The sequence below is a fragment of the Bradyrhizobium sp. IC3123 genome (genome assembly GCF_020193625.1).
GTDB classification, from domain to species: Bacteria; Pseudomonadota; Alphaproteobacteria; order Rhizobiales; family Xanthobacteraceae; genus Bradyrhizobium; species Bradyrhizobium yuanmingense.
Genome location: NZ_JADYVF010000007.1, coordinates 1 through 337,756 on the forward strand (window position 1 = coordinate 1; position 337,756 = coordinate 337,756).

At 64.7% G+C, this 337,756-nt stretch carries 317 protein-coding genes, 5 tRNA genes, 3 pseudogenes and 1 riboswitch; of the genes and pseudogenes, 141 read left to right on the forward strand and 184 right to left on the reverse strand.

Annotated features, from left to right (window positions below; all coding sequences use genetic code 11):
• Window positions 1-1,580, forward strand: a 1,580-nt coding sequence (locus I6F20_RS22615) for an OmpA family protein (protein WP_225127895.1), incomplete at its 5' end; no start/stop codon positions are given.
• 50 nt (window positions 1,581-1,630) lie between these two features.
• On the opposite strand, the gene I6F20_RS22620 is transcribed toward I6F20_RS22615, so the two are convergent.
• Window positions 1,631-2,587, reverse strand: a complete 957-nt coding sequence (locus tag I6F20_RS22620; RefSeq protein ID WP_036002790.1) for a homocysteine S-methyltransferase family protein — start codon at window positions 2,585-2,587, stop codon at window positions 1,631-1,633.
• A gap of 231 nt (window positions 2,588-2,818) precedes the next feature.
• On the opposite strand from I6F20_RS22620, the gene I6F20_RS22625 reads away from it, so the two are divergent.
• On the forward strand, window positions 2,819-3,439 hold the full coding sequence (locus tag I6F20_RS22625; RefSeq protein WP_036002793.1) for a TetR/AcrR family transcriptional regulator: 621 nt from the start codon (window positions 2,819-2,821) through the stop codon (window positions 3,437-3,439).
• 91 nt (window positions 3,440-3,530) lie between these two features.
• Here I6F20_RS22625 and I6F20_RS22630 read toward each other — a convergent pair whose 3' ends face one another.
• The 7 genes from I6F20_RS22630 to I6F20_RS22660 all read right to left on the reverse strand — a co-directional run bounded on the left by I6F20_RS22630 (window position 3,531) and on the right by I6F20_RS22660 (window position 11,289).
• Complete coding sequence (locus I6F20_RS22630) at window positions 3,531-5,288, reverse strand: alkaline phosphatase (protein WP_225127897.1); 1,758 nt, start codon at window positions 5,286-5,288, stop codon at window positions 3,531-3,533.
• Window positions 5,289-5,402: 114 nt separating this feature from the next.
• The gene (gene argG, locus I6F20_RS22635) at window positions 5,403-6,740 is read right to left on the reverse strand and encodes an argininosuccinate synthase (RefSeq protein ID WP_225127898.1); all 1,338 of its coding nucleotides are present in this window, start codon (window positions 6,738-6,740) and stop codon (window positions 5,403-5,405) included.
• A gap of 91 nt (window positions 6,741-6,831) precedes the next feature.
• Entirely contained in the window at window positions 6,832-7,608 is a 777-nt protein-coding gene (locus I6F20_RS22640) for a phosphatase PAP2 family protein (protein ID WP_036002803.1), read from the reverse strand.
• Window positions 7,609-7,665: 57 nt separating this feature from the next.
• Complete coding sequence (locus I6F20_RS22645) at window positions 7,666-8,160, reverse strand: hypothetical protein (protein WP_036002806.1); 495 nt, start codon at window positions 8,158-8,160, stop codon at window positions 7,666-7,668.
• Between the two features lie 134 nt (window positions 8,161-8,294).
• Window positions 8,295-9,497 carry a dual-specificity RNA methyltransferase RlmN gene (gene rlmN, locus I6F20_RS22650; protein ID WP_036024187.1) on the reverse strand — a complete coding sequence of 401 codons (1,203 nt, stop codon included), beginning with the start codon at window positions 9,495-9,497 and terminating at the stop codon, window positions 8,295-8,297.
• Window positions 9,498-9,664: 167 nt separating this feature from the next.
• Window positions 9,665-10,333, reverse strand: a complete 669-nt coding sequence (locus tag I6F20_RS22655; RefSeq protein WP_225127900.1) for an invasion associated locus B family protein — start codon at window positions 10,331-10,333, stop codon at window positions 9,665-9,667.
• Between the two features lie 116 nt (window positions 10,334-10,449).
• Entirely contained in the window at window positions 10,450-11,289 is an 840-nt protein-coding gene (locus I6F20_RS22660; protein WP_225127902.1) for an SDR family oxidoreductase, read from the reverse strand.
• Window positions 11,290-11,543: 254 nt separating this feature from the next.
• On the opposite strand from I6F20_RS22660, the gene I6F20_RS22665 reads away from it, so the two are divergent.
• Window positions 11,544-12,518, forward strand: a complete 975-nt coding sequence (locus I6F20_RS22665) for an NADPH:quinone oxidoreductase family protein (RefSeq protein ID WP_036002812.1) — start codon at window positions 11,544-11,546, stop codon at window positions 12,516-12,518.
• Between the two features lie 172 nt (window positions 12,519-12,690).
• Here I6F20_RS22665 and I6F20_RS22670 read toward each other — a convergent pair whose 3' ends face one another.
• Together I6F20_RS22670 and I6F20_RS22675 are read right to left on the reverse strand one after the other, a co-directional pair.
• Window positions 12,691-13,077: a YkvA family protein gene (locus I6F20_RS22670; RefSeq protein WP_057025845.1), complete on the reverse strand. Its 387-nt coding sequence runs from the start codon at window positions 13,075-13,077 to the stop codon at window positions 12,691-12,693.
• Between the two features lie 114 nt (window positions 13,078-13,191).
• Window positions 13,192-13,482, reverse strand: a complete 291-nt coding sequence (locus tag I6F20_RS22675; RefSeq protein WP_036002826.1) for a 4a-hydroxytetrahydrobiopterin dehydratase — start codon at window positions 13,480-13,482, stop codon at window positions 13,192-13,194.
• A 268-nt stretch (window positions 13,483-13,750) separates the two neighbouring features.
• Between I6F20_RS22675 and I6F20_RS22680 the strand changes: the two genes are divergently transcribed.
• From I6F20_RS22680 to I6F20_RS22690, 3 genes are all read left to right on the forward strand, one after another.
• The gene (locus tag I6F20_RS22680) at window positions 13,751-15,085 is read left to right on the forward strand and encodes a TAXI family TRAP transporter solute-binding subunit (RefSeq protein ID WP_346276489.1); all 1,335 of its coding nucleotides are present in this window, start codon (window positions 13,751-13,753) and stop codon (window positions 15,083-15,085) included.
• A 186-nt stretch (window positions 15,086-15,271) separates the two neighbouring features.
• Window positions 15,272-16,813 (forward strand): alkaline phosphatase D family protein, encoded by a 1,542-nt coding sequence (locus I6F20_RS22685; RefSeq protein WP_225127906.1) that lies wholly within the window; start codon window positions 15,272-15,274, stop codon window positions 16,811-16,813.
• Window positions 16,814-16,922: 109 nt separating this feature from the next.
• Window positions 16,923-17,648, forward strand: coding sequence for a hypothetical protein (locus I6F20_RS22690; protein ID WP_225127907.1), 726 nt, complete (start codon window positions 16,923-16,925; stop codon window positions 17,646-17,648).
• A gap of 4 nt (window positions 17,649-17,652) precedes the next feature.
• Here I6F20_RS22690 and I6F20_RS22695 read toward each other — a convergent pair whose 3' ends face one another.
• Entirely contained in the window at window positions 17,653-18,033 is a 381-nt protein-coding gene (locus I6F20_RS22695) for a response regulator (protein ID WP_225127908.1), read from the reverse strand.
• Between the two features lie 178 nt (window positions 18,034-18,211).
• On the opposite strand from I6F20_RS22695, the gene I6F20_RS22700 reads away from it, so the two are divergent.
• The 5 genes from I6F20_RS22700 (at window position 18,212) to typA (ending at window position 23,703) form a co-directional block, all read left to right on the forward strand.
• Window positions 18,212-18,976 carry a Crp/Fnr family transcriptional regulator gene (locus I6F20_RS22700; protein WP_225127909.1) on the forward strand — a complete coding sequence of 255 codons (765 nt, stop codon included), beginning with the start codon at window positions 18,212-18,214 and terminating at the stop codon, window positions 18,974-18,976.
• Window positions 18,977-19,197: 221 nt separating this feature from the next.
• On the forward strand, window positions 19,198-19,914 hold the full coding sequence (locus I6F20_RS22705) for a prolipoprotein diacylglyceryl transferase family protein (protein WP_225127910.1): 717 nt from the start codon (window positions 19,198-19,200) through the stop codon (window positions 19,912-19,914).
• Window positions 19,911-21,356, forward strand: a complete 1,446-nt coding sequence (locus I6F20_RS22710) for a radical SAM protein (protein WP_225127911.1) — start codon at window positions 19,911-19,913, stop codon at window positions 21,354-21,356. Before I6F20_RS22705 ends, I6F20_RS22710 begins: the two co-directional genes overlap by 4 nt.
• Window positions 21,353-21,637: a hypothetical protein gene (locus I6F20_RS22715; protein ID WP_225127912.1), complete on the forward strand. Its 285-nt coding sequence runs from the start codon at window positions 21,353-21,355 to the stop codon at window positions 21,635-21,637. Before I6F20_RS22710 ends, I6F20_RS22715 begins: the two co-directional genes overlap by 4 nt.
• Window positions 21,638-21,876: 239 nt before the next feature.
• A complete protein-coding gene (gene typA, locus I6F20_RS22720; protein ID WP_036002847.1) occupies window positions 21,877-23,703 on the forward strand; it encodes a translational GTPase TypA in 1,827 nt (608 codons plus the stop codon).
• A gap of 3 nt (window positions 23,704-23,706) precedes the next feature.
• Here typA and I6F20_RS22725 read toward each other — a convergent pair whose 3' ends face one another.
• Window positions 23,707-25,569 (reverse strand): exosortase/archaeosortase family protein, encoded by a 1,863-nt coding sequence (locus I6F20_RS22725; protein ID WP_225127913.1) that lies wholly within the window; start codon window positions 25,567-25,569, stop codon window positions 23,707-23,709.
• A gap of 214 nt (window positions 25,570-25,783) precedes the next feature.
• Here I6F20_RS22725 and I6F20_RS22730 point away from each other — a divergent pair, with 214 nt between their 5' ends.
• Entirely contained in the window at window positions 25,784-27,031 is a 1,248-nt protein-coding gene (locus I6F20_RS22730; RefSeq protein ID WP_225127914.1) for a flavin monoamine oxidase family protein, read from the forward strand.
• A 22-nt stretch (window positions 27,032-27,053) separates the two neighbouring features.
• Here the strand turns inward: I6F20_RS22730 and I6F20_RS22735 are convergent, their stop codons facing one another.
• The 4 genes from I6F20_RS22735 to I6F20_RS22750 are packed head-to-tail and all read right to left on the reverse strand — an operon-like array spanning window position 27,054 to window position 30,213.
• Complete coding sequence (locus tag I6F20_RS22735) at window positions 27,054-27,461, reverse strand: thiol-disulfide oxidoreductase DCC family protein (RefSeq protein WP_036024199.1); 408 nt, start codon at window positions 27,459-27,461, stop codon at window positions 27,054-27,056.
• 60 nt (window positions 27,462-27,521) lie between these two features.
• Window positions 27,522-28,841 carry an SDR family oxidoreductase gene (locus I6F20_RS22740; RefSeq protein WP_036002855.1) on the reverse strand — a complete coding sequence of 440 codons (1,320 nt, stop codon included), beginning with the start codon at window positions 28,839-28,841 and terminating at the stop codon, window positions 27,522-27,524.
• 8 nt (window positions 28,842-28,849) lie between these two features.
• A complete protein-coding gene (locus tag I6F20_RS22745; RefSeq protein ID WP_057025834.1) occupies window positions 28,850-29,317 on the reverse strand; it encodes a DUF2269 family protein in 468 nt (155 codons plus the stop codon).
• Complete coding sequence (locus I6F20_RS22750) at window positions 29,314-30,213, reverse strand: alpha/beta hydrolase family protein (RefSeq protein ID WP_057025833.1); 900 nt, start codon at window positions 30,211-30,213, stop codon at window positions 29,314-29,316. The genes I6F20_RS22745 and I6F20_RS22750 overlap by 4 nt, the downstream gene beginning before the upstream one ends.
• A 272-nt stretch (window positions 30,214-30,485) precedes the next feature.
• Here I6F20_RS22750 and I6F20_RS22755 point away from each other — a divergent pair, with 272 nt between their 5' ends.
• Together I6F20_RS22755 and ppa are read left to right on the forward strand one after the other, a co-directional pair.
• Window positions 30,486-30,995: a GNAT family N-acetyltransferase gene (locus tag I6F20_RS22755; RefSeq protein ID WP_024338772.1), complete on the forward strand. Its 510-nt coding sequence runs from the start codon at window positions 30,486-30,488 to the stop codon at window positions 30,993-30,995.
• A gap of 179 nt (window positions 30,996-31,174) precedes the next feature.
• Window positions 31,175-31,711 carry an inorganic diphosphatase gene (gene ppa / locus I6F20_RS22760; RefSeq protein WP_036002867.1) on the forward strand — a complete coding sequence of 179 codons (537 nt, stop codon included), beginning with the start codon at window positions 31,175-31,177 and terminating at the stop codon, window positions 31,709-31,711.
• A 104-nt stretch (window positions 31,712-31,815) separates the two neighbouring features.
• Here ppa and folD read toward each other — a convergent pair whose 3' ends face one another.
• From folD to I6F20_RS22775, 3 genes are read right to left on the reverse strand one after another with little or no spacing between them, the layout of a single operon-like run.
• Window positions 31,816-32,700 (reverse strand): bifunctional methylenetetrahydrofolate dehydrogenase/methenyltetrahydrofolate cyclohydrolase FolD, encoded by an 885-nt coding sequence (gene folD, locus I6F20_RS22765; protein WP_225127916.1) that lies wholly within the window; start codon window positions 32,698-32,700, stop codon window positions 31,816-31,818.
• A gap of 10 nt (window positions 32,701-32,710) precedes the next feature.
• Entirely contained in the window at window positions 32,711-33,076 is a 366-nt protein-coding gene (locus I6F20_RS22770; protein WP_051056859.1) for a DUF167 domain-containing protein, read from the reverse strand.
• A 15-nt stretch (window positions 33,077-33,091) separates the two neighbouring features.
• Window positions 33,092-33,382, reverse strand: a complete 291-nt coding sequence (locus I6F20_RS22775; RefSeq protein ID WP_036002872.1) for a YggT family protein — start codon at window positions 33,380-33,382, stop codon at window positions 33,092-33,094.
• Window positions 33,383-33,586: 204 nt separating this feature from the next.
• Here I6F20_RS22775 and I6F20_RS22780 point away from each other — a divergent pair.
• Window positions 33,587-33,662: transfer RNA gene (locus I6F20_RS22780), tRNA-Ala, on the forward strand.
• 122 nt (window positions 33,663-33,784) lie between these two features.
• On the opposite strand, the gene I6F20_RS22785 is transcribed toward I6F20_RS22780, so the two are convergent.
• The 7 genes from I6F20_RS22785 to I6F20_RS22815 all read right to left on the reverse strand — a co-directional run bounded on the left by I6F20_RS22785 (window position 33,785) and on the right by I6F20_RS22815 (window position 41,540).
• Window positions 33,785-34,597: an enoyl-CoA hydratase gene (locus I6F20_RS22785; protein ID WP_036002884.1), complete on the reverse strand. Its 813-nt coding sequence runs from the start codon at window positions 34,595-34,597 to the stop codon at window positions 33,785-33,787.
• Window positions 34,598-34,721: 124 nt separating this feature from the next.
• Window positions 34,722-35,516: a glutamine amidotransferase gene (locus tag I6F20_RS22790; protein ID WP_225127918.1), complete on the reverse strand. Its 795-nt coding sequence runs from the start codon at window positions 35,514-35,516 to the stop codon at window positions 34,722-34,724.
• Between the two features lie 129 nt (window positions 35,517-35,645).
• Window positions 35,646-36,425 (reverse strand): SDR family NAD(P)-dependent oxidoreductase, encoded by a 780-nt coding sequence (locus I6F20_RS22795; protein WP_225127920.1) that lies wholly within the window; start codon window positions 36,423-36,425, stop codon window positions 35,646-35,648.
• A gap of 187 nt (window positions 36,426-36,612) precedes the next feature.
• Complete coding sequence (locus tag I6F20_RS22800) at window positions 36,613-37,134, reverse strand: tellurite resistance TerB family protein (RefSeq protein ID WP_036002890.1); 522 nt, start codon at window positions 37,132-37,134, stop codon at window positions 36,613-36,615.
• A gap of 178 nt (window positions 37,135-37,312) precedes the next feature.
• A complete protein-coding gene (locus I6F20_RS22805) occupies window positions 37,313-38,722 on the reverse strand; it encodes an adenylate/guanylate cyclase domain-containing protein (RefSeq protein WP_036002893.1) in 1,410 nt (469 codons plus the stop codon).
• A gap of 50 nt (window positions 38,723-38,772) precedes the next feature.
• Window positions 38,773-40,143 carry a cytochrome P450 gene (locus tag I6F20_RS22810; RefSeq protein ID WP_036002897.1) on the reverse strand — a complete coding sequence of 457 codons (1,371 nt, stop codon included), beginning with the start codon at window positions 40,141-40,143 and terminating at the stop codon, window positions 38,773-38,775.
• A 35-nt stretch (window positions 40,144-40,178) separates the two neighbouring features.
• The gene (locus I6F20_RS22815; RefSeq protein ID WP_225127922.1) at window positions 40,179-41,540 is read right to left on the reverse strand and encodes a hydrolase; all 1,362 of its coding nucleotides are present in this window, start codon (window positions 41,538-41,540) and stop codon (window positions 40,179-40,181) included.
• 137 nt (window positions 41,541-41,677) lie between these two features.
• Here I6F20_RS22815 and I6F20_RS22820 point away from each other — a divergent pair, with 137 nt between their 5' ends.
• Window positions 41,678-43,366 (forward strand): MFS transporter, encoded by a 1,689-nt coding sequence (locus I6F20_RS22820; RefSeq protein WP_036002980.1) that lies wholly within the window; start codon window positions 41,678-41,680, stop codon window positions 43,364-43,366.
• Between the two features lie 113 nt (window positions 43,367-43,479).
• On the opposite strand, the gene I6F20_RS22825 is transcribed toward I6F20_RS22820, so the two are convergent.
• On the reverse strand, window positions 43,480-43,695 hold the full coding sequence (locus I6F20_RS22825; RefSeq protein WP_036002903.1) for a hypothetical protein: 216 nt from the start codon (window positions 43,693-43,695) through the stop codon (window positions 43,480-43,482).
• Between the two features lie 166 nt (window positions 43,696-43,861).
• Window positions 43,862-44,155 (reverse strand): hypothetical protein, encoded by a 294-nt coding sequence (locus I6F20_RS22830; RefSeq protein WP_036002906.1) that lies wholly within the window; start codon window positions 44,153-44,155, stop codon window positions 43,862-43,864.
• Window positions 44,156-44,407: 252 nt separating this feature from the next.
• Between I6F20_RS22830 and I6F20_RS22835 the strand changes: the two genes are divergently transcribed.
• Window positions 44,408-45,463, forward strand: a complete 1,056-nt coding sequence (locus tag I6F20_RS22835) for a polysaccharide deacetylase family protein (RefSeq protein WP_225127923.1) — start codon at window positions 44,408-44,410, stop codon at window positions 45,461-45,463.
• A gap of 132 nt (window positions 45,464-45,595) precedes the next feature.
• Here I6F20_RS22835 and I6F20_RS22840 read toward each other — a convergent pair whose 3' ends face one another.
• The 5 genes from I6F20_RS22840 to I6F20_RS22860 form a co-directional block, all read right to left on the reverse strand.
• The gene (locus tag I6F20_RS22840; RefSeq protein WP_036024216.1) at window positions 45,596-45,988 is read right to left on the reverse strand and encodes a hypothetical protein; all 393 of its coding nucleotides are present in this window, start codon (window positions 45,986-45,988) and stop codon (window positions 45,596-45,598) included.
• Window positions 45,989-46,131: 143 nt separating this feature from the next.
• A tRNA-Thr gene (locus I6F20_RS22845) sits at window positions 46,132-46,207 on the reverse strand.
• A gap of 99 nt (window positions 46,208-46,306) precedes the next feature.
• Window positions 46,307-48,106 carry a heme biosynthesis protein HemY gene (locus I6F20_RS22850; protein WP_225127925.1) on the reverse strand — a complete coding sequence of 600 codons (1,800 nt, stop codon included), beginning with the start codon at window positions 48,104-48,106 and terminating at the stop codon, window positions 46,307-46,309.
• A 35-nt stretch (window positions 48,107-48,141) separates the two neighbouring features.
• Window positions 48,142-49,362 (reverse strand): COG4223 family protein, encoded by a 1,221-nt coding sequence (locus I6F20_RS22855; protein ID WP_036002917.1) that lies wholly within the window; start codon window positions 49,360-49,362, stop codon window positions 48,142-48,144.
• 64 nt (window positions 49,363-49,426) lie between these two features.
• Window positions 49,427-50,173, reverse strand: a complete 747-nt coding sequence (locus I6F20_RS22860) for a uroporphyrinogen-III synthase (protein WP_225127927.1) — start codon at window positions 50,171-50,173, stop codon at window positions 49,427-49,429.
• Between the two features lie 156 nt (window positions 50,174-50,329).
• Here I6F20_RS22860 and tsaD point away from each other — a divergent pair, with 156 nt between their 5' ends.
• From tsaD to I6F20_RS22875, 3 genes are read left to right on the forward strand one after another with little or no spacing between them, the layout of a single operon-like run.
• Window positions 50,330-51,397, forward strand: coding sequence for a tRNA (adenosine(37)-N6)-threonylcarbamoyltransferase complex transferase subunit TsaD (tsaD, locus tag I6F20_RS22865; RefSeq protein ID WP_193375182.1), 1,068 nt, complete (start codon window positions 50,330-50,332; stop codon window positions 51,395-51,397).
• A 2-nt stretch (window positions 51,398-51,399) separates the two neighbouring features.
• Window positions 51,400-52,380, forward strand: coding sequence for an NAD(P)H-dependent glycerol-3-phosphate dehydrogenase (locus tag I6F20_RS22870; RefSeq protein ID WP_225127928.1), 981 nt, complete (start codon window positions 51,400-51,402; stop codon window positions 52,378-52,380).
• A gap of 2 nt (window positions 52,381-52,382) precedes the next feature.
• On the forward strand, window positions 52,383-52,796 hold the full coding sequence (locus I6F20_RS22875) for an EVE domain-containing protein (protein WP_036002930.1): 414 nt from the start codon (window positions 52,383-52,385) through the stop codon (window positions 52,794-52,796).
• A gap of 92 nt (window positions 52,797-52,888) precedes the next feature.
• On the opposite strand, the gene I6F20_RS22880 is transcribed toward I6F20_RS22875, so the two are convergent.
• On the reverse strand, window positions 52,889-53,983 hold the full coding sequence (locus tag I6F20_RS22880; protein ID WP_036002982.1) for an adenylate/guanylate cyclase domain-containing protein: 1,095 nt from the start codon (window positions 53,981-53,983) through the stop codon (window positions 52,889-52,891).
• 101 nt (window positions 53,984-54,084) lie between these two features.
• Between I6F20_RS22880 and I6F20_RS22885 the strand changes: the two genes are divergently transcribed.
• Complete coding sequence (locus tag I6F20_RS22885; RefSeq protein WP_036002934.1) at window positions 54,085-54,540, forward strand: SRPBCC family protein; 456 nt, start codon at window positions 54,085-54,087, stop codon at window positions 54,538-54,540.
• A 109-nt stretch (window positions 54,541-54,649) separates the two neighbouring features.
• Here I6F20_RS22885 and I6F20_RS22890 read toward each other — a convergent pair whose 3' ends face one another.
• Window positions 54,650-55,819: a DNA topoisomerase IB gene (locus tag I6F20_RS22890; protein ID WP_036024230.1), complete on the reverse strand. Its 1,170-nt coding sequence runs from the start codon at window positions 55,817-55,819 to the stop codon at window positions 54,650-54,652.
• 392 nt (window positions 55,820-56,211) lie between these two features.
• Here I6F20_RS22890 and acs point away from each other — a divergent pair, with 392 nt between their 5' ends.
• Window positions 56,212-58,158, forward strand: coding sequence for an acetate--CoA ligase (acs, locus tag I6F20_RS22895; protein ID WP_225127929.1), 1,947 nt, complete (start codon window positions 56,212-56,214; stop codon window positions 58,156-58,158).
• Between the two features lie 442 nt (window positions 58,159-58,600).
• Window positions 58,601-59,116, forward strand: a complete 516-nt coding sequence (locus I6F20_RS22900) for a L,D-transpeptidase (protein WP_036024233.1) — start codon at window positions 58,601-58,603, stop codon at window positions 59,114-59,116.
• A gap of 53 nt (window positions 59,117-59,169) precedes the next feature.
• Here the strand turns inward: I6F20_RS22900 and I6F20_RS22905 are convergent, their stop codons facing one another.
• Window positions 59,170-59,754, reverse strand: coding sequence for a thermonuclease family protein (locus I6F20_RS22905; RefSeq protein ID WP_225127930.1), 585 nt, complete (start codon window positions 59,752-59,754; stop codon window positions 59,170-59,172).
• A 202-nt stretch (window positions 59,755-59,956) separates the two neighbouring features.
• On the opposite strand from I6F20_RS22905, the gene I6F20_RS22910 reads away from it, so the two are divergent.
• The 4 genes from I6F20_RS22910 (at window position 59,957) to cysN (ending at window position 65,713) form a co-directional block, all read left to right on the forward strand.
• Window positions 59,957-61,675 carry a methyl-accepting chemotaxis protein gene (locus tag I6F20_RS22910; protein WP_225127931.1) on the forward strand — a complete coding sequence of 573 codons (1,719 nt, stop codon included), beginning with the start codon at window positions 59,957-59,959 and terminating at the stop codon, window positions 61,673-61,675.
• Between the two features lie 155 nt (window positions 61,676-61,830).
• Complete coding sequence (locus I6F20_RS22915; protein WP_225127454.1) at window positions 61,831-62,850, forward strand: sulfotransferase family protein; 1,020 nt, start codon at window positions 61,831-61,833, stop codon at window positions 62,848-62,850.
• 5 nt (window positions 62,851-62,855) lie between these two features.
• A complete protein-coding gene (cysD, locus tag I6F20_RS22920) occupies window positions 62,856-63,818 on the forward strand; it encodes a sulfate adenylyltransferase subunit CysD (RefSeq protein WP_036024260.1) in 963 nt (320 codons plus the stop codon).
• Window positions 63,818-65,713, forward strand: coding sequence for a sulfate adenylyltransferase subunit CysN (cysN, locus tag I6F20_RS22925; protein WP_225127932.1), 1,896 nt, complete (start codon window positions 63,818-63,820; stop codon window positions 65,711-65,713). The genes cysD and cysN overlap by 1 nt, the downstream gene beginning before the upstream one ends.
• A gap of 49 nt (window positions 65,714-65,762) precedes the next feature.
• On the opposite strand, the gene I6F20_RS22930 is transcribed toward cysN, so the two are convergent.
• Window positions 65,763-65,972, reverse strand: a complete 210-nt coding sequence (locus tag I6F20_RS22930) for a DUF1674 domain-containing protein (RefSeq protein WP_225127933.1) — start codon at window positions 65,970-65,972, stop codon at window positions 65,763-65,765.
• A gap of 188 nt (window positions 65,973-66,160) precedes the next feature.
• On the opposite strand from I6F20_RS22930, the gene I6F20_RS22935 reads away from it, so the two are divergent.
• The 3 genes from I6F20_RS22935 (at window position 66,161) to purH (ending at window position 71,140) form a co-directional block, all read left to right on the forward strand.
• The gene (locus tag I6F20_RS22935) at window positions 66,161-67,507 is read left to right on the forward strand and encodes an RsmB/NOP family class I SAM-dependent RNA methyltransferase (RefSeq protein ID WP_036024242.1); all 1,347 of its coding nucleotides are present in this window, start codon (window positions 66,161-66,163) and stop codon (window positions 67,505-67,507) included.
• 157 nt (window positions 67,508-67,664) lie between these two features.
• A complete protein-coding gene (locus I6F20_RS22940; protein WP_036002964.1) occupies window positions 67,665-69,383 on the forward strand; it encodes a heparinase II/III family protein in 1,719 nt (572 codons plus the stop codon).
• A 58-nt stretch (window positions 69,384-69,441) separates the two neighbouring features.
• Window positions 69,442-69,523: riboswitch (ZMP/ZTP riboswitch) on the forward strand.
• Between the two features lie 24 nt (window positions 69,524-69,547).
• Window positions 69,548-71,140, forward strand: a complete 1,593-nt coding sequence (purH, locus tag I6F20_RS22945) for a bifunctional phosphoribosylaminoimidazolecarboxamide formyltransferase/IMP cyclohydrolase (protein ID WP_225127934.1) — start codon at window positions 69,548-69,550, stop codon at window positions 71,138-71,140.
• A 120-nt stretch (window positions 71,141-71,260) separates the two neighbouring features.
• On the opposite strand, the gene I6F20_RS22950 is transcribed toward purH, so the two are convergent.
• Entirely contained in the window at window positions 71,261-72,646 is a 1,386-nt protein-coding gene (locus tag I6F20_RS22950) for an MFS transporter (RefSeq protein WP_225127935.1), read from the reverse strand.
• A gap of 100 nt (window positions 72,647-72,746) precedes the next feature.
• Between I6F20_RS22950 and ggt the strand changes: the two genes are divergently transcribed.
• Window positions 72,747-74,498, forward strand: a complete 1,752-nt coding sequence (ggt, locus tag I6F20_RS22955; protein ID WP_225127936.1) for a gamma-glutamyltransferase — start codon at window positions 72,747-72,749, stop codon at window positions 74,496-74,498.
• Between the two features lie 30 nt (window positions 74,499-74,528).
• Here the strand turns inward: ggt and I6F20_RS22960 are convergent, their stop codons facing one another.
• A complete protein-coding gene (locus I6F20_RS22960; RefSeq protein WP_036038860.1) occupies window positions 74,529-75,194 on the reverse strand; it encodes a glutathione S-transferase family protein in 666 nt (221 codons plus the stop codon).
• Between the two features lie 151 nt (window positions 75,195-75,345).
• On the opposite strand from I6F20_RS22960, the gene I6F20_RS22965 reads away from it, so the two are divergent.
• From I6F20_RS22965 to panE, 4 genes are all read left to right on the forward strand, one after another.
• Window positions 75,346-75,942: a DUF2239 family protein gene (locus tag I6F20_RS22965; protein WP_109141984.1), complete on the forward strand. Its 597-nt coding sequence runs from the start codon at window positions 75,346-75,348 to the stop codon at window positions 75,940-75,942.
• Between the two features lie 88 nt (window positions 75,943-76,030).
• The gene (locus I6F20_RS22970) at window positions 76,031-77,380 is read left to right on the forward strand and encodes an MATE family efflux transporter (protein WP_225127938.1); all 1,350 of its coding nucleotides are present in this window, start codon (window positions 76,031-76,033) and stop codon (window positions 77,378-77,380) included.
• Between the two features lie 101 nt (window positions 77,381-77,481).
• Window positions 77,482-78,090: a 2-hydroxychromene-2-carboxylate isomerase gene (locus I6F20_RS22975; RefSeq protein WP_193374950.1), complete on the forward strand. Its 609-nt coding sequence runs from the start codon at window positions 77,482-77,484 to the stop codon at window positions 78,088-78,090.
• A gap of 98 nt (window positions 78,091-78,188) precedes the next feature.
• Window positions 78,189-79,112: a 2-dehydropantoate 2-reductase gene (panE, locus tag I6F20_RS22980; RefSeq protein ID WP_225127941.1), complete on the forward strand. Its 924-nt coding sequence runs from the start codon at window positions 78,189-78,191 to the stop codon at window positions 79,110-79,112.
• A 90-nt stretch (window positions 79,113-79,202) separates the two neighbouring features.
• Here the strand turns inward: panE and I6F20_RS22985 are convergent, their stop codons facing one another.
• From I6F20_RS22985 to I6F20_RS23010, 6 genes are all read right to left on the reverse strand, one after another.
• Complete coding sequence (locus I6F20_RS22985) at window positions 79,203-79,799, reverse strand: c-type cytochrome (RefSeq protein ID WP_225127943.1); 597 nt, start codon at window positions 79,797-79,799, stop codon at window positions 79,203-79,205.
• Window positions 79,800-79,995: 196 nt separating this feature from the next.
• Entirely contained in the window at window positions 79,996-81,270 is a 1,275-nt protein-coding gene (locus tag I6F20_RS22990; protein WP_225127945.1) for a PQQ-dependent sugar dehydrogenase, read from the reverse strand.
• Between the two features lie 370 nt (window positions 81,271-81,640).
• Window positions 81,641-82,627, reverse strand: coding sequence for an NAD-dependent epimerase/dehydratase family protein (locus tag I6F20_RS22995; RefSeq protein WP_225127947.1), 987 nt, complete (start codon window positions 82,625-82,627; stop codon window positions 81,641-81,643).
• Window positions 82,624-83,352 (reverse strand): Fic/DOC family protein, encoded by a 729-nt coding sequence (locus I6F20_RS23000; protein ID WP_225127948.1) that lies wholly within the window; start codon window positions 83,350-83,352, stop codon window positions 82,624-82,626. The genes I6F20_RS22995 and I6F20_RS23000 overlap by 4 nt, the downstream gene beginning before the upstream one ends.
• Window positions 83,349-83,603 (reverse strand): hypothetical protein, encoded by a 255-nt coding sequence (locus I6F20_RS23005; RefSeq protein ID WP_036003012.1) that lies wholly within the window; start codon window positions 83,601-83,603, stop codon window positions 83,349-83,351. The genes I6F20_RS23000 and I6F20_RS23005 overlap by 4 nt, the downstream gene beginning before the upstream one ends.
• 272 nt (window positions 83,604-83,875) lie before the next feature.
• A tRNA-Gly gene (locus I6F20_RS23010) sits at window positions 83,876-83,950 on the reverse strand.
• A 272-nt stretch (window positions 83,951-84,222) separates the two neighbouring features.
• On the opposite strand from I6F20_RS23010, the gene trxA (I6F20_RS23015) reads away from it, so the two are divergent.
• Window positions 84,223-85,146 (forward strand): thioredoxin, encoded by a 924-nt coding sequence (gene trxA, locus I6F20_RS23015; protein ID WP_225127950.1) that lies wholly within the window; start codon window positions 84,223-84,225, stop codon window positions 85,144-85,146.
• Between the two features lie 105 nt (window positions 85,147-85,251).
• Window positions 85,252-85,929, forward strand: coding sequence for an LON peptidase substrate-binding domain-containing protein (locus I6F20_RS23020; protein WP_036003016.1), 678 nt, complete (start codon window positions 85,252-85,254; stop codon window positions 85,927-85,929).
• Between the two features lie 135 nt (window positions 85,930-86,064).
• On the opposite strand, the gene I6F20_RS23025 is transcribed toward I6F20_RS23020, so the two are convergent.
• A complete protein-coding gene (locus I6F20_RS23025; protein ID WP_225127951.1) occupies window positions 86,065-88,566 on the reverse strand; it encodes an EAL domain-containing protein in 2,502 nt (833 codons plus the stop codon).
• Between the two features lie 353 nt (window positions 88,567-88,919).
• Window positions 88,920-89,270 carry a hypothetical protein gene (locus tag I6F20_RS23030; RefSeq protein WP_036003036.1) on the reverse strand — a complete coding sequence of 117 codons (351 nt, stop codon included), beginning with the start codon at window positions 89,268-89,270 and terminating at the stop codon, window positions 88,920-88,922.
• Window positions 89,271-89,360: 90 nt separating this feature from the next.
• Between I6F20_RS23030 and I6F20_RS23035 the strand changes: the two genes are divergently transcribed.
• Window positions 89,361-89,891, forward strand: a complete 531-nt coding sequence (locus tag I6F20_RS23035) for a TetR/AcrR family transcriptional regulator (RefSeq protein WP_225127953.1) — start codon at window positions 89,361-89,363, stop codon at window positions 89,889-89,891.
• Between the two features lie 57 nt (window positions 89,892-89,948).
• Complete coding sequence (locus tag I6F20_RS23040; RefSeq protein WP_036003042.1) at window positions 89,949-90,146, forward strand: Trm112 family protein; 198 nt, start codon at window positions 89,949-89,951, stop codon at window positions 90,144-90,146.
• Window positions 90,147-90,213: 67 nt separating this feature from the next.
• On the opposite strand, the gene I6F20_RS23045 is transcribed toward I6F20_RS23040, so the two are convergent.
• Window positions 90,214-91,434 carry a ubiquinone biosynthesis hydroxylase gene (locus I6F20_RS23045; RefSeq protein WP_225127955.1) on the reverse strand — a complete coding sequence of 407 codons (1,221 nt, stop codon included), beginning with the start codon at window positions 91,432-91,434 and terminating at the stop codon, window positions 90,214-90,216.
• A gap of 205 nt (window positions 91,435-91,639) precedes the next feature.
• Here I6F20_RS23045 and tesB point away from each other — a divergent pair, with 205 nt between their 5' ends.
• Window positions 91,640-92,503, forward strand: a complete 864-nt coding sequence (tesB, locus tag I6F20_RS23050) for an acyl-CoA thioesterase II (protein WP_036003028.1) — start codon at window positions 91,640-91,642, stop codon at window positions 92,501-92,503.
• A 30-nt stretch (window positions 92,504-92,533) separates the two neighbouring features.
• Here tesB and I6F20_RS23055 read toward each other — a convergent pair whose 3' ends face one another.
• On the reverse strand, window positions 92,534-93,412 hold the full coding sequence (locus I6F20_RS23055; RefSeq protein WP_225127957.1) for a DUF4339 domain-containing protein: 879 nt from the start codon (window positions 93,410-93,412) through the stop codon (window positions 92,534-92,536).
• Window positions 93,413-93,672: 260 nt separating this feature from the next.
• Between I6F20_RS23055 and I6F20_RS23060 the strand changes: the two genes are divergently transcribed.
• The 8 genes from I6F20_RS23060 (at window position 93,673) to I6F20_RS23095 (ending at window position 103,438) form a co-directional block, all read left to right on the forward strand.
• Entirely contained in the window at window positions 93,673-94,011 is a 339-nt protein-coding gene (locus I6F20_RS23060; RefSeq protein ID WP_008142802.1) for a P-II family nitrogen regulator, read from the forward strand.
• A gap of 74 nt (window positions 94,012-94,085) precedes the next feature.
• A complete protein-coding gene (locus tag I6F20_RS23065) occupies window positions 94,086-95,387 on the forward strand; it encodes an ammonium transporter (RefSeq protein ID WP_225127958.1) in 1,302 nt (433 codons plus the stop codon).
• Between the two features lie 309 nt (window positions 95,388-95,696).
• Window positions 95,697-96,035, forward strand: a complete 339-nt coding sequence (locus I6F20_RS23070) for a P-II family nitrogen regulator (protein WP_008142813.1) — start codon at window positions 95,697-95,699, stop codon at window positions 96,033-96,035.
• Window positions 96,036-96,072: 37 nt separating this feature from the next.
• Window positions 96,073-97,521: an ammonium transporter gene (locus tag I6F20_RS23075; RefSeq protein WP_225127959.1), complete on the forward strand. Its 1,449-nt coding sequence runs from the start codon at window positions 96,073-96,075 to the stop codon at window positions 97,519-97,521.
• Window positions 97,522-97,846: 325 nt separating this feature from the next.
• Window positions 97,847-99,061: an aminotransferase class I/II-fold pyridoxal phosphate-dependent enzyme gene (locus I6F20_RS23080; RefSeq protein WP_109141975.1), complete on the forward strand. Its 1,215-nt coding sequence runs from the start codon at window positions 97,847-97,849 to the stop codon at window positions 99,059-99,061.
• 9 nt (window positions 99,062-99,070) lie between these two features.
• The gene (locus I6F20_RS23085) at window positions 99,071-101,551 is read left to right on the forward strand and encodes a DNA translocase FtsK (protein WP_225127960.1); all 2,481 of its coding nucleotides are present in this window, start codon (window positions 99,071-99,073) and stop codon (window positions 101,549-101,551) included.
• Between the two features lie 152 nt (window positions 101,552-101,703).
• The gene (locus tag I6F20_RS23090; RefSeq protein ID WP_225127961.1) at window positions 101,704-102,462 is read left to right on the forward strand and encodes an outer membrane lipoprotein carrier protein LolA; all 759 of its coding nucleotides are present in this window, start codon (window positions 101,704-101,706) and stop codon (window positions 102,460-102,462) included.
• Window positions 102,463-102,622: 160 nt separating this feature from the next.
• Window positions 102,623-103,438 carry an exodeoxyribonuclease III gene (locus I6F20_RS23095; RefSeq protein WP_036003067.1) on the forward strand — a complete coding sequence of 272 codons (816 nt, stop codon included), beginning with the start codon at window positions 102,623-102,625 and terminating at the stop codon, window positions 103,436-103,438.
• A gap of 148 nt (window positions 103,439-103,586) precedes the next feature.
• Here I6F20_RS23095 and I6F20_RS23100 read toward each other — a convergent pair whose 3' ends face one another.
• Both I6F20_RS23100 and I6F20_RS23105 read right to left on the reverse strand, forming a co-directional pair.
• Window positions 103,587-104,030, reverse strand: a complete 444-nt coding sequence (locus tag I6F20_RS23100; RefSeq protein ID WP_025033074.1) for a Crp/Fnr family transcriptional regulator — start codon at window positions 104,028-104,030, stop codon at window positions 103,587-103,589.
• Between the two features lie 58 nt (window positions 104,031-104,088).
• Window positions 104,089-104,775, reverse strand: a complete 687-nt coding sequence (locus I6F20_RS23105) for a response regulator transcription factor (RefSeq protein ID WP_008142830.1) — start codon at window positions 104,773-104,775, stop codon at window positions 104,089-104,091.
• A 203-nt stretch (window positions 104,776-104,978) separates the two neighbouring features.
• Here I6F20_RS23105 and I6F20_RS23110 point away from each other — a divergent pair, with 203 nt between their 5' ends.
• Window positions 104,979-105,548, forward strand: coding sequence for a L,D-transpeptidase family protein (locus tag I6F20_RS23110; protein ID WP_036024277.1), 570 nt, complete (start codon window positions 104,979-104,981; stop codon window positions 105,546-105,548).
• A 79-nt stretch (window positions 105,549-105,627) separates the two neighbouring features.
• On the opposite strand, the gene I6F20_RS23115 is transcribed toward I6F20_RS23110, so the two are convergent.
• Window positions 105,628-106,317 carry a YggS family pyridoxal phosphate-dependent enzyme gene (locus I6F20_RS23115; protein WP_225127962.1) on the reverse strand — a complete coding sequence of 230 codons (690 nt, stop codon included), beginning with the start codon at window positions 106,315-106,317 and terminating at the stop codon, window positions 105,628-105,630.
• 109 nt (window positions 106,318-106,426) lie between these two features.
• Here I6F20_RS23115 and I6F20_RS23120 point away from each other — a divergent pair, with 109 nt between their 5' ends.
• Window positions 106,427-108,130: a sensor domain-containing diguanylate cyclase gene (locus I6F20_RS23120; protein WP_225127963.1), complete on the forward strand. Its 1,704-nt coding sequence runs from the start codon at window positions 106,427-106,429 to the stop codon at window positions 108,128-108,130.
• Window positions 108,131-108,299: 169 nt separating this feature from the next.
• Here the strand turns inward: I6F20_RS23120 and I6F20_RS23125 are convergent, their stop codons facing one another.
• Entirely contained in the window at window positions 108,300-109,346 is a 1,047-nt protein-coding gene (locus I6F20_RS23125; protein ID WP_225127964.1) for a GGDEF domain-containing protein, read from the reverse strand.
• A gap of 187 nt (window positions 109,347-109,533) precedes the next feature.
• Here I6F20_RS23125 and leuS point away from each other — a divergent pair, with 187 nt between their 5' ends.
• The 3 genes from leuS to holA all read left to right on the forward strand — a co-directional run bounded on the left by leuS (window position 109,534) and on the right by holA (window position 113,802).
• Window positions 109,534-112,170 carry a leucine--tRNA ligase gene (leuS, locus tag I6F20_RS23130; RefSeq protein WP_225127966.1) on the forward strand — a complete coding sequence of 879 codons (2,637 nt, stop codon included), beginning with the start codon at window positions 109,534-109,536 and terminating at the stop codon, window positions 112,168-112,170.
• Window positions 112,157-112,708 (forward strand): LPS assembly lipoprotein LptE, encoded by a 552-nt coding sequence (gene lptE, locus I6F20_RS23135; RefSeq protein ID WP_225127968.1) that lies wholly within the window; start codon window positions 112,157-112,159, stop codon window positions 112,706-112,708. The genes leuS and lptE overlap by 14 nt, the downstream gene beginning before the upstream one ends.
• A gap of 65 nt (window positions 112,709-112,773) precedes the next feature.
• The gene (holA, locus tag I6F20_RS23140) at window positions 112,774-113,802 is read left to right on the forward strand and encodes a DNA polymerase III subunit delta (RefSeq protein WP_036024285.1); all 1,029 of its coding nucleotides are present in this window, start codon (window positions 112,774-112,776) and stop codon (window positions 113,800-113,802) included.
• A 160-nt stretch (window positions 113,803-113,962) separates the two neighbouring features.
• Here the strand turns inward: holA and I6F20_RS23145 are convergent, their stop codons facing one another.
• From I6F20_RS23145 to hemJ, 7 genes are all read right to left on the reverse strand, one after another.
• On the reverse strand, window positions 113,963-114,850 hold the full coding sequence (locus I6F20_RS23145) for a ParB/RepB/Spo0J family partition protein (RefSeq protein WP_225127970.1): 888 nt from the start codon (window positions 114,848-114,850) through the stop codon (window positions 113,963-113,965).
• Between the two features lie 148 nt (window positions 114,851-114,998).
• The gene (locus tag I6F20_RS23150) at window positions 114,999-115,865 is read right to left on the reverse strand and encodes a ParA family protein (protein WP_025033064.1); all 867 of its coding nucleotides are present in this window, start codon (window positions 115,863-115,865) and stop codon (window positions 114,999-115,001) included.
• A 28-nt stretch (window positions 115,866-115,893) separates the two neighbouring features.
• Entirely contained in the window at window positions 115,894-116,667 is a 774-nt protein-coding gene (rsmG, locus tag I6F20_RS23155; RefSeq protein WP_370142485.1) for a 16S rRNA (guanine(527)-N(7))-methyltransferase RsmG, read from the reverse strand.
• Window positions 116,668-116,676: 9 nt separating this feature from the next.
• Window positions 116,677-118,557: a tRNA uridine-5-carboxymethylaminomethyl(34) synthesis enzyme MnmG gene (mnmG, locus tag I6F20_RS23160; RefSeq protein ID WP_225127971.1), complete on the reverse strand. Its 1,881-nt coding sequence runs from the start codon at window positions 118,555-118,557 to the stop codon at window positions 116,677-116,679.
• Window positions 118,558-119,090: 533 nt separating this feature from the next.
• Window positions 119,091-120,446: a tRNA uridine-5-carboxymethylaminomethyl(34) synthesis GTPase MnmE gene (gene mnmE / locus I6F20_RS23165; RefSeq protein ID WP_225127972.1), complete on the reverse strand. Its 1,356-nt coding sequence runs from the start codon at window positions 120,444-120,446 to the stop codon at window positions 119,091-119,093.
• A gap of 310 nt (window positions 120,447-120,756) precedes the next feature.
• Window positions 120,757-122,022: a transcription termination factor Rho gene (gene rho / locus I6F20_RS23170; RefSeq protein WP_008133567.1), complete on the reverse strand. Its 1,266-nt coding sequence runs from the start codon at window positions 122,020-122,022 to the stop codon at window positions 120,757-120,759.
• 255 nt (window positions 122,023-122,277) lie between these two features.
• Window positions 122,278-122,712: a protoporphyrinogen oxidase HemJ gene (hemJ, locus tag I6F20_RS23175; RefSeq protein ID WP_036003118.1), complete on the reverse strand. Its 435-nt coding sequence runs from the start codon at window positions 122,710-122,712 to the stop codon at window positions 122,278-122,280.
• Window positions 122,713-123,173: 461 nt separating this feature from the next.
• Between hemJ and I6F20_RS23180 the strand changes: the two genes are divergently transcribed.
• The 4 genes from I6F20_RS23180 to dnaQ are packed head-to-tail and all read left to right on the forward strand — an operon-like array spanning window position 123,174 to window position 126,012.
• A complete protein-coding gene (locus I6F20_RS23180; RefSeq protein WP_036003121.1) occupies window positions 123,174-124,019 on the forward strand; it encodes a pyruvate, water dikinase regulatory protein in 846 nt (281 codons plus the stop codon).
• Window positions 124,020-124,028: 9 nt separating this feature from the next.
• Entirely contained in the window at window positions 124,029-124,637 is a 609-nt protein-coding gene (locus I6F20_RS23185; protein WP_225127973.1) for a Maf family protein, read from the forward strand.
• A 23-nt stretch (window positions 124,638-124,660) separates the two neighbouring features.
• Window positions 124,661-125,260 (forward strand): dephospho-CoA kinase, encoded by a 600-nt coding sequence (gene coaE / locus I6F20_RS23190; protein ID WP_036024292.1) that lies wholly within the window; start codon window positions 124,661-124,663, stop codon window positions 125,258-125,260.
• Window positions 125,261-125,289: 29 nt separating this feature from the next.
• The gene (gene dnaQ / locus I6F20_RS23195; RefSeq protein ID WP_036024295.1) at window positions 125,290-126,012 is read left to right on the forward strand and encodes a DNA polymerase III subunit epsilon; all 723 of its coding nucleotides are present in this window, start codon (window positions 125,290-125,292) and stop codon (window positions 126,010-126,012) included.
• On the opposite strand, the gene secB is transcribed toward dnaQ, so the two are convergent.
• Window positions 126,003-126,491: a protein-export chaperone SecB gene (gene secB / locus I6F20_RS23200; protein ID WP_036003132.1), complete on the reverse strand. Its 489-nt coding sequence runs from the start codon at window positions 126,489-126,491 to the stop codon at window positions 126,003-126,005. The two genes, dnaQ and secB, sit on opposite strands and share 10 nt — an antisense overlap.
• 397 nt (window positions 126,492-126,888) lie before the next feature.
• On the opposite strand from secB, the gene I6F20_RS23205 reads away from it, so the two are divergent.
• From I6F20_RS23205 to I6F20_RS23215, 3 genes are read left to right on the forward strand one after another with little or no spacing between them, the layout of a single operon-like run.
• Complete coding sequence (locus I6F20_RS23205; RefSeq protein WP_036003134.1) at window positions 126,889-127,596, forward strand: Tim44/TimA family putative adaptor protein; 708 nt, start codon at window positions 126,889-126,891, stop codon at window positions 127,594-127,596.
• Window positions 127,574-129,109, forward strand: a complete 1,536-nt coding sequence (gene mltA, locus I6F20_RS23210) for a murein transglycosylase A (RefSeq protein ID WP_036024296.1) — start codon at window positions 127,574-127,576, stop codon at window positions 129,107-129,109. Before I6F20_RS23205 ends, mltA begins: the two co-directional genes overlap by 23 nt.
• On the forward strand, window positions 129,106-129,696 hold the full coding sequence (locus I6F20_RS23215) for a Smr/MutS family protein (RefSeq protein ID WP_036003140.1): 591 nt from the start codon (window positions 129,106-129,108) through the stop codon (window positions 129,694-129,696). Before mltA ends, I6F20_RS23215 begins: the two co-directional genes overlap by 4 nt.
• A gap of 69 nt (window positions 129,697-129,765) precedes the next feature.
• On the opposite strand, the gene I6F20_RS23220 is transcribed toward I6F20_RS23215, so the two are convergent.
• From I6F20_RS23220 to hslV, 5 genes are all read right to left on the reverse strand, one after another.
• On the reverse strand, window positions 129,766-130,890 hold the full coding sequence (locus tag I6F20_RS23220) for a hypothetical protein (RefSeq protein ID WP_225127974.1): 1,125 nt from the start codon (window positions 130,888-130,890) through the stop codon (window positions 129,766-129,768).
• A 28-nt stretch (window positions 130,891-130,918) separates the two neighbouring features.
• On the reverse strand, window positions 130,919-132,223 hold the full coding sequence (hslU, locus tag I6F20_RS23225) for an ATP-dependent protease ATPase subunit HslU (protein ID WP_036003145.1): 1,305 nt from the start codon (window positions 132,221-132,223) through the stop codon (window positions 130,919-130,921).
• Between the two features lie 49 nt (window positions 132,224-132,272).
• Window positions 132,273-132,890, reverse strand: a complete 618-nt coding sequence (locus tag I6F20_RS23230; RefSeq protein WP_225127975.1) for a DUF2585 domain-containing protein — start codon at window positions 132,888-132,890, stop codon at window positions 132,273-132,275.
• On the reverse strand, window positions 132,887-133,369 hold the full coding sequence (locus I6F20_RS23235; protein WP_225127976.1) for a GNAT family N-acetyltransferase: 483 nt from the start codon (window positions 133,367-133,369) through the stop codon (window positions 132,887-132,889). The genes I6F20_RS23230 and I6F20_RS23235 overlap by 4 nt, the downstream gene beginning before the upstream one ends.
• Window positions 133,370-133,559: 190 nt before the next feature.
• Entirely contained in the window at window positions 133,560-134,120 is a 561-nt protein-coding gene (gene hslV / locus I6F20_RS23240) for an ATP-dependent protease subunit HslV (RefSeq protein ID WP_036003154.1), read from the reverse strand.
• Between the two features lie 191 nt (window positions 134,121-134,311).
• Between hslV and hisB the strand changes: the two genes are divergently transcribed.
• From hisB to I6F20_RS23280, 8 genes are all read left to right on the forward strand, one after another.
• Window positions 134,312-134,905, forward strand: a complete 594-nt coding sequence (hisB, locus tag I6F20_RS23245; protein WP_036003156.1) for an imidazoleglycerol-phosphate dehydratase HisB — start codon at window positions 134,312-134,314, stop codon at window positions 134,903-134,905.
• Window positions 134,906-134,969: 64 nt separating this feature from the next.
• Window positions 134,970-135,500 (forward strand): DUF2628 domain-containing protein, encoded by a 531-nt coding sequence (locus tag I6F20_RS23250; protein WP_225127977.1) that lies wholly within the window; start codon window positions 134,970-134,972, stop codon window positions 135,498-135,500.
• Window positions 135,497-136,147 (forward strand): imidazole glycerol phosphate synthase subunit HisH, encoded by a 651-nt coding sequence (gene hisH, locus I6F20_RS23255; RefSeq protein ID WP_036003163.1) that lies wholly within the window; start codon window positions 135,497-135,499, stop codon window positions 136,145-136,147. Before I6F20_RS23250 ends, hisH begins: the two co-directional genes overlap by 4 nt.
• Entirely contained in the window at window positions 136,135-136,881 is a 747-nt protein-coding gene (hisA, locus tag I6F20_RS23260) for a 1-(5-phosphoribosyl)-5-[(5-phosphoribosylamino)methylideneamino]imidazole-4-carboxamide isomerase (protein ID WP_225127978.1), read from the forward strand. Before hisH ends, hisA begins: the two co-directional genes overlap by 13 nt.
• Window positions 136,882-136,884: 3 nt before the next feature.
• Window positions 136,885-137,658 (forward strand): imidazole glycerol phosphate synthase subunit HisF, encoded by a 774-nt coding sequence (hisF, locus tag I6F20_RS23265; RefSeq protein ID WP_018646048.1) that lies wholly within the window; start codon window positions 136,885-136,887, stop codon window positions 137,656-137,658.
• Window positions 137,659-137,735: 77 nt separating this feature from the next.
• Window positions 137,736-138,059 (forward strand): phosphoribosyl-ATP diphosphatase, encoded by a 324-nt coding sequence (locus I6F20_RS23270; RefSeq protein ID WP_036044993.1) that lies wholly within the window; start codon window positions 137,736-137,738, stop codon window positions 138,057-138,059.
• Window positions 138,060-138,095: 36 nt separating this feature from the next.
• Window positions 138,096-139,052, forward strand: a complete 957-nt coding sequence (coaA, locus tag I6F20_RS23275; protein ID WP_036003185.1) for a type I pantothenate kinase — start codon at window positions 138,096-138,098, stop codon at window positions 139,050-139,052.
• 104 nt (window positions 139,053-139,156) lie between these two features.
• On the forward strand, window positions 139,157-139,396 hold the full coding sequence (locus I6F20_RS23280) for a hypothetical protein (protein ID WP_036003274.1): 240 nt from the start codon (window positions 139,157-139,159) through the stop codon (window positions 139,394-139,396).
• Between the two features lie 45 nt (window positions 139,397-139,441).
• Here the strand turns inward: I6F20_RS23280 and I6F20_RS23285 are convergent, their stop codons facing one another.
• The 5 genes from I6F20_RS23285 to I6F20_RS23305 all read right to left on the reverse strand — a co-directional run bounded on the left by I6F20_RS23285 (window position 139,442) and on the right by I6F20_RS23305 (window position 145,872).
• Window positions 139,442-140,500, reverse strand: coding sequence for an AI-2E family transporter (locus I6F20_RS23285; RefSeq protein WP_225127979.1), 1,059 nt, complete (start codon window positions 140,498-140,500; stop codon window positions 139,442-139,444).
• 71 nt (window positions 140,501-140,571) lie between these two features.
• Window positions 140,572-141,201 (reverse strand): histidine phosphatase family protein, encoded by a 630-nt coding sequence (locus I6F20_RS23290; protein WP_036024309.1) that lies wholly within the window; start codon window positions 141,199-141,201, stop codon window positions 140,572-140,574.
• An 84-nt stretch (window positions 141,202-141,285) separates the two neighbouring features.
• Complete coding sequence (locus tag I6F20_RS23295; RefSeq protein WP_225127980.1) at window positions 141,286-143,529, reverse strand: ATP-binding protein; 2,244 nt, start codon at window positions 143,527-143,529, stop codon at window positions 141,286-141,288.
• 228 nt (window positions 143,530-143,757) lie between these two features.
• Window positions 143,758-144,225 carry a hypothetical protein gene (locus tag I6F20_RS23300; RefSeq protein WP_036003195.1) on the reverse strand — a complete coding sequence of 156 codons (468 nt, stop codon included), beginning with the start codon at window positions 144,223-144,225 and terminating at the stop codon, window positions 143,758-143,760.
• Between the two features lie 108 nt (window positions 144,226-144,333).
• The gene (locus I6F20_RS23305) at window positions 144,334-145,872 is read right to left on the reverse strand and encodes a YifB family Mg chelatase-like AAA ATPase (protein WP_225127981.1); all 1,539 of its coding nucleotides are present in this window, start codon (window positions 145,870-145,872) and stop codon (window positions 144,334-144,336) included.
• 228 nt (window positions 145,873-146,100) lie between these two features.
• On the opposite strand from I6F20_RS23305, the gene I6F20_RS23310 reads away from it, so the two are divergent.
• Both I6F20_RS23310 and I6F20_RS23315 read left to right on the forward strand, forming a co-directional pair.
• Window positions 146,101-146,346: a PilZ domain-containing protein gene (locus tag I6F20_RS23310; protein ID WP_018644993.1), complete on the forward strand. Its 246-nt coding sequence runs from the start codon at window positions 146,101-146,103 to the stop codon at window positions 146,344-146,346.
• Between the two features lie 80 nt (window positions 146,347-146,426).
• Window positions 146,427-147,224 carry a tetratricopeptide repeat protein gene (locus tag I6F20_RS23315; RefSeq protein WP_225127982.1) on the forward strand — a complete coding sequence of 266 codons (798 nt, stop codon included), beginning with the start codon at window positions 146,427-146,429 and terminating at the stop codon, window positions 147,222-147,224.
• Window positions 147,225-147,343: 119 nt separating this feature from the next.
• On the opposite strand, the gene I6F20_RS23320 is transcribed toward I6F20_RS23315, so the two are convergent.
• From I6F20_RS23320 to rsmI, 7 genes are all read right to left on the reverse strand, one after another.
• A complete protein-coding gene (locus tag I6F20_RS23320) occupies window positions 147,344-148,633 on the reverse strand; it encodes a CpaE/TadZ family protein (RefSeq protein WP_036003204.1) in 1,290 nt (429 codons plus the stop codon).
• Window positions 148,630-149,361 (reverse strand): CpaD family pilus assembly protein, encoded by a 732-nt coding sequence (locus tag I6F20_RS23325; RefSeq protein WP_225127983.1) that lies wholly within the window; start codon window positions 149,359-149,361, stop codon window positions 148,630-148,632. The genes I6F20_RS23320 and I6F20_RS23325 overlap by 4 nt, the downstream gene beginning before the upstream one ends.
• Window positions 149,362-149,410: 49 nt before the next feature.
• Complete coding sequence (locus tag I6F20_RS23330; RefSeq protein ID WP_225127984.1) at window positions 149,411-150,928, reverse strand: type II and III secretion system protein family protein; 1,518 nt, start codon at window positions 150,926-150,928, stop codon at window positions 149,411-149,413.
• A gap of 10 nt (window positions 150,929-150,938) precedes the next feature.
• Complete coding sequence (cpaB, locus tag I6F20_RS23335) at window positions 150,939-151,760, reverse strand: Flp pilus assembly protein CpaB (RefSeq protein ID WP_036024324.1); 822 nt, start codon at window positions 151,758-151,760, stop codon at window positions 150,939-150,941.
• 362 nt (window positions 151,761-152,122) lie between these two features.
• Window positions 152,123-153,067, reverse strand: a complete 945-nt coding sequence (gshB, locus tag I6F20_RS23340) for a glutathione synthase (protein WP_036024326.1) — start codon at window positions 153,065-153,067, stop codon at window positions 152,123-152,125.
• A 10-nt stretch (window positions 153,068-153,077) separates the two neighbouring features.
• Complete coding sequence (locus I6F20_RS23345; protein WP_225127985.1) at window positions 153,078-153,479, reverse strand: YraN family protein; 402 nt, start codon at window positions 153,477-153,479, stop codon at window positions 153,078-153,080.
• Window positions 153,466-154,416 carry a 16S rRNA (cytidine(1402)-2'-O)-methyltransferase gene (rsmI, locus tag I6F20_RS23350; protein ID WP_225127986.1) on the reverse strand — a complete coding sequence of 317 codons (951 nt, stop codon included), beginning with the start codon at window positions 154,414-154,416 and terminating at the stop codon, window positions 153,466-153,468. Before rsmI ends, I6F20_RS23345 begins: the two co-directional genes overlap by 14 nt.
• 354 nt (window positions 154,417-154,770) lie before the next feature.
• On the opposite strand from rsmI, the gene I6F20_RS23355 reads away from it, so the two are divergent.
• A complete protein-coding gene (locus I6F20_RS23355) occupies window positions 154,771-156,003 on the forward strand; it encodes a penicillin-binding protein activator (RefSeq protein ID WP_051056860.1) in 1,233 nt (410 codons plus the stop codon).
• A 100-nt stretch (window positions 156,004-156,103) separates the two neighbouring features.
• Here I6F20_RS23355 and hemW read toward each other — a convergent pair whose 3' ends face one another.
• The 3 genes from hemW to rph are packed head-to-tail and all read right to left on the reverse strand — an operon-like array spanning window position 156,104 to window position 158,608.
• Complete coding sequence (gene hemW / locus I6F20_RS23360; protein WP_109141926.1) at window positions 156,104-157,261, reverse strand: radical SAM family heme chaperone HemW; 1,158 nt, start codon at window positions 157,259-157,261, stop codon at window positions 156,104-156,106.
• On the reverse strand, window positions 157,248-157,883 hold the full coding sequence (gene rdgB, locus I6F20_RS23365) for an RdgB/HAM1 family non-canonical purine NTP pyrophosphatase (RefSeq protein WP_225127987.1): 636 nt from the start codon (window positions 157,881-157,883) through the stop codon (window positions 157,248-157,250). Before rdgB ends, hemW begins: the two co-directional genes overlap by 14 nt.
• An 11-nt stretch (window positions 157,884-157,894) precedes the next feature.
• A complete protein-coding gene (rph, locus tag I6F20_RS23370; protein WP_036024340.1) occupies window positions 157,895-158,608 on the reverse strand; it encodes a ribonuclease PH in 714 nt (237 codons plus the stop codon).
• A gap of 168 nt (window positions 158,609-158,776) precedes the next feature.
• On the opposite strand from rph, the gene hrcA reads away from it, so the two are divergent.
• Together hrcA and grpE are read left to right on the forward strand one after the other, a co-directional pair.
• Window positions 158,777-159,865, forward strand: coding sequence for a heat-inducible transcriptional repressor HrcA (gene hrcA / locus I6F20_RS23375; RefSeq protein ID WP_036003234.1), 1,089 nt, complete (start codon window positions 158,777-158,779; stop codon window positions 159,863-159,865).
• A gap of 94 nt (window positions 159,866-159,959) precedes the next feature.
• Complete coding sequence (gene grpE, locus I6F20_RS23380; RefSeq protein ID WP_036003237.1) at window positions 159,960-160,577, forward strand: nucleotide exchange factor GrpE; 618 nt, start codon at window positions 159,960-159,962, stop codon at window positions 160,575-160,577.
• Between the two features lie 152 nt (window positions 160,578-160,729).
• Here the strand turns inward: grpE and pncA are convergent, their stop codons facing one another.
• Window positions 160,730-161,452 (reverse strand): bifunctional nicotinamidase/pyrazinamidase, encoded by a 723-nt coding sequence (gene pncA, locus I6F20_RS23385; RefSeq protein WP_036003240.1) that lies wholly within the window; start codon window positions 161,450-161,452, stop codon window positions 160,730-160,732.
• Between the two features lie 230 nt (window positions 161,453-161,682).
• On the reverse strand, window positions 161,683-162,624 hold the full coding sequence (locus tag I6F20_RS23390) for a hypothetical protein (RefSeq protein ID WP_225127989.1): 942 nt from the start codon (window positions 162,622-162,624) through the stop codon (window positions 161,683-161,685).
• A gap of 394 nt (window positions 162,625-163,018) precedes the next feature.
• On the opposite strand from I6F20_RS23390, the gene dnaK reads away from it, so the two are divergent.
• The 8 genes from dnaK to I6F20_RS23430 all read left to right on the forward strand — a co-directional run bounded on the left by dnaK (window position 163,019) and on the right by I6F20_RS23430 (window position 170,456).
• Window positions 163,019-164,920 (forward strand): molecular chaperone DnaK, encoded by a 1,902-nt coding sequence (dnaK, locus tag I6F20_RS23395; RefSeq protein ID WP_036003245.1) that lies wholly within the window; start codon window positions 163,019-163,021, stop codon window positions 164,918-164,920.
• Window positions 164,921-165,192: 272 nt separating this feature from the next.
• On the forward strand, window positions 165,193-166,329 hold the full coding sequence (gene dnaJ, locus I6F20_RS23400; protein ID WP_172787787.1) for a molecular chaperone DnaJ: 1,137 nt from the start codon (window positions 165,193-165,195) through the stop codon (window positions 166,327-166,329).
• Between the two features lie 88 nt (window positions 166,330-166,417).
• Window positions 166,418-167,017 carry a class I SAM-dependent methyltransferase gene (locus I6F20_RS23405; protein WP_036003251.1) on the forward strand — a complete coding sequence of 200 codons (600 nt, stop codon included), beginning with the start codon at window positions 166,418-166,420 and terminating at the stop codon, window positions 167,015-167,017.
• Between the two features lie 55 nt (window positions 167,018-167,072).
• Window positions 167,073-167,651, forward strand: coding sequence for an NADPH-dependent FMN reductase (locus I6F20_RS23410; protein ID WP_225127991.1), 579 nt, complete (start codon window positions 167,073-167,075; stop codon window positions 167,649-167,651).
• 6 nt (window positions 167,652-167,657) lie between these two features.
• Window positions 167,658-168,368, forward strand: a complete 711-nt coding sequence (gene pyrF, locus I6F20_RS23415) for an orotidine-5'-phosphate decarboxylase (RefSeq protein WP_036024347.1) — start codon at window positions 167,658-167,660, stop codon at window positions 168,366-168,368.
• 26 nt (window positions 168,369-168,394) lie between these two features.
• Complete coding sequence (locus I6F20_RS23420; protein ID WP_036003256.1) at window positions 168,395-168,706, forward strand: DUF1330 domain-containing protein; 312 nt, start codon at window positions 168,395-168,397, stop codon at window positions 168,704-168,706.
• A gap of 284 nt (window positions 168,707-168,990) precedes the next feature.
• A complete protein-coding gene (gene dapB / locus I6F20_RS23425) occupies window positions 168,991-169,806 on the forward strand; it encodes a 4-hydroxy-tetrahydrodipicolinate reductase (protein WP_109141920.1) in 816 nt (271 codons plus the stop codon).
• A gap of 26 nt (window positions 169,807-169,832) precedes the next feature.
• Complete coding sequence (locus I6F20_RS23430; RefSeq protein WP_036003261.1) at window positions 169,833-170,456, forward strand: 2,3-bisphosphoglycerate-dependent phosphoglycerate mutase; 624 nt, start codon at window positions 169,833-169,835, stop codon at window positions 170,454-170,456.
• A 151-nt stretch (window positions 170,457-170,607) separates the two neighbouring features.
• Here the strand turns inward: I6F20_RS23430 and I6F20_RS23435 are convergent, their stop codons facing one another.
• Together I6F20_RS23435 and I6F20_RS23440 are read right to left on the reverse strand one after the other, a co-directional pair.
• Window positions 170,608-171,504: a methylated-DNA--[protein]-cysteine S-methyltransferase gene (locus I6F20_RS23435; protein WP_036024351.1), complete on the reverse strand. Its 897-nt coding sequence runs from the start codon at window positions 171,502-171,504 to the stop codon at window positions 170,608-170,610.
• A 54-nt stretch (window positions 171,505-171,558) separates the two neighbouring features.
• The gene (locus tag I6F20_RS23440; protein ID WP_225127992.1) at window positions 171,559-172,092 is read right to left on the reverse strand and encodes a DUF2244 domain-containing protein; all 534 of its coding nucleotides are present in this window, start codon (window positions 172,090-172,092) and stop codon (window positions 171,559-171,561) included.
• 22 nt (window positions 172,093-172,114) lie between these two features.
• Here I6F20_RS23440 and nth point away from each other — a divergent pair, with 22 nt between their 5' ends.
• Window positions 172,115-172,867 carry an endonuclease III gene (gene nth, locus I6F20_RS23445; RefSeq protein WP_192893023.1) on the forward strand — a complete coding sequence of 251 codons (753 nt, stop codon included), beginning with the start codon at window positions 172,115-172,117 and terminating at the stop codon, window positions 172,865-172,867.
• A 20-nt stretch (window positions 172,868-172,887) separates the two neighbouring features.
• On the opposite strand, the gene I6F20_RS23450 is transcribed toward nth, so the two are convergent.
• From I6F20_RS23450 to I6F20_RS23460, 3 genes are all read right to left on the reverse strand, one after another.
• The gene (locus tag I6F20_RS23450; RefSeq protein ID WP_225127993.1) at window positions 172,888-173,628 is read right to left on the reverse strand and encodes a sulfate transporter family protein; all 741 of its coding nucleotides are present in this window, start codon (window positions 173,626-173,628) and stop codon (window positions 172,888-172,890) included.
• Between the two features lie 137 nt (window positions 173,629-173,765).
• The gene (gene nikR, locus I6F20_RS23455; protein WP_197955077.1) at window positions 173,766-174,212 is read right to left on the reverse strand and encodes a nickel-responsive transcriptional regulator NikR; all 447 of its coding nucleotides are present in this window, start codon (window positions 174,210-174,212) and stop codon (window positions 173,766-173,768) included.
• 124 nt (window positions 174,213-174,336) lie between these two features.
• Window positions 174,337-176,787 (reverse strand): heavy metal translocating P-type ATPase, encoded by a 2,451-nt coding sequence (locus tag I6F20_RS23460; protein WP_225127994.1) that lies wholly within the window; start codon window positions 176,785-176,787, stop codon window positions 174,337-174,339.
• 63 nt (window positions 176,788-176,850) lie between these two features.
• Here I6F20_RS23460 and I6F20_RS23465 point away from each other — a divergent pair, with 63 nt between their 5' ends.
• Window positions 176,851-177,126 carry a metal-sensitive transcriptional regulator gene (locus I6F20_RS23465; protein WP_036003300.1) on the forward strand — a complete coding sequence of 92 codons (276 nt, stop codon included), beginning with the start codon at window positions 176,851-176,853 and terminating at the stop codon, window positions 177,124-177,126.
• 153 nt (window positions 177,127-177,279) lie between these two features.
• Here the strand turns inward: I6F20_RS23465 and I6F20_RS23470 are convergent, their stop codons facing one another.
• Window positions 177,280-178,245, reverse strand: a complete 966-nt coding sequence (locus tag I6F20_RS23470) for a YiiX/YebB-like N1pC/P60 family cysteine hydrolase (RefSeq protein WP_225127995.1) — start codon at window positions 178,243-178,245, stop codon at window positions 177,280-177,282.
• 189 nt (window positions 178,246-178,434) lie between these two features.
• Between I6F20_RS23470 and I6F20_RS23475 the strand changes: the two genes are divergently transcribed.
• A complete protein-coding gene (locus tag I6F20_RS23475) occupies window positions 178,435-179,823 on the forward strand; it encodes a flavin monoamine oxidase family protein (protein WP_225127996.1) in 1,389 nt (462 codons plus the stop codon).
• Between the two features lie 190 nt (window positions 179,824-180,013).
• On the opposite strand, the gene I6F20_RS23480 is transcribed toward I6F20_RS23475, so the two are convergent.
• The 5 genes from I6F20_RS23480 to rpmI all read right to left on the reverse strand — a co-directional run bounded on the left by I6F20_RS23480 (window position 180,014) and on the right by rpmI (window position 185,181).
• Window positions 180,014-180,784, reverse strand: a complete 771-nt coding sequence (locus tag I6F20_RS23480; protein WP_225127997.1) for a sulfite exporter TauE/SafE family protein — start codon at window positions 180,782-180,784, stop codon at window positions 180,014-180,016.
• A 55-nt stretch (window positions 180,785-180,839) separates the two neighbouring features.
• Window positions 180,840-183,248 (reverse strand): phenylalanine--tRNA ligase subunit beta, encoded by a 2,409-nt coding sequence (pheT, locus tag I6F20_RS23485; RefSeq protein ID WP_225127998.1) that lies wholly within the window; start codon window positions 183,246-183,248, stop codon window positions 180,840-180,842.
• Window positions 183,245-184,327, reverse strand: a complete 1,083-nt coding sequence (gene pheS / locus I6F20_RS23490; protein ID WP_036024378.1) for a phenylalanine--tRNA ligase subunit alpha — start codon at window positions 184,325-184,327, stop codon at window positions 183,245-183,247. The genes pheT and pheS overlap by 4 nt, the downstream gene beginning before the upstream one ends.
• 214 nt (window positions 184,328-184,541) lie before the next feature.
• The gene (gene rplT / locus I6F20_RS23495) at window positions 184,542-184,901 is read right to left on the reverse strand and encodes a 50S ribosomal protein L20 (protein ID WP_027550107.1); all 360 of its coding nucleotides are present in this window, start codon (window positions 184,899-184,901) and stop codon (window positions 184,542-184,544) included.
• Between the two features lie 79 nt (window positions 184,902-184,980).
• Window positions 184,981-185,181 (reverse strand): 50S ribosomal protein L35, encoded by a 201-nt coding sequence (gene rpmI / locus I6F20_RS23500; RefSeq protein ID WP_008539890.1) that lies wholly within the window; start codon window positions 185,179-185,181, stop codon window positions 184,981-184,983.
• A gap of 275 nt (window positions 185,182-185,456) precedes the next feature.
• On the opposite strand from rpmI, the gene I6F20_RS23505 reads away from it, so the two are divergent.
• A complete protein-coding gene (locus tag I6F20_RS23505; RefSeq protein WP_036024380.1) occupies window positions 185,457-185,852 on the forward strand; it encodes a hypothetical protein in 396 nt (131 codons plus the stop codon).
• Between the two features lie 68 nt (window positions 185,853-185,920).
• Here the strand turns inward: I6F20_RS23505 and infC are convergent, their stop codons facing one another.
• Complete coding sequence (infC, locus tag I6F20_RS23510; RefSeq protein WP_074447655.1) at window positions 185,921-186,460, reverse strand: translation initiation factor IF-3; 540 nt, start codon at window positions 186,458-186,460, stop codon at window positions 185,921-185,923.
• Between the two features lie 251 nt (window positions 186,461-186,711).
• Between infC and I6F20_RS23515 the strand changes: the two genes are divergently transcribed.
• A complete protein-coding gene (locus tag I6F20_RS23515) occupies window positions 186,712-187,500 on the forward strand; it encodes an alpha/beta hydrolase (protein WP_036003334.1) in 789 nt (262 codons plus the stop codon).
• A 194-nt stretch (window positions 187,501-187,694) separates the two neighbouring features.
• A complete protein-coding gene (locus I6F20_RS23520) occupies window positions 187,695-188,162 on the forward strand; it encodes a nuclear transport factor 2 family protein (RefSeq protein WP_036024382.1) in 468 nt (155 codons plus the stop codon).
• A 129-nt stretch (window positions 188,163-188,291) separates the two neighbouring features.
• On the opposite strand, the gene I6F20_RS23525 is transcribed toward I6F20_RS23520, so the two are convergent.
• From I6F20_RS23525 to I6F20_RS23535, 3 genes are all read right to left on the reverse strand, one after another.
• Window positions 188,292-189,089 carry an acyl-CoA thioesterase domain-containing protein gene (locus tag I6F20_RS23525; protein ID WP_036024383.1) on the reverse strand — a complete coding sequence of 266 codons (798 nt, stop codon included), beginning with the start codon at window positions 189,087-189,089 and terminating at the stop codon, window positions 188,292-188,294.
• A 181-nt stretch (window positions 189,090-189,270) separates the two neighbouring features.
• Window positions 189,271-190,446 carry a tRNA epoxyqueuosine(34) reductase QueG gene (gene queG / locus I6F20_RS23530; RefSeq protein ID WP_036024385.1) on the reverse strand — a complete coding sequence of 392 codons (1,176 nt, stop codon included), beginning with the start codon at window positions 190,444-190,446 and terminating at the stop codon, window positions 189,271-189,273.
• Window positions 190,395-191,087 (reverse strand): glutathione S-transferase family protein, encoded by a 693-nt coding sequence (locus I6F20_RS23535; RefSeq protein ID WP_036024387.1) that lies wholly within the window; start codon window positions 191,085-191,087, stop codon window positions 190,395-190,397. Before I6F20_RS23535 ends, queG begins: the two co-directional genes overlap by 52 nt.
• A gap of 169 nt (window positions 191,088-191,256) precedes the next feature.
• Between I6F20_RS23535 and I6F20_RS23540 the strand changes: the two genes are divergently transcribed.
• The 3 genes from I6F20_RS23540 (at window position 191,257) to I6F20_RS23550 (ending at window position 194,308) form a co-directional block, all read left to right on the forward strand.
• Window positions 191,257-192,063 carry an undecaprenyl-diphosphate phosphatase gene (locus I6F20_RS23540; RefSeq protein ID WP_036003355.1) on the forward strand — a complete coding sequence of 269 codons (807 nt, stop codon included), beginning with the start codon at window positions 191,257-191,259 and terminating at the stop codon, window positions 192,061-192,063.
• A gap of 175 nt (window positions 192,064-192,238) precedes the next feature.
• Window positions 192,239-193,564 (forward strand): FAD-binding oxidoreductase, encoded by a 1,326-nt coding sequence (locus tag I6F20_RS23545; RefSeq protein ID WP_225127999.1) that lies wholly within the window; start codon window positions 192,239-192,241, stop codon window positions 193,562-193,564.
• Between the two features lie 3 nt (window positions 193,565-193,567).
• A complete protein-coding gene (locus I6F20_RS23550) occupies window positions 193,568-194,308 on the forward strand; it encodes an SDR family oxidoreductase (RefSeq protein ID WP_225128000.1) in 741 nt (246 codons plus the stop codon).
• 189 nt (window positions 194,309-194,497) lie between these two features.
• Here the strand turns inward: I6F20_RS23550 and I6F20_RS23555 are convergent, their stop codons facing one another.
• Window positions 194,498-195,463 (reverse strand): complex I NDUFA9 subunit family protein, encoded by a 966-nt coding sequence (locus tag I6F20_RS23555; protein WP_036003365.1) that lies wholly within the window; start codon window positions 195,461-195,463, stop codon window positions 194,498-194,500.
• 151 nt (window positions 195,464-195,614) lie between these two features.
• On the opposite strand from I6F20_RS23555, the gene I6F20_RS23560 reads away from it, so the two are divergent.
• Both I6F20_RS23560 and I6F20_RS23565 read left to right on the forward strand, forming a co-directional pair.
• A tRNA-Leu gene (locus I6F20_RS23560) sits at window positions 195,615-195,701 on the forward strand.
• A gap of 88 nt (window positions 195,702-195,789) precedes the next feature.
• Window positions 195,790-197,448 carry a site-specific integrase gene (locus tag I6F20_RS23565; RefSeq protein WP_225128002.1) on the forward strand — a complete coding sequence of 553 codons (1,659 nt, stop codon included), beginning with the start codon at window positions 195,790-195,792 and terminating at the stop codon, window positions 197,446-197,448.
• Between the two features lie 67 nt (window positions 197,449-197,515).
• On the opposite strand, the gene I6F20_RS23570 is transcribed toward I6F20_RS23565, so the two are convergent.
• Window positions 197,516-198,451 (reverse strand): hypothetical protein, encoded by a 936-nt coding sequence (locus I6F20_RS23570; RefSeq protein ID WP_225128004.1) that lies wholly within the window; start codon window positions 198,449-198,451, stop codon window positions 197,516-197,518.
• Window positions 198,452-198,613: 162 nt separating this feature from the next.
• Window positions 198,614-199,042: a hypothetical protein gene (locus I6F20_RS23575; protein WP_225128006.1), complete on the reverse strand. Its 429-nt coding sequence runs from the start codon at window positions 199,040-199,042 to the stop codon at window positions 198,614-198,616.
• Window positions 199,043-199,160: 118 nt separating this feature from the next.
• On the opposite strand from I6F20_RS23575, the gene relB reads away from it, so the two are divergent.
• Window positions 199,161-199,397, forward strand: a complete 237-nt coding sequence (gene relB, locus I6F20_RS23580; protein ID WP_225128007.1) for a type II toxin-antitoxin system RelB family anti-toxin — start codon at window positions 199,161-199,163, stop codon at window positions 199,395-199,397.
• Window positions 199,398-199,888: 491 nt separating this feature from the next.
• Here the strand turns inward: relB and I6F20_RS23585 are convergent, their stop codons facing one another.
• The 4 genes from I6F20_RS23585 to I6F20_RS23600 form a co-directional block, all read right to left on the reverse strand.
• The gene (locus I6F20_RS23585) at window positions 199,889-200,698 is read right to left on the reverse strand and encodes a hypothetical protein (RefSeq protein WP_225128010.1); all 810 of its coding nucleotides are present in this window, start codon (window positions 200,696-200,698) and stop codon (window positions 199,889-199,891) included.
• A gap of 594 nt (window positions 200,699-201,292) precedes the next feature.
• Window positions 201,293-202,009: a hypothetical protein gene (locus I6F20_RS23590; RefSeq protein WP_225128011.1), complete on the reverse strand. Its 717-nt coding sequence runs from the start codon at window positions 202,007-202,009 to the stop codon at window positions 201,293-201,295.
• Window positions 202,010-202,029: 20 nt separating this feature from the next.
• The gene (locus I6F20_RS23595) at window positions 202,030-202,407 is read right to left on the reverse strand and encodes a hypothetical protein (RefSeq protein WP_225128012.1); all 378 of its coding nucleotides are present in this window, start codon (window positions 202,405-202,407) and stop codon (window positions 202,030-202,032) included.
• Window positions 202,408-202,609: 202 nt separating this feature from the next.
• The gene (locus tag I6F20_RS23600) at window positions 202,610-203,308 is read right to left on the reverse strand and encodes a recombinase family protein (protein ID WP_225128013.1); all 699 of its coding nucleotides are present in this window, start codon (window positions 203,306-203,308) and stop codon (window positions 202,610-202,612) included.
• A gap of 358 nt (window positions 203,309-203,666) precedes the next feature.
• Here I6F20_RS23600 and I6F20_RS23605 point away from each other — a divergent pair, with 358 nt between their 5' ends.
• Window positions 203,667-204,662, forward strand: a complete 996-nt coding sequence (locus I6F20_RS23605; RefSeq protein WP_225128014.1) for a toll/interleukin-1 receptor domain-containing protein — start codon at window positions 203,667-203,669, stop codon at window positions 204,660-204,662.
• 28 nt (window positions 204,663-204,690) lie between these two features.
• Here the strand turns inward: I6F20_RS23605 and I6F20_RS23610 are convergent, their stop codons facing one another.
• Window positions 204,691-206,649, reverse strand: coding sequence for an SH3 domain-containing protein (locus I6F20_RS23610; RefSeq protein ID WP_225128015.1), 1,959 nt, complete (start codon window positions 206,647-206,649; stop codon window positions 204,691-204,693).
• A gap of 890 nt (window positions 206,650-207,539) precedes the next feature.
• Here I6F20_RS23610 and I6F20_RS23615 point away from each other — a divergent pair.
• Window positions 207,540-210,485 (forward strand): caspase family protein, encoded by a 2,946-nt coding sequence (locus I6F20_RS23615; RefSeq protein ID WP_225128016.1) that lies wholly within the window; start codon window positions 207,540-207,542, stop codon window positions 210,483-210,485.
• Between the two features lie 226 nt (window positions 210,486-210,711).
• Window positions 210,712-211,206, forward strand: a complete 495-nt coding sequence (locus I6F20_RS23620; RefSeq protein WP_225128017.1) for a hypothetical protein — start codon at window positions 210,712-210,714, stop codon at window positions 211,204-211,206.
• A gap of 475 nt (window positions 211,207-211,681) precedes the next feature.
• On the opposite strand, the gene I6F20_RS23625 is transcribed toward I6F20_RS23620, so the two are convergent.
• The 5 genes from I6F20_RS23625 to I6F20_RS23645 all read right to left on the reverse strand — a co-directional run bounded on the left by I6F20_RS23625 (window position 211,682) and on the right by I6F20_RS23645 (window position 216,977).
• Complete coding sequence (locus I6F20_RS23625; protein WP_225128018.1) at window positions 211,682-212,188, reverse strand: argonaute/piwi family protein; 507 nt, start codon at window positions 212,186-212,188, stop codon at window positions 211,682-211,684.
• Window positions 212,189-212,201: 13 nt separating this feature from the next.
• Window positions 212,202-213,278: a hypothetical protein gene (locus tag I6F20_RS23630; protein WP_225128019.1), complete on the reverse strand. Its 1,077-nt coding sequence runs from the start codon at window positions 213,276-213,278 to the stop codon at window positions 212,202-212,204.
• Window positions 213,279-213,774: 496 nt separating this feature from the next.
• Window positions 213,775-214,272 carry a lysozyme inhibitor LprI family protein gene (locus I6F20_RS23635; protein WP_225128021.1) on the reverse strand — a complete coding sequence of 166 codons (498 nt, stop codon included), beginning with the start codon at window positions 214,270-214,272 and terminating at the stop codon, window positions 213,775-213,777.
• Window positions 214,273-214,568: 296 nt separating this feature from the next.
• Window positions 214,569-215,522 carry a Bug family tripartite tricarboxylate transporter substrate binding protein gene (locus I6F20_RS23640; protein ID WP_225128022.1) on the reverse strand — a complete coding sequence of 318 codons (954 nt, stop codon included), beginning with the start codon at window positions 215,520-215,522 and terminating at the stop codon, window positions 214,569-214,571.
• Between the two features lie 189 nt (window positions 215,523-215,711).
• Window positions 215,712-216,977, reverse strand: a complete 1,266-nt coding sequence (locus tag I6F20_RS23645) for an MFS transporter (protein WP_225128024.1) — start codon at window positions 216,975-216,977, stop codon at window positions 215,712-215,714.
• 274 nt (window positions 216,978-217,251) lie between these two features.
• Here I6F20_RS23645 and I6F20_RS23650 point away from each other — a divergent pair, with 274 nt between their 5' ends.
• The 11 genes from I6F20_RS23650 (at window position 217,252) to I6F20_RS23700 (ending at window position 229,083) form a co-directional block, all read left to right on the forward strand.
• Window positions 217,252-218,574: a UbiA family prenyltransferase gene (locus I6F20_RS23650; RefSeq protein ID WP_225128026.1), complete on the forward strand. Its 1,323-nt coding sequence runs from the start codon at window positions 217,252-217,254 to the stop codon at window positions 218,572-218,574.
• 208 nt (window positions 218,575-218,782) lie between these two features.
• On the forward strand, window positions 218,783-219,397 hold the full coding sequence (locus tag I6F20_RS23655) for a ribonuclease D (RefSeq protein ID WP_225128028.1): 615 nt from the start codon (window positions 218,783-218,785) through the stop codon (window positions 219,395-219,397).
• 164 nt (window positions 219,398-219,561) lie between these two features.
• Entirely contained in the window at window positions 219,562-220,293 is a 732-nt protein-coding gene (gene lptC / locus I6F20_RS23660; RefSeq protein WP_036003378.1) for an LPS export ABC transporter periplasmic protein LptC, read from the forward strand.
• Between the two features lie 5 nt (window positions 220,294-220,298).
• Window positions 220,299-221,015: an LptA/OstA family protein gene (locus tag I6F20_RS23665; RefSeq protein WP_036003381.1), complete on the forward strand. Its 717-nt coding sequence runs from the start codon at window positions 220,299-220,301 to the stop codon at window positions 221,013-221,015.
• Between the two features lie 224 nt (window positions 221,016-221,239).
• Window positions 221,240-222,253, forward strand: a complete 1,014-nt coding sequence (gene lptB / locus I6F20_RS23670) for an LPS export ABC transporter ATP-binding protein (RefSeq protein WP_036024403.1) — start codon at window positions 221,240-221,242, stop codon at window positions 222,251-222,253.
• A 90-nt stretch (window positions 222,254-222,343) separates the two neighbouring features.
• Window positions 222,344-223,981: an RNA polymerase factor sigma-54 gene (gene rpoN / locus I6F20_RS23675; RefSeq protein ID WP_225128030.1), complete on the forward strand. Its 1,638-nt coding sequence runs from the start codon at window positions 222,344-222,346 to the stop codon at window positions 223,979-223,981.
• A gap of 81 nt (window positions 223,982-224,062) precedes the next feature.
• The gene (hpf, locus tag I6F20_RS23680; RefSeq protein WP_036009184.1) at window positions 224,063-224,668 is read left to right on the forward strand and encodes a ribosome hibernation-promoting factor, HPF/YfiA family; all 606 of its coding nucleotides are present in this window, start codon (window positions 224,063-224,065) and stop codon (window positions 224,666-224,668) included.
• Between the two features lie 219 nt (window positions 224,669-224,887).
• Entirely contained in the window at window positions 224,888-225,349 is a 462-nt protein-coding gene (gene ptsN / locus I6F20_RS23685; protein WP_008141251.1) for a PTS IIA-like nitrogen regulatory protein PtsN, read from the forward strand.
• A gap of 347 nt (window positions 225,350-225,696) precedes the next feature.
• Window positions 225,697-226,980, forward strand: coding sequence for an O-antigen ligase family protein (locus I6F20_RS23690; RefSeq protein WP_225128032.1), 1,284 nt, complete (start codon window positions 225,697-225,699; stop codon window positions 226,978-226,980).
• 13 nt (window positions 226,981-226,993) lie between these two features.
• Window positions 226,994-228,013, forward strand: coding sequence for a glycoside hydrolase family 5 protein (locus I6F20_RS23695; RefSeq protein ID WP_225128034.1), 1,020 nt, complete (start codon window positions 226,994-226,996; stop codon window positions 228,011-228,013).
• 230 nt (window positions 228,014-228,243) lie between these two features.
• Window positions 228,244-229,083: an outer membrane protein gene (locus I6F20_RS23700; RefSeq protein ID WP_036024408.1), complete on the forward strand. Its 840-nt coding sequence runs from the start codon at window positions 228,244-228,246 to the stop codon at window positions 229,081-229,083.
• 36 nt (window positions 229,084-229,119) lie between these two features.
• Here I6F20_RS23700 and I6F20_RS23705 read toward each other — a convergent pair whose 3' ends face one another.
• Window positions 229,120-229,746, reverse strand: a complete 627-nt coding sequence (locus tag I6F20_RS23705) for a GNAT family N-acetyltransferase (RefSeq protein WP_036009173.1) — start codon at window positions 229,744-229,746, stop codon at window positions 229,120-229,122.
• A gap of 96 nt (window positions 229,747-229,842) precedes the next feature.
• The gene (locus tag I6F20_RS23710; RefSeq protein ID WP_036024409.1) at window positions 229,843-230,478 is read right to left on the reverse strand and encodes a TetR/AcrR family transcriptional regulator; all 636 of its coding nucleotides are present in this window, start codon (window positions 230,476-230,478) and stop codon (window positions 229,843-229,845) included.
• 317 nt (window positions 230,479-230,795) lie between these two features.
• Between I6F20_RS23710 and I6F20_RS23715 the strand changes: the two genes are divergently transcribed.
• The 4 genes and pseudogenes from I6F20_RS23715 (at window position 230,796) to I6F20_RS37995 (ending at window position 234,356) form a co-directional block, all read left to right on the forward strand.
• Window positions 230,796-231,599, forward strand: coding sequence for an SDR family NAD(P)-dependent oxidoreductase (locus tag I6F20_RS23715; RefSeq protein WP_225128036.1), 804 nt, complete (start codon window positions 230,796-230,798; stop codon window positions 231,597-231,599).
• A 38-nt stretch (window positions 231,600-231,637) separates the two neighbouring features.
• Window positions 231,638-232,768 carry a DUF5938 domain-containing protein gene (locus I6F20_RS23720; protein WP_225128038.1) on the forward strand — a complete coding sequence of 377 codons (1,131 nt, stop codon included), beginning with the start codon at window positions 231,638-231,640 and terminating at the stop codon, window positions 232,766-232,768.
• Window positions 232,769-232,888: 120 nt separating this feature from the next.
• Window positions 232,889-233,155, forward strand: a pseudogene (locus I6F20_RS37990) (AMP-binding protein); the annotation flags it as partial.
• Between the two features lie 139 nt (window positions 233,156-233,294).
• A complete protein-coding gene (locus tag I6F20_RS37995; RefSeq protein WP_275945397.1) occupies window positions 233,295-234,356 on the forward strand; it encodes an AMP-binding protein in 1,062 nt (353 codons plus the stop codon).
• Window positions 234,357-234,566: 210 nt separating this feature from the next.
• Here the strand turns inward: I6F20_RS37995 and I6F20_RS23735 are convergent, their stop codons facing one another.
• The 11 genes from I6F20_RS23735 to I6F20_RS23785 all read right to left on the reverse strand — a co-directional run bounded on the left by I6F20_RS23735 (window position 234,567) and on the right by I6F20_RS23785 (window position 246,327).
• Window positions 234,567-235,487, reverse strand: coding sequence for an FAD binding domain-containing protein (locus I6F20_RS23735; RefSeq protein WP_225128040.1), 921 nt, complete (start codon window positions 235,485-235,487; stop codon window positions 234,567-234,569).
• Window positions 235,484-238,171: a molybdopterin-dependent oxidoreductase gene (locus tag I6F20_RS23740; RefSeq protein WP_225128042.1), complete on the reverse strand. Its 2,688-nt coding sequence runs from the start codon at window positions 238,169-238,171 to the stop codon at window positions 235,484-235,486. Before I6F20_RS23740 ends, I6F20_RS23735 begins: the two co-directional genes overlap by 4 nt.
• Window positions 238,168-238,809, reverse strand: coding sequence for a TetR/AcrR family transcriptional regulator (locus I6F20_RS23745; RefSeq protein WP_225128044.1), 642 nt, complete (start codon window positions 238,807-238,809; stop codon window positions 238,168-238,170). The genes I6F20_RS23740 and I6F20_RS23745 overlap by 4 nt, the downstream gene beginning before the upstream one ends.
• A gap of 219 nt (window positions 238,810-239,028) precedes the next feature.
• The gene (locus I6F20_RS23750; protein WP_007598581.1) at window positions 239,029-239,301 is read right to left on the reverse strand and encodes a BQ00720 family protein; all 273 of its coding nucleotides are present in this window, start codon (window positions 239,299-239,301) and stop codon (window positions 239,029-239,031) included.
• A gap of 50 nt (window positions 239,302-239,351) precedes the next feature.
• Entirely contained in the window at window positions 239,352-239,777 is a 426-nt protein-coding gene (locus tag I6F20_RS23755) for an Hsp20 family protein (RefSeq protein ID WP_024338612.1), read from the reverse strand.
• 270 nt (window positions 239,778-240,047) lie between these two features.
• On the reverse strand, window positions 240,048-241,136 hold the full coding sequence (locus tag I6F20_RS23760) for a sn-glycerol-3-phosphate import ATP-binding protein UgpC (protein ID WP_109141873.1): 1,089 nt from the start codon (window positions 241,134-241,136) through the stop codon (window positions 240,048-240,050).
• A gap of 6 nt (window positions 241,137-241,142) precedes the next feature.
• Complete coding sequence (ugpE, locus tag I6F20_RS23765; protein WP_225128045.1) at window positions 241,143-241,991, reverse strand: sn-glycerol-3-phosphate ABC transporter permease UgpE; 849 nt, start codon at window positions 241,989-241,991, stop codon at window positions 241,143-241,145.
• Window positions 241,991-242,872, reverse strand: coding sequence for a sn-glycerol-3-phosphate ABC transporter permease UgpA (gene ugpA, locus I6F20_RS23770; RefSeq protein ID WP_036009149.1), 882 nt, complete (start codon window positions 242,870-242,872; stop codon window positions 241,991-241,993). Before ugpA ends, ugpE begins: the two co-directional genes overlap by 1 nt.
• 47 nt (window positions 242,873-242,919) lie before the next feature.
• On the reverse strand, window positions 242,920-244,236 hold the full coding sequence (gene ugpB, locus I6F20_RS23775; protein WP_036009146.1) for a sn-glycerol-3-phosphate ABC transporter substrate-binding protein UgpB: 1,317 nt from the start codon (window positions 244,234-244,236) through the stop codon (window positions 242,920-242,922).
• A 282-nt stretch (window positions 244,237-244,518) separates the two neighbouring features.
• Window positions 244,519-245,721 carry a CaiB/BaiF CoA transferase family protein gene (locus tag I6F20_RS23780; RefSeq protein WP_225128046.1) on the reverse strand — a complete coding sequence of 401 codons (1,203 nt, stop codon included), beginning with the start codon at window positions 245,719-245,721 and terminating at the stop codon, window positions 244,519-244,521.
• Between the two features lie 180 nt (window positions 245,722-245,901).
• Window positions 245,902-246,327, reverse strand: coding sequence for an organic hydroperoxide resistance protein (locus I6F20_RS23785; protein ID WP_036009140.1), 426 nt, complete (start codon window positions 246,325-246,327; stop codon window positions 245,902-245,904).
• Window positions 246,328-246,482: 155 nt separating this feature from the next.
• Between I6F20_RS23785 and I6F20_RS23790 the strand changes: the two genes are divergently transcribed.
• Complete coding sequence (locus I6F20_RS23790; RefSeq protein ID WP_074447577.1) at window positions 246,483-246,941, forward strand: MarR family winged helix-turn-helix transcriptional regulator; 459 nt, start codon at window positions 246,483-246,485, stop codon at window positions 246,939-246,941.
• Between the two features lie 4 nt (window positions 246,942-246,945).
• On the opposite strand, the gene I6F20_RS23795 is transcribed toward I6F20_RS23790, so the two are convergent.
• The 3 genes from I6F20_RS23795 to I6F20_RS23805 form a co-directional block, all read right to left on the reverse strand.
• Entirely contained in the window at window positions 246,946-247,182 is a 237-nt protein-coding gene (locus I6F20_RS23795; RefSeq protein WP_109141870.1) for a GIY-YIG nuclease family protein, read from the reverse strand.
• A 157-nt stretch (window positions 247,183-247,339) separates the two neighbouring features.
• Window positions 247,340-247,415: transfer RNA gene (locus tag I6F20_RS23800), tRNA-Ala, on the reverse strand.
• Between the two features lie 97 nt (window positions 247,416-247,512).
• Window positions 247,513-247,920: a TIGR02300 family protein gene (locus I6F20_RS23805; RefSeq protein WP_036009126.1), complete on the reverse strand. Its 408-nt coding sequence runs from the start codon at window positions 247,918-247,920 to the stop codon at window positions 247,513-247,515.
• Between the two features lie 158 nt (window positions 247,921-248,078).
• Here I6F20_RS23805 and aroA point away from each other — a divergent pair, with 158 nt between their 5' ends.
• The 12 genes and pseudogenes from aroA to I6F20_RS23865 form a co-directional block, all read left to right on the forward strand.
• Window positions 248,079-249,416: a 3-phosphoshikimate 1-carboxyvinyltransferase gene (aroA, locus tag I6F20_RS23810; RefSeq protein WP_225128047.1), complete on the forward strand. Its 1,338-nt coding sequence runs from the start codon at window positions 248,079-248,081 to the stop codon at window positions 249,414-249,416.
• A complete protein-coding gene (cmk, locus tag I6F20_RS23815) occupies window positions 249,413-250,051 on the forward strand; it encodes a (d)CMP kinase (protein ID WP_036024437.1) in 639 nt (212 codons plus the stop codon). Before aroA ends, cmk begins: the two co-directional genes overlap by 4 nt.
• Window positions 250,052-250,317: 266 nt before the next feature.
• Complete coding sequence (gene rpsA, locus I6F20_RS23820; RefSeq protein ID WP_036009120.1) at window positions 250,318-252,024, forward strand: 30S ribosomal protein S1; 1,707 nt, start codon at window positions 250,318-250,320, stop codon at window positions 252,022-252,024.
• A gap of 376 nt (window positions 252,025-252,400) precedes the next feature.
• Window positions 252,401-253,381 carry a signal peptide peptidase SppA gene (sppA, locus tag I6F20_RS23825; RefSeq protein WP_036024439.1) on the forward strand — a complete coding sequence of 327 codons (981 nt, stop codon included), beginning with the start codon at window positions 252,401-252,403 and terminating at the stop codon, window positions 253,379-253,381.
• Window positions 253,382-253,553: 172 nt separating this feature from the next.
• Window positions 253,554-253,859: an integration host factor subunit beta gene (locus tag I6F20_RS23830; RefSeq protein WP_025032949.1), complete on the forward strand. Its 306-nt coding sequence runs from the start codon at window positions 253,554-253,556 to the stop codon at window positions 253,857-253,859.
• Between the two features lie 82 nt (window positions 253,860-253,941).
• A complete protein-coding gene (locus I6F20_RS23835) occupies window positions 253,942-254,334 on the forward strand; it encodes a lipopolysaccharide assembly protein LapA domain-containing protein (protein WP_036009133.1) in 393 nt (130 codons plus the stop codon).
• A gap of 68 nt (window positions 254,335-254,402) precedes the next feature.
• A complete protein-coding gene (locus I6F20_RS23840; RefSeq protein WP_036024441.1) occupies window positions 254,403-255,074 on the forward strand; it encodes a phosphoribosylanthranilate isomerase in 672 nt (223 codons plus the stop codon).
• Window positions 255,071-256,285 carry a tryptophan synthase subunit beta gene (trpB, locus tag I6F20_RS23845; RefSeq protein ID WP_036024444.1) on the forward strand — a complete coding sequence of 405 codons (1,215 nt, stop codon included), beginning with the start codon at window positions 255,071-255,073 and terminating at the stop codon, window positions 256,283-256,285. Before I6F20_RS23840 ends, trpB begins: the two co-directional genes overlap by 4 nt.
• Window positions 256,282-257,118 carry a tryptophan synthase subunit alpha gene (gene trpA, locus I6F20_RS23850; protein ID WP_036024448.1) on the forward strand — a complete coding sequence of 279 codons (837 nt, stop codon included), beginning with the start codon at window positions 256,282-256,284 and terminating at the stop codon, window positions 257,116-257,118. The genes trpB and trpA overlap by 4 nt, the downstream gene beginning before the upstream one ends.
• 171 nt (window positions 257,119-257,289) lie before the next feature.
• Window positions 257,290-258,231, forward strand: coding sequence for an acetyl-CoA carboxylase, carboxyltransferase subunit beta (gene accD / locus I6F20_RS23855; protein ID WP_225128048.1), 942 nt, complete (start codon window positions 257,290-257,292; stop codon window positions 258,229-258,231).
• Window positions 258,228-259,571 (forward strand): bifunctional folylpolyglutamate synthase/dihydrofolate synthase, encoded by a 1,344-nt coding sequence (locus I6F20_RS23860; RefSeq protein ID WP_225128049.1) that lies wholly within the window; start codon window positions 258,228-258,230, stop codon window positions 259,569-259,571. Before accD ends, I6F20_RS23860 begins: the two co-directional genes overlap by 4 nt.
• 104 nt (window positions 259,572-259,675) lie before the next feature.
• A pseudogene (locus tag I6F20_RS23865) lies at window positions 259,676-260,413 on the forward strand (metallophosphoesterase family protein); the annotation flags it as partial.
• A gap of 99 nt (window positions 260,414-260,512) precedes the next feature.
• Here I6F20_RS23865 and I6F20_RS23870 read toward each other — a convergent pair.
• The 12 genes from I6F20_RS23870 to ubiE form a co-directional block, all read right to left on the reverse strand.
• Entirely contained in the window at window positions 260,513-261,520 is a 1,008-nt protein-coding gene (locus I6F20_RS23870) for an ATP-dependent DNA ligase (RefSeq protein WP_225128106.1), read from the reverse strand.
• 156 nt (window positions 261,521-261,676) lie between these two features.
• The gene (gene trxA / locus I6F20_RS23875) at window positions 261,677-261,997 is read right to left on the reverse strand and encodes a thioredoxin (protein ID WP_008540017.1); all 321 of its coding nucleotides are present in this window, start codon (window positions 261,995-261,997) and stop codon (window positions 261,677-261,679) included.
• 70 nt (window positions 261,998-262,067) lie between these two features.
• Entirely contained in the window at window positions 262,068-265,577 is a 3,510-nt protein-coding gene (gene addA / locus I6F20_RS23880) for a double-strand break repair helicase AddA (RefSeq protein WP_225128051.1), read from the reverse strand.
• On the reverse strand, window positions 265,571-268,714 hold the full coding sequence (addB, locus tag I6F20_RS23885) for a double-strand break repair protein AddB (RefSeq protein WP_225128052.1): 3,144 nt from the start codon (window positions 268,712-268,714) through the stop codon (window positions 265,571-265,573). Before addB ends, addA begins: the two co-directional genes overlap by 7 nt.
• 197 nt (window positions 268,715-268,911) lie before the next feature.
• Window positions 268,912-269,634 (reverse strand): nucleotidyltransferase family protein, encoded by a 723-nt coding sequence (locus tag I6F20_RS23890; protein WP_036024455.1) that lies wholly within the window; start codon window positions 269,632-269,634, stop codon window positions 268,912-268,914.
• A gap of 119 nt (window positions 269,635-269,753) precedes the next feature.
• Window positions 269,754-270,071, reverse strand: a complete 318-nt coding sequence (locus tag I6F20_RS23895; protein WP_036024457.1) for a PilZ domain-containing protein — start codon at window positions 270,069-270,071, stop codon at window positions 269,754-269,756.
• Between the two features lie 87 nt (window positions 270,072-270,158).
• Window positions 270,159-271,676 carry a tRNA (adenosine(37)-N6)-threonylcarbamoyltransferase complex ATPase subunit type 1 TsaE gene (tsaE, locus tag I6F20_RS23900; RefSeq protein WP_225128053.1) on the reverse strand — a complete coding sequence of 506 codons (1,518 nt, stop codon included), beginning with the start codon at window positions 271,674-271,676 and terminating at the stop codon, window positions 270,159-270,161.
• The gene (locus I6F20_RS23905) at window positions 271,673-274,177 is read right to left on the reverse strand and encodes a sensor histidine kinase (RefSeq protein ID WP_225128055.1); all 2,505 of its coding nucleotides are present in this window, start codon (window positions 274,175-274,177) and stop codon (window positions 271,673-271,675) included. The genes tsaE and I6F20_RS23905 overlap by 4 nt, the downstream gene beginning before the upstream one ends.
• Window positions 274,178-274,382: 205 nt before the next feature.
• On the reverse strand, window positions 274,383-274,841 hold the full coding sequence (dut, locus tag I6F20_RS23910; RefSeq protein WP_225128057.1) for a dUTP diphosphatase: 459 nt from the start codon (window positions 274,839-274,841) through the stop codon (window positions 274,383-274,385).
• The gene (gene coaBC / locus I6F20_RS23915) at window positions 274,838-276,280 is read right to left on the reverse strand and encodes a bifunctional phosphopantothenoylcysteine decarboxylase/phosphopantothenate--cysteine ligase CoaBC (protein ID WP_225128059.1); all 1,443 of its coding nucleotides are present in this window, start codon (window positions 276,278-276,280) and stop codon (window positions 274,838-274,840) included. Before coaBC ends, dut begins: the two co-directional genes overlap by 4 nt.
• Window positions 276,281-276,336: 56 nt before the next feature.
• Entirely contained in the window at window positions 276,337-277,911 is a 1,575-nt protein-coding gene (ubiB, locus tag I6F20_RS23920; protein WP_225113801.1) for a 2-polyprenylphenol 6-hydroxylase, read from the reverse strand.
• Window positions 277,908-278,669 carry a bifunctional demethylmenaquinone methyltransferase/2-methoxy-6-polyprenyl-1,4-benzoquinol methylase UbiE gene (gene ubiE / locus I6F20_RS23925; RefSeq protein WP_036009053.1) on the reverse strand — a complete coding sequence of 254 codons (762 nt, stop codon included), beginning with the start codon at window positions 278,667-278,669 and terminating at the stop codon, window positions 277,908-277,910. Before ubiE ends, ubiB begins: the two co-directional genes overlap by 4 nt.
• Window positions 278,670-278,750: 81 nt before the next feature.
• Between ubiE and mutM the strand changes: the two genes are divergently transcribed.
• Window positions 278,751-279,632, forward strand: coding sequence for a bifunctional DNA-formamidopyrimidine glycosylase/DNA-(apurinic or apyrimidinic site) lyase (gene mutM, locus I6F20_RS23930; RefSeq protein WP_225128061.1), 882 nt, complete (start codon window positions 278,751-278,753; stop codon window positions 279,630-279,632).
• Between the two features lie 234 nt (window positions 279,633-279,866).
• Here mutM and I6F20_RS23935 read toward each other — a convergent pair whose 3' ends face one another.
• Window positions 279,867-280,610 (reverse strand): nucleotide-binding protein, encoded by a 744-nt coding sequence (locus tag I6F20_RS23935; protein ID WP_225128062.1) that lies wholly within the window; start codon window positions 280,608-280,610, stop codon window positions 279,867-279,869.
• 273 nt (window positions 280,611-280,883) lie between these two features.
• A complete protein-coding gene (locus I6F20_RS23940) occupies window positions 280,884-282,242 on the reverse strand; it encodes a serine protease (RefSeq protein ID WP_225128063.1) in 1,359 nt (452 codons plus the stop codon).
• Window positions 282,243-282,348: 106 nt separating this feature from the next.
• Here I6F20_RS23940 and I6F20_RS23945 point away from each other — a divergent pair, with 106 nt between their 5' ends.
• Window positions 282,349-283,152 carry a HesA/MoeB/ThiF family protein gene (locus tag I6F20_RS23945; protein WP_225128064.1) on the forward strand — a complete coding sequence of 268 codons (804 nt, stop codon included), beginning with the start codon at window positions 282,349-282,351 and terminating at the stop codon, window positions 283,150-283,152.
• A 25-nt stretch (window positions 283,153-283,177) separates the two neighbouring features.
• Window positions 283,178-283,486, forward strand: coding sequence for a hypothetical protein (locus tag I6F20_RS23950; RefSeq protein ID WP_225113795.1), 309 nt, complete (start codon window positions 283,178-283,180; stop codon window positions 283,484-283,486).
• Window positions 283,487-283,540: 54 nt separating this feature from the next.
• On the opposite strand, the gene I6F20_RS23955 is transcribed toward I6F20_RS23950, so the two are convergent.
• Window positions 283,541-284,542: a 2-hydroxyacid dehydrogenase gene (locus tag I6F20_RS23955; protein ID WP_036009043.1), complete on the reverse strand. Its 1,002-nt coding sequence runs from the start codon at window positions 284,540-284,542 to the stop codon at window positions 283,541-283,543.
• A gap of 322 nt (window positions 284,543-284,864) precedes the next feature.
• Between I6F20_RS23955 and I6F20_RS23960 the strand changes: the two genes are divergently transcribed.
• Entirely contained in the window at window positions 284,865-285,395 is a 531-nt protein-coding gene (locus I6F20_RS23960) for an SH3 domain-containing protein (protein WP_036009040.1), read from the forward strand.
• Window positions 285,396-285,577: 182 nt separating this feature from the next.
• Here the strand turns inward: I6F20_RS23960 and irrA are convergent, their stop codons facing one another.
• Window positions 285,578-286,066, reverse strand: a complete 489-nt coding sequence (gene irrA, locus I6F20_RS23965; RefSeq protein ID WP_036009037.1) for an iron response transcriptional regulator IrrA — start codon at window positions 286,064-286,066, stop codon at window positions 285,578-285,580.
• Between the two features lie 348 nt (window positions 286,067-286,414).
• On the opposite strand from irrA, the gene fabA reads away from it, so the two are divergent.
• From fabA to fabI, 3 genes are all read left to right on the forward strand, one after another.
• On the forward strand, window positions 286,415-286,936 hold the full coding sequence (gene fabA, locus I6F20_RS23970) for a bifunctional 3-hydroxydecanoyl-ACP dehydratase/trans-2-decenoyl-ACP isomerase (RefSeq protein ID WP_036009034.1): 522 nt from the start codon (window positions 286,415-286,417) through the stop codon (window positions 286,934-286,936).
• A gap of 39 nt (window positions 286,937-286,975) precedes the next feature.
• On the forward strand, window positions 286,976-288,199 hold the full coding sequence (fabB, locus tag I6F20_RS23975) for a beta-ketoacyl-ACP synthase I (protein WP_036024480.1): 1,224 nt from the start codon (window positions 286,976-286,978) through the stop codon (window positions 288,197-288,199).
• 136 nt (window positions 288,200-288,335) lie between these two features.
• On the forward strand, window positions 288,336-289,136 hold the full coding sequence (gene fabI / locus I6F20_RS23980; RefSeq protein ID WP_225128065.1) for an enoyl-ACP reductase FabI: 801 nt from the start codon (window positions 288,336-288,338) through the stop codon (window positions 289,134-289,136).
• A 130-nt stretch (window positions 289,137-289,266) separates the two neighbouring features.
• On the opposite strand, the gene I6F20_RS23985 is transcribed toward fabI, so the two are convergent.
• The 4 genes from I6F20_RS23985 to I6F20_RS24000 are packed head-to-tail and all read right to left on the reverse strand — an operon-like array spanning window position 289,267 to window position 292,188.
• On the reverse strand, window positions 289,267-289,863 hold the full coding sequence (locus I6F20_RS23985; protein WP_225128066.1) for a glutathione S-transferase family protein: 597 nt from the start codon (window positions 289,861-289,863) through the stop codon (window positions 289,267-289,269).
• Window positions 289,864-289,875: 12 nt separating this feature from the next.
• A complete protein-coding gene (locus I6F20_RS23990; RefSeq protein WP_225128067.1) occupies window positions 289,876-290,739 on the reverse strand; it encodes a hypothetical protein in 864 nt (287 codons plus the stop codon).
• Window positions 290,740-290,786: 47 nt separating this feature from the next.
• Window positions 290,787-291,254, reverse strand: a complete 468-nt coding sequence (locus tag I6F20_RS23995) for a GNAT family N-acetyltransferase (RefSeq protein WP_225128068.1) — start codon at window positions 291,252-291,254, stop codon at window positions 290,787-290,789.
• A 7-nt stretch (window positions 291,255-291,261) separates the two neighbouring features.
• On the reverse strand, window positions 291,262-292,188 hold the full coding sequence (locus I6F20_RS24000; RefSeq protein WP_036009013.1) for a hydrogen peroxide-inducible genes activator: 927 nt from the start codon (window positions 292,186-292,188) through the stop codon (window positions 291,262-291,264).
• Between the two features lie 114 nt (window positions 292,189-292,302).
• On the opposite strand from I6F20_RS24000, the gene katG reads away from it, so the two are divergent.
• Window positions 292,303-294,477, forward strand: coding sequence for a catalase/peroxidase HPI (katG, locus tag I6F20_RS24005; protein ID WP_036009010.1), 2,175 nt, complete (start codon window positions 292,303-292,305; stop codon window positions 294,475-294,477).
• 64 nt (window positions 294,478-294,541) lie between these two features.
• Here katG and I6F20_RS24010 read toward each other — a convergent pair whose 3' ends face one another.
• The 9 genes from I6F20_RS24010 to rimP form a co-directional block, all read right to left on the reverse strand.
• Entirely contained in the window at window positions 294,542-295,273 is a 732-nt protein-coding gene (locus tag I6F20_RS24010; RefSeq protein ID WP_275945398.1) for a superoxide dismutase, read from the reverse strand.
• A gap of 205 nt (window positions 295,274-295,478) precedes the next feature.
• Window positions 295,479-297,641: a polyribonucleotide nucleotidyltransferase gene (gene pnp, locus I6F20_RS24015; protein WP_225128069.1), complete on the reverse strand. Its 2,163-nt coding sequence runs from the start codon at window positions 297,639-297,641 to the stop codon at window positions 295,479-295,481.
• 377 nt (window positions 297,642-298,018) lie between these two features.
• Window positions 298,019-298,288: a 30S ribosomal protein S15 gene (gene rpsO / locus I6F20_RS24020; protein ID WP_008540131.1), complete on the reverse strand. Its 270-nt coding sequence runs from the start codon at window positions 298,286-298,288 to the stop codon at window positions 298,019-298,021.
• Window positions 298,289-298,290: 2 nt separating this feature from the next.
• Window positions 298,291-299,409: a tRNA pseudouridine(55) synthase TruB gene (gene truB, locus I6F20_RS24025; protein ID WP_225128070.1), complete on the reverse strand. Its 1,119-nt coding sequence runs from the start codon at window positions 299,407-299,409 to the stop codon at window positions 298,291-298,293.
• On the reverse strand, window positions 299,406-299,837 hold the full coding sequence (rbfA, locus tag I6F20_RS24030) for a 30S ribosome-binding factor RbfA (protein ID WP_036008998.1): 432 nt from the start codon (window positions 299,835-299,837) through the stop codon (window positions 299,406-299,408). Before rbfA ends, truB begins: the two co-directional genes overlap by 4 nt.
• Window positions 299,838-299,993: 156 nt before the next feature.
• The gene (gene infB, locus I6F20_RS24035) at window positions 299,994-302,699 is read right to left on the reverse strand and encodes a translation initiation factor IF-2 (RefSeq protein WP_225128072.1); all 2,706 of its coding nucleotides are present in this window, start codon (window positions 302,697-302,699) and stop codon (window positions 299,994-299,996) included.
• A gap of 70 nt (window positions 302,700-302,769) precedes the next feature.
• The gene (locus I6F20_RS24040; protein WP_025032907.1) at window positions 302,770-303,453 is read right to left on the reverse strand and encodes an RNA-binding protein; all 684 of its coding nucleotides are present in this window, start codon (window positions 303,451-303,453) and stop codon (window positions 302,770-302,772) included.
• A gap of 23 nt (window positions 303,454-303,476) precedes the next feature.
• Window positions 303,477-305,087 (reverse strand): transcription termination factor NusA, encoded by a 1,611-nt coding sequence (nusA, locus tag I6F20_RS24045; RefSeq protein WP_036024506.1) that lies wholly within the window; start codon window positions 305,085-305,087, stop codon window positions 303,477-303,479.
• Between the two features lie 2 nt (window positions 305,088-305,089).
• Entirely contained in the window at window positions 305,090-305,845 is a 756-nt protein-coding gene (rimP, locus tag I6F20_RS24050) for a ribosome maturation factor RimP (protein WP_225113789.1), read from the reverse strand.
• 367 nt (window positions 305,846-306,212) lie between these two features.
• Here rimP and I6F20_RS24055 point away from each other — a divergent pair, with 367 nt between their 5' ends.
• The gene (locus I6F20_RS24055; protein WP_225128074.1) at window positions 306,213-307,295 is read left to right on the forward strand and encodes a DUF2336 domain-containing protein; all 1,083 of its coding nucleotides are present in this window, start codon (window positions 306,213-306,215) and stop codon (window positions 307,293-307,295) included.
• A 125-nt stretch (window positions 307,296-307,420) separates the two neighbouring features.
• Here the strand turns inward: I6F20_RS24055 and trmB are convergent, their stop codons facing one another.
• The 13 genes from trmB to I6F20_RS24120 all read right to left on the reverse strand — a co-directional run bounded on the left by trmB (window position 307,421) and on the right by I6F20_RS24120 (window position 319,285).
• Window positions 307,421-308,134 carry a tRNA (guanosine(46)-N7)-methyltransferase TrmB gene (gene trmB, locus I6F20_RS24060; RefSeq protein WP_225128076.1) on the reverse strand — a complete coding sequence of 238 codons (714 nt, stop codon included), beginning with the start codon at window positions 308,132-308,134 and terminating at the stop codon, window positions 307,421-307,423.
• A complete protein-coding gene (locus I6F20_RS24065; protein ID WP_036024516.1) occupies window positions 308,131-309,288 on the reverse strand; it encodes a M20 family metallopeptidase in 1,158 nt (385 codons plus the stop codon). The genes trmB and I6F20_RS24065 overlap by 4 nt, the downstream gene beginning before the upstream one ends.
• An 85-nt stretch (window positions 309,289-309,373) precedes the next feature.
• Window positions 309,374-309,787 (reverse strand): helix-turn-helix domain-containing protein, encoded by a 414-nt coding sequence (locus tag I6F20_RS24070; RefSeq protein ID WP_018319423.1) that lies wholly within the window; start codon window positions 309,785-309,787, stop codon window positions 309,374-309,376.
• 79 nt (window positions 309,788-309,866) lie between these two features.
• Window positions 309,867-311,618: an apolipoprotein N-acyltransferase gene (gene lnt, locus I6F20_RS24075; protein WP_225128078.1), complete on the reverse strand. Its 1,752-nt coding sequence runs from the start codon at window positions 311,616-311,618 to the stop codon at window positions 309,867-309,869.
• Window positions 311,615-312,733 (reverse strand): hemolysin family protein, encoded by a 1,119-nt coding sequence (locus I6F20_RS24080; protein ID WP_225113784.1) that lies wholly within the window; start codon window positions 312,731-312,733, stop codon window positions 311,615-311,617. The genes lnt and I6F20_RS24080 overlap by 4 nt, the downstream gene beginning before the upstream one ends.
• A 1-nt stretch (window position 312,734) precedes the next feature.
• Window positions 312,735-313,244: an rRNA maturation RNase YbeY gene (gene ybeY / locus I6F20_RS24085; protein WP_036008983.1), complete on the reverse strand. Its 510-nt coding sequence runs from the start codon at window positions 313,242-313,244 to the stop codon at window positions 312,735-312,737.
• Window positions 313,245-313,303: 59 nt separating this feature from the next.
• Window positions 313,304-314,299, reverse strand: a complete 996-nt coding sequence (locus I6F20_RS24090) for a PhoH family protein (protein WP_225113783.1) — start codon at window positions 314,297-314,299, stop codon at window positions 313,304-313,306.
• Window positions 314,300-314,363: 64 nt separating this feature from the next.
• Complete coding sequence (miaB, locus tag I6F20_RS24095) at window positions 314,364-315,758, reverse strand: tRNA (N6-isopentenyl adenosine(37)-C2)-methylthiotransferase MiaB (protein ID WP_225128081.1); 1,395 nt, start codon at window positions 315,756-315,758, stop codon at window positions 314,364-314,366.
• 190 nt (window positions 315,759-315,948) lie between these two features.
• The gene (locus I6F20_RS24100; RefSeq protein WP_225128083.1) at window positions 315,949-316,629 is read right to left on the reverse strand and encodes an HAD family hydrolase; all 681 of its coding nucleotides are present in this window, start codon (window positions 316,627-316,629) and stop codon (window positions 315,949-315,951) included.
• Between the two features lie 5 nt (window positions 316,630-316,634).
• The gene (locus I6F20_RS24105; protein ID WP_225128085.1) at window positions 316,635-317,090 is read right to left on the reverse strand and encodes a Fur family transcriptional regulator; all 456 of its coding nucleotides are present in this window, start codon (window positions 317,088-317,090) and stop codon (window positions 316,635-316,637) included.
• Window positions 317,091-317,129: 39 nt separating this feature from the next.
• Window positions 317,130-317,615 (reverse strand): ribosomal protein S18-alanine N-acetyltransferase, encoded by a 486-nt coding sequence (gene rimI, locus I6F20_RS24110; protein WP_157285952.1) that lies wholly within the window; start codon window positions 317,613-317,615, stop codon window positions 317,130-317,132.
• The gene (tsaB, locus tag I6F20_RS24115) at window positions 317,612-318,307 is read right to left on the reverse strand and encodes a tRNA (adenosine(37)-N6)-threonylcarbamoyltransferase complex dimerization subunit type 1 TsaB (protein ID WP_225128087.1); all 696 of its coding nucleotides are present in this window, start codon (window positions 318,305-318,307) and stop codon (window positions 317,612-317,614) included. Before tsaB ends, rimI begins: the two co-directional genes overlap by 4 nt.
• Before the next feature lie 336 nt (window positions 318,308-318,643).
• Window positions 318,644-319,285 carry a carbonic anhydrase gene (locus tag I6F20_RS24120; RefSeq protein ID WP_036008941.1) on the reverse strand — a complete coding sequence of 214 codons (642 nt, stop codon included), beginning with the start codon at window positions 319,283-319,285 and terminating at the stop codon, window positions 318,644-318,646.
• Between the two features lie 101 nt (window positions 319,286-319,386).
• Here I6F20_RS24120 and I6F20_RS24125 point away from each other — a divergent pair, with 101 nt between their 5' ends.
• The gene (locus I6F20_RS24125) at window positions 319,387-320,268 is read left to right on the forward strand and encodes an HpcH/HpaI aldolase/citrate lyase family protein (protein ID WP_036008938.1); all 882 of its coding nucleotides are present in this window, start codon (window positions 319,387-319,389) and stop codon (window positions 320,266-320,268) included.
• Between the two features lie 41 nt (window positions 320,269-320,309).
• Here I6F20_RS24125 and I6F20_RS24130 read toward each other — a convergent pair whose 3' ends face one another.
• Both I6F20_RS24130 and I6F20_RS24135 read right to left on the reverse strand, forming a co-directional pair.
• Entirely contained in the window at window positions 320,310-321,122 is an 813-nt protein-coding gene (locus I6F20_RS24130) for a Crp/Fnr family transcriptional regulator (protein WP_036024531.1), read from the reverse strand.
• A 378-nt stretch (window positions 321,123-321,500) separates the two neighbouring features.
• Window positions 321,501-322,256, reverse strand: a complete 756-nt coding sequence (locus I6F20_RS24135) for an SDR family NAD(P)-dependent oxidoreductase (protein WP_225113778.1) — start codon at window positions 322,254-322,256, stop codon at window positions 321,501-321,503.
• Window positions 322,257-322,450: 194 nt separating this feature from the next.
• On the opposite strand from I6F20_RS24135, the gene I6F20_RS24140 reads away from it, so the two are divergent.
• Together I6F20_RS24140 and I6F20_RS24145 are read left to right on the forward strand one after the other, a co-directional pair.
• Entirely contained in the window at window positions 322,451-323,344 is an 894-nt protein-coding gene (locus tag I6F20_RS24140) for an AraC family transcriptional regulator (protein WP_225128089.1), read from the forward strand.
• 11 nt (window positions 323,345-323,355) lie between these two features.
• A complete protein-coding gene (locus tag I6F20_RS24145) occupies window positions 323,356-324,129 on the forward strand; it encodes an N-acyl homoserine lactonase family protein (RefSeq protein ID WP_225128090.1) in 774 nt (257 codons plus the stop codon).
• Window positions 324,130-324,138: 9 nt separating this feature from the next.
• Here the strand turns inward: I6F20_RS24145 and I6F20_RS24150 are convergent, their stop codons facing one another.
• The 4 genes from I6F20_RS24150 to I6F20_RS24165 all read right to left on the reverse strand — a co-directional run bounded on the left by I6F20_RS24150 (window position 324,139) and on the right by I6F20_RS24165 (window position 326,835).
• Entirely contained in the window at window positions 324,139-324,558 is a 420-nt protein-coding gene (locus tag I6F20_RS24150; protein WP_036008979.1) for a hypothetical protein, read from the reverse strand.
• A 237-nt stretch (window positions 324,559-324,795) separates the two neighbouring features.
• A complete protein-coding gene (locus tag I6F20_RS24155; protein ID WP_036024535.1) occupies window positions 324,796-325,581 on the reverse strand; it encodes a glycosyltransferase family 32 protein in 786 nt (261 codons plus the stop codon).
• Window positions 325,582-325,660: 79 nt separating this feature from the next.
• Window positions 325,661-326,266, reverse strand: a complete 606-nt coding sequence (gene leuD / locus I6F20_RS24160) for a 3-isopropylmalate dehydratase small subunit (protein WP_027573022.1) — start codon at window positions 326,264-326,266, stop codon at window positions 325,661-325,663.
• 170 nt (window positions 326,267-326,436) lie between these two features.
• A complete protein-coding gene (locus I6F20_RS24165; protein ID WP_036008911.1) occupies window positions 326,437-326,835 on the reverse strand; it encodes a metallopeptidase family protein in 399 nt (132 codons plus the stop codon).
• A 157-nt stretch (window positions 326,836-326,992) separates the two neighbouring features.
• Between I6F20_RS24165 and I6F20_RS24170 the strand changes: the two genes are divergently transcribed.
• From I6F20_RS24170 to I6F20_RS24180, 3 genes are all read left to right on the forward strand, one after another.
• Complete coding sequence (locus I6F20_RS24170) at window positions 326,993-327,268, forward strand: hypothetical protein (protein ID WP_225128092.1); 276 nt, start codon at window positions 326,993-326,995, stop codon at window positions 327,266-327,268.
• 26 nt (window positions 327,269-327,294) lie between these two features.
• Window positions 327,295-327,555, forward strand: a complete 261-nt coding sequence (locus I6F20_RS24175) for a hypothetical protein (RefSeq protein ID WP_225128093.1) — start codon at window positions 327,295-327,297, stop codon at window positions 327,553-327,555.
• Window positions 327,556-327,743: 188 nt separating this feature from the next.
• Window positions 327,744-328,283: a hypothetical protein gene (locus I6F20_RS24180; RefSeq protein ID WP_225128094.1), complete on the forward strand. Its 540-nt coding sequence runs from the start codon at window positions 327,744-327,746 to the stop codon at window positions 328,281-328,283.
• Between the two features lie 161 nt (window positions 328,284-328,444).
• Here I6F20_RS24180 and I6F20_RS24185 read toward each other — a convergent pair.
• From I6F20_RS24185 to ffh, 7 genes and pseudogenes are all read right to left on the reverse strand, one after another.
• Window positions 328,445-328,653, reverse strand: a pseudogene (locus I6F20_RS24185) (hypothetical protein).
• A gap of 90 nt (window positions 328,654-328,743) precedes the next feature.
• Entirely contained in the window at window positions 328,744-330,150 is a 1,407-nt protein-coding gene (gene leuC / locus I6F20_RS24190) for a 3-isopropylmalate dehydratase large subunit (RefSeq protein ID WP_036024581.1), read from the reverse strand.
• Window positions 330,151-330,476: 326 nt separating this feature from the next.
• Complete coding sequence (rplS, locus tag I6F20_RS24195) at window positions 330,477-330,857, reverse strand: 50S ribosomal protein L19 (protein WP_036008895.1); 381 nt, start codon at window positions 330,855-330,857, stop codon at window positions 330,477-330,479.
• Between the two features lie 110 nt (window positions 330,858-330,967).
• Window positions 330,968-331,723, reverse strand: coding sequence for a tRNA (guanosine(37)-N1)-methyltransferase TrmD (gene trmD / locus I6F20_RS24200; protein WP_225128095.1), 756 nt, complete (start codon window positions 331,721-331,723; stop codon window positions 330,968-330,970).
• Window positions 331,724-331,872: 149 nt separating this feature from the next.
• Window positions 331,873-332,415, reverse strand: a complete 543-nt coding sequence (gene rimM / locus I6F20_RS24205) for a ribosome maturation factor RimM (RefSeq protein WP_225128096.1) — start codon at window positions 332,413-332,415, stop codon at window positions 331,873-331,875.
• 9 nt (window positions 332,416-332,424) lie between these two features.
• Window positions 332,425-332,757 (reverse strand): 30S ribosomal protein S16, encoded by a 333-nt coding sequence (gene rpsP / locus I6F20_RS24210; protein ID WP_025032875.1) that lies wholly within the window; start codon window positions 332,755-332,757, stop codon window positions 332,425-332,427.
• Window positions 332,758-332,857: 100 nt separating this feature from the next.
• Window positions 332,858-334,408 (reverse strand): signal recognition particle protein, encoded by a 1,551-nt coding sequence (gene ffh, locus I6F20_RS24215; RefSeq protein WP_225128097.1) that lies wholly within the window; start codon window positions 334,406-334,408, stop codon window positions 332,858-332,860.
• 454 nt (window positions 334,409-334,862) lie between these two features.
• On the opposite strand from ffh, the gene I6F20_RS24220 reads away from it, so the two are divergent.
• Window positions 334,863-335,927 (forward strand): MBL fold metallo-hydrolase, encoded by a 1,065-nt coding sequence (locus I6F20_RS24220; protein ID WP_225128098.1) that lies wholly within the window; start codon window positions 334,863-334,865, stop codon window positions 335,925-335,927.
• 176 nt (window positions 335,928-336,103) lie between these two features.
• Window positions 336,104-336,514 carry a hypothetical protein gene (locus I6F20_RS24225; protein WP_225128099.1) on the forward strand — a complete coding sequence of 137 codons (411 nt, stop codon included), beginning with the start codon at window positions 336,104-336,106 and terminating at the stop codon, window positions 336,512-336,514.
• A 61-nt stretch (window positions 336,515-336,575) separates the two neighbouring features.
• Here the strand turns inward: I6F20_RS24225 and I6F20_RS24230 are convergent, their stop codons facing one another.
• Together I6F20_RS24230 and I6F20_RS24235 are read right to left on the reverse strand one after the other, a co-directional pair.
• On the reverse strand, window positions 336,576-337,280 hold the full coding sequence (locus I6F20_RS24230) for an SIMPL domain-containing protein (RefSeq protein WP_225128100.1): 705 nt from the start codon (window positions 337,278-337,280) through the stop codon (window positions 336,576-336,578).
• A 5-nt stretch (window positions 337,281-337,285) separates the two neighbouring features.
• On the reverse strand, window positions 337,286-337,756 hold a 471-nt coding region (locus I6F20_RS24235; protein ID WP_225128101.1), incomplete at its 5' end, for a GyrI-like domain-containing protein.

A 337,756-nucleotide genomic window follows, 5' to 3' on the forward strand; every position in this document is an offset into this window, starting at 1 on the left:
CGGCAACACCGCCTGCTCCGACAGCCGCGCCCCCGGCCCGCCCCGGCGCGCCTGCGCCGGCAGTCACGCCGGCTCCAACGGCGACACCAACACCGACGACGCCACCTGCGCCAACCGCAACGCCGGCTCCCGGCAGCACGCCCGGCGCACCGCCGGCTGGTCGCCCCGGCGCACCTCCGCCCGGCGTACGTCCTGGCGCGCCGCCGCCCCCGCCGGGATCACCCGCACCCGGCGCCACGCCCGCTCCAACGGCAACGCCCGCGCCCGGCAGCACGCCGCCACCCCCGCCGCCCGGACGTCCGGGGTCGGCAACGCCCGCGCCCGGCGCAACCCCGGCCCCGACAGCGACGCCAGCCCCGGGGCAGCGGGGTGGAACGCCTCCTGCCGGCGCGCCCGCCGCCGGGACTCCGGCTGCGCCGCCGCAGGCTGGTGCGCCCGCCCGGCCGCCGGCACCTCCGGCCGGCGCCGCGGCTCCGACCGTGGTGCCCGGCACGCCGGCCGCAGCGCCGCCGCCCGACCGGGCACAATACAGACCGCCGACGGTCGCGCCGGCTTTCCGCGCCGCGCCGACAGTCGCCGCGCCCCTGCCGCCGCCGCCGCGTCCGCAGCAGCGTGACCTGACGCCGCTCGCGATCGGCGCGGGCGTGGTGGCCGGCGCCGTGATCGGCGCCACCATCGCCGATATCCATAACCAGCGGCGCGAGGTCGTCGAAGGCGGCCGCACCGTCTACACCGAGCCGGACCGCATCATCATCCGCGATCCGGGCGGGCAGGCTTACGTCCGCGGCAACGATCTCTATCGCTTCCGCTATGGCGCCCGCGACATCCGCACCGACACCGTCGGCGGCGAAACCCGCACCGTCGTGATCCGTCCCGACGGCAGCGAGGTGATCACCGTGGTCGGGCCGGACGGCTCGCTGCTGCGTCGTATCCGCCGGGACCCGCGCGGACGCGAGATCGTGATCATCGACAACACCTACCGCGATCCGCGGGCGGTCGGCGGCTTCTACGTCGACGTGCCGCCGCCGGTGGTCAACATTCCCTACGATCGCTACATCGTCGACGCCCAGGAGGCGCCGCCGCAGGTGATCTACGAAACGATGCGGGCTCCGCCGGTGCAGCGGATCGACCGGCGCTACTCGCTCGACGAGATCCGCTACAGCCCGAATGTTCGCATGCAGATGCCGAGCATCGACGTCAACACGATCAACTTCGAGACCGGATCGTGGACCATTCCGCCGGATCAGGCGGCGCGGCTGCAAGTGATCGCCGACGGCATCAACCAGGCGCTCCAGGCCAACCCGCAGGAGGTGTTCCTGATCGAGGGCCACACCGATGCGGTCGGCAACGAGGTCGACAATCTGTCGCTGTCGGATCGCCGCGCGCAGGCCGCAGCCGAATTGCTGACGCAGCAATTCAGTGTGCCCGCGGAGAACCTGACGTCGCAGGGCTATGGCGAGCAGTATCTGAAGGAGCAGACGCAAGGCGCGAGCCTGATCAACCGGCGCGTCACCGTCCGTCGCATCACGCCGTTGCTCAACGGCGACCAGGCCAACGCGGCGCCTCCGCCGCGCCAGTAAGACCTTCGCAAGAAGACAATGGCCGGGAGCGATCCCGGCCATTTTTCTTGTCACGCCGTCATTGCTTCCGATGGCAGGCATGCCTCGCAAACGGCGGCAACATGCCGGTGATCGGTGCCGCAACAGCCGCCGAGAATGCGCATGCCGGGGAATGCGCGCCTGAGCAAATGGTAGCGGCGGCCGAGATCTTGGGGATCACCACTGTCCAGCGCCTCCGATTCGTCGAGCTCGGCATGGCTCTTGACCGATGCATTGGCTCTGATGCCGTGGATGCGCTGCACCCACGCCTCGCCTGCGGCGAGTGCACTCTCGAAGTGAGTTGGGTGCGCGCAATTGATCAGGAAGTATTCGCAGGCACGTTCAGTTGCGTCGTCGACCGCCTCGATCGCCTCGCGCAGCGACTCTCCCCGGACGAGGCGGCCATCGGTTTCGACCGTGAAAGAGATGGCGACCGGAATGTCCTGCCTCTTGGCTGCACGGACCACGCCCACGGCTTCGTTGATGCTGTTCAGCGTGAATGCAGTCACCATGTCGGCGCCCGCCTCGGCGAAGGCCGCAATCTGGCCTGAGTGGTAGGTTTCCGCCTCCGCCGCGTCCATGTTGCCGGCCTTGTAGCCGTCGCCTCGCGGACCGATCGCGCCATTGATGACGCAAGGCGTGCCGGGCAACTCCCAGACGCCGCGCAACTCGTCGAGGAAGCGGATGGCGCGCATGTTGATGGCCTTAAGCCTGGCCGCATCATAGCCGAGCTTGGCGCCCCAATCGGGGTTGGCGCGCCAGGTCGGACTGTCGAGGACAAAGCCGAGCCCATGCTGCCGCGCGATACGCAGGTAGGCTTCGTAGTACTGCCTCAAATGCGCGCGGCCATCCGCGCTGTCGAGCAGCACGAATGCCGCAAAGTGGGGCAGCTCCAGCCCGTGCTGAAAGATGAGGGTTGTTTCCATGCCGCCGTCGGTCAGGAAAATGCCGCCGCCGCGCTGCGGCAGACCATGTCTGTATCTGGCCATCGATCGCTCCATCATTTGGACGGGCCCGCTCTCTTCACTCGGTCGCGCTAGGCCCGTGTTCGGTCGCGGCATTTGGTGCCGCATAATGTCGCGTCGCTCTAGAAGCCCCGTGGTGCGGCTGAACTTCCACCCGCAAGCGGAGACAAATCAATGATTTGCACGAGTCACGCGGAGTGGGCCTTAGCCCCAAGAACCAATTTCCGCACCGTCGGTACAGTTCTGGAGACATCGATGGGAAAGGGCGAAGCGACGCGCGAGCGCATTCTGGAGATCGCGGAAGCGGCGGTGCTTGCAAAGGGCTTCGGCGCCACCTCGATCGAGGAGGTCATTGCCGAGGCCGGACTGACCAAGAGCGGGTTCTTCTATCACTTCAGGGACAAGAACGCGCTCGCACGGGAGATGCTGCGTCGCTACGTGGATACGAATGACCGCCTGTTCGACGAGATCTTCAGGCGCGGACGCGAGCTCTCCGACGACCCGCTGCAGTCGTTCCTGATCTCGCTGAAACTACTCGCCGAAGTCATGGCCGATCTGCCGAACGGCCATCCCGGCTGCCTGATCGCAAGCATCTGCTATCAGGAGCGCCTGTTCGACCGCGATGTTCGCGATCTAACCGCGCAATCGGTCCGGAGCTGGAATGCGCACTTCCGCGAGATTCTCGACGGCATCGCCGCCATCTATCCGCCCCGCGAGCCGATCGATCTCGACGATCTCGCGGAGATGATCTCGTGCGTGGTCGACGGCGCAATCATCATGTCGAAGACGCTCAACGACCCGAAGCGGCTGGAGCGACAGATCCTGCTCTTCCGCAGCTGCGTGAAGCTGGTCTTCACGCCGCCTCACTCGTCGTGAATTGATGGAACGTGAGCGGACCAGGGCGGCCCGGCCTGCCGCGCTCGCCTGCGGCAGGAATGTGATTGGGCCCAGGTTGGCAGTCGCCCCATCATTCTCGCGCAGCCAATCCCAGCGCATCGGCCATGACACGGAACACTTCGGTATTGTCCATCGAGCCGTGCACGCGCTCGCTCCCCGGGCCCGCCGCCGTGACAATGACGTCCTCGCCCGAATGCACGCTGGCGCCGACCAGCGACGACAGATTGCCGGGGCGCAGCACCGCGCCCGGGACCTCCTTGTATTTGTCGTTGGCCTTGAAGGTGCCGTCGTCGCCGGCCTTGACGGTCGGCTCGTTGGGATTGTCGAGCTTCGGACGGAACGTCTCGTAATGATCGGGCAGGCTCGCCGAGAAGATGGCAAGCCGGCGGCTCACGTCGATGCGTGACGGGTAGCCTTCCGCGTCTGGGGCCGGATAGTTCGGAAATCCGGCCTTGTCGTAAACCCCGACGCGCTCGCGTAAGGGAACGTTGGGCACGGTGGCCATGTCGTCATTCACTGTGCCGACCAGGCTGTTGGGGTGATTGTGATCGGCCAGCACCAGGATGAGGGTGTCGTCGCCGCGGGCGCGCGCCCATTCGCGCGTCTGACGCACCGCGTTGTCGAGCATGATCGTGTCGTAGACGGCACGCTCCATGTCGAGCAAATGTGCGTATTTGTCGATCATTCCGGATTCGACCATCAGGAAGAAGCCGGCTTCGTTCTTCGAGAGGATTTTCAACGCCGCCTGCACCTGCTCGGTCAGATCAGGCTGCTCGGGGAATTTCTTGACGCCGCCGCCCTTGAGGAATTTGCGGTCGAGCGCGCCGTCCATGTTGCCGGTGGCGAACAGGCCGAGCAGCTTGCTCGTCTCCTGCTTGGCGGCAGAGGCGCTGAGCTCGCCCGCGGTGGTCGCCACCTGATAACCGGCATCGCGAAACTTCGCGATGTAGTCGGTCTCGTCCTTGCGCTTGGAGCCGGCAGCCGACTTCGGCAGAAAATTTGCGCTGCCGCCGCCCATCATCACATCCGGCTTTGCCGCGAAGAACTGCTCGACGATGTCGTCATAGGCGGCGCGGCGGCGGGTGTGCGCGACCATCGCCGCCGGCGTCGCGTCTTCGATCTCGGTATTGGTGACGACACCGATCGCCATGCCGAGCCGTCTTTTGGCGAGGCTGGTGATGGTTTCGACCTTGGGATCGTCGAGCGGGCTTGCGCTACGGTCAGCGTAGACGCCGAGGGCATTGACGGCGCTCTTGTGCCCGGTCGCATAGGCGCTCGCCGAGTTCGCGGAATCCGTGATGATCGAGTCCGAGCCGGCGGTTGCCACCAGCGCCATATGGGGCATGTCGTCGATGGCGAGCTTGCCGCGGCTCTTGCCTTCCGAAATGCCCTTGGACAGGATTCGCGCGGCGACCCGATGCGCCGGCGACATGCCATCGCCGATGAACAGGATGACGTTCTTCGCCTTGCGCGGGCCGGTGTCGTAGACCGTCCATGTGACGCTGCGCTGGCGTGTGCCGTCGCTTACCTCGACGGCAACGCTGCCGGGCGTGGACAGCGTGACGTCGCGCATGATCAGGGCCGACTGCTCCTTGCCGTCCTCGCGCTCGACGAAGGTTCCGGAGCGGCCGAACGCGGCCGCGTAATCGGCGCCGTTCACCGTCACCTTCAACTTGGCGGGATCGACCAGCCCCGGGAGCTCGACCTTGAAGTCGAACTTGGCTCCCGCCAGGATCTCGGCGCGGTCGATCGGATAGATCGTCTGCGCCGACGATGATGATGCCCAACAGAGAACAATGAGAGAGGCGAGTGCCGATCCCCTGACCATGTGCGATGCTCCGCAATCCCGTTTCCAACAGTGGAAGCGTAGCGGTCGAGAATGACAGCGTCATTAAGCTCGGAGCGCGGATGGAGCGAAGCGCAATCCGGGCTCCGGAAAGCCTCAGCCCTTATCGCTCTCGAGCCGGAAGATCTGCGAGCCTTCGCTGCCCGACAACAGGCCGGTCTTCGAATAGAGACCGAGCTTGGTGCGGGTGTCGGCGATGTCGAGGTTGCGCATGGTGAGCTGGCCGATGCGGTCGGCCGGCGTGAAGGCGGCGTCCTCCACCTTCTCCATGCTCAGCCGCTCCGGCGCATAGGTAAGGTTGGGGCTCTCGGTGTTGAGGATCGAATAATCGTTGCCCCGGCGCAGCTCGAGCGTGACTTGGCCGGTGACGGCGCGGGCGACCCAGCGCTGTGCGGTCTCGCGCAGCATCAACGCCTGCGAATCGAACCAGCGGCCCTGATAGAGCAGGCGTCCCAGGCGCATGCCGCTGACGCGGTACTGCTCGATCGTGTCCTCGTTGTGGATGCCGGTGACGAGGCGCTCATAGGCAATGTGCAGCAGCGCCATGCCAGGCGCCTCATAGATGCCGCGGCTCTTGGCCTCGATGATGCGGTTCTCGATCTGATCGCTCATGCCGAGGCCGTGACGGCCGCCGATCGCGTTGGCTTCGAGGAACAGCGCGACCGGATCGGAGAAGGTCTGGCCGTTGAGCGCGGTCGGCTGTCCTTCCTCGAAGCGCACCACGACCTTCTCGGCCTTGACATTGCAGTCGTCGCGCCAGAACGGGACGCCCATGATCGGGTTGACGATCTTGATGCCGCTGTCGAGGCTTTCGAGATCCTTCGCCTCGTGCGTGGCGCCGAGCAGATTGCTGTCGGTCGAATACGCCTTCTCCGCACTCATCTTGTAGGCGAAGCCTTGCGCGGTCATGAACGCCGACATCTCGGCGCGGCCGCCGAGCTCGTCGATGAACTGCTGGTCGAGCCAGGGCTTGTAGATCTTCAAGTCGGGATTGGTGAGCAGGCCGTAGCGGTAGAAGCGCTCGATGTCGTTGCCCTTGAAGGTCGAGCCGTCGCCCCAGATGTTGACACCGTCTTCCTTCATCGCTGCGACCAGCATCGTGCCGGTGACGGCGCGCCCGAGCGGCGTGGTGTTAAAATAGGTGATGCCGCCGGTCGAGATATGGAAGGCGCCGGACTGGATCGCGGCTATGCCCTCGTGAACCAGCTGCGTGCGGCAATCGACGAGCCGCGCGTTCTCGGCACCGAACTCCATCGCCTTGCGCGGGATCTCGTTGTAGTCGGCTTCATCCGGCTGACCGAGATTGGCGGTGTAGGCGTAGCAGCGCGCCCCCTTCTGCTTCATCCAGAGCAGCGCCGCAGAGGTGTCGAGGCCGCCCGAAAAAGCGATGCCGACTTTCTCACCCTTGGGCAGGCTTTTCAGGATCGTGGTCATGGGGCTTCCAATCGGGTCTCAAGCTGATGTGATGGGTGCGTTCGACCGCGCGAATATCAAATTTCGCGGGGCTCGGCACCCCTTTAATAGCTCAAACCGAGGGCTCGGGGCCGGTCTTGCGGCCGAACAGGCGCTGGCGGAGCCGGTAGGCGGGCATGTTCAACCGGGTCAGGGCGGCATCCACCGCTTCGTCCGAGAACCGCGTCCGCGGCCAGCGGTAAATCAGCGCGTAGGCGAACCAGATCACGACGAAGGTGACGAGGCCGGCGATCGACACGTCCGTGAAAAAGTGCCCGCCGAAGGCCATGCGCAGGGCGCTGGTCAAGGCGCCGAACACCACGGCGGCGGCATAGGCGAGCGGCCGCCACGCCGGCGGCGCCAGCGCGGCCGGCGCCAGCGTCCAGAACGCCGTCGCGCCTTCGCCGGAGAAGAACGAGCAATTGCGCCCGCAAGTGCCGCGCGGATCCCACCACGGCACGAATTGCTGATCGCCGGCAAACTCGGTCACCACCACCGGACGCGGACGGCCCCAATAATTCTTGAACGTCAGGTTGGTCAAAATACCGGCCGACATGGTCATCGTCACCAGCAGGAAGATGACCGTACGCCCCGGCACCATCAGCGGCCGGTCGGGCCGGATCATCTTGACCACGAGCGCGACGATCGAGGGAAGGGCGAAGGCCCAGGCGATCCACATCGCCGCATCGCGCGCAAAGCCGGCCCACCCGTTCAGCTTGAGCGGAAACGTCTTGGTCTCCGCGTCGAAGAACAGCGAAGCGAGCTTGAGGTCGAGCTCGGGATAGAGGCCGAAGACGACGCCGATCACGAGCCACAGCGCCAGGGCGATGAAGAGTCCAGTCCTGTTCATGGCGCGCGGTTTAGCGGAGTGGGGCGGGGATGGAAACCCCAGGGGAGGGTAGGAAACTCACCGCGGGCCCGGCCTTGAATTCGCCGGCAATGGCGGCGGTGGTTTCCGCGGGGGCGGCGGGATGCGCCAGGCGCCGGCGTTACGGCCGGCGATCAGCCAGTAGACGAAGCCGGCAACAATGCCCGCGCCCGTCATGATCTCCAGGTGACGCCGGACGATGCCCTCAAACTGCAACGTGTCGGAATGGAACGGGACGAGGCCGAGATAGCAGGCGAGCCCGACAAGGCCGCCGCCGACGGCATAGGCGATCGCACTGCGGATATAGAGCGCTTCGGTGATCGCGACGATCACCGCCGCCGGCACCACCGCAAAGCCGGACACGAAGATGAAGCCGAAGCCGAGCAGGATGTCGATCGTGCCCTGGTCGACCGGACCGGCGCCGAGATCGGCGAATTCCGGAAACAGCAGCGCGACGACGACGATCATGCCGCCGACAAAGCAGGCGGCGAGGAAGCCGATGAAGATGACGACGAGGCGCCCGATCAGGGACATGACGAAGAAGTCCCGATTGTCGTCATTGCGAGCGGAGCGAAGCAATCGAGACATACGTCCGCGGAGACGGTCTGGATTGCTTCGTCGCTACGCTCCTCGCAATGACGAGGAGGCGAGAGCACGGGCATGACACACTAATCCGTCATCGCCATGGCGCGCAGCGCCTGGCGCTCGCGCGCCGAGAGCTTTTCCGTCTCCGACTTGAGCTGGCCGCAGGCGGCGAGGATGTCGCGGCCGCGCGGGGTGCGCACCGGCGAGGAATAGCCGGCGTTGAAGATGTATTCGGAGAACTTTTCGATCTGGTCCCAGTCCGAGCATTCATAAGCGGTGCCGGGCCAGGGATTGAACGGGATCAGGTTGATCTTGGCCGGAATGCCCTTGAGCATCTTCACCAGCAGCTTGGCATCGTCGAGCGAATCGTTGACGCCCTTGAGCATCACATATTCGAAGGTGATGCGGCGCGCGTTGGAGGCACCGGGATAGTCGCGGCAGGCCTGCAGCAGCTCCTTGATCGGATATTTGCGGTTGAGCGGCACCAGCTCGTTGCGCAGCTCGTCGCGCACCGCGTGCAGCGAAATCGCGAGCATGACGCCGATCTCCTCGCCGGCGCGCACGATGTTCGGCACCACGCCCGAGGTCGACAACGTGATACGGCGGCGGGAGATGCCGATGCCTTCGTTGTCGCCGACGATCAGAAGCGCATCGCGCACCGCGTCGAAATTGTAGAGCGGCTCGCCCATGCCCATCATCACGATGTTGGTGACGCGGCGCGTGCCGTCCTCGCGATCGGCCCAGTCATTCAAACGATCGCGCGCGACCATCACCTGCCCGACGATCTCGCCGGCGGTGAGATTGCGCACCAGGCGCTGGGTGCCGGTGTGGCAGAAGGCGCAATTGAGCGTGCAGCCGACCTGCGAGGAAACGCAGAGCGTGCCGCGGTCGGTCTCGGGGATGTAGACGCATTCGACTTCATGCGCCTTCTGAACATTATCGCCGCTCGGCAGGCGCAACAGCCATTTGCGGGTGCCGTCGTTGGAGATCTGCTCGGCCACGACTTCCGGCCGGTCGACGGTGAAATGCTGGGCGAGCTCGGCGCGGATGCCCTTGGAGATCGAGCTCATCTCGTCGAAGCTCTGGGCGCCGCGGAAATAGATCCAGTGCCACAGCTGCTGCACCCGCATCTTGCGCTGGGCCGGCGCGACACCGATCTCGCCGAGCCGATCGGCAAGCTCGGTGCGCGACAGGCCGATCAGCGACGGCTTGGCCGGCGGCACATAGGTTTCGAGCGGGGTCTTCTCCACCAGGAGGCCGTTGTGCGGCTCGGTCGTCGGTTGCATTGAATGGACCTGATTACGTGGTCGTTCCGGGGCGGCGCGAAGCGTCGAACCTGGAACCTCGAGATTCCGGGTCTGGTCCTTCGGACCATCCCGGAATGACGGAAAAACTTGGAACGGCCCCTATATAGCAACCGGAACCGCCGATTGCGACCTTATCGCCCGCAGTCTTAACGCCGGCAATCCTGCGCGATCTTGTCGAGCGCCTGGGCGAGGCCCTTCAGCGAGAAGGTGTCGGTCGTCTCGGTCCCCTTGGCCGAGACGCCCTTGACGACGAGATCGGCGGATTTGCGCATGGCTTCGACCATCCGCTCCTCCTCGGCCGCGTTCTTGATCCAGAGCCCGTCGCCCTGCGTGTACATGGCGAAGGAGGCGCCGCCGACCTCGGCGGTCGATTCCGAGCCCGGCTTCAGCGCATAGCCGATCATGACCGAGACTTCGTTATTGACCTTCTCGGCCGGCCGGGTCGAGACGAAGGCATAGGCGGGATCGCGCGGCCGGTTCGGCGGATTGGTCTTCGACGATGACGGCTTGGCCAGCGCGAAGCAGACCTTCTTGCCGTTCGGCGTCGCCGAATAGGCACCCCAGGTGCCGAACTGCCCGATCAGGGTCGGCTCCGCGCCCCCCGCAACGGCCGCAGCCGGGGCCGCCGGCTTGCTCTCGGGCTTCGGGGCCGCCTTTGCGTTGGTGTTGCCCGGCGGCGCCGCCGGCTTCGGTGCCGCCTCTTTTGGAGCTGGACTGGACTTGGGCGTCGGTTGCGCCGTCTGCGCCCGCGCAGACACGGCGATTCCCCCGGCCGCCACGCCAGTCATCAAAGCTAAAATCAGCACCCGCCACATGCCGCGTTGGTTCCCTCAATATTGTGACTGGAAGATGGCCCGAGCGCGCTTTGTCCCCGGGCAGGGATAGCCGGGAAAGTTCAATTTGGGAAGGCAGTTAGCGGTATCTTCGGCGGCTAGGCCCTGGATCGGGCGGCGCGTTGCGCGGCCCATTGCGCCTCGGTCCAGCCGAGCAAATCCTCGGCGCCGGAACTGCGCAGATGCGCGCCACCGTCGATCACCACCATCTCGCCATTGATGTAGGCGGCGTGATCCGAGACCAGGAAGCTGGCGAGATCGGCGAGCTCGCCGTGCTCGCCGGTGCGGCCGAGCGGATTGCGCGAGGTCCAGCCTTCGTCGCGGCCTTCGGGACGGAGCTGCCCGGTGGCCCCTGCGGTCGGAAACGGGCCCGGCGCGATCGCCACGGTCCGGATGCCCTTCGGGCCCCATTCCACCGCAAGACTCCTGGTCATCGCCAGCAGTGCGGATTTCGCCATCGCCGAGGGAACGGTGAAGGCGCGGCCGGTAATGGTGGAGGTCGAGAGGATCGACAGCACGACGCCGCGATGGTTAGCCTCGATCCAGCGCCTGCCGGCGGCGAGCGTGCAATACATCGCGCCATGCAGTGTCGGCGCCAGGATCGCGTCCGCGGCGCGGAAGGAGAGATGCTCGCTCTGTGCGATGAAGGTGGCAGCGGCATTGTTGACGAGGATGTCGAGCGGCGCCTCGCGCCAGATCGCATCCATCATGCCGTCGACCGCCGCACCGTCGCGGATATCGCAGGCGATGGTGATGACCGTGCCGCCGATCTCGTCGCGCATCTCGCGCGCCGTCGCCTCGAGCCGCTCGAGCTTGCGGCCGCAGATCACGAGCTCGGCGCCGAGCGCGAGGAAGCGACGCCCCATCGCAGCGCCGAGACCCGAACCACCCCCGGTAATGAGGATGCGCTTGTTCTTCAGCAGGCTTGTTTCAAACATCGTTTGAATCCTTTCTCCGCGGATTTCGTCATTGCGAGCCACCGGGTCCGCGCGAAGCGCGGCCCGATGACGGGCTTCGCGAAGCAATTCAGACTATTCCGCAGGACGGACTCTGGATTGCTTCGCTGCGCTCGCAACGACGGAGGATAGGCCGTCGCTGACCCCAGACAAAGAATCCGGATTGTCGCCACTGCCTAAATCCGGCAGAAACGGCCAAACTATAATTCCACCCGAAACGCCCTCAAGGTGCCGCCATGAAAGCCATCCTCTGCTCGCAATATTGCCAGCCCGACGACCTCGTCCTGACTGAGGTGCCCGATCCGGTGGCGGGGCCCGGCGAAGCCGTGATCGCGATCAAGGCGGCGGCGCTGAATTTCTTCGACATCCTGATGATCCAGGGCAAGTACCAGATCAAGCCGCCGTTCCCGTTCTCGCCGGCCGCGGAAGTTGCGGGCGTGATCGAGAGCATCGGCGCTGGTGTCACTGATCTCAAGGTCGGCGATCGCGTGGTCGCCTCCTGCGGCCACAACGGCGCACGCGAGAAGATCGCGCTGCCGGCGGCATCGATCGTGAAGATCCCCGACAATCTCGACTACGACCGCGCGGCCGGCATCATCATCATCTACGGCACCGCGCTGCATGCGCTGGAAGATCGCGCCAGCCCCAAGCCGGGCGAGACGCTCGCTGTGCTGGGCGCGGCCGGCGGCACCGGCCTTGCGGCCTGCGAGCTCGGCAAGCTGATGGGCTTGAAGGTCATCGCCTGCGCCTCGTCGGACGAGAAGCTCGAATTCGCCAAGGCGCACGGCGCCGAGCTGACGCTGAACTATGCCAAGGAAGATCTGAAGGAAGGCCTGCGCAAGCTCACCGGCGGCAAGGGCGTCGACATCATCTTCGATCCCGTTGGTGGTGCTTACGCCGAACAGGCGCTGCGCTCGATCGCATGGGAAGGCCGCTTCCTCGTCATCGGCTTTGCCGCCGGCGACATTCCCAAGATGCCGCTGAACCTCGCGCTCCTGAAGGGCTGCGACATCCGCGGCGTGTTCTGGGGCGCCTGGACCCGGCTCAACCCGGCCAAGAACCGCGCCAATCTGGAGAAGCTGGTGAAGTGGACCGCGGAAGGCAAGATCTCATCGCATGTCGACCGCACCTTCCCGCTGGCGCAGACGGCCGATGCGTTGAAGGTGTTGGCGGGACGTCAGGCCATGGGCAAGGTGATCTTGCATCCGTGAGGATGCGAGACGGAAACGCGTTTGTCGCGACCTGCACACCACACACTCACTGTCATCGCCCGCGAAGGCGGGCGATCCAGTACTCCGTGACGTCAGCGATTGAACCGGGAGGCCGCGGCGTACTGGATTCCCCGCCTTCGCGGGGAATGACAGCGGAAGCGTGGCGAAACTGTTACGCTGCCTCGACGTCCGCCTCATCTATGCCGCGCCTCAGCACGGCGCGGGCGGCCTCGCGATGCTCGTGCGTGATGTGGCCGGCAACCATGCGGATGGCAGTGGCGAGCACGGCGGCGTCATCGGCGAAGCCGAGCATAGGCATCACGTCCGCGACGAAATCGAACGGCAGGACGAAATAGGCGATTGCACCGAGCAGCGAAGCCTGGACGTGACGCGGCGTCTGCCGGTCGAACGCGCAGTAATAGGCGGCAAGTAGATCCTCCGCGAACGGCAGATGCGCAGCGACCCGCTTCAGCTTGCGCCAGAAGCGGCGGCGCACGCTCTCGCGATCTTCCGCGAGCCGATCGGCCGGCTCGAAGCCAACGCTGTGCTCGGCAGCCATGCTCAAACACTCCCCGTTCTGCGGGAGGCGGAGGACCGCCCGATCCCGGCTGATCACAAGATGGGGATGCAGCCGGTCCCTGCAAGACGTCTGCTTCAAGACGTCTGCTTGGTGTCAGCCTGCGATGGCGTTCATCGCCTTGGCGAGCGCCATGTCGCGCGCGGTGACGCCGCCGGCGTCGTGGGTCGACAGCACCACCTCCACCGTCTTGTAGACGTTGCGCCATTCGGGGTGGTGATCCATCTTCTCGGCGACCAGCGCGGCGCGGGTCATGAAGCCGAACGCCTCGTTGAAATCCTTGAAGACAAAGGTTTTTCCGATGGCGTCGCGGCCTTGGACGTCAGTCCAGCCGGATAGTCCGCCCAGCGCCTGCCTGCGCGCCTCCGCCGAGAGCCGTTCTGCCATCACCATCTCCATCTCCACCCTTCGGAGGAACTTTACCCTAACACCGTGCCGACGCCCGGGTTCACGCGGGAATTTCGTCCATCCGCTAACCATGACGGAGATGTAACCCCGCCGGACAAGAAATTTGCTACAATTGCGGGCGTAAATCGCCGGCCAAGATGAAACCGAGCCTGAAGCGCCTCTTGGGAGACCGATGACCGGGGGATTGGACCTGGCCGAAACGCCCCCTCCGCCTTCGCCGCGATCCGCGGCGCGGAAGACGGCGCTCGTGTCTCTGGCGTTCCTGCTTGCGATCGTCGGCGTGGTCGCCGGCGGCTATTACTTCGCGATGCGTCCCGTGACGCTCAGAATCGCGGTCGGCCCCGCCAACAGCGACGACGTCAAGGTCGTGCAGGCGCTGACGCAAGGCTTCGCGCAGCACAAGAGCTATGTGCGGCTGCGCCCGATCCAGACCGACGGCGCGACCGCCAGTGCCAATGCGCTCGCGGAAGGCAAGGTCGATCTCGCCATCGTGCGCGGCGATCTCGACGTGCCGAAGAACGCGCAGGCTGTCGCGACCCTGCGCAAGAACGTCGTGGTGCTGTGGTCCGTGCCCGCCAAAGGAAAGAAGAAGGGCGCGAAGATCACCAAGATCGCGCAGCTCGCCGGCCATCGCGTCGGGGTCGTCGGCCGCACCCAGGCCAACGTCAATCTGCTCAAGGTGATCCTGCACCAATACGGCGTCGACCCGGCAAAGGTCGAGATCGTGCAATTTCCCGTCAATGAAGTTGCCGAGGCGATCAAGGCGCAGAAGGCCGACGTCTACCTCGCGGCAGGCCCGGTCAACAGCAAGATCACGGCGGACGCGATCTCGGCATCGGTCAGGGAGGGCGGCACGCCAACCTTCCTCGCCATCGATTCCGCCGATGCGATCGCGCAAAACCATCCAGTCTATGAAGCGGGCGAGATCCCCGCCGGCACCTACGGCGGCTCGCCCGACCGGCCCGAGGACGAGGTCAAGACCATCAGCTTCGCGCACCACATCGTAGCGCGCAAAGGCGTGTCCGAGGCCGACATCGCAGCGTTCACGCGCCAGCTCTTCGCCGTGCGCCAGCAACTGGTGACGGAATTCCCGCTGGCGGCGAAGATCGAGACGCCCGACACCGACAAGGATGCAGTGATCCCGGTGCATCCGGGTGCGGCCGCTTTCGTCGACGGCGAGGAGAAGACCTTCCTCGACAAGTACAGCGATTACATCTGGTGGAGCCTGATGGCGCTCTCGGCCATGGGCTCGGTCGGCGCCTGGTTCGCCGGTTATCTGAAGAAGGACGAGCGCGACAACAACAATCACCAGCGCGAACGCCTGCTCGACATGATCGCCGCGGCACGCAAGTGCGAGACGACCGAAGAGCTGGACCAGATGCAGACCGAGGCCGACGAGATCCTGCGCGACACGCTGCGCTGCTTCGATCACGGCGCGATCGAGGAAGCCGCGCTCACCGCCTTCAACATCGCACTCGACCAATTCCACGCCGCCGTCGCCGACCGCAAGGCTGTGCTGTTCAGCCTGCCGCCGAACCTGCAACGTGCCAGCGCGCAGTTCCGGGCCGCCGGCAACGCGTGAGCGCCCGCGCGCGTTATTGCTGCGTCACATTGTCTCAATATAGCTCCCAACGTCATTCCGGGGCGATGTGAAGCATCGAACCCGGAATCCATTGCGCAGCATTCGCGGGGAGACATGGATTCCGGGTTCGCGCTACGCGCGCCCCGGAATGACGGACTCCCCCCCAAGCCCCGGGGTCGGAGCCTCATGACCATCACATTCTCCCGCCGCCGCTTCCTCGCCAGCAGCGCCGGTGCGCTCGGCACAATGGCGATGCCCTATCTTTCGCGCGCGGCCGACCGGCCGGCAGTCACCCACGGCGTGCAAGCGGGCGACATCACCGTCGACGGCGGCGTGGTGTGGGCGCGAACCGACCGGCCCGCGCAGATGCTGGTCGAGGTCGCCACGAGCGAGTCCTTCAAGGACGCCCGGGCATTGCCGCCGATCGCGGCGCTGCCCGAGAGCGACTTCACCGCCAAGATGCTGGTCGAAAATCTACCCGCCGGCCAGGACATCTTCTACCGCGTCCGCTTCCGCGATCTCTCCCACAGCGCGATCGAGGGCGAGGCGGTGACCGGCCGCTTCCGCTCCGCGCCGGCCGACCACCGCGACGTCAGCTTCGTCTGGGGCGGCGACGTCGCAGGGCAGGGCTGGGGCATCAATCCCGACGACGGCGGCATGGTCACCTTCTCGACCATGCGCAAGCACCGGCCGGATTTCTTCCTGCACTCGGGCGACACGATCTATGCCGACGGTCCGATCCAACCCGAGGTGAAGCTCGCCGACGGCAAGATCTGGAAGAATCTGACCATCCCGGAGAAGGCCAAGGTCGCCGAGACGCTGGACGAGTTTCGCGCCGCGTACAAATACAATCTCACCGACGACAATCTCCGCGCCTTCAATGCCGAGGTGCCGGTCTTCGTGCAGTGGGACGACCACGAGGTCACCAACAACTGGTCGCTGTCGAAAGACTTGCCGGCCGCCTACAAGGTGCGCGACATCTCACTGCTCGCAGCCCGCGCGGGCCGGGCCTTCCACGAGATGTACCCGATGCGGGAGAGCATCACTGAACCCGGCCGCGTCTATCGCCAGATCTCCTACGGCCCGCATCTCGACGTATTCGTGCTCGACGAGCGCAGCTATCGCGCACCGAACGGTGCCAATCTCGAAACCGCCTATGGCCCCGCCAGCTATTTCCTCGGCCCGGACCAGATCACCTGGCTCAAGCGCGGCCTGCTGAATTCACGCGCGACATGGAAGGTGATCGCATCGGACATGCCGATCGGCCTGATCGTCTCCGACACGCCGAAGGGCGGCTCGGAAGCCGTTGCACAGGGCGACGGCCCGGTGCGTGGCCGTGAGTTCGAGATCGCCGACATCCTGCGCTTCATCAAGGTGGCGCCGATTAGCAACACGGTGTGGCTGACCGCGGACGTGCACTACGCCGCCGCGCATTATTACGATCCGAACAAGGCGCAATTCCAGGAGTTCGAGCCGTTCTGGGAGTTCGTCTCGGGCCCGGTGCACGCGGGCACGTTCGGCCCGAACGCGCTCGACAATACCTTTGGCCCCCAGGTGCGCTTCGTCAAGGCGCCGGGCAAGGATAGCCAGAACCTGCCGCCGTCCGCCGGCATGCAGTTCTTTGGTCACGTCAAGATCGACGGCGCGTCCGGCCGGATGACGGTGACCCTGCGCGATCGCGCCGACGTCGCGCTGTGGTCGACCACGCTCGATCCGAAGCTTGCGTGACGGCCAATTCGAAGCCGGATGAACCATCCGGCCGGCCCGGACGACAATTGCGAGCGCCCGCGCATTTTCGAGGGCGTGATGCCGTCCGAGCCGTTTTCGAGTTGATGCCGTGCCGTTCAGCCGCCCAACGATCGTTATTGCGCTGCTGCTGAGCGCAGCATCCCCCACATGCGCGCAGACCCAAGAGAAGGCTCAGGACAAAGCGACGCTGGTGCGCGAGGCCCTCGCTTCGCCTTACGGTAAGGCGCTGACCGCCGAGCTCGGCAAGTCACTGCGCGCAAGCGCCGACCCGGCATGTCTGACGGACAAGGGGTTGGCTGCCGACCAGCTCGAACCGCGCGGCCGCGATATCGTCATCAGATGGGGCACGCATATGCTGGAAGGCGCATCGGCGTTCATCGACCGGCAGACCTCCGACAATCCATTTGCCGGCGCAGCCGAATTGGAAAGCCTGAAGAGCAATCCAGACGTAAAGCGCTATCTCGCGATGGAAGAGCCGATACGTCAGGCGAAGATCCTGGATTTGATCTTCGAGCATTTCGACCGCTACAACGTGATCGCCCGCGTGAAACTTGGAGGGGTCTATCCATTGCAGACAGGCAACGAAGGTCTGCTCCGTCTCAATCCGACCGATGCAACGGAAGAGCGGTTGGAGACATTCGCCAGGAAGAGTCGCTCGAAGGCGCTGAAACGTTTCCTGCAATTGTCCGATCAAGAGGCGATTGCGCAGAGTGCGGCGATCAGGAAGGCCTCATCGCCGGCGCCGTCTCCGCACACCTTCTTCAAGGGCGTCGAGACTGACCTCGCCGAGCTCTGCATTCGCTCCGGCAAATAGGCGATCAGGTGTCCCGTCTCTGCAGCGCCGCCTCCAGCGCCTCGCTCGAGCACGGCTTCTGCAGCCGGGGCCGGCCCGCCAATTCGGGCGGGATGCGCACCTCGGCGCCGTAGCCGGTGACGAACACGAACGGAACCTTCAGCGCGATCAGCCGCTCGGCGATCGCAAAGCTCGTCTCGCGGATCAGCTCGACATCGAGCAGCGCGAAATCGGGTGTCCGTTTGGCGATGGCGTTCAACGCCTGCGTCACCGAACCCACGGTCCGCACGGCGGCGACACCAAATCCGAGCAGGCGATCCTCGAAATCGATCGCGATGATCGGATCGTCCTCGACGATCAGAACATCGGCCGGCCAGCCTGTGCCATTGCAGTGTGCAGGTACCATGATCGCATCTTGGTTTGGGGGTTTTTGGATCAGGACTGCCGCGACACGATGCCTGCGCGCAGCGCATCGGGGGTTCCCGGAACGAAACTCACCACATCATCGTTCTCTGGTCTGTCCACTTGTGCACACAGGAAACGGATGGAACTCGCTAAGGTGGGAGGAAGGGTGGGAGTTCAGAATGGATGCGCGTATCGGCAAGATCACCGAGGTCGAGAGCCGGCCGGCCAACAATCTGCTGCGGCGTTTGAGTCAGCTCGACTACGGCCTCGTGGCGCCGCACGTGACCGTCGAGGACTCTGCAGCCGGGCACTTGCTCTACAATCCCGGCGATGACGTGCAGGTGGTCCACTTCCCCTGCGGCCCGTCGCTCGCGACTTTCCTCGTCCCCAACGAGGATGGCCGCGACGTCGAAACCATTCTGGTCGGCCGCGAAGGCGCGGTGGGCGGCATCGTCAGCGAGGGGTTTCTGCCGGCCTATACCCGGATCTGCGTCAAATTCGGCGGACCGTTTGCGCGCATTCACGTTGCCAAGCTGGAAGCGGCCAAGCTGCGCTCGGCGTCGCTGCGCAACGTCTTTGCCCGCTATGCCGATTGCATGCTGGCCCAGATCTTCCAGTCGACCGCCTGCAACGCGATCCATTCGATCGAGCAGCGCACCGCCAAATGGATCCTGGCGGCGATGGAGCGGACCGGCGACGAGACCAGTGTGCCGCTGACCCACGAACAGCTCGCGACTTTGCTCGGCGTTGGCCGCTCCTATGCCAGCCGCGTGCTTCAGTCGTTCAAGGCCGAAGGCGTGCTCGACACGCGGCGCGGCTCGATCCTCGTCCGCAACCGCGACGGCCTGAGGCTGCGCGCCTGCCTGTGCAACGATGCGGTGAAGATGCATTTCGAGGAGGTGCTGCGCGGGGTCTATCCGACCGAGGAGCGGGAGGCCGGGTAAGCGGTTCTTGCTTTCTTCCTTCTCCCCCTGTGGGAGAAGGTGGCGCGAAGCGCCGGATGAGGGTTTCTCTCCGCGCTCACACTTGCAAATGAGATGCGGAGAGACACCCCTCACCCCAGTGAGCCTGTGTCTGCGAGCGGTGATGCCCTCTCCCACAAGGGGAGAGGGCGCAATCATGCGCATCGCGCTGTTTGAACGTAGCCGTGCTATACTGGCCCCGCATGAGCGGGGCTTTCCTTCACACTCTCTTCGACATCCTGGCCTGGCTGGCGGCGGCTACCGCCGTCTTTTGGCTGTCGCGACGGGGCTTGCAGTTTCCCTCGCAATCCTTCGCGCTGCCCTATATCGCCACGCTGGTGTTTGGCGCAGGCCTTGGCGCCTATCTGTTCGGCTCCGCCAATCTGTGGCTGTCCGGGCAAAGCGGCATTGCGCGCTCGGTCGAGGGCGGGCTGGCGGGCGGCATCGTGGCGATCGAGCTCTACAAATGGTCCGCAGGCGTCACGGTGCGAACCGGCGCGCGCTTCGCGCTGCCGCTGGCGCTCGGCATCGCGATCGGCCGGATCGGCTGTTACTTCGCAGGGCTCGACGATTTCACCTATGGCACGCCGACGGCGCTGCCCTTCGGCCATGATTTCGGCGACGGCGTTCGCCGCCATCCCGTGCAGCTCTACGAGAGCGCGGCCATGGCCCTGTTCGCGCTCGCCTATGTGGTGGCGGTCTTGAACCGGAACGCGTTCACGATCACCAATGGTTTCTACCTGGTGCTCGCCTATTACGGAATGCAGCGCTTCCTATGGGAATTCCTCAAGCCCTATGGCACGCTGGTCGGGCCCCTGACCCTGTTTCACCTACTGTCGCTGTCCGTCCTGCTCTACGCCGCATTCATGCTCGCGACGGCACCCCAAGCGAGACGCTTACAAAACGAGTCACTTGCATGAACGCGCCGTTGCGTAAGTCGCGCCCCTACATCTTCTGGGGCCAGACCCAATCTCTTTGCGAGACCTGCCTGAAGCTGGTTCCGACCAAGATCCAGATTCTCGGCAACGAGGTCTGGTACGAAAAGCGTTGCAGGGAGCACGGCGTGCAATCGACGTTGGTGTCGACCGATGCCGCCTATTGGCGGCTGTGCAAGGATTTCATCAAGCCGGGCGACCGGCCGCTGCAATTCCAGGAACGAACCCAATTCGGCTGCCCCTATGATTGCGGTCTCTGTCCCGACCACGAGCAGCATTCCTGCCTGGCGCTGATCGAGATCACCGAGCATTGCAACCTCACCTGCCCGGTCTGCTTTGCGGAGTCCTCGCCGGCACGAACCAAATTCACGCCGCTCGCGACGGTGGAGAAGATGCTCGACGCGCTGGTCGCGAGCGAGGGCGAGCCCGATCTCGTGCAGATTTCCGGTGGCGAGCCAACGCTGCATCCCGACTTCTTCGCGATCCTGGACGCGGTGCGCGCCCGGCCGATCCGCCACGTCATGATCAACACCAACGGCCTGCGCATCGCCCGCGAAAAGGATTTCGTGGCGCGGCTCGCCAAAAATAGGCGCGGGCTGGAGATCTATCTCCAGTTCGATTCGCTGCATCGCGATGCGCTGATCAACCTGCGCGGCGCGGACTTACGGAAAATCCGCCAGCAGGCGCTGGAAAATCTCGAGCATTACGGCATCTCGACCACGCTGGTCGCGACCATCAAGCGCGGCGTCAACGATTCCGAGATCGGCGACATCGTGCGCCACGCGCTGACCTGGACGTGCGTGCGCGGGGTGACATTGCAGCCGGTCCAGGATGCCGGCCGCAACGAGAGCTTCGACAAGAATACCGACCGCATCATGCTGTCGGAGATCCGCAAGCGCGTGATCGAAACCGGCGTGTTCGGCGACAAGGACATGATCCCGCTGCCCTGCAACCCCGAGAGCATCTCGATCGGCTATGGCCTGCGCAACGGCGAGAAGGTGCTGCCGCTGACCTCGTTGATTCCGCAAGAGCAGCTGGTTGCGGTGATGCCAAACACGATCAGCCCGGAAAAGTATCCGATGCTGCGGGAAAAGTTCATCGACCTGTTCTCGCTCTCCTCAGGGCCCCTCAACACGTCCGAGCGCGTCTGCGAATTGTTGTGCTGCCTGCCGAGCTTTCAGGTGCCGGACGGCCTCACCTACGAAAACGTCTTCCGCGTCACCATCGTGCAGTTTCTCGACCGCTTCAATTTCTGCGTCGGCAACGTCAAGCGCAGCTGCATCCATTTCGTGACCGAGCAGGGGGCGATCATCCCGTTCGACACCTACAATCTGTTCTATCGGAATGGCGCCATCTCCCGGATTCGCGCCGGGCTCGAGGGGCAGACCTATCACGAGGCGAGGCAAACCGAGGAGGCACCACGATGAGCGACACGCCACCGCCGGTTCTACCACCCGCACCAACGCCCGGCCCAGCTCGCAGCGGCTGCCTCACCGCCCTGATGGCGATCGCCGGGATCTTCATGCTGCTGCCGGGTGTCTGCGCGCTGCTGTTCGGCGGAGTGTCGATGTTCGAGGACGGCAAGATAGCTGGCGACATCGCGCCGTTCGTCCTTCTGGGGCTGGTCGTGGGGATCGCCGGGGTCGCGATGATCTGGGCGGCGATCAAGGGGCGCAGGGTCCCCGCTCATCCCCCGACCCAGCCCTAAGCCCCGGGGATTCCCGGACAAAATTCAGTCAACCAACGGCCAAAGAACACATTGTTTTTTGGCCGTTTTTGCATATATTGCGCCGCAACGCGCAGGGCGCCCGGTCTGATATGGCCGGGCTTCCTTTTTGGGCGGAAAGCGCCCCGTTTCCAGTCTTCCAGCGTTGTTTCGAGAAGAGGTCCCGGTCCGACCGGCGAGATCGCGCTTAACCCATTGTTCGACCGCAAAGAAGCTCACTCATGAATCTTCGTAACGTCGCCATCATCGCCCACGTCGACCACGGCAAGACGACCCTGGTCGACAAACTCCTGCAGCAGTCCGGCACGTTCCGCGAGAACCAGAAGGTGACCGATCGCGCCATGGATTCCAACGATCTGGAGCGCGAGCGCGGCATCACCATCCTGGCCAAGGCGGCCTCGGTGCAGTGGAAGGACACCCGCGTCAACATCGTCGACACCCCCGGCCACGCCGATTTCGGCGGTGAGGTCGAGCGCATCCTCAACATGGTGGACGGCGCCCTGGTGCTGGTCGACGCCGCCGAAGGCCCGCTGCCGCAGACCAAATTCGTGGTCTCCAAGGCGCTCAAGGTCGGCCTCAAGCCGATCGTCGTCATCAACAAGGTCGACCGCCCCGACGCGCGCCCGACCGAAGTCATCAACGAGGTGTTCGACCTGTTCGCGGCGCTCGATGCCAGCGAGGAGCAGCTCGATTTCCCGATCCTCTACGGGTCGGCCAAGCAGGGCTGGATGGCGGATAGCCCCGAAGGTCCGCAGGACAAGGGCATGGAGCCGCTGTTCGACCTGATCCTGCGCCACGTCGCCCCGCCGAAGGTCGAGGAAGGTCCGTTCCGCATGATCGGCACCATCCTCGAAGCCAACCCCTATCTCGGCCGCATCATCACCGGCCGCATCTCTTCCGGCACGCTGAAGCCGAACCAGCAGGTCAAGGTGCTGAACGCCGACGGCAAGCTGGTCGAGTCCGGGCGCATCACCAAGATCCTGGCGTTCCGCGGCCTCGAGCGCACCCCGCTCGATGAAGCCGAAGCCGGCGACATCGTCGCGATCGCGGGCCTCACCAAGGGCACCGTCGCCGACACCTTCTGCGACCCGACCGTCGAGGTGCCGCTGCCGGCGCAGCCGATCGATCCGCCGACCGTGTCGATGTCGTTCATCGTCAACAACTCCCCGCTCGCCGGCACCGAAGGCGACAAGGTGACGAGCCGCATGATCCGCGACCGTCTCCTGCGCGAAGCCGAGGGCAACGTCGCGCTGCGCGTCGTCGAATCCGCCGACAAGGACGCGATGGAAGTGTCGGGCCGCGGCGAACTCCAGCTCGCGATCCTGATCGAGACCATGCGCCGCGAGGGCTTCGAGCTCTCGGTGTCGCGTCCGCGCGTCGTCTACCAGAAGGACGAAGCGACCGGCGCAACCATGGAGCCGATCGAGGAGGTCGTGATCGACGTCGACGAGGAGCATTCCGGCGTCGTCGTGCAGAAGATGAGCGAGCGCAAGTCCGAGCTGATCGAGATGAAGCCGTCCGGCGGCAACCGCCAGCGCCTGGTGTTCTACGCGCCGACCCGCGGCCTGATCGGCTACCAGGGCGAATTGCTCACGGACACCCGCGGCACCGCGATCATGAACCGCCTGTTTCACGGCTATGCCCCGTACAAGGGCGAGATCCAGGGCCGCCGCAACGGCGTCTTGATCTCCAACGACCAGGGCGAAGCAGTGGCTTACGCCATGTTCAAGCTGGAAGACCGCGGCCCGATGATGATCGAGCCGGGCTGGAAGGTCTATCGCGGCATGATCGTCGGCGAGCACACCCGCGACAACGATCTCGAGATCAACGTGCTCAAGGGCAAGCAGCTCACCAACATCCGCACCACCTCGAAGGACGAGGCGGTGCGCCTGACCCCGCCGATCCGCATGACGCTGGAAAAGGCGCTCGCCTATATCGAGGACGACGAGCTCGTCGAGGTCACCCCGAAGTCGATCCGCCTGCGCAAGAAGCACCTCGACCCGAACGAGCGCAAGCGCGCGGAAAAGGCCAAGGAAGCGGTGGCGTAGGAGTTACCCGGGTTCGCCCGGCGCATCCTCGCCGCGACTGATGAAGCCGATCGTCGTTGTCTCGTCGGAGAGATTGATCGCGTCCCGCAGAGCCGCAAGATGCGGTGCCTTCCAGGTATCGGGTTTCCGGTCGACATTCCAATAGGCGGTGTGGGTGAAGAAGTCCGCACCGCCGGCCAATCTCGTCGAGACCGGGAGGTCAACGATGTGCCGGCCGAAGATCGGGGCTAACGGTCCACCGATCACGTCGCCCCAGAAGATCTGTTCGATCGGGAAATAGATATTGGTCCAGCGCGTTAACCCGAACAGCGCACCGTGGTGGATCTGCCGAATCTTCTTCCTCGGATTGTCGAAGGCCAACAAGCCATCCTGCTGGAGCCGCTTCGGCGGACAGGTCGGAAACTCGCGCTCTTCGACACGACGCCTGAAATCTGCGCGCAATCTCTCGTGTCCATCCTTCTCGGCGGTATCGGGATCCTTTGCCTCTTCGCACATCAAGAAATAAGCGTGGGATAGTGCGCTTCCGAGCGTGACGAAGTCGGTCACCAGCCAGCTCTTGAACTCCCGCTGTTCGACAGGCCGCCTGACGGTCACGTCGGCGATGTTTGCGATCAACTGCCGTGCCTTGCGGCGAAGCTCCACTTTCTCCTCATGGGTGGCCACTTTCTCGGGCTGCCACGGCGCACCATCGACGTCCAAAAACTCCTGGCCGAGCAACGTGACAGGCGGCAACTCGTCGCTAATCCTGCTGAAATAGGCCCGCAGCATATCGTAGGCGACGACAGTGCCTAGGCTGTGAGCGACAACGACAATGCGGTCGTATCGGCCGCTTTCATGCAGACGCGCCAGCGTGTCTACGGCCTCTTTCCGGATGGCCCGACGAACGGCGACATTGGCCGGTGAGCCGCGGAAATAACGCGCGGCATCGCCGAGATAGGGCTGGAGGAACGCACCGTTGGCGGCGAGATAGATGCCGATCACACCAAATGCGATCGGAGCGCTCCAGGGCGAATTCAATCCCCAGGGCCAAGCCTTGAGCACCGTTTCGGCCAGTGATCTGTCGTACCAGTACTGATCGGCCCAGATGAAGGCAAGGGACATGAGTAGCGAGACCGCGAGTGTACGCCAGAACGCGCGCAATCCTTGCTGTCCCATCACAAGGTACGTCGTCAGCAACGCATACAAGGTCGGAAGACCAATCAGCGTCAAGATCTCGGCGCCGTCGAGGAATCCGTTTCCGCCGGGGAAAGTACCCTCAAGCCAAAGATAGCCGAGGCCAGCGGCGAAACCCGCGACGCAGAAGGCAGCCAGCCACGGGACGAGACGAAGAGCCTGCCATTTGAGTGCGACGCAAAGGCCGAACACAAGACTGCATAGAATTAGAAGCAAGGGCGCAATCAGGATATTTTGCGCGCTGGTTTCCGAGAACAGCAACACGCCCCTGATTGCCAGCACGGCAAACGAGAGGTTCATCAGGCACAGAAAGATGGACGCGGTCCACCAGAGCGCATTGAGTCCGGTTCTCATGACCGGCCCCTTGCGGCACAACTCGTAGAGCCAGAGCAGCACGGCGACCGCCTTGGTTTCGCTCATGAGATGAGCCCAGTAGAGCTCGTGAAAATCGGCCACGCGCTTGTCCGCCGATCCCGGCACCTCGCTGGTCGTCATCACCGTCAGATCGATGTCGACGCCGCTCTTCTCCGGATGCGTCCAGAGCTTGTTGGCTTTGTCGTCGGGATTGCCTTCGTTGTGCCAAACGCCGCGGATGACGCCGCGTACAGTTTCCAGCGCGCGCTGGCTGCCGATACCGTGAACTACCAGAATTGCGGTTCGCTTGTGCTCTACACCCGGGTCGATGTTCGGCATGGGGAAATTCCTCGAAGAATGGATTGAAGAGAATGCGAAATTTGAATACAACCTTGGCACGAAAAACAAGGCGGTTCGGATCCGATGACTTAGCGATCTTCGTCACAAAAGTCGCGCAACCGGAGACAAGGTGGCATCCGGAATCCGCGTGCGCTGCGGAAGGTATGCGCCGGCCCGGCTTCAGCACTCTTCGCGAACGTGCTAGAGCCCGCCCATGACCTCCCTCCCCTCCTCCGTCGACGTCGCGATCATCGGCGCCGGTGCCGCCGGCCTCGGCGCAGCGCATGCGCTGCATGGCTCCCGCCTCTCGGTGATCGTGCTGGAGGCACGTGACCGGCTCGGCGGCCGGGCCTGGACGGTGCAGGCCTCACCCGAGGTGACGTTCGACGTCGGCTGCGGCTGGCTGCATTCGGCCGACAAGAACTCTTTCGTGCCGATCGCGCGACAGCTCGGTTTCGAGCTCAACAAGGACCTGCCGCCCTGGCGCGAGCGGGCCTACGGCAATGCCTTTCCGGAAAGCGAGCGCGACGATTTCATGCGCGCAATGGACGCGTTCTATGAGCGTCTGTGGGAAGCGGCGCAAACAGGTAAGGACGAGGCCGCGAGCTCGCATTTGGAGCCCGGTAATCGCTGGAATCCGATGATCGACGCGATCTCGACCTATATCAACGGCTGCGAGCTGAAGGATATGTCGACGCTGGACTGGGACGCCTATGAGGACACCAACTTCAATTGGCGCGTCCGCCGCGGCTATGGCGCGCTGATTGCGGCCTATGGTGCGCCCTGCCCGGTGGCGCTGAATTGCAATGTCGCGCTGATCGATCATTCGGACAAACGCGTCCACATCGAGACGTCGCGGGGCGCGCTGACCGCGGACAAGGCGATCGTCACCGTGCCGACCAATCTCATCGCGGAAGAAGCCATCCGCTTCTCGCCGCCGCTCCCCGCAAAGGTGAACGCAGCGGCGGGCCTGCCGCTCGGCGTCGACGATAAGGTGACGCTGGCCCTCGATGACGCCGAGACCTTTCCGACAGAAGGCAATCTACGCGGCGCCACCATGCGCACGGAGATGGGCACCTATCACATCCGCCCGTTCGGCCAGCCCTGCATCGAGGGCTTTTTCGGCGGCAGCTTTGCCCGCGCGCTGGAAGATGCCGGCGACGGTGCCATCGCCGCCCAAGCCATCAGCGAGATCGCGGGTTTTCTCGGCAACGATATCCGCCGCAAGCTGAAGCCGCTGTATGAATCGCGTTGGGCCCGCGATCCCTTTGCGCGGGGGTCGTATTCGCATGCGCTGCCCGGCCATGCCGGCGACCGTGCCGTGCTGGCTGCGCCGGTGGATGCACGTCTGTTCTTCGCGGGCGAGGCGACGTCGCCGACCTTCTTCACGACCGCGCATGGTGCACGGGACAGCGGCGAGCGGGCGGCGAAGGAAGTGCTGGCGGCTCTGGGCAAGCCTTAGCTGCAAGCTCCGTCATTGCGGGCTACTCGATCACTCGCGCTCGCAAATCCGCATCTGGCACGAAGCAGGCGTCATACTTTCCGAAGATGCGATAGCGGTTGCGCGCGACGAGGCTGTAGACCGCATCCCGCAGCGGCTTCGGCAACACGAATAATGCGCGCACCCAGCGCCAGCCTGGGAGTTGCGACAGCACCGTCAGCACAGCATCCGACTTCATGAACACCTCGCCGCCGTGGACAACCGCGTTGGTGTCGGGATCATCGGGGTCGATGCCGAACGTGCGCGCGAGCCGGGCGCCATAATCCGACTGGATCGGCGTGAACCGAAACTGCCTCGCCGTGTCGCGCTTGGCGACGAAGCGGACCCAGCGTGAGCAGAAGATGCAGACGCCGTCGAACAGAATGACGTCGTCCTCAGGCCATTTGGGCATCAGACTCTCTTTTTGACGCGTTTTCTTCACGCGAACCGGAATCCACTTCGCTCGAAAACGCTATCGGTTATCCAGCATCAGGAGCGCGACGACCATCAAGACGATCGCCGGCCCGGTCTTCACCAGCGCGCCAAGCGGCTCGATCCAGAGGTCGGGCGTCAGGATCGCCGCGCCCAGCATATAGCCGAGCGAAGCGAAGATACCCGCGACCAAGCCGATCGCAGCCGTTCGGCGGAAGGCGATCAAGACACCGATGCTCATGTCCATCAGGCTGGTGCCGATGGTGATGGGATCAACCAGCGCGGGCGGAAAGTTGTGCGCGGTCAAAATGCCGGCGGCGGCACCGTAGGACACGAACAAGGCGATGAAACCGGAGACGACCCAGAACGCGACCAGGCTTGCGAAAATCAGCGCCTTGACCAGGAACAGGCGCGCGAACCATTTGTCCTGGATGCTGGCAGGATGGCGTCCGATCGCCTCAGCCAGATGCTTCGGCGCGATACCCGTCGCGGCGCTCCACGCTGACGGATCGCCAGTCACGCCGCGACGCAGCTCGGCAATGGCGGTCGAGCGCATCGGCGGCGTCCAGCCGAGATAGCAGGCGACATCGCCGAGTTTCACGCCGAGATCGAGCAGGAAGCGGGGCATCGCGATGCGCGGCCAGCCGTCCGTGCCGAACGCATGGCGAAACGGCTTGATGACGCCGGCCATGGTGATCGGTTCGGCCTGCATCAGGTCCCAGCTCACCGCCCTCAACGAGGCATCGTCGATGTCGCGCGCGGCGAGCCAGGCGATGGTCGCCGTAATATCCTCGATCGCCACGGGCTGAAATGGCGTTGCCATGTCCTTGGCCGGCAAATCGATCGGAAAGGCTGCAAGCGCGCGGAGCATGGCGCTACCGCCATAGGCTGACGGTGCGACCACGAAGCCGGGCCGCAGGATGGCATGAGGAATGCCGCTAGCCCCGATCAGGCGCTCGGCCTCGCGTTTGGTCGTAGCGAAGGCGGTGCGGTCCGCCTCCGCGGAGCCGGGGATCGAGATGTGCACCAGCCGGATTGCGCGGCCGCTGCCGCCGATCGCCCGAAGCAGTCGCGCGACGAAATCGCGATGCACCGCGCTCGTGTTGCTGCCGGGGCCATCCTGGAGCACGCCGAGACAGTTCACGACGACGTCTACCGCGTGCTCGCTGAGGAGACGCGTCAGCGCGGCCGTGTCGAGGATGAGGATCGGCAGCTCGATGTCCAGCGCGCTCATCCTCTGCGCCGGCGACAGGCTCCGCGCCACGCCGACGACGCGAAAGCCCCGCGTGCGCAGATCGTCGGTGACGAAGCGGCCGATCAGGCCGGAGGCGCCGAGCACCAAAACGGTTCGCTCACTCATCGCTTCTCTCAAAACGGTTTCGCGATCATCAGCCACAGGATGGCCATCGTCGCGCCGAAGCCGGGGAAGCCGAACGCGAACCAGCGGCGGAATAGCACGAAATAGCGCTGTGGGAGCGCACTGCGCTGCGCAGCAGCCTTGCGCGCGAGGTCCCGCATCTCGATCTGCATGAACACGACCGGCACCCAGAACAAGCCGGCAATCGCGTAGAGCGCGAGTGAGGCCAGCAGCCAGCGCTCCGTGATCGAGGTCGCCGACAGCATCATCAGCACGCCGCCGCTGACCGGCTGGAGGATCACGGCCGACAGCGTGAAGATCGCATCCGCGATGACCACGACCGAAGCGGTGCGGGCGATGAACTCCGGGTCCTGCGTGCGATGCGCCATCAGCATGAAGAAGGCGATGCCGGTCCCGGTGCCGAGAATGACGATGGCGCCGAGGACGTGAACAAATTTGAACAGGAAATACAGCGTCATGGCTTCTTGGTCGCCACAGGCTTGGGCGGGTTCAGCGCCCGCGCGAGCTCGCCGCTGGCGGCTTTGACGCCGGCTTCGGTTTCGATCATCCAATGGCCTTCGCTGCCGACGGCCGGCAGCGGGCGAAACTCAGCCTTGCCGCCCGTGCCGCGAAACGCATCGACGAGTTTCTGCGAGAATGCCGGCGCGAAATAGCTGTCATTGGGCGCAACGAGCCAGGTGACGGGAATGCGCGCGGTCTTGCCGAATTCCGCTGCGGCGGCGAGCAGGGTGTGCGGCGCGCAGATTCGGTTCGGCTCATCATTGGCATGGCCGCCGCGTCCCGGTGCAAACACGGTGATGGCGGAGATCACCTTCGGATCGGCACCGGCGAGCGCCAGCGCACCCCATCCGCCGGCGGAATGGCCGATCACGATCGCGCCATCCTTGCGGATGAAATCCTGCTTTTGCAGCTGGACCAGCGCCAGTTTGATTGCGTCGGCCGTTGCGCGGCCCGAGCGCGTGTAGTCGGGCTCGCCGCAGCCGCCCTGATCCTCGAGGTAGCGGCCGCCGGTGGCACCATGGCCTGGCCGCTCCGGCACCAGCACGGCAAAGCCGCGCGCGACGAGATAGCCGGCGAGCGGGCGGTATTCCGGCTGCGGCATTTGCACCCGACGTAGCGTGTTCTGCGTCGAGGCGTGTGCGATCACCGCGAGCCGGAACGGACCTGGGCCCGAGGGGCGAAACAGCAGAGCATGCGCAGCAAGATCGGTATCCGGCGTTGGCACGCGCCATTCCTGCCGACGAAACGGTTCGCCCTCCTCTCCCGATGGACCGAACCTGACCTCTGCGCACAGAGGCGGCGCGGTCAGCAAGGCCAGCAGAGGCAGGAGCGCGATGGTATTGAGAAGCCGCATGAATTGCCGAGGGCGAACAAGAACAGCGACAGGCACACTAGTAGGAACGAATCACAATGAGCGGACTTTCTGCGGTGCCCATTGCCGTTCCTTCGTTGCCGCAAGCAACAGGAGTTTTGCACCGACGGCACGCACGCAGGTGCCCTCGGAGTTGCCGTCCTGTCTTTTTTCGGCACAACTCGGTTGAAATACTGATGCAGAAAGTCCACAGGTTAACCGATAATTAACGATAGGTCTTGCCGCCGGCGCGGCGACTTGGTTTGATCGCGTCCATGAGCACAACCCTGATCGAGGTCCGGCCGGCCAAAGCCGCAGATGCAACTGCGGTGGCGTCGACCCATGACGAAGCCTGGCGTTCGGCCTATCAGGGCATCATTCCCGGCGCCGAGCTGGAGAAGCTGATCAACCGCCGCGGTCCGCAATGGTGGGACAGCGCGATCCGCAAGGGCAGCCGCGTCAGCGTGCTGGTGTTCGGTGACAAGATCGCGGGCTATGCCAATTACGGCCGCAACCGGGCCCGCAGCCTGCATTTCGACGGCGAGATCTACGAGCTTTATCTGCGGCCCGAGTTTCAGGGCCTCGGCTTCGGCCGCCGCCTGTTTGCCGCCGCCCGCCGCGACCTGATGCAGAGCGGGCTGAAGAGCATGGTGGTGTGGGCGCTCTCGGACAACGATCCCGCTACCGAGTTCTACCGCGCCCTGGGTGGCCGCATGGTGGCGCGCTCGTCGGAGCGTTTCGGACCGAAGGCGCTCGACAAGGTTGCCTTCGCTTGGACCAATTGAGCTGCTGAAACCCTAGCCGGGCAGCGTTCCCATCCGTCGATACCGCAGGCCGCTTGCGCCGGTGATCGCCGGATTCATTATTTCACAAAAACGCGATGGATCAGCGGGCCAAGCCCGCGTATGACAGCGCCAAAATCGCTGCCGGGCGCGATTTATCCTCGGCAACAACGGAGCCTTGAATGCGTATCGATGCGGTCTCGATCGGAAAGAACGTCCCCCACGACGTCAATGTCATCATCGAGGTCCCCGTGGGCGGCGAACCGATCAAGTACGAGATGGACAAGGAGGCCGGCACGCTGGTGGTCGACCGCTTCCTCTACACGCCGATGCGTTACCCCGGCAATTACGGCTTCATCCCGCATACGCTGTCGGATGACGGTGACCCCTGCGACGTGCTGATTATCAACACCCGCGCCATCATCCCCGGCGCCGTCATGAGCGTGCGCCCGGTCGGGGTGCTGTTCATGGAGGACGAAGCCGGCGGCGACGAGAAGATCCTGGCGGTGCCGTCGTCCAAGCTGACGCAGCGCTACGACAAGGTGAAGTCGTATTCCGATTTGCCTGACATCACGCTGCAGCAGATCCAGCACTTCTTCGAGCACTACAAGGATCTCGAAAAGGGCAAGTGGGTGAAGATCCTGCGCTGGGGCGGCCCGGAGGAAGCGCACCAGCTGATCCAAGAAGGCATCGAGCGCGAGAAGAAGAAGAAGGGCTGATCCGCACGGTCATTCCGGGGCGCGTCAGAGCGAACCCGGAATCCAGAAGTCGGGGCGCGAGATTCCGGGTTTGGCTCTGCGAGCCGCCTCGGAATGACGCTCAACTACACCGCCGGCTTCGGCAGGCCGGCGATCGCGCAGGCCGCGCGGAGCGTGTTCACCAACAGGCACGCCACCGTCATCTGGCCGACACCGCCCGGCACCGGCGTGATCGCGCCGGCAACGGCAAGCGCTTCCTGATAGGCGACATCGCCGACGAGGCGCGTCTTGCCGTCCTCCTTGGGGATGCGATTGATGCCCACATCGATCACGGTCGCACCCGGCTTCAGCCAGTCGCCGCGCACCATCTCTGGTTTGCCCACTGCTGCATAGACGAGGTCCGCTTTCTTCACGAGGCCAGGCAGGTCGCGCGAGCGCGAATGCGCGATCGTCACCGTGGCGTTCTCGTTCAACAGCAATTGCACGAGCGGGCGGCCGACCAGGTTGGAGCGGCCGATGACGATGGCGTTCATGCCTTCGAGCGAGGCGTGCACGCTTTTGGTCAGGATGATGCAGCCGAGCGGGGTGCAGGGCGACAGCGCCTCGAAGCCGCCAGCGAGCCGGCCGGCATTGTTCGGATGCAGCCCGTCGACATCCTTGGCGGGGTCGATGGCGTTGATGACCGCTTCGGTGTTCAGCCCCTTCGGCAACGGTAATTGCACGAGAATGCCGTGCACGGAGGGATCCCGGTTGAGCTTTGCGACCAGCGCCAGCAGATCTGCCTGCGAGACGTCGGCCGGCAGCTTGTGCTCGAACGAGGCCATGCCCGCGGCCTGGGTCTGGGTGTGTTTTGAACGGACATAGACTTCGCTGGCGGGGTCGTTGCCGACCAGGACCACTGCAAGGCCCGGCACCAGATTGTGCTCGCGCTTGACGCGGGCGACCTCCTCGGCGACGCGGCCACGGAGCTCCGCCGCAATGACTTTTCCATCGATGATATCAGCGGTCATGTCCGTTCTCTCAATCTGTCGGTTTGGCCGATGTGAGCTGGCGCAGGGTTTCGCCGAGACGCGCCGGATCGCCGTCGACCGCGATCTGCTTCAGCCGCGACGTGGCTCCGGATAGCAATTTTACATTGCTCTTGGGCACGCCGAGCGATTTCGCCAGCAGCGCCAGCACGGCCTTGTTGGCCTCGCCGCCATCGGCAATGGCGCGCACCCGCACCTTGAGCACGCTGCGGCCATCCGAAAGCTGCTCGATCCCGTCGATGTCGTCGCGGCCGCCGCGCGGCGTCACCCGCAGCGCGATGCTGATTCCTGCGGCCGAGTAGCGCCAAGGGTCCTTAGGGCAAGGCTCCTGACAACAAGGCTCCTTGTTGGCAACCAAGGCGCTCCCGCCCGCTTAGACCACGTTCGGGTAGATGTAGTACAGGATCACCCGCTCGATGAACATGATGATCAGGATCAGGATGATCGGCGAGATGTCGAGACCGCCGAGGCTGGGCAGGAAATTGCGAATCGGCGCCAGCAGAGGCTCGGTGATCCGGTAGAGGAACTCCGCCACCGCCGACACGAACTGGTTACGCGTGTTCACCACGTTGAAGGCGATCAGCCAGGACAGGATCGCGGAGGCGATCAGCAGCCAGACGTAGAGGTCGAGCACGATGATGACGATGTCGAGAACGGCACGCATGGCTTATGAGGCCTCTGGCTTTTGGAAACTCTGGCTCGGTCGGGATTGACGCCCCGTTTGCTAGATATCGGTTCCGTCAGGCCCAAACAAGGGAAGTCGGCACCCTGAGAGCTAAAACCGGGTTACGCCCGTCCTTGACTTGACCTTGGCGGGGACTTAAATGGCGCCCGGTTGTCGGCCGCGTTCACCAGAGCGGCCAGCAAAGGGGCCATAGCTCAGCTGGGAGAGCGCGTCGTTCGCAATGACGAGGTCGGCGGTTCGATCCCGCCTGGCTCCACCAGCCTTCGCTCGCTTCGCGAGCTACGGCTAGGCAAGCCAGCCGTGCTCTCTCGTAGCGAAGTGAGCGAAGGCTGTCCCGCCATAGCCCGAAGGGCGACGGCGGACCCTCTCCGTGAACTCCCCCTACCTCCCCGTAAACCTTGGCGGCCGCTTCTCCATGAAGCTCGCCACGCCCTCCCTGAAATCACTCCCGTTCAGCGCCACCATCATCTCCCTGTTGGCCTCGATCGTCGCCTCGGCCAGCGTCTGGAACGGCACCTCGTAGAGCTGGCGCTTGATCACGGCCATCGCGCTCGGCGAGACGAAATCGGCAAGATCGCGCGCGTAAGTATACGTCTCTTCACGCAGCTTCTCCGGCGGACAGAGCCGGTTGACCAGCCCGATCCGCAGTGCCTCCTCGCTCGACACGCGCCGCGCCGAGAGCAGCAGATCCAGCGCATTGGCGTGGCCGACGATGCGCGGCAGCATCCAGCTGATGCCGTGCTCGGCGATCAGGCCGCGCCGCGCGAAGGCGGTGGTGAACACGGTGTTGTCGGCGGCAAAGCGAAGGTCGCAATAGAGTGCATGCACCAGTCCAATGCCTGCCGTCGCGCCGTTCAGCATGGCGATCACAGGCTTCTTGATGGAAGGATAATAGCCGTACCGCGTCTGCCAGTCCGGCCGGCGATTCATGTCGAACGGCGGCAGGTTCGAGGCGCGCCTGACGTCGTTGGGATCGAGGCCCTTCAGCGCATCCATGTCGGCGCCGGCACAGAAGGCGCGGCCCGCGCCGGTGAGGACGATGACGCGGACATTGTCGTCGGCGCTCGATGCCTCCATCGCGTTGCGCACGTCGCGTTCCATGACCGGCGTCCATGCATTCATGCGATCGGGGCGGTTGAGCGTGATGGTCGCGATCTTGTCGCTCACCTCATAGAGAATGTGTTCGTAGGCCATGACGCTCTCCCTTGTTTGCCGGCACGCGTTCGCACGCGCTCGTTAGAAGCGAGCCTAGCATACCCAGGGATGGGAGAAGGACTTGCGCCAAGGACCTGCGCCAAGGACTTGCGCGAAGCCGCGATCACTCGGCGGCTTGCGCCAGCATCGGCCGGCGCTCCAGCCAGCCGTCGAGGAAATGATCGAGCCAGGCGCGTTCGGCGACATCGTAGACGGCGCGATCCGCGAAATGATGATGCCGCTGCCGTGCACCGGGCGCGCTGAATCCGTCATAGCCGCGCGTGGTCCAGCGGCACATCATCGCATAGGTCACATCGGGGTGGAACTGCACGCCGAAAGCATTGCCCGTCCGGAACGCCTGCACCGGGAAATCATCGCCTTCGGCGAGCAAGTCGGCGCCTCCAGGCAGCTCAAAGCCCTCGCGATGCCAGTGATAGACCTGCGCCGGCCAGCGCGGGCAGAGCGCGCGGCCCGCGGCGGTCGGCCTGATCGGGTAGTACCCGATCTGCGTCAGCGCCTGCGCATGCGGCGCGACACGGGCCCCGAGCTGCATCGCCAGCATCTGCGCCCCTAAGCAGATGCCGAGCAACGGGCGCTGCTCGCGGAGCGGAATTTCGATCCAGTCGATCTCACGGCGAATGTAGTCGTCGGAATCATTGGCGCTCATCGGCCCGCCGAAGATCACGGCCCCGGCATGCTGATCGAGCGTCTCGGGCAGGGGATCGCCGAAGCGAGGACGGCGGATGTCGAGGCGGTGGCCCAGCGCGCGCAACGCATTGCCGACGCGGCCGGGTGTCGAGCATTCCTGATGCAGGACGATCAGAACCGGCAGCCGGGTTTCAGCGGCGGCGACGCTCGCCGCCCTCTGTGGGAAGGCGACCACCTCTGCGCCACCAAACCTGTCCGTCCGGAACGACATGGCCTCTGCGAGTGCTATCGGTTCAGACCGCCAGCATAGCTAAGCGATGGTTAACATCATGTGAGTTTGCGCACACACGCGCACGTCTGGAAGCAAGCTCCGGGCCACTACGGACGCGGGCGGCGGCGTTCAGCGCCGCTGCCGCTGGAACCGGCTAGTGGCCGCCAGGATGAAGCCGCGTGGGAAGAAGCGCAGCGCGAACGGCACAATCTTGTTGCCGAGGCCGGGCAGCACTGCCCGTTTGTTGGCCATCAGAGCGCGATACGCCTCCCGCGCAACCTCGGCAGCTGAGACGTTGAGAAAGGCCGTGTTATGTTGCGAGCCGACGCCGGCGCGGGCCTGGAATTCCGTGGGGACCGGGCCCGGGCAAAGCACGGTGACACGGACGCCGCGGGGAGCGAGCTCCGCCCGCAATGCTTCGGTGAAGGAAATCACATAGGCCTTGGACGCGTAGTACACGGCCATGCCGGGGCCAGGCAGGAAGCCTGCGACCGAGCCGACATTGAGAAGACCGCCCTTGTTCCGGATGAGCTGATCGGCGAAGCGCAGCGACAGATCCGTCAGGGCCCGGACGTTGACATCGACGATGCCGAGCTGCGCGACGCGATCGCGCTCGATGGCATCGCCGAATACGCCGAAGCCGGCATTGTTGACGAGATGATCGAGCTCGACACCTTCGGCGGCAAGTGCTGCGGCGATCCTCTCGCCTGCATGCGGGTCCTCGAGATCGCAGGCGATCACGATCGGCTTCTTGCCACCCTTGGCGGCGATCTCGTTCGCGAGCGCTTCGAGCCGATCCACCCGTCTCGCCGTCAATGCGAGGCGATGTCCATTGGCGGCAAACACACGCGCCAGCTCCATCCCGATGCCCGCCGAGGCACCGGTGATCAACGTTACCCGCTCATTCACGATCGAAGTCTCTTGAATTGAAGTCTGTGGTCCCGGCAATACCAGAACGAGAGCATAAGCCGTGCGCGCCAGGCAAGCGGCGCTGGCAGCATGGCTGCTTGTGAGAGCGACAGTGGAAGCAGGAAAGTCCGGTATTTGCAGTCGAATCCGCAGAAGCGGGGGACCGCCGGCTTATATTAAAGTTTCGTCATGTGGCTCGCAGGCCAGGCAATCCGCCGGGGACCGGTCCGACGGCGCGATCCTTGACCTGGCCACCGGCACGCTCCGCAATGGCGTGCTTCAGCTCGATCCGGTCACGCTGGGAGATGCCGAGCAGGTCGGACGCGCGCCAGACCACATTGTCCTCGAACTCGCTGACCTCTCCGTCGGCATAGACCAGCTCCCACATCATCTGCACGATCCGCTTGCGACCCGCTTCGTCGAGCGAGCGCATGATGACGCTGGTGAAGTGATAGAGGTCGACGGCCTCGCCTTCGACCTGGGTGGCGTCGGCGATGAGACGGTCAGCGGTGCCGCGGTCGAGCCCGAAATGGCTTTCGATCAGGCTGTGCAGCTTGCGCTGCTCGGCCGCGCTCGGCTGGCCGTCCAGCGAGACCACATGGACCAGCAGCGCGGTCGCGGCCAGCCGGTAATCGCTGTCGCCAAATGCGCGGTCCTGGGCTTGGGGACCGACAATGTCGGCGATGAATTGGCGCAAGCCGTCGAGCATAGGTCCTACCGAGATTGATGACGCCGCAAGGAGCGCGGCCGTTACCAGCATTATATGAGCAAGAAACCCAACCGGCGCAACGTGCGTCAGTTCCGCGCGCGTATTACGTTTCGGCAATCTGTTCAGCGTCATTCCGGGGCGATGCGCCAGCATCGAACCCGGAATGACGAATGATGCCTCACGGTATCTCGTACACCACCATCTTGTCGGCGATGCCACGGAGCGCGGCCTGCTTCTGGATCGGCTTGATGGCGCGCTGCTCGAGCACCTCGGCGACTGCGGGAGCGTCCAGCACCGGGCCGGTGATGTGGATCTCCTGCGCGGTCGACAGGCTCTGCACGCGGGCGGCGATGTTGACGGTCTGGCCGAAATAATCCTGCCGCTCGTTGAGCATGACTGCGAGGCAGGGGCCTTCGTGGATCCCGATCTTGAGAATGAGGTCGTTGGCGCCGCGCTGCTTGTTCAATTCGTCCATCGCCGCGCGCATGCGCAGTCCCGCGGTGATGGCGTGCTCGGGCCTGACGAAGGTCGCCATCACGGCATCGCCGATCGTCTTCACGACCGCACCCTTCTCGGCGGCGATGATCTCCAGCAGCGCGCGAAAATGCGCCCGCACGAGGTCGAAGGCATTGAGGTCGCCGACCCGCTCATACAGCGCCGTCGAACCCTTCAGGTCGGTGAACAGGAACGTCAGGGACGTGATCTTCAGTCGCTGGTCGACATTGAGGTTGTCGGCCTTGAAGACGTCGCGGAACGTCTGGTTGGACAGCATGCGCTTGGCGGTCAGGATCGGCTTGCGCTTGCCGATCATCTCGTGCAACGCGTGGTCGGCAATCCAGACCGAGGGCAATACGCGACTGTCCGATTGGTTCTCGAGCATGAGACGCAACGGTCCGGGGCGCATCACGGTGGTCCCCGTCGGCGCCTCCAGCTTGTTGAACATGATCGACAGCTGCTGACGCTCGCTGGTCGGCTCACCCTGAACGTCCAGGAAATGGGCGGAATGGGTGACCGGCTCGAACACGATGATGAACTGGCTCGGCAGATTGAGTGAGAGGATCGCCTTCTCGCCGGCGGGCAATTCGAGGGCTTCGAGCGTTACCTGGTTGATCAGGCGGGAAAAGGATTCGTCGTTGATGTCGACGCCTGAGCTCCAGAACATCTGCCGCACATACTCCCAGATCGGCAACGTGTCGGGATCATGAGCACCGATGCGGCGGACCCGCGGGCTGACGGTGAAGGCCACTTCGACCATCTCGTCGACGGAGGCCTCGTATCCGGCGGCGCAGAGCGCGCAATTGTAGTCGTCGTGCTTCAACGACTTCAGTGTGGCGTGCGCGCCCAGCACGCCTCCGCAGCCGGGACACAGCACGTTCCAGCTCATGTCGAACAGGCCGAGCCGCGAGGCGTGCAGGAAGCCGGAAATGACCTTCTCCTGGTCGAGCCCGGTCCGGTCGGCAAAATCCAGCGCATTGATCCGGTTGAGATCGCGATCATGACCGTTGGCGATCAGCTGCGCGATGGCCTCCACCACAACGGAATCGGCGGTCTGCTTCAGAACGGAGAACTGGGCCTGGATGTCGCTCATGGCGGAACTCTATGTAGGCCGGGTCACGCCAGCGGCCAGACGCGAGCCTGTCACCGACGCGTGATGCGGAACAGGGGTGAATGGTCCGGCTGGGTGGTGACGACGCCGAGCGGAATTACGGGGGTCGCGGGGTCGGCAAGCTCGATTCGGTACGCTCCGATCAGCCGCGCCAGCGCCAGCACGGATTCGGCTTGGGCAAACGGTGCGCCGATGCAGACGCGCGGACCTGCGCCGAACGGCAGGTAGGCAAAACGGTCCGGCGCCTCCTGCGACATGAAGCGCTTTGGAATGAATGCGTTCGGCTGATCCCACAGCTTCTCGTGCCGGTGCAAGAGCCAGGGCGCGATCATGATGATGTCGCCCTTGCCGATCTCGACGCCCGCCGCATTGTCCCTATCGCGCGCGGCACGCGCGACCAGGAAGGCCGGCGGATAGAGCCGCATGGTTTCGTCGATCACCGCGCGGGTGAATTTCTGGCGATCGATGTCGGCCATGCTGTCGAGATGCTCGCCGCGGGTCTCGGACGCCACCTCCTCCTGCGTATCGGGATCGAGCGCGAGCAGGTAGAGCGCCCAGAACAGCGCCGTCGCCGTGGTCTCATGACCGGCGAGGATCATGGTCGCGACCTCGTCGACCAGCTGCTCGTCGGAGAAGCCCTGGCCCGTCTCGGGATCGCGTGCCTCGTCCATGAGATCGAACAAATCGCGCGGCGGCGCACCGTCCTTCTTGCCCGCCTTACGCCGCTCGGCGATCAGCATGGCCACGAACTCGGTCCAGCGCTTGCGGAAACGGGCGCGGGCAAAATCCATCGGGCTCGGCCAGGACACCGGCAGCACCATGTCGAGGAAGTACGGACGCCCCAACCGCGCGGCATATTCCATGATGAAGTTGCGCAGGGTTGCGCCGTGCTGGTCCATGCCGAACGAGAACATCGTGCGACCGGCGATCTCAAGCGTCATGCGCTGCATGATCGCGCGCAGGTCGACCGGCTCACCGGTTTGCGCGTCCAGCTTGGCGATGGTTTCGTCGAGCACGGCCGTCATGTGCGGAACGAGGTTTGCGGTCGCGCGCGGCGTGAAGGCCGGCGCCAGCGTGCGGCGCTGAAACGTCCAGGAATGACCTTCCGCGATCAGAAGGCCGTCGCCGAGCACGGGGCGCAGCATGCGGATGCCGGCCGGCGTGCGCGTGTAGTTCTCGTAATTGCTGAGCAGCACGTGCCGGATCGCGTCCGGCTGGTTCAGGATGAAGCTATTGCGGAAGAAGAAGCGGCCAGAAATGACCTCTTCCTCGTAGGCGCGTTGACCCCAGGTCGCGATCATATTCTGCCTGATGACCGCGAGCCGGCCGAAGAACGACATATCGTCGGGCGCTCGCGGAGGAGCCGGAGGGGTGATGGGCCGACGCACGCTGGCGATATTCATGGCTCTCTCCCGCAAGGTGGGACGCAGGTAAATAGCTAGTAAGTCAGCTCGGCGATGGCAATCCGGTTCTCGGACGCAGCCCAGGCGCGTGCCACAATCCGTTCTTCGCCGAATTGGGCCACGATGTTACGGCCAACCTCGGTGGCGGGAAGCCGCAGGGTGGCTGCCGCATCCGTGGGCACGCCCGGCTTGACGTCGGCCGGCTCCTTGCCGTCGAGCAGCACCACGTCGCGCGGCAGGCCGAAATAGCCGCGCGGACGCGACATGATCACGACGGCGCCGGCGGCCTTGTCGGCCGGCCCGAGCGGCCGCGCGGGCCGCAGATGCACAACCTCGGACGAGCGCGGGAAGGGCGAGCGGTAGATGTGCGTCGTCGGCGCATCCGGCGAGATCAGCACGAATTCGAGCGACCAGGCGGGATCGACCTGCGCCGGCCCCCAACGGCCATCTGAGCCTGTTGTCGAGCTGTACAGCGCACCGTCTTTGCGCTCCCCGGTATCAGGATCGACACGGAAGACATCGACGATTGCACCCGCGACCGGACGATTGGTCGGCACGCCGCCGGGCGTACCCGTGACGAGGCCGCTCAATCTCACGCTGGTCTCCGGCACGATCGCGATGCGCGCAGGTTCGCGCCCCGCGATGAACTTGTAAATCTCGCGGAACGCGCGCGGGTGAAACGCCACCTCGCGATGGTCGAGCGCGCCGAGCACGAGATTGGTGGCGCCCTTCAGCTCCGGCCCTTCGGCGGTGACATTGGTCGGCATGCCGGGCTTGCCGATAAAGCGGCCATCGGGTTGCGCGAATTTGTCCAGACCGTCGCTGCGCAGCGTGAGGAAAGCGACTCCCGGCGTCACCTCACTCTCGCCCTCGTTCAGTCCGCGCAGGAACGTGCCGCGGCCATTGAATTCGTTGTTCGGCTGGTCGTCTGTTGCGAACACGCCGTGATTGGGCGTACCGCACAGCACCGCATGGCTGACATCACCGGCGCCGCCGTTCTTGATGACGTTACGGATCGCGTAGCCGCCGCGCGAGCTGCCGACCAGCGCCACGCGGGCTGCGCCGGTGCGGCGCTTCAGCTCGGTGATGGCGGCAGCGAGCTCGAGGCGCTGATCCTCGGTCGAGGAGCGACCCGCCTGCTCGACCTTGTCGTCGTTGCGCGCCAGCGGGTCGGTGAAATTGATCGCCATCATGCGATCGCGCGCGATACCGTTGGACTCCATCCGCCAAAGCGTCGTCATCCAGAGCGCGCCGTAATCGCCATTGCCGTGGACGAACAGAATCGGCGGCAGCTCCGTGGCGGGCGCGGTCTGCGCCAGCGCGCCCGTCCGCAAGCTCGCAAGTGCGAAAGGCACACTCGCAGCCCCTTGCAAGATCGTCCGTCGCGTCAGCTTCATCTGTTCCTCCCCGGCAAACCTAGCTCTTTGCACTGCTTATACCGGCCTAAGCACTGGACAGCGAAGGACTTTCGCGGGCATCACTGAATTGGCCGGAATCACCACGACCACTTCTGCCATCCGACATGGAAGGGGATATGACCGAGCAGCCGAACCGCCCGAAAATGGCCGCCGACGGCATCACAGCGCCCCTGCGGTACACCGTGTTCCGGCGGATCTGGCTCGCCAGCCTGCTCTCCAATCTCGGCCTCCTGATCCAGGGCGTGGGTGCGGCCTGGGCGATGACGCAGATGGCGGCCTCGGCAGACAAGGTGGCCCTGGTGCAGACCGCGCTCATGCTGCCGATCATGCTGATCTCGATGCCGGCCGGCGCCATCGCCGACATGTATGACCGCCGCATCGTCAGTGTGATTTCGCTGTCGATCGCGCTGATCGGCGCGAGCGTGCTCACCGTGCTGGCCGGCTTCAACCTGATCACTCCGGAATTGCTGCTCGCCTTCTGCTTCATCGTCGGCAGCGGCAATGCGCTGTTCGGTCCGGCCTGGCAGTCCTCGGTCAGCGAACAAGTGCCGCCCGAGGCATTGGCGTCCGCGGTGGCGCTGAACGGCATCAGCTACAACATCGCGCGCAGCTTCGGTCCGGCGGTCGGCGGCGTCATCGTCGCTGCGCTCGGTGCGGTGGCCGCATTCGCCTGCAATGCGATCCTCTATCTGCCGCTGCTGGTGGTGCTGCTGCTCTGGCGCCGCAACACCGAGGTGTCGCGCCTGCCGCGGGAAAAGCTCAACCGCGCCATGGTCTCGGGCGTGCGCTACATCACCAATTCGCCGCCGATCAAGATCGTGCTGTTGCGCACGCTGGTGATGGGCCTGATCGGCGGCGCGGTGATGGCGCTGATGCCGCTGGTCGCGCGCGACCTCCTGCATGGCGGCGCGCAGATGTATGGCATCATGCTCGGCGCCTTCGGCATGGGCGCGGTGATCGGCGCGCTCAACATCCACGAATTGCGCAAGCGCATGAGCGGCGAGGCCGCGATCCGCGCCTGCACCATCACGATGGCCTTCACCATGGCCGCCCTCGCTTTGAGCACGGAGCCGGTGCTGACGGCGGCCGCGCTGGTGCTGGGCGGCGCAGTCTGGATGGCGGCGATCGCGCTGTTCAATATCGGCGTGCAGCTCTCGGCCCCGCGCTGGGTCGCCGGTCGCTCGCTCGCAGCCTTCCAGGCCGCGATCGCCGGGGGCATCGCGATCGGCGCCTGGGGCTGGGGCCATCTCACCGACTATGCCGGCGTCGAGATCGCATTGCTGACCTCGGCCGGCCTGATGCTGATCTCGCCGCTGCTCGGCATCTGGCTCACGATGCCGCGTGTCGGCGCCCGCAACGAGGATGCGGACATGCTGGCCGATCCCGAGGTGAGGCTGTCGCTGACAGGGCGCAGCGGCCCGCTCGTGGTCGAGATCGAATATCGGGTTGCGCAAGAGAATGCGCGCGCGTTCCACAACGTGATGCAGGACGTGCAGCTCTCGCGCCAGCGCAACGGTGCCTATGGCTGGTCGATCGCGCGCGACATCGCCGACCCCGAGCTGTGGACCGAGCGCTATCACTGCCCGACCTGGCTCGACTATTTGCGTCAGCGCAACCGTGCGACCCAGTCCGAACGCGCGCTGCATCAGCAGGCGATCGATTTCCACATCGGTCCCGAGCCGGTGCGAATCCGCCGCATGCTGGAGCGCCCCTTCGGTTCGGTGCGCTGGAAGGACGACACGCCGGACCGCGCCAACAGCGAGGTGCTGCCGGTGGTCGCGACCGCGGCGGGAAGCAGTACGTAGGCCTCTCGTCATTCCGGGGCGCGCCGTAAGGTGCGAACCCGGAATCCATTTATCGCAGGAGTTGGTCGCGCGATGGATTCCGGGTTCGCGCTTCGCGCGCCCCGGAATGACGATCACTGCCCGTGCTGGGTCAGCACCTTGTCGCAGGCCTTGCTCAGCTTGGTGCGGTTCTGCTTCAGGCAGGCCAGCACGGCACCGTCGCCATTGTCCATTACGGGACGGCAGAAGCGCGTGACGTCGCGCGCGCAGGCATCATGGCCGGGCTGCTGTTGCGCGGAGGCGCTCGATGCGCACAGGAGCAAGGAAATAACGAAAAGCAGTCTGGTCATCGCGCAATTGCCTCTTACCCGGAAAGACGTGCGGGCGAAGCTAGTGCGACGATCCCGCACCTGCAACGGCTTTGTTGACTAGCTGCAGCGCGCCGCCGCCATCACCCCGGCTTCATGCCAGGGGACATGGCGAGGGGAGCTGCCGGCGCAACCGCCGGCGTCTTGGTTACTGTGTGTCCTGAGCGTCAGCGACCTTGCGCGAGGCGCCCTTGGCGAGGGTCTTGTCCATCACCGCGCGGCATCCGGCGCTGAGGTCCGAGCGATGCTTGATCATGCACGCGGTGATCTTCGGGATATTGGGGATCTCCGCCGAGCAAAGACGGAAGGCATCGCCCGTGCACATCTGCTGCGCCTCGGCCGAGAAGGCGAAGCTCGCGCCCGTCGAAGCGATGGAGACGATCGCGGCAAAGCCCAGGGCCAGGCTGGCGTCGCGGATCTTGCCGGTAAACGACTTGGTCATTTGAAGCTCCCATTGGCGCCGCCACAGCGGGCCCGTTGTCGATGGGAGCTACGATGCTCCGGCAAAACCGTTTCCACTGTGATGACGCTCACGGGAGACCCGTCCTCTGTGATCTCAGTCACTCAGACGCAGCCCACTGAAATTCCTTCGCAACCGCTGTCGTGTTGGTGTCACGTTAACTCTTACTTCGCATTAATGGCTCGTCGCGCGGGAAACTCCGCCGTTTTGGTTGCGTAATTGGAAAGAGTAACGATGCGTAATGCGTTGGGCCTGATGCTGGCCAGTGTAGTTGCGGCGGTCGTGATCGCCGCCGGCGGTTGGTTTTATTATTCCGCGCGCGCCGACCAGGGCGCTCCCAAGACAGTTGCCGCCCGTGCCGCCGACCCATTGCCGGCACAGGCGAAGCTCGCCGCCAAGGACGACGTCGAGACCACCGCGGCCGTCGCGGCCAAGCCGGCCGCAGCAGCTCCAGCACCTGCCCCCGTGCCGGTCATGCCGATGCAGCCGAAGCAGGCCTGCGCCAATCCGAACGCGCTGGGCGTGTCCCGCGTCGTCGAGATCGACACGACGGGCGGCCCCGGCTTCGGCTTCGAGCATTTCAAGCAGTTCGACTTCCTGACCGAGAAGGAGGTCGTGCTGACCTTCGACGACGGTCCGTGGCCGGTCAACACGCCCACGGTGCTGAAGGCGCTCGCGGACGAATGCACCAAGGGCCTGTTCTTCTCGGTCGGCAAGCACGCGACCTACCATCCGGAGATCCTGAAGCAGGTGCTGGCCCAGGGCCACACGGTGGGCACGCACACCTGGTCGCATGTCAATCTGAACAGCAAGAAGTTGACCGAGCAGCAGGTCAAGGACGAGGTTGAGAAGGGCTTCAGCGCAGTGAAATTCGCGCTCGGCACCAACCCGGCGCCGTTCTTCCGCTTTCCGCAGCTTCAGCACAATCCCGCGATGGTGAGCTATTTCGGCACCCGCAACGTCGCGATGTTCTCGACCGAAATCGACTCCTTCGACTTCAGGAAGGGCGCGACGCCGGAGAAGATCGTCGAGACCGTGATGACGAGGCTGGACAAGCTCGGCAAGGGCATCATCCTGATGCACGACTTCCAGAAGAACACGGGCCTCGCCCTGCCGACGCTGCTCGCGCGGCTGAAGGCCGGCGGTTACAGGGTCGTGCAGATGAAGGCCAAGACGAGCCTCCAGACGCTGCCGGAATATGACGAGGCGCTGATGAAGGACATGAAGGTGCCGACCGCAGGCACGAACTCCCGTCCGATCGCGAGCGTCGTGCAAACGATCTCGCAATAAGCGCCAAATCCAAAACTCTTGCGTCATGGCCGGGCTTGTCCCGGCCATCCACGTTTTAGGATCAGGCGCGACGACGTGGATGCCCGGGTCAAGCCCGGGCATGACGGCGAGATCAGGGTACAGGTCGGCGCCTCACCAATAGATGCCGTGGCGATGCAGCTCGCTGATGATGCGGCGCTCGGTCCAGCTGCGCTTGGGCTTCGGCTTGTCCGCCTTTGCCGTGGTCTTGGCGGCGGGCTTGGGCGTCGTGACCGGCGCGGAGGCCGTCGCCGGTGTGGTGACCGTCGGAGTGGTCGCCACTGTCGGCGCGGAGAGCGACACCGCCGGCGGACGATCATGATATTTCTGAACCTCGGTGGCCGGCGCGGCTTCGCTCACCTGCGCCGTCACGGTGCTCGCCGATGTCGTGGTTTGCGGAGTGGAGGTCTGTTCGCCTGCCGCCGCCAGCGACAGACCGCGGGAGCCGCCTGCCTGGGCGGAGGCCGAAGCCAGCAGCATGGCGGCAATCAGAATGATCTTGCGCATGTGAAGTCTCCCCGTGTTGGCGTGACAGGACGTTAGGGGAGCCATGTCTGCGATTATGTGATCGCGATCACGCAGCCGAGCGAGCCCTGATGCAGGCTGATGCCTGGTCATCGGAGCGCTTGGGGTCGGATGAACCGGGGCGCTGGTGCCGCAAGAGGGATTCGAACCCCCGACCCCGTCATTACGAATGACGTGCTCTACCGACTGAGCTATTGCGGCGAACCTGCCGGGACCAAAGCAATGCCGGCCCCGATACGCGCGCCCCTGATATCGGGCATGGCCCGAATTGGCAAGGACAAGCGGGAGGCGAAATACCGCTCACGCGCCCCAGCGGGACCAGAATCCGCGCCAGCCGCCCGCTTGGGCTTTGGGCGTGCCGATTTGTTCCGTAAATTCGTCGCTTGGGCCGTCGTCGTCGATCCCGGGATCGTCGGGTGCGCGGACGATCGGGATGACGGTCTGGGTCGGCGCCGAGGCGGGCTTGCTGAGGTCGGCCCGGGTCCGGAAGACCGGCGTCGGCGCCAGCGGCGATGATTCGGCGGGCGCCGGAGCCGGATTCGCCGGCTCGGCGGGCGTGACGACCGGCTCGTCGACCTTCGCAGTTTGCTCCCCAGTCTCCTTGGCCACTTCCTTGGTAGCCTCCTTCGCGACGTCCTTGGCCTGAGGGGGTGAATTGTCCTGCGCGGCCGGTGCCGGCGGCGGGGTCACCTCCGGCGGTTCCACCGCGGCTTCGCTGGGAGCGGCGGTCACCCGCTTCGGCGGCGGAGCGGCCAGCATGGCTTCCTCGAAGGCCGAGGATTCGAGCGTGGGGCCCTTATCCGAGGGCAGGCTCGCGACCGGCGCCTGCCACTGGAACGCATCGAGGCGGCCGGTGACCGGGGAGACCGGACGCCAGCGGTCGCTGACATAGCCGTCCGCGGTCCAGGCGGGATCGAGCCGGGCGCGCACCGCGCGCAAGGTCCAGGCGCGGGCGCGGCCGCCGTCACCATGCTCTGTGCGCTCGATCTCGGCCATCAGCAGCGCGACGCGCTGGGTCGGATCCTTGAGATAAGGCGCGAGCACCTCGCGCGCGCGGGCGAACTCCGAGGCCTCGATCGCAGCGCGCGCGATTGCGAGCTGCCCTTCGACATAACCGGGCTTGTCGGCGGGGGTCTTCGCGGCGAGATTTTCTACCCGCTGCAAGCGGTGCCATGCGGAATCGCCGAGCTTCACATGCGCATAGGCATCCGCGAGATCGGGATGCGGATTGGCGAGCCAGGCGGCTTCCACCAGCTTCATGGCGCGGCGCACCTGATGCGCCTCGCTCTCGAATTTTGCCGCGAGCACGGCCGCCGGCACCAAGGTCGGCGCGAGCTTGACCGCCTCCAGCACGCTCTCGCGCGCGACGTCGCGGTCCATCGTTTCCAGCTCCAGCGCACGCGCGGCGAGCAGCACACCGCGCTGCCGGCGATAGGTCTGCTTGTCGATCAGGCCCGCGGACAGATTCGAATCGAGGATCGCGAGCGCGCCGCTCCAGTCGCCGCGCGCGCAGCGGAAGCCGAGCACCGCGTGCGAGGCCCAGGTCGCGGACGGCGACAGCTTGATCGCTTCCTCCGCAATCATCACGGCGCCGACCGCATCATCGGCGCGCTGCGCCTCGATGAAGAGACCGCGCAGGCCGAGCAGCCGCGTGTCCTCGCGTTCGGCCATGGCGCGGAAGACGCGTTGCGCCTCGTCGCGATTGCCTTCGAGCTGCGCCGACTGCGCATGCAAAAGCAGTGCGAGCGGATCGTTCGGCGCATGCCGCCGCGCCGCCTCGGCGTGCCGGCGCGCGAGCGCGGAATCGCCGTGGCCGATCGCGAGCAGGCCATGGGTGATGGCGTGACGGCCGCGGGCATGGCGCTTGTCATGACGGCGTCGGCGCAAGCGCCCCGGCATGCGCCAGATCATCGTCAGGATGCTCCAGACCAGCACGACGGAAGCGGCGAAGAGGCCGAGCAAGAACACGAACCTCGGCAGCGTCGTCGAGATGCGGAAGCTGCCCGCGGTCAGGACGAGATCGCCGGACTGGTCGGCGACCCAGGCCGCGCCGGCCGCCGCCAGTGCGATCAAGACGAGAAACAGGACGATGCGAAGCATGGTCGATCCCTATACGCGCCGATTGTTGCGCGATCTTATTGAGTAGATTTGGCGAGATCCGCCATGGCATCGTCGGCGAATTTGCGGGACGCGGCGAGCGCGGCGTCGCGGGCGTCGGCTTTGTCGAGCCAGGCCTGCGCCGGAGCACGATCAGCCTCGGGCAGCGTCTTCAGCTCGCGCCGCGCTTCGGCGAAATCGCTGCGGAGCGCCGCCGCCGTGACGCGCGTCACGATGGCGCCCCGATCGTTGCCGACGCCATCGGTGCGCTCGATCCGCACGAGCTTTGACGCGCCGGCCTGGAGCCGCTCGACAATGCCGGCCTCGCTCGACGGAGCTTCAGCCGGCGGCGACAGCTTCGGCACGATATTGAGGAGCTCGCGGCTCAGCGCCGCCGATGTCGGGATGCCGGACGATGCAAACGCCTCGAGCGGCTTGAGCATATCGGGCTTGGTCGCCAGCGACCGCGCCGCCGCCAATTGCGATTGATAGGGATCGCCGTGGCGAACGGCAACGTCGAGCAGGGACGCCGCGACCACATAGCGGAGCGGCTTGTCGTCCATCGTCTTGGCCTCGGCGATCTTCTCGCCCTGCTGCGCAAGCTCGGCCCGCTCGGTCTTGCTCGCGCGCTCGAGCTGGGCGATGCGGTCGGTGAGCGCGGCAAGATCGGGCGCGGCACTCGGCGGCGCGGATTTCGCATCGTTCAGCGCGCTCGCCGTCTTATCGAACTGTGCGCGCAAATTGGCGATGTCGCCGCGCAGTGCGCTCGCCGCTTTCTCCAACGCGTCGATCCGCGCGACTTGGGCCGGATCGGCCGCCGGCCTCGCGGCCCTGGCTTCGACCGCGGCAACGCGTCCGCTCAGCGCATCGACGGTCGCACTGGTGACCTGCGGCGCGGCCGGCGGGGCCTGCACCGCGGGCCAGCCCAGCATCCAGCCGACTGCGATCACGACCGCAGCCGCGGCAACGCCGGAGAACGGCGCGATGACCCAGGGCGAAATCGGCGCCGATACAGGCACCGCCGCGGAGGCCTGCTGCTCTGCAGATTCGGACTGAGGCTCGGCCTTGACCTGTTCCGAGCCGGGCTCTTCCACCCTGGCCTGCTCCTGCGCGACATGCTCGGATGCCTCGGGCTCGCCCGCGACCTGCTGCGGCTGGGTCGAGACTTCCGTCGCCTCGAGGTCGATGGTGGGCGGGGTGCGCTTGGCACGACCCGGATCGGGCGCCAATCCAGCGTCTTCAGGCTTGTCGTCGGCCATCGTGACGGTTCCTCACACTTTCATACCAGGGATGGATTAGATTGCGTCGGATTCGGCCCGACCTTTACGCCAAACGGGTCCGCAACGCACGCTCCAAGGTGTCGAATAAGGCAGTTTCGTCCGGCGTTGCGGCCACCAGAACCTGTGGCGCGCCGGCATCGCGCAGCACGCCCGCAACGGTCTCGGACAGGCAGCAATGCGGGATCGCCAGCGCCGAAATTTCGACACCTTCGTCCCGCGCCGCATCGAGGAACGCACGTGCGCTGCGCCGGGAGTAGTGCAGCACCGCCTCGATCCCGTGGGCGGCAAAGCCCTCGCACACCTCGCGCGGCAGATGCTTCACCGGCGCCATGCGGTAGGTCGTCTGCGTCACCACGCGGAAACCTTCCGCCCCGAGTTCGCCGCCGAGGTCGCGCGACAGATCCGCGCCGGCGAGATACAGCAGCGTGCTGTTTTTCTTCAGCACCTTGTCGCGCGCGCTCTGCATCACCTTGTCGCGCAAGGACGCGGCGTCGCCCCCGGCGACGATCACCTTGGCAAAACCAGCCTCTCGCGCCGATGCAGCCGTATGTTCGCCGACCGCGAACAATGGCAGCTCCAGCAGACCGAGGTCCGGCAATTGCGGCGCTATGGCGCGAATCGCGTTGGCCGAGGTGACGAGAACGGCATCATAAGAAACTTCGCTCTCGCCTTGGAAGGCGACCGGCTCGAGCTTGAGCGCCGGCGCAAGCAGTACCGTATGCCCGCGCGTACGCAGATTGTCCGCCGTCGCCGCATTGTCGGGATGCGGCCGTGTGACAAGAATGGACATCGCTGCTGTTCCCGGACCATTTGGCGGTGACGCATTGACCAGAACCGCTGCGCGTGACGATTGCGCAAGCCGACCCCGGGATGCTACCGGACGTACCAGAACTCTGCTTTATGGATGAGCGCAAGGGCGCAAATTGGATAACATTCGCCAATGCTGGTGCTGGGCATCGAAACCACCTGCGACGAGACCGCCGCGGCCGTGATCGAACGCGCGGCCGACGGCAAGGGCAAGATCCTGTCCAACATCGTGCGGTCGCAGATCGAGGAGCATGCCCGCTTCGGCGGCGTGGTGCCGGAGATCGCCGCGCGCGCGCATGTCGACGTGCTCGATGGGATCATCGACCGCGCCATGAACGAGGCCGGCATCGATTATGCTCAGCTCGACGGCGTCGCGGCGGCCGCGGGGCCCGGGCTGATCGGCGGCGTCATCGTCGGACTCACCACCGCGAAGGCGATCGCGATGGTGCACGACACGCCGCTGGTCGCGGTGAATCATCTCGAAGCGCATGCGCTGACGCCGCGTCTCACCGACGGCATCGAATTTCCCTATTGCCTGTTCCTCGCCTCCGGCGGCCATACCCAGATCGTCGCAGTCACCGGTGTCGGCCAGTATGTGCGGCTCGGCACCACGGTCGACGACGCCATCGGCGAGGCCTTCGACAAGGTCGCGAAGATGCTGGGCCTGCCCTATCCCGGCGGCCCGCAGGTCGAGCGCGCGGCGGCAGGCGGCGATGCCACGCGCTTTGCGTTTCCCCGGCCGATGCAGGGGCGCCCCGATGCCAATTTCTCGCTGTCGGGACTGAAGACGGCGGTGCGCACCGAAGCGAGCCGGCTGGCCGAGCTCATGCCGCAGGACATCAGCGATCTCTGCGCGAGCTTCCAGGCCGCCGTGCTCGATTCAACGGCCGACCGGCTGAGCGTCGGCCTGAAGCTTTTCCGCGAGCAGTTCGGCGCACCGCGCGCGCTGGTCGCCGCCGGCGGCGTTGCCGCCAATCAGGCGATCCGCGGCGCGCTTGACGATGTCGCGAAGCAGGCCGGGACGCAGCTGATCATGCCACCGCCCGCGCTGTGCACCGACAACGGCGCCATGATCGCCTGGGCCGGCGCCGAGCGCCTGGCGCTTGGCCTGACCGACACGATGGACGCGCAGCCGCGCGCACGCTGGCTGCTCGATGCCAACGCGACCGCGCCCGCGGGCTACGGCAAGACTCGGGCGGGATTCTAGGGATGACCGCGTTCCAATCCGTCGCAGTGATCGGCGCGGGCGCCTGGGGTACGGCGCTGGCGACGGTGGCGGCGCGAGCAGGGCGAAGCGTGACGCTGTGGGCACGCAATGCCGAGCACGCCGCGCGGATCGCATCGACGCGCGACAATCCGCGGCTGCCCGGGATTCGGATCGTGCCTGAGCTCGTCGTGACGAGCGATCTGGCGCTCGCCGCGCGTGCCGACATGCTGCTGATTGCGACGCCGGCGCAACATTTGCGCGGTGCGGTCAACATGCTGGCCTCGCACATCACGAAGGCGGTGCCGATCGTCGCCTGCGCCAAGGGTATCGAGCACGGCACCCATAAGTTCATGACCGACGTGATCGCCGAGGCCGCGCCGCACGCGCAGCCGGCGATCCTGTCGGGGCCGAGCTTTGCCGACGACGTCGCACGCGGCCTGCCGACGGCAGTGACCCTGGCGGCAAGCGATGAGGCGCTCGCCAGCAGCCTGGTGCAGGCGCTGGGCTCGCGGACATTCCGCCCCTATCACTCCACCGACATTCGCGGCGTCGAGATCGGCGGCGCCGCCAAGAATGTGCTGGCGATCGCGGTCGGCATTGCGGTCGGGCGCAAGCTCGGCGCCTCCGCGCAGGCGGCGCTCACGACCCGCGGCTTTGCCGAGCTGACGCGCCTCGGCCGTGCGCTCGGCGCACGCAGCGAGACGCTCACCGGCCTGTCGGGCCTCGGTGATCTCATTCTGACCTGCTCGAGCCCGCAATCGCGCAACTTCGCGCTCGGCCTCGCGCTCGGCCGCGGCGAGCAGCCTCCCGCCGGCAAGCTCGCCGAGGGCGAGTTCACCGCCCCCGTGCTGATCGAGCTCGCCGCTTCGCAAAACATCGAGTTGCCGGTATCTGAGGCGGTCGCATCGATCCTGAGCGGCAAAAGCACGATCGATGCCGCGATCTCGGCGCTGATGACGCGCCCCTTCAAGGCAGAGGAATAAGCATGGCGTACTGGCTCGTGAAATCCGAACCGTCGGTGTGGTCCTGGGACCAGCAGGTTGCGAAGGGCGCCAAGGGCGAGGCCTGGACCGGCGTGCGCAATTTCACCGCCCGTCAGAACCTCGTGAGCATGAAGAAGGGCGACAAGGCGTTCTTCTATCATTCCAACGAGGGCAAGGAGATCGTCGGCATCGCCGAGATCATCAAGGAGGCCTATCCCGATCCAACCGACAAGACCGGCAAATTCGTCTGCGTCGACATCAAGGCCGACAAGCCCCTGAAGACGCCGGTGACGATGGCCGCGATCAAGGCGGAGAAGAAGCTCGCGGATATGGCGCTGGTGAAATATTCGCGCCTCTCCGTGCAGCCGGTGACGGCAGAGGAGTGGAAGCTCGTCTGCAAGATGGGCGGGATGTAGTTACGTCGTTTCGTAGCCCGGATGGAGCGCAGCGCAATCCGGGAAAGTCTCGATTGAAGCCCGATCCCGGATTACGGTTCGCTCCATCCGGGCTACGATATCCGGGCTTGCGACTCCTCCAGCGCAAACACCTCGCACGGCGCGGCAATGCCGCGCAGCTCATGCGTCCCAAGCGCAACCAGCGGCATCTCTGTCTCGGCGGCGAGCGCGCCCGACACCAGCACCGTCCGGCCCAGCGGCTTGCACAATCCCTCCAGACGGCTGGCGAGGTTGACGGCGGGGCCGATCGCGGTGAAGTCGAGCCGGTTCGCGGCGCCGATATTGCCCCAGAGCATCTCGCCGAGATGGAGCGCGGCGCCAAACGACAAAGGCGGCAGCCCTTGCGCGCGGCGCTCCTTGTTGAGATACGCCATCCCGGCTTCGGCTGCGCTTGCCGCGCGCAAAGCAGCGTCACAGGCGCGGCGCGGGGACGCCTCGAGCACCGGAAAGATCGCGAGCACGCCGTCGCCGATGAATTTCAGCACCTCGCCGCCGAAGGCGTGAACCGCGCCGGCGATGCGATCGAACCAGGCATCGAGCGCCGCAATGACATCGGCCGGCGGTGTCGTCTCCGACAGGGTCGTGAAATTGCGCAAATCCGCATAGAGCAGTGCGGCCTGGATGGTCTCGCCGAGATCGCGGCGCAGAGGCGCCGCCAGTACCCGCTCCGCGCTGCGCGTGCCAAGGTATGCATCGAGCGTTGCCCGCAAGGTGGCGCGCGCGGCGAGCACGGCCAGCGGCGTTGCGGCGAAACGCGCGGCCTGACGCAATTGCTCGATCTCATCCGCCGTGAACGGACGCGGCCCGATCCAGCCGAGCAGCGGGCCATCGGGCCGTCCGGCGACATCTTCATGCACATCGCCGCCGGCGATATCGCGCAGCCAACGGCGGCCGGCGTCGTCGGGTGGATCGGGCGCGAGGCCGCCCGGCGCGAAGCCGAGCGCTTCGATCACCTGGCCGCTGTCGGCACGCCACAGCCAGGTCCGCTTCGCGATCAGCGGATGCGGCACCTCCAGCGTCAGGGCGCCTGCCGCGAGCGGCACGCCATCGGCGGCCAGATGCGCGCCGAGCTCCGCGAGCAGGTGGTCGGCCCCGCGACAATCCGAGGCCGCGTCGAGGAGCCAGGCGAGGGTCGGGGAGAGCTGCATGAGGCGATCATGGCGAAACAGGGCCGTCTTTGCCACGGGCAATCCTTGACGGAGCGCAGGGCCGCCGCCATGTCCCATCGTCAGACCAGGGATGATCGCCGATGCCCGAGCCATTCATAGTGCGACGCGAGACCCAGATCGCGGCCCCGCGCGCCACTGTCTTCGCCTACCTCACCGACCCCGAAAAGATCCTGAGCTGGATGGGCTCCGACGCAACCACGGAGCCTTATCCCGGCGGGCTCTACCTGCTCAAGGGCGTCAGCCCGGACGGCGCCGCCGCCCGCGGCGCGTTCCGCGAGGTCGTGCCGGTGCATCGTCTGGCCTATACGTTCGGCTGGGAGGGTGGTCAGGAAGTGCCGCCCGGCTCGAGCCTGATCGAGATCGACCTGATCGAGCAGGACGGCGGCACGCTGCTGCGCATGACCCATAGCGGCCTGCCGAACGAAGCGCAGGCGGCCGCTCATGCAACGGGTTGGGCGCACTACCTTGAGCGGCTCACGATCGCAGCCGCAGGCGGCGACCCCGGTCCTGACAAGGGTGTGTCAGATAAGAAGTAGCTCTCGTAGGGTGGACAAAGGCGCGCTCTTCGCGCCGTGCCCACCACCCGTCACCTGGGCAAATGGTGGGCACGCTTCGCTTTGCCCACCTTACGAGAGCGGCGCTTCGTTACACTGCTGCCGTCGCCACCACCTGCGCCAGCAGCTGCTCGCGCCTGGCCTGCGAGCGCTGACCCGTCATGGTCGCGGCGAAGCGCTCGAGGATGCCCTCCTCGAAGGCGGTGACGATGGTGTCGTGGACGTAGCTCTTGCGGCAGATCGCCGGCGTGTTGGAGAGCTGGTCGGCGGCGGCGCGGATCGCATCCAGCACCTGCTTCTTGCGGCCGCGCTGGCTGCTCGCCGGCGTGATCCGCGACAGCGATTCCACCACGACGGCGGACGCCATCAGCGTGCGGAAATCCTTCAGGGAAATCTTGATGCCGGCGATCTCGCGCAGAAATGCGTTCACCTGGGTGGTGCTGACCGCGCGCACGATGCCGGAGGCATCGCGATACTGGAACATGCGCTTGCCGGGAACGCTCTGCAAAATGCCGATGGCGCGCACCAGCTTGGCGGCGTCGCACTCCTTGCGCACCGCCTTACCGCCCTTGGCCTTGAAGGTCAGCACGAAACAATCGTCTTCCAGCGTGACGTTGGACTTCAGCAGCGTGGTCGCGCCGCGGGTGCCGTTGAGGCGGGCGTAGGATTCATTGCCGGGGCGGATCGCGGTGCGCGCGATCAGCTCGATCACGGCCGAGAGCGCGAACTCGCGCGTCGGCTCGTCCCCTGACAGGAACGCCGAGACCTTGCGCCGGATTTTCGGCAGCGCGCCGACGAGCTTTGCCAGGCGATGCGCCTTGCGCTGCTCGCGGACCTTCTCCCAGTCGGCGTGATAGCGGTATTGCAGCCGGCCCGCGGCATCGCGGCCGACGGCCTGCAGATGCGAGTTCGGGTCGGCGGAGTAGCGCACCTCGCGATAGGCCGGCGGCACCGCCATGGAATGCAGCCGCCGGATGGTGCGGGCGTCGCGGATATGCGCACCGTTGGGGCGGACGAAGGAATAGCCCTTGCCGCGCCTGATACGACGGATGGTCAGCTCGTTCTGGTCGCCGAGCCGCAAGCCGAGCTCCTTGGCGAGGGCCTCGACCGTCGCCGCAGGCGCCGCGTCGTAGGTCTTCTTGGGGCTCGGGCGCCTGAAACCGGTCGGTTTCGGCCATTGTCCGAGGGCCTTGGCCAGGGCAATGGCTGCAGGATCGGCTGAAGCGGGCCGTATCGTCCCGAGATTCTGCTGATCCATCATGGTCTTACGCCTTAGCCCTGTCCTGTTGTCGATCAATGCCGCTGTTGTGATTTTTGTTCCGAGGAGTCTCTTTGGACCCGGGTTGGCCATTTAGGGTGTTCCGAACACGAATGCGAGTCCTGAATCAGTGACAAGAGGTTGCTAAATACCTCTCCTCGGCGCATGGGGGCTCTGCGGTCTCTGTTCTGGCGGTTTGGGTAGAGAGCCGGAAGGTGCCCGTCGGCCCTGTTTCAGATTTGCGACAGCGGGCCTTCGGGACCTTGATCCTTCGCATGGCCAGCTGCCCGCCGAAGGTCCAGCTTGTGCTCCTTGTCGGGTCCGGTTAGCCCGACGCATAATCCATCAAATGATGATGTCGGCATTGCCTGAGCTTGCCGCATGTGGAGGGAAGCATGTCCGAGAAGATCTACGATATCCCCGCGGAGTGGGCGAAGCGCGCCTGGATCGACCAGGCCAAGTACAAGGAGATGTACGCCCGCTCGATCTCGGACCCGAACGGTTTCTGGGCGGAGCAGGCCAAGCGCATCGACTGGATGAAGGCGCCGACGAAAATCGAGAACGTCTCGTTCGCGCCGGGCAACATCTCGATCAAATGGTTCGAGGACGGCATCCTGAACGTCGCCTACAATTGCATCGACCGGCATCTCGCCAAACGCGCCAACCAGACCGCGATCATCTGGGAGGGCGACGATCCCTCGCAGTCCAAGCACATCACCTACAAAGAGCTGCATGACGAGGTCTGCCGGATGGCCAACATCCTGCGCACCCGCAACGTCGGGAAGGGCGACCGCGTCACCATCTACCTGCCGATGATTCCCGAGGCCGCCTATGCAATGCTGGCCTGCGCGCGGATCGGCGCGATCCACTCCGTGGTGTTCGCGGGCTTCTCACCTGACAGCCTCGCCCAACGCATCAACGACTGCCAATCCAAGGTGATCATCACCGCGGACGAAGGCCTACGCGGCGGCAAGAAGGTGCCGCTGAAGGCCAATGTCGATGCGGCGCTTAGCAAGGCCGACGGCGTCGACTGGGTCGTCGTGGTCAAGCGCACCGGCGCCAAGGTCGACATGAATCCCACGCGCGACCTCTGGTACCACGAGGCCGCGGCGATGGTGACCACGGAATGCCCGGTCGAGCACATGCACGCCGAGGATCCGCTGTTCATCCTCTACACGTCGGGCTCGACCGGCCAACCCAAGGGCGTGCTGCACACCTCCGGCGGCTATCTCGTGTTCGCCTCGATGACGCATCAATACGTCTTCGACTATCACGACGGCGACATCTACTGGTGCACCGCCGACGTCGGCTGGGTCACCGGCCACAGCTACATTCTCTATGGGCCGCTCGCCAACGGCGCGACCACGCTGATGTTCGAGGGCGTGCCGAATTATCCGGATAATTCGCGGTTCTGGAACGTCATCGACAAGCACAAAGTCAACATCTTCTACACCGCGCCGACCGCGATCCGCGCGCTGATGCAGTCCGGCGACGAACCGGTGAAGAAGACCTCGCGCGCCTCGCTCCGCCTGCTCGGCTCGGTCGGCGAGCCCATCAATCCCGAAGCCTGGGAGTGGTATCACCGCGTCGTCGGCGACGACCGCTGCCCGATCGTCGACACGTGGTGGCAGACCGAGACCGGCGGCATCCTGATCACGCCGCTGCCGGGCGCGACCAAGCTGAAGCCCGGCTCGGCGACGCAACCGTTCTTCGGCGTGGTGCCTGAGATCGTCGATGCCGACGGCAAGGTGCTGGAAGGCGAAACATCAGGCAATCTCTGCCTGACGCGGTCCTGGCCCGGCCAGATGCGCACGGTCTACGGCGACCACGCCCGCTTCGAACAAACTTACTTCTCGACCTACAAGGGCAAATACTTCACCGGCGACGGCTGCCGCCGCGACGCCGACGGCTATTACTGGATCACCGGCCGCGTCGACGACGTCATCAACGTCTCCGGCCACCGCATGGGCACCGCCGAAGTCGAGAGCGCGCTGGTCGCGCATGAGAAGGTGTCGGAAGCCGCCGTCGTCGGCTTCCCGCACGACATCAAGGGTCAGGGCATCTACGCCTATGTCACCCTGATGGCCGGCGTGCAGCCGAGCGACGAGCTGCGCAAGGAGCTCGTCACGTGGGTGCGCAAGGAGATCGGCCCGATCGCCTCGCCCGACCAGATCCAGTTCGCCCCGGGCCTGCCCAAGACCCGCTCCGGCAAGATCATGCGCCGCATCCTGCGCAAGATCGCCGAGGACGAGCCGGGCAGCCTCGGCGACACCTCGACGCTCGCCGATCCCGCCGTTGTCGATGATCTCGTCAAGAACCGGCAGAACAAGAAGTCGGCGTAAGGCGAGTTCGTGCCCCGAACGCAGCGCAGCGCTCCTTCAGCGGTGCGCTGCTGAGCCGGGGCCCATCTAAACGTCAGAACGTGTAGCTTCCTGGATCCCGGCTCTGCGCAGCAGCGTTTCCTGCTGCAGCGCATCCGGGACACGCGATTAGTTTTCGCGTCAGCGCGCCCTCTCAACCAACGGCCATTCACACCCTCACGCTGTTGTCAGCGGGCGCGGCAGCGCGCCTGCATCTTTCCCGCCGAGTGTTGTTTTCAGGTCATTTACTTTATTTCGAACATTTTCTTTGTTCCCCCTGCTGGCCGGCCCTCGGCAGCCGCGGCTGGAAACCATTGGGTTAACGGGCGCGGTTAAGAATGAGCATCGACGAGGGCTTGGTGCGGCGACGATTGCCGGTTCTGCGTCATTTTGGACGATCCGTTTTGGGCAAGGGGAAGCATCGATGTCGATGAGGATTGCGGTGGCGCTGGCCGCCACCATCGCGGCTGGGGCCTTGACGTCGACGGCGGCGCAGGCGCGGCCGGAAATGGTGGGGGCACACCTGGCTGACTATTCGCCGGGCACCATCGTGGTCAAAACCAGCGAGCGGCGGCTTTATCTCATCCTCGGGAACGGCCAGGCCGTGCGCTATCCGGTCGGCGTCGGCAAAGCCGGCAAGCAGTGGGCCGGCACCACGAAGATCGACGGCAAATATCTCAATCCGGCCTGGGCGCCGCCCGCCGAGGTGAAGCGCGACAAGCCTGGTATCCCCGACGTCATTCCGGGCGGCTCGCCGCGCAACCCGATGGGCGTTGCGGCGATGACGCTCGCCGGCGGCGAATATGCGATCCACGGCACCAACGTGCCGGGCTCGATCGGCGGCTTCGTCTCCTATGGCTGCATCCGCATGCTCAACGACGACATCACTGATCTCTACGGCCGCGTCTCCGTCGGCACGACGGTGGTCGTGACGCGCTGATCGCCTGAATCAGCCGAGATGAAATGAAAGGCCGCGTCCTCGACGCGGCCTTTTTATTGCCAGAACCGCCAGCCGCGCGCGCACCAGCCGTCGCGATGGCCGCCATTGTAGCTGCGCACGAAGCCGCCGGCGAGCAGTGCCGCCGAGACGTTCACAGTCCGCCGGGTCGCAACGTCGGCGAGGACTCGGCCGTATTTGTCGGGAGCGAGATTGGTGATGGTCACGCCGCCCTGGCCGAGCAGATCGCGCAAGGCACGGGCCGCAGCTTCGGCCTTGTCCAGCTCCTCCTGGCAGGATGCTTTCAGTTCGGGTGCATCGATGCCGCGCAGCCGAATGCGGACCACGGGATCGCGTCCCTCGTGCAGGCGAACACGCGCGAGAAAAGTGTCGCCATCGATGGCGCGAATGAATTCGACGGGACGCACATCCGCGTGGCCGGTCTGCTGAAGAACGATCTCGGCATCTCCAGTGCGATCGGTATCGGGAACAAGCCAGTGCGTTCCATGGCGGAATGTGAGCACGACGGCCAGCGCGATGCCCACCACGAACATCCAGGGCAATAGCCCGGAGAAGCGGCGGCCGAACGGCGAGCCGCTGAACTGCGGCCGGTAGGAATTGGGGCGATCCTGGAAACGCATCAACTCACGCTATGTCTGAGTCGGGGGAACTCACAAGCACGAGCGCGTCCATAAACGACGCCGAATGCGCCGGAGGCCATGCACGAAAGTTCCGTTTGTCAAAGAGGTTAGCCGTAGTTCTACTGGGGATCCGCGAATATTTTCCAAATCTCAATCATTGGTTGCGAATAGCTGTTATACGACAAACCGAGGGGAGATTGCCGTGAGGTCATTCAGGTTTCGCATTGGAACAAAGCTCGGCATCGTGACGGGCGTGAGCGTCGTGCTGGTCGGCGGCATGCTGACCAATCAGATGCTTGGCAACCGCTCCATTGCCGAATCCAATCGCCTCGTCACGATCAACTATCTCAACAAGGGCAATGCGCAGGCGGCTCAGACGGCGATGGCACGCGCGCAGCTCGCCGCTCTCGAACTCGGCTCGGCACCGTCAGCCGGAGAGGTCGACAGGCTCCTCGAGCTTCTCCGTACCCGGGCCGGCGAAGCCGGCACCGAAATCGATGCCGCGAGAGAGCGGGCGACCCGCAAGGTCACACAGGACGCTTACCGCGAGGCCAAGAAGTTCGTCGATGCGTATCTGGCCAGCGGCGTCGAGCTCGCCGCGGCGCAAAAGGCGGTCATCGCCGCCCCCGCGGGTGGCGCCAAGCTTGCAGCAGAGTCGGCCAAGGCAAGTATTCTCGCAGAGCATATGCGTCCGGCAGCGCAGGAAGTCAGCAAGCGCATCGACGATCTCGTCGGCGTCGCCAACGAATTCGCCGCGCGCCGCAAGGGCGAGATGCTGGCCGAGTTGGACCGCGTCGCCAATTTCGCTTTGATCGTCGGCCTATTCGTCGTCCTGACGTTGGTCGGCTCCGCAGTCTTTTCCGTCTTGAACGTCGCCCGTCCGATCCGTCGCATCGGCGATGTGCTCCTGCAGCTCGCCGGAGGCAACAAGGCGATCGAAATTCCCTACACCCGCCGTGGCGACGAGGTCGGCGACAACGCCCGCGCGGCACAGACCTTCAAGGACAATCTGATCCGCATCGAGCAGATGGAAGCCGAGCAGAAGAACCATCAAGCCGCTGCGGCCGCTCAGCGCAAGCAGGAGATGACGCGGCTTGCCAACGCGTTCGAAACTGCGGTCGGCGGCATCATCAACTCGGTGTCAACCGCATCCCAGGAGCTCGAATCCGCGGCCGGCACGTTGTCGGGTACGGCCGAACAAACCCAGCAGCTCTCCGGAATGGTCGCCGCCGCCTCGGAGGAAGCCTCGACCAATGTCGGGGCCGTGGCGTCCGCGGCCGAGGAAATGAGCACGTCGGTCGTCGAGATCGGCCGTCAGGTGCACGATTCCAGCCGTATCGCCGGCGATGCGGTCAAGCAGGCCGAGCGCACCGATGCCCGGATCAACGAGCTGCTCAAGGCGGCGGGCCGCATCGGCGACGTCGTCAAATTGATCACGGCGATCGCCGAACAGACCAACCTCCTGGCGCTAAACGCAACGATCGAGGCGGCGCGCGCCGGCGAGTCAGGCCGCGGCTTTGCGGTCGTGGCGAGCGAGGTCAAGGCGCTCGCGGCGCAAACCGCGCGAGCGACCGAGGAAATCAGCGCGCAGATCGCCGGCATGCAATCGGCAACGCAGGACTCCGTCGGAGCGATCAAGGAAATCGGAACGACCATCGGCCGCATCTCCGATATTTCCACGACCATTGCCGCGACGATCGAACAGCAGGGCGCAGCGACGGCCGAGATTGCGCGAAACGTCAGCGAAGCCGCCAAGGGAACGGTCGAAGTCGCAGACAAGATCGCCCAGGTCAGCCATGGCGCGAGCGCGACCGGCGCGGCGTCGGGACAGGTGTTGGCGTCGGCGCGTTCGCTGTCGAGCGAAAGCAGCCTCCTGAAGACCGAGGTCGAGAAGTTCCTCAGCACCGTGCGCGCCGCGTAATGCGCAACGGAGCGGCGAGCACGATTGCCGTGCTCGCCGGACATTCATGAAGCCCCCGGGATTTCCCGGGTTTGACCGGGGTCGTAATCAACACTAGGTTGAACATTGAGCCGTAAGCAACTCGCTTGCGGAACCTGTTCAGCGAGTCCCCCGCCATGAATATCGATGCGTCGTCCCCCGATTCGCTCGAGCGAATCGCCGAACTCGTTCGTCAGCAAGATAGTTCTCTCGACACCACGCTGCTTCCGCCGGTGGAGGGGTTCCAAACCAGGACCGTCGCGCTCGAAACACTGATGCGCGAGGTGACGGAGTGCCTGGCGGACGGCTTCCGGCATCGCTCGCCGCAAGACTTTCCCATGCTCTATTTTGCATGCGGCAAGGCGCGCGTCGGATCGACGGCCCTGAGCAATCTGTTCGGCATGACCGGGATGCCTTCCTACTATCAGCCTTTGAAGGCCATGCTGCGCGATGCGCTCGTCGGCAAGAGGCCGGCGCCGTGGGCCGTGCCGTCGGCAGACGACGAGCCGCACATCTTCAGCAAGGAAACGATCGGGCCCTACGTGCTCGCCGAGAGCCTGTTCAATCCGCTCAAGCTGCTGATTGAGGCGGGCTATCCGCGGCACCGGCTGCATCTCATCATGCTCGACCGTGAGCCGGCGAGTTCACTGGCATCGTGGCTCGACAAGCTGATCTCGCGCGCGCCTGAAGATGTATTGCTGCGGCACTATGTCGTCGCCGCGCTCAGCGCGGCTCAAGTCGCAAGCTACGCCCAGCGACAGGGCGTTGCCGTCACTCACTACGTCTACGAGGTGAGCAAGGAGGCCGTGTCCTCGGTTCGTGTCCTGTTCGAACGGATCGGCCTTTCGGGCAGCTTCAACGAGAATGCCGTGACGTCCTGGCGTGAGCCGGGAGACTCGCACGCGAACAATGCGCGCGTCATCTTCCCGAGCGAAGCGACGATCTACAAGGTGCCCAATTTGCACACCTCCGACAGTGCCTATCGCTACCAGCGCCGTGCGACGGCCTCTCTGAGCGAAGCGCAACGCGAGGCTCTGGAGCGCTGCGGGGTCAATGATGCCTATCGCGTCGCGGTCGCCGCCTGTGTTCGCGATCTCGGCCTGAATGCGGCACTGTCGCAACGTCTGTTCGGCGACTGGTTTGCTGCGGCTGCGTGATGGTCATGCTGGACGTTCCCACCGGAGCCGATTCCGCACTCCGTGAAGGTGCTGGCGGCAAGCAGCGTCACGTCGCCAGCCACCTCCGCCGTCTGGAGGCGGAAAGCATCCACATCCTGCGAGAGACGGCGGCCGAGTTCCGCAAGCCGGTCATGCTGTATTCCATCGGGAAGGATTCCTCGGTGCTGCTGCATCTGGCGATGAAGGCCTTCGATCCCGGCAAGCCGCCGTTTCCGCTGCTGCATGTCGATACGACCTGGAAGTTTCGCGAGATGATCGCGTTTCGGGACCGACGCGCGCGCGAGCTCGGCCTCGACCTGATCGTCCATACCAACAATGACGGATTGAGCCAGGGCATCGACCCTTTCACCCACGGCTCGGCCCGCTACACCGACGTGATGAAGACGCAAGCGCTGCGACAGGCGCTGGACTTCCACGGCTTCGACGCCGCGATCGGAGGCGCGCGGCGCGACGAGGAGAAGTCGCGCGCCAAGGAGCGCGTGTTCTCACACCGCAGCGCTGCGCATCGCTGGGATCCGAAGAACCAGCGGCCGGAGCTGTGGGGCTTGTACAACACGAGGCTCGCGCCCGGCGAGAGCATGCGGGTGTTTCCGCTGTCGAACTGGACCGAGATCGACGTGTGGGACTACATCCTGCTCGAGGACATCCCGATCGTTCCGCTCTATCTCGCAGCGTCGCGCCCCGTGGTCGAGCGCGACGGAGCATTGATCATGGTGGACGACGACCGGATGCCGCTGCAGCCCGGCGAGGAGCCGCAATCGCGCTCCGTCAGGTTTCGCACCCTCGGCTGCTATCCCCTCACCGGTGCAACGAGCTCGACGGCGGCAACCCTGCCCGAGATCGTGCAGGAGATGATGGCGTCGCGCACCTCCGAACGACAGGGACGCATGATCGACCGGGACAGTCCCGCATCGATGGAGCGCAAGAAGGCGGAAGGTTATTTCTGATGTCCTATCACGAGGCACCGGCGATCGCCGCCGCCGATGCGCCGCAGCTCGAGCAAGACGATCGCCCGACGTTGCGTTTCGTCACCTGCGGCAGCGTCGACGACGGCAAGAGCACGCTGGTCGGTCGGCTGCTCTACGATTCGAAGACGCTGCTCGACGACCAGCTCGACGCGCTCGCCTCGGAGAGCAGGACCGCCGGCACCACCGGCGGCGACCTCGACTTCGCGCTGCTGGTCGACGGGTTGCAGGCCGAGCGCGAGCAGGGCATCACCATCGACGTGGCCTACCGCTTCTTCGCCACGAAGCTGCGCCGCTTCATCGTCGCCGACACGCCGGGACATGCGCAATATACGCGCAACATGGCGACCGGTGCCTCCAATGCTGAGCTCGCCGTGGTGCTGGTCGACGCCCGCAAGGGCGTGATCACGCAGACGCGGCGTCACAGCCACATCCTGTCGCTGCTCGGCATCCGCCACGTCGTGCTCGCCGTGAACAAGATGGACCTGATCGGATTCGACGGCGATCGCTTCGCTGCCATCACCGCCGAATACCTGACTCTGGCCGGTCAGCTCGGGATCTCTCAGGTCCAGTGCATCCCGGTCGTGGCGCCCGACGGCGACAACATCGTCGCCGCGAGCACGCGCATGCCCTGGTACGAGGGACCGACCGTTACGGCCTATCTGGAATCCGTGGACGTGGCCGGGGACGCCTCGCAGCAGCCGTTCCGGCTGCCGGTGCAATGGGTGAGTCGGCCGCATGCGGATTTTCGCGGCTTCTGCGGACGGATCGCGAGTGGAACGATCGCAGTGGGCGATGCCGTTCGCGCGCAGCCGTCGGGACACCAGACCCGCATCGCGCGCATTCTCACGCCCGCCGGCGAGCGCAATCACGCAAGGTCGGGCGAGTCCATCACCCTCACGCTCGCCGACGAGATCGACGTCAGCCGCGGCGACGTGCTGACCGCCGGATCTGCAGCGCCGGTGGCGGATCAGCTCGCGGCCCATCTCGTCTGGTTCGATGGCGAGGCCATGGTCGCCGGCCGGCGCTATTTGCTCCGGTGCGGTACCGCCTCGACCGGCGCGGTGATCACGGAACTCAAGCACCGGATCGCCATCGACACCATGGCGCGGGAAAGCGCCGCCACGCTCGACGTCAATGAGATCGGCTATGTCCATCTCGATCTCGACCGCCCGCTGGTGTTCGAGGCCTATCGCGACAACCGCGAGATGGGCAGTTTCATCCTGATCGACCCGATCAGTCATCGCACTGCGGCGGCGGGAATGATCGACATGTCGCTCCGCCGCGCCACCAACGTTCATTGGCAGCGGCTTGCGGTCGACAAATCCGTGCGAGCCCGGCTGAAGCAGCAACGCCCCTGCGTGCTCTGGTTCACGGGGCTGAGCGGCGCCGGCAAATCGACCATCGCCAATCTCGTCGACAGCCGGCTCGCCGAGCTCGGGCGCCATGCCGCGTTGCTCGACGGCGACAATCTTCGTCACGGCATCAACCGCGACCTCGGCTTTTCCAACGCGGAGAGAACGGAGAACGTCCGGCGCGTCGCGGAGATCGCGGGGCTGTTCGTCGATGCCGGCTTGATCGCGCTGGTGGCGCTGATCTCGCCGTTCCGCAGCGAGCGCCAGCTGGCGCGCCAGCGGCTCGAGGCGGGCGAGTTCATCGAGATCCATGTCGCGACGCCGCTTGCCGAATGCGAGCGCCGCGATCCCAAGGGGCTCTATCGCAAGGCTAGGTCGGGCCAGCTACCGGCATTCACCGGCATCGATGCCCCCTACGAAGCGCCGCTGGCGCCCGACATCACCATCGACACCTCGGAGCTGTCGAGCGAGGCGGCCTGCGAACGCATCATCCGCTACTTGCGAGCGCACAACTACCTGTGACGACCGGGACGAGATCTGCCGGCGTTATCCAGCCGCTCCGACTGCAAGCTCAGAAGTCGGAAGCGATGCCCTTGCGCTCCCAATCGCCGTAGCGGGTGGGCTCAGGCCCCTGCGGCCCCTGCAGCTCCTTCGCCTTGGTCTCGTTCTTGGCCTCATCCTTGGCCTTGGCGGCCGCAGCCTGCCGGCGCGCCTCGGCCTCGGCCAGCGCGCGCTGGGCAGCCGGCGACAGCGGCTTGCGATCGGGAACGGGGTCACTCATCGCCGCGCTTTCTAGCGCAGGACCGCGCACAACGCGATGCCCAATAACGCATTCCTGAAATCGGCTCGGAGCGCTGAAAAACCCGCAAGCGATTCTTACATTTGGCATATTCGCGTGTCAGAGATCGCCTTCTCAAGGCATGCGCCCATCGCGGCGGAACTGCCGCTCGTTCAGAACCTTGCTTCCGCATGCCATCTCAACGTTTCGTCCCTCCGTCCGAAGTGCCCGGCCTTGCGGCGCGACGGATTGCCGCCGACATCGTCGACGGCGTGCTGCACAAGCACCGCACGCTCGACGACCAGCTCGACGGCGGCGGTGCCCATCCCGGACTGAAGACGCTGGCCGACCGCGACCGCGCGCTGATGCGGCGCCTGGTCGCCACCGTGCTGCGCCGGCTCGGCACACTCGGCCATGTGCTGTCCCGCCTGCTCGACAAGGGCGTTCCCTCCGACGCGCCACGCGCGCAGAGCGCACTTTTGATCGGCGCCGCGCAGATCCTTTGGATGGACGTGCCGGATCACGCCGCGGTCGATCTCTCCGTCCGCCTCGTGCAATCCGACCGCCGCGCCGCGCGCTATGCCGGGCTCGTCAACGCCGTGCTGCGCCGCTGTGCGCGCGAGGGCAAGGCGCTGGTCGAGGAGGTCGCGACGCAATCGCTGGATCTGCCGCCATGGCTGCTCGCGCGCTGGAGCGCTCATTATGGCGAGGCGACCGCACGAGACATGGCATCGGCGCTCGGCCACGAGCCCTCGCTCGATCTCACGGTGAAATCGGATCCCGCCCAATGGGCAAGCCGCCTGCATGGTGAGATGCTGCCGACGGGAACGGTGCGGATGCTGCTGCATGGTGCGGTAACCATGCTGCCCGGCTTCGCCGAAGGACAATGGTGGGTACAGGACGCCGCCGCCGCGTTGCCCGCCCGGCTGTTCGGCGATGTCAAAGGCAAGTCCATTGCCGATCTCTGCGCCGCCCCTGGCGGCAAGACCGCGCAGCTGGTGCTCTCGGGCGCGCAGGTCACGGCGATCGACCGCTCGCCGGCACGGGTGGCGCGTTTGCGCGAAAACCTGGCGCGGCTGTCGCTGCAGGCCGAGACCGTCGTCGCTGACGCCGTGGAATGGGCCGGCCCGGCGGAGGCGTTCGACGGTATTCTGATCGATGCTCCCTGCACCTCCACCGGCACGATCCGCCGGCATCCCGACGTCGCATGGCTGCGGCAGGACTCCGACATCGCTACCTTGGCCGCGCTCCAGCAGCGGCTGCTGCGCAAATCGGTGTCGCTGCTCAAGCCGGGCGGGACGCTGGTCTATTGCACCTGTTCGCTGGAACCCGAGGAGGGCGAGCAGGCGGTGGCGGCACTGCTCGCCGCCGAGCCCGCGCTTCGCCGCGCTCCGATCATGGCATCGGAGGTTGCGGGCCTCGACGAAATCCTCAACCGGGACGGCGACCTGCGCACCCTGCCCTGCCATCTGCCGAACGCCGATCCCAGGCTCGGCGGGCTCGACGGATTTTTCGCGGCCCGGCTCGTTAAATCCTGATTTTGCACTGGATTTTGCGACCACGACCCTGATTCGCGCCGTTCAAGGTGGTGTCAGGCGTCCGATTTTGGGATTAATAAGGATTCGTCACTGATCCTCTCCCCCATCAAGGCAAGGCGTGTCGGTCGCTCAACGCAGACGTATCTCGACGCTGGTCATGAACCGCTTCGCGCGGAACATGCTCGCGCGCGCGAGCGGCGGTTCCGTTGTGCTGTCGCGAGTCTGGCCCGGCCGCACCGACCGGCTGATCATCGCGCCGCATGACCTGCGGACCGCGGATGCGACTCGCGCTGCCGAGATCTATGCCGGTCGCTTCGTCTTCGCCGGCAAGATCGTCAATTGCCATGGCCGCTCGATCTTCGACCTCGAGCCGCCGTCGGAGGATTGGGAGGTTGCGCTGCTCGGCTTCGGCTGGCTGCGGCACTTGCGCGCCGCCGATACGGCGCTGACGCGGGCGAATGCGCGCGCGCTGATCGAGGACTGGATCTCGAATCCCGCCAACAAGCGCCGCCCCGTCGCGCGCCGCGCCGACGTACTGGCGAGGCGCGTGATTTCGCTGCTCTCGCAGGCGCCGCTGGTGCTGAGCGAGACCGACAACAAGTTCTACCGCCGTTACTTGCGGGCGCTGGCGCGCGAGATCCGCTTCCTGCGCTACACCATGGTCGACATTCCGGACGGGGTGCCGAAGCTGCAGGTGCTGATCGCGCTGTGCTATGCGTCCCTGTGCCTCGCCAACCAGACGCGTCACATCCGCAGCGCCTCCAAGAAGCTGTCCGACGAATTGCAGCGGCAGATCCTGCCCGATGGCGGCCACATCTCGCGCAATCCGGGCGCGCTGATCGAGCTCCTGATCGACCTCTTGCCGCTGCGGCAGACTTTTGCCGCGCGCAATATCGCGCCGCCGCCGGCCCTGCTCAATGCGATCGACCGCATGATGCCGATGCTGCGCTTCTTCCGGCACGGCGACGGCAATTTCGCCCTGTTCAACGGCATGAGCGCGACCTCGTCCGACCTGCTCGCCACGCTGCTTGCCTATGACGACACCCACGGCGCACCGATGGCGAACATGCCGCATACCGGCTTTCAGCGCCTCGATGCCGGCCAGACCACTGTGATCATCGACACCGGCCCGCCGCCGCCGGCCGGCGTCAGTCACGACGCCCATGCCGGCTGCCTCTCGTTCGAATTGTCGTCCGGCATCAGCCGCATCGTCACCAATTGCGGCATGCCGACCACCGGCCGCGACAATTGGCGGCCGTTCGCGCGCAGCACGGCGGCGCATTCGACGCTGACCTATCACGAGTCGTCGTCATGCCAGTTCGTCGAGATGTCGGCGATGAAGCGGCTCCTGCACGGCGCGCCCGTCACCAGCGGCCCGGTCGAGGTCGAGAGCTATCGCGAGGTCGTGCAGAACGGCACGCTGCTCACGACCTCGCATGACGGCTATCTCGCCAAGTTCGGCGCGATCCACCGCCGCGTGCTGATGATCGCCAATGACGGCGCGCGCATCGACGGCGAGGACGCGCTGTCGCCGCCGCAGGGCGGACGCTTCAAGGGCGCCGATGCCGATTTCGCGCTGCGCTTCCATCTGCATCCCGCAGTGAAGGCAAGCCGGCTGTCGGATGCGCGCGGCGTCATGCTGGTGCTGCCGAACCGCGACGTCTGGACCTTCGAGGCATTGGACGACAAGGTCGATCTCGAGGACAGCGTATTCCTGGCCGGCAATGACGGCCCGCGCCGCACCGCCCAGATCGTGATCCGTCAGAACGCCCGCCAGGCCCCCTCGATCCGCTGGAGCTTTGTCCGCTCCACCGCCTCGCCCGCAGTGACCAATGCCCGCCGCAACGCCCGGCGCGAGCCGGAACTTCCGTTGTAAACAGGCGCGATCGGCCCCATCTTCCCGTTGAGAGCGACGCCAAAAGCTGCTATCGAGCGCTCGCTCGCGCGACTGGCGACCTTGGATGGAGCACCATCGGGAAGCGCGGGACATATAAGCCGCGCGCCTGGGCATAGACACTCCCTGAACAGAGGATCTTGCTCATGACTGACCATCCCCGCCGCGTCACCCGCGCCCTTCTCTCCGTCTCCGACAAGACCGGCCTGATCGAGTTCGCCAAGGCGCTCGCCGCGCGCGATGTCGAGCTGGTCTCGACCGGCGGCACCGCGAAAGCGATCGCAGCGGCCGGCCTTAAGGTGAAGGACGTCTCCGACCTCACCGGCTTCCCCGAGATGATGGACGGCCGCGTCAAGACGCTGCATCCGAAGGTGCATGGCGGCTTGCTCGCGATCCGCGACAACAAGGACCATGCCGAGGCGATGAAAGCGCACGGCATCGCGCCGATCGACCTGCTCGTCGTCAATCTCTATCCGTTCGAAGCCACCGTCGACAAAGACGCGGGCTTCGAGGATTGCATCGAGAACATCGACATCGGCGGTCCCGCGATGATCCGCGCCGCCGCCAAGAATCACGACGACGTCGCCGTCGTGGTCGAGGCGCAGGACTATCAGGCCGTGCTCGACGAGCTCGCCGCCAACAAGGGCGCGACCACGCTGAAGCTTCGGCGGCGGCTTGCCGCGAAGGCCTATGCCCGCACTGCGGCCTATGACGCCGCGATCTCGAACTGGTTCAACCGTCAGCTCGAGATCGACGCGCCCGACTTCCGCGCTTTCGGCGGCAGGCTGATCCAGTCGCTGCGCTATGGCGAGAACCCGCACCAGACCGCCGCCTTCTACGCGACGCCGGACAAGCGCCCCGGCGTCTCCACCGCGCGGCAGCTCCAGGGCAAGGAGCTCTCCTACAACAACATCAACGACACCGATGCCGCCTATGAATGCATCGGCGAGTTCGACGCCAAGCGCACCGCGGCCTGCGTCATCGTCAAGCATGCCAATCCCTGTGGCGTCTCCGAAGGTCCGAACCTCGTCGAGGCCTATCGCAGGGCGCTGGCCTGCGATTCCACCTCGGCCTTCGGCGGCATCATCGCGATGAACCGCGCCCTCGATGCCGATACCGCGCGCGAGATTACCAAGATCTTCACTGAGGTCATCATCGCGCCCGACGCCAGCGAAGAGGCGATCGCCATCATCGGCGGCAAGAAGAACCTGCGCCTGCTGCTCGCCGGCAGCCTGCCCGATCCGCGTGCGCCGGGCCTGACCGCCAAGACGGTGGCCGGCGGCCTGCTGGTGCAAAGCCGCGACAACGCCGTTGTCGACGACATGACGTTCAAGGTCGTCACCAAGCGCGCGCCGACGGATGCGGAGATGCGTGATCTGAAGTTTGCGTTCCGGGTGGCAAAACACGTCAAGTCCAACACCATCATCTACGCCAAGGATCTCGCCACCGTCGGTATCGGCGCGGGTCAGATGAGCCGGGTGGATTCAGCGCGGATCGCCGCACGCAAGGCGCAGGATGCGGCGGCCGAGCTGAAGCTCGCCGAACCGCTCACCAAGGGTTCGGTGGTGGCCTCGGATGCGTTCTTCCCGTTCGCCGACGGCATGCTTGCCTGCATCGAAGCCGGCGCCACCGCCGTGGTGCAGCCCGGCGGCTCCATGCGCGACGACGAGGTGATCAAGGCCGCCGACGAGCACGGCATCGCCATGGTGTTCACGGGAACGCGGCACTTCAGGCATTGAGTTGCTGTCATTCCGGGGCGCGCGAAGCGCGAACCCGGAATCCATTGTGCAGGGTCCCATGCGGAGAAATGGATTCCGGGCTCGCGCCAAGTGGCACGCCCCGGAATGACGATGGGGATGCTAATCCCGCACCCGCATCAACAGCCCCAATCCCGCAACGAAGAACACCACCAGCACGGCCATGCCGGCCTTCTGGCTGGCGGTCAGCGCGGTGACCAGGCCGATCAGGAGCGGGCCGATGAAGGACGTCACCTTTCCCGTCAGCGCAAACAGGCCGAAATATTGCGCGATGCGATCCTTCGGCGCGAGATGGATCAGCAGCGTGCGGGAAGCGGCCTGGAGCGGGCCGCCGGCTGCACCGATCAGGCAGCCCAGCACGAGATAGGCGCGCTCGGCCGTACTCGAGAACAGGGCAGCGCCCGCTTGCGGCGGCGCGGTCTTGACGAACAGGACGCTGTCCTTGTCGACGAGGAGAATCGCGGCCACCGACAGCAGCAGGACCAGCAGGCTGCCGGCGATGACGCGCTTCGGCCCGAGACGATCATCCAGCTTGCCGCCGAACCAGGCGCCGAGCGCGCCGGCGATCGCGAGCATGATGCCGAACGTCCCGATCTGGATGGTGTGCCAGCCGAAGGTGCCCGCGGCATAGATGCCGCCGAAGGCGAACAGCGACACCAGACCATCGGTGTAGATCATGTTGGCGAGCAGGAATGCCGCGAGCGATTTCTGCCTCGGCAGACTCTTGATCGACTGCTTCAGCTCCGACAGGCCTTCGCGCAACGCCTCGCCCAGCGGGCGCTTCGCCGGATAATCCGGCGTGAACAGGAACATCGGCGTCACGAAGATGATGAACCACAGCGCAGTCAGCGGCCCCGCGGCACGATCGCCCTGACGTGTGAGGGGATCGAGGCCGAAGAGCGGCGTGACGCCGAGCAGCGTGCGGCCGGTCTCGGGATTGGCGGCGAGCAGGCCGAGCACGATGATCAGGCTGACGATGCCGCCAATGTAGCCCGTGGCCCAGCCGGTGCCGGAGAGACGACCGATCCGCGCCGGCGGCACCAGCGTCGGCATCATCGCGTTGTTGAAGAGCGTGGCAAATTCCGCACCGACGCTGGCGAGCGCAACTGCGGTGAGCACCAGCGGAATGACGGCATGATCGCCGGGCTTGCCGATCCAGAGCGTGCAGGACGCCAGCACCAGCACCGTACCGAAACCTGCGATCCACGGTTTCCTGCGGCCCGAAGCGTCGGCGATGGCGCCGAGCACCGGCGACAACAGCGCGATCGCAAGGCCCGCGGCCGCCATCGCAAAGCCCCACAAGGATTGACCGGCGGCGGGATTTGGCGCAATGGCCGTCGCGAAATAGGGCGCGAACACGAAGGTCGTGATCAGCGTGAAATATGGCTGCGCGGCCCAATCGAAGAAGATCCAACTCACGACGGCGGCGCGCGGCGGATAGGTCCGCGCCACGCCGGCCATGCGCGCATCCGGAGCGATTGTCGTCATCACGCAGCACCCATCACGAACAGTTTTGCCTCTCTTAGAGCAAACGGTATAGCATTACAGTGACGGGTGTGAACCGGTGCAACGCCACGGCGGGAATTTGATGATGTCGTCACATTCGACACGGCGGAGATTTTTAGCCGCCATTGCCGTCCTGGTGCTCGGTCTCGCCCCTGCGACCGCTCAGGATGCACGGCAGGGCTATGTTCCGCCCGCACGCGAGGCAGTGCGCGCCGTCGCCGCCGAGCACGGCATGGTGGTGGCGCAGGAGAAGATCTCCGCGCAGATCGGCGCCGACATCCTGCGGCGCGGCGGCAATGCCATCGACGCTGCGGTCGCGACCGGCTTCGCGATGGCCGTGACCTATCCGCGTGCCGGCAATATCGGCGGCGGCGGCTTCATGGTGATCCATTCCGCCGATCGCAATGAAGACATCACGATCGACTATCGCGAAACCGCGCCGGCCGCCACCACGCCGCAGATCTTCCTCGGCGTCGACGGCAAGCCCGACGCGACGAAGTCACGGGATTCCGCGCTCGGCATCGGCGTGCCCGGCACCGTCGCCGGCCTTGCGCTCGCGCTCGAGAAATACGGCTCGGGTCAGTTCACGCTGGCGCAACTGCTCGCGCCCGCGATCGGACTCGCACGTGATGGCTTCATCGTCAGCGACGACATGGCCGATACGTTGCCGGGCTGGCACCGGCGGCTGGCACGCTGGCCTTCTTCGGCCAGGATCTTCTCGCGTCCGGACGGCACGCCACTGGGCGAAGGCGATCGGCTGGTGCAGGGCGATCTCGCCGAAACGCTGGCGGCCGTCGCTGCACAGGGGCCGCGGGGATTCTACGAGGGGCCGGTCGCCGAGAAACTCGCCAAGGCCGTGACCGATGCCGGCGGCATCATGACGCCGGCCGACCTCAAGGCCTATCAGCCGGTCATCCGCACGCCGGTGCGTGGCAGCTACCGCGGCTATGACATCGTGTCGATGCCGCTACCCTCATCCGGCGGCGTCGTGCTGATGGAGACGCTCAACATCCTCGAGGGCTTCCCTCTGGCCGATCTGAAGCAGGGATCAGCGGCGTCGCTGCATCTCTTGATCGAAGCCATGAAGCGCGCTTATGCCGACCGCGCCCGCTATCTCGGTGATCCCGCCTTCGTCAACGCGCCGATCGAGACCCTCATTGCGAAGGACTATGCCGCGAAGCTGCGCGCAAACATTTCCCTCGAACGCGCCACACCGTCAAAAGAGCTCGTGACCTCTCCTGCGGCGCCACGTGAGGGCAGCAACACCACGCATTTTTCCGTCGTCGACGCCCGCGGCAATGCCGTCAGCAACACCTACACGCTGAACTTCAGCTACGGCGTCGGCCTCGTCGCCGACGGCACCGGCGTGCTGCTCAACAACGAGCTCGACGATTTCACCGCGGCAATCGGCGCCTCCAACGCCTATGGCCTGGTCGGCTTCGAAGCGAATCTTCCCGGTCCCGGTAAGCGGCCGCTGTCGTCGATGTCGCCGACCATCGTGCTGAGGGACGGCAAGCCGGTGCTGGTGACGGGCTCGCCCGGCGGCAGCCGCATCATCTCGACCGTGCTGCAGGTGATCGTGAATGTGCTCGACTACAAGATGGATGTTGCGGCCGCGGTCGCAGCGCCGCGGCTGCACCACCAATGGCTGCCGGATGAAGTGCGCGTCGAGCGCGGCTTTCCCGAGGGCGTGCTGCTCGAGCTGAAGGCGAGGGGGCACCTCGTCCTCGAGCCGATGGGGCAGACATCTGCCAACTCGATTCTGGTGACGCCGAACGGAACGCTGGGCGCAGCCGATCCGCGCACGCGCGGCGCGGAGGCGGCGGGGCAGTAACCTGCTCCCGGAATGACGGAGTAAGGGAGCTTACCGCCCGACCTGATACGGCCCGCCCTTCTCCAGCGCGCGCGCATAGGCAGGCCGGGCGTGGATGCGCTCCAGGAACGCCATCGCCTTGGGATGGCCCTGCTCGAGGCCGCCGCGAGCTTGGGCGGCTTCGAGCGGAAAGCTCATCTGGATGTCAGCCGCGGTGAACTCGCTGCCGGCGAACCATTCGCTCTTGCCGAGCTCGCCTTCCCAATAGTCCATGTGTTGCTTGAGCTGCGGATTGACCAGCGCGGTCAGCGCCTGGTTGCAGACCTTGCGCACCAGCGGGCGCAGCAGGGCCGGCGCACGCTTCGGCATCAGCGTGAACAGCAGCTTGAGCAGCAGCGGCTGCATCGCGGATCCTTCCGCATAGTGCAGCCAATAGGTGTAGCGCAGCCGCTCCGGCGTGTTCGGCGGCGGGATCAGCCGCCCGTTGCCGTAGGTGGCGATGAGATATTCGATGATCGCGCCTGATTCGGCGATGGTGTTGCCGTTGTCGGTGATGACGGGCGATTTGCCGAGCGGATGGATGGCGCGCAGCTCCTTCGGCGCGCGCATGTCCGGCTGACGCTGATAGCGCACGATCTCGTAGGGAACGCCCAGCTCCTCGAGCAGCCACAGCACGCGCTGCGAGCGGGAATTGTTGAGGTGGTGAACGGTCAGCATCGCGGGGTCCTCAAGGCTTGGTCTTGGTCATCGGCCGCGCCGTTGGTGCCAGCCCGGGAACACATTGTCGAGCCGTCGCTGCTGATATTTTTATCCGGGTATATTGACGCGAGTAATTTACCCGGGTATTAAGAAACCCAGCATCGTCAAAATGGCAATGATTCCAATGCAGAAATTTTTCACCGCTTTCCAGGGACAACGCCGCCTGGTGTCCGGGCCGGCTGGAGAGGTCGCGCTGGTCGTCAAGCGGGTGGCGTCACAGCCGGACGAGCCAATCATCATCTTCGAGGACGCCACGGGCCGATCGATCGACTTCGATCTGCGTGGTGGAGATCGCGAGGTGTTGGCGCGCTTGGCGAAGCTTGTCCCGCCGTCGGCTGAGGCGACCGAAGCACCCGCAGAGCCGCGCGGTCGCGGCCGGCCGAAGCTCGGCGTGGTCGCGCGCGAGGTGACCTTGCTGCCGCGGCACTGGGAGTGGCTCAACGCACAGGCCGGCGGCGCTTCGGTCGCGCTGCGCAAGCTCGTCGACGAAGCCAGGCGCGCCAGCGGCGACAAGGACCGCGAGCGGCAGGCGCGCGATGCGGCCTACCACTTCATGTCGACCATGGCCGGCGATCTGCCGCAGTTCGAGGAAGCCTCGCGCGCCCTGTTCGCGGATGACCGGCGACGCTTCACCGGCCTGATCGCCGACTGGCCGACCGACATCCGCGACCACATCGTCAAGCTCGCCTACAGCGACCGCGCTTAAACCGCGCGCCGCTTCTCACGCCCCATCGACGGCCGAGCCGCGCATTGCGCGGCAACGGCTTCGCACGCCCTGATGAAAGGCCAATGCCATGTCTGCCGCAAAGCCGCTCTGGACCACATTCCTCCGCTTTCTCGCACCCCTGATGCTGAGCAACGCGCTGCAATCGCTGTTCGGCACCGTCAGCAACGTCTATCTCGGCCAGATGGTCGGCGTCGGCGCGCTCGCCGCGGTCTCGGCGTTCTTCCCGGTGATGTTCTTCCTGTTCGCCTTCGTCATGGGCCTCAGCACCGGCGCCACCGTGCTGATCGGCCAGGCCTTCGGCGCCGGCGAGCATGGCCGGATCAAGATCATCGTCGGCACGACACTCGCCGTCGGCCTGCTGCTCTCGATAGCGATTGCACTCGTTGGCGGGATCTTCAGCCGGCCCCTGATGGTGATGCTCGCCACGCCCGCGGACATTCTCGATGAAGCCAGCGCCTATGCGCGCATCATGCTGTTGACGATGCCGCTCGGCTTCATCTTCCTGCTGATGACGGCGATGATCCGCGGCGTCGGCGATGGAGTGACGCCGCTGCTGGCGCTGGCCTTGTCGACGGCGATCGGCCTGATCCTGACGCCGATGCTGATCCGCGGCACGTTCGGATTGCCGGCCGTCGGCATCACCAGTGCTGCCTGGGCGGCTGCGATCTCGAACACGCTGACGCTGATCGTGCTGGCTGCCTATCTGCTGCGGAGAAAGCACGCGCTCGCGCCGGATGCGACGCTGCTGCGTCACCTCCGACTAAACGGCGCCGTGCTCGGCAAAGTCCTCGGGATCGGCCTGCCGAGCGCGATCGGCATGGTGGTGATGGCGATCGCTGAGCTTGTGCTGCTCGGCCTCGTCAACGGCTTCGGCTCGAATGCCACCGCGGCCTATGGCGCCGTCAACCAGGTGATGGGCTACACCCAGTTCACGGCGATGTCGATTTCGATCGCGGTCTCGATCCTCGGCGCCCAGGCCGTCGGCGGCGGCGACCGGGCCCAGCTTGACGGCATCGTGCGGATGGGCCTTGCGTTCAATATCGTCCTGACCGGCGGGTTGGTGGCGCTGATCTACCTCGCGCCACGCGCGGTGCTCGGTATCTTCATCACCGAGGGCGCCGTGCTGGATCTGGCGAAGGGATTGCTCAACATCGCCTTGTGGAGCTCGGTGCCGTTCGGGCTCGCCACGGTGTTCTCGGGCGCAATGCGCGGCGCCGGCGTCGCGTTGACGCCGATGCTGCTGTCGATCTTCGCGATCGCCGCAATCGAGCTGCCGGCTGCAATCATCCTCAGCCACACGGTCGGCCTGACCGGCGTGTGGGCCGCCTATCCCATCGTGTTCTGCGCCATGTTGATTCTGCAGATGGGCTATTACCATCTGGTGTGGCGCAAGCGGGCGATGCAGCGCCTGATCTGACGGTCAAAGTATTATGACCGTCATTAAACGATAGACCTGTGGCGCGGCCTGCGCCACAATGAGAAAAAGCCGCTCAGAAAGCCAGGCCAGGGAGAATGATTTTGACCCGCACCGCCCCGCAATTCCTGTTCGATTTCGGTAGCCCCAACGCCTATCTCAGCCATCTGGCGATTCCCGCCATCGAACAGCGGATCGGCGTCAAGTTCGAATATGTGCCGATCCTGCTCGGCGGCATCTTCAAGTCGACCAACAACAAGTCGCCGGCCGAGACGCTCGCCGGCATCAAGAACAAGCGGGAGTTCCAGCAGGTCGAGACCGAGCGCTTCATCAAACGCTTCCATGTCCAGCCCTATGTCTGGAATCCGCACTTTCCCGTCAACACGCTGAACCTGATGCGCGCAGCGATCGCAGCGCAGCTCGAGGGCGTGTTCGAGACATATGTCGAGGCCACCTTCCACCACATGTGGCGCGAGCCGAAGAAGATGGACGATCCCGAGATCGCGGCGAAGGCGCTGGCGTCGTCTGGTCTCGATGCGCAAAAGCTGTTCGCCCGCGCCGGGGAACCCGAGGTGAAGGCCAAGCTGATCAAGAACACCGAGGAGGCGGTCGCCCGCGGCGCCTTCGGCTCGCCGACCTTCTTCGTCGGCAATGAAATGTTCTTCGGCAAGGAGCAGTTGCGCGAGGTCGAGGAAATGGTGTCGGGAAAGTGAAGCGCGCGAATGGCGAGTAGCGAATAGCGAGTGGAAATCGCACCCACTATTCGCTACTCCCTATTCGCCATTCGCCAATAGTAACAGCGGAGTCTCTCATGCGCATCCTCGTGGTCGGCGCCGGCGCCATCGGCGGCTATTTCGGTGGCAGGCTGTTGCAGGCCGGCCGCGACGTCACCTTCCTGGTTAGGCCTCGCCGCGCCGACGAGCTCGCGAGCGCCGGCCTCGTCATCAAGAGCCCGAACGGCGATGTGACCTTGAAGAACCCGCCGACGGTTCAGGCCGACGCAATCAAGGACACGTTCGACGTCGTGCTGCTCAGCTGCAAGGCATTCGACCTCGACGATGCCATCAAGTCGTTCGTCCCCGCGGTGGGGCCGAACACCGCAATCATCCCGATGCTCAACGGCATGAAGCATCTCGACACGCTGGACACGAAGTTCGGCAAGGAGCGCGTACTCGGCGGCCTCTGCGCCATTGCGGCCACGCTGAACGAGAAGCGCGAGGTGGTGCAGCTCCAGCCGATGCAGTCGCTCAGCTACGGCGAGCGCGACGGCGGGATGTCGGACCGGGTGAAGGCGATCGACGAGGCCTTCAAGAGCGGCATCAATGGCGCCAGCGCCAGCCAGAACATCATGCAGGACATGTGGGAGAAGTGGGTGTTCCTGTCCTCGCTCGCAGCAAGCACCAGCCTGATGCGGACGTCCGTCGGCAATATCCTCGCCGCGCCCGGCGGCCGGGAGTTCCTGCTCGGCATGCTGGATGAGACCAGCGCGGTTGCCACGGCGTCCGGCTATCCGCCGGGCGGCCCGTTCTTCGATCGCGTCAAAGGCAATCTCACCACCGAGGGCTCGCCGCTGACGGCGTCGATGTTCCGCGACATCAAGGCCGGCCTGCCTGTCGAGGCCGATCACGTCATTGGCGATCTCATCGCGCGCGCCGACTCCGCCAAGGTGCCGGTGCCGAAGCTGCGCATCGCCTATACGCATCTGAAGGCGTATGAGAGGCAGCGGGCGGGGTAGGGCGTAACCACACATTCGGTGTCGTCCCGGGGCTCGCGACTGTGTCGCGCCCCGGGGATGACGAGCTGCGATTGACGAAACAGCTCAGCGCTATTTCAAGTGCGCGAGATAGTGCGAGACGGCGGTGATCTCCTCATCGCTCATGTGATAGGCGACGTCGGCCATCGCGGCGACGCCGCCGCCGACACGCTGGCCGGCCTTGTAATCGTGCAGCGCCTTGACGAGATATTCCTCACGTTGCCCCGCGAGCCGCGCCACCGCCTTTGTGCCGGCATAGCTGTCGGTATGGCATGAGGCGCAGCGGCGGCCGGCGGCCACCTGCGCCCCCTTCTTCGACAGGTCGGGATCCCCGTCTTCGGGTCCCTTCGGCGGCGCCAGCGAGGCGAAGTAAGCGCCGAAATTGCGGATGTCCTCGTTGGTGATCCCTTCCACGATCGGCTGCATCTGATCGTTCTTGCGCGCGCCGGCGCGGAAGAACACGAGCTGCCATTGCAGGAATTGATCGGGCTGGCCGGCAAGCGAGGGAATGTTCTCGGTCTGCGAAATGCCGTTCTCGCCGTGGCAGCCGGAGCAGGCGGCAGCCTTCTCCTTGATCGCGGCATTGTCGGCGGCCTCTGCTGGGATGAAGGCGCCGAGCGTCAGGAGCGCAACCGCGCTGATTGCGTGCGGGATAATCTGCCGGCGCATGATGGGGATTCCGATCTCTCGACGTCGTCATTCCGGGGCGCGCCGCTTGGCGCGAGCCCGGAATCCATAACCACGCGTCGGGGTTATGGGTTCCGGACTTGCGCGCAAGTGGCGCGCAATCCGGAACGACAGTTTGGGGCGTTGAAACAAACGAAGCTGCGGTCCTCACCGGTCGCAGCTTCTCCGTCCGGTCGCGCTACTTCTTGCTGTAGCTGATGCGATAGATCGCGCCGGCCCAGTCGTCGGCCACGAGGATCGATCCGTCCTTGGCAATGACGATGTCGTTGGGACGGCCGAGATAGCCCTGGTCGCCCTCGAGCCATCCGGAAGCGAAGACCTCCCGCTTCGGGTTCTTGCCGTCGGGTCCGACGATCACGCGCACGATGCGCGCGCCCTGATACTTGTGGCGATTCCAGGAGCCGTGCTCGGCGATCAAAATGTTGTTCTTGTAGTCGGCGGGGAATTGATCGCCGCTGTAGAACTTCATGCCGAGCGGCGCGACATGGGCACCGAGGTTCAGCACGGGCGGCGTGAACTCGGAGCATTTGTGGCCCATCGCGAACTTGTCGTCGGGCAGATTGCCCTGATGGCAATAGGGATAGCCGAAATGCTCGCCGATCCGGTTGATCATGTTCAGCTTGTCCGAGGGCAGATCATCGCTGATCCAGTCGCGGGCATTCTCGGTGAACCAGTATTTGCCGGTGCGCGGATCGACGTCGCCGCCGACCGAGTTGCGGACGCCGAGCGCCCAGATTTCGGCATTGCCGGTCTTGGGATCGACGCGCCGGATCTGCGACACGCTGGTCGGCGGAATGCCGATGTTGAAGGGCGGTCCGAACGGCAGGAAAAACCAGCCTTCCTTGTCGACCGCGATGTATTTCCAGCCATGCGCGGCATAGGACGGCATGTCGTCATAGACGACCTTGCCCTGGCCGAGATTGTCGAGATTGGCTTCGGCGTTGTCGTAGCGGATCAGCTTGTCGACGGCGATGACATAGAGCGCGCCGTCCTTGAAGGCGAGACCGGTGGGCATGTTCAGGCCCTTGAGGACGGTCTTGACCTCTTTCTTTCCGTTGTTGTCCTTGATGGCATAGACGTTGCCGAGACCGAACGAGCCGACGAACAACGTGCCCTTGTCACCCCAGGCCATCTGCCGCGCGGCCAGCACGCCGGAGGCGTAGACCTCGATCTTGAAGCCCGGCGGCAGCTTGATCTTCTTGACGATGTTGGCGAGCTCGGCGTCGGAGGCGCCGGTCGGCGGGCCCGACGGCGGCGCGAGGCCCTTCTGCGCCTCGGTCTCGTCACCGAGGAACCAGTCATCCGGCGGATGGGTCCAGAACTCCTTGGTGCTGGAATCGTATTTCTTCAGCGGCTTGTTCTTGTCCTGCTGCTGCGCGTTGCCGGCGCCGGTCCCCGCGAGAAGGGCCACGGCTGCAAGCGCCAACACGGATCGATGGAACATCGATGTCATCGCATCACTCCCCTAAGGCAGCCATCAGGGCTGCGCGTTATTTTCGAGAGGCGAAGTCTTGAGCCCGTCGGGACGACAGACGCAAAAAGGGTAGCACATCTGCCCATCGTGAGAAGCGCGCCGGATGCAGCGCGGCTGAGCGCAGCAAAAATTGAGACGGAATGTCAATGAACGGATGAACGCTGCGACGACCGCGCCTCGCGCTGCAACGCGGAATCAACAGCGCGCGCGCAACGTCGTCAGGCGGTCCGCCGGGGTGGGCATACAAAAGTGCGAAAACAACCCCATGCACAGTAGAACTGCGCAAGTTGATCCGCGCGCGGTGACGCCGTACAATCATTTGAAGCGTCGAGTAAAATAATCGCGGCGCTCACGGGGCGACGGGGTAGGGTCCGTCGTCGAACAGCGTGTCGTGGTAGCCTTTCGATCCGACCTCACGCGCCAGCGTGCTGCGGACGTCGCGGCCATCGCGCAGGCTGCGCAGCACATGCGCGAAGTCGAATTCGGGTCGCCAGCCGAGCTCCCGCCGCGCGCGCGCGTTGACATAGACCCGGTCAATCGCGGGGAAGAGCCGCCAGCCGCGCGCTGCATAGAGCTGCGCGCACTCCGGATAGAGCTCGCGCACGACAATGGCGGCATCGCGCGCCAGCGCTCCGAGATGGCGTTGCTCGAACGGGCTCGTCGCCGAGACGATGTAGCGGGCGAAGCCGATGCTTGGCGCGCGATCGACGGCGAGCAGATGCGCGCTCACTGCGTCCGCGATATCCAGCCGGCGGTAGAGCAGCTCGTTGGCCTGCGCGTTGTCCAGCGTGTAGGCCGATCGCATCGCCGGATCGTCGTCGTCCTCCGGAAAGAAGCGCGAGGTCCGCAGAACCACGATCGGTAGCGCGCGCTCGCGAAAGAACAGCTCGCAGAGGTTCTCGGCCATCAGCTTGGTCGTGCCGTAGATGTTCTTCGGCACCGATGGCAGCTCCTCGGTGACCCACACCGCCGCCTGTCCCGCCTCGGGCCGCAGCTGCGAGCCGAATGCGCTGGTGGTGCTGGTGAAGACAAAGCTCTTCACGCCGGCCGCGACTGCCGCCTCGAGCAGGTTCAGCGTTCCTGACACGTTGGTGTCGACAAAATCCTGCTTGGAATGGGTCGCCACATGCGGCTTGTGCAGCGTCGCGGTGTGGACCACGGCGGTGACGCCGTCCATCTGGCGCCGCACGAAGGCGGGATCGACGATGGAGCCAACGGCATCGGTGAAGGGGGAGGGCTTGAGATCGACGCCGCGGGCGGGCGACCCGCGCCCACGGAGCGTCCGCAGGACCGCCTCCCCGAGATGGCCAGCGCTACCGGTGACCAGGATTGTCATTGCAAGTCTCGCCCGCCGTTGCGCTTGGCTTTTTGCTCTTCGTATTGCGCCTGGAGCATTGGATTGCTCGTCTCGCCTGCGACTGTGTCTGCGTTGCCGCCGTCCAGGCCCGGCGCGGCCTTGATCCCGTCGGCGATGTTGCTCTCCGAGCCCTTGCGGATGAATGGCTTAAGGTAAGCATCAAGTTTGCCCTTGCCCGGCTCTTCGAGCTCCTGCGTCAGGGCTGCGAGATACTGAACTTTGTCCGTGGCGGCCCAATCGATGCTGATGCCTGCACGCCGCACAAGTTCCGCATGGATCAGCATGATAGTGCGGCCATTGCCGTCCAGGAATGGATGGCCATGGGCGAGATAGCCCATCACTTCGCCGGGCTTTTCCGCCATGAACGCCTCGTCTTGTCCCTTCTCCAACGCGTAGTCGATAGCTTTGCGGATGTCATTGGGATGGGCGAAGATCACAGAGCCCTTCTTTACGAAGATGTGGGACGCGTTCGTATGACGGTCCTCTCCAGCCCAGGGGAACACTCCTTCAAAGAGCGTTTTGTGTGTTTGGAGGACATCGGCGTAGCTTAGGGAAGGCTGCGCCTTGAGATGATCCAAGGCTGCATCGATGCCGGTCAGAAAGGAATTGTGCAGGAGGCGCTGAACGATTCCGGGATCTTTGGCCTTCGCGACGTTGCGCAAATAACCGCGCGTCGCAAAATCTCCAAACGGATCAAACGTCACAGACGGCTTTCGCGAAGATAGCGCGCTTGAAGACGCACCGCTTGGACACGATCCAAAATCCCGGCGCGCTGGAGTGCGACGATGGTATTCTCGATAGGATCGAAATTCACGTCATCTCCGGAGAGCCGCGTCACGTGATGGGCAAAGACATCGTTCGATGTCGCGATCACTGCCACGTTGTTAGCGGCCGCCAACCGCTGGATTACACCAGCGGTATACTGGGCCTTGGTGGCGGAGCGCTGAGCAGACATGGAAACTCCTCTCCCCAAATATAGTGAACCAAGGCCGGAGAATCCATTGAGTTGCTGCCTTCCCGGCGTCTTCACTTGCCCGTAAACTACCGAAAGACCTTCAAAATTGCTCCGGCCTCGGTTTGAGGCCGCTCTCGCAAGCGCGGACAGCAAATCGCCGTACGAGGCGGCTCATGCCCAACAACAGCTCGCGCTTGCCCTTTGGAGTCTTTGAGGCTCATACAATGCTCTCCGAGGTTGGAGAGCGCTTCCTAGGCCAGCCTAGGAAAAACTGGAGCGGGCGAAGGGGCTCGAACCCTCGACCCCGACCTTGGCAAGGTCGTGCTCTACCACTGAGCTACACCCGCATCCTGTGTCGGTCGCGTGACGCGCCGGCAACGGCTGTCGTATGCCAAAAGCGGGAGGGGAATGCAACAGCTACGGGCGGCATCATTTCGCATTTGAGGCGCCATATGGAGCCCGAAGCTGGGGCAAATCGACCGGAAACGCCCCGGAACCGGCGAATCGCGGGACCTGGATTGAAATTCGGCCCATTCGGCCCAATTTAGGAGCCGACCACAAGCATATGACGCGGCGGCGTGCTAAAGAGCCGCCATTCCAGACATGACGAGGGAATCCCGTGACGATCATCGACCAGGGTAACGGAGCGGCGGGCCCGGCTGCGGCCGACCTGATCAAGGACACCACCACCCAGACCTTCGTGAAGGACGTCATCGAGGAATCGAAGCGCCAGCCCGTGCTGATCGATTTCTGGGCGGAATGGTGCGGCCCCTGCAAGCAGCTCACCCCCGTCCTGGAGAAGGCGGTGAAGGCGGCCAAGGGCAAGGTCAAGCTGGTCAAGATGAACATCGACCATCATCCGGCGATCCCGGGCCAGATGGGCATCCAGTCGATCCCGGCCGTGATCGCCTTCGTCAACGGCCAGCCGGCCGACGGCTTCATGGGCGCGGTGCCGGAGAGCCAGGTCAAAGCCTTCATCGAGCGGCTGACCAAGGGCGTCACCGCGCCGGGCGAGGTCAACGTCGCCGAGATCGTGCAGGAGGCCGACGCGGTGCTCGCCGAGGGCGACGCGGCGGCGGCGGCGCAGATCTATGCCGAGGCGCTGCAGCATGATTCCACCAACATCGCGGCGCTGGCGGGCCTTGCGAAGTGCTACGCCGTTTCCGGCGCGATGGAGCAGGCCAAGCAGACGCTGGCCATGGTGCCGGAATCCAAGCGCAACGACCCGGCCGTGAAGGCGGTGCAGACCGCGATCGATCTCGCCGAGCAGGCGAAATCGCTCGGACCGGTTGCCGAGCTGGAACAGAAAGTCGCCGCAAACCCGCTCGATCATCAGGCCCGATTCGACCTCGCCACCGCGCTCAACGCCCAAGGCAACCGCGCGGCGGCGACCGAGCAGCTGCTCGAGATCATCAAGCGCGACCGCAAATGGAACGACGACGGCGCCCGCAAGCAGCTGGTGCAGTTCTTCGAGGCCTGGGGCGGCACGGATGATGCAACCGTCGAAGGCCGCAAACGTTTGTCGACGATCCTGTTTTCGTAACGGCCTTTTTTGAGCATGATCTGTTCGGAAAACCGCTCCACACTTTGCGCTAACGCGGTCCTTCGGATCCGGATCATGCGCTAGCAACGCCAGGGGACCGGGCAGATGCCGATCAACATCGAATATCGCGGGCCCGCCGACCTCCCGGAGATCATTCCGGTCTTCCCGCTGCCGGGCGCGCTGCTGCTGCCGCGCGGCCAGATGCCGCTCAACATCTTCGAGCCGCGCTACCTTTCGATGGTCGACGATTCCTTCCGCGACGGCCATCGCCTGATCGGCATGATCCAGCCCGACATCGCGCATTCGCGGAAGGATTCCGACAAGCCGGCGCTGTTCCGCGTCGGCTGCGTCGGCCGCATCACCCAGCTCGCCGAGTCCGGCGACGGCCGCTACATCCTCGAGCTCACCGGCGTTTCGCGCTTCAAGGTGGTCGAGGAGCTCGAGGTGCTCACCCCCTATCGGCAGTGCAAGGTGGACTTCTTCGCCTACGTCGACGATTTCACCGCGCGCCGCGGCGAGGAGGAGGTCGACCGCGAGGCGCTGCTGGCGGTGCTGGCGGACTTCCTGAAGGCCAACAACCTCAAGGTCGACTGGGAGGGCGTCGAGAGCGCGCCCAATGAAGCCCTCGTCAATGCGCTCGCGATGATGTCGCCCTACGGCCCCGCGGAAAAGCAGGCCATGCTGGAGGCGCCCGACCTGAAGACCCGCGCCGAGATCCTGATCGCCGTCACCGAGATGGACCTCGCCAAGAAGCGCACTAGCGGCGACCCGCCGCTGCAGTGATCGTCAAGCGACCCAAAGCGCGATGCGATTAGGATAAATCCTCATCGCGCGTTGGGTTTTTTGGTTTGAGCATGATCTTTTCGGAAACCGCTACACACTTTGCGCTGACGCGGCCCTTCGGGTCCGGATCATGCTCTATGCGGCAAACTCGCCGGCCTCGGCCTTTCGATCCGCAAGCCGTGCGACCGTCGAGGCCCGTATCGGCGGGCTGAGGTGGAAACCCTGGGCCTCGACGCAGCCCTCCTGGCGCAGGATGTCCAGCTGCTCGGCGGTTTCGACGCCTTCGGCGGTGGACGTCTTACCGAGACTCGTGGCGAACTGGACCACGGCCCGCGCGATCCGACGGGGCTCCTCCATCGGACTGGACAGCTCGCTGACGAAGCTGCGATCGATCTTGATCTTGTCGAAGGGAAACTTCTGCAGAAAGCTGAGCGACGAATAGCCGGTGCCGAAATCGTCGAGGGCAATCCGCACCCCGAGCTCGCGCAGCTGGCTGAGTGCTGCGAATACGGTCCCGCTGTCATGCATGATGACGGTTTCGGTGACCTCGAGCTCGAGCCGGTCTGAAGCAATCCCCGACGCCGCCAGTGCGCTCACGATCGTCGACACGAGCTCCTTGCTCCTGAATTGCGCTGGAGACAGGTTGATCGCGATCTTCAGGTCGGAACGCCATTTTGCCGCTTCGGCACAGGCGGTTCTCAACACCCATTGCCCCAGCGGCAGGATCAAGCCAGTTTCCTCCGCGACGGGAATGAATTCGCCGGGCGAGACCAGACCCCGCTCGGGGTGATGCCAACGCAGCAACGCCTCGAAGCCACAGGTCTCGCCGCTCTTCAAATTGACGAACGGCTGGTAGTGGAGCTCGAATTCGCTCCTCGCAAGCGCCTTCCGCAGATCCCGCTCCAGGTTGCGGCGCGCATGCAGGAGCCGGTCCAGCTCCGGCTCGAAGAAGCGGAATGCACCACGTCCGCCGCTCTTGGCCGAGTAGAGGGCAAGATCTGCGCTCCTGAGGATCGTGTCGGAATCGGCGCCGTCTCGGGGCGCAAGGGCGATCCCGATGCTGGTGCCGACAATGACCTGATGATCGCCGAGATCGAACGGCTCGCTGAGCGCGCCATGGATCGCCTCGGCGAGAGAGGCCGCGTCCGCAGCCGGATTGGTCACGTAGTCGACGATTGCGAATTCGTCGCCGCCCAGTCGGGCGACGAACGTCGTCTCCCTGATGCAATCCAGCAAGCGCGCCGCGACTGAGCGCAGCAGCAGGTCGCCCGCCGGATGTCCGAGCGTGTCGTTGACCTCCTTGAAGCGGTCGAGGTCGAGCAGGAGAACCGCCAGATGGAGATTTCCGCCACGCGTATCGGCGAGTGCAGGCTCCAGACGCGCCTTGAGCAGCACGCGGTTCGGCAACTCGGTGAGCGCATCGTGTTCCGCCATGTAGGTGATCTTCGCTTCGGACCGGCGTTGCTCGGTGACATCCAGATGCGTAGCCACCCAGCCGCCGCCGGCCATCGGCTGCCGCGTCACGCAGATCAGCCGCCCATCGGCGAACGCATCGATGCGGCTCGAGACGGCATGGATCGGCAGTGCTTCGAGCCTGGCGATCTGCCGTTCGGCGGCGAAATCGCTGGCCTCGCCTTCGAGTATGCCGCTGGTAACGCGATGACGGATGATGTCGCGGTGCGGAGTTCCCGCACGCAGCAATTCCGGCGGCAGCCGGTACAAACGGGCGTAACGCTCGTTGCAGATGACGAGCCGCTTCCCGGCGTCGAACATGCAAAGGCCCTCGACCATATGGTTGATGGCCGTGTCCAGCCTCAGCTTCTGTTCCTTGAGCTCGTTCTGCGACCCTTCGAGCTGCTGCCGGGCGATGGAGAGCTGGCTGATGATCTCCTCGAACCTAGCGGTTCTGGTCGCCAGACGACGATCGGCCAGCACTCCGATCAGGCTCATGCCCAGCACGGACAATGCGACGCCGGCGATGGCGAGCGCGAGGAAGGCCGGAGACAGCGAAAGCGTATCGGTCGCGAGCGCCGGATCCGGTGTGATCTGCACGGCGCCCATGGCCGTGAAGTGATGCGACACGATGGCGAGCGTCAGCAGGGTGGCGGCTGCCAGCGTGCCGCTATAACCCTGACGGGTGAGCGCTGCCGCCAGCGCAGCGTAGCCAAAACACATGCCCAGAACGATGGAGAGGAGCACGAGGTCCACGGACCAGGAGACTCGGCCCGGCACTTCGAGCGCCCACATTCCGAGATAGTGCATGCTGGCAATGCCGCCACCGATGATGACGCCGCCAGCCGCCGCGCGCCAGCGGCCGGACGTGACGACCGCGACGCCGAAGCCGACCGAGGTCAGCAGCATTGCCGCCGCGAGAGAGGACGCCGTCAACACGATGCCGTAGCCCGTCGTGACCCCGGGCTCGTAGGCGAGCATCGCGACGAAATGCGTAGCCCAAATGCCGTATCCGATGGCCGCACCGGCAATGGCGATCCAGATCCACCGGGTTCTCCCGCGCGTTGCGATCGCGCGGTGGAAGATGCTGACCGCGACGATGCTGGCAACGAAGCAGACCAGAGCAGCGAGCACGACGAGCCGCCAATCGTGTTCGGCCGTAAGGCAGGAGAAAACGCGGAACATTCAGTTTCGCCCCATCGTCGATATTGTTGATGTTTGTCGATGCTGGACCGGCTAATCGCCCTTCGCGTTAATTTTGTGCCGCGCCTGATCGCATGCTTAGCGGCTTGCCAACACCGTCCGTAAAATTTGATCTGTGGGGCTAACACGTTCCGCGCGCCGGTCGCGCCGGAAGCCCGCTGCGCGCGTTTGCGGATGACCGGAGATGGACGCGGATGCGCTTGCGTCCGGTGATCATCACGCTGCAGGAGTCCTATCAGCGCCACACCAGCAACGTGGAGCACGACCAGGACGATGACGGCATCCGAAGAATGCCTGGTCGATCGATAACGGATCTGGTCCGCTTTAGATGAGTTCTAGTACCCGGCAACCGACATCACGACGACCGCACTGAGCGCCATCCAGCCGAAATGCCGGCCCCGCGTCGCCCATGCGTTGGCGAGGGCGGAGCAGCCGAACACGCAGGCCATGGTCGCGACGATCCAGTGACGAGCCGGCTCCGATTGCATCCACGGCGCCGCGATCAGCAGCACGCCACCGCCGATCCAGGCCACGGTCGAGGCCTGCCACACCAGCCGGATCAAGGTGCGGAGGCGCTCCGGCTCGATGCGCGCGCGGGCGAAGACCTTGGCTTCGCCGAGGTAGCCGTGAACGAGCGCAACGGCGATGGTCACGACGCCCGCACACTGGAGCAGCAGATCCCGCATCGACGCCTCCATACACTCATGTATGTTTCGATAGCGTCTGGCCAAGCGCTTGTCAATACACTAGTGTATGGTGCGCTTCCGGGAAACGACATGAACCAACAGCTCTCCGCTGACGATTGGACTGGCCAGGGCCTCAAGGCCCTGGCCAAGAGCGGCTTCACGGCCTTGAAGGCCGAGCCGCTCGCCAAGGCCATGGGCGTGTCGCGCGGCAGCTTCTATTGGCATTTCGCCGATCTCGCCGCGTTTCACGCCGCGGTGCTGAGGCGCTGGCGCGAGATCGCGGCCGAGCGGATCATCGCCGACGTCGAAGCCGCCGGCGACGAGCCGGTCAAGATGCTGCTGCGGAGATCCTTCGGCGCGCGGCTCGACCTCGAACGCGCGGTGCGCAATTGGGCGGCGTTCGATGCGAGCGCGCAAGGGGCGGTGCGTGCCATCGATCGCCGCAGGCTCGATTATATCGAGGAGCTGCTGCAAAAGCGGGGACTCGCCCCGGCAACGGCGCAGGCCCGCGCGCAGATCCTGTACTGGACATTTCTCGGTTTCGCCCTGTCAGGCCCGTCAATCCCGGCCGCGCGGCTGCGGACCATGCTCGACGAGCTCCTGGCGATGGTCTCCGCCTAAAGCGCGATGGCGGGCGCGAATTTCTATGCTAAAGGCAAGCAAGTGCCGGAGACTTCCATGAACGCGCCCACCGAACGTCCCGAAGCCAGCGTCGATCCAAAATTGCTGGAGATCCTGGTCTGCCCGCTGACAAAGGGCCCGCTGGAATTCGATGCTGAGCGGCAGGAGCTGATCTCGCGCAGCGCCAAGCTCGCTTATCCCATTCGCGACGGCATCCCGATCATGCTGCCGGAAGAGGCGCGCAAGATCGATTGATAACAGCGAGTGGGGAGTGGCGAATGGCGAATGGGTCCACTCGCCACTCGATACTCACCATTCGCCCTTACAACGCCTCGCCCTTCAACAGCCGCGGCACCTCGCCGGTGAGGCCTGCGGCCTGGCGGATGAAGAGGTTCTTCAGCGGCGGGGCGCGGTCGACGAGGCCGAGGCCGATGTCGCGCACCGTGCGCAACAGCGTCGACTGGTTGGAGAACAGGAAGTTCAGCGAGTTGGTGGCGACGCCCATCGCCATGGTGTCGAACCGGCGCCAGCGCTGGTAGCGTTCGAGCACGTCCGCCCCGCCGATATCCAGGCCGAGCCGCGCGGCATCGACCACCACTTCCGCCAGCGCAGCGACGTCCTTCAGGCCCATGTTGAGGCCCTGGCCCGCGATGGGGTGGATGACATGGGCAGCGTCGCCGACCAGCGCGAGGCGCTCGGCGATGAAGGACCGCGCGACGAAATAAGACAGCGGAAACGCCCGCGGCTTGTCGAGCACCTTGACCTCGCCGAGATGCAGGCCGAAGCGCTGCTCGAGCTCGGCGTGGAATTCCTCGTCGCTGAGGGCGATGATGCGCGCGGCCTCAGTGCGGCGCTCGGTCCACACCAGCGAGGAGCGTTTGCCGGTGAGCGGCAGGATCGCGAACGGGCCGGCCGGCAGGAAGTGTTCCTCGGCGCGGCCCTCGTGATCGCGCTCGTGGCCGACGGTGACGACGATGCCGGACTGATCGTACTCCCAGCCATGAGTGACGATGCCGGCGCGCTCGCGCAGCTTCGACCGCGCGCCATCGGCGGCGACCAAGAGGCCCGCCGCGATCACGCTGCCGTCGCCGAGCGTCACCTCGATGCCGTCGGTGCGCGCATCGTAGGAGGCGACCGGGGTGGCGCGAAGATCGATGCCCTCGGCCTCGGCGCGCACCACCAGCGCGTCGATCAGGCGGCGGTTCTCGATCATATGCGCGAAGGGCTCGCCCGGCGCGACGTCGCCGGCGAAGTTCAGGAACACCGGGCGGGTGGCGTCCTCGAGCTTGGAATCGGTGACGACCATGTCGAGGATCGGCTGGGCCTCGCCCCGGACGTCGTCCCAGGCGCCGATCGTCTCGAACAGGCGGCGGCAGGCGGCGACGATCGCGGTGGCGCGGGGGTCGCGGCTCGGCCGCGTGCCGAGCGCGGGATCGGCGACGATGATTGGGATCTCGGGCCCGAGCCCCTGGCGTAGCGCCAAGGCCAGCGCAAGGCCGGCAAACGCGCCGCCACCGATGACAATGCTACCCTGTACCGACATACCAAAGCTTCCCGGACAATTCTCGGTCTTGCTAGCAGACTTGAGCTGGGCGAAACAGTGCGGTGAAACGAGGACCGCTAGCCCTTCGTTCCGTCATTCCGGGGCGCGCAACGCGCGTACCCGGAATCCGGAGGTTTATCAGCTCGAGATTTTCGGGTTCGCACCGCGTGCGCCCCGGAATGAGGCATCACTGGAAAGCACCATCATGTCCAAAGGACTGATCGACCTCATCGGGATCCTCGACCTCGAGCAGCTCGAGGTGAACCTGTTCCGCGGCAACAGCCCGAAGACGAGCTGGCAGCGGGTGTTCGGCGGCCAGGTGATCGGGCAGGCGATGGTCGCGGCCTGCCGCACCGTGGAGGGCCGGCTGCCGCATTCGCTGCATTGCTATTTCATCCTGCCGGGCGATCCGCAGATCCCGATCATCTATCAGGTCGAGCGCCTGCGCGACGGCAAGAGCTACTCGACCCGCCGCGTCACCGCGATCCAGCACGGCAACGCGATCTTCTCGATCATGGTGTCGTTCCACGCCGAGGAGGAGACTGCGTTCGACCACCAGGACAAGATGCCGGACGTGCCGCCGCCGGAAAAGCTCACGGCGGAGGAGGTGGCGAAGCAGCCGATGTTCAAGGAGATGCCGGACTTCATCCGCCGCTACTACGAATCCGATCGGCCGATCGAGCTGCGCCCGGTCGAGCTCGGCCGTTATTTCGGCCAGAAGATCGACGACGGCCGCATCCACGTCTGGATCAAGACCGCCGCCAAGCTGCCCGACGATCCGGCGCTGCACATGTGCGCGCTCGCTTACGCCTCGGACTTCTCGCTGCTCGACGCGATCATGGCGCGCTATGGCCGCACGCTGTTCGACAAACGCATGATGCCGGCGAGTCTCGACCACGCGATGTGGTTCCATCGCCCGTTCCGCGCCGACGAATGGCTGCTCTACGCGCAGGATTCGCCGAGCGCGCAATCGGGCCGGGGGCTGACCCGCGGCTCGATCTTCAAGCCGGACGGCACGCTGGTCGCCTCCGTCGCGCAGGAAGGCTCGGTGCGCGAACGGAAGGCCTGATCGCTTCAAGCAGCGCCTGAAGCGTTCGGATCATGCCCCGAGCGAGCCGCGCGGCGCGAGCTCGGTCTGCGAGGCGAACCAGTTCATGATCCAGCGGTACACCCACGGGATCGGGATGATGAAGCACATCAGGATGGCGGCCACGATGCCGCGCCAGAGGATATCGAGGCCGCTGCCCTTGAAGACGATCTCGCGCCGGGTGCCCTCGACGTTGCGGCAGAACCAGCGCATCTGGGCCGCGGCCACCCAGGCCCAGCCGATGATGGTGATGATGGAAATCGCAAACAACAGATTCCAGCCGATATAGGCCCAGACCGAACCGGTGAAGCTGAGGCCCAGCGGCTGCTCGTTGGAGGCGAGGTTCGCGACCATCCATTTGATCAGGAGCCAGTAGAGCACGATCTGCACGATGAACAGCAGATTGCTCAATATCTCGCTGCCGACGAAGCCGAGCGCGATGGCGAGAACGATGAAGCCGAAATACCACGGCACCAATGTCATCGCATTGCCGGTGAAGCTGAGGTTCGGCCGCCCAGGGACCTTCACGCAGGAGACGATCCATCTGGTGTACCAGACGAAGGCCCAGGGCGCCGGGATGACGAAGATCATTCCGATCAGCAGGACGATGCTGCGCCAGGTGAATTCGAGGATGCTGAAATCGACCGAGAGCGATCCACCGCTTGCATAGCCGGCAGCGCCGCCATAGCCACCTCCGCCCGTCGGGACCATCGGCGGCGCACCGCCGCCGATCAGGCCGGGAATTTCGGCGGCCTTCTGCCAGCCGGCCATGCCCTCGGTCCAGACCAAGGTGTCCGGACGCACGACGCCCTGGGCAACGAGGTCGCGGAATTGCCCTTCCGGAAAGGGCCCCTGCTGCTTACCCTCGGATGCGTAGAACCAACTCGCCATGGAACGTCCCCCTCGAACTTAGGTATGTACCGGCCGGGACGCTTCGGTTCACGCCTGGGTTCACCGCATCCATGCCAAAAATGCATTGTGAATGATGAACAGCTGCCCTGTACAGAGGCGGCCGTTCACATGATCGCCCTTGGCCAAACGTTTTTCCGCTTCAATCTGCAACTTTTTTGTGCCATTTGCCCGGAAAGATGCCAGATTGACGCAGCGCCGGGGACATACGGCGCGGCGCATCCCGGGGAATAGGCCTGACCATGAAACTCGTCGTCGCGATCATCAAACCCTTCAAGCTCGATGAGGTCCGCCAGGCCCTAACGGCGATCGGCGTGCACGGCATGACCGTGACCGAGGTGAAAGGCTATGGCCGGCAGAAGGGCCACACCGAGATCTATCGCGGCGCCGAATATGTCGTGAACTTCCTGCCGAAGCTGCGCATCGAGATCGCGGTCGCTTCCGACGTCGCCGACAAGGCGGTCGCCGTGATCACCGCGACGGCGCGCACCGGCCAGATCGGCGACGGCAAGATCTTCGTCACGCCGATCGACCACGCGCTGCGCATCCGCACCGGCGAGACCGACAGCGACGCGCTTTAACACAAATTATTCTTCGATCGCACCGGGCAACGACGCCACAGCGTGCGACGCCAATTGATGCCGGGGGGAACGATATGGCGGGATTGTCGCGCCGCGCAGCTGCAATGGCTGCGCCAATCGGATTTGTGTCCGCCATGGCTTCGCCGGCGCGCGCGGCGGCAAACGAGATCAGCACCGCCGACACCGCCTGGATGATCGTCGCGACAGCGCTGGTGCTGATGATGACGATCCCGGGGCTTGCGCTGTTCTACTCCGGCATGGTGCGCAAGAAGAACGTGCTCGCCACCATGGCGCAGAGCCTGGCCGCGGTAACGCTGATCTCCATTCTCTGGGTGGCGTTCGGCTACTCGCTGTGCTTCGTCGGCGACGGCCCCTGGATCGGCACGCTCGATCGCTGGTTTCTCGCCGGCATGACCATGGACAGCGTCAACCCGGCGGCGAAGACGATTCCGGAATCGCTGTTCATGCTGTACCAGATGACGTTTGCCATCATCACGGTGGCGCTGGTCGCCGGCTCGGTCGCCGACCGCATGCGGTTCTCCGCCTATCTCCTGTTCTCGGTCGCCTGGTTCATCTTCGTCTACATTCCGCTGGCGCATTGGGTGTGGGGCGGCGGCTTCCTCGCCAGCATGGGCGTGCTCGATTTCGCCGGCGGTCTCGTCGTGCATCTGTCGGCCGGCACCGGCGGCCTCGTTGCAGCCAAGGTGATGGGACGCCGTCACGGCTACGGCACCGAGAATCTCTCGCCGTTCGATCTGTCGCTCGCAGTGATGGGCACCGGCCTGTTGTGGGTCGGCTGGTTCGGCTTCAACGGCGGCTCGGCACTCGTTGCGAACTCACGCGCGGTGATGGCGATCATCGCGACCCATCTGGCCGCCTGCGCGGGCGCGCTGACCTGGGGCGCGATCGAATGGGCGACGCGGCGCAAGCCCTCGGTGCTCGGCATGATCTCCGGCGCGGTCGCAGGTCTCGGCACCATCACGCCGGCCTCGGGCTTCGTCGCGCCATGGCACGGCATCGTCATCGGCATCATTGCCGGTGCACTCTGCTACTGGGCCTGTACCTGGCTGAAGCACCGCTTCGACTACGACGATTCGCTCGACGTCTTCGGCGTCCACGGCATCGGCGGCCTGACCGGCACCCTGCTCGGCGGCGTGTTCGCCACCAGCGCCATCGGCGGCACCGCCGGCCTGCTGGAGGGCAATCCGCAGCAGCTCCTGATCCAGTTCTATGGGGTCGCCGTGACCTTCGTCTGGTCGGCGGGCGTCAGCTTCATCCTGCTCAAGCTGGTCGGCCTGTTCGTGCCCTTGCGCGTATCCCGTGAGCACGAGCTCGAGGGTCTGGATATTTCGCAGCACGGTGAAGCCCTGCAATAGGTCCCGACGCTACGTAAATACCGCCTCGCTGCCCGACACGTGAGCAACATTGTGTCGGGAGCCTGTCTTGCCCTTATTTTCAGCAGGCGTGACCACGTTTTGAGCGCGACGTAATAGCGCACTGCATCGCAGCACCCGCCAAAGGCGAAAACCCCCGTCTTCATAGTCCGTTAGGCAATCCGCCTGATCTGGCACGGCATTTGATTCTAGGGGTCCGGCTGTGCCCGCGTAGTGAAACTTCTCCCTCGTGGCGAACCAGTCGAGAACGCCCGGCCACGTCCGGACCGGGCCCAAGCGGGGATAGGACCCATGAAAATTGTTATGGCGATCATCAAGCCATTCAAGCTTGAAGAAGTCCGTGACGCCCTGACCGCCATCGGCGTTCACGGTCTCACGGTGACGGAAGTCAAGGGGTATGGCCGCCAGAAGGGCCATACGGAAATCTATCGCGGCGCCGAATATGCCGTGAGCTTCCTGCCCAAGATCAAGATCGAGGTCGCTGTCGCCTCCGACCAGGTCGACAAGACCATCGATGCCATCACGTCCGCGGCGAAAACCGGACAGATCGGCGACGGCAAGATCTTCGTCATCAACCTCGACCACGCGGTGCGTATCCGCACCGGCGAGGCCGATGCCGCGGCCCTCTGATTTCGCGCTCAACCTTATCCAAGCAGGAGTAAACAATATGACGTTCAAGCGTCCCTATGGCGCGGGACTGGCGGCTCTCGCAGTCGGCCTGTTCGCTGCGACCGCAGCCTACGCCGAGCCAACGGTCAACAAGGGAGACAACGCCTGGATGATGACATCGACAGTGCTGGTGCTGTTGATGACGATCCCCGGCCTCGCGCTGTTCTACGGCGGTCTGGTTCGTTCCAAGAACATGCTCTCGGTCCTGATGCAGGTGTTCTACACCGTCTGCGTCGTCTGCGTGATCTGGGCCGTATACGGCTACAGCCTCACCTTCACCGGCGGCTCCGACTTCATTGGCGGCTTCTCCAAGGCCTTCATGATGGGCGTCACCACTGATACGAAGGCGGCGACCTTCTCGGTCGACGCCAACATCTCGGAGCTGATCTACGTCTGCTTCCAGATGACCTTCGCGGCGATCACGCCCGCCCTCATCGTCGGCGCCTTCGCCGAGCGCATGAAGTTCGCGGCGATCGCGCTGTTCGTTCCGCTCTGGGTGACGCTGGTCTATTTCCCGATCGCGCACATGGTCTGGTACTGGCAGGGTCCGGACCTGATCCAGGATGCGGCCAAGGCGCTGGCAGCCGCCACTGACGCGGCGGCGAAGACCGCGGCGCAGGCCAAGCTCGACGAGCTCAACGCCGACGCCGGCTGGATCTTCAAGATGGGCGCGATCGACTTCGCGGGCGGCACCGTGGTGCACATCAACGCCGGTATCGCGGGCCTGGTCGGCGCTCTCCTGATCGGCAAGCGCGTCGGTTACGGCAAGGAGCTGATGGCCCCGCACTCGCTGACCATGTCGATGATCGGCGCCTCGCTGCTCTGGGTCGGCTGGTTCGGCTTCAATGCCGGCTCCAATCTCGAGGCCAGCGGCGGCGCTGCGCTCGCCATGACCAACTCCTTCGTCGCCACCGCAGCCGCCGCGCTGTCGTGGATGTTCGCGGAGTGGATCATCAAGGGTCATCCCTCCGTGCTCGGCGTGATCTCAGGCGCCGTCGCGGGCCTCGTGGCCGTCACGCCCGCCGCCGGCTTCTCCGGCGTCATGGGAGCGATCGTCCTCGGCCTCGTGGTCGGCGTGGTCTGCCTGTTCTTCTGCACCGTGGTGAAGAACGCGCTCGGCTACGACGACTCGCTCGACGTGTTCGGCGTGCACTGCATCGGCGGCATCGTCGGCGCCATCGGCACCGGCATTCTGGTCAACCCCGCGCTCGGCGGCGCCGGCATCATCGACTATTCGGCGATCCCGCCGAAGGTCGCCGATTACGACTTCGCCACGCAGATGCTCGCCCAGATCAAGGCCGTCTGCACCACGCTGGTGTGGTCGGGCGTCGGCTCGGCGATCCTCTTCAAGGTTGTCGATGTGATCGTCGGCCTCCGCGCCAATGTCGAGAGCGAGCGTGAAGGCCTCGACATCACCGAGCACACCGAGCGCGCCTACAACATGTGACCCTCTCCTCCCGGGCGCGGTCTCTTCGGGGACCGCGTCCACAACTACGGTTCGGGCACATACCCGGCAATGCCCTGACCGTTGAGGGGCTCCAGCGCAAGCTGGAGCCCCTTTCTTTTGATCGCTCCGCCTGCAGGCGCCTCCGGGGGAGGGGGGACCGTCCATGCACGCCGCTGTCTCCGGCCCCATTATTCCCGCTCTGGACGCGGGCGGCGGCCGATGGTTAATCGCGTCTTAACCTCGCCCTATCTATGGTGAACTGAACCGCTTCCCGCCGGCGCCTTTGGTAGCGACCGGCCGTTCCAAGAGTACTGGCGCCCAACGAATGGCTCTGACCGCTTCATCCCGTGCGCCGCAGGGCGGTAATGGCTCCGATTCCGAACGCTCGCCCTTCGTCCGGCTGAACGAGCTGCTGGCCCCGCATCAGCCGGGCAAGCCCTTGATTTCGCTTGCGGTCGGTGAGCCCCAGCATCCCGTACCCGACTTTGTCGGCCCGGTGCTGGCCAAGCACATCGCCGATTTCGGCCGTTATCCCGCGAACAAGGGTACCGATCCGTTCCGCAACGCCGCCGGGGCCTGGCTGTCGACGCGCTTCAAGCTGCCGCGGCCGCTCGACCCCGAGAGCGAGATTCTCGTCCTCAATGGCAGCCGCGAGGGGCTGTTCCTCGCCGCGATCGCGGCCGCGCGCTATGTCGGCCCGCGTCCGGGCAAGCCCGCGATCCTGATGCCAAACCCGTTCTATCCGGTCTACGGCGCGGGCGCGCTTGCGGCCGCTTGCGAGCCGGTCCATCTGCCGACCACGGTCGAGAACGGCTTCCTGCCCGACCTCGACGCCATCGACGAAGCGACCCTGGCGCGCACGGTGGCGTTCTACTTGGCTTCGCCCGCCAATCCGCAGGGCTCGGTCGCGAGGCCCGGCTATTTCAAACGCTTGAAGCAGCTCGCCGACCGCTACGGCTTCGTGATCCTCAGCGACGAATGTTATTCCGAGATCTACACCCGCGAGGCACCCGGCAGCGCGCTGGAATGCGCCGGCCCCGACTTCACGCGCGTGGTTGCGTTCCAGTCACTGTCGAAGCGCTCCAACCTGCCGGGCCTGCGCGTCGGCTTTGCCGCCGGCGACAAGAGGTTCATCGGCATGTTCCTCGAGCTGCGCAACATCGCCGCGCCCCAGGTGCCGGTGCCGCTGCAGCATGTCGCGACGGTCGCCTATGGCGACGAGGCGCATGTCGAGGAGAATCGGCGGCTGTACCGGATCAAGTTCGACCTCGCCGACCAGATCATCGGCAATCGTTACGGCTATCGCCGCCCCGATGCCGGCTTCTGCGTCTGGCTCAACACCTCCGAGATCGGCGACGACGTGTCGGTGACGCTCAAGCTGTTCAAGGAAGCCGGCGTGCGCGTGGTGCCCGGCAGCTTCCTGGCGCGACAGCAGCCTGACGGATTCAATCCCGGCGCAGGCTATATCCGCCTCGCACTGGTGCAGGACGGCGAGACCACGGCGCAGGCGCTGCACCGGCTGGTCGAGACTCTGGGTTAGGCGGGGCCCGTGAGCATGTCGGCAATCGAACGCGTCATTCCTCTGGTCGGCCATCTGCCGCCCTCGATCCGCGAGGGGCTGGCGCGGCGCATGCGCGAGCTCGCCGGCCTCGGCCTGATCGCGCTGGCGGGCATCGCCGCGGCGGCGCTGATGACGTGGTCGGTGCAGGATCCCAGTCTCAGCCACGCGACCTCGCGGCCGATCCGCAACATCCTCGGCTATGCCGGCGCGATCGGCGCCGATCTCGCCATGCAGATCCTGGGGCTCGGCGCGATCATGCTGGTCCTGACCGCTGCGGTCTGGGGCTGGCGTATGATGACGCATCGGCCGTTCGACCGCGAGGCGCTGCGGCTCGGCTCCTGGATTCTCTGCACGGTGATCGCGGCAGGCTTCGTCAGTTGCTTTCAGCATGGCGGGGCCTGGCCGCTGCCGACCGGCCTCGGCGGTGTGGTCGGCGATGCGCTGGTGCGCGCGCCCGCGGTGATCTTCGGGCCGGCCGGTACGATCTATCGCATCGTGCTGGGCACGATCCTGTTCGCCGCGATGACAGCGACCTTCCTGATCGCCTGCGGCCTCGGCGCGCGCGAGCAAGACGACGAGATCGCTGAGGTCGCCGATGACGACAAGCCGCTCGACGAAGACGAGGAGAGCGATCGGGGTTCGGTCTCGCTGGGCTGGCTGTTCCATGCATTGATGAGCGCCAAGGCGCGGCTGATCTGGCTGTGTGGTGCCGCCTACCGCTCGCTGGTCTCGAGCGGACCGAAGACCAAGGCCGCCCAGTTCAGCCGGCAGGAGCCGAATCTCGGCGGCGGCCGCTCGGCGCCGTCGATCTCGCCGCAGTCTCAAGACGAGGACTACGAGGACGAGCACGAAGACGAATTGGAGGACGAGGAGGAGGAAGAGGAGGAGCCCGCCGCGCGCGCCCCGAAGAAAAAAGCCGCGCCGAAGCCCGCTTCCAAGAAATCCTCCGACAAGTTCGACCTCCCGTCCGTCTCCATGCTGGCCGCACCAAAGGCCGGCGATCGCCAGCCGCTCAGCAAGGCCGAGCTGGAGAACAATTCCCGTTCGCTCGAAGGCGTGCTGCAGGATTTCGGCGTGCGCGGCGAGATCGTGAAGGCTAATCCCGGTCCGGTCGTTACGCTGTACGAGCTGGAGCCGGCGCCCGGCATCAAGTCCTCGCGCGTGATCGGCCTTGCCGACGACATCGCCCGCTCGATGAGCGCGCTGTCGGCACGCGTCGCCGTCGTGCCCGGCCGCAACGCGATCGGCATCGAGCTGCCGAACGCGCATCGCGAGAAAGTCTATTTGCGCGAATTGCTGGTGGCGAAGGAGGCGACCGACACGGTGGCGAAGCTGCCGCTCTGCCTCGGCAAGACCATCGGCGGCGACCCCGTCATTATCGACCTCGCGCGCACCCCGCACATGCTGATCGCCGGTACCACCGGCTCGGGCAAGTCGGTCGCGATCAACACCATGATCCTCAGCCTGGTCTACCGGCTGCGGCCGGACCAGTGCCGCCTGATCATGGTCGATCCGAAGATGCTCGAGCTCTCCGTCTATGACGGCATTCCCCATCTGCTCACGCCTGTTGTGACCGACCCGAAGAAGGCGGTGGTCGCGCTGAAATGGGCCGTGCGCGAGATGGAAGAGCGCTACAAGAACATGGCCAAGCTCGGTGTGCGCAACATCGACGGTTACAACACGCGCCTGCTCGAATTGAAGGCCAAGGGCGAGGAGCCGACGCGCACGGTGCATACCGGCTTCGACAAGGAGACCGGCAAGGCGATCTACGAGGAAGAGAAGCTCTCGCTCGATCCGCTGCCCTACATCGTCATCATCGTCGACGAAATGGCCGACCTGATGATGGTCGCCGGCAAGGACATCGAAGGCGCGGTGCAGCGTCTGGCGCAGATGGCGCGCGCCGCCGGCCTGCACGTGATCCTGGCGACGCAGCGTCCGTCGGTCGACGTCATCACCGGCACCATCAAGGCGAACTTCCCGACCCGCATCGCCTTCCAGGTCACCTCCAAGATCGACAGCCGCACCATCCTCGGCGAGATGGGTGCCGAGCAGCTGCTCGGCCAGGGCGACATGCTCTACATGGCGGGCGGCGGCCGCATCAGCCGCGTGCACGGACCGTTCGCCTCCGACGAGGAAGTCGAGAAGGTGGTGCGTCACCTCAAGACCCAGGGACAGCCGGAATATCTCGAAGCCGTCACCGCCGAAGAGCCGACCGAGGACGAGGACGGTGCCGTGTTCGACGCCACCGGCATGGGCGGCGATGGCGGCGGCGATCTCTTCCAGCAGGCGGTCGCGATCGTCAAACGCGATCGCAAGGCCTCGACCAGCTACATCCAGCGCCGCCTGCAAATCGGCTACAACCGCGCCGCATCGCTGATGGAGCGCATGGAACTGGAGGGCATCGTCGGTCCCGCCAACCATGCCGGCAAGCGCGAGATTCTGGTCGAGGAAGAAGACAGCCATATGTGAGGCGAGGAGCCTCTGAGCAACATTTCACGCAAATTCGATATCTGCTTTTGCCCGAAATCACGGTAAAAGGGCGCCCAGCCACACAGGACGACGCGTTGATCAGACATCCGGACATTCGATTCGCTGCCACGATCGCCGCGCGAAGCGCGCGCATGGCCGGCGTGCTTCTCGTCACCGCCGCGATGGTGACCGCTGCGTCTTTCGCGCAGACCGTGCCGGTGCCGAAGCCCGCGCCGAAGGGGCGTGACGGCGGCTCGACCGCCGGTGGGCCGGCCGTCACCGGCGCGACGCAGGCGCCGCCCAATCCGGTGATCCCGGATCCGCGGCGCAACGTTCCGAGCAGCATCTTCCAGACCTTCGACGCCAACCAGAAAGCGCAGGCGGCCAAGGTCAGCGCCTATCTGTCGTCGCTGCAGACGTTGGTCGGGAATTTCGTCCAGGTCGGTCCCGACGGCAGCAAGACGCAGGGCGACTTCTACATCCAGAAACCCGGCAAGGTACGCTTCGAATATGATGCGCCGAGCCCGATCGACATCGTCGCCGACGGATCCTCGCTCGTGGTGCGCGACCGCAAGCTCGCGACCCAGGACGTCTACCCGCTGTCGCAGACGCCGCTGCGCTTTCTATTGTCCGACCGCATCGACCTGATGAGGGACACCAATGTCGTTGGCGTCTCGGCCGACGACGTCTTCGTCAGCGTCACCATCGAGGAGAAGCAGGCCCTGGTCGGCACCAGCCGCTTGCTGCTGATGTTCGGCGCCAAGGACGGCCAGCTCAAGCAGTGGACCGTCACCGATCCGCAGGGCTACGACACGACGATTGCGGTGTACAATCTGGACTCGAGCAAGAAGCTCGACCCCAACATGTTCAAGATCGATTTCACCAATTACAACACGCCGTCGCGGGGTTGAGCGCTCCGCTGCCGTAGGGTGGGCAAAGGCGCTCTTGCGCCGTGCCCACCACCTCTCCTCACGGCCATCACGGTGGGCACGCTTCGCTTTGCCCACCCTACGAGAGCTCGCTGTGGACAAGCATTTTCCCCACGCCAATCCATGCTAAGACGCATTTCCTATGCGTCTTTCCCTGACAACCTGGAACATCAATTCGGTGCGGCTACGCATCGACCTGGTCGCGAAATTTCTCAAGAGCGCGCGGCCAGAAGTGCTGTGCCTGCAGGAGACCAAGTGCATCGACGATGCTTTTCCGCTGAAGCGCTTCAAGCGGCTCGGCTACGAGCACGTCGCGCTGAACGGTCAGAAGGGCTATCACGGCGTCGCCATCATCTCGAAGATCCCGTTCGAATCGAAGGACATCCGCACCTTCTGCGACAAGGTGGATTCGCGCCACATCTCGGTGTCGTTCGGTGAAAAGGCGGGCATCGCAAAACCACTGGTGCTGCATAATTTCTACGTGCCCGCGGGCGGCGACATTCCCGATCCCGCGCTGAACGAGAAATTCGACCACAAGCTCCGCTTCCTCGACGAGATGAAAGCGTGCGAGCCGCTGCATCCGCGCGGTGAGGACCGCCACATCCTGGTCGGCGATCTTAACGTCGCCCCGCACGAGAACGACGTGTGGTCGCACAAGCAGCTGCTGAAAGTGGTCTCGCACACGCCTGTCGAAACGGAGAAGCTGAAGGCGGCGCTCGCGGCCGGCGAATGGGTCGACGTCGCGCGCGAGCGCATCCCGATGTCGGAGAAGGTCTATACGTGGTGGAGCTACCGCTCCGCCGACTGGACCATCGGCGATCGCGGCCGCAGGCTCGACCACATCTGGGTCTCGCGCGCGCTGAAGGATGCAGTCAGCGATTTCAGGATTCTGCGCGATGCGCGCAGCTGGGAGCGGCCATCGGACCACGTGCCTGTGACGGTGACGCTGGAGGTGTGAGCCGCCCTCGTCATTCCGGGGCGCGCCACTTGGCGCGAGCCCGGAATCCATTCATCAACTGACTCTGCCGCTCAATGGATTCTCAGGTGCGCAATTGCGCACCATAGTTCGCGACTTCGTCGCGCCCCGGAATGACGAGTGGAGAGAGCTACGACGTCAGCTTCGCACCCGCCATCAAAATATCGCTGGCGATCTGGCTGGAGCGCACCGCGAACTCGTCGCGCAGGCGCACCGCCGCAGCGGGATCGCTTTCGAGCACGCGCTGGAACAGGCTGCGGGCGACGCGGATGACGGAGGAATGCTCCAGCGCGACCGCGCTCGACGGCCGCTTCATCGGCACCACCAGCGCGAGCTCGCCGATCAGCGCGCCAGGGCCGGCGATCATTTCGGCGCCGGCGCCGTCTTCAACCCGGAAGGCGCCGCGCTGGACCACGAAGCCGGCGTCGGCGTCGTCGCCGAGATTGAACAGCACGTCGCCGCGGACGAAGTCACGCTGCTCCGAGCCGATCGCCAGCATGCGCAACGAGGCGTCTCCCAACAGGCGCAGTGTCGGGACACGCTCGAGAAGCGCTACATCATCGTCGATTGACATTCAGGTCCGAGGCTCGAAGGCGTGCGATCTAAAACGATTCGCACGCGATCGAAGCGTATCACGGCACCAGCTTGTAGCCACCGGCTTCCGTCACCAGGATCTCCGGGTTGGCGGCGTCCTTCTCGATCTTCTGGCGGAGGCGGTAGATGTGGGTTTCCAGCGTGTGCGTGGTGACGCCGGAATTATAGCCCCAAACCTCCTGGAGCAGGGTCTCGCGCGACACCGGCATCTGGCCGGCCCGGTAGAGGAAGCGGAGAATTGCGGTTTCCTTCTCGGTGAGGCGGACCTTGCGGGCATTGGCAGCGGTGAGCATCTTCGAGCCGGGGCGGAAGGAGTAGGGCCCGACCGAGAACACCGCGTCCTCGCTGGCTTCATGCTGACGGAGCTGGGCGCGGATGCGCGCCAGCAGCACGGCGAAACGGAAGGGCTTTGCCACATAGTCGTTGGCGCCGGATTCCAGGCCCAGGATCGTGTCGGAATCGGTGTCGTGCCCGGTCAGCATGATGATCGGGGCCTTGAAGCCGCCCTTCCGCAGCGAGCGGACAACCTCGCGGCCGTCGGTGTCGGGCAGGCCGACATCCATCAGAACCAGATCGGGGGAATTGGCCTTCGCGGCGCTGGCGCCCTTGGCGCCGGTATCGACCGCAGAGGCTTCGAATTCTTCGTGTAGCGATAATTGCTCCACCAACGTGTCGCGCAGATCGGTATCGTCATCCACGATCAGGATCTTGCGGGCATTGGCCATGGGGGGTCATCCTTTTGGGGTCCGGCTCGGCGGCACATCCATGCCGCACCCAGCCGCGAGGGGAAGTTTAAGGTCGCCGTGATTATTGTTGTTCGTGTTGAAGTAGTGGGCTGTTACCGATTCACAAGCCAGAAGCACTCTAACTCAGAATAGCAGGACGTTTTGATGAATGTCCTGTAATGAATTCGACATTGCACGTTCACATGAAAAACAAAGCAGCTTCAGTCGGTTACATCAGGAATCGAGGCCCCGGGCCGCTCTCGGCGATCCGCGTTAAGCCTGCTGCCGGCAATCCGCGCCGAGGCTGGCTGACGGCGGGAGCGCTGACCATTCCGGTTGCGCTGGGGCGAGGCGGCATTCTCGCCAACAAGCGCGAGGGCGATGGCGGCACCCCCAGAGGCAGCTTCCGGCCCAGGCAATTGTGGTGGCGGGGCGACCGGCACAGCCGTCCCCGGACGTTCCTGCCGGCCCGGATGATCACCGGCGTGGACGCCTGGTGCGAGGATCCGCGGGACCGCCGCTACAACCAGAGCATCCGGCTCGGCGAGGGGCAGGGCGGCGACCGGCTCCAGCGCGCCGACCATCTCTACGACTTCATCATCGAGATCGACCACAACACCCGACCCCGCATCGCCGGCCGCGGCAGCGCGGTGTTCCTGCACCTTGCCCGCGACAATTTCGGCCCGACCGCCGGCTGCGTCTCCATGACGAAATCCGCGATGCTGCAATTGCTGCGGCGCCTGGGCCCGCGCACAAAGATCATCATCGGGTGAGGCACACCGCCGTCATTGCGAGGAGCCCTTGCGACAATATTGACAGCGTTCGGGCGGCATCGGCCCTCGCCAACGGCAATTACCGATGCCCGAAGATCGCGCTGCCGACGCGCACATGGGTGGCACCCAGCATGATGGCGGTCGCGAAATCGGCGCTCATGCCCATCGAGAGATTCGTCAAGCCATTGCGCGCGGCGATCTTGGCCGTGAGCGCAAAGTGGGCGGCGGGCGGCTCGTCGACCGGCGGGATGCACATCAATCCGGAGATCGTCAGCCCGTAGGTGTCGCGGCAGCTTGCAATGAAGGCATCGGCCTCGCCCGGGGCAATCCCGGCCTTCTGCGGCTCCTCGCCGGTGTTGATCTGGACGAACAGCTGCGGGTGCCTGTTCTGGGATTCGATTTCCTTGGCTAACGCTTGGCAAATGCTCGGACGGTCGACCGAATGGATGGCGTCGAACAGCGCAACCGCCTCTTTCGCCTTGTTGGATTGCAGCGGCCCGATCAGATGCAGCGCGATATCGGGGTAAGCAGACGTTAACGCCGGCCACTTGGCTTTGACCTCCTGCACCCGATTCTCGCCAAATACGCGCTGTCCTGCGGCGATAACCGGGATAATTGCATCCGCTGCGAACGTCTTGGACACGGCGATCAGCGTGACCGAGGCGCGGTCACGCTGCGCGTCCCTGCAGGCGCGTGCAATTTCGGCTTCGACTGCGGCGAGCGCGTTTGGTGAATGGCCGGTGGCCGGCGCGACGTTGGCTTCCGTCATGACGTCTCTTGGTTGTGACCTTAGCCCGAGTTAGGTCCAATTTTACCGAGTTCAAGAAACAGTTTTTGAACCCTTCGCTTTACCTTAGCCCGCGGGGTGGGTAGCGAAAATGGCAAGCGTCAGTCTCAACCGCAAGCGCGCGAAACTCAAGCAGGTTCTCGGTATCCGGGCGCGGCTTGCGTTGCTCGCGGTGATTCTTGTGACGCCCTTGATGATCGAGCGCATCCGTTCCCTCGAAGACACGCGCGCGCGGCAAGTTGCGCAGGCCGCGGCTGAATTCACCACGGTGGCGAGGCACAGCGCCGATGCGCAGCGCCAGGTGATCTCGTCAGTCGAGACCATTCTGAAATCGGAGGCCTTCATCCGCGCCTCCGCCGGCGGCATCAGCAAGAGCTGCGACGTGCTGCGCGCGAGCCTGCCGTCGAGCCTGCCCTGGATCCGCACGCTTCTGATCGCCGGCCAGGACGGCCGCATCCAATGCGCCACCAACAACATGTATGTCGGCCTCGATCTCAGCGACCGACCGTACTTCCAGCAGGCCCAGGAAACCGGCCGCTTCGTGCTGAGCGACTTCATCATGTCGCGACCGGTACCGTCGCCAACGGTGATGGCGGTCTATCCGGTCTCCGCCTTCAGCGGTGTGGCCGATGCCGTCGTGCTCGCCACCGTCAATCTCGACTGGATGTCGAAGGTCATGAACAATCTGGGCGGTCGCGCCGGCATCACTGCGGTGCTGGTCGACAGCGCGGGCACCGTGCTGGCGGCCCCGGCCGATCAGCACAGCGCGGTCGGCCGTCCGCTCGACAACATGCCGCTGATGTCCGCGATCGCCGACAAGGCGCTGCGCTCCGATCAGGATGAGGGTTCGCTGTCCTTCCTCGCCGCCGACGGCTCCCGCCGCGCGGTCAGCTATATCCGCATCGCCGGCACCAATGCCCGCCTGATCGCCAGCATCGACGAAGACAAGGTGTCCGCAGCGGTCAGCCGCGACATCCGCACCGCCTATCTGCAGCTCGCCTTCGTGCTCATGTTCGTCCTGCTCGGCGCGCTGATCGCCGCCGAAAAGCTCGTGATCAAGCCGATCGAGATGCTCGCAGACATGGCCAAGCGGCTCGGCGAGGGCGACCTGTCGGCGCGCGCCGCGCGCAATCGCCTGCCCGCCGAGTTCGTGCCGCTGGCCCGCGCGTTCAACGCGATGGCCGCGCAGCTGAGCCAGCGCGAGCGCGAGCTGATCGCAAGCAACGACCGCCTGACGGTGATGGCTTCGATCGACATGCTGTCCGGTCTCGCCAACCGCCGCGGCTTCCAGAGCCGGCTGGATTTCGAATGGATGCGCGCGCAGCAATATGGCAGCGAGCTGGCGCTTCTGATGATCGACGTCGACCATTTCAAGCTGTTCAACGACACCTACGGCCATCTCGAAGGCGATTCCTGCCTGACGCGACTCGGCGAATCACTGTCCGGCATCGCCGCCGACACGATGGGCTTCGCGGCCCGCTACGGCGGCGAGGAGTTCTGCCTGCTGCTGCCGAACACCGACGTGACGCGCGCCGTCGCGATCGGCGAGCAGGTGCGTTCGGCCGTGCTGAGGCTCTGCCTGCCTCACATCACCTCGAACCACATGATCGTCACGGTCTCGATCGGCGTCGCCGCGACCAAGCCGAGCGAATCCTTGCGTCCCGGCGACCTGATCGAAGCCGCCGACGCCGCGCTCTACGCCGCCAAGCATCGTGGCCGCAACAATGTCGTCGAGCACGGCGTGCAGGCGATCGCGACCAGCACGGCCGAGATAATGATGGTGGCGAGCGCCTAAAGCGCTGGTTCTTCACCTCGCCCCGCTTGCGGCAGGCTATCGCGTATGAGATGTGGGCCATGGGCACCGACTATCTCCACGTCGTCATGGCCGAGCTTGACGCCTCTCGAAAATTCAAATGCGATTGCCCTGCCGCAAGCGGGGCGAGGGAGCATACCGTCGCTGACCGCTAGCCCGCAGCCCCGGCGCGATCGAGCTCGATCTCCGTTACCACACGATTGCGGCCGCCGCCCTTGGCGAGATAGAGCGCACGGTCGCAGCGTTCGATCAGATCCGTGATCGCCTCGCCGACCCGGTATTGCGCCACGCCGATCGACACGCTGATGCCGGGCAGGGTCTCGCCGGTCGATCGACGCGTGAGCGTGCAATCTGCGATCGCGCGCCTGATGCGTTCGGCGATCTCGGCGCAAGCGGCGAGATCGGCGTCCGGCAGCACCGCGATCAGCTCCTCGCCGCCATAGCGTGCCGGCAGATCTTGCGCGCGAACCTTCTCGCGCAGGACCTTGGCCATCAGGCGCAGCACCTGGTCGCCGACACCGTGGCCGAAATTGTCGTTGAACGACTTGAAGTAGTCGATGTCGAGCATCAGCACGCTGAGCGGCTCGCCCCATTCCGCCGTCGTCTGCGCCTTGCGCAGGAATTCGTCGAGGGCCCGCCGGTTCGCGAGCCCGGTCAGCGTGTCGGTCCGGGCGCGCTGCTCGGACCGCGACAGCGAATCGCGGATCACGTCGAGTTCGCGGGTCTTTTCCGCAAAGCCTGCCTCCAGCCGCGTCGCCCGCGTGGCCGCCCGCGCCAGCTCGTTCATGAGCTGGGCAACCAGCAGCTTTGGATCGACGCCGGCCTTGCCCTGGTCAGCCACCTGGCTGATGACCTGCATTTGCGAATGATTGTCGGCGATCGCCGTCGTCAGAAACTCCTTCGCCGTCCCCATCAGCGCCTGCAGCCGCTCGGAGGTGTCGACCACGACGGCACTCACCTGCGGCGCGACGTAGGTCTCGAACAGATCCTGATTGGTTTGGGCGTCGAAGGGACGATTGTGGTCGATCAGGAGATCGATCGCGTTGCGCAGATCGTCATGGCTGCCCGCGAAATACTGGAACCAGACGGCAAAGTTGGCCGGGGTCGGTGCAATCCGCTGTTCGGCCATGCTCCGCATCGCCCGCCCGGCGACGGACGCGGCATAGTCGTAATCGGGATCGTCGAAGCTGGAACCCATGTGCGGTAACGCGGCCTTGTCGGGCTGCAACTTGGCATCGACGCCTTAATCACACCCCAACGCGGACCCTCGTAGTTATGCGGAGGGGTCAAAGTTCCAGAACGCGGCAACCCATTGACCCCTTAAGGGCTTCTATGGCCTAGTCCGCCGTCTTGAGACGGCCGAACCACGAAAACCCAACGATTCCATGACCTCCGAACGCTATAACGCCCGCGACGCCGAACCGCGCTGGCAACGCCTCTGGGACGAGCAGGCGATCTTCGTCTCCAAGAACGACGATCCGCGGCCGAAATATTACGTGCTCGAGATGTTCCCCTACCCGTCCGGGCGCATCCATATCGGCCATGTCCGGAATTACACGCTCGGTGACGTGCTGGCCCGCTTCATGCGCGCCAAGGGGTTCAACGTGCTGCATCCGATGGGCTGGGACGCCTTCGGCCTGCCGGCCGAGAACGCCGCGATCGAGCGCAAGGTCGCCCCGAAGGCCTGGACCTACGACAACATCGCCGCGATGAAGAAGCAGCTCCGCTCGATCGGGCTGTCGCTGGACTGGTCCAGGGAGATCGCGACCTGCGACCCCTCCTATTACAAGCACCAGCAGAAGATGTTCCTGGATTTCCTGCGCGCAGGGCTTGCCGAGCGCGAGAAGCGCAAGGTGAACTGGGACCCCGTCGACATGACCGTGCTCGCCAACGAGCAGGTGATCGACGGCCGCGGCTGGCGCTCGGGCGCCGTGGTCGAGCAGCGCGAGATGAACCAGTGGGTCTTCAAGATCACGAAGTACTCGCAGGAGCTGCTGTCGGCGCTCGACGGGCTGGACCGCTGGCCCGACAAGGTGCGCCTGATGCAGCGCAACTGGATCGGCCGCTCCGAGGGCTTGTTGATCCGCTTCGCGCTGGATGCGGCGACGACGCCGGCCGGCGAGAGCGAGCTGAAGATCTTCACGACGCGGCCGGATACGCTGTTCGGCGCCAAGTTCATGGCGATCTCGGCGGATCATCCGCTGGCGCAGGCCGCCGCCGCAAAGAACCCTGAGCTTGCGGAGTTCATCGCAGAGATCAAGAAGATCGGCACCGCGCAGGAGATCATCGACACCGCGGAGAAGCAGGGTTTCGACACCGGCATCCGCGCCGTGCATCCGTTCGATCCGTCCTGGAAGCTGCCGGTCTATGTCGCCAATTTCGTGCTGATGGAATACGGCACCGGCGCCATCTTCGGCTGCCCGGCGCACGATCAGCGCGACCTCGACTTCGTCAACAAGTACGCTCTCGGCAACACGCCCGTCGTATGCCCGGAAGGCCAGGACCCGAAGAGCTTCGTCATCACCGACACCGCTTATGACGGCGACGGCCGCATGATCAATTCGCGCTTCCTCGACGGCATGACCATCGAGCAGGCGAAGGAAGAGGTGGCGAAGCGGCTCGAGACGGAGCTGCGCGGCAACGCGCCGGTCGGCGAGCGCCAGGTGAATTTCCGTCTGCGCGACTGGGGCATTTCGCGCCAGCGCTATTGGGGCTGCCCGATTCCCGTCATTCACTGTCCGAAATGCGACGTGGTGCCGGTGCCGGATGCCGACCTGCCCGTGAAGCTGCCGGACGATGCGACCTTCGACAAGCCGGGCAACGCACTCGATCATCATCCGAGCTGGAAGCACGTCACCTGCCCGCAATGCGGCGGCAAGGCTCAACGCGAAACCGACACCATGGACACGTTCGTGGACTCGTCCTGGTACTTTGCGCGCTTCACCGATCCCTGGAACGAGGCTTCGCCGACCACGCCTGCGGTCGCCAACCGGATGCTGCCGGTCGACCAATATATCGGCGGCGTCGAGCACGCGATCCTGCATCTGCTCTACAGCCGCTTCTTCACCCGCGCGATGAAAGCGACCGGGCATATCGCGCTGGACGAGCCGTTCGCCGGCATGTTCACGCAAGGCATGGTGGTGCACGAGACCTACCAGAAGGCCGACGGCAGCTATGTGCAGCCGGCCGAGGTGAAGGTCGAGGTCGGCGGCAACGGACGCCGCGCCACGCTGCTGACGACGGGCGAAGACATCGCGATCGGCCCGATCGAGAAGATGTCCAAGTCGAAGAAGAACACGGTCGACCCCGACGACATCATCGAGACCTATGGCGCCGACGTCGCCCGCTGGTTCATGCTGTCGGACTCCCCGCCCGACCGCGACGTGATCTGGAGCGACGAGCGCGTCCAGGGTGCCTCGCGCTTCGTGCAGCGGCTGTGGCGGCTGGTGAACGATGCCGCCACCCTCGGCAAGGCTGCGCCGGCAGCCCGGCCGGCCAGCTTCGGCCCGGACGCCACCGCCTTGCGCAAGGCCGCCCACGGCGCGCTGGACAAGGTCACCGCCGGCATCGAGCGGCTGCACTTCAACGTTTGCCTCGCCCATATCCGCGAATTCACCAATGCCTTCTCGGAGGTGCTCCAGCGCCCCGGCCAGCCTGCCCCGGACCTCGCTCCAGATTTGGCTTGGGCGATCCAGGAGGCCAGCCAGATCCTGGTCCAGCTGTTCTCGCCGATGATGCCGCATCTGGCCGAGGAGTGCTGGCAGGTTCTGGACCAAAAGGGGCTGGTTTCGGAGGCCGATTGGCCGCAAATCGAACGCGATTTGCTGGTTGAAGACAGCGTGACCCTGGTGGTGCAGGTCAACGGCAAGAAGCGGGGTGAGGTCACAGTTGCAACAGCGGCCCAAAATCCGGAAATCGAGGCTGCCGTTTTGGCCCTCGATGCGGTAAAGCTGGCCCTGGACGGCAAGCCCGTCCGCAAGGTGATCATTGTCCCCAAGAGGATCGTGAATGTTGTCGGCTAGGATCCGTATCGCAGCCCGCTTGCTGGCAGTTGCCGCACTGGCGGCGCTGACGGCCGGCTGCTTCCAGCCGATGTATGCCGAGCGCAGCGACGGCACCCCGGGCCTGCGCGAGAAGCTGATGGGGGTCGAGCTGCCCCCGATCAACAAGCCCAATGCCTCCCGCGAGGCCCGCGTCGGCGTCGAAATCCGCAACGCGCTGGCCTTCAAGCTTTACGGCACGGCGACGGGCATGCCGCCGACCCACCGGCTCGACATCCGCTTCACCACCAGCCGTTCCTCCCTGATCGTCAGCTCCGCGACGGGATTGCCGACCAGCGAAAATCTCGGCATCGACGCCCAGTACAATCTGGTCGAAGTCGTAACCGGCAAGTCTGTGATGACCGGCTCGACCTTCTCGCGCGTGTCCTATGACATGCCGGGGTCCTATCAGCGCTTCTCGCGCACCCGCGCCGTGCGCGATGCCGAAGACCGGGCCGCCAACGAGATCGCCGAGAACATCACCACCCGGCTCGCCTCGTTCTTCACCGCGGGAACGTAATACGCTTCCGTCATTCCGGGTTCGCCTTCTGACGAGGCATTCCGGAATGACGAGTATCGGACGATATGGTCGCACTGCGCGGAAAAGAGATCGACGCCTTCCTCGCCCGCCCCGATGCGGGCCGTCCGATCATCCTGCTCTACGGTCCCGATGCCGGCCTCGTGCGCGAGCGCGCCGACGCGCTGATCGCGTCCGGCGTCGACGATCCCAACGATCCGTTCTCGCTGGTCAAGCTCGACGGCGACGAGCTCTCCGCCGAGCCTTCGCGCCTCGTCGACGAAGCCATGACCGTGCCGCTGTTCGGCGGCCGACGCGCCATCCGCGTTCGCGCCGGCTCGCGCAGCTTTGCCTCCGGCATCGAGACCCTGGCCGAGATGAACGTGAAGGATTGCCGCATCGTGATCGAGGCCGGCGAGCTCCGCCCGGAATCGCCGCTGCGCAAGACCTGCGAGAAAGCCAAGACCGCCGTGGCGATCGGCTGTTATCCCGACACCGAGCGCGATCTTGCCAAGCTGATGGACGACGAGCTGCGTATCGCGAATTTGCGCATCGCGCCGGACGCCCGCGCGGCGCTGATGTCGTTCCTCGGCGGCGACCGTCAGGCCTCGCGTAACGAGCTGCGCAAGCTGACGCTCTACGCCCACGGCAAGGGCGAGGTCACGCTGGATGACGTCATGGCCGTGGTCGCCGATGCCTCGGAGCTGAAGCTCGATCCGATCGTCGACGGCGCGTTTGCCGGTCGGCCCGACATCGTCGAGACCGAGTTTGCAAAGGCGATGATCGCCGGGACCTATCCCGGCGTGATCATCTCGGCCGCGCAGCGCCAGGCCGCGTGGCTGCACAAATCCGCGCTGGCGATTGCAGACGGCACGCCTGCCTCCGCCGTGCTCGACGGCGGCTTTCCGCGCCTGCATTTTTCACGAAAGCCCGCGGTCGAAACCGCGCTGCGCAATTTCAGCCCGGCGCGGCTCGCCGCTGTGATCGAGCAGCTGGCGACCGCCGCCCTCGACACGCGCAAGCAGTCCACCCTCGCCGCCGCCATCGCCCAACGCGCGCTGATGGCGATCGCCGCGAATGCGAAACGGCGGGGCTAGACCTCCGCTCTCTCCACGTCATTGCGAGCGCAGCGAAGCAATCCAGAGTCCCTACGCGGAAAGATTCTGGATTGCTTCGTCGCTTCAGCGCAAAATTGCTTCGCAATTTTGTCGCGAGCTCCTCGCAATGACGCGTGGAGAGAGTGGCGTGAAAATGGCTCTACAGCGCGCCCTTGGCCAGCCGCTTCATCACCTCGTCGAGCTGATCGAGGTTGCGGTAGTTGATCTGCACGGAGCCGCCGGGATCGCGGTGATTGACGGTGACCTTGAGGCCGAGCGCGTCGCTGACGCGCTTCTCCAGATCGATCGTGTCGGGATCCTTCTCCTTGCCCCCGCTGGCGCGCGCCTTCTGCGGCTTGCGCTCCGGCACGCCCTCTTCATGCGCAAGCGCCTCGGCCTGGCGGACGTTGAGACCTTCCTCGACGATGCGCTTGGCGGCGGCGAGTGGATCGGGCACGCCGATCAGCGCGCGGGCGTGGCCGGCCGTCAGCTCGCCGGTCGCGATGAAGGCCTGCACTTCCGCCGGCAGCTTGGTCAGCCGCATCATGTTGGCGACGTGACTGCGGCTCTTGCCGACGACCTTGGCGATGTCCTCCTGGCTGCGTTTGAACTCGGTGGCGAGCGCATGATAGCCCTGCGCCTCTTCCATCGGATTGAGGTCCTCGCGCTGCACGTTCTCGACGATCGCGAATTCCAGCGCATCGCTGTCGCTGATGTCGACCGGGACGATCGGCACCTCGTGCAGCCCGGCCATCTGCGAGGCGCGCCAGCGTCGTTCGCCGGCAATGATCTCGAAGCGGTCCTGCGCGCCTTTCACCGGACGCACCACGATCGGCTGGATCACGCCATGCTGCTTGATGGACTCCGAGAGCTCCTTCAGCTCGGTGTCCGAAAAGGTGCGGCGCGGGTTGCGCGGATTGGCCTTGATGAATTCGATCGGCACCTTGCGCTGCGCGCGCGGACGATCGACGTGCTGAGCCTCGCCGCCGACGTCACCGATCAGACTTGCAAGACCCCGGCCCAGTCGCGAACGCGCTTCGTCGGCCATCGCCAGCTCCCTTGGATTCACGGTGCAGCACTCCAGAACTGAATTTCGAATCGTAGGGTGGGTTAGCGAAGCGTAACCCACCTCCTCTGTTTCCATTGAGATAGACCGTGGTGGGTTACGCCTTCCGCTAACCCACCCTACGGCATTGTCAATGCGTGGTGCGCAACTCGCGCTCGCGCTGGATCACTTCGGTGGCGAGGCGCAAGTAAGCTTCGCTGCCGACGCATTTGAGGTCGTAGACCAGCACCGGCTTGCCGTAGGACGGCGCTTCCGAGATGCGCACGTTGCGCGGGATCATGGTCTTGTAGACCTTCTCGCCCATGAACTGGCGGACGTCGGCGACGACCTGGTTCGACAGGTTGTTGCGCGAGTCGAACATGGTCAGCACGATGCCGTGGATCGACAGGTTCGGATTGAGCGTCGAGCGCACCTGCTCGACCGTCTGCAACAATTGCGACAGACCTTCGAGCGCGAAGAACTCGCATTGCAGCGGCACCAGGATCGCATCCGAGGCCGCCATGGCGTTGACCGTGAGCAGGTTGAGCGAGGGCGGGCAGTCGATCAGCACGTAGGTGTAGTCGGCGTCCGGGGAGACGTTGTTGTTGAGCGCGCCGATCGCATCGCGCAACTTGAAGGCGCGGCCGGGCGTAGTGCCGAGCTCGAGCTCGAGGCCAGAGAGATCCATGGTCGATGGTGCGATGTGCAGCCGCGGCACCGCGGTCGAGACCACCGCCTCGCGCAGGGCGGCTTCGCCGATCAACACGTCGTAGGTCGAGCAGGAGCGGTTGCGGCGATCGATGCCGAGGCCGGTCGAGGCGTTGCCCTGAGGATCGAGATCGACGATCAGGACGCGCTCCCCGATCGCCGCGAGCGCCGTGCCCAAGTTGATCGCTGTGGTTGTTTTCCCCACCCCGCCCTTTTGATTCGCCAGCGCGAGGATGCGCGGATGGCCGTGGGGGACCTCGTCGGTCTTTTGGGCCGTCTGTTCTTGCTGCGGTTCGTCAATCACGCTCATCGCAATTCCCCACTCACCCCTCAACGCCTCAGCTGCGCCGTTCGGCGGCATTGAGCTCCACGATCCAGCCGTCGCCCGTGCGGCTTTGGTGGAGCTGCGGCCGAATATTCCAATATTTAGCGGCTTCGGTCAATTCAGCCTCTACATCTTGACCCTTGGGAAACAACGCTTTTGCGCCCTGGCGCATCAGCGGCTCCGCAAAGCCGATGAGTTGATGTAGCGGAGCCAGCGCACGCGCGGTGACGCAATCGACGGGGCCGGTGATTCTATCCACATTATCCCCGATCTCAGCGAGATGTACGACTCCCGGAGATGTGGTGACGCGGATCGCTTCGCGCAAAAAAGCGGCCTTCTTGGCGATTCGCTCGACCAGATGGACGCTCGCGCCAGACGTGCCGGCCATGGCGCAGGCGAGCACCACGCCGGGAAATCCGCCGCCGCTCCCGAGATCAGCCCACCGTTTTGCAGCCGGTGCGAGATCGACGAGCTGGAGCGAGTCAGCGATGTGCCGGGTCCAGAGGTTTGGCAAAGTCGATGGCGCGACGAGATTGGTCTTGGCCTGCCACTCCCGGAGTAGCGCGATGTAGCGATCAAGCCGCTCCTCGGTTTCACGTGAAACGGGAGCGAGCTTGAGGGCGGCGATCTTGTCCGCGGCGATGATGGAATCGAGCGTCTTGTCGTTGGCTGTGGCCTTGCTGATCTTCGGGCTGGCCGACCCAAGTTCAATTCGCCGCCCAGCACCCTCACCCCCGCCGGGCTGTCGCGATGGCGGTCGATCCCCGCCCGATCCGCGCTGTTTCACGTGAAACGCCTATGCGATTGCTTTGGAAGTCTTCCGTGCCTCGCGGCGGAGATAGGCCGCGAGAATGCCGAGCGCCGCCGGCGTCATCCCGTCGATCCGGCCGGCCTGGCCGACGGTGAACGGTCGTGCCTTCTCCAGCTTGGCGCGCACTTCATTGGAGAGACCGGGAACGAGTTGGTAATCGACATCCGCCAGCACCATGCCCTCGTCGCGCCGGAAGGCTTCGACGTCGGCGCTCTGGCGCTCCAGGTAGACGTCGTACTTGGCGTCGATCTCGAGATGGGTCGCGATGACGGGATCGATGGCCGACAGCTCAGGCCAGATCGCGCGGACTTGGCTCCAGCCGATCTCCGGATAGGCCATCAGCTCGAACGCCGAGCGGCGTTGGCCATCCCGGTTCAGCGACAGCCCGTGCTTGATGGCTTCGTTCGGGGTGATGGTCAGGGACTTCGACAACGTCCGGGCAGCATTCAGGGCGTCCATCTTGGCGCGATGATGTCTGATCCGGGCGCTGCCGACACATCCCAGAGCGATCCCTTTCTCGGTCAGACGCTGGTCGGCATTGTCGGCCCGCAGGGTCAGCCGGTACTCGGCCCTGGAGGTGAACATGCGATAGGGCTCGCTGATCCCGCGGGTGACGAGGTCGTCGATCATCACACCGAGATAGCCGTCGGCACGGTCGAACACTGTGAGCGCGGCACCGCTGGCGGAGAGCGCGGCATTCAGGCCGGCGACAACGCCCTGCCCGGCGGCTTCCTCATATCCGGTGGTGCCATTGATCTGCCCGGCCAGGAAGAGACCGCGCAGACGCTTGGTCTGGAGGGTCGGATCGAGCTCGCCGGGATCGATGTGGTCGTATTCGATGGCGTAGCCGGGACGGACCATCCTCACCCGCTCCAGGCCGGGGATGCTGGCGAGGATCGCGAGCTGGACCTCTTCGGGAAGCGAGGTCGAGATGCCGTTGGGATAGACGGTCGTGTCGTCGAGCCCTTCCGGCTCCAGAAAGATCTGGTGACCGTCGCGGTCGCCGAAGCGGACGATCTTGTCCTCGATCGAGGGGCAATAGCGCGGTCCGGAGCTCTTGATCTGGCCGGAGTACATCGGAGAGCGATGGACATTGGCCCGGATCACCTCATGGGTCGCGACCGTGGTCCGGGTGATCCCGCACTGGATCTGCGGCGTCGTGATCCGCTCGGTCATCACCGAGAACGGCTCCGGCGGCTCGTCGCCGGGCTGCATCTCGACTGCGGACCAGTCGATGGTAGTGCCGTCGAGACGCGGCGGCGTCCCGGTCTTGAGACGTCCAAGAGTGAAGCCGGCGCGCTCGAAGGAGCTGGAAAGGCCCATCGCAGGCGCCTCGCCGACGCGTCCGGCGGGCCAGTTCTTCTCGCCGAGATGGATGAGACCGCGGAGGAAGGTGCCGGTGGTCACGACAACGGCCCCTGCCCGCAGCTCCCGGCCGTCGGCCAGGCGAAGCCCGGACACCCGGCCATCGACTACAACCAGCTCGTCGGCTTCGCCCTCGATGACGGAAAGACCTTCGGTCTGGCGGATCGCGGCCTGCATCGCCGCCGCGTAGAGCTTGCGGTCGGCCTGGGCCCGCGGACCGCGGACGGCCGGACCTTTCCGACGATTAAGAACGCGAAACTGAATGCCGCCGGCATCGCCCACACGGCCCATCAGGCCGTCGAGCGCATCGACCTCGCGGACCAGATGCCCTTTGCCGAGCCCGCCGATGGCGGGATTGCAGGACATCGCGCCAACGGTCGAGAAACGGTGCGTTACCAGAGCGGTCGTCGCACCCATCCGGGCAGAAGCAGCCGCGGCCTCACAGCCGGCGTGACCGCCGCCGATGACGATGACGTCGAAGCTCTCTCGCTCTGTTCGCATGGACGGACTTCTAGCTTAGCGGCGAGAAAGCCGGAAGTAGAAACTCGGGTGAAGTGTTTCACGTGGAACAAGCGCGGTCCAGGTCAGAAGCACTTTCGCGAAAACAACCCCATGCACAGTAGGAGCGGCATCGAGCCATATGGTGTTTCACGTGAAACACGATCGGGAGCTCACAGCGGCAGATGGCCAAGCACACAAGCCTTTATCACGTGCTCCTTGCCTGGTTACCGGAGCTGCGAGACGAACGCGGGCAGCTGCATCATAGGTCAATGCGAGCGCAGCGAAGCAATCCAGAATCTCGCGGCGAAGACAGTCTAGATTGCCTCGCCACAAGGGCTCCTCGCAATGACGAGATTCGAAGCACGGTCGTCGCCCTGACGCTCTCTTCGGGAATCGGAACGGCCGACCGACACGCGCCCCGGCGCAGTTTCACGTGAAACAACTAAAAAGACCACTGCGCGGAACCGGGGTCCCTGTTTCACGTGAAACAGAAGAAATGGAACCAGCGCGAGTTCTACAATGAAGAACTAGCGCTACTTTCCGATGCAGAACTTCTGGAAGATGGCCCCAAGGACGTCCTCGACGTCTACCCGGCCCAAGAGCCGGCCCAAGGCATAGGCGGCCGCCCGCAGCTCTTCGGCCGCGAGCTCCTCACCGTGTTCTACAAGGTCCAGACTCCGGCGCAAGCTGGCTGAGGCCCGGCTCAACAATTCGCGCTGGCGCGCCCGGGTCACCATGGCGCCCTCGGTGGTTCCGAAGAACTCCGAAGCGAATTTCACCAGGGCCTCGACCAGTTCGGGGATGCCGTCGCCCCGGCCTGCCGAGATCCCGAACTCGCTCGGCCTGGCTGCTCCGACCCTGCCGAGATCAATCTTGTTGCGCACGATCCAGACCGAGCCGCCGGACGGAACAGCACCGTCCGCCAATGTCCAGCGCGAGCGCATTGTATCCGGATCGATGGCTTGTCCGCCCTCCACCAGCCACAGCACCAGGTCGGCGTCCTCGGCGCGCGCGCGGGCGCGGCGCACGCCTTCCTGCTCGACCGGATCGTCGGTCTCGCGGATGCCAGCGGTGTCGATGACCGTGACGGGATAGCCGTCGAGATCGAGCTGCACCTCGATGACGTCGCGCGTCGTGCCGGCATGCGGCGAGACGATCGCGACCTCGCGGCGCGCGAGCTGGTTGATCAGCGTCGACTTGCCGACATTCGGCTCGCCGGCGATGGCAACGACAAGGCCCTCGCGCAGCCGTTCAGAATGCCCCTGTGCCGCAAGCACTTTCGTGATTTCGTCGTGAAGCGCTCTGATCGCTTTCACCGCCGGTGCCCTCAGCTCCGCCGGCACGTCGCCTTCATCGGAAAAATCGATGCCGGCCTCGATCAGCGCGGAGGCCTCGATGATGCGCTCGCGCCAGTCGCGCGCGCGGTCGCCAAGCAGGCCTTGCAATTGGCGCAGCGCTTGGCGGCGCTGGCGGTCGGTGTCGGCGTGAATGAGGTCGTCGAGCCCCTCGGCCTCGGTCAGGTCGAGCTTGCCATTCTCGAAGGCGCGGCGCGTGAACTCGCCGGGGTCGGCCGCACGCGTATTCGGGATATCGGAAATTGCAGCGAAGAGCGCCGCGAGCACCGCCCGGCCGCCATGAACGTGAAACTCGGCAACATCCTCGCCGGTGGCGCTGGCCGGTCCTGGAAACCAGAGCACGACCGCATCGTCGATCGGCTGGCCCGCGTCGTCCCGGAGCAGCCGACGGCTCGCCTGTCGCGGCGCCGGCAGCCGGCCCGCAAGCGCCGTCAGCACGAGGCCTGCTTGTGGGCCGGAGACGCGGACCACGGCGATCGCGCTCGGCGCCCGGCCGGATGACAGCGCAAAAATGGTCTGGTCTCGCGGATGCATGTCCTATTTGTCCAGCCGCTGCCGAAAACGCAAACATCCGATTGCTGCGATCAAGCTATGGCACTTTGCTGCACCAGGTTCCGCGGTAAATCGTATATTGCGATGCAACATAACCGCGCAATTTTGCAGCAGATTGCCTGAGCATCGGCGGAGAGGCCGACAAAAATCCACGATTAGTGCTATATATCAATGGATTAAGTAGACACGCAGATCGGGCATCGGCTGCCACTCATGCTGCACCTTCGCTGCAGCAAAGCCGCAACAAAAAGGGGCGCCCGAAGGCGCCCCAGAATTCTTTGTTGCAGTGCACTCAGGTGTTCATGGAGTCGAAGAACTCCGAATTGCTCTTGGTCGAGCGCAGCTTGTCGAGCAGGAAGTCGATCGCGTCCATCGTCCCCATCGGATTGAGGATGCGGCGGAGCACGTACATCTTCTTGAGCACCTGCGGATCGGTGATGAGTTCCTCCTTGCGGGTGCCGGAGCGCGAGATATCGATCGCCGGGAAGGTGCGCTTGTCCGAGACCTTGCGGTCCAGGATTAGCTCCGAATTACCGGTGCCCTTGAACTCTTCGAAGATGACTTCGTCCATGCGGCTGCCGGTATCGACCAGCGCGGTCGCGATGATGGTCAGGGAGCCGCCCTCCTCAATGTTGCGGGCCGCGCCGAAGAAGCGCTTCGGACGCTGCAGCGCGTTGGCGTCGACACCGCCGGTCAGCACCTTGCCGGATGACGGCACCACGGTGTTGTAGGCGCGGCCGAGGCGCGTGATCGAATCGAGCAGGATCACGACGTCGCGACCGTGCTCGACCAGGCGTTTTGCCTTCTCGATCACCATCTCGGCGACCTGGACGTGGCGCACCGCCGGCTCGTCGAAGGTCGAGGACACGACCTCGCCCTTCACCGAGCGCTGCATGTCCGTGACTTCTTCCGGACGCTCGTCGATCAAGAGCACGATCAAATAGCATTCGGGGTGATTGTGCGTGATCGAATGCGCGATGTTCTGCATCAGCACGGTTTTACCGGTACGCGGCGGTGCCACGATCAAGGCGCGCTGGCCCTTGCCGATGGGCGCGACGATGTCGATCACGCGTGCAGACAGGTCTTTCCGCGTGGGATCGTCGATCTCCATGCGGAAACGCTGATTCGGAAACAGCGGCGTGAGGTTGTCGAAATTGACCTTGTGCTTGGCCTTTTCCGGATCCTCGAAATTGAGCGTGTTGACCTTCAGCAGCGCGAAGTAGCGCTCGCCCTCTTTCGGGCTGCGGATGTGACCTTCGATGGTGTCGCCGGTGCGCAGGCCGAAACGGCGGATCTGCGAGGGCGACACGTAGATGTCGTCAGGACCCGGCAGATAATTCGCGTCAGGCGAGCGGAGAAAGCCGAAGCCGTCGGAGAGAACTTCGACGACGCCCTGGCCGACAATATCGGTCTCGGCGAGCGCCAGCTGCTTGAGGATGGCGAACAGCAGCTCCTGCTTGCGCATGGTGCTGGCATTCTCGACCCCATTCTCCTCCGCGAACGAGACGAGCTCGGCCGGCGTTTTGGACTTGAGGTCTTCGAGTTTGATTTCCCGCATTGGGGTGGTCCTGTGGGGTAACCTGAAAAGAGGGGGTGCGAGGAGGCTCTGAAATGCGGACGCGAGCAGGTGCAGGTAAGGTCCGCAGGTCTGGCAAGGTGAACGCCGGTGAGGCTTCAATCCTGATGCGGGGTCCGGCCTCTGGAAGGCTCGGACACAACCACATCCGCCTGCGTTGGGTGGGATATCGATAATATAGAAAATCGCCTAGCGCTCCGCAAGCCGAAGCGCTGAGCGAATCGTCGCGCAGTTTGCCTAGAACGGCTTCACGATCACCATGATAACGATGAAAATCATCAGGACGGTCGGCACCTCGTTGATAATCCGATAGAATTTCTGGCTTCGCGGGCGGCGATCGGCGGCGAAATCCTTGACCCAGCGTGAAAAATAGCCGTGGACCGCCGAGAGCACTAGGACCAGTGCCAGTTTGACGTGCAGCCAGCCGAACGAGAACCAATGGCCGGACCAGGCGAGATAGAGCCCGGCGAGCCAGGTGACCATCATCGCGGGGTTGATGATCGCCTTGAGCAGCCGGCGTTCCATCACCTTGAACGTCTCCGACTGCTTCGAGCCGATTTCGGCCTCGCAGTGATAGACGAACAGCCGCGGCAGGTAGAGCATGCCGGCCATCCAGGAGATGACGGCGATCACGTGTAGCGCCTTGATCCAGAGATAGACGTCTTCGAACATTTTCGGGGGTCCGGCTTGCTGCCCAGCGCGGGGAACGCTGGGGATAGTAAGAACCCGTTAAGGTCTTACCCCGCACACATATCCCTCCGTAGCGCCTTCCTCAAATCTAGAATCTTAGATTCTTAAGGTTTGAGTCTATGTGACCGTGGATTGGACTCACGCAATTCCGTCCGCGCGTTCACGCGCGCTTGTTCACATCCATCCACATATTCCGGACAGCCTTTGTCGACTTCCGATAAGTCAGCCGGCTTCAAAGGCTTGCGCGATTGTATCGGCAGCTTATCAAGGGACTTGTCCGCGCAATCCCGCTTCCCTCTCGGCGAGGCGTCGGATTTGTCCTGACCGGCAGCGGTGTGAAGAAAATCACGCCTTGTCCCGCCCCTGGTGTCGCACATCCCTTTCCGAGAGGTTAAGCTCCACAGAAATCCACAAACCACCCAAACGAAATTCAAAGGGTTTTTGTGCCGACCTCGAACAATTATTTCCATCTCCACCTGGTCTCGGACTCCACGGGTGAGACGCTCATCACCGTGGCGCGCGCGGTCGCGGCCCAATACGCCAACGTGACGCCGGTCGAGCACGTCTATCCGCTGGTGCGCAGCCAGAAGCAGCTCGACCGCGTGCTTGATGAGATCGAGGAAGCGCCAGGGATCGTGCTGTTCACGCTGCTCGAGAAGGATCTGGTCGCCAGACTCGAGGATAAGTGCAAGCAGATCAATGTTCCGAGCCTGTCGATCATCGGACCGGTGATGCAGCTGTTCGAGGCCTATCTGGGAGCAGCGACCACCGGCCGTGTCGGCGCCCAGCACGTGCTCAACGCGGAATATTTCAAGCGCATCGATGCCTTGAACTACACGATGATCCATGACGACGGTCAGCATGTCGAAGGGCTCGACGAGGCCGACGTGGTACTGGTCGGGGTGTCCCGGACATCGAAGACGCCGACATCGATCTATCTCGCCAATCGCGGCATTCGCACCGCCAACGTGCCGCTGGTGCCGGGCATTCCGGTGCCCCCGCAATTGGAGACGCTGACGCGGCCGCTGGTGGTCAGCCTGCACGCGACGCCGGAACGCCTGATTCAGATCCGGCAGAACCGCCTGCTGTCCATGGGCGCCGAGTCCAGCAGCGGTAGCGATACCTACACCGACAAGCAGTCGGTCACGGAGGAGGTCGCGTTCGCGCGCAAGCTGAGCGCCAAGCATGACTGGCCGCTGCTGGACGTCACGCGCCGCTCCATCGAGGAAACCGCGGCGGCGATCATGAAGCTGTATAGCGATCGCCAGCGCAACCGGCCGTCCGAGTAAGTGTCGCCGATGAGTCTGTGGCGCGGCAAAAGTCCGTTGATCCTGGCCTCGCAAAGCAGCGCGCGCAAAATGCTGCTGGCCAATGCCGGGCTCGAATTCGAAGCCGTCACCGCTGATATCGACGAGCGTGGCATCCAGGCCGCGTCAAAGCTCTCCAACCCGCGCGAGATCGCCCTGCTGTTGGCCCGCGAAAAGGCCAAGGCTGTTTCTGCCTGCTATCCCGGACATTATGTGATCGGCGCCGACCAGACGCTGGCGCTCGGGGGCCGTCTGTTTAACAAGCCGGCTGGGCGCGCCCAGGCGCTGGTGCAATTGCGCGATCTCGCCGGTCAGACGCACGAGCTGAACTCAGCCGTCGCCGTGGCGCAGGATGGCAGGATTCTCTTCGAGGACGTTTCCGTGGCGCGCATGACCATGCGGGGCATGAGCGAAGCCGATCTTTCGGCCTATCTCGACGCCGCGGGCGACGACGTGACCAGAAGCGTCGGCGCCTATCAGCTCGAGGGCCTCGGCATCCATCTGTTCGAGCGCATCGAGGGCGACCATTTCACCATTCTCGGCCTGCCGCTGCTGCCGCTGCTTGCGTATCTGCGCAGCGAGCAGCTAATTGCGTTGTAGATGCGAGAGAAGGCTGGGTGCTGATGCGAATTCTCGGACTGACCGGCTCGATCGGGATGGGCAAATCCACCACCGCGACATTGTTCGCGGAGGCCGGCGTCCCCGTCTACGACGCCGATGCCGCCGTGCATCAGCTCTATGAGGGCGAGGCCGCCCCCGCGATCGAGGCGGCCTTCCCCGGCACCACCGCGAATGGCAAGGTCGACCGGCAAAAGCTGTCGGCGCGTGTCGTGCACGATCCCGCCGCGATCAAGCAGCTCGAGCAGATCGTTCATCCCATGCTCGGCGCGTCCCGGCAGAAATTCTTTGCCGACGCCGAGGCCGCCAAGGCGCCGGTCGTGGTGCTGGACATCCCGCTGCTGTTCGAGACCGGCGGCGAGAAGCGGGTCGATGCCGTGGTCGTGGTCTCGACCTCGCCCGAGCTGCAGCGCCAGCGGGTGCTGGCGCGCGGCACGATGGACGAGGCCAAGCTCGATGCCATCATCGCCAAGCAGATGCCGGATGCCGAGAAGCGCAAGCGGGCCGATTTCGTGGTGGATACCTCACACGGACTTGACCCCGTGCGGGCCCAAATCGCGCACATCCTGGCCGAGGTCGTTAAGATGCCGCAGCGGCGGACCTGATTCGCCGCCTCACACGGCTTCCAAGAGACATGCGCGAAATCGTCCTCGACACCGAAACCACCGGCCTCGATCCGCTGCGCGGCGATCGGTTGGTCGAGATCGGCTGCGTCGAGATCTTCAACCGCATGCCGACCGGACAGACGTATCACGTCTACATCAACCCCGAGCGGGACATGCCGGCGGAAGCGTTTGCGGTACACGGATTGTCGTCCGAATTCCTGGCGACCAAGCCGTTGTTTCACGAGGTCGCCGACGACTTTCTGGCGTTCATCGGCGACGCCCCGCTGGTGATCCACAACGCCTCGTTCGACATCGGCTTCATCAACGCCGAGCTCGACCGCATCAAGCGCGCCGCGATCCCGCGCGAGCGCCTGGTCGATACGCTGCTGCTGGCGCGTCGCAAGCATCCCGGCGTGTCCAACCGGCTCGACGATCTCTGCTCGCGCTATTCGATCGACAATTCACACCGTACCAAGCACGGCGCGCTGCTGGACGCCGAGCTGCTCGCCGAGGTCTATGTCGATCTGGTCGGAGCGCGGCAGTCGCAGCTGCTGCTGGCCTCGGACGCCGAGGAGATCAGGGTCAATAGCGCCGGCGACGCGCCGCGGCGGCAACGCCCGGTGCCGCTCGCGCCGCGGATTTCCGAAGCCGAGCGCGAGGCTCATCGGGCCTTCATCGCAACGCTCGGCGACAAGGCGATCTGGAACGAGTACCTGCCCGCTCCAGTCGCGCTGGCGGCGGCTCAGGCCTGACCGGCCTGTCCGCCCTGAGCGGCCATTTGCCGCTCCATGTTCTGGCGGTAGAGACCGACGAAGTCGACCGGATCCAGCATCAGCGGCGGGAACCCGCCATCGCGCACCGCCGTCGCAATAATCTCGCGTGCGAACGGGAACAGCAGGCGCGGGCACTCGATCATGACCAGCGGGTGCAGGTTCTCCTTGGGCACGTTGACGATCCGGAACACGCCGGCATAGGCGAGCTCGAACGAGAACATCACTTTACCGGCGGTCTCGGCCTTGCCCTCGACCGACAACGTCACCTCGAATTCCTGTTCACTGAGATTGTTGGCGTTGACGTTGATCTGGATGTTGATCTGCGGCGGCTGGCTCTGTGGCTGCAGCGAGCTCGGCGCGTTGGGATTTTCGAACGAGAGGTCCTTGGTGTATTGCGCCAGCACGTTGAGCTGGGGAGCCTGGGCCGCCTCGGGAGGGGTACCGTTACCGTTGGTCATGAAAGTGTCTCCTTACCCGATTGGGGCTGAATTTCGCGGCGGTTGGCTAACATAGGGCCGGCTCGTTCCACAAGGACGAACGGTCCCGGACCGGGAATTCGGGCCGCAATCGCGGCTTTGACGTTCCTCCTGCCTTTTCCGCGAAATTTCGCCTTAAACGATTGAAGATGCGCCATTTCCAGGCAGGATCGGGTTTCCCCTTAAGCATAAAACGCGCTACACTTGGCGCTGTGCCAAAAGGCGCCATTGGCCGGGCCAGATTTCGTGCCTACATCCCACGGACCTGACGTGGACCCAAAATGGTGATGTAGACTTGCCGTTTCCGTAAGGAACGGTCTACTGGCCGGATTGATTTTCCCGGCAACGAGCCCTGCAAAGACCAGAAAGCGAATACGACGTGGACATCTACACCATCATATTCCTGGCGCTGGCCGTCTTCATCTTCTTGCGGCTGCGTAGCGTGCTGGGGCAGCGCACCGGCAACGAGCGGCCGCCGTTCGATCGCACCGCCGCCCGCAACGCGCTCGGAGGCGCCCAGGACAACAACGTCGTGACCATGCCGGGGAAGGTGATCGACCAGGCCCCGCTGGCGCCGACGGCCGAGCCGACCGCGCCGTCCGATCGCTGGAAGGGGCTGACCGAGCCGGGCACGCCGCTGGCGCAGGGTCTCGATGCCATCGTCGAGAAGGATTCCAGCTTCGACCCGCGCCATTTCCTCTCGGGCGCGCGCGGCGCCTACGAGATGATCGTGCTGGCTTTTGCCAATGGCGACCGCCGCGCGCTGCGCGATCTGTTGTCGTCGGACGTCTATGAAAGCTTCGACGCTGCAATCAAGGAACGCGAGAAGAACGAGCAGAAGACCGAGACGCGCTTCGTGTCGATCGACAAGGCCGAGCTCGTCGGCGCCGAGTTGCGCGATCGCAGTGCGCAGCTCACCGTGCGCTTCGTCTCGCAGATGATCTCGGCCACCCGCGACAAGGCCGGCAACATCGTCGACGGCAGCGCCGACACGGTCGCCGATATCACCGATATCTGGACTTTCGCCCGCGACACCTCCTCTCGCGATCCGAACTGGAAGCTGGTTGGCACCGGAAGCGCGAATTAATATCTTCCTGAAGAACGGCGCGACGGCGCTTTGCGCAGCTGCCGTCGCGCTGTCGTCGTTTTCGCTCGGCGCCGAGGCGGCGCGGCGTCACCATCGCAGCCACCACCACCATCTGCCGCGAACGCCTGCCGCTCCGCCACGAGCCTTGCCCTATCCGCAGCTCACCCTGCCCTTCGAAATTCCCGGCGCGCAATATCTGCCGCTGGCCTGGGCGGACGTGAAGGGGTGGGGCGACGACAATCATCTCGCCGCGTACAAGACCTTTCGCGCCAGCTGCAAGCCGATCAATGCGCAGAACGGCGAAGCCAAGGCCGAGCCCAAAGCTTTGGGCACATCGCTGGGTGAGCCCTGCCGTGTCGCCAAGACGCTGGATCTCGCCGACGACGGCAAAGCGAAGACCTTCTTCGAGGAGAATTTCACGCCGCTGCGGATCTCGCGGCTCGGCGAGCCCGAAGGCTTCGTCACCGGCTATTACGAGCCGGTGCTGGAGGGATCGCGAACGCAGACCGACGTCTACAACGTGCCGGTCTATCGCCGTCCCTCGAATCTATTCGTGCGCGGCTACAAGCAGGATGCGCTCAGCCTGCCCAACAAGGGCCCGGTCTATCGCAAGATCGGCCGCCGCAAGCTGGTGCCCTATTACGACCGCGGCGAGATCGAGGACGGCAAGATCGCCGGCCGGGGGCTCGAGATCGCCTGGCTGAAGGATCCGACCGATCTGTTGTTCGCGCAGATCCAGGGCTCGGCCCGCATCAAGTTCGACGACGGCAGCTCGGTTCGACTCAATTACGACGCCTATAACGGCTATCCCTACACGGCGGTCGGTCGCATCCTGATCGAGCGCGGCATCATCCCGAGAGAGGAGATGTCGATGCAGAAGATCAGGGAGTGGATGGCGCAGAACCCCGACGGCGCCAAGGAGCTGCGCCGCGCGAACCGCGCCTACATCTTCTTCCGCGAGGTCAACCTCTCCGACAAGGAGGAGGCAGTCGGCGCGCAAGGCATTCCCTTGACCGCGGGGCGCTCCATCGCCGTCGACAAATCGCTGCATGTCTACGGCACGCCGTTCTTCATCGAGGGCGAGCTTCCGATCGAGTCAGAACGCGCCAAGACGCCGTTCCGCCGGCTGATGATCGCGCAGGACACCGGCTCTGCCATCATCGGGCCCGCACGGGCTGATCTGTTTTTCGGCGCCGGCGCGGATGCCGGCCGTGTCTCCGGCCGGCTGCGCCACCCCATGCAATTCGTGATGCTGGTGCCGAAGAGCCTCGATCCGGCCCCGCGCGCCGCGAAGCTGCCGATCCCGGACCCAAGGCCCGCCGAGAAGATCGCAAAGCTGTTTCCGCAGACCGATCCGGCAAAGACCGGCACGCCCGTCGCCGCGGCGGCGCAAGGCAAGACCGAAACAGTCGCCGTCGCCGGCCCGGTTCCGCTGCCGGTGCCGCGTCCCGCGATCGAGCCTGCCCCTGAGCCGCGCCGTCCGGCAAAGAATCGTCCTCATCGCCCGCAATGAAACGGCCGTCCCGTCCGCCCGTGCTGGAGCCTCGCCCCTCGCCGCGCCGTCGCGCGCTGAGCGAGGAGGAGCGCGAGCTGTGGGATCTCGTCGCAAAGCATGTCAAGCCGCTGCGGAAGCATCGCGCGGCCAAGGCGCATGCTACCCCGCGCGCCGAATCTTCGCCCGGGTCCCAGGTGACGAGGACTTCGCCACCGTCAAGGCCGGTTGCCGCTGCACCGGCGCCGCGCGCTGCAAAGCCGTCGATTCCGCCGCTAGCGCCGCTCGGCAAGCGCGAGCGAACCAAGCTGTCGCGCGGCCGCAGCGAGATCGAGGCACGGCTCGATCTGCACGGCATGACCCAGATGCGCGCCCATCGCGCGCTGGCCGGCTTCCTGCACCGCGCCCATCAGGACGGCCTCACCTTCGTGCTCGTCATCACCGGCAAGGGACGCAGTGGCGGCGAAAGCGGCGTGCTCCGCCGCCAAGTGCCGGAATGGCTCAGCCTGCCGGAATTCCGCGCCTTCGTGGTCGGCTTCGAGGAAGCCGCGATCGGCCACGGCGGCGAGGGGGCGCTGTATGTGCGGATCAGGCGGGCGAGAGGGTAATGGCACTACATCTCTCCCACAAAGCTTGCGGGAGAGGGAGCGCACCTCCGATGCCGCCTAAGCAGAGCGCTAAAACGGCCGGATGATTCCGACGCGCGGGATCAGCGTGAGGATCAAACCGAAGATATTTGTCTTCCGATCCTCCGCCGGGATCAGCGCTGTCTCCCGTGCGGCCGGAAGCACCTTCACCGCGTGAAGGATCAGGAACATGCAGACCGCCCAGTTCGAGATCCAGCGTGAATAGTCGAACACCATCGCGAACATCACGAGATAGGCGACACTGATGCCGACCAGTGCTGCGATGACGAGCCGCTTGTGCAGATCGCTGGCGAGCGCGCCGATCAGGCTGGCAAAGAAGCGCCACAGCGGCGCGTGCAGCCAGATCAGAGCTGCGAACACGGGCACGCCGAGAATGTTGTGCGGCAGGCGGCCCCAGGTGTCGGCAACCTCCTTCGCCAGCGGCTGGTACCAGATGTAGGCGAATTGCAAGAGGTCGATGCGCGCAGGATCGGCCATCCGGCTCTTGAGATAGGCGACGAAGTCCGTTTCGGGGACCGGCATCGTTCCCAGAAACTGCGCGGCGAAGAACAGCGCGGAGACAATGGCGAGAGCGACCCCGCCGAAGACAACATTGCTGCGGTCACAACCGTAAGCAAGGTAATGCCGGATCACGACGATGGTGATGATCGTCGGCACGTACATCAAGAGATGGATGTGATGGATCAGCACGAGAACGATCGAGAACAAAGCAGCCGTCGCCACGAAGGCGAGCGAGCTCGCCGGCATCAGCAGCAGGACGATCGCCAGCGCGCAGCCATAGATATCGAAATGGCCGAGCGTGTGCATGAAGTTCTTCAGGAAGAACGGCGAACCCGCGATGAAGACGAACAGCGGCAGCGTTTTCGCAGAGAAGCCGAACGTGTTCTGGAAGAGCCTGGCATAGAGGCCCAGCGTTGCAAGCCACGTCGCCCCGCCGAGCGCGAACACCAGCCAGACCGGCACCTTGTCGGTGAACAGCGCGACGATTGCCCCGATCAGCGCGCGCTTGATAAAGCCGAAATGATAATCGACCAGGAGGTGGATGTAGGGGACGTAAGGCGGCAGCTGGATCTTGTGAATGAGCACGCCGACGATGACCGCCGCGTTGATCGCGAGCAGGAGCCGCCAGGGATTTTGCAGGATGCGTACGGTCACGCCGCATCAATAGCGTGACCGCTCCGAATCACAAAATGAAGCGGCTCAGATCCGCATTCTTGGCGAGGTCGCCGATGTGCTTTTGCACGTAATCCGCATCGAGCCGGACGGTCTCGCCGTTGCGGTCGGGGGCGGTGAAGGAGATCTCGTCCAGCACCCGCTCCATCACGGTCTGCAGCCGCCGGGCGCCGATATTCTCGACCGTTGAATTGACGGCAACCGCAATGTCGGCCAGCGCATCGATGGCGCTGTCGGTGATGTCGAGTGTCACGCCTTCGGTCTGCATCAGGGCGACATATTGCTTGATCAGCGAGGCCTCGGGCTCGGTCAGGATGCGGCGCATGTCGTCGCGGGTCAGCGCCTGCAATTCGACGCGGATCGGCAGGCGGCCCTGCAATTCCGGCAACAGGTCGGACGGCTTGGCGACGTGGAAGGCGCCGGAGGCGATGAAGAGGATGTGGTCGGTCTTGACCGCGCCGTGCTTGGTCGAGACCGTGGTGCCTTCGATCAGCGGCAGGAGATCGCGCTGCACGCCCTCGCGCGAGACGTCGCCGCCGACGCGGCCGTCGCGAGCGCAGATCTTGTCGATCTCGTCGAGGAACACGATGCCGTTGTTCTCGACCGCGCTGATCGCCTCCAGCGTCAGCTGCTCGGTGTCCAAGAGCTTGTCGGATTCCTCGTTGACGAGGATCTCGTGCGAGCTCTCTACCGTCAGCCGGCGCGTCTTGCTGCGGCCGCCGAGCTTGCCGAAGATGTCGCCGAGCGAGATCGCGCCCATCTGAGCGCCCGGCATGCCCGGGATCTCGAACATCGGCATGCCGCCGCCCGACGACTGCGTCTCGATCTCGATTTCCTTGTCGTTCAGTTCGCCGGCGCGCAGTTTCTTGCGGAAGGATTCCCGTGTCGCCGAGCTCGCATTGGCGCCGACCAGCGCATCCAGCACGCGCTCCTCGGCGGCAAGCTGGGCGCGCGCCTGCACGTCCTTGCGCTTTCGCTCGCGCACTTGCGCGATTGCGACCTCGACGAGATCGCGGATAATCTGCTCGACGTCGCGGCCGACATAGCCGACCTCGGTGAACTTGGTCGCTTCGACCTTCAGGAACGGCGCATTCGCGAGCTTGGCGAGCCGCCGCGCGATTTCCGTCTTGCCGACGCCGGTGGGGCCGATCATCAGGATGTTCTTCGGCAGCACCTCCTCGCGCAAGGAGCCGGTGAGCTGCTGCCGGCGCCAGCGGTTGCGCAGCGCGATCGAGACGGCGCGCTTGGCGTCGCCCTGGCCGACGATGAAACGGTCGAGTTCGGAAACGATTTCGCGGGGGGAGAAGTCTGTCATGTCTGATTAGCTAGGGCGGGAGACGGCCAAGGACAAGCCGCATTTTGGGTCAGATGATCGGCGGGCCGGATTGCCATTGCTTCACGGCCTCGATCGGATGGATCAGCATCAGGATATTGAGCGTCAGATTGTCGCGAATGTGGAGCGCCAGCACGATCTCGAAGGCCAGCCCCAGCAGCACGGTCGTGGTGACAGGCAGCGCGCGTGCGGCCAGGAACCCCAAGATCATGGCCAGATTGTCCGAGACCGAATTGAGGATGCTGTCGCCGTAATAATCCAGCGAGATCGTGCCGGCGCGGTAGCGCTCGATGATGAAGGGCGAGTTCTCGACGATCTCCCAGGCGCCTTCGATCAGGATGGCGATGACCAGCCGTGCGGGCCAGGAGAGAGACAGCAAGGGAAACCGCGCGAACAGCAGCCAGGTCAGGCCGTAGAACAGGAAGCCGTGCAGGACGTGTGAGAACGTGTACCAGTCTGCAATCTGCTGAGAATTCTCCGAGCTGTTCACCACGCCGTGCCACAGCTTGATGGTGCCGCAGGCGCAGATCGGCACGCGCCCCATCGCAAGCAGGATCGCCGCCTGCAGCGCCAGCAGCAGTAGCGCGATGCCGGCCCAGGCGAGCGGCGGGAAGGTGGTCTTGGCGGCGGGAGTTGCGGCGAGCGTCATGGGTCTCGGATCATCAGGAGTGCGGGACCATCGGGCGTGACGATCTCGTGCTGCGGCACGAAGCCAGCTTTCTCATAGGCACGAATCGCGCGCGCATTGGAAGGACTCGGGTCTATCACGATGCGCGGTACACCGCGCGCGAAGAGCTGGTCGATGAAGGCGCGGATGAAAGCGGAGCCGTGGCCGCATCCGAGCATGTCAGCCTTGCCGATGAACTGATCGAGGCCGCGAGTGCCCACGGGCTGCGGGCCGAAGCTGACATGCCAATCGCCGAGCTGGTAGCACTGCAGGTAGGCGAAAGGCCGGCCGTCAAGGCTGACGATGAATTGCGCCAGGTCGGGATGATCGAGGTCGCCGCCGACGAATTCCAGCGTCTCCGGATCATGCCACCACTCGGCGACATGCGGTGCGGCGAGCCAGCGCCGGATCAGCGGCATGTCAGCCGCGGTCATGGGACGGAAGGCGTAGCTTTGCGTCATCTAGCGCCCACAGCGGTGCTGCTCTCCCTCTCCCGCATGCGGGAGAGGGTTGGGGAGAGGGTGTTTCCGCAATGGGACAATCCCCCAGAGGGAAGAGCCCCCACCCGACGCTTCGCGCCGACCTCCCCCGCAAGCGGGAGAGGTTGCACCGACCGTGCGGAGAGGCACTCGGACAAATGACCCCTCCGCCCTACCCCGTAGCCAGGCTCTCGATCGTCAGATTCCGGTTGGTGTAGACGCAGATGTCCGCGGCGATGTCCAGCGAGCGGCGGACGATGGTCTCGGCGTCCTTGTCGGTGTCGAGCAGGGCCCGGGCCGCCGCCAGCGCGTAATTGCCGCCGGAGCCGATCGCCATCACGCCGGCCTCGGGTTCGAGCACGTCGCCGGTGCCTGTCAGCACCAGGGAGACGTCCCTGTCAGCCACGATCATCATGGCCTCCAGCCGCCGCAGATAGCGGTCGGTGCGCCAGTCCTTGGCGAGCTCCACCGCCGCCCGGGTCAGCTGCCCCGGATATTGCTCGAGCTTGGATTCGAGCCGCTCGAACAGCGTGAAGGCGTCAGCCGTGGCGCCGGCAAAGCCGCCGATCACGTCGCCCTTGCCGAGCTTGCGGACCTTCTTGGCATTGGACTTGATCACGGTCTGGCCGATCGAGACCTGGCCGTCGCCGCCGACCACCACCTTGCCGCCCTTGCGGACCGTTAGAATCGTGGTGCCGTGCCAGCCCGGCGAGCTGTTCTGGGAGTCCTGCATGAATACCTCACTGTCCGGCCTGATTTAGGCGGTCGGGACGAAGGGCACAACGGGCCGTTCCGGGCCGAATTTCGCTCACCATAGGCAGAAGTAGAGGTCCGGCCGGCCGTTCCCGCAGTAGCGAAGGTGTCATTTGGCTGTTAAGAGACTGGCGTTTTCGGCTCCCTAGCTAGGATGAAAGCCAGCTTTCAATGCGCACCGCGACGATCAAGCGCAAGACCAAGGAAACCGACATCGAGGTCTCCGTGAACCTCGATGGCACCGGCGTGGCCAATATCGCGACCGGCATCGGCTTTTTCGACCATATGCTCGATCTCCTCGCCCGCCATTCCCGCATCGACCTCACGGTCAAGGCGGTGGGCGATCTGCACATTGATTATCACCATACCACCGAGGACACCGGCATCGCGCTTGGCCAGGCGGTCAAGCAGGCACTCGGCAACATGGCGGGTATCACCCGCTATGCCGGCGTGCACATGCCCATGGACGAGACGCTGACGCGCGTGGTGATCGACATCTCGGGCCGCCCGTTCCTGGTGTTCAAGGCCGACTTCCCCCGGCACAAGATCGGCGAGTTCGACACCGAGCTGGTGCGCGAGTGGTTCCAGGCTTTTGCCATCAACGCCGGCGTGACTCTCCACGTCGAGACCCTATATGGCGATAACAGCCATCATATCGCCGAGTCCTGCTTCAAGGGTCTGGCTCGGGCGCTCCGCGCGGCCGTGGCGATCGATCCGAAGGCGGCGGGCGAAATCCCGTCCACCAAGGGCTCGCTCGGCGGCTGACATCTTCCGTCTTGCGGCGAACGCTGCTGGCGGCATCACTGAACTTCGAGAACGGGGCATCACCATGCCTGTCTACACAGTTCACGCTCCCTCACCCGCAGGAGCCGACCCGCGCGCGACCGACAAGTTCGTGTTCGTGCGCGACGGCTTCCATTTCTGGGCGATGATCTTCGGTCCGTTCTGGCTGTTGTGGAATCGGCTGTGGCTGGCGCTGATCGGCTATCTGATCTTCCTGGTTGCGTTCAACGCGGGGCTGTCGAGTCTCGGCGTCGGGCGCTCCTCGATCTTCTTCGCCGATTGCATCGTCGCGGTGCTGATGGGCCTCGAAGCCTCGAGCCTGCGCCGCTGGACCTTGTCGCGCGGAAAGTGGCGGCAGCTGGATATCGTCGTCGCCGACGACAGCGACACTGCGGAGCGCCGCTTCTTCGAACGCTGGAGCCAGAAGCAGAACGGCAGCGCTGGCGATCAATGGGCCGTCGATCGCGGCGGCCCGCCGCCGACCCGGAATGTGCCGGGCCAGCCATTCTCGAACCCGCCGCCCATTCCAGCCGGCGGCATCATTGGGTTGTTTCCAGAACCGGGAGGATCAAGGTGAGCGTCGCCATCATCGATTACGGTTCCGGCAATCTGCATTCCGCCGCGAAAGCCTTCGAGCGCGCCGCGCGCAGCCTGGAGAGCCCGCAAAAGGTCTTTGTTACCAGCGATCCGGACCAGGCTTACGAGGCCGATCGCCTGGTGCTGCCGGGTGTCGGTGCCTTCGCCGATTGCCGCCGCGGGCTCGATGCCGTCAACGGCATGGTCGAGGCCATCACCGAAGCGGTGCGCGTCAAGGCGCGGCCGTTCTTCGGCATCTGCGTCGGCATGCAGCTGATGGCGAGCCGCGGCAAGGAGCATGTCGTCACCGAAGGCCTGAACTGGATCGGCGGCGACGTCGAGAAGATCACGCCGCGCGATGAAAGCCTGAAGATCCCGCACATGGGCTGGAATACGCTGGACCTGCTGCAGGAGCATCCGGTGCTGAACAAGCTGCCGCTCGGTCCCAAGGGCCAGCACGCTTATTTCGTGCACTCCTACCATCTCAACGCCGCCAGCGAGGCGGACGTGCTTGCGCGCGCCGATTACGGGGGGCCCGTCACGGCGATCGTCGGCAAGGACACCGCCATCGGCACGCAATTCCACCCCGAGAAGAGCCAGCGCTTCGGGCTGGCCCTGATCTCGAACTTCTTGCGATGGAAACCGTGATTCTCTTTCCCGCGATCGACCTCAAGAACGGCCAGTGCGTGCGCCTCGAGCAAGGCGACATGGCGCGCGCGACCGTGTTCAATCTCAATCCGGCCGCACAGGCGCAGAGCTTTGCCGCGCAGGGCTTTGAATATCTCCACGTCGTCGACCTCGACGGTGCCTTCGCCGGCAAGCCGGTGAATGCCGACGCCGTGGAGGCGATGCTGAAGACGATCAAGATCCCGGTCCAGCTCGGCGGCGGCATTCGCGATCTCGCGACCGTCGAAGCCTGGCTCGACAAGGGCATTACCCGCGTCATCATCGGCACCGCCGCGGTGCGCGATCCCGAGCTGGTGAAGTCCGCCGCGAAGACATTCCCCGGCCGCGTCGCGGTCGGGCTCGACGCGCGCGACGGCAAGGTCGCGGTCGAGGGCTGGGCCGAGACGTCGCAGGTCACGGTGCTCGAGATCGCCAAGCGCTTCGAGGATGCCGGCGTTGCCGCCATCATCTTCACCGACATCGCGCGCGACGGCTTGCTCAAGGGCTTGAACTTAGAGGCGACCATCGCGCTGGCCGATGCCATTTCGATTCCCGTGATCGCCTCCGGCGGCCTCGCCTCGATCGAGGACGTGAAAGCCATGCTGACGCCGCGCGCGAAGAAGCTCGCCGGCGCGATTGCCGGGCGCGCGCTCTATGACGGCCGGCTCGATCCCGCCGCCGCCCTCACCTTGATCCGCGACGCGCGCAGGAGCTGACCCATGTTCAAGGTGCGCGTGATCCCCTGCCTCGACGTCAAGGACGGCCGCGTCGTCAAGGGCGTCAACTTCGTCGATCTCAGGGATGCCGGCGATCCCGTCGAAGCCGCCATCGCCTATGACGCCGCCGGCGCCGACGAGCTCACCTTCCTCGACATCACCGCGACCCACGAGAACCGCGGCATCATGCTGGACGTGGTCCGGCGCACGGCGGAAGCCTGCTTCATGCCTGTCACCGTCGGCGGCGGCGTGCGCGAGGTCAACGACATCAAGACGCTGCTGCGCGCCGGCGCCGACAAGGTGTCGATCAACAGCGCCGCGGTGTCGCGGCGCGAATTCGTCAAGGAAGCCGCTGAAAAATTCGGCGAGCAGTGCGTGGTGGTCGCGATCGATGCCAAGCGCGTCAAGCGTCCGGGCGGCGACCGCTGGGAGATCTTCACCCATGGCGGGCGCAACTCGACCGGCATCGACGCGATCGAATACGCGCAGGAGGTGGTTTCGCTCGGCGCCGGTGAAATCCTGCTCACCTCGATGGACCGCGACGGCACAAGGCAGGGATTCGATATTCCGCTGACCCGCGCGATCGCCGACAGCGTTCCCGTTCCCGTGATCGCCTCGGGCGGCGTCGGCAATCTCGACCATCTCGTCGACGGTATCCGCGACGGGCACGCCACGGCGGTGCTGGCGGCTTCGATCTTCCATTTCGGGGAATTCACCATCCGCGAAGCCAAGGAGCACATGGCGCGGCGTGGGCTGCCGATGCGCCTCGATGCCTGACGACTCTCGTTCATAAGAATGCTACGTTGGTGGCTGGGGATGGCCGCCGTGGTCCCATGTGTTTCCGAGTGAGTCCGATGCCGCGTTTCACGATCCATGATCTGGCCGAAACCATCGACGCCCGCGCAGCGTCCGGCGGCGAAGCATCCTATACCCGCAAGCTGCTCGACAAAGGCCCCGAGCATTGCGCCAAGAAGTTCGGCGAGGAAGCAGTCGAAACCGTAATCGCTGCAGTCGAAAACGATCGCGCGCATCTGATCGCTGAAAGTGCCGACCTGCTCTATCATTTCCTTGTGCTGCTGAAGGCGCGCGGCATAAAGCTGGAAGAGGTCGAGGCCGCGCTGGACAAGCGGACCTCGATGTCGGGGCTGGAAGAGAAGGCGTCGCGCAAGGGCGGCTAGGCAAGGGCGAATAGATCGCAACGGAAAGGCGGCGTCATGGATATCCGCGCACCCGAGCAGCAGTACAATCCCTACCGCGTTTATACGCGTGAGGAATGGGCGCGACTGCGCGACGATACGCCGATGACGCTCGAGCCGGGCGAGTTCGACCGGCTGCGTTCGCTGCACGATCGCCTCGACCTGCAGGAGGTCGAAGACATTTATCTGCCGCTGTCGCGCCTGTTGTCGATCTACGTCGATGCCATGCAGCGGCTGTATTACGCCGAGCGCCAGTTCCTCAACATCAGGGACCGCAAGGTGCCCTACATCATCGGCGTCGCCGGCTCGGTGGCGGTCGGGAAATCCACCACGGCACGCGTGCTCCAGGCCCTCTTGGCGCGCTGGTCGCCGCGGCCGAAAGTCGAGCTGATCACCACGGACGGATTTCTCTATCCCAATGCGGTGCTCGAGCGGCACGGCATCATGCAGAAGAAGGGTTTTCCGGAGAGCTACGATCTGCCGATGCTGCTCAACTTCCTCTCCGACATCAAGGCCGGCCGCCGCCACGTCCGTGCGCCGGTCTATTCGCATCTGACCTACGACATCGTGCCGAACCAATGGGCCGAGATCGACCAGCCCGACATCCTGATCGTCGAAGGCGTCAACGTGCTGCAGACCGGCAAGCTGCCGCGCGACGGCAAGGCGGTGCCGGTGGTTTCCGACTTCTTCGATTTCTCGGTCTATATCGACGCCGACGAGGCGGCGCTGCGGCAATGGTACATCAAGCGCTTCCTGGCGCTGCGCGACACCGCATTCACCAATCCAAAATCATACTTCAACCGCTATGCGCTGTTGTCGGACGAGGAAGCCACCGCGACCGCGATCGCGATCTGGGAGCGTACCAACCTCGCCAATCTCGAGGACAACATCCTGCCGACCCGGCCCCGTGCGACGCTGATCCTCAAGAAGGGCGCCGACCACACCGTGGAAAGCGTGGCGCTCAGGCGACTGTAAGCGCGGCGGTGAGCGTAGGTTCTTGACCGTTCGGGCAGAGTATCTTTTGTTGCAGACCAATAATGGGTATTCCGCTATTCCTTGGAAAACGGCGGGGGCACACCATGGTTGATCGTCTCAGGAGCGCTGCGGAGCAGCTGGAAGCTCCGGTCTGCCCGGACTGCCATGTCGAGATGAAGTGGTTCCGCTCGGAATTGCTCACGGACGAGCCGACCCCGGTCATCGCGCATCTCTTCGTGTGCCCCCATTGCAAGCGCGCCGCGCAGGCAAATACCGTCTTCCGGGGAGGCCAGACGACGCCGGACAAGCTGTCTGCACCGCGCTTTATTGTCTCTGCTGCATGAGATTGCGCATCGGCCGGATCGCCCGCTCCAGGCCCGGCATGACGATCATTTCGGGGCCCCCTGTTTCGACTTCGAGACGACGAAGATGTGCCACGTCGTCAGAAACATTGCAGCGACGAGCGGGCCGATCACGAACCCGTTCGCTCCGAACGTCGCAAGGCCGCCCAGCGTGGCGAGCAGCACGATATAGCTCGGCATCTGGATCGACTGGCCGACCAGGATCGGGCGGAGAAAATTGTCCGCAAGGCCGATCACGAAGGTGCCGAAAGCGAGCAGGACGAGTCCCTTCGTGACCGAACCTGCCACAAGCAGGTAAAGCGCAACCGGAACCCAGACCAGCGCGGAGCCGAGCACCGGCAGCAGCGAGAGCAGCGCCATCAGCGCGCCCGCCAGCAGCGGCGCGGTGAGGCCGAGCAGCCAGAAGATGAGCCCGCCGAGTGCTCCCTGTATCAACGCGACGAGAACGATCCCCTTGATCGTTCCACGAACCGCCAGGGTGAAGACATCGAGAATTTCCGCGGTATGGTTCGGGCTCAGCGGGAGCGCCTCGCGAATGCGGGCATTGAGCTCGTCACCGTCGCGCAGCAGGAAGAACAGCAGGTACAGCATCACGAGCAGGCTTGCGACGAACTCCAGCGTCACCTGACCGATGTTGATCGCATGCCCGGCCAGCTGTTGGCCGGCAGGGACGACCAGACCCGACAGGCGCTCCCTCAGGGCCGAAAAATCGATGCCGGCCAGACGATCCCCGAGCGACGCAGCCCAGGCGGGCAGCGCGGATTTCAGCTGCTGCAGGGGATGAGCGAGGCTGATCTCCCCGCTCTGAACGCGCTGATACAGCTCCCCGCCCTGGTCGATCAGCGACGCGATGATGATCGCCACGGGGATCAGGACCATGACGACCACCACGATGACGGTGACGAGGGCGGCAAGGTTGTGCTTTTCGGGCACGGATTTCAGGATCCGTCGATAGAACGGGGCGAAGATGATGGCCAGCAGCGTGGCCCACAACACGGCACCGGAGAACGGCCAAAGCACCCAGACGAACGCGACGGAGATCGCGCCGAGCAGGATGAGGAATGAACGATTCTCCGATGTTCTCACGTGTTCGCCAGCTCTTCGCTCGTTCGCCAGAGGATGTCCGTAGCACAACATCGTGGCGGAGCGGCAGGTCCTCACCTGCCCGCTTTTGCGATCCAATCCGCAAGCGTGATGCGCCCTGCGAAGGTGGCGGGACCCGAGCTGCCGGCCTTGTAGACGAAGGCCTCGCCTTCCCCGACGTTGCCGGCGTCCTTGCCGAAGGCATCGGCGATGTTGGTCTTGTGGGTGACCAGGACGGTGTTGGTGCCGGACTGCGGCGGCGCATCGACGAGCTGACGCACGGCCTGCCCGGCCTTGGCATTGGCGCCGGTCGGGTTTGCCATTCCCGATGCGCTGGCGTTGCTGCTGTCGGTCAGGGCATCGACCGGCTTGACCTCACGGCCGGAGATCAGCTTGCCGGCCTCGACCGCGCGGTTCAGCCGGCTGGTGTAGACGTCGCCGATGGGGATCGCGAGGTCCTTGATCGCCGTCCCGATCTGGCGCGCCGCGTCCCTGCCCTTCTCGCTGAGCTGACGCTGGGCACTCATGTCGTCGAACTTGAAGGGATAGACATCCTTCTGGCTGTCGTCAGTCGCGGTGTGTCGGAAGATCAGGACGTAGCCGCCCTGCTTGAGCGACGAGATGAGGTCCGGTGTGTCGGCGGCTGCGTGGCGGGAGATTCCAGCCAGGAGAACAATCAGGGCGAGGCGGCAAAGCACGTTCATGCGCAAATCCTTTGGTTGCAAAATGCCCCCGGTGGGATCGTGACGCGCAACGCGCTCAATTTCAATTGCGATCGTCAGACGAGATCAGGTTCCCGTGAGATCCGGAACCGTCTGGTGCCGGGATGCGGCGAGGCCCGCCAGAGCCTCCTCGAGTTTCTCACGGTCGACCGGCTTGATCAGAAATCCGTTCATGCCTGCCTCGAAGCAGGCATAACGATCCTCCACCAGCGTGTTGGCGGTGAGCGCCAGGATCGGCGTCTGGGAATCGCCCAGCGCGGCCTCGTGCGCGCGGATGCGCTTTGTCGCCTCGATGCCGTCGAGCTGCGGCATCTGGATGTCCATCAGCACGAGATCGTAGGGCGTGCCGGCCGATGACGCGGCGAGCCAGGATTCCAGCGCGGCCTCGCCATGGACGGCAATGACGACGCGATGGCCGAGCTTGGTCAGCAGCGAGCGCATCAGCAAGGCGTTGATTTCGTTGTCCTCGGCGACGAGAATCGACAGGCCTTTCGCCGGCGCGGGGCCGGCGGAGGCCGGCGGCGGCTCCGGCGCGAGATCGGGCGAGGCGACCTCCGGCGTCAGGGCAAGGCGTGCGGCGAGCGAGGCCGCGCGCAGCGGCTTCACCAGAAAGCCGGTGAAAGCCGGCGACAGCTTCTCGTGGCGCGAGCTCGACGTCAGCAGAACGAGGCGCTGCAAGGCATGCGCGCGGGCGGCCTCACCGAGCTGATCGGCCGCGGCTGGGCCGATCGCCCGATCGATCAGCACCGTGTGCCAGGAGCGTTCCGGCAGCAATGCTTCGGCGACCGCCGCATCTGCAACCAGGCAGGTCTGGCCGCCCCAGCGTTCGAGGCGCCGCGCGATGAGCGAGGCTTCGATGCCGTTGGCGACGAGGAGCATCGACTTGCCGGTGAGGTCGGGACTCGGAAAGGCGGTCTGCCCGGCGCCGCCTCGCGACGGCGGAAGCGGCACCGCGACTTCGAAGGTCGAGCCCTTGCCCGGCTCGCTCGTGAGCGTGATCCGGCCGCCCATGCGCTTGACGATGCGCTCGCTGATGGCGAGGCCAAGTCCGGTGCCGCCATAGGTGCGGGCGACGCGCTCGTCGGCCTGCTCGAATTCGCGGAAGATGCGCTGCTGGGCTTCGGCTGCGATGCCGATGCCGGTGTCGCGAACCAGGAAGCTGATTTCGGTCGGCCAGATGCCGGGCTCGACGATCAGTGCCACGCCGCCGCTGCTCGTGAACTTGATGGCGTTGCCGGCGAGGTTGAGCAGCACCTGGCGCAACCGCGCGGCGTCGCCGACCACTTCGAGCGGCAGGCGCTCGTCGACATAGGCGGCGATCTCGAGCGTCTTCGCCTGCGCGCGCGGCGCGAGCAGCTCGGTGATCTCCTCGACCAGGGTCGAGAGCGCGAAGGGACGTTGATCGAGGTCGAGCTTGCCGGCCTCGATCTTGGAATAGTCGAGCAGCTCCTCGATTAGCGCCATCAAGGCTTCGCCCGAGGTCTTCACCGCCCTGGCATAGGTCGCCTGCTCCGGCGTCAGATCGGTGTCGAGCAACAGGCCGCCCATACCGATGATGCCGTTCAGGGGGGTGCGGATCTCGTGCGAGGCCATCGCCAGGAAGCGCGACTTGGCGTGGTTGGCGGCGTCGGCCTGGTCGCGCGCGTCGGACAATGCGCGCTCGGTCTCGGTGCGGTCGGTGACGTCGCGTCCGACGCTCTGCAACTCGGCGGGCTGGCCGGCATCGAGGCGGACATAGCCCTCGCGCCAGGCGATCCAGCGCGCGCCTAGCGGGGTTGCGATCTTCTGGTCGTGGATGCGCGTGCCGCTGCTCTCGCGGGCACTGTCGCCCTGCTCCAGCACGTCGAAATCGAAGCGCGTGCCGACCAGCGCGCTGCGCGCCTGTCCTGCGAGCGCGCAATAGGCCTCGTTGGCAAAGGTGATGCGGCCGTCGGAAGCGCGCAGCACGATGAGGTCGCCCTGCTGCTCGAACAGGCTGCGGGCGCGCTCTTCCGCTTCCTTCAGCTCCCAATTGCGGTCGATCAAGGCTTCGTTGTGGGCGGCGAGCGTCCGCAGCCGCTTATTGACGAAGCGCAGACGCATGCTCAGCGTCGCAAGGCCGAGGCAGGCGAGCGCGAACAGGAAGCTGGCGCCGATCGCAAAGGTGTGGGGATCGTAGCCGGAATTGTCGGACCGGCTGCCGGAGACGAAACCATAGGCGCCGCCGAACGTCGCCGAGAAGATCATGAAGGAGCGGATCGCGAAAGCGAGCCTCGGATGCCGTCGCCTGAAACGACGCATGCGCACCTTGATCCGGAACGTCCGACCCATCGCAACCGACCCTTGCCTGAAACCCCGCCGCCGCGTGCGACGATGGCCCGCCGACCTTGCGAACAAATTGCGGCGGTGGCGCCGCCTCCGAACAGGGTTGACGAGACGTTAACGGGTCAGAGCATGATCCGGACCCGAAGGGCCGCGTTAGCGAAAAGTGTGCAGCGGTTTTCCTTCGCGACAAACGCGGAACGCGTTTGCGCGGAGATCATGCTCAAACACAAAGCTCTAAAGCGATGCCGCTTGGAAGCGGCCATGGCCGCCGCGGGCGCCGACGATCAGCGCCGCCGCCTCGCGCGGCGAGAACGTCTTTGAGCGCACATAGATGCGGTAATCCGCCGGTCCTTCGCTGGAGAGATAGACCACCTGGCCGCCGTCGACCGGCTGCGCGGCGATCGAGACGAGACGCGTCGAAGGGCTGGCCTGGCAGGTGTCAGGCTCGGAGCCGAGGCCGTCGTCGACCACGGCAAAATCCGCGGCGTCGGCATCCTCGGTGATCTGGACCCGCACCGTTGCCCGCGCGGGATCGTCGGTGAAGGCGACATGCACGCCGGCGGTCCAGAACAGCGAGGTGAGCTCGACCGATGTGTCGCCCAGCGCGATGCAGGGATGCGACACCGATCCGATCTCGGCGCGGGCGAACACCGCAGCCGCCAACAGGGGAACAGCCGAGGCCAGGAACTTGAAACGCAACATGACGCTCTACTCGCTAGGCCCCGGGAACTCACAACCGAAACGCGTCGGGCCTTATGGTTTGCAGAGCGTAAAGGAAAGTCGTTACCGCCGGGTTGATGCGCGGAATGATCAAGCCAGCTGGCGCACATCCTCCGCGAGTGCGCGGTACGACAGCGCTTCGGCGAGGTGCAGCCGGCCGATCTTGTCGGCATGGTCGAGGTCGGCCAGCGTGCGCGCCACCCGCAGCACGCGGTGATAGCCGCGCGCCGACAGGCGCATGGTCTCCGCGGCGTCGCGCAGCAGCTTGGCGCCTTGCGCATCCGGCTTTGCGATCTCCTCCAGCACGGAGGCGGGGGCTTCAGCATTGGTGCGGACATGGGGCAGGCCTGCATCCGCATAGCGCGCCAGCTGGATGTCGCGCGCCGCCGCCACGCGGGCGGCGACCTCAGCTGATCCTTCCGACGGCGGCGGCAGGATCAGGTCGGCGGCGGTCACCGCCGGCACCTCGATGCGCAGATCGATGCGGTCCATCAGCGGACCGGAGATGCGCGCCTGGTAATCGCCGGTGCAGCGGTCGATGCGGCCGCGCTTGCAGGCATAGCCAGGCTCGAACGCATTGCCGCAGCGGCAGGGATTCATCGCCGCGACCAGCATGAAGCGGGCAGGGTAGGTGACGCGATGATTGGCGCGCGACACCGCGACCTCGCCGTTCTCCAGCGGCTGGCGCAGCGAATCCAGCACGCGCGGATCGAACTCCGGCAATTCGTCGAGGAACAGCACGCCCTGATGTGCCAGCGAGATCTCGCCGGGCTTGGCGCGCGCGCCGCCGCCGGTGAGCGCGGCCATGCTGGCGGAATGGTGCGGCGAGCGGAACGGGCGCCGCGCCGTCAGCGCGCCGCCTTCGATCTCGCCGGCGACCGAGGCGATCATGGAGACCTCGAGCAGCTCGCTCGGCGACAGCGGTGGCAGGACCGAGGGCAGGCGCGCGGCCAGCATCGATTTGCCCGCGCCCGGCGCGCCGATCATGAGCAGGTGGTGCCCGCCGGCGGCCGCGATCTCGAGTGCGCGCTTGGCGCTTTCCTGGCCCTTGATGTCGCGCAGGTCGAGGGTCGAGGCGGCGGCCTCGTGCACCTTCGGCGTCGGCCGCGACAGCACCTGGGTGCCCTTGAAATGGTTGGCGATCTGGATCAGCGAGTGTGCGGCAATGATCTGGATGTCCGGGCTCGCCCACGCCGCCTCGGAGCCGCAGGACGCCGGGCAGATCAGTCCTTCCTCGCGCATATTGGCGCCGATCGCGGCGGGAAGGACGCCGGCCACCGGCGCGATCGAGCCGTCGAGGCCGAGCTCCCCGAGCACGGTGAAGCCGGTCAGCGCATCCGGCGGGATCGCACCGATCGCGGCCATCAGCCCGAGCGCGATCGGCAGGTCGTAATGGCTGCCCTCCTTCGGGAGGTCCGCCGGAGCCAGATTGACGATGATCCGCCGCGCCGGCAGCGCCAGCCCCGAGGCGATCAGCGCCGAGCGCACCCGCTCGCGCGCCTCCGACACCGCCTTGTCCGGCAAGCCGACGATGGCAAAGGCCGGCAGGCCAGGCGCGACCTGCACCTGCACGTCGACCGCGCGGGCCTCGATCCCCTCAAAGGCGACGGTAGAAACCCGCTGAACCATGCCGAACCAGCCTGCCCATTGCTGCAATTAGGGGTAGCAGAGCGCGGCCGTTTCCGCAAGAACAATACGGGAACAATCGCTTGGCGGCCGGTCAAATCCTAACCAATCGTAAACGCAGCCCAGACACTACGTCTCGAATGCCGCCTTCTCTCCTCAGCACATTCCAACGAATGTCCGCTACTCCTAGGGCTGCGGGATGGGCCGTGGTCTAACGGGTGAACAGTTCAAATGCTTGCAAATCGCCGGAGAAGCGAACGTCGGGTGTGCAGCCGCCTCGCCAAGATCCATTTTGGCGCGGGCTCGCTGCCGCGGGATTGCACGATCACGGACATTTCGGATGGCGGCGTGAAAGTGGTGGCGGAATTTCTGGAAGTGCCGCCGCAATTCACCATCATCTTCGCGCCTGATTATTCCCGCCAATGCCGCCTGCGCTGGCGCATCGGCTGCGAATTCGGCGCCGAGTTCGTCGACTGAACCTCAACAGGCGCGCCTCCTTAACGGGACTTTAGCGTTAATGGGTAAGCATCTCTGATCAGTTGCCGAGTGATCAGAGTATGCCCAAGCGTTCGTTCCTCGCCTTATCCCCGGCGGGATATCTGTGTTCCGCCGTCCTGATCCTCGCCCTCGGCGGCTGTCAGACGGCCGGCATCGACGACGTCACCGGTGCGCTCGGCGGCAAGCGGGAGTCCGCCGCCAGGTTTGACGGCAAGTCCGACAGCAAGGCCGACCCCACGCCGGAGATGGACGCACTTCGCGAGCGTTATCGCGCCAAGCCGAGCGATCCCGCCATTGCTCTCGAATACGGCAAGGCGCTGCGTGGCAGCGGCCAGCGCGCGCAGGCGGTCGCAGTGCTGGAGCAGGCCGTGCTCGCCCGTCCTGGCAACAAGGCGCTGCTCGCCGGCTACGGCCGCGCGCTCGCCGACAACGGCAATTTCCAGCAGGCCTTCGACGTCCTCGGCCGGGCGCATTCGCCCGAGGATCCCGATTGGCGCATCCTGTCGGCGCAGGGCGCTGTGCTCGACCAGCTCGGCCGCAACGAGGAAGCCCAGCAATATTACGCTGCGGCGTTGAAGATCGTGCCGAACGAGCCGACCGTGCTGTCCAATCTCGGCCTGTCCTACATGCTGCAGAATAATCTATCGAAGGCCGAACAGGTGCTCGGCCGCGCCCATCAGCGCAATCAGAACGATGCGCGGGTCCGCGCCAATCTGGCGCTCGTGCTGGGATTGCAGGGTCGCGAGGCCGAGGCCGAAATCCTCGTCAAGGCAGATCTGCCGCCGGACCAGGCCGCGGCCAAGGTCGCGGCGCTGAAGCAGCTGCTGGCGAAAAAGCAGCAGCGGGCGGACAGGTAGTCCGCCCTAGAGCATGATCCGGACCCGAAGGGCCGCGTCAGCGCAAAGTGTGAAGCGGTTTTCCCTCGCGACAAACGCGGAAGGCGTTTGCGCGGAGATCATGCTCAAATAAGCCGCGCCTACGACGCCTTGCGATGCGGGGCCGAGCTGCGTCCTGACTTGCCCTTCAGCTTCTTCAAAAGCGGCTCGAGCAGCGAGCGCTTCGGCTTCTTCACCTCGCCGCGGCCGGCGAGGCGGTTCGCCATATTCTGGAACAGAACGGTGGTGCGGTGGGTCCTGGAGACCTCCGCGATCATCTGGCCGTTATTGGCCGCGGTCGAGAACAGTTTCGAATCGAACGGGATCACCGCGATCGGCTGGCTCTCCATGGTCTTGGCGAAGGCCTTGACCTCGATCTCCGCACGCTTGTGCATGCCGACCTGGTTGAGGCAGTACAGCGGCGGCCGGTCGTTCGGTCGCGCCGCCTTCAGCACGCTCAGCATGTTCTTGGTGTTGCGTAGATTGGCGAGATCGGGCTCGGCCACGATCACGATGTCGTCGGCGTTCACCAGCGCGCGCCGGGTCCAGCCGGACCATTGATGGGGCACGTCGAGCACGATGCAGGGCGTCGTCATGCGCAGCGTGTCGAACACGGCATCGAAGGCTTCAGCACCGAAATCGTAGACGCGGTCGAGCGTGGCGGGCGCCGCCAGGAGGCTGAGGCGATCGGTGCATTTGGCGAGCAGGCGCTCCATCAGCGCCGTGTCCGGCCGGTCCTGCGACAGCACCGCGTTGGCGATGCCCTGCACCGGATCCTGGTTGTAGTCGAGGCCCGCGGTGCCGAAGGCGAGGTCGAGATCGATCACGACGGAATCGAGCGAGAGATCGCGGGCGATGGTCCAGGCCAGATTATGCGCGACGGTGGACGCGCCGACGCCGCCTTTGGCGCCGACCACGGCGATGACGCGGCCGGTGATGATGGCTTCCGAGGCCGAGAACAGGCTGCAGATCGAGCGGACCACGTCGATGGTTTCGACCGGGCCGACCACGTAGTCGTTGACGCCGCGGCGCACCAGCTCGCGATAGGGCGCGGTGTCGCTGGGGCTACCGATCACGACCACGCGTGTGCCGGGATCGCAGACGCCGGCGAGGTCGTCCAGTCCTTCGAGGATGTCGCGCGTGCCGTCGGACTCGATGACGATCACGTTCGGCGTCGGCATCGATTCATAGGCTTCGATCGCCGCGGCGAGGCCGCCATCCTTGGCGCTGAGATGGGCCTTGGCGAGCCGGCGGTCCTGGCCAGCCGCGGTCACCGCCTTGAGCGTCTGCTCGGTCTCGCAGAAGGCTTGCACCGAAATGCGAGGAACCGGGGCGATGTGTTCCTCGGGATGCTGCGGATCGTCCGCGTCTTCGTCGTGGATGCCTGTCATTTGGCGGTATCGCTGAGTTTGGCCTTGTCGGATTCGGGATAGGTGGTCGTCGTCGTCGTGCCCTTGCGATAGCGATCGAACGCGATCTCGCGCCGTGCGGTATAGGCGGGCGTCTCGGCGCGCGGTTGCTCGAGGTCAGCCGGGTTGTCGATCATCGCGGCGAGATTGCGCTGGCTGGCGCAGCCCAGATTGAAATAGGGGCGGTTCTCGGTGTAGCCGGGGTTGAGGATGTTGGGGCCGACGTCTTCGGGCCAAAGCCCGCAGGGGCCGGCGACCGCGGTGATCTTGGAATAGCTCAGGCGGATGGTGGGCAGCAGCCCGGGATCATCGGGGCGATAGGGCCGCCGGACGATGGCGCGCGACGGCACGCCGCCGGACATGAGCACCGAGCGGATCTCCTGATAGGTTGCGGCGGCCGCGCGCGAATTGGCGGTGTCGACCGGCACATCGACGGCGACCGAGCCGGTGCCTTCGCGCATCCAGTCCCGCGCGATGCCCGCGACGTCCGAATGCTGCGCAGCCGAGAGGCCGCCCCTGCTATTGCCGACGAAGATCACGATCGACTTCTTGCCTTCCTGCACCGCAATCGGATGGCGCTGGCGATAATCGGTCGGCACCGTCTGGGTGACGATCTCGGTAGTGTTGCAGGCGCCGAGCATGACGGAGAGGCCCGTCAGTGCCAGTGCGAACCGCAAATTGCGCCGTCGATCGGCTGATGTTGTCGTCATCCCCTGATCCCTCCTGCCCCTGCCTTGCCCGGTCCCCGAACCGTTCGTCTCAGTCGATAATGAAGCCGAAATCGCCCGGCGTGCCGGCGACCGGATCGACACGGCTCGCGATGCCATAGAGGCGGTTGACCCGGCCGAGCAGCGCCCTCTGTGCGTCCGAGGCCGGCGCGAAGCCGTCGTCGGGCCGCGACAATTCCTTCTGGGCAACCGCGCGCACCACGTAAGGCGTCACGATCACCATCAGCTCGGTCTCGTTGTTGACGAAGTCCTGGCTGCGGAACAGCGCGCCGATGATCGGCACCTGGTCGACACCGGGCAGTCCGTTGATCGCCTGCTTGGTCTGCTGCTGGATCAGGCCGGCCATCGCCATCGAGCCGCCCGAGGGAATCTCCAGGGTCGTTTCGGCGCGGCGGGTCTGGATCGATGGAATGGTGATCGAGTTGGTCGAGGACCCGGTCACGGCCTGCGTCAACGTGATCGAGTTGGTGTTCGACAGCTCCGAGACCTCGGTCATCACGCGCAGGCTGATGCGGCCTTCGCTGAGCACGACCGGGGTGAAGTTCAGCGAGATGCCGAACTTCTTGTAGGTGACCTGGGTGGTACAGACGTGAGTGACCGGATCGCAGGCGTAGCCTCCGGGAATCGGGAATTCGCCGCCGGCGATGAAAGTGGCGGATTCGCCCGAGATCGCGGTCAGACTCGGTTCGGCCAGGGTCCGCATGACGCCGGCGCTTTCCATTGCCCGCATCGTGGCGTTGACGGTGGCGACGCCCTTGGCGAGGCCGGTGACGCCGAGCCCATTACTGCTGACGATCGGTCCGCCAGAGACCGAGAATGGGTTGGAATTGTTGAAATTCACCACCGCCGTGCCGGCATTCAGGCTGGCGCTGAGATCGACGCCGAGCTGCTTGACGATGTCGCGGCGGACTTCGCCGACCACGACCTTGAGCATGACCTGGTCGCGGCCGCGCACGACGATGTTGTTGACGACCTTGTCCGCGCCGCCGACCAGCTTTGCGGCAACGTCGCCGGCCTGCTGGGCCTCGACCGGGCTCGACACCGAGCCGGTCAGCATCACGCTGTCGCCGACGCCCTCGATCTGGACGCCCGGCAGCGACTGGCGCAGCGCTGCTCGCATGCCGTTGAGGTCGCGCTTCACCGCGATGTCATAGGAGGCGACCTGCTGGCCGTCGGCGGCGAAGAACACGACGTTGGTCTGGCCGACCTGGCCGCCGATGATATAGGCGCGCTGGGCCGAGCGGATCACCGCATTGGCGATCTTGGGATCGGCCACCAGCACGTCCTTGACCTCGCGCGGCAGGTCGATGACGACGGACTTGCCGATGCCGAGCGACAGAAAGCGCGACCGCGCCGGTGCGATAGTCCCAACCGACGACAAGCCGAGATCCGACGCCTGCATCGGCGCCTGGTCGCCGACCGGCGCCTCCGCAGCACTGAGGACGCCGGAAGCCGCGAGCAGCCCCAGCACCAACATCGTCCCCGCCAGGACCGAGCGCGCGCGCTTCCCCCGAATGCGCAAGCCCGTCCGATCACCCCCGTAGTTCATGCTGTCCCCATCACTTCTGTGACGTCAGTTGCCGTGCCTGGACGCCGTAACGGATTACGTTCACGCCGCCCGGGCGTTTGATCGCCTGGTCCTCGGGCGTGCCGTCGACTGCGTTGGCATCGACGATGCTGCGCAGCGCGAGTGTCAGAGTGCCGCCCTGGCGTGCGGCCGAAAGCGTGGCGATCTGGTCGGGCCGCAGCTCGAGCGTGACGGTCTTGCCGACGACCGCGTTCTGGCCCTCCTTTTCCTTCGGGGCCTGGTCGATCGCGAGCACGCGGATGTTGGTGAGAATGACCTCGGACAGGATGAGGTCGTTGCCGCCGGTCGGGCCGTTGGTGTTGCCGCCGTCCGGATTCTTCAGCCGGCGGGTCAGGACGATGTCGACGCGGTCATTCGGCAGGATGAAGCCGCCGGCGCCGGTTTCGGCCGAAATCTCGGTGGAGACGGCGCGCATCCCGGACGGCAGGATCGCGGCCATGAAGCCGGAGCCTTCGGCCTTGACCAGCTTCTGCTCGCGGATCGGCTCGCCCTGCATCAACGGCACGCGCGCGATCGAGCCCGCGATCTGGGTCGGTGCCTCGGGCCTGCTGTCGCGGCGGATGAAGGCGCTGCTGGCGGTTGCCGCGGGCCAGGCCTGCCATTGCAGATCCTCGGGCTTGACGGCCTGGCCGAGCTGGATGTCGTTCTTGGCGATGAGGACCTCGACCGTCGGCAGCTTCTCGGCGACGGGCAGGACGGCCGCGGGCGGATTCTGATAGCCGCTCGCCAGATATGCAGCGACGCCGCCGGCGCCGAGAGCGATGACGAGAACGACAATGCGTGCGGTATTCATACGCTTCTACTCTTACGCGGGGCACTCGAACCGCACCTGGCGTGTTCCCCCGCATCGATGAGTAGGCAGCAAAAGTATAAGGGGTGTTGCGAGGCCGAACGCGATCGCCGGCCGCGACGCTGGTTTTCGGCAGATGGTGAACGCGGCGTTATTGGATTGGCCAACGGCCCCGTAGTTTCACGTAAGGCGGCGCGTGCAGTTCACACGACGCGCGCGCCGTCATGGTGAATACGTCGTTAGCGCGCGATGTGGCCGCGAGCATCGTCCGTAGCCCGGATGGAGCGCAAGCGTAAGCCGGGGCTGGTGCGAGCGGGGAGCGTCCCGGATTTCGCTAACGCGCCATCCGGGCTGCGCGCAGAGCTCTACTTCTTCCGCTTCGCTTCGATCACGTCCCAGATCTTCGCCGCGACGTCAGGACCGCCGAGTCGTGCGATGGCGCGGATGCCGGTCGGCGAGGTCACGTTGATCTCGGTGAGATTGCCGTTGATGACGTCGATGCCGACGAACAACAGGCCGCGCTCGCGCAGCGCCGGGCCGACGGTGGCGCAGATCTCGCGCTCGCGCGGGGTGAGCTCGGTCTCCTGCGCCGCGCCGCCGCGCACCATGTTGGAGCGGAGGTCGTCGGCGGCCGGCACGCGGTTCACCGCGCCGGCGAACTCGCCGTCGACCAGGATGATGCGCTTGTCGCCGTGCTTCACCTCGGGGATGAATTGCTGGATCACCCAGGGCTCCCGGAACGTCACCGAGAACATGTCGAACAGCGAGCCGAAATTCATGTCCTGCGGCATCACGCGGAACACCGCCGCGCCGCCATGGCCGTGCAGCGGCTTCATGACGACCGCGCCGTACTTGTCGCGGAACGCGTTGATCTCATCCAGGTCGCGCGAGATCAGCGTCGGCGGCATCAGTTGCGGAAAATTCATCACGAACAGCTTTTCCGGCGCGTTGCGCACCGAGGCGGGATCGTTGACGACCAGCGTCTTCGGATGGATGCGCTCCAGGAAATGCGTCGAGGTGATGTAGGCGAGGTCGAACGGCGGATCCTGGCGCAGCAGCACCACGTCGAACCCGTTCAGCGCCTCGCGCCTGGGCTCGCCGAGGGTGAAATGGTCGCCGGGCTCGTCGCGCACCGTCAGGAGCTGAACCGGCGCGACCAGCTCCTCGCCGACCATCGAGAGCTTGTCGGGCGTGTAATAGGACAGGCCATGGCCGCGCTTCTGCGCCTCCAAGAGCAGCGCGAAGGTGGAATCGCCCTTGATGTTGATGCGGGCGATGGGGTCCATCTGGACGGCGACGTTCAGTTTCATGGGCTGCCTTTCAGGTCGAGGCGTCGAATGCCGCCAAGAGATGGCGCGGAAGCGAGCGCGGCGCAATCAGCATGGCGTCGAATCGCAATTCGAATTCGGCATGCTCGGGATGCGCTGCGAGCCAGCCTTGGGCGGCGTCGATGATGCGCTGCTGCTGGCGCGGCGTCACGGCGAATGCGGCCTCGTCCAGCGTGGCGCGGGCCTTAACCTCGACGAAGGCGATCAGATTGCGGCGCCGCGCCACGATATCGATCTCGCCATGCGGCGTGCGGTAACGTTTGGCGAGAATGCGGTAGCCCTTGGCCATGAGGTAGGCGGCGGCACGGCTCTCAGCGGAAATACCGGTCTGGAACGCTGCGACGCGCTCGGGCGACGCGACCTTCGGTTCCGCAGGAATCTCAGTCTTCGTCATCGCTACCCCGCGAATCCTTTGCGAGCGCGAGCGCGCGAGCATAGACCTCGCGGCGCGGCCGGCCCGACAACGCGACCGCGTGCGCCACGGCATCCTTCACGCTGTGCGCGGCAAGCTGCTGGCGCAACAGACTATCGAGCGCGTCCGATGTCAGAACCTCGGCGTCGGCCGCGGGCGGAGCGATCACCAGCACGAATTCGCCGCGTGTCTCCAGCGTTGCAGCCTCGCGCGCCAGATCGCTCAGCGTTGCGCGCGAAATCTCCTCATGCAGCTTGGTCAGCTCGCGGCAGATCGCGGCCTCGCGCGGTCCCATGATCTCGGCGAGATCGGCCAGCGTATCCTGCACGCGGTTGCCTGACTCGAATATCACCAGCGTCGCGTCGATGCGGGCGAGCTCGGTGAGACGGCTGCGCCGCGCGGCTGATTTCGCCGGCAAGAAGCCTTCGAAGAAAAAGCGGTCGGTCGGCAGGGCGGCGACCGACAGCGCGGCCAGCACCGAGGACGGGCCGGGCAGCGCATACACCGCATGGCCGGCGGCGCAGACCTCGCGCACCAGCTTGAAGCCGGGATCGGAGATCAGCGGCGTGCCGGCGTCCGACACCAGCGCGACCGAGCCGCCTTGCCCGAGGGCTTCGAGGATTTTGGGACGCGCGGCCTCCGCATTGTGCTCGTGATATGGCTTGAGCTGGGCCGTGATCGCATAGCGCTCGGTCAGGCGGCGCGTGATGCGGGTGTCCTCACAGGCGATGACGTCGACGCCGGCGAGCGTCTGCAGCGCCCGCAGGGTGATGTCGCCGAGATTGCCGATCGGGGTCGCGACCAGATGGAGGCCCGGCGCGGCCTTCGGCGCCGCGAGCCGATGGGCATCGATGGAGAAACCGCGCGAGGCGGCGTCTTGAGCTTCAGGCGTATTTATCGGGGCCGGCTTTGCGCGCATAATGGAGCCAACTTAGGCACGATCGCTAAGGCTGGGAACCGGCTCGCCGAAAAAGATCGTGCCCAAAGATCGTATCCGGGTGAGGGGCGAGGAACGGACGGGAATGTGATCGGTCGAGATCGCGCCGGAAGGCAGGAGGGGCCCTCGCGCCATATTCGCGACGGAAACGCCGCCTTGATGAGTGAATGAGTGACGGCGAAGAGTAGCCGGGACGGGATTGCGGCCGCGTTAAGCGGTTGTTATCCTTTTGTTTTGGTTAACTATTTGCCGACACACTGCCTGAATCCGCGGCCCCCCGTCGCGGAAAGCAATGTCGTGATCAGCCGGCGACGGCGGGTCGGAAGAGAAGCTGCCATGGTCGGCCCGCGTCATCCAAAGTCTCACCTTCCGGGATCCCCATCGCCAGGGGCGACCCGGCGGACTGCGCTCGGCCTGTTGCTCGGCGCGCCCGTGCTGTCGGCCTGCGCCGGCGTGCAGCAAAGCCTCAGCCAGTTCTCCAACCCGTTCTCGAGCTCCGCGCCGCCGGCCCAGCCGGCAGGACCGCAGCAGCAGGCGACGACCGCCGGCACCGGCGGCGTGAAGGTCGGCCTGATCCTGCCGCTCTCGGCTGCCGGTAACGCCGGGCTCGCCGCGCAATCGATGCGCAACGCCGCCGAGATGGCGCTGGCCGAGTTCCAGAACCCGAACATCCAGCTCCTGATCAAGGACGACAATGGCAGCCCGCAAGGCGCGCAGGCCGGCGCGCAGCAGGCGGTCGACGAGGGTGCCGAGATCATCCTCGGGCCGCTGTTCGCGCAATCGGTGCCGGCGGTGGCGCAGGTCGCGCGCACGCGCGGCATTTCCGTCATCGCCTTCTCGACCGATTCCAGCATCGCCGGACGCGGCGTCTATCTGCTCTCGTTCCTGCCGGAGTCCGACGTCAACCGCATCGTCGAATATTCCGCCGGCATCGGAAAGCGCTCCGTCGCGGTGCTGGTGCCCGACAACGCCTATGGCAATGTCGTCGAGGCCGCGGTGAAGGCGGCGGTGCCGCGGCGCGGCGGGCGCATCGTTGCGTTCGAGAAATACGGTGCCGATCGCGCCACGCCCGCGCGCACCGTGGCGCAGCAGCTCGGCAGTGCGGACGCGCTATTCATTGCCGATGACGGCGATGCCGTCGTGTCAGTGGCGGATGCGATGACGGCCGCGGGCGCGAACCTGCGCAACATCCAGCTGCTCGGCACCGGCCTGTGGGACAATCCGCGCGTCTATGCCAGCGCCGCGCTGCAGGGCGGCCTTTACGCCGCGCCCGATCCGGCCGGCTTCCGCGCCTTCTCCGGCCGCTACCGCACGAAGTACGGCGCGGAGCCGATCCGCACCGCGACCCTTTCCTATGACGCGGTCGCGCTCGTTGCCGCGCTGGCGCGCACGCAAGGCGGCCAGCGCTTCTCCTCCGACGTGCTCACCAATCCCTCCGGCTTTGCCGGCATCGACGGCCTGTTTCGCTTCCGTGCGGATGGCACGAATGAACGCGGGCTCGCCGTGATGAAGGTGACGCAAGGCGGCGGCGTTGCGGTGGCGGGCTCGCCGAAGAGCTTTGGGGCGTAATGGTTTCGTAGCCCGGATGGAGCGCAGCGTAATCCGGGTTCTGTCCACGCGGTGAGACCGTCCCGGATTGCGCTACGCTCCATCCGGGCTACGAGATCCGCTAAGCCGCGAGATCCGCGACCACGGCATCCAGCACCGGAAAACCGCTGCTGGTCACGCGCAACCGTCCCGTCGCATCCACGGTGATCGCGCCTTCCTCGCGCAAGAGCGCGATGCGGCGGGGGTCGAGCGGGCGGCCGGCGAGGGCCTTGTAGCGCTCGGGATCGATGCCTTCGGCGAGACGCAAACCCATCAGCAGGAATTCGTCGGCGCGCTCCTCGCTGTTGAGGAGCTCGTCGCTGACGACGCCGTCGCCGTTGGTCTCGACCCGCATCAGCCAGGCCTCGGGACGTTTCTCGGTGGCGGTGGCGTGCCTGATCCCGTCGATGTCGAGACGGCCATGTGCGCCCGGGCCGATGCCGGCATATTCCTCGCCGCGCCAGTACACCAGATTGTGCCGGCATTCGGCGCCGCGCCGCGCGTGATTGGAGATCTCGTAGGCGGGCAGCCCGAGCTTGTCGCAGGTCTCCTGCGTGACGTCGTAGAGCGCGCGGGCGACCGCTTCGTCCGGCGTCTTCAGCTTGCCGGCCTGGTGCAGGCCGAAGAAGGGCGTGCCTTCCTCGATCGTCAATTGATAGAGCGACAGATGCTCGGCCGCTTCATCGATGGCGTGCCGCAGCTCGCCCGCCCACATCGCCGGCGTCTGGTCGGGGCGGGCGTAGATCAGGTCGAACGAATAGCGGTCGAACGCGCGGCGCGCGATGGCGACGGCATCGAGCGCTTCGCGCGCGCTGTGCATGCGGCCGAGCGCTTTGAGCGAGGCGTCGTCGAGCGCCTGCACGCCCAGCGAGACGCGGTTGACGCCGGCGATGCGATAACCGGCAAAGCGCGTGGCTTCGACGCTGGTCGGGTTCGCTTCCAGCGTTACCTCGACGTCGCCTGCGACGGTCCAGTGCTTGCCGATCGCGTCTAACACCGCGCCGACGGTGGCGGGCTGCATCAGTGACGGCGTGCCGCCGCCGAGGAAGATCGAGGTGACCTCGCGGCCGGGCGCGCGCTCGGCGGTCGTTGCGATCTCACGCGCGAAGGCGGCGGCGAAGCGCGTCTCGTCGATCGCGGCATGGCGGACATGGCTGTTGAAGTCGCAATAGGGGCACTTCGACAGGCAGAACGGCCAGTGCACATAGACGCCAAACGCATCCTTGTTAGCGCGGCTCAAGGCAGATCTCCGCCAGTTTCCGAAAAGCGCGGGCGCGGTGCGACAGGCCGAGGCCAAGTGGCGGCAGGCCGTGCTTCTCGATGCTGGTCATCTCGCCGAAGGTGCGGCTGTGCCCGTCCGGCAGGAACATCGGGTCGTAGCCGAAGCCGGCCGTGCCGCGCGGTGGCCAGATCAGCGTGCCGTCGACGCGCGCCTCGACCTCCTCGCGATGATCGTCGGGCCAGGCCACGCAAAGCGCGGAGACGAAGTGGGCCTTGCGCTTGTCCGGCGTGGTGGCGCCGCGCTCCTGCAGCAGGCGCTCGATCTGCGCCATCGCCGCGTTGAAATCCTTGGTCGGGCCGGCCCAGCGCGCGCTGTAGATTCCCGGCGCGCCATCGAGCGCATCGACCACGATGCCGGAATCGTCGGCGAAGGAGGGCAGCTTGGTCGCCTGCGCTGCGGCGACCGCCTTGATCGCGGCGTTGCTGCGGAAATCGTTGCCGGTTTCCTCGGGCTCGTCTAGGCCGAGCTCGCCGGCCGACACCGCCTCGATCCCGTACGGCGCGAGCAGCTCCCTCATCTCGGCGAGCTTGCCGGGATTGTGGGTGGCGATGACGAGCTTGTCGGTGATTCGGCGGTGCATGGGCCTATTGACTACGCCACGGCCAGTTTCTGCAAGTCCACCAGGCGCGCAATGCCCTTCTGCGCCAGGGCGATCAGCTTCAGGAACTCGTCCTGCGTGAACGGCTCGCGTTCCGCGGTGCCCTGCACCTCGATGATGCGGCCATCGCCGGTCATGACGAAATTGGCGTCGGTCTCGGCTTCCGAATCCTCGGCATAGTCGAGATCGAGCACCGGCGTGCCGTTGTAGATGCCGCAGGAGATCGCGGCGACGTTGTCGCGCATCACGTTGGCCTTCACCATGTTGCGCGCCTTCATCCAGTTGAGGCAATCGGCAAGCGCGACCCAGGCGCCGGTGATCGAGGCCGTGCGCGTGCCGCCGTCGGCCTGGAGCACGTCGCAATCGACCGTGATCTGGCGCTCGCCAAGCGCTTCGAGATCGACGATGGTGCGAAGCGAGCGGCCGATCAGGCGCTGGATCTCGACGGTGCGGCCGCTCTGCTTGCCGGCGGAGGCCTCGCGGCGGGTGCGTTCGGAGGTCGCGCGCGGCAGCATGCCGTATTCGGCGGTGACCCAGCCGCGGCCCTGCCCCTTCAGCCACGGCGGCAGGCGATCCTCCAGTGTGGCGGTGACCAGCACATGGGTGTCGCCGAATTTAACGAGGCACGAGCCTTCCGCATATTTGACCACGCCGCGCTCCAGCGTCACGGGGCGCAATTCGTCGGGCGCACGGCGGCTTGGCCGCATGGGAAATCTCCAAAACTCACGGGAATAGGCTGTTCGCGGTGCTTGTAGGTGGGGCGGGGGTGGGCGGCAAGGGCTTATTCACCCCCTGACCGTCGGCCTGCAAACGCCACGCTTGTCAGACGCGGCCCGGATGGACAAATTATAAGGATCTGAGAGGAGTTACCGTCTGTGGCCCATCACGATCCGATCCATCTGATCGCGCCGCGCGCAGGCCTTGCCCAGCTCAACGAGCGTTCCCGCGACATCTTTCGTCAAATTGTCGAAAGCTATCTCGCGACCGGTGAGCCGGTCGGCTCGCGCAACATTTCCCGCCTGATTGCGATGCCGCTGTCGCCGGCATCTGTGCGCAACGTCATGGCCGATCTGGAACAGCTCGGCCTGATCTATGCCCCGCACACCTCCGCCGGCCGGCTGCCGACGGAACTGGGCCTGCGCTTCTTCGTCGATGCCCTGATGCAGGTCGGCGACCTCAACGAGGCCGAGCGGCAGGCGATCCAGAGCCAGCTCTCGTCCGTCGGCGAGGCGCAATCGGTCGAGGCGGCGCTGGACCAGGCCTTGATGCGGCTCTCCGGCCTGACCCGGGCCGCTGCCGTCGTGCTGACGCCGAAATCCAATGCGCGGCTGAAGCACATCGAATTCGTCCGCCTGGAACCGGAAAAAGCGCTGGTGATCCTGGTCGGCGAAGACGGCCAGGTTGAAAACCGCGTGTTGACGCTGCCGCCCGGAGTTCCCTCTTCGGCGCTGACAGAGGCCGGCAATTTCCTCAATGCGCGGATCCGCGGCCGGACTTTGGCCGAAGCGCGGCTCGAGCTCGAGACCGCACTCGGCGAGGCCCGTGCCGAGCTCGATCAGCTGACACAGAAAGTGATCTCGGCCGGCATTGCCAGCTGGTCCGGCGGCGAGAGCGAGGACCGTCAGCTCATCGTCCGCGGCCACGCCAATCTGCTCGAAGATCTGCACGCGCTGGAGGATCTGGAGCGGGTTCGCCTGTTGTTCGACGACCTCGAGACCAAGCGCGGCGTGATCGATCTGCTCGGCCGGGCCGAGACCGCCGAAGGCGTGCGCATCTTCATCGGCAGTGAGAACAAGCTGTTCTCGCTGTCGGGGTCCTCCACCATCATCTCGCCCTATCGGGATGCCGCCGGCCACATCGTCGGCGTTCTCGGCGTGATCGGCCCGACGCGGCTGAATTATGCCCGCGTGATCCCGACCGTGGACTACGCCGCCCGCATCGTCAGCCGCCTGTTGGGGGGCTGACCGGCCTTTCTGTCGATCACGGGCGCTTGATTTTCGCGGGCTTAAGCACGATATCCGGGCCAACATCCCTGAAACGAGTTCGAGATCAGAGCCGATGACCGAGCAAGACCGGCAACCCCAAGACACGACTGCAGCGACCGGCGAGCCCGTGGTGTCGAAACCCTACATCATGCCCGACGATCCCGAGCCGGGTTCGGTCGAAACCCTGCAAAAGGAAGCGGCTGAAGCGCGCGACCGCATGCTGCGGACGCTGGCCGAGATGGAGAATTTGCGCAAGCGCACCGCAAAGGAAGTCGCCGACGCCCGCCTCTACGGCATCACCGGCTTCGCGCGCGACGTGCTCGACATCGCCGACAATCTCCAGCGCGCACTCGATGCCGTTCCGGCGGAGGCGCGTGCTGCGGCCGATCCCGGCCTGGTCTCGTTGATCGAGGGCGTCGAGCTCACGGAGCGCGCGCTGCTCAACGCGCTGGAAAAACACGGCGTGAAGAAGCTGGATCCTCAGGGCCAGAAGTTCGACCCGAACTTCCACCAGGCAATGTACGAAGTGCCTGACGCGTCGGTGCCGTCGGGCACCGTGGTGCAGATCATGCAGGCCGGCTACACCATCGGTGACCGCGTGCTGCGCCCGGCGCTGGTCGGCGTCGCCAAGGGCGGCGCGAAGACTGCGCCCGCGGCGAACAACAACGAATCGAGCAGCGCGGCGAACTGAGTGTTGGCGTCATTCCGGGGCTCGACGAAGTCGAGAACCCGGAATCCATTGAACAGCAGAGACAACCGCACAATGGATTCTCAGGTGCGCAAATTGCGCACCATAGCTCGCGCTGAAGCGCGCCCCGGAATGACGGAAGGATAGCGCGCCGCCTACGCGCTCACCGCGATATCCGCAGACTGAATCCGCTTCACGCCCGCCTTGGCCATGTCGGCCCAGGCCTTGGCGAGCGAGCCCTGCGTGTCGATGCCGCGGCAGGCGTCTTCCACCACATAGACCTCGAAGCCCGCCTTGCGCCCGTCGAGCGCGGTCCAGGCGACGCAGAAGTCTGTCGCAAGACCAGCGACGAAGACGCGCTTGATCTTGCGGCCCCTCAGGTAGCCGGCGAGCCCGGTCGAGGTCTTGCCGTCGGCCTCGAGGAAGGCCGAATAGCTGTCGACGTTCTTGTGAAATCCCTTGCGGATGATGAGCTCGGCGTGCGGGATCGACAGGTCCTTCGACAGCGCCGCGCCCTCGGTGCCCTGCACGCAATGGTCCGGCCACAGCACCTGCTTGCCGTAGGGCAGGTCGACCGTTTCGAACGGCTTCTTGCCGGAATGAACCGACGCAAACGAAACGTGGCCCGGCGTGTGCCAGTCCTGCGTCAGCACCACATTCGCAAATGCCTTCGAGATCTTGTTGATGACCGGCACCACCTGCTCGCCTTCCTTCACCGCGAGGCTGCCGCCGGGCAGGAAGCAGTTCTGCACGTCGATCACGAGCAGCGCGGACGCTTCGTCCGGCTTGATCGGTGCGGCCGCGAACAGCGCGCTTGGCGCGAGCGTCGCCAGCGCCGTCGTTCCAAGCATTGCCAAGACCTGTCGCCGAACCAGCATGTCTACCTCCCCTCCAGGATGATCCAACGGGAGGAAGCCTAGTTCCGTTCGTATACGAACAGAAGCCTGAAAATGCAGCGGGTTCTGTCCAGCGCGTGGGCTGACAAAGCCCATAGCGCCGTCATCCCGGGGCGCGCAAAGCGCGAACCCGGGATCCATAACCACAGGGAGAAGTTGGGCGAAGGTTCTTCGTGAAACTGCGACCAACCACGATTAGCGCCGGCTTCGCCCTACCCCTTCGGCTGAATCCCGTCGCGTACGGTGCGGAAGCGGGTGAAGGCGGCTTGCCATTGGTCGCGCGGGGCGCTGGCGATGATGCGCAATGATGCGCCGCCGCTCGAGAAGCGGATCCACTGCACCACCGTCACCGGGACCTTGTCCTTGCCGCTGACGCCGTCGATCCGGGTCTCGAAGCCTTGCTGGCCGTTGATGCGGATCGGCTCGGACATGGTGATGCGCGACTCGCGCACGCCGGGAATCTGGAGCGCCGCCTCCCGGGCGAAGCGGGCGCGGTCGTCGGCGGCTTGCGGGGTGGCGCCGATCAGGCCGAGGATCATGAACGGCCTCGCCTCGTAGCCCACGCTCTCATCGCCGTCGGCCAGGATGATGCTCGAGCCCGGTGCCAGGGTCTTGATGTCCTTGAAGTCGGCGAGATCGGTGATCTTGAACGGCAGCAGCGCGATCTGCTCCTCGGCCGAGACCTGCCTGCGGGTGGTGGCGCTCGCGAACATCTGTCGCACCGCCTCGTCCGTGTAGATCTTGGTCGCATTCTCCGGGATCTGTACCGCGACATAGCCGGAGAAGCCGGCGCCGGGCACGATCATCGAATACCGCTTCACCGGGGTATCGCCGGCCTTGCCGCTTTCGGTGGTGAAATAGGCAAGGCCAGCGGGGGTCTCGACCTTGTCCTGCTTGACGCCGCCGGTCCCCCCGGGATTGGAAATGAAGGCGCTCACGACCTCGCCATAGGCGGCCGGCGGCAGCTCGGTGACCAGCACCTTGACGTTGCCGTCCTCGCTCTCGAAGCCCGGAAAGGTCTTGGCCGTGCTGAGGCCGATCAGCGGCACCATGCCGAGACGCAAGCCGGGTGGGAAAACGACGTCGGCGGCGAAGGCCGGAAGCGCTGTTACGGCGAGGAGGGCGAGCGCGGCGAGGGGGCGGATCAGCTTCATGGCCACTCTGATTGGTTCACATTGAGGCCGTTCGATGGTCGGCCACGGGGCCGCTTTGTCGCGCGAAGCAGCTGCGCCGGCTGTGCGGTCGGTCCGCCTTTTAGCCGGTTTGGCCTCGCCGCAACAGGGCGGGCGGGCTTGCGGGTGCGGGGGCTTGCCGACGCCCGGACCTGTTAATAATTCCTCACCCGCAAGGGCGGTTGAGCCCGGATATCACCTTCCAAAACCCGATGCTTTAGCGGCAGAAACCTAGCTTCGGTCCTTGCGGGCCCCTCCCCCCCTCCTATATGAGCCTCAATCATCGCAATATCGCGGATGTTTGATCTTAGGGGGTTTCGGTTCGGGTGCCTCTTGGGCCCAGCCAACCTGCCGCAAAAAGAAGGATATCAGGACCATGGGAAAGGTCATTGGGATCGACCTCGGCACCACGAATTCGTGCGTCGCCGTGATGGATGGCAAGAACGCCAAAGTCATCGAGAATTCCGAAGGCATGCGCACAACGCCTTCGATCGTCGCCGTCACGGATGACGGTGAGCGCCTCGTCGGCCAGCCGGCCAAGCGCCAGGCCGTCACCAATCCCGAGCGCACCTTCTTCGCAGTGAAGCGCCTCATCGGCCGCCGCTACGACGACCCGATGGTCGAGAAGGACAAGAAGCTCGTTCCCTACAAGATCGTGAAGGCTTCCAACGGCGACGCCTGGGTCGAGGCCGACGGCCAGACCTACTCGCCCTCGCAGGTCTCGGCTTTCATCCTGCAGAAGATGAAGGAGACCGCGGAAGCCCATCTCGGCCAGAAGGTCGAGCAGGCCGTCATCACCGTTCCCGCCTACTTCAACGACGCCCAGCGCCAGGCGACCAAGGACGCCGGCAAGATCGCGGGCCTCGAAGTGCTGCGCATCATCAACGAGCCGACCGCGGCCGCGCTCGCCTATGGCCTCGACAAGACCAAGGCCGGCACCATCGCGGTATATGACCTCGGCGGCGGTACGTTCGATATCTCCATTCTCGAAATCGGCGACGGCGTGTTCGAGGTGAAGTCGACCAACGGCGATACCTTCCTCGGCGGCGAAGATTTCGACATGCGCCTCGTCGGTTATCTCGCCGACGAGTTCCAGAAGGAACAGGGCATCAACCTGCGCAACGACAAGCTCGCGCTGCAGCGCCTGAAGGAAGCCGCCGAAAAGGCCAAGATCGAGCTGTCCTCGACGACGCAGACCGAGATCAACCTGCCCTTCATCACCGCGGACCAGACCGGCCCGAAGCATCTGACGATGAAGCTCACCCGCGCCAAGTTCGAGGCGCTGGTCGACGACCTCATCCAGAAGACCGTCGAGCCCTGCCGCAAGGCGCTGAAGGACGCCGGCGTCACCGCCGGTGAGATCGGCGAGGTCGTGCTGGTCGGCGGCATGTCGCGCATGCCGAAGGTCCAGGAAGTCGTGAAGCAGCTGTTCGGCAAGGAGCCGCACAAGGGTGTCAACCCGGACGAAGTCGTGGCGATCGGCGCTGCGATCCAGGCCGGCGTGCTCCAGGGCGACGTCAAGGACGTGCTGCTGCTCGACGTCACCCCGCTGTCGCTGGGCATCGAGACGCTGGGCGGCGTGTTCACCCGCATCATCGACCGCAACACCACGATCCCGACCAAGAAGAGCCAGGTGTTTTCGACGGCTGAGGACAACCAGAATGCCGTCACCATCCGCGTCTTCCAGGGCGAGCGTGAAATGGCAGCCGACAACAAGATGCTTGGCCAGTTCGACCTGATGGGCATTCCGCCGGCGCCGCGCGGCATGCCGCAGATCGAGGTGACCTTCGACATCGACGCCAACGGCATCGTCAACGTCTCGGCCAAGGACAAGGCCACGGGCAAGGAGCAGCAGATCCGCATCCAGGCCTCCGGCGGTCTGTCGGAAGCCGACATCGAGAAGATGGTCAAGGACGCCGAGGCCAATGCCGAGGCGGACAAGAAGCGCCGCGAGGCCGTCACCGCCAAGAACGAGGCGGATGGCCTGGTGCATTCGACCGAGAAGGCTTTGGCCGAGCACGGCTCGAAGGTTGCCGAGAGCGAGCGCCGCGCCATCGAGGATGCCGTCAGCGACCTCAAGGAAGCGCTGAAGGGCGACGATGCCGAGGCGATCAAGGCCAAGACCCAGACGCTGGCGCAGGCTTCGATGAAGCTCGGCGAGGCCATGTACAAGCAGCAGGCCGAGGCCGACGCCAAGAAGGATGCGGCCAAGGACGACGTCGTCGACGCGGAATTCACCGAGGTCGACGACGACAAGAACAACAAGAAGTCCGCTTAAGCCCCGAGAGGGTGACGATGCGGACGGCTTGGACCCCACACACGCTACCGGCCTCCTCCCTCGCGGGGGAGGCCGTCGTGTCGGGACGGACGGGCCAGGACTCCTTTCAAGGCTCCTTCAAAGTCGGCCCCGTTACGATCGATCAATTCCCAGCCGTTATTCTCAGCGCTGCCAGGCTGCCCTCCGCCGCAAGGTCGAAGGGCGCTCATTCCGCCGCATGTCAGCGTTGTTCCGCGCCAACTTGAATCGCGATTGGATAGACCGAGCTCATCATGTCCACGTCCACCAAGCGCTGCTATTACGAGACCCTCGAAGTCGAACGCGACGCCGACGAAGGCAAGCTGAAATCGTCGTTCCGCAAGCTGGCGATGAAATTCCATCCCGACCGCAACCCCGGGGATGAGACCAGCGAAGTCAAGTTCAAGGAAATCAACGAGGCTTACGAGGTCCTGAAGGACAAGGACAAGCGCGCCGCCTATGACCGTTACGGCCACGCCGCGTTCGAGCAGGGCGGCGGCTTCGGCGGTGGCGCCGGTTTCGGTGCCGGCTTCGCCTCCTCTTTCTCCGACATCTTCGAGGATCTGTTCGGCATGGCCGGACAGCGCGGCCGCGGCGGCCGCGAGCGCGGCGCCGATCTGCGCTACAATATGGAAATCACCCTCGAGGAAGCCTTTGGCGGCAAGACCGCGCAGATCGAGATTCCTGTCTCGGTCACCTGCGAGGCCTGCTCGGGCATCGGTGCCAAGGCCGGCACCAAGCCGAAGACCTGTTCGACCTGCGGCGGCGCCGGCCGCGTGCGGCAGTCGCAGGGCTTCTTCACGCTGGAGCGGACCTGCCCGGGCTGTCAGGGCCGCGGTCAGATGATCGAGGACGCCTGCCCATCCTGCTCGGGACAAGGGCGGGTGACCCGCGAGCGGACGCTCTCGGTCAACATTCCGCAAGGTGTCGAGGACGGCACACGGATCAGGCTCGCCGGCGAGGGCGAGGCTGGCGTGCGCGGCGGGCCGCCCGGCGATCTCTACATCTTCCTGTCGCTGGCCCAGCACCAGTTCTTCCAGCGTGACGGCGCGGATCTGCATTGCCGCGTGCCGATCTCGATGGTGACCGCCGCGCTCGGCGGCGAATTCGAGGTGCCGACCATCGAGAAGGGCAAGACCAAGGTGAAGGTGCCCGCCGGCACCCAGTCGGGTCGCCGATTCCGCATTGCATCAAAGGGCATGCCGGTGCTGCGGTCGCGCCAGATGGGCGACATGTACGTTCAGGTCATGGTCGAGACCCCGCAGAACCTCACCAAGAAGCAGCAGGAATTGCTGGCCGAGTTCGAAAAGCTTTCCTCCGGCAACACCCAGCCGGAAGCCGAGGGCTTCTTCGCCAAGGTCAAGGATTTCTTCGGCAATCGGGCGAACTGACGCGTCTTGACCGTATCGCCTCCGGCCTATACGTCTTTATGACCATTTTCTGACACGCCGCGGTCCTGCGGTTCCGTCCGGTCCCGACATGCCATTGCCATCGTCCGCGCGTGCGTTGAAGAAGCCTCGTCTCGATGACGAGGTGCGCTTTCTCAGGTCGTGGATCGAAAAGCCCTTGCACATGGGCGCGGTGATGCCGTCCGGCAAGCTGCTGGCGCGGACCATGGCTCATTATGTCGATCCCGATTCCGACGCACCGGTGGTCGAGCTCGGACCCGGCACCGGCGCCATCACGTCCGCGCTGATCGAGCGCGGGGTCGACCAGAAACGTCTCGTTCTCGTCGAATACAATCCCGGCTTCTGCGCGCTGCTGCGCGACCGCTACCCGCAAGCCAAGGTGGTGCAGGGCGATGCCTACCGCCTGCGCGACACGCTCTGGAATGTCTTGAGCGCGCCGGCCAGCGCGGTCGTGTCCGGCCTGCCGCTCGTCACCAAACCGATGCTGACGCGGCTGCGGCTCATTCGCGATGCCTTCACCGCGCTCGCGCCCGGTGCGCCCTTCATCCAGTTCACCTATGCGGTGGTGCCGCCGATCCCGAAATCGCTATCCGGCGTGTCCACAGAGGCCTCGGAACGGATCTGGATGAACCTTCCGCCCGCCCGCGTCTGGGTGTATCGCAAGCATTAAATCCGCCGGCTCCTCTTTGCGCGGCGGGCTCGTTTCGCCGAACGCATGAGATTGGATGCCAGCTCCCAAGATCCTGATCATTCCCGGCTCGCTGCGCACCGGCTCGCATAATGCGAAGCTGGCGGCGGTGGCTGCTTACGAATTCGTCCAGGTCGGCGTCGACGTCACCCGCATCTCGCTCGCCGATTTTCCGCTGCCGATCTATGACGGCGATCTCCAGGCCAAATCCGGCGTGCCCAAGCACGCGATCAATCTGAAGCGCATGATCGGCGCGCATCACGGCGTCCTCATCGTCTCGCCCGAATACAACGCCTCGGTGCCGCCGCTGCTGAAGAACGCGATCGACTGGGTCAGCCGCGTGCACGAGCTGCACGAGGCGCGCGGAGAGGTGTTCCGCAACCGGGTCTTCGCGCTTGCCGGCGCGTCGCAGAGCCGGTTAGGTGCTGCTCGCGCGCTGCAGGCGCTGCGGCTGATCCTCTCCGCCTGCCACGCCAACGTGATTGCCAGCCAGCTCACGCTCGCCTTTGCCGACCAGGCCTATGACGATAGGGACAGGCTGAAGAACGAGGGCGATATCGCCGCGCTGAAGCAGCTGGTGGCGCAATTGATCGACGTTTCCCAACGCATGATGTGAGGTGACATGACGCCAGCCGAGATCGCCCCGAAGGACCGCCTGATCGTTGCGCTCGATCTGCCGAGCGTTGATGCCGCGGAGGCGATGATCGCGAAGCTCGGCGACAGCGTCACGTTCTACAAGATCGGCTATCAACTCGCTTATGCCGGCGGCCTGCCGCTGATCGGCAAGCTCGCTGATGCGGGCAAGAAGGTGTTCGCCGATCTCAAGATGCACGACATCGGCAACACCGTGACGCGCGGCGTGGAGAGCGTCGCCAAGCTGGGCGCGACCTTCGTCACCGTGCACGCCTATCCGCAGACCATGAAAGGCGCCGTCGAAGGCCGCGGCAGCGCCAGCCTGAAGATCCTCGCCGTGACGGTGCTGACGTCCTACGACGACGACGATTTGCATGCAGCCGGTTATCGGCTCAGCGTGTCGGAGCTGGTCGAGGCGCGTGCGCAGCAGGCGCAGGTGCTCGGTGTCGATGGCCTCGTGTCCTCGCCGGAGGAGGTGGGTAGCCTGCGCAAGATCGTCGGCCACCAGATGAGCCTAGTCACCCCCGGCATTCGTCCGGCGGGCGCCGCCAGCGGCGACCAGAAGCGCATCATGACGCCTAGCCGTGCGATCGCCGCCGGCGCGGATTATCTGGTCGTCGGGCGCCCGGTTGTGGAAGCCGCCGATCCCAAGGCGGTCGCGGACACCATCCACGCCGAGATCGCGCAAGCGCTCGGCTAACCCACTAAACAACAGGGAGAAGAACAATGGCAAAAGGCTACTGGATCGGGCGTGTCGACGTCAGCAATGACGAGGGCTATAAGCCCTACGCCATCGCCAACGGCCCGATCTTCAAGAAATGGGGCGGCCGCTTCGTCGTCCGCGCCGGCAAGTTCACCGCCGTCGAAGGCGCCAGCCGCAACCGCAACGTCGTGATCGAATTCCCTGACTACGAGACCGCGCTCGCCTGCTACAACTCGCCGGAATACCAGGCCAACATCAAGGTGCGCCAGCCGCACTCGATCGCCGACCTCATTGTCATCGAAGGCTACGACGGCCCGCAGCCGCAGGACGGCTGAGGCTCGATCCCGTCTTACCCTCCCTGGAGGGGCCTGGAGGGGAAGGGTCGATCGCGCGCAGCGCGAGCGGGGCGGGGTGATCTCTCCACCGGGCACTGTTCGTCGCGGAGAGACCGTCACCCCACCACGCAATCTCGCTTTGCTCGATCGCGTGCCGACCCACGGGCGAGCTACGCTCGTCCCGGACCCCTCCAGGGGAGGGTAAGAGCGCCTGCGCCCCCCGATTCCCCTCGGTTGCCGGAACTGCCTCCCCCCGCTACAACGGCCTCGAAGAGGATCGCACCATGTCCGACATGCGCTTGATTGTTGCGGGAGCCGGCGGCCGGATGGGCCGGGCGCTGGTGCGGGCGATTGCTGAAAGCGAGGGCGCCGTGCTGGCCGGCGCGCTGGAGGCGCCGGGCTCCCAGCTGCTCGGCAAGGATGCCGGCGTGCTCGCCGGCCTGCCCGCCAACGGCATCAAGCTCTCCGCCGATCTCTGGGCGATGTGCAAGGAGGCCGACGGCATCCTCGATTTCACAGTGCCTGCGGCGACCATCGCCAATGTCGCGATCGCCGCCGAACGCGGCCTCGTGCACGTCATCGGCACGACCGGCCTGTCCGGCTCGGACAATGCCGTGATCAAGAGCGTCACCAATCGCGCCGTGGTGGTGCAGTCGGGCAATATGAGTCTCGGCGTCAATCTGCTCGCCGCCGTGGTCAAGCGCGTTGCCAAGGCGCTCGACCAGAGTTTTGATATCGAGATCGTCGAGACCCATCACCGCATGAAAGTCGATGCACCCTCGGGCACCGCGCTGATGCTGGGGCAGGCCGCAGCGAGCGGCCGCGGGGTTACTCTCGATGACCATTCCGAACGCGGCCGGGACGGCATCACCGGCGCCCGTCGGCCGGGCAATATCGGCTTCGCCTCCTTGCGCGGCGGCACCGTGGCCGGCGATCACAGCGTGACCTTCCTCGGCCCGTTCGAGCGCCTGACGCTGTCGCATCAGGCCGAGGACCGCATGCTGTTCGCCCATGGTGCGCTCAAGGCGGCGCTGTGGGCGCACGGCAAGAAGCCGGGGCACTACACCATGGCCGACGTGCTCGGCCTCGACGATATCTGATCCAATCAAGCAACGGAAAGCAGTCAATGAGCGAACGCCTTCTCGTGCTCGTGCGCCACGGCCAGAGCGAATGGAATCTGAAGAACCTGTTCACGGGCTGGAAGGACCCTGACCTCACCGAGCTCGGCGTGAAGGAAGCCAAAGAAGCCGGCCGCAAGCTGAAGGCACAGGGCCTGGTGTTCGACGTCGCCTACACCTCGGTGCTGACGCGCGCGCAGCACACGCTCGATCTCATCCTCGCTGAGCTCGGCCAGGAGGGTCTGCCGACTTCGAAGGACCTCGCGCTCAACGAGCGCGACTACGGCGATCTCTCCGGTCTCAACAAGGACGACGCCCGCAAGAAATGGGGCGAGGAGCAGGTGCTGATCTGGCGCCGCTCCTACGACGTGCCGCCGCCCGGCGGCGAAAGCCTGAAGGACACGCTCGCGCGCGCGTTGCCGTACTACGTGCAGGAGATCCTGCCCGGTGTGCTCAACGGCAAGCGCACGCTGGTTGCCGCCCACGGCAACTCGCTGCGCGCGCTGATCATGGTGCTGGAGAAGCTCTCGCCCGAAGGCATTCTGAAGCGCGAGCTCGCCACCGGCGTGCCGATCATCTACCGCCTCAACGCGGATTCGACCGTGGCCTCGAAGCTGGATCTGGCGGGGTAGACTTTGCCGCAAGCGCGGTGCCGTAGGGTGGGTTAGACGGCGACTGCGCAAAGCGCAGTCGCTGGCGTAACCCACCACTTCTGTTCTGCGGAAACCAGAGAGGTGGGTTACGCTGCGCTAACCCACCCTACGAAATCCTACTGCATCTTGCCTACTGCAGCCCAAGCTGCCCGGCCTCCCAGCCCAGCATCGCCTGCTTGCGGGTGATGCCCCAATGATAGCCGGTGAGCGTGCCGCTCTTGCCGAGTGCGCGGTGGCAGGGCACGACGAAGGAGACCGGGTTCTTGCCGACGGCGGCACCGACGGCGCGTGAAGCCTTGGGATTCCTGATGTTGCAGGCGATGTCGGAATAGGACACTGCGCGGCCCATCGGAATCTTCAAGAGCGTCTCCCACACCCGCACTTCGAAATCGGTGCCGATCAGCACCACGCGCAGCGGCTGATCCGGCCGCCACAATTTTGGATCGAAGATGCGCGCGGCGAGCGGCGCGGTGCCTTCGTGATCTTCCACATAGGTGGCGTTCGGCCAGCGCCGCGTCATGTCGGCGAGCGCGATCTTCTCCTCGCCGTGATCGGCGAAGGCGAGGCCCGACAGGCCGCGATCGGTGGCGATCACGATCGCGGTGCCGAACGGCGAGGAATGGAAGCCGTAGCGCAGGGTGAGGCCGGCACCGCCGTTCTTCCATTCGCCCGGCGACATCGCTTCATGGGTGACGAAGAGGTCGTGCAGCCGGCCCGGCCCGGACAGGCCGGAGTCGAGCGCCGCGTCAAGGATGCTGGCGGAATCCCTGAGCAGGTTCTTGGCGTGGTCGAGGGTGAGTGCCTGCATGAAAGCCTTCGGCGTGATCGAAGCCCAGCGGCGGAACAGATGGTGCAGCTCATCCGGCGTGACGCCAGCGGCATCCGCCATCGCCTCGATGGTCGGTTGCGCGCGCCAGTTCGCCGAGATGAAGGCGATCGCCCGCCGCACCGAATCATAGTCGCGCAACGCGGCGTTCTGGGTGCCCGGCCTGGCCAGGCGCTGGTCATGTATCGCAAGGGTCATCATGACCGGAAATGTAGGGGAGGCGCTGGCGCGAAACCACCCGATTTCCGACTGTGCTCAGGTCGCCGGATGATAGGTCGGGCCGCGCCGCGCGGCGTTGAGAGCCCCCACCAAGGCATTGTAAAAGCTGGCCTTTTCTGCCGGCCCGAGAAAGCCCGCGATGAGCAGGCGGCGGCCGCGGGAGATCAGATAAAGGTGCTCGATGCCGTATTCCTCATCGACCTCTTGGTCGAGCCGGACCCAGAGCGGATTGAAGGTCCATTCGGAAACCTGGCCACGATGGCTGACGCGCCGCACCCGCAATTCCGACGGCGTCACCACGATTTCCTCGCTGGCCCGTGCGGCGCGAAAATTGACCTTGAAGGCCCACCAGATCACGAGCACGTCGAGACCGAAGAAGCCGAACACCGGCCAGGCGCCCATCATCAGGAAAGTGAGGCCTGTGACGAAGCCGACGGCGCTCAGGAACAGCATCACGGCGAGAAAGCCGGTGCGGTTCAGCGAGCGGTGCGGCGTCAGCAGCGCGGAGAAGATCTGAGGCTCATCCTCGCTCTCAGATCGCGACCGCGCTATTTCGTTGCCTGTGCTCATCGTCCATCAGTATATCCCGATCATGGCGAAAATCACCCGCAAGCCGGTCCCGCGCAAAGCGGCGGTGCCGAAGAGAACGGCAAGACCGGTCGCGACCAAGCCGAAAGCGCCCGCGAAGAAATCACTTAAAGCCACAAGACCGTGGACGCCGGCCGAGGTCCACGAGGTCTTCAGCCGTTTCCGCAAGGCCAATCCGGAGCCCAAGGGCGAGCTCGAGCACGTCAACCCGTTCACGCTGCTGGTCGCGGTGGTGCTGTCGGCACAGGCGACCGATGCCGGCGTCAACAAGGCGACGCGTGCGCTGTTCGACGTTGCCGACACCCCGCAGAAGATGCTCGATCTCGGTGAGGAGCGCTTGCGCGACTACATCAAGACGATCGGACTCTACCGCACCAAGGCCAGGAACGTGATCGCGCTGTCGGCCAAGCTGCTCAATGAATTCGGCGGCGAGGTGCCGCGCACGCGCACGGAGATCGAGTCATTGCCCGGCGCAGGTCGCAAGACCGCCAACGTCGTGCTCAACATGGCCTTCGGCGAGCACACCATGGCGGTCGACACCCATGTCTTCCGCGTCGGCAACCGCACGGGCCTAGCGCCCGGCAAGACGCCGCTGGAGGTCGAGCTTGGCCTGGAAAAGGTGATCCCGGCCGAGTTCATGCTGCACGCGCATCATTGGCTGATCCTGCACGGCCGTTATACGTGCCTCGCGCGCAAGCCACGCTGCGAAGTCTGCCTGATCAACGATCTCTGTCGCTGGCCGGAGAAGACGGTGTGAGGCAACGCCGCCCCGGGCCGCTATCGCACCTGCCGCGCCGGCTCGATCAGCTCGGGCCGGGGGCCTGACAGGCGCTTGTGCATGTGGACCATGAAGGCCATGCCGAAGATCGGTGTCGCCAGGTTCACGATCGGAATCGAGACGAAGGCGGCGATGAACAGGCCGGCGGTGAAGACCGTCGCGGCATTGTCGCGCCGCATCGCCTTGGCTTCCTCCGGCGGGCGGAAGCGCATCGCGGCGAGCTCGAAATATTCACGGCCAAGCAGCCAGGCGGCGGCGAGGAAGAAGATCAGGAAACCGGCGCCGGCGAACAGCACCAGCGGCAGAGCGGCGAGATAGACCAGGATGGCCACGAGCGCGGTCTTGATGCCCTCGAGCATCGCCCGGCTGAACGGCAGTGCCGCGCCCGGCCGCTCGGCCGGATAATGCTCGCGCTCAACGATGTCGGCGACGTCGTCGACGAACAGGCTTGCCACGAGCGAGGTGATCGCCGGCATCAGGAAGATGCCGCCGAACACGACGCCGAGACCCGTCGCGATCGAGACGATCCAGGACAGAACCTCGATCGATGAATGCCAGCCCGGCCCGAGCAGGCCTTCCAGCCACACCTCGCCGGAGGTCGCAAACCAGCTGAGCAGCCGCTGCAAGCCGATCGCCAGCACGGTGATCAGCACCAGCGCAAGCCCGATCGACCGCCACAGGATCGAGCGCATCGGCGGCGAGATCAATTGCGACAGCGCCCTAATGGCGGCATCCAGCATGGGGGACCCTCTGAGGTAGACACTGCGCGAGAGGTAGACACCGGATGCGGCTTCGGCAAGGGCGGTGGGCCGTCTCCCCTTGTCGGTGAAGGTGGCGCGATTTCTTCTTTACCCTCCCCTGGAGGGTAAGATTCAGCCTAGTCGTGTCTATGCCCGTGCTTGCGCGCCTTCGCCGGCTTGCCATTCCCGGTCGGGATCATCACCACGCGGCCGTAGCGCACGCCGCGTTCGGCGATGATGTGGTCGGCGAAATGTCTGACTTCGGAGGCAGCGCCGCGCAACGCCGTCATCTCCATGCAATTGTTGTCGTCGAGGTGAACATGCAGCGTCGCCAGCGCGAGGTCGTGGTGGCCGTGGAATTCCTGCACCAGCCGTTTCGACAGATCGCGCGCCGCGTGGTCATAGACGTAGACGAGGCCGGCGACGCATTGGCCAGTTTGCGCGGTGTCCTCGGCGCTCTGCTGCAGGCCGGCGCGCGCGAGGTCACGGATGATCTCGGAGCGGTTCTGGTAACCGCGCGCTTCGGCCGCGGCGTCGATCTCCGCCAGGAGATCGTCCTCGATCGTGATGGTAATCCGCTGCATCAGATGCTCCCGCTTATGTCCTCTGAACCGTAGCCCGGATGGAGCGAAGCGCAATCCGGGACGGTGCAATATGCGGCAGGACCCCCGGATTTCGCTTACGCTCCATCCGGGCTACACAGCGTCCTTACAGCCGCGTCGCACGCAGCCGCAGCGCGTTGCCGACCACGCTCACCGAGGACAGCGCCATCGCCGCCGCGGCGATGATCGGGGAGAGCAGCAGACCGAACGCCGGATAGAGAACGCCGGCGGCGATCGGAATCCCGGCGGCGTTGTAGACGAAGGCGAAGAACAGGTTCTGCCGGATGTTGCTCATCGTCGCCTGCGACAGTTTTCGCGCGCGGACGATGCCGACGAGGTCGCCCTTGAGCAGCGTCACGCCGGCGCTCTCCATCGCCACGTCGGTGCCGGTGCCCATGGCGATGCCGACCTCGGCCGCCGCCAGCGCCGGGGCGTCGTTGACGCCGTCGCCGGCCATGGCGACGCTGCGGCCGGCCTTCTGCAGCTTGGTCACCACCGCGCTCTTCTGGTCGGGCAGCACTTCGGCCTCGACCTCGGCAATGCCGAGCCGGCGCGCCACGGCCTCGGCCGTGGTGCGGTTGTCTCCGGTCAGCATGATCACCTTGATGCCTTCCGCCGCGAGCGCCTTCAGCGCCTCCGGCGTCGAGGCCTTGACCGGATCTGCGATCGCAAACAGGCCGGCAAGCCGGCCGTCGACGGCCATGTTGATCACGGTGGCGCCGTCACCGCGCAGCCGCTCGGCTTCGGCGGCAAGCGAATGGGTGTCGACGCCGATCGACGACAGATATCTGGCATTGCCGAGCACGATGGTCTTGCCGTCGACCTTGCCCGTCGCGCCCTTGCCCGTCGGCGAGTCGAACTGCTCGACCTGGCCGAGGGTGAGCTGCTTTTCCTTGGCCGCGCGCACGATGGCGTCGGCCAGCGGATGCTCGCTGGCGCGCTCGACGGTGGCCGCCAGCCGGAGGATGTCTTCTTCCGCGAAGCCGGACGCCGGCGCGATCGTCACCACCTTGGGCTTGCCTTCGGTCAGCGTGCCGGTCTTGTCGACCACCAGCGTGTCGATCTTCTCCATCCGCTCCAGCGCTTCGGCGTTCTTGATCAGCACGCCGCCTTGCGCGCCGCGGCCGACGCCGACCATGATCGACATCGGGGTGGCCAGGCCCAGCGCACAGGGACAGGCGATGATCAGCACGCTGACCGCGGCGACGAGGCCGAAGGCGAGCCGCGGCTCCGGTCCGAACCAGGCCCAGGCGACAAAGGCCGCGACGGCGATGACGATCACCAGCGGCACGAACCAGCCGGAGACCTGATCGGCTAGGCGCTGGATCGGCGCGCGCGAGCGCTGCGCATCCGCGACCATCTGCACGATCTGCGACAGCAGCGTCTCGCGCCCGACCTTGTCGGCGCGCATGATGAAGCTGCCGGACTGGTTCAGCGTGCCGGCGATGACTTTTGCGCCAGCCTCCTTGGAGACCGGCATGGATTCGCCCGTCACCAGCGATTCATCGAGCGACGAGCGGCCTTCGAGGATGATGCCGTCGACCGGCACCTTCTCGCCGGGACGGACGCGCAGGCGATCGCCGGCGTGCAGCGTGTCGATCTCGACCTCGTGCTCGCTGCCGTCGGCGTCGACGCGGCGCGCGGTCTTCGGCGCGAGCTGCAGCAGCGCCTTGATCGCGCCCGAGGTCGCATCGCGGGCGCGCAGCTCCAGCACCTGGCCGAGCAGCACCAGGACGGTGATGACGGCGGCCGCCTCGAAATAGACTGCGACCGCGCCCTCATGGCCGCGGAAGGTGGCGGGGAAGATCTGCGGCGTGACCGTGCCGAGCACGCTGTAGACATAGGCAACGCCCGTACCCATCGCGATCAGCGTGAACATGTTGAGATTGCGCGTCAGCAGCGATTGCCAGCCGCGAACGAAGAACGGCCAGCCGGCCCACAGCACCACGGGCGTTGCAAAGACGAGCTGGATCCAATTCGACACGGTCGGATCGATCCAGCTGTGGGGGCCCGCGAGGTGGCCGCCCATCTCCAGCGCGATCGGCGGCAGCGACAGCACGCCGCCGATCCAGAACCGTCGCGTCATGTCGGCGAGCTCGGGATTTGGGCCGGTCTCAAGGCTTGCGACCTCAGGCTCCAGCGCCATGCCGCAGATCGGGCACGTGCCCGGACCGACTTGGCGGATCTGCGGGTGCATCGGACAGGTGTAGATCGTGCCCGCGGGCATCTCCGGTTCGGGCGCCTTGTCCTTGGCAAGATACTTGGCGGGATCGGCGGCGAACTTGGTGCGGCAGCCGGACGAGCAGAAATGGAAGGTCTCGCCGTGATGTGTGATGCGATGCTTCGAGGTCGCGGGATCGACCATCATGCCGCAGACGGGATCTTTGACCTTGGTTGCGGCGTCGCCGTGATGATGGTCGTGGCCGGCATGATCGCCGTGGCCGCCGCAGCACGAGGTAGCCTCGGGCTTCGCCGCCGGCGCTGCAGCTTTCGTGGAACAGCCGCATCCGGAATGCGTTCCCGCGCTGTGACGATGCTCGTGCTCGTTGTTGTTCATTGCCATGTTCCGGCCTTTGCGCTTGGTCTTGAAACCTATACCCGGTAGGGGTATATAGACCCCATGCGCAAGGACATCAAGGCATCCGTCGGAAAACGTCTCGGCCGAATCGAGGGCCAGGTTCGTGGCCTCTCGAGAATGGTAGAGGAAGACCGCTACTGCATCGACATCGTGACGCAAATCGCGGCGGTGCGCGCCGCGCTGCGCCGGGTCGAGGAAGAGGTTTTGAAGGATCACGTCGCCCATTGCGTCGAGCACGCCATCGCGAGCGGCGACAAGGCCGACCAGCGCGCCAAGATCGCGGAGCTGATGGCGGTGATCGGACGGGCGGATCGGTAGCGCGCGCTCTCTCCACCGCCGTTGCTTCGCTGCGCTCGTGGCGAAGTCTCGTAGGGTGGGCAAAGCGGAGCGTGCCCACCGTCGGTCAGTGATCGCGCCCGAACGTGGGCACGGCGCTTCGCGCCTTTGCCCACCCTACGAGACCGTGCGAACCTAAGCCGTCTTCTCCCGCGCCCGCGCGCGATACATCGCGAGCTCGCTCAGCTGCACGAAATGCTCGGAGAAAGCCACACTGGCTCGCGCAGGCGGCGCGCTCACTTCTTGAGCCGGAATTTCACCCGACGTCGCTTCGTCAGCCGCTTCAGGAGCGAGCGGCGGCGCCACGAGCGTTTCTGGAAACACACTAAATGAGCCCGCCACCTCCTCGAGCGGCTTCTGCTTGTCGGCCCAGTGCAAGGCGGTGTAGTCGAACCCGTGCACGATGGTGGGTTTGACGACTTCGAAATAGGGCGAGATATCGAAGTCGCGGGGCATGTAGAGCGAGGAATCGCGGATGTGCAGGATCTCGCGCCGTGCGGCGCGGCTGCCGGCCTTGGTGATCTTCGGCAGGATCGGGTAGCGCACGGCGTCGAAGGCCTGCGCGATCAGCGCCGAGCAGATGATCTTGGTCGGGTCGCCCGAGCCGATCGCGATCATGCGCCGGCGCCAGCGCTGCGGTATCGGCAGCGGGAACAGATAGCGCATGAGGTCGACGATGTTCTTGGTGTCGTAGCCGAAGCCGATGCGGTTGATCGCATAGCGGCAGACCGTGGTGCGATCCTCATAGGACAGCCCGACCGGACGGCAGACGCGGGTGTGATAGGGGAAATATTTCGACAGCGGCGCCGAGGTGACGCCCTCGCCGATATTGGCCTCGATCAGAACATGCGGCTCGCCATTGGGCTCCTCTGCCCCATCGATCGGACCGACATAGAGCGCGGCGTGCGACCAAGTCGACTGCGTCAGGTATTTGATGATGCCGGAGATGCGGTTGTTGCCCTCGACCAGCAGCACGTCGCCGGGCTCGATGATGCCGCGCAGATGCTCGGGGTCGCTCGGCGTGAACGGCTCATAGCCCGGCACCTCCTTTGAGAGGTACGCGGCAATCACCTTGCCGACAGAATCCAGGACCGTCCCCATCTCAACCCCCCACGGCCTTTTCCGGCCGTCTTTTTCCCTTCTCTATCATGGTCGAAACGTGTTGCAATTCGGTTCATCACTCTGTGAGATCAAGCATGGTTGATTCACCATCCTGGTTGCTGCGCAACATCGGATACGGCAAGGTTCGCGGGCTGTTCACGTTCGCCGCAAGTCCCCGGAAACCATGACATGACAATCACGCGCCGCGGCTTTCTTTCGGCGTCGGCGGCCCTTGCGGCGATGCCGGTGCTGCGCGCATCCGCCGCGCCCCTGCCGCGCGAGGCTGACATCGTCGTGATCGGCGCGGGGGCGGCGGGAATTGCCGCGGCGCGGCGTATCTTGGCAACGGGCCGCAAGGTCATCGTAGTGGAAGCGGCCGCGCAAGTCGGCGGCCGCTGCATCACCGACAGCACGACCTTCGACACGCCGTTCGACCGCGGCGCGCGCTGGATGTACAATCCGGACACCAACCCGATGATCCGGCTGGCGCGCAGTGCCGGGCTGGACGTGCTGCCGGCGCCCTCGGGCCAGAAAATGCGCATCGGCCGCCGCAATGCCCGCGCGGGCGAGACCGAGCAGTTCCTGGCCGCCCTAGTGCGCGCCAACCGCGCCATCGACGAGGCCGGGCGGGGCAAGCTCGACACCTCCTGCGCATCGGTGATGCCGAAGGATCTCGGCGACTGGGCCGGCGCGGCCGAGTTCATGCTGGGCGCGAGCTTTGCCGGCAAGGACCTGAAGGAGCTCTCCGCGATCGACAAGGGACGCGCGCAGGACCGCAACGCGGCGATCGCCTGCCGGCAGGGTTTGGGCACACTGATCGCTAGGCTCGCCGAGCAGGCGCCGGTGGCGCTGTCGACGCCGGCGAGCCGCATCGCCTGGAGCAATCGCGACGTCAGCATCGAGACGCAAGCCGGCAAGATCGCGGCGCGCGCCGCCATCGTCACGGTCTCGACCAATGTGCTGACATCGGGCGCGATCAAGTTCGCGCCCGACATTCCCAAGCGGACGCTGGATGCGGCATCGAAGCTCAGCCTCGGTAGCTACGATCGCATCGTGCTGCAGCTGCCGGGCAATCCGCTCGGCCTGTCGCGCGACGATATCCTGATCGAGCAGAGCAATTCGACCCGCACGGCGCTGATGTTCGCCAATATCGGCGGCTCCTCGCTGTGCTCGATCGATGTCGGCGGCTCGTTCGGCCGCGATCTCGCCGAGCAGGGCGAGAAGGCGATGGTGGCTTTCGCCAGGGAATGGATCACGAAGCTGTTCGGCAGCGAGGCCGCTTCCGTGGTGCAGAAGACCAGCGCCACGCGCTGGAACGCCTCGCCTTACGTCATGGGCGCGATGTCGGCAGCCTCGCCGGGCGGCCAGCTGTCGCGAAGGACCCTGGCCGAGCCGATCGGCAATGTGTTCCTCGCCGGCGAAGCCACGCACGAGACGCTCTGGGGCACCGTCGACGGCGCCTGGGAAAGCGGCGAACGCGCCGCCGATGCAGCCCTGCGCAAGATCGGCGCGCTGAAGGACGAGCCGGCCGACGTGCCGACCCAGTCGACGAAGAAGCGGCGCGTGCCGAAGCAGTAAGACGATCAAGCCGCGATAAATTCCACTGTCGTCCGGACAGGCGCAGCGAAGCGGAGCGCAGATTCGGGGCCCATACTCACAGGGAGTGGTTTGGCGAAGACTCGGAGTTGCCACCTTGCCCCATAACCACTCCCCGGGGTTATGGGTCCCGGGCTCGCGCTACGCGCGCCCCGGGACGACAGCGGAGATGTTATCGCAGCACGCCATCCAGCACCGGCAATCCAAAGATCACCGCCATCGCAATCAGCGCGTAGCAGATGCCGCGAAACACCCTCTCGCTGGCGCGGCCGAACAATGAGCTGCCGAACGCAACGCCAACCGCATAGACCGGGCCGACGATCAGCGACAGCACCAGCGATTCGCGGCTGATCAGGCCGGTCGTCGCGTAGCTGACCATCGAGAAGAAATCCGAGGCGCCGAAGAACAGCACGATATTGGCGCGCGCGACCATCGGCGCGATCGGGCGGCCGAGCCAGTAGCCGACGATCGGCGGGCCGCCGGTTTGCGCGAGCCCGCTGCAGAAGCCGGAGAGGCCGCCGATGCCCACCGACAGCCAGGCATGGTCCTTGCCGCGATAGCGCCAGCCCGACAGCAGCAGAAGGAGCAGCGCCGCTACGAAGCAGGAGATGATCCAGCGCGTGGTAACGGGTTCGAGCACGCTGAGGAAATAGGTGCCGATGGGTACGCCGATCAGCGCGCCCAGCACTATCACGGCCGTGGCCTTGCGATCGGCCTTCCGCCATGCATCCGGCAGCAGCGGCGCGGCTGCGACGAAATCGATCACCAGCAGTAGCGCAGCAACGAGCCGCGGCGCCGCGATGCTGCTCGCCAGCGGCATGAAGATCAGCGCCGAACCGAAGCCGGAGAAGCCGCGCGCGGTGCCCGAAATGAAAGCGACGGCGCAGAGCGCCGCCGCAATCGTGAGGCTGACGTCCTTCGGAAGGAAGTCAGCGAACGTCATGCTCTATGACCCTCGAGCATGACGTCGTCCGAAAACCGCTTCACACTTTTCGGCGTCATGCTCGCAAGACGCCGCCGGTCTTCTTCGTGACCTCGGCCACGATCTTCGTTGCGACGGCCTCGATCTCCTGATCGGTCAGGGTTTTCTCGCGCGGCTGAAGCGTGACCGCGATCGCGATCGACTTCTTGCCGTCATCGATGCCCTTGCCTTCGTAGATATCGAAGACATTGACGCCGGTGATCAGCTTCTTGTCGACGCCTTGTGCGGCACGCACGATGTCGCCGGCCTTCGCGCTGCGGTCGACAATGAAAGCGAAGTCGCGCGTAACCGGCTGGAACGCCGAGAGCTCGATCAAGGGTTTTGCGCGCGTCGGCTTCTTCTTCGCCTCGGGGATGCGGTCGAGGATCACCTCGAACACGATCAGCGGCCCGTCGGCGCCGAGCGCCTCGAGCGCCCTGGGGTGCACTTCGCCGAAATATCCGAGCCCGTTCTGCGGTCCGATCTGGATCGTACCGGAGCGGCCCGGATGCAGCCAGCCGGGACCACCCGCCACGATCTGCAGCGCCTGCATCGGCGCGCCGGCGGCCGCCAGCACCGCCAGCGCATCGGCCTTGGCGTCGAACACGTCGGCCTGCGCCGAGCCGGTCCAGTGCCGGCCGAGCCCTTCGGACGAAGCAAGGCCGCGGCGCACGCCACTCGCCGCCATGAACTGGTCCTGCGGGCGATCGCCCTTGAACACCTGGCCGACCTCGAACAGCGCGACATCGCCGAAGCCGCGATCGGCATTGGCCTGCGCCGCCGCGATCAGGCCGGCCAGCAGGGTCGGGCGCATGTCGGAGAGATCCGAGGCGATCGGGTTGGCAACCTCGAGCTCGCGCTGTCCGCCGCCGAACAATTCGGCCGCAGGCTTGGCGATGAACGACCAGGTCACGGCTTCGACCATGCCGCGGCTCGCGAGCGCGCGCCGCGCGCGGCGGTTGCGCAGCTGCAGCGGCGTCAGCACCGGCTTGCGCGGCTCGTCGCCGCGCTCGAACGGCGTCATCGGCACCTTGTCGACGCCGAAGATGCGGACGATCTCCTCGACGATGTCGGCCTTGCCGTGCACGTCGGAGCGCCACGAGGGCACTGCGACCTTTACCACCGGGCCGGGACCCGCCATCATGAAGCCGAGATGGGTCAGGATGCGCTTCATCTCAACCTGCGGCACCTCAATGCCAGACAGGCGCTTGACTTCGGTGATCGGGAATTCGATCAGGCGGTCGTCGCCAAAGGTCTTGCCGACCAGGACGGTTTCAGAGGGCGCGCCGCCGCACATCTCCATCACCAGCTTGGTCGCGAGCTCGATGCCGGGCACCATGAAGGCTGGATCGACGCCGCGTTCGAAGCGGTAGCGCGCGTCCGAATTGATGCCGAGCTTGCGGCCGGTCTGGGCGATGTTGATCTCGTTCCACAGCGCCGATTCGATCAGCACGTCTGTGGTGTTCTCGTCGCAGCCCGATGCTTCGCCGCCCATGATGCCGGCGAGCGATTCGACGCCGTGCTCGTCCGCGATCACGCAAATGGCGGGATCGAGATTGTAGGTGCGGCCGTCGAGCGCCAGCAGGCTCTCGCCCTCGCGCGCGCGGCGCACGACGAGATTGCCCTTCACCTTCTTGGCGTCGAACACGTGCAGCGGGCGTGCGCGGTCGTAGGTCACAAAATTGGTGATGTCGACCAGCGCGTTGATCGGACGCAGGCCGATCGCGGTCAGCCGCTTCTGCAGCCATTCCGGTGACGGCCCGTTCTTGACCCCGCGCACGAGACGGAGCGCAAAGCCCGGGCACAGCGTGGCATCCTCGACCGTCACCTTCACGGGACAGGGGAATTCGCCCTTGACCGGCTTGATGGTGGGATCCTTGAACTTGCCCATGTCGGCGGCGGCGAGATCGCGCGCGATGCCGTGCACGCCGGTGCAGTCCTGCCGGTTCGGCGTCAGATTGATCTCGATGACGGGATCTCCGAGGCCGGCCCATTCGGCATAGGCAGCACCGATTGGCGCGTCCGCCGGCAATTCCATGATGCCGTCATGATCGTTGGAGATCTGCAGCTCGGCCGCCGAGCACAGCATGCCGCGGCTCTCGACGCCGCGGATGGTGCCGACACCGAGCGTGATATCCTTGCCGGGAATGTAGGTGCCGGGCGGCGAGAACACGCTGACGAGCCCGGCGCGCGCATTCGGCGCGCCGCACACCACCTGCACCGGCGCACCACCGTCGCCGGTGTCGACCATGCAGACGCGCAGGCGATCCGCATTCGGATGCTGCTCGGCCGAGATCACCTTCGCAATGGTGAACGGCTTCAGCGCCTTCGCCTTGTCCTCGATGTTCTCGACCTCGAGCCCGATCATGGTGAGCTTGTCGGCGAGTTTTTCGAGCGGCTCGTCGGTCTCGAGATGATCCTTCAGCCAGGAGAGGGTGAATTTCACGTGCTGAGCCCTCCGGCAAGCGTTGGCACTTCGAGCGGCTTGAAGCCATAGTGGCTCAGCCAGCGGACGTCGCTGTCGAACAGCTGGCGCAAATCGGCGATGCCGTATTTCAGCATGGCGATGCGGTCGATGCCCATGCCCCAGGCGAAGCCCTGGTGCTCGTCGGGATCGATGCCGCAGGCGCGCAGCACGTTGGGATGCACCATGCCGCAGCCGAGAATCTCGAGCCAATCCTCGCCCTCGCCGAAGCGGATCTCGCCCTTGTCGCGGCGGCACTGGATGTCGACTTCGAGCGAAGGCTCGGTGAACGGGAAGAACGAGGGCCGGAAGCGCATGTTGATGTGGTCGACCTCGAAGAACGCCTTGCAGAACTCGTGCAGGATCCATTTGAGATGGCCGAGATGCGAGCTCTTGTCGATGACGAGGCCCTCGACCTGGTGGAATTGCGGCGTGTGGGTCGCGTCCGAATCGATGCGATAGGTGCGGCCCGGGCAGATCACGCGGATCGGCGGCTTCTGGCTCAGCATGGTGCGCACCTGCACCGGCGAGGTGTGGGTCCGCAGCAGCATGCGCGAGCCGTCCTGCTTCGGATGGAAGAAGAACGTGTCGTGCATCTCGCGCGCCGGATGGCCTTCCGGGAAATTCAGCTTGGTGAAGTTGTAATCGTCGGTCTCGATGTCGGGGCCTTCGGCCACCGAGAATCCCATGTCGGCGAAGATGGTGGTGAGCTCGTCCCAGACCTGGCTCAGCGGATGGATGCGGCCGGCCTCAGCCGGCGCATCGCGCAGCGGCAGGGTCACGTCGACGGTCTCGGACGCCAGCCGCGCATCGAGCGCCGCCGACTTCAGCACGTCGCGCCGCGCAGCAAGCGCCTGGCTGACTTCGTCCTTGGCCTGGTTGATCGCCGCGCCTTGCGTCTTGCGCTCGTCCGGCGACATCTTGCCGAGCGTGGCGAGCAGCGCCGAGATCGAGCCCTTCTTGCCGAGGGCTGCAACACGCACGGCCTCGAGCGCGGCCTCGTCGGCAGCGGCGGCGATGTCGGCGATGATCTGGGCTTGGAGCTGGGCAAGATCGGTCATGGCAATCCCTTTTGGCCAGGATGCTGAGCCGATGATCCTAGCCCGTCACGCCCGGCCAAAAGCGCGAAGCGCATCTTCGCGTTAGATTCGCCGGGCATCCACGTCGGAGAAGTGTATGCGCGAGAGATGACGGCCGGGGCGATGAACGCGCGACACGCGCCTCTGCCCGGGCCATCACAAGCTGAACGCTGCGCAAGTCGCGCAGTGGGGCGGCTTACGCCGCCAGCGCGGCTTTGGCCTTCTCGGCGATCGCTTGGAACGCGGCGGGCTCGCGGATCGCGAGATCCGACAGCACCTTGCGGTCCACGGTGATGCCCGACTTGGCAAGGCCGTCGATAAATCGGCTGTAGGTCAGGCCGAACGGACGGACCGCGGCGTTGAGGCGCTGGATCCAGAGCGCGCGGAAGGTGCGCTTGCGACGCTTGCGGTCGCGGAAGGCGTATTGCTGGGCCTTCTCCACGGCCGGCTTGGCGGCGCGGATGGTGTTCTTGCGGCGGCCATAGAAGCCCTTGGCGGCCTTGTAGACTTTCTTGTGCTTGGCGTGGGCGGTCACACCGCGTTTGACGCGAGACATGACGAGATCCTTCAGAGATGACTTGGTTATCGGATCGCCGCGGGATGCGCGGCAGAGGTGGCAATGATCGTGGACCCGATCAGGCGTTCGGCAAGAAGTACTTCTTGACGTTGTCGCCGTCGGTCTTGAACAGCACGCGGGTGCCGCGGAGCTGACGGATCTGCTTCTTCGTCCGCTTGATCATGCCGTGACGCTTGCCGCGCTGGGCGTGCATCACTTTGCCGGTGGCAGTCACCTTGAAGCGCTTTTTAGCGCCCGATTTGGTCTTCAGCTTGGGCATTTGGCTCTCCTAATGGCCACAGAGATCCGCCCGCGAAGGCGGCTGGACCGTCAAAAATGCTCGTTAGAGCGTTGATTGTGCTCAAGTTTTGCGAACAGGCGCGAAACCCGCACGAGACACCGCCACGGCAGCCCGTAAATCAGCCGGGCGGTGAAGGCTGGGCTTATGACAGAGGACAGGCCAATTGGCAACGATGAACCGCCGCAACCTGCCCGCCGACTATTGAACGCTGCCACCCCTCATGTCCAAGCCTTCTCGCCTGAAGCAGGTCCAAAATGGCTCATTTCCCGCAACTTCTGATTTCATTCGCCCGCCCGCGCCCTCTGGCGCTGTTCGCCGTGCTCGCCGCGGCTGCGCTGCCACAGGCGGCTGACGCCCGCGCCGGCGGCTATGACGGCATCTGGAACGTCACCTTCGCCACCACCCGCGGCAATTGCAGCTCGGGCTACAGCGTTCCCTTCACCGTGACCGGCACCCGCGTCTCCTCCGCCGGCGGCGGCCGGGTCTCGGGCCGGGTCAACCGTTCCGGCGCTGTCGCCGTGCAGGTCTCGGTCGGCGCCTCCCACGCCAGTGGCGGCGGCCGGCTCGCCGGCGTGAACGGCGCCGGGTCGTGGAAGGGAATTATCTCCGGCGACCAGTGCAGCGGAACCTGGCAGGCGACGAGGACCTGACACACAAAACGGCCCGCCGGGGATCCGGACGGGCCGTTGAAATTCTCGAGGTCCTAAAGCGTTGCGCGTCAGCGCGGCGCCAGCACCATTACGACCTGGCGACCTTCGAACCGCGCGTCCTGCTCGACCTTGGCGAGCTCGGCGACGTCGGTCTTGATCTTGTCGAGCAACTTGGTGCCGATCTCCTGGTGCGCCATTTCGCGGCCGCGATAGCGCAGCGTGATCTTGACCTTGTCACCCTCTTCGAAGAAGCGCTGCATCGCGCGCATCTTCACGTCGTAATCGTGGTCGTCGATCATCGGACGGAGCTTGATCTCCTTGATCTCGACGGTCTTCTGCCGTTTGCGGGCTTCCGCGGCTTTCTTCTGAGCGGAATACTTGTACTTCCCGTAATCCATGATCTTGCAGACGGGAGGGCTGGTATTCGGCGAAATCTCGACCAGGTCCATCCCGACTTCCTGCGCCATGCGGATGGCGACGACGGTCTCGACCGTGCCTTTGTTGTCACCGGTCTGGTCGATCAGCTGGATCTGCGCATTGCGGATATCATCATTGATGCGCGGCCCGTCTTTGCTGGCAGCGGGCGGAGCTTTATTAGGACGGCGAATGGGTGGTTCTCCAAAGTTGTGAAAGAAGCGGCTATTTTGAAGGAAGATGCGTTTGCCGGCAAGCAAGTCGCTGGTGCGAGGCGCGAAAAACCCTCAAATGCGATGCATTTTGGTCACGGCCCTCGGCACGCTGACCGACATAGACACCTTGCCTCTGTTCCGCAAGCGTCCCAAAGGACCAATACCGATGCCGGTCGTGCTTTCGGAACAGGTCCGGACAGCTCAAACCGCACAATCAGAGTAAACGTTCCATGACCGACGCAATTCCCGATGCCGCGCTTGAATTCATCGATGTGGGCGAAGGGCCGTCCGCCCGCAGGATCGCGGTGCGCCGCCGTCCTGGGAAAGGCCCCGGCCTGGTCTGGCTCGGCGGATTCAAGTCGGACATGCAGGGCGGCAAGGCCGTGGCGCTGGATGCCTGGGCCCACGAGCGCGGCCGCGCAATCGTTCGCTTCGACTATTCCGGCCACGGCGAATCCAGCGGCGATTTCGCCATGGGGACCATCGGCAGCTGGCTCGAGGACAGTGTTGCGGTGTTCGAACGCTTCTGCGACGGCCCGCAAATCCTGATCGGCTCGTCGATGGGCGGCTGGATGGCGCTGCTGCTCGCGCGCGAGATCAAGAAGCGTGCCGGCAAAGCGTCGCTCGCAGGGCTCGTCCTGATCGCGCCGGCGCCCGATTTCACCGAAGAGCTGATGTGGAAGAATTTTTCGCCCGCAGTGAAGAAGGAGATCGAGACCAAGGGCTTCTGGCTGCGCCCATCGGAATATGGCGACGGCTCGCCCTATCCGATCACGCGGAACCTGATCGAGGAGGGACGCAATCACCTCGTGCTGGGCAGCGCCATCGATCTCGGCTGCCCCGTCCGCATCCTGCAAGGCGCGAAGGACCCTGATGTGCCCTGGCAGCACGCGTTTGCGCTGACTCATCGCCTGCCGGCCGACGACGTCGTGCTGACCATGATCCAGGACGGCGATCACCGCCTGTCCCGCCCGCAGGACATCGCGCGCCTTCTTGCGGCGGTGGCTGAGATCGGGTGATGTGTCATCTTCCTTCTCCCCTTGCGGGAGAAGGTGGCTTCGCGAAGCGAAGTCGGATGAGGGGTTCTCTCCACGGGCCCGAATGAGAGTTGGACTCGCGGAAGCAACCCCTCACCCGAACGAAATGCGCGTCAACGAGCGGAGCTGGCCTCTCCCGCAAGGGGAGAGGGCATAACAACTGGGAGGCAACGCCAATGACCACCACCGCCATGCTGCGCGCCTTCTGCGATGCCGTCGAGCAGCGCAACGGCGAAGCCTTCGCCCAGCTGTTCACCGAGGACGGCGTCTATCACGATGTCTTCTACGGCGCCTTCGCCGGCCGCGCGAAGATCGCCGCGATGATCGACGACTGGTTCTACCGCACGGCGACCGATTTCCGCTGGGACATGCATGATCCCGTCACCGACGGCACCACGCTCTATGCGCGCTACACCTTCAGCTATAGATCGACCCTGCCGGAAGCAAACGGCGCGCGGGCGATGTTCGAGGGCGTTGCGATCATGACGCTGAAGGGCGGCAGGATCGCGAGCTATCACGAGGTCGCCAACACCGCGCCGGCGTTCGTCGATTTGAACTTCGCCCCGGAGCGGATCGCGAAGATCGTCGCCAAGCAGGGTGCCGAACTGAAGGCGCGGCCGGAGATGCAGCGGCATTTGGACTAGGTCGTCATTCCGGGGCGCGCGAAGCGCGAACCCGGAATCCATTTCAACTCTTGGCCTGCGGCCCGATGGATTCCGGGTCTGCGCCTGACGGCGCATCCCGGAATGACGACCGGAGAGAGGCGCGCGCTCCTACCGCTTCGACGGATTCACCATCGGCTTGCGCTGCGCCAGCGCGGCCACCGTCGCGGTGCCGATCGGACCCTGTTCGTCATAGAGCCAGCATTCGCCGATCGCGACACCGTCGGTGGCGTGGTGGTTCACCACCTCGAAGCCGATCCACTCCGTCGCCGGCAGGCGGTGCAGATAGATCGTGACATCGCTGTTGATGTAGCCGAGCCCCTGGTCGCCGGCATTGGCAAACGGGCTCGCAAAATCGGCGCCGGTGGCGACGCGGACGAACGGCGTCATCGGGGTGCCCGCGACGAGCTCACGCACCTCGCTCATCCACAATCTGCGCGGGCCGAGCGAGCCCATATGGCCGACGATCGGGCGTGTCGCCCATTTGCCGTTCATGCCGAGCCTGGGATCGGTCGGCTTGGGGATCTCGGCCGGCTTCGGTGCGTCCCAGTTCGGCGGCGACCAGACATTGCCATCGGGATTTTGCGTCTTGCGCAGCAGCTGGCACGAGGCGCGCGCCATGCTGACCCCGCCGGAAAAGAACTCCGCTTCCACCACGCGGATGCGCATGCCGTCGCGCACCAGCCGCGTCGTCACTTCGATCGGCTTGTCGATAGTCGGCAGCCGGAACATGTCGACCGTGAGCCGCGCCGGCACGAATTCGGGCCCGGAATGGCGCTCCTCGATGACGAAGCCGAGCAGTCCGACGATGACGCGTCCGTGCAGCGATTTCGGATCCCATGGACCGTTGGCGACTTCCGTCGGATGGAATGTATCGCCGTCGCGGGTGAAGAAAGGCATGCTTGTCATGACGCGCGAGATTGCGGGAATGGGCGGGGAAATCAAGGGTGGTGAGAGCATGTGCCAGCCACAACATGAGTGTCATCGCCCGGCTTGACCGGGCGATCCAGTACTCCGCGGCAGTTGTGATTGAATCGATAGGCCGCGGCGCACTGGATTCCCCGCCTTCGCGGGGAATGACTACGGTGAGCTAGGAAGCGGCGCGCCACTCCTTGCGCACACTCTCGTCGTGCTCGTTACTGATCGCAGCACCCTTCATCGCCTCAAACTCTTCGCGCGCCAGCAACTGGCCCAGCGCCCACACCGCCGCGCCGCGCACCAGCGGACTTGCGTCATCCAACAATCGCCGCGCCGCCTCAGCCAGCGCCACCTCGCCTGAGTTGCCGATCGCAATCAGCACATTGCGCACGAACCGGTCGCGGCCGATGCGCTTCACCGGCGATTTCGTGAACAGCGCACGGAATGCCGCGTCGTCCAGCCGTGCCAGCTCAGCGAGCGAGGGCGCGCGCAACTCGTCGCGCGCGGCGAGTTTTGCCTCACGCCCCTCTTGCGCAAACTTGTTCCAGGGGCAGGCGGCAAGGCAATCATCGCAACCATAGATGCGGTTGCCGATGCTCTTGCGAAACTCGTGCGGGATCGGGCCCTTGTTCTCGATGGTCAGATACGAGATGCAGCGCCGCGCATCTAGCTTGTAGGGCGCTGGAAACGCCGCGGTCGGGCAGATGTCGAGGCAGGCTCGGCACGAGCCGCAATGATCGATCTCGGGTTCGTCGCGCGGCAGCTCCAGCGTGGTGTAGATAGCGCCGAGAAACAGCCACGAGCCGAACTCGCGCGAGACGAGATTGGTGTGCTTGCCCTGCCAGCCCAGATGCGCGGCCTGCGCCAGCGGCTTCTCCATCACTGCCGCGGTGTCGACGAACACCTTCACCTCGCTCGGCGCGGTCGCGACCAGCCAGCGCGCCAGCGCCTTCAGCCGCTTCTTGATGAGGTCGTGATAGTCGTCGCCTTGCGCATAGACCGAGATCGCCGCGCGCGCGCGCTGCTTCAGGATCGCGAGCGGATCGGAGTCGGGACCGTAATTGACGCCGAGCATGATCACGCTGCGCACATCGGCCCACAGCCCGCGCGGGTCGACGCGGCGCTCCGGCTGGTTCGCAAGCCAATCCATGTCGCCATGGCCGCCCGAGGCGATGAATTCGAGGAAGTATTGTCCGGCCGCATCGATCGAGCCCGGCGCGGTGACGCCGATGCAGTCGAAGCCGAGCGCGTGCGCTTCGCGCGCCAGCGCCGCCTTCAGTTCAGTCGGGTCGCAGCTCAGAAATCCAGGTCCACATAGGTCCGCGACGCCGGCACGCCGGCCAGCCATTCGCTGAGGAGCGGACGGAACGACGGGCGGGATTTCACCCGCGCGTACCACGCCTTTGCTGCGTCGTCCTCGCTCCATGGCACGTCGCCCAGATAGTCGATCGCCGAAAGGTGCGCCGCGGCGGCGAGATCCGCGTAGGTGAGCCGGTCGCCGGCGAGGAAGTTGCGGGTCTGCGCCAGCCAGCCGATATAGGCCAGATGATAGCGCACATTGGCCTTCGCTGCGCGCATCACGTCGGCCGAAGGCGGCCCGCCGCCGTTCTCCTCGCTCATGAAGCGCTTGTAGATGCGCTCGGTGACGAGTGGATGCGAGACTTCCTCGAAGAACTTTTCGTTGAACCAGGCCATCAGCCGGCGCACCTCGACACGCTCGGCAAGCGTCTCCGGCATCAGGCGCTTGGGGCCCATCCCGGCCCCATAGGCCTCATCGACATATTCGGCGATGATGGCCGCGCCCGGAATCGGCGGCTGCTCGTCGTCCACCAGCACGGGCGTGGTGCCGGCCGCATTGAGCAGCAGAAACGCCTCGCGCCGCTCCCAGCTGCGCTCCTCGATCAGCTTCAGGTCGAGCCCGTATTCACCCGCGATCAGGCGAATGAAGCGCGAATGCGGACAGAACGGATGATGAAACAGCGTAAACATGAAGCCTTTGACTATGTGATGGTGCTTAAGAATCCATCAATGTTTGTGCGGCGCCACACTAGTCCTTCAAAACCTCGAAGCAAGGGCGTGATTCGGCATTTTGCGATTGCGGCATGGGGTCGAATAGGCGAGAAGAGCCCCGCTTTTCCAGCCGAAATGGACCGTAAATATGTCAGACGCTATACGGGCAGTGATCCTCGGCATCATCGAGGGCGTGACCGAGTTCCTTCCCGTATCCTCGACCGGTCACCTCCTGATCGCCGAGCGCTTCTTTCATCTCGGAGAAGGCGCGTTCTGGGATTCGTTTACGGTTCTGATCCAGCTGGGCGCGATTCTCGCGATCGTGGGGCTGTACTTCCGCAAGCTGTGGGACGTCGTGATCGGCCTGTTCACGGGCGATGCCTATGCTCGCCGCTTCGTGATCGGCGTGCTGGTCGCATTCCTGCCCGCTGTCATCGTCGGCCTCGTCGCCGGTAAGTACATCAAGCTCCTGCTGTTCAATCCGTGGGTCATCTGCTTCACACTGATCGTCGGCGGCGCCGTCCTGCTCTGGGTCGACAAGCTCGAGCTCAAGCCGCGCGAGTATGATGCCACCAGATTTCCGCTCTTGATGTATCTCTATATCGGCATCGCGCAGTGCGTGGCCATGATCCCGGGCGTGTCGCGCTCCGGCGCCAGCATCGTCGCCGCGATGTTGCTCGGAGCCGACAAGCGCGCGGCGGCGGAATTCTCGTTCTTTCTGGCGATCCCCACCATGATCGGCGCGTTCGCCTACGACTTCTACAAGAGCCGCGCCGAGATGACGATGGACCACATCAACATCGTCGCGATCGGCTTCGTGGTGTCGTTCATCACCGCGATCATCGTGGTGAAGACGTTTTTGACCTATGTCACCCGGCACGGTTTCCTGCTGTTCGCCTGGTGGCGCGTCATCGTCGGCACCCTCGGCCTGATCGCGCTGGCGCTGGGACGGTAGGCCCTTGGTCCGTAGCCCGGATGGAGCGCAGCGCATCCCGGTCCGTCATCACTTGGGGCACGATCCCGGAATACGCTGCGCTCCATCCGGGCTACGCTTTCAACGCAATATAAGCTTTTGATCGGTACTCAGTTTCGCAATGCCGGGCGGCGCGCCCGGCGCAGGAGCTGAGCCCATGACCCTCGTCAGCGGCTGGGGGCGCTTCCCGGTCGTCGATACCGAGATGCTGCGTCCGCGCGCGTTCGCGTCGGTAGCCGACGCCATCGTGTCCGGCACCGTGGCGCGCGGCAATGGCCGTGCCTATGGCGATGCCGCGATCGGGACCGTCACGACGTTGACGATGACGGGCTTCGACCGCATCAGGTGGTTCGATCCGGCGACCGGCCGAATCCGCCTCGAGGCCGGCGTGCTGCTCTCGGACCTGATCGAGACCTTCGGCCCGCGCGGCTTCCTGCCCTTCGTACTGCCCGGCACGCGTTTCGTGTCGGTCGGCGGCGCCATCGCCGCCGACGTGCACGGCAAGAATCACCATTGTGAAGGCGGCTTCGGCCGCTATGTCGACAGCATCCTGCTGCGCACGGGCGAGGGCGAATTGATCGAAGCCTCGCGCGAGCAGAACTCCGACGCATTCTTTGCGACGATCGGCGGCATGGGCCTGACCGGGGTCATCCTCGAAGCGACCTTGCGGCTGCGCAAGGTCGAAACGGGATGGATCCGCGAGCGCGTGATCTCGGCATCCGATCTCGATGCCGCGATGCGCGCGCTCGATGCAGGCGATGCCGCAACTTATTCGGTGGCCTGGATCGATTGCGCCGCCCGCGGCAAGGATCTCGGCCGCTCGCTGATCTATCTCGGCGAGCACGCCGGCAAGGACGAGCTTCCTGCCGGCGCCGCGGCGTTTCCCGCCGGCAAGCATCCCGGTCTTGGCGTGCCCATCGATTTGCCCTCGATGACGCTGAACCGCTTCAGCATCCGCGTTTTCAACGAGCTGTATTATCGCATGGGCGCGCGCCGCGCCGGCGGCAGCCATGTGGTCTCGCTCTATCCCTATTTCTTTCCGCTCGACAGCATTGCCGACTGGAATCGCATCTACGGCAAGCGCGGCTTTCTGCAGCATCAATGCGTGATCCCGGAGAACGGCGCGCGGGACGTGGTCGGCGAGATTCTGGGTCGCGTCGCGCGGCGCGGCGATGCCTCCTTCCTCGCGGTGCTGAAGAAGCTCGGCGAGGGCGAGGGCATCCTGTCGTTTCCGCTGCCCGGCTACACGCTGGCGCTGGATTTCCCTGTGCGCGGCGACATCCTGAATTTTCTCGACGAGATCGACCGTCTCGTTGTCGCGGCCGGTGGCCGGCTCTATCTTGCCAAGGATGCGCGCCAGTCGCGCGAGACGCTCGAAGCCGGCTATCCCGCCTTGCCGCGCTTCAACGCGATCCGCAAAGCGCTCGACCCCGCCGGCAACATCCGCTCCAAGCTTTCACAACGTCTGTTCGATGAGGTCTAGGCCGTGACGTCGCGCAAGTCTGTACTGGTGCTGGGCGGCTCATCCGACATCGGCCGCGCCACGGCGCGCGCCTTTGCCAAAGCGGGATACGATGTGGGGCTCGCCGGCCGCGACGTCGGCGCGCTGGAGCCTGACGCCGCCGATCTTCGCGCGCGCTACAATGTCGAGGTCGGTGTTCACACATTCGACGTGCTCGACACCGCCTCGTTCGAGGGCTTCGTCGCCGGCCTGGCCGCGCTGCCCGATGTCGTCATCTCGATCGTCGGCCTGCTTGGTGTGCAAGAGAGCGCGCAGAGCGATCTCGCCCAGGCCACCGCGATCATGCGCTCCAACTACGAAGGTCCGGCGCTGATCCTCGGCCTGTTCGCGGAGAAGTTCTTGGGCCGCGGCAGCGGCACGCTGGTCGGCGTGTCCTCGGTCGCCGGCGATCGCGGCCGCGCCTCCAACTATGTCTATGGCTCGGCCAAGGCCGGCTTCTCCGCCTTCCTGTCCGGCCTGCGCGCCCGCGCCAGCCGTGGCGGCGTCCACGTCGTCACGGTCAAGCCCGGCTTCGTCCGCACCAGGATGACCGAAGGCATGAAGCTGATCGGCCCGCTCACCGTCGAAGCCCCCGTCGTCGGCGCTGCGATCCTTCGCGCCGTCGAGAGCAAGACCGACATCGTCTATGTCAGCGGCAGATGGCGTCTCGTGATGCTGATCATCAAGACGCTGCCGGAAGCGGTGTTCAAGAAGCTGAAGTTTTGAAAGTCGTGTAACAGGCCAGTCTTCGCTCCAGCGACAGTGCACCCCCCTCGCCCCGTTCTTACGGGGAGAGGGTTGGGGTGAGGGGCCTCTCTCCGCACGAGCGGTCTTCGAGAGACCTGTACCCCCTCACCCGGATTGCTGCGCAATCCGACCTCTCCCCGCAAAGCGGGGCGAGGTAAAGAAGATCCCTCACACGCTCATGCGCTGGAACTGGCCCTGCGGGCGGAAGCGCCAGAGATATTGCGGGGCGATCGCTTCCAGCGAGTCGGCCTGGATGCCGAGGCCTTCCAGCGTCAGCCCGGCCGCCTTCGCCGCGTCCGACACGATATTGTCGCGCTCGAGCAGCGTGACCTGGTCCGGCGTCAGCTTGAAAGCGCCCGGCGCGAATTGCAGGAAGTTGGCCTGGAAGCGGGCGAGGCCGAACGTCAGCGGCACCAGCATGCGCTTGCGGTCGGTGATTTCGAGGATCGCCTCGATGATCTCGCGCATGGTCAGCACTTCCGGCCCGCCGAGCTCGTAAGTGGCGCCCGCCTTGGCTTTGCCGTCGGCAGCATCCGCGATCGCGCTGGCGACGTCGCCGACATAGACCGGCTGCATCTTGGTCTCGCCGCCGATCAGGGGCAGCACCGGCGACATCCGTGCCAGCGCGGCAAAGCGGTTGGTAAACTGGTCCTCGGGCCCGAACATCACGGACGGGCGGAAGATCGTGGCGGAGGGAACCGCGGCCAGAACCGCGGCTTCGCCGGCCGCCTTGGCCCTGGCATAGCGTGAGGGCGACTGCGCATCGGCCCCGATCGCCGAGACATGCACCAGCGCGCTACCTGCGGCGGCCGCCGCCTTGGCGACGGTCTCGGCGCCCCTGGCCTGGACGGCGTCAAACGTCTGCCCGCCGCTCTCGGTGAGCACGCCGACCAGATTGATCACGACATGCGAATCACGCAGCGCCGCCTCGACCGAGGCCGGATAGCGCAGATTCGCCTGCACGGTGTGGACCTGCCCGACCCGGCCGAGCGGCTGCAGGTATCCGGCGAGTTCCGGCCGCCGCACCGCAACCCGAACCCGGTAATCCCGCTTGCACAGGGCGCGGACGACGCTGCGGCCCAAGAACCCCGATCCGCCGAAAACCGTGACCAGCGTGTCCAGATTCGATGCCATGGGAGCCGTTCCTGAGGAAAAGAGTGCGTCTTGTCAGGCTTGTATCGGGCCGGTTTGCGATGCGCAATCGGCATCCCGACCCCGGCCTCACGCATGAATTGACAACGGCGTCACCGAACCGTAGTAACCGCCTCCGTGCCCCAAACGGCATGCCCAGGTGGTGGAATTGGTAGACGCGCTGGCTTCAGGTGCCAGTGGCTTAACGGCCGTGAAGGTTCGAGTCCTTTCCTGGGCACCATGCTTTTCTGGATCGCAAACAAATCCAGATAGATAAGCCCTTTCAGAGTGTTGCGTTGGCCCCGACTGTGTAACAATGGGGTGTAACATTGCTGTTCAGGGTTGTTCGGCCGATGCGCCGGGATGGGTCTCGCTTTCCTCTTTTCGTGCAGCGCATTCCGGCTGATGTCCGGCGCAAAGTTGTCGGTTTTGAACTGGCGATTCCGCTCGGTGACAGCTTCGTTTTCGTGACGCTGAGCGAGGGCGCTCAGGCCGTCCGGTTCTCCCTTCGCACCACAGAGCCTAGCGAAGCCAAGAGGCGTCAGGCGCTCGCTGCAGCGCATCTGGCGACCGTCTGGGAGGCGTTCCGCAATGACGCTCCGGTGCATCTCACCCACCGGCAAGCGACAGCGTTGGCGGGCGAACTGTATCGCGTTTGGGGAGACAGCGAGGGCCGCGCCCGGAGTGTCGCCATGGTCCACACGCCCGGAGTCGGCTGGGCGCCCGACACAGAGAGCCAGGAGGAACAGGAAACTCACTGGGCGGCCGTAACGGAGATGTGGGAGAGGGTCGGCGGAGACGGTGAGGCCAAGAAACTGGAGAAGGCGCTCGGGCCTATCGTGGACCGCCTCTTGCTAACCAAGGGCATCCGCCGTGTGGACAGCGAATCGCGTGCGATATTACTCGCCGCCTTTTGGATGGCGCTGCGCGACGCCTTCGCGAGCCGTGAGCGGAATGCCAGGGGAGACTATTCGCCCGACCCCAAGGCCGCCCGCTTCCCCGACTGGCAGGCGCCAGCAGATGTGCCGAAGGAAAAGCCAAAGCGGGGCGCCTCCAAGCATTCCATCAGCGGCCTCGTCGAGGATTGGTGGAAAGAAGCCAAGCGTGCGGGCCGCAAGCAGAGCACCTATGAGAGCTACCGCAACTCGATGGCACGTCTTGTGACATTCCTGAAGCATGACACGGCAAGCCGGGTGACGCCGGAGGACATTGTTCGCTTCAAGGATCATCGCGTGCAGAGCGGCGTGAGCCCGAAGACCGTGAAGGATAGCGACCTTGCGGGGATGAAGACGGTGTTTGGCTGGGCGGTGGTCAATCGCCGGCTGCCCAGCAATCCAGCCGAAGGGATCACCATAAAGGTCGGCAAGTCGCGCAAGCTCCGGTCCAAAGGATTCTATGACTCGGAAGCCATCGCCATCCTGAAGCACGCCCGCGAATTCGTGCCCGGCCGGGAGGCCCCGAAGCTGGCAGCGGCCAAGCGGTGGGTGCCGTGGCTGTGTGCCTTCACGGGTGCCCGCGTGGGCGAGATGATCCAGCTTCGCAAGGAGGATATCCGGCGCGAAGGCAAGCTCTGGGTGCTACACGTGACGCCCGAAGCGGGGCCGGTGAAGACGGACGAAGCGCGTGATGTCGTGCTCCATCGGCAGATCATCGAAGAAGGCTTCTTGGAATTCTTTGAGAAGTCGAAAGGCGGCTATCTCTTCATCGACCCCAAGGCCGGTGAGTTAGGCGTGCGCAACGCAGTGAAGACGGCGCGTAACAAGGTCAATGAGTTCGTGCGTGAGGTGGTGAAGGATAAGAACGTTGATCCGAGCCACGGTTGGCGCCATCGCTTCAAGACGGTTGGCATTGAGCAGGGCATTGAGACGCGCGTTCTGGATGCCATTCAGGGACATGCGCCGCGCAATGTCTCGGAGGGCTATGGAGACGTGACCATCAAGGCGAAAGCGAATGCTGTCGCGAAGTTTCCAAGCATCGATGTCGCATGAGCGATCGCTAACCCAAACCAACCTTTGCAGGCGGAGAAGGTGGGTAAAGCGGGTAGCGGGGAAAGCCTCAAGGCTTCGGTCTATGAGAGTCCCGAATCCTGCGGAGCAATCTAGGCAAACCTATTGTGCCCCGAGACGCTTCGCTTACGGTCAAATCGGCGGGATCTCCACTTGCGCTAAACTTCACTATTTGCCGAAGCGGCTCCGCCATCTTTGAAAGCAAAATCCCGCAATCTCTAGCGCGCTCCTCTGCGAAGGCGGGGAACGCTCTCATAGAGACTACGTCAACCGTTGCAAAGAACTTCCATTGGGGGGACCCTTTCCAATGGCAACGAACGTAAGGCACTGGTTCCAACTTCACTTTATCACTGTCAGGATCGTAGTATGCACGAATGAGATCGCCCTCAATGAGAACGACAGGAAATGCCAACACGCCGATTTCTGGTGTCTCAGTTTCCCTGTATCTAGTGTCATACTCATCTGCATATGCTTTGCAATTTCCGACCGCAGCCTGGATTGCTGAATAAAAAAGATCGTTTCCTTTGCTGAAAGCCTGTCTTCCACCAAAGCCCCCCTGCTCCGGCGTCGAGAAGATTTGAAGATCATGGAGTTGTTCGTCGCCGGCGACCATCCAGATGATGGCTTCTCCGAGCAGCGATGAGATCGTTTGTGAAACGCAAGCAGCCGAGCCTATCCTAGTCGTCGGACTAGTAAATATGACCCACGGCTTGTCACCAGACCATTTGCATTCAACGATCATGGACACGCGCAGAAAGCCCGCGCCGCGCACGTCATTTGCCATCGACGCAAGCACGTCTATTTCTCGCTTCGGCAGGTCTTCACGTTCTTGGACGTAGACACCTTGAACGGAGTGAAAGCCATGCTTCCGGAGAATTGTGGCCGCTCGAAATTCTAGCGGATACCCCTCCGTTTCGAGCCACTTGCCTACCCTTTCGAGCAGAGGAGCACCTGTTGGATTTGAATCGGGACCACCTTCGGACATGGCGGATATCCATTTCGATGTGAGAAAGCTATAGAGGGTGCGTAGAGGAAGCCCGGAAGTGGTTCGTTGGCCCATTTTGCCCGGTGGAAAGCTCAAATAGCAACTCTGTTAGGTCACAAACCCAGTTAGTAGTCGTCCAGTTTGTCCCCCGCGCTTTGGGTCCTAACGCGTGTTGGCATACTCGGTGGCTGCTGCTTTGCAGGCCTCCATCCTTGCGCAAGCAAAGACAGCGCCATCCCGCAGAGCGCTCTCATACGAATCGTCTTTGTGGTTCGCGTGAAGATAGGCCCCGAGCAGCGCCGCAGCGATCAGCACCACGATGTAGCGGGCTCGCTCCAACAGCAATCGCGCTTTGAGGTTCTTCTGAATGCGAGTGACCGTAATCAAGAATATGGCCGGTGTGCTCACGATGAGGATGGCAACTCGAACGCTGGCTGACTCGATATCCAGCCGCTTGAGAACCTCATGTTCAAACCAAAGGCAGAGCGCGATGAGGCTCCAGATTGTGGCCCAGTAGCTGGCCATATCGAAGAGAACCTTGACGGGGTCGTTCTCACGCAGCTTTGGGGCGGTGCTCTCCGTGCGGGTCATTCCTGCGTTCCTCATTACTAGTTGCGAGCCGATTGTAGACGATAGTCATCATAGGCCAATGGAAAATGGGATTTATAGTCCGTAGACTCAAAGTCATCATGACGGCCTGCTCCCGTGGATGGATGACGAGACCGGGATCGTTGATGTGGTGGCAGAGGCCGTGCGGAAGGCCCGCAAGGGTCTCGGGCTGTCCCAAGAGGATTTGGCCTTGGAGGCGGGGCTAGATCGGACCTACGTCAGCCAAGTGGAGCGGGGCACCCGCAACTGCACCATCATCGTCCTGGCCCGCTTAGCGAAGGCCCTCAAGACGACCCCTGATAGATTGCTTGTCCCCCAGCGGAAGGGGCGGGCTTAGTCACTATCTTGTCCGGTGCCGGCGTGGGTGGTCACTTTCAGCACCTGACCCATCTCGCGCGACAGCGCGGAAGGCCGAGAGCCATGCAAGGAACACAACATAGAGGAAGAGGGCGGCAAGGAGGAGCGCCCAAAGGTCCCAGGCCAACACAAGCCAGCCGTGCTTTCTCATAACCATCTCGCTTCGCCATCAGAAGGGAAGCAGCGATGGGCCCCGCTTGATGTAGGTCAAGGTGGGTCCAGGTGGTGACCTCATGGGAGGGGTGGTGGTCACTCACCCGAGCTAAGGAGTGACCCTTCAGGGTTAGTCAAGGTGACCCTTAAAGGACGGCATGTTGCATGATTAGAGAGGAGGGGTGATACCACCCTCCCAACTTCAAGGCATCCCTTTGAGGACCCCCGAGATCGACCTCAAAGTTTCTAACCCTCCGAGTTCGTCCCCCCCTAGCTTCCTCCTCCATTAGCGGAGGCGTAAGGCTTAAGCTATTGTAATTAGTTATGAAATTTGACAGAGACAATCGCGCAGGGCGAGCCGCTCCATCGTTGAAAAACGGCCCCCATCGTCTCCTGCGCCACGCCCGCGTGGGATTTCGCGACGAGTACCGCGTCGTGAAGGGGCAGGGCGGTGACTCCCGCAGCCGACAATTCCGTGAGAACCTCGATCAGCATGTCGCTTTCGATGCGCATCAATTGGAAACCAAGGCCCTTCCCAAACAGATGAGCGATGGGCGCGTGCTTCGCGGAGAGCATCTCGATTGCCGTTCGGAGATTGACGCCACCCGGAAAGTGTCGGTGCGTGTCCTCGGGCCAATTCTTCAGCGGCCCCCGCGAGAACAGTAGCGCGTTCATCAGCTTCTTGCAGCCATCGCGGCCGGTGCTGTTACCGAAAAGATCATAGAGGTCGCCATCAGGCTGAGGCGTTCCGGCCCGCACATAAGCGAGGCGCGGGAACAGTTGCCCATAATCGACCTCCGCCACGCGTTGGCCCTCGATACGGATGCGCTTGCGTTCTGCCCGTTCCATCGAGAGCCAAAAGGCGGCGCCTGCGAGACGGCCTCCGTGTTGCCATGTGCCGTTGTTGAAGATGCGCCTCAGCGATCGACGATAGGGCGCGATGACATGCCCGTCCTTTCCTAAAGAGGGACCGGACTCGACTTGCCCCGTGATCTCAATGTCAGCCTCGCGCAAGAATCTATTGATGGTTCGGACTTGGTTCGCAAATTTCTTAGACTGAGCAGTCTCGCGATAACTGATAGCCGCGGCGTTCCCGTCCTCGTCTTTTCCTTCCTTCAGAATGACCACCACAGGTTCGTCAATCTGGTGGATTTCGCGCCATGCAGGTGGACACAGCGGAAGATGGTCTGCAAGACGCTCTCGCGGTTTGACAAGCGACGGCATTTTCGACCTAGCAGAGATCCTATAGCCGCGCCGCCCCTCCGCGATGAGACCCATTGCGGACATGAGATCAATGGCGTCGAGAAAGTGTTGACCAAAAACTGGGTCTGACTTCGCGTTCCCTCGCCAGATAACAGCATGTGACCTGGGCACGGCAAGTTTGGACTTACTCCCAGTAGCCTCTAGCAGTATCAAATTGCAGGCCAGTGCCTCTACTGCCACACAGAACTTCTTCGTATCCGCATCCTTTCGCGCTCGCTTACGGGAGCCTCTCGCGGCCTCGTGAGCTAGCAACGTGTCTGCCAACCTTCGAACCGACGCCTGAAGCTCCGCGCTTTTCGCGCGAAGCTGGGGATCGAACATCATGGGCTGCGATTGGGAAGGCATACGGTTAGTTAGGTGCTTAAAGTGATCCGCTAAAACATCGAACATGCACGCACCGTCGAAGTGCCACCTGATCTCCCGCAAGCGACGCCGTTGCACGGAAATCTTAGGACGGGCTTAGCCCGGCTTCGGTCGGCGGCCGTAGCGCTGTTTGTACGAGAGCACTCCCGGAACGTGGTGCTCTAGGACGAGTTCGCAGGGCCTCTCTAGCAAGCGCCCCATCAGCCGCAAAACGAGGCCTGTCGATTTAGGATAAACCCGCACTTTCGAACGGTGTTGCCGGCCATGAGCATCATAGATTACCCACCCCGTACCGCTCGCCAGCCGGTGCACGGCCTTTGCAATTTGGACTGTGCGAAACTCCTTGGTCCGGTGGGACTTTGGGTCGTCTTCGATCAGCGCGGCGACGGCCAGGACGATCGACACAATTCGCTCGGGAAGAACATTGGCAACTCTCAGCCGAGCCAAAGCGATCTTTGCCCGCTTGGCCGCCGACAGACCTTTGAGCCGAGTGGCTATTTCCACTGGGCCGGCCTCCGTTAGTTCTGCCCGGATAGCGTTAATGGCAGCCGTGACGAACGCGTCATTCGTTGCCCGCAATCGCACGTATGAAGTCGCAGCTGAGAGGTAGGGCTTCAACTTCGCCGCGCTATAGGTGCCGTGCCAATGGCTGCCATGGCGGGCACGATGCTCAACGTGATGCCGGCAATAGAGCGTGGCAAGCCCGATCCCGGCCGCTCGCATGGTAGGACGACCGCAAGCTCGCCCGGAGACCGGGTCTGGAATGGTGCAGCGAAGGGCGAAGGCCGAACCATCACCCAAACGCCGCTTCATGCGAGAGGCAGGGCGCCGCATCACAGTTCTTCGGGCCGCGCGACTTTCAGTTTGCCCGATAAGCCTAGCTTCTGCCGGAGCTTGTGGAGCTGATCTCGCTTCTGCCGGAACGCATGCCGCCGATCCGTCAACATCCGGCCGGTGACGAGGTTCTCTAGCGTGACCAGCTCTTTCCCGACGAGCACCAACTCATACTGCAGTCTCTTGGAGTCGCCGCCATTATCGAACGGCCCCGTGGGCTTTTGGTCAGTGGCCAAAATTGAGCGGATCACTTCGAGGCGATCCAAGTACGCCGTTTTGAAACGCACGAACATCGTGTTCTTCTTGATGCCTACCTGTCCGAAGCAGTCCATCATTCCGGCAAGATGTCTTGCGTCACCGTCAGTCACGCTCAGCATTATCTTCGTCCTGTTGTTTAGCGCGACCTAATCGGAAGATACGTGATCTCCTATCGCGACAGAGCAGCGACAGTGCTGCACCGAAGATATGGAGTTTCGACCGTGCAGAGCCAATAGTTGCAGATAAGAAATGTGTACTGATGAATGGAGACTCGATGGTCCGATTCCAAAATCATGCCAAGCGTTGGAGCGTCGTGCTGTGCTAAGCGTTACTGCTCAACCTTGCTTGTATGCGGACCACCTGCGGTGCTGACCACGTGCTCCCCCCTCGCGCCGTGGGTATGCCTCTTGCTGTCAGTCCCCGTGCTAACTCGGTGGGGGATGATGCACCATCAGCACGTAGCTCTTCGAGTACCTGAGCTAGATCGTTAGCCCTACGTTGAGCCGAAAGTGCTTGAGCCTTTCGACCCTTCGCCTTAGCCGCCTTGGATAGGTGGGTGCCCCGGTCACCTCCAAGCCGCCGTCCTCGTGCCCTTGCTGCAGAGAGAGCCGCCTTAGTACGGGACGAGATTAGTCCCGCCTCTAGCTCCGCAACGGCTGCCATCTGCTGGAGCATGAAGCGCCCGGTGGGTCCCTCAATGGCGGGGAGGTCTGCGAACCTCACATCGACACCTGCCTCCAAGAGCCTGGACAGGAAGCCTACCGACCGCGTGAGCCTATCCACCTTAGCCACCACTAGGGCTGCTTGGTGTACCCTTGCTGCGGTTAGGGCTTGGTCCAGTGCCGGCCTGTCACTGCGCTTCCCACTCTCGACCTCAGTGAACTCTGCCACCACCTTCGCTGTGCGGTCACTGAGATAGTTAGCGACGGCGGCCCTCTGTGCCTCTATGCCCAGTCCCGATGCTCCCTGCTTGCGCGTAGACACCCGGTAGTAAGCGACAAATCGTTGCCTTGCCTTCATGCTGCCTCCCAGTCGCTCAAAACAACTTAGTCAACGTCCGTTGACACCATTGTTAGTGGTGCCGGAATCGGTCGCCAACATGCAGAACATGAGTCAAATCGACTCAGAAGAGCTGATGACGTGCTAGTGTGCTTGCAGCCAATACAGCGGGACAAGTCGCCTGAGTTGTCGGTGCTGCCATCCAATAAAGAATGCTTCAGAAGTCGAGTGAGGGGTACGGGGGAAAGCAGCGAGCCGTCGCCACGAGGTCACGTCTCGCGCTTGTGTCCCTCGCGATTTTTTGGCCGGGGACGCACCTGGGTCAATGGCCGGAGCTAGAGGATTGGCAGCGATTGCCGCCAGAGACTATAATTGAAGCATGGCTGAGAATCGACACTACGACATCGCACTCTCGTTTGCCGGCGAAGACCGGGCGTACGTTGACAGAGTTGCGAACCTTTTGAAAGATCGTGGCGTTAAGGTATTCTACGATCTATTCGAACAGGCTGATCTCTGGGGCAAAGATCTCTACGTGCACCTCTCGGAGGTCTATCACAAGCGGGCCCGGTTCACAGTGATGTTTATCTCCGAAGCCTACGCGAAAAAGCTTTGGACCAATCACGAACGCAAATCAGCTCAGGCCCGCGCGTTCCAGGATGCGCAGGAGTACATTCTTCCTGTGCGGTTCGACGAAACCGAGATACCGGGCGTTTTGTCCACGGTGGGCTACATTTCACTGAAAGAGCGCTCTCCCGAAGACCTCGTGTCCCTCATTACAAAAAAGCTCGTCAGTTCGGGCGGGTCGCTCCCAACTGAACTGGTCCGCCGCGATTTCAGTACGCTGGCGCGGGCCGAGCCGCTGCCTGGTAACAAATTCGCAGTTGTCGTCAGAGACGATGAGGGTATGCCGATCAAGGGATGCGAGCTTACCGTGCAAGCTGAGAACGGAACCTTCAACAGCGCTATCACTGGTGACGATGGTGTGGCGGTGTTCGAACCGAAAGTTCGCAGGCCAAGCACGCTGCTCGCTTCTCACCCACGCTTTCCTGCGGCCATCTTTGAGAGAGTAGACCCGGACGGTGCGATGCAGATCAGTATTCCCCGCACCGATAACATCGGGTCAATCACGATGTGCAGGACCGGGCACATCCCCGGCTTAAGGGGACGCCTGAATCCCAAGTTGGATAGCTCGGAAAGGACCTATCTCTACGCCGACAACATCGCCATCGACGGCGGTAAGCGGCAGCCGGTTGCATTCAACGTCAATGTCCCTTTCGAGCTTGAAGATGCTGATGGGGCCATCGTGTATGCGACGATCAAGCACATCGCTGGCGATATTTCCTTAGTTCAATACACCCGGAAGCCCGAAGCGTAGATGGTGGCTGTCTGATGGGCCGTTTGTGTCACGGCACTGCAGACGCCTCCTGCAATTCAATATGGCGGCGAGAGACCCATCCCGAAATCGCATTGTGGGTTACGAAGCACCAATTCGGGACGCCGCACGCATGGACGATTACGTCACGGCCATTGTATGGAATGGAACCGATCTTGTCGCTGGTGGGGTGTGGCATCGCTCGAATATTCAAGCCATTCCGGTCTTTGGCGCTCACTCCCACCACGCGATGAAGCGTCTTTCTTGTTTCCTGCACAAATTGTTTCTCGATCCATCCATCGAGGCACCTGTATTTTGCGCGGCACCATTTTTCGGAGCATCCATCTACATCTAATCCGATTGCGTTCCTAGGAATACGACCCACGATTAATTCGTCTTCCGAGGGTCCGCGTTTGAGATCGAATTTCTCTCTCAACTCCTTTCCGTCGGCCGGATTTACTATCACCCATTTGCCGGTTAGGCGACGACATGCTGTTTGGTCAAGAGTCGGGTCTGAGGCCAGCCCGCTAGTCCTCAAAAGCCGGCCGCCTTCGCCCGAGATGCTGGGCCCATAGCCTTGCTGTAGGTCGACCTGCGTCAATCCCTCTAGCTGAATCCTTAAACTCACTTCCGACTCGCCGTACATTGTGACGTCGCCGCTTTTGAACTTCCAATCAACATGCGCGGTGACGTTGCAAGTAACCGATTTCCAAGCCAGCTCGCAATCAACGTTCGGAGATAGATTTCGTCGTCGCTCGAAGCGGCGTTCTGGCCATTTCGTGAATAGACTACGTTTGTCTTCGTATGCATCGAAGTAATCGGACCTGTCATCGCCATAGTATTCATCGACGGAGCGGTACAGGGCACGTAGCCGCATCGACGCTGTACCCACGTCTAGCGACCAAGCTTCGAGGACCTCGTCGAAGAAGCGGATCGCCTGCTTCCTTGGCCACGAGTCCGGCTTGTCCACATAAGCAAAGATACCTTCTTGCTCTATGTCTGTAATGGGAAAATCGCCTTCGATGACAACACGAGCGTAAAGATTTACGTGCTCAAGGAGAGATGAAGAGTACGACGATGCGCCGTTTGCGTTAGAGTTGTAGCCTGCGAAGAACCATCGACCATCAAGAGCTTTCAGGAAGGTGGCCCCGCCACTGTCTCCCGGCCTTGCCGGATTTACCCCAGAGGCGTCCGCCCCCAGCGTCCAGATCCAAGGTGGTTTGTCGCCCGTTTCAAACCCAACTGGAAACGTAGGACTTTCGGCGAATCTTCTTCGCCTGTCCGAATTGTTCGGATCGCACGGTTCCCGTCGGCAGTATCCGCCAAATCCCACTATCAGCGCCTGTGGTGAGTCTCCGAAGTGCTTCCTGTATCGCGCTTCAAGAAGCGCTCTTGTTTTTGGTGACCATCTGATCTTTGAGTGGTCGTGATTTGCCTCAGCTGACAATAATTGCCAAATACTGTCTTCGGCGGGCTGCCCCGATCCCTTCTCGTAGTCATCTGTGGTTACTAATAGATCGGTAATCCAATGCGCATAGCCCAACGTTTGAATCCGCTGCTCGGGAACAATCAGCGCGATATCAGAACGGGTATATTCCAACCACTTACGGTTTCTCTCGATCCACTCGCCGCTGGCCTCGGGGTGTATGGGTAGTTTCGAAGGAAGGAAATACTGTTTGGCAACCGTGCTCTGCACAACTCCGTCAGCGTCAACATACTCGATTGTTATTTTTTCTGCTCTCTCCCCCTTCTTGTTCACCACGCAATGGGCTGCCGTGCCGACAACTAATCCTCCCCCCTTTACGACGGCGCTGCACCAGGAGACGCTTGCTGGATATTCCATTGTGATACTAACAACGAACGGAAAGCGGTCGTCAGTGTCCAGTTGGCCAAACACAGCCTCGACGCGGCCAACTGAAGCAAAGAACAAGATCACGACCAAGAGATGATGTAAGACCGCCCTGCGACCGACAATGTCTCGTGCATCCATTCGAAATTTCTCCCAACGATCGAGCTTGAGCTATATGCCTGCAAAAATGTTTTGAGTGTGTGCTCATCCTAGCTGTTGTTATGCGGTTTTCTAGTGCCGAGGATCACGCCGCCCGCCGAATGATGAGGCAGTCAATGAGTGCCAATTCCGCTATTGGCCGCCACGGTCATGCCGACCGAGCTGGACGAAAGTCTACAATCGAGCGAATTGGCTATCGGACTCGAACGCGGTTGGAGGGGCATCTCCATGACGCCGTCCTCACGATCGCAGAATCTAGTCAACGAGCGTTGTCACCATATTTTCCGGAGGGATAAGCCGGCAAGACTGGCGGAATGGGTCAAATCTACTCACTTAAGTAACAGTGATGGGGCGCGGCCTTGCAGGCAGATGACCGCTCAGAAACGCAAGCCACGAACAGAGCGATTAACGCTCGCTTAGATATTGACGAGGGGGCACGGGGGGAAGCTCGCAGCTGGCCCCCCAAAGGTGACATCTTAGAGTCTCGCCCCCTGCGCAATTGTTCGGACGGACAAGCAAATGAGGAACTCTTTGCTATCGAGAACTGCCTTCCGTAGTTCCGGCCAGCATCGATGAGGCAAAGGCGAGTCCTTCTCTTGGGCGTCGTGAAAGGCCGGACGGCCCCAGCCAGCATTATCAATCGCGTTCAGCCGCGTCCTGAGTGGCAGGCCATGAAAGCATTCCGCATTGAGGTGCGCTTCTCGTCAGAGGAGTCGCCGTTGGGAGTGTCCTTGCGCCCTTGACCGGTTGGTAGCGTCTAAGGCAATCTTCGCGTGTAATCGTGGCTTGCCGCCTCTGTGCCTCTCTATTTTTAGGTCTAGATATACTCAAGAAGGTTTGAAGCCATGCTATGTGCACGAAGCGTCGTTTTCATGCTGTGTCTTGCGCTGGCTTATCCTGCTGCAGCTGCAGGCATAGATGAGACTTATTCAAGGCCTGACCGCTCCTGGGGGACGGAGGCCATCGGAAAGCTTTTCGGAACAAAGCCGTTTGGACGAAGCTTTGCGCTCATCTTAGGTGTCAGCGAGTACGATCACTTTCGAGGTCTTTCCGCGCCCGAAAGTGACGCCATTAGTATGCGAAACTTTCTTCGAGATGATGCCGGCTTTGATTACATTGTGACCTTAACCAACGAAAAGGCGAGCCGCGCCCGCATAGAGGAATTAATGGAACGCCACTTTCCGACTCTACTCCGCGAGACGGATCGATTCGTATTTTACTTCTCTGGGCACGGTATTACGCGCGACTTCAAATCAAGCAAGCGCGGATATTTGCTGCTTAAGTCGTCACAGGCCGGCAATTGGGATCAGATGATCGATATGCCTCGCATTCGACAGTGGACTGAGAACGTTGGACACGCACGCCACTCTCTTTTTCTAATCGATTCTTGCTTTAGTGGATTAGCTGCTTGGGAGCGAAAGGGTGGCGAGGCCGAGATGACGATCGAGCGCTTAGCGCAACCAGGGCACCACATGATAACTGCTGGAGTGGAGGGCGAGGAAAGCTTCATTTTCAACGGTAAAAGCCTTTTCACCGGCGCATTCCTGTCTGCGGCACGCGGTGACGCCGATTATACGAAGGATGGCATCGTCTCCCTCAGCGAGGTTATGACGCATATTAATCGCACCCTCGACGCAAAACGAGCTGAGCTTAAGCAACAGATCAAGATGACGCCTCGCCAATATTATGCTCGCATCGAAAACAATCCAGGAGAGTTTTTCTTTTTGCTGCGAAATAGGGGTGAGTCTGGAAGGTCTAGTCCAAATACAAATGCGCAAATCGAAGTAAAGGGCGAGGAGTTTAACAGCGGAACTCCTAAGTCACCGAAGGGACAGGACACAGAAGCTCCTCGCAGGGCAACCTCTGAGTATCAACTTCCTTTTGGAGCTTCCATCGTTCCACAGCTGGGCCACCTGCACCGTATTAGCTCGGTGGCTTTTTCTCCCAGCGGATCGCAAATTGCTTCTGGTGGCAGCGGAGGGGATAACGATCTCAAGCTTTGGGACGCGCGAAGTGGCAAGATTTTGCGAACCTTCTCTGCGCATACAGATGCGATCAACGCAATCGCGTTCTCGAAAGATGGTGAGCGAATAGCCACAGGGAGTACTGACAAGACTGTGAGAGTTTGGAATGCGAAAGATGGGACCCTTATCCAAACACTTGGAGCTAGCTCATCCGTAGAAGCCGTGACGTTCTCCCCCGACGGTCGACAGGTTCTTTCTGGTGACTACAGTAACTCGGCGATCTTGTGGGATGTTGAGCGATCAGCCGCAGTGTATACGCTTCGAGAACACGTTAATGCTGTTCATGACGTTGACATGTCGCCCGATGGTAGCCTCGCTGCTTCGGCAAGTTCGGATCACACGGTCAGAGTGTTTGATGTTGCATCGGGTAAGACCCGTCACGTGCTGCGATCGCACAAGGATGCCGTTTTATCGGTCCGTTTCTCGCCTGACGGAAAGATCATAGCTACGGGCAGTTCTGACAAGACAATCAAACTTTGGGACGTAAAGACGGGTGACCTGATTAAGACAATTGGCGGCTATCCAGCAGCCGTGAGAATTCGGTTCTCTCCTGATGGCAGGAAGTTACTCACCCGAAGCGAGCTCCAACTTGCTGTTCGCGACGTTAAAAGCAACCATGTTGTTACGATGGTTGCAGATCGATACGTTCCTTCTTTCGATTTTTCTGCCAATAGCGAGATGGTTGTAACCACGGAAGACCGGCATCTGAATCTCTTGAATGCCAAGGATGGGAGTTTCATAAGGCGTTATGAGGGCGTCGGAGTTCCTGTGCGAAGCGTAATTGTTAGTCGTGATGGTAGTCGCGCATATGCAGGCGGAGAAGATGGGGAGGTGGCAGTTTGGGGTCTGGAAGACGGAAAGTTGCTAAGACAAGCAAGGGCGAATGTTGGTGCAATCCAAGAAGCCGCCGCGTCTCCAGACGAACGAGTGATCGCCGTCGCTGGAGGCGGTGGAAAGATTAGCTTGTTGGACTCAAGTACGTTGCGGTCAATTTGGACAACTAATGTTCACAATGCTTCTGCTTGGTCCGTGGCATTTTCGGCGGATGGCAAGCAAATACTATCGGGGAGTCGTGATGGATCGGCTAAGTTATTGGATCGCGCATCTGGAACGGTGATTAAGAGCTACTCTGAAAAGGGTAGCCCAGTTGCCTCTGTTGCATTTCTGCACGACGGTCATTCGTTCCTCACAGGAAATGCAGACGGCACTTTGAAGCTCTGGGACATTGACGCGCAGAAAATCATTCAGACGTATGAGAGGCATGCATCTTGGATTTACAAGATTGCAGTATCGAACGACCAGCGCTGGATCCTCTCCGGCGGACGCGACAGCAGGATGATACTTTGGGACAGAGCTGGGCGGCAACTCAAGGAATTCTCTTGGTCTGGAAACGCTTTCGCGGCTGTAGCCTTTTCTCTCGACGGCCGCCACGTCATTTCGGGTGGGAGTGATCGTAAAGTCCGCCTTTGGGACATTGAAAGCGGTGCAATCGTGAAGACCTTTTCAGGACATACCCATTGGGTATGGTCTGTCGCGTCTTCACCCGATGGGCGGCGAATTATATCCGGATCCAATGACGGGACTGTCAAGGTTTGGGATGCTGAAAGTGGGCGCCTGGTCGTCACCCTACTTTCCTCTGGCAAGACGTGGGCCGCATTTACTCCTCATGGCCCGTTTGTACTGCAAGGGGATGCAAAGGACCTTTTTGCAGTTGTGCGAGGTTACGAGGTTTTCGATTCCGAGGAGTTTACTGCCATGTATCGGCGCGAGTCTCTCGCTGGAGTGTTGCCGTAAGTGCCGAAGAGGAACAACATTAGCTATGTCGGCCGACATTGACTTTGTTAGCTCAACCAAATGAACGAATAGGGAGCCACACGCTCGCAAATTTGCGAGAGTTACTTCATCGTCAGCAGAGGGGCACGCCTCTACACCACTCGGCGCTAGGCAACTGAAATGCTCGTCCCATTCTAGTGTTCCATCTGCCGCCTTCCATGGCTTCCCCGACAAGGAGGGAATCGAAATGCTGAGTTGGCTCCTTTTGATTGTGGGACTTTCTGTTGTTTTGCTTTTGGCAGTCTTGTTCTCGGACAAAAGTCAACAGCCAACCCACTCGCGTTACCCGTATGCAGCCCTAGTTCTCGTTCTGGGGATATTATCCCTGATCGTGGTACACGATCAGACCGGATTGTCAGGAATCGAGACGAAAGGAGCGGGGGCAGAAGCGGAGCCGTGGCTAATGGTCGGCCTTATGTACCTCTCGATGCTCTTAGGAATAATTGCTCAATCCTATTATTTTCTTGATCATTCGAGGCCAACATCCTCTTGGATAAAGGCAGCTCTGGCGTCGCCTATCATATTCATTCCGCTGCTATCATCGTACCTTAACACCATTCAAGAGATGAAAAGTATAAGCATCGCGGAACTAATGATTTTTCTCGTCTCCTTTCAGAACGGATTCTTTTGGAAAGTCATATTCGATAAGCAATCCGAAATGCTGGGAAAACAAAGGAACTGAAGCTAGTTGCGCTCGCGGCTTCGAACATGGGGCTATCGACCCCTTATAATCGGTTGTGTGTGGTGAGTTGCAGCTGGTCAGACCGAAATGCGGCCGGCGTCGCTTCTAGCTCAATGTCATCGCAAGTCTCTGTGAACTCTTGATCTGGATGAACAGGCAGGAAAGGAATAGAAGTAGCTCGCCCCGCAGAGAGCAGGCACAAACAAAAAGGCTAGTTTCCCTTTTTACAGTCGCCACAAGTTCGGCTGCTCTCCTCGTAAGCTTCGCCCTCGTGAGCACCATGGCATCAGAGATACTCGCTCCTGAATCGATTTGACTCACGCCTTGCCTGTTGGCGGCCGAATCCGGCGTCACTAACAATGGTGTTTGTGCAAAGTTCGACGTAGGGGCTGCGCCGGTCAGGCAGAGGAGCTATGAGAGGCATTGGATCGGGAGGCGAGCCATTTCATCCGGTGCCGCGACAAACGGTGGCTCATTATATGTAGTGGCGGAAAGGCAACGGCGCCCCCTCGGAAATTGGCGCGGCCGTCAGAATTTCTCCTACGGCATCAGCGAAGCGCAAGGTGACCGGCAGTCCGTCTGCAAAGAGGCACGCATTGAAGTTCACCTTCGTAAGCCCCATGATGTCGGCAAGTACAATCGGAAGACTAGCCTCTCCTCGCGTCACTTCGATCAATAGGGGATTTGGTGTCTCGCGGCCTGGATACGTCGCGAGTTGAGGGATGAAGCCTGTCGTCCAAAGGAGGGCTCGCCTTGAACTCAACTCGTGGCTCGTGCCGCGTAGGACCGGAACACGGCCCGGAGCGAACAGCTTCATTTCCTGAGATCGTGCAATTCGGACGCCTACAAGATTGATATGGTTAGGCACTGCTTCTCGAAAGCCCGCCCACTCCTCGTCACTGAAGCGCGTGCGACCGTGGATGAAAAGCTCAGCGGGTTCTCGCTTGTGTTCGTCATAATAAGACTGAAGCAGATTGGACATCAGCGCTCGGGCTTCAGTCCTTGGCAAATGAAACTCTCTTGTCTCGCTCGAATACCAGGGGCCCATACTTCTCCGATTTTTGGAATACGCAGCGGTGGTCATCAACATTGGCCTGAAATGATTCTCCATAGACGCCTCCGCCAGCGCGGGGCACCTCATTCGTGCCGGTGGCAACAATGTTTCCGCTGGCATCCAATAGCGCTGCTCCAACTTGACGGGAGAGACAGGCGCTTTGCAGTGAGGCGCCGTAGGCGTCATGCATTGCGGTTTCTGAGACGGTCGGGCGAACCACATCCGCGACTGTCATGATCCTAATCAAGCGGGAAAGATTATCGCTGATGTCCCAATCTGGATTGGGCTCGCGATCATCATCATCGAGGAATTGGTCAGCTGTATTGTCAACGAAGAAGTCGGCCATGTGGAAAGCGTCTGACACGCGTTGGCCGTACTTCTCTATCGCTCGGGCGTCGCGTGCCATAAATTTCTCAGCATCTGCTGCCCCGGCGTTAGTGTATTTGTTGACTATGCGGCTCTGGCGGACCTTAGCTTCGCAGACCACACCAACGAGCACGAAGGCGTCTTGATAGACTCTTCGAAGCAATTCGACCTCGGCTGGGTGCCGGATCGAATCGAGGATATAAGCCCTACGCACTCCATCGGGCGCTATTGCATCTTCCCCTGGATTGGAGATGCCGAGCTTTTCCGCTCGCGTTAATCGAATGCGATCGACAAAATGTCTTGCGACAATGGCCCAGTCGCCGCCTGATCGCATCTTGTCGCCTAGGTCTTGAAAGCCAGTCGTCGTAGCAAGGTCGTTCGATGGCGTTGACGGGATGGGCTCGCCGTTCCTGTTCGCCCAATCTTCGATAATCCCTCGTGCCTTCAGAATGCCGACTTCGTATTTACCGCCCGGCAGCGCGGGGTTTTCCAACAATCCCCTTAGCGTAGTGGCGATGGTGCTGGTTCCAGAGCCAACGTGGCCGACAACGGCGAAGACAATCTCGTTAGTGGCATGCTCGATAATCAGAGCTTTAGATGGTTTTGCGGTTGTCGAAGGCGCGTCCTGCGGCAAGCTTGTTTGCAGTGCCATGTATTCCCTGCCCTATAAATCATCAATTTTAAGCCTTTGAAGATAACACCGATTCTGGGTTGAGCGGAGCGCGGCGCCCAACTTATCAACGTGTGCATCAGCAACGGCGAGGGCACTGGATCGGCTAAAGGTTGCTAGTCGTTAGCCGCAGATGGGCCCAACTGCGCTTCGATACCTTGCTCTAGCTGCCGCTCCTCTGCGGGCAGCCCTGAAGAAGACTAAGGGCGTGGGGCGCCCGGAGAATACAAAACTGTGTAACATCGAACAAATGGCGCTGGAAAGAGCGAATAAAAACAATAGGATGCAGGCTAGCCGGCGCATTCCTTTCCTGGGCACCATCCCCTGCTCAAGCGATTGAAATCGCTCATCCGCAGGACATCGAGCTGCTGACCGGTCCGCGACACCGAAGCACGGCGCTCATGGCGCACCGAATGGCCGTCGTCGCCACGTCGGAAGGTGCCGGCAAGGCCGGTGACCCGAGCCCCCCTAGGAAGCCTCAGTGCTCGTTGACCGCAGCGCCCAGCTTGATCAGGCTCAGCGAGCGGTTCGCGGTCTCGCGCAGGCGGCAGTAGCTCGCGCCGCCCCGGTACATGCCGGGGTCGACGTTGTCGAAGACCGCGCAGAGGCGATCACGCGAGGCGGCGAAAACTTTCTGCGAGTCATTGACGGCCTTGATCGCGTCGGCGAACCCGCCGGCCTGAACCTTCTTCAGCGCCTCACTGGTTTTCTGCGTCCAGACGGCGAGTTCGCGCGCCGCGCAGGCCTTCCATCTGGCGACATCGTCATTCGCGCCCTCTGCCGCCTTGATGCAGGGGTCGGCGACGAGCCCGACGCAGGCACTGCCGAAACCGGCGGTTTTCTCCACCTTCTTCAGGCAGGCATCGATCACGGCAAGGTCGGCTGGCGCGGTGCTCTGGGCGGTGTCTTGGGCGAAAGCCATCGATGCCAGCGGGAGGCCTGCGGCGAGAATCGCGGCGGCAAGCTTGAATTTCACGGGAGATCTCCGTTCGGCGCATCGATGCAACCTTGGTCACCGGAGGCCCGGCGTGGGTTCACCCGAATGTGGAGCAGGAGCCGTTCCTCACACCACCTTCTTCCCGGTCCGCTCCGCCACCGCCTTCTGCACGTCATATCTGGAAACCATCTGGGAGGCTCCGCAACGACGACCGTGCATTTGACACGCCGGCAGACGCCCGGAGTGTCGCCATGATCCGCTCGATGTCGGCTGGGCGCCGAATACGGAGAGCCACGAGGAGCAGAAGCGCACTGGGCTGCTAGGCCGCGACGCGGCTAATCCGACGGCTTGACGCCGAGATCGCCCAGGATGCGGAGCATCACGTCGCTGTCGCGCTTGAAGATCCGATTCGTCGTTTCGAAATCGGCCGGCGATGACAGGATGAAGTTGTTCAGCATCTGCTGAACTTTCGGATCGGTTCCGGCTTGGATCAGCAGCGGCGAGAGGCGATCGACGATATCCCGCGGCGTGCCGGACGGCACCGCAAACGTCGTGAAGGGACGCAGATTGTAGAAGTCGCCGACGGCGCCTTGCTCGGTCATGGTCGGCGTGTCCGGATGGGGCGGCAGACGGGTGCCGACCACGCCGATCAGGTTGCCGGTGCCGGCCTGGATGACGGGCGCGGCTGCGGCATAGCTCCCGGCGGCGCCATCAAGCGTCTGTCCGGCGACGTCATTCCACATCGGCGCCTCGCCGCGATACTGGATGACCTGAACCTTTATGCCGTATTGCTTGGCGATCGTCTCGATCAGGACGTGCGGCGTCGAGCCCACGCCGTAGGATCCCCAGTTCACGCTGCCGACTTTCTTGCAGTATTCGATGAACTCGCGCAGGTTGGTCGCACCGGTCTTCTTCGCCGCCACGACCGGACCGCCAGCGCCGATGACCATCGTCAGATAGGTAAAATCCTTTTCGGGATCGTAGGGCAGGTCTCTTACCGTGACGCGGTTCTGGATCAGCGACGACGAGATCGTGCACAGGATGGTGGTGCCGTCCGGATCGGCGCGTTTCGCTTCTGCCACGCCGATGACGCCGCCGGCGCCGCCCTTGTTCTCGACGATGACCGGCTTGCCCACCTGCCGCGCCAGGAAGTCGCCGAACGCGCGCGCGATGCCATCGGTCTGGCCGCCCGGTGGATAGGGCACGATGATCCTGATCGATTTGGACGGCCACGCGGATTGCGCCTCGGTCCTTACAGCCGGCGCGCACAACGCGACGGCCGAACCCATCACGAATGTTCGTCGTGTCAGCTTTCTCATTTCCCGCCCTTGGTCTTGTTGTTTCTTGTCGAGTCGCGAGGACCGATCGGATGAAACTAGCGAAGAACGTGGCTGCGTGACGTGCGGCACTGTGTCCGCAACAAAGCAGGTGACTTCCACCACGCGGAAAACGCATTCGGACGGCGGCTCCTCTCCCCCTCACACCACCCGCTTCCCCGTCCGCTCCGCCACCGCCTTCTGCACGAAATACATCATCACCAGCGTGACGATCGTCGTGGTCACGACGACGTAGCCGATCCGGTCGAAATGGAGCAGCGCGCCGTCCGCGCCTTGCGCGATGATCGCGCTGGCGAGCACCGAGCCGAGCCCGCCGGACAGTTGCTGGAGCGAGGCGCTGACCGCGCTGAACGAGCCGCGCTGGCCGGGCTCCGGGATCGCCGACATCAGCGCCTGCGAGGGGATCATGCGCGAGAAGATGCCGACGAACATCAGCACGTTGACCAGAATCGCGGTCGCGAGCGAGACGTGGCCGAGATGGGTGTAGATCAGCACCATGAGGACGGTCATGGCGCAGCCGAACACGAAGGTCGGATATTTGCCGAACGCGTCGCTGGCGCGGCCGACCAGCGGTCCCGTGACGATGCTGAACAGGCCGGAGACGAGATAGATCGTCGGCAGATGCGTGATGTCGATGCCGAGATTGTGCACGGTGTAGGCGCTGGAGAACGGCATCAGCATGTAGCCGCCGGTCGCCAGCAGCGTCGTGACGGCGAAGGCGAGCGTGTAGCGCGGCTCACCGACCGTCGCGACCAGATGGCGGAACGGGTTTCTGTCCTGCTTCAGCTTCAGATGCGCGTCGACCGGCTCCATGGCAAAGGCGATGATGGCGATCGTCACGATCGACAGCACCACGATGGCGATGAAGCAGACATGCCAGCTCCAGTAATTGGCGAGAAACAGGCCGGCGGGAATGCCGAGCACCTGGCTGGCGGCGAACGCCGTCTGGATGATTCCCATCACGCGGCCGCGCATCTGCAACGAGAACAGGTCGGTGATGATGGCGAGCACGACCGCGCCGATCACGCCGCCGAACAATCCGGTCACGATCCGGCCGATCAGCAGCACATGGTAGTTCGGCGCCACCGCGCACAACAGCGTGCCGAGCGTGAAGCCGACATAGAAGAACAGCAGGAGGCGCTTGCGATCGAAACGATCGGCAAAGCCGGCGGCGAGGATGCCCGATAGTCCCGCACTGAACGCGTAGGCCGATACGGCAACGCCGAACTGCCCCGCCGTGATGCCGAGCGCGGGCATCAGGATAGCGCCGAGCGGCGACATGATGATGAAATCGAGGATGATCGTGAACTGCGTCAGCGCCAGCAGCGCGATGAGGAGCGCCTGGTAGCGCGAAAATCCGCGCGGACCCTGGTCGTCGATCGGCGCAGCGAGCGTTGGTTCGGTCATGGCACGTGATCCAGGGTGGGACCCCCGGGGAGGGAAATTGGCAGATAGGGTGGGCCGGGACGATATCCACGGCGCGCGAAGCAAAAGTTCTGCTGGAACAGGAAGCTCGCGCCGGATTGTGGGATCCGGGCAACAGCGCCCTGGGGCGAAAGCCGTCCCCACCTCTCCGGGCGAATTAAGCCGCCTTTAGCGAATGATCCCATAGGGTTGGCGACCCATTTCCTGCTCCCCGGCCGAATGCCGGTCATGTCGCGGCAAGTCAGAGCGTTTTTCGATGGAGCAGCGTGCCCCGCAGTACGATCCTGGCGTGTCCAAGCCGTCGGCAACGCTGTCGGCGGCCCGAACCCTCGTCATCGACCTCGAAGGCGCGCTGCTGCGTTCCGAGCTGCTGATGGAGGCGCTGTTCTCCAGCCCCGGCCGCATGCTGGCGCGCTTCGGTGCGGGCGGACTGGCGGGGATGGCGGCGCTCACGGCGATCCTGGCGCGAGCCGAAATCGACTACGCCCATCTGCCCTATGATTCCGATGTGATGAACCGGGCGCTGGCGGCACGGGCGCGCGGCGAGAAGATCTATCTCGTCGCGGATCGGCTCGCCGCTCATGCCGCGGCGATCGCAGCGCATCTCGGCTTCGATGGCGTCGTCACGCACGCCGATCTCGCGGCGGGGCGCGTGCCGTTCGATTGTGCCTCCATCACGCGCATCGAAAATGGCGAGGTCCGCAGAGCCGGCCTCGCCACCTGGGTGAAGGCGCTGCGGGTTCATCAATACGCCAAGAACACGCTGGTGTTCGTGCCTGCGCTCACGGCGCATCAGCTGAACCTTTCGACGCTCGGCTACGCGCTGCTCGCATTCCTGGCGTTCTCGGCCTGCGCCTCGGGCGCCTATCTGATGAACGATCTGCTCGATCTCGCCGCCGACCGGCAGCATCCGAGCAAGCGCCACCGCGCGCTCGCAGCCGGCGATTTGCCGATCTCGTCGGCGCTGTCGGCCATTCCCGCATTGTGGTTGTTCGCGCTTGCCGCCAGCCTCTGCATCTCGCCGCAGTTTCTCGGCGTGCTCGGCCTCTATCTCGCCACCACGATCGCCTATTCGCTCGTGCTCAAGCGCAAGATGCTGGTCGACATCGTCACGCTCGCCGGCCTCTACACGCTTCGCATCGTCGCCGGCGCAGTCGGCGTCGGCGTGGTGCTGTCGGAATGGCTGTTGATCTTCTCGCTGTTCGTGTTCACCTCGCTCGCCCTGATCAAGCGCTTCAGCGAGCTCAGCATGCGCGAGAGCGTGGGCCTCGCCGATCCCTCCAACCGCGACTATCGCGTCACCGACCTTAACGTCATCGCCGCGATGGCGGCGGCAAGCGCCATGAACGCGGTGACCGTGTTCTCGCTCTACGTCTCGTCCTCGGCGGTGACGCCGCTCTACAGCCGCCCCTGGATGCTGTGGCTGCTCACACCGCTGCTGCTGTACTGGTTCGGCCGTGCTCTGATGATGGCTCATCGCCGCGAGATGCCGGACGATCCGATCCTATACGCGTTCCGGGACGGCCCCAGCCGCACCGCTGTCGCGGCGATGATCTGCATCATGCTCGCTGCGATCTGACCGGCCCGCAAGGTCATGGCCGCTTGCGTGACCTGCTGCGACTGGCTACATCGCCATCCATTCGACTAAAGCGCGATGCGATTAAGATGAATCGTCATCGCGCTTTAGGTTATTGATTGAGCATGATCTTTTCGGAAAACCGCTGCACACTTTTCCGGATCATGCTCTAGCCTATGATATCGACGCACCGATTCGACCCGAGGGTTTCATGACCGTACGCCTGCACCGCGGCGACCTGCCCGACCTGTCCCGCTACACCGGAGCGGTGGCGATCGACACCGAGACCATGGGGCTGAACCCGCACCGCGACCGTCTCTGTGTGGTGCAGCTCTCGCCCGGCGACGGCAGCGCCGACGTGGTGCAGATCCCCAAGGGCCACACCGACGCGCCGAACCTGAAGGCGCTGCTCGCCAATCCTGGGGTCACGAAGATATTCCACTTCGCGCGGTTCGACGTCGCGGTGCTGTACCAAACCTTCGGCATCATGACCGGGCCGATTTATTGCACCAAGATTGCGTCCCGCCTGACCCGCACCTACACCGACCGCCACGGCCTCAAGGACCTCGTCCGCGAGGTGCTCAACATCGACCTCTCCAAGCAGCAGCAGTCCAGCGACTGGGGTTCCGACAGCCTGAGCGAGCCGCAGCTCGCCTACGCCGCCTCCGACGTGCTGCATCTGCATGCCTTGCGCGAGCGGCTGGACGCCATACTGGTGCGGGAAGGCCGCAGCCAGCTGGCGCAGGCCTGTTTCGACTTCCTGCCGACCCGCGCCCTGCTGGACCTCCAGGGCTGGGCGGAAGAGGACATTTTCGCGCACTCCTGAAGGCCCCCCGTGGCGGTTGGCCCGGGATTGCCGCCCCGTTTCGGACACTTTCGTAACGGCCTGTCGCCGGCTGCATATTTGGGCGGCGCCGGATAGAATGGGGTGCGCCCCCTCGACCGGACAAGGCGAGCGATACGTCAGGAGACAGGTAAGCAGGAACCCCGGTGAATTCGGCCCAGAACCCCACCTACGACGCCGCGCTTGCGGCGAAGTTTGCCAGCGCGGCCCGCCACAGCCGCCTGGTGCGGATTCTACGCATCGCGGTCCCGGGTGCTGTGGTGCTGTCCATGGCTGTCATCGTCGGCGTCTCGATCTTCAATCCGTTCCGCATGCTGATGCCGAAGCTGCCGCTCGACTCCGGTAATCTGGTGGTGTCGGGCACCAAGATCACGATGGAATCGCCGCACCTCGCCGGCTACACGCCGGACCAGCGGCCCTACGAGCTCTGGGCCAAGACCGCGACGCAGGACATCACCGATCCCGATCATGTCGATCTCAATGACCTGCGTGCGAAAGTGCTGATGGAGGACAAGTCGACCCTGTTCCTCGATGCCCGCACCGGCCGCTTCGACAACAAGCAGCAGCAGCTCGATCTGCGCAAGGACATCTTGCTGCGCACCTCGACCGGCTACGAGGCGCGGCTCAATTCCGCCTTCGTCGACATGGGCAAGGGCACGGTCTCCTCGGACGAGCGCGTCGACGTCAAGCTGACCAATGGCACGCTGAGTGCGGATCGCCTGCGGATTACCGAAGGCGGTGACGTCATCCGCTTCGAGGGCAATGTGGTGATGCATCTGGACAAGCTGGATGAACCCGCCGCTGCTCAGCCTGGACCAACCGAGCCTGCGCCGACGAAGACGCGCACGCCTCAGAACAAGTCTGCCAATTCGAAGTGATTTTCATGATGAAGTTCTTCTCGCGCAACGACAACAGGCGCAGCGCGATCGTCAGCGCAGCCGCGCTTGCCTTTGGTGTCTTGATCGCATCCGGTGAAGGCCGCACGCAGAGTTCGGCGACTGCGCCCAACAACGCGCTGCAGGGCTTTACGCAAAACCGCGATCAGCCAATTCAGATTGAAGCGGCCTCGCTCGAGATGCGCGACAAGAAGAAGGAGGCGACCTTCTCCGGCAATGTGAAGGTCGTGCAGGGCGACACCACCATGACCTCGAAGACGCTGGTGGTGTTTTACGATTCGGGCGGCGGCGACAAGCCGGCCGCGCCGCAGCCTGCGGCGAAAGCGACCAAGAGCGCGCCGATGCAGTCGGCGCAGCCGGGTCCGGGCGGCAGCTCCTCGATCAAGCGGCTCGAGGCGCGCGGCAATGTCGTGGTCACCCAGAAGGACCAGGTGGTGACGGGGGAGAGCGCCGTGTTCGACACCAAGACCAACCTGATCACCATGTTCGGCGGGGGCTCGGGCCAAGTCGTCATGACCCAGTGCAAGAACGTCATGCGGGGCGATCGGCTGACTGTCGATATGACGACCGGCGTGTCACGTGTGGAATCCGACAGCGGCCGGGTTCAGGTCCTGCTGCCGCAGGGCTCCAGCAACGATTGCGGTTCGGGCAAGCCCGGCGGCGCGCCGCCTTTGCAGTTACCCGGTGCAAGTAAACCAAAATGAATTCAACGGCTTGGTTCGGATGCGGCCGAACCGAGGGTTGAAGCCTGCCCGGCGAGCCTGTATCTAGCGCGCAGGGCTTTCGAAGCGGGGTCCGCCGCTTTTCGGGCGTGTTTCACTGGGCATGAGACATTCCTTCACCCATGCTGCGTCGGCCAATCGCTCAGGCTGGCGCGACAGATCGCGCGGATTTCGCGCAAGACGACGCCAAAGGCTAGAAGGCGGGGATGGTCGATCTCTTCAGCATGTTCCGTCGGCGCCCCGCCAAGCGCGGCCGGCCAGGATTTGCGCGTCAGGACATCACTGCGCTCGGGGACAGCGTCGGCGGCCTCGTGCCCAGTCCCGTCAGGGACACGCCGATTGCCCGCGACCAGCCCCGCGGGCCCGACCAGTTCCAAGGTGACTACACGGGCGACTACGAGGCCGACTATCAGGCCGAGCCGCGTCCGCAGGCGGTTCATCCCGTCCGAACGGCCGCCAGGTCCAACGGTGCCGGCGCGCCGCAGCTGTTGAAGCGGCCCGGATTCCTGGCTGTGCATAGCGTGGAAAAGGCCTTTGGCAGCCGCCAGGTGGTGCGCGGCGTCAGCATCTATGTGCGCCGCGGCGAGGCCGTCGGCCTGCTCGGCCCGAACGGCGCCGGCAAGACCACCGTGTTCTACATGATTACCGGCCTGATCAAGGCCGATCGCGGCGCGATCGAGCTCGACGGCCACGACGTCACCAAGCTGCCGATGTATCAGCGCGCGCGGCTCGGCATCGGCTATCTGCCGCAGGAAGCCTCGATCTTCCGCGGCCTCACCGTCGAGCAGAACATCCGCGCCGTGCTCGAAGTGGTCGAGCCCTCGCGCAAGAAGCGCGAGCAGCAGCTCGACTCGCTGCTCGACGAGTTCAACATCACGCGGCTACGGAAATCACCGTCGATCGCGCTGTCCGGCGGCGAGCGTCGCCGCGTCGAAATCGCGCGCGCGCTGGCGACGCGGCCGAACTACATGCTGCTCGACGAGCCCTTCGCCGGCATCGACCCGATCGCGGTCGGCGACATCCAGGACCTCGTCCGCCATCTCACCAATCGCGGCATCGGCGTGCTGATTACCGACCACAATGTCCGCGAGACGCTCGGCCTCACCGACCGTGCCTATATCGTCTATGCCGGGGAAATCTTGACCGAGGGAACCCCGGATGAGATCGTTGCCGATCCGGACGTGCGCCGCCTTTACCTTGGCGAGGAATTCCGCCTCTAGCCCTTTTTTCCAATTCGTCAAGCCGTGTACATCGGGCTGAGACTAGGATAAGCAAAAATCGGACCAACTTTTGGGATCGGTTCTTGCTTCATGGCGCTTACGCAGAGATTAGAGTTCCGGCAATCGCAGTCGCTAGTCATGACGCCGCAGCTGATGCAGGCGATCAAGCTGCTGCAATTGTCCAATCTCGATCTCACGACCTTCGTGGAAGAGGAGCTCGAGCGAAACCCGCTGCTGGAACGGGCCAGTGACGAGGCCCCCGCGGGCGAAGCTTCGGCCGAGGCCGGCAGTTACGGCGATTCCGGGGGCGGCCAAGGTGACGGTCATGGCGATGGCCAGGGCGAGGACGGCTTCGGCGGCAGCGCGGAAGGCTTCGAGCCGGGCCAGGAAGAATGGATGAGCAAGGATCTCGGCACCCGCGCCGAGATCGAGCAAACCCTGGACACCGGCCTCGACAACGTCTTCTCCGAGGAGCCGGCCGAGGCGGCCGCGCGCAACGCGCAGGATGCCGCGCCAACCACCTATACCGAATGGGGCGGCGGCGCCTCCGGTGACGAAGACTACAATCTCGAAGCTTTTGTCGCGGCCGAGACGACGTTGTCGGGCCATCTCGCCGAGCAGCTCTCGGTTGCCTTCACCGCGCCCGCGCAACGCATGATCGGCCAGTACCTGATCGACCTCGTCGACGAGGCCGGCTATCTGCCGCCCGATCTCGGCCAAGCCGCCGAGCGTCTCGGCGCGTCGCAGGCCGAGGTCGAAAGCGTCCTCGCCGTGCTGCAAAAATTCGATCCGCCCGGGGTCTGCGCGCGTTCCTTAAGCGAATGCCTGGCGATCCAACTGCGCGAGCTCGACCGCTACGACCCCGCGATGCAGGCGCTGGTCGAGCATCTCGATCTGCTCGCCAAGCGCGACATCGCGGCTCTTCGCAAGATCTGCGGCGTCGACGACGAGGACATCGCCGACATGATCGGCGAGATCCGCCGCCTCAATCCCAAGCCCGGCATGAAGTTCGGCTCGGCGCGCCTGCAGACCATGGTGCCCGACGTCTATGTCCGCCCGGGTCCCGACGGCGGTTGGCATGTCGAGCTCAACAGCGACACCTTGCCGCGCGTGCTCGTCAACCAGACCTATTATTCCGAGCTGTCGAAGAAGATCGGCAAGGACGGCGACAAGTCCTATTTCACGGATGCGTTGCAGAACGCGACCTGGCTCGTGCGCGCGCTCGACCAGCGCGCCCGCACCATCCTGAAAGTGGCGACCGAGATCGTGCGCCAGCAGGACGGGTTCTTCACCCACGGTGTCGCCCATTTGCGCCCGCTCAATCTGAAGGCCGTCGCCGACGCCATCCAGATGCACGAATCCACGGTGTCGCGTGTCACCGCCAACAAATACATGGCGACCAACCGCGGCACGTTCGAGCTGAAATATTTCTTCACGGCCTCGATCGCCTCGGCCGACGGGGGCGAAGCGCATTCGGCGGAAGCGGTGCGTCACCACATCAAGCAGCTGATCGATTCGGAGGAGCCCTCCGCGATCCTGTCGGACGACACCATCGTGGAACGCTTGCGCGCCTCGGGCATTGATATTGCCCGCCGCACGGTCGCGAAGTACCGCGAAGCCATGCGCATACCTTCCTCGGTGCAACGCCGCCGCGACAAGCAGAGCGCTCTTGGTAACGTCCTCTCTACCGCCTTGTCCGATCGCTCCCGCAATCCCGAACCGGCCTGATTGCGCTGGCGCCAAATCGCGCTACTCTCGATGCCCCATCGAGACCGATCCAAGCTGGGCACCAACCAAGCGAGGCATCACATGACTCTCAGAATCTCGGGAAAGAGCATCAGCGTCGGCGAGGCGCTGCGCGGCCGCGTTGCCGACCGCACCGACGAGGTGCTGCGCAAATATTTCGACGGCAATTATTCCGGCCACATCACGCTGAGCAAGGACGGCTTCGGCTTTCGCACCGATTGCGCCCTGCATCTCGATTCGGGAATCACGCTGGAAGCCGATTCGAACGCACCGGATGCCTATGCCAGTGCCGACCAGGCGCTGGTGATGATCGAGAAGCGGTTGCGGCGCTACAAGAACCGGCTCAAGGACCGCTCCGCACGCAAGGCCCATGCCGCCTCCGAGGCGATGGCTGCGCTCGACGCCACCAGCTATGTGCTGGAAGCGCCCGGAGAGGGCGAAGAGGAAGTCGCCGGCTACAGCCCCGTCATCATCGCCGAGCAAACCACGTCGCTGAAGCGGCTCTCGGTCAGCGAAGCCGTCATGGAACTCGACCTCAGCGGGGCACCCTGCCTGGTATTCCAGCATGGCTCGTCCGGTCGCGTGAACATCATTTACCGCAGGGCGGACGGCAATGTGGGTTGGATCGACCCGCCGGGAGCCAAGGTGGACGGCCAGGGCGGTGGCTAGGCCCGCCAGCCGGCGCCCGTACCATCCCGGCCCTTAACAATGACGGGGGCAAAGCCGCACGCGGGAGTTGGCACCGGGATTGCGTTGGAGTAGAAGCCCCCCACATCTGGATCGGGGCTAAGTCCGCCTCCTGCTTCATGTTATTGACGCCGGCCGAGCTTGGTCTATCAAGCTGGCCAAATCGGAACCTGACGGTTTAATTCACCTCGGAAAGCTTCCATGCCGATTACCGATCTGGTCGCACCCGAGGCGATTCTCCCGGCATTGAAAGTCAACAGCAAGAAGCAGGCGCTGCAGGAGCTGGCGGCCAAGGCCGCCGAGCTGACCGGGCAGAACGAGCGCTCGGTGTTCGAGGTGCTGCTGCAGCGGGAGAAGCTCGGCACCACCGCGGTCGGCTATGGCGTCGCCATTCCGCACGGCAAGCTGCCCAAGCTGGAGAAGATCTTCGGCCTGTTCGCGCGGCTCGATCGTCCGATCGACTTCGAGGCGATGGACGGCCAGCCGGTCGATCTCGTCTTCCTGCTGCTGGCCCCCGAAGGCGCCGGCGCCGATCACCTCAAGGCGCTCGCCCGCATCGCCCGCCTGCTGCGCGACCAGGACATCGCCAAGAAGCTCCGCGCCTCGCGCGATGCGCAGGCGATCTATTCGGTGCTCGCGCTGCCGCCGGCAACGGCGGCGTAACGTTCCGTCTTTCCCGCCCGGCAAGGGCCCGATCGTCCCTCGCACCTGATTGTGAGGGCAGCGTCCCGTCATGCCACCTTGATCTCAAAGGTAGAAGGTAGGACAATCTTCCCGCTTGAGACGCACGGCACATTGGGCGGCGCCAACATCCGCTGAGAGCCGTTCGAAGCCGTGGACTGAGCGGACGTGACTGGGAATGGAATGACGCCGTTGCGCCTCGCGGCCGCGGCGGGAGAACGGCCCTGGGAATCAGGCCTCGACCGGCCGATGCCCGCGGCAGGCGCGCGTGCGAAGGCGCCCGTGGTGCGCGGTGAGGCAAGATTTGCCGCGCGTCAGGCGGTCAGCTCATGACCAGCCTGCACGATTCCGAGGAGGACGACAGCGCGATCTGGCAAGCGCCCGGCGTCGGCGTGGAAAAGCTCGCCAGAATCGTGATGCGTGGCTCAATCACCGTCAATGTGATCGCGTCGATGGGTGTCTTCAACCCCGCGCTGCTTCCCGCAGAATGGAGCTTCGTGCAACAGGCCGTTGCGCTTCTGATGTGGGTCATCCTGATCTACGCCAGTGCCTTCGTGCGACCCTGCCTGCGCGTGCAGCCAAATCCCGATTTCATCGCGCTGGTCGCATTCTATGCTCTCGCCGCTGTCTCCGTGCTCTGGACCGGCCTCGCCACCGCGGCGATCATGAAGAGCGCGGCCCTCGTGATGACGACCTTCGGTGCGTACTGCCTGATCACGCGCATCGACATCGACGAGATCGTCGGAGCGACGGCGCTGGGACTCTTCATCTTGGTCGCCGCCTCGGCCCTGTGTGCGGTTTTCGTGCCCGAGATCGGCGTCGATCAGAGCTGGATGCACAACGGCCAGTGGCAGGGAATCTACGAATCGAAGCAGACTCTCGGCTTCATCAGCGCCTATCTGATGTTCTTTGCCTGCTATCAGAAGATGACGGGCCAGGGCTGGACAGTTTTTCTGCTTACGTTTCTCCTGGCATCGACATGCGTCATCGCCTCGGAATCGCGTGGTGCCGGTGCCGTTGCAATTGCCGCCGGTGCACTGCTCATGACCTCCCTATGGTCGATCCGCTGCATGAGGATTTACGCGGTGCTGCCGGTCGTCATGTGCATCCTGGCTGCGCTCCTGATCCTGTATTTCTACGTCACGGGCTACGATTCCATCCATCTCGGCGAATCGACCATCAATCTGACCGAGCGAACCTTTATCTGGCAGTACGCCATCGGCCATTTCGACGATGCGCCGCTGCTGGGCTTCGGCATCAACGGGTTCTGGACGCGCCCTGCGATTTACGACTATTTCAACCAGAACCACGGCTGGGTGCTGGACAATTATCATAGCGGCTACATTGCGGTGGCAATGGAAACCGGATTCCTGGGATCCGTGCTGTTCGTGGCGAGCGTCTATCTGTTCTCGGAAAAGGTCCTGTACCTGATCGACACGCGGTCGATCGATCGTCGCCACTGCGCTCTCATCATCGGATTCGTCGTCCTCAGCTTTCAATCGAATTTCACGGAGACGATGTTCCTTCGCTCGACCATGTTCACCTCGGTGCTGCTCGTCGCATTCTTCTTCGCAGTGTGCCGGCCGGTGCCGCAGCAGGGCCTGCAGCAATGATGGGGCAGGCGGGATGAATGCCATCTGCGTCCGCTGGGCTGTAACTTTCGGTCTCGCAATGACGCTATCCGTGCTTGCAATCTGCTCCCCGGCAGAAGCAGCCGGACAGGCCGCGTCCGCGCCCCCAAAACTGGGGCGCGGCATCAACATCCTCGGCTATGACGGCATTTGGGAGGGAGGCCGGAACGCGCCATTTCGTCTGGACAACCTCACCGCGATCAGGCGCGCCGGGTTCTCGCACGTCCGGATCAATTTCTTCGGCTTCAAGTTCATGGACCCGGAGAATGCGCTGGATGAGATCGTCTTGAGGCGGCTCGATGCCGTGATCGAGGAGGTGCTCGCCCGAAATCTCATCCCCATCCTGGACGAGCACGATACCCATATCTGTCAGCGCGACGTCTCCGCGTGCGCCGGGAAGCTGAAAGCGTTCTGGACGCAAATCGCCGCGCGCTATGCCGGAAAATATCCGAGGCTCGTCTTCGAGGTGCTCAATGAGCCGGGCGGGCAGATGACGTCCGCCGCCTGGAACGCCCTTCTGAACGAATGTCTCGGCATCATCCGCGCCACCAACCCCCGGCGGCCGGTGATCGCCGCGGTTCTCAACGTCGACGAGATGCCCGTCGAGGACTTGGTCCTGCCGCCGGATGACCGAAATATCATCGTCACGTTTCACTATTACGCGCCGATCCGCTTCACCCATCAGGGCGCACCGTGGTCGCCGACGTTCTCGCAAATAGGCCCGCTCGATTGGGGCACGCCGGAGGACGAGCAGAAGGCGCGCGCCGATTTCGACAAGATCCGGTCCTGGTCCGAACGGGAGAAGCGTCCGATCTATCTCGGTGAGTTCGGCGTATACGAGGCCGCGCCAGCCGAAGCACGGACGAGATATCTGTCGTTCGTGGCGCGAAGCGCGGAGCGGCTCGGCTGGGCCTGGGCCTATTGGCAATTCGATCATGATTTCGCAGCCTTCGACAGCGCGCGTCAAAGCTGGAAGCCGGAGATCATGCGGGCGCTGATTCCGGCGGGGCGCTGAGGCGGGGGCGTGACCTGAACTCAGCCGCGCCGGCGTGAAGCCATCCGACGATCGGATAGTTCAGCCTGGAGCGCCGTCATTAAGCCTAAGGCGCCGTGTTGCGGCGCGTTGTGCTCAACAGTACCGAAGTACCAAATGTGTCGGAGTGTTGCTCCTCGAATACAGCGCGCGGAGGCCGGCCGATGTACCTTACCGGAGATTTCTATCGCTGATTGCTTCGGGGGTGACGAATGAAACGACTGCTGCTGGCGACGTCGGCTCTGATTGTCGCAGGCTCTGCTCAAGGTGCCGATCTGGGAGCTCGTCCCTACACGAAAGCGCCGGTTGCGGCGGCCGTGCCTTTCAGTTGGACCGGCTGCTATATCGGGGGTCATGTCGGCGGCGGTGCGAGCCGAACGGGCTTCACGGATCCCGGCATCGGAACGGGGGCGGTCATCTCGCCTGCAATGACCATAGGCAGTGTGCCTGGTGATCGCATTGGGGTGAACGGAGACGTCGGAATTGTAGGAGGCGTTCAGGTAGGTTGCGACTACCAATTTGCCAGCAACTGGGTGCTCGGGATTGCCGGCGATTTCACGGCCACCGATCTTCACGGCACCGCCAACGATCCCTTCTTCGCCGGAAAGACCGGCGCGCCCGCCACTCTATCGAGCCGCACCGACTGGGTCGCCAGCGTCACGGGTCGGGTCGGCTACACATGGGATCGCTTGCTCGTTTATGGCAAGGGCGGCGTCGGGTTTGCGCATGACCGATACAATCTGAACAATTTCTCGTCGATTGGCGGCTTCTTTTGTCCCGGTGTGGGATTCCTCGTTTTTGAGCCCTGCAATTCAAGCGCCAGCACCGATCGTGTCGGCTGGGTGGCAGGTGCCGGTGTCGAGTGGGCCTTCGCCCCGAACTGGTCGGCCTTGGTCGAGTACACTCACTACGGCTTCGACAGCAAGCGCGTGGGATTCGCCAATCCAGCCGCCGCCACCACTGCCTTGATCGATATTCGTCAGGACATCGATATCGTGAAGGTAGGTATCAACTATCGGTTCGGCGGGTCACCCGTCGTCGCGAAGTACTGATTGATCGCTTAAGCAGACAAAGGGAGCGGCCGGGGCTCAACCTCGCGCCGCTTCCATGCGATTCACGATCCGCTGCCCGATCGGGCTCTTCAACCAGGCCTGGAAACCGGGCCGGTCCCAGATCATCCGACGCAATACCAGAAGCGATCCATCCGTATGCGATCGCACCGGTTTTTCGGGTTCGGGCTCGAGCGTCCATCCGAGCTTGGACAGATATTGAATGGTCGTCTGATTGCGCTCCAGCACGAACGCGCGGATGCGGCTCAGCTTGAGATCGTCGAACACGAACCTGAGCAGCGGAATGAAGGTGTTCACCGTCGCTCCGGCATTGCGGTGCTCCTTTTCTCCGATCACGGCGCTGACGAGCGCCTCGCTCGCCGCCGCGTTGATGTCGAGGCGGATGAAGCCGACATGGATGCGGCTGCCGCGCTCAAATATCCCGAGCAGGAGCCGTTCGCGCTGATCGAAGGATTTGATGTAGTCGGCGATCTCCGCCTTGGTCATCGCGCGCGGTGACGTGTTGAGGACATGCACGGTCCAGGGATCGGACAACCAGTCCGCCCAGCGCTGCGAGGCGTCATCGCGCTTGATGGTGCGCAGAAAATAGCGCCCGGCCGGAAACCACAATTGCTGCTTGGGCAGACGTTCGACTTTCGGCGGCATGCCGCATCTAAGCAGTTTCGAGTCGGACGATCAATTTGGATGGCGCAACGTGCAGGCCTCGAGGGGCGACGCCTTCGTGGGCGCCGCTCGTGCGCGTCAGCAGACCGTCGGCAGCAGGCGCCGGACTTCGTCGAGCAGTTCGGGGACCGCCCTCTTGTCACCCGCGAGGTGCTTGAGCAGCGCACTCTGGAACAGACCGTCGAACAGCGCGTAGAGCGCGCCTGGCGACGACGCCGGCCGCTTGCCGCCGAGCTCGGCATAGCGCGAGGCAATGCGCCAGATCATCGCTTCCAGGCTCTTGTCGATCTCGAGGACATCCTTGCGAAACGCCGCCTCAAACATCGCCTGCGAGCGCAAATCGTACCAAAGCCGGTGCATGCGGGCTTCGTTCTGCAGCGTTGCTGCGAGCTTGGCGAGGAAGCCCTCCGTCAATTCGTCGCGGCTCGTCGCTGTCGCGACGACCTCGTCATAGCGCGTCACGCACTTGGCCTTGTAGTGGCGAACGCAGCAGCAGATCAGGTCGAGCTTGTCGCTGAAATAATAGTGGAACACGCCGTGCGTGAACGCCGAGTTCTGCGCGATCTCCCGCAGGCTGGTCCGGGCGAAGCCGAGCTCTCCAAGCGTTTCGAGCGCGGCCTCGGCAAGCTCGATGCGTCGCGCGTTGAACTTGTCGTCCCGCACGATCTCCGCCGCGGCCTCTCGCTTCGCCGCTCCTGTCGCTTGCCGCGCCATCCTCGCGCTGTCTCCCGTCTCTTGGTCACCACGATCACGTCGTCGGTCATCGTCTACAAACCATCCTCTTTGACAACTGTCAAATTTTTTCCTTGACAACTGTCAAGTTCCGGGAGGAGTGTGCGCGCCAAGAAATTTGGACAGTCGTCAAGACGTCAGCAAATGGAGGAAATGCACCCGCCGGCGCCGCGCCGCCGGAACGGACTCGCATGCCGTTGCGCAACCGCGCCGGCACCGCGCTGCCAATCGCAGCGCGCACCGATCATCAGCGAACAGATCAGTCCAAAAGATCAGTCCAAGCAAAGGGAGGACGTGCGATGAGTGAGAAGAGTCTTGATGGCCGCAAAGCCCTGGTCACCGGCGGAGCCCGCGGGATAGGAGCGGCTATTGCAGAAGCACTGGCGCGCTCCGGTGCGGCGGTCATGATCGGCGACATTCTCGATGACGCCGGCAAGGATAGCGCCGGCGAGATCGCCAGGCTCGGAGTGAAGACCGGCTTCGTGCATCTCGATGTCGCCGACGATGCGCAGTGGGAGAAAGCGACTGCTGCGACGGTCGCCACCCTCGGCGGCTACGACATCCTCATCAACAATGCCGGCATTGAGATCACGTCGCTGGTCAGCGAGATCAGGGCCGAGGATGCGCGGCGGATGTGCGACGTCAACATCGTCGGCACCGTGCTCGGCATGAAGCACGCCTTCCGCGCGATGCGGCCGGGTGGACCGGCGGGCAAAGGCGGCGCGGTCGTCAACATCGCGTCTGTCGCGGCGACGATCGCCTTCCCAAGCATCGCGGTCTATTCCGGCACGAAATCCGCGGTCGATCGCATGACACGGGTCGCTGCGATGGAGGCCGGCAAGCTCGGTTATGGCGTCCGCGTCAACTGCATCTATCCTGGCTTGATTCCGACCGACATGGGCCTGCAGCTGGCCAACGACATCGTCAAGATCGGTCTCGCGCCCGACGTCAACGCCGCGGTCGGCTCGGTGGTGGAGCAGACGCCTCTCGGCAAGCTCGCGGAGGTCGGCGACATCGCTAATGCTGCGGTGTTCCTGTGCTCGAACGAAGCCCGCTTCATCACCGGCATCGGACTGCCGGTCGATGGCGGCATGGGAATGTGAGCTGCAAACCCGACAACGAACATTTCGGAGGAACGACAATGAGCGCGAAGAAGCCCGTCATCGTCTATGGCGCGTCCGGCTACACCGGCCGCCTGGTCTGCGAATACTTACGCGAGTACAACATCCCCTTCATCGCCGCGGGGCGCAGCGCGGAGAAGCTCAACGCCGTAATGAAGGCGAACGTGGCCGGTATCGAGACCGCCGACTACGAGGTGGTGGAAGTGCCGCACACCGTGAGCGCACTGACGGAGCTGTTCAACGGCGCCTCGGTGGTGCTCAACACCGTGGGCCCCTTCGCCAGGTTCGGTGCCGAGGTGGTGCAGGCCTGCTGGGCGTCCCGATGCCACTACACCGACACGACAGGCGAGCAGGACTGGCTGATCACGCTCGAGCAGGAATGGGGCACGAAGTTCGCCAATGCCGGCCTGCTGCTCGCGCCGGGCATCGCGCAGATGTACACCACCGGTGAGATTGCCGCGCAGCTGTGCCTGGAGACGCCCGGCCTCGACACGCTCGATATCGCCGTGTTCTGGGGCGGCAGCCCGACCATCGCCTCGACGCAGACCATCCTGGTCAACGCCGCGATGGCCAAGGCCTACTATCTGGAGCAGAACAAGTATGTCGAGCATCAGGTGGATGCCGGTCTCTACAACCTCGCCATCCCCGGCCAGCATGAGCTCGCACTGGCGCTGCCCTGGGGCGGCACCTCGCACCCGGTGTGGTTCAAGCGCGATCCGCGCGTGGCCAACGTGAAGGTGCTGGGCGGTGTGTTCAACCGCGCGCTGATGCTGGGCGTGCCGCAGATCGTCGCCGCTGCGCTGGACGCGACCAAGGACATGAACCCCGACGACCGCTACGCCGCCTTGGCGCAGACCGCCGCCGGCGTGATGAACACCATGCCGCCGCGCGAGAACCCACGTGTCAACAAGTCGCTGGATTCGGTGCATGCCTCCGGCCCGCTCGGGCGCGCGCACTGCGTCATCAACGGCAACAGCAATTACAAGCAGACCGGCTTGCTGCAGGCCTATGCAGCGGCGCACCTGCTGCAGCAGCCGCCCAAGCGCGTGGGCTTCGCCTCCGGCTGCCAGGCATTCGGTCACCACGAGCTCCTCGGCCAGCTGCGCAGCTTCGGGCTGGTCAGCAGACCGATCCTCACCGTGCACGACTGAGCAAGATCGCGGGTGGCGCGGCCGCGCGCCACCCGCCAGCTGCTTCCGGGATTGATCATGCGCTTTATCGATTACCTCGACAAAGGTGCTTCGCTCGGCGCTGATGCGCCGTGCCTGACCATGGACGGTCGCGATCTCAGCTATCGCGAGGTGCAGCAGCTGAGCTACCGCGTCGCGCGCGGGCTCGCGCGGTCGGGTATTGCTGCCGGCGAGAAGGTCGCAATCCTTTCCGGCAACGATCCGGTCGCGTTTGCATGCGTGTTCGGCATTTCCCGCGCGGGCTCGGTTTGGTGCCCGATCAATCCGCGCAACGAGGCGGCCGAAAACCGGCTCATCCTCGACCAATTCGATTGCAGCCTGCTGCTGTTTCACTCGAGCTTCGCGCCGATGGTCGAGGCGGTGCGTGCAGAGCTGCCGAAGCTGCGCGTCCTCGTCTGCCTCGATGCCGAGTTGCCCTTCGCGCCCTCGTTCGACGGCTGGCCTTGCCACCGACCAATATCAACGCGAGACGGTCGACGATCTCGCGATGCTTCCGGGCACCGGCGGCACCACCGGAAAACCGAAGGGGGTCATGCTGTCGGGCCGCAACATCGAAGCCATGACGGCGCTGACGCTGATGGGCTATCCCTTCAGGGGGCGTCCGATCTATCTCGCGCTCGCGCCGTTGACCCATGCGGCCGGTGTGCTGTGTTTCCCGATCATGGCGCTCGGCGGTCGCATCGTGATCATGCATCGCCCCGACATCGCGGAATTCCTCGAATTGATCGAGCGCTACCATGTCACGCACACCTTCCTGCCGCCGACATTGATCTACATGCTGCTCGATCATCCCAAGTTCGACTTGGCGAAGCTCGGGTCTCTGCAATGCTTCTGGTACGGCGCGGCACCGATCTCGGCCGCACGGCTTGCGGAGGCGCTCCGGCGCATCGGGCCCATGGCGCAGTTGTTCGGTCAGACCGAAGCGCCGATGATGATCTCGATGATGGCACCGGATGAGCATTACAATGCCGATGGCACGATCGCGATGGAGCGCCTCGCCTCGGCGGGGCGGATCAGCCCGTTGGTGCAGGCCGGCATCATGGATGGCGACGGCAATTTGCTGCCGACCGGCTCACGCGGCGAGATCGTGGTTCGCGGCTCGCTGGTGATGGAAGGCTACTACAAAAATCCCGAAGCCACGGCGGAGGCCTCCGCGCATGGCTGGCACCACACCGGCGACATCGGCTACATCGACGACGATGGCTACCTCTACATCGTCGATCGCGCCAAGGACATGATCATCACCGGCGGGTTCAACGTCTATTCGATCGAGGTCGAGAACGCGCTGCGGGCGCATGAGGCGGTACAGGATTGCGCCGTGATCGGCCTCGCGGACGAGAAATGGGGTGAGCGTATCGTCGCCGTGGTGCAGCCCCGTGCCGGCCAGAGCGTCGATGCGACGGCGCTGGCGGCCTTCGTCAAGCAGCGGATCGGCAGCGTCAAGACACCGAAGCAGATCGAAGTCTGGGACGATCTGCCGCGCTCCAAGGTCGGCAAGGTGCTGAAGCCGGATATCCGTGGGCGGCTGGCAGGTCGCTCAGGCGGTTAGTTAGAGCGAAATGGCTTTAGGTTGAATCGATTGTCGCGGCTTGTTCACCTCTCCCGCTTGCGGGAGAGGTCGCGCCGAAGGCGCGGGTGAGGGCTTTCTCCTCTTGGGGATTGTCCCATTGCGGAAGCACCCTCTCCCCAACCCTCTCCCGCAAGCGGGAGAGGGAGCGCACCTCCGGCGTTGCGTGATCAAGCCACATCTCATCGCGCTTTAGTCCGAAAGCCGCTCCAGCACGTCGCGCACCAGCCCTTGCAGGAGATCGAGCTTGTAGGCCGTCATCGGCAATGGTTTGGCACCCGAGCTCGCCGCTTTCGCCGCTTCTGCGATCGATGCCGCATTGGCAATCTTGTCACTGAGCGCGACTTCCACGGCGGTGAGGCGGAGCGGCACGGGCGCGACGCCGCCTGCAGCGAGACGCACGAGCTGGAACTTGCCGCCGGCGATGACGACGCGGGCGCAGAGTTCCACCAGCGGCCATTCCGCATAGGTCCGGCTGATCGCCCGCTTGTAGGACGCGCGCTCGCCTTGATGCGGAGCAGGAAGCGCAATGCTCTTGATCATCTCGCCTGCTGCGAGTGTATGATCGGCGTGCGCGACCGAGCCGTCGCCGAGCAGATCGCCAATCGTCAATCCGCTGCGCCGGTCCGTGGTGATGGTCGCATCATAGGCGAGCAGAGCCGCCGCCATGGTCGAGGGATGCGGCGCGATGCACGGTCCGAGATCGAAGGCAACGCCATAGAGATGATTGCCGGCACGGGCAGGACAGGTGCTGCCGCCTTTCTTCAGGCAATCGATGTCGGCCCGGCGGAAATACCAGCAGCGCGAACGCTGAGCAAGATTGCCGCCGAGCGTTGCAACCTGGCGCACCTGTGGCGTGGCGAGCCCTTGCGCGCTCGCCGCAATACCAGGATAGGCGGCGGCGATGCGCGCGTCCGTCGCGATCGTGGCGATGGTGGTGAGCGCGCCGATCTGGGCTGCTCCGTCGGCGTGCCAGCTGATCGTCTTGTCGCCGGCGGCCGAGATATCGATCAGCATTCCTTGCGACACGCCGCTGCGGCGGCGTTCGCTGAAGTCGGTGCCTCCGGCGCGGAATTCAGGCGTGGGATTGGCGGTGATGACGGCGACACTCATGCTGCATCCCTCCCTTTCAGCGCGGCCACAAGACGATCGGGCCGGAACGGAATTTCGGTCAGTCTCACGCCGATCGCATCGCGAATGGCGTTGGCGATCGCGGGCGAGGTCGGCACGGTGGCGACTTCTCCGATGCCGACGCTGCCGCCCGGCACATGCTCGAAACCGGCCTCGTCGAAATGCACGTCCAGTTTCGGCATGTCGGCAATGCCCGGAATGCGGTAATCCTCCATGCTGCCGCTCAGGATGTGGCCGCTCGAAGGATCGGCCTCCCGCGACTCATAGAGTGCGTAGCCGATGCCCTGGATCACCGCGCCCGCGGCTTGGCTTCGTGCCAATGCCGGCGCGGCGAGCTTGCCGACCGCGAGGCCCGTATAGGCGTTGAGCACGCGCACATGGCCGAGCCAGGTATCGACCTCGACTTCCATCACCTGCACCGAGCTCGGCACGCCGGCGCCGACCACCATGTGGTTCATCAGACGCAGCACCCAACCGAACACCCGGCCCATGATGCCCGCCTCGTGCAGCGCGGGCCTGACGCCGGGCGGCGGCTTGCCGTCCTCCTGGCGTTTGGCCGACACGGCGATATCAGGGGAGGCCGCGATCATCTCGCGCCACGGCGCGTTCGAGCCCGGAGCAGGTGTGCGAGACGCCGTGCGCCTGATTTCCGCTTTCAGCTTGTCGATGGCGAGCAAGGTCGGCGGCACCAGCGAGGCGGTGACGCGGCTGCCGCCGGAACCCGGTCCGCGGGGCAGGCTGGAGCGGCCGATGCGAACGTCCACATCATGCGGTTCGAGATCGAACGCCTTCGCGACGGTGTTCGCGATCACGCTGCGTGTGCCCGTGCCGATATCCTGTACCGCGCAGCTTGCGACGATGCGGCCGCCCTTGATCGCGAGTTCGACCGAGGAGCCGGTCTGCCAGAGATAGAGCCAGTAACCGGTGGCGACGCCGACGCCGCGCCGGTAGCGGCCGGTCTGCGATGCGGCTGGCTTGCGGCTCTTCCAGACGTCGAGGCCGGCAGCCCAGTCGTACAGTCGCTGGCGGTTGGGATCGGGGTCCCAGAGCTTGCGCAGGTGAATCGGATCGACCTTCATGCGCAGTGCGGCTTCGTCGACCGCCTGCTCCAGCGCAAACGACATCGGCGGACCGCCGGGGCCGCGGAACGGCGCGCCGGGCGGCAAATTGCTGAGCACGTCGAAGTCGACGAGCTCCTTTGCTTCGGCCGGATAGATCAGCCGCGCCAGGCCCGCGATCAGCGAGTTCACGGCGGCGCCGGTGTCTGCATGGGCAGTGAGCGACAGCGCCTTGAGGCGGCCTTCCGCAGAAGGCAGCAAGGACAGCTTCAGCTCGGCGGCCGGACGATAGCCGGTGACGGAAAGCTCCTCTTCACGATCGAAGGCGACGCGTACCGGCGCTTTCGCGGCGCGCGCAAGCTCGATCGCGGCGATGGTCTCCAGCCCAACGCTGCCCTTGGAGCCGAACCCGCCGCCGACATGATCGGCGATCACACGCACCTTGTCGTGCGGAAGGCCATAACGCTTGGCGATCTTCTCCATGCTCTCGTGGATGGCCTGGGTCGAGATGTGCACAATGAGCTGATCGCCATCGAACCTGGCCACGGCGGCATGTGGTTCGAGGCTTGCGTGCTGTTGCGTCGAGACGCGAAAGGTCTCCTCGACCAGCAGCGGATTGCGTTGCTGGCGCGCCTCGTCAAGCCAGCTCTTGGCGCGCTTGGCTTTCTGCGAGAACGGCGCAGAAGGCCCGCGCACATTGCCCTTCCACGACACCGGAGCGCCACCTGCGCCCTCGGACACGTTGCCGGCACGCTTGCGGTCCTTCTTTTCGAACACGACCGGTGCATCGTCGCGTCGCGCTGCATCGAGCCCGATCACAGCGGGCAAAGGCTCGGGCTTGAAGCTGATCGCGGCGATGGCCTGCAGTGCGGTGCGGCGATCCTTGGCCGCGACGGCTGCAATCGGCGCGCCGACGAAGCGGACCATGTTGTCATCGTCGAGCAGCGGAACGACGGCGGCAACACCGGCAATGGCGCGCGCCGGCGCCAGATCGAGCCCGGTGATCCTCGCATGCGCGACGTGCGCGCGCAGGATAACGCCTTCGAGCTGGCCGTCATGGTGAATGTCGACCGTGTAGCGGGCCAGTCCCGTCACCTTGTCGCGGGCTTCCAGCCGCGGCGCGATGGGCTCGTTGCCGTCGAAGCGGCCCGAGCATGCTTCGGCGACGGCGCGATAGATGCCTTCATAGGCGCCGCAGCGGCAGAGATGTCCCGATAGCGCGGCGGCGATCTCCTCGCGCGAGGGTGTCGCCGCGCCCTTGGTCGCGCGCCAGCCGTCATGGAAGGCGGCGGCTTCGACGACGAAGCCGGGTGTGCAGAAGCCGCATTGCAGGGCATCGTGCGCCATGAACGCCTTCTGCACCGGATGCAATCCGGTGGCTCCGACGCCCTCGACGGTCGTCAGCGATTTGTCGGCGGCTGCCTGCGCCGGCAACAGGCAGCTCACGACGGGCGTGCCGTCGAGCAGCACGGTGCAGGCGCCGCAGACGCCGGAGCCGCAGACGAGTTTGGTGCCGGTGAGGCCGCCATCGCGGATCACGTCGATCAAGAGCGCATCCGGATCGTCGGGCAGCGCCAGAGGCCGTCCATTGATGGTCGTGCTGGTCATTTTCGAACTCCCGTTTTGCGTTGGGACTTCTTTGCGGCCGGCGCCATCGCGCCGGCGATCAGCATGCGCAGCATGGTCTCGAGCTGTTTCAGGAACGCGTCGACCGGCTGCATGGAAGGGAAAGCGGATTTGGCGCCGTGGATCGCCATCTCGACGCAGCGCGCGAGCTCGCGCACGCTGACGCCGCTTTCGAGCCTGAGCTTTCGCTTGCGGCACACCCGCGCGATCGTTGTTGCGATCTCGTCGGCGAAACGGCTGGAATAGCTCTGGTAGAGGTCGCGCGCCTGCGCGAGGTGCTCGGAAAACAGCTCCTCGGTATGGGGCGAGTCCTTGAGCGAAGCGAGCAGCGACTGCATTCGCGCGCCGATCTCGGCGACCAGGATGTCGGCAAGATCGAGGCCCGCTTCTTCCGCCGCCTTCGCGGCCGCGATTTCCGCAGCGAGCCCCTGCGCGTAGATCCGCTCGAGCACGGCGCGAAACAGCGCCTCCTTGGAGGCGAAGTGATGATAGAGCGCCTGCCGCGTCAGTCCGGCTTCCTCCGCCGCCAGCTCGATCGAGGAGCGGCGGAAGCCGTGGCGCCGGAACACGCGCAAGGCAGCGTCGAGGATCCGGTCCTGGGGAGGGGCCTTGGCCTGCATTTTGTCAGATTTGACAAACGCGAACGAAATGTCAAATCACGGATTGATGACGGTCTCGTGCGCGCAAGAGCCAAGGCCGCCCCGCGCGGGCGGGAACATCGCCGAATTCCCGTCGGCTGGCGATGGCGACGCGAATACGTCGCCGCCCAAATGAAAACGGGCACGCCTTCTTGCGAAGGCATGCCCGTTTGAAACCCTATTCGTGCGACGCGCGCGTGCTTAGTGCACGCTCACCGCTTGCAGCTCGTTGCTCCAGGCGTTGGCGATCGCAGCTTCGCGGCTGTCGGTCAGCATGATCGGCGTGCCGTCGGCGGCGTGGAGCGCGAAAAGCTTGAGGCCCGGCGCGATCTTGGGCGCCTCGGGGAACAGGCCCGGCACGTCCTCGGAGCGGATCTGCTTCACATAGGCGATATGGCCTTCGCCCAGGGTTGCCAGTGTCTCCGGAGAGACGTTCTTGGCTTCGTATTCGAACGCAACGTGACCTTCACTCATGGTCTCGACTCCTCTGGAACACTAAGCGGTCGAGTCCGCTACTCGTTCCATTATTCGTGCTCATTGATAGCGATTGTCTTAACGATCCGCTCCGGTTCAGGACGGGCCAGATCGATCGACAACAACCCGTTCTTCAGATCCGCACCCAGCACCAGCATCCCCTCCGCCAGCACGAAGGTGCGCTGGAAGTGGCGCGCGGCGATGCCGCGATGGATGTATTGCCGGGTCTTGTCGTCCTGCTGCCGCCCGCGGATCACGAGCTGGTTTTCCTCAATGGTTACATCGAGTTGGTCGCGCGTAAATCCGGCGACCGCCAGCGTGATGCGCAAACGCTCGGGCTGGCCGTCCGTGCGGTCGCACCTCTCGATATTGTAGGGAGGATAACCGTCGGCGCCTTTGACGACCCGATCGAGCACGCGCTCGATCTCGTCAAAGCCCAGCAGGAAGGGACTGGAGAGCGTTGGAACACGAGACATAGTTTACAAAGTCCTCGCAGAAAGCGACTTTGGTGCATCAGGGCCCGCGAGCGGCGCCCCTTGATCAGCAATATGGGCATGTTCCCCTGTGGGTTCAAGCAGGTAGCGGGGGAGGCTGTGGACGGACCACTTTCCGCCATCGCCCGAATGCCTGGTTCGTCATGGTTGGCATGACGCGTCGTGCGAGGCGATTTATCCCAACGAAAACAGAGCCCCTTCTACTGTGCATGGGGTTGTTTTCGCACTTTTGTCGTCGGGCCCCGGAGCCGCTCAGCCCTTGAGCCGCGTCCGCCCGTCGTCACTGAACAGATGCAGCTTCGCCCGCACCGCCGCGACACGGATTCTCGCGCCGATGGCGGGCGCTTGGGTTCCGGGAATGCGGACGATGACCTCGCCGGGCGGCAGCTCGCCGGGCGTGGCGGCGACGCGCTGGTCCTCCTGCTCGCGGGAGCCGTAGACGAAGGTTTCGGCGCCGACGCGCTCGATGGCTTCGACGGTGAGCGGCAGGGCGAGGCCGCCGGCCGGCGTCTCGTCGGTGATGACGAAATCCTCCGGGCGGATTCCAACGATGCCGGCATCGGCCGCGGCGCTGCCGGCGAGCTGCGACCGGATTTCCTCGGGCCGCGTCGACATCAGGTTCATCGGCGGCGCGCCGATGAAGGAGGCGACGAAGGTCGTCGCCGGTTTCTCGTAGATATCAAGCGGATTGCCGACCTGCTCGACCTGGCCGCCGTTCATCACCACGAGGATGTCAGCCAGCGTCATCGCCTCGAGCTGGTCATGGGTGACGTAGATCGACGTCGTGTTGAGCCGGCGCTGCAATTTGCGAATCTCGACCCGCATCGCGATGCGCAGCTTGGCGTCGAGGTTGGACAGCGGCTCGTCGAACAAAAACACCTTCGGCTGGCGCACGATGGCGCGGCCCATGGCGACGCGCTGGCGCTGGCCGCCGGAGAGCTGGCGCGGCTTGCGCTCCAGCATGGCGGAGAGCTCGAGCACGCGCGCGGCTTCCTCGACGCGGGTCTTGATCTCGGCCTCGGCCATGCCGCGGTTGCGCAGGCCATAGGCCATGTTGTTGTAGACGCTCATATGCGGATAGAGCGCGTAGTTCTGGAACACCATCGCAATGTCGCGATCGGCGGGCTCTACTCCGTTGACGACGCGGCCGCCGATGTCGATCTCGCCGCCGGTGACCGTCTCCAGCCCCGCGACCATGCGCAGCAGCGTGGACTTGCCGCAGCCGGAGGGGCCGACCAGCACGCAGAACTGTCCGTCGCCGACATCGACGTCGACGCCCTTGATGGCCTCGAAGCCGCCGGGATAGGTTTTGCGGACGCTGCGCAGGGTGACGTTGGCCATAAGTCTCTACTTCTCCGTCTCGACCAGGCCGCGCACGAACAATTTCTGCATGACGACGACGACGAACACCGGCGGCAGCATGGCCAGCACGGCGGTTGCCATCACGATCGGCCATTCGGTCAGCGCGTCGGTGGTGGTGATCATCTTGCGAATGCCGATCTGGATGGTCTGCATGTCGTCGCGCGTGGTGATCAACAGCGGCCAGAGATATTGATTCCAGCCGAGAATGAACAGGATCACGAACAGCGCCGCCATGTTGGTGCGCGACAGCGGCAGCAGCGTATCCCAGAAGAAGCGGAAGGGGCCGGCGCCGTCGATGCGCGAGGCTTCCAGCAGCTCGTCCGGCACGGTCATGAAGAACTGGCGGAACAGCAGCGTCGCGGTGGCCGATGCGATCAGCGGCAGCGACAGGCCGGCATAGCTGTCGAGCATGTGCAGGTCGGCGACGATCTTGTAGGTCGGATAGATGCGGACCTCGACCGGCAGCATCAAGGTGATGAAGATGAGCCAGAAGATCGACATCCGGAACGGGAAGCGGAAGTACACGATCGCATAGGCCGAGATGATCGAGATCGCGATCTTGCCCAGCGCGATCAGCAGCGCCATCACCAGCGAGTTCAGCATCATGTTGCCGACCGGCTCGCGGGTCGAGCCACTCGTGCCCACGAAGATGGTCTGGTAGTAGGTTTCGAGAAAATGGCCACCCGGCAGCAGCGACATCTGCCCGTTGGCGATTACCGCGTTCTCCTGGGTCGACGCCACGAAGGCGAGATAGACCGGGAAGGCGACGATCGCGATCCCGATCCAGAGGATGATATGGGCAATGTAGCGCCGAAAGCCTTCTTCCTCGACCATCAGTAGGTCACCTTGCGTTCGACGAAGCGGAACTGGATGCCCGTCAGCACGATCACCATGATCATCAGGATCACCGATTGTGCCGCGGAGCTGCCGAGGTTTCCGCCGAGCAGGCCGTCGGTATAGACCTTGTAGACCAGCGTCTCCGTCGACTTGCCCGGACCGCCGCGGGTCATGGTGTCGATGATGCCGAACGTGTCGAAGAAGGCGTAGACGATGTTGACGACCAGGAGGAAGAAGATGGTCGGCGACAGCAGCGGGAAGATCACGGTCCAGAACCTGCGCATCGGGCGGGCGCCGTCGATCGCAGCCGCCTCGATCACGCTTCTGGGGATGCTCTGCAGGCCGGCGAGGAAGAACAGGAAGTTGTAGGAGATCTGCTTCCAGGCGGCGGCCAGGATGATCAGCGCTGCGGCCTGGTCGCCGTCGAGCAGTGGATTCCAGTCGATGCCCAGCGCCCGCAGGTAGCGCGAGAGCACGCCGAGCGAGGGGTGCAGCATGAAGATCCAGAGCACGCCGACGACCGGCGGCGCCACCGCATAGGGCCAGATCAGCAGCGTGCGGTAGAGCATCGAGCCGCGCAGCGGCTTGTCTGCCATCACGGCCAGCAGCAGCGCGAACGACAGCGACGACACCGCGATCGCGAATGAGAAGAAGAAGGTGCGCAGGATCGCCTCGAAATAGGCGGGCTCCTTGAACAGCTCGATATAGTTCTCGAACCAGACGAAGCTGGTCGACAGGCCGAAGGCGTCCTGCAGCAGGAACGACTGGATCATCGCCTGCAAGGCCGGCCAGTAGAAGAAAATCAGGACGATCGCGAGTTGCGGCGCAACCAGCGCATAGGGCAACAGCTTCGATTGGAAAATGGCTTGCTTTTGCATGATGCCCCAGCGCGGCAGGCCGGGGGACCGGCCTGCCGCTTGTCGCCTTACTTCACGGCGGTCTTTTCGAACTGGCGCAGCATGGTGTTGCCGCGCTCGACGGCCGCGTCCAGCGCCTGCTTGGCGGTCTTCTTGCCGGCCAGCGCCTGCTCGATCTCCTCCGCCCAGACGTCACGGAGCTGCACCATGTTGCCGAGGCGCAGGCCGCGCGAATTCTCGGTCGGCTCCTTGTTGGTCAGCTCGAGCAGCGGCGTCTCCAGATAGGGCTGATCCTTGTAGAAGCCATCCGCCTTGGCCTTCTCATAGGCTGCCTTGGTGATCGGCAGATAGCCCGAGGCCTTGTGGATGTAGACTTGGCGATCGGTGTCTGAGAGGAAGGAGAAGAATTTGGCGACGCCCTTGTAATCGTCCGCCGGTTTGCCGCCCATTACCCAGAGCGAGGCACCGCCGATGATCGAGTTCTGCGGCGCGCCCTTAGCGTCCGGGTAATAGGGCATCGGCACCGCGGTGAAGGCAAACTTGGCCTGCGCCTTGACGTTGCCGAAGAACGCGGACGAGGTCAGGTAGAGCGGACATTCGCCCGACGTGAAGCGGCCTTCGCCGGTGTTGGTGCGGCCGGCATAGTCGTAGGTCTTGTCCTTCTGGAGCTCGACCAGATTTTCGAGATGCTTGACCTGGAGCGGACCGTTGAAGGACAGCACGGTGTCGAAACCGTCGAGGCCGTTGGCCTTGCTGGCGAGCGGCACGTTGTGCCAGGCGGAGAGCTGCTCGAGATTGACCCAGGTGACCCAGGAGTTGGAGAAGCCGCAGGTGGCGTGGCCGGCCGCCTTCAGCTTCTTGGCGGCGTCGAACACTTCGGGCCAGGTCTTCGGCACCTCGACATTCGCTTTCTTCAGTGCGTCGAGGTTGACCCACATCACGGTCGAGGACGAGTTGAACGGGAAGGACAGCATCTCGCCCTTCGAGGTCGAGTAATAGCCGGTGATCGCAGGCAGATAGGCCTTCGGATCGAACTTCTCGCCGGTCTCGGCCATCAGCTTGTAGACCGGCTTCACGGCGCCGGTCGCGGCCATCATGGTGGCGGTGCCGACCTCGAACACCTGCATGATGTGCGGCGCGTTGCCGGCGCGGAACGCGGCGATGCCGGCGTTCATCGTGTCGGCGTAGTTGCCCTTGTAGGTCGGGATCACCTTGTAGTCGCTCTGCGTGGTGTTGAAATCGTTGGCGAGCCTGACGATGACGTCGTTGTTGGCGCCGGTCATCGCGTGCCACCACTGGATTTCGGTCACGGCAAGCGCCGGCGACGCGCCGAGACCAATTGTGAGTGCGACGGCCGCCGCCGTGCCAAAATGTCGAAGAGCCATCAAGAACCTCCCTTGCCAGTCACTAAAGAAGCGCTTGCGCTAGCAGCGCCATATGACGTTCACATGACTGTGTAAGCGGGAGAAACGAAAGCAGCAAGCGCGGCCAAGTGGGAAGTTGTCAAATAGGCCAAGACGGAGCCGTCAGCCAACTCGTTCGCGCTGCACATGCGTGCGCGCGCCGCAGTGCGGCATTGAGATGAGGCACTATCGCGCCGCGGGCTCCGAACCTCTCCCACTTGCAAGCGGGAGAGGGAGCGCACCACCGTTGACGCTCGCCTTAGCTCAGCGTTTCCGCTCGGGACCGCAGACCGTGCCTTTTTCGACCATCGCGTCGATCTCGGCCTTGGAGTAGCCGAACTCGCCCAGCACCTCGGCCGCATGCTGGCTGAATTTCGGCGGCACGCGGCGCAGGCTCGGCTTGCTGCGGTCGAGCCGGATCGGCGAGGCAACGCCCTTGTACCAGTCCTTCTCGATAATATCGCCACGCGCGATCGTGTGCGGATTGGTCAACGCCTGGTCGATCTTCTGCACGGGACCTGCAGGCAGGCCGGCCGCGAGCAGGCGGTTGCACAGCGGCTCGGCCTCGTGCTGGCTGAACACGGCCGCAAGCTCGGCGCGCAGTGCCTCGCGATTGGCGATGCGGTCCTTGTTGCGGGCAAAGCGCGGATCGGTGCCGAGCTCGGGCTTGCCGATCTCCTTCGCCAGCTTGCGGAAGGTGCCGTCATTGCCGACGCCGATGAAGATGTTGTCGGTCTTGGTCGGGAAGATCGCGTAAGGCACGAGGTTCGGATGCTCGTTGCCGGTGAGACCAGGCGGCTTGCCATGCATGAAATAATTCGCGGTGTGCGGATGCATGATGGCAAGGCCGGTCTCGTACAGCGTCGTCTCCAGGAACTGGCCCTTGCCCGACAGCTGCCGCTCCGACAGCGCCATCAGGATGCCGATCGCCGCATAAAGTCCGGTGGTGATGTCGACCAAGGGCACGCCGATCCGCATCGGCCCGCTCTCGGGCGAGCCGGTCGCTGCGATCATGCCGGTCATGGCCTGGATGATGGCATCGTAGCCGGGGTTGCCGCCGCGCGGGCCGTCGGCGCCGAAGCCGCAGATCCGGCAATGCACGAGGCGGGGATATTTCTTGCTGAGGACGTCGTTGCCGATGCCCCATTTCTCCAGCGTGCCCGGCTTGAAATTCTCGATCAGGACGTCGGCGGTCTCCAGCATCTTGAGCAGCACGATTCGGCCGCCCTCGGAGGCGAGGTCGAGGCCGATCGAGCGCTTGTTGCGGTTGATGCCGACGAAATAGGCCGCATCCTCCTCGTGGAACGGAGGGCCCCATTCGCGCACCTCGTCGCCCGCGGGCGGCTCGACCTTGATCACGTCGGCACCGTGGTCGGCGAGGATCTGGGTGCAGTAGGGACCGCCGAGCACGCGCGTGAGATCGATGACGCGCAATCCGCTCATGGCGCCCGCTGCTGCTTCAGTCATGCCTTCGCTTCCCTGTGTCGATCATTGGATCACAGGCCTAGCGAGGTTTGTTTGCGCCAGCAATGGCGCCGAGCGTGGAGCCGTATGCGCCGCCGAGCAGCCATGCCGCAGCATGGCAAATTCAGTCGGATGCGGCCGGCCCGAGGGGGGATTCCCGGGCCAGCCAATCCGCGCTGCCGATCAGACCACCGTCAGGCGAACGTCGACATTGCCGCGCGTGGCATTGGAGTACGGGCACACCTGGTGCGCCTTCGCGACCAGCGCCTCGGCGTCTGCGCGGGCAAGGCCCGGCAGCGAGACCGCGAGGTCGATATCGAGGCCGAAGCCGCCCTCGGAGCGCGGGCCGATGCCGACGGTCGAGGTGACCGAGGCATCCGCAGGCACCTTTGGGCCGCCCTGCGAGGCCACGAACTTCATCGCGCCGATGAAGCAGGCGGCATAGCCGGCCGCGAACAGCTGCTCGGGATTGTTTCCAGCGCCGCCGCCACCGCCGAGCTCCTTCGGCGTGGTGAGCTTGACGTCGAGCGCGCCGTCGAGGGTCGCAGCATGGCCGTCGCGGCCGCCGGTAGCCTTGGCGCTGGTTTTGTAGAGGACGTTCACAGACATTGTCGTCTCCTCGGGTCTTTCGGGGTTGGGGTGCGGGCTTTATCGCAGACAATTAGATTGTGCGCAATCTAATTCGTCCCGCCTCACATTTAATTGTTCGCAATTGAATGTGGCGCCGGCCGGGACCAGAATGGGAGAAACGCGCAGGATTCTTCATGGCCCGGAAATCAACGGCGGTAGACCCGCTTCGTCTCGACAACCAGATCTGCTTCGCGGTCTATTCCGCTACGCACGCCTTTAACCGCGTCTACAAGCCGCTGCTCGATCGGCTCGGCCTGACCTATCCGCAATATCTGGTCATGCTGGTGCTGTGGGAGCGCGATGACGTGCCGGTCAAGGAGATCGGCGAGAAGCTGTTCCTGGATTCGGGCACGCTGACGCCGCTGCTGAAGCGGCTCGAGGCCGCCCATCTCGTCAGGCGCACCCGCTCGCGTGAGGACGAGCGCCAGGTTCTGATCGCCCTGACGCCGCAGGGCCATGCGCTGAAGGAAAAGGCCCGCAGCGTGCCGCAATCGATCCTGGCGGCATCGGACTGCTCGGTGTCGGAGCTGGTCGCGATGAAGGACGAGATCGTCGCGCTGAGGGATCGGCTGAATGCGGTGATCGGGGAGTAGGGGGCTAAAGCCGCTTCTTGGCGAAGGCGCGGCCTGATGCTGACTTCAAGTACTTTTCGAATGCGACGGCCTGCTTCTCATCGCTGAATGCGACGTAAGTCTTGAGCCGCCAAGGTCCGTATTTCGAAGTGTGGGGCACCTCGCCAGCATTGTGCTTTGCCAGTCGGGCGCGGAGGTCGTCGGTGATCCCGACATAGAAGTGGAGAGAATCAAGGCTCTCAAGGATGTAGACGTACTTCACGGCACACTCCTCGGTAGGCGAGGAGAGCTTACACCCGCTCTTGTTTTGCTGAAGCCCGGCTTCGCCCTTCGGGCTTCGCCGCGGCAGCCTTCGCTAGCTTCGCCACGAGGAAGCGGAGCTGGCTTGCCGAGCCGTAGCTGGCGAAGCCAGCGAAGGCTGGTGGAGCCAGGCGGGATCGAACCGCCGACCTCTTGCATGCCATGCAAGCGCTCTCCCAGCTGAGCTATGGCCCCTTAGTCCAAATGGGAGGATCCTGGGGGACCCGTCCCGGCCGGCGAGCGCTCTAGGCGACTCGCGCGGTGCACCCTTTTTCACAGATCAGGGCTGATCTCAAGTCTCTTCATCACCGCCGACATCACCAATGATGTCGGTCACGTCCTCATCGCCCTCTTCCTCGTCGGCAATGAAGGTCGAATCGTCGTCATCATCGTCGTCGAGGGTCTCGTCGACCTCGATATCGTCCTCCGATTCGGGCACGACCGCCTTGACCTTGCCGGTGTTCTCCTCGGCATCGGCCTCCTCGAGCGAGACCAACTCCTCGGTCTCCGCCGGCTCCGGCGCGTTGTCCTGGGCCATGTTGCGGGCCTCGGCCGCACGGGGGCCGCGGGCAGGAGCGACCGGGGCGATCGGCACCACTTCGCCGGTATAGGGCGAGATCACCGGATTCTTGTTGAGGTCATAGAACTTCTTGCCCGTGGTCGGGCAAATACGTTTGGTTCCGAGTTCGGACTTGGCCACGGCAGGAATCCTGGGAATGTCTGAAAAGCGGTGCTTCACTTGGCTAGTTGGCGGCCCGCTGTCAATAGCGCATTACGGGAGAACGACATGCCCGTGACGGCGCGCGGACCATGTGGTACCTGCGCGCCAGCCCACCGGGCCTATTCAAGGACACAATCTTGACCCATTCCGATCAACCGAGGCCGCTCCAGTCTCGCGCCAGCGGTCCCCTGACCGGGAAAGTACGGGTGCCCGGCGACAAGTCGATCTCCCACCGCGCCCTCATCCTGGGCGCGCTCGCGGTCGGCGAGACCAGGATTTCGGGCCTGCTCGAGGGCGAGGACGTCCTCAACACCGCCAAATCGATGCAGGCGCTGGGCGCCAGCGTCGAGCGCACCGGCGATTTCGCCTGGACCGTCAACGGCGTCGGGGTCGGAGGCTTCGCCCAGCCCAAGGCAGCACTGGATTTCGGCAATTCCGGCACCGGCTGCCGGCTGGTCATGGGCGCCGTCGCCGGCTGCCCAATTTCGGCGGTGTTCGACGGCGACGCCTCGCTGCGCAGCCGTCCGATGCGCCGGATCCTCGATCCCCTGGAAAAGATGGGTGCCAGAGTCACCGCCGGCGGCGAGGGCGGGCGCCTGCCGCTGACCCTCCAGGGCGCGCGCGACCCCCTGCCGATCGTCTACAAGACCCCGGTCGCCTCGGCCCAGATCAAATCGGCCGTGCTGCTGGCGGGCCTCGCCGCTCCCGGCACCACCACGGTCATCGAGACCGAGGCCAGCCGCGACCACACCGAGCTGATGCTGAAGCATTTCGGCGCCGACATCACCTCGGTCCAGGAAGGCCGGCACGGCCGCCGCATCACGCTGGTGGGCCAGCCCGAGCTGCATGGCGCCAATGTCGTGGTGCCTGCCGATCCCTCTTCGGCTGCGTTCCCGATCGTCGCGGCGCTGATCGTGGAGGGCTCCGATGTCGTGCTGTCCGACGTCATGACCAATCCGCTGCGCACTGGGCTGTTCACCACGCTGCGCGAAATGGGCGCCTCCATCGAGGAGAGCGAAGTGCGCGGCGATGCCGGCGAGCCGATGGCGCGCTTGCGCGTGCGGGCGTCGAAGCTGCGCGGCGTCGAGGTGCCGCCCGAGCGCGCGCCGTCGATGATCGACGAATATCTGGTGCTGGCGGTGGCGGCGTCGTTCGCCGAAGGCACCACGATCATGCACGGCCTGCAGGAGCTGCGCGTCAAGGAATCCGACCGGCTTGAAGCCACCGCCGCCATGCTGCGCGTCAACGGCGTCAAGGTCGAGGTCTCCGGCGACGATCTGATCGTAAGGGGTCGCGGCCACGTCCCGGGCGGCGGCACTGTCGCCACCCATATGGACCATCGCATCGCGATGTCCGCGCTGGTGATGGGCTGCGCCTCCGATCAGCCTGTTACGGTCGACGACACCGCCTTCATCGCCACCAGCTTTCCGGATTTCATTCCGATGATGCGTTCGCTAGGGGCCGAGTTTTCATGATCATCGCCATCGACGGGCCCGCGGCTTCGGGCAAGGGGACGCTCGGCAAGCGTCTCGCCCACCATTACGGCTATCGTCATCTTGATACCGGCGTGATCTATCGCGCGGTCGCCTACGCCTTGATGCAGTCGGGGCACGATCTCAACGATGAGGCGGCCGCGGTGCAGGCCGCGTTGGAGCTCGATCCCGAAAAGTTCGGTAATCCTGCGCTGAAGACCCAGAAGGCCGGCGAGGGGGCCTCGATCGTCTCGGCAATCCCTCGGGTTCGCGAGGTCCTGGTCAATTTCCAGCGCCAGTTCGCCGCCGATCCGCCCGGCGCCGTGCTCGACGGCCGGGATATTGGAACCGTGATCTGCCCCCATGCCGACGTGAAGATCTTCGTGGTCGCCGACCCCAAGGTCCGCGCGCGGCGCCGCACCATGGAGGCCAAAGCGCGGGGCGAGGAGGCGGACGAGGCGGCCGTGCTCGCCGACATCCTCCAGCGTGACGAACGTGACAAGAATCGGCCGATTGCGCCTCTGAAACCGGCCCCGGATGCTTACTTGCTAGATAACTCCCAACTGGATATAGAAGGCGGCGTCCGGGCCGCCATCGACATTATCGAGGCTGTCCGAGCGGGCCGGTCGCGGGGTTAAGCCGCCGCCGTCATTGGAGGAAGTGCCCGCTCCCGCTCTTTGAGGTCGATACGCTTCGTCCCGGTTTCGGGACCGGCGCGATCCAGGTTCCGGACAAGCTTTCAACGTATCGAACGCGCGGGCCTCAGCCGGCCCGCTTCCGCTGTTCTGGTCGCTAGATCAGGGCAACGAGCGGTCGCTCGAAGGTCTTGCGGACCTTCCGACACTGCGCGCGCGATGCGCCCATGAACCCAACGGCCGGCAAGACATCCGCAACTGGAGAACAAATGGCTTCGACTTCTGCTGATACCTATAGCCCGTCGCGCGACGATTTCGCCGCGATGCTCGACGAGTCCTTCGCAGGTGGCAACCTGCAGGAAAGCTCCGTCGTCAAGGGCAAGGTGGTTGCAATTGAAAAGGACATGGCCGTCATCGACGTCGGCCTGAAGACCGAGGGCCGCGTCGCGCTGCGCGAATTTTCCGGCCCCGGCCGTGAGAGCGACCTCAAGGTCGGCGACGAGGTGGAAGTGTTCCTCGATCGCATCGAAAACGCTCTCGGCGAAGCCGTGCTGTCGCGCGACAAGGCGCGACGCGAAGAGAGCTGGGGCAAGCTGGAGAAGGCGTTCCAGAACAACGAGAAGGTCAACGGCGTCATCTTCAACCAGGTCAAGGGCGGCTTCACCGTCGACCTCGACGGTGCCGTGGCCTTCCTGCCGCGCTCGCAGGTCGACATCCGGCCGATCCGCGACGTTGCGCCGCTGATGAACAACTCGCAGCCGTTCCAGATCCTGAAGATGGACCGCCGCCGCGGCAACATCGTCGTGTCCCGCCGCACGGTGTTGGAAGAGACCCGCGCCGAGCAGCGCCAGGAGCTGGTGCAGAACCTCGAAGAGGGTCAGGTCATCGACGGCGTGGTCAAGAACATCACCGATTACGGTGCGTTCGTCGACCTCGGCGGCATCGACGGCCTCCTGCACGTCACCGACATCGCGTGGCGCCGCGTCAACCACCCGACCGAGGTGCTCTCGATCGGCCAGACCGTGAAGGTCAAGATCATCAAGATCAACCACGAGACGCACCGCATCTCGCTGGGCATGAAGCAGCTGCTGGACGATCCGTGGCAGGGCATCGAAGCCAAGTACCCGCTGGGTGCCCGCTTCACCGGCCGCGTCACCAACATCACCGACTACGGTGCGTTCGTCGAGCTCGAGCCGGGCATCGAAGGCCTGATCCATGTCTCCGAGATGTCGTGGACCAAGAAGAACATGCACCCCGGCAAGATCGTGTCGACCTCGCAGGAAGTCGACGTGCAGGTGCTGGAAGTGGATTCCGTCAAGCGCCGCATCTCGCTCGGCCTCAAGCAGACCATGCGCAACCCCTGGGAGGTCTTCGTCGAGAAGCACCCGACCGGTTCGGTGGTCGAGGGCGAGGTCAAGAACAAGACCGAGTTCGGTCTGTTCCTGGGCCTCGAGGGCGACGTCGACGGCATGGTCCACCTCTCCGATCTCGACTGGAAGCTTCCGGGCGAGCAGGTGATCGACAACTACAAGAAGGGCGACATGGTGAAGGCCGTGGTGCTCGATGTGGACGTCGAGAAGGAGCGCATCTCGCTCGGCATCAAGCAGCTCGAAGGCGATCCCTTCGCCGAGCCGGGCGATGTCAAGAAGGGTGCGGTCGTGACCTGCGAAGTGCTCGAAGTGAAGGAAAGCGGTATCGAGGTGAAGATCGCCGGTACCGACTTCACCACCTTCATCAAGCGCTCCGAGCTCGCCCGTGACCGCAACGACCAGCGCGCCGAACGCTTCGCCGTCGGCGAGAAGGTCGATGCCCGCGTCATCCAGTTCGACAAGAAGGCCCGCAAGGTCCAGGTGTCGATCAAGGCGCTCGAAGTCGCCGAAGAGAAGGAAGCCATCGCGCAGTACGGCTCCTCGGATTCGGGTGCGACGCTGGGCGACATCCTCGGCACCGCGCTGAAGAACCGCGACAGCAAGTAAGCGAAACGTCCGTTTTGCGACATCAAGGCCCCGGCGCAAGCCGGGGCTTTTTTGTTGCTGTCTCCACGAACTCCGCTGTCGTCCCGGACAAGCGACGCGAAGCGGAGCGCCGATCCTGGACCCATAACCCCAGGGAGAAGTTTGACGAAGACTCGGAGTTGCCAGCTCGCTCGACGACTCCTCCTTGGGGTTGTGGGTCCCCGCCCCCGTGCGCAATTGCGCACTAGGCGGGATGACGACCGAGTCTGCGACGACTTGCTTGCCCCACACGAGGCCTTGTTTTCTTCAAATTGCGCCGCAATTGATGTATCGAGATAGGCCAATGGTCACGCCGTGACGGCACAACGCGCCTGATCTTTCATTTGGAGATATTCCGATGTCGCTCGATTCGGACATCATCGTCGATCGCCGCAGGATCCGCCGCAAGCTGACGTTCTGGCGGGTGATGGCGGCGCTGATCGCGATCGCGGCGATTGCAAGCTTCGCGCTGATTGCGACGCCCGGTGCACGCGGCACCCTCGCATCCGCCGGCTCGATCGCGCGCGTCCAGATCGAGGGATTGATCCGCAGCGATTCCGACCGCACGCAGGCGCTGGAGCGGCTCGAGAATTCGCAGGCCGCCGCCGTCATCGTTCACATCAACTCGCCCGGCGGCACCACCGCCGGCTCCGAGCAGCTCTATGACTCGCTGGTCCGTCTCAAGGCGAAAAAGCCGCTGGTGGTGGTGGTGGAGGGGCTGGCCGCCTCCGGGGGCTACATCACCGCGATTGCGAGCGACCACATCGTCGCCCAGCAAAGCTCCCTGGTCGGCTCCATCGGCGTGCTGTTCCAGTACCCCAACCTCTCCGAGCTCATGAAGACGATCGGCGTCAAGGTCGAGGAGGTGAAGTCCTCGCCGCTGAAGGCGGCGCCCAACGGTTTTGAGCCGACCAGTCCCGAGGCGCGCGCCGCGCTCGATGCGCTGGTGAAGGATTCCTATGCCTGGTTCAAGGGGATGGTGAAGGAGCGGCGTGGCATGGATGACACGCAGCTCGAAAAAGTCGCCGATGGCCGCGTCTTCACCGGGCGCCAGGCGATCGATCTCAAGCTGATCGACCAGATCGGCGACGAGAAGACGGCCGTGACCTGGCTGGTCGAGCAGAAGGGCGTCAAGAAGGGGCTACCGGTGCGCGACTACAAGCTCCAGCCGCGCTTCGGCGACCTGCCGTTCCTGAAGACGGCGGCCGCATTGACGCTGGAAGCGCTCGGTTTGGGCTCGATCGCGCACCAGATCGGGCAAACCGGCGTCGCGCAGGCGGTAGATCGGCTCGGAATGGATGGAATGCTGGCCTTGTGGCAGCCGGCTGCGTCCAACTAACCGTCGGCAGGCGAGTTTCAGAGCTTTTTCGCGTCTGACGCGTGCTGGCGCAGCCTGCTTTTTCGGCATTTGTCACGCATTTTCACGACGCCCATCCTTGATTTAGCGTCTTGACAGATCACGGTATTTTCACGGAAATGGTCATCCGCACGCTCCCGGGTCCTATCTCTCGATGATCAAATCCGAACTTGTTCAGCGTATCGCCGAGCACAACCCGCATCTGTACCAGCGGGATGTCGAGAACATTGTGAATGCGATTCTCGAAGAGATCGTAGCGGCGCTTGCACGCGGTGACCGCGTCGAGCTGCGCGGCTTCGGTGCCTTCTCGGTCAAGCATCGCCCTGCGCGCGCAGGGCGCAATCCACGCACCGGCGCCCATGTGCCCGTCGATCAGAAGAGCGTTCCGTTCTTCAAGACCGGCAAGGAAATGCGCGAGCGGCTGAACCGCGACCATCCGGATCCCGGCGGCGTAGACTGAAGCGCGACGTGAGCGCGCTTTGGGGTTTTTCGCGGTCGCACAGGATGCGGCCGCAAGCTTGATTCAAGGCGAGCGAAGCCAGATGCGAAAGTTCCTGACCGCGCTGATCGTACTTCCGCTGGGCCTGATCCTGGTGGCGTTCGCCGTCGCCAACAGGCATTTCGTCACGGTCTCCTTCGACCCCTTCATTGCCGACGACCCCTCGCTGTCGATCACCCTGCCGCTGTTCCTGTTGCTGATCCTGGCGGCGGCCCTGGGCGTTGTCGCGGGCGGCTCCGCCGTCTGGCTCGGCCAGCGGCGCTGGCGGCGCGCCGCGCGCCGGAATGACGCGGAGGCCCGGGCCGTCAGGGCCGAACTGGCCGATCTGCGGGCCCAGGCGACGGCAGCGAAGGCGGAGTCCCAGCGCCTTCCCGTTCCCTCCGGGATGGGCCTGTACGGGCCCGTCGGGCGAGACAAGCAGCGCGCGACGTTGTAGAAGCGGCCCCGACCGAAAAGCCCCGTTTTCCGGCCGCGCACCCCGCGGCCTCTACCCGCTTTGAGACCATGTCCCTGCTCGTCAAGATCTGCGGCCTGTCCACGCCCGAGACGCTCGAAACGGCGCTCGAGGCGGGCGCCGACATGGTCGGGTTCGTGTTCTTTCCGCCGTCGCCCCGGCACCTGTCCCTGGAACTCGGCCGTGACCTCGGCCGTCAGGTCAAGCGGCGCGCGCTCAAGGTGGCGCTCACGGTCGATGCCGATGACGCAACGCTCGACAACATCATGGACGCGCTGTCGCCGGACATCTTCCAGCTCCACGGCGGGGAGAGCGTGGCGCGGCTGCGCGACCTCAAGCAACGCTTCGGCCGCCCGGTGATGAAGGCGGTCCCGGTCGCGACAGCGGCCGATCTCGCGGTGCTGCCCGGCTACGCCGCGGTCGCCGATCGCATCCTGTTCGATGCGCGCGCGCCGAAGGACGCGACGCGGCCCGGCGGCCTCGGGGAGCCCTTCGACTGGCACCTGCTCGAAAAGCTCGATCTGAAACTGCCCTATATGGTTTCGGGGGGGCTGCACGCCGAGAATCTCGCCGAGGCCCTTCGTGTCACCCGCGCCAGCGGCGTCGACGTGTCCTCCGGTGTCGAGAGCGCTCCCGGCGTGAAAGACCCAGAGATGATCAAGGCCTTCATCCGCGCCGCGCGCGCCAGCAAAGATGCCAGTCAAGAGTTGAGCGTCCGATGAACATTGCCAAGCCAAATTCCTACCGCAGCGGCCCCGACGAGCGCGGCCATTTCGGCATTTTCGGCGGGCGCTTCGTCGCCGAAACCTTGATGCCGCTGATCCTCGACCTGGAGAAGGCCTACACCGCGGCCAAGGCCGATCCGGCGTTTCAGGCCGAGATGAACGGCTACCTCAAGAACTACGTCGGCCGGCCCTCGCCGCTCTATTTCGCCGAGCGCCTGACCGAGCATCTCCGCGGCGCCAAGATCTACCTCAAGCGTGAAGAGCTCAACCACACCGGCTCGCACAAGGTGAACAACGTGCTCGGCCAGATCATGCTGGCACGGCGCATGGGCAAGAAGCGCATCATCGCCGAGACCGGCGCGGGCCAGCACGGCGTTGCCACCGCGACGCTGTGCGCGCGCTTTGGCCTCGAATGCGTGGTCTATATGGGCGCCGTCGACGTCGAGCGGCAGCAGCCCAACGTCATCCGCATGGAGATGCTGGGCGCCAAGGTGATGCCGGTGCAGTCGGGCACGCGCACGCTGAAGGACGCCATGAACGAGGCGCTACGCGACTGGGTCACCAACGTGCACAACACGTTCTATTGCATCGGCACGGTGGCCGGTCCGCATCCCTATCCGACCTTGGTGCGCGATTTCCAGTCGGTCATCGGCGACGAGACCAAGGCGCAGATGCAGGAGATCGAGGGGCGCCTGCCGGATTCGCTGGTGGCCTGCATCGGCGGCGGCTCCAACGCGATGGGCTTGTTCCATCCGTTCCTCGATGATTCCTCCGTGGAGATCTTCGGCGTCGAAGCCGCCGGCCATGGCCTGACGCAGCTGCATGCGGCCTCGATCGCGGGCGGCCGCCCCGGCGTGCTTCACGGCAACCGCACCTATCTCTTGATGGATGCCGACGGCCAGATCCAGGACGCGCATTCGATCTCGGCCGGTCTCGATTATCCCGGCATCGGCCCTGAGCATTCCTGGCTGCACGAGGTCGGCCGCGTCAATTATCTCTCCGCGACCGATGACGAGGCGCTCGCCGCGTTCCAGCTGCTGTCAAAGCTCGAAGGCATCATCCCCGCGCTCGAGCCCGCGCATGCCATCGCCAAGGTGATGGAGCTCGCGCCGAAGCGGCCGCGGGACCACCTGATGGTCGTCAATCTCTCCGGCCGCGGCGACAAGGACGTCCCGCAGGTCGGCGACATCCTGAGGGGCAAGAAGTGACCACGCGTATCGATACCCGTTTTGCCGAGCTGAAAAGCCAAGGCCGCGCGGCCTTTGTCACCTATGTGATGGCCGGCGATCCCGATCCCGCGACCTCGCTCGAGATCGTCAAGGCGCTGCCGAAGTCCGGCGCCGACGTCATCGAACTCGGCATTCCCTTTACCGATCCGATGGCGGACGGTCCTTCGATCCAGGCTGCAGGCCTGCGTGCGCTCAAGATCGGCATGACCTTGAAGAGGACGCTGGAGCTGGTGCGCGACTTCCGCAAGGACGACAATGTCACGCCGCTGGTGCTGATGGGCTATTACAATCCGATCTACATCTACGGCGTCGACAAGTTCTTGGCTGATGCCAAGACGGCCGGCGTCGACGGCCTGATCATCGTCGATTTGCCGCCGGAGGAAGACGACGAGCTCTGCATTCCCGCGCTGAAGGCGGGGCTCAACTTCATTCGCCTGGCGACGCCGACCACCGACGACAAGCGCCTGCCTGCGGTGCTCGCGAACACATCAGGCTTTGTCTATTACGTCTCGATCGCCGGCATCACCGGTGCAGCGGCGGCGGACGCCAATGCCGTCGGCGAAGCTGTCGCGCGCATCAAGCGGCATACCAGGCTGCCGATCTGTGTCGGTTTCGGCATCCGCACGCCGGAGGCGGCGCGCGCCATTGCCGAGAAGGCCGATGGGTCGGTGGTCGGCACCGCGCTGGTGGACGCCCTCAAGAACAGCCTCGATGCCGAGGGACGGGCGACCGCCAAGACCGTTAACGCCGTCGCCGAATTGACGGCCGCTCTGGCCCAGGGCGTCAAGGGCGCGCAGCAGGCGGCGGAATAGGCCATAATTCCGCTGTAGCTCTTTAGTTTGGGCATGATCTGGTCGGAAAACCGCTTCACACTTTTCCGGATCATGCTCTAACGCGGGCGACACGGCGGCTTGCCGGGCAGATGTCCGGCCGCCATATATCCTTCAGGCGATTCCCGGCGGGATCGCACATCGGAGCAAACCATGAACTGGCTTACCAACGTGGTCCGGCCGAAGATCCGCAACATGCTGCGGCGGGAGACGCCGGAGAACCTGTGGATCAAGTGCCCGGATTCCGGACAGCTCGTGTTCTACAAGGACGTCGAGGCCAACCAGTTCGTCATCCCCGGCTCGAACTATCACATGCGCATGGGCGCGGTCGCGCGGCTCAAGTCGATCTTCGACAACGAGACCTGGTTCGACGTGGCGCTGCCCGAGGTCACCCCTGACCCGCTCAAGTTCCGCGACGAGAAGAAATATGTCGACCGCGTCAAGGATGCGCGGGCGCGGACCAATCTGAACGATGCGGTCAAGGTCGGCTACGGCAAGCTCGAAGGCTCCGCCGTCGTCGTCGCCGTGCAGGATTTCGACTTCATGGGCGGCTCGCTCGGCATGGCCGCGGGCGAAGCCATCGTGCGCGGGATGGAGCTCGCGGTCGAGAAGAAGTCGCCGTTCATCGTGTTCGCGGCCAGCGGCGGCGCCCGCATGCAGGAAGGCATTTTGTCCCTGATGCAGATGCCGCGCACCACCGTAGCCGTGCAGATGCTGCGCGAGGCAAAGCTGCCCTACATCGTCGTGCTGACCAATCCGACCACCGGCGGCGTCACCGCGTCCTATGCGATGCTCGGCGACGTCCAGATCGCCGAGCCCGGCGCGCTGATCGGCTTTGCCGGTGCGCGCGTGATCGAGCAGACCATCCGCGAGAAGCTGCCTGAAGGTTTCCAGCGCGCCGAGTACCTTAAGGAGCACGGCATGGTCGACATGGTCGTGCATCGCCACGAACTGCGGCCGACGCTGGCGCGGCTCTGCCGCCTCTTGACCAAGGCGCCGGCGCAGGAGGGTGCATCGAAGTCCGTGCAGCCGGTCGCAAGCCCGGCGCAGATCGTATCGGCCGCCGACACGGCGCCGGCTGCGCCGCACGCGTGAACGCCTCCCCTGACAGTGCAAAGACACCGCTCGATGAAGTGATCGGGCGGCTGTCGGCCCTGCATCAGAAGCGAATCGATCTCGGGCTGGAGCGGATGCACCGCCTGCTCGCTCGGCTCGGCCACCCCGAGCGCAAGCTGCCGCCGGTGATCCACATCGCCGGCACCAACGGCAAGGGCTCGACGCTCGCTTACCTGCGCGCGACGCTGGAGGCTTCAGGTCTGCGCGTCCACGCCTATACGTCCCCTTATCTCGTCCGCATCAACGAATGCTTCCGGCTCGGCCGCTTCAGTGGCGGTGTGCTCGTCGGCGACGACGAGCTGCGCGCGGCGTTGGAAGAGGTCGAGCGCGTCAATGCCGGCGAGGCCGCGACATTGTTCGAGCTGAAGACGGCGGCCGCTTTCCTGCTGTTCGCGCAGAACCCGGCCGACATCGTGCTGCTCGAAGTCGGCCTCGGCGGCCGGCTGGATTCGACCAACGTGGTCGATCAGCCGGCGGCCTCTGTGATTACGCCCGTCAGCATGGATCACATGGATTTCCTCGGCGATACGTTGGCGTCGATTGCCGGCGAGAAGGCCGCGATCATCAAGCGCGGCGTGCCCGTGATTTGCGCCGAGCAGATGCCGGAGGCGATGGCCGTGATCGAAGCGCAGGCGAGGCGCATGCGTGCGCCGCTGTTCGCCGCAAACGAGAGCTGGCACGTCAATGTCGAGCGCGGGCGTCTGGTCTATTCCGACGACCGCGGCTTGATGGATCTGCCGGCGCCGCGTCTGTTCGGCCGCCACCAATTCGCCAATGCCGGGCTTGCGATCGCGACGCTACGTGCGCTGCCGACCATCAAGGTCAACCACGCCGCGTTCGAGGCCGGCATCGTCGGTGCCGACTGGCCGGCGCGGATGCAGCGCCTCACCTCGGGCGAGTTGCTGTCCTGGGGTCCGCAGGGCTCGGAGATCTGGCTCGACGGCGGCCACAATGCCGAGGGCGGGCGCGTTGCGGCGGCCGCGCTCGGCGACCTCGAGGAGCGGGTGTCGCGGCCGCTGGTGATCATCGCCGGCATGATGGCCAACAAGGATGCGCACGCCTTCCTCGCCAATTTCGCCGGCCTCACCCGTCACATCATCGCAGTGCCGATTCCCGACACGGAGAATGCGATGCCGGTCGACCGTCTCGCCGATGCCGCGCGCAGCCTCGGCATGCGCGTCGAGCCCGCCCCCGGCGTCGAGGCCGCCCTGCGCGCGCTGGCGCAGCTCGCCTACGAGTTGCCGCCGCGGATCCTGATCACCGGCTCGCTGTATCTCGCCGGCCACGTGCTGGCCATCAACGGCACGCCGCCTGCATAGAGGTTGCCGTAGCCCGGATGGAGCGAAGCGCAATCCGGGATCGTGCCACAAGCAAGGAAGGTCCCGGATTACGCTGCGCTCCATCCGGGCTACAGGAAATGCCAATGCGCTTCGCCGCGATTGCCGATGTCCACGGAAACTATCTCGCGCTGGAGGCCGTGCTCGCCGACATCCGCGCGCTCGGTATTGCCGACATCGTCAATCTCGGCGACATGCTGAGTGGCCCGCTCGATGCGCGCCGCGCCATCGAGATCCTGATGCCGCTCGATGCCGTGCACGTCCTAGGCAATCACGACCGCTATCTGCTCGACCGTCCGCCGGAGAAAATGGGCTCGTGGGATCGCCCCGCTTACGAACAGCTCGACGCTGTGCACCTCGACTGGCTGCGCGCGCAGCCGATGGCACGGGTCTTCCGCGACCAGGTGTTCCTCTGCCACGCGACGCCCGGCAGCGATGAGGTGTACTGGCTCGACAGCGTGCATCCCGACGGCACGGTGGCGCTGTCCGCGCTCGACCACATCGAGCCACTCGCCCAAGGCATCACGCAATCGCTGATCCTGTGCGCCCACACCCATCTCGCCCGCGCGGTGCGCCTGCGTGATGGCCGGCTGATCGTCAATCCCGGCAGCGTCGGCAGCCCTGGCTTTCGCGACAAGCATCCGTACCCGCATGTCGTCGAGGCCGGCACGCCGCACGCGCGCTATGCGATCCTCGAACGCGTCGATGCTGCCTGGCAGGTGACGTTCCGCCACGTCGCCTACGATCACGAAGCCATGGCCGCGCTGGCGCGGCGCAATGGTCAGCCGGAGCTTGCGAACGCGCTGGCGACGGGGTGGATCAAGGTGTTGCTGCGTAGCCCGGAGGGAGCGGAGCGCAATCCGGGGCCATCGTTGCTTGGGGCATGATTCCCGGATTACGCTCCGCTCCATCCGGGCTACGGGCTACTTCAACAGCTTCATCGGATCGGCCGCCTTCTGCTTCAGCTGCTCGAATGTGCATTGCCGCGGCGCCTTGTCCGGGCGCCAGCGCAGGATCGAGGTGCCGTGGCGAAAACGTTCGCCGCTGAAATGGTCGTAGCAGACCTCGATCACCAGCTTCGGCTTGAGCGGACACCACTTTGCGGAACGCTCGGTCGACCAGCGGCTCGGCCCGCCCGGCGCGTTGCCGGTGAAGCCGGGCTCGCCGATCAGTGCTTCGAGCCGATCGGTCATACCAGGCTTCGCCTCCGCCTTGATCGCCGAGGTGAAGCCGACGTGATGCAGCAGGCCGTCATCGTCGTAGAGCCCGAGCAGCAGCGAGCCGACGACGTTCCGGCCGGCGATCTTGTTGGTGGCATAGCGGAAGCCACCGACCACGCAATCGGCGCTGCGGAATTTCTTGATCTTCTGCATGCCGTCGCGATTTCCCGCCTGATAGGGCAGATCGATGCGCTTGGCGATGACGCCGTCCGAGCCGCCGCCGGATTGCGCGAGCCACTTTTTGGCTGTGGCGTAGCTCGTCGTCGTCGGCGAAAGACGGAAGAGGCTGCCCTTGAGGTTGGCTTTCGCGAAGGCTTCCAGCGCCGGCCGCCGTTCGCGCAGCGTCTTCTCAGCCAGGCCCTTCTGTCCGGATGTCGCGAGCAGATCGAAGACGAGGTAGAGCGCCGGTGTCTCCACCGAGAGCTTCTTCACGCGGCTTGCCGCCGGATGAATGCGTTGCAGCAGCGCGTCGAAGGAAAAGCTCTTGCCGTGCGGCACGACGATTTCGCCGTCGAGCGTGAAACGGTCGGCCTTCAGCTCCAAGGCAGCAGTGACGACTTCCGGGAAGTAGCGCGCGAGGTCTTCGCCGGATTTGGAGCGCAGGTCGACGTTGCTGCCGTTGCGCGCCAACAGGCAGCGGAAGCCGTCCCACTTGGGTTCATATTGCCATTCACCGCCGCGCGGGATCGCGTCGACCGAGCGCGCCTCCATTGCGGCGAGAGCGGTGGGCTTGCGGTCGCGCTTTCGGGGAGGAGCAGGCAAGGGCGGGACTCGTCATACGCTGAACACGTCCCATCAACGCCAAACGGCCGGCTTTCGCCGGCCGTTGTCGAAAATAATCTTGCGCCAATAATCCTGGCCAGTTGATCAGACCGCGGAGGTGATCCACTGCTGCAGCTTCGCCTTCGGCGCGGCGCCGACCTGGCGCGAGGCCATCTCGCCGCCCTTGAAGATCATCAGGGTCGGGATCGACATCACGCCGTACTTCGAGGCGGTCTTCGGGCTCTCGTCGACATTGAGCTTCACGATCTTGACCTTGTCGCCCATCGCGCCGGCGATCTCGTCGAGCGCGGGTGCGATCATGCGGCAGGGGCCGCACCATTCGGCCCAGAAATCGACGACCACGGGGCCGTTCGCCTTGAGCACTTCGGCTTCGAAATCGGCGTCGGAAACCTTGCTAACGGCCATTGGGAGTACCTCACTCGGTTGAAAGAGAATCGGCGCGACCTGGAATCGCGCCCGGGATCATGCGGTCAACCTATGAACGGCCCCTTGCCGGGTCAAGGACGCTCACACCGAGATGAAGGGATGCCAGCGCCGCGTCCAGCGCGGGGGGCGAAATCTCCATATATTCAAGGGCCTCGGTCCAGAGCAGGACGGCCCTGACCGGCTTTTGGGGATAAAGCCGCGACAGCACCGCCCGGTACAGCGCAAGCTGGAGGACATAGGTCGCCGGCGCCTCGGCCGCGCTTTTGGGCGCTGCCTGGTTGGTCTTGAAGTCGACGATCAGGACCTCCTCGGGGCGCACGACCAGCCGGTCGATCTGCCCCGACACCAGGGCCGGCGTGCGGCCCGGCCGCTCCAGCCGCCCGGCGATCGCGACCTCCGCCCGGCTGCCGGCGGCAAAGACGGGCGCGAAACGCGGCTCCGTGATCAGGGCGAGCACCTTGTCGGCCAGTGCGATGCGATCGGCCTCCGGCCAGTCCGCGGCGTTGCGCGCCATGAAGCCGAGCGCGGCCTCGCGCCGGCGCTCGCCGGCGATCTCGGGCAGCGATTGCAACAGGCGATGCACCAGCGTGCCGCGTTGCAACGCCAGCGCGCGCGACTGCACCGATTCGCCCGATCGGACGCTGCGGCCCTCCTCGGCAGGCTGGCCCGAGGGGCGCACGGGATCCTCGTCGATGGTCTCGCGCGGGGCCGGTGTCCGCAGCCACTCCGGCAGCGCGATGGTCTGGTGCACGGAGGCCGCCGGCGCGCCCAGCGCCGCGACGTCCTCAGGACGGGCGAACCGGGTGACCTTGCCGAGCGGCGTCTCGATCACCTGCTTGTCGAGGCCCGAGCCTTTGAGCCCGGTGTCGACGAGGTCGTACCAGCTCAGCTTGCGCACCGTCTTCATGTTGCCGGGCATGCAGCCGCCGACGATCAGCCGGTCGGCCGCGCGCGTCATCGCGACATAAAGCAGGCGGCGATATTCGTCCTCGGTCTCCTCCAGCATCGCCTTGCGCGCCTCGGCGACAGGCTTGGGATCGTCGGCCTTGCGTCCGGCCCAGACCACGACCTCGCCGCCATTGCCGCGCGGTACCTGGATCAGCCGCAGCCGCTGCGAGTCCGCGGGCGAAGACGTGGTGTCGACCATGAACACGACCGAGGCCTCCAGGCCCTTGGCGCCGTGTACAGTCATGACCCGCACCTCGTCGCGCGAGATCTCCATGTCGCGCTTCACTTCGGTGTCGGCCGAGCGGAGCCAGGCCATGAAGCCCTGCAGCGAAGCCGGCGCCTTGCGCTCGTAGTTCAGCGCGAGCTCCAGGAATTCGTCGAGCGCGTCATTGGCCTCGTGGCCGAGCCGGCGCAGGATGCGCGCACGCCCGCCATCGCCGCCCAGCAGCCAGGCGTAGAACGCGAACGGCGTCTCGTCGCGGGCGCGGATCTCGCAGGCTTCCAGGCGACGCAACGCCGTGGTGAATTTTTCGCTTGTGGCCGCGTGCTCGCCGAGCGCGCGGCGCAGCGAGCCCTTGCGGTCCCAGGCGAGAGTGAACAAATCGTCGTCATCGAGCCCGAACAGCGGGCTCTTCAGCGCCACCGCGAGCGCGAGATCGTCCTGTGGCAGCAGCAGCGCGTCGGCCAGGTTCATCAGGTCGATGATGGCGATGTGCTCGGTCAGCTTGAGGCGGTCGGCGCCGGCGACCGGGATACCAGCGTGCTTCAGCGCCTGGATCACGGCGTCGAATGCGTTGCCGCGCCGGCGCACCAGGATCAGCATGTCGCCATAGCGAAGAGGACGACGCTCGCCCTCGTGCCCGGTCAGCGTGCCGCTCTCGACCAGCCGCTTGATCTCGGCCTGGATGCGTCGGGAAAGCTTGACCTCGGGGCTGGTGACGGCGACGCCGTCGAATGGCGCACGCCAGCCCTCGATGTCCTGCCGATCGTCGGCCTCGGCGAGATCCCACAGCTCGATCACGCTCGGGCCGGCATCGCTCAGCGAATTGTGCAGGGGATGGCCGATCTCGACCGAATGGATGCTCTTGTAGATCGCGGGATCGCGGAAGACGTGGTCGACCGAATGCAGGATCGTCGCGCCCGAGCGGAACGAATAGGTGAAGGCGACCGGATCGAATTTCAGGCCGGCGGCGGTGAACTTGCGATGCAGCTCGCGCCTGCGCGCGTCGAACTCGTGGGGAGCTGCGCCCTGGAACGAGAAGATCGACTGCTTCTCGTCGCCGACGGCGAAGATGGTGCGGTTCAGCCCCTCGCGCGCGCCTTCGCCGGCGGTGAACTCGGAGATGATGTGCGCGATGATGTCCCATTGGCGCGGGCTGGTATCCTGCGCCTCGTCGATCAACACGTGATCGACGCCGCGGTCGAGCTTGTAATGCACCCAGCCCGAGGCGATGCGGTCCAGCATCGCCAGCGTCTTGTCGATGAGGTCGTCGTAGTCGAGCAGGCCGCGCTCCTGCTTCTCGCGGCGGTAATTCGCGGCGGCCGCTGTCGCGATATGCAGCAGGGCCGCGGTGCGGTCCCGAACCGTCACGGCGCGGCGCTTTTCGATCAGCCCTGCAAGGCGCTGCGCCTCGGCTTCGAACAGGCGGGCCACGGAGGGATTGTGATCGCAGAACTTCTTGGTCAGCACTGCCTTGCGCGGCAGCTTGTCGTCCGTGAGGAAGACGGACAGATAGGCGTCGACCTGATCGCTGCCGGAAAACACCTTTGCCGCGCGCAGCCGCCCTGCCTGGTCATTGTCGGATTTGCTGCCGTCCTCCAGCGCGAAGGCAATGTCGTCCCAGCGCGCGCGCGGCAGGAACGGGCCGTCGAGAATTTCCGTCTCGACGGCTTCGATACGGTCGCCGATGTCAACGCCCAGCACCGCAGCCATCTGCGCCGCTGCGGCTTCCGCATTGCCGGCCTGGTCGGTCCAGGCCATGAAATGATCGCGGCTGAGGCACGCCTCGCGCACGACCTCCTTGAAGGTGACATCCGCGGCGCTCGCCATCGCCGTCAGCAGCGCGCGGCCGGTGACGCTCTCCGGATCGCGTGCGGCTTCCAGCAGCACCTTCAAATTGGCGCGTTCCATCATGTCGGTCTGGTCGCGCTCGTCGATCACGGCGAAGCGTGCGGGAACGTTGGCCTCGAACGGAAATTGCTGGAGCAGGCGGGTACACAGTGCGTGGATGGTCTGCACCTTCAGCCCGCCCGGCGTCTCCAGCGCGCAGGCGAACAGTTTTCTCGCGTCGCGGCGCAGTTTTGCGCCGGGATGCGGGATGCCGACCGCGCGGATCGCCGCGTCGAGCGCGTCATCGTCCAGCGTCACCCAATGACCGAGCGTGGTGAACACGCGCTCGGCCATGTTTGCGGCGGCAGCTTTTGTGAAGGTGATGCAGAGAATTTTCTCCGGTGGCACGCCCGAGAGCAGCAGGCGGATCACGCGCTGCACCAGCACATGCGTCTTGCCCGAGCCGGCGTTGGCCGAGACGAAGGCCGACGCGGTCGGATCGGATGCGCGCGCCTGCCGCGCGCGCACCTCGTCGGGGATGGGACGCGGCGCCTTCACCATTCCTCGATCCCCAACCCGCCGGCCGCCGACCATTCCTTGATCCGGGCAAGGTCGTCATAGGTGCCGTAGCGATTCGCCCACATCGGCAGGTTCAGCGATGTATAGGCCTGGTTCTCGTCCTCGAAGGCGCGGATCAGCGCTTCCAGCTTTGCCCTCGCCTCGGCGGCCGCGGTGTCCGGCGGCTGCGGCTCGTCGCCCGGCTTGAACTTGAGCTCGAGGATGCGCTCCTCGCCGGGTGGATTGTTGCCGCTGAGGCGGACATAGACGAGCTGGCTCACGGAGGCGCCGGCGTCGATGTCGGGAAAACCGCCCTCGCGCAGGATCGCGGCTTCCAACGTCAGCTGCGGCGACAGGCCCATGCGGACCTGCTTGCCGGTCGGCGGCTGGCCGGTCTTGTAGTCGAGGATGGCGTAGCCGCCGCCCTGGCGGCGTTCGATGCGGTCGGCGCGCGCGGAAAGGCGGAAGCTGCGCTGAGGATCGAGCATGAACGAGATCTCGCCACGGGTCTCCGCGACGATCGCCGCGATCGCCTCGCGCCGCGCCGTCTCCCATTCGCCGAACCAGCGCGCGATGCGCTGGAAGCGCGGCCACCACAGCGCCCGTGCTTCGGGCCGCTCCATCAGCGGTGCAAAGTGCTTCTCGCCGATCGCGCGCAGCACCCGCGCGGGATCGTCGGGCAGACGCGCCGCATAGCTTTCCGTGAATTCGCCGATGGCATCGTGAATCGCCGATCCGCGGTCGGCGGCCGAGAGCGGCATGTCGACGGGATCGAGCGCATCGAGCCGCAAGATGCGTTTGGCGTAGATCGTGTAGGGGTCGCGCAGCCAGTCTTCGATCTCGGTGACGGACATTTTGAGCGGGCGTGTCGCGCGCGGCGGCCGTGGTTCCGGCTGCTTGATCGGCTTGACCTCGTCGGGCTGGTCGAGCGCCGAAGCGAACTGCACATATGTCTCGCCGGCGCGAACGGCCGCCTGCCAGAGCTCATCGCCGGCCACCGCCTCCAGCCGATGAAGGAAGCGCGAGGCCACCGCCGGCGCGCCGCCGGCCTTTGCGGAATGAGTGAGAATGACCTCGTCGCCGCCGAGCAATTGCGCGAAGTCATGGGCGGACAGGCCGATGCGGCGCTCCGGCAGATCGAGCCCGAGCTCGTGCCGCATCGGCCGGCTCAGCCAGGGATCGATGCGCGGCGCCGGCGGCCAGACACCTTCGATCAGGCCGCCGACGATGATGCGGTCGGCCTGCATCAGGCGCGATTCCAGCGGGCCGTAGATTTGCAACCGTGCGCCCGGCCTGTCGCGCCGCCGCACCGCGCGGTCCCCGAAGGCGGTCTGGAACACGCCCGCGTAGTCCGCTAGCTGCACCATCAATCCGCTGGTCGTGCCGCCGCGCAAGAGATCGTCGAAGGCGCCGGCGAGCGCGAGTCCATCGCGATCCTCGAAGGCGAGCGGAATGCCCTGATCGTCGCGCGACAGCTCGATCATGATCTCGCGATGCCGATGCGCAAGCTCCGCGAAATCATACGGCTTCGCCGGCGGCAGGCTCTCGATCGACGCCAATGCCTTTTGCAGGGCGTCGATCAGAGCCTGGATGCGATCGAGATCCTCGGCCTTGAGACGCGCCCGCGGCTCGGCGCGATGCAGTGCGGAGACCTCGCTGCGCCACAGCTTTGCCAGCTCCTCGCGGAAGCGGTTGAACTCGCGCAGGAGGCCGGCCGTGCCTGCCGGCGGGCGCGTGCCGCGCAGCAGCGCAAGCTCCAGGCTCTCGATTGCCATCTTCCACGCGCCCGGCGCGCGGCCGAGCCGGCACAGCGGATGCTTCAGCATCGCCAGCAGCGTCGGCGGCTCCAGGCCCTTGGTTGCCGCCTCCGCCGCAAGGCGCGCAAACGTGCCAGCGGATGTCTCCATCAAGACGTCGCCGCCGGAATCATCGAAGGCGAGATCCCATCGGGTCAGCGCCGCCATCACCCGCCGCGCCAAGGCGCGGTCGGGCGTGACCAGCGCCGCGGATTTGTCCAGGTGTCTGGCCTCGCGCATGGCGATGGCGATGGCGAGCGCTTCCATTTCAGGATTGGGCGCTTCGACCACCGCGAGGTTCTTCATGCCGCCCGCGATCTTCGCGGCAACATCGGGCTGCTTCAGCCGGTCGTGCCAGACCTCGGTCTTGGCGGACGGCCGCATCGATTCCGACGCGAGCAGGTCGCGGCCGTCTTCCGCCGGCGGCTGCAAAATCTCGACATCGCTGCGCTTGATGCCGAAGCGATCGAGCAGCGCATGCATCGCATATTGCGGATGGTTCGACGCCGGATTCTCGGTGATGCCCAAGAGGTCCCTGCTGCCGCCGATGCTGCGCCAGGCATCCTCATCGAGATCGGTGTCGAGACCGGGCAGCACCACGGCGCCGTGCGGCAGCGAAGCGACCGCGCGCAGGAATTTTGCGGTCGCTGGCATCGAGCCGGTCGAGCCGGCCGCGATGACGGGGCCATGCGGATTCGCGATCAGCCGTTTGGCTTCCGCTTCGATCAGTTGGTCGCGCCGCGCGGCCGGCTCGATCCGGTTGATCTCGGCGAGATGATTGGGCCAGGCGATGCGGGCGATGCGCAGGAATTCGAGCGAGTGCTGCCAGTAGCGGTCGAGGTTGTCAGGCACCAGCCCGTCGAGCGCGCTCCAGTCGACGCCGCGCGTCACCATGTCGTCGATCAGGCGCGCGAGATCGGACGCCAGCGCCAGCGTCGAGGCGGGACCGCCGACGACCAGCGGCGCCAGCACCGGGCCCTTCGCCCAGGCGGCGACGAGCTGCGCCAGCGTCAGGCGCCGTTCGAGTTCGCCCAAGCGCGGCGGAATGTCGAGCGGCGCGGTCCCGGAGAACTGCTCGCTCTCGCCCGCGAAAGCGAGCTCGTCCTCGTCGATGTCGCCGAGCGCAACGATGCGCGGCAGCACGACGGCATCCGCCTTCATCTCGTCGAGGAAGATCTCGCGCACGACCCGCATGGCGCGCCGCGTCGGAAGATACAGCGTAGCGTCCGCCAGCCGCGCCGGTTCCTTGCGCGCCTCGAATCCCTCCACCAGCCGCCCATCGAGCAGGGCGGTGACGACCGTGCGCAGGAACGGAACTGAGATGGGAACGCTGAAGACGCGCATGGGCTGCCTGATTCGAAGGATCAGGCAATATAGGGAGGCGGGGTCAAATGGTCATGGGTGGAGGAGGAGTCGTCCCCGCTGTTCGCCGAGGTTCGTAGCCCGGATGGAGCGCAGCGCAATCCGGGATGCTGCTCCGCGGCGAGAGGCCCCGGATTACGCTACGCTCCATCCGGGCTACGGCCTCTTCGAGGCAGCCCCTACGCCACGCTCTCCAAAAACGCCTCTTCCGCGGCGTGCACGGCATCGGGCGTGCCGACATGCATCCAGACGCCGTCGAGGCGCAGGCCGAACAACCGTTCCTGCTCGCCCGCGCGATCGAACATCTTCGTCAGCGAGAATTCGCCCTTGGGTGCGTCCACGAAGATCGCGGGCGACATGATCGCTGCGCCGGCATAGACGAACGGAACGACCTCCTTCTCCTTGCGCTTGCGCAAGGCGCCGTCGGGCAGCATGCCGTAATCGCCGCGGCCGCCATAGCCGATGCTGGTCGCCGTCGGCGCCATCAGGAGCAGGATGTCCATTCGATCGGGATCGAAGTTTTCGGCGAGCCGCGTCAGGTTGGAGCGCACGCCGTCGATCCACAGCGTGTCGGAATTGACGTGGAAGAACGGCGCATCGCCGAGCAGCGGCAGCGCCTTGACGACGCCGCCGCCGGTGCCGAGCACCTGGTCGCGCTCGTCGGAGATCGTCACGCGCGGAAGCTGGCGTGATGCGACGTGGTCGATGATCTGGTCCGGCAAATAGTGCACGTTGACCACCGCCTCGGTCACGCCGGCCTGGCCGAGCTTGTCGAGCACGTGGTCGAGCAGCGGCTGGCCTGCGACCGGCACCATCGGCTTCGGCATCTTGTCCGTCAGGGGGCGCATGCGCAGGCCAAACCCTGCGGCGAGCACCATGGCTTTGGTCGGCTTGACGGACATCCTTCCCCTTCTCAGGACCTTTCGCGTTCGCGGCAATCCTAACACGAGGCTCGATCTGCCGCACCGCATCTCAACCGCCTTAACCACCCGCCGTGACGGTTGTACGACGGGTGTTGCCGTCACGCCCCAACGGCTGTGGAACGTAGCTTTTTCTTCTTGTCGCCCACTTTCAGGAAATTGACACCGATCTGGTCGCCATTGACCCAGGCCAGCTCGCAACGCCGGTAGGCGAGCCCCGTGGAGGACAGCAGGAGAAAGAATTCCTTCAGATGCAGACCTTCGACCGAGCCGTCGATGGTCAGCTTGGCGCCGGTCTCGGAGACGTCCTCCATGGTGCAGTCGCGCCGCCAGGTGCCGTCGATTCCCATCATCTGTGCCGAAAACCCGCGCTCGAAAATAACCCGGCTATTTCCGCGCTGATCCGCTTTCGCTGCCATCTGCCCCGCTCCAGCCCCGCAATGTTCCGGCTCCCTCGGCGCCAGAATAGCGACATCTTGGCTAACGGCCGGTAAATCGGTCCTGAATCAGCCCGGCGGCGGGACGTTGGCGAGATACCAGTCGCGCAGATGGGCGAGCGCGGGATGCGCCAGCGAGCGCTGGAGATAGGTCCAGATCCGCGGCTGATGGCGCAGGTAATGCGGCTTGCCATCGCGGCGGTTGAGCCGGGCGAAGGTGCCGAGCAGGCGCGTGTTCCGCTGCGCCGACATGATCGCGTAGAGCTCGGCGAAGCCGGCGGCGTCGAAGCTCGTGTCCTGCGCCCGCCGCGCCTTGATGTAGCGCGACAGCAGCGTCAGCTCGATAGTCTCGGGTACGTCGATGCGAGCGTCCTGGAGCAGCGACACCACGTCGTAGGATTGCGGCCCCAGCACGGCATCCTGGAAATCGATCACGCCGACGCGTTCGATGCCGCTGCGGTTGCCGAGCCAGATCAGGTTGGGCGAGTGATAATCGCGGATGATCCACGTCCTCGGCGCCGCCAGCGGTCTCTTCAGCAATTCGCGCCACATCGCAAAAAATTCCGCGCGCGTCTCATCGCTCAGCGGCGCGTTGCGATCGGGCAAATACCATTCCGGCATCAACCCGATCTCGATCAGCAGCGCCTCGACGTCGAAGACGGGGATCGCGTAGGTCTGCCCGTCCAGCGGCAGCGTCTCCGGCAGCGCCTTGCCGTGCAGCATCGCCAGCACGTCGGTGGCGGCTTCGTAACGCTCGAGAATCGGCCGCGGCGGATCGCCCTCGATCACGCCCTCGCTGCCGAAATCCTCGGAGATCAGAAAGCCCTGGTCGAGATCAAAATGATGGATCGCAGGCGCGGAGATCCCCTGCGCCCGGAGGCCTTCGTCGATGGCGACGAAGGGTTTTACGTTCTCGGCCAGATGCACCGCGGCGCTGTAGGATTTGCCGTTGTAGAGCGCCGCGCCGTCGGGCCGCTGCGGGAAGTTCATGAGGATGACGATCTCCTCATCGCGCACGAGCCGCGCGTAGGAGCGCGTCGAGGCGTCGCCCGGCATGCGCCTGCGCGTCGCATCGATGTAACCGGATGCGTCGAGGAAGTCGCGCAGCGCCTTCAGCCGCGCAACTATAGCTGCGCTCTTGCCGTGGCCGGTGATGTCGGCGGCACGCGCGTTCGAGCCCAGCGCCGGCCGATGCGTCAGCGCGATGTCGATGCGGTTCTCGGGCATCGCCGACGGGGCGCGCTCCGGCCATTCGATCAGCACCAGCGTGGCATCGGGCAGCGGCGACAGCCCGATCTCCTCGAGCTCGCTCTCGTCCTCGACACGGTAGAGATCGGCATGCAGCACCGGGAAGGGTGGCAGCTCGTAGCCCTGCACCAGCGTGAAGGTCGGGCTCGGCACTTCCAGCGCATCGTCTCCGGCGAGATAGCGGATCAGGCTGCGCGCCGCCGCGGTCTTGCCGGCGCCGAGATCGCCGGTCAGCGTAATGACGTCACCGGGACCGACCAGCAGCGCGAGGTCGGCCATTAATTGCGCCGTGGCCGTCTCGTTGTGAAGCGCGACGGAAAATGTGGTTGCATCAGTCATTCGGCGGCGTCGCGATGCGCCGCCTGGTCGGTCGGGAAATCGCAGATCACGACCGTGCCCCGGCCGACGATCGAATCCACCCGCACCTTGCCGCCATGCAGCTCGACGAAGGAGCGCACCAGCGACAGGCCGAGCCCGGCGCCGCGGTGACGCGAGCCCTGCGAGCGGCTTTCGAACCAGTTGAACACCTTGTCTTTCATGTCGGCAGGTATTCCAGGGCCCGAATCTGTCACGGTGAAGACCACGCTGCGTTCGGTGCGCCGCGCGCTGATGCCGACGGTGGAATCCTGTGGAGAAAACCCGACGGCGTTGGCGAGGAGGTTATAGAGCACCTGCACCACGCGCTTCTCGTCGCCGACGAAGCTGCCGACGTCGGGCGCGATCTCGACCTTGAGGCGGATGCGGTCGGTGGCGAGCCGGTCCTGGATGCCCTCGGCGGCAAGCTCGATGGCCTTGCTGACGTCGACCTGCCCGAGTTCCAGCTTCATCGCGCCGGCGTCGATGGTGGCGAGATCCAGGATGTTGTTGGTGAGCGCGAGCAGAGCGTTGGTCGATTTGGTGACGTAGTCGAGATATTCGGCCTGCTTCGGCGTCAGCGGTCCGGTCGAGGGATCGCTGAGGAAATGCGCGAAGCCGATGATAGTGGTGAGCGGCGAGCGCAGCTCGTAGGAGACGTGGTGGACGAAATCCACCTTCATCTGGTCGGCCGCCTCCAGCGCCTCGTTGCGCTCGCGCAGCGCGCGCTCGACATTCTCGGTGTCAGTGATGTCCTGGAAGGTCAGCATGGTGGCGCCGTCCGGCAGCGGCCGGATCATGCCGTCGAGCACGCTGCCGTCCTTGCGCTCCAGCTTCAGCGGCAGGTCGGCGCGGTTCTCGATCGCGGTGATGGCCTCGCGGATCTGGCGCCAGACTTGCGGATCGTCGAACAGCTGATGGCACCAGCCTTCGACGGTCTGGATATGCGGCTCGTCGCGCATGGCATCGCTCGACAGCTTCCACATCCGCACGAAGGCCGGATTGAACAGCTGCGCCTTGCCGTTGCTGCCGAACACCGCGACGCCTTCGGCGAGGCTGTCCAGCGTCTCGCGCTGGACGCGGATCAGGCCGTCGAAGCGGCGGGCGAGGTCGAGGCTTTCGGTGACGTCGTCGAACAGATAGGTGACGCCGCCCTCGGGATTCGGCGTGGTGACGACCGAGAGCGCGCGGCCGTCAGGCAGGAACCAGGTGTCCTTGGCCGTCTCGACCGCGCGATAGGCCTCGTGCAGCTTGGCCTTCCAGGCGCGGAAATCCGGCTGCTCCGGCAATTTGCGCGCGGCGCGGAGCTGGTCGAGCACGCTGGAATCGTCCGGATGGGCGTCGAGGAAGTTGCGATCGAGATCCCACAGCCGGCGATAGGAATCGTTGTAGAAGGCAAGGCGCCGCTGGCCGTCGAACACGGCAACGCCGGAGGAGAGCTGGTCGAGCGTGCGGCGGTGCGCCTCCGCCATGCGCACCAGCGCCGAGCTCAGCGCATCCGCCTCGCTGGCATCGATGGCGACGCCGACGCTGCCGCTGCCGACATTGACGGCGCGCACGTCGTAGATGCGCCGTTCGCCGCCGATCACGATCGGCAGCCGCGAGGTGAAATTGGCGGCGTCCTTGAGCCCCCGCTCCATCGCATTGCGGTCGTCACTGTCGAGCAGCTCGAGCTTGCGCTCCTGGGCATCGATGGCGCTGGTCGCCTCGGTGGCGCGCACATAGGCCGGGTTGGCGTAGGTCAGCGCGCCGTTCTCGCCCTTCGCCCAGATCGGCCACGGTGCGGCCGCGGCAAAGCCGCGAAGCATCTCGGTCTCGTCGGAGAGCGCCTTGTAGCGCAGATTGGTTTCGGCCAGATCACGGCGCAGGCCCGAGAGCTCGCGAATGCGGACGATGGCCTGGCCGCCGATGGCGCGCCCGATCGCTTCCAGCATATGGCCGTGCGCGGTGGTCAGCGTCAGCTGGAACCCGTCGCCGCGCTCGCGCAGCGCATCGACCGCATGGTCCATCAGCAGCGCCGGTTCCGGCGGCAGCCAGGTTCCGAACGCCAGCACGCGCTGCGGCGAGGAATCGCGCGGCAGCACCAGCGCGATATCGCCGGAAATCTGCGCGCGGTTGTCGCCCGCCGGCCATGAGATCAGGATCTGCGGCTCGGCGAACAACAGTGCGCCGAAGCGGTCGGCCTGGAGCTGAAGTTCCCCGATCCGCGCGCGCAGCCGCGCCTCGTTCTTCGCCGTGCGCACCCGCGTCCGCATCAACAGGATCGCGGCCATCACCGAAAAGCCGAGCAGGGCCAGCGCGGTGGCGAGCACCGCGAGTTCCTGCCGGTTGAGATCCATCACGAGGGCGAGGGTGTCGATGAGGTCGGCGGCCTTGGCCGGCGCAGCCGGCAGCAGCGCTGCGAGAGCGCCTCCCACCAAGCCGTTGCGCGCCAGCGATGTGCACGACAACAGCGTCCGACGCATCGACACGATCACGCCTGACATAGTTGCCCCAAGACGCGGAAATTCAAGACCGCACGAATCTGCGCGCGGCGACCCCCGTCGCGCGCGAATCAAAAGACAATACCCTCACCGCGACTCCGCCGGTAAGAGTCCAGATCGTGAACGCAAAGGCGGCCCCCAAAAAATGCGGGCCGCGCGGTTCCAAGGAGCGTGATTCTGAGGATGATTCGGCTGGAGTTGTCTTGGGTTAGCGCCCGGTCGAACCAAAACCGCCGGCGCCGCGGTCGGTCGACGACAATCTGGCGACGGGAACCAGCGCGGCCTGCAGCACCGGCGCGATCACCATCTGGGCGATGCGCTCGCCGCGCTTGATCACGAAAGGCGCGGTGCCGTGGTTGATCAGGATCACCTTGATCTCGCCGCGGTAGTCCGCATCGATCGTGCCCGGCGAATTCAGCACGGTGACGCCGTGCTTGGCCGCCAGCCCCGAACGCGGCCGCACCTGCGCCTCGTGTCCGGGCGGCAAGGCGATGGCAAGGCCCGTCGGCACCAACGCGTATTGGCTTGGTGCGAGCGTCATGGGCTCGTTGTCCGGCACCGCGGCCATCAGATCGAGGCCGGCGGCTTCGCTGGTCTGATAGGCCGGCAGCGGCAGGCCCTCAGCGTGGGTGAGGCGTTGCAGCTCGACGGTAACCTTCGTGCTCAAGATGCGGACTCCAGGGATTTGCCGGTCACGCTCTTCGCGATATGCGCGACCAGTTCGATGGCGACCTGTTCCTTGGTCATCGCCGGCCAGGAATCAACTGCAATCTCGCCGTCCGGCGCACCGGTCTTGCGGCTGAGCAGGTGGACCGTGTTGCGGTCGCCGCCCATCACGCCGGTGGCGGGCGAGACGTCGTTGGCGACGATCCAGTCGCAGCCCTTGCGCGCGAATTTTGCCTTGGCGTTGTCGATGAGGTGCTCGGTCTCGGCGGCAAAGCCGATCACGAGCCTCGGGCGCTTGTCGGCGAGCTTGGAGATGGTGGCGAGAATGTCGGGGTTCTCGACCAATTGCAGCGGCGGCATGCCGGCCGCGGTTTTCTTCAGCTTCTGCTCGCCTTCATTGGCGACGCGCCAGTCGGCGACTGCGGCGGCGAAGATCGCGACGTCGGTGGGAAGCGCGGCCTTGACCTGCTCCAGCATCTGCCGCGCCGATTCGACATGCTTCACCGTCACGCCCGGGGGATCGTCGAGGTCGACCGGACCGCTCACCAGAGTAACCTCGGCGCCCGCGGCCTGTGCAGCGGCGGCAATGGCAAAGCCCTGCTTGCCGGAGGAACGGTTAGCGATATAGCGCACCGGGTCGATCGCCTCATGGGTGGGACCGGCGGTGATCAGCACGCGCGTGCCCGCGAGCGGCTTCGGCGTCGGCGGCCGCAGCAGGCGCTCGGCGGCATTGGCGATCTCGATGGCTTCCGACATGCGGCCCGTTCCGGCTTCGCCGGCCTCGGCCATCTCGCCCGCGTTCGGGCCGATCAGCACAACGCCGTCGCGCTGGAGCTGCGCGACGTTGCGGCGCGTCGCCGCGTTGCTCCACATCAGCGGATTCATCGCCGGCGCCAGCAGCACCTTGCGGTTGGTCGCGAGCAGGATGGCGCTGGCGAGATCATCGGCATGACCGTTCGCCATCTTCGCCATCAGGTCGGCCGTGGCCGGCGCCACCACGATCAGGTCGCAGTCGCGCGCGAGGCGAATATGGCCGGCATCGAACTCGCTCTGCGGGTCGAACAGGTCGGTATAGACGCGCTCATGCGACAGGGCGCTCGCGGCCAGCGGCGTCACGAATTGCTGCGCCGCCTTGGTCAGCACGCAGCGGACCTCGATACGGCGCTCCTTCAGCCTGCGGATCAGGTCGAGCGACTTATAGGCCGCGATCCCGCCGCCGATGATCAGGGTGACGCTGGCCTCGGGAACGGCGCCGCCTCGCTGCGGCGTCGGGGCGGCGGAGGGCACCGCAAACGGCGTCAGCGGCTCCTCGCGGCCCTCGATCAGCTCCCGCAGGATGACCCGGACCTCCTCTTCGACCGACCTGTGGTTCTTGGCCGAGCGCAGCCGCAAATAGGTTTTGACGGCGTCGTCGAGCTTGCGGATGGTCAGGCTTGCCATGACGCCCTCCGGCACGGAATGATAGCGATGCTATCACTCCAGTGATTGCAATGCAATCACAGATTCCGGACGGCGATCAGAATCCCGATGAAGGTCGCGGCGATGATCCAGAGCGCCACGGTGCGCCAGCGGTTCTTGCGGCCCTCGCTGCGTCCCATCGCCGCGATGCTCTCCGGCGAAAGCCTGATGCCCTCCCGCGTCATGGTCTCGAGCTGCTCGAGCACCTTCACCGACCGCTCGGCGATCTCAGGCAGGCGCATCAAGACCCGCGCGATGTCCCCGGTACCGGCGAGCGCGCCCTCGATGCGGCCGATGGGTCCGAGGTTGCGCTCGATCCATTCGCGCACCACGGGATCGGCGATCCGCCAGATGTCGAGCTTGGGATCGAAGCCGCGCGCCACGCCCTCGACCACCACCATGGTCTTCTGCAGCAGGATCAGCTCGGGCCGCGTCGTCATGTCGAACAGGCCGGTGACCTCGAGCAGCAGCGTGAGCAGCCGCGCCATCGAGATCTCTTCCGCCGTGCGGTTGTGGATCGGCTCGCCGATGGCGCGGATGGCTTGGGCAAAATTCTCGACCGAATGATGCGCGGGCACATAGCCGGCCTCGAAATGCACTTCGGCCACGCGGCGATAATCGCGGGTGATGAAGCCGAGCAGGATCTCGGCGAGGAAGCGCCGCTCCTTCATGCCGAGCCGGCCCATGATGCCGAAATCGACCGCCACGAGGCGGCCGGCGTCATCCAGGAACAGATTGCCCGGATGCATGTCGGCATGGAAGAAGCCGTCGCGCAGCGCGTGGCGCAGGAAGCTCTGGATCACCTTGCGGCCGAGATCGGGCAGGTCGACCCGCGCCTCGGCGAGGCGCTTGTGATCGTTCAGTGCGATGCCGTCGATCCATTCCATCGTCAGCACGTTGTGCGTGGTGCGGTCCCAGTCGACGGCGGGCACGCGGAAATCGGGATCGTCGCGCGTGTTCTCCGCCATCTCCGACAGCGCGGCAGCCTCTAACCGTAGGTCCATCTCCATCGCGACCGAGCGCGACATGGTGTTGATGACCTCGATCAGGCGCAGGCGCCGTGCCTCGGCCGAATAGGCCTCAGCCTTGTGCGCGACGTAGAAGAAATCGGAGAGATCGCGGCGGAAGCGCGCGGCGACGTTGGGTCTCAGCACCTTGATCGCGACGGACTTGCGGATGCCGTCGCGCACCACCTCGCCGCGATGCACTTGCGCGATCGAGGCCGCCGCGACCGGCGGGCCGAAGCTCACAAAGATGTCCGTCAGCGGCCGTTCCAGCGAGGTCGCGATCGTGGCCTCGGCTTCCTGCTGCGGAAACGGCGGCAGGCGGTCCTGCAGGCTTTCGAGGTCGCGCGCCATGATGACGCCGACCACGTCGGGGCGCGTGGCCAGGAACTGGCCGAGCTTGAGATAGGCCGGGCCCATCCGCGTCAGCGCGCGCGAGATCCGCGGTCCCTGCTTGGCGCCACGGCGCTCGATGATGCGCGCCAGCTTCAGCGCGAGCTGTCCCGGCGGCGGCACCAGGCTCGGATCGACCGCGCCGAACACGCCTTCGTGCGCAAACACGAACGCGGCGCGGATCAGGCGCGCAATGTGGGTGACGGCAGAGATCACAAACGCCAGCCCGAATGCAATGCGACGATGCCGCCGGAGAGTGTCTGCCAGCTGACGCGGGCAAAGCCGGCCTCGCGGATCATGTCGGCGAAGGCGGCGGGCTTCGGAAATTTGCGGATGGACTCGACGAGATACTGGTACGATTCGGCGTCGCCCGTGACCATGCGCCCGAGCGGGGGGATCACCTTGAACGAGAACAGATCATAGAGCTTGTCGAGGCCGGGCATCTCGACAGTGGAGAATTCCAGGCACAGGAAGCGGCTGCCGGGTCTCAGCACGCGATAGGCCTCGCGCAGCGCAAGGTCGATCCGGGGCACGTTGCGGATGCCGAAAGCGATCGTATAGGCATCGAAGCTGCGGTCGGCGAAGCCGAGCGATTCGGCATTGCCTTCGACGAAATCGACCTGGGTGTCCAGATGACGCTTGGCGGCGCGTTCGCGCCCCACGGCCAGCATGTCCGCATTGATGTCGCACACCGTGGCGTGGAAGCCGGGGCCGGCGGCCTTGGCGGCACGGAACGAGATGTCGCCGGTGCCGCCGGCGACGTCAAGCAGCGCGAACGGCCGGTCGCCCCTCGGCGGATCCAGCGCGGTGATCATGATGTCCTTCCAGACCCGGTGCAGGCCACCGGACATCAAATCGTTCATCAGGTCATAGCGCGACGCCACGCTGCGAAACACATCGTTCACCAGCGTCTGCTTGTCCCCGAGGGGAACGTCCCTGAAGCCAAAATGCGTGGTTTCGCCCGGCCGATCCATTACTCTACTCCACTCGGCGGACCATAGCCCGCCCGCCGCAATGGCGCTATCACACCGCCTTCATAAGGTGAATGCCCGACCATGCCTGAATTGCCCGAAGTCGAGACCGTCCGCCGCGGTCTTCAGCCCGTGATGGAGGGCGCGAAAATCCTCGACGCGGAGGCCCGCCGGCCAGATTTGCGCTTTCCGTTCCAGCCCGACTTCGTGGCCCGGCTCAAGGGGCAGGTCGTCACGGGCCTCGGGCGCCGTGCAAAATATCTCATGGCCGATCTCGCCTCCGGCGACGTGCTCTTGATGCATCTGGGCATGTCGGGCTCGTTCCGCGTCATCAAGCCGGACAACGAGGCTCAGCCCGGCGAGTTTCACTATCCGAAGGCCAAGGATTCCGCCCACGACCACGTGCTGTTTCGGATGTCCTCGGGCGCCGACATCGTCTTCAACGATCCGCGCCGCTTCGGATACATGAAAGTGATTGCGCGTGGCGCGCTCGAAGACGAGCCGCTGCTGCGCGGGCTCGGCCCCGAGCCGCTCGGCAACGAATTCGACGCCGCGATGCTGGCGCGCTCCTGCCAAGGCAAGACCACGAGCCTGAAGGCCGCGCTGCTCGACCAGCGCGTGGTGGCCGGGCTCGGCAACATCTATGTCTGCGAGGCGCTGCACCGCTCGCATCTGTCGCCGCGGCGCATTGCTGCGACGCTATCCACCAGGAAGGGCGAGCCGACGGATCATGCGCAGCGCTTGGTCGGCGCGATCCACACCGTGCTGAACGATGCCATCAAGGCCGGCGGCTCCAGCTTGCGCGACCATCGCCAGACCTCGGGCGAGCTCGGCTATTTCCAGCATTCGTTCAGGGTCTATGACCGCGAAGGCGAAAAATGCACGACGCCGCGCTGCGGCGGCACGATCAAGCGGTTCGTGCAGAACGGTCGTTCGACCTTCTGGTGCCCGAAATGTCAAAAGTGACCGTCGGGATTGCCGCAGCGTCGTAGCCCGGATGGAGCGCAGCGTAATCCGGGGCCGGCCTCTCCGCGGAGAGACCTTCCTGGATTGCGCTTCGCTTCATCCAGGCTACGGGAGCCCTCGCTACAACGCACGAGGCGAAGCAATCCGGCCGGGCTGGTGGCCGAACTGCTTCGTCGCTTGGGCCCGTTCACCGGATGGCGAAGAGCCCGACTGTCGTCCGAGCGATCGCCCCGCTCAGGACGCCAGTGCCGTGGTCTCGTCCGCCGCCTGTTCCGCAGCGATCTGCAGCATGCCGTGCGCAGCCGAGATGACCTGGTCGATCAGGACATTGGTGGTGGCTTCGAGCTCGAGCCGGGTCTCGATCCAGCGCCAGAGGCCGCGAATCTCGTCCGCCGATTTGCCGTTCGGCGCGAATTCACTCACGGCAAGGCCGCTCGCAAGCGCGTCCTGGTGATCGTTGCGCATCACGATCAGCGGACGCGCGAGCACCTCGGCAAGATCGAGCGCGGCTTCCTCGGCGAGCGCGGTCGCGGCGTTGTCGATGCGCTGTCCGCGGATCGGCGTCTGGTTGAGCACGAAGCTGTAAGGCCGCTTCCAGGCGCGGGCGACGCTGAGCGTCGAGACGGTCGCCTCGATGTCGGCGACGCTGGGACGGGCCGGGATCAGGCAGAGGTCGGAATGGCGGATCGCGGCGGTGGTGGCGGCGCTGAGGCCGGCGGCGGTATCGACGATCGCGAGCTGGAGGCCGCTGTCGGCGAGCATCTTGAGACGCGGCGCGATATCGGCGGCGTGATAGATCGGCTCGACGACGAGATCGTCGGTCAAGCGGCGGCGCTGCCAGTTGGAGAGGGTGCCCTGCGGGTCGGTCTCGATCAGGCGGACGGTGAAGCCGGCCTGCTTGGCGGCCAAGGCGAGGCCGATGGCGAGCGTGCTCTTGCCGCTGCCGCCCTTTTGGGTGGCCAGTACGATCGTGTGCATTGAAGGTCAATCCTTTGGAGTGCTGGGTCAGGGATACGCCACGCGAACGTGCATCGCTTCTGGATGCTGAGCGCTTCTCGCTCAGGACGTGCCGGCCCGATCCAAAGGGGATCGCGGAGGTCCGAATCAACGGCAACGATGATGGCGGAATCGCGAATGCCAGCGAATCCGTACCATTACCGGCTCCGTAATCGTACGTAAGGTGGCCCGCACGGCCGTGCCCCGGCTCTGCGCGGCAGCGCAAGCGCTGCAACGCGTCCAGGGGCACGAGACCTACTTGCGCACGCAGATCACGCGCACGACGGCGGCTTTGGCGTCGGTCGACGTGCCATTCGGGCTGACGCCCTTCGCCTTGAGAAACCCGCGCACCGCCTCGGCAGAGACCATCATCGCCTGTGATGCCGGCACCGACGTCGCGGGTCCCGCGACCACCGCCGGCTTCAGCAGCGCGATGCCGGCGAACTTGCCGTCGCCGTCGACGGCTGGGCTGCCGGAGAAGCCGACCGCCGGCGGCGGCGAGAGCGCGGAATTGCTGCTCATCGCCGGCGTCAACGCGGCCTTGAGGTTCGACACGGCGGCGGCGCCGCCCTGGCTTTGCGGATCGGCGATGCCGACGACATCGACATTGGTCTTCGCGGCCCCGCTGGCGAGGCCGAGCGGTTTCAGCCCGCGCGCGCCGTAGATGCGCAGCAGCGCGAGATCGTGCTCCTTGTCCTCGGCGAGGCGGTCGGCGCTGCCATGGCCGGCGATCGTGATCGCAAGGCAGCCGTCGGTGACGAGGCGGTCGGTGACGATCGCGCCGTCCTCGCTGACGACGATGCCGGTGCCGTATTCAACGGTCTTGCGCGGCGGCGGCCCGGCCAGCGGTCCCGACGGAAACGCGTTGAACGCGCTCGACATCGCGATCACGACCGGCTCGACCGTATTCTCTGTCGCCTGGTCGTAGAGGATCGTCATGGTGCGGACCTCGTCACCCTTGAAGGTGCCGCGGACGTAGAACTTCTTCTGGCCCTGCAAGCCCGACAGCACGAAGAAATCCGGCTTCACCACGGTGTAATCGACCTTGCGGCCGGACGGCTCCTTCTCGAGATCGGCGAGCTTGGCCGAGGTCGGGCTCACTTCCTTGCGGCGGCTGAGAACCACCTGCACCGTCCCTGTCGGCGAGGTCCATTTCGAGCCGTTGGCGTCGCTTGCCTGCTGCGGCACCAGCTTGCCGGGAATGCCGAGCCGGGCGCCGCTGGTCGGCTCCGTCACGATCTTCCAGCCGACGCTCTCCTGCTTCTTGCGTGCCGCCTCAGTGAGCGCGGTGCGCTCCTGCGGATTGAGCACACCGGTCGGCTTGCCGCCCTTGGCCTTCTGGTACTCCTTGATGGCGTTGACCATGCGCTCGCTGACGTCGCCGGTGATGGCGCCGTTATATTGTCCGACCCAGGCGAGGTCGGACTGCAGGGCCAGCCGCTCGGCTTTGGCCATGGCATCGGCCGTCGCGGACGGCGTCTGCATCGCAGGGGGCTTGACCGGAACGGTCTGGACCGTCTTCGGGGTGGCGCCTGGCACTTGGGGCGTCGTCATCTGGGCGTGCGCGCCCGTGGCAGCCGCCAACATCAGTGTTGCCGCAAGCATCGATCTCATGACAAATCCAGCCAGCCCGTTGAACGCCAAAACATTGAAAAGCATGCGATTGAAGCACATCTCGTTGGTCGCGAACAATGACGGTGCGGTTCAGGAGTAAGAGAAGGTGCTTAGCCCGGACGAACTCGAACGCTATGCCCGCCACATCGTGTTGCGCGACGTCGGCGGCCCCGGCCAGGCGGCGCTGAAACGCGCCTCGGTGCTGGTGATCGGCGCCGGCGGGCTCGGCGCGCCCGCGCTGATGTATCTGGCCGCCGCCGGCGTTGGCACGCTCGGCGTGGTCGACGACGACGTGGTGTCGCTGTCCAACCTGCAGCGCCAGGTGATCCATACGACGCCCGATATCGGCCGGCACAAGGTCGAGAGTGCCGCCGAGCGGATCGCGGCGCTCAACCCACATGTCCGCTTCATCGGTCACGCCACCTGGCTCAACGCGGATAACGCGCTCAGCCTGATCGGCGATTACGACCTCGTGCTCGACGGCTCCGACAATTTCTCGACGCGCTATCTCGTTTCCGACGCCTGCTTCTTCGCCAAGCGGCCGCTGATATCAGCGGCGCTCGGCACCTTCGACGGCTCGCTGACCACCATCCGCGCGCATGAGACGGGCGAGCAGGGCGAGTTCAACCCGACCTACCGCTGCCTGTTTCCGGAAGCGCCGCCGCCAGGCACCGTGCCGGCCTGTGCGGAAGCCGGCGTCATGGGCGCATTGGCGGGCGTGCTCGGCTCGATGATGGCGCTGGAGGCGATCCGCGAGATCGTCGGCTTCGGCGACGGCCTTGTCGGCCGCCTCCTGATGATCGATGCGCGCGCGATGCGCTTCGAGACGCTGCGCTATTCACGCGATCCCGCCAATCCGCTCAACGGCGACGGGCCTGTGTTCGATGACTTGAGCATCCACCGCGAGTAGGACGCCGGACGGCACTGAGAGCACTATGCGAACAGTAGAACTCGACGCCAGTAGTTGGAAAACAGCTCAGGATTTTCGATCAGGTCTCAAGGCAGCAATAGGGGCACCGGAGTGGCATGGCGACATGGTGGCTGCCTTTTTGGATTCAATCTTCGGGGGCGGAATGAACGCACTCAAGCCCCCTTACAACATCAAGATCGTAAATACGGCTGGCCTCGCACCAGACGTTATGGAGCTGATCCGAGATCTTTCGTTACGCATCGAGGAGACGCGGATACGTCGGCTTGCACGTACAGGTGAGGACGTGGCGGCCAGTCTTGAAATCGCGAGCTAGGTTCAATTTGCCCGGGGGCGCATAGGATAACCATCCGTCCGCCGGAGCACAGCCTCACAGCATGCTCGGGAGCACGCGGTCCGGCGGCTTGTGGGCATCGAGGAAGGTGCGGATGTTGATGATCACCTTCTCGCCCATCTCGACGCGGCCTTCGATCGTGGCCGAGCCCATATGCGGCAGCAGCGTCACCTTGCCGGCCCTGGCGAGCCGCACCAGCTTCGGATTGACCGCGGGCTCGTGCTCGTAGACGTCGAGGCCGGCGCCGCCGATCTCGCCGCCTTCGATCAGCTTGATCAGCGTGTCCTCGTCGGTGACCTCGCCGCGCGCGGTGTTGACGATATAGGCGTCTTTTCGGATCAGCTTCAGCCGCCGCGCCGAGAGCAGGTGATAGGTCGCCGGCGTGTGCGGACAGTTCACCGAGATGATGTCCATCCGCGCCAGCATCTGGTCGAGGCTTTCCCAATAGGTCGCCCCCAGCTCCTCGGCGATCACGGGGGCGACGGGACGGCGGTTGTGATAATGGATCTGCAGGCCGAAGGCGCGGGCGCGGCGTGCCACCGCCTGGCCGATGCGGCCCATGCCGATGATGCCGAGGCGTTTGCCCCCGATGCGGTGGCCGAGCATCCAGGTCGGCGACCAGCCGGCCCAGGGCTTGCCTTCGGTCAGGATCGAGGCGCCTTCGATCATTCGCCTGGGCACCGCGAGGATCAGCGCCATGGTCATGTCGGCGGTGTCTTCGGTCAGCACCTTCGGCGTGTTGGTGACGGTGATGCCGCGGGCATGGGCGGCTGCGACGTCGATATTGTCGACGCCATTGCCGAAATTGGCGATCAGGCGGAGCTTGCAGTCGGGCTGGTTCACGACCTCGGCGCTGATGTGATCGGTCACGGTCGGAACCAGCACGTCGGCGGTGCGGGCGGCTTCCGCGATCTGCTCGGGCGACATCGGCGTGTCGTCGAGATTGATCCGCGCGTCGAACAGCTCGCGCATCCGCGTCTCGATCGAATCCGGCAGCTTGCGCGTCACCACGACGAGGGGCTTTTTCTTCACCGACATGTCCTGCTCTCATGAGACATCGCAGGCCGCCTCTGTCGCCAAAGGCCGGTCGTTGAGGCCTCATTAACCCGGTTGTTCGACACTGCCCTTGCCGTGTCCGTCCCCGGCGTTTCCTCCAAGCTCACCCGACATTTCCGGCCGGAAAATCGGGGCCAATTGGTTGCTCAAGTGCCCGTTCTCTCTAGCAGAAGGCCGGGCCAAGACAAGAACCACGGCTCAAGGCTTGGAACCCGCGTGGGGCGGGGAGAAGGGGCAGGCGCGGCAGGGTTTTGGAATTTGGGGTGAGGGCCCGGTGTGCCGGGTCTTCGAAGGAGACGGGTTGATGGCGTTGGGGCGTTTTTGTTGGGTGATGGCGCTCGTTTGCACTTGGTTGAGCGCCTCGGTCGGGCCCTCGCATGCGGCGAAGGACAATACCCCGCAGACCACCAGCGGCTTGCCGGTGCCGCGCTATGTCAGCCTCAAATCGGATCACGTGAACGTCCGCGCCGGCCCGACCAAGGACAATGACGTCGCCTGGGTCTACACCCGCGCCGGCCTGCCGGTCGAAATTACCGCCGAGTTCGAGAACTGGCGCCGGGTGCGCGATTCCGAAGGCGCCGAGGGCTGGGTCTATCATTCCCTGCTGTCGGGCCGCCGCACCGCGGTCGTCACCATGAAGCACAAGGACGATCTCGCTCCGATCTATGACCGGCCCGATCCCGACAGCGCGGTTGCGGCCAAGCTCCAGGCCGGCGTCGTCACCCAGGTCAAGAAATGCGCCGCAGGCTGGTGCCGCGTCATCGGTAATGGATTCGACGGCTGGATCCAGCAGGAGCGCCTCTGGGGCGTCTATTCGGACGAGCAGGTCAACTGACGCCGTCGGGCGGCGGAGCAATCTGCCGCCCCAACGTCATGCCCGGGCTTGTCCCGGGCATCCACGCTCTTCTGACTAGTCCCAAAACGTGCATGGCCGGGACATAGGCGAGCGCAAGCGACGCCGTCCCTTTGGACGGCTATGCCCGGCCATGACGACCAAATCAGTGATGCAGGATTAGCTCAGCGCTTCTTGCGCAGGCGCACGACCATGTCGATGCGGGAGATCTCGTAGCCCTCGGGCACCTCCGGCATCTTGGACAGCGCCAGATGCGGATCCTCGATGTCGACCAGCTCGTGGCTGTTCTCGAGATAATAGTGGTGGTGGGTGGTGACGTTGGTGTCGAAATAGGTCTTGGTGCCGTCGACGCTGACCTGGCGCAGCAGGCCGGCATCGGTGAGCTGGTTCAGCGTGTTGTAGACGGTCGCCAGCGACACCGGGACCTTGGCGAGGGTGGCTTCCTCGTAGAGCATTTCAGCCGTGAGGTGGCGTGCGCCCTTGCCGAACAGCAGCCAGCCCAGCGCCATGCGCTGGCGCGTCGGCCGCAACCCCGCGGACTGCAGCATTTCGTTGACGTCGTGCCAGGGACACCCGGTCAGGGCCGGCTGGCGGCCGGACAGGAGGGCCGCGGCATGGTCGTCGTCGTGTTGGGACGCGGTATTCTCGTTCATTTCCAAGATTTCGGGCACGCGTGAACAATATCTCCCTGTAACATAAGAAGAGAAAGATGCAGATGCAAGTTTCTCGCAACTAGAGACGTTCTAATTAGGCTCGGAACCGGTTGGGGGAGCCCGTCATTTTACCTTCATCTCTGCGCTTTGCTACCCGAAATGGCCTGTGTTAGAGAGCGCGCGGTTCCGCTTAGCCGATTTTGGCGCAGCCGGGCATGGAGGCCCGGTTGGCAATCCATGCGAAGCTTGCGCAAGTCGCGGCCGGCGGTGGCGATTGGCGGTCCGATCGAGACGGGCCCATTTTCGCCAGGAACGCCGCTCAATCGGGATTTGAACAGAGGCTCGTGAATGCTGAACAGGCGCAACGGTTACGACTATGAAGATCTGCTGGCCTGTGCCCGCGGCGAGATGTTCGGCCCAGGCAACGCCCAGCTGCCGCTGCCGCCGATGCTGATGTTCGACCGCATCACCGACATCAACGACAATGGCGGTGAGTTCGGCAAGGGTCTGGTGCGCGCCGAGCTCGACGTGAAGCCCGACCTCTGGTTCTTCGGCTGCCATTTCAAGAACGATCCGGTCATGCCCGGCTGCCTCGGACTCGATGCGCTGTGGCAGATGGTCGGCTTCTACCTCGGCTGGAGCGGGGGGGAAGGCCGCGGCCGGGCGCTTGGCCTGAGCGAGCTGAAGTTCGGCGGCCAGGTGCTGACCGACGCCCGCAAGGTTGTGTACAACGTCGATATCAAGCGCGTGATGCGTTCGAAGCTCGTGCTCGGCATCGCCGACGGGTGGCTTTCGGTCGATGACCAGATTATCTATCGCGCCAAGGATCTGAAGGTCGGCCTGTTCAAGCAGGGCACGAGCCTGGGCTGAGCGCATCACTAAGAAGACAACGATTGAGGCGAGGCTGTCATGAGGCGGGTTGTGGTCACCGGGATGGGCATCGTCTCGTCGATCGGAAACAACACCCAGGAAGTGCTTGCGAGCCTTCACGAGGCGAAGTCGGGCATTTCGCGGGCTGAGAAATATGCCGAGCTCGGCTTCCGTTCGCAGGTGCAAGGCGAGCCGTCGCTCGATCCGTCGACGGTGGTCGACCGCCGCGCGATGCGCTTCCTCGGCCAGGGCGCGGCGTGGAATCACATCGCGATGGAGCAGGCGATCCAGGATTCCGGCCTGTCGCCCGACGAGGTCTCCAACATCCGTACCGGCATCATCATGGGCTCCGGCGGCCCCTCGGCGCGCACCATCGTCGAAGCCGCCGACATCACCCGCTCCAAGGGACCGAAGCGCGTCGGCCCGTTTGCGGTGCCGAAGGCGATGTCCTCCACGGCGTCCGCGACGCTCGCGACCTGGTTCAAGATCAAGGGCGTGAACTATTCGATCTCATCGGCCTGCGCGACCTCGAACCATTGCGTCGGCAATGCCTATGAGACCATCCAGATCGGCAAGCAGGACGTCATCTTCGCCGGCGGCTGCGAGGAGCTGGACTGGTCACTGTCGGTGCTGTTCGACGCCATGGGCGCGATGTCCTCGAAGTACAACGACACGCCGGCCACGGCCTCGCGTCCCTACGATCTCAATCGCGACGGCTTCGTCATCGCCGGCGGCGCCGGCGTGTTGGTGCTGGAAGAGCTCGAGCATGCCAAGGCGCGCGGCGCACGCATCTATGGCGAGGTGGTCGGTTATGGCGCGACCTCTGATGGCCACGACATGGTGGCGCCGTCGGGCGAAGGCGCCGAGCGCTGCATGCGCATGGCGATGTCGACGGTGAAGACCAAGGTCGACTACATCAACCCGCACGCGACCTCGACGCCGGCCGGCGATCCGCCGGAGATAGAGGCGATCCGCAAAGTATTCGGCGTCGGCGAGAAGTGCCCGCCGATCTCGGCGACCAAGGCGCTGACCGGCCATTCGCTCGGCGCCACCGGCGTGCAGGAAGCGATCTATTCGCTGCTGATGATGAACAACGGCTTCATCTGCGAGAGCGCGCACATCCAGGAGCTCGACCCCGTGTTCGCCGACATGCCGATCGTGCGCAAGCGCATCGACAACGCCAAGATCGGCACCGTGCTGTCGAACTCCTTCGGCTTCGGCGGCACCAACGCCACGCTGGTGTTCAGCCGGCTGGATGCGTGATCTCTGACTTTGTCATGCCCCGCGAAGGCGGGGCATCCAGTACGCCGCGGCTTCTCTATTTATCACGACGGTCTCTGGAATACTGGATCGCCCGCCTGCGCGGGCGATGACGTCGAAAATAGGAGCGATGGCGGCAATGGAAGCTTTGATGAAAGGCAAGCGCGGTCTGATCATGGGCATCGCCAATGATCATTCCATCGCCTGGGGCATGGCGCGGACGCTTCATGCCCATGGCGCCGAGCTTGCCTTCACCTTCCAGGGCGAGGCGCTCGGCAAGCGCGTCAAGCCGCTGGCGGAGCAGCTCGGCGTCGATCTGGTGCTGCCTTGCGACGTCGAGGACATCGCCAGCGTCGATGCCACCTTCGCGGTGCTCCGCGAAAAGTGGGGCAAGCTCGACTTCGTGATCCACGCGATCGGCTTTGCCGACAAGAACGAGCTGAAGGGCCGCTATGCCGACACCAGCCGCGAGAATTTCTCGCGCACCATGGTGATCTCCTGCTTCTCGTTCACGGAGGTCGCAAAACGCGCCGCCGAGCTGATGACGGAGGGGGGCAGCATGATCACGCTGACCTTCGGCGCCTCAGAGCGCGCGATGCCGAACTACAACGTGATGGGCGTGGCCAAGGCGGCGCTGGAGGCCTCCGTGCGCTATCTCGCCGCCGATTTCGGACCGCGCGGCATCCGCGTCAACGCGATCTCCGCCGGCCCCATCCGCACGCTCGCCGGCTCCGGCATCGGCGAGGCGCGGGCGATGTTCGCCTTCATGCAGAAGCATTCGCCGCTGCGCCGCGGCGTCACGCTCGACGACCTCGGCGGCTCGGCGCTATATCTGTTGTCGGATCTCTCCGGCGGGGTGACCGGCGAAGTCCATTATGTGGATTCCGGCTACAACGTCATCCTGATGCCGCGGCCGGATGATCTGAAGTCATCGGAATAGCTTCGTAGCCTGGATGGAGCGCAGCGAAATCCGGGACGGGCTCATCCGCGGATGCGATTGCCCCGGATTGCGCTGCGCTCCATCCGGGCTACTGCAGCTACTTCGCTTTGCCTACCCTACGAGAGCTTGCTTAACCCGCCGCGATCTTCTCCGCGCGCTGGAACGCCGGCCGCGCCGTGCAGCGCGCGAGGTAGGCGTCGAACGCGGGGCGCGACGGCACCATCTTGAACAGGCGCACCGCGAAATTCAGGCCGGAGCCGATGACGACGTCGGCTGCGGAAAATTCCCCGCCGAGAATCCACGGGCCCTTCTCGAGCGCGGCCTCCAGCACGTCGAACACCTGCGTCGCGCTGCCCCACGCCGCGGTCGAGGTCGGGATCTCGATCTTGGTGAAGATCTGGATAATGGCGGGCTCGATGCAGCCCGGCGAGAAGAACAGCCATTGCAGGTAGCGCGCCCGGCGCGGATCGGTCAGGGCTGGCGCGAGCTTGGTTTCGGGATAGCGGTCGGCGATGTAGGCGCAGATCGCCGCGGCTTCGGCGAGCGCGGCATCGCCGTCGGTCAGCGCCGGCACCTTGCCCATCGGATTGATCTTCAGATAGTCCGGCGCTTTCTGCGCGCCTGTCGAGATGTCGGTCAGCACGCGCTCATAGGGCAGGCCGCTCTCTTCCATCAGCCAGAGCGTCGTGAACGAGCGCGAGCGGGGCGACCAATAGAGTTTGATCATGGCGGCGAACCTTTATTGCTGGAGCAGCTGAGGTAGCGTTTTGTCGAGACTCGTCGTCAGCAGCGTGCGGACACCATCGCGCAGCGCTTGGTTGCCCGCCACCTCGTTGGCAGACGCCGGAAAGGCCGTCTCATCCAATTCCTTGTTGGGGCCGCTGATCGGGTTGATCCCGATCAAGCGTGATATCATGGGTTCGGCATCCGTTGACGCCGCGCCTTTCTTGACGACCTCGAACGACTGTCCGCCGTACACGGTGATATAGGTCAGCGCGAACAGGAAAGTGCGTCGCTTGATGGGATTGCCCCACTTCACGATGCCAAATCCTTCGACCGATTGATTCGTGTTGCTGAAGCCGTTCTGAAATCTCTCGACCAGGACATAGAGCTGACATTTGGTGCCTGCCGCGCTCTGCTGAACGAATTCCTGCCGCTCCTGGTTTCGTCTCAGCATCGGCGATCCGGATCCGCCGGCCTGCGTCCAGGCGCTCGGTGAATAAGCGAGGCGCTTGACAGATTTGCCGGCCGCGGCCGCGCGAACCCGCGACATGACGATGTCATCAAGTCCCCAGCCATCGATCGCGACGGGCACGTACTCGTTGCCAAACATGGTGAAGCCAACCTGCTGAACACCGAACCGGTTGCCGACGACGGAAATGAGACCAATCCCGCACGGTCCTGCATCCGCAGCGGCAGCCTGTTTGGAGCTCGGGGCGGCTTTGGGCGTGGTGCTCTTGGCTGGCCGAGCCGGCGATGGAGCGGATTGGGCCGCCGCGCCGGCGATGAGCCCTAACAGAAAGATCGTAGTCAAGCAGATGCGAAACATGGGACGGCTGATGCGGGTTGCGGCTTCCAGGATATTCTCATCGACGAGAGACATCTACTAGTGCGCGCCGATGACAACCGCAAGGTGAAGACCCGCTCGTCCTACCCGCCGCCTGGCCGTTGCCGCTTCCACCGATAACACTTCATCACGAACCCGTTCGACGGCTCGATCTCTTCCTTCTCGAGCACAAAGCCCTCGCGCTCGTACCAGCGCCAGGCCTTTTCGTTCTCGCGGACGCAGCGCAGATACATCTCGTCGGGCATTTGCGTGCGCGTGAAGGCGAGCAATTTCCGGCCGAGCGATCGGCCCTGATAGGCGGGCGCGACGAACAGCATGTCGAGATAGAGCTTCGGCAAATGCAGCGCGAGCATCGCTCCGATCGTGCCGCGATCGTCGGCGACGAACAGGCTCCAGCCGTTCTCGATCTCGCGCTTGATGCGCGCACGCAAATTGGCCAGCAGGAAGTCGCTGGCTTCGCCGAGCCCGGTCGAGACCCAGCTCTCCATCCAGACGCGGCCGATCTCATCGTATTCGTCGGAGCGGGCGAGGCGGATGACCGGATGCGACATGAGCCAGTCAAGCCTTCTGGCCGCGCAGGGATTGCCGCGCGCGCACCTTGCCCGCGGACAGGCACACCACCTCGGAGATCTGCAGCAGCTGCCGCGACAGCGGGCTGGTCTTGCGCCAGACCATGCCGATGGTTCGCGACGGCTCGGGGTCGCGGAAGCGCGCCAGCGAGACCGAGGCGGAGCGCGTCTCCACCGGCACCGCCATCTCCGGGATCAACGTGACGCCGATGCCGGCGCTGACCATCTGCACCAGCGTCGATAGCGAGTTCGCATCGAGCATCTCGCGCGGCGGCGCGGCCTGCATGTTGCAGAAGGAGAGCGCCTGGTCGCGGAAACAGTGCCCTTCCTCGAGCAGCAGAAGCCGCATCTCGCGCATCATCTCGCGCGACGGCACCGGCGTGCCTTCATCGGCGCCCGGCCGCACCAGCAGAAACTTCTCCTCGAACAGCGCGACCTCGGTGAGCGAGGGCTCCGACACCGGCAGCGCCACGATGGCGGTGTCGAGCCGGCCCTCCACCAGCTCCTGGATCAGCCGCGGCGTCATGGTCTCGCGCACGCGGATGTCGAGCTCCGGGTGCATGCGCGTGAGGTTCTTGGTGATCTTGGGCAGCAAATAGGGCGCGATGGTCGGGATCATGCCGATGCGCAGGCGGCCGGCGAAGCGGTCCTGCGAAGCGCGCGCGAAATCGCCGAGCTCGTCGACCGAGCGCAGGATGTCGCGGACCCGTTGCGCCAGCTCCTCGCCGAACCGGGTCAGCGCGACCTGGCGCGCGCTGCGCTCCAGCAACAGGCCGCCGAGCGTCTCCTCCAGTTCCTTGATCTGCATCGACAGCGCCGGCTGCGAGATCGAGCAGGCCTCGGCGGCACGGCCGAAATGGCCGTGGCGCGCCAGCGCATCGAAATACCGGAGCTGGCGCAGCGTCAGATTGATCATCAGAAAATCCTATCGCAGCGATCACTAAAGTCAACTTCCCCTGATAGGACGCGACGCTTAGAGTGGTTCTACCTGGCCAAGGGCGCGAGTTCGACGCCGCCAGAGGAGGTATTCATGGACGACACTTCGAAGTGCCCGTTTTCGGGCGGAAAACCCACGCGCTCAAACCGCGATTGGTGGCCGACGCAGCTCAACATCGAGGTGCTGCACAAGAATTCCGACAAGTCCGATCCGATGGACAAGGACTTCGATTACGCCAAGGAGTTCAAGTCGCTCGACCTGAACGCGGTCATCAAGGACCTGACCGCGTTGATGACGGATTCTCAGGAATGGTGGCCGGCCGACTTCGGCCACTATGGCGGCCTCATGATCCGCATGGCCTGGCACAGCGCCGGCACCTATCGCACCACCGACGGCCGCGGCGGCGCCGGCGCCGGTCAGCAGCGTTTCGCCCCGCTCAACAGCTGGCCCGACAACGCCAATCTCGACAAGGCGCGCCGTCTGCTCTGGCCGATCAAGCAGAAATACGGCCAGAAGATTTCCTGGGCCGACCTGATGGTGCTCGCCGGCAACGTCGCGCTCGAATCGATGGGCTTCAAGACCTTTGGTTTCGCCGGCGGTCGCGTCGACGTCTGGGAGCCGGAAGAGCTCTATTGGGGGCCGGAAGGCACCTGGCTCGGTGATGAGCGCTACAGCGGCGAGCGCCAGCTCGCCGAGCCGCTCGGCGCGGTGCAGATGGGCCTCATCTACGTCAATCCGGAAGGCCCGAACGGCAAGCCGGATCCGGTCGCCGCGGCCAAGGACATCCGCGAGACCTTCGCCCGCATGGCGATGAACGACGAGGAGACCGTCGCGCTGATCGCTGGCGGCCACAGCTTCGGCAAGACCCATGGCGCCGGCGATCCCTCGCTGGTCGGTCCAGAACCGGAAGCCGGTGCGCTTGAAGACCAGGGCCTCGGCTGGAAGAGCAAGCATGGGGCGGGCCACTCCGCCGACTCCATCACCAGCGGTCTGGAAGTGACCTGGACGAAGACGCCGACGAAGTGGAGCAACAACTTCTTCGAAAATCTCTTCAACTTCGAATGGGAGCTGACGAAGAGCCCGGCCGGCGCTCAGCAATGGACCGCCAAGAACGCCGAAGCGATCATTCCGGACGCGTTCGATCCGTCGAAGAAGCATCGGCCGACCATGCTGACGACCGACCTCTCGCTGCGCTTCGATCCCGCATATGAGAAGATCTCGCGTCGCTTCCTGGAGAACCCGGATCAGTTCGCGGACGCCTTCGCCCGTGCCTGGTTCAAGCTCACCCATCGCGACATGGGTCCGATCCAGCGCTATCTCGGCCCGCTGGTGCCGAAGGAGACGCTGATCTGGCAGGATCCGATCCCCGCCGTGAACCACGAGCTGGTCAGTGAGCAGGACATCGCGGCCCTCAAGTCGAAGATCCTGGCCTCGGGCCTGACGGTGCCGGAGTTGGTCTCGACGGCCTGGGCCTCGGCCTCGACGTTCCGCGGCTCGGACAAGCGCGGCGGCGCCAACGGTGCGCGCATCCGCCTTGCTCCGCAGAAGGACTGGGAGGTCAACGAGCCGGCTCAGCTCGCCAAGGTGCTCGGCAAGCTCGAAGCGATCCAGAAGGACTTCAACGCCTCATCCGGCGCCAAGAAGGTCTCGCTCGCCGACCTGATCGTGCTCGGCGGCACCGCCGCCGTCGAGAAGGCTGCCAAGGATGCCGGCGTCGACGTCAAGGTCGGCTTCACGCCGGGCCGCATGGATGCTTCGCAGGAGCAGACCGATGCGGCCTCCTTCGCCCCGCTGGAGCCGCGAGCCGATGGCTTCCGCAACTACATCGGCAAGCGGCATCAGTTCATGCAGCCCGAAGAGGCCCTCGTCGACCGCGCCCAGCTGCTGCGGCTGACCGGTCCGGAGATGACGGTGCTGGTCGGTGGCCTGCGTGTGCTCGGCGCCAATGCCGGCGGGTTGAAGCACGGCGTCTTCACCTCGAAGGTGGGAACGCTAAGCAACGACTATTTCGTCAACCTGCTCGACATGAGCACGCAGTGGGCACCGCCCGGTGCGGACGGCGTCTACGAAGGCCGCGACCGCAAGACCAACACCGTCAAGTGGACCGCAACGCGCGTCGATCTGATCTTCGGCTCGCACTCGCAGCTTCGCGCCTTCGCCGAGGTCTATGCCACCTCGGACTCCAAGGAGAAGTTCGTGAAGGACTTTGCGAAAGCCTGGACCAAGGTGATGAACCTCGACCGCTACGACATCGCGGCGCGATCCTGATCGGGGGCCCGCAAACAAAAGGGCGGCCGAGAGGCCGCCCTTTTTTCATCATCCCGGATCGGCGTTACACGTCGAGTGTGCCGGCCTTCGCGGCAGCGTAGCGCTCGCCCACCGCCTTCCAGTTCACCGTATTCCACCATGCCTTGAGATAATCGGCGCGCCGGTTCTGGTAGTTCAGATAGTAGGCGTGCTCCCAGACGTCATTGCCGAGCAGCGCCCGCTTGCCGTCCATCATCGGATTGTCCTGGTTGGGTCGCGTTTCGATGGCGAGCTTGCCATCCTTGCTGACAGTCACGAACACCCAGCCCGAGCCGAAGACCCGTCCGCCGGCAGCGTTGAAGTCGGCTTGCAATTTCTCCATGCCACCGAGATCGCTGTCGATCGCGGCGAGCAGGGCGCCTTCCGGCTTGCCGCCGTTCGGTCCCATGATCTGCCAGAACATCGTGTGGTTGGCGTGGCCTCCCATGTTGTTGCGGACGCCGGTGCGGATCGCGTCGGGTACGGCGCCGAGATTGCCGAGCACCTCGCCGACCGGCTTTCCAGCGATCTGCGGATTGTCCTTCGCGAAATTGTTCAGGTTGGTAATGAACGCCTGGTGATGGCGGCCGTGATGAATCTCCATCGTCTTGGCATCGATATGCGGTTCCAACGCGTTCGGCGGATAGGCCAGCGGATCGAGTTTGAACGGCCCTGTGGGCGCCATGGCCGCCTGCGCAAACGCCAAGCGCGGGGCAGCGGCGGCCGCAACGAGGCCGGTGGCTGCGAACATGAGACGGCGCCGGGATATGGATGACATCTGGTTCTCCTGTCTGGGACGATCCGCTGAGTGAAGCGTATGGCGGTAGACGTAGATACGCGGTTGCAGCCACTGCGGGTTTCGAACGAAGTGGCTGTGATGGTGCGACGGAATCGCGCATGGCGTTCGACGAAGCAGGTAGCAAACGGCCAAAAAAAGAAGGGCGGCCTTTCGGCCGCCCTTGGTGTTCAGATGTTCCGAGAGGTTACTCGCCGGCGGCTTCGCGCGGGGCCTTTTCGCCCTCGGCGGCCTTCTCCTTGCCCTCGAGATCCTCACCGGTGGTCTGGTCGACCACCTTCATCGACAGGCGGGTCTTGCCGCGATCGTCGAAGCCGAGCAGCTTGACCTTGACCTTGTCGCCTTCCTTGACGACGTCGGAGGTCTTCTGCACGCGGTTGGCCGCGAGCTGGCTGATGTGGACGAGACCATCCTTGGAACCGAAGAAGTTCACGAAGGCGCCGAACTCCATCACCTTGACGACAGTGCCGTCATAGATCTGGCCGACTTCCGGATCGGACGCGATCGACTTGATCCACTTGATCGCCGCCTTCATCGCCTCGCCGTCGCTGGAGGCGACCTTCACGGTGCCGTCATCCTCGATGTTGACCTTGGCGCCGGTCTTCTCGACGATCTCGCGGATCACCTTGCCGCCGGTGCCGATCACCTCGCGGATCTTGTCGGTGGCGATCTTGAAGGTCTCGATGCGCGGCGCATATTCGCCCAGCTCGGCGCGGGCCGCGGTGAGGGCCTTGGCCATCTCGCCGAGGATATGGATGCGGCCGTCCTTGGCCTGAGCCAGCGCGACCTTCATGATCTCTTCGGTGATGCCCTCGATCTTGATGTCCATCTGGAGCGAGGTGATGCCCGCTTCCGTGCCGGCGACCTTGAAGTCCATGTCGCCGAGATGGTCCTCGTCGCCGAGGATGTCCGAGAGAACCGCAAAGCGCTTGTCTTCGAGGATCAGGCCCATCGCGATGCCCGCGGTCGGCCGCTTCAGCGGCACGCCCGCATCCATCAGCGCCAGCGAGGCGCCGCAGACCGAAGCCATCGAGGACGAGCCGTTGGACTCGGTGATCTCCGAGACCACACGCGTGGTGTAGGGGAATTCATGGTGCGGCGGCAGCACCGGACGAATCGCGCGCCAGGCCAGCTTGCCGTGGCCGATCTCGCGGCGCTTGGTGCCGCCGAGGCGGCCGGTCTCGCCGACCGAATAGGGCGGGAAGTTGTAGTGCAGCAGGAACGTTTCCTTGTACGTCCCGGACAGCGCGTCGATGTACTGCTCGTCCTCGCCGGTGCCGAGCGTGGTCACGACCATCGCCTGGGTCTCGCCGCGGGTGAACAGCGCCGAGCCGTGGGCGCGGGGCAGCACGCCGACCTCGGCGACGATGTTGCGCACCGTCTTGCTGTCGCGGCCGTCGATGCGCTTGCCGGTATCGAGGATATTCCAGCGAACGATCTTGGCCTCGAGCTCCTTGAACACGCCGGCGACACGGAGCTTGTCGTATTTCGGCTCCTGGCCCTCCGGGAAGTAGTGGGCCATCACCTTTTCCTTGACGACGCCGACGGCGGCATAACGCTGCTGCTTGATCGGAATCGCATAGGCGGCGCGCAGCTCCTGCTCGACCAGGCCGAGCATCTCCTTCTCGAGCGCGGCGTTGTCGATGACGGTGACTTCGCGCGGCTCCTTGGCGGCCTTCTCGGCGAGCTCGATGATCGCGTTGATGACAGGCTGGAAGTGGCGGTGACCAAACATCACCGCGCCGAGCATGATGTCTTCGTTCAGTTCCTTGGCTTCCGATTCCACCATCAGCACGGCGTCGGCAGTGCCGGCGACGACGAGGTCGAGCTGGGTGTCGACCATCTCGTCGAGCGTCGGATTGAGAATGAACTCGTCGTTGGCGAAGCCGACGCGGGCCGCGCCGATCGGGCCCTTGAACGGCACGCCGGACAGCGTCAGCGCCGCGGAGGCCGCGACCATCGCCACGACGTCGGGATCGTTCTCCATGTCGTGCGACAGCACGGTGACGATCACCTGGGTCTCGTTACGCCAGCCGTCGACGAACAGCGGGCGGATCGGTCGGTCGATCAGGCGGGAGACCAGCGTCTCCTTCTCGGTCGGACGGCCCTCGCGCTTGAAATAGCCGCCGGGAATGCGGCCCGCAGCGTAGGCCTTTTCCTGGTAATCGACGGTCAGCGGCAGGAAGTCGACGCCCTCGCGCGGCGCCTTCGCCGCGACGACGGTGGCGAGCACCACGGTCTCGCCATAGGTGGCGACGACGGCGCCGTCGGCCTGGCGGGCGATCTTGCCGGTTTCGAGCTTGAGTGGGCGTCCGCCCCAGTCGATCTCGACTGAATGCTTATTGAACATAGAGGTCTTCTTTCATGGGTTCTCGAAAGAAGGGACGGCTCTCGAAAAACAAAAACCATGCGCAAGATGGCGGGACGCTGATCGGAGCGGATGATCAGCGTCCTGCGATCCTGCCATGGTTTTTGGATGTCGGATGGCGTCCATCCTTTCGGGTCATACGGGCGCCTTGCCCGTTGTGCCCAGCCGCCGGATTGCTGCTGGACTGTCAGTCGGCACGAATGCAAACACCGAAACTTCGATCTTCGCTCATCATGCCCGGACGCGAATCAACAATCCGCATCCGACGCGCACGCAACCTCGATCAAAAAGCTTAAAAACAAGCGCTTTCGTTCGAAACCACGCGCGAAAACGCGCGCCGGTGGCGCGCGCAGGAACTCTTAACGACGAATATTGTGCTTCTCGAGCAGCGCCTTGTACCGCGCCTCGTCCTTCTTCTTGAGATAGTCGAGGAGCGAGCGGCGGGTCGAGACCAGCTTCAAGAGGCCGCGACGCGAATGGTTGTCCTTCACGTGGGTCTTGAAATGGTTGGTGAGGTTGTTGATGCGTTCCGACAGGATCGCGACCTGAACCTCGGGCGAGCCGGTGTCGCCGGCCTTGGTGGCATTCGTCTTGATGACTTCCGCTTTGCGTTCTGCGGCAATCGACATCGTCAATTTCTCTCGTTGCGACCGGGGCTGGCAGTCAGGCCGGTCAGGTTGAACACACGCTTGGGGATGATTTCGCCATTGCCAACTTCGGCAAGCGCCAAAAGACGGCCTGCCACCGTGACATAGACTGTGCCGCTACAAGTGGGCGCATCCCGTCCGCGCAACAAAACGGCCTGGCCCCGATGGAGCCTTGCCGCATCAGCCCGAGTGACGGCCAGTGCCGGGATGTCGTCCAGCGCGGTCTCAACGGGCAAAAGCGCGTCGGCGAGGCTGCCCTCGCCGGACGCGGCTCTATCGCACAAAGCCTCCAACTGATCCAGCGGAATCATGTCGTTTTCGCCAAATGGGCCGACCAGGGTCCGCCTCAGCGCGCAGATATGGCCGTAAGTGCCGAGAATCCGGCCCATATCGCGGGCGAGCGCCCGCACATAGGTGCCCTTGCCGCATTCGGCCTCGAACACGGCCCGGTCGTTATCTGGTTGATCGACAAGGGTTAAATGGTGAATCTCGACCGGGCGGGGCGCCAGTTCCACAACCTCGCCGTCGCGGGCGAGATCATAGGCGCGCTCGCCCTGGACCTTGATCGCCGAATAGCGCGGCGGGATCTGCTCGATCACCCCGGTGAAGCGGGGCAGCAGGGCCAGGATGGCCTCCCGGCTCGGGCGCTGGTCCGAGGTCGCGGTCACCCGGCCCTCGATGTCGTCGGTGTCGCGCTCCTCGCCCCAGCAGACCGTGAAGCGGTAGCGCTTGCGGCCGTCCATCACGAAGGGGACGGTCTTGGTGGCTTCCCCGAGCGCGACCGGCAAGCCCCCCGAGGCGAGCGGATCGAGCGTGCCGGCGTGTCCGGCGCGCTTGGCGTTGAACAGGCGCTTGAGCACGGCGACGGCCTGCGTCGAGGTCATGCCGATCGGCTTGTCGAGCACGACCCAGCCATGGACGTCGCGGCGGTCGCGGCGGACCTGGTTGCCCTTCTGCTGCTTGGCGCGCGGATCGTTGTTGACGCGGCGCGGCTCCTGATGCGGCTGCGAATTGCCGCCCATCTCCGCGAAATCGTTGGTCTGCGCGTCGCGCTGATCGGTGTCGTTGCCGCCGATCGTGCCGTGAGCGGGGTCCATGGTCATTGCTCTTCTTCCCGATCCGAATGCGGATCCTGTTCCAAATCCTTCTGCACCGCAGGCGTTCGCAAAAGCTTCTCGATCCGTTCCGCTTCGTCGAATCGTTCGTCGACGCGGAAGCGAATGTCAGGTGCAAATTTCAGGTTAACGCGCCGCGCGACCTCGCCGCGCAAGAACTTCTTGTTGCGCTCGAGCGCAGCGATGACGATCTCGGTGTCGCGGCCACCGAGCGGCATCACGTAGACCGTCGCGAGCTTCAGGTCGGGCGACATCCGCACCTCCGGCACGGTGATGATGTGACCTTCGAGGTCGGCATCATGCACATTGCCTTGCGCCAGAATATCGGCCATCGCGTGGCGAACCTGCTCGCCGACGCGCAGCTGACGCTGCGAGCCGCCGGGCGCGGAACTCTTCTTCTGATGATGCCGTGGCATTTTCGAAAATCACCTCGTCATGCCCGCGTCCTGCGACACGGGCATTGTCATTTGTCCTGTTGAAACGAAGAGGGGGTGGATGGCCGGAAACATCCGGCCATCGCACTCCCGCAATCTCAGTTCAAAAAGATCCGAACGCTTCGGTAAGATTTGGACTTACAGGGAGCGCTGGATCGTCTCCACGCGATAACACTCGATCACGTCACCGGCACGCATGTCGTGGTAGTTCTCGAAGGCCATGCCGCATTCCTGGCCGGACTGGACTTCCTTCACTTCGTCCTTGAAGCGCTTCAGCGTCGACAGCTTGCCTTCGTGCACGACGACGTTGTCGCGGATGAGGCGCACATTGGCGCCGCGTTCCACGGTGCCGTCGGTGACGCGGCAGCCGGCGACCTTGCCGACCTTGGAGATGTTGAAGATCTCCAGGATCTCGGCATTGCCCAGCATGGTTTCGCGCAAGGTCGGCGCGAGCAGACCGCTCATCGCCTTCTTCACGTCGTCCACGAGGTCGTAGATGATGTTGTAGTAGCGGATCTCAATGCCGTTGCGCTTGGCGGCCGCAGCGGCCTCCTTGTTGGCGCGAACCGAGAAGCCGATGATCGCGGCGTTGAAGCCTTCGGCCAGCGTCACGTCGGATTCCGAGATGCCGCCGACGCCGGCATGCAGGATGCGGGCGGCGACCTCGTCGGTGCCGAGCTTCTCCAGCGAGCCGAGGATGGCTTCCAGCGAGCCCTGCACGTCGGCCTTGACGATCAGCGGGAATTCCTTGCGGCCCGCCGTCTTCAATTGCGACATCATCTGCTCGAGCGAGCCGCGCATGCCGGAGATCGAGGCTGCCGCGTTCTCGCGCTTCTGGTGCGCGCGGTAGCTGGTGACCTGGCGGGCGCGGGCTTCGTTCTCGACCACCGCGAGACGATCGCCGGCCTCGGGCGGGCCGTTGAAGCCGAGCACCTCGACCGGCACCGAGGGGCCGGCCTCCTGCACGGTCTCGCCCTGATCGGAGATCAGCGCGCGGACGCGGCCCATTTCGGCACCGGCGACGATGATGTCGCCGACGCGAAGAGTGCCGCGCTGGACCAGCACGGTCGCGACCGGACCACGGCCGCGATCGAGCTTGGCCTCGATCACGGTGCCTTCGGCCGGACGCTCCGAATTGGTCTTGAGGTCGAGGATTTCGGCCTGCAGCGCGATCATCTCGAGCAGCTTGTCGAGATTGGTCTTGTTCTTGGCGGACACCTCGACGTCGACGACTTCGCCGCCGAAGGATTCCACCTGCACCTCGTGCTGGAGCAGCTCGGTGCGCACGCGCTCGGGCTTGGCATCGGGCTTGTCGATCTTGTTGATGGCAACGATGATCGGCACGCCGGCCGCCTTGGCGTGATTGATGGCTTCGACCGTCTGCGGCATCACGCCGTCATCGGCCGCGACCACCAGCACGACGATGTCGGTGACCTTGGCGCCGCGGGCGCGCATCGCGGTGAACGCTGCGTGGCCGGGCGTGTCGATGAACGTGATCTTCTTGCCGGTTTCAGGCGATGTCACCTGATAGGCGCCGATGTGCTGGGTGATGCCGCCGGCTTCGCCGGAGACCACGTTGGCGTGACGGAGCGCGTCGAGCAGCGAGGTCTTGCCGTGGTCGACGTGACCCATGACGGTCACCACGGGCGAACGGGTCTCGGTGTCGGTCGAATCGTCGGTCGCGTCGAACAGACCTTCTTCAACGTCGGAGGCGGCAACGCGCTTGACGGTGTGGCCGAGCTCTTCGGCAATCAGCTGCGCGGTGTCGGCGTCGATCACGTCGGTGATCTTGTGCATCGCGCCCTGCTTCATCAGCATGCGGATGACGTCGACCGCGCGCTCGGACATGCGGTTGGCGAGTTCCTGGATGGTGATCGCTTCCGGAATGACCACTTCGCGGATGAGCTTTTCCTTGGGCTCGTTCGAGGCGTGGCCCTTCAGGCGCTGGGTGCGGCGGCGGAACGAGGCGATCGAGCGCTCGCGCACCTCATCGGCATTGAGCGCGGTGACGACGGTCAGGCGGCCGCGCTCCTTCTGCGGGCCGGGCTTGTGGGTGGGCTTGGGGGCTACCACGGGACGCGCGGCGCCGCCGGGACCGCGGCGGATCTGGCGCGGCGCCTCGTCGTCGTCAGCTTCGGCCGCAACGGCGGGGCCGCGGCCAGCCGGTCCACCCGGACGCTGCGCGGTCGTGGTTGCAGGGCGCGCCGTCGTGGTTCCCGGACGTGCTGTGGTGGTGGTCCCAGGCCGGGACGCAGGCGCACCGGGGCGCGGTGCGGAGGCGGCCGGTGCCGCGGCGGCGGGACGCGGTGCGGACGGCTGCTCGCCTTCGCCAAAACGCTTCTTGGCCTCGGTCTCGGCCTTCCGCTTGGCTTCGTCCTCGTGACGGTGGCGCTCTTCCTCGGCCTTGCGGCGGGATTCGGCGGCTTCGCGCTCGGCGCGCTCGGCAGCCTCACGGGCGGCGCGGCGCTGGGCCTCTTCCTCGGCCTGGCGGCGTTCCTCGACCTCGCGCAGCTTGGCGTCGGCGAGCGCGCTGGCACGGGCCGAACGCTCATCCTCGGTGAGGGTGCGAAGCACCACGCCGGAACCGGCGTTGCGCGGCGGGGGCGGAGCCGGACGCGGCGGCGCGGCGGGTGCGGCCGGCGCCGGCTTTGCCGTCACCTCGGGCGCGTGCGGCTCGGGTCCATCGCCAATGCGGCGCTTGCCGCGCTTCTCGACCACGACCTGCTTGCTGCGGCCATGGCTGAAGCTCTGGCGCACGGTGCCCGTTTCGACGCGCGGCTTGAGCGATAGCGTCTTGCTCGGAACGCTCAGCTTCTTGTCGCCAGGGGTCTTGGTATCAACCATTCAGCAGTCCTAATCCTGATTTATCAGTGTTGTGCGTTGCCGCACCATCCAATCGGGTCGTCGTTGTCTCTCAGAAATCCTGGCCGGGTTTTTCGGCAGTCTTGTCGTCGTCCGCCATCCGGTATCGGACCAGGATCTGGCTACGTGACAGGAATGACTTGCTCGCCGGGCCCGCGAGCAGGGCAGCATGTATCACATTTGACCGGGTCAGTGCCAAATCCAATTCTACCGATTTCAGAGCGGTGACGACGGGAATCTGCGCCTTAGCACCGCGATTCCCGGCATTCTGACGCGCCAGCATGTCCAATTTGCGGATTCCGTCCGCGGCCCCGTCGCTGGCATGGATCAGGACCTCGACCGTTCCTTCCCGGAGGGCGCTCTCGACCTTGCCGAAGCCGGCCACGACCTGACCCGCCTTGGCGGCGATCCCAAGGGCTTCGGTCACGCTCCGGACCAGGAGCGCCTCGATGTCGGTGGGAAGCGTCTGAGGGATGCGCAGCTCGCGCTTGAAGGCCTTGCTAAATTGGTGACGCCGCACCGCTTCCGCAACCGTCTTGCGGGAGGCGGTGAGCCACATCCCGCGGCCGGGCAGCTTGCGCTTGAGATCGGGAACTATTTGTCCGTCAGGCGATGCAACGAAGCGGATCAGCTCGTCGATCGGCCGGACCTCGCGGCTGACCGCGCACATGCGCATGGTCGCGGACCTTTCGGTCCGCGGGCCATGGTCAAGTTCGAGGTCGGAATCTGCAAGCATCCGGGCGACATTCTCCTTTGCCCTTAAGCCGGCTGATCTTCGGTCGCCTCGGCCTCCTCGGTGGGCTTGGCGAGATCGGCCTCGGTGATCCAGCCGGCCTTGACGCGGGCCTGCATGATCATCGCTTCGGCGTCGTCACGGGAGATGTCGATGCCGTCGAGCGCGCCGGCGTGCTTGGTCGGCTCGCTGCCTTCCTTGCGCTCGGTCCAGCCGACCAGATCGTCGGTGGCGCAGCCGGCGAGGTCCTCGACGCTCTTGATGTCGTTCTCGCCGAACTTCACCAGCATCTTCGAGGTCACGCCGGGCACGTCCTTGAGCGCGTCCTCGACGCCGAGCTCCTTGCGCCTCGCCTCGAGCTCGGCTTCCTGCTGCTCCAGATATTCGCGGGCGCGATTCTGCAGCTCCTGCGCGGTCTCCTCGTCGAAGCCCTCGATGCCGGCGAGCTCCTTGACGTCCACCATCGCGAGCTCCTCGACCGAGGTGAAGCCCTCGGACGCCAGCAGCTGGCCGACCACTTCGTCGACGTTGAGCGATTCCATGAAGACGCGGGTCGAGTTCTCGAAGTCGGCCTGGCGGCGCTCCGATTCCTCCTGCTCGGTCAGGATGTCGATATCCCAGCCGGTGAGCTGCGAGGCCAAGCGCACGTTCTGGCCGCGGCGGCCGATCGCGAGCGAGAGCTGGTTGTTGGTGTCGGGCACCACGACCTCGATGCGCTCGCGGTCCTCGTCGATCACGACCTTGGAGACTTCCGCCGGCGCCAGCGCGTTGACCACGAAGGTCGCGATGTCGGGCGACCATGGAATGATATCGATCTTCTCGCCCTGCAGCTCGTTGACCACGGCCTGCACGCGCGAGCCGCGCATGCCGACGCAGGCGCCGACCGGATCGACCGAGGAATCGCGGGAAATCACGCCGATTTTCGCACGCGAGCCCGGATCGCGGGCCACCGCCTTGATCTCGACGATGCCGTCATAGATCTCCGGCACTTCCTGCGCGAACAGCTTCGCCATGAACTGCGGATGGGTGCGGGAGAGGAAGATCTGCGGGCCTCTCGTCTCGCGGCGGACGTCGAAGATGTAGGCGCGAACGCGGTCGCCGTTGCGGAATACTTCGCGCGGCAGCATCTCGTCGCGGCGGATGATGGCTTCGCCGCGGCCGAGATCGACGATCACGCTGCCATATTCGACGCGCTTGACGACGCCATTGACGATGTCGCCGATGCGGTCCTTGAATTCCTGGTACTGCCGGTCGCGCTCGGCCTCGCGCACCTTCTGCACGATGACCTGCTTGGCCGATTGCGCGGCGATGCGGCCATATTCCAGCGGCGGCAGGGTGTCGGCGATGGTGTCGCCGACCTGGGCGCCGGGATTGGCGCGCTGCGCGTCCACCAGCGAGATCTGGTTGGAGTGATTCTCGACCTTGTCGACCACCAGCATGTGGCGCGACAGCCGCAGCTCGCCCTTCTTCGGGTCGATCTCGGCATGAACGTCAGTCTCGCTGCCGTAACGTGCGCGCGCCGCCTTGGCGATGGCGTCCTCCATCGCCGCGATGACGATGCCGCGGTCGATCGACTTTTCGCGTGCGACGGCGTCGGCGATCTGAAGCAATTCGAGTCGGTTGGCGCTGACTGCCATGGCTAGTCTCCTTGGTCAGGCTCGATCTCGCCGCGCCGCGCGCGTTCGGCGGCAAGGCGATGTTTCTTCGTGTTGGTTGGGGCCGGCTTCTTCTTCGGCTTGGTGTTCTTGGTGATCTTCGCACTGATCTCCGCGTGCGGTGCAGCCGGCGGCTCCAGTCCGAGATCCCTGCGCATCTTGCGCTCCTCGGCCTTGCCGCGGCGCATGGATTCGGCGATCAGCTCGTCGGTCAGCACCAGCCGGGCCTCGCCGATATCCTCCATGGTCAGGAGAACGTCGGCATCGTCGCCAGCCTTGGCATCGTCGCGATGCAGATGCACGCGGTCGCCTTCGACCGCGCCGAGCGTGCCGCGGAAGCGCTTGCGCCCCTCATGCGCGACCGCCATCTCGATCTTCACCAGGTGCCCGGAATAGCGCTCGAAATCGGAGCGGCGCACCAGCGGGCGGTCGATTCCCGGCGAGGAGATCTCGAGCCGATAGGCGCGGTCGATGGGATCGGCGACGTCGAGCACGGGCGACAGGGCCCGCGAGATCGCCTCGCAATCCTCGATCTGCATCGAGCCGTCCGGCCGCTCGGCCATGATCTGCACGGTGCAGCCGGCCTCGCCGGAAATGCGGATCCGGACCAGGCGGTAGCCCATGCCCTGGAGCACGGGACCTGCCACCGCGGACACCCGTGCCGCGACGCCGGGCTCGACCACGAGCCGCGGCTCGGCCAGCAATTCGGCATCCGTGGAACCAGGGTTCGGTTCGGTCATGTCCAGGGTCAGAGCGCTCGTTGGTTAAGGCTTGGGTTAAGGCTTGGTTACGATTTCAAAGCCCGCTTCGGAACTTTCCCGACAACGCGTCGGGCGCATCTCCCGCCGAGCCGCGTTCAGGTAATAAAAAAGAGCGGGTCCTTGCGGGCCCACTCTCACTACGCGGATCGTATGAGAAGATGAATTGGCGCTGATATAGCGCTTTCTTAACCCCCGGACAAGGCCCATTGCAGCGGGAACGGGGCCTTTTTGCGCCCGTCGGACCCTGCGCAACGCTTCCTTCATCAAGCAGGCCTAGATTTCCCGATTGTGGGGCGGCTTGGACCAAGGGCGCACCCGCGGCGTGCCCCGTTCGAGTTGCGTTTTCATGACCGTTGCCACGTCGCTCATTCCTGGACTGGACGATATCGTCAAGCGCGGCGATCCGCGCCGCCGCGGCGAGATCGCGCGTGCCATCTCCCAATTGTTCTTCCGGGATGCGGACAAGCTCCGCCCCGAGTTGATCGATCTGTTCGACAATCTCCTGATCGATCTCGTGCCCCATGCCGAGCTGGCATCGCGCGTCGATCTGTCCGAGCGCTTCTCGCGTCTGAACAACGCGCCGCCGCACCTCGTCAATCAGCTCGCGCGCGAAAACGAGATCGCGGTCGCCGGCCCCGTGCTGCGCCGCTCACCAGTGCTCGACGACGCGGCACTGGTCGAGATCGCGCGCTTGAAGGGCCAGGGCCATCTGCTGGCGATGACCGAGCGTCCCGCTTTGTCGCCCGTCGTCACCGACGTGCTGGTCGAGCGCGGCGATCGCGACGTGGTGCGCCGTGCCGCAGCCAATGCCGGTGCAGTGTTCTCGCCCGGAAGCTATTCCGAGCTGATCAAGCGCGCGGCGCAGGACGGGGTGCTGACGCTGAGGATCGGCCAGCGCAACGACCTTTCCGGGGAGCACCTGAAGCAGCTGCTCGACGGGACGCTCGACGTCATCCGCCGTCGCCTCTCCACCGTGGTTAATCCCGCGCGCCAGGCCGAGATCAAGCGCGCGATCGCGGCGATCGAGGAGGCCGCATTGCCGCCGGGTCCGCGCCGCGACTACTCCGCGGCACAGCACACCGTGCTGACCTTGCGGCGCGAGGGCCATCTCGGCGAGAGCGCGCTGCTCGGCTTCGCCAAGGCGCACAAATACGAGGAATCGGTCGCCGCGCTGTCGGCGATGTCGGGCGTTCGCCTCCAGGTCCTCGACCGCCTGTTCGCAGGCGACCGCTACGATCCGCTTCTGATCCTCGGCCGCGTGCTGAGCCTCGGCTGGCCCACGGTGCGCGCGCTCATCCTGCTCTGGTACGGCTCGAACCGCACGCCGGCCGATGCCGATATCGAGGCCGCGCGTCTGAACTTCACGCGCCTGATGCCGGCCACCGCCGAACGCGTCGTGAATTTCTGGCGCAACCGGCAGACGATCTAGCGTCCCACTCCGTCATTGCGAGCGAAGCGAAGCAATCCAGAACGCGTTCCGCGAAAACGCTCTGGATTGCTTCGTCGCCAGCGCAAATTGCCTTGCAATTTGTCGCGGGCTCCTCGCAATGATGGCTAACCCACCCGCCTGAACCGCAGATAAGCCGCCTTGCGTCCCTCGCGCGCGGCCTTTCGGCCGTAGCGCGTCATGGTGTAGCCCGGCCATGGAAGCCGGAAATCGTCGGCGCGTTCGGCCAGCCAGACGAAGTCCTGCGAGCGCGCAAGATGCGCCAGTGTCCAGGCGCAGTAATCGTCGATGTCGCAGACGAAGCGGAATTCGCCGCCTCGCTTGAGCACGCGCGCCATCGCGGCAATGGTGCGGTCCTGGACGAAGCGCCGCTTCCAGTGTCGCCGCTTCGGCCAGGGATCGGGATGGATCAGGTCGATCCGCGACAGCGACTCCTTGGGAAGCCAAGCCAAGAGCTCGGCGGCATCGCCCGCGAACAGGCGGATGTTGCCGATGTTGGCCGCCTCGATCTGCGCGAGGATCTTGGCCATGCCGTTGACATAGGGCTCACAGCCGATGAAGCCGGTGGTGGGGAAGTTCTGTGCCTCGGCCGCGAGATGCTCGCCGCCGCCGAAGCCGATCTCGAGCCTGACGTCGTCGGCTGCGGGATCGAAGATGTCGCGGGCGTCCGCCGGCGCCTCACCGTCGATATCGAGGGCAAGATGCGGCAGCAGCTGCTCGATCAAGCCGGCCTGGTGTTGCCTCAGCTTGTGGCCCTTGCGGCGCCCGAAGAAGGCGCGCTCGCTGTCGTCGCGGTCGGGGCTTGATTTACGTTCGCTCATCGCAGCGTCTGATAAAGCCGATGGAGCAGCCGCGCGCGTGGGGCCAGCGAGGAGACATAGAGCTGCTCATAATGGGTGTGTGCACCCTTGCCGTCGACGCCGAGCCCGTCGAGCGTTGCGGTGAAGGGAGCGGTGAAATTGCCGTCCGAGCCGCCGCCGGTGTGGGTGTCGATCAGCTCGAAGCCGATCTCGCCGGCGAGCGTCTTGGCATGCTCGTACAGCGAAGCTCCCGCATTGCTCTTCTCGTAAGGCGGCCGGTTGAGCTCGCCCGTGACCGTGACGGTGACGCCATCGGTCTTCGAGGTCAAAGAGAGAATTTTGCCGACGAACTCGTCCGCGTCCTTGAGGCTCACGACGCGCAGATCGACTTCGGCATAGGCCTCCTCGGGCGTGACGTTGGGGCGCGTGCCGCCGCGCACCACGCCGACATTGACGGTCACGCCGCGCGCAACATCGTTCATTCCTTCCAGCGCCAGGATGACGTTGCCGAGTTCGCGGACGGCGCTGCGGCCGTCTTCGGGCCGCGAGCCGGCATGCGCGGGCACGCCCTTGATGAATACCCGGAAGCGTCCGACGCCCTTGCGCCCGGTGACGATCTTGCCGCCGTCGCGCGCCGGCTCGGTCACCAGCACGTATTTGGCGTTGCGCCCTTCCTGCTCGATCAGCGCACGCGAGGTCGGGCTGCCGATCTCCTCGTCGGAGGTGAACAGATGCGTGATGCCGAGCGGCGAGCGATCGCCCGTCGCGCAAAGCGCGCGGAAGGCGTGGTGGGCGATGTAGGCGCCGCCCTTCATGTCGTAGATGCCCGGACCGAACGCGACGTCGCCTTCGACCTTGAACGGCAGGCGCTCGATGAAGCCGATGGGATGGACGGTATCGAGATGGCTCAGCACCAGGATGCCCGGCTGATCCTGCCCCCAATTCGTGCGCGCCACGAGATGATCGCCGCAGCCGTCCGTGCCGGCGATGCGCTCGAGCGTGACGGGCAGGTCGCCGTATTGCTCCGCGACCACGGAGACCAGCTTGTTGACCTGTTCAGGTGCTTCCGTCGGCGTCTCGATCTCCACCCAGCGGCGGATGCCATCGAGAATAGTTTGTGAATCGAACCAATTGGAGCCGGTCATGGACGCATCTGTGCCTTTGAATCGCATCATCGAAGCGGACGCGCATCAAAGCGCGGTCGTAAATGACGACATAGGCCAGATTTGATGCAGTCTCAAATCGCGGGGGACATGAGCTTCAACGCTTGTCCGGACCTTCGCGGGCCGCAATCTGCTCGACGAGATCGACGATCGAGCGGCGCATCTTCGAATCAGTGATTCGCGTGAACGCCTTGGTCAAAGCGAGCCCTTCGGAGGTGGCGAGAAAGTCCGAGACGTAAGAGGGCGAGGCGCCTTCGCTGAAGCCATCCGGACCCGGCACGCCGCTCGGGCCGCCCTCGAACAGGAAGGACACCGGCACCTGCAGAATCTCCGCGATCTGCTGGATGCGGCTTGCGCCAACCCGGTTGGTGCCCTTCTCGTACTTCTGAATCTGCTGGAAAGTCAGGCCCAAAGCTTCACCGAGCTTCTCCTGGCTCATGCCCAACATGATGCGGCGCATGCGCACGCGACTGCCGACATATTTGTCAACAGGGTTGGGCGCTTTCGACATTTCCTCAGCCCTCCAAACACCACCTTCGGCGCAATGATCAAGCATGCCTCGGGTGCAGCACCGTCAAAATCAAACCCTGTTATTGGGAAACATTGCGGAGAAATTTAGCAATGCACCGCCATCTTTCGCAGCCCGTGCAGAATGGGGAGCCCGCGTGCAGTCTGTCAACCGTGGGACTACGGTTGTCAAAGGATTCCGGCCGCTGCGGCGGCGGTGCGATCAGGGCTGGCGTTTGCCTTCGTCGGCGGACCGCCAGCAGCACGGCCACCGCGACGAGCATGATTGCGGGCACATCACCCACCCGTGCATAAACGGTCGGTGGGATCGCGGCCGGCAGGTTTGCGTCCAAAATGCCTTCGAGGCCGAGACCGAGGCTGGCGACCGTGCGGCCGACCGGATCGATCACTGCGGAGATGCCGGTATTGGCCGAGCGGACCAGCGGCAATCCGAGCTCGATCGCGCGCATCCGCGACTGCTCCAGGTGCTGGTAGGGACCGGTCGAGATGCCGAACCAGCCGTCATTGGTCAGGTTCACGATCCAGCCCGGACGTTCGTTGCGTGCAGCCACTTCGTCGGGAAAGATCGCCTCGTAGCAGATCAGCGGCAACGCGGGCGGCGCGCCGGCAACGGGGAGCGCATGCCGCACGGTGCCTGGAATGAAGCCGCCGCGCACACGCGTCAGTTGCTCGAAACCGAGCTTCTCCATCAACGACTGGTACGGAAGAAATTCTCCGAACGGTACCAGATGCAGCTTGTCGTAGACGGCGAGCACGCTGCCGTCGTGGTCGATCACGTAGATCGAGTTGTAGGCCCGCGTGATCGGTGTGCCCCGCGGCACATCGGGCGCGCGGACCGATCCCGTGACCAGCACCGTGCCCTTCGGTAACAGATCGGCGATTTGCGCCATCGCGTCGGCTTCGCGGGTCAAGAAGAACGGAAAGGCGGATTCCGGCCAGATCAGGATGGTGGCATCGCGCACGCCGGTCGATTGCGGGCCGGAGGCGCGGTCCGACAGCGCAAGGTACTTCTTCATCACCTCCGGCTTGGCGGCATAGTTGAATTTCTCGTCCTGCTGCAGGTTGGGCTGCATCAGGCGCAGCTTGGCGCCGGATACGATCGTGGTCGGATGCAGCGACAGGCGGATTGCGCCAAAGATGCTCATGACGAGCAGGAGCGCGACGGCCGCGGCCGGCACCCGCCATTGCAGGCGCCGATCCGGCGTGCGGTCGATCAGCGTCGCCGGGCTCGCGAAGATCGCAATCGTCAGGAACGTCACGCCCCACAGGCCGATCAGCGAGGCCGTCTGCGCCAGCGGCAATGGCTCGGACAGCGCATAGCCGAACGTGTTCCAGGGAAAGCCGGTCAGCGCATGGCCGCGCAGCCATTCGCTGATGGTGAGGCTCGCTGCGAGCGCCAGCACGCGCGTGGCGTTCTTGCTCCAGAGCAGGCGCGCCAGCGCAAAGCCGATCGCCGTGAAGATCGAAAGATAGGCCGGCAGGCCCAGCACCGCGAACGGCGTCAGCCAGGCGAATGTGTCGGCTTCGACGAAGAAGGCGTAGCCGATCCAGTAGAGGCCGGGCACGAAATAGCCGAGCCCGAACCAATAGCCGGTCAGGGCGGCGGCGGGCACGCCGCCATAGCGGCCGGCCCCGGCGCCGTCGATCAGCCAGATCAGCACCGGGAAGGTGACGAACAGCACCGGAAAGAGGTTGAACGGTGCCAGCGCCAGCACCGACAGCGCTCCGGCCGCCATGGCGACGACTGCGCGCTGCCATCCCCAGGTGAGGATGATGGCGAGCGCAATTTGCCGAAGGCGCTGCGATGGGCTCACTGCGAGGCAGCCCCGTCGCGCGGCGGCGATGTCGGCGTGTCGCTGGCCGGCGCTTGTCCGCTCTCCGGCGTGGCTTCACGCCGCCGGCTCTCGCGCTGGGTACGGGGCGCTGGGCGCTCCTTCCGCGTCGCGATGCGCAGCCGCTTGACGCGGCGCGGATCGGCATCGAGCACCTCGACCTCGTAATTGCCGGGGCCCGAGATCACCTCGCCGCGCACCGGCAGGCGCCCGACGAAGCTGACGAGATAGCCGCCCAGCGTCTCCACCTCCTCGCCGGCCTCGCCGGTGACGAAATCCTCGCCGATCACAGAGCGGACGTCGTCGAGGCTGGCGCGGGCGTCGGCGATGAAGGCGTTGTCGGGCAGGCGCACGATCGAGGGCGGCTCGTCGCTATCGTGCTCGTCGTCGATCTCGCCGACGATCTGCTCGACGATGTCCTCGATCGAGACCAGCCCGTCGCTGCCGCCATATTCGTCGACCACCAGCGCCAGATGGATGCGCGAGGCCTGCATCTGCGCGAGCAGGTCGATCGCCCGCATCGACGGCGGCACGTAGAGTAGCTTGCGGATGATGTGCGCCTCGTGAAGCGGGAGCGCGAGATCGACCGCGCGCAAATCGAGCCCGGCCGGCAGCGGCTTCTTGCGCTTGGTCTTGGTGGCTTCCGACACGCGGGCGCGCGCGGTCATGAAGGCGAGCAAATCGCGGATGTGGACGATGCCGACGGGATCGTCGAGCGTCTCGTTGAAGACGACGAGGCGCGAATGGCCGGCGCTCTCGAAGCGGTCCATCAATTCCCCGAGCGGGATGTCGCGCTTCACCGCGACGATGTCGGCGCGATGCACCATGACGTCGGCGATGCGGCGCTCGTGCAGGCCGAGGATGTTGCGCAGCATGGTGCGCTCGACCGCGGAGAAGCCGGTGTCGTCGGGCGTCGAGGCGTCGAGCACGACCTGGAGGTCGTCGCGCACCGACCCCGCCTTCCAGCCGAACAGCGTGCGGATGGCGCGCAGCAGCCAGCTTTCGGCGCTCGGGCGCAGCACCTCGCCCGGCGTCACCACAACCGGCAGATTGGCCGTGGTGCGGGGATTGTCGTGAGTAGGCTCGGAATCCGGCATCTCAGTGCGTCCCCGGGCGGTCGGCATAGGGATCGGGGATGCCGAGATGGGCGAGGATCTCGGTTTCGAGCGCTTCCATCTCCTCGGCGTCGCCCTCGTTCTCGTGGTCGTAGCCGATCAGGTGCAGGAAGCCGTGCACGGCGAGGTGGCTCAGATGATGGTCGAACGGCTTGTGCTCCTCGTCCGCCTCGCGCCGCATGGTCTCGTAGGCGATTGCGATATCGCCGAGCATGCGCGGGGCATCGCCCGGCTTCCACGCGCCCTCCGGCTGCAGCGCCGGGAACGACAGCACGTTGGTCGGCTTGTCGATGCCGCGCCAGTTGCTGTTGAGCGTGCGGATGCCGGCATCATCGGTCAGCATCACGGCCACTTCGGCGTCGGCAACGTCTTCGTCGACGCTCTCGGCGGCCGCCGCCAGTGCGCGCTGGATCACGGCTTCGGAATCGGGCTCGCGCTGCCAGCAATCGGCGACGACGAGGACCTCGGTCATGGGAAGGTTGGAATGGGACATTGTGTTGTCTCGGACGAAGGGTGCCGTGCTCGCGCCCTGTTTGGTCCGGTGCTGCCTCGTCAGGATTGACCGGTGGCCGGCCGCTGCGGCGGCCCTTCATAGGCGGCGACGATCCGCGCCACGAGCTCGTGGCGGATCACGTCCTCCGCCTTGAAATGAACCTGGGCGATGCCCTCGACGCCGCTCAGGAGGCGGGTCGCCTCGGCCAGGCCCGAGGTCTGGCCGTTCGGCAGGTCGATCTGCGAGGGATCGCCCGTCACGATCATGCGGCTGTTCTCGCCGAGACGCGTCAGGAACATCTTCATCTGCATCGACGTGGTGTTCTGGGCCTCGTCCAGGATGATGGCGGCGTTGGTCAGCGTGCGGCCGCGCATGAAGGCGAGCGGCGCGATCTCGATCTCGCCGGTCTGCAGCGCGCGCTCGACGATGCGCGCATCCATGAGGTCGTAGAGCGCATCATAGATCGGCCGCAGATAAGGATCGACCTTCTCGCGGAGATCGCCGGGCAAAAAGCCGAGCCGCTCGCCGGCTTCCACCGCCGGGCGCGACAGGATGATCTTGTCGACCTCCTTGCGCTCGAACAGCTGCGCGGCATGCGCGACGGCGAGCCAGGTCTTGCCGGTGCCGGCGGGGCCGATGCCGAACACCAGCTCGTGCCGCTTCAGCGCGCGGATGTAGGAATCCTGCGCGGCGGTGCGCGCCCGCACCGGACGCTTGCGCAAGTTGATGCTGTCGAAGATCGATTTGGCCGATTTGGCGTCGAACTCGAACAGCGAGCCCTGCGCGATCACGGCGCGGATCGCGCCCTCGACCTCGCCCTGGTCGAGATCGTGCCCCTTCGCGGCCTGCGCGTAGAGCATCTCCAGCACGCGGCGCGCAGCGTCGCAGCCGTCGCGGGTGCCGCCGATGGTGATGTGGTTGCCCTTGGAATCGACGATGACGCCGAGCCGCCGCTCGATCTGCGCCAGGTGCTGGCCGTAGGGGCCGACCAGCGCGGAAGCGGCGCGGTTGTCGTCGAAGTCGATGACGACCTGGGTCTCGGGCGGAACTTGCATGTCGCGGTCAAATTTGCGGCTGGGAGCGAACGAAGACGAATCCGATGCGCTTTTGGGCAAGGGTTCAGGCTCCACTGGCTTGCGATAAAGCGGGCTCGCGCGCCTTGCGCGGCATCACGAGCTCGCCGAGAAAACTGTAGCGCTCGAGGCTGTCGATTCTGACAGGCAGGATCTGTCCAATGATGTCGGGCGCGGCCATTACGTGGGCGGGCTGGAGGTAGGCGGTGCGGCCCACGATCTGGCCCTCCTTGCGCGCCGGACGCTCGAACAGCACGTCGACCGTTGAGCCAATCGCGGCCTTGTTGAAGGCCGATTGCTGGCTGTCGATCAGTTCCTGGAGCCGCTCCAATCGCTGGTCCATCTCGGCGGGGGACACCGTCTCCTGCATATCCGCGGCCGGCGTTCCCGGCCGGGCGGAGTATTTGAACGAATAGGCCGCAGCGTAGCCGATTTGCGTGACAAGCGCGAGGGTGGCGAGAAAATCTTGCTCGCTCTCGCCGGGGAAGCCGACGATGAAATCCGATGAAAAAGCAATGTCTTGGCGTGCGGTACGAAAACGGTCGATGACCCGCCGGTAATCATCGGCGGTATGTTTGCGGTTCATGGCCGCCAAAATGCGGTCCGAGCCCGACTGCACCGGCAGGTGCACGAACGGCATCAGGGCACCGAGGTCGCGATGGGCCGCGATCAGGCTGTCGTCGACATCGCGGGGGTGGCTGGTCGAATAGCGCAGCCGCGCGATGCCGGGAATCGCCGCCAGATGTTCGAGCAGCCGGCCGAGCGGCCAGGTTTTTCCGTCCGGTCCGTCGCCGTGATAGGCGTTGACGTTCTGCCCGATCAGCGTGAGCTCGCGCACGCCGTTGTCAGCGAGCCGCTTCACGTCCTCGACGATCTTCGCGACGGGGCGCGACACCTCTGCGCCGCGCGTATAGGGCACGACGCAGAAGGTGCAGAACTTGTCGCAGCCTTCCTGCACCGTGACGAAGGCGGAAATGCCACGCGCGCGGATCGCGTCCGGCTTCGGCTGGGCCAGGAAGCCGAACTTGTCCGCGGCGGGAAATTCGGTCTCGATCGCGCGGCCTTCGCCCTCGGCGCGCTTCAACAGCTCCGGCAGATGATGATAGCTCTGCGGTCCCACCACGACGTCGACGACAGGCGCGCGCCGCACGATCTCCTCGCCCTCGGCCTGCGCCACGCAGCCCGCCACCGCGATCTGCATCGCGCGGCCTGCACGCGCGGCCTCGTCCTTGGCGACGCGTAGCCGGCCGAGCTCGGAATAGACCTTCTCCGAGGCCTTCTCGCGGATATGGCAGGTGTTGAGGATGACGAGGTCGGCATCCTCCGCGCTCGCCGTCTCCACGAATCCTTCCGGGGCCAGCGTGTCCACCATGCGCTGGGCATCGTAGACGTTCATCTGGCAGCCATATGATTTGATGTGCAGCTTGCGCGGCGGCGTCATGGAACCCGAAATGGAGCTGGAGGACGGCCCTCAGATATAGGCTGCAGGGCCGAAAATCCAGCGAATGGAGCCATTTCCGCCCGTCATTCCGGGGCGCGCGCCGGCGCGAACCCGGAATCCAGAGGTTTTACTGCGAGATTCCGGGTTCACGCGCGTCGCGCGTGCCCCGGAATGACGGTTCGGGGCAACATCAGCCCGCCAGAGCGTCCGCCGCGACCCGCCGGACCAGCTCGGGCAGCTGATGCATGTCGGCAAAGAGCAGGTCGGCGCCGGCCAGGCGCAGAGTTTCGGCATAGCCGTCGCGGCAATGGCTGCCCCCGTAAAAGCCGAAAACCGTCATGCCGGCGGCGCGGGCGCCGGCGATGCCGGCCAGGCTGTCCTCGATCACGACGCAGCGCTCGGGCGGCACGCCCATTTGGCTCGCCGCGAACAGGAACAGGTCCGGCGCCGGCTTGCCGTTCGTCACCTGCGAGGCCGAGAAGATGTTTGGCGCGAGGCGTTCGTACAGCCCGGTGCTCCCGAGGCTCACGCGCATGCGCTGATGCGAGCCGCTGGAAGCAACACAGACGGCTTGCGTGACGACATCCAGCACGTCGTGGATGCCGCGGATCGCTTCGAGGTCGGCTTCGAATGCGCGAAACAGCTCGTCCTGGAGATCGCCGTGATAGGCCTCGGGCAGCTTGCGGCCGAGCTCGGTCTCGATCTCGAGATTGGCCTGCTTTGTCGAGCGGCCGAGGAAGCGCGCGAACACCTGCTCCGACGTGATCGGATAGCCGTGGCGCGTCAGCACGTCCGCATGCGCCCGGCAGGAGATCACCTCGCTGTCCACGAGCACGCCGTCGCAATCGAAGATGATGAGATCGATGGGCACTAAACTCAATTCGTCGGCTTGTCGTCGTCGAGCGGGACGCAATAGAGCTCGAGCCGGTGGTCGACCAGGCGATAGCCGAGCTTGCGGGCGATCTCCGCCTGCAGTTTCTCGATCTCCTCCGAGGTGAACTCGATCACCTTGCCGTCGCGCAGATTGATGAGGTGGTCGTGATGGCTGTCGCGCATCTGCTCGTAACGCGCGCGGCCCTCGCGGAAATCGTGGCGTTCGATGATGCCGGCGTCCTCGAACAGCTTCACGGTGCGATAGACCGTCGAGATCGAGATCTTGTCGTCGACCGCAACGCAGCGCCGGTAGAGTTCCTCGACATCGGGATGATCAATCGCTTCGGCCAGCACGCGGGCGATGACGCGGCGCTGCTCGGTCATGCGCATGCCCGTTGCGGCGCAGCGCGCCTCGATCTCGGATGTCTTGGACACAGAAGAATGTTTCAGTGTGGTCATAGCGTTGTCTGCCTGGGCGGGCGCTTTCTGCCGCCGATGTTACGACAAGTCACGCCGCATCAGAAGGGCGTTCAATTGTTCCCCGTTGGGCTGCTTATAGTAGCGATCGCGGCGTCCGACCACCACGAATCCGGCTCGATCGTAAAGCCGCCGCGCCGGCTGGTTGTTCTCCTCCACTTCCAGAAATATGGTGCGTACGCCGCGCCCGGCGAGGTGGCCGAGATGGGTCATCAGCAGCGTGCGGGATAGCCCGCGGCCGCGATAAGCCCCGTCCACCGCGATCGAGAGAATCTCCGCTTCGTCCGCGCCGATCCGCGACACCGCAAAGCCGATCGTCTTGCGGCCGAGCCGCAAGCGATGCACCAGCGTGTTGCGCTCGCTCATCATGCTCTCGAACTCGCCTTCGCCCCAGCCGTGCGCGAAGGAGGCGCCGTGCAGCTGCGCGAGGCGCGCGGCATCGCGCATGGTCGCGGGCTCGACGGCGGCGGTGCCGCCGCGCCACCACTCCGACAGCCATCTCATCATGAGGTCGCGGCTTGTGCTGCGAGTGGCGTCGATGCCGCCGGCTTGGCGTCGGGCGCTTTCAGATAGAACGGCCGCGCCGGATTGGTGTCGGGATTGGCCGCCGCACCGAGCCAGGCGACCCAGCTGATGTCGGGCGCGGGCTGCGCGTCGACCGCGACGGGTTGCGGTCCGTCCTTCGGCCAGCGACCTGCGAGGATCCCGGCGGCATTGCCGACCAGGTGCGGCGCGCCGAATTGCGAGGCCGCGATGGCCGCGTCGATGGAGGCGACAGCCGGCCGCACCAGCTGGCTGCCATCGCCGGCGACGATCTGGAAATAGACGCGATCGTGCCGCGCATCGATCGCAGAGATCACCGGCACCGTTCCGCTCTTGGCGACGACCCCAGCGGCATAGGCCGACAGCGTCGTCAGCCCGACCGCCGGCCGTTTCGCCGCCAGCGCAAGGCCCCGCGCCGCCGAGATGCCGACGCGCAGGCCGGTGAAGCTGCCGGGCCCGACCGTGACGGCGATGCGGTCGAGCGAGGTGAAGGAAAGGCCGGCCGATTGCATCACGCGCGCGATCATCGGCATCAGCGCCTCGGCATGGCCGCGCGTCATCAGCTGCGATTCCCGTGCGAGGAGCTCGCCGGCGTCGGTGTCGAGAACGGCGGCCGCGCAGGCTTCGAGCGCAGTATCGATGGCAAGGATCAGCATGATGGAGCAAATGGCGAGTGGCGAATGGAGAACACTCTAGCGAACCAGGCGCCTCTCCGCCATTCGTCAGGCAGGATTTGCACTTCCGATATGCCCTATTGCGCAAGGAGGGCTATCGCATTTGAGAGTTTTTCCCTGGCCATCCTTCGAGACGCCCGCTGGGGCGGGCTCCTCCGGATGAGGGCGGAGTGCGCGGCAACAGTTTCAAGGAGCACTGATGCTGACTAGCCTCATCCTGAGGAGGCGCGTAAGCGCCGTCTCGAAGGACGAGGCGTGCGCGCAGGCCGCTGCCACAAATCATATGCGATAGCCCCGCATTTCGCAGGGTGGGCAGGATTATCCCTCGCGTGCGTTCCTGAATTCCTTGGTCGCCTTGTCCAGCACGAACAGCGATCCCTCCGCCACGCCGAAATAGGCGCCGTGGGTCTGCATCCGGCCGCTCTCCACGGCCTTGCGGACGAACGGGAAGGTCATCAGGTTTTCCAGGCTGCGGAACACGGCGGCCTTCTCGATGCGCTCGACGAATTGCGCCATGGTCTCGTGCTCGCGCTGCTCCACGACCTCGCCCGGCTTGATGAACATCTGCATCCAGCGGCCGATGAAGTCGCCGGGCGTGAGCGGCTCGATCTTGTCGATGAAGGCACGGATGCCGCCGCATTGGGCGTGGCCGAGCACCACGATGTGCTTCACCTTCAGCACTGTCACCGCAAACTCCAGCGCTGCCGAGACGCCGTGCGCGCCTTCGTCAGGCTGATAAGTCGGCACCAGATTGGCGATGTTGCGGACGACGAAGAGCTCGCCCGGCCCCGCGTCGAAGATCACCTCGGGGGAGACCCGGGAGTCACAGCAGCCGATCACCATGGTCTCAGGCGACTGCCCTTTGACCGAGAGCTCACGATAGCGGTTCTGCTCGGTCGGCAGCCGCTGGGTGGCGAAGGCCTTGTAGCCTTCCAGCAAGTGCGTCGGGAATGTCGTCATGGCCCATGCCTAATCACATACCGCCAAGACCGACAAGCCTTTCGAATGGGCAGGCCAAATGCTATCGCCTGGGGGACGATAGACCAGGAAGGAACGCCAGCATGACCCGCCCGCGCCGCAGCCATCTGTTCATGCCCGGCTCCAACCCGCGCGCGCTGGAAAAGGCGCGCAATCTCGCCGCCGACGGCCTGATCCTCGATCTCGAGGATTCCGTCGCCCCGGAGGCCAAGGCGGCGGCGCGCGACGGCATTGCGGCGGCGATCGCCGCCAAGGGTTTTGGCAGGCGCGAGGTCCTGATCCGGACCAACGGCCTCGATACGCCCTGGTGGCCAGATGACGCCGCCATGGCCGCCAAGGCCTCGCCGGACGGCATCCTGGTTCCAAAAGTTTCAAGCGTCGAGGATCTCGACGCCATCGGCCGCAAGCTGGCCGAGCTCGGCGCCGCGCCGACCGTCAAAGTCTGGGCCATGATCGAGACCGCGCGCGCCGTGCTGCATGCCGAGGAACTGGCCGCCGCCGGCCGCGATCCTTCGCGCCGTCTCTCGGGCTTCGTGTTCGGCCCCAACGACATCTCGCGCGAGACGCGGATCCGGATGCTGCCGGGCCGCGCCGCGATGATCCCGATGATCACCCATTGCATCCTGGCGAGCCGCGCGCACGGCCTCGAGATCCTCGACGGCCCCTACAGCGACATCGCAAATTCCGACGGTTTCGCCACCGAATGCGCGCAAGGCCGCGATCTCGGCTTCGACGGCAAGACGCTGATCCACCCCTCCCAGATCGACGCCTGCAACGCCATCTTCACCCCGCCTGAGGAGGAAGTCGCCCGCGCGCGAAAAATCATCGCGGCGTTCGAACTGCCGGAGAACGCCTCGCGCGGCGCGATCCGCCTGGATGGTGCGATGGTGGAACGCCTGCACGCCGACATGGCCCGGCGCACGATCGCGATTGCGGACGCGATCGCTGCGATGGGGAAGGGCTGAGGCGCGAGATCCACTTCTCCACGCGCCGCAGGTTTTGCACTCTATCGTCCCGCCCGCGAAACGGCTTTGAATTCACCGCCTGCGCCGTGGGAGGCGGCGATGGCGCTTTGCCGGAACCGCGCATCGGCAGGCTGCGGCGCCGCCAATTCCTGGCAATACATTCGATCGATCGTGCGCTGCATGAGCGCATAGCAATCGCATGCGATCCTCTCGAGCCGCGACCGATGGATCTCGACAAACCCGCGCCGCTCGGACGGGATGGCGCCGGCCTCGCGTAGCTTGCTCATCGTCAAAGTCACCGTCGTCCGCCGGACCCCAACCAGTTGCGCCAGCGCCTCCTGCGTCACCGGAAGCAGGTCCTCGGGAACGCGGTCGTGAAGCTGCAGGAGCCACCGCGCCATGCGGCCATCCACCCGGTGCAGCGCGTTGCAAGCGGCGACATGCTGGAGCTGCAGCAACACGGCGCGGGCGTGGACCTGCACGACATTCCTGATCGCTGCGCTTTGCGCATGGGCAGCGCGAAATTTGGCGGCGGAAATCACCGATGCAGTGCCGGCTGTGCGGGCAATCGCGGTCACGGATGAAGGCGAGGGGCCGAGCACGGAGAACGAGGCCAAAGCGCCTTCGCGTCCCATCAAGCTGGTCGCGACCGTTTGCCCGTCCGGCATATCGAGCATGAAGGCGATCGCGCCGCTATGGGGAAAATAGACGGGGTCGAGTTCGTCGCCCGATCGCACCAGGACGGCATCGGGTTCGAACGAGACCTTCTGGAAGTGGGGCGTCAGCAAAGCGAGATCCGCCGGCGGCAGCGCCGCCAATAGCCGATTCCCGATGCCCTTGCGGTGGGCAGTCACGGTGTCCTCTGTTGAACGAGCACCCAACGAACGACGGGAAGCATCTGTTTCATTCGCCATGATTATCCGAAATGCGAATTGCGGAACGGCAGCGATCCAAACAGAGCTAATAATCGAGATCAAGCACGGATATTTGCGGTGAGCTTTCCCCGCATCCTCGCCGCGCAAACAGTCATACTATTTACGCCCGTTGCCATCCGACGATGCGCACAAGCGAAAGCTCTGCTGTACGCTGCCATCAGCGGTCCGGCAGATGGTCGGGTCTTTCTCGGTGACGGTAGCGGTGACGAAATCGCGGATGCGATCGCGGTGATGCGGAAGCGCTGAGGGCTCGCACACTCCGTCGCCTCGCGACGGAGTGCGCCAATGCCGCCGCACTCAGATCGTCTGGCCGCCGGACACCTCGATGCGCTGGGCCGTAACCCAGCGATTCTCCGGACCGAGCAGGCTCGCGACCATCGGCCCGATGTCGTCGGGCACACCGACGCGGCCAAGCGCGGTCATTTGCGCGAACTGCTTGTTCAAATCCGGCATGTCGCGGACGGCGCCGCCGAGGAAGTCGGTCTCGATCGCGCCCGGCGCTACGACGTTGGCGGTGATGCCGCGCTCGCCGAATTCTTTTGCCATGTAGACGGTCAGAACCTCGATGGCGCCCTTGGCGGCGGCATAGGCCGAGAAGCCGGGGAAAGACACGCGCGTCAGCCCGCTCGAGAAGTTGACGATCCGGCCATTGTCGCCAAGCAGCGGCAGCAAGGCCTGCGTCAAAAAGAACGGCCCTTTGACATGGGTGTCGAAGAGTGCGTCGAACTGCTGCTCCGTCGTCTCGGCTATGGCGGCCATTTCGCCCTGGCCGGCATTGTTGACGAGATGATCGAACTTGTCGGCGTGCCAATGCTCCGCCAGCGCCGACGCGACTTTTGCGGCGAACGCCGGAAAGGTCGATACGGAGGTGACGTCGAGCTGGAGCGCGACCGCTTTTCGGCCGAGCGCCTCGATCTCGGTGACGACCTCGCGGGCGGCGGCGGCGCCGCTGCGATAGGTCACGATGACGTCGCCGCCGTGACGCGCGATGGCGATTGCGGTATTGCGGCCAAGGCCCCGGCTGGCGCCGGTGACGAGCGAAATGGTGGGCATTTGAGGCTTCCTCGTGAAGTTTCGGTGGGGCCTTTCTGCCTGTGATCGAGCATCCGGTGTTGCCGGATGCTCCGATCGTCTTGCCCAATCCTCCAGGAATGCGGCCGGCGGCAGCCTTGCCTGAAACTCCCGTCTTCTTGCCCGATCGCCCCTCGGCAATTGCCGGCATGCTTGGCGCGGCCTAGATTGGGCCCGTGACCGAAACGCTGCTCCAGATCGCCAGCCGTTACGCCGCAGCTCACGCCGACGGCAAAGGCCTTGCGTGCACGCCTTTCGCAGGCATCTCGATCATTCGTGAGACCGCGCCGAGCGCGCTCCAATTTGCGATCGCCAAGCCCCTGGTCGCTTTGGTGCTGCAAGGTGCCAAGCGTGTTGCGGTCGGCGCCACGTCGTTCGACCTGGGTGCGGGCGATTCGCTGGTGATCTCGAGCGACGTGCCGACGGTCAGCCAGATCACGCGCGCCACAGCCGCGGTGCCCTATTTGTCGCTCGTCGTCGAGCTCGATCCCATCGTCATCGAGGGGCTGGTCGTCGAGATGGGGGCCGCGCCTTATGTTCCGTCGCAGCCGCTTCGGGTCGAGCCGACGGAGCGGGATGTGAGCGATGCGGCGCTGCGGTTGTTGCGCCTGATCGATCGGCCCTCATCCGCCTCGATCCTCCAGAGCCAAGTGCTGCGGGAGCTGCATTATTGGCTATTGGCCGGTCGGCACGGGGGTGCCATCAGGGCGCTCGGTATGGCCGACAGCCATGCGCAGCGGATCGGCCGTGCGGTTGCGATCATTCGCGCCGACTATGCCAAGCCTTTGCGTGTCGACCGGCTCGCCAAGGCCGCGGGGATGAGCCACTCGGCCTTTCACCTGCACTTTCGCAGCATCACCTCGCTGACCCCGCTTCAGTTCCAGAAGCAGCTGCGCCTGATCGAGGCGCGCCGCACCATGCTGGCCGATGGCGCGAGCATCGCGACCGCCTCTCATCGGGTCGGCTACGAAAGCGTCACGCAGTTCACGCGGGAATATTGCCGATTGTTCGGCATGCCGCCTGGGCGCGACATGCGCGAGGCGAAGCGGCGCGTCGAATCGGCGGCTTGAAGAGTTCTCACATGGCGACGATCGACAGGATCTACATCCTCGACGGAGGCATTGCTGAGGTCGAAGACGGTTCGATCTATTCTCCCGGCATCAATGTCGGCATTCCCATGACATTGAGCTGCAATGCCTATCTCATTCGTCACCGCGGCGAGTGGCTGATCTGGGATACGGGAATAGCAGATGAGCTGGCGAAGTATCCGGAAGGGCGCATCATCGCACACGGCATACGCGGCATCGTGCGTCGTCCCATCGCGGACCAATTGGATGAAATCGGGGTGCGGCCCCGCGATATCGGCACGATCCTCCTCTCTCACGCGCATTTCGATCATATCGGAAATGTCGACCTGTTCGAAAACGCAAGATGGATCGCTCAACGGGCCGAGTTCGAAGCCATGTTCGGACCTGACCCCGACGAGTTCGGCTACTCACTGCCGCACTACGAGGCGTTGCAGGAGCGGCCTTTCGAGATTGTCGATGGCGACCACGACATATTTGGCGACGGCGCGGTGCGCATGATCTTCACGCCCGGCCATACTCCCGGGCATTGCTCGCTGCTGGTGAAGCTGCCGCGGCGCGGCGCCGTGCTGCTGAGCGGTGACGTCGCGCACAACCGGGAGAACCTCCGGCACATGCGCGTGCCGTCGTTCAATGCCGACCCGCAGGCGACGGTTGCGTCGATGGCCAAGGTGGTCGAGCTGCTACGCGTCGAGAACGCCGAAATCTGGATCAATCACGATACGGCGCAAAGCCAGGGGATGGCTTACGCGCCGAAATGGATCGAGTAGCGCAATGCCTCACCGCGGCACGAGGTCGGCACGCTCGAGCGTCTCCAGGGTCGAGGCGTTGGCGCAATAGCCGTGGTAATTCTCCGCGGCGGTGCCCTCAGTGAGATCGCGGTCGCACTGTCCCTTGTGATTGCAGAGCGAGCAGACCCGCTCGAGGTCGCGGAGCAGCAGCGGCTGCGCGCGGCCGAGCGCCTCACTGCTGATGCCGAGCTGTTCGAGCATCTTCGGCAGCTCGTCGGCGGCGTGCCGGCCATGACGGACCAGCTCCTCCAGATCGTCCGGCGCGATCCTGAGATCATTGGCGATCCGGTCGAAATCGGCGCGGTCGAGCTGCCGCATTTCGTTGATCTCGCGGCGGTGCTTCACCCAGTTCGCGAAGGACTCGATGAGATCCTGGACGATGGGGTAGGGCCTGGTTGCGGTGCTCATGGAAAGCTCCATTCGGACGGTCGGAATTGGAGCGAGATAAGCACAATGATGCAGAAGCGCGTTGCGCTGGATCAAACAGGAAAGAGCGGGGTTGCCGACCTCTCCCGCTTGCGGGAGAGGTCGCGCCGAAGGCGCGGGTGAGGGCTCTTTCCTCTGGGGGATTGTCCCATTGCGGAGATACCCTCTCCCCGACCCTCTCCCGCAAGCGGGAGAGGGAGCGCACCTCCTGCGCCGCAGCTACCTGAATCTCTCCGCCGCCCACGCATACAGGCTGCCGGGAATCGGCTTCTCGCCGCCGCGTCCCTTCGGCGAGATGTGCAGGCCGATGATGGCGGGGTCGGTGACCAGGCCAAGATAGCTCGAGGGATCGAAGAACAGCTTTGGCTCGGCATGCACGGCATAGAACGATTGCTTCGGCAATGCGTTCTGCAGCTCGCCGGTGCGGCGCGCGAGCGCGGTGAGTGCCGCGGGCCCGTAGATCGCGACGCGAACATCCGAGAGCCGGTTCGAGCCGCCGCGCAAACGGCGCATCATGAAGGTGATGCGATGGCGCAGCGACAGCCAGTTCGGCGTCAGCTCCTCCTGCTCCATCAGCTCCGCGAAGGCGGCAACGATGCCGTGCGCGGGCGGCAGATAGAGCACGGAATTGCCGAGCTGGCGCGGCCGCTCCCAGGCGAAGTACGGTTTGGCCGGATCGATCTCGACCGGCCTCAACAGCAGCACGTCGGCATCCAGCCAGAGGCCGAGGCCCTTCGCCATCAGCTTCATGCGGAAGAAGTCGCTGAACTGCAGAATGGTCCAGTCGCGCCAGCTGCCGTCCGGCTGCGGCGGGCGCAGGCGTTCGGAGAACGCATGCGGCAGGATCGCCTCGGCCTCGGCATTCGCGACGCCGGCCGGCAATCCGGGAATAGTGTCGAAGCTGTAGACCGTGACCTTGTGGCCGGCAGCCAATTGCGAGCGCAGACAGGTCTGGCGCAGCGCGTCCATCGGGCCATGCCAGAAGGTGACGATCTCGGGCAGCATGCGGGAAGTCATAAGGGATAATCAGAACAAAGAAAAAGCCCCGGCGCTTGCGGCACCGGGGCTCAACAAAAACTTGCGATCAGGCCCAGGCGCGTTCGCGCTTGAGCTTGTCCTCGTAGGAGTCGATCGAGGCCTTCTTCTCCATGGTGAGGCCGATGTCGTCGAGGCCGTTGATCAGGCAGTGCTTGCGGAACGGGTCGATCTCGAACTTGACCTTGCCGCCGTCGGGGCCGCGGATCTCCTGGTTCGGCAGGTCGATCGTCAGCGTCGCATTGGCGCCGCGCTCGGCGTCATCGAACAGCTTGTCGAGGTCTTCCTGCGACACGCGGATCGGCAGAATGCCGTTCTTGAAGCAATTGTTGTAGAAGATGTCGCCGAACGAGGTCGAGATCACGCAGCGGATGCCGAAGTCGAGCAGCGCCCAGGGCGCGTGCTCGCGGCTCGAGCCGCAGCCGAAATTGTCGCCGGCGACCAGCACCTTCGCGTTGCGATAGGCCGGCTGGTTGAGCACGAAATCCGGATTCTCGCTGCCGTCGTCCTTGTAGCGCTGCTCGGAGAAGAGCCCCTTGCCAAGTCCGGTGCGCTTGATGGTCTTGAGGTACTGCTTCGGAATGATCATGTCGGTGTCGACATTGATGATCTTCAGCGGCGCCGCGACGCCTTCCAGCGTGGTGAACTTGTCCATGGTTGCGCTTTCCCGCACGTGGTTCAGGGAACCGGCTATTTATCGCGATCGGGCCGGAAATCCTAGGCCGAATTCGGCAGGGCTAGTCTGCCGTAGGGGGTTTGAAGCCGAACTGGCGCGGCATCGGGATTTCACCTCTCCCCGGTGGTGAGAGGTGGACCGAGAGCGTCCTACTCCGCCTTAGCCTCAATCGCGGCCATATCATCGTCCGACAGACCAAAATGGTGGCCGATCTCGTGGATCAGGACATGGCGGACGATGTGGCCGAGGCTTTCGTCGTGCTCGGCCCAATAATCCAGGATCGGGCGGCGGTAGAGCCAGACCATGTTGGGCAGCCGTGCCACGTCGCCAAAGCTCTGCTGGGGCAGGCCGACGCCCTGGAACAGGCCGAGCAGGTCGAACTCGCTCTCGCATTCCATCTCGTCCAGGACCTCCTCGGTCGGGAAGTCGTCGACGCGGACGATCACGCCCGCGCAAAGCTTGCGAAATTCCGCCGGCAGGCGCTCGAACACGTCGTGAGCCATCGCCTCCATTTCGGCCAGCGAAGGGGCTTTCAATTCCGTCCACATGAGCACCTCTTAGCGCGGGTTTCCCGCTGATGCATCTGGCTTTATAAGCGCGGCGAGGTTGACGGGCGCCGCCAAAACGGGGAGCGTGGGGCCCTCAAACGGGACGTTTCAGGCGGGCGGGAAAATGCGAGCGAAAACAGCGCTGGTTCTACTGTGCATGGGGTTGTTTTCGCAGCTTTGCGTCGGCGCCGAGGCGCAGGCCGCCAGTTCCGAAATCCGGATGGCCCAACTGGTCTCGCCGGACGATGTCCCCCCGCCGCGCAAGCGGCCGCGCCTGCGCATCACGCCCTATTACAGCCCGGACGGCGTCTATCCCCGCTACAATCCCGGCCCCGACGCGGTCCGCGTCTGCAATGCCACCTATGTGCAGGAGTACCGGCCGAGCGGCACGGTGATCGTGCCGCGCGTGAGCTGCTACTGGCGCCGGGGCTGACTTCGCGGCGACCGCGTGAGGGTGTGATGGCGAGATGGATCGCATGGGCCTTTGCCGTCGCGCTGGCCACTGGGCTGCCTCGCGCATCCGCCGCGCCAAGGGCGACGGTCCCGGAGGCATCGGCGGGAATCGCGGTTTTCGATGTGCGACGACACGCGCGAACCTATGACATCGCACGGCCTGCCGTGCGCCGTGATCCGCGCTACTACGCGCGCCCTGTCCATTACCGTCCCTATCCCTATGGCGTGCCGGCGCCGTTCGTCTTCACCTATGGGCCCTTCTGGTAAGGCGCCGCCTTGGACCGTCGGCTTTGCGATCGCGCGAGGCACGGCGTCGCAGCGCGGCGCTGTGCCTCGTTCATTCATGGCGCGTTCACATCGCTGTCCGCAACTTGATCTCGGGAGCGACCGCAATTGAACGGCAATGGCGCGGCGGAGACGTCGCAGCTCTGCCGTCCGGATTCAGGGAGGATTCCATGCTGAGGATGTTGGGCCGCCGGGTCGGCTCGGTGCGCTTGCTCGGGCTTGCGGCCGCCGCGACGCTGATGCTGTCGGCCGGCAGCGTGCGCCGCGCTGAGGCGCTCACCTTGATCAATCCGGCGACGTCGCCGATGACGAAGGCCGCGACCGACGATCTCGTCACGCAGGTTCGCCGTGGCGGGCACGGCGGACATGGCGGCGGGCATTTTCACGGCGGCGGTTTTCGCGGCGGCGGCGGGCATATCGGCCGCGGTTTCCACGGCGGTGGCTTCCGCGCCGCGCCGGCCTTTCACCACAGACATATCGGCATCCATCGCCATGGCGGCTTTCGCCACGGCGGATATGGCGGGGTCCACCGGCACTGGGGCCATCACCGCCCCCATTTCCGGCATCGTCACTTCTACCGGCCCTATTATGTCGGCGGCTACTATCCTTCCTACTCTTATCCGCGCCGCTGCCGGATCATCTGGACCTATTACGGCCCGCGCCGCGTCTGCCACTGGCCGCGGTGGCACTATCCGTACCGCTATTGGTGACGTGAGTGAATTGCTGGCTCTGCATTCGTCATGGCCGGGCATAGCCGTCCGAAGGACGGCGTCGCTTCCGCTCGCCTATGTCCCGGCCATCCACGTTCTTGGGGCTTGCGCAGAGAGTTCGTGGATGCCCGGGACGAGCCCGGGCATGACGGAGAGACTGGTTAGAGCCAATCCTTCAGCTTCCACGACGAAGCTTTCCACCGCATCAGGTTCTCCAGCTTCATTGCTTGAACATCGCCGGCGGCCAGCGGCTGAGCTTGGAGATCTCCTCGACCTCCGGCTTGGCGACGATGCGCAACGGCGGCGCGCGTCGCCGGTGCTGGCGCGTGGCCTCGCTGATGAGATCGACATATTCCGGCTTGTTGGCCATGACGTGTCCTCGCGAAACCGTCGCGAGGACATCGTCGGCGCCGTCGATTAACGACGCTTTGCCGCGATTGCTACAATTGCAGGAACCAGCTTAGCGCCAGTCCCTGACGTCGACGAAGTGGCCCGCGATCGCCGCCGCTGCCGCCATCGCCGGCGACACCAGATGGGTGCGGCCCTTAAAACCCTGGCGGCCTTCGAAATTGCGGTTCGAGGTCGAGGCGCAGCGCTCTTCCGGCTTCAGCTTGTCCGGGTTCATGGCAAGGCACATCGAGCAGCCCGGCTCGCGCCATTCGAAGCCGGCCTTGATGAAGATCTTGTCGAGACCCTCGGCTTCGGCTTGCTCCTTCACGATGCCGGAGCCCGGCACGACCATGGCGTTGACGTTCGCCGACACGGTCTTGCCTTCGGCGATCTTCGCCGCGGCCCGCAGGTCCTCGATGCGGCCGTTGGTGCAGGAGCCGATGAAGACGCGGTCGAGCTTGATGTCGGTGATCTTCGTGCCCGCCGTCAGGCCCATATATTTCAGCGCGCGATGCTTGGAGATGCGCTTGGCCTCGTCCGCGATCTTATCAGGATCGGGCACGATACCGGTGACAGAAATCACGTCTTCAGGCGAGGTGCCCCAGGTCACGATCGGCGGCAGCTTTGCCGCATCGAGGCGCAGCTCGTGGTCGAAATGCGCGCCGTCATCGGAGCGCAACTTCTCCCAGTAGCGCATCGCCGCGTCCCAGGCCGCGCCCTTCGGAGCCTTCGGACGATCACGCAGGAAGTCGAACGCCTTCTGGTCGGGCGCAACGAGGCCAGCGCGCGCGCCGCCTTCGATCGACATGTTGCAGACCGTCATGCGGCCTTCCATCGAGAGCGCACGGATCGCTTCGCCGGCATATTCCAGCACGTAGCCGGTGCCGCCGGCGGTGCCGATCTCGCCGATGATGGCCAGGATGATGTCCTTGCCCGTCACGCCATCCGGCAATTTGCCGTCGACGGTGACGCGCATGTTCTTGGCCTTCTTCTGGATCAGCGTCTGCGTCGCCAGCACGTGCTCGACCTCGCTGGTGCCGATGCCGTGCGCGAGCGCGCCGAACGCGCCATGCGTCGAGGTGTGGCTGTCACCGCAGACGATGGTGGTGCCGGGCAGCGTAAAGCCCTGCTCGGGGCCGATGACGTGGACGATGCCCTGACGCTTGTCGAACTCGTTATAATATTCGATGCCGAACTCCTTGGCGTTTTCGGCCAGCGCCTTGATCTGCTCGATGCTTTCAGGGTCGGGATTCGGCTTGGTGCGGTCGGTGGTCGGCACGTTGTGGTCGACGACGGCGAGCGTCTTCTCGGGCGCATGGACCTTGCGCCCCGTGGCGCGCAGGCCTTCGAACGCCTGCGGCGAGGTCACCTCGTGCACCAGATGGCGGTCGATGTAGAGCAGGCAGGTGCCGTCCTCGGCTTCGTGCACCAGATGGTCGTTCCAGATCTTGTCGTACAGGGTGGTCGGCTTGGACATGAGCTCGAGCTCCGGAGAATGTGTGTCAGCGATGAGCGCGGCAGACCGCGCGGGCAACAAAATCGTCAGCGCAGCTTTTAGGCTGCGCGGCTAAGCTCTGACGTTGCCGAGGTCGCGAAGCGTCCGAAGAACCGGCCAGGCAGCCGCGAGCGATCGTCGATGACGATGCGCTGGATGGGGGCGAAGCTGGTCAGATCTGGAAACATTCTAGGAATATATAGCAGGCCGAATTGGAAGCGCGAGTGCTTTGACGCGCACGGCTGACGCAACAAAAAAGCGCGGAGCCGAGCCCCGCGCTTTCGAAAGACCTGCCTGGTGGCGAAAGCTTACTCGCCGACGGCAGCAGCGCGGTCCTGCTTCTCGACGATGCGGGCCGACTTGCCGCGAAGATTGCGGAGATAATAGAGCTTGGCGCGACGCACCTTGCCGCGGCGCACCACCTTGATCGAGTCGATCATCGGGGAGAGCAGCGGGAACACGCGCTCGACGCCCTCGCCATAGGAGATCTTGCGCACGGTGAAGCTCTCGTTGAGGCCACCGCCGGAACGGCCGATGCAGACGCCCTCATAGGCCTGCACGCGGGTGCGGTCGCCTTCGACGACCTTCACGTTGACGATCACGGTGTCGCCGGGGGCGAATTCCGGGATGTCCTTGCCGGCCGACAGCTTGTCGAATTGCTCCTGCTCGAGCTGCTTGATCAGGTTCATGGGTAAATCTCCATCGGCGCGCCCAGCCCTGGAAACGGGGGGCTGCGCAAAATTCGTCTATCCAGCCATTGCGGATTTGGCCGCTCCTATAAGGCAAGCCGGAGCGTTTGTCACCCGTCTGTCTTGGTTTTTGGCGTTTTTTGGCCGCTCCCCCGATTCGCGGCCTTTTCCCACAAATCCGGGCGCCGGGCGGCCGTCAGGGCCTCGGATTTGGCCCGCCGCCAGGCGGCCACCTTGGCGTGGTCGCCGGAGGTGAGGACAGCAGGGATCGGAACCCCCTCGAACAGCTGCGGGCGGGTGTATTGGGGGTACTCCAGCAGGCCGTCCGAAAAGCTTTCCTCGGTTCCGGAGGCTTCCTTGCCCATCACCCCCGGCAGCAGCCGGACGCAGGCGTCGATCAGGGCTAAAGCTGCGATTTCGCCCCCGGACAGCACGTAATCGCCGATCGAGACCTCCTCCAGGCCGCGCGCGTCGATCACCCGCTGGTCCACCCCCTCGAACCGCCCGCAGACGATCAGGGGGCCGGGGCCTCGGGCGAGCTCGGTGACGCGCGCCTGGGTCAATGGCCGACCCCGGGGGCTCATCAGCAGGCGCGGCCGCGCTTTTGACAGGTCTTGCCCGATTTCGGCAGCATCGATCGCCGCGGCCAGAACGTCCGCCCGCAGCACCATGCCCGGGCCGCCGCCGGCAGGCGTGTCGTCGACGCTGCGATGGCGGTCGGTAGCGGAGGCCCGGATGTCGCGCGCCTCGATCTGCCACAGCCCGGACGCGAGCGCCCGGCCGGCGAGGCTCACGCCGAGCGGCCCCGGAAACATCTCCGGAAACAGCGTCAGCACCGTCGCGCGCCAGGGTGAGGGATTGGTCATTGCATCCTAATCTCGTCGTCCCGGGGCGCGCGAAGCGCGAGCCCGGGACCCATAACCACCGCAGCCCGTTTTGCGATAGCTGGAGCGATCAGCTTAGCGAAAAATTCCGGCCTGTGGTTATGGGTCCCCGCCCCCGTGCGCTTTGCGCACTAGGCGGGACGACCCGTGGATGGAGCGTCGCCCTCGTCGTCCCCCTCGATCTCCTGCGGCAACGCGATCACGACGCGGCCGCCTTTGAGGTCGACTTCCGGCACCACCGCGTTGGAGAACGGCAGCAGCATCGTCGGGCCCTTGGGCGGCGCGATCTCGATGATGTCGCCGGCGCCGAAATTATGGATCGCGAGCACCCGACCGAGCGCATCGCCATCAGTTGTGATCGCGGCAAGCCCGATCAGATCGGTGTGGTAATATTCGTCCTCGTCCGTCGCGGGCAGTTTTTCGCGCGGGACGTAGAGCTCGATGCCGTTGAGGCGCTCGGCCTCATCGCGGGTCGCGACGCCCTTGAATGTCGCGACCAGATGATCTTTGGCCTCGCGCACCTGCGCGATTTCGAACTGGCGCCTGCCGTCCTTGGTCGACAGCGGACCGTAGCGGCGGACGGCAAAGGGATCCTCGGTGAAGGTCCACAGCTTGACCGCACCGCGCACACCATGCGCGGCGCCGATCCGCGCGACGCAGACCAGCGCCGACATGATCCGGCCTTACGCCTTGGCGGCGGCTTCGGCCTGCGCCTTGCGCTCCTTGCGCGGCACGGCCTTCTCAGGGTTGTTGCGCGCTTCGCGCTTCTTGACGCCGGCGGCATCGAGGAAACGCGCGACGCGGTCCGACGGCTGCGCGCCCTTGGCGAGCCAGGCCTTCACCTTGTCCATGTCGAGCTTGAGGCGGGTCTCGTTGTCCTTCGGCAGCAGCGGATTGAAATGGCCGAGACGCTCGATGAAGCGGCCATCGCGCGGAAAGCGCGAATCGGCGACGACGACGTGATAGACGGGACGCTTCTTGGTGCCTGCACGGGCGAGGCGGATAACGACGGACATTCAGTTCTCCTTGAAAGTGTGGTTTTGCAAAGTACGTTTTGTTCGGTCGATTGGTATTCCGCGCCGCGCGAGATGCTGATGATCCTGTGCGACGAATTCCTCATTTCTTCTTGCCGGGGAAACCGCCGAGGCCCGGCAGCGTCGGCTTGCCGCTCAGCCCGGTCAATCCGGGAAGGTTGGGCAGGCCGGTGCGAAGGCCCGGCGGCAGATCCTTCGGCAGATTCGGCAGGCCTTGTCCGCCGCCCGCGCCTTGCATCTTCTCCTGCAGCGCCTTCATCTCTTCCGGCGAGGGCATCTTCATGCCGCCGCCGAAGCCCATCGCCTGTGCGATGCCGGCGAGCGGGCCGCGCTTGCCCGATCCCATGGCCTTCATCACGTCGGCCATGTTCCGGTGCATCTTCAGCAGCTTGTTGACGTGCTCGACGCTCTGGCCGCTGCCGGCCGCGATGCGCTTCTTGCGGCTGGCCTTCAAGAGGTCCGGATGACGCCGCTCCTCGCGCGTCATGGAATCGATGATTGCGACCTGACGCTTCAGGATCTTGTCGTCGATGCCGGCGGCCGCGATCTGGTTCTTCATCTTGGAGATGCCGGGCATCATGCCCATCAGCCCGCTGATGCCGCCCATGTTGGCCATCTGCAGCAGCTGCTCGCGCATGTCGTTGAGGTCGAACTGACCCTTGCGCATGCGCTCGGCGGTGCGTGCGGCCTTCTCGGCGTCGATATTGGCGGCGGCGCGCTCGACCAGCGACACCACGTCGCCCATGCCGAGGATGCGGCCGGCGATACGATCCGGGTGGAAGTCTTCCAGCGCGTCGGTCTTTTCGCCGGTGCCGATCAGCTTGATCGGCTTGCCGGTGACGGCGCGCATCGACAGCGCGGCGCCGCCGCGGCCGTCGCCGTCAACGCGTGTGAGCACGATGCCGGTGAGGCCGACGCGCTGATCGAACGAGCGCGCCAGGTTCACGGCGTCCTGGCCGGTGAGCGAATCCGCAACCAGCAGCACTTCATGCGGATTGGCCGCGGCTTTGATCGCGGCCGCCTCTGCCATCATCTCTTCGTCGAGCGTGGTGCGGCCGGCGGTGTCGAGCAGCACGATGTCGTAGCCGCCGAGCTTGCCGGCTTCCAGCGCGCGTTTGGCGATCTGCGGCGGCTGCTGGCCGGCAACGATCGGCAAAGTGGGAATGTCGAGGTCGCGGCCGAGCACGGCCAGCTGCTCCATCGCCGCCGGACGGTAGACGTCGAGCGAGGCCATCAAGACCTTGCGCTTGTCGCGCTGGACCAGGCGGCGGGCGAGCTTGGCGGTGGTGGTGGTCTTACCGGAGCCCTGCAGGCCGACCATCATGATCGGCACCGGCGGCACGGAATTGACGTCGATGGTCTGGCCTTCGGCGCCCAGCGTGTTGACCAGCTCGTCATGGACGATCTTCACCACCATCTGGCCGGGGGTGACCGACTTGACGACTGTGGCGCCGATCGCCTGTTCGCGCACGCGCTCGGTGAAGCTGCGCACGACTTCCAGCGCGACGTCGGCCTCCAGCAGCGCGCGGCGCACCTCGCGCATCGCGGCGTCGACGTCCTTTTCGGTCAGCGCACCGCGCCCCGTCAGACGATCGAGAATGCCACCAAGCCGTTCCGACAGATTGTCGAACAATGCCGTTGTCCTGTTGCTGTCTTCCCGATGGGAAGAGCGCTCCGTAACTCACCGCTGTCATGCCCCGCGAAGGCGGGGCATCCAGTACGCCGCAGCACCTCAGTTCAAGCCGAGCCGCCTCTGGGATACTGGATCGCCCGATCAAGTCGGGCGATGACACCTTCCTGGATAAGCATCTTCCAAACACCTTTGCGCCCGAGGGCGCACAGCGCTGTCGGGCGTTGACCTCCGGCCTCAAGGCCGGTCGGCGGGTCGAAAAGAAAGCCTTTCCGAGAAAGTGGCCGGGTTAAACGCCGCTCCCGCTCAAAAGTCAAGGAAAGTTAGGGTGTCGGCCCGCCCTTGGTAAGGCAAGGTTCTGAAAACGTGATCCTTTTGGTCGCAGGTTCCTTTTCCGCCAGCCCCGCCCATATAGGCAGTGATGCCTTCACCCTCTGACCATCCCTAGAAGCTCGCCGTGCCGATCACCCGCCGCCGCCTTTTCGGATTGCTTGCCGGAGCAGGTGCGCTGGTCGGCGTTTCCTCCCTCTGGATATCCCGCATGAAAACCTATGACGGTCCCGCCTCCGACCATTTCGACGGCCTGACCTTCTTCGATCCGGACGGGGCGCCGCCGAAATCGCTGCGCGAGGTGCTGCGCTGGCAACTCGGCGGCAAGCGGCAGCGGGCGACCTGGCCGGATTGGGCGCCCAGCCCGCACGCCGACACACCTCCGGCGCGTGTCGACGGCGACAAGGTGCGGCTCTCCTTCGTCGGCCATGCCAGCTGGCTGATCCAGGCCGGCGGCCTTAACATCCTGGTCGATCCGGTCTGGTCGGAGCGGGTCTCGCCGGTCGCCTTCGCCGGGCCGAAGCGGCACAACGACCCCGGCATCGCCTTCGAGAAGCTGCCGAAGATCGACGTCGTTCTGGTCTCGCATGGCCATTACGACCATCTCGACATCGCGACGCTGTCGCGGCTCACCAAGAATTTCGCCCCGCGCGTCGTCACCCCGCTCGGCAACGACGTCACCGTGCGCAGCTGGGATTCCACGATCAAGGTGGAAGCGTTCGATTGGCACGACCGCGTCGAGCTCGGCGAAGGCGTCGCGGTGCATCTGGTGCCGACAAGGCACTGGACCGCGCGCGGCCTGTTCGACCGCAACAAGGCGCTGTGGGCGAGCTTTGTCCTGGAGACGCCGGCCGGGAAGATCTACGTGGTCTGCGATTCCGGCTACGGCGATGGCCGCCATTTCCGCCGCGTCGCCGAGAAGCACGGCAAGCTGCGCCTGGCGATCCTCCCGATCGGCGCCTACGAGCCGCGCTGGTTCATGCGCGATCAGCACATGAACCCAGAAGACGCGGTGAAGGCGCTGGCCGATTGCGGCGCGGAGCAAGCGCTCGGCCATCATCACGGCACGTTCCAGCTGACGGACGAGGCCATCGACGCGCCGGCGAAAGCGCTGGTCGAAGCGCTCGATGCCGCGAAGATTCCGCAGGAGCGGTTCGTGGCGATGCTGCCGGGGCAGGTGGTGGAGATTTAGGTCGTGTATCCATAAACCCGGCGGCTTGATGCGACGAAAGCAATGTCCGCTTTGCCCCCATAGCGACGAGTGCGTGCGGCTCTGCGCCGTTGAACCAGAAAGCCCATGACGCAACAAAACACCATGGATTTCTTTTGGTCGGAAGACCTTTATTAATCGATGGATGGAGCCGGCCTGTGGGGTTTTTGCTGAGAATTGTGCTTGCAACCGCTCTCGTGAACCTTGCTCCGGCCGTCGCGCAGGCGAAGGATGCCGTCGCTTCTCCTGTTTTGCAGAAGGAATTCGATGGCTTCATCGAGAAGTTTCGCGCGGCGCTGAAGGCAAACGATTCCGCCGCCGTCGCCGGTATGACACGATTGCCGTTCATGAACGACAACGCAATTCGCGACGCCGCGCAATTTGGCGCCAAGACCTATCGGACCTCGTTCACGGCGAAAAATCGCGCGTGTATCCAGCGCGGCAAGGCCGTCTACGATCGCGATGACTATAAGAACGACAGTTACTTCGTCTTCTGCGGCGAGCTCATCTTCGTCTTTACCAAGACGCCGGCGGGGTTCCTTTTTACTGATATCAGCGTGAATGATTGATCGGGCAACAATGCTATCGCCGGCCCATTGGTGTTGCGGCGATGCGCCTCTTACGAAGCGGCTACTGCCCCTGCTTGATCGCCCAGCTCACATTCACCGTCACCGTCAGCGTCTCCTCGCCCGGCGCGACCGCGGCCTGTGGGGCTGCGGCCATCCGTTCGGCCATACGGCCCTTGAACAGCGGCACCGGGCCGCCGCCCTCGGTGACGCTGAGCGGCGCGCCCAGCGTGACGCCGGCAGCCTTGGCATAAATCTCCGCCTTGCGCCGCGCATCGGCCACCGCCTGCTCGCGCGCGCCATCCAGCAGCTTCGAGGCCTGCGTCACCTCGAACGAGATATTGCCGATGTCGTTGGCGCCGGCGGCAACCAGCGTGTCGATGATGCCGGCCACTTTGGTGACGTCGCGAATCTTGACGGTGACGCGGTTACTCGCGCGGAAGCCGACCACCGGCGAGGCGCCGGTGGATTTGTTCTGGCCGTATTGCGGCTGCAGCGACAGTCGCGAGGTCTGGTAATCCTTCTCGGCGATGCCTGCGCCCTTCAGCGCCAGCAGCACCTTGCCCATCGCGGCGTTGTTGGCATCGGAAGCCTCCTTCGCCGTCTTGGCGTCGTTGGCGACGCCTGCATCGATTTGCGCGAGATCGGGCGCCGCGGATACGGAGGCTTCGCCGCTCACCGAGATTGCGGAGGGAAAATCCTCGGCGCGCGCGGGTGCGGCGAGCAGCGTGATGGCGAGGACGGCGGCAAGTAGGGCAGGCTTTTTCATCAGTCTCACTTCAGTGGCACGTAAACATTGATCACGAGCTTGTCCTCGGACGTCTTCAGGGGATCGGTGAGGTACTCCTCGATGAAGGTGTCCTTGGCTTCCAGCCTCTTGTCGTCGAGGTGGTTGGTGATCGCCTCATAGGTGTTGTCCATGTTGTCGTAGGAGCCGCGATGGACGAATTTCAGCGCCTTTCCTTCAGGCGATTTGCCGATGCTCATGTCCTTGGACAGGTTCTTCGGGTCCTGATCGACCGGGATTTGGGCAAGGAAGGTGAAGCCGGTATCGTCCGTCGAGGTGTAGACGATCATCGAATTGCCCGATGGCTTGATGCCCTGCTTGTCGAGCAGCGTGGTCAACGCCTTGAAGGCGTCGATCAGCGTGTCGAAGGCGGAGTCCCAATTGGCGGTGCCCTTGACCATCACGACCTTCTTCGGCTCGAGCGTGGTCTCGAGGCCGAAGGGATCGGCGGTCTGAAC

Excerpts from the sequence above, each read along its gene's own strand:
- I6F20_RS23525 (WP_036024383.1), bottom strand. The coding sequence starts at position 189,089 with ATGACAAGCATGCCTTTCTTCACCCGCGACGGCGATACATTCCATCCG.
- I6F20_RS23535 (WP_036024387.1), bottom strand. The coding sequence starts at position 191,087 with ATGTTTACGCTGTTTCATCATCCGTTCTGTCCGCATTCGCGCTTCATT.
- I6F20_RS22810 (WP_036002897.1), bottom strand. The coding sequence starts at position 40,143 with ATGAATATCGCCAGCGTGCGTCGGCCCATCACCCCTCCGGCTCCTCCG.
- I6F20_RS23570 (WP_225128004.1), bottom strand. The coding sequence starts at position 198,451 with ATGTCCGAAGGTGGTCCCGATTCAAATCCAACAGGTGCTCCTCTGCTC.
- I6F20_RS22700 (WP_225127909.1), top strand. The coding sequence starts at position 18,212 with ATGGATGCGCGTATCGGCAAGATCACCGAGGTCGAGAGCCGGCCGGCC.
- I6F20_RS22875 (WP_036002930.1), top strand. The coding sequence starts at position 52,383 with ATGGCGTACTGGCTCGTGAAATCCGAACCGTCGGTGTGGTCCTGGGAC.
- I6F20_RS23125 (WP_225127964.1), bottom strand. The coding sequence starts at position 109,346 with ATGGGTTCCAGCTTCGACGATCCCGATTACGACTATGCCGCGTCCGTC.
- I6F20_RS22855 (WP_036002917.1), bottom strand. The coding sequence starts at position 49,362 with ATGGCCGACGACAAGCCTGAAGACGCTGGATTGGCGCCCGATCCGGGT.
- mnmG (WP_225127971.1), bottom strand. The coding sequence starts at position 118,557 with ATGCGAACAGAGCGAGAGAGCTTCGACGTCATCGTCATCGGCGGCGGT.
- I6F20_RS23405 (WP_036003251.1), top strand. The coding sequence starts at position 166,418 with ATGCCATTGCCATCGTCCGCGCGTGCGTTGAAGAAGCCTCGTCTCGAT.
- I6F20_RS23755 (WP_024338612.1), bottom strand. The coding sequence starts at position 239,777 with ATGTCTCGTGTTCCAACGCTCTCCAGTCCCTTCCTGCTGGGCTTTGAC.
- I6F20_RS22835 (WP_225127923.1), top strand. The coding sequence starts at position 44,408 with ATGCGTAATGCGTTGGGCCTGATGCTGGCCAGTGTAGTTGCGGCGGTC.
- I6F20_RS23410 (WP_225127991.1), top strand. The coding sequence starts at position 167,073 with ATGCCAGCTCCCAAGATCCTGATCATTCCCGGCTCGCTGCGCACCGGC.
- I6F20_RS23475 (WP_225127996.1), top strand. The coding sequence starts at position 178,435 with ATGACAATCACGCGCCGCGGCTTTCTTTCGGCGTCGGCGGCCCTTGCG.
- dapB (WP_109141920.1), top strand. The coding sequence starts at position 168,991 with ATGTCCGACATGCGCTTGATTGTTGCGGGAGCCGGCGGCCGGATGGGC.
- I6F20_RS23060 (WP_008142802.1), top strand. The coding sequence starts at position 93,673 with ATGAAACTCGTCGTCGCGATCATCAAACCCTTCAAGCTCGATGAGGTC.
- trmD (WP_225128095.1), bottom strand. The coding sequence starts at position 331,723 with ATGACCAATCCCTCACCCTGGCGCGCGACGGTGCTGACGCTGTTTCCG.
- I6F20_RS23615 (WP_225128016.1), top strand. The coding sequence starts at position 207,540 with ATGCTGTGTCTTGCGCTGGCTTATCCTGCTGCAGCTGCAGGCATAGAT.
- I6F20_RS22670 (WP_057025845.1), bottom strand. The coding sequence starts at position 13,077 with ATGGCTGCCGAGCACAGCGTTGGCTTCGAGCCGGCCGATCGGCTCGCG.
- I6F20_RS23955 (WP_036009043.1), bottom strand. The coding sequence starts at position 284,542 with ATGTCGGTGAAGAAAAAGCCCCTCGTCGTGGTGACGCGCAAGCTGCCG.
- I6F20_RS23305 (WP_225127981.1), bottom strand. The coding sequence starts at position 145,872 with ATGGTTCAGCGGGTTTCTACCGTCGCCTTTGAGGGGATCGAGGCCCGC.
- I6F20_RS22960 (WP_036038860.1), bottom strand. The coding sequence starts at position 75,194 with ATGCTGACCGTTCACCACCTCAACAATTCCCGCTCGCAGCGCGTGCTG.
- I6F20_RS23950 (WP_225113795.1), top strand. The coding sequence starts at position 283,178 with ATGCGAACAGTAGAACTCGACGCCAGTAGTTGGAAAACAGCTCAGGAT.
- I6F20_RS22785 (WP_036002884.1), bottom strand. The coding sequence starts at position 34,597 with ATGGCCTACGAACACATTCTCTATGAGGTGAGCGACAAGATCGCGACC.
- I6F20_RS22725 (WP_225127913.1), bottom strand. The coding sequence starts at position 25,569 with ATGCCGAACATCGACCCGGGTGTAGAGCACAAGCGAACCGCAATTCTG.
- ggt (WP_225127936.1), top strand. The coding sequence starts at position 72,747 with ATGATGTCGTCACATTCGACACGGCGGAGATTTTTAGCCGCCATTGCC.
- I6F20_RS22715 (WP_225127912.1), top strand. The coding sequence starts at position 21,353 with ATGAGCGACACGCCACCGCCGGTTCTACCACCCGCACCAACGCCCGGC.
- I6F20_RS22675 (WP_036002826.1), bottom strand. The coding sequence starts at position 13,482 with ATGGCAGAACGGCTCTCGGCGGAGGCGCGCAGGCAGGCGCTGGGCGGA.
- folD (WP_225127916.1), bottom strand. The coding sequence starts at position 32,700 with ATGACCGCTGATATCATCGATGGAAAAGTCATTGCGGCGGAGCTCCGT.
- ptsN (WP_008141251.1), top strand. The coding sequence starts at position 224,888 with ATGCCGATTACCGATCTGGTCGCACCCGAGGCGATTCTCCCGGCATTG.
- I6F20_RS23750 (WP_007598581.1), bottom strand. The coding sequence starts at position 239,301 with ATGAGTGAAGGTCACGTTGCGTTCGAATACGAAGCCAAGAACGTCTCT.
- truB (WP_225128070.1), bottom strand. The coding sequence starts at position 299,409 with ATGACCATGGACCCCGCTCACGGCACGATCGGCGGCAACGACACCGAT.
- I6F20_RS23995 (WP_225128068.1), bottom strand. The coding sequence starts at position 291,254 with ATGTCGCATCCGGTCATCCGCCTCGCCCGCTCCGACGAATACGATGAG.
- I6F20_RS23895 (WP_036024457.1), bottom strand. The coding sequence starts at position 270,071 with ATGGCAGCGAAAGCGGATCAGCGCGGAAATAGCCGGGTTATTTTCGAG.
- I6F20_RS23460 (WP_225127994.1), bottom strand. The coding sequence starts at position 176,787 with ATGAACAACAACGAGCACGAGCATCGTCACAGCGCGGGAACGCATTCC.
- I6F20_RS23235 (WP_225127976.1), bottom strand. The coding sequence starts at position 133,369 with ATGACGCAAAGCTACGCCTTCCGTCCCATGACCGCGGCTGACATGCCG.
- I6F20_RS23280 (WP_036003274.1), top strand. The coding sequence starts at position 139,157 with ATGGTTGATCGTCTCAGGAGCGCTGCGGAGCAGCTGGAAGCTCCGGTC.
- ybeY (WP_036008983.1), bottom strand. The coding sequence starts at position 313,244 with ATGTCCCATTCCAACCTTCCCATGACCGAGGTCCTCGTCGTCGCCGAT.
- I6F20_RS23590 (WP_225128011.1), bottom strand. The coding sequence starts at position 202,009 with ATGAAGCGGCGTTTGGGTGATGGTTCGGCCTTCGCCCTTCGCTGCACC.
- rph (WP_036024340.1), bottom strand. The coding sequence starts at position 158,608 with ATGCGGCCAAGCCGCCGTGCGCCCGACGAATTGCGCCCCGTGACGCTG.
- I6F20_RS23020 (WP_036003016.1), top strand. The coding sequence starts at position 85,252 with ATGCCGATCAACATCGAATATCGCGGGCCCGCCGACCTCCCGGAGATC.
- I6F20_RS23055 (WP_225127957.1), bottom strand. The coding sequence starts at position 93,412 with ATGGCGAGTTGGTTCTACGCATCCGAGGGTAAGCAGCAGGGGCCCTTT.
- I6F20_RS22915 (WP_225127454.1), top strand. The coding sequence starts at position 61,831 with ATGAATATCGATGCGTCGTCCCCCGATTCGCTCGAGCGAATCGCCGAA.
- I6F20_RS24065 (WP_036024516.1), bottom strand. The coding sequence starts at position 309,288 with ATGATGCGATTCAAAGGCACAGATGCGTCCATGACCGGCTCCAATTGG.
- I6F20_RS22825 (WP_036002903.1), bottom strand. The coding sequence starts at position 43,695 with ATGACCAGACTGCTTTTCGTTATTTCCTTGCTCCTGTGCGCATCGAGC.
- argG (WP_225127898.1), bottom strand. The coding sequence starts at position 6,740 with ATGACCACGATCCTGAAAAGCCTGCCCAAGGGTGAGAAAGTCGGCATC.
- leuS (WP_225127966.1), top strand. The coding sequence starts at position 109,534 with ATGACCTCCGAACGCTATAACGCCCGCGACGCCGAACCGCGCTGGCAA.
- I6F20_RS22905 (WP_225127930.1), bottom strand. The coding sequence starts at position 59,754 with ATGCGTTTCCAGGATCGCCCCAATTCCTACCGGCCGCAGTTCAGCGGC.
- I6F20_RS22640 (WP_036002803.1), bottom strand. The coding sequence starts at position 7,608 with ATGAACAGGACTGGACTCTTCATCGCCCTGGCGCTGTGGCTCGTGATC.
- I6F20_RS23005 (WP_036003012.1), bottom strand. The coding sequence starts at position 83,603 with ATGTCTGCTCAGCGCTCCGCCACCAAGGCCCAGTATACCGCTGGTGTA.
- I6F20_RS23315 (WP_225127982.1), top strand. The coding sequence starts at position 146,427 with ATGCCCAAGCGTTCGTTCCTCGCCTTATCCCCGGCGGGATATCTGTGT.
- I6F20_RS22655 (WP_225127900.1), bottom strand. The coding sequence starts at position 10,333 with ATGTGGCGGGTGCTGATTTTAGCTTTGATGACTGGCGTGGCGGCCGGG.
- I6F20_RS23740 (WP_225128042.1), bottom strand. The coding sequence starts at position 238,171 with ATGACCAGCACGACCATCAATGGACGGCCTCTGGCGCTGCCCGACGAT.
- I6F20_RS22800 (WP_036002890.1), bottom strand. The coding sequence starts at position 37,134 with ATGCTCGACGGCTTGCGCCAATTCATCGCCGACATTGTCGGTCCCCAA.
- I6F20_RS22620 (WP_036002790.1), bottom strand. The coding sequence starts at position 2,587 with ATGGCCAGATACAGACATGGTCTGCCGCAGCGCGGCGGCGGCATTTTC.
- I6F20_RS23105 (WP_008142830.1), bottom strand. The coding sequence starts at position 104,775 with ATGGCCAATGCCCGCAAGATCCTGATCGTGGATGACGATACCGATCTG.
- I6F20_RS23790 (WP_074447577.1), top strand. The coding sequence starts at position 246,483 with ATGGCCCGGAAATCAACGGCGGTAGACCCGCTTCGTCTCGACAACCAG.
- I6F20_RS37995 (WP_275945397.1), top strand. The coding sequence starts at position 233,295 with ATGCTTCCGGGCACCGGCGGCACCACCGGAAAACCGAAGGGGGTCATG.
- I6F20_RS24165 (WP_036008911.1), bottom strand. The coding sequence starts at position 326,835 with ATGTGGACGGAATTGAAAGCCCCTTCGCTGGCCGAAATGGAGGCGATG.
- I6F20_RS24055 (WP_225128074.1), top strand. The coding sequence starts at position 306,213 with ATGACCGTTGCCACGTCGCTCATTCCTGGACTGGACGATATCGTCAAG.
- panE (WP_225127941.1), top strand. The coding sequence starts at position 78,189 with ATGCGCATCCTCGTGGTCGGCGCCGGCGCCATCGGCGGCTATTTCGGT.
- nusA (WP_036024506.1), bottom strand. The coding sequence starts at position 305,087 with ATGGCAGTCAGCGCCAACCGACTCGAATTGCTTCAGATCGCCGACGCC.
- I6F20_RS22695 (WP_225127908.1), bottom strand. The coding sequence starts at position 18,033 with ATGGTACCTGCACACTGCAATGGCACAGGCTGGCCGGCCGATGTTCTG.
- I6F20_RS23690 (WP_225128032.1), top strand. The coding sequence starts at position 225,697 with ATGACCAGCCTGCACGATTCCGAGGAGGACGACAGCGCGATCTGGCAA.
- miaB (WP_225128081.1), bottom strand. The coding sequence starts at position 315,758 with ATGACGCCGCCGCGCAAGCTGCACATCAAATCATATGGCTGCCAGATG.
- fabI (WP_225128065.1), top strand. The coding sequence starts at position 288,336 with ATGGAAGCTTTGATGAAAGGCAAGCGCGGTCTGATCATGGGCATCGCC.
- I6F20_RS23295 (WP_225127980.1), bottom strand. The coding sequence starts at position 143,529 with ATGGGTCGGACGTTCCGGATCAAGGTGCGCATGCGTCGTTTCAGGCGA.
- I6F20_RS23985 (WP_225128066.1), bottom strand. The coding sequence starts at position 289,863 with ATGATCAAACTCTATTGGTCGCCCCGCTCGCGCTCGTTCACGACGCTC.
- leuC (WP_036024581.1), bottom strand. The coding sequence starts at position 330,150 with ATGTCCAAGCCGACCACCCTGTACGACAAGATCTGGAACGACCATCTG.
- I6F20_RS23450 (WP_225127993.1), bottom strand. The coding sequence starts at position 173,628 with ATGCTGGATGCCGCCATTAGGGCGCTGTCGCAATTGATCTCGCCGCCG.
- rbfA (WP_036008998.1), bottom strand. The coding sequence starts at position 299,837 with ATGCCACGGCATCATCAGAAGAAGAGTTCCGCGCCCGGCGGCTCGCAG.
- I6F20_RS23520 (WP_036024382.1), top strand. The coding sequence starts at position 187,695 with ATGACCACCACCGCCATGCTGCGCGCCTTCTGCGATGCCGTCGAGCAG.
- I6F20_RS23100 (WP_025033074.1), bottom strand. The coding sequence starts at position 104,030 with ATGTCAATCGACGATGATGTAGCGCTTCTCGAGCGTGTCCCGACACTG.
- cysD (WP_036024260.1), top strand. The coding sequence starts at position 62,856 with ATGCTGGACGTTCCCACCGGAGCCGATTCCGCACTCCGTGAAGGTGCT.
- I6F20_RS24135 (WP_225113778.1), bottom strand. The coding sequence starts at position 322,256 with ATGCCCACCATTTCGCTCGTCACCGGCGCCAGCCGGGGCCTTGGCCGC.
- I6F20_RS22830 (WP_036002906.1), bottom strand. The coding sequence starts at position 44,155 with ATGACCAAGTCGTTTACCGGCAAGATCCGCGACGCCAGCCTGGCCCTG.
- I6F20_RS24040 (WP_025032907.1), bottom strand. The coding sequence starts at position 303,453 with ATGCTTGCAGATTCCGACCTCGAACTTGACCATGGCCCGCGGACCGAA.
- addA (WP_225128051.1), bottom strand. The coding sequence starts at position 265,577 with ATGGTGAAGGCGCCGCGTCCCATCCCCGACGAGGTGCGCGCGCGGCAG.
- I6F20_RS23735 (WP_225128040.1), bottom strand. The coding sequence starts at position 235,487 with ATGAGTGTCGCCGTCATCACCGCCAATCCCACGCCTGAATTCCGCGCC.
- I6F20_RS23230 (WP_225127975.1), bottom strand. The coding sequence starts at position 132,890 with ATGACGCTCGCCGCAACTCCCGCCGCCAAGACCACCTTCCCGCCGCTC.
- lptB (WP_036024403.1), top strand. The coding sequence starts at position 221,240 with ATGGTCGATCTCTTCAGCATGTTCCGTCGGCGCCCCGCCAAGCGCGGC.
- I6F20_RS23430 (WP_036003261.1), top strand. The coding sequence starts at position 169,833 with ATGAGCGAACGCCTTCTCGTGCTCGTGCGCCACGGCCAGAGCGAATGG.
- I6F20_RS22950 (WP_225127935.1), bottom strand. The coding sequence starts at position 72,646 with ATGACGACAATCGCTCCGGATGCGCGCATGGCCGGCGTGGCGCGGACC.
- cmk (WP_036024437.1), top strand. The coding sequence starts at position 249,413 with ATGATCATCGCCATCGACGGGCCCGCGGCTTCGGGCAAGGGGACGCTC.
- trpB (WP_036024444.1), top strand. The coding sequence starts at position 255,071 with ATGAACATTGCCAAGCCAAATTCCTACCGCAGCGGCCCCGACGAGCGC.
- pncA (WP_036003240.1), bottom strand. The coding sequence starts at position 161,452 with ATGCTGGTTCGGCGACAGGTCTTGGCAATGCTTGGAACGACGGCGCTG.
- I6F20_RS23650 (WP_225128026.1), top strand. The coding sequence starts at position 217,252 with ATGGAGCAGCGTGCCCCGCAGTACGATCCTGGCGTGTCCAAGCCGTCG.
- rpmI (WP_008539890.1), bottom strand. The coding sequence starts at position 185,181 with ATGCCCAAGCTGAAGACCAAATCGGGCGCTAAAAAGCGCTTCAAGGTG.
- rplS (WP_036008895.1), bottom strand. The coding sequence starts at position 330,857 with ATGAACCTGATCAAGCAGCTCGAGCAGGAGCAATTCGACAAGCTGTCG.
- rho (WP_008133567.1), bottom strand. The coding sequence starts at position 122,022 with ATGCGGGAAATCAAACTCGAAGACCTCAAGTCCAAAACGCCGGCCGAG.
- I6F20_RS24145 (WP_225128090.1), top strand. The coding sequence starts at position 323,356 with ATGGCGACGATCGACAGGATCTACATCCTCGACGGAGGCATTGCTGAG.
- sppA (WP_036024439.1), top strand. The coding sequence starts at position 252,401 with ATGTCGCTCGATTCGGACATCATCGTCGATCGCCGCAGGATCCGCCGC.
- rimI (WP_157285952.1), bottom strand. The coding sequence starts at position 317,615 with ATGATGAGATGGCTGTCGGAGTGGTGGCGCGGCGGCACCGCCGCCGTC.
- I6F20_RS23545 (WP_225127999.1), top strand. The coding sequence starts at position 192,239 with ATGACCCTCGTCAGCGGCTGGGGGCGCTTCCCGGTCGTCGATACCGAG.
- I6F20_RS23555 (WP_036003365.1), bottom strand. The coding sequence starts at position 195,463 with ATGGCATCGAATCTGGACACGCTGGTCACGGTTTTCGGCGGATCGGGG.
- I6F20_RS23325 (WP_225127983.1), bottom strand. The coding sequence starts at position 149,361 with ATGACGACAACATCAGCCGATCGACGGCGCAATTTGCGGTTCGCACTG.
- I6F20_RS23645 (WP_225128024.1), bottom strand. The coding sequence starts at position 216,977 with ATGACCGAACCAACGCTCGCTGCGCCGATCGACGACCAGGGTCCGCGC.
- I6F20_RS23320 (WP_036003204.1), bottom strand. The coding sequence starts at position 148,633 with ATGACAGGCATCCACGACGAAGACGCGGACGATCCGCAGCATCCCGAG.
- I6F20_RS23710 (WP_036024409.1), bottom strand. The coding sequence starts at position 230,478 with ATGGCGCGGCAAGCGACAGGAGCGGCGAAGCGAGAGGCCGCGGCGGAG.
- I6F20_RS23600 (WP_225128013.1), bottom strand. The coding sequence starts at position 203,308 with ATGAAGGCAAGGCAACGATTTGTCGCTTACTACCGGGTGTCTACGCGC.
- I6F20_RS24180 (WP_225128094.1), top strand. The coding sequence starts at position 327,744 with ATGCTGAGGATGTTGGGCCGCCGGGTCGGCTCGGTGCGCTTGCTCGGG.
- ppa (WP_036002867.1), top strand. The coding sequence starts at position 31,175 with ATGCGTATCGATGCGGTCTCGATCGGAAAGAACGTCCCCCACGACGTC.
- acs (WP_225127929.1), top strand. The coding sequence starts at position 56,212 with ATGTCCGAGAAGATCTACGATATCCCCGCGGAGTGGGCGAAGCGCGCC.
- I6F20_RS24150 (WP_036008979.1), bottom strand. The coding sequence starts at position 324,558 with ATGAGCACCGCAACCAGGCCCTACCCCATCGTCCAGGATCTCATCGAG.
- typA (WP_036002847.1), top strand. The coding sequence starts at position 21,877 with ATGAATCTTCGTAACGTCGCCATCATCGCCCACGTCGACCACGGCAAG.
- I6F20_RS22730 (WP_225127914.1), top strand. The coding sequence starts at position 25,784 with ATGACCTCCCTCCCCTCCTCCGTCGACGTCGCGATCATCGGCGCCGGT.
- I6F20_RS24120 (WP_036008941.1), bottom strand. The coding sequence starts at position 319,285 with ATGACGACATTCCCGACGCACTTGCTGGAAGGCTACAAGGCCTTCGCC.
- I6F20_RS23940 (WP_225128063.1), bottom strand. The coding sequence starts at position 282,242 with ATGAGATCGATGCTTGCGGCAACACTGATGTTGGCGGCTGCCACGGGC.
- rlmN (WP_036024187.1), bottom strand. The coding sequence starts at position 9,497 with ATGCAACCGACGACCGAGCCGCACAACGGCCTCCTGGTGGAGAAGACC.
- queG (WP_036024385.1), bottom strand. The coding sequence starts at position 190,446 with ATGGCTGGCCGGCGTGCCGGCGTCGCGGACCTATGTGGACCTGGATTT.
- rsmI (WP_225127986.1), bottom strand. The coding sequence starts at position 154,416 with ATGCGCGCAAAGCCGGCCCCGATAAATACGCCTGAAGCTCAAGACGCC.
- grpE (WP_036003237.1), top strand. The coding sequence starts at position 159,960 with ATGACCGAGCAAGACCGGCAACCCCAAGACACGACTGCAGCGACCGGC.
- I6F20_RS22705 (WP_225127910.1), top strand. The coding sequence starts at position 19,198 with ATGAGCGGGGCTTTCCTTCACACTCTCTTCGACATCCTGGCCTGGCTG.
- I6F20_RS24000 (WP_036009013.1), bottom strand. The coding sequence starts at position 292,188 with ATGATCAATCTGACGCTGCGCCAGCTCCGGTATTTCGATGCGCTGGCG.
- I6F20_RS24170 (WP_225128092.1), top strand. The coding sequence starts at position 326,993 with ATGGGGTTGTTTTCGCAGCTTTGCGTCGGCGCCGAGGCGCAGGCCGCC.
- I6F20_RS23185 (WP_225127973.1), top strand. The coding sequence starts at position 124,029 with ATGAGTCTGTGGCGCGGCAAAAGTCCGTTGATCCTGGCCTCGCAAAGC.
- I6F20_RS22935 (WP_036024242.1), top strand. The coding sequence starts at position 66,161 with ATGCCATCTCAACGTTTCGTCCCTCCGTCCGAAGTGCCCGGCCTTGCG.
- mnmE (WP_225127972.1), bottom strand. The coding sequence starts at position 120,446 with ATGCATCCGCGAGACCAGACCATTTTTGCGCTGTCATCCGGCCGGGCG.
- I6F20_RS24080 (WP_225113784.1), bottom strand. The coding sequence starts at position 312,733 with ATGCCGGATTCCGAGCCTACTCACGACAATCCCCGCACCACGGCCAAT.
- I6F20_RS22985 (WP_225127943.1), bottom strand. The coding sequence starts at position 79,799 with ATGCGCCGGCAGATTATCCCGCACGCAATCAGCGCGGTTGCGCTCCTG.
- ugpB (WP_036009146.1), bottom strand. The coding sequence starts at position 244,236 with ATGGCTCTTCGACATTTTGGCACGGCGGCGGCCGTCGCACTCACAATT.
- I6F20_RS24155 (WP_036024535.1), bottom strand. The coding sequence starts at position 325,581 with ATGCTGCCCGAGATCGTCACCTTCTGGCATGGCCCGATGGACGCGCTG.
- I6F20_RS23070 (WP_008142813.1), top strand. The coding sequence starts at position 95,697 with ATGAAAATTGTTATGGCGATCATCAAGCCATTCAAGCTTGAAGAAGTC.
- I6F20_RS22790 (WP_225127918.1), bottom strand. The coding sequence starts at position 35,516 with ATGTCGTTCCGGACGGACAGGTTTGGTGGCGCAGAGGTGGTCGCCTTC.
- I6F20_RS23625 (WP_225128018.1), bottom strand. The coding sequence starts at position 212,188 with ATGTCCAATCTGCTTCAGTCTTATTATGACGAACACAAGCGAGAACCC.
- I6F20_RS22755 (WP_024338772.1), top strand. The coding sequence starts at position 30,486 with ATGAGCACAACCCTGATCGAGGTCCGGCCGGCCAAAGCCGCAGATGCA.
- I6F20_RS22735 (WP_036024199.1), bottom strand. The coding sequence starts at position 27,461 with ATGCCCAAATGGCCTGAGGACGACGTCATTCTGTTCGACGGCGTCTGC.
- I6F20_RS23575 (WP_225128006.1), bottom strand. The coding sequence starts at position 199,042 with ATGACCCGCACGGAGAGCACCGCCCCAAAGCTGCGTGAGAACGACCCC.
- I6F20_RS23045 (WP_225127955.1), bottom strand. The coding sequence starts at position 91,434 with ATGTCGGTACAGGGTAGCATTGTCATCGGTGGCGGCGCGTTTGCCGGC.
- I6F20_RS22940 (WP_036002964.1), top strand. The coding sequence starts at position 67,665 with ATGAACCGCTTCGCGCGGAACATGCTCGCGCGCGCGAGCGGCGGTTCC.
- I6F20_RS23075 (WP_225127959.1), top strand. The coding sequence starts at position 96,073 with ATGACGTTCAAGCGTCCCTATGGCGCGGGACTGGCGGCTCTCGCAGTC.
- I6F20_RS23030 (WP_036003036.1), bottom strand. The coding sequence starts at position 89,270 with ATGCGGGATCTGCTGCTCCAGTGTGCGGGCGTCGTGACCATCGCCGTT.
- I6F20_RS23870 (WP_225128106.1), bottom strand. The coding sequence starts at position 261,520 with ATGGAGGCGCGCTCGGTCGACGCGATCCCGCGCGGCGGTGAATGGCAA.
- I6F20_RS23715 (WP_225128036.1), top strand. The coding sequence starts at position 230,796 with ATGAGTGAGAAGAGTCTTGATGGCCGCAAAGCCCTGGTCACCGGCGGA.
- dnaJ (WP_172787787.1), top strand. The coding sequence starts at position 165,193 with ATGTCCACGTCCACCAAGCGCTGCTATTACGAGACCCTCGAAGTCGAA.
- I6F20_RS23960 (WP_036009040.1), top strand. The coding sequence starts at position 284,865 with ATGGCGTTGGGGCGTTTTTGTTGGGTGATGGCGCTCGTTTGCACTTGG.
- I6F20_RS23330 (WP_225127984.1), bottom strand. The coding sequence starts at position 150,928 with ATGAACTACGGGGGTGATCGGACGGGCTTGCGCATTCGGGGGAAGCGC.
- I6F20_RS24230 (WP_225128100.1), bottom strand. The coding sequence starts at position 337,280 with ATGAAAAAGCCTGCCCTACTTGCCGCCGTCCTCGCCATCACGCTGCTC.
- I6F20_RS22850 (WP_225127925.1), bottom strand. The coding sequence starts at position 48,106 with ATGCTTCGCATCGTCCTGTTTCTCGTCTTGATCGCACTGGCGGCGGCC.
- I6F20_RS23480 (WP_225127997.1), bottom strand. The coding sequence starts at position 180,784 with ATGACGTTCGCTGACTTCCTTCCGAAGGACGTCAGCCTCACGATTGCG.
- I6F20_RS22685 (WP_225127906.1), top strand. The coding sequence starts at position 15,272 with ATGACCATCACATTCTCCCGCCGCCGCTTCCTCGCCAGCAGCGCCGGT.
- fabA (WP_036009034.1), top strand. The coding sequence starts at position 286,415 with ATGCTGAACAGGCGCAACGGTTACGACTATGAAGATCTGCTGGCCTGT.
- I6F20_RS23705 (WP_036009173.1), bottom strand. The coding sequence starts at position 229,746 with ATGCCGCCGAAAGTCGAACGTCTGCCCAAGCAGCAATTGTGGTTTCCG.
- hisB (WP_036003156.1), top strand. The coding sequence starts at position 134,312 with ATGCGCACCGCGACGATCAAGCGCAAGACCAAGGAAACCGACATCGAG.
- I6F20_RS23465 (WP_036003300.1), top strand. The coding sequence starts at position 176,851 with ATGCGCAAGGACATCAAGGCATCCGTCGGAAAACGTCTCGGCCGAATC.
- I6F20_RS22870 (WP_225127928.1), top strand. The coding sequence starts at position 51,400 with ATGACCGCGTTCCAATCCGTCGCAGTGATCGGCGCGGGCGCCTGGGGT.
- infB (WP_225128072.1), bottom strand. The coding sequence starts at position 302,699 with ATGGTTGATACCAAGACCCCTGGCGACAAGAAGCTGAGCGTTCCGAGC.
- I6F20_RS22880 (WP_036002982.1), bottom strand. The coding sequence starts at position 53,983 with ATGCAGCTCTCCCCGACCCTCGCCTGGCTCCTCGACGCGGCCTCGGAT.
- I6F20_RS23145 (WP_225127970.1), bottom strand. The coding sequence starts at position 114,850 with ATGGCCGACGAAGCGCGTTCGCGACTGGGCCGGGGTCTTGCAAGTCTG.
- nikR (WP_197955077.1), bottom strand. The coding sequence starts at position 174,212 with ATGCAGCGGATTACCATCACGATCGAGGACGATCTCCTGGCGGAGATC.
- I6F20_RS23390 (WP_225127989.1), bottom strand. The coding sequence starts at position 162,624 with ATGAAGCTGATCCGCCCCCTCGCCGCGCTCGCCCTCCTCGCCGTAACA.
- I6F20_RS22745 (WP_057025834.1), bottom strand. The coding sequence starts at position 29,317 with ATGACGCTGTATTTCCTGTTCAAATTTGTTCACGTCCTCGGCGCCATC.
- rimP (WP_225113789.1), bottom strand. The coding sequence starts at position 305,845 with ATGACCGAACCGAACCCTGGTTCCACGGATGCCGAATTGCTGGCCGAG.
- tsaE (WP_225128053.1), bottom strand. The coding sequence starts at position 271,676 with ATGACTGATGCAACCACATTTTCCGTCGCGCTTCACAACGAGACGGCC.
- ugpE (WP_225128045.1), bottom strand. The coding sequence starts at position 241,991 with ATGGTCGAGGAAGAAGGCTTTCGGCGCTACATTGCCCATATCATCCTC.
- I6F20_RS24010 (WP_275945398.1), bottom strand. The coding sequence starts at position 295,273 with ATGTCATCCATATCCCGGCGCCGTCTCATGTTCGCAGCCACCGGCCTC.
- rpoN (WP_225128030.1), top strand. The coding sequence starts at position 222,344 with ATGGCGCTTACGCAGAGATTAGAGTTCCGGCAATCGCAGTCGCTAGTC.
- I6F20_RS23990 (WP_225128067.1), bottom strand. The coding sequence starts at position 290,739 with ATGTCTCTCGTCGATGAGAATATCCTGGAAGCCGCAACCCGCATCAGC.
- I6F20_RS23290 (WP_036024309.1), bottom strand. The coding sequence starts at position 141,201 with ATGAACGTGCTTTGCCGCCTCGCCCTGATTGTTCTCCTGGCTGGAATC.
- tesB (WP_036003028.1), top strand. The coding sequence starts at position 91,640 with ATGTCCAAAGGACTGATCGACCTCATCGGGATCCTCGACCTCGAGCAG.
- lptE (WP_225127968.1), top strand. The coding sequence starts at position 112,157 with ATGTTGTCGGCTAGGATCCGTATCGCAGCCCGCTTGCTGGCAGTTGCC.
- I6F20_RS23605 (WP_225128014.1), top strand. The coding sequence starts at position 203,667 with ATGGCTGAGAATCGACACTACGACATCGCACTCTCGTTTGCCGGCGAA.
- I6F20_RS23300 (WP_036003195.1), bottom strand. The coding sequence starts at position 144,225 with ATGTTGCGTTTCAAGTTCCTGGCCTCGGCTGTTCCCCTGTTGGCGGCT.
- I6F20_RS22860 (WP_225127927.1), bottom strand. The coding sequence starts at position 50,173 with ATGTCCATTCTTGTCACACGGCCGCATCCCGACAATGCGGCGACGGCG.
- rpsA (WP_036009120.1), top strand. The coding sequence starts at position 250,318 with ATGGCTTCGACTTCTGCTGATACCTATAGCCCGTCGCGCGACGATTTC.
- pnp (WP_225128069.1), bottom strand. The coding sequence starts at position 297,641 with ATGTTCAATAAGCATTCAGTCGAGATCGACTGGGGCGGACGCCCACTC.
- I6F20_RS23120 (WP_225127963.1), top strand. The coding sequence starts at position 106,427 with ATGGCAAGCGTCAGTCTCAACCGCAAGCGCGCGAAACTCAAGCAGGTT.
- I6F20_RS23095 (WP_036003067.1), top strand. The coding sequence starts at position 102,623 with ATGCGTCTTTCCCTGACAACCTGGAACATCAATTCGGTGCGGCTACGC.
- nth (WP_192893023.1), top strand. The coding sequence starts at position 172,115 with ATGGCGAAAATCACCCGCAAGCCGGTCCCGCGCAAAGCGGCGGTGCCG.
- I6F20_RS23505 (WP_036024380.1), top strand. The coding sequence starts at position 185,457 with ATGGCTCATTTCCCGCAACTTCTGATTTCATTCGCCCGCCCGCGCCCT.
- I6F20_RS23665 (WP_036003381.1), top strand. The coding sequence starts at position 220,299 with ATGATGAAGTTCTTCTCGCGCAACGACAACAGGCGCAGCGCGATCGTC.
- I6F20_RS23890 (WP_036024455.1), bottom strand. The coding sequence starts at position 269,634 with ATGTCCGTCAAGCCGACCAAAGCCATGGTGCTCGCCGCAGGGTTTGGC.
- I6F20_RS23470 (WP_225127995.1), bottom strand. The coding sequence starts at position 178,245 with ATGGGGACGGTCCTGGATTCTGTCGGCAAGGTGATTGCCGCGTACCTC.
- I6F20_RS23115 (WP_225127962.1), bottom strand. The coding sequence starts at position 106,317 with ATGACGGAAGCCAACGTCGCGCCGGCCACCGGCCATTCACCAAACGCG.
- I6F20_RS22900 (WP_036024233.1), top strand. The coding sequence starts at position 58,601 with ATGTCGATGAGGATTGCGGTGGCGCTGGCCGCCACCATCGCGGCTGGG.
- I6F20_RS23840 (WP_036024441.1), top strand. The coding sequence starts at position 254,403 with ATGTCCCTGCTCGTCAAGATCTGCGGCCTGTCCACGCCCGAGACGCTC.
- I6F20_RS22630 (WP_225127897.1), bottom strand. The coding sequence starts at position 5,288 with ATGGTCAGGGGATCGGCACTCGCCTCTCTCATTGTTCTCTGTTGGGCA.
- I6F20_RS22885 (WP_036002934.1), top strand. The coding sequence starts at position 54,085 with ATGCCCGAGCCATTCATAGTGCGACGCGAGACCCAGATCGCGGCCCCG.
- I6F20_RS23595 (WP_225128012.1), bottom strand. The coding sequence starts at position 202,407 with ATGCTGAGCGTGACTGACGGTGACGCAAGACATCTTGCCGGAATGATG.
- I6F20_RS23035 (WP_225127953.1), top strand. The coding sequence starts at position 89,361 with ATGAACCAACAGCTCTCCGCTGACGATTGGACTGGCCAGGGCCTCAAG.
- I6F20_RS24175 (WP_225128093.1), top strand. The coding sequence starts at position 327,295 with ATGGCGAGATGGATCGCATGGGCCTTTGCCGTCGCGCTGGCCACTGGG.
- I6F20_RS22990 (WP_225127945.1), bottom strand. The coding sequence starts at position 81,270 with ATGACATCGATGTTCCATCGATCCGTGTTGGCGCTTGCAGCCGTGGCC.
- I6F20_RS23345 (WP_225127985.1), bottom strand. The coding sequence starts at position 153,479 with ATGACGAAGACTGAGATTCCTGCGGAACCGAAGGTCGCGTCGCCCGAG.
- secB (WP_036003132.1), bottom strand. The coding sequence starts at position 126,491 with ATGACCAACGGTAACGGTACCCCTCCCGAGGCGGCCCAGGCTCCCCAG.
- I6F20_RS22930 (WP_225127933.1), bottom strand. The coding sequence starts at position 65,972 with ATGAGTGACCCCGTTCCCGATCGCAAGCCGCTGTCGCCGGCTGCCCAG.
- I6F20_RS22710 (WP_225127911.1), top strand. The coding sequence starts at position 19,911 with ATGAACGCGCCGTTGCGTAAGTCGCGCCCCTACATCTTCTGGGGCCAG.
- I6F20_RS22965 (WP_109141984.1), top strand. The coding sequence starts at position 75,346 with ATGGCAATGATTCCAATGCAGAAATTTTTCACCGCTTTCCAGGGACAA.
- I6F20_RS23270 (WP_036044993.1), top strand. The coding sequence starts at position 137,736 with ATGCCGCGTTTCACGATCCATGATCTGGCCGAAACCATCGACGCCCGC.
- hemJ (WP_036003118.1), bottom strand. The coding sequence starts at position 122,712 with ATGTTCGAAGACGTCTATCTCTGGATCAAGGCGCTACACGTGATCGCC.
- trmB (WP_225128076.1), bottom strand. The coding sequence starts at position 308,134 with ATGAGCGAACGTAAATCAAGCCCCGACCGCGACGACAGCGAGCGCGCC.
- I6F20_RS23695 (WP_225128034.1), top strand. The coding sequence starts at position 226,994 with ATGAATGCCATCTGCGTCCGCTGGGCTGTAACTTTCGGTCTCGCAATG.
- coaBC (WP_225128059.1), bottom strand. The coding sequence starts at position 276,280 with ATGGCAAGCCTGACCATCCGCAAGCTCGACGACGCCGTCAAAACCTAT.
- I6F20_RS24070 (WP_018319423.1), bottom strand. The coding sequence starts at position 309,787 with ATGTCGAAAGCGCCCAACCCTGTTGACAAATATGTCGGCAGTCGCGTG.
- pyrF (WP_036024347.1), top strand. The coding sequence starts at position 167,658 with ATGACGCCAGCCGAGATCGCCCCGAAGGACCGCCTGATCGTTGCGCTC.
- hslV (WP_036003154.1), bottom strand. The coding sequence starts at position 134,120 with ATGCAGGACTCCCAGAACAGCTCGCCGGGCTGGCACGGCACCACGATT.
- tsaB (WP_225128087.1), bottom strand. The coding sequence starts at position 318,307 with ATGCTGATCCTTGCCATCGATACTGCGCTCGAAGCCTGCGCGGCCGCC.
- I6F20_RS24125 (WP_036008938.1), top strand. The coding sequence starts at position 319,387 with ATGACCCGCCCGCGCCGCAGCCATCTGTTCATGCCCGGCTCCAACCCG.
- I6F20_RS23835 (WP_036009133.1), top strand. The coding sequence starts at position 253,942 with ATGCGAAAGTTCCTGACCGCGCTGATCGTACTTCCGCTGGGCCTGATC.
- I6F20_RS22740 (WP_036002855.1), bottom strand. The coding sequence starts at position 28,841 with ATGAGTGAGCGAACCGTTTTGGTGCTCGGCGCCTCCGGCCTGATCGGC.
- coaE (WP_036024292.1), top strand. The coding sequence starts at position 124,661 with ATGCGAATTCTCGGACTGACCGGCTCGATCGGGATGGGCAAATCCACC.
- hslU (WP_036003145.1), bottom strand. The coding sequence starts at position 132,223 with ATGACAGACTTCTCCCCCCGCGAAATCGTTTCCGAACTCGACCGTTTC.
- rpsO (WP_008540131.1), bottom strand. The coding sequence starts at position 298,288 with ATGTCGATTGCCGCAGAACGCAAAGCGGAAGTCATCAAGACGAATGCC.
- I6F20_RS23090 (WP_225127961.1), top strand. The coding sequence starts at position 101,704 with ATGGCCGGCGTGCTTCTCGTCACCGCCGCGATGGTGACCGCTGCGTCT.
- I6F20_RS23215 (WP_036003140.1), top strand. The coding sequence starts at position 129,106 with ATGAAACGGCCGTCCCGTCCGCCCGTGCTGGAGCCTCGCCCCTCGCCG.
- accD (WP_225128048.1), top strand. The coding sequence starts at position 257,290 with ATGAACTGGCTTACCAACGTGGTCCGGCCGAAGATCCGCAACATGCTG.
- I6F20_RS24090 (WP_225113783.1), bottom strand. The coding sequence starts at position 314,299 with ATGCAAGTTCCGCCCGAGACCCAGGTCGTCATCGACTTCGACGACAAC.
- ugpA (WP_036009149.1), bottom strand. The coding sequence starts at position 242,872 with ATGCAAAAGCAAGCCATTTTCCAATCGAAGCTGTTGCCCTATGCGCTG.
- I6F20_RS22970 (WP_225127938.1), top strand. The coding sequence starts at position 76,031 with ATGTCTGCCGCAAAGCCGCTCTGGACCACATTCCTCCGCTTTCTCGCA.
- I6F20_RS23025 (WP_225127951.1), bottom strand. The coding sequence starts at position 88,566 with ATGTTCCGCGTTTTCTCCTGCCTTACGGCCGAACACGATTGGCGGCTC.
- I6F20_RS23110 (WP_036024277.1), top strand. The coding sequence starts at position 104,979 with ATGAAAAACAAAGCAGCTTCAGTCGGTTACATCAGGAATCGAGGCCCC.
- I6F20_RS22815 (WP_225127922.1), bottom strand. The coding sequence starts at position 41,540 with ATGAAGCTGACGCGACGGACGATCTTGCAAGGGGCTGCGAGTGTGCCT.
- I6F20_RS23760 (WP_109141873.1), bottom strand. The coding sequence starts at position 241,136 with ATGGCCAACGTCACCCTGCGCAGCGTCCGCAAAACCTATCCCGGCGGC.
- I6F20_RS23250 (WP_225127977.1), top strand. The coding sequence starts at position 134,970 with ATGCCTGTCTACACAGTTCACGCTCCCTCACCCGCAGGAGCCGACCCG.
- I6F20_RS23310 (WP_018644993.1), top strand. The coding sequence starts at position 146,101 with ATGCTTGCAAATCGCCGGAGAAGCGAACGTCGGGTGTGCAGCCGCCTC.
- cysN (WP_225127932.1), top strand. The coding sequence starts at position 63,818 with ATGTCCTATCACGAGGCACCGGCGATCGCCGCCGCCGATGCGCCGCAG.
- I6F20_RS24105 (WP_225128085.1), bottom strand. The coding sequence starts at position 317,090 with ATGACCACACTGAAACATTCTTCTGTGTCCAAGACATCCGAGATCGAG.
- I6F20_RS22645 (WP_036002806.1), bottom strand. The coding sequence starts at position 8,160 with ATGTCCCTGATCGGGCGCCTCGTCGTCATCTTCATCGGCTTCCTCGCC.
- I6F20_RS22775 (WP_036002872.1), bottom strand. The coding sequence starts at position 33,382 with ATGCGTGCCGTTCTCGACATCGTCATCATCGTGCTCGACCTCTACGTC.
- I6F20_RS23420 (WP_036003256.1), top strand. The coding sequence starts at position 168,395 with ATGGCAAAAGGCTACTGGATCGGGCGTGTCGACGTCAGCAATGACGAG.
- I6F20_RS23905 (WP_225128055.1), bottom strand. The coding sequence starts at position 274,177 with ATGTCAGGCGTGATCGTGTCGATGCGTCGGACGCTGTTGTCGTGCACA.
- I6F20_RS23355 (WP_051056860.1), top strand. The coding sequence starts at position 154,771 with ATGGTCGGCCCGCGTCATCCAAAGTCTCACCTTCCGGGATCCCCATCG.
- purH (WP_225127934.1), top strand. The coding sequence starts at position 69,548 with ATGACTGACCATCCCCGCCGCGTCACCCGCGCCCTTCTCTCCGTCTCC.
- rplT (WP_027550107.1), bottom strand. The coding sequence starts at position 184,901 with ATGTCTCGCGTCAAACGCGGTGTGACCGCCCACGCCAAGCACAAGAAA.
- I6F20_RS23080 (WP_109141975.1), top strand. The coding sequence starts at position 97,847 with ATGGCTCTGACCGCTTCATCCCGTGCGCCGCAGGGCGGTAATGGCTCC.
- I6F20_RS23780 (WP_225128046.1), bottom strand. The coding sequence starts at position 245,721 with ATGACTGAAGCAGCAGCGGGCGCCATGAGCGGATTGCGCGTCATCGAT.
- I6F20_RS22995 (WP_225127947.1), bottom strand. The coding sequence starts at position 82,627 with ATGACAATCCTGGTCACCGGTAGCGCTGGCCATCTCGGGGAGGCGGTC.
- I6F20_RS23935 (WP_225128062.1), bottom strand. The coding sequence starts at position 280,610 with ATGCACACGATCGTACTGGCCACCCAAAAGGGCGGCAGCGGCAAGAGC.
- leuD (WP_027573022.1), bottom strand. The coding sequence starts at position 326,266 with ATGGACAAGTTCACCACGCTGGAAGGCGTCGCGGCGCCGCTGAAGATC.
- I6F20_RS23515 (WP_036003334.1), top strand. The coding sequence starts at position 186,712 with ATGACCGACGCAATTCCCGATGCCGCGCTTGAATTCATCGATGTGGGC.
- I6F20_RS22805 (WP_036002893.1), bottom strand. The coding sequence starts at position 38,722 with ATGAGCGACATCCAGGCCCAGTTCTCCGTTCTGAAGCAGACCGCCGAT.
- trxA (WP_008540017.1), bottom strand. The coding sequence starts at position 261,997 with ATGGCCGTTAGCAAGGTTTCCGACGCCGATTTCGAAGCCGAAGTGCTC.
- rimM (WP_225128096.1), bottom strand. The coding sequence starts at position 332,415 with ATGTCGGCGCTGGTCTGCGTCGCGCGGATCGGCGCCGCGCATGGTGTG.
- irrA (WP_036009037.1), bottom strand. The coding sequence starts at position 286,066 with ATGAACGAGAATACCGCGTCCCAACACGACGACGACCATGCCGCGGCC.
- I6F20_RS22660 (WP_225127902.1), bottom strand. The coding sequence starts at position 11,289 with ATGTTTGAAACAAGCCTGCTGAAGAACAAGCGCATCCTCATTACCGGG.
- I6F20_RS23630 (WP_225128019.1), bottom strand. The coding sequence starts at position 213,278 with ATGGCACTGCAAACAAGCTTGCCGCAGGACGCGCCTTCGACAACCGCA.
- I6F20_RS23745 (WP_225128044.1), bottom strand. The coding sequence starts at position 238,809 with ATGCAGGCCAAGGCCCCTCCCCAGGACCGGATCCTCGACGCTGCCTTG.
- I6F20_RS22750 (WP_057025833.1), bottom strand. The coding sequence starts at position 30,213 with ATGCGGCTTCTCAATACCATCGCGCTCCTGCCTCTGCTGGCCTTGCTG.
- I6F20_RS23620 (WP_225128017.1), top strand. The coding sequence starts at position 210,712 with ATGCTGAGTTGGCTCCTTTTGATTGTGGGACTTTCTGTTGTTTTGCTT.
- I6F20_RS23610 (WP_225128015.1), bottom strand. The coding sequence starts at position 206,649 with ATGGATGCACGAGACATTGTCGGTCGCAGGGCGGTCTTACATCATCTC.
- dnaK (WP_036003245.1), top strand. The coding sequence starts at position 163,019 with ATGGGAAAGGTCATTGGGATCGACCTCGGCACCACGAATTCGTGCGTC.
- pheS (WP_036024378.1), bottom strand. The coding sequence starts at position 184,327 with ATGACCGATCTTGCCCAGCTCCAAGCCCAGATCATCGCCGACATCGCC.
- fabB (WP_036024480.1), top strand. The coding sequence starts at position 286,976 with ATGAGGCGGGTTGTGGTCACCGGGATGGGCATCGTCTCGTCGATCGGA.
- I6F20_RS23655 (WP_225128028.1), top strand. The coding sequence starts at position 218,783 with ATGACCGTACGCCTGCACCGCGGCGACCTGCCCGACCTGTCCCGCTAC.
- rdgB (WP_225127987.1), bottom strand. The coding sequence starts at position 157,883 with ATGCACCGCCGAATCACCGACAAGCTCGTCATCGCCACCCACAATCCC.
- addB (WP_225128052.1), bottom strand. The coding sequence starts at position 268,714 with ATGCGCGTCTTCAGCGTTCCCATCTCAGTTCCGTTCCTGCGCACGGTC.
- I6F20_RS23640 (WP_225128022.1), bottom strand. The coding sequence starts at position 215,522 with ATGGGTTCGGCCGTCGCGTTGTGCGCGCCGGCTGTAAGGACCGAGGCG.
- rpsP (WP_025032875.1), bottom strand. The coding sequence starts at position 332,757 with ATGTCCGTCGTTATCCGCCTCGCCCGTGCAGGCACCAAGAAGCGTCCC.
- cpaB (WP_036024324.1), bottom strand. The coding sequence starts at position 151,760 with ATGAATACCGCACGCATTGTCGTTCTCGTCATCGCTCTCGGCGCCGGC.
- ubiE (WP_036009053.1), bottom strand. The coding sequence starts at position 278,669 with ATGGATCGGCCGGGCGAAACCACGCATTTTGGCTTCAGGGACGTTCCC.
- I6F20_RS23065 (WP_225127958.1), top strand. The coding sequence starts at position 94,086 with ATGGCGGGATTGTCGCGCCGCGCAGCTGCAATGGCTGCGCCAATCGGA.
- I6F20_RS22820 (WP_036002980.1), top strand. The coding sequence starts at position 41,678 with ATGACCGAGCAGCCGAACCGCCCGAAAATGGCCGCCGACGGCATCACA.
- I6F20_RS22840 (WP_036024216.1), bottom strand. The coding sequence starts at position 45,988 with ATGCGCAAGATCATTCTGATTGCCGCCATGCTGCTGGCTTCGGCCTCC.
- hpf (WP_036009184.1), top strand. The coding sequence starts at position 224,063 with ATGACTCTCAGAATCTCGGGAAAGAGCATCAGCGTCGGCGAGGCGCTG.
- dnaQ (WP_036024295.1), top strand. The coding sequence starts at position 125,290 with ATGCGCGAAATCGTCCTCGACACCGAAACCACCGGCCTCGATCCGCTG.
- I6F20_RS23440 (WP_225127992.1), bottom strand. The coding sequence starts at position 172,092 with ATGAGCACAGGCAACGAAATAGCGCGGTCGCGATCTGAGAGCGAGGAT.
- I6F20_RS22890 (WP_036024230.1), bottom strand. The coding sequence starts at position 55,819 with ATGATGGATCAGCAGAATCTCGGGACGATACGGCCCGCTTCAGCCGAT.
- I6F20_RS23700 (WP_036024408.1), top strand. The coding sequence starts at position 228,244 with ATGAAACGACTGCTGCTGGCGACGTCGGCTCTGATTGTCGCAGGCTCT.
- I6F20_RS22625 (WP_036002793.1), top strand. The coding sequence starts at position 2,819 with ATGGGAAAGGGCGAAGCGACGCGCGAGCGCATTCTGGAGATCGCGGAA.
- I6F20_RS23540 (WP_036003355.1), top strand. The coding sequence starts at position 191,257 with ATGTCAGACGCTATACGGGCAGTGATCCTCGGCATCATCGAGGGCGTG.
- I6F20_RS23150 (WP_025033064.1), bottom strand. The coding sequence starts at position 115,865 with ATGAGCGTGATTGACGAACCGCAGCAAGAACAGACGGCCCAAAAGACC.
- hisF (WP_018646048.1), top strand. The coding sequence starts at position 136,885 with ATGTTCAAGGTGCGCGTGATCCCCTGCCTCGACGTCAAGGACGGCCGC.
- I6F20_RS23040 (WP_036003042.1), top strand. The coding sequence starts at position 89,949 with ATGAACGCGCCCACCGAACGTCCCGAAGCCAGCGTCGATCCAAAATTG.
- holA (WP_036024285.1), top strand. The coding sequence starts at position 112,774 with ATGGTCGCACTGCGCGGAAAAGAGATCGACGCCTTCCTCGCCCGCCCC.
- I6F20_RS23720 (WP_225128038.1), top strand. The coding sequence starts at position 231,638 with ATGAGCGCGAAGAAGCCCGTCATCGTCTATGGCGCGTCCGGCTACACC.
- coaA (WP_036003185.1), top strand. The coding sequence starts at position 138,096 with ATGGATATCCGCGCACCCGAGCAGCAGTACAATCCCTACCGCGTTTAT.
- katG (WP_036009010.1), top strand. The coding sequence starts at position 292,303 with ATGGACGACACTTCGAAGTGCCCGTTTTCGGGCGGAAAACCCACGCGC.
- I6F20_RS23830 (WP_025032949.1), top strand. The coding sequence starts at position 253,554 with ATGATCAAATCCGAACTTGTTCAGCGTATCGCCGAGCACAACCCGCAT.
- hisA (WP_225127978.1), top strand. The coding sequence starts at position 136,135 with ATGGAAACCGTGATTCTCTTTCCCGCGATCGACCTCAAGAACGGCCAG.
- I6F20_RS22665 (WP_036002812.1), top strand. The coding sequence starts at position 11,544 with ATGAAAGCCATCCTCTGCTCGCAATATTGCCAGCCCGACGACCTCGTC.
- I6F20_RS23785 (WP_036009140.1), bottom strand. The coding sequence starts at position 246,327 with ATGTCTGTGAACGTCCTCTACAAAACCAGCGCCAAGGCTACCGGCGGC.
- gshB (WP_036024326.1), bottom strand. The coding sequence starts at position 153,067 with ATGAAACTGAACGTCGCCGTCCAGATGGACCCCATCGCCCGCATCAAC.
- I6F20_RS23435 (WP_036024351.1), bottom strand. The coding sequence starts at position 171,504 with ATGATGACCCTTGCGATACATGACCAGCGCCTGGCCAGGCCGGGCACC.
- relB (WP_225128007.1), top strand. The coding sequence starts at position 199,161 with ATGGATGACGAGACCGGGATCGTTGATGTGGTGGCAGAGGCCGTGCGG.
- mutM (WP_225128061.1), top strand. The coding sequence starts at position 278,751 with ATGCCTGAATTGCCCGAAGTCGAGACCGTCCGCCGCGGTCTTCAGCCC.